The sequence below is a fragment of the Pseudomonas gorinensis genome, from assembly GCF_042015035.1.
GTDB lineage: Bacteria > Pseudomonadota > Gammaproteobacteria > Pseudomonadales > Pseudomonadaceae > Aquipseudomonas > Aquipseudomonas gorinensis.
The window spans coordinates 1-461,373 of record NZ_CP167125.1; the positions used below are offsets into that span (position 1 = coordinate 1).

At 59.2% G+C, this 461,373-nt stretch carries 408 protein-coding genes, 2 tRNA genes, 4 rRNA genes and 7 pseudogenes (1 of these 421 only partly in view); 217 read left to right on the forward strand and 204 right to left on the reverse strand.

Annotation, left to right across the window (positions count from 1 at the left end; translation table 11 throughout):
- A complete protein-coding gene (gene rep, locus AB7933_RS00005) occupies positions 1-2,010 on the forward strand; it encodes a DNA helicase Rep (RefSeq protein ID WP_024078078.1) in 2,010 nt (669 codons plus the stop codon).
- A gap of 58 nt (positions 2,011-2,068) precedes the next feature.
- Positions 2,069-2,641, forward strand: coding sequence for a xanthine phosphoribosyltransferase (locus AB7933_RS00010; RefSeq protein WP_024078079.1), 573 nt, complete (start codon positions 2,069-2,071; stop codon positions 2,639-2,641).
- 212 nt (positions 2,642-2,853) lie between these two features.
- Here AB7933_RS00010 and AB7933_RS00015 read toward each other — a convergent pair whose 3' ends face one another.
- From AB7933_RS00015 to dadA, 6 genes are all read right to left on the reverse strand, one after another.
- Positions 2,854-4,776: an acetyl-CoA hydrolase/transferase C-terminal domain-containing protein gene (locus tag AB7933_RS00015; protein ID WP_024078080.1), complete on the reverse strand. Its 1,923-nt coding sequence runs from the start codon at positions 4,774-4,776 to the stop codon at positions 2,854-2,856.
- 137 nt (positions 4,777-4,913) lie between these two features.
- Positions 4,914-5,378 (reverse strand): c-type cytochrome, encoded by a 465-nt coding sequence (locus AB7933_RS00020; protein ID WP_172831364.1) that lies wholly within the window; start codon positions 5,376-5,378, stop codon positions 4,914-4,916.
- A 170-nt stretch (positions 5,379-5,548) separates the two neighbouring features.
- Positions 5,549-6,097, reverse strand: coding sequence for a cupin domain-containing protein (locus AB7933_RS00025; protein WP_003176893.1), 549 nt, complete (start codon positions 6,095-6,097; stop codon positions 5,549-5,551).
- Positions 6,098-6,213: 116 nt separating this feature from the next.
- The gene (gene alr, locus AB7933_RS00030) at positions 6,214-7,287 is read right to left on the reverse strand and encodes an alanine racemase (RefSeq protein WP_024078082.1); all 1,074 of its coding nucleotides are present in this window, start codon (positions 7,285-7,287) and stop codon (positions 6,214-6,216) included.
- Positions 7,288-7,367: 80 nt separating this feature from the next.
- Complete coding sequence (locus AB7933_RS00035; protein ID WP_024078083.1) at positions 7,368-7,721, reverse strand: RidA family protein; 354 nt, start codon at positions 7,719-7,721, stop codon at positions 7,368-7,370.
- The gene (dadA, locus tag AB7933_RS00040) at positions 7,693-8,994 is read right to left on the reverse strand and encodes a D-amino acid dehydrogenase (RefSeq protein WP_024078084.1); all 1,302 of its coding nucleotides are present in this window, start codon (positions 8,992-8,994) and stop codon (positions 7,693-7,695) included. Before dadA ends, AB7933_RS00035 begins: the two co-directional genes overlap by 29 nt.
- A 155-nt stretch (positions 8,995-9,149) precedes the next feature.
- Here dadA and AB7933_RS00045 point away from each other — a divergent pair, with 155 nt between their 5' ends.
- A complete protein-coding gene (locus tag AB7933_RS00045; protein WP_003176896.1) occupies positions 9,150-9,638 on the forward strand; it encodes an Lrp/AsnC ligand binding domain-containing protein in 489 nt (162 codons plus the stop codon).
- Positions 9,639-9,698: 60 nt separating this feature from the next.
- Here the strand turns inward: AB7933_RS00045 and AB7933_RS00050 are convergent, their stop codons facing one another.
- Positions 9,699-10,052 (reverse strand): YkgJ family cysteine cluster protein, encoded by a 354-nt coding sequence (locus tag AB7933_RS00050; protein ID WP_017135860.1) that lies wholly within the window; start codon positions 10,050-10,052, stop codon positions 9,699-9,701.
- Between the two features lie 115 nt (positions 10,053-10,167).
- Here AB7933_RS00050 and AB7933_RS00055 point away from each other — a divergent pair, with 115 nt between their 5' ends.
- On the forward strand, positions 10,168-11,460 hold the full coding sequence (locus AB7933_RS00055; protein ID WP_041161053.1) for an NAD(P)/FAD-dependent oxidoreductase: 1,293 nt from the start codon (positions 10,168-10,170) through the stop codon (positions 11,458-11,460).
- On the opposite strand, the gene AB7933_RS00060 is transcribed toward AB7933_RS00055, so the two are convergent.
- Positions 11,461-11,685 (reverse strand): DUF1127 domain-containing protein, encoded by a 225-nt coding sequence (locus AB7933_RS00060; RefSeq protein ID WP_024078086.1) that lies wholly within the window; start codon positions 11,683-11,685, stop codon positions 11,461-11,463.
- Positions 11,686-11,850: 165 nt separating this feature from the next.
- Here AB7933_RS00060 and AB7933_RS00065 point away from each other — a divergent pair, with 165 nt between their 5' ends.
- Positions 11,851-13,275 (forward strand): PLP-dependent aminotransferase family protein, encoded by a 1,425-nt coding sequence (locus tag AB7933_RS00065; protein WP_024078087.1) that lies wholly within the window; start codon positions 11,851-11,853, stop codon positions 13,273-13,275.
- Between the two features lie 62 nt (positions 13,276-13,337).
- Positions 13,338-14,906 (forward strand): phospholipase D family protein, encoded by a 1,569-nt coding sequence (locus tag AB7933_RS00070; RefSeq protein ID WP_024078088.1) that lies wholly within the window; start codon positions 13,338-13,340, stop codon positions 14,904-14,906.
- Between the two features lie 61 nt (positions 14,907-14,967).
- Here AB7933_RS00070 and AB7933_RS00075 read toward each other — a convergent pair whose 3' ends face one another.
- Positions 14,968-16,110, reverse strand: a complete 1,143-nt coding sequence (locus tag AB7933_RS00075; protein WP_024078089.1) for an MFS transporter — start codon at positions 16,108-16,110, stop codon at positions 14,968-14,970.
- A gap of 159 nt (positions 16,111-16,269) precedes the next feature.
- Positions 16,270-17,763 carry an aldehyde dehydrogenase gene (locus AB7933_RS00080; RefSeq protein WP_024078090.1) on the reverse strand — a complete coding sequence of 498 codons (1,494 nt, stop codon included), beginning with the start codon at positions 17,761-17,763 and terminating at the stop codon, positions 16,270-16,272.
- Between the two features lie 230 nt (positions 17,764-17,993).
- Between AB7933_RS00080 and AB7933_RS00085 the strand changes: the two genes are divergently transcribed.
- Positions 17,994-18,356: a cupin domain-containing protein gene (locus AB7933_RS00085; RefSeq protein WP_024078091.1), complete on the forward strand. Its 363-nt coding sequence runs from the start codon at positions 17,994-17,996 to the stop codon at positions 18,354-18,356.
- 71 nt (positions 18,357-18,427) lie between these two features.
- Here the strand turns inward: AB7933_RS00085 and rpmG are convergent, their stop codons facing one another.
- The gene (gene rpmG / locus AB7933_RS00090; protein WP_003176906.1) at positions 18,428-18,583 is read right to left on the reverse strand and encodes a 50S ribosomal protein L33; all 156 of its coding nucleotides are present in this window, start codon (positions 18,581-18,583) and stop codon (positions 18,428-18,430) included.
- Between the two features lie 11 nt (positions 18,584-18,594).
- The gene (rpmB, locus tag AB7933_RS00095; protein ID WP_003176907.1) at positions 18,595-18,828 is read right to left on the reverse strand and encodes a 50S ribosomal protein L28; all 234 of its coding nucleotides are present in this window, start codon (positions 18,826-18,828) and stop codon (positions 18,595-18,597) included.
- Positions 18,829-19,286: 458 nt separating this feature from the next.
- Between rpmB and AB7933_RS00100 the strand changes: the two genes are divergently transcribed.
- Positions 19,287-20,879 (forward strand): ABC transporter substrate-binding protein, encoded by a 1,593-nt coding sequence (locus AB7933_RS00100; RefSeq protein WP_024078092.1) that lies wholly within the window; start codon positions 19,287-19,289, stop codon positions 20,877-20,879.
- Positions 20,880-20,908: 29 nt separating this feature from the next.
- Here AB7933_RS00100 and radC read toward each other — a convergent pair whose 3' ends face one another.
- The gene (gene radC, locus AB7933_RS00105) at positions 20,909-21,583 is read right to left on the reverse strand and encodes a RadC family protein (protein WP_024078093.1); all 675 of its coding nucleotides are present in this window, start codon (positions 21,581-21,583) and stop codon (positions 20,909-20,911) included.
- Positions 21,584-21,726: 143 nt separating this feature from the next.
- Here radC and coaBC point away from each other — a divergent pair, with 143 nt between their 5' ends.
- The 4 genes and pseudogenes from coaBC (at position 21,727) to argB (ending at position 25,985) form a co-directional block, all read left to right on the forward strand.
- Entirely contained in the window at positions 21,727-22,935 is a 1,209-nt protein-coding gene (gene coaBC / locus AB7933_RS00110) for a bifunctional phosphopantothenoylcysteine decarboxylase/phosphopantothenate--cysteine ligase CoaBC (protein WP_024078094.1), read from the forward strand.
- Between the two features lie 5 nt (positions 22,936-22,940).
- Positions 22,941-23,396, forward strand: a complete 456-nt coding sequence (dut, locus tag AB7933_RS00115) for a dUTP diphosphatase (protein WP_041161320.1) — start codon at positions 22,941-22,943, stop codon at positions 23,394-23,396.
- Between the two features lie 240 nt (positions 23,397-23,636).
- Positions 23,637-25,058, forward strand: a pseudogene (locus AB7933_RS00120) (phosphomannomutase/phosphoglucomutase); the annotation flags it as partial.
- Positions 25,059-25,079: 21 nt separating this feature from the next.
- Positions 25,080-25,985 (forward strand): acetylglutamate kinase, encoded by a 906-nt coding sequence (gene argB, locus AB7933_RS00125; RefSeq protein WP_024078097.1) that lies wholly within the window; start codon positions 25,080-25,082, stop codon positions 25,983-25,985.
- Between the two features lie 149 nt (positions 25,986-26,134).
- On the opposite strand, the gene pyrE is transcribed toward argB, so the two are convergent.
- Positions 26,135-26,782 carry an orotate phosphoribosyltransferase gene (gene pyrE, locus AB7933_RS00130; protein WP_024078099.1) on the reverse strand — a complete coding sequence of 216 codons (648 nt, stop codon included), beginning with the start codon at positions 26,780-26,782 and terminating at the stop codon, positions 26,135-26,137.
- 82 nt (positions 26,783-26,864) lie between these two features.
- Here pyrE and AB7933_RS00135 point away from each other — a divergent pair, with 82 nt between their 5' ends.
- The gene (locus AB7933_RS00135) at positions 26,865-27,644 is read left to right on the forward strand and encodes an exodeoxyribonuclease III (RefSeq protein ID WP_003176915.1); all 780 of its coding nucleotides are present in this window, start codon (positions 26,865-26,867) and stop codon (positions 27,642-27,644) included.
- Positions 27,645-27,702: 58 nt separating this feature from the next.
- Here the strand turns inward: AB7933_RS00135 and AB7933_RS00140 are convergent, their stop codons facing one another.
- Positions 27,703-28,071, reverse strand: a complete 369-nt coding sequence (locus AB7933_RS00140) for a DUF4870 domain-containing protein (protein ID WP_024078100.1) — start codon at positions 28,069-28,071, stop codon at positions 27,703-27,705.
- 22 nt (positions 28,072-28,093) lie between these two features.
- Complete coding sequence (gene rph, locus AB7933_RS00145) at positions 28,094-28,816, reverse strand: ribonuclease PH (RefSeq protein WP_024078101.1); 723 nt, start codon at positions 28,814-28,816, stop codon at positions 28,094-28,096.
- A gap of 228 nt (positions 28,817-29,044) precedes the next feature.
- Between rph and AB7933_RS00150 the strand changes: the two genes are divergently transcribed.
- From AB7933_RS00150 to AB7933_RS00180, 7 genes are all read left to right on the forward strand, one after another.
- On the forward strand, positions 29,045-29,908 hold the full coding sequence (locus AB7933_RS00150) for a YicC/YloC family endoribonuclease (RefSeq protein ID WP_024078102.1): 864 nt from the start codon (positions 29,045-29,047) through the stop codon (positions 29,906-29,908).
- 10 nt (positions 29,909-29,918) lie between these two features.
- Positions 29,919-30,539, forward strand: a complete 621-nt coding sequence (gene gmk, locus AB7933_RS00155; RefSeq protein ID WP_024078103.1) for a guanylate kinase — start codon at positions 29,919-29,921, stop codon at positions 30,537-30,539.
- 167 nt (positions 30,540-30,706) lie between these two features.
- Positions 30,707-30,970 (forward strand): DNA-directed RNA polymerase subunit omega, encoded by a 264-nt coding sequence (gene rpoZ, locus AB7933_RS00160; protein WP_003176920.1) that lies wholly within the window; start codon positions 30,707-30,709, stop codon positions 30,968-30,970.
- A 60-nt stretch (positions 30,971-31,030) separates the two neighbouring features.
- Positions 31,031-33,136, forward strand: coding sequence for a bifunctional GTP diphosphokinase/guanosine-3',5'-bis pyrophosphate 3'-pyrophosphohydrolase (spoT, locus tag AB7933_RS00165; RefSeq protein ID WP_024078104.1), 2,106 nt, complete (start codon positions 31,031-31,033; stop codon positions 33,134-33,136).
- Positions 33,137-33,160: 24 nt separating this feature from the next.
- Positions 33,161-33,541, forward strand: coding sequence for a RidA family protein (locus AB7933_RS00170; protein WP_003176922.1), 381 nt, complete (start codon positions 33,161-33,163; stop codon positions 33,539-33,541).
- 57 nt (positions 33,542-33,598) lie between these two features.
- A complete protein-coding gene (locus tag AB7933_RS00175; protein ID WP_024078105.1) occupies positions 33,599-34,342 on the forward strand; it encodes a hypothetical protein in 744 nt (247 codons plus the stop codon).
- 75 nt (positions 34,343-34,417) lie between these two features.
- Positions 34,418-35,158, forward strand: a complete 741-nt coding sequence (locus AB7933_RS00180; RefSeq protein ID WP_024078106.1) for a hypothetical protein — start codon at positions 34,418-34,420, stop codon at positions 35,156-35,158.
- 260 nt (positions 35,159-35,418) lie between these two features.
- On the opposite strand, the gene AB7933_RS00185 is transcribed toward AB7933_RS00180, so the two are convergent.
- Positions 35,419-36,276, reverse strand: coding sequence for an SDR family oxidoreductase (locus AB7933_RS00185; RefSeq protein WP_024078107.1), 858 nt, complete (start codon positions 36,274-36,276; stop codon positions 35,419-35,421).
- 188 nt (positions 36,277-36,464) lie between these two features.
- Between AB7933_RS00185 and exbB the strand changes: the two genes are divergently transcribed.
- The 9 genes from exbB to AB7933_RS00230 all read left to right on the forward strand — a co-directional run bounded on the left by exbB (position 36,465) and on the right by AB7933_RS00230 (position 45,075).
- The gene (gene exbB, locus AB7933_RS00190; RefSeq protein ID WP_024078108.1) at positions 36,465-37,424 is read left to right on the forward strand and encodes a tonB-system energizer ExbB; all 960 of its coding nucleotides are present in this window, start codon (positions 36,465-36,467) and stop codon (positions 37,422-37,424) included.
- A 6-nt stretch (positions 37,425-37,430) separates the two neighbouring features.
- The gene (gene exbD, locus AB7933_RS00195) at positions 37,431-37,856 is read left to right on the forward strand and encodes a TonB system transport protein ExbD (protein ID WP_003195519.1); all 426 of its coding nucleotides are present in this window, start codon (positions 37,431-37,433) and stop codon (positions 37,854-37,856) included.
- Positions 37,853-38,602: a TonB family protein gene (locus AB7933_RS00200; RefSeq protein ID WP_024078109.1), complete on the forward strand. Its 750-nt coding sequence runs from the start codon at positions 37,853-37,855 to the stop codon at positions 38,600-38,602. The genes exbD and AB7933_RS00200 overlap by 4 nt, the downstream gene beginning before the upstream one ends.
- Positions 38,603-38,770: 168 nt before the next feature.
- Entirely contained in the window at positions 38,771-39,106 is a 336-nt protein-coding gene (locus AB7933_RS00205) for a cupredoxin domain-containing protein (RefSeq protein WP_024078110.1), read from the forward strand.
- Between the two features lie 3 nt (positions 39,107-39,109).
- The gene (locus tag AB7933_RS00210) at positions 39,110-39,928 is read left to right on the forward strand and encodes an FTR1 family iron permease (protein WP_024078111.1); all 819 of its coding nucleotides are present in this window, start codon (positions 39,110-39,112) and stop codon (positions 39,926-39,928) included.
- A gap of 20 nt (positions 39,929-39,948) precedes the next feature.
- The gene (locus tag AB7933_RS00215; RefSeq protein ID WP_024078112.1) at positions 39,949-40,479 is read left to right on the forward strand and encodes an iron transporter; all 531 of its coding nucleotides are present in this window, start codon (positions 39,949-39,951) and stop codon (positions 40,477-40,479) included.
- 113 nt (positions 40,480-40,592) lie between these two features.
- Positions 40,593-41,513 carry a hydrogen peroxide-inducible genes activator gene (locus AB7933_RS00220; RefSeq protein WP_024078113.1) on the forward strand — a complete coding sequence of 307 codons (921 nt, stop codon included), beginning with the start codon at positions 40,593-40,595 and terminating at the stop codon, positions 41,511-41,513.
- Between the two features lie 8 nt (positions 41,514-41,521).
- On the forward strand, positions 41,522-43,597 hold the full coding sequence (recG, locus tag AB7933_RS00225) for an ATP-dependent DNA helicase RecG (RefSeq protein WP_024078114.1): 2,076 nt from the start codon (positions 41,522-41,524) through the stop codon (positions 43,595-43,597).
- 77 nt (positions 43,598-43,674) lie between these two features.
- A complete protein-coding gene (locus tag AB7933_RS00230; RefSeq protein WP_024078115.1) occupies positions 43,675-45,075 on the forward strand; it encodes an aminoacyl-tRNA deacylase and HDOD domain-containing protein in 1,401 nt (466 codons plus the stop codon).
- A gap of 108 nt (positions 45,076-45,183) precedes the next feature.
- Here AB7933_RS00230 and AB7933_RS00235 read toward each other — a convergent pair whose 3' ends face one another.
- Entirely contained in the window at positions 45,184-45,558 is a 375-nt protein-coding gene (locus AB7933_RS00235; protein WP_024078116.1) for a hypothetical protein, read from the reverse strand.
- A gap of 296 nt (positions 45,559-45,854) precedes the next feature.
- Between AB7933_RS00235 and AB7933_RS00240 the strand changes: the two genes are divergently transcribed.
- The gene (locus AB7933_RS00240; protein WP_024078117.1) at positions 45,855-46,697 is read left to right on the forward strand and encodes a DUF6252 family protein; all 843 of its coding nucleotides are present in this window, start codon (positions 45,855-45,857) and stop codon (positions 46,695-46,697) included.
- A gap of 128 nt (positions 46,698-46,825) precedes the next feature.
- Here AB7933_RS00240 and tagQ read toward each other — a convergent pair whose 3' ends face one another.
- The 12 genes from tagQ to tagH all read right to left on the reverse strand — a co-directional run bounded on the left by tagQ (position 46,826) and on the right by tagH (position 63,870).
- Complete coding sequence (gene tagQ / locus AB7933_RS00245) at positions 46,826-47,755, reverse strand: type VI secretion system-associated lipoprotein TagQ (protein ID WP_041161054.1); 930 nt, start codon at positions 47,753-47,755, stop codon at positions 46,826-46,828.
- An 84-nt stretch (positions 47,756-47,839) separates the two neighbouring features.
- On the reverse strand, positions 47,840-49,549 hold the full coding sequence (locus AB7933_RS00250) for a formylglycine-generating enzyme family protein (RefSeq protein WP_024078119.1): 1,710 nt from the start codon (positions 49,547-49,549) through the stop codon (positions 47,840-47,842).
- Positions 49,542-50,726: an ABC transporter permease gene (locus AB7933_RS00255; protein ID WP_024078120.1), complete on the reverse strand. Its 1,185-nt coding sequence runs from the start codon at positions 50,724-50,726 to the stop codon at positions 49,542-49,544. Before AB7933_RS00255 ends, AB7933_RS00250 begins: the two co-directional genes overlap by 8 nt.
- Entirely contained in the window at positions 50,726-51,430 is a 705-nt protein-coding gene (locus AB7933_RS00260; protein WP_024078121.1) for an ABC transporter ATP-binding protein, read from the reverse strand. Before AB7933_RS00260 ends, AB7933_RS00255 begins: the two co-directional genes overlap by 1 nt.
- On the reverse strand, positions 51,430-54,441 hold the full coding sequence (locus tag AB7933_RS00265; protein WP_024078122.1) for a serine/threonine-protein kinase: 3,012 nt from the start codon (positions 54,439-54,441) through the stop codon (positions 51,430-51,432). The genes AB7933_RS00260 and AB7933_RS00265 overlap by 1 nt, the downstream gene beginning before the upstream one ends.
- Positions 54,438-55,157 (reverse strand): PP2C family protein-serine/threonine phosphatase, encoded by a 720-nt coding sequence (locus tag AB7933_RS00270; RefSeq protein WP_024078123.1) that lies wholly within the window; start codon positions 55,155-55,157, stop codon positions 54,438-54,440. The genes AB7933_RS00265 and AB7933_RS00270 overlap by 4 nt, the downstream gene beginning before the upstream one ends.
- Positions 55,158-55,811 carry a type VI secretion system-associated protein TagF gene (gene tagF, locus AB7933_RS00275; RefSeq protein WP_024078124.1) on the reverse strand — a complete coding sequence of 218 codons (654 nt, stop codon included), beginning with the start codon at positions 55,809-55,811 and terminating at the stop codon, positions 55,158-55,160.
- Positions 55,808-59,308 carry a type VI secretion system membrane subunit TssM gene (gene tssM / locus AB7933_RS00280; RefSeq protein WP_024078125.1) on the reverse strand — a complete coding sequence of 1,167 codons (3,501 nt, stop codon included), beginning with the start codon at positions 59,306-59,308 and terminating at the stop codon, positions 55,808-55,810. Before tssM ends, tagF begins: the two co-directional genes overlap by 4 nt.
- A complete protein-coding gene (locus AB7933_RS00285) occupies positions 59,305-60,594 on the reverse strand; it encodes a DotU family type VI secretion system protein (RefSeq protein WP_024078126.1) in 1,290 nt (429 codons plus the stop codon). The genes tssM and AB7933_RS00285 overlap by 4 nt, the downstream gene beginning before the upstream one ends.
- Before the next feature lie 6 nt (positions 60,595-60,600).
- Positions 60,601-61,935 (reverse strand): type VI secretion system baseplate subunit TssK, encoded by a 1,335-nt coding sequence (gene tssK, locus AB7933_RS00290; RefSeq protein ID WP_024078127.1) that lies wholly within the window; start codon positions 61,933-61,935, stop codon positions 60,601-60,603.
- Between the two features lie 18 nt (positions 61,936-61,953).
- Positions 61,954-62,463 (reverse strand): type VI secretion system lipoprotein TssJ, encoded by a 510-nt coding sequence (gene tssJ / locus AB7933_RS00295; RefSeq protein ID WP_024078128.1) that lies wholly within the window; start codon positions 62,461-62,463, stop codon positions 61,954-61,956.
- A 51-nt stretch (positions 62,464-62,514) separates the two neighbouring features.
- Positions 62,515-63,870, reverse strand: a complete 1,356-nt coding sequence (gene tagH, locus AB7933_RS00300; RefSeq protein WP_024078129.1) for a type VI secretion system-associated FHA domain protein TagH — start codon at positions 63,868-63,870, stop codon at positions 62,515-62,517.
- A gap of 394 nt (positions 63,871-64,264) precedes the next feature.
- Here tagH and tssA point away from each other — a divergent pair, with 394 nt between their 5' ends.
- The 14 genes from tssA (at position 64,265) to AB7933_RS00370 (ending at position 86,888) form a co-directional block, all read left to right on the forward strand.
- The gene (gene tssA / locus AB7933_RS00305) at positions 64,265-65,284 is read left to right on the forward strand and encodes a type VI secretion system protein TssA (protein WP_024078130.1); all 1,020 of its coding nucleotides are present in this window, start codon (positions 64,265-64,267) and stop codon (positions 65,282-65,284) included.
- A 54-nt stretch (positions 65,285-65,338) separates the two neighbouring features.
- Complete coding sequence (gene tssB, locus AB7933_RS00310) at positions 65,339-65,845, forward strand: type VI secretion system contractile sheath small subunit (protein WP_003213340.1); 507 nt, start codon at positions 65,339-65,341, stop codon at positions 65,843-65,845.
- A 2-nt stretch (positions 65,846-65,847) separates the two neighbouring features.
- Complete coding sequence (tssC, locus tag AB7933_RS00315; protein ID WP_024078131.1) at positions 65,848-67,344, forward strand: type VI secretion system contractile sheath large subunit; 1,497 nt, start codon at positions 65,848-65,850, stop codon at positions 67,342-67,344.
- Positions 67,345-67,519: 175 nt separating this feature from the next.
- Complete coding sequence (locus AB7933_RS00320) at positions 67,520-68,008, forward strand: Hcp family type VI secretion system effector (protein ID WP_024078132.1); 489 nt, start codon at positions 67,520-67,522, stop codon at positions 68,006-68,008.
- Between the two features lie 93 nt (positions 68,009-68,101).
- Entirely contained in the window at positions 68,102-68,617 is a 516-nt protein-coding gene (tssE, locus tag AB7933_RS00325; protein ID WP_027608263.1) for a type VI secretion system baseplate subunit TssE, read from the forward strand.
- Positions 68,614-70,473 (forward strand): type VI secretion system baseplate subunit TssF, encoded by a 1,860-nt coding sequence (gene tssF / locus AB7933_RS00330; protein ID WP_024078134.1) that lies wholly within the window; start codon positions 68,614-68,616, stop codon positions 70,471-70,473. The genes tssE and tssF overlap by 4 nt, the downstream gene beginning before the upstream one ends.
- A complete protein-coding gene (tssG, locus tag AB7933_RS00335) occupies positions 70,437-71,480 on the forward strand; it encodes a type VI secretion system baseplate subunit TssG (protein ID WP_024078135.1) in 1,044 nt (347 codons plus the stop codon). Before tssF ends, tssG begins: the two co-directional genes overlap by 37 nt.
- Positions 71,473-74,127: a type VI secretion system ATPase TssH gene (gene tssH, locus AB7933_RS00340; protein ID WP_024078136.1), complete on the forward strand. Its 2,655-nt coding sequence runs from the start codon at positions 71,473-71,475 to the stop codon at positions 74,125-74,127. Before tssG ends, tssH begins: the two co-directional genes overlap by 8 nt.
- A 147-nt stretch (positions 74,128-74,274) precedes the next feature.
- Positions 74,275-76,215, forward strand: coding sequence for a type VI secretion system Vgr family protein (locus AB7933_RS00345; RefSeq protein ID WP_024078137.1), 1,941 nt, complete (start codon positions 74,275-74,277; stop codon positions 76,213-76,215).
- Between the two features lie 15 nt (positions 76,216-76,230).
- Positions 76,231-76,665 carry a DcrB-related protein gene (locus AB7933_RS00350; protein ID WP_024078138.1) on the forward strand — a complete coding sequence of 145 codons (435 nt, stop codon included), beginning with the start codon at positions 76,231-76,233 and terminating at the stop codon, positions 76,663-76,665.
- 12 nt (positions 76,666-76,677) lie between these two features.
- Positions 76,678-81,132: an RHS repeat-associated core domain-containing protein gene (locus tag AB7933_RS00355; protein WP_024078139.1), complete on the forward strand. Its 4,455-nt coding sequence runs from the start codon at positions 76,678-76,680 to the stop codon at positions 81,130-81,132.
- A 16-nt stretch (positions 81,133-81,148) separates the two neighbouring features.
- Positions 81,149-81,748, forward strand: a complete 600-nt coding sequence (locus tag AB7933_RS00360) for a hypothetical protein (protein WP_024078140.1) — start codon at positions 81,149-81,151, stop codon at positions 81,746-81,748.
- 152 nt (positions 81,749-81,900) lie between these two features.
- Complete coding sequence (locus AB7933_RS00365) at positions 81,901-86,337, forward strand: RHS repeat-associated core domain-containing protein (RefSeq protein WP_024078141.1); 4,437 nt, start codon at positions 81,901-81,903, stop codon at positions 86,335-86,337.
- A gap of 20 nt (positions 86,338-86,357) precedes the next feature.
- Positions 86,358-86,888, forward strand: coding sequence for a hypothetical protein (locus AB7933_RS00370; protein ID WP_024078142.1), 531 nt, complete (start codon positions 86,358-86,360; stop codon positions 86,886-86,888).
- Between the two features lie 127 nt (positions 86,889-87,015).
- On the opposite strand, the gene AB7933_RS00375 is transcribed toward AB7933_RS00370, so the two are convergent.
- The 3 genes from AB7933_RS00375 to AB7933_RS00385 form a co-directional block, all read right to left on the reverse strand.
- The gene (locus tag AB7933_RS00375; protein WP_003176958.1) at positions 87,016-87,291 is read right to left on the reverse strand and encodes an HU family DNA-binding protein; all 276 of its coding nucleotides are present in this window, start codon (positions 87,289-87,291) and stop codon (positions 87,016-87,018) included.
- Between the two features lie 191 nt (positions 87,292-87,482).
- Complete coding sequence (locus tag AB7933_RS00380) at positions 87,483-88,631, reverse strand: NAD(P)/FAD-dependent oxidoreductase (RefSeq protein WP_024078143.1); 1,149 nt, start codon at positions 88,629-88,631, stop codon at positions 87,483-87,485.
- Between the two features lie 36 nt (positions 88,632-88,667).
- Positions 88,668-88,835, reverse strand: coding sequence for a rubredoxin (locus AB7933_RS00385; protein WP_003213373.1), 168 nt, complete (start codon positions 88,833-88,835; stop codon positions 88,668-88,670).
- 197 nt (positions 88,836-89,032) lie between these two features.
- Between AB7933_RS00385 and AB7933_RS00390 the strand changes: the two genes are divergently transcribed.
- Together AB7933_RS00390 and ubiA are read left to right on the forward strand one after the other, a co-directional pair.
- On the forward strand, positions 89,033-89,596 hold the full coding sequence (locus AB7933_RS00390) for a chorismate--pyruvate lyase family protein (protein WP_024078144.1): 564 nt from the start codon (positions 89,033-89,035) through the stop codon (positions 89,594-89,596).
- The gene (ubiA, locus tag AB7933_RS00395) at positions 89,596-90,486 is read left to right on the forward strand and encodes a 4-hydroxybenzoate octaprenyltransferase (RefSeq protein WP_024078145.1); all 891 of its coding nucleotides are present in this window, start codon (positions 89,596-89,598) and stop codon (positions 90,484-90,486) included. The genes AB7933_RS00390 and ubiA overlap by 1 nt, the downstream gene beginning before the upstream one ends.
- 119 nt (positions 90,487-90,605) lie before the next feature.
- Here the strand turns inward: ubiA and AB7933_RS00400 are convergent, their stop codons facing one another.
- Positions 90,606-90,986, reverse strand: coding sequence for a hypothetical protein (locus AB7933_RS00400; RefSeq protein ID WP_024078146.1), 381 nt, complete (start codon positions 90,984-90,986; stop codon positions 90,606-90,608).
- A gap of 154 nt (positions 90,987-91,140) precedes the next feature.
- On the opposite strand from AB7933_RS00400, the gene phoB reads away from it, so the two are divergent.
- The 3 genes from phoB to AB7933_RS00415 all read left to right on the forward strand — a co-directional run bounded on the left by phoB (position 91,141) and on the right by AB7933_RS00415 (position 94,810).
- On the forward strand, positions 91,141-91,830 hold the full coding sequence (gene phoB / locus AB7933_RS00405) for a phosphate regulon transcriptional regulator PhoB (RefSeq protein WP_003176964.1): 690 nt from the start codon (positions 91,141-91,143) through the stop codon (positions 91,828-91,830).
- 94 nt (positions 91,831-91,924) lie between these two features.
- A complete protein-coding gene (gene phoR / locus AB7933_RS00410; RefSeq protein ID WP_206379746.1) occupies positions 91,925-93,211 on the forward strand; it encodes a phosphate regulon sensor histidine kinase PhoR in 1,287 nt (428 codons plus the stop codon).
- A 258-nt stretch (positions 93,212-93,469) separates the two neighbouring features.
- Positions 93,470-94,810, forward strand: a complete 1,341-nt coding sequence (locus AB7933_RS00415) for a hemolysin family protein (RefSeq protein ID WP_024078148.1) — start codon at positions 93,470-93,472, stop codon at positions 94,808-94,810.
- A 30-nt stretch (positions 94,811-94,840) separates the two neighbouring features.
- Here AB7933_RS00415 and AB7933_RS00420 read toward each other — a convergent pair whose 3' ends face one another.
- From AB7933_RS00420 to AB7933_RS00455, 8 genes are all read right to left on the reverse strand, one after another.
- Positions 94,841-95,503: a M23 family metallopeptidase gene (locus tag AB7933_RS00420; protein ID WP_024078149.1), complete on the reverse strand. Its 663-nt coding sequence runs from the start codon at positions 95,501-95,503 to the stop codon at positions 94,841-94,843.
- A 188-nt stretch (positions 95,504-95,691) separates the two neighbouring features.
- On the reverse strand, positions 95,692-96,600 hold the full coding sequence (locus AB7933_RS00425; protein ID WP_024078150.1) for a response regulator: 909 nt from the start codon (positions 96,598-96,600) through the stop codon (positions 95,692-95,694).
- A 168-nt stretch (positions 96,601-96,768) separates the two neighbouring features.
- Positions 96,769-97,530, reverse strand: a complete 762-nt coding sequence (gene phoU / locus AB7933_RS00430; protein WP_024078151.1) for a phosphate signaling complex protein PhoU — start codon at positions 97,528-97,530, stop codon at positions 96,769-96,771.
- Positions 97,531-97,600: 70 nt separating this feature from the next.
- Positions 97,601-98,434, reverse strand: coding sequence for a phosphate ABC transporter ATP-binding protein PstB (pstB, locus tag AB7933_RS00435; RefSeq protein ID WP_024078152.1), 834 nt, complete (start codon positions 98,432-98,434; stop codon positions 97,601-97,603).
- Positions 98,435-98,611: 177 nt separating this feature from the next.
- Positions 98,612-100,282, reverse strand: coding sequence for a phosphate ABC transporter permease PstA (gene pstA, locus AB7933_RS00440; RefSeq protein WP_024078153.1), 1,671 nt, complete (start codon positions 100,280-100,282; stop codon positions 98,612-98,614).
- 15 nt (positions 100,283-100,297) lie between these two features.
- Positions 100,298-102,331, reverse strand: a complete 2,034-nt coding sequence (locus AB7933_RS00445) for an ABC transporter permease subunit (RefSeq protein ID WP_173860558.1) — start codon at positions 102,329-102,331, stop codon at positions 100,298-100,300.
- Between the two features lie 386 nt (positions 102,332-102,717).
- Positions 102,718-103,704 (reverse strand): phosphate ABC transporter substrate-binding protein PstS, encoded by a 987-nt coding sequence (locus AB7933_RS00450; RefSeq protein WP_016978637.1) that lies wholly within the window; start codon positions 103,702-103,704, stop codon positions 102,718-102,720.
- Between the two features lie 262 nt (positions 103,705-103,966).
- Positions 103,967-105,256, reverse strand: coding sequence for an MFS transporter (locus tag AB7933_RS00455; protein ID WP_024078155.1), 1,290 nt, complete (start codon positions 105,254-105,256; stop codon positions 103,967-103,969).
- Positions 105,257-105,728: 472 nt separating this feature from the next.
- On the opposite strand from AB7933_RS00455, the gene AB7933_RS00460 reads away from it, so the two are divergent.
- Together AB7933_RS00460 and AB7933_RS00465 are read left to right on the forward strand one after the other, a co-directional pair.
- Positions 105,729-106,133 (forward strand): acyl-CoA thioesterase, encoded by a 405-nt coding sequence (locus AB7933_RS00460; protein WP_010566936.1) that lies wholly within the window; start codon positions 105,729-105,731, stop codon positions 106,131-106,133.
- Between the two features lie 58 nt (positions 106,134-106,191).
- Positions 106,192-107,091 carry a D-hexose-6-phosphate mutarotase gene (locus tag AB7933_RS00465; protein WP_024078156.1) on the forward strand — a complete coding sequence of 300 codons (900 nt, stop codon included), beginning with the start codon at positions 106,192-106,194 and terminating at the stop codon, positions 107,089-107,091.
- 119 nt (positions 107,092-107,210) lie between these two features.
- Here the strand turns inward: AB7933_RS00465 and AB7933_RS00470 are convergent, their stop codons facing one another.
- The 5 genes from AB7933_RS00470 to AB7933_RS00490 form a co-directional block, all read right to left on the reverse strand.
- Positions 107,211-107,747 carry a DUF3299 domain-containing protein gene (locus AB7933_RS00470; protein ID WP_041161056.1) on the reverse strand — a complete coding sequence of 179 codons (537 nt, stop codon included), beginning with the start codon at positions 107,745-107,747 and terminating at the stop codon, positions 107,211-107,213.
- A 78-nt stretch (positions 107,748-107,825) separates the two neighbouring features.
- Positions 107,826-108,071: a GlsB/YeaQ/YmgE family stress response membrane protein gene (locus AB7933_RS00475; RefSeq protein WP_024078158.1), complete on the reverse strand. Its 246-nt coding sequence runs from the start codon at positions 108,069-108,071 to the stop codon at positions 107,826-107,828.
- Positions 108,072-108,177: 106 nt separating this feature from the next.
- Positions 108,178-109,263, reverse strand: a complete 1,086-nt coding sequence (locus AB7933_RS00480) for a 5-(carboxyamino)imidazole ribonucleotide synthase (RefSeq protein ID WP_024078159.1) — start codon at positions 109,261-109,263, stop codon at positions 108,178-108,180.
- An 11-nt stretch (positions 109,264-109,274) separates the two neighbouring features.
- Entirely contained in the window at positions 109,275-109,766 is a 492-nt protein-coding gene (purE, locus tag AB7933_RS00485) for a 5-(carboxyamino)imidazole ribonucleotide mutase (protein ID WP_003213411.1), read from the reverse strand.
- Positions 109,767-110,111: 345 nt separating this feature from the next.
- Positions 110,112-111,020 (reverse strand): LysR substrate-binding domain-containing protein, encoded by a 909-nt coding sequence (locus AB7933_RS00490; protein ID WP_024078160.1) that lies wholly within the window; start codon positions 111,018-111,020, stop codon positions 110,112-110,114.
- 182 nt (positions 111,021-111,202) lie between these two features.
- On the opposite strand from AB7933_RS00490, the gene aspA reads away from it, so the two are divergent.
- The 8 genes from aspA to AB7933_RS00530 all read left to right on the forward strand — a co-directional run bounded on the left by aspA (position 111,203) and on the right by AB7933_RS00530 (position 128,263).
- A complete protein-coding gene (gene aspA, locus AB7933_RS00495) occupies positions 111,203-112,627 on the forward strand; it encodes an aspartate ammonia-lyase (protein WP_041161057.1) in 1,425 nt (474 codons plus the stop codon).
- A gap of 378 nt (positions 112,628-113,005) precedes the next feature.
- Positions 113,006-114,451 (forward strand): alanine/glycine:cation symporter family protein, encoded by a 1,446-nt coding sequence (locus tag AB7933_RS00500; protein WP_024078162.1) that lies wholly within the window; start codon positions 113,006-113,008, stop codon positions 114,449-114,451.
- A gap of 80 nt (positions 114,452-114,531) precedes the next feature.
- Positions 114,532-115,509: an asparaginase gene (locus tag AB7933_RS00505; protein ID WP_024078163.1), complete on the forward strand. Its 978-nt coding sequence runs from the start codon at positions 114,532-114,534 to the stop codon at positions 115,507-115,509.
- A gap of 127 nt (positions 115,510-115,636) precedes the next feature.
- Positions 115,637-120,229, forward strand: coding sequence for a dermonecrotic toxin domain-containing protein (locus tag AB7933_RS00510; protein WP_024078164.1), 4,593 nt, complete (start codon positions 115,637-115,639; stop codon positions 120,227-120,229).
- Positions 120,230-120,288: 59 nt separating this feature from the next.
- The gene (locus AB7933_RS00515) at positions 120,289-121,281 is read left to right on the forward strand and encodes an AraC family transcriptional regulator (protein ID WP_024078165.1); all 993 of its coding nucleotides are present in this window, start codon (positions 120,289-120,291) and stop codon (positions 121,279-121,281) included.
- Between the two features lie 132 nt (positions 121,282-121,413).
- Positions 121,414-122,448, forward strand: a complete 1,035-nt coding sequence (locus AB7933_RS00520) for a histone deacetylase family protein (RefSeq protein ID WP_024078166.1) — start codon at positions 121,414-121,416, stop codon at positions 122,446-122,448.
- Positions 122,445-123,536 carry a polyamine ABC transporter substrate-binding protein gene (locus tag AB7933_RS00525; RefSeq protein ID WP_024078167.1) on the forward strand — a complete coding sequence of 364 codons (1,092 nt, stop codon included), beginning with the start codon at positions 122,445-122,447 and terminating at the stop codon, positions 123,534-123,536. Before AB7933_RS00520 ends, AB7933_RS00525 begins: the two co-directional genes overlap by 4 nt.
- Positions 123,537-123,670: 134 nt before the next feature.
- Positions 123,671-128,263 (forward strand): dermonecrotic toxin domain-containing protein, encoded by a 4,593-nt coding sequence (locus AB7933_RS00530; protein WP_024078168.1) that lies wholly within the window; start codon positions 123,671-123,673, stop codon positions 128,261-128,263.
- Here the strand turns inward: AB7933_RS00530 and AB7933_RS00535 are convergent.
- Positions 128,219-129,808: a PLP-dependent aminotransferase family protein gene (locus AB7933_RS00535; RefSeq protein WP_024078169.1), complete on the reverse strand. Its 1,590-nt coding sequence runs from the start codon at positions 129,806-129,808 to the stop codon at positions 128,219-128,221. The genes AB7933_RS00530 and AB7933_RS00535 overlap by 45 nt on opposite strands.
- 102 nt (positions 129,809-129,910) lie before the next feature.
- On the opposite strand from AB7933_RS00535, the gene AB7933_RS00540 reads away from it, so the two are divergent.
- Genes AB7933_RS00540 through AB7933_RS00550 form a run of 3 tightly spaced genes read left to right on the forward strand, consistent with a single transcriptional unit; the run spans position 129,911 to position 131,683 of the window.
- A complete protein-coding gene (locus AB7933_RS00540) occupies positions 129,911-130,549 on the forward strand; it encodes an FMN-binding negative transcriptional regulator (RefSeq protein WP_024078170.1) in 639 nt (212 codons plus the stop codon).
- Entirely contained in the window at positions 130,546-130,992 is a 447-nt protein-coding gene (locus AB7933_RS00545; protein ID WP_024078171.1) for a GNAT family N-acetyltransferase, read from the forward strand. The genes AB7933_RS00540 and AB7933_RS00545 overlap by 4 nt, the downstream gene beginning before the upstream one ends.
- Before the next feature lie 10 nt (positions 130,993-131,002).
- Positions 131,003-131,683: a GNAT family N-acetyltransferase gene (locus AB7933_RS00550; protein ID WP_024078172.1), complete on the forward strand. Its 681-nt coding sequence runs from the start codon at positions 131,003-131,005 to the stop codon at positions 131,681-131,683.
- A 4-nt stretch (positions 131,684-131,687) separates the two neighbouring features.
- On the opposite strand, the gene AB7933_RS00555 is transcribed toward AB7933_RS00550, so the two are convergent.
- Positions 131,688-132,587 carry a homocysteine S-methyltransferase family protein gene (locus AB7933_RS00555; protein ID WP_024078173.1) on the reverse strand — a complete coding sequence of 300 codons (900 nt, stop codon included), beginning with the start codon at positions 132,585-132,587 and terminating at the stop codon, positions 131,688-131,690.
- 113 nt (positions 132,588-132,700) lie between these two features.
- Here AB7933_RS00555 and AB7933_RS00560 point away from each other — a divergent pair, with 113 nt between their 5' ends.
- Both AB7933_RS00560 and AB7933_RS00565 read left to right on the forward strand, forming a co-directional pair.
- Positions 132,701-133,522, forward strand: coding sequence for an ABC transporter substrate-binding protein (locus AB7933_RS00560; protein ID WP_024078174.1), 822 nt, complete (start codon positions 132,701-132,703; stop codon positions 133,520-133,522).
- Positions 133,519-134,349, forward strand: a complete 831-nt coding sequence (locus tag AB7933_RS00565; RefSeq protein ID WP_024078175.1) for an amino acid ABC transporter permease — start codon at positions 133,519-133,521, stop codon at positions 134,347-134,349. The genes AB7933_RS00560 and AB7933_RS00565 overlap by 4 nt, the downstream gene beginning before the upstream one ends.
- Here AB7933_RS00565 and AB7933_RS00570 read toward each other — a convergent pair.
- Together AB7933_RS00570 and AB7933_RS00575 are read right to left on the reverse strand one after the other, a co-directional pair.
- Positions 134,346-134,627, reverse strand: coding sequence for a helix-turn-helix domain-containing protein (locus tag AB7933_RS00570; RefSeq protein ID WP_024078176.1), 282 nt, complete (start codon positions 134,625-134,627; stop codon positions 134,346-134,348). The genes AB7933_RS00565 and AB7933_RS00570 overlap by 4 nt on opposite strands.
- Positions 134,624-134,869, reverse strand: a complete 246-nt coding sequence (locus AB7933_RS00575) for a hypothetical protein (RefSeq protein WP_024078177.1) — start codon at positions 134,867-134,869, stop codon at positions 134,624-134,626. Before AB7933_RS00575 ends, AB7933_RS00570 begins: the two co-directional genes overlap by 4 nt.
- A gap of 302 nt (positions 134,870-135,171) precedes the next feature.
- Here AB7933_RS00575 and AB7933_RS00580 point away from each other — a divergent pair, with 302 nt between their 5' ends.
- Both AB7933_RS00580 and AB7933_RS00585 read left to right on the forward strand, forming a co-directional pair.
- Positions 135,172-136,473, forward strand: coding sequence for an autotransporter outer membrane beta-barrel domain-containing protein (locus AB7933_RS00580; protein ID WP_024078178.1), 1,302 nt, complete (start codon positions 135,172-135,174; stop codon positions 136,471-136,473).
- A gap of 109 nt (positions 136,474-136,582) precedes the next feature.
- On the forward strand, positions 136,583-137,725 hold the full coding sequence (locus AB7933_RS00585; protein ID WP_024078179.1) for a hypothetical protein: 1,143 nt from the start codon (positions 136,583-136,585) through the stop codon (positions 137,723-137,725).
- 75 nt (positions 137,726-137,800) lie between these two features.
- Here AB7933_RS00585 and oadA read toward each other — a convergent pair whose 3' ends face one another.
- Together oadA and AB7933_RS00595 are read right to left on the reverse strand one after the other, a co-directional pair.
- Positions 137,801-139,609, reverse strand: a complete 1,809-nt coding sequence (gene oadA, locus AB7933_RS00590; RefSeq protein WP_024078180.1) for a sodium-extruding oxaloacetate decarboxylase subunit alpha — start codon at positions 139,607-139,609, stop codon at positions 137,801-137,803.
- 11 nt (positions 139,610-139,620) lie between these two features.
- The gene (locus AB7933_RS00595; RefSeq protein ID WP_024078181.1) at positions 139,621-141,036 is read right to left on the reverse strand and encodes an acetyl-CoA carboxylase biotin carboxylase subunit; all 1,416 of its coding nucleotides are present in this window, start codon (positions 141,034-141,036) and stop codon (positions 139,621-139,623) included.
- A 194-nt stretch (positions 141,037-141,230) separates the two neighbouring features.
- Between AB7933_RS00595 and AB7933_RS00600 the strand changes: the two genes are divergently transcribed.
- Positions 141,231-142,205, forward strand: a complete 975-nt coding sequence (locus tag AB7933_RS00600; RefSeq protein WP_024078182.1) for a LysR family transcriptional regulator — start codon at positions 141,231-141,233, stop codon at positions 142,203-142,205.
- Here AB7933_RS00600 and AB7933_RS00605 read toward each other — a convergent pair.
- The 3 genes from AB7933_RS00605 to AB7933_RS00615 all read right to left on the reverse strand — a co-directional run bounded on the left by AB7933_RS00605 (position 142,135) and on the right by AB7933_RS00615 (position 146,389).
- Complete coding sequence (locus AB7933_RS00605) at positions 142,135-142,332, reverse strand: PA3496 family putative envelope integrity protein (RefSeq protein WP_081329271.1); 198 nt, start codon at positions 142,330-142,332, stop codon at positions 142,135-142,137. The genes AB7933_RS00600 and AB7933_RS00605 overlap by 71 nt on opposite strands.
- A 154-nt stretch (positions 142,333-142,486) precedes the next feature.
- The gene (hexR, locus tag AB7933_RS00610; RefSeq protein WP_010168370.1) at positions 142,487-143,353 is read right to left on the reverse strand and encodes a transcriptional regulator HexR; all 867 of its coding nucleotides are present in this window, start codon (positions 143,351-143,353) and stop codon (positions 142,487-142,489) included.
- Positions 143,354-143,515: 162 nt separating this feature from the next.
- Entirely contained in the window at positions 143,516-146,389 is a 2,874-nt protein-coding gene (locus AB7933_RS00615; protein WP_024078183.1) for an EAL domain-containing protein, read from the reverse strand.
- A 279-nt stretch (positions 146,390-146,668) separates the two neighbouring features.
- On the opposite strand from AB7933_RS00615, the gene uvrD reads away from it, so the two are divergent.
- From uvrD to AB7933_RS00630, 3 genes are all read left to right on the forward strand, one after another.
- Positions 146,669-148,852 (forward strand): DNA helicase II, encoded by a 2,184-nt coding sequence (gene uvrD, locus AB7933_RS00620; protein ID WP_024078184.1) that lies wholly within the window; start codon positions 146,669-146,671, stop codon positions 148,850-148,852.
- Positions 148,853-149,041: 189 nt separating this feature from the next.
- Positions 149,042-149,911, forward strand: a complete 870-nt coding sequence (locus tag AB7933_RS00625) for a Tim44 domain-containing protein (protein WP_024078185.1) — start codon at positions 149,042-149,044, stop codon at positions 149,909-149,911.
- A 134-nt stretch (positions 149,912-150,045) separates the two neighbouring features.
- Positions 150,046-150,453, forward strand: coding sequence for an SMI1/KNR4 family protein (locus AB7933_RS00630; RefSeq protein WP_024078186.1), 408 nt, complete (start codon positions 150,046-150,048; stop codon positions 150,451-150,453).
- A gap of 73 nt (positions 150,454-150,526) precedes the next feature.
- Here the strand turns inward: AB7933_RS00630 and AB7933_RS00635 are convergent, their stop codons facing one another.
- Positions 150,527-152,290 (reverse strand): cation:proton antiporter, encoded by a 1,764-nt coding sequence (locus AB7933_RS00635; RefSeq protein ID WP_024078187.1) that lies wholly within the window; start codon positions 152,288-152,290, stop codon positions 150,527-150,529.
- Positions 152,291-152,581: 291 nt separating this feature from the next.
- Here AB7933_RS00635 and AB7933_RS00640 point away from each other — a divergent pair, with 291 nt between their 5' ends.
- Entirely contained in the window at positions 152,582-153,067 is a 486-nt protein-coding gene (locus tag AB7933_RS00640) for an acyl-CoA thioesterase (RefSeq protein WP_024078188.1), read from the forward strand.
- Between the two features lie 68 nt (positions 153,068-153,135).
- On the opposite strand, the gene pdxY is transcribed toward AB7933_RS00640, so the two are convergent.
- The gene (gene pdxY, locus AB7933_RS00645) at positions 153,136-154,008 is read right to left on the reverse strand and encodes a pyridoxal kinase PdxY (protein WP_024078189.1); all 873 of its coding nucleotides are present in this window, start codon (positions 154,006-154,008) and stop codon (positions 153,136-153,138) included.
- Positions 154,009-154,125: 117 nt separating this feature from the next.
- Between pdxY and AB7933_RS00650 the strand changes: the two genes are divergently transcribed.
- A complete protein-coding gene (locus tag AB7933_RS00650; RefSeq protein ID WP_024078190.1) occupies positions 154,126-154,521 on the forward strand; it encodes a DUF3301 domain-containing protein in 396 nt (131 codons plus the stop codon).
- Here the strand turns inward: AB7933_RS00650 and AB7933_RS00655 are convergent.
- Genes AB7933_RS00655 through dksA form a run of 4 tightly spaced genes read right to left on the reverse strand, consistent with a single transcriptional unit; the run spans position 154,515 to position 157,806 of the window.
- Complete coding sequence (locus tag AB7933_RS00655; protein ID WP_024078191.1) at positions 154,515-155,477, reverse strand: CobW family GTP-binding protein; 963 nt, start codon at positions 155,475-155,477, stop codon at positions 154,515-154,517. The genes AB7933_RS00650 and AB7933_RS00655 overlap by 7 nt on opposite strands.
- 44 nt (positions 155,478-155,521) lie before the next feature.
- The gene (locus tag AB7933_RS00660; protein ID WP_024078192.1) at positions 155,522-156,166 is read right to left on the reverse strand and encodes a DUF1826 domain-containing protein; all 645 of its coding nucleotides are present in this window, start codon (positions 156,164-156,166) and stop codon (positions 155,522-155,524) included.
- Complete coding sequence (gene zigA, locus AB7933_RS00665) at positions 156,166-157,374, reverse strand: zinc metallochaperone GTPase ZigA (protein WP_024078193.1); 1,209 nt, start codon at positions 157,372-157,374, stop codon at positions 156,166-156,168. The genes AB7933_RS00660 and zigA overlap by 1 nt, the downstream gene beginning before the upstream one ends.
- Before the next feature lie 27 nt (positions 157,375-157,401).
- Positions 157,402-157,806, reverse strand: a complete 405-nt coding sequence (dksA, locus tag AB7933_RS00670; RefSeq protein ID WP_024078194.1) for an RNA polymerase-binding protein DksA — start codon at positions 157,804-157,806, stop codon at positions 157,402-157,404.
- A 125-nt stretch (positions 157,807-157,931) separates the two neighbouring features.
- Between dksA and AB7933_RS00675 the strand changes: the two genes are divergently transcribed.
- Positions 157,932-158,300, forward strand: coding sequence for a hypothetical protein (locus tag AB7933_RS00675; protein WP_024078195.1), 369 nt, complete (start codon positions 157,932-157,934; stop codon positions 158,298-158,300).
- On the opposite strand, the gene AB7933_RS00680 is transcribed toward AB7933_RS00675, so the two are convergent.
- The gene (locus AB7933_RS00680; protein ID WP_024078196.1) at positions 158,297-159,508 is read right to left on the reverse strand and encodes an N-acetylmuramoyl-L-alanine amidase; all 1,212 of its coding nucleotides are present in this window, start codon (positions 159,506-159,508) and stop codon (positions 158,297-158,299) included. The genes AB7933_RS00675 and AB7933_RS00680 overlap by 4 nt on opposite strands.
- Positions 159,509-159,636: 128 nt before the next feature.
- Here AB7933_RS00680 and folE2 point away from each other — a divergent pair, with 128 nt between their 5' ends.
- The 6 genes from folE2 to AB7933_RS00710 are packed head-to-tail and all read left to right on the forward strand — an operon-like array spanning position 159,637 to position 164,846.
- Positions 159,637-160,527, forward strand: coding sequence for a GTP cyclohydrolase FolE2 (gene folE2 / locus AB7933_RS00685; protein WP_024078197.1), 891 nt, complete (start codon positions 159,637-159,639; stop codon positions 160,525-160,527).
- The gene (locus AB7933_RS00690) at positions 160,524-161,192 is read left to right on the forward strand and encodes a metal ABC transporter ATP-binding protein (RefSeq protein ID WP_024078198.1); all 669 of its coding nucleotides are present in this window, start codon (positions 160,524-160,526) and stop codon (positions 161,190-161,192) included. The genes folE2 and AB7933_RS00690 overlap by 4 nt, the downstream gene beginning before the upstream one ends.
- Positions 161,192-162,058, forward strand: coding sequence for a metal ABC transporter permease (locus AB7933_RS00695; RefSeq protein ID WP_024078199.1), 867 nt, complete (start codon positions 161,192-161,194; stop codon positions 162,056-162,058). The genes AB7933_RS00690 and AB7933_RS00695 overlap by 1 nt, the downstream gene beginning before the upstream one ends.
- Before the next feature lie 11 nt (positions 162,059-162,069).
- Positions 162,070-162,948 (forward strand): metal ABC transporter substrate-binding protein, encoded by an 879-nt coding sequence (locus tag AB7933_RS00700; protein WP_024078200.1) that lies wholly within the window; start codon positions 162,070-162,072, stop codon positions 162,946-162,948.
- Positions 162,945-163,505: a DapH/DapD/GlmU-related protein gene (locus AB7933_RS00705; protein WP_024078201.1), complete on the forward strand. Its 561-nt coding sequence runs from the start codon at positions 162,945-162,947 to the stop codon at positions 163,503-163,505. Before AB7933_RS00700 ends, AB7933_RS00705 begins: the two co-directional genes overlap by 4 nt.
- Before the next feature lie 3 nt (positions 163,506-163,508).
- Complete coding sequence (locus AB7933_RS00710) at positions 163,509-164,846, forward strand: dihydroorotase (RefSeq protein WP_024078202.1); 1,338 nt, start codon at positions 163,509-163,511, stop codon at positions 164,844-164,846.
- Here AB7933_RS00710 and AB7933_RS00715 read toward each other — a convergent pair.
- Entirely contained in the window at positions 164,843-165,364 is a 522-nt protein-coding gene (locus AB7933_RS00715; RefSeq protein WP_024078203.1) for a DUF3617 domain-containing protein, read from the reverse strand. The genes AB7933_RS00710 and AB7933_RS00715 overlap by 4 nt on opposite strands.
- A gap of 130 nt (positions 165,365-165,494) precedes the next feature.
- Here AB7933_RS00715 and cls point away from each other — a divergent pair, with 130 nt between their 5' ends.
- The gene (cls, locus tag AB7933_RS00720; protein WP_024078204.1) at positions 165,495-166,934 is read left to right on the forward strand and encodes a cardiolipin synthase; all 1,440 of its coding nucleotides are present in this window, start codon (positions 165,495-165,497) and stop codon (positions 166,932-166,934) included.
- Between the two features lie 78 nt (positions 166,935-167,012).
- On the opposite strand, the gene cfaB is transcribed toward cls, so the two are convergent.
- From cfaB to hflK (AB7933_RS00760), 8 genes are all read right to left on the reverse strand, one after another.
- Positions 167,013-168,197 (reverse strand): C17 cyclopropane fatty acid synthase CfaB, encoded by a 1,185-nt coding sequence (gene cfaB / locus AB7933_RS00725; protein WP_024078205.1) that lies wholly within the window; start codon positions 168,195-168,197, stop codon positions 167,013-167,015.
- Positions 168,198-168,284: 87 nt separating this feature from the next.
- Positions 168,285-169,073, reverse strand: a complete 789-nt coding sequence (locus tag AB7933_RS00730) for a DNA-binding domain-containing protein (protein ID WP_024078206.1) — start codon at positions 169,071-169,073, stop codon at positions 168,285-168,287.
- Positions 169,064-169,909, reverse strand: coding sequence for a DUF692 domain-containing protein (locus AB7933_RS00735; RefSeq protein ID WP_024078207.1), 846 nt, complete (start codon positions 169,907-169,909; stop codon positions 169,064-169,066). The genes AB7933_RS00730 and AB7933_RS00735 overlap by 10 nt, the downstream gene beginning before the upstream one ends.
- Before the next feature lie 65 nt (positions 169,910-169,974).
- Positions 169,975-170,226 (reverse strand): membrane protein, encoded by a 252-nt coding sequence (locus AB7933_RS00740; RefSeq protein ID WP_024078208.1) that lies wholly within the window; start codon positions 170,224-170,226, stop codon positions 169,975-169,977.
- A gap of 117 nt (positions 170,227-170,343) precedes the next feature.
- Positions 170,344-172,230 carry a cation-translocating P-type ATPase gene (locus tag AB7933_RS00745; protein WP_024078209.1) on the reverse strand — a complete coding sequence of 629 codons (1,887 nt, stop codon included), beginning with the start codon at positions 172,228-172,230 and terminating at the stop codon, positions 170,344-170,346.
- Complete coding sequence (hflK, locus tag AB7933_RS00750) at positions 172,227-173,261, reverse strand: protease modulator HflK (RefSeq protein WP_024078210.1); 1,035 nt, start codon at positions 173,259-173,261, stop codon at positions 172,227-172,229. The genes AB7933_RS00745 and hflK (AB7933_RS00750) overlap by 4 nt, the downstream gene beginning before the upstream one ends.
- On the reverse strand, positions 173,258-174,247 hold the full coding sequence (gene hflC / locus AB7933_RS00755; protein ID WP_162163627.1) for a protease modulator HflC: 990 nt from the start codon (positions 174,245-174,247) through the stop codon (positions 173,258-173,260). Before hflC ends, hflK (AB7933_RS00750) begins: the two co-directional genes overlap by 4 nt.
- 9 nt (positions 174,248-174,256) lie before the next feature.
- The gene (gene hflK / locus AB7933_RS00760; protein WP_024078212.1) at positions 174,257-176,182 is read right to left on the reverse strand and encodes a protease modulator HflK; all 1,926 of its coding nucleotides are present in this window, start codon (positions 176,180-176,182) and stop codon (positions 174,257-174,259) included.
- A 488-nt stretch (positions 176,183-176,670) separates the two neighbouring features.
- On the opposite strand from hflK (AB7933_RS00760), the gene AB7933_RS00765 reads away from it, so the two are divergent.
- From AB7933_RS00765 to pbpC, 8 genes are all read left to right on the forward strand, one after another.
- The gene (locus AB7933_RS00765) at positions 176,671-177,294 is read left to right on the forward strand and encodes a CDP-alcohol phosphatidyltransferase family protein (RefSeq protein WP_024078213.1); all 624 of its coding nucleotides are present in this window, start codon (positions 176,671-176,673) and stop codon (positions 177,292-177,294) included.
- 10 nt (positions 177,295-177,304) lie between these two features.
- Positions 177,305-179,059, forward strand: a complete 1,755-nt coding sequence (locus tag AB7933_RS00770) for a bifunctional alpha/beta hydrolase/class I SAM-dependent methyltransferase (RefSeq protein WP_024078214.1) — start codon at positions 177,305-177,307, stop codon at positions 179,057-179,059.
- Between the two features lie 2 nt (positions 179,060-179,061).
- Complete coding sequence (locus tag AB7933_RS00775; protein WP_024078215.1) at positions 179,062-180,357, forward strand: phosphatase PAP2/dual specificity phosphatase family protein; 1,296 nt, start codon at positions 179,062-179,064, stop codon at positions 180,355-180,357.
- Entirely contained in the window at positions 180,347-180,790 is a 444-nt protein-coding gene (locus AB7933_RS00780) for a hypothetical protein (RefSeq protein WP_024078216.1), read from the forward strand. The genes AB7933_RS00775 and AB7933_RS00780 overlap by 11 nt, the downstream gene beginning before the upstream one ends.
- 9 nt (positions 180,791-180,799) lie before the next feature.
- Positions 180,800-181,420, forward strand: a complete 621-nt coding sequence (locus tag AB7933_RS00785) for a lysophospholipid acyltransferase family protein (RefSeq protein ID WP_024078217.1) — start codon at positions 180,800-180,802, stop codon at positions 181,418-181,420.
- Between the two features lies 1 nt (position 181,421).
- The gene (locus AB7933_RS00790; RefSeq protein ID WP_024078218.1) at positions 181,422-182,354 is read left to right on the forward strand and encodes a phosphatidate cytidylyltransferase; all 933 of its coding nucleotides are present in this window, start codon (positions 181,422-181,424) and stop codon (positions 182,352-182,354) included.
- A gap of 149 nt (positions 182,355-182,503) precedes the next feature.
- Complete coding sequence (locus tag AB7933_RS00795) at positions 182,504-188,311, forward strand: alpha-2-macroglobulin (protein WP_041161324.1); 5,808 nt, start codon at positions 182,504-182,506, stop codon at positions 188,309-188,311.
- Complete coding sequence (gene pbpC, locus AB7933_RS00800; RefSeq protein WP_024078220.1) at positions 188,292-190,589, forward strand: penicillin-binding protein 1C; 2,298 nt, start codon at positions 188,292-188,294, stop codon at positions 190,587-190,589. Before AB7933_RS00795 ends, pbpC begins: the two co-directional genes overlap by 20 nt.
- On the opposite strand, the gene AB7933_RS00805 is transcribed toward pbpC, so the two are convergent.
- The 3 genes from AB7933_RS00805 to AB7933_RS00815 all read right to left on the reverse strand — a co-directional run bounded on the left by AB7933_RS00805 (position 190,586) and on the right by AB7933_RS00815 (position 192,624).
- Positions 190,586-190,963, reverse strand: a complete 378-nt coding sequence (locus tag AB7933_RS00805) for a hypothetical protein (protein WP_024078221.1) — start codon at positions 190,961-190,963, stop codon at positions 190,586-190,588. The two genes, pbpC and AB7933_RS00805, sit on opposite strands and share 4 nt — an antisense overlap.
- A gap of 267 nt (positions 190,964-191,230) precedes the next feature.
- Positions 191,231-191,623, reverse strand: coding sequence for a DUF6957 family protein (locus tag AB7933_RS00810; RefSeq protein WP_074059250.1), 393 nt, complete (start codon positions 191,621-191,623; stop codon positions 191,231-191,233).
- A gap of 362 nt (positions 191,624-191,985) precedes the next feature.
- Positions 191,986-192,624 (reverse strand): antitoxin Xre/MbcA/ParS toxin-binding domain-containing protein, encoded by a 639-nt coding sequence (locus tag AB7933_RS00815; protein ID WP_228758830.1) that lies wholly within the window; start codon positions 192,622-192,624, stop codon positions 191,986-191,988.
- Between the two features lie 227 nt (positions 192,625-192,851).
- Here AB7933_RS00815 and AB7933_RS00820 point away from each other — a divergent pair, with 227 nt between their 5' ends.
- On the forward strand, positions 192,852-193,400 hold the full coding sequence (locus AB7933_RS00820; protein ID WP_017341626.1) for a 3'-5' exonuclease: 549 nt from the start codon (positions 192,852-192,854) through the stop codon (positions 193,398-193,400).
- A gap of 28 nt (positions 193,401-193,428) precedes the next feature.
- Here AB7933_RS00820 and AB7933_RS00825 read toward each other — a convergent pair whose 3' ends face one another.
- From AB7933_RS00825 to AB7933_RS00890, 14 genes and pseudogenes are all read right to left on the reverse strand, one after another.
- A complete protein-coding gene (locus AB7933_RS00825; RefSeq protein WP_017341627.1) occupies positions 193,429-193,911 on the reverse strand; it encodes a Mov34/MPN/PAD-1 family protein in 483 nt (160 codons plus the stop codon).
- Positions 193,908-195,692 carry a HesA/MoeB/ThiF family protein gene (locus tag AB7933_RS00830; protein ID WP_031319187.1) on the reverse strand — a complete coding sequence of 595 codons (1,785 nt, stop codon included), beginning with the start codon at positions 195,690-195,692 and terminating at the stop codon, positions 193,908-193,910. Before AB7933_RS00830 ends, AB7933_RS00825 begins: the two co-directional genes overlap by 4 nt.
- Positions 195,676-196,926: a nucleotidyltransferase domain-containing protein gene (locus AB7933_RS00835; protein ID WP_019821279.1), complete on the reverse strand. Its 1,251-nt coding sequence runs from the start codon at positions 196,924-196,926 to the stop codon at positions 195,676-195,678. The genes AB7933_RS00830 and AB7933_RS00835 overlap by 17 nt, the downstream gene beginning before the upstream one ends.
- Entirely contained in the window at positions 196,926-198,092 is a 1,167-nt protein-coding gene (locus tag AB7933_RS00840) for an SAVED domain-containing protein (RefSeq protein ID WP_019821280.1), read from the reverse strand. The genes AB7933_RS00835 and AB7933_RS00840 overlap by 1 nt, the downstream gene beginning before the upstream one ends.
- Positions 198,093-198,447: 355 nt before the next feature.
- Positions 198,448-201,591, reverse strand: coding sequence for an efflux RND transporter permease subunit (locus AB7933_RS00845; RefSeq protein ID WP_019821281.1), 3,144 nt, complete (start codon positions 201,589-201,591; stop codon positions 198,448-198,450).
- A complete protein-coding gene (locus AB7933_RS00850; protein ID WP_019821283.1) occupies positions 201,588-203,072 on the reverse strand; it encodes an efflux RND transporter periplasmic adaptor subunit in 1,485 nt (494 codons plus the stop codon). Before AB7933_RS00850 ends, AB7933_RS00845 begins: the two co-directional genes overlap by 4 nt.
- Positions 203,069-204,325, reverse strand: coding sequence for a TolC family protein (locus tag AB7933_RS00855; RefSeq protein WP_019821285.1), 1,257 nt, complete (start codon positions 204,323-204,325; stop codon positions 203,069-203,071). Before AB7933_RS00855 ends, AB7933_RS00850 begins: the two co-directional genes overlap by 4 nt.
- 99 nt (positions 204,326-204,424) lie before the next feature.
- Positions 204,425-204,766, reverse strand: a complete 342-nt coding sequence (locus AB7933_RS00860) for a hypothetical protein (protein ID WP_019821287.1) — start codon at positions 204,764-204,766, stop codon at positions 204,425-204,427.
- Between the two features lie 74 nt (positions 204,767-204,840).
- On the reverse strand, positions 204,841-205,779 hold the full coding sequence (gene copD, locus AB7933_RS00865; RefSeq protein WP_019821289.1) for a copper homeostasis membrane protein CopD: 939 nt from the start codon (positions 205,777-205,779) through the stop codon (positions 204,841-204,843).
- Positions 205,780-205,782: 3 nt separating this feature from the next.
- Entirely contained in the window at positions 205,783-206,166 is a 384-nt protein-coding gene (copC, locus tag AB7933_RS00870; protein WP_019821291.1) for a copper homeostasis periplasmic binding protein CopC, read from the reverse strand.
- A gap of 368 nt (positions 206,167-206,534) precedes the next feature.
- A pseudogene (locus AB7933_RS00875) lies at positions 206,535-207,476 on the reverse strand (heavy metal sensor histidine kinase); the annotation flags it as partial.
- A gap of 4 nt (positions 207,477-207,480) precedes the next feature.
- Positions 207,481-208,443, reverse strand: coding sequence for an IS30-like element ISPpu17 family transposase (locus tag AB7933_RS00880; protein ID WP_004577240.1), 963 nt, complete (start codon positions 208,441-208,443; stop codon positions 207,481-207,483).
- 96 nt (positions 208,444-208,539) lie between these two features.
- A pseudogene (locus tag AB7933_RS00885) lies at positions 208,540-208,992 on the reverse strand (two-component sensor histidine kinase); the annotation flags it as partial.
- Entirely contained in the window at positions 208,989-209,678 is a 690-nt protein-coding gene (locus tag AB7933_RS00890) for a heavy metal response regulator transcription factor (RefSeq protein ID WP_024078225.1), read from the reverse strand. The gene AB7933_RS00890 and the pseudogene AB7933_RS00885, both read right to left, overlap by 4 nt.
- Before the next feature lie 205 nt (positions 209,679-209,883).
- Here AB7933_RS00890 and AB7933_RS00895 point away from each other — a divergent pair, with 205 nt between their 5' ends.
- The 4 genes from AB7933_RS00895 to AB7933_RS00910 all read left to right on the forward strand — a co-directional run bounded on the left by AB7933_RS00895 (position 209,884) and on the right by AB7933_RS00910 (position 213,643).
- The gene (locus AB7933_RS00895) at positions 209,884-210,237 is read left to right on the forward strand and encodes a co-regulatory protein PtrA N-terminal domain-containing protein (RefSeq protein WP_024078227.1); all 354 of its coding nucleotides are present in this window, start codon (positions 209,884-209,886) and stop codon (positions 210,235-210,237) included.
- Between the two features lie 164 nt (positions 210,238-210,401).
- Positions 210,402-210,938: a cupredoxin domain-containing protein gene (locus AB7933_RS00900; protein ID WP_024078228.1), complete on the forward strand. Its 537-nt coding sequence runs from the start codon at positions 210,402-210,404 to the stop codon at positions 210,936-210,938.
- 93 nt (positions 210,939-211,031) lie between these two features.
- Positions 211,032-211,283, forward strand: coding sequence for a DUF2933 domain-containing protein (locus tag AB7933_RS00905; RefSeq protein ID WP_019821297.1), 252 nt, complete (start codon positions 211,032-211,034; stop codon positions 211,281-211,283).
- Positions 211,284-211,285: 2 nt separating this feature from the next.
- The gene (locus tag AB7933_RS00910; protein ID WP_024078229.1) at positions 211,286-213,643 is read left to right on the forward strand and encodes a heavy metal translocating P-type ATPase; all 2,358 of its coding nucleotides are present in this window, start codon (positions 211,286-211,288) and stop codon (positions 213,641-213,643) included.
- Positions 213,644-213,954: 311 nt separating this feature from the next.
- Here the strand turns inward: AB7933_RS00910 and AB7933_RS00915 are convergent, their stop codons facing one another.
- The 4 genes from AB7933_RS00915 to AB7933_RS00930 form a co-directional block, all read right to left on the reverse strand.
- Positions 213,955-215,436 carry a DUF2971 domain-containing protein gene (locus tag AB7933_RS00915; RefSeq protein WP_041161059.1) on the reverse strand — a complete coding sequence of 494 codons (1,482 nt, stop codon included), beginning with the start codon at positions 215,434-215,436 and terminating at the stop codon, positions 213,955-213,957.
- A gap of 64 nt (positions 215,437-215,500) precedes the next feature.
- Entirely contained in the window at positions 215,501-215,866 is a 366-nt protein-coding gene (locus AB7933_RS00920; RefSeq protein ID WP_024078231.1) for a histone-like nucleoid-structuring protein, MvaT/MvaU family, read from the reverse strand.
- A gap of 1,134 nt (positions 215,867-217,000) precedes the next feature.
- A complete protein-coding gene (locus AB7933_RS00925) occupies positions 217,001-217,654 on the reverse strand; it encodes a hypothetical protein (RefSeq protein ID WP_024078232.1) in 654 nt (217 codons plus the stop codon).
- 12 nt (positions 217,655-217,666) lie between these two features.
- A complete protein-coding gene (locus AB7933_RS00930; protein ID WP_024078233.1) occupies positions 217,667-218,404 on the reverse strand; it encodes a HupE/UreJ family protein in 738 nt (245 codons plus the stop codon).
- A 513-nt stretch (positions 218,405-218,917) separates the two neighbouring features.
- On the opposite strand from AB7933_RS00930, the gene AB7933_RS00935 reads away from it, so the two are divergent.
- The 5 genes from AB7933_RS00935 to AB7933_RS00955 are packed head-to-tail and all read left to right on the forward strand — an operon-like array spanning position 218,918 to position 222,649.
- Positions 218,918-219,211 (forward strand): metal-sensing transcriptional repressor, encoded by a 294-nt coding sequence (locus AB7933_RS00935; RefSeq protein WP_024078235.1) that lies wholly within the window; start codon positions 218,918-218,920, stop codon positions 219,209-219,211.
- A 7-nt stretch (positions 219,212-219,218) separates the two neighbouring features.
- Complete coding sequence (locus AB7933_RS00940; protein ID WP_024078236.1) at positions 219,219-220,367, forward strand: nickel/cobalt efflux protein RcnA; 1,149 nt, start codon at positions 219,219-219,221, stop codon at positions 220,365-220,367.
- A complete protein-coding gene (locus AB7933_RS00945) occupies positions 220,368-220,805 on the forward strand; it encodes a YqaA family protein (RefSeq protein ID WP_024078237.1) in 438 nt (145 codons plus the stop codon).
- Positions 220,802-221,545 (forward strand): TraX family protein, encoded by a 744-nt coding sequence (locus AB7933_RS00950; protein WP_024078238.1) that lies wholly within the window; start codon positions 220,802-220,804, stop codon positions 221,543-221,545. Before AB7933_RS00945 ends, AB7933_RS00950 begins: the two co-directional genes overlap by 4 nt.
- Before the next feature lie 39 nt (positions 221,546-221,584).
- Positions 221,585-222,649 carry an N-acetylmuramoyl-L-alanine amidase gene (locus AB7933_RS00955; RefSeq protein WP_041161326.1) on the forward strand — a complete coding sequence of 355 codons (1,065 nt, stop codon included), beginning with the start codon at positions 221,585-221,587 and terminating at the stop codon, positions 222,647-222,649.
- A 130-nt stretch (positions 222,650-222,779) separates the two neighbouring features.
- Here the strand turns inward: AB7933_RS00955 and AB7933_RS00960 are convergent.
- The 3 genes and pseudogenes from AB7933_RS00960 to AB7933_RS00970 form a co-directional block, all read right to left on the reverse strand.
- A pseudogene (locus AB7933_RS00960) lies at positions 222,780-223,250 on the reverse strand (IS5 family transposase); the annotation flags it as partial.
- 59 nt (positions 223,251-223,309) lie between these two features.
- A complete protein-coding gene (gene ltrA, locus AB7933_RS00965) occupies positions 223,310-224,578 on the reverse strand; it encodes a group II intron reverse transcriptase/maturase (RefSeq protein WP_010466266.1) in 1,269 nt (422 codons plus the stop codon).
- 519 nt (positions 224,579-225,097) lie between these two features.
- Positions 225,098-225,610: pseudogene (locus AB7933_RS00970) on the reverse strand (IS5-like element ISPre1 family transposase); the annotation flags it as partial.
- A 461-nt stretch (positions 225,611-226,071) separates the two neighbouring features.
- On the opposite strand from AB7933_RS00970, the gene phnC reads away from it, so the two are divergent.
- The 8 genes from phnC (at position 226,072) to AB7933_RS01010 (ending at position 233,477) form a co-directional block, all read left to right on the forward strand.
- The gene (gene phnC / locus AB7933_RS00975) at positions 226,072-226,899 is read left to right on the forward strand and encodes a phosphonate ABC transporter ATP-binding protein (protein WP_003118432.1); all 828 of its coding nucleotides are present in this window, start codon (positions 226,072-226,074) and stop codon (positions 226,897-226,899) included.
- Entirely contained in the window at positions 226,896-227,759 is an 864-nt protein-coding gene (phnD, locus tag AB7933_RS00980; protein ID WP_010466255.1) for a phosphate/phosphite/phosphonate ABC transporter substrate-binding protein, read from the forward strand. The genes phnC and phnD overlap by 4 nt, the downstream gene beginning before the upstream one ends.
- Before the next feature lie 8 nt (positions 227,760-227,767).
- Entirely contained in the window at positions 227,768-228,595 is an 828-nt protein-coding gene (phnE, locus tag AB7933_RS00985; RefSeq protein ID WP_010466252.1) for a phosphonate ABC transporter, permease protein PhnE, read from the forward strand.
- 8 nt (positions 228,596-228,603) lie between these two features.
- The gene (ptxD, locus tag AB7933_RS00990; protein WP_003118429.1) at positions 228,604-229,614 is read left to right on the forward strand and encodes a phosphonate dehydrogenase PtxD; all 1,011 of its coding nucleotides are present in this window, start codon (positions 228,604-228,606) and stop codon (positions 229,612-229,614) included.
- The gene (locus AB7933_RS00995) at positions 229,608-230,477 is read left to right on the forward strand and encodes a LysR family transcriptional regulator (RefSeq protein WP_010466239.1); all 870 of its coding nucleotides are present in this window, start codon (positions 229,608-229,610) and stop codon (positions 230,475-230,477) included. The genes ptxD and AB7933_RS00995 overlap by 7 nt, the downstream gene beginning before the upstream one ends.
- A 107-nt stretch (positions 230,478-230,584) precedes the next feature.
- Positions 230,585-231,565, forward strand: a complete 981-nt coding sequence (locus AB7933_RS01000; RefSeq protein WP_010466230.1) for an IS5-like element IS1384 family transposase — start codon at positions 230,585-230,587, stop codon at positions 231,563-231,565.
- A gap of 336 nt (positions 231,566-231,901) precedes the next feature.
- Positions 231,902-232,699 carry a sulfite exporter TauE/SafE family protein gene (locus AB7933_RS01005; RefSeq protein ID WP_019821372.1) on the forward strand — a complete coding sequence of 266 codons (798 nt, stop codon included), beginning with the start codon at positions 231,902-231,904 and terminating at the stop codon, positions 232,697-232,699.
- 280 nt (positions 232,700-232,979) lie between these two features.
- On the forward strand, positions 232,980-233,477 hold the full coding sequence (locus AB7933_RS01010; protein ID WP_019821370.1) for a tetratricopeptide repeat protein: 498 nt from the start codon (positions 232,980-232,982) through the stop codon (positions 233,475-233,477).
- A gap of 76 nt (positions 233,478-233,553) precedes the next feature.
- Here AB7933_RS01010 and znuA read toward each other — a convergent pair whose 3' ends face one another.
- Complete coding sequence (gene znuA, locus AB7933_RS01015; RefSeq protein ID WP_019821367.1) at positions 233,554-234,543, reverse strand: zinc ABC transporter substrate-binding protein ZnuA; 990 nt, start codon at positions 234,541-234,543, stop codon at positions 233,554-233,556.
- Between the two features lie 242 nt (positions 234,544-234,785).
- Positions 234,786-236,096 carry an MFS transporter gene (locus AB7933_RS01020; RefSeq protein ID WP_019821365.1) on the reverse strand — a complete coding sequence of 437 codons (1,311 nt, stop codon included), beginning with the start codon at positions 236,094-236,096 and terminating at the stop codon, positions 234,786-234,788.
- A gap of 286 nt (positions 236,097-236,382) precedes the next feature.
- Between AB7933_RS01020 and AB7933_RS01025 the strand changes: the two genes are divergently transcribed.
- Positions 236,383-236,514, forward strand: coding sequence for a YHYH domain-containing protein (locus tag AB7933_RS01025; protein ID WP_094030665.1), 132 nt, complete (start codon positions 236,383-236,385; stop codon positions 236,512-236,514).
- A gap of 48 nt (positions 236,515-236,562) precedes the next feature.
- Here the strand turns inward: AB7933_RS01025 and AB7933_RS01030 are convergent, their stop codons facing one another.
- From AB7933_RS01030 to AB7933_RS01040, 3 genes are all read right to left on the reverse strand, one after another.
- Positions 236,563-237,015 (reverse strand): chromate resistance protein ChrB domain-containing protein, encoded by a 453-nt coding sequence (locus AB7933_RS01030; RefSeq protein WP_019821364.1) that lies wholly within the window; start codon positions 237,013-237,015, stop codon positions 236,563-236,565.
- 83 nt (positions 237,016-237,098) lie between these two features.
- Complete coding sequence (gene chrA / locus AB7933_RS01035; protein WP_019821362.1) at positions 237,099-238,457, reverse strand: chromate efflux transporter; 1,359 nt, start codon at positions 238,455-238,457, stop codon at positions 237,099-237,101.
- On the reverse strand, positions 238,450-239,394 hold the full coding sequence (locus AB7933_RS01040; protein ID WP_024078242.1) for a chromate resistance protein ChrB domain-containing protein: 945 nt from the start codon (positions 239,392-239,394) through the stop codon (positions 238,450-238,452). Before AB7933_RS01040 ends, chrA begins: the two co-directional genes overlap by 8 nt.
- A 411-nt stretch (positions 239,395-239,805) precedes the next feature.
- Between AB7933_RS01040 and AB7933_RS01045 the strand changes: the two genes are divergently transcribed.
- Positions 239,806-240,006 (forward strand): heavy-metal-associated domain-containing protein, encoded by a 201-nt coding sequence (locus tag AB7933_RS01045; RefSeq protein ID WP_019821359.1) that lies wholly within the window; start codon positions 239,806-239,808, stop codon positions 240,004-240,006.
- A 118-nt stretch (positions 240,007-240,124) separates the two neighbouring features.
- On the opposite strand, the gene flgB is transcribed toward AB7933_RS01045, so the two are convergent.
- A complete protein-coding gene (gene flgB / locus AB7933_RS01050) occupies positions 240,125-240,538 on the reverse strand; it encodes a flagellar basal body rod protein FlgB (RefSeq protein WP_019821357.1) in 414 nt (137 codons plus the stop codon).
- 384 nt (positions 240,539-240,922) lie between these two features.
- Here flgB and AB7933_RS01055 point away from each other — a divergent pair, with 384 nt between their 5' ends.
- The 6 genes from AB7933_RS01055 (at position 240,923) to AB7933_RS01080 (ending at position 245,812) form a co-directional block, all read left to right on the forward strand.
- Positions 240,923-241,129 carry a co-regulatory protein PtrA N-terminal domain-containing protein gene (locus tag AB7933_RS01055; RefSeq protein ID WP_019821356.1) on the forward strand — a complete coding sequence of 69 codons (207 nt, stop codon included), beginning with the start codon at positions 240,923-240,925 and terminating at the stop codon, positions 241,127-241,129.
- Between the two features lie 217 nt (positions 241,130-241,346).
- Positions 241,347-243,323 (forward strand): copper resistance system multicopper oxidase, encoded by a 1,977-nt coding sequence (locus AB7933_RS01060; RefSeq protein WP_024078243.1) that lies wholly within the window; start codon positions 241,347-241,349, stop codon positions 243,321-243,323.
- A gap of 12 nt (positions 243,324-243,335) precedes the next feature.
- Positions 243,336-243,584: a hypothetical protein gene (locus tag AB7933_RS01065; protein WP_154502361.1), complete on the forward strand. Its 249-nt coding sequence runs from the start codon at positions 243,336-243,338 to the stop codon at positions 243,582-243,584.
- Positions 243,556-244,530 (forward strand): copper resistance protein B, encoded by a 975-nt coding sequence (locus tag AB7933_RS01070; protein ID WP_019821351.1) that lies wholly within the window; start codon positions 243,556-243,558, stop codon positions 244,528-244,530. Before AB7933_RS01065 ends, AB7933_RS01070 begins: the two co-directional genes overlap by 29 nt.
- 9 nt (positions 244,531-244,539) lie before the next feature.
- On the forward strand, positions 244,540-245,355 hold the full coding sequence (locus tag AB7933_RS01075; protein WP_024078244.1) for a c-type cytochrome: 816 nt from the start codon (positions 244,540-244,542) through the stop codon (positions 245,353-245,355).
- On the forward strand, positions 245,345-245,812 hold the full coding sequence (locus tag AB7933_RS01080) for a DUF411 domain-containing protein (protein WP_024078245.1): 468 nt from the start codon (positions 245,345-245,347) through the stop codon (positions 245,810-245,812). The genes AB7933_RS01075 and AB7933_RS01080 overlap by 11 nt, the downstream gene beginning before the upstream one ends.
- A gap of 305 nt (positions 245,813-246,117) precedes the next feature.
- Here AB7933_RS01080 and AB7933_RS01085 read toward each other — a convergent pair whose 3' ends face one another.
- Together AB7933_RS01085 and AB7933_RS01090 are read right to left on the reverse strand one after the other, a co-directional pair.
- Positions 246,118-246,450, reverse strand: a complete 333-nt coding sequence (locus AB7933_RS01085; protein ID WP_032874284.1) for a DUF2790 domain-containing protein — start codon at positions 246,448-246,450, stop codon at positions 246,118-246,120.
- Between the two features lie 188 nt (positions 246,451-246,638).
- Positions 246,639-247,376, reverse strand: a complete 738-nt coding sequence (locus AB7933_RS01090; protein ID WP_024078246.1) for a hypothetical protein — start codon at positions 247,374-247,376, stop codon at positions 246,639-246,641.
- Positions 247,377-247,461: 85 nt separating this feature from the next.
- Here AB7933_RS01090 and AB7933_RS01095 point away from each other — a divergent pair, with 85 nt between their 5' ends.
- Positions 247,462-248,424, forward strand: a complete 963-nt coding sequence (locus AB7933_RS01095) for an IS30-like element ISPpu17 family transposase (protein ID WP_004577240.1) — start codon at positions 247,462-247,464, stop codon at positions 248,422-248,424.
- On the opposite strand, the gene AB7933_RS01100 is transcribed toward AB7933_RS01095, so the two are convergent.
- The 26 genes from AB7933_RS01100 to rpmH all read right to left on the reverse strand — a co-directional run bounded on the left by AB7933_RS01100 (position 248,347) and on the right by rpmH (position 276,439).
- Positions 248,347-249,339, reverse strand: a complete 993-nt coding sequence (locus AB7933_RS01100) for a TniQ family protein (RefSeq protein WP_236645998.1) — start codon at positions 249,337-249,339, stop codon at positions 248,347-248,349. The genes AB7933_RS01095 and AB7933_RS01100 overlap by 78 nt on opposite strands.
- Positions 249,340-249,700: 361 nt before the next feature.
- Positions 249,701-251,368, reverse strand: coding sequence for a TnsD family Tn7-like transposition protein (locus tag AB7933_RS01105; protein WP_019821343.1), 1,668 nt, complete (start codon positions 251,366-251,368; stop codon positions 249,701-249,703).
- 16 nt (positions 251,369-251,384) lie between these two features.
- Positions 251,385-252,845, reverse strand: a complete 1,461-nt coding sequence (locus AB7933_RS01110; protein WP_019821342.1) for an ATP-binding protein — start codon at positions 252,843-252,845, stop codon at positions 251,385-251,387.
- On the reverse strand, positions 252,842-255,010 hold the full coding sequence (locus tag AB7933_RS01115) for a Mu transposase C-terminal domain-containing protein (RefSeq protein WP_019821340.1): 2,169 nt from the start codon (positions 255,008-255,010) through the stop codon (positions 252,842-252,844). Before AB7933_RS01115 ends, AB7933_RS01110 begins: the two co-directional genes overlap by 4 nt.
- Entirely contained in the window at positions 255,007-255,861 is an 855-nt protein-coding gene (locus AB7933_RS01120; protein WP_019821338.1) for a TnsA endonuclease N-terminal domain-containing protein, read from the reverse strand. The genes AB7933_RS01115 and AB7933_RS01120 overlap by 4 nt, the downstream gene beginning before the upstream one ends.
- A gap of 283 nt (positions 255,862-256,144) precedes the next feature.
- Positions 256,145-257,977 (reverse strand): glutamine--fructose-6-phosphate transaminase (isomerizing), encoded by a 1,833-nt coding sequence (glmS, locus tag AB7933_RS01125; protein WP_024078248.1) that lies wholly within the window; start codon positions 257,975-257,977, stop codon positions 256,145-256,147.
- A gap of 10 nt (positions 257,978-257,987) precedes the next feature.
- On the reverse strand, positions 257,988-258,755 hold the full coding sequence (locus tag AB7933_RS01130; protein WP_024078249.1) for a DeoR/GlpR family DNA-binding transcription regulator: 768 nt from the start codon (positions 258,753-258,755) through the stop codon (positions 257,988-257,990).
- Between the two features lie 230 nt (positions 258,756-258,985).
- Positions 258,986-260,353 carry a bifunctional UDP-N-acetylglucosamine diphosphorylase/glucosamine-1-phosphate N-acetyltransferase GlmU gene (gene glmU, locus AB7933_RS01135; RefSeq protein WP_024078250.1) on the reverse strand — a complete coding sequence of 456 codons (1,368 nt, stop codon included), beginning with the start codon at positions 260,351-260,353 and terminating at the stop codon, positions 258,986-258,988.
- 123 nt (positions 260,354-260,476) lie between these two features.
- Entirely contained in the window at positions 260,477-260,893 is a 417-nt protein-coding gene (locus AB7933_RS01140) for a F0F1 ATP synthase subunit epsilon (RefSeq protein ID WP_024078251.1), read from the reverse strand.
- A gap of 44 nt (positions 260,894-260,937) precedes the next feature.
- A complete protein-coding gene (gene atpD / locus AB7933_RS01145) occupies positions 260,938-262,314 on the reverse strand; it encodes a F0F1 ATP synthase subunit beta (protein ID WP_024078252.1) in 1,377 nt (458 codons plus the stop codon).
- Between the two features lie 27 nt (positions 262,315-262,341).
- Complete coding sequence (gene atpG, locus AB7933_RS01150; protein ID WP_003233565.1) at positions 262,342-263,202, reverse strand: F0F1 ATP synthase subunit gamma; 861 nt, start codon at positions 263,200-263,202, stop codon at positions 262,342-262,344.
- 50 nt (positions 263,203-263,252) lie between these two features.
- Complete coding sequence (gene atpA / locus AB7933_RS01155; RefSeq protein ID WP_003177064.1) at positions 263,253-264,797, reverse strand: F0F1 ATP synthase subunit alpha; 1,545 nt, start codon at positions 264,795-264,797, stop codon at positions 263,253-263,255.
- Positions 264,798-264,818: 21 nt separating this feature from the next.
- Positions 264,819-265,355, reverse strand: a complete 537-nt coding sequence (locus tag AB7933_RS01160; RefSeq protein WP_024078253.1) for a F0F1 ATP synthase subunit delta — start codon at positions 265,353-265,355, stop codon at positions 264,819-264,821.
- A 12-nt stretch (positions 265,356-265,367) separates the two neighbouring features.
- Positions 265,368-265,838 (reverse strand): F0F1 ATP synthase subunit B, encoded by a 471-nt coding sequence (locus tag AB7933_RS01165; RefSeq protein ID WP_015886647.1) that lies wholly within the window; start codon positions 265,836-265,838, stop codon positions 265,368-265,370.
- 57 nt (positions 265,839-265,895) lie between these two features.
- Complete coding sequence (gene atpE, locus AB7933_RS01170) at positions 265,896-266,153, reverse strand: F0F1 ATP synthase subunit C (protein ID WP_002555987.1); 258 nt, start codon at positions 266,151-266,153, stop codon at positions 265,896-265,898.
- Between the two features lie 133 nt (positions 266,154-266,286).
- A complete protein-coding gene (gene atpB, locus AB7933_RS01175) occupies positions 266,287-267,156 on the reverse strand; it encodes a F0F1 ATP synthase subunit A (protein ID WP_024078254.1) in 870 nt (289 codons plus the stop codon).
- Positions 267,157-267,172: 16 nt separating this feature from the next.
- A complete protein-coding gene (locus tag AB7933_RS01180; protein WP_024078255.1) occupies positions 267,173-267,580 on the reverse strand; it encodes a F0F1 ATP synthase subunit I in 408 nt (135 codons plus the stop codon).
- Positions 267,581-267,728: 148 nt separating this feature from the next.
- Positions 267,729-268,601: a ParB/RepB/Spo0J family partition protein gene (locus tag AB7933_RS01185; protein ID WP_024078256.1), complete on the reverse strand. Its 873-nt coding sequence runs from the start codon at positions 268,599-268,601 to the stop codon at positions 267,729-267,731.
- A gap of 9 nt (positions 268,602-268,610) precedes the next feature.
- Positions 268,611-269,408 (reverse strand): ParA family protein, encoded by a 798-nt coding sequence (locus AB7933_RS01190; protein ID WP_015886651.1) that lies wholly within the window; start codon positions 269,406-269,408, stop codon positions 268,611-268,613.
- 18 nt (positions 269,409-269,426) lie between these two features.
- Positions 269,427-270,071 (reverse strand): 16S rRNA (guanine(527)-N(7))-methyltransferase RsmG, encoded by a 645-nt coding sequence (gene rsmG / locus AB7933_RS01195; protein WP_024078257.1) that lies wholly within the window; start codon positions 270,069-270,071, stop codon positions 269,427-269,429.
- Positions 270,068-271,960, reverse strand: a complete 1,893-nt coding sequence (mnmG, locus tag AB7933_RS01200; RefSeq protein WP_041161328.1) for a tRNA uridine-5-carboxymethylaminomethyl(34) synthesis enzyme MnmG — start codon at positions 271,958-271,960, stop codon at positions 270,068-270,070. The genes rsmG and mnmG overlap by 4 nt, the downstream gene beginning before the upstream one ends.
- A gap of 550 nt (positions 271,961-272,510) precedes the next feature.
- Positions 272,511-273,881 (reverse strand): tRNA uridine-5-carboxymethylaminomethyl(34) synthesis GTPase MnmE, encoded by a 1,371-nt coding sequence (mnmE, locus tag AB7933_RS01205; protein ID WP_024078259.1) that lies wholly within the window; start codon positions 273,879-273,881, stop codon positions 272,511-272,513.
- A 79-nt stretch (positions 273,882-273,960) separates the two neighbouring features.
- Entirely contained in the window at positions 273,961-275,643 is a 1,683-nt protein-coding gene (gene yidC / locus AB7933_RS01210; protein ID WP_024078260.1) for a membrane protein insertase YidC, read from the reverse strand.
- Between the two features lie 2 nt (positions 275,644-275,645).
- Positions 275,646-275,891, reverse strand: coding sequence for a membrane protein insertion efficiency factor YidD (gene yidD, locus AB7933_RS01215; RefSeq protein ID WP_077430980.1), 246 nt, complete (start codon positions 275,889-275,891; stop codon positions 275,646-275,648).
- On the reverse strand, positions 275,884-276,291 hold the full coding sequence (gene rnpA / locus AB7933_RS01220) for a ribonuclease P protein component (protein WP_370694645.1): 408 nt from the start codon (positions 276,289-276,291) through the stop codon (positions 275,884-275,886). Before rnpA ends, yidD begins: the two co-directional genes overlap by 8 nt.
- Positions 276,292-276,304: 13 nt before the next feature.
- Entirely contained in the window at positions 276,305-276,439 is a 135-nt protein-coding gene (gene rpmH / locus AB7933_RS01225) for a 50S ribosomal protein L34 (RefSeq protein WP_003213577.1), read from the reverse strand.
- Positions 276,440-277,024: 585 nt separating this feature from the next.
- Here rpmH and dnaA point away from each other — a divergent pair.
- The 15 genes from dnaA to AB7933_RS01300 all read left to right on the forward strand — a co-directional run bounded on the left by dnaA (position 277,025) and on the right by AB7933_RS01300 (position 294,937).
- Positions 277,025-278,545 (forward strand): chromosomal replication initiator protein DnaA, encoded by a 1,521-nt coding sequence (gene dnaA, locus AB7933_RS01230; protein ID WP_024072541.1) that lies wholly within the window; start codon positions 277,025-277,027, stop codon positions 278,543-278,545.
- Between the two features lie 38 nt (positions 278,546-278,583).
- Positions 278,584-279,687 carry a DNA polymerase III subunit beta gene (gene dnaN / locus AB7933_RS01235; protein ID WP_005783345.1) on the forward strand — a complete coding sequence of 368 codons (1,104 nt, stop codon included), beginning with the start codon at positions 278,584-278,586 and terminating at the stop codon, positions 279,685-279,687.
- A 20-nt stretch (positions 279,688-279,707) separates the two neighbouring features.
- Positions 279,708-280,811 carry a DNA replication/repair protein RecF gene (gene recF, locus AB7933_RS01240; RefSeq protein WP_024072542.1) on the forward strand — a complete coding sequence of 368 codons (1,104 nt, stop codon included), beginning with the start codon at positions 279,708-279,710 and terminating at the stop codon, positions 280,809-280,811.
- Between the two features lie 4 nt (positions 280,812-280,815).
- A complete protein-coding gene (gene gyrB, locus AB7933_RS01245) occupies positions 280,816-283,233 on the forward strand; it encodes a DNA topoisomerase (ATP-hydrolyzing) subunit B (protein WP_024072543.1) in 2,418 nt (805 codons plus the stop codon).
- Between the two features lie 837 nt (positions 283,234-284,070).
- Positions 284,071-284,709, forward strand: coding sequence for a TnsA endonuclease N-terminal domain-containing protein (locus AB7933_RS01250; RefSeq protein WP_011953077.1), 639 nt, complete (start codon positions 284,071-284,073; stop codon positions 284,707-284,709).
- On the forward strand, positions 284,690-286,648 hold the full coding sequence (locus tag AB7933_RS01255; protein ID WP_016497347.1) for a DDE-type integrase/transposase/recombinase: 1,959 nt from the start codon (positions 284,690-284,692) through the stop codon (positions 286,646-286,648). Before AB7933_RS01250 ends, AB7933_RS01255 begins: the two co-directional genes overlap by 20 nt.
- Positions 286,645-287,604 (forward strand): TniB family NTP-binding protein, encoded by a 960-nt coding sequence (locus tag AB7933_RS01260; RefSeq protein ID WP_010951429.1) that lies wholly within the window; start codon positions 286,645-286,647, stop codon positions 287,602-287,604. The genes AB7933_RS01255 and AB7933_RS01260 overlap by 4 nt, the downstream gene beginning before the upstream one ends.
- Positions 287,605-287,679: 75 nt before the next feature.
- Positions 287,680-289,596 (forward strand): TniQ family protein, encoded by a 1,917-nt coding sequence (locus AB7933_RS01265; RefSeq protein ID WP_010951430.1) that lies wholly within the window; start codon positions 287,680-287,682, stop codon positions 289,594-289,596.
- A gap of 56 nt (positions 289,597-289,652) precedes the next feature.
- Positions 289,653-290,012 (forward strand): histone-like nucleoid-structuring protein, MvaT/MvaU family, encoded by a 360-nt coding sequence (locus tag AB7933_RS01270; protein ID WP_010951431.1) that lies wholly within the window; start codon positions 289,653-289,655, stop codon positions 290,010-290,012.
- 645 nt (positions 290,013-290,657) lie between these two features.
- On the forward strand, positions 290,658-291,500 hold the full coding sequence (locus AB7933_RS01275; RefSeq protein WP_010951432.1) for a TIGR04255 family protein: 843 nt from the start codon (positions 290,658-290,660) through the stop codon (positions 291,498-291,500).
- Positions 291,497-292,180: a transcriptional regulator gene (locus AB7933_RS01280; protein ID WP_126404318.1), complete on the forward strand. Its 684-nt coding sequence runs from the start codon at positions 291,497-291,499 to the stop codon at positions 292,178-292,180. Before AB7933_RS01275 ends, AB7933_RS01280 begins: the two co-directional genes overlap by 4 nt.
- Before the next feature lie 2 nt (positions 292,181-292,182).
- Positions 292,183-293,052 carry a hypothetical protein gene (locus tag AB7933_RS01285; RefSeq protein ID WP_016497350.1) on the forward strand — a complete coding sequence of 290 codons (870 nt, stop codon included), beginning with the start codon at positions 292,183-292,185 and terminating at the stop codon, positions 293,050-293,052.
- A gap of 310 nt (positions 293,053-293,362) precedes the next feature.
- The gene (locus AB7933_RS01290) at positions 293,363-294,286 is read left to right on the forward strand and encodes a hypothetical protein (RefSeq protein ID WP_010951435.1); all 924 of its coding nucleotides are present in this window, start codon (positions 293,363-293,365) and stop codon (positions 294,284-294,286) included.
- A 220-nt stretch (positions 294,287-294,506) separates the two neighbouring features.
- Complete coding sequence (locus AB7933_RS01295; protein ID WP_003298409.1) at positions 294,507-294,716, forward strand: hypothetical protein; 210 nt, start codon at positions 294,507-294,509, stop codon at positions 294,714-294,716.
- 14 nt (positions 294,717-294,730) lie between these two features.
- Positions 294,731-294,937, forward strand: coding sequence for a hypothetical protein (locus AB7933_RS01300; protein ID WP_003298411.1), 207 nt, complete (start codon positions 294,731-294,733; stop codon positions 294,935-294,937).
- 143 nt (positions 294,938-295,080) lie between these two features.
- On the opposite strand, the gene AB7933_RS01305 is transcribed toward AB7933_RS01300, so the two are convergent.
- Together AB7933_RS01305 and AB7933_RS01310 are read right to left on the reverse strand one after the other, a co-directional pair.
- Complete coding sequence (locus AB7933_RS01305; RefSeq protein WP_003253468.1) at positions 295,081-295,209, reverse strand: hypothetical protein; 129 nt, start codon at positions 295,207-295,209, stop codon at positions 295,081-295,083.
- 122 nt (positions 295,210-295,331) lie between these two features.
- Positions 295,332-297,029, reverse strand: coding sequence for a phosphoethanolamine transferase (locus AB7933_RS01310; protein WP_003298414.1), 1,698 nt, complete (start codon positions 297,027-297,029; stop codon positions 295,332-295,334).
- Between the two features lie 490 nt (positions 297,030-297,519).
- On the opposite strand from AB7933_RS01310, the gene AB7933_RS01315 reads away from it, so the two are divergent.
- The 3 genes from AB7933_RS01315 (at position 297,520) to AB7933_RS01325 (ending at position 299,326) form a co-directional block, all read left to right on the forward strand.
- Positions 297,520-297,858, forward strand: coding sequence for a zinc ribbon domain-containing protein (locus tag AB7933_RS01315; protein ID WP_079732563.1), 339 nt, complete (start codon positions 297,520-297,522; stop codon positions 297,856-297,858).
- Positions 297,859-297,912: 54 nt separating this feature from the next.
- Complete coding sequence (locus AB7933_RS01320; RefSeq protein WP_024072546.1) at positions 297,913-298,818, forward strand: cation diffusion facilitator family transporter; 906 nt, start codon at positions 297,913-297,915, stop codon at positions 298,816-298,818.
- Between the two features lie 157 nt (positions 298,819-298,975).
- Positions 298,976-299,326, forward strand: a complete 351-nt coding sequence (locus AB7933_RS01325) for a DUF3147 family protein (RefSeq protein ID WP_011953105.1) — start codon at positions 298,976-298,978, stop codon at positions 299,324-299,326.
- Between the two features lie 32 nt (positions 299,327-299,358).
- Here AB7933_RS01325 and AB7933_RS01330 read toward each other — a convergent pair whose 3' ends face one another.
- On the reverse strand, positions 299,359-299,685 hold the full coding sequence (locus AB7933_RS01330) for a DUF2790 domain-containing protein (RefSeq protein ID WP_010951440.1): 327 nt from the start codon (positions 299,683-299,685) through the stop codon (positions 299,359-299,361).
- A gap of 689 nt (positions 299,686-300,374) precedes the next feature.
- On the opposite strand from AB7933_RS01330, the gene AB7933_RS01335 reads away from it, so the two are divergent.
- The 4 genes and pseudogenes from AB7933_RS01335 to AB7933_RS01350 all read left to right on the forward strand — a co-directional run bounded on the left by AB7933_RS01335 (position 300,375) and on the right by AB7933_RS01350 (position 303,508).
- Positions 300,375-301,049 (forward strand): heavy metal response regulator transcription factor, encoded by a 675-nt coding sequence (locus AB7933_RS01335; protein WP_003253457.1) that lies wholly within the window; start codon positions 300,375-300,377, stop codon positions 301,047-301,049.
- Positions 301,046-302,464, forward strand: a complete 1,419-nt coding sequence (locus AB7933_RS01340) for a heavy metal sensor histidine kinase (protein ID WP_010951441.1) — start codon at positions 301,046-301,048, stop codon at positions 302,462-302,464. The genes AB7933_RS01335 and AB7933_RS01340 overlap by 4 nt, the downstream gene beginning before the upstream one ends.
- Positions 302,465-302,613: 149 nt before the next feature.
- Positions 302,614-303,156, forward strand: a pseudogene (locus AB7933_RS01345) (hypothetical protein); the annotation flags it as partial.
- A gap of 127 nt (positions 303,157-303,283) precedes the next feature.
- Positions 303,284-303,508, forward strand: coding sequence for a hypothetical protein (locus tag AB7933_RS01350; protein ID WP_010951451.1), 225 nt, complete (start codon positions 303,284-303,286; stop codon positions 303,506-303,508).
- 92 nt (positions 303,509-303,600) lie between these two features.
- On the opposite strand, the gene AB7933_RS01355 is transcribed toward AB7933_RS01350, so the two are convergent.
- The 5 genes from AB7933_RS01355 to AB7933_RS01375 form a co-directional block, all read right to left on the reverse strand.
- On the reverse strand, positions 303,601-305,598 hold the full coding sequence (locus AB7933_RS01355; protein ID WP_010951452.1) for a heavy metal translocating P-type ATPase: 1,998 nt from the start codon (positions 305,596-305,598) through the stop codon (positions 303,601-303,603).
- A gap of 202 nt (positions 305,599-305,800) precedes the next feature.
- Positions 305,801-306,124, reverse strand: coding sequence for a DUF2790 domain-containing protein (locus AB7933_RS01360; RefSeq protein ID WP_003253432.1), 324 nt, complete (start codon positions 306,122-306,124; stop codon positions 305,801-305,803).
- A gap of 162 nt (positions 306,125-306,286) precedes the next feature.
- A complete protein-coding gene (locus AB7933_RS01365; protein WP_010951454.1) occupies positions 306,287-309,448 on the reverse strand; it encodes a CusA/CzcA family heavy metal efflux RND transporter in 3,162 nt (1,053 codons plus the stop codon).
- Positions 309,449-309,472: 24 nt separating this feature from the next.
- Positions 309,473-310,723 (reverse strand): efflux RND transporter periplasmic adaptor subunit, encoded by a 1,251-nt coding sequence (locus AB7933_RS01370; protein ID WP_010951455.1) that lies wholly within the window; start codon positions 310,721-310,723, stop codon positions 309,473-309,475.
- 68 nt (positions 310,724-310,791) lie between these two features.
- Positions 310,792-312,063: a TolC family protein gene (locus tag AB7933_RS01375; protein ID WP_010951456.1), complete on the reverse strand. Its 1,272-nt coding sequence runs from the start codon at positions 312,061-312,063 to the stop codon at positions 310,792-310,794.
- Between the two features lie 404 nt (positions 312,064-312,467).
- Between AB7933_RS01375 and AB7933_RS01380 the strand changes: the two genes are divergently transcribed.
- From AB7933_RS01380 to AB7933_RS01390, 3 genes are all read left to right on the forward strand, one after another.
- A complete protein-coding gene (locus AB7933_RS01380; RefSeq protein ID WP_003253422.1) occupies positions 312,468-313,811 on the forward strand; it encodes an OprD family porin in 1,344 nt (447 codons plus the stop codon).
- 489 nt (positions 313,812-314,300) lie between these two features.
- Entirely contained in the window at positions 314,301-314,975 is a 675-nt protein-coding gene (locus tag AB7933_RS01385; RefSeq protein WP_003253420.1) for a heavy metal response regulator transcription factor, read from the forward strand.
- Between the two features lie 117 nt (positions 314,976-315,092).
- Positions 315,093-315,416, forward strand: coding sequence for a hypothetical protein (locus AB7933_RS01390; RefSeq protein WP_010951457.1), 324 nt, complete (start codon positions 315,093-315,095; stop codon positions 315,414-315,416).
- Between the two features lie 101 nt (positions 315,417-315,517).
- Here the strand turns inward: AB7933_RS01390 and AB7933_RS01395 are convergent.
- Positions 315,518-315,946, reverse strand: a pseudogene (locus AB7933_RS01395) (hypothetical protein); the annotation flags it as partial.
- A 97-nt stretch (positions 315,947-316,043) separates the two neighbouring features.
- Between AB7933_RS01395 and AB7933_RS01400 the strand changes: the two are divergent.
- Entirely contained in the window at positions 316,044-317,006 is a 963-nt protein-coding gene (locus AB7933_RS01400) for an IS30-like element ISPpu17 family transposase (RefSeq protein ID WP_004577240.1), read from the forward strand.
- Between the two features lie 297 nt (positions 317,007-317,303).
- Here the strand turns inward: AB7933_RS01400 and AB7933_RS01405 are convergent, their stop codons facing one another.
- Entirely contained in the window at positions 317,304-318,731 is a 1,428-nt protein-coding gene (locus tag AB7933_RS01405; RefSeq protein WP_196997244.1) for a hypothetical protein, read from the reverse strand.
- A gap of 51 nt (positions 318,732-318,782) precedes the next feature.
- Positions 318,783-319,184, reverse strand: a complete 402-nt coding sequence (locus AB7933_RS01410; RefSeq protein ID WP_153428583.1) for a hypothetical protein — start codon at positions 319,182-319,184, stop codon at positions 318,783-318,785.
- Between the two features lie 1,091 nt (positions 319,185-320,275).
- On the opposite strand from AB7933_RS01410, the gene AB7933_RS01415 reads away from it, so the two are divergent.
- From AB7933_RS01415 to AB7933_RS01455, 9 genes are all read left to right on the forward strand, one after another.
- Positions 320,276-320,992: a helix-turn-helix transcriptional regulator gene (locus tag AB7933_RS01415; protein WP_051448857.1), complete on the forward strand. Its 717-nt coding sequence runs from the start codon at positions 320,276-320,278 to the stop codon at positions 320,990-320,992.
- Between the two features lie 159 nt (positions 320,993-321,151).
- Positions 321,152-321,727 carry an acyl-homoserine-lactone synthase gene (locus AB7933_RS01420; protein ID WP_041160802.1) on the forward strand — a complete coding sequence of 192 codons (576 nt, stop codon included), beginning with the start codon at positions 321,152-321,154 and terminating at the stop codon, positions 321,725-321,727.
- A 135-nt stretch (positions 321,728-321,862) separates the two neighbouring features.
- A complete protein-coding gene (locus AB7933_RS01425; protein ID WP_024072551.1) occupies positions 321,863-322,456 on the forward strand; it encodes an NAD(P)H-dependent oxidoreductase in 594 nt (197 codons plus the stop codon).
- 13 nt (positions 322,457-322,469) lie between these two features.
- Complete coding sequence (locus tag AB7933_RS01430) at positions 322,470-323,000, forward strand: DUF2867 domain-containing protein (protein WP_024072552.1); 531 nt, start codon at positions 322,470-322,472, stop codon at positions 322,998-323,000.
- Positions 322,997-324,196, forward strand: coding sequence for an AfsA-related hotdog domain-containing protein (locus AB7933_RS01435; RefSeq protein WP_024072553.1), 1,200 nt, complete (start codon positions 322,997-322,999; stop codon positions 324,194-324,196). Before AB7933_RS01430 ends, AB7933_RS01435 begins: the two co-directional genes overlap by 4 nt.
- 13 nt (positions 324,197-324,209) lie before the next feature.
- Positions 324,210-325,358, forward strand: a complete 1,149-nt coding sequence (locus tag AB7933_RS01440; RefSeq protein ID WP_024072554.1) for an NADH:flavin oxidoreductase — start codon at positions 324,210-324,212, stop codon at positions 325,356-325,358.
- Position 325,359: 1 nt separating this feature from the next.
- Entirely contained in the window at positions 325,360-326,130 is a 771-nt protein-coding gene (locus AB7933_RS01445) for an SDR family NAD(P)-dependent oxidoreductase (protein ID WP_024072555.1), read from the forward strand.
- Between the two features lie 8 nt (positions 326,131-326,138).
- Entirely contained in the window at positions 326,139-326,906 is a 768-nt protein-coding gene (locus tag AB7933_RS01450) for an SDR family NAD(P)-dependent oxidoreductase (protein WP_024072556.1), read from the forward strand.
- Positions 326,887-327,324: a hypothetical protein gene (locus AB7933_RS01455; protein WP_024072557.1), complete on the forward strand. Its 438-nt coding sequence runs from the start codon at positions 326,887-326,889 to the stop codon at positions 327,322-327,324. The genes AB7933_RS01450 and AB7933_RS01455 overlap by 20 nt, the downstream gene beginning before the upstream one ends.
- Positions 327,325-327,479: 155 nt before the next feature.
- Here AB7933_RS01455 and AB7933_RS01460 read toward each other — a convergent pair whose 3' ends face one another.
- The gene (locus AB7933_RS01460; RefSeq protein ID WP_024072558.1) at positions 327,480-328,202 is read right to left on the reverse strand and encodes a response regulator transcription factor; all 723 of its coding nucleotides are present in this window, start codon (positions 328,200-328,202) and stop codon (positions 327,480-327,482) included.
- Positions 328,203-328,495: 293 nt separating this feature from the next.
- On the opposite strand from AB7933_RS01460, the gene AB7933_RS01465 reads away from it, so the two are divergent.
- Together AB7933_RS01465 and AB7933_RS01470 are read left to right on the forward strand one after the other, a co-directional pair.
- Complete coding sequence (locus tag AB7933_RS01465) at positions 328,496-329,428, forward strand: FecR family protein (protein WP_041161066.1); 933 nt, start codon at positions 328,496-328,498, stop codon at positions 329,426-329,428.
- Between the two features lie 3 nt (positions 329,429-329,431).
- Positions 329,432-331,711: a CHASE2 domain-containing protein gene (locus tag AB7933_RS01470; RefSeq protein WP_024072560.1), complete on the forward strand. Its 2,280-nt coding sequence runs from the start codon at positions 329,432-329,434 to the stop codon at positions 331,709-331,711.
- Between the two features lie 181 nt (positions 331,712-331,892).
- Here the strand turns inward: AB7933_RS01470 and AB7933_RS01475 are convergent, their stop codons facing one another.
- The 4 genes from AB7933_RS01475 to glyQ all read right to left on the reverse strand — a co-directional run bounded on the left by AB7933_RS01475 (position 331,893) and on the right by glyQ (position 336,289).
- Complete coding sequence (locus AB7933_RS01475; RefSeq protein ID WP_024072561.1) at positions 331,893-332,663, reverse strand: lysophospholipid acyltransferase family protein; 771 nt, start codon at positions 332,661-332,663, stop codon at positions 331,893-331,895.
- Between the two features lie 82 nt (positions 332,664-332,745).
- Positions 332,746-333,285, reverse strand: coding sequence for a D-glycero-beta-D-manno-heptose 1,7-bisphosphate 7-phosphatase (gene gmhB / locus AB7933_RS01480; protein ID WP_172831391.1), 540 nt, complete (start codon positions 333,283-333,285; stop codon positions 332,746-332,748).
- The gene (glyS, locus tag AB7933_RS01485; RefSeq protein ID WP_024072563.1) at positions 333,285-335,339 is read right to left on the reverse strand and encodes a glycine--tRNA ligase subunit beta; all 2,055 of its coding nucleotides are present in this window, start codon (positions 335,337-335,339) and stop codon (positions 333,285-333,287) included. The genes gmhB and glyS overlap by 1 nt, the downstream gene beginning before the upstream one ends.
- Positions 335,336-336,289 (reverse strand): glycine--tRNA ligase subunit alpha, encoded by a 954-nt coding sequence (gene glyQ, locus AB7933_RS01490; protein ID WP_003213601.1) that lies wholly within the window; start codon positions 336,287-336,289, stop codon positions 335,336-335,338. Before glyQ ends, glyS begins: the two co-directional genes overlap by 4 nt.
- 81 nt (positions 336,290-336,370) lie before the next feature.
- Between glyQ and AB7933_RS01495 the strand changes: the two genes are divergently transcribed.
- Complete coding sequence (locus AB7933_RS01495) at positions 336,371-336,928, forward strand: DNA-3-methyladenine glycosylase I (protein WP_024072564.1); 558 nt, start codon at positions 336,371-336,373, stop codon at positions 336,926-336,928.
- A gap of 40 nt (positions 336,929-336,968) precedes the next feature.
- Positions 336,969-337,856 (forward strand): lysophospholipid acyltransferase, encoded by an 888-nt coding sequence (locus AB7933_RS01500; RefSeq protein ID WP_024072565.1) that lies wholly within the window; start codon positions 336,969-336,971, stop codon positions 337,854-337,856.
- A gap of 124 nt (positions 337,857-337,980) precedes the next feature.
- On the opposite strand, the gene AB7933_RS01505 is transcribed toward AB7933_RS01500, so the two are convergent.
- The 5 genes from AB7933_RS01505 to def form a co-directional block, all read right to left on the reverse strand.
- A complete protein-coding gene (locus AB7933_RS01505; protein WP_024072566.1) occupies positions 337,981-338,292 on the reverse strand; it encodes a tetratricopeptide repeat protein in 312 nt (103 codons plus the stop codon).
- 18 nt (positions 338,293-338,310) lie between these two features.
- The gene (gene trkA / locus AB7933_RS01510; protein WP_024072567.1) at positions 338,311-339,684 is read right to left on the reverse strand and encodes a Trk system potassium transporter TrkA; all 1,374 of its coding nucleotides are present in this window, start codon (positions 339,682-339,684) and stop codon (positions 338,311-338,313) included.
- 22 nt (positions 339,685-339,706) lie between these two features.
- Entirely contained in the window at positions 339,707-341,017 is a 1,311-nt protein-coding gene (gene rsmB / locus AB7933_RS01515) for a 16S rRNA (cytosine(967)-C(5))-methyltransferase RsmB (protein WP_024072568.1), read from the reverse strand.
- The gene (fmt, locus tag AB7933_RS01520; protein WP_024072569.1) at positions 341,014-341,967 is read right to left on the reverse strand and encodes a methionyl-tRNA formyltransferase; all 954 of its coding nucleotides are present in this window, start codon (positions 341,965-341,967) and stop codon (positions 341,014-341,016) included. Before fmt ends, rsmB begins: the two co-directional genes overlap by 4 nt.
- A gap of 69 nt (positions 341,968-342,036) precedes the next feature.
- Positions 342,037-342,543 carry a peptide deformylase gene (gene def, locus AB7933_RS01525; RefSeq protein WP_024072570.1) on the reverse strand — a complete coding sequence of 169 codons (507 nt, stop codon included), beginning with the start codon at positions 342,541-342,543 and terminating at the stop codon, positions 342,037-342,039.
- A 135-nt stretch (positions 342,544-342,678) separates the two neighbouring features.
- Between def and AB7933_RS01530 the strand changes: the two genes are divergently transcribed.
- The 3 genes from AB7933_RS01530 (at position 342,679) to AB7933_RS01540 (ending at position 345,225) form a co-directional block, all read left to right on the forward strand.
- Complete coding sequence (locus AB7933_RS01530) at positions 342,679-343,455, forward strand: hypothetical protein (protein WP_024072571.1); 777 nt, start codon at positions 342,679-342,681, stop codon at positions 343,453-343,455.
- Positions 343,456-343,518: 63 nt separating this feature from the next.
- Positions 343,519-344,613, forward strand: coding sequence for a DNA-processing protein DprA (gene dprA / locus AB7933_RS01535; protein WP_024072572.1), 1,095 nt, complete (start codon positions 343,519-343,521; stop codon positions 344,611-344,613).
- Positions 344,614-344,667: 54 nt separating this feature from the next.
- Positions 344,668-345,225 carry an L-threonylcarbamoyladenylate synthase gene (locus AB7933_RS01540; RefSeq protein ID WP_024072573.1) on the forward strand — a complete coding sequence of 186 codons (558 nt, stop codon included), beginning with the start codon at positions 344,668-344,670 and terminating at the stop codon, positions 345,223-345,225.
- A 104-nt stretch (positions 345,226-345,329) separates the two neighbouring features.
- Here AB7933_RS01540 and AB7933_RS01545 read toward each other — a convergent pair whose 3' ends face one another.
- On the reverse strand, positions 345,330-346,307 hold the full coding sequence (locus AB7933_RS01545) for an NADPH:quinone reductase (RefSeq protein WP_024072574.1): 978 nt from the start codon (positions 346,305-346,307) through the stop codon (positions 345,330-345,332).
- A gap of 176 nt (positions 346,308-346,483) precedes the next feature.
- Here AB7933_RS01545 and hemF point away from each other — a divergent pair, with 176 nt between their 5' ends.
- Together hemF and aroE are read left to right on the forward strand one after the other, a co-directional pair.
- On the forward strand, positions 346,484-347,416 hold the full coding sequence (gene hemF, locus AB7933_RS01550) for an oxygen-dependent coproporphyrinogen oxidase (protein WP_024072575.1): 933 nt from the start codon (positions 346,484-346,486) through the stop codon (positions 347,414-347,416).
- The gene (gene aroE / locus AB7933_RS01555; protein WP_024072576.1) at positions 347,416-348,234 is read left to right on the forward strand and encodes a shikimate dehydrogenase; all 819 of its coding nucleotides are present in this window, start codon (positions 347,416-347,418) and stop codon (positions 348,232-348,234) included. Before hemF ends, aroE begins: the two co-directional genes overlap by 1 nt.
- 53 nt (positions 348,235-348,287) lie before the next feature.
- Here aroE and AB7933_RS01560 read toward each other — a convergent pair whose 3' ends face one another.
- From AB7933_RS01560 to betC, 3 genes are all read right to left on the reverse strand, one after another.
- Complete coding sequence (locus tag AB7933_RS01560) at positions 348,288-349,856, reverse strand: SulP family inorganic anion transporter (RefSeq protein WP_024072577.1); 1,569 nt, start codon at positions 349,854-349,856, stop codon at positions 348,288-348,290.
- 296 nt (positions 349,857-350,152) lie between these two features.
- Complete coding sequence (choX, locus tag AB7933_RS01565) at positions 350,153-351,067, reverse strand: choline ABC transporter substrate-binding protein (RefSeq protein WP_024072578.1); 915 nt, start codon at positions 351,065-351,067, stop codon at positions 350,153-350,155.
- A gap of 14 nt (positions 351,068-351,081) precedes the next feature.
- A complete protein-coding gene (gene betC, locus AB7933_RS01570) occupies positions 351,082-352,599 on the reverse strand; it encodes a choline-sulfatase (protein WP_024072579.1) in 1,518 nt (505 codons plus the stop codon).
- A gap of 103 nt (positions 352,600-352,702) precedes the next feature.
- On the opposite strand from betC, the gene AB7933_RS01575 reads away from it, so the two are divergent.
- The 6 genes from AB7933_RS01575 to AB7933_RS01600 all read left to right on the forward strand — a co-directional run bounded on the left by AB7933_RS01575 (position 352,703) and on the right by AB7933_RS01600 (position 358,477).
- Positions 352,703-353,653 (forward strand): choline sulfate utilization transcriptional regulator, encoded by a 951-nt coding sequence (locus AB7933_RS01575; RefSeq protein ID WP_024072580.1) that lies wholly within the window; start codon positions 352,703-352,705, stop codon positions 353,651-353,653.
- Positions 353,654-353,684: 31 nt separating this feature from the next.
- Entirely contained in the window at positions 353,685-354,011 is a 327-nt protein-coding gene (locus AB7933_RS01580) for a DOPA 4,5-dioxygenase family protein (protein WP_041161068.1), read from the forward strand.
- Positions 354,012-354,188: 177 nt separating this feature from the next.
- On the forward strand, positions 354,189-355,154 hold the full coding sequence (locus tag AB7933_RS01585) for a 2-dehydro-3-deoxygalactonokinase (RefSeq protein ID WP_024072582.1): 966 nt from the start codon (positions 354,189-354,191) through the stop codon (positions 355,152-355,154).
- Between the two features lies 1 nt (position 355,155).
- Positions 355,156-355,776, forward strand: a complete 621-nt coding sequence (locus tag AB7933_RS01590) for a 2-dehydro-3-deoxy-6-phosphogalactonate aldolase (RefSeq protein ID WP_024072583.1) — start codon at positions 355,156-355,158, stop codon at positions 355,774-355,776.
- Between the two features lie 60 nt (positions 355,777-355,836).
- Positions 355,837-356,985 (forward strand): galactonate dehydratase, encoded by a 1,149-nt coding sequence (gene dgoD, locus AB7933_RS01595; RefSeq protein WP_010565827.1) that lies wholly within the window; start codon positions 355,837-355,839, stop codon positions 356,983-356,985.
- Between the two features lie 187 nt (positions 356,986-357,172).
- Complete coding sequence (locus AB7933_RS01600; RefSeq protein ID WP_024072584.1) at positions 357,173-358,477, forward strand: MFS transporter; 1,305 nt, start codon at positions 357,173-357,175, stop codon at positions 358,475-358,477.
- Between the two features lie 159 nt (positions 358,478-358,636).
- Here AB7933_RS01600 and AB7933_RS01605 read toward each other — a convergent pair whose 3' ends face one another.
- From AB7933_RS01605 to trpB, 3 genes are all read right to left on the reverse strand, one after another.
- Positions 358,637-359,077 carry an anti-virulence regulator CigR family protein gene (locus AB7933_RS01605; RefSeq protein WP_024072585.1) on the reverse strand — a complete coding sequence of 147 codons (441 nt, stop codon included), beginning with the start codon at positions 359,075-359,077 and terminating at the stop codon, positions 358,637-358,639.
- Positions 359,078-359,213: 136 nt separating this feature from the next.
- On the reverse strand, positions 359,214-360,023 hold the full coding sequence (trpA, locus tag AB7933_RS01610; RefSeq protein ID WP_024072586.1) for a tryptophan synthase subunit alpha: 810 nt from the start codon (positions 360,021-360,023) through the stop codon (positions 359,214-359,216).
- On the reverse strand, positions 360,024-361,250 hold the full coding sequence (gene trpB, locus AB7933_RS01615) for a tryptophan synthase subunit beta (protein ID WP_024072587.1): 1,227 nt from the start codon (positions 361,248-361,250) through the stop codon (positions 360,024-360,026).
- A 110-nt stretch (positions 361,251-361,360) separates the two neighbouring features.
- Between trpB and AB7933_RS01620 the strand changes: the two genes are divergently transcribed.
- Positions 361,361-362,257 carry a LysR family transcriptional regulator gene (locus AB7933_RS01620; RefSeq protein WP_024072588.1) on the forward strand — a complete coding sequence of 299 codons (897 nt, stop codon included), beginning with the start codon at positions 361,361-361,363 and terminating at the stop codon, positions 362,255-362,257.
- Positions 362,258-362,265: 8 nt separating this feature from the next.
- Here the strand turns inward: AB7933_RS01620 and AB7933_RS01625 are convergent, their stop codons facing one another.
- Complete coding sequence (locus AB7933_RS01625; RefSeq protein ID WP_003170746.1) at positions 362,266-362,592, reverse strand: DUF883 family protein; 327 nt, start codon at positions 362,590-362,592, stop codon at positions 362,266-362,268.
- A gap of 156 nt (positions 362,593-362,748) precedes the next feature.
- Here AB7933_RS01625 and AB7933_RS01630 point away from each other — a divergent pair, with 156 nt between their 5' ends.
- On the forward strand, positions 362,749-362,964 hold the full coding sequence (locus AB7933_RS01630) for a dodecin (RefSeq protein ID WP_003214895.1): 216 nt from the start codon (positions 362,749-362,751) through the stop codon (positions 362,962-362,964).
- Positions 362,965-363,079: 115 nt separating this feature from the next.
- Positions 363,080-363,301: a DUF1161 domain-containing protein gene (locus AB7933_RS01635; protein WP_024072589.1), complete on the forward strand. Its 222-nt coding sequence runs from the start codon at positions 363,080-363,082 to the stop codon at positions 363,299-363,301.
- A 60-nt stretch (positions 363,302-363,361) separates the two neighbouring features.
- On the opposite strand, the gene AB7933_RS01640 is transcribed toward AB7933_RS01635, so the two are convergent.
- Entirely contained in the window at positions 363,362-364,363 is a 1,002-nt protein-coding gene (locus AB7933_RS01640) for an LLM class flavin-dependent oxidoreductase (protein WP_024072590.1), read from the reverse strand.
- A gap of 218 nt (positions 364,364-364,581) precedes the next feature.
- Between AB7933_RS01640 and AB7933_RS01645 the strand changes: the two genes are divergently transcribed.
- Together AB7933_RS01645 and AB7933_RS01650 are read left to right on the forward strand one after the other, a co-directional pair.
- The gene (locus AB7933_RS01645) at positions 364,582-365,013 is read left to right on the forward strand and encodes an OsmC family protein (protein ID WP_024072591.1); all 432 of its coding nucleotides are present in this window, start codon (positions 364,582-364,584) and stop codon (positions 365,011-365,013) included.
- Positions 365,014-365,158: 145 nt separating this feature from the next.
- Positions 365,159-365,398 (forward strand): DUF1161 domain-containing protein, encoded by a 240-nt coding sequence (locus tag AB7933_RS01650; protein WP_024072592.1) that lies wholly within the window; start codon positions 365,159-365,161, stop codon positions 365,396-365,398.
- On the opposite strand, the gene AB7933_RS01655 is transcribed toward AB7933_RS01650, so the two are convergent.
- Positions 365,399-365,821, reverse strand: a complete 423-nt coding sequence (locus AB7933_RS01655) for a hypothetical protein (protein WP_024072593.1) — start codon at positions 365,819-365,821, stop codon at positions 365,399-365,401.
- A gap of 142 nt (positions 365,822-365,963) precedes the next feature.
- Here AB7933_RS01655 and AB7933_RS01660 point away from each other — a divergent pair, with 142 nt between their 5' ends.
- Positions 365,964-367,001: an aminopeptidase gene (locus AB7933_RS01660; protein ID WP_024072594.1), complete on the forward strand. Its 1,038-nt coding sequence runs from the start codon at positions 365,964-365,966 to the stop codon at positions 366,999-367,001.
- Positions 367,002-367,309: 308 nt separating this feature from the next.
- Here AB7933_RS01660 and AB7933_RS01665 read toward each other — a convergent pair whose 3' ends face one another.
- Both AB7933_RS01665 and AB7933_RS01670 read right to left on the reverse strand, forming a co-directional pair.
- Positions 367,310-367,969, reverse strand: a complete 660-nt coding sequence (locus AB7933_RS01665) for an HAD family hydrolase (RefSeq protein ID WP_024072595.1) — start codon at positions 367,967-367,969, stop codon at positions 367,310-367,312.
- Positions 367,966-368,508 carry a gamma carbonic anhydrase family protein gene (locus tag AB7933_RS01670; protein ID WP_024072596.1) on the reverse strand — a complete coding sequence of 181 codons (543 nt, stop codon included), beginning with the start codon at positions 368,506-368,508 and terminating at the stop codon, positions 367,966-367,968. The genes AB7933_RS01665 and AB7933_RS01670 overlap by 4 nt, the downstream gene beginning before the upstream one ends.
- Positions 368,509-368,609: 101 nt before the next feature.
- On the opposite strand from AB7933_RS01670, the gene prlC reads away from it, so the two are divergent.
- Together prlC and AB7933_RS01680 are read left to right on the forward strand one after the other, a co-directional pair.
- Positions 368,610-370,661 carry an oligopeptidase A gene (gene prlC / locus AB7933_RS01675; protein WP_041160804.1) on the forward strand — a complete coding sequence of 684 codons (2,052 nt, stop codon included), beginning with the start codon at positions 368,610-368,612 and terminating at the stop codon, positions 370,659-370,661.
- Positions 370,658-370,930, forward strand: coding sequence for a YheV family putative zinc ribbon protein (locus AB7933_RS01680; protein ID WP_024072598.1), 273 nt, complete (start codon positions 370,658-370,660; stop codon positions 370,928-370,930). Before prlC ends, AB7933_RS01680 begins: the two co-directional genes overlap by 4 nt.
- Positions 370,931-371,039: 109 nt before the next feature.
- Here AB7933_RS01680 and AB7933_RS01685 read toward each other — a convergent pair whose 3' ends face one another.
- Positions 371,040-371,696: a tyrosine-protein phosphatase gene (locus tag AB7933_RS01685; RefSeq protein WP_024072599.1), complete on the reverse strand. Its 657-nt coding sequence runs from the start codon at positions 371,694-371,696 to the stop codon at positions 371,040-371,042.
- A 274-nt stretch (positions 371,697-371,970) separates the two neighbouring features.
- On the opposite strand from AB7933_RS01685, the gene AB7933_RS01690 reads away from it, so the two are divergent.
- From AB7933_RS01690 to AB7933_RS01700, 3 genes are read left to right on the forward strand one after another with little or no spacing between them, the layout of a single operon-like run.
- Positions 371,971-372,723, forward strand: coding sequence for a gluconate 2-dehydrogenase subunit 3 family protein (locus AB7933_RS01690; RefSeq protein ID WP_024072600.1), 753 nt, complete (start codon positions 371,971-371,973; stop codon positions 372,721-372,723).
- A gap of 2 nt (positions 372,724-372,725) precedes the next feature.
- On the forward strand, positions 372,726-374,510 hold the full coding sequence (locus tag AB7933_RS01695; RefSeq protein WP_024072601.1) for a GMC family oxidoreductase: 1,785 nt from the start codon (positions 372,726-372,728) through the stop codon (positions 374,508-374,510).
- A 12-nt stretch (positions 374,511-374,522) separates the two neighbouring features.
- Positions 374,523-375,782: a cytochrome c gene (locus AB7933_RS01700; RefSeq protein WP_041160805.1), complete on the forward strand. Its 1,260-nt coding sequence runs from the start codon at positions 374,523-374,525 to the stop codon at positions 375,780-375,782.
- Between the two features lie 81 nt (positions 375,783-375,863).
- Here the strand turns inward: AB7933_RS01700 and AB7933_RS01705 are convergent, their stop codons facing one another.
- Positions 375,864-376,121 (reverse strand): hypothetical protein, encoded by a 258-nt coding sequence (locus tag AB7933_RS01705; RefSeq protein ID WP_024072603.1) that lies wholly within the window; start codon positions 376,119-376,121, stop codon positions 375,864-375,866.
- A gap of 222 nt (positions 376,122-376,343) precedes the next feature.
- On the opposite strand from AB7933_RS01705, the gene AB7933_RS01710 reads away from it, so the two are divergent.
- The 3 genes from AB7933_RS01710 to AB7933_RS01720 all read left to right on the forward strand — a co-directional run bounded on the left by AB7933_RS01710 (position 376,344) and on the right by AB7933_RS01720 (position 379,993).
- On the forward strand, positions 376,344-377,402 hold the full coding sequence (locus AB7933_RS01710) for a PA0069 family radical SAM protein (RefSeq protein WP_024072604.1): 1,059 nt from the start codon (positions 376,344-376,346) through the stop codon (positions 377,400-377,402).
- 226 nt (positions 377,403-377,628) lie between these two features.
- On the forward strand, positions 377,629-378,360 hold the full coding sequence (locus AB7933_RS01715) for a carbonic anhydrase (protein ID WP_024072605.1): 732 nt from the start codon (positions 377,629-377,631) through the stop codon (positions 378,358-378,360).
- Positions 378,361-378,445: 85 nt separating this feature from the next.
- Positions 378,446-379,993: a SulP family inorganic anion transporter gene (locus AB7933_RS01720; RefSeq protein WP_024072606.1), complete on the forward strand. Its 1,548-nt coding sequence runs from the start codon at positions 378,446-378,448 to the stop codon at positions 379,991-379,993.
- A gap of 222 nt (positions 379,994-380,215) precedes the next feature.
- Here the strand turns inward: AB7933_RS01720 and AB7933_RS01725 are convergent, their stop codons facing one another.
- Positions 380,216-380,863, reverse strand: coding sequence for a hypothetical protein (locus AB7933_RS01725; RefSeq protein ID WP_024072607.1), 648 nt, complete (start codon positions 380,861-380,863; stop codon positions 380,216-380,218).
- Between the two features lie 368 nt (positions 380,864-381,231).
- Between AB7933_RS01725 and coxB the strand changes: the two genes are divergently transcribed.
- From coxB to AB7933_RS01745, 4 genes are all read left to right on the forward strand, one after another.
- Positions 381,232-382,359 carry a cytochrome c oxidase subunit II gene (gene coxB / locus AB7933_RS01730; RefSeq protein WP_024072608.1) on the forward strand — a complete coding sequence of 376 codons (1,128 nt, stop codon included), beginning with the start codon at positions 381,232-381,234 and terminating at the stop codon, positions 382,357-382,359.
- 58 nt (positions 382,360-382,417) lie between these two features.
- Positions 382,418-384,007 (forward strand): cytochrome c oxidase subunit I, encoded by a 1,590-nt coding sequence (gene ctaD, locus AB7933_RS01735; RefSeq protein WP_024072609.1) that lies wholly within the window; start codon positions 382,418-382,420, stop codon positions 384,005-384,007.
- A gap of 138 nt (positions 384,008-384,145) precedes the next feature.
- Positions 384,146-384,697, forward strand: a complete 552-nt coding sequence (locus tag AB7933_RS01740; protein ID WP_024072610.1) for a cytochrome c oxidase assembly protein — start codon at positions 384,146-384,148, stop codon at positions 384,695-384,697.
- Between the two features lie 35 nt (positions 384,698-384,732).
- Positions 384,733-385,620 (forward strand): cytochrome c oxidase subunit 3, encoded by an 888-nt coding sequence (locus AB7933_RS01745; RefSeq protein ID WP_024072611.1) that lies wholly within the window; start codon positions 384,733-384,735, stop codon positions 385,618-385,620.
- Positions 385,621-385,626: 6 nt separating this feature from the next.
- Here AB7933_RS01745 and AB7933_RS01750 read toward each other — a convergent pair whose 3' ends face one another.
- Entirely contained in the window at positions 385,627-385,830 is a 204-nt protein-coding gene (locus AB7933_RS01750) for a twin transmembrane helix small protein (RefSeq protein ID WP_016978774.1), read from the reverse strand.
- Positions 385,831-385,875: 45 nt separating this feature from the next.
- Here AB7933_RS01750 and AB7933_RS01755 point away from each other — a divergent pair, with 45 nt between their 5' ends.
- From AB7933_RS01755 to AB7933_RS01775, 5 genes are read left to right on the forward strand one after another with little or no spacing between them, the layout of a single operon-like run.
- On the forward strand, positions 385,876-386,640 hold the full coding sequence (locus tag AB7933_RS01755; RefSeq protein ID WP_024072612.1) for an SURF1 family protein: 765 nt from the start codon (positions 385,876-385,878) through the stop codon (positions 386,638-386,640).
- Positions 386,606-387,190 (forward strand): hypothetical protein, encoded by a 585-nt coding sequence (locus AB7933_RS01760; RefSeq protein WP_024072613.1) that lies wholly within the window; start codon positions 386,606-386,608, stop codon positions 387,188-387,190. Before AB7933_RS01755 ends, AB7933_RS01760 begins: the two co-directional genes overlap by 35 nt.
- A gap of 10 nt (positions 387,191-387,200) precedes the next feature.
- The gene (locus tag AB7933_RS01765; protein ID WP_024072614.1) at positions 387,201-388,280 is read left to right on the forward strand and encodes a COX15/CtaA family protein; all 1,080 of its coding nucleotides are present in this window, start codon (positions 387,201-387,203) and stop codon (positions 388,278-388,280) included.
- Positions 388,268-389,167, forward strand: a complete 900-nt coding sequence (gene cyoE / locus AB7933_RS01770) for a heme o synthase (RefSeq protein ID WP_024072615.1) — start codon at positions 388,268-388,270, stop codon at positions 389,165-389,167. Before AB7933_RS01765 ends, cyoE begins: the two co-directional genes overlap by 13 nt.
- The gene (locus AB7933_RS01775) at positions 389,164-389,799 is read left to right on the forward strand and encodes an SCO family protein (RefSeq protein WP_024072616.1); all 636 of its coding nucleotides are present in this window, start codon (positions 389,164-389,166) and stop codon (positions 389,797-389,799) included. Before cyoE ends, AB7933_RS01775 begins: the two co-directional genes overlap by 4 nt.
- 143 nt (positions 389,800-389,942) lie before the next feature.
- Here AB7933_RS01775 and AB7933_RS01780 read toward each other — a convergent pair whose 3' ends face one another.
- From AB7933_RS01780 to AB7933_RS01790, 3 genes are read right to left on the reverse strand one after another with little or no spacing between them, the layout of a single operon-like run.
- The gene (locus AB7933_RS01780) at positions 389,943-390,713 is read right to left on the reverse strand and encodes a MetQ/NlpA family ABC transporter substrate-binding protein (RefSeq protein WP_024072617.1); all 771 of its coding nucleotides are present in this window, start codon (positions 390,711-390,713) and stop codon (positions 389,943-389,945) included.
- Positions 390,714-390,763: 50 nt separating this feature from the next.
- Positions 390,764-391,438 carry a methionine ABC transporter permease gene (locus AB7933_RS01785; RefSeq protein WP_024072618.1) on the reverse strand — a complete coding sequence of 225 codons (675 nt, stop codon included), beginning with the start codon at positions 391,436-391,438 and terminating at the stop codon, positions 390,764-390,766.
- Positions 391,438-392,445, reverse strand: a complete 1,008-nt coding sequence (locus AB7933_RS01790) for a methionine ABC transporter ATP-binding protein (RefSeq protein ID WP_024072619.1) — start codon at positions 392,443-392,445, stop codon at positions 391,438-391,440. Before AB7933_RS01790 ends, AB7933_RS01785 begins: the two co-directional genes overlap by 1 nt.
- Before the next feature lie 244 nt (positions 392,446-392,689).
- Here AB7933_RS01790 and katE point away from each other — a divergent pair, with 244 nt between their 5' ends.
- Complete coding sequence (gene katE, locus AB7933_RS01795) at positions 392,690-394,852, forward strand: catalase HPII (RefSeq protein WP_256335327.1); 2,163 nt, start codon at positions 392,690-392,692, stop codon at positions 394,850-394,852.
- Positions 394,853-394,961: 109 nt separating this feature from the next.
- On the opposite strand, the gene AB7933_RS01800 is transcribed toward katE, so the two are convergent.
- The 4 genes from AB7933_RS01800 to AB7933_RS01815 are packed head-to-tail and all read right to left on the reverse strand — an operon-like array spanning position 394,962 to position 397,767.
- Positions 394,962-395,681, reverse strand: a complete 720-nt coding sequence (locus AB7933_RS01800; RefSeq protein ID WP_024072621.1) for a PA5502 family lipoprotein — start codon at positions 395,679-395,681, stop codon at positions 394,962-394,964.
- A gap of 37 nt (positions 395,682-395,718) precedes the next feature.
- Positions 395,719-396,507 (reverse strand): zinc ABC transporter permease subunit ZnuB, encoded by a 789-nt coding sequence (gene znuB, locus AB7933_RS01805; RefSeq protein WP_024072622.1) that lies wholly within the window; start codon positions 396,505-396,507, stop codon positions 395,719-395,721.
- Entirely contained in the window at positions 396,500-397,285 is a 786-nt protein-coding gene (gene znuC, locus AB7933_RS01810) for a zinc ABC transporter ATP-binding protein ZnuC (protein WP_024072623.1), read from the reverse strand. Before znuC ends, znuB begins: the two co-directional genes overlap by 8 nt.
- Positions 397,285-397,767, reverse strand: coding sequence for a Fur family transcriptional regulator (locus AB7933_RS01815; RefSeq protein ID WP_024072624.1), 483 nt, complete (start codon positions 397,765-397,767; stop codon positions 397,285-397,287). The genes znuC and AB7933_RS01815 overlap by 1 nt, the downstream gene beginning before the upstream one ends.
- Positions 397,768-397,825: 58 nt before the next feature.
- Here AB7933_RS01815 and AB7933_RS01820 point away from each other — a divergent pair, with 58 nt between their 5' ends.
- Positions 397,826-398,755: a zinc ABC transporter substrate-binding protein gene (locus AB7933_RS01820; RefSeq protein WP_024072625.1), complete on the forward strand. Its 930-nt coding sequence runs from the start codon at positions 397,826-397,828 to the stop codon at positions 398,753-398,755.
- Positions 398,756-398,819: 64 nt separating this feature from the next.
- On the opposite strand, the gene AB7933_RS01825 is transcribed toward AB7933_RS01820, so the two are convergent.
- Together AB7933_RS01825 and AB7933_RS01830 are read right to left on the reverse strand one after the other, a co-directional pair.
- Positions 398,820-399,773 carry a homoserine kinase gene (locus tag AB7933_RS01825; protein WP_024072626.1) on the reverse strand — a complete coding sequence of 318 codons (954 nt, stop codon included), beginning with the start codon at positions 399,771-399,773 and terminating at the stop codon, positions 398,820-398,822.
- A gap of 56 nt (positions 399,774-399,829) precedes the next feature.
- On the reverse strand, positions 399,830-400,120 hold the full coding sequence (locus tag AB7933_RS01830; protein WP_024072627.1) for a DUF2782 domain-containing protein: 291 nt from the start codon (positions 400,118-400,120) through the stop codon (positions 399,830-399,832).
- A 74-nt stretch (positions 400,121-400,194) separates the two neighbouring features.
- Here AB7933_RS01830 and polA point away from each other — a divergent pair, with 74 nt between their 5' ends.
- Complete coding sequence (polA, locus tag AB7933_RS01835; protein WP_024072628.1) at positions 400,195-402,969, forward strand: DNA polymerase I; 2,775 nt, start codon at positions 400,195-400,197, stop codon at positions 402,967-402,969.
- A 269-nt stretch (positions 402,970-403,238) separates the two neighbouring features.
- Here the strand turns inward: polA and yihA are convergent, their stop codons facing one another.
- Entirely contained in the window at positions 403,239-403,880 is a 642-nt protein-coding gene (yihA, locus tag AB7933_RS01840) for a ribosome biogenesis GTP-binding protein YihA/YsxC (protein ID WP_024072629.1), read from the reverse strand.
- Between the two features lie 192 nt (positions 403,881-404,072).
- On the opposite strand from yihA, the gene AB7933_RS01845 reads away from it, so the two are divergent.
- The 6 genes from AB7933_RS01845 (at position 404,073) to AB7933_RS01870 (ending at position 409,675) form a co-directional block, all read left to right on the forward strand.
- Positions 404,073-404,372, forward strand: a complete 300-nt coding sequence (locus AB7933_RS01845) for a c-type cytochrome (protein ID WP_024072630.1) — start codon at positions 404,073-404,075, stop codon at positions 404,370-404,372.
- Positions 404,373-404,409: 37 nt separating this feature from the next.
- Positions 404,410-405,015 (forward strand): c-type cytochrome, encoded by a 606-nt coding sequence (locus tag AB7933_RS01850; protein WP_024072631.1) that lies wholly within the window; start codon positions 404,410-404,412, stop codon positions 405,013-405,015.
- Positions 405,016-405,183: 168 nt separating this feature from the next.
- On the forward strand, positions 405,184-405,819 hold the full coding sequence (dsbA, locus tag AB7933_RS01855) for a thiol:disulfide interchange protein DsbA (RefSeq protein WP_024072632.1): 636 nt from the start codon (positions 405,184-405,186) through the stop codon (positions 405,817-405,819).
- A 10-nt stretch (positions 405,820-405,829) separates the two neighbouring features.
- Positions 405,830-406,708 carry an endonuclease/exonuclease/phosphatase family protein gene (locus AB7933_RS01860; protein WP_024072633.1) on the forward strand — a complete coding sequence of 293 codons (879 nt, stop codon included), beginning with the start codon at positions 405,830-405,832 and terminating at the stop codon, positions 406,706-406,708.
- A complete protein-coding gene (locus AB7933_RS01865) occupies positions 406,705-408,810 on the forward strand; it encodes a diguanylate cyclase (RefSeq protein ID WP_024072634.1) in 2,106 nt (701 codons plus the stop codon). The genes AB7933_RS01860 and AB7933_RS01865 overlap by 4 nt, the downstream gene beginning before the upstream one ends.
- Before the next feature lie 88 nt (positions 408,811-408,898).
- Positions 408,899-409,675, forward strand: coding sequence for an N-acetylmuramoyl-L-alanine amidase (locus tag AB7933_RS01870; protein WP_024072635.1), 777 nt, complete (start codon positions 408,899-408,901; stop codon positions 409,673-409,675).
- A gap of 106 nt (positions 409,676-409,781) precedes the next feature.
- Here the strand turns inward: AB7933_RS01870 and AB7933_RS01875 are convergent, their stop codons facing one another.
- Together AB7933_RS01875 and algB are read right to left on the reverse strand one after the other, a co-directional pair.
- A complete protein-coding gene (locus AB7933_RS01875; protein WP_024072636.1) occupies positions 409,782-411,569 on the reverse strand; it encodes an ATP-binding protein in 1,788 nt (595 codons plus the stop codon).
- A gap of 10 nt (positions 411,570-411,579) precedes the next feature.
- A complete protein-coding gene (gene algB / locus AB7933_RS01880; protein ID WP_024072637.1) occupies positions 411,580-412,926 on the reverse strand; it encodes a sigma-54-dependent response regulator transcription factor AlgB in 1,347 nt (448 codons plus the stop codon).
- 389 nt (positions 412,927-413,315) lie between these two features.
- On the opposite strand from algB, the gene AB7933_RS01885 reads away from it, so the two are divergent.
- The 5 genes from AB7933_RS01885 to AB7933_RS01905 all read left to right on the forward strand — a co-directional run bounded on the left by AB7933_RS01885 (position 413,316) and on the right by AB7933_RS01905 (position 417,698).
- Entirely contained in the window at positions 413,316-413,600 is a 285-nt protein-coding gene (locus AB7933_RS01885) for a hypothetical protein (protein ID WP_024072638.1), read from the forward strand.
- Between the two features lie 78 nt (positions 413,601-413,678).
- Positions 413,679-413,843 (forward strand): DUF1328 domain-containing protein, encoded by a 165-nt coding sequence (locus tag AB7933_RS01890; RefSeq protein ID WP_003170804.1) that lies wholly within the window; start codon positions 413,679-413,681, stop codon positions 413,841-413,843.
- Positions 413,844-413,845: 2 nt separating this feature from the next.
- Positions 413,846-414,313, forward strand: a complete 468-nt coding sequence (locus AB7933_RS01895; RefSeq protein ID WP_024072639.1) for an inhibitor of vertebrate lysozyme family protein — start codon at positions 413,846-413,848, stop codon at positions 414,311-414,313.
- A gap of 728 nt (positions 414,314-415,041) precedes the next feature.
- Positions 415,042-416,373, forward strand: coding sequence for a glutamate/aspartate:proton symporter GltP (gene gltP / locus AB7933_RS01900; protein ID WP_024072640.1), 1,332 nt, complete (start codon positions 415,042-415,044; stop codon positions 416,371-416,373).
- Positions 416,374-416,468: 95 nt separating this feature from the next.
- Positions 416,469-417,698, forward strand: coding sequence for a nucleoside recognition domain-containing protein (locus AB7933_RS01905; RefSeq protein WP_024072641.1), 1,230 nt, complete (start codon positions 416,469-416,471; stop codon positions 417,696-417,698).
- 90 nt (positions 417,699-417,788) lie between these two features.
- On the opposite strand, the gene AB7933_RS01910 is transcribed toward AB7933_RS01905, so the two are convergent.
- The 20 genes from AB7933_RS01910 to AB7933_RS02005 all read right to left on the reverse strand — a co-directional run bounded on the left by AB7933_RS01910 (position 417,789) and on the right by AB7933_RS02005 (position 438,308).
- Positions 417,789-418,400, reverse strand: coding sequence for an ABC-type transport auxiliary lipoprotein family protein (locus AB7933_RS01910; RefSeq protein WP_024072642.1), 612 nt, complete (start codon positions 418,398-418,400; stop codon positions 417,789-417,791).
- Positions 418,397-419,335: an MlaD family protein gene (locus tag AB7933_RS01915; RefSeq protein ID WP_024072643.1), complete on the reverse strand. Its 939-nt coding sequence runs from the start codon at positions 419,333-419,335 to the stop codon at positions 418,397-418,399. Before AB7933_RS01915 ends, AB7933_RS01910 begins: the two co-directional genes overlap by 4 nt.
- Position 419,336: 1 nt before the next feature.
- The gene (locus AB7933_RS01920) at positions 419,337-420,140 is read right to left on the reverse strand and encodes an ABC transporter ATP-binding protein (protein ID WP_024072644.1); all 804 of its coding nucleotides are present in this window, start codon (positions 420,138-420,140) and stop codon (positions 419,337-419,339) included.
- Entirely contained in the window at positions 420,137-421,285 is a 1,149-nt protein-coding gene (locus AB7933_RS01925; protein ID WP_024072645.1) for an ABC transporter permease, read from the reverse strand. Before AB7933_RS01925 ends, AB7933_RS01920 begins: the two co-directional genes overlap by 4 nt.
- 53 nt (positions 421,286-421,338) lie before the next feature.
- Positions 421,339-422,370, reverse strand: coding sequence for a DUF5924 family protein (locus AB7933_RS01930; protein WP_024072646.1), 1,032 nt, complete (start codon positions 422,368-422,370; stop codon positions 421,339-421,341).
- 71 nt (positions 422,371-422,441) lie between these two features.
- A complete protein-coding gene (locus tag AB7933_RS01935; RefSeq protein WP_024072647.1) occupies positions 422,442-423,824 on the reverse strand; it encodes a M16 family metallopeptidase in 1,383 nt (460 codons plus the stop codon).
- A 57-nt stretch (positions 423,825-423,881) separates the two neighbouring features.
- Entirely contained in the window at positions 423,882-425,540 is a 1,659-nt protein-coding gene (locus AB7933_RS01940; protein WP_024072648.1) for a Na/Pi cotransporter family protein, read from the reverse strand.
- Between the two features lie 211 nt (positions 425,541-425,751).
- On the reverse strand, positions 425,752-426,519 hold the full coding sequence (locus tag AB7933_RS01945; protein ID WP_003214768.1) for a TerC family protein: 768 nt from the start codon (positions 426,517-426,519) through the stop codon (positions 425,752-425,754).
- 68 nt (positions 426,520-426,587) lie between these two features.
- Positions 426,588-427,895 (reverse strand): CitMHS family transporter, encoded by a 1,308-nt coding sequence (locus AB7933_RS01950; protein ID WP_024072649.1) that lies wholly within the window; start codon positions 427,893-427,895, stop codon positions 426,588-426,590.
- A 312-nt stretch (positions 427,896-428,207) separates the two neighbouring features.
- Entirely contained in the window at positions 428,208-430,169 is a 1,962-nt protein-coding gene (locus AB7933_RS01955) for a DUF4105 domain-containing protein (RefSeq protein ID WP_024072650.1), read from the reverse strand.
- The gene (locus AB7933_RS01960) at positions 430,166-430,486 is read right to left on the reverse strand and encodes a DUF2388 domain-containing protein (RefSeq protein ID WP_024072651.1); all 321 of its coding nucleotides are present in this window, start codon (positions 430,484-430,486) and stop codon (positions 430,166-430,168) included. The genes AB7933_RS01955 and AB7933_RS01960 overlap by 4 nt, the downstream gene beginning before the upstream one ends.
- 26 nt (positions 430,487-430,512) lie before the next feature.
- A complete protein-coding gene (locus AB7933_RS01965) occupies positions 430,513-430,821 on the reverse strand; it encodes a DUF2388 domain-containing protein (RefSeq protein WP_024072652.1) in 309 nt (102 codons plus the stop codon).
- A gap of 104 nt (positions 430,822-430,925) precedes the next feature.
- The gene (locus AB7933_RS01970) at positions 430,926-431,246 is read right to left on the reverse strand and encodes a DUF2388 domain-containing protein (RefSeq protein ID WP_024072653.1); all 321 of its coding nucleotides are present in this window, start codon (positions 431,244-431,246) and stop codon (positions 430,926-430,928) included.
- A gap of 162 nt (positions 431,247-431,408) precedes the next feature.
- Positions 431,409-431,594 carry a DUF1127 domain-containing protein gene (locus AB7933_RS01975; RefSeq protein WP_024072654.1) on the reverse strand — a complete coding sequence of 62 codons (186 nt, stop codon included), beginning with the start codon at positions 431,592-431,594 and terminating at the stop codon, positions 431,409-431,411.
- 260 nt (positions 431,595-431,854) lie between these two features.
- Positions 431,855-432,070, reverse strand: coding sequence for a DUF1127 domain-containing protein (locus AB7933_RS01980; RefSeq protein WP_003214752.1), 216 nt, complete (start codon positions 432,068-432,070; stop codon positions 431,855-431,857).
- Positions 432,071-432,388: 318 nt separating this feature from the next.
- Positions 432,389-433,882: an acetyl-CoA hydrolase/transferase family protein gene (locus AB7933_RS01985; protein ID WP_024072655.1), complete on the reverse strand. Its 1,494-nt coding sequence runs from the start codon at positions 433,880-433,882 to the stop codon at positions 432,389-432,391.
- Between the two features lie 180 nt (positions 433,883-434,062).
- Entirely contained in the window at positions 434,063-435,499 is a 1,437-nt protein-coding gene (locus tag AB7933_RS01990) for an NAD(P)(+) transhydrogenase (Re/Si-specific) subunit beta (protein ID WP_024072656.1), read from the reverse strand.
- A complete protein-coding gene (locus tag AB7933_RS01995; RefSeq protein ID WP_003220416.1) occupies positions 435,499-435,819 on the reverse strand; it encodes an NAD(P) transhydrogenase subunit alpha in 321 nt (106 codons plus the stop codon). The genes AB7933_RS01990 and AB7933_RS01995 overlap by 1 nt, the downstream gene beginning before the upstream one ends.
- A 15-nt stretch (positions 435,820-435,834) precedes the next feature.
- Positions 435,835-436,956 (reverse strand): Re/Si-specific NAD(P)(+) transhydrogenase subunit alpha, encoded by a 1,122-nt coding sequence (locus AB7933_RS02000; RefSeq protein ID WP_024072657.1) that lies wholly within the window; start codon positions 436,954-436,956, stop codon positions 435,835-435,837.
- A 452-nt stretch (positions 436,957-437,408) separates the two neighbouring features.
- A complete protein-coding gene (locus AB7933_RS02005; RefSeq protein ID WP_024072658.1) occupies positions 437,409-438,308 on the reverse strand; it encodes a LysR family transcriptional regulator in 900 nt (299 codons plus the stop codon).
- 157 nt (positions 438,309-438,465) lie between these two features.
- On the opposite strand from AB7933_RS02005, the gene AB7933_RS02010 reads away from it, so the two are divergent.
- From AB7933_RS02010 to AB7933_RS02050, 9 genes are all read left to right on the forward strand, one after another.
- Positions 438,466-439,647 carry an acyl-CoA dehydrogenase gene (locus AB7933_RS02010; protein WP_024072659.1) on the forward strand — a complete coding sequence of 394 codons (1,182 nt, stop codon included), beginning with the start codon at positions 438,466-438,468 and terminating at the stop codon, positions 439,645-439,647.
- 13 nt (positions 439,648-439,660) lie between these two features.
- Positions 439,661-440,881: a CaiB/BaiF CoA transferase family protein gene (locus tag AB7933_RS02015; protein WP_024072660.1), complete on the forward strand. Its 1,221-nt coding sequence runs from the start codon at positions 439,661-439,663 to the stop codon at positions 440,879-440,881.
- A 637-nt stretch (positions 440,882-441,518) separates the two neighbouring features.
- A 16S ribosomal RNA gene (locus tag AB7933_RS02020) occupies positions 441,519-443,055 on the forward strand.
- Positions 443,056-443,138: 83 nt separating this feature from the next.
- Positions 443,139-443,215: transfer RNA gene (locus AB7933_RS02025), tRNA-Ile, on the forward strand.
- 30 nt (positions 443,216-443,245) lie between these two features.
- Positions 443,246-443,321: transfer RNA gene (locus AB7933_RS02030), tRNA-Ala, on the forward strand.
- A gap of 247 nt (positions 443,322-443,568) precedes the next feature.
- Positions 443,569-446,460 (forward strand): 23S ribosomal RNA (locus AB7933_RS02035).
- 157 nt (positions 446,461-446,617) lie between these two features.
- Positions 446,618-446,733 (forward strand): 5S ribosomal RNA (gene rrf / locus AB7933_RS02040).
- A 108-nt stretch (positions 446,734-446,841) separates the two neighbouring features.
- Positions 446,842-446,957: ribosomal RNA gene (gene rrf, locus AB7933_RS02045) — 5S ribosomal RNA — on the forward strand.
- Together the 16S, 23S and 5S rRNA genes with 2 tRNA genes alongside form the textbook arrangement of a ribosomal RNA operon.
- Before the next feature lie 365 nt (positions 446,958-447,322).
- Positions 447,323-449,203 (forward strand): methyl-accepting chemotaxis protein, encoded by a 1,881-nt coding sequence (locus tag AB7933_RS02050; protein ID WP_024072661.1) that lies wholly within the window; start codon positions 447,323-447,325, stop codon positions 449,201-449,203.
- 39 nt (positions 449,204-449,242) lie between these two features.
- On the opposite strand, the gene AB7933_RS02055 is transcribed toward AB7933_RS02050, so the two are convergent.
- The 5 genes from AB7933_RS02055 to AB7933_RS02075 form a co-directional block, all read right to left on the reverse strand.
- Positions 449,243-449,701, reverse strand: coding sequence for an SRPBCC family protein (locus tag AB7933_RS02055; RefSeq protein ID WP_024072662.1), 459 nt, complete (start codon positions 449,699-449,701; stop codon positions 449,243-449,245).
- 19 nt (positions 449,702-449,720) lie between these two features.
- Positions 449,721-453,092 carry an amino acid adenylation domain-containing protein gene (locus AB7933_RS02060; RefSeq protein ID WP_024072663.1) on the reverse strand — a complete coding sequence of 1,124 codons (3,372 nt, stop codon included), beginning with the start codon at positions 453,090-453,092 and terminating at the stop codon, positions 449,721-449,723.
- On the reverse strand, positions 453,089-454,036 hold the full coding sequence (locus AB7933_RS02065) for a diiron oxygenase (protein WP_024072664.1): 948 nt from the start codon (positions 454,034-454,036) through the stop codon (positions 453,089-453,091). The genes AB7933_RS02060 and AB7933_RS02065 overlap by 4 nt, the downstream gene beginning before the upstream one ends.
- Positions 454,033-454,791 carry a DUF3050 domain-containing protein gene (locus AB7933_RS02070; protein WP_024072665.1) on the reverse strand — a complete coding sequence of 253 codons (759 nt, stop codon included), beginning with the start codon at positions 454,789-454,791 and terminating at the stop codon, positions 454,033-454,035. Before AB7933_RS02070 ends, AB7933_RS02065 begins: the two co-directional genes overlap by 4 nt.
- A gap of 365 nt (positions 454,792-455,156) precedes the next feature.
- Entirely contained in the window at positions 455,157-455,855 is a 699-nt protein-coding gene (locus AB7933_RS02075) for a GntR family transcriptional regulator (RefSeq protein ID WP_024072666.1), read from the reverse strand.
- Positions 455,856-456,176: 321 nt separating this feature from the next.
- Here AB7933_RS02075 and AB7933_RS02080 point away from each other — a divergent pair, with 321 nt between their 5' ends.
- The 6 genes from AB7933_RS02080 to AB7933_RS02105 all read left to right on the forward strand — a co-directional run.
- Positions 456,177-457,070: a TauD/TfdA dioxygenase family protein gene (locus AB7933_RS02080; RefSeq protein WP_024072667.1), complete on the forward strand. Its 894-nt coding sequence runs from the start codon at positions 456,177-456,179 to the stop codon at positions 457,068-457,070.
- Positions 457,071-457,084: 14 nt separating this feature from the next.
- Entirely contained in the window at positions 457,085-458,110 is a 1,026-nt protein-coding gene (locus AB7933_RS02085; protein ID WP_041160807.1) for an ABC transporter substrate-binding protein, read from the forward strand.
- 1 nt (position 458,111) lies between these two features.
- Positions 458,112-458,963, forward strand: a complete 852-nt coding sequence (locus AB7933_RS02090; RefSeq protein WP_024072669.1) for an ABC transporter ATP-binding protein — start codon at positions 458,112-458,114, stop codon at positions 458,961-458,963.
- Between the two features lie 12 nt (positions 458,964-458,975).
- Positions 458,976-459,824, forward strand: a complete 849-nt coding sequence (locus AB7933_RS02095) for an ABC transporter permease (RefSeq protein ID WP_012721565.1) — start codon at positions 458,976-458,978, stop codon at positions 459,822-459,824.
- Between the two features lie 59 nt (positions 459,825-459,883).
- Complete coding sequence (locus AB7933_RS02100) at positions 459,884-460,804, forward strand: LysR family transcriptional regulator (RefSeq protein WP_024072670.1); 921 nt, start codon at positions 459,884-459,886, stop codon at positions 460,802-460,804.
- Between the two features lie 232 nt (positions 460,805-461,036).
- A protein-coding gene (locus tag AB7933_RS02105; protein WP_024072671.1) for an MFS transporter crosses the window boundary here: on the forward strand, positions 461,037-461,373 show its 5' portion. It continues 1,199 nt past the right edge of the window; the window shows 337 of its 1,536 coding nt (coding positions 1-337); its start codon is at positions 461,037-461,039; its stop codon lies off the right edge, out of view.

Sequence of the window (461,373 nt, forward strand, 5' to 3'; positions counted from 1 at the left end):
ATGTCCCGACTCAATCCCCGGCAGCAAGAAGCCGTGAACTACGTCGGCGGCCCTCTATTGGTGCTCGCCGGTGCAGGCTCCGGCAAGACCAGCGTGATCACCCGCAAGATCGCGCACCTGATCCAGCAGTGCGGCATCCGCGCCCAGTACATCGTCGCCATGACCTTTACCAACAAGGCGGCGCGGGAAATGAAAGAGCGTGTCGGCACCCTGCTCAAGGGTGGCGAAGGCCGTGGCCTCACCGTGTGCACCTTCCACAACCTGGGCCTGAACATCATCCGCAAGGAGCATGTGCGGCTGGGCTACAAACCGGGCTTTTCGATCTTTGACGAGACCGACGTCAAAGCCCTGATGACCGACATCATGCAGAAGGAATACGCGGGCGACGACGGCGTCGACGAGATCAAGAACATGATCGGCGCCTGGAAAAACGACCTGATCCTGCCCGCCGAAGCCCTGGAAAACGCGCGCAACCCCAAGGAGCAGACTGCCGCCATCGTCTACACCCACTACCAGCGCACGCTCAAGGCGTTCAACGCCGTGGACTTCGACGACCTGATCCTGTTGCCGGTCAAGCTGTTCCAGGAACACGCCGACATCCTCGAAAAGTGGCAGAACAAGGTGCGCTACCTGCTGGTGGACGAATACCAGGACACCAACGCCAGCCAGTACCTGCTGGTGAAGTTGCTGATCGGCACGCGCAACCAGTTCACCGTGGTCGGCGACGACGACCAGTCGATCTACGCCTGGCGCGGTGCCCGCCCGGAAAACCTGATGCTGCTCAAGGACGACTACCCGTCCCTGAAAGTGGTGATGCTGGAGCAGAACTATCGCTCCACCAGCCGAATCCTGCGTTGCGCCAACGTGCTGATCTCCAACAACCCCCACGAGTTTGAAAAACAACTGTGGAGCGAGATGGGCCACGGCGACGAGATCCGCGTGATCCGCTGCCGCAACGAGGACGCCGAAGCCGAGCGCGTGGCCGTGGAGATCCTCAGCCTGCACCTGCGCACCGACCGGCCCTACAGCGACTTCGCGATCCTCTATCGCGGCAACTACCAGGCCAAGCTGATCGAACTGAAGTTGCAGCACCACCAGGTGCCGTATCGCCTGTCGGGCGGTAACAGCTTTTTCGGACGCCAGGAAGTCAAGGACCTGATGGCCTACTTCCGCCTGATCGTGAACCCGGACGACGACAACGCTTTCCTGCGCGTCATCAACGTGCCGCGCCGCGAGATTGGTTCCACCACCCTGGAAAAGCTCGGCAACTACGCCACCGAACGCAAGATCTCGATGTACGCCGCCACCGACGAAATCGGCCTGGGCGAACACCTGGACACGCGCTTCACCGATCGCCTGTCGCGCTTCAAGCGCTTCATGGACAAAGTGCGCGAACAGTGCGCCGGCGAAGACCCGATCAGCGCCCTGCGCAGCATGGTCATGGACATCGACTATGAAAACTGGCTGCGCACCAACAGCTCCAGCGACAAGGCCGCGGATTACCGCATGGGCAACGTCTGGTTCCTGATCGAAGCGCTGAAGAACACCCTGGAAAAAGACGAAGACGGCGAAATGACCGTCGAAGACGCCATCGGCAAGCTGGTGCTGCGCGACATGCTCGAACGCCAGCAGGAAGAGGAAGACGGCGCCGAAGGGGTACAGATGATGACCTTGCATGCATCCAAGGGCCTGGAATTCCCCTACGTGTTCATCATGGGCATGGAAGAGGAAATCCTCCCCCATCGCTCCAGCATCGAAGCCGACACCATCGAGGAAGAACGACGCCTGGCCTACGTGGGCATTACGCGCGCGCGTCAGACCCTGGCCTTCACCTTTGCCGCCAAGCGCAAGCAATACGGCGAAATCATCGATTGTGCCCCCAGCCGGTTCCTGGATGAACTGCCGCCGGACGACCTGGCCTGGGAAGGCAATGACGACACCCCGACCGAGGTGAAGGCCGTTCGCGGCAACACCGCCCTGGCGGATATACGCGCGATGTTAAAGCGCTAGAATCGACTACTTTTCAATCTACTTTCGGCGCACAACGCGCCATTAGAGGAAGCTTTCCGTGGAAGCACTGCACAAGAAAATTCGCGAAGAAGGCATCGTGCTTTCCGATCAGGTACTCAAGGTCGACGCCTTTCTGAACCACCAGATCGACCCCGCGCTGATGAAGCTGATCGGCGATGAGTTCGCCGCGTTGTTCAAGGACTCGGGCATCACCAAGATCGTCACCATCGAAGCATCAGGGATTGCCCCAGCGATCATGACCGGCCTGAACCTCGGCGTGCCGGTGATTTTCGCCCGTAAGCAGCAATCCCTGACCCTCACCGAAAACCTGCTGTCGGCAACGGTGTATTCCTTCACCAAAAAAGTAGAAAGCACCGTGGCGATCTCACCACGCCACCTGACCAGCAGTGACCGCGTGCTGATCATCGATGACTTCCTGGCCAACGGTAAGGCCTCCCAGGCCCTGATCTCGATCATCAAGCAGGCCGGCGCGACCGTTGCGGGCTTGGGGATTGTGATCGAGAAGTCGTTCCAAGGCGGTCGGGCGGAGCTGGATGCGCAGGGTTATCGGGTTGAATCGCTGGCGCGTGTGCAGTCGCTGGAAGGTGGCGTCGTTACCTTCATCGAGTAATTTGCTACACAGCAAATGCCAGGTGAGCACGATCAAAATGTGGGAGGGGGTAAACCCCAATGCCCGTCAGTTAAGCCAACATCGCCTTCTGTAGGAGCGAGCTTGCTCGCGAAAAACTCACAGGCGCCGCGTTCCTTCAGGACACACGCGTTATCGTTGACGTTTTTCGCGAGCAAGCTCGCTCCTACAAAAAAACCTTAACCGACTGACAATTAATGCGCGGTAGCCTGGAGGCCGGCAAGCAACAAACGCTGGTAGAGGTCCTCCTTCAAACCCTCCGGCTTATCCAACCGCATCCGCACCAGATGTTCAGGAAACGCCTCCGGCTCCGGTGCATCCGGCGCCGCCTTGCCCAACTCCAGAATCTCCGTCAGTTTGAATTTGCTCTTGAGCCAGTTCAACGCGCGCAACAGATCCCGCTCCTCATCGGTGAAATCAGTACCCAGCGGATATTCCGGAAACAGTCGGCGATGCCGCGCCTGGATACCTTGGAGCCGCTCCGGCGTGTTGTCGCTGAAGCGTGGGTCCAGTTGGAAATCCTTGGGCAACTTGCCGGCCTTTTGCGCCTGCTCGATCAAGTCGGCCTGGAAGCGTGAGTCGGTAATGTTGAGCAACGCCTCGATCACCTTGGCATCGGTCTGCCCACGCAGGTCGGCAATGCCGTATTCAGTGATGACGATATCCCGCAGGTGCCGTGGGATGGTGCAATGGCCGTACTCCCAGACAATATTGGAACTGACCTCGCCCCCCGCCTCGCGCCAACTGCGCAGGATCAGGATCGATCGCGCGCCTTCCAGCGCATGGCCCTGGGCAACAAAGTTGTACTGCCCGCCCACGCCGCTGAGCACGTGACCACCTTCCAGTTGGTCGGCAACCCCGGCACCGAGCAATGTCACCGCAATCGCGCTGTTGATAAACCGCGCATCCAGGCGCTGTAAACGCTTGAGCTCTTCCTGCCCGTACAGCTCGTTGATGTAGCTGATGCGGGTCATGTTGAATGCCTGGCGCTTGGCGTAGGTCATCTCCTGCAAGCGCTGGTAAAAACTGCGCGGCCCGAGGAAGAAGCCGCCGTGGATTGAGACACCGTCGGGTTGTGCCGCGTCGTCAAGGAGCCCGGCATTAGCTTGTGCCTGGGTTGCCACATCGGGGTAGACCTTGCGTCGCACAATTCCCGCATCCGCCAGCACCAGCAGACCGTTGACGAACATTTCGCTACAGCCGTAAAGACCGCGGGCGAAGGGATCGACACCCCCCTCACGACTGATCAGTGGCGCCCACTGGTACACATCCAGGTCCGTCAGCAGCAAGCGATAGGCTTCATTGTCGGCCTGGCGCGCCAATAGCGCGGCCGTCAGCGCATCGCCCATCGAGCCGATGCCGATCTGCAAGGTTCCCCCATCACGCACCAGGGTGCTGGCGTGCAGGCCGATAAAGTGATCCTGGAACCCCACGGGCATGTTCGGCGTGGAGAATAAGGTGGTGCTGTCCTTTTCATCGAGCAGGTAGTCGAATTCGTCCATGCCCAGCTCGGCATCGCCAGGCATGTAGGGCAAATCGCTGTGGACCTGGCCAACCACCAGAATGGTTTCCCCTGCGGCGCGACGCTTGGCGATCATCGGCAACAGGTCGAGGGTGATGTCGGGGTTGCAGCTCAGGCTCAGGCGATCGGGGTGTTCGGCGCTGCTGGCCACCAACTGCGCCACCAGGTTGAGGCCGGCGGCATTGATGTCGCGTGCGGCATGGCTGTAGTTGCTGCTCACGTAATCCTGCTGCGCCGAGGTGCTGTGGAGCAAGCTGCCAGGCTGCATGAAAAACTGCTGCACGTGGATATTCGCCGGCAGACTGTCCTTGTGCAGGTCGGCGAGAAAATCCAGCTCGGGGTAATCGCCAAACACCCGCTCGATAAAGGGTTCGAGAAAGCGCTTCTGCAAGCCATCGCCCAAGGCCGGACGGCCCAGGCTCAGCGCGGTGTAGATCGTCAGCGCCCGCTCCGGCAGCTTGGCGATACGCCGGTACAGCGCATTGGCGAACAGGTTCGGCTTGCCCAGCCCCAAGGGCATGCCCATGTGGATATGCGCCGGCAAGCGTGCCAGTACGTCGTCAACTGCTTGCTCGATTGAACACAACTGCACCATCCGACCCTCCTGAACATTCCGTTATTAGGGGTTTGACCGAGCTTGCAGGGTCTTTGCTGCAAAGAACAGCCTCGAAACACACATTACGGGCACAAAAAAGCCGCTCGTAAGCGGCATTTTTGACGAAGATCGGCTGATTACAGACCGGACATCTTCTTGATCGCACCTTCAAGGTCTTCGAGGCTGCAATCAGCACACGTCCCCATCGGAGGCATGGCGTTCAAGCCATGCTTGGCGACCTGGGCCAACCCCTTGGTGCCTTTCTGCGGGTCCTCGATCTTGAGTTCCGCCAATACAGTATCCAGATGACCTACCCGCTCTTTCCAGGCAGCGGTATCACCGATCTTCGGAGCATTCAGCAGGCCGGTGCCGTGGCATGCGTTGCAGTGTTTGGCGATCACATCATCAGGCGTTTTAGCGGCGCCCCCGCCACCAGCAGCCACAGCCACCTCCATCCCCTTGCATTCCTGCCCCTGGACGCAAACCTGGCCTACAGGCTCCAGGCGCTTGGCAATGTCATCATTGGTCGCAGCTTGAGCGCTGACAGCCCATAGGGCCAGTACGGTTGCTGGTGCAGCCAGCATTTTCATAATTAGGTTCACGCGTTCACCCTCAATGGTGGCTATTCACGCCTGCGGCCACGGTTTCGCAGGCGGCGAAAGTATAACGGTTAGCCCGCCTGGCTGAAACAACCCCATTAAATAAAGGGAGATTCAGCCTGGCGGAATACGGCTGCGGGAACCTCTGCAACGCTGGCAGGGCGCCTCTGTTGTTAAAAGTTCGCGGGTGTGGCTGCGCTGATTAGTCGCGCCGGCACGTCGAACGGATTGCGAAAACGATGGGGCTTGGTGCTTTCAAAGTAGTAGCTATCGCCGGCTTCGAGCACAAAAGTTTCAAGACCGACGACCAACTCCAGTCGACCTTCCACCAGAATCCCGGTTTCTTCGCCTTCGTGGGTGAGCATTTCTTCGCCGGTGTCGGCGCCTGGCGGGTAGATTTCATTGAGAAATGCGATGGCCCGGCTCGGGTGCGCCCGGCCCACCAGTTTCATGGTGACGGCACCGTCGGAGATGTCGATCAGCTCATTGGCTTTATAGACGATCTGTGTCGGTATTTCCTGGAGGATCTCTTCAGAAAAAAACTCGACCATCGACATAGGGATGCCGCCCAGCACCTTGCGCAAGGAACTGATGGAAGGGCTGACACTGTTTTTTTCGATCATCGAAATGGTGCTGTTGGTGACACCCGCGCGCTTGGCGAGCTCGCGCTGGGAAAGACCCTTCAGTTTACGGATGGATTGCAGTCGTTCGCCGACGTCCAATGCGGGAGCCTCCTAGGATTCAGGCTTTGTTGTAATTGAGCGTTATCATGGCGACAGCGTTCAGTATTTACAACACTTGGGCCTAAATCCTGGCCGGCTCCGTTCGTCGAGGTCGATCAAGCCCCGGAATAGAGCCTTGGCACACGGCGAAGGTTGCAGAAGATCTGGTAGGGAATGGTCTCGGCGGCGACTGCAACATCACTGGCAAGAATATTCTTGCCCCACAGTTCCACGGTGGAACCGAGGCCGGCCTGGGGTACATCGGTGAGGTCGACGCATAGCATGTCCATGGACACACGCCCCAGCAACTGGCTGCGTTGCCCCGCCACCAGCACCGGCGTGCCCGTTGGCGCATGGCGTGGGTAGCCGTCCGCGTACCCCATGGCGACCACGCCGATGCGCATCGGTTTTGGCGTGATGAACTTGGCGCCGTAGCCCACCGGCTCGCCGGCCGGCAGTTCACGCACGCAGATGACTTTCGACTCCAGGGTCATCACCGGCTGCAAACGCGCGGCGATGGCCTGGTCTTCGCCAAACGGCGTCGCACCGTACAGCATGATGCCTGGCCGAACCCAGTCGCTGGATACATTTGGCCAGCCCATCACCGAAGGCGAATTACGCAGGCTGACCTCGGCTGACAAGCCCTGGCGCGCCGCCTCAAACACGGCCACCTGTTCATTGCTGCGCACACAATCGAGTTCATCGGCGCGAGCGAAATGGCTCATCAATACAATCTTGGCGACTTTGCCACTGGCCAGCAGCCGCTGGTACGCCGCTGGGTAATCCTTGGGGTGCAGGCCCACGCGATGCATACCCGAGTCCAGCTTGAGCCAGACGGTCAGCGGCTTGCTCAGGGTGGCCTGTTCGATAGCTTCCAGTTGCCACAGCGAATGCACCACGCACCAGAAATCATGCTCGATGATCAGCGGCAGCTCATCGGCTTCGAAAAAACCTTCCAGCAATAACACCGGCGCGCGAATGCCGGCAGCTCGCAGTTCCAGTGCTTCTTCGATGCAGGCCACGGCAAACCCGTCGGCCTCGGCTTCCAACGCCTGGGCCACCCGCACGGCACCATGGCCGTAGGCATCGGCCTTGATCACGGCGAGGGCCTTGGCCCCCGTGACTTCACGGGCCAATTGATAGTTGTGGCGCAGGGCTTGGAGGTCGATCAGGGCACGGGCTGGACGCATGGCGGCAGGCTTCTAGGCGGCAGAGTGGAGAAAAAACCGGCGCCGACTAACCGCGTCGGCACCGGGAGAGGGATCGTTGTTTATGGCAAAGCGGCCACGACGGACAGCTCTACCAGGATTTCCGGTTCGCACAGTTTCGCTTCAACCGTGGCACGGGCCGGGGCAGCACCTTTGGGCAACCACTTGTCCCATACCGCGTTCATACCGGCGAAGTCGGCATCGATGTCTTTCAGGTAGATCGTCACCGACAGCAACTTGGTCTTGTCGGTACCCGCCAGGTCCAGCAGGCGCTCGATATTGGCCAGGGTTTCACGGGTCTGCTGTTCAATCCCGGCGCTCATGTCGTCGCCGACTTGGCCTGCCAGATACACGGTACCGCTGTGGACAACGATCTGGCTCATGCGCTCATTGGTGAGCTGGCGCTGGATTGACATGTTTTGCGGACTCCTGGTGGTTGCCGTAACGGGAAATGTCGAGGCCTTCGGCGCTGATCTGCGGGGTTTTCTTCGCCATCAGGTCAGCCAGCAAGCGGCCAGAGCCACAGGCCATGGTCCAACCCAGGGTGCCGTGGCCGGTATTGAGGAACAGATTCTTGAACGGGGTGGCGCCGACAATCGGTGTGCCGTCGGGTGTGGTCGGGCGCAGGCCGGTCCAGAAAGTGGCTTCAGTCAAATCGCCGCCCTGAGGATAAAGGTCGTTGACGATCATCTCCAGGGTTTCACGCCGACGCGGGTTAAGCGACAGGTCAAAACCGGCAATTTCAGCCATGCCACCCACGCGAATGCGGTTGTCGAAACGGGTGATCGCGACCTTGTAGGTTTCGTCGAGAATGGTCGAGGTGGGGGCCATCGCCGGGTTGGTGATCGGCACGGTCAACGAGTAGCCCTTGAGCGGGTACACCGGGGCCTTGATCCCCAACGGCTTGAGCAACTTCGGCGAGTAGCTGCCAAGAGCCAGCACGTAGCGGTCAGCGGTTTCCAGCTTGCCGTCGATCCACACACCGTTGATGCGGTCGCCAGCGTAGTCGAGGCGCTGGATGTCCTGTTCGAAGCGGAACTCCACGCCCAGTTGCCTGCACATGTCGGCCAGGCGGGTGGTGAACATCTGGCAGTCGCCGGTCTGGTCGTTGGGCAGGCGCAGGGCACCGGCGAGGATATCGGTGACACTGGCCAAGGCTGGCTCAACACGGGCGATACCGGCGCGGTCGAGCAGCTCGAACGGCACCCCGGATTCTTTCAATACGGCGATGTCCTTGGCGGCGCCATCGAGCTGGGCCTGGGTGCGGAACAGCTGGGTGGTGCCGAGGCTGCGGCCTTCGTAGGCGATGCCGGTCTCGGCGCGCAGTTCGTCGAGGCAATCGCGGCTGTACTCGGACAGGCGCACCATGCGCTCCTTGTTCACCGCGTAGCGGCTGGCGGTGCAGTTACGCAGCATCTGCGCCATCCACAAGTATTGATCAATATCGGCCGTGGCCTTGATCGCCAGCGGGGCGTGGCGTTGCAGCAGCCACTTGATAGCCTTGAGGGGCACACCCGGCGCGGCCCATGGCGAGGCATAGCCTGGGGACACCTGGCCGGCGTTGGCGAAACTGGTTTCCATGGCAGCGGCAGGCTGACGGTCGACCACGACGACTTCAAAGCCAGCCCGCGCCAAATAGTAGGCACTGGTCACACCAATGACGCCGCTACCCAAGACCAGAACGCGCATTTTTATATCCTCATCGCGGCTTGACCGCCGACGTGTGTTGTTCGAGCAATGATGTGCGCAGTATAAAAAGCAATCGCCAGTGCATTTCACTATATAACTGCCTATATTTGGCGACAATTCTCGGCAAAAACCCTTTTCACAGAGGCGTATCCCCTATGCGTACCAACACTCAGACCAAGCGGGAGCTGGACAAGATCGATCGCAACATCCTGCGCATCCTGCAAACCGACGGGCGAATTTCGTTCACCGAGCTGGGGGAAAAGGTCGGGCTCTCCACCACGCCGTGCACCGAGCGGGTACGGCGGCTGGAGCGCGAAGGGATCATCATGGGCTACAACGCACGGCTCAACCCCCAGCATTTGAAGGGAAGTTTGCTGGTATTTGTCGAGATCAGCCTCGATTACAAATCCGGCGACACCTTTGAAGAGTTCCGCCGCGCCGTGCTGAAACTGCCCCATGTGCTGGAATGCCACCTGGTGTCGGGGGACTTTGACTACCTGGTGAAAGCGCGGATTTCCGAGATGGCGTCGTACCGCAAATTGCTCGGCGATATCCTGCTCAAGCTGCCCCATGTGCGGGAGTCGAAGAGCTATATCGTGATGGAAGAGGTGAAAGAGAGCCTGAACCTGCCAATTCCGGACTGACTGACACATCGGGGTCAACGGTGGGAGCAAGCACCTCCCACATTTTGACCGCGTACATCGTCAGACCAGCACCTGCCGGGTACTCGCCATGTATTCATGGATCTGCTTCTCCACCCGTGGGTGAATCAGCTCCACCGGCCGCCGTCCATTGGGGCAAGGCAAGGTCTTGGTGGTGCCGAAAAGCCTGCAGATCAACGGCCGCTCGTCATACACCGTGCAGCCATTGGGCCCCAGGTGCACACAGTTCAGCTCGTCCATGGCGGCTTCCTGCTCGGCCGCGGTTTTGCGCGGCAGGCGGGACATTTCCTCGGGCGATGTAGTCACCGGCCCACAGCAATCGTGGCAACCGGGAACGCACTCGAACGAAGGAATCTGTCGGCGCAGCGCACTGATTTTCTGGCTGTTGCAACTCATCGAAACACGTACCGAACGGCGAATAGACGTAGATTCTGAAGCAAAACGCCCTGCGCAGACAGCTTCGTCCGACCGCTGTATCCTGCGTCAAATTTTCCAAACAGGGATGTTCCCCATGACTGCCAGCGCCCGGCACACCGCTTCCTACTACGCCGCCAGCAGCGTGCCGCAACCGGATTACCCGATGTTGACCGGCGAGGTGAGCGCTGATGTGTGCGTGATCGGCGGCGGTTTCTCCGGGCTCAATACGGCCCTGGAGTTGGCTGAGCGCGGCTTCAGCGTGGTGCTGCTGGAGGCCCGCAAGATCGCCTGGGGCGCCAGCGGGCGTAATGGCGGCCAGTTGATTCGCGGTGTCGGCCACGGGCTGGAGCAGTTCGCCAACGTGATTGGTAACGACGGCGTGCGCCAGATGAAACTCATGGGCCTGGAGGCCGTGGAGATCGTGCGTGAACGCGTCGAACGCTACCAGATCCCTTGCGACCTGACCTGGGGCTATTGCGACCTGGCCAACAAACCCCGCGACCTGCATGGCCTGGCCGAAGACGCCGAAGAACTGCGCAGCCTGGGTTATCGCCACGAAGTGCGCCTGTTGCAAGCCAGTGAGATGGGCAGCGTGATCGGCTCCGACCGCTACGTGGGCGGCATGATCGACATGGGCTCCGGCCATCTGCACCCGCTGAACCTGGCACTGGGTGAAGCGGCAGCCGCCGGGCAATTGGGCGTGCGCCTGTTCGAGCAGTCCGAAGTGACGCGCATCGACTATGGCCCCGAGGTCAACGTGCACACCGCTCAGGGCAACGTACGCAGCAAGACCCTGGTGCTGGCCTGCAACGCCTACCTGAACGGCCTCAACCCACAACTGAGCGGCAAGGTGCTGCCCGCCGGCAGCTACATCATCGCCACCGAACCCTTGAGCCCGGTACAAGCCGCCAACTTGTTGCCGCAGAACATGGCGGTGTGTGACCAACGGGTGACCGTGGATTATTTCCGCCTGTCTGCCGATCGTCGCCTGCTGTTCGGCGGGGCCTGCCATTATTCCGGACGCGATCCCAAGGACATCGGCGCCTACATGCGGCCAAAGATGTTGCAGGTGTTCCCACAGCTGGCTGACGTGAAGATCGACTACCAATGGGGCGGCATGATCGGCATCGGCGCCAACCGCCTGCCGCAGATAGGCCGGTTGGCGGATCAACCCAATGTGTATTACGCCCAGGCCTACGCTGGCCATGGCCTCAACGCCACACACCTGGCCGGCAAACTGCTGGCCGAAGCCATCAGCGGCCAACAGCAGGGCCGCTTCGATCTGTTCGCACAGGTGCCGCACATCACCTTCCCCGGCGGCAAGCACCTGCGTTCGCCGCTGTTGGCGCTGGGGATGCTCTGGCACCGCCTTAAAGAATGGGTCTGATCAATCACGCCAGAAAGGCTTCAGGCCTTCCTGGCGTGCTTGCTCTGGGGTCAACCCAACGTCACGCAACTGCTCGCGGGTCAAGTGCAGCAAGGCCTTGCGCGTATGGCGGCGGTGCCAGAACAGACTCCAGCGGCTGATCTCGCGCGGCGACGTCGCCCGCTCTTGCCCTGCCTGCAATTCCTGACTGTGTAACATCAGCCGCACATCACTCATGCCGTTCATTTTGCTGCCCCTCATTTGCTTGTTGCCATGAGTGACTAGAATGGGCGAGCAGGCAAAACCATTACAGATCCAACCCTTCTTTATTAAATCCATACAGAAACTGCCCATGCGCGGCTGAATCCTGTATTTTTCCCCTATCTGTACTGGTCTCCCGGAGCGACCGCCATGACGCTTTACGTTAACCTCGCCGAATTACTGGGCACGCGCATTGAACAGGGTTTCTATCGCCCCGGCGATCGACTGCCGTCCGTACGCGCCTTAAGCGTCGAGCACGGGGTCAGCCTGAGCACCGTGCAGCAGGCCTATCGGTTACTGGAAGACAATGGCCTGGCAATGCCCAAGCCCAAGTCCGGCTACTTTGTACCGGTGGGTCGGGAGTTGCCGGCGCTGCCCGAGATCGGCCGCCCGGCCCAGCGCCCGGTGGAAATCTCCCAGTGGGATCAGGTGCTGGAATTGATTCGCGCAATCCCGCGCAAAGACGTCATACAGATGGGTCGCGGCATGCCGGATGTATTGTCACCCACCCTCAAGCCCCTGCTGCGCAGCCTGGCTCGCGTCAGTCGGCGCCAGGATCTGCCGGGGTTGTATTACGACAACATCCTCGGCTGTATGGAATTACGCGAGCAAATCGCCCGACTGTCATTGGATTCCGGCTGCCAACTGAGTGCCGAAGACATCGTGATCACCACCGGCTGCCATGAAGCGTTGTCCGCCAGCATCCGTGCGATCTGCGAGCCCGGGGATATCGTGGCGGTGGACTCACCCAGCTTCCACGGTGCCATGCAGACCCTCAAGGGCCTGGGCATGAAGGCGCTGGAAATCCCCACGGACCCGCTCACCGGCATCAGCCTGGAAGCCCTGGAACTGGCGCTGGAACAGTGGCCGATCAAGGTCATCCAACTGACCCCCAACTGCAACAACCCCCTGGGCTACATCATGCCGGAGGCCCGCAAGCGAGCGTTGCTGACCCTGGCCCAGCGCTTTGACGTGGCAGTCATCGAAGACGATGTGTACGGCGAACTGGCCTACAGCTACCCGCGTCCGCGTACCATCAAATCCTTCGACGAGGACGGCCGCGTGCTGCTGTGCAGTTCGTTCTCAAAAACCCTGGCGCCAGGCCTGCGCATCGGCTGGGTCGCGCCGGGTCGCTATCTGGAGCGGGTGCTGCACATGAAATACATCAGCACCGGCTCCACCGCCACCCAGCCGCAGATCGCTATCGCCGAATTCCTCAAGGGCGGCCATTTCGAACCGCATTTGCGGCGGATGCGTACGCAATACCAGCGTAATCGCGACTTGATGCTCGACTGGGTCAGCCGATACTTCCCGGCGGGCACCCGCGCCAGCCGGCCGCAAGGCAGTTTCATGCTGTGGATAGAACTGCCGGAGGGCTTCGACACCCTCAAGCTCAACCGCGTGCTGATGGAACAAGGCGTACAGGTGGCGGTGGGCAGCATCTTTTCGGCTTCCGGCAAGTACAGAAATTGCCTACGCATGAACTACGCTGCCAAGCCAACGCCACAGATTGAAGAAGCCGTGCGCAAGGTCGGCACCGCCGCGAGCAAGCTGCTGGCCGAGGCGGCCGACTGACCTTTCTTGGGAAATTGCCGTCATATGCCGACAACCGCCCTGATCTGGAAGCGACTCCCTTGATGATTCGACGGCTTTTACCGTTTTTCCTGCTGGGAGCCCTGGCCCTGGGCGGTTGCGCCACGGTCAATGCGCCACGCATCCCCAGCGACGCCCTGCCAGCGAAGGATTCGTCGTTCGGCCGCTCGATCCAGGCCCAGGCCGCGCCCTACCAAGGCCGCTCTGGCTTTCGCCTGCTGCCCAACAGCAGTGAAGCGTTCATGGCCCGCGCCGAGCTGATCCGTAATGCCCAGACCAGCCTCGACCTGCAGTACTACATCGTCCACGACGGCATCAGCACGCGCATGCTGGTGGATGAACTGCTCAAGGCCGCTGATCGTGGTGTGCGGGTTCGCATCCTGCTGGACGACACCACCAGCGATGGCCTCGACCAGATCATCGCCACCCTCGCCGCTCATCCCCAGATCGAGATTCGCCTGTTCAACCCTCTGCATCTGGGGCGCAGCACCGGCGTAACACGGACCATGGGGCGGCTGTTCAACCTGTCGCTGCAACACCGGCGCATGCACAACAAACTGTGGGTGGCGGACAACAGCGTGGCCATCGTCGGTGGGCGTAACCTCGGGGACGAGTATTTCGACGCCGAACCCAACCTCAACTTCACCGATATCGACATGCTCAGTGTGGGCCCGGTGGCCGAGCAGCTGGGCCACAGCTTCGACCAGTACTGGAACAGCGCCCTGAGCAAACCCATTAATGAGTTCATCTCCAACCTGCCATCCAAAGGTGACCTGGCGACTGCACGGCTTCTCCTGGAGGAATCCCTGGCCCAATCCCGCCAGCAGAACCACGCCCTGTACAACCGCCTGCGCACCTACAAGACCAAACCGCGCATGGACATCTGGCGCCGCGAGTTGATCTGGGCCTGGAACCAGGCGTTGTGGGACGCGCCGAGCAAGGTGCTGGCCAAGAATGATCCGGATCCTCGACTCCTGCTGACTACCCAACTGTCGCCGGAGCTGGAAGGCGTCAACCACGAGCTGATCATGATCTCGGCGTACTTCGTGCCTGGGCAACCTGGGCTGGTGTACCTCACCGGTCGCGCCGACGCCGGCGTGTCGGTCAGCCTGCTGACCAACTCCCTTGAAGCCACCGACGTACCCGCTGTGCATGGCGGCTACGAGCCGTATCGCAAGGCGCTGCTGGAACATGGGGTGAAACTCTACGAATTGCGCCGCCAACCGGGTGCCCCTGGCGCAGGCAGCGGCCCACACCTGTTTCGCCGCGGCACGTTCAAGGGCTCGGACTCCAGCCTGCACAGCAAAGCGATGATCTTTGATCGGACGAAGTCGTTTATCGGCTCATTCAACTTCGACCCGCGCTCAGTGTTGTGGAACACCGAAGTGGGCGTATTGGTCGACAGCCCCGAATTGGCGGAACACGTACGCAACCTGGCACTGCAAGGCATGGCACCCGCCTTGAGTTATGAGGCGAAATTGCAGAATGGCCAAGTGGTGTGGGTGACCGAGGATAACGGTCAGTTACACACCTTGACCCGCGAGCCGGGCAGTTGGTGGCGCCGGTTCAATGCGTGGTTCGCCAACTCGGTCGGCCTGGAACGCATGCTCTAAGAACAGCGAAGATCCAATGTGGGAGGAGGCAAGCCCCCTCTCACAGTTGATTGCTTCCAGATCAAGCGGGCTGCGCAGCACCAAATGCGCCCTGGCGCAACAACAGCACCACCAGCCCCAGCGCCCCGGCCGCCATCAGCCAAGGCAGGGCATGCCCGCTGATCCACTGGCTGCCTGCACCCGCCACCAACGGCCCGATCAAGCAGCCGATCCCCCACAGCTGCGCGATATGGGCATTGGCGCGCACCAGCGCATCGTCACGGTAGCGCTCGCCAATCAGAATCAGCGACAAGGTGAACAACCCTCCGGCACTGGCGCCGAACAGCACCCACACCGGCCAGATCAACACCGTCTGCATCAACAACGGAATCGCCAGGCTCGACGCCAGCAACAGCAGCGCACAACTCAAGAACAGCGTGCGCCGCGGCAAGTAATCGGCCAAGGCACCGATGGGCAACTGCAGCAGCGCATCACCCACCACCACGGCGCTGACCATCGCCAAGGCTATCTCGGCGGTGAAGCCCTGCTGCAGGCAATACACCGGCAACAGTGTCAGAATCATCGCTTCGAACGCAGCGAATAACGCCACCGCCCAGGCAATCGCCGGCAGTGTCAGGCAGAAGCGCCACAGGTCGCCAAGGGTCACACTGAACGAATCGGCAGTCGGCGCGCCGGAACGCCCCAGCAGCAACAGCGGCGCGACCATCAGCAGCCCCGCACCCATCCAGAGACCGTAGTCATGATCAGTGCCGATCACACCCAGCAGCAGTGGCCCTGACAGCTGGCTCAAGGCATAGCTGCAGCCGTACAGCGCCACCAGCCGGCCGCGCCACTGCTCCACTACCAATTGGTTGATCCAGCTTTCACCCAGGATAAACACGATGGTCAGGATCACCCCGATCATCAGCCGCAGCACCAGCCACACCGGGTAACTGGGCAGGATCGCCAGCAAACCGATGGACACGGCACCGGCCCATAGGCACAGACGCATCAGGTTGGCAGTGCCCAGCCAAGAGGCCAGGCGGCTGGAGACCTTGGCACCCAGCAGCACACCAAAGGCCGGCATCGCGGCCATCACGCCGATGGCGAAACTGCCGTAGCCCCAGCCCTCAAGGCGCAGGGATACCAGTGGCATGCTCACGCCCAGCGCCAGGCCGACACTGAGTACCGAGGCCAGGACGGCGAAATAAGTCGCCCAACGCATTTCCACGCTCCTGTGGATACTTTTCAGGGTTGCAAACGAACTGTAGGAGCGAGCTTGCTCGCGAAGAACTCAAGGACACCGCGTGTTACCAGACAGCACGCGTTATCGTTGACGTTTTTCGCGAGCAATCTCGCTCCTACAGGGGTTCAGCGGCGCTGCTTACAGCTTGATCCAGGTCGCCTTCAGCTCGGTGTACTTGTCGAACGCATGCAACGACTTGTCGCGACCGTTACCCGACTGCTTGAACCCCCCGAATGGCGCGGTCATGTCACCGCCATCGTACTGGTTGACCCACACGCTGCCGGCACGCAGGGCCTTGGCGGTCAGGTGCGCCTTGGAGATATCGGCCGTCCATACCGCCGCCGCCAGCCCATATTGGGTATCGTTGGCGATGGCGATGGCTTCTTCAGCGCTGTCGAAGGTAATGACCGACAGGACCGGGCCAAAGATTTCTTCCTGGGCGATCCTCATGGCGTTGGTCACACCATCGAAAATCGTAGGTTCGACGTAGGTGCCACCGGTTTCTTCGAGGGTACGCTTACCGCCTGCCACCAGCTTTGCACCGTCGGCATGGCCGGCTTCGATGTAGGACAGCACGGTGTTCATCTGTTGAGTGTCCACCAACGCGCCGACGTTAGTGGCCGGGTCCAGCGGGTTGCCTGGCTTCCAGCCCTTCAGCGCGGCGATCACCAGCGGCAGGAATTTATCCTTGATGGAGCGCTCCACCAGCAGGCGTGAACCGGCAGTGCAGACTTCGCCTTGGTTAAAGGCAATGGCACCCGCGGCGGATTCGGCCGCGGCTTGCAGATCCGGGGCATCGGCGAACACGATGTTCGGGCTCTTGCCGCCCGCCTCCAGCCATACGCGTTTCATGTTCGATTCGCCGGAGCGGATCAACAGCTGTTTGGCGATCTTGGTCGAGCCGGTGAACACCAGGGTGTCGACATCCATGTGCAGCGCCAGCGCGTTACCCACGGTATGGCCATAGCCCGGCAGCACGTTGAACACGCCTTTTGGAATGCCGGCCTCAACGGCCAGGGCCGCAATGCGGATGGCAGTCAGCGGGGATTTTTCGGAGGGCTTGAGGATGACCGAGTTACCGGTGGACAGCGCCGGCCCCAGCTTCCAGCAGGCCATCATCAGCGGGAAGTTCCACGGCACGATGGCGCCGACGACACCAACCGGTTCACGGGTTACCAGGCCCAACTGATCGTGAGGGGTGGCGGCGACTTCGTCATAGATCTTGTCGATCGCCTCACCGCTCCAGCTCAGGGCATTGGCTGCGCCTGGCACGTCAATGTTCAGGGAGTCGCTGATCGGCTTGCCCATATCCAGGGTTTCAAGCAGCGCCAGCTCTTCGGCATTGGCCTTGAGCAACGCGGCGAAACGGATCATGACGGCCTTGCGCTTGGCCGGTGCCAGGCGCGACCAGGCGCCGGAATTGAAGGTAGCACGGGCATTTTCCACGGCGCGCTGGGCGTCGGCGGCATCGCAACTGGCAACGGTGGCGAGCAGGCGGCCATCGACCGGGCTGATGCATTCGAAGGTGTCACCGGAAGCGGCGGCAGTGTATTCGCCATTGATATAGGCGCGGCCTTCGATCTTCAGGTCCTTGGCGCGTTGTTCCCAGTCGGCACGGGTCAGGGTGGTCATGCGAGTGTCCTCCTCTTATTGAATACAAGGGCCAGGTGATGTCCCCCGGCAGCCTCAAAGAATTCTTGCCCGGCCAGCCTGCTGTTCGGCTCAAGGCAGCTGCCACCCTAAACCAGCGGCTGGGGATGTTTCAATATATTTGACATAACGGCGGTAAACGCCCTTGCGATGTTCATTTTAATAAACATAGACTTTGGGCTCTCCAACCGCAGGCCAGACGGGACACGCACATGAGCATCCAGGACATCGTCGACTTCAGCCAGGCCAACACGGCGCCCGACCGCTACCGCCCTGCCGCCGAGAAAATCCTCAAGGGCGACCCCGAACAAACGATCTACAACCACTACAACAGCCCATGCGGCCAGATGAGCGCCGGGGTTTGGGAAGGAGAAGTCGGGCAGTGGAAGGTCAACTATACCGAGCATGAATACTGCGAAATTGTGCAGGGGGTTTCGGTACTGCGCGACGGCGACGGTAACGCCAAGACCTTGCGCGCCGGCGACCGCTTCGTGATCCCCGCCGGCTTCAGTGGTACCTGGGAAGTGCTGGAACCGTGCCGCAAGATCTACGTGGTGTTCGAGCAGAAGGCCTGATCAACAAACGCCAGGCAAAAAAAAGCCCGCATCGTGAGATACGGGCTTTTTTTCACAAGGAAGAAAACCAATTACTTGATTTTGCCTTCTTTGTAGATCACGTGCTTGCGAACGCGCGGGTCGAACATTTTCTTTTCGAGCTTGTCCGGGGTAGTACGCTTGTTCTTGTCGGTAGTGTAGAAGTGACCAGTACCGGCGCTAGAGATCATTCGAATCAATTCACGCATGATAGAGCTCCTTAGATCTTGCCAGCGGCGCGGATTTCGGCCAGCACGACAGTGATGCCACGCTTGTCGATGATACGCATGCCTTTGGCAGATACACGCAGGCGAACAAAACGTTTCTCTTCTTCAACCCAGAAGCGGTGATGCTGCAGGTTCGGCAGGAAACGACGACGGGTTTTGTTATTTGCGTGGGAAATGTTATTCCCAGTCACCGGACCCTTACCGGTAACTTGACAGACTCTCGACATGCCTCAGCCCTCTAAAACCACATGCCCAACCCGGCATGGGTTGGCCGCTTAATCTCTCAGTCATTTGGCGCCAGGCGCCGCGTTTCTTTAGGGTCTTACCGGCTACACCTACAAGCGAAGGAACCGGGCCCCTAGAAAAGAGCGCTGCTTTATACCAGAAAGACCCAAGTGCAACAACAGCCCGTGTGTTTTTACCGGCGTAAATCTCGGCGACATACGCCCGAACCGTTGCCAGGAGGGGCCGCTGTAACAGCCGACCGCTCGTCGCACAGAATGACTTACAGCGCTCGCGCGCGCAGTGAGGCGCACAGCGAAACGCGCTGAGGCGCCATCAAAACAGCATTTGAGCCAAAAGCACAGGCAAAAATGGGCTAGTCATTTATGAATCAGACCACTACGGTAGGACTTTTCCAGACTGCACTCGCAGATGGGCCTTCGATCTGCAAAGGAAACCTAATATGCGCCTCGCTGCCCTACCGCTATTGCTAGCCCCGCTATTTGTCGTGCCGCAGGCCCTGGCGGCCACCAGTTTGAGCGTCTGCACCGAGGCCAGCCCCGAAGGGTTCGACGTGGTGCAATACAATTCGCTGACGACCACCAACGCCTCGGCCGACGTGCTGATGAACCGTCTGGTGGACTATGACGCCGCCAGTGGCAAGCTGGTGCCGAGCCTCGCCGATAGCTGGGAGGTTTCGCCGGATGGCCTGGCCTATACGTTCAAGCTGCACCCGGACGTGAAATTCCATCGCACCGAGTACTTCACCCCGAGTCGCACGCTGACTGCCGAAGACGTGCGCTTCAGCTTCGAGCGCATGCTTGACCCGGCCAACCCGTGGCACAAGATCGCCCAGAGCGGCTTCCCCCATGCCCAGTCGCTGCAATTGCCGACCCTGGTCAAGAAGATCGACGCCCTCGACCCACTGACCGTGCGCTTCACCCTGGACCACGCCGACTCCACCTTCCTGGCGGCCTTGAGCATGGGTTTTGCCTCGATCTACCCGGCCGAATACGCCGACAAATTACTCAAGGCGGGCACCCCGGAAAAACTCAACAGCCAACCGATCGGCACCGGGCCGTTCATCTTCACGCGCTTCCAGAAAGATGCCGTGGTTCGCTACAAGGCCAACCCCGACTACTTTGCCGGCAAACCGGCTGTGGATAACTTGATCTTCGCCATTACGCAAGACGCAAACGTGCGGCTGCAGAAATTGCACCGCAATGAATGCCAGATCGCCTTGTCCCCCAAACCGCTGGATGTCGGCGAAGCCGAGAAGGACCCCGCGCTCAAGGTGGAAAAAACCGCCGCATTCATGACCGCATTCGTTGCAATCAATAGCCAGCATCCGCCCCTGGACAAGCCGGAAGTGCGCCAGGCAATCAACCTGGCATTCGACAAGGCCAGCTACCTCAAGGCCGTGTTCGAAGGTACCGCCGAAGCCGCCGATGGCCCCTTCCCGCCCAACACCTGGAGCTACGCCAAAGAGTTGCCCGGTTATCCGCAGGACCTCGCCAAGGCCAAGGCCTTGCTCGAACGTGCCGGGCTCAAGGACGGTTTCAAGACCACAATCTGGACACGCCCCACCGGCAGCCTGCTTAACCCGAACCCGAACCTCGGTGCGCAACTGCTGCAAGCGGACCTGGCCAAGGTTGGCATCCAGGCCGAAATCCGCGTGATCGAATGGGGCGAACTGATTCGCCGTGCCAAAGCCGGTGAGCACGACCTGCTGTTCATGGGCTGGGCCGGCGACAACGGCGACCCGGATAACTTCCTCACCCCGCAGTTCTCCTGCGCCGCCGTAAAATCCGGCACCAACTTCGCCCGCTACTGCGACCCTGCCCTGGACAAGCTGATCAGCGCCGGCAAGACCACCAGCGAACAAGGGGTGCGCAGCAAGCTGTACCAACAGGCCCAGGCGCAGATCCAGCAGCAGGCCTTGTGGTTGCCCCTGGCGCACCCGACGGCGTTTGCCTTGGCGCGCAAAACCGTCGAGGGCTACCAGGTGAGCCCGTTCGGGCGGCAGGACTTCTCGAAAGTCAGCGTCAAGCCCTGACCCAATAGCCCCCACCCAGTGGGCGGGGGCTACATCCATCCGTATTCCGCCATCGACAACGGATCCCCATCCCCCACGATGATGTGATCCAGCACTCGCACATCCACCACTTCCAGGGCCTTTTGCAGCACCTTGGTCAATTTTCGATCAGCGGCGCTGGGCTCCACATTCCCCGAAGGATGGTTGTGACACAGGATCAGCGCCGCCGCGTTGTACGCCAGGGCGCGCTTGATCACCTGCCGGGGATAAACCATGGCGGCGTCGATGGTGCCCTGGAACAACGCCTCGAAACCCAGTACACGATGTTTTGAATCGAGAAACAGGCAACCGAACGTCTCGTGGGGCTCATGGCGCAGCAACGCCTTGAGGTAATCACGCACGGCCACCGGGCTTTCCAATACGGAGTCACTCCGCAACCGCTCGGCCAAGTGGCGCCGGGACATTTCCAGCACCGCCTGCAACTGGGCAAACTTCGCCGGCCCCAGCCCCAGTTGCTGGCTGAACAGCGCCTGGCTGGCCTCCAGCAGCGGGCGCAGGCCACCGAATTGCACCAACAGGTGGCGTGCGAGGTCCACCGCACTTCGCCCGGAAACCCCGGTGCGCAGGAAGATGGCCAACAACTCGGCATCGGACAGACTCGCCGCGCCCCATTCCAGAAGTTTCTCCCGCGGACGTTCCGCTACGGGCCAATCGCGAATACTCATCCCTCTTTCCTGTATACGTGCGCCGCTGTTGCCTGGCAGGCGCTGTGTTATCGTAGGCCCTCTTTTTTGCGTGCGATTTCACCTGGGGAGGGGGCATCGCAGGCGTCACTGAACTGGCTTCACTGAACTGGAAAGGCAAACCAATGCAGCGTCTGTATCGGAAACGCATCGTTCTCGGCGTCGGCGGCGGCATTGCCGCCTACAAGAGCGCAGAGCTGGTTCGCAGGCTCCTTGACCAGGGCGCCGAAGTGCGCGTGGTCATGACCCGCGGTGGCAGTGAGTTCATCACCCCACTGACCATGCAGGCCTTGTCCGGCCACCCGGTTCACCTGGACCTGCTGGACCCGGCAGCCGAAGCCGCCATGGGCCATATCGAGCTGGCCAAATGGGCCGACCTGGTACTGATCGCCCCGGCCACCGCCGACCTGATCGCCCGCCTGGCCCAGGGCATCGCCGATGACCTGCTCACCACCCTGGTACTGGCGACCGACGCCACCGTCGCCATCGCCCCGGCCATGAACCAGGCCATGTGGCGCGACCCGGCCACCCAGGCCAATACCCAACTCCTGCAAAGCCGTGGCCTCAAGGTGTTCGGCCCGGCCTCCGGCAGCCAGGCCTGCGGCGACGTGGGCATGGGCCGCATGCTCGAAGCCACCGACCTGGCGCTGTGCGCCGCCGAATGCTTCCAGCACCTGGCCCTGACCGGCAAGCACGTGCTGATCACCGCCGGCCCGACCCAGGAAAACATCGACCCGGTGCGCTACATCACCAACCATAGCTCAGGAAAAATGGGCTTTGCCCTGGCCGAAGCCGCGGTTGAGGCAGGCGCGCGCGTCACCTTGATCACCGGTCCGGTGCATTTGCCAACGCCCGACAGAGTCACCAGAATCGACGTAGTCAGCGCCCGGGACATGCTGGCAGCCTGTGAAGCGGCGATTCCCTGCGACCTGTTTATCGCCTCGGCAGCAGTTGCGGACTACCGACCGGAAGTAGTCGCCCCGCAAAAGCTCAAGAAGGACCCTACAAGCGGCGACGGCCTGCTCCTGCAAATGGTGCGCAACCCGGACATCCTGGCCACCATCGCCACCCGTGCGGATCGCCCATTCAGTGTCGGTTTCGCCGCCGAGACCGAGCACCTGCTGGACTACGCCGCACGCAAATTGAAAGATAAAAACCTCGACCTGATCGTCGCCAATGATGTCGCCAACCCAAGCATCGGCTTCAACAGCGAGGAAAACGCCTGCAGCGTGATCGACCGCGAGCTGCACGCCACCCTTTTCGCCCAGACCAGCAAAGGCAAGATTGCCCGCCAACTGATCTCTTTTATCGCCCAACGGCTGAACCAGGTTTAATGTCCATGCACGCTTTGCAAGCCAAGATTCTCGACCCTCGCATCGGCAGCGAATTCCCACTGCCGGCCTACGCCACCCCGGGCTCCGCCGGCCTGGACCTGCGCGCCATGCTCAAGGAAGACACTGTCCTCGAGCCAGGCCAGACCCTGTTGATTCCTACCGGCCTGTCGATCTATGTCGGCGACCCTGGCCTGGCCGCACTGATCCTGCCGCGCTCCGGCCTGGGTCACAAACATGGCATCGTGTTGGGCAACCTGGTCGGCCTGATCGACTCGGACTACCAGGGTGAGTTGATGGTGTCGTGCTGGAATCGTGGCCAGACCGCGTTCAATATCGCGGTCGGCGAGCGCATTGCGCAGCTGGTGCTGGTGCCGGTGGTGCAGGCGCACTTCGAGCTGGTACAGGAATTCGACGAAACCCAACGTGGCGCAGGTGGCTTTGGGCACTCCGGCAGTCACTGACCCAGCTGAACCTGGCCGGGTACGTTCGTCCGGCCAGACGCCACCGCATGGCCTTTCAGGATGAAGAATGCGCGAATCTAATCAGCGAGATTTCCCCAGGGGAATCAATGCATTACGAAAGATAAACCATCGAGCTCCCGCTCAGGTGGCACTTTTGCACCACGAACTCTCTGCCGAAAACACCGTCATACCCTTCAGTTTGAGCCTGCCGGTCAGCCACATTATGGCCAGCCTTGCCCCCTTCAGATGGAGTTTCCCCCCGCGATGAGTAACGCAGCCCGAGTAGCCCCGACCTTTCCCGACAGCATCTTTCGCGCCTATGACATCCGTGGCGTAGTACCCAAGACCCTGACCGCCGAAACTGCCTACTGGATTGGCCGCGCCATCGGCGCCCAAAGCCTGGCCCAGGACGAACCCAACGTATCGGTAGGCCGTGACGGCCGCCTGTCCGGCCCGGAGCTGGTGGAACAACTGATCCAGGGCCTGGCAGACAGTGGCTGCCACGTCAGCGACGTCGGCCTGGTGCCTACCCCGGCGCTGTACTACGCGGCCAACGTACTGGCCGGCAAATCCGGCGTGATGCTCACCGGCAGCCACAACCCGTCGGACTACAACGGTTTCAAGATCGTCATCGCTGGTGACACCCTGGCCAACGAACAGATCCAGGCCCTGCACACACGCCTGAAGACCAACGACCTGACCAGCGGCCCCGGCAGCATCACCAAGGTCGACATTCTTCAGCGCTACTCCGACGAAATCACCCGCGACGTCAAACTCGCGCGCCGCCTCAAAGTGGTGGTGGACTGCGGCAACGGCGCGGCCGGCGTGATCGCCCCGCAACTGCTCGAAGCCCTGAACTGCGAAGTGATCCCGCTATTCTGCGAGGTCGACGGCCACTTCCCCAACCACCACCCGGACCCAGGCAAGCCTGAAAACCTGGTGGACCTGATTGCCAAGGTCAAGGAAACCGGCGCCGATGTGGGCCTGGCCTTCGATGGCGATGGGGATCGCGTGGGCGTAGTAACCGAAACCGGTGAGATCGTATTCCCGGACCGCCTGCTGATGCTGTTTGCCCGTGACGTCGTGGCGCGCAACCCCGGTGCCGAGATCATTTTCGACGTCAAATGCACCCGCCGCCTGACCCCGCTGATCAAGGAATACGGCGGTCGTCCGCTAATGTGGAAGACCGGTCACTCGTTGATCAAAAAGAAAATGAAGGAAACCGGCGCCCTGTTGGCCGGCGAAATGAGCGGCCACGTATTCTTCAAGGAACGCTGGTTCGGCTTTGACGACGGTATTTACAGCGCTGCCCGTCTGCTGGAGATCCTCAGCAAGGAAAAATCCACCGCGCAAGGGCTGTTTGAGACCTTCCCGAATGATATTTCTACGCCAGAGATCAATATCCATGTGACCGAAGAGAGCAAATTCAGCATCATTGACGCATTGCACGATGCGCAATGGGGTGAAGGCGCCAACCTGACCTCCATTGATGGTGTGCGAGTCGATTACGCCAAAGGCTGGGGCCTGGTTCGCGCGTCCAACACCACACCGGTGCTGGTGCTGCGTTTCGAGGCGGATACCGAGGCTGAGTTGCAGCGCATCAAGGACGTGTTCCACGCCCAGTTGAAACGTGTTGCCCCTGATCTCCAATTACCGTTCTGATTTTTTGTACCGGAGCCCTGAATGACCCTCGAACGCGAAGCCGCTGCCAACACCGCCAAGGTCCTGTCCGAAGCGCTGCCCTACATTCGACGCTACGTCGGCAAGACGCTGGTGATCAAGTACGGCGGCAATGCCATGGAAAGCGACGAGCTGAAAACCGGCTTTGCCCGCGACATCGTGTTGATGAAAGCCGTAGGGATCAACCCGGTGGTAGTCCACGGTGGCGGCCCGCAGATCGGCGACCTGCTCAAGCGCTTGTCGATCGAGAGTCACTTCATCGATGGCATGCGCGTGACTGACGCACAGACCATGGACGTGGTGGAAATGGTCCTCGGCGGCCAAGTGAACAAGGACATTGTCAACCTGATCAACCGCCACGGCGGCAGCGCCATCGGCCTGACCGGCAAAGACGCGGAGCTGATCCGCGCGAAAAAACTGACCGTTACCCGTCAGACGCCGGAGATGACCCAGCCGGAAATCATCGACATTGGCCAGGTAGGCGAAGTGATCGGCATCAACACCGATCTGCTGAACCTGCTGGTCAAGGGCGACTTCATCCCGGTGATCGCGCCAATTGGCGTGGGCACCAACGGCGAGTCCTACAACATCAACGCCGACCTGGTGGCGGGCAAGGTGGCTGAAGCACTGAAGGCTGAAAAGCTGATGCTGCTGACCAATATTGCTGGCCTGATGGACAAGGAAGGCAAGGTGCTGACCGGCCTGACCACCCAACAGGTGGACGCGCTGATCGCCGACGGCACGATCTACGGCGGCATGCTGCCGAAGATCCGTTGCGCGCTGGAAGCGGTGCAGGGCGGCGTGGGCAGTTCGCTGATCCTGGACGGCCGGGTGCCGAATGCGATCCTGCTGGAAATCTTCACCGACACCGGTGTAGGTACGCTGATCAGCAACCGCAAGCGTCCTTAAACACTAAAAAGCCCCACCCTCCGTAGGAGCGAGCTTGCTCGCGAAAAACGTAAAGGCGCCGCGTTCATCCAGAATAAACGCGTCATCGTTGGCGTTCTTCGCGAGCAAGCTCGCTCCTACAGGGGGTGGGGCTTTTTGTTGTGCGGCGATTACTGGACGCCGAACTGCTCGCGGTACGCGCGCACTGCCGGCAAGTGCTGCTTGAGCTGCGGATCGTCTTCCAGGAACTGCAACACCTGGTTCAACGACACGATACTCACCACCGGGATGCCGAAATCGCGCTCCACTTCCTGGATCGCCGACAATTCACCGTTGCCACGCTCCTGGCGGTTCAGTGCGATCAACACACCGGCAGCCTTGGCGCCGTCCTGGGAGGCGATGATCTGCATCACTTCACGGATGGCGGTACCGGCGGTGATCACATCGTCGATAATCAGCACATCGCCAGTCAGCGGCGCACCCACCAGGCTGCCGCCTTCGCCATGGGCCTTGGCTTCCTTGCGGTTGAAGCACCACGGCAGATCCCGCCCGTGATGCTCAGCCAACGCCACGGCAGTCGCGGCGGCCAGGGGAATGCCCTTGTAGGCCGGACCAAACAAGACATCGAAGGAAATACCGCTTTCAACAATGGCTGCCGCGTAGAAACGACCCAGTTGGGCCAGGGCCGAACCCGAGTTGAACAAGCCTGCATTGAAGAAGTACGGGCTGGTGCGCCCGGACTTGAGGGTGAACTCACCGAAGCGCAAAACCCCGCGATCGATGGCAAAACGAATGAAATCGCGTTGATACGCCTGCATGAAAAAAGCCTCAGATACCACGGATTTAGCTAATTAGGTAGACGGCGTGTATCATACACGCACGCGATTTTTGGGGCCATTTATGCGGATCATCAGTGTGAACGTTAATGGTATTCAGGCTGCAGTCGAGCGTGGTTTGCTCAGTTGGCTGCAAGCCCAGAATGCCGACGTCATCTGCCTGCAGGACACCCGCGCCTCCGCCTTTGAACTGGACGACCCAGCCTTCCAACTGGATGGCTACTTCCTTTATGCCTGCGATGCCGAAGTACCCGCCCAAGGTGGCGTGGCTTTGTACTCGCGGTTGCAACCCAAGGCGGTCATCAGCGGCCTCGGCTTCGAGACAGCCGACCGCTACGGGCGCTACCTGCAAGCCGATTTCGACAAGGTCAGCATCGCGACCTTGCTGCTTCCATCAGGGCAGAACGGCGATGAAGACTTGAACCAGAAGTTCAAGCTAATGGACGATTTCGCCCGTTACCTGGATAAACAGCGACGCAAACGTCGCGAGTACATTTATTGTGGCTCGTTGTACGTGGCGCAACAAAAGCTGGATATCAAGAACTGGCGCGACAGCCAGCAATCCCCTGGCTTCCTGGCGCCGGAACGGGCCTGGATGGACGAGATTGTCGGCAACATGGGCTATGTGGATGCCCTGCGCGAAGTCAGCCGCGAAGGCGACCAGTACAGCTGGTGGCCAGACAATGAACAGGCTGAGATGCTCAACCTGGGCTGGCGCTTCGACTACCAGTTGCTGACCCCAGGCCTGCGTCGGTTCGTACGCAGCGCACGCCTGCCGCGCCAGCCACGCTTCTCGCAGCACGCGCCACTGATCGTGGACTACGACTGGACACTGACCATTTGAGGTCTTTTTCCAGGCACAAAAAAACCGACATCGCTGTCGGTTTTTTTGTGGGCGCTCATTATTTGATCAGGCGCCAGGTCCACGGGTAACGGTAAGCCGTGCCATTGTTGGCCTTGATCCCGCCAATAATTGTCAGCACCAGCGCCGCAACCACCAGGATCAACATCAGCACAAAGCCGATCACCACGAACCCCAGCACCATGCACACCAGCCAGGCGATCGCCACGGTGATCTGGAAATTCAGCGCTTCCTTGCCCTGATCATCGATAAGCGGGTCCATGTCTTTCTTGATCTGCCACAGGATCAGCGGCCCCAAGAGACTGCCGAAGGGGAATACCAACCCCAGGAACGCCGCGAAGTGACACAGCATCGCCCACTGGCGAACTTCCTTGGACGGTGCCGGAACCGGCAACTGGCTGTCACTCATGGCACTTCTCCTTGAAGCGTGTTCAGTCAGCCAGTGCGGCGTTCTGCAGTTCGAAAATCTCAGTCATGCCCTTCTGGGCCAGGGCCAGCATCGCATTCAGGTCGGCCGGCTGGAATGGCGCGCCTTCAGCGGTGCCCTGCACTTCGATAAAACCACCGGTGCTGGTCATGACCACGTTCAGGTCGGTCTCGGCGGCCGAGTCTTCCAGGTAGTCCAGGTCCAGCACAGGCTCGCCCTGGTACATGCCCACCGATACGGCAGCGATCATCTGCTTGAGCGGATCGCCGCCTTTCAGGCCGCCACGCTTCTTGATCACTTTCAGCGCATCGACCAGAGCGACCATGGCGCCGGTGATGGACGCAGTACGAGTACCGCCGTCGGCCTGGATCACGTCGCAATCGACGTACAGGGTCACGTCGCCCAGCTTGGACATGTCCAACGCTGCACGCAGGGAGCGACCGATCAGGCGCTGGATCTCCAGGGTACGACCGCCTTGCTTGCCACGACTGGCCTCACGCTGGTTACGCTCGCCGGTGGCGCGCGGCAGCATGCCGTATTCGGCGGTCAACCAACCCTGGCCCTGGCCCTTGAGGAAACGTGGCACGCCGTTTTCGACACTGACGGTGCAGATCACCTTGGTATCGCCAAACTCGACCAGTACGGATCCCTCGGCGTGTTTGGTGTAGTTGCGGGTGATGCGGATCGAGCGGAGCTGATCGGCAACGCGACCACTTGGACGTTTCATAGGGGATACCTGTACGAAGGACGAAAAACTGCCGAGCATTATAGAGCCGCGAGCCGATTCGGGGCACTTCTTAAAATCTGGTTACGAATGCTCGGCTTGTGATGCGATGTCAGCACCCGCGTTTGGGGCCTATCGCACCACTGCGCTACACTCCTGCGCCTTCGCAGCCAGTCGGCTCCAATTTATCCATCAGCCCGCTTTCGCGGGACTGCAACGCGAGGTACCTCCATGGTGCACAGCATGACCGCCTTCGCCCGCGTCGAAAAAGCCGGCGCCCAAGGCACCCTGAGCTGGGAACTGCGCTCGGTCAACAGCCGCTACCTGGAACCGCACCTGCGCCTGCCGGAATCGTTCCGCGACCTCGAAGGCGCCGTACGTGAAGCCCTGCGCCAAGGCATCTCTCGCGGCAAGCTGGAATGCACCCTGCGCTTTACCGAGGAAACCACCGGCAAGCCACTGCAGGTCGACCGCGACCGCGCCGCGCAACTGGTCGCGGCCGCCGAGACTATCGCCAGCCTGATCCAGCAGCCCGCGGCGCTGAACCCCCTGGAAGTGCTGGCCTGGCCCGGCGTGCTGGTGGCCGATGCCGTCGACCCGCAAGCCCTCAACGCCGAAGCCCTCGCCCTGTTCACCCAGGGCTTGAAGGAGCTCAAGGCCGGCCGCGAGCGCGAAGGCGCCGAACTGGCCCGCCTGATCAACGAGCGCCTGACCTCGATCGAGGAGGATGTGGTCACCCTGCGCGAGCTGGTGCCACAAATGCTGGCGACCCAGCGCCAGAAGGTCCTCGATCGCTTCGCCGACATGAAAGCCGACCTTGACCCGGTGCGCCTGGAGCAGGAAATGGTCCTGCTGGCGCAAAAAAGTGACGTCGCCGAAGAACTCGACCGCCTCAGCACCCACATCCTCGAAGTGCGCCGCGTGCTCAAGTCAGGCGGTGCCGCCGGTCGGCGCCTGGACTTCCTGATGCAGGAACTCAACCGCGAAGCCAATACACTGGGCTCCAAGGCTTTCGATCCGCGCAGTACCACCGCTGCGGTCAACCTCAAAGTGTTGATCGAGCAGATGCGCGAACAAGTACAGAATATTGAGTAAGGCAACCTCCATGACCCATAGCACCGGCACCCTTTACATCATTTCCGCCCCTTCGGGCGCAGGCAAGAGCAGCCTGGTCAAGGCTCTGACCGACACCAACGATCAGATCCGCATCTCGGTCTCGCACACCACCCGCGCCATGCGCCCGGGTGAGGTGAACGGCGTGCACTATCACTTCGTCGAGCGCACCGAGTTCGTCAAGATGATCGAGCATGGCGACTTCCTCGAGCGCGCCGAAGTGTTCGGCAACCTCTACGGCACCTCGCAAAGCCACCTGCAGCAAACCCTGGACGAAGGCCACGACCTGATCCTGGAAATCGACTGGCAGGGCGCCGAGCAAGTGCGCCAACTGATGCCCAAGGCGCGCTCGATCTTCATCCTGCCGCCATCTTTGGAAGCGTTGCACCAGCGCTTGACCAACCGTGGCCAGGACAGCGACGCGATCATCGAAGGCCGCATGCGGGAAGCCGTCAGCGAAATGAGCCACTACGTCGACTATGACTACCTGATCATCAACGACGATTTTGCTCACGCGCTGGACGACTTGAAGGCGATTTTCCGTGCCAATCAGCTCCAGCAAAAACGCCAACAGCAGCGTTTCGGCAAATTACTGGCCGAACTGCTCGGTTGATTGGCTCTTCCCAAAACTGCTGCAGGGGCCTTACATTGGCACTTGTAGCGGTTTTGCGAGGGCCTGCGAAAAATCAGCGCTTCCCTAAACGCTGGTGATTTTTTAAACTGTTTAGTCCGCTCGCCCAGCCGGGCAGCGCGCATCTTGCATTCGCTCCGAGGAATACCATGGCCCGCGTAACCGTTGAAGACTGCCTAGAACACGTGGATAACCGCTTTGAGCTGGTCATGCTCTCTACCAAGCGTGCCCGTCAACTGGCCACTGGCGGCAAAGAGCCCCTGGTCCAGTGGGAAAACGACAAGCCTACCGTTGTAGCCCTGCGTGAAATCGCTGAAGGCCTGATGAGCTACGAGTTCATCGCCAACGCTGAGATCGTTGAAGACGAACCGCTGTTTGCAGCGTTCGAGGACGAGTCCAACGAGGCCGTCTAAGCCTATGCCTGGTCGACGTAGCACGGCGCGGGGTCACAGCCAACGGCAGGAGTTCACACTTTGCCGAGCATAGACGCCCTCGCCGATCGCTTATCGGCCTACCTCGGCCCCGACCAGGTCAACCTGGTCCGCCGAGCGTATTTCTACGCCGAACAAGCCCACGACGGCCAACGCCGCCGGAGTGGCGAGGCGTATGTCACCCATCCTCTTGCGGTGGCAAATATTCTTGCCGACATGCACATGGACCATCAGAGCCTGATGGCCGCCATGCTGCATGACGTGATCGAAGACACCGGTATTGCCAAGGAAGCGCTCAGTGCGCAATTTGGCGAAACCGTGGCCGAACTGGTCGATGGGGTCAGCAAACTGACCCAGATGAACTTCGAGACCAAAGCCGAAGCCCAGGCGGAAAACTTCCAGAAGATGGCCATGGCCATGGCCCGGGATATCCGGGTGATCCTGGTCAAGCTGGCCGACCGGCTGCACAACATGCGCACGCTGGAAGTGCTGTCCGGCGAAAAACGCCGGCGCATCGCCAAGGAAACCCTGGAAATCTACGCGCCCATCGCCAACCGGCTGGGCATGCACGCCATTCGCATCGAATTCGAAGACCTCGGCTTCAAGGCCATGCACCCGATGCGTTCGGCGCGCATCTACCAGGCGGTCAAGCGTGCCCGGGGCAACCGCAAGGAAATCGTCAACAAGATCGAAGAATCCCTGAGCCATTGCCTGGCGATCGACGAGATCGAGGGCGAGGTCAGCGGCAGGCAGAAACACATCTACGGCATCTACAAGAAGATGCGCGGCAAGCGCCGGGCGTTCAACGAGATCATGGACGTGTACGCGTTCCGCATCATCGTGGACAAGGTCGATACCTGCTACCGCGTGCTGGGCGCTGTACATAATTTGTACAAGCCCCTGCCGGGCCGCTTCAAGGACTACATCGCGATTCCCAAGGCCAACGGCTATCAGTCGCTGCATACCACGCTGTTTGGTATGCACGGGGTGCCGATCGAGATCCAGATCCGCACCCGGGAAATGGAAGAAATGGCCAACAACGGCATCGCCGCCCATTGGCTGTACAAGTCCAGTGGCGACGAGCAGCCAAAAGGCACCCATGCCCGCGCGCGCCAGTGGGTAAAAGGCGTGCTGGAAATGCAGCAACGTGCCGGCAACTCCCTGGAATTCATTGAAAGCGTGAAGATCGACCTGTTCCCGGACGAGGTCTATGTGTTCACGCCCAAGGGCCGGATCATGGAGCTGCCCAAAGGCTCCACGGCCGTCGACTTCGCCTACGCGGTGCACACCGACGTCGGCAACAGCTGCATCGCCTGCCGCATCAACCGTCGCCTGGCCCCGCTGTCGGAACCGCTGCAAAGCGGCTCCACCGTGGAAATCGTCAGCGCGCCGGGCGCACGGCCAAACCCCGCGTGGCTCAACTTCGTGGTCACTGGCAAGGCGCGCACCCATATTCGCCATGCGCTGAAACTGCAGCGCCGCTCCGAGTCCATCAGCCTGGGCGAACGCCTGCTGAACAAGGTGCTCAATGGTTTCGACAGCGCCCTGGACAAGATCCCGGGTGAGCGTGTTCAAGCGATGCTCCACGAGTACCGCCAGGAAACCATCGAAGACCTGCTGGAAGATATCGGCCTGGGCAACCGCATGGCCTACGTAGTAGCCCGCCGCCTGCTCGGCGAAGGCGAACAGTTGCCGAGCCCGGAGGGTCCGCTGGCGATTCGCGGCACCGAGGGCCTGGTGCTCAGTTATGCCAAGTGTTGCACACCGATCCCGGGCGACCCGATTGTCGGCCACCTGTCGGCGGGCAAAGGCATGGTCGTGCACCTGGACAACTGCCGCAACATCAGCGAAATCCGCCACAACCCGGAAAAATGCATCCAGCTCTCCTGGGCCAAGGATGTCACCGGCGAGTTCAACGTCGAGCTTCGCGTGGAGCTTGAGCACCAGCGTGGCCTGATCGCCCTGCTGGCCAGCAGCGTCAATGCGGCCGACGGCAATATCGAGAAAATCAGCATGGACGAACGCGATGGCCGCATCAGCGTGGTCCAACTGGTGGTCAGCGTGCACGACCGCGTACACCTGGCCCGCGTGATCAAGAAACTGCGCGCCTTGACCGGCGTGATCCGCATCACCCGCATGCGTGCATAGCCCACCTCTTACAAGGAGTCATTCATGACCAAGACTGTTATCACCAGCGATAAAGCCCCGGCCGCCATCGGCACTTACTCCCAGGCGATCAAGGCGGGCAACACCGTCTACATGTCCGGCCAAATCCCGCTGGACCCAAAGACCATGGAACTGGTTGAAGGCTTCGAAGCCCAGACCGTACAGGTCTTCGAAAACCTCAAGTCCGTCGCAGAAGCCGCGGGCGGTTCGTTCAAGGACATCGTCAAGCTGAACATCTTCCTCACCGACCTGAGCCACTTCGCCAAGGTCAACGAGATCATGGGCAAGTACTTCGAACAGCCCTACCCTGCTCGCGCCGCCATTGGCGTCGCAGCGCTGCCAAAAGGCGCGCAGGTTGAGATGGACGCGATCCTGGTCATCGAGTAAAACACCCGGCGCAGCCTCAACCAGGCTGCGCCGACTTCGTTTCAGAAGGATTTCATGATGCGCAAAGCGCTTGTAGCCTCCTCGTTGCTCGCCCTGTTGCTCGGCGGCTGTGCCAGCAATCCCGCCGACCTGGATGTGAGCGGCACCTGGATCAACCAGGTCGCCATCGATGCGGCAGCCAAGGGCGGCCCTTTGCGTGAAGCATTGCAAAGCTATGGTCCGAACCTCGAATGGGAGGTCAACACCAAGGCTTCGCAAGCGCGCTACTACAACGGTTTTGAAGTTGCCGAAGGCAAGTTGCTCGGCGAGCAATCCGGCGCCTGGAGCGTGGACTTCTACGGCAGCACCGCCACCGAACTCAAGCGCAAAAACAAACAACTGCTGCAAACGGCCAACGACAACGAGCCCGAACAGCTGTTCGCCCGCGCCAAAGACCCCGCACCGGAAGGCGCGCCACTGGGCGCCAACTTCGAACGGGCGCTGTACGCGGCCTATATGGGTGGCGACTGGAAGATCACCGACGGCTTCGGAAACGGCGCCACGGTACAGTTCCAGGCTGACGGCAAGGTCGCCGGCCTGCCTGGCGTCGATCGCTACTCACTGTGCCTGGCGGGCGATTGCGCCTCCATGAGCGGCGGCTATGACAGCATCTGGCTGCAACTCAACGGCCAGGGCAACCCCTGGATCTTCGTGCGCAAGGGCAAACAACTGGAAATCTTCCAGGCCGTCAACACCGCACAGACGGATGAAGTGCCCTCGTTTACACCGGGGCCACGGCAGTGGTTGCTCGAGAAACCGTGATACACAACAAAGGAGCCTACCGGCTCCTTTTTCTTTAGCCTGCGCCATTGTTTTCACGCATAAGCGGATGGCCTCATGCACAAGTTACTCGCGCTCAGCCTCAGCCCGTTCCTGCTGGCCGGTTGCTCGCACACGCCGCAATCTGCCGACATCAGCGGACTGTGGATCAACCAGGCCGCTATTGATACCGCCGCCCAAGGCCGTCCATTACTCAAAGTACTGGACGCCAATGGCCTGAATCTGGAATGGAACATCGACGCCCGTGGCGGCAAAGCGTTATTCAGCAATGCATTCGAAGCCGGCGAAGGTCAGCTGCGGTCAAAGGCACCAGGCGTATGGGTTGTCGACTATGACGGCCATGGCACCGACGAACTGCACTGGGATGGCAACCAGCTTATCCAGAAGGCCAAAGCATTTTTTGCCGGCCAAGTGTTCCGGCGCCCGGCCCAGCCAGCCCCCGAGGGTGCAAGGTGGGGTACAACGTTCAGACAGGCACTGAATTCAGCCTACATGGGCGGGAAGTGGAAAATCATTGAAGGCCAAGGCGTCGGCAACAGCGTGGTGTTCAATGCTGATGGCAGCCTGTCCGGGCTGGCACAAAATGACCGGTACGAGCTCTGTCTGGGCGGCGATTGCGCCACTCAAGGCGCTGGCAATGACACGCTCTCTCTCGGCAAGGGCGATGTCGCAGACGTATGGATTTTTGTCCGTCACGGCAAGCGGATGGAAATTTTGAACGCGATCAATCATGCCCAACCGGACGAAATTCCCCAACTCGCTCCAGGCCCACGCCAATGGCTGCTGGAACAACAGTGACGAAAAAAGAGCCCTTGTTCGGGTAATGCCAGCCAGTAAGGAGGAACACCGCAACTGTGGCAAACGGGCTTGTTGTGGGCTTGTTGTGGCGAGCGGGCTTGCCCCGCGTTGGGCTGCGAAGCGGCCCCAAAAAACAGCCCCGGAGCTGCCTGGCACACTGCAGCGCTCTTATTGGGGCTGCTGCGCAGCCCAACGCGGGGCAAGCCCGCTCGCCACAGGTTACTTCTTAACTGACTGGCATTCGCCCTTGGGCTCGTCTGTCAGCGCTGACCTTCCAGAATCGCCGCATACCCCTCGCGATAGGTCGGATAGACCGGCGCCCAGCCCAGCGCCTTGGCCCGCGCATTACTGCATTGCTTGCTGCCCGCGCGGCGCACACTGGCGTCGTCGGCCCATTCGGTCACGCCCAAATAGTCGCGCAACCAACCGACCACCTCCGCCAATGGCGCCGGCGCATCGTCAACACCGATGTAAATCTTCTCCAACGAGCCGCCCTGCTCCACATGCCGCAGCAAAAAGGCCAGCAGGCCCGCCGCGTCATCGACATGAATCCGGTTGCCATATAAAGGCGGATCGATCGCCACGCGATAACCCTGGCGCACCTGGGTCAGCAGCCATTCACGGCCCGGGCCATAGATCCCCGTCAACCGCACGACGCTCGCCGGGATACCACTGTTCAGCGCCACTTGCTCAGCTTCCAGCATCACCTGCCCGGAATAGCCTTTCGCCTGGGTCTCGGAGGTTTCATCGACCCACTCGCCATTCTGCTGCCCATACACACTGCTGCTGGATACAAACAACAGATGCTTGGGCTCCTGGCCGTAATCCTTCAGCCACTCCAGTACGTGCTGCAACCCTTGCACATAAGCGGCGCGATAACCGGCCTCGTCGTGATCCGTCGCGGCGGCGCAATACACCAGGTAATCCACCCCGCCGATTGGCCAGGTGTCAGGGCAATCCTTGTTGAACAGGTCACCGGCAATGCCAATCACGCCATCGGGCAGGCGCGAAATATCACGCCGCAGGCCATGAACCTCCCATTCCGAGGCGAGCAGTTGGCTGGCCAGCCGACTCCCCACATCGCCACATCCGGCAATCACAACAGAAGGCGCAGACATCACAAAACTCCGAACTGAAAGGTCTAGATTAGCCGTCTCCGTAGACCGGCGGCCAGAAAAAGGGCAAATAAAGTTACTGTATTACTTTTGTTAACAAGAATTACTTGCAATAATAACCGCCCATTTGTCCTCGACCTCGCTCGGTCTGGAAGGACGATCACTCATTTTTTCTCTCAGGTCCGGCCAGCATGACACGTCATACAAACCCCGCTTCGCCAACCAAGCCTCACAGCCCATCCCGCGCCTGGCGTGCGATTGCTGCGTTGCTGTTCAGCGTACTGCTGGCACCGACCGCCGCATTCGCTGATGCCACGGCGCCGGCCACCCCGCCTGCCGCCGAACAGAACGCCGCCCCTGCGGCTGCACCTGCCGCGACCGATCCGGCAGTGCCAGCCGCTGCCGACGAGTCCGGCGTAGTACTGGAAGAAGACAACACCCTGGGCATGGCCCACGACCTGTCCCCATGGGGCATGTACCAGAATGCTGACGTGGTGGTGAAAGCCGTGATGATCGGCCTGGCCATTGCCTCAATCATTACCTGGACCATCTGGATCGCCAAGGGCTTCGAGCTGCTGGGCGCCAAGCGTCGTCTGCGCACCGAGATCGTCCACCTGAAAAAAGCCACCACCCTCAAGGAAGCCAGTGAAAGCGCGACCCAAAAGGGCACCCTGGCCAATACCCTGGTGCACGACGCGCTGGAAGAAATGCGCCTGTCGGCCAACACCCGCGAAAAAGAAGGTATCAAAGAGCGCGTAGCTTTCCGCCTGGAGCGTTTGGTCGCAGCCTGCGGTCGTAACATGAGCAGCGGCACCGGCGTGCTGGCTACCATCGGTTCCACTGCGCCGTTCGTCGGCCTGTTCGGTACCGTGTGGGGCATCATGAACAGCTTCATCGGCATCGCCAAAACCCAGACCACCAACCTTGCCGTCGTTGCCCCCGGCATCGCCGAGGCCCTGCTGGCTACAGCCCTGGGCCTGGTTGCCGCGATTCCTGCGGTGGTGATCTACAACGTCTTCGCCCGTTCGATTGCCGGCTACAAGGCCCAGGTATCGGACGCGTCGGCAGAAGTCCTGCTGCTGGTGAGCCGCGACCTCGACCACCTGCCTACCGAGCGCAGCTCGCAACCGCACATGGTGAAAGTGGGGTAATCGGCCATGGGCCTGCATTTGAATCAAGGCGACGACGAACTCGTCGAGAACCACGAAATCAACGTCACGCCATTCATCGACGTGATGCTGGTGTTGCTGATCATCTTCATGGTGGCGGCACCCCTGGCCACCGTGGACATCAAGGTCGACCTGCCCGCCTCCAGCGCCAAGCCGGCGCCGCGGCCGGAGAAGCCGATCTTCCTCAGCGTCAAGGCGGACCAGCGCCTGTTCCTGGGCGAAGAAGAAGTCAAAGCCGAAACCCTGGGGCCAGTGCTCGATGCCAAGACCCAAGGCAAAAAGGACACGACGATCTTCTTCCAGGCTGATAAAGGCGTGGACTACGGCGACCTGATGAGCGTGATGGATGCCCTGCGGGCGGCCGGCTATCTGAAGGTGGGCCTGGTCGGACTTGAGACGGCAGCCAAGAAATGATCACGACGCGCCACAAACTGACGCGTTATGGCACCAGCCTCGCCGTCGTGCTGGGCGTGCACGCCATCGCGATTGCCATTGCACTCCACTGGTCGGCACCGCGCCCGGTCCTGCTGCCACCGGCAGCCATGGTCATTGACCTGGCACCCGCGCCAGCGCCACCACCGCCAGCGCCGCCGAAAGTGGTGACGCCGCCGCAACCGCCTGCCCCGGTGGAAGAGTTGCCGCTGCCAAAACTGGCCGAGGCGCCCAAGCCGACGATCCAGGTGCCCAAGCCGGTCAAGCCCAAGCCCAAACCCCAGCCGCCCAAGCCGGTGGAGAAGAAGCCCGAGCCACCCAAGGAAAAACCTTCCGAGGACCCACCGAGCGAATCGCCACAGACCAACGCTCCGGCGGAAAAATCGGCCCAGCCGGTCCCTGGCCCATCGCCGCAACAGGTGGCCGCCAAGGCGTCCTGGGAAGGCACCCTGCTGGCGCACTTGCAGAAGTACAAGAAGTACCCGCCGGGCGCCCAGGCCCGAGGCAAGGAAGGCCTGAACCGCTTGCGCTTCGTGGTGGATGCCGAGGGCAACGTGCTGTCCTATGAGCTGGTGGGCCGCTCCGGCAACGCCGACCTGGACCGTGCGACCCTGGACATGATCCGTCGTGCCCAACCACTGCCCAAGCCACCGGCCGACATGTTGAAAGGCGGCAGCATCGAGATCGTTGCGCCGTTCGTTTACAACATCGAAAAACGTCGCCGGTAATCCTCACCGTGGGCACTCTAGGGTGCCCACGGCTGCTGCTCCCTCCCCCCCGCATTGCTGCAACCTGAACCAGGGTTGAACAGCCTGCGACCTATCTCCATCTTCACTTGTAACATTTAAATACAAAGCCAATTATCCGCGAATCGTTCTCATTAGCGGACATTCGGCATGCCCACTCTTGCCCGGCTGGCTCTCCTCCTGCTGGCTTTTCCCGTCGTTGCGCAGGCGGATCAACTGGTCACCCTGGTCATTCAAAACCACACCTTCAGCCCCTCAAGTTTCGAGGTGCCGGCCGGTGAGCGCTTTCGCATTCAACTCACCAGCCACGACGAAAGCGTCGATGAGTTCGAAAGCTATGACATGAAATTCGAAAAAATCATCGTCCCCGGCAACACCGTGACGGTGTTCGCCGGCCCGCTGCATCCCGGCACTTACACCTTCTTCGATGACTACCACCCCGACCAGGCCAAAGGCACGGTCACTGCCGTCGAGGCCAAGGAGTAAGCCATGCTGGCCTGTCTGTTGATCGTGTTTCGAGAAGTGCTGGAAGCCGGGATTGTGGTGGGGATCGTGATGGCCGCCACCCAGGGCCTGGCGCGGCGCGGGCTGTTTATCGGCGGCGGGATCGCAGCCGGCGTACTGGGTGCCGGGATCCTCGCACTCTTTACCGGCGCAATCACCCAGGCACTCCAGGGCTTTGGCCAGGAGATTTTCAACGCAGCCATTCTGGTGGTCGCCGTGGTCATGCTGGGCTGGCACAACCTGTGGATGGCCAGCCATGGTCGCGAGTTGGCCACCCAACTGCGCAGCGCCGGCAATGCGGTACTCAACGGCGAAAAATCACTCTGGGCGCTGGCCGTGGTGATCACCGTGGCGGTGCTGCGCGAAGGCTCGGAAATCGTGCTGTTCCTCTATGGCATCGCCGCGTCGAGCCAGGCAGCCCCACTGTCGATGCTGGCCGGTGGCGTGCTCGGCATCGCCGCCGGCGCCGCGCTGTCCTGGCTGATGTACCGCGGCCTGGTCGCCATCAGCCTCAAGCGTCTGTTTTCGATTACCGGTTGGATGATCGCCTTGCTCGCCGCCGGCATGGCGGGGCGGGCGGCCGCGATCCTCGCCGGTATCGACCTGATCCCCGCCTGGGGCTACCAACTCTGGGACACGTCCTGGCTGGTCTCCGACGCCAGCCTCACCGGCCGCGCCCTGACCGCGCTGGTGGGCTACACCGACCGGCCGCTGGGCGTCCAACTGGTCGCCTGGTCCGTCACCCTTGCGCTCCTGGTGCTGGGTAACCGCTTGCTGCATTCACGCCCGACGCAATCACGTTAACTGCCTCAAGGAGCCACGCCATGAAACACCTGCGCAACCCCTTGGCCACCGCACTGGTACTTGTCAGCGCCCTGGCCGCTTCAACCCTGACCCAAGCCCGCGAGTACCCGATTGGCGGGCCCGTCCAGGTCAACGACATGGAAATCGCCTCCTCCTACCTGGTGGGCATCGAAATGGCCCCCATGCCACCGGGCATGGTGATGAGCAAGGATTCGGTGCACCTTGAGACGGATGTGCATGCCACCGCCGACAACAAGTACGGCCTGTCCAATGGCGAGTGGGTGCCCTACCTGACCATCACCTACTCGCTGGTCAAGCAGGGTTCGCCCGACTACAAGGAAATCGGCACGCTGCTGCCGATGGTGGCCAAAGACGGCGCCCACTACGCCAACAACGTGAAAATGGACGGCCCCGGCACCTACACTGTGGTACTGCGCTACGAAAGCCCGCAGATCAAAGGTTTCTTCCACCACGTGGACAAGGAAACCGGCGTACCGGAATGGTGGGGGCCGTTCACCAAAACCTTCACCTTCAAATACCCGCAAAGCTGAAAGCATGAACGCGACACCTGATTACCAGGTGTCGTAAACCCCATCCTCTCTGATAACGTGCGTCTATCGATTGCAGCCGGTATGCTTGGCTTGCAACCTCATGGACGCCCGCTATGACTCTTACAGAATTACGCTACATCGTGACCCTCGCCCAAGAACAACACTTCGGCCACGCGGCCGAGCGTTGCCACGTCAGCCAGCCGACGCTATCGGTGGGCGTGAAGAAGCTTGAAGACGAACTCGGTGTGCTGATTTTCGAGCGCAGCAAAAGCGCCGTGCGCCTGACCCCGGTGGGTGAAGGCATTGTTGCCCAGGCCCAGAAGGTCCTGGAACAAGCGCAAAGCATTCGCGAACTGGCCCAGGCCGGCAAGAACCAGCTGACCGCACCGCTGAAAGTCGGCGCCATCTACACCGTCGGCCCCTACCTGTTCCCGCACTTGATTCCGCAACTGCACCGCGTCGCGCCGCAGATGCCGCTGTATATCGAAGAAAACTTCACCCACGTGCTACGCGACAAACTGCGCAACGGCGAGCTGGACGCGATCATCATTGCCCTGCCGTTCAACGAGGCGGACGTGCTCACCCTGCCGCTCTACGACGAGCCGTTCTACGTATTGATGCCGGCCTCGCACCCGTGGACGCAAAAAGACACCATCGACGCGGCCCTGCTCAACGACAAGAGCCTGCTGCTGCTCGGTGAGGGCCACTGCTTCCGCGACCAAGTGCTGGAAGCCTGCCCGACCCTGACCAAGGGCAACGACGGCGCCAAGCACACCACGGTGGAATCCAGCTCCCTGGAAACCATTCGCCACATGGTCGCTTCCGGCCTCGGCATCTCGATCCTGCCGCTGTCGGCGGTGGACAGCCATCACTACGCCCCCGGCGTGATCGAAGTGCGCCCACTCACGCCACCGGTGCCGTTCCGCACCGTGGCAATCGCCTGGCGCGCCAGTTTCCCGCGGCCCAAAGCCATCGAGATCCTCGCTGACTCGATCCGCCTGTGCTCGGTGGCCAAGCCGCCTGCCGCGAGCTAAGCAACGGTATGACAGAGCTGTCGCAGGTGCCAGTGACGGCACTCAAGGGTGTCGGTGAAGCCATGGCCGAGAAGCTGGCCAAGGTCGGCCTGGAGAACCTCCAGGACGTGCTGTTCCACCTGCCCCTGCGCTATCAGGATCGCACCCGCGTAGTGCCCATCGGCCACTTGCGGCCTGGACAGGACGCAGTGGTCGAAGGCACCGTCAGCGGCGCCGACGTGGTCATGGGCAAGCGCCGCAGCCTGGTGGTGCGCCTGCAGGACGGCACCGGTGGCCTGAGCCTGCGCTTCTACCATTTCAGCAACGCGCAGAAGGAAGGCCTCAAGCGCGGCACCCGCGTGCGCTGCTACGGCGAGGCGCGGCCCGGCGCTTCTGGCCTGGAAATCTATCATCCGGAATACCGCGCCATTACCGGCGACGAGCCACCGCCGGTCGACACCACGCTCACACCGATCTACCCGTTGACCGAAGGCCTGACCCAACAGCGCCTGCGCCAACTGTGCATGCAGACCCTGACGATGCTCGGCCCCACCAGCCTGCCCGACTGGCTGCCCCAGGAGCTGGCGCGCGACTACCAGCTGGCGCCGCTGGCTGATGCGATTCGCTACCTGCACCACCCACCGGCCGACGCCGATGTCGACGAATTGGCCCTGGGCCATCACTGGGCCCAGCATCGCCTGGCGTTCGAAGAGCTGCTGACCCACCAACTGTCCCAACAGCGCCTACGCGAAAGCATGCGCTCCCTGCGCGCACCAGCGATGCCCAAGGCCACGCGCCTGCCTGCGCAGTACCTGGCCAACCTCGGCTTTGCGCCGACCGGCGCCCAGCAGCGCGTGGGCAATGAAATCGCCTACGACTTGAGCCAGAAGGAGCCCATGCTGCGGCTGATCCAGGGCGACGTGGGCGCAGGCAAGACCGTGGTTGCCGCCCTCGCCGCCTTGCAGGCCCTGGAAGCCGGGTACCAAGTCGCGCTGATGGCGCCCACCGAGATCCTCGCCGAGCAGCACTTCATCACCTTCAAGCGCTGGCTCGAACCCCTGGGCCTGGAAGTGGCATGGCTGGCGGGCAAGCTCAAGGGCAAGAACCGCGCAGCCGCCCTCGAACAGATCGCCGCCGGCGCACCGATGGTGGTGGGTACCCACGCGCTGTTCCAGGACGAAGTGACGTTCAAGAACCTGGCCCTGGTGATCATCGACGAACAACACCGTTTCGGCGTGCAACAACGCCTGGCCCTGCGTCAGAAAGGCGTGGGCGGCCGCATGAGCCCGCACCAACTGATCATGACCGCCACGCCGATCCCGCGCACCCTGGCCATGAGTGCCTACGCCGACCTCGACACCTCGATCCTTGACGAACTGCCCCCCGGCCGAACCCCGGTCAACACCGTGCTGGTCACCGACACCCGCCGCGTGGAAGTGATCGAGCGCGTGCGTGGCGCCTGTGCCGAAGGGCGCCAGGCGTACTGGGTGTGCACGTTGATTGAAGAATCCGAAGAGCTGACCTGCCAGGCCGCCGAGACCACGTACGAAGACCTCACCAGCGCCCTCGGCGAGCTCAAGGTCGGGCTGATCCACGGCCGCATGAAGCCGGCGGAGAAAGCTGCGGTGATGGCCGAATTCAAGGCCGGCAACCTGCAACTGCTGGTGGCCACCACGGTCATCGAAGTCGGTGTGGACGTGCCCAACGCCAGCCTGATGATCATCGAAAACCCCGAGCGCCTGGGCCTGGCGCAACTGCACCAGTTGCGCGGCCGCGTCGGCCGGGGCAGCGCCGCCAGCCACTGTGTGCTGCTCTACCACCCGCCACTGTCGCAGATCGGTCGTCAGCGCCTGGGCATCATGCGTGAAACCAACGACGGTTTTGTCATTGCCGAGAAAGACCTCGAACTGCGCGGCCCCGGCGAGATGCTCGGTACCCGCCAGACCGGCCTGCTGCAATTCAAGGTCGCCGACCTGATGCGCGACGCCGACCTGCTGCCCGCTGTGCGCGATGCGGCGCAAGCGCTGCTGGAGCGCTGGCCGCATCACGTCAGCCCGCTGCTGGATCGCTGGCTTCGCCATGGGCAGCAATACGGCCAAGTGTGACGCCTGACTCACTTATCCGACCTACAGTTGTATCAAGCTGGTTATACTTCGTTGACTGTAAGAAATTGGATCAGGCCATGTCAGAAGTTGCCCTCGCCACAACCCCACTGACCGCCCCGCCGGTTATTCGGGCGTTGCTTGCAAAACTCGCCATCAGCTACACGGAAGTCGCCGAACAACCGGGCCTGAATCCTGCGCAAAAGGTCCAGGCGGTGTTGCTGGAAGATGCCGTGGGCGCACTGATGGTGCTGTTCCCACAGAGCCAGTTGCTCGACCTCAACCGCCTCACCGAACTCACCGGGCGTCGCCTCACGGCGGTATCACCGGATCGCGTCAAGCGCATGCTGGGCAAGCACGACCTGAGCCTGTTGCCGGGCCTGCCACCGCTGACCAGTTCACCGTGCCTGTACGAAGGCAGCCTGCTCAACGAACCCAGCCTGCTGGTGCATTCAGGCGAAGCCGGGGTATTGCTGGAAATCTCCAGCGAAGCCTTCAAGACCATGCTCACCAAGGCCAGCGCCGGCCAGTTCGGTGAGCCGCTGAGCAACATCCGCCCCAACCTCGACCGCCCCAATGATGACCGCGAGGAAATCACCCAAGCGATGCAGGCGTTCACGGCCCGCCGCATCCAGCAACGCCTGGAAGCGACCATCGAGATTCCGCCGCTGGCTGACACCGCGCAGAAGATCATCAAGCTGCGCGTCGACCCCAATGCGACCATCGACGATATCACCGGCGTGGTGGAAACCGACCCGGCCCTGGCCGCCCAGGTGGTCAGTTGGGCCGCATCGCCCTACTACGCCTCGCCGGGCAAGATCCGTTCGGTGGAAGACGCCATCGTGCGCGTGCTGGGCTTTGACCTGGTGATCAACCTGGCGCTTGGCCTGGCCCTGGGCAAAACCCTGAGCCTGCCCAAGGACCACCCGCACCAGGCTACGCCGTACTGGCACCAATCGATCTACACCGCTGCCGTGATCGAAGGCCTGACCCGTGCCATGCCACGCGCCCAGCGCCCCGAAGCCGGCCTGACCTACCTGGCCGGCTTGCTGCACAACTTCGGCTACCTGCTGCTGGCCCATGTGTTCCCGCCGCATTTCTCGCTGATCTGCCGGCACCTGGAGGTCAACCCGCACCTGTGCCACAGCTATGTCGAGCAGCATCTGCTGGGCATCAGCCGCGAGCAGATCGGCGCCTGGCTGATGCGCTACTGGGACATGCCGGACGAACTGTCCACCGCCCTGCGCTTCCAGCACGACCCGACCTACGACGGCCAGTATGCCGAGTACCCGAACCTTGTATGCCTGGCCGTGCGCCTGTTGCGCAGCCGTGGCATTGGTTCCGGCCCGGATGAAACGATCCCGGATGTGCTGCTCGATCGCCTGGGCTTGAGCCGTGACAAGGCCGAGGAAGTGGTGGGCAAAGTGCTGGATGCCGAAGTGCTGTTGCGCGAATTGGCGTCCCAGTTCAGCCAGGGCTGAATCGGTAGCTTGTCAGATCGCTATCGGGGGCAAGCCCCCTCCCACATTTTGATCTGCGAACACAGTCAAGTGTGGGAGGGGGCTTGCCCCCGATGAATCCACCTCGATCTACTTCTTTTTCTTCGGCTTCAAATACTTGGTCAAGCCCTGGAACCAGATCACCAACGCCGGGTTGCCCTTGATCTGGATCGACTTGTCCTGAATCCCCGTCATGAACGCCAATTGCTTGTTCTTCGCCTGCAAGGTGGCGAAGCCGTAGGCCGCATCCTTGAACGCGATGGCAAACGCCGGCGCCGGGTGGACACCCGAGCGGCTGGTGATGCGCTGGTCTTTGACGATGAAATGACGGGCAACCTTGCCGTCGAGGGTCTGCAACTGGAACGCCAGGTCTTTGTCACCCAGCTGTTGCTGGAACGCAGGGTTGGTGCGGCTGGATTTGCCCATCATCAGGCCCAGCACCCACAGGAGAAGACGAAATTTCATAACGGCACAGCCTCAGGAAAATTAACGGCTCGCGCAGTCTAACGATTCCCCTGTAGAACGCCACTATTCCCCCAAGTTAGAAAACCCTCATTGTTTTACTCAGACGCATGACTGCACGGTCAATATTTAAACAGACCACCATTAGACCGGCGCAGGCGAGAATCAACTTGGAATAACGCCATTCCAAACAGGTCTAACTGACTGTCAACTTTAACAGTAGTTATTTCCAGTCCCTGACGCCAACCTTGACGCGAAACTTCCAGGCTCGATAAAAATCATTTAATGGAACTAAAGCCATGAAAACCATTAACAACACATTGGCTGGACAAGTAAGCGCCAATATTGAACTGGGCGGCTCCATACATCCTTTCGTGTCAACATATACCAGCGCAACTTTGAAAGACCATCACGTGGTCATCAAAGCCTCCCAAGCGGTATTTTCACCTTTCCGTATCTATACCGTTGAATTGAAAATTGCCAATGGCGCCGAACCTGGTCCATATCCCTTGGATGGCAAGCCGGGAAATACTGTCGGCCTGGCGTATGACCCACCCACGACGGTTCAGTTGGACTCCTACCGGGACATCGAAGGCGAATTTACGTTGACTGAGACGGCGTCTGAGCAGCAAATCGACGGCACCTTTTACTGCACCGCCAAAAGTTTAAACCCTGAAATCCGCGATTTAGCCACCTTCACTGAGGGCAAGGTATCCTTCCGCAGTGAAACATCACATCGACAAAGTACAGGGTATCTGAGGGGCACGCTTAATTTGCCCACGCCCGACTTCAGCTCAAGCAAACCGCACATGAGCTTCACTGAACCTGGCTTTCTGCAAGTCGTGGCAAACGATGATAACGATGATAAAAACGCGCCTAGACACTTGTGGCTGCACATTCCCACATCAAAGCTGGGTGAAAAAACACTTCCCATTTCCCCCTCTGAGGATGGGGACACCGCTGTCGTCACTTTGATTGCGAAGGTCTTTTATCGCGCCACCTCGGGAACCGTTAACTTCACCTACGATGAACATCTAAAAAAATTGACTGGCACTCTGAACTTCAGCGTCTCTGGCCCAGGCCACGACGATGTCGTATTTTCTGATGGCTCTTTTGAAATCACGGGATTGAGCAAAGCCTAGACAGGCTGATAGCACACCGATTGAACGGGTATCCAGACTCCATTCAATAGAACGCGGTGTAACAATGCCAGCCGATCACCATTGAAGATGAGTGGCTGGCATTGACGGTTTAGAACACCCCCTCGTCCTTACACGTTAGGGCAAGGCACCGGCGCCCAGTCGGCCAGGTTTGGATCGCGGCAAGTGCCTTCGATCTGCGCTTTACCGGCGCTGGCGACCTTCTTGCTTTCATCTTGCTTGGTCTGGGCGGTCTGGAAGGTTTTCTCGGTGTTTACCGCTTCTGTCGGCACGGTTGGAAGAGGCGGCTTTTTCGGCGGTTTGGTGCCTGTACCTTTCTTCTTGTTGCCCGGTGTCACCGCGGGTGTTGCATCGGCCTGGGCCACGGTGACCACGTCGGCACGCTGTACGCCAACCTGCTGCAGGTCCTTCTCGTAGGCTTGGGTGTAGTTGTTCAGGTCTTCGGCGGCTTTGCCGTTGACCGCAACGATCAGGTCATTGGATTCCTTCAGGCCCGAGACGATTTCCGCCAGGCGCTTGCGGCCTTCGGTATCGTTGACGGTCTTGGCTTTACGATCAGCCACCAACTTGGTGAATGCGCTCTGGTAGCACTGCTGGGACGCCCTGGCGTACGCGGTGCTGCGGTCGATGTCAGAGGCACTTTTGTTCACGTCAGCCGCATACGAGGCAATGCGCTGGTTGTCATCGGCGATCTGCTTCTGACGCTCGGTGTAGTAACCCGCTGCGCCGCCGGCCAGGGCGCCGCCCGCTGCGCCGATGGCGGCGTTACGGCCACGGTTTTCCTTGTCGCCGGTCAGCACGCCCAGCAAGGCACCGCCCGCCGCACCGATGGCCGCGCCGGTGACAACCGACTTGGTCATGTTCGAATCGGTGGCGCGCAAGTGCTGCACCGGCTCGTAGCAGTTGGGGTAGTACTCGACCTTGGTGCTCGACGCGACCTTGGAGGCCGGCGACGTGGCGCAACCGGTCAGCACCGTGCTGAAGCCGGCTGCGATCAGCAGCAAGTGACGCTTGGAAACCGCCTTACGGGAAAAAAGCATAGGTGTGTTCTCTTCTAAGTTTGACTTGCCCAGCACGGCCCACTGCCGCCTGAGTCCCTTCCAAGCTCGCCATACAGCCAGCGATCATCGCTGACCGCTCGCTGCGAGCAATTCCTTCAAGATCGTCGCCGGGTCGGCCCGCTGTTGCTTGCGGTAGTTGCCGACATGGCGGACGAACAGTGTCGCGCGCGTCACCAGGCTCTTGCCGAGCACTGGCTTGCGATCCAACTCTTCCTTGATGCGTTGAAACTGCGCCTGGATCACCGCGTCGGTGTAGCGCGTGCCGGTGGCCAGGTTGTCGATATAGATCGCCACCGCGCCATCGAGGGCGCTGCGCCCGTTGTCGATGGCCGTGGCAAACAGCGCCGCGCTGGCCTCGTCCTTATTGTCCAGGGCCTGCTGGCGACTCTTCTGCAGGTTGGCCAGGCGGATGTTGTAGTTGCTGATGGTCTCGGCCACCAATGCCGCCGACTGAATCAGGTTGCCCGCCGCCTCTTCGCGTTGCTGGGCGATCAGCGAGACATTGCGCTTGAGCTCTTCGTTGACCAGCCCAAGCTCGGCCTGCAACTTGGGGTCGACGCTGGCGGCGATGATGCTGTCCAGGCGCTTGGTCGGGTCCTGGGCATCGTCAATGGCGTCGGTCAACGAGGCCAGGCGGCCCTCTTTCTGCCACTGGGCGAACAACTCCTTGTAGCGTGAGCGCGGTGCCGACAACGCACCAATCGCCACGCGGAAACCGGTGGTCTCATTGCTTTGCTCGGTGCCGTCGGCGGCGAACAACGGGTATTCGCGGCGCATGCCGGTAAACAGCGTGCCCTCGCCTTCCAGGTAGTTGCCGCCCTTGACCACAAAGCCGCCGTAGGTGCCCTGGCGGCGTCCGGCGTGTACCAGTTGGAAAGATTCCTGGACCATTTCCGCAGCGTTACCGATCACGTCGAACATGCCGATCGGGTTGGGCAATTTGGTGCCGATGGGCATCAGGCGCGCGGCCTGGCCGGTGCCACCGGCGACCTGGTTGAACACCGCGTAATCGCCGAGCGGGCCGTCGCTCTCGCTGCCTTCGACGCGACGCGGGAACAGGCGCCCTTCCAGGTCCTGGCGGCTGACCGCATGGCCACCGCGGGCCGCGAACTCCCATTCCACTTCGGTAGGCAGGCGCACAAAGCCCAGGCCGCCCTCTTCTGCCGACGAACCGCGCCCGCTGACCGGCAGCAAGTCGCGGTGGTATTTCATCAGCCAGGCGCTGTACACCGCCGAGAAACGCTCGGCCTCAAAGCGCGACAGTTTCACCTTGGGCAAACGCGCGGCCATGCCGGTGGGCGCATCGCAGGCCGGCGCGGGCTCGCCACTGGCCAGCGACTGCGCCTGGGACATCACCTGAGCGTATTGGCGCGCGGTCACTTCGTACTTGCCGATGAAGTACAGCATCGGCTTGAGCGGGGTCTTGGCGTCGGTCTTGGGCATCAACGGTGCGATGACCTTGTTCCAGTCTTTCGGCAAGTCCTTGAGGGTGAATTGGCCGTTGATGAAGTCGCGGCGATAGCCGGAGATAAACGACTGCTGATAGCCCGCCTCGCCTTCGGCAAACGGGTAACCAAGGCTGATCTCGCGGTCGTCCAGGGTGCCCTGGGCCAATACGTAGGCGTAGCGGAACACCATATTGCCTTCGCACGGCAACGGCAGGCTGACGTCGTCGGGCAACGGCTTGGGGTTGTCGAGCTTGTCACTCGCTTCATCGGCCCAGGCCATCGAAGCCAAGGTCAGCGCCACACAGGCGCCCAGTAACTTATACATCTCTGATTCCTTCAGAAGCCTGGATACGCGCCACTCGCCAACCGCCACAGGCCGCCGCCACGGCGCTGACGCCGAGGACTGCAACCAGGGCCAGGCCGTAGTGACGCGCCAGCAGGTGGCTGGCGTATTCGCCCGGCACCTGCACGAATAACTTATTCACCGCTGTCTCGGCCAGGCCATACAGCCCGGCACTGAGCAAGGCGGCAAACCCTGCGCTGTACAGCGCCTGCACCACCACAAACAGCAACAGTGCGCCGGTGGAAAAACCCAACAGGCGCAACACCGACAATTCCCGGCGCTTGCGCGCCACGGCGGCCAGCGCCCCGGCGAAGATCGCCGCAAACGCCCCCGCCAAGGCCAACCCGGCGATGATCCAGAACACGATCGACAGGTTGCGGCTCAACGACTGCACCTGGGCGATGGTCTGCGCCTGGGTCGACACCAACAGATTCTGCGCGGCGAAATACACCCGCAGCGGTTCCACATCGGTGAGGCTGCGCGCATACAGGCGAAATGCCGGGTATACCCGCTGCTCGCTCACAGCCACCTCATCACCGGCCCAACCCAACGCCGGTACCGCACGGCCATCGCGGTAATCTTCCGCCGCTTCCAGCAATCTCAAATCGGCAAACAACCCATCACGCGCGAAGGCTTCCAGCGGCAGCACCGCCAGTACCTGCAAGCGTGTGCGCTGGGCTTCTACACGTCCCGCCACTTGCCGCGCAAAACTGGTCTCCAACCAATCCCCCGGCCGTGCCGCGAGCTTCTCGGCAGCGGTGTGGCTCAGCACGATCTGGTCCAGGCCCTTGGGCATCGGCAGGCCGCTCAACAACGGGTCACTCGCAGCGGTCGGCAGCATTTCCAAGGTCAGCGTGCCGACCTGCGCCGTCGCCGCAATCTGCCGCGTGCGTGGTAAGGCGAACGCCACATCGCTGCGCTGGCCGAGCTGTTCGACAAATGCGCTGCTGAATCGACCACCGCCCAACGGAATAATTTCACGGGTGGCCGGATCGGTCTCCAAACGTTCGGTCAAACTGCTAACCAGTCCAAATTTCAGGCCGAATAACACCAGCAACGGCGCGATCACCGCCACCAGCGCCAACACCGAGCAGGCCGACAGCCAGGCATCGTTGCGGTAATCCTGCCAGGCCAGGGACGCCACCAGAGGGATACGCATCAGCACGCCTCCCCGAGGGTCGCGGTGACGCCGCCGTCGGCGTCGCGGCGACAGCTGATGCGCCGCACCTGCAAGCCGCTGGCGCGGGCCAGGGGTTCGTCATGGGTGGCGATCACACAGGCGGCGCGATGCTCGCAGGCCTGGGCCAGCAGCGCCTGCATGACGCGTTCGGCATTCAATGGGTCAAGGGACGCGGTGGGTTCATCAGCCAGCACCAACTGCGGCGCATGGGCCAAAGCGCGCGCGCAGCTCACGCGTTGGCGCTGGCCCACTGACAGGGCCGCCGGCTTCTTGGCCAACTGGTCGCTGATCTCCAGCTGTTCAGCCAGGCGCGCCACGCTGCCATCGTCCTTCAACCCCAGCAGTTGCCGCGACAGCGCGATATTGCTGCGTACATCCAGAAAGCCCAGCAGCCCGCCGGTTTGCAGCACATAGCCCAGGTGTTGGCTGCGCAGCGCGGCCAGGGTGGATTGCTGATCGGCACGCCACAGCCCGCCAATGTCCTGCTGATTGAATTCGAACCGGCCCACCTGATCAGGCGCCAATACCAGCGCCAGCAGATCCAGCAAGGTGCTCTTGCCACACCCGCTCGGCCCGACAATCGCCAACTGCTCCCCGGCACGCAGGTGCAGTGCCGGGATCACCAGGCTGTAACGCTGGCTGCCGACACCCCGGCTCTTGTGCACCGCACTCAGGTTCAGCATTACGGCAGCGTCGACAAGGGTACGCGGTACAACGCATCGCCCGGCTCGGCGTCGCCGAAACGAACCCAGTTGGCCACGTCATTGTGGAAGGTTTCGTAGAGGCGGATCTTCGAATCCAGCTCGTCGATAAAGTCTTCCTGCTCGGCCACGCTCAACGACAACCACAAATCCTGGGTCATGTTCAGCGACTTGCTGCGGTACGGCAGGCCTTCCAGGTACTCGCCGAGGATCCCGCCATCGGCCAGGTTGCCGCCCTTGCGCAGGGCTTGCGGGTCGCGGCTCATATAGGCTGAGGCGCTGGCGATTTCCTGGAAGAAGTCCTTGGGTGAAGTCTGGGTTTTGCGCGCGGCATCGACGATCAGTTTCAACGACTGTTGCAGGTCATTGAGCTGCAATTTGGTCAACATCACACACACCTGGAACGCCGGCAGTGCCGGGTTGGTCAGGTCGCGGTCGGCGGTCCAGGCGCTGACCAGTTGCGGCGCCTGGCTCGCGGCTTTGCGGCCGAGGAAGTCCATGTGCATGGCATAGCCGACCGCCGCGGATTTATCCGCCAGGCTCGGCGCGCCACTCAGCAACGGCACCGGCTGCGGCGTGTTGCTGCGCACTTGGTGCACTAGGTTGGCGAACACCGTGCCGATCTCATCGACCCGCTCACCCAACTTGCGCACATCCCCCCCCGGTACCGGCGTGTACAGGTCGCCGATCTGTGGGTTGGCGTCGGCGGTGAGGACACGGTATTGGCTCTCGGCGCCGGCGTGGGTTTTCTTGCCAGCGTCGGTGCGCAGGTGCAGGGCGTAGATCTTGATCTGCTTGCCCAGCGCGGCCTGGCGCACTTCGGCTTCGTTCATCTGAGTGGCGGCGAACGGGTCGTTCTTGCGCAGGGCGCCAGCGTCGGTGACCAGCAGGATGATCCGCCCGCCATAGCCGGACCAGTCCATGCCTTCCACGGCCTGCATCACCCCGGCAAACGCATCTTCGTTGAAGGAATGGCTGGACACCGTGGACGCCTTGACCTGGCGCGCCATGTCGAGGAAGCGTTGCGGGTCGCGGCCCTGGTCAAGGCTGATCAGGGTCTTGGCCACGTATTCCAGGCCCGGGGTTTTCTTGATGCTGTTGCGAAAACCGACCAGGCCGAAGCTGACACTGTCCAGTTCGCCACGCTCGGCAATGCGGGTTTGCAGTTCGTGCACCACGTCGCGAACCTGGTCGATATAGGGCTGCATGGAAACGGTGGTATCGACCACCAGCACCACGGCGGTGCGGAAGGCGTCGGCATTGGCGCTCATCACCGGCGTTGCAGGCTTGGCGGCCGCGCTGCCGCCAGGGTCGATGGACGCGACATTCAGCAACTGCACCGGCTGGCCGTTTTCGTCGAAGCTCTCTTTGGAGTCGAAGATCGGCAACAGGTAGAACTGGTTCTGCGGCACCGCACTGGCAGCCGGCTCCAAGGCCAGGACCTGGCCGTTGTCTTCGCTGTTTTTCTGCGCCTTGGCCAACACGCCTTTGGCCGCGGCAGGATCAGCCAGCAGCTTTTCCACTTCCGCGGATTGGCGCAGGAACATCACCGGCGCCCGGCCGGAGCGTTCGGTGAACTTGAGCACCAGGCTTTGCTTCCAGTCGCTGACCTGGGCGGCGGGCAACCAACCGTCGCTGCGGCCATCGGTGGCGGCGCCGACACGAACCCACGGGCTGCCGTCGACGTCCTTACGCTGATACACGTAGAGCACGGAGAACGCCGGCAGGGCCTTGCCCGACGTGCTGCCGGCCTCATTCGACAGTTTGGCGCCGGGCTTGCTGAGGACGCGCTGGAACAGGGTCTTCTTGCCGGCCATCAACAACGGACGTTGGCCGCCATCCACTTCAGCCACCGCCACGGGTGGCGTTGCTTGTGGCACTTCGGCTACCGCCGCAGGCGGCTTGGCCTGCGGCACGACGGCAACCGGCGGCTTGGCCGGTTCATCACGGCCGCTCAACCACCAGTAGCTGCCGCCACCAATGGCCAATGCCACGGCCACCGCCACGGCGGCCAGTGCCAACACCGGCCCACGGCGCTGCTCGGACACGGCGTTATGCTGGGTCGGTGTCACCACCGGCTGGCGCACCGGTTGCGGCTGGGGTTTATCGGTCGGGATGTCGATGGTGACCGGTGTCATGCCCGCCAGATCAAAACTCAGCGGGATCGGCAACGGCCGCACCAGCGTGGCCTCTGGCGAGTCCGCCGGCAGCCGGTCCAGTGCCGCCAACAACGCCGCCGCATCCGGGAAACGCTCCGCCGGGTCCTTGGCCAACAGCTTGCGCAGCACGCCCTGATAACGGCCATGGTGCACCGGCAACTCCGGCAAGGGTTCGGTCAGGTGCGCCAGCGCCGTGGACAGCGCATCGGTGCCGTTATACGGCAGCTTGCCGACGAGGATTTCATACAGCACCACGCCCAGGGCGTAGAGGTCGGCACGGCCATCGATCTCCTGGCCCCGTGCCTGCTCCGGGCTCATGTAGCTCGGCGTGCCCACCGCAAACCCGGCCTGGGTGAACTGGGTACGGTCGTCCAGGGACTTGGCGATACCGAAGTCCGACAACACCGCAGTGCCGTCAGCACGGAACAGGATGTTCGCCGGCTTGACGTCGCGGTGCACCAACCCCTGGGCATGCGCATAGCCCAGCGCCGAGGCAATCTGGCGAATCAACGTCACGCCCTGCTCTGGCGTCAGGCCCGCGGCGATGCGCTCCTTGAGCGTGCCGTTGGGCAGGTACTCCATGGCCATGTAATACAGCTCACCGACATTGCCGATGTCATGGATGGTCACCGTATGCGGGTGCGACAAGCGCGCCAGGGTCTTGCCCTCGCGCAGGAAGCGTTCGCAGAAACTCGGGTCGGCCGCCAGCGCCGCCGCCATCACTTTCAACGCCACCTTGCGCTCCAGCGAGCGCTGGGTCGCCAGGTACACGCTGGCCATGGCGCCTTCGCCGATCTCGCCTTCGATGTCGTAGCCCGGAATCACAATGTTCATGCCGATACCTTCACGACGATGGCGGTGATGTTGTCCGGCGCGCCGCGGTTAAGCCCCAGGTGCACCAGGCTGCGCACGATTTCGTCCGGCGCGTCGTGGCTGAGCACTTCGCGGATCTCATGGTCTTCGACGGTCTTGTTCAGGCCATCGCTGCACAGCAGGTAGCTGTCACCCGGGGCGATCAACAGGTCGACCACCGCCAGTTCCAACTGGGCCTCTACGCCAATGGCGCGGGTGACGATGTTGGCGCGCGGATGCACGCGCGCGTCGGCTTCGCTGAGCAGGCCGCTGTCTTGCAGGTCCTGCACGTAGCTGTGGTCGCGGGAGATACCTTCGAGCACGCCGTCGCGCAGGCGGTACAGGCGACTGTCGCCAGCCCACAGGCACACACCGCGCAAGCCGCGGGCGGCGAGCACCACCACGGTGCTGCCCATCATGGTCACACCACGGTTGGCGGTTTCTTCACGCACGGCGGCATTGATACGGAGCAGGTCATTGCGCAAGGCCGCCGAGTATTCCTCGAGGGACCGACCCAACGGCACGCTGCGCAAGCTGTCGACGATCAGGCTGCTGACGTAATCCCCCGCCGCATGCCCGCCCATACCGTCGGCCACCACCCACAGGCGGTTTTCCGGCAGGTCCAGGCAGGCGTCTTCGTTGACCTGGCGGACCATGCCCACATGGCTTTTGCTCGCGGATACATACGTCGCCCCCATCTACATCACACCCTCTTGTCCGAGCAAAAACTGCGCAAAATCGCCGGTGGCGGGCAGGCCCTGACACCGCAATAAACCAGGGGAAATCGTCTGCGAACCACGGCCCCACCACAGGCTGGCACCGTCGCAGGCCTGTTCGGCGAGCGCGGTCATGCGCTGGTGGGGCTCGGTGGCGGCCACACGTTGCAGGCCGGCGAAACGGCTGTCGACCGCTCGCGGCTCAATCGCCGGCAAGCCCAAGCTGTCGAGGCCATCGTTGAAGCGTTCAAAGGTAGCGTCGGCGTCGAGGGTGCCGAGCAACAGCTCTTCGGCCTGTTCGAACCAGGTGTCCGGACCGCCCACCAGAGAAGCCGGGTTGGTGTCGTGATCGAGCAAGGCCACCACCGCCAGCGGGAAATACCGCCCCACCCGATCGATGCTCGGCATCACCACGCCCGCCGCCGCGTTCGGTCCGCACACACCCGGCGCCAACACAAAGCGCCACAGCGGGCTGACCAGGTACACGTTGAGCCACTCGGCGCCCAGGCTCTGCTGGCTGGCGAGCAAACCCGCCGCCAACCAGCTGTCCCATGGGCCAATAAAGCTCTGGGGCAAGGCGCGGCTGACAAAGTCCCCACGACTGGCCAACTTGCCGTAGAAACCCAGCGTCGTCATAACCGCTCCGGCAGGCTGAAGCCGCTGAGCACGCGACTCTTGAACGGATTGAAGGCGCTGTTGGCGCGCAACTCGTAGGCGATGCTCGCCCCATCCACACGCAGGCGCAGGTTAAAGCGATCAGGCGAGTTGCCGGCGGTAAGGTCCGATTGCTCCAACAGGCGGAACCAAGCCCACGGGCCATCCAGGGTCACACCGGAGCGGCCACTGGCCGACGGCGGCATGATGGAAATTCGCACCACACCAATGCTGCCGGGGTTTGGCCATTGCATCGCCACCGGGCGGCTCGGGCCGTGGTCGTAGCTCAGTTGCTGGCCGTCAAGGTCAAGCAGGAACTGGGTAATGCTCGGGTCCATCGACACTGGCTTGAGTTCGAAGCGCACGATGGGTTGGGTACCCCCGGAGCGGAAGAACGCATCGCGGATCGTCGCGGCACGCTGGAAGGTTTGCAGCACGCCCGGTGCAATCCCGAGCTTCTGCGCCGCGCCCGGCTGCCAGCGCCAGGTCTGCGCCGAGGTGTCCACATACGGCTGCAGGTACTTGCGGAAGTAATTGTCCATCACCCCGCCCACGCCAAAGAACTGCCCGAAGTCATCCAGGGTGGCGTCACGCGTACTGCCCGGCGACATCGGGTAGCGCCCTGCCAGGGACTGACGATACACGTTGACCACTTCGCTGACCCAGGCCGCGTTCAGTTGGTTACGCACACCGCCCATCATGCTGTTGGTGGTGGAGTTGACCACCGACTTGACCATGCCTTGCACCAAAGGTGGCTGGCGCTCGGCATTCAGGCTGACCCGCGTGGCCGCAGCCGCCGCCTGGTTCTTCGCCTCACCCAGCAAGGCGTCGCCGCTGGCACCGACCATGGCGCTGACCTGCACATATAGCGCATTCATGTCCGACAACAGGCCGTCGATGGCAGCCGGTTCGCCTTCGTTCTTGCTGACGATGCTGTTGAGTTCGGCGAAGTGTGCGGTCACCGGATCATCCGCGGCGGCCGGGGCATTCGCGGTCGGTTGCTCCTGGCCGAGCAGGCTGCCCAGGCGCTCCTTGAGCTTGTCCACCCCACCTTCCACCGGTACACCCTTGGCGGCCAATTGGCGCTCTTCCGCTTGCAGGTCGGTTTCCTTGGCCACCGCCACCAGCAGTTTTTTCAGCGGCGAGGTGGGTCCGGAAATCACCCGCAGCACATCGGCTGCCTGGGCCACGCTGGTGATCGGTACAAAGTCGATGTCGGCGAGCAACGCGTCCCACTGGCGCTGGTAGTCCTGGAAGTACAGGCGACGCACATCGGCGGCCAGGCTGACCACGTTCTGCTGATCGGCCTGCTCACGGCCCAGTACCCATTGCTCTTCGGCCAGGGTACCGGTCTGGTTCAGGCTGCTCAGCAGGAACGCCTGGCGATAGCCCTTGGCGGTAAAGAAACCACTCAGCGGCTCACCCAGCGGCTTGCCACTTTTGCGGCTGAACACCAGCGCAGCATCACGGCCGGCGGCTTCGTTGATGCGGAAGTCCGGGATGCCTTCAGGCAATTTCTGACGTTTGACCCGGTCGTAGACACGCTGGGCCACCGGCAGTTGTTGCAACTGGCGACGCAGGTCGTCGATCAAACGCGGATCGAGGCGTGCGCTCGGCGGGTGCCGTTCGAACAACGCCTGCAGGTGCCCGGCCAACGCCTGGCGCTGATCGGCGGGCAGGTCACGGGGCAGGTTGCGGTCCCAATCGAGGGCGATCCAGGCCTTGATGAAGTCCGGGTCGTAATGCTCGGTGTCGGCGAGCATCAGGTAGGCCTTGAGGCCCTCGTAAAGGAAGTCGGAATTGCCGCCGCCGTGCAGTTGCTCTTCGATACGCGTCACCAGGCGTGGCGCGAAGACCGCGATCAGCAGCTTGCGGTAGACGCTGGCGGACTCGGCTTCCAGCATGTCGCCTTGATACAGCCCAAGGCCCTCGGACCAGCTGGGCGAATCGCCTGCCAGGTTCTTCACCGCATTGAGCAGCGGTAGCACGGCCAGCACTTCGCGCTGCGCCGGGCTGAGGTTCTGGACGGTCTGGCCCAGGGGCGCGACCTTCTGGTCGACCTGGGCGATATACGCCTGGTTGGCGCGATAACTCACCCACCACAAGCTGCTGACCACGATCACCAAGGCCACGGTGGCCGCGAGCACACCGCGTGCGATCCACTTGCGCCGGCGCTCAACTTTCGGGTTCACACCCACCAGTCCACGTTCGGCAAAAGCCACGGCGGTGAAGAGTTTTTCGATGAAGTAACTGCGCCCGGTACCGCTCTGGCGCGCCAGGTGCTGGCGGTCCAGGTTCATGCTCTGGGCCATGGCGCCAATCAGGCGGTCAATTGGGCTGCCTTCCTGGGTACCGCTGGTGAAGTACACCCCGCGCAGCAACACGCGTTCTTCAAAGGCGTTGGGCTTGAATACGCCTTCGAGGAAGCTTTGCAGGCAATCCTTCAGGGCGCCGAACTGTTGCGGGAAACCGTAGATCAGGTCGCGCCGCGCCGGGTCGCGCTCCTGTTGCAGGCGCTCCACCAGGCGTTCGTTGAGGCGCTGTTCCAGGCCGGCGAATTCGCTTTGCAGGTGGGCCAGCGGGCTGTCGCTGTTCTTGCCGTCATCCAGGGCAAAGGTCATGCCCCACACCTGGGCGCGTTCTTCCTTGCTCAGGTTGTCGAAGAACTCCATGAAGCCCGGCACCAGGTCGAGCTTGGTCAGCATCAGGTAGATCGGGAAACGCACGCCCAATTGGGTGTACAGCTCCTGGATACGCAGGCGGATCGCCGCCGCATGGGCGGCGCGTTCGGCGTCGGTACCCAGCAGCAGGTCCGAGAGGCTGATAGCGATAAAGGCACCATCGATCGGGCGACGCGAGCGCTGCTTTTTCAGCAGGTCGAGAAAGCCCAGCCAGGCGGCTTTATCCACCGTGGAATTGCTGTCCTGGGTGGTATAGCGGCCTGCGGTGTCGAGCAATACCGCCTGGTCGGTAAACCACCAGTCGCAATTGCGCGTGCCGCCGACACCACGCACCGCACCGGCGCCCAGTTGCGCGGCCAGCGGGAAATGCAGCCCGGAATTGACCAGCGCAGTGGTCTTGCCCGAGCCTGGCGGGCCGATGATCACGTACCACGGCAGCTCATAGAGATTGCGGCGTTCGTCACCACCAAGCTTGGCCTTTTTCAACAGGGCCAAGGCTTCGTCCATGCGCTGGCGCAAGCTCGACAATTCTTCGGCGGTGGCCACGCTGTTGGGGTCGGCCGGGGTTTCCGCCGCCAGGCTGCGCATCACTTCGGCCGCCTGACGGCGCGCCTGGATGATGCGGAACACCCGATAGGCAATCCACACCGCAAAGATCAGCACGATCAGCGCCCAGCGCCGCCCTTCCGGAACCAGCCCATCGAGCAGCGGCCCCACAAACCAGATGATCAGGCTCAGGGCGATCAGGCCCAGTACGGGGATCACCCAGCGAATCATGAAACTGAAAAACGCCTTCACTCGACGCCCTCCGCCAATACGGTGATTTCAACCCGGCGATTGCGGGCACGGCCTTCGGCGGTGGCGTTGGTGGCCACCGGCTCGGTGTCGCTGCGGCCTTCGGCGCTGAAGCGGTCGCCTTGGCCGGTCTTGGCTGCCAGGATGTCCAGCACCGACTTGGCCCGCGCTTCGGACAGCGCCCAGTTGGACGGGAAGCGCAGCGTGGCAATCGGGCGGTTGTCGCTGTGCCCGGTGACACGCACCTGGCCCTTGACCTTGCGAATGGCGTCGGCGATGCGCAGCATCAGCGGCTGGTAGTCATCGACGATGCTGGAGCTGGCGGACGCAAAGAGTTCGTCGCCACGAATGGTCACGACTGAACGGTCGACCTGATCTTCTACTGCCACACGACCCGCCTTGATGTCCTCCGCCAGGAAGCCGGCCAGGCGTGGCCGCTCGATGACTTTGGGCTGCGCCACCGGACGGTCGATGGCCTGCACCGGGATCTCGCCCAAGGCATGAATGTTCTTGAACACCGGCTCGGCGTCCGATGCCAGCTTCATGCGCAAGCCGAACAGCAACGCCAGCAGCAGCGCCAGGCCGATAGCCACCGCGATCCATGGCGGCATGAACTGCGCCAGGCGATCCCGCGCGACGCTGACGCCGCGCCAGTGCGGCGATAACTCGCGTTCGTGGTCGCCACGGGCACTGCGAATCGCCGCAGCGGTGCGCTCACGCAGGGCTTCCAACTGGCTGCGACCGTCGTTGATCACGCGGTAGCGGCCCTCGAACCCGAGGCACATGCACAGGTACAACAATTCCAGCAGGTACAGGCGCTCGCGCGGGCTTTGCAGGCAGTGGTCGAGCAACTGGAAGACTTTTTCGCCGCCCCAGGCTTCGTTATGCACGGTGATCAACAGGCTCTGCTTGCCCCAGTCGCTGGTGCTGCCCCACGGCGTGCTCAACACCGCTTCATCGAGGGCGGTGCAGAGCGCATACCGCGCCAGCAGCACTTCATTGCGTGCCACACCGGCCGCTTCCGCACGTTCTTCGAACTGGCGCAGGTAGGCCAGCAGTTGCGCACGCAAGCTGGCCGGTGCGGGGTGGGCAATGGTGTTGCGCAGGCGTGTCAGCAACGCCAATAGCGGGCCGGCGGCGCTTTCCAGCGGGTTAAGCCCCTGGCTTTTGCCGGTCAGGATCGGTGCCGCCGGCATCGACAGCGGCGCCGGCTCTGCACGCACAGGTTCCGGCGCACGGCCACCCGGGCGCGGCATGAACTGGGTGCGGTCATCATCATTGGGATGCATCGCGAATTATCCTCGGATCGCCCAGAAGGCCAGGTTCAAACCCGGGAACTGCCCGGCGATATGGAAGGCGAAACCGCCGGAGTTGCCCAACTGCTGCCAGTGCTCGCTGCCACGGTCCAGCTCGTAATAGGTACTGCCCGCGTGGTAGGGAATCTGACGTGGCGCCACCGGCAACGGCAGCAGGCTGATGCCCGGCAGTTGCAGGTTGACCAGGTCACGGATGTGCTCCACCGAGCCGACCTTGCTCTGCTGGCCGAAGCGCGCGCGCAGGGTTTCACCAGGCACATCGGCACGCACCACGAGAATGAAGCTGGCGCTGTCGAGCAGGGTCTTGTCGGCCAGCATCGCCACGTGGATGCCATAGGCTTTCTCCACGATCGGGATCGGCGTGGCCTTGCTGTCGATCAGCATCGACAACGCTTCGCGCAGCGCCGCCATCACCGGGGCGAAGCTCAGGGCCAGGTCGTCGTGCTGGTACTGCGGGTATTCCTGGGGGCGACGGCCGCTGGTGGAAAAGGTGGAAAACTCACCGGCCAGGCTGACCAGTTCGCTGAAGAAGCGCTCCGGATGCAGCGGGCTCAACTGGTTGAAATGCTGGATCAGCGGTTGGGCACGGTTGACCAGTTGCAACAGCATGAAGTCGGCAATCTCCGACGCCCCACCGGCACCCGAGGCCACCACACGGCCCGCCAGGGCTTCGCCACGCTGGTGCAGCAGGCCAAGCAGTTCACTGCGAAATGCGCTCAGCGGTTTGCTCGCGGCCACGTCCAATACCGGCGGGATATAAGTGTCGTCGAGGACCAGCGCGCGGTCGGCGCGTTTTTCCTTGATGCGCACCAGGCCGATGGCGGCGTAATCGCTGATGCCATCCTGCGCGGTCAGCAGGCGCAAGGCACGGGAGCCAACGGCCACTGGGGCGCGGTTCTCGAACGGGGCGTTGTCGTCGCGCACTTCGCGCACCTGGCTCACGTAACGCGCGGCGCCAAGGTCTTCGCCGTCGTCGACGGTGTCGCGGGCACCCGCGCGCTTGAGGGGCAAGGCCAGGTAGACCAGGCCGTCGCGCAGGTTGTCGTCGATATTCAACGGGCTCGGCGCGAGGTCATCCTGGGGAATATTGAACGGCGTGCCGTCGGGCAACAGGCCGCGTGCCGACACGATCGCCAGCTTGCCCTGGGCCAGCAGGCCCTGGTCGATCAGCAACTCGGAAAAGCCCCAGGCGCCGGCGGACAGCGGACGGCTGCGGGCGTCGATCAGGTTTTCCAGGTAACGGTCATGCTGCTGGAAGTGCTGCGTTCCGATGAACATGCCTTCCGACCAGACCACGCGATTGTTCCAGGACATGGGGGCTCCGATTGCTTCTTATTGGGCAGGGCTGGATGGGGTAGCCACGACGTCGGCGCGCACGGCACGCACATCGAGGCTGATCTGGTATTCGGTGTATTGGCGCGCGGGCACGTTGATCACCGTGCGCCATTGCGCGCGGTCCAGCTCGCGATAACCCACCAGCAAGCCGATCTGGCGCGTGGAGGGGTCGAGGTCGCGCTGGATGCTCAGTTGCTGGCCGGGTTGCACCATGACTTCGTCCTGGTCCAGCAGGTCCAGGCCGAGGGTGGATTGCGCGCGGTCAGCCAGGGCGAAGTAATCGGAGCGGGCGAAGGTGGCGGCGTTCTTCAGTTCGAAAATCCGTACCCGCACCGGGGCGGCCTGGCCGTTGGCGCCGGGGTTAAGCCCGGCAATGGCGTGGAAATGCAACTCGACGGCGGCGGTGTCCACTTCAGCCTCAGCGGCTGTTTCGGGTTTGGCCGCGTCCTTGGCACACGCGGTCAGCAGCAGCGCGGTAGCGACTGCGAGTAAAAACCTGGGAATCATCCTGCGTCCTCAATGACGTACTTAGCTATCCGTTAATCCATGTGCTGCGGCTCAGCGACGCTGGCGTGCGCTGTGTTCTTCGTAGGCTCGGCTGAATTCGCGGCCGAACAGGTCCTGGAAATCTTCCTGGGCCTCGCGGGAAATATTGCTGTAGAGCTCGGTGAATTGCTGCCAGTACTGGGCCTGGCGCGAACCGTTGAAAAGGCTCGACAGCCCGCCGGGTTTGCCCATGCGTTCTTCCAGTTGTGCCGGTTCGAAGCGGCCGAGCAGGTGTTTGATCGCCGCTTCCACCCCCGCCATCACCGCTAACTGATGGGCGCGCAGATCGTCGAAACTGTCGCGCACGGCGAGATCCGGAGCCATAAACGCTTGGTTGCCATGGCGAAGCAGCAGCAGTAACGCTTCGTCGGCGTTCGGTGCGAATTTCAACGGATTGTTTTCGGCGGGTTGGATCATCGTCTGCTGCATGCGGAACTCGCCCTTGAGACTGGCGCGGGCGCGCAACACGTCGATCAAGCCCTCGACCATCAGGCGGTAGCTGCGGCCGATGCTTTCCATCTGCGCACAGGCATCGGCCTTGTCCAGGCGCAGTTGATCCAGGCCCGCGCCACGCAGGAAGGCTTGCAGGAGGTCGGGTTGCCGGGTATCGGCCACGGGGAGCACGGGCTCGACCACGGGGGGCGACGGCACGCTCGGTGCAGGCGGCGGTGTCGGTACGGGGGGTGGTGTCGGCGCGGGCGGCGGCGCGCTGGTCAACGGCGCTGGCGTATCGCCAAACAGGTCCCAGTCTTCGGGAATCACCGCGCCGGATACCGCAGGCTTCTCGATCACCGGCACCGCGACCGGCGTAGGTGGGCGGAAGTCGTGTTGCTCGGAGGGTACGTGGTCCGGCACGGTGGGCGGCGGTACGGCGGTGGGGCTGAGGAAGTCGAACAGGTCGGGCAGGGTGTCCATCGACGAAGCGCCGTGGAACTGCGGCGCAATCACGGGCGTCGGCGCGGGCTTGTTCGCCACGGCGCCCATCAAAGCCTCAAAACTGTTCGGTGAATCACCGGCAAACGGCTGGCTATCGACGGCCTGCACGTTGAAATCGATACGTGCCTGGATTTCGTAATCGCCGATGCGGATCAACTCGCCATCCTGCAGCGGCTCGCTATTACCCCGGCGCATACGAATACCGGCGTTAACCAACTCCACACCATTTGTACTGTTATCGGTTAAATAATAACGGCCATCTTTGTATTGAATAACGCAGTGTTGCGAAGACACCAGGCGCTCAGGGTCGGGCAATACCCAGTCATTATCCGAGCTGCGGCCGATAGCCATCGAGCCCTGGTTCATGGACTTTTCGGAGCACTGCCCCGGGGTAATCTTGTGATAACTAGTGATAGTCAAACACAGCGACATCTTGCCTCCTTGCTGATACTTCGCGCGCAGTCGATCCAAGGGACAGCGATTCCCGAGAGATCCCCATCAGGTCGTGCAATCGACCTTCCACAACCTGCTTTTGTCAGCATGATCGCTGATCTTAACTGGCCTTCATGACAAAAATCCTGTTCCGGTGCGTCGTTCGACCCACCAGTCGCGCAGGTTGTTAAACACCGCACATCTGTCACAGAGCGCGAATAGCTTACCTTGACAAGGCATAAGTACTACACCAAAAATGCACAACTTCTTGAATACCAGTGATGGCACATTAGTGGCATCTTACTTATATGACCAAGAAAACATGCAAAGTTCCTCGCGCAACTAATGCATGAATTGCCCGCCATTTAACGGGCTGATAGGGAGATCGATTTCAGTGGATGTGCCGTTGCTGCTCACCGCCGTTTCCGCGACTTCGCCGTGTGGTGAAGACATGGAATATGACGCGCAATTTTTGCAATTGGAGCGTGATGCCAAGGGCCAACCCGAGCGCAGCATGGGCGACTCGATCCTGCCCGCTGAACCGCCGGAGTGGCGCAGCATCCAGCAGCAAAGCCTTGACTTGCTGCAACGCAGCAAAGACCTGCGCATCACCCATTTCCTGCTGCAAAGCTCCCTCGCCCTGCAAGGCGTGGCCGGGCTGGCTGAAGTCCTCACGCTGATCAACGCGCTGCTGCGCGAATACTGGGCCGACCTGCACCCGCACCTGGATGCCGACGACGATAACGACCCCACCGTGCGCATCAACGCCCTGTCTGGCCTGACCAGCGACGCGACCATTCGTCTGTTGCGCGAAAGCATCCTCACGCGCTCGCGCACCTTCGGCCCCGTGAGCCTGCGCGCTGCGCTCAGCGCCAGCGGCCTGATGAATTTCCCCGATGAACAACTCGGCGCCCAGCAACTCAACGCCGCGTTCCTCGACAGCGATCCCGAACAACTGCAGGCCACCCGTGACGCCTTGAGCACGGCGCGCGCCGCTTGCGAAGCCATCGAGCAGCAGGTCAGCGACCAGGTCGGTTCAGCCCAGGGCGTGGACCTCAGCCTGCTGAAGCAGCCGCTCAAGCAGGCGTTGCAAATACTCAACCAAGCCGTACCCGACCCTACAAGCAGCCGCGAACCCGAGGCCGTCAGTGACGACAATGCCCCCTCGGTCGATTTCGCCGCTGCCCCCGCCGCACCTCGCCCCACTGGCGACATCGCCAACCGCGACGACGTGCTGCGCAGCCTCGACAAGATCCTTGCGTACTACACCCGGCACGAGCCTTCGAGCCCGCTGCCGGTGTTGTTGAACCGGGCCAAACATCTGGTGCACGCCGACTTCGCGGCCATCGTGCGCAACCTGATTCCCGATGGCATGTCCCAATTTGAAAACCTGCGCGGCCCGGACGGCGAGTAAACCGCCCGGCTGTGCAGTAACAACACCGTCGCTCAAGCGACCAGGAGCAGCAACGTGGCGAAGCAAAGTTCTCAGAAATTCATCGCGCGCAACCGCGCGCCTCGAGTGCAGATCGAGTACGACGTCGAGCTCTACGGCGCCGAGAAAAAGGTCCAGCTGCCCTTCGTGATGGGTGTGATGGCCGACCTCGCCGGCAAGCCTGCCGAGCCTCTGGCGCCTGTGGCCGACCGCAAGTTCCTTGAAGTGGATGTCGATAACTTCGACTCGCGCCTCAAGGCCATGCAGCCACGCGTGGCGTTCCACGTACCCAACGAGCTGACCGGTGAAGGCAACCTGAGCCTGGATATCACCTTCGAAAGCATGGACGACTTCAGCCCGGCCGCCGTGGCCCGCAAGGTCGACTCGCTCAAGCAACTGCTCGAAGCCCGCACCCAACTGGCCAACCTGCTGACCTACATGGACGGCAAGACTGGCGCTGAAGAAATCATCATGAAGGCGATCAAGGACCCGGCACTGCTTCAGGCACTTGCCAGCGCGCCTAAGCCTGCAGGGGAGCAGTAATCATGACTGACAATACCGCCCGCGAAGGCGCCCAGAGCCTGGGTGCAATTGAGGAAACCAGCGAGTTCGCATCCTTGTTGATGCAGGAATTCAAGCCTAAGACCGAGCGTGCCCGCGAAGCCGTGGAAACCGCCGTGCGCACCCTGGCCGAACAGGCCCTGGCGCAAACCGACCTGGTGTCCAACGACGCGATCAAGTCGATCGAATCGATCATCGCCGCCATCGACGCCAAGCTCACCGCCCAGGTCAACCAGATCATCCACCACCCGGATTTCCAACAGTTGGAAAGCGCCTGGCGTGGCCTGCACTACCTGGTCAACAACACCGAGAGCGATGAGCAGCTCAAGATTCGCGTGCTCAACATCTCCAAGCCGGACCTGCACAAGACCCTGAAGAAATTCAAGGGCACGGCCTGGGACCAGAGCCCGATCTTCAAGAAGATGTACGAAGAAGAATACGGCCAGTTCGGCGGCGAACCGTACGGTTGCCTGGTAGGCGACTACTACTTCGACCAGTCGCCACCCGATGTCGAGCTGCTGGGCGAGCTGTCGAAAGTCTGCGCCGCCATGCACGCCCCGTTCATCGCTGCGGCTTCGCCGACCGTGATGGGCATGGGCTCGTGGCAGGAACTGTCGAACCCGCGCGACCTGACCAAGATCTTCACCACCCCGGAATACGCCGGCTGGCGCTCGCTGCGTGAATCGGAAGACTCGCGCTACATCGGCCTGACCATGCCGCGCTTCCTGGCGCGCCTGCCGTATGGCGCCAAGACCGACCCGGTGGAAGCCTTCGCTTTCGAAGAAAACACCGACGGCGCCGACAGCTCCAAGTACACCTGGGCCAACGCGGCCTATGCGATGGCGGTGAACATCAACCGTTCGTTCAAGCACTACGGCTGGTGCTCGCGCATCCGTGGCGTGGAGTCTGGCGGTGAAGTGGAAAACCTGCCGGCCCACACGTTCCCTACCGATGACGGTGGCGTGGACATGAAGTGCCCGACCGAAATCGCCATCAGCGACCGCCGTGAAGCGGAACTGGCGAAGAACGGTTTCATGCCGCTGCTGCACAAGAAAAACACCGACTTCGCCGCGTTCATCGGTGCGCAGTCGTTGCAGAAACCGGCCGAATACGACGACCCGGACGCCACCGCCAACGCCAACCTGGCCGCGCGCCTGCCGTACCTGTTCGCCACCTGCCGTTTCGCTCACTACTTGAAGTGCATCGTGCGCGACAAGATCGGTTCCTTCAAAGAGAAGGACGAGATGCAGCGCTGGTTGCAGGACTGGATCCTCAACTACGTCGACGGCGACCCGGCGCACTCCACCGAAACCACCAAGGCCCAGCACCCGCTCGCTGCCGCTGAAGTGATCGTGGAGGACGTCGAAGGCAACCCGGGTTACTACAACTCCAAGTTCTACCTGCGCCCGCACTACCAGCTCGAAGGGCTGACCGTGTCGTTGCGCCTGGTATCGAAGCTGCCTTCGGCAAAAAGCGCGTAAAAAATCCGGACTGGCTCGCTCCCTGTAGGAGCGAGCTTGCTCGCGAAAAACTTGAAGGCGCTGCGTTCATCCAGGATGCCTGCGTCACCGTTGACGACCTTCGCGAGCAAGCTCGCTCCTACAGGGGTCGGCGGCGTTAACAAATACTGTGGCTGAGACCACACAGGGAGAAAACATGGCTGTTGATATTTTCATCAAGATCGGCGACATCAAGGGCGAGTCCATGGACAAGGCCCACAAGGACGAGATCGACGTGCTGAACTGGAGCTGGGGCATGTCCCAGTCCGGCAACATGCACGTCGGCGGTGGCGGCGGCGCGGGCAAGGTGAATATCCAGGACCTGTCGCTGACCAAGTACGTCGACAAGGCGTCGCCGAACCTGATGATGCACTGCGCCAGCGGCAAGCACATCGACAAGGTCAAGCTGACCGTGCGCAAGGCCGGTGGCGAAAGCCAGGTCGAGTACATGATCATCAACCTGGAAGAAGTGCTGGTCACGTCCCTGAGCACCGGCGGTTCGGGCAGCGATGACCGCCTGACTGAAAACGTCACCCTGAACTTCGCCCAAGTGATGGTCGACTACCAGCCGCAGAAAGCCGACGGCACCAAAGACGGCGGCGCGATCAAGTTTGGCTGGAACATCCGTTCCAACACCAAGCGCTGATAGCCTTTGTGGCCGTGGCTTTGCGCCACGGCCACAAGCCCCTGCCCCTCTGAACGAGCGTCCCTCTCACAACCCGTCCGTGGAGCTGCTTTGGTGGTAACTGAAATCGCTTCCCGCGACCGTCTGCAACCGTCCCTGCTGGACCGGTTGACCGACGACGACCCAACCAATCCCAAGGAAAGCGCGGATAAACGCGTATTGTCCCTGACCCAATTGAAGGCCTCGGTGCTGCGCGACCTGGCGTGGCTGCTCAACACCACGTCGTTGCTCGATGCCGATGCCACGCTGCACACACAAGCAGGCACCTCGGTGGTCAATTACGGCCTGCCGGCGCTGGCGGGCAACAGCGTTTCCAGCGTTGATATCAAGGCCCTGGAAGCCCTGATCTACCAGGCGATCGCCACCTTTGAACCACGCATCCTGCGCCACACCCTGCGCGTCAAAGCCCGCGTCGGCCATGGCGAGATGAATCACAACGCCCTGAGTTTCGAGATCGAAGGCGACCTGTGGGCGCAGCCGGTGCCATTGCGCCTGTTGCTGCAAACCGACCTCGACCTGGAATCCGGCCATGTGCGCGTGGTCAATGCCGACCAGCGGAGGCGCCCATGAACCCGCGCCTGCTGGAGCTGTACAACCAGGAACTGCACCACGTGCGCGAAAGCGCCGCCGAGTTCGCCAAGGAATACCCGAAGATCGCCAGTCGGCTGACCCTGTCCGGTATGGACTGCGCCGACCCGTACGTCGAACGCTTGCTGGAGGGCTTTGCCTACCTCACTGCCCGCGTGCAGCTCAAGCTCGACGCCGAGTACCCGACCTTCACCCACAACCTGCTGGAAATCGCCTACCCGCACTACCTGGCGCCGACCCCGTCGATGACCGTGGTGCAGTTGCAGACCGATCCCGATGAAGGCTCCCTGGCCAGCGGCTTCCCGCTGCCGCACGACACCGTGTTGCGCGCCGCCTTGGGCCGCGAAACCCAGACCTGCTGCGAGTACCGCACCGCGCATCCGGTGACGTTGTGGCCGTTGCAGGTCAGTGGCGCCGAGTACTTCGGCAACCCCGCCGCCGTGCTCGGGCGCCTGGCCGCCAGTGAGCCGAAAGCCAAGGCCGGCTTGCGACTGACCCTGCGCACCGGCGCCGAATTGCCGTTCAACAGCCTCGACCTGGACAACCTGCCGCTGTACCTCAGCGGTGCCGACGAGCAGCCGTTCCGCCTTTACGAACAACTGCTGGGCAACGCCTGCGCGGTGTTTGCGCGCAAGCCCGGTGGCGATTGGGTCGAACGCCTGCCACAAGGCGCATTGCGCTCGCGGGGCTTCGACGACGCCGATGCCGCCATGCCAGTGGTGGCGCGAGCGTTCCAGGGCTACCGCCTGTTGCAGGAGTACTTCGCCCTGCCCCACCGCTTCCTGTTCGTCGAGTTCGCCGAGCTGAGCCGTGCGGTCAAGCGTTGCGACGGCCAGGAACTGGAACTGATCGTGCTGTTCGACCGTCACGAACCGAGCCTGGAAGGCAGCGTCGGCGCGGCGCAGTTTTTGCCGTTCTGCACCCCGGCGATCAACCTGTTCCCGAAGCGCGTGGACCGTATCCACTTGTCCGACCGGGTCAACGAACACCATGTGATCGCCGACCGCACGCGGCCGATGGATTTCGAGATTCATTCGTTGAGCGGCATCACCGGCCACGGCACCGGGCCAGAGCAGCCATTTTTGCCGTTCTATGCGGTACGCGATCCATCGCGGTATGGCCGCGACCAGGCTTACTACACCGTGCGCCGCGAGCCACGGGTGTTGTCCAGCGACCAGCGCCGCAACGGCCCGCGCTCCACCTATGTGGGCAGCGAAACCTTTGTCAGCCTGGTCGACAGCCGCCAGGCGCCGTATCGCCACGACCTGCGCCAGCTTGGCGTGACCGCGTTGTGCACCAACCGCGATTTGCCGCTGTTCATGAGCGTGGGCAACGGCAAGACCGACTTCACCCTGGCCGACAGTGCGCCGGTTTTATCCGTGCGTTGCGTCGCCGGGCCAAGCCGCCCGCGCGCCAGCCATGCCCATGATGCCAAGGCCTGGCGCCTGATCAGCCAGTTGTCCCTCAACTATTTGTCCCTGAGCGAACAGGGCCAGGGCGCGGCGGCATTGCGCGAACTGCTACGCCTGTACGGCGACAGCAACGACGCCGCCCTGCAATTGCAGATCGAAGGCCTGCGTGAGGTCAGCAGCAAGGCGGTCACTCGCCGCTTGCCGATGCCCGGCCCGATTGTGTTTGGTCGTGGCCTGGAAATTACCTTGGAGTTTGATGAAAACGCGTTTCGCGGCACCGGCGTGTTCCTGCTCGGTGCGGTGCTGGAACGCTTCCTGGCACGCTACGTGTCGATCAACAGTTTTACCGAGACGGTGATCCGTACCACCGAACGCGGCGAGATCATGCGATGGAAAGCCAAGCCCGGGCGTCGTCCGACCCTGTGAGTACTTTGGATGCGATGCATCAGGAGCCCTGGGAATACGATTTCTTCCAGGCATTGCGGCGTATCGAGTGCGAATCGCCCGAGCTGCCGCGCCTGGGCCATTCCCTGCGCCTGGCGGATGACCCGCTGCGCCTGGGGCAGCAGGCCGATTGCACTTTCGCCCCGGCTACGCTGGCCTCGGTCGATCCCGGTGGCGACGGCAAGCCGGCGCGGCTGGAGCAATTCTTCTTCGGCCTTGGCGGCCCCAACGGCCCGCTGCCGCTGCATATCACCGAATACGTGCGCGAACGCCAGCGCAACAACGCCGACAGCACCAGCAAGCAGTTCCTGGATATCTTCCACCACCGCCTGCTGAGCCTATTCTACCGGGCCTGGGCCGAGGCACGGCCGACGGTCAGCCACGACCGCCCGGACGATGACTACTGGTCTGCACGCCTCGCCGCACTGAGTGGTCGCGGGATGCCAAGCCTGCTGAATCAGGGGCTCATCCCTGATACCGCGAAGCTGCATTACAGCGGCCATCTGTCGGCGCAAACCCGCTACCCGGACGGTTTGAAGGCGATCCTCGGCGAGTATTTCGGCCTGCCGGTGGAGATCGAAGAATACGTCGGCCAATGGCTGGAACTGCCCGAGCGCAGCCGCGTGGGCGTCAGCGCCAACCAACTGGGCGTGGACTTCTGCCTGGGCAGCCACGTGTGGGACCGCCAGCATAAATTCCGTATCCGCCTGGGCCCACTCAAGCTGGACGACTACATGGGCATGCTGCCTGGCCAGTCGCCGTTCAATGAGCTGGTGGCCTGGGTGGCCGAGTACCTGGGCCATGAATTGGACTGGGACTTGAACCTGGTTTTGCAACAACCCGAAGTGCCGGCGCTGCAACTCAACGGCCAGTTCCGCCTGGGCTTCAACACCTGGCTTGGCCGCCCTGCGGTTGATGCCAACGACCTAATCCTGGCCCGGCATTACGCCGATCAAGCCACCACCTCAAGGAATCCAGAGCATGGGTGAAATCAGTCGCGCCGCGTTGTTCGGCAAACTCAACAGCGTGGCCTACAAGGCCATCGAAGCCGCCACCGTGTTCTGCAAGCTGCGGGGCAACCCGTACGTGGAACTGGCCCACTGGTTTCACCAGTTGCTGCAACTGCAGGACTCGGACCTGCACCGCATCATCCGCCAGTTCAACGTGGAACCGGCACGCCTGGCCCGTGACCTCACCGAAGCCCTGGACCGCCTGCCGCGTGGTTCGACCTCGATCACCGACCTGTCTTCCCATGTGGAAGAAGCCGTGGAGCGCGGCTGGGTCTATGGCAGCCTGATGTTCGGCGAAAGCCAGGTGCGCACCGGTTACCTGGTGCTGGGCATCCTCAAGACCCCAAGCCTGCGCCATGCGTTGCTCGGCCTGTCGTCTGAGTTCGACAAGATCAAGGCCGAAGCCCTGAGCGAACGCTTTGACGAATACGTCGGCGACTCGCCGGAAAACGCCCTCAGCGCCAGCGATGGTTTTAATGCCGGCGTTCCAGGCGAAGCCAGCGGTGCCATGGCGCCGAGTGCGATGGGCAAGCAGGAGGCCCTCAAGCGTTTCACCGTCGACCTGACCGAGCAGGCACGCAGCGGCAAGCTCGATCCGATCGTGGGCCGTGACGAAGAGATCCGCCAACTGGTGGACATCCTCATGCGTCGCCGCCAGAACAACCCGATCCTCACCGGCGAAGCCGGCGTCGGCAAGACCGCCGTGGTCGAAGGTTTTGCCCTGCGCATCGTCGCCGGCGACGTGCCGCCCGCGCTGAAAGACGTGGAACTGCGCAGCCTCGACGTGGGCCTGCTGCAAGCCGGCGCCAGCATGAAAGGCGAGTTCGAACAGCGCCTGCGCCAGGTCATTGAAGACGTCCAGGCCTCACCCAAGCCGATCATTCTGTTTATCGACGAAGCCCACACCCTCGTAGGTGCCGGTGGTGCCGCCGGGACCGGTGATGCCGCCAACCTGCTCAAGCCCGCCCTGGCCCGTGGCACCCTGCGTACCGTGGCCGCGACGACCTGGGCCGAGTACAAAAAACACATCGAGAAAGACCCGGCCCTGACCCGTCGTTTCCAAGTGGTACAGGTGGCCGAGCCGTCGGAAGACAAGGCGCTGCTGATGATGCGCGGCGTGGCGTCGACCATGGAGAAACACCACCAGGTGCAGATCCTCGATGAAGCCCTGGAAGCCTCGGTGAAGCTGTCTCACCGCTACATCCCCGCGCGCCAGTTGCCGGACAAATCCGTGAGCCTGCTGGACACCGCCTGCGCCCGCGTCGCCATCAGCCTGCACGCGGTGCCGGCCGAAGTGGACGACAGCCGTCGCCGCATCGAAGCCCTGGAAACCGAGCTGCAAATCATCGCCCGCGAGCATGCCATCGGCATTGCGATTGGCGCGCGCCAGAGCAACAGCGAAGCCTTGCTGAGCGCCGAGCGCGAGCGCCTGGCCACGTTGGAAAGCCGCTGGGCCGAAGAGAAAGCGTTGGTGGATGAGTTGCTCGCCACCCGTGCAACCCTGCGCGAAAAGGCCGGGGTTGTAGACAGTGGCAACGATGAGCTGCGTGCAAAACTGGTCGATCTGCAACAGCGCCTCACCGCGCTGCAAGGCGAAACCCCGTTGATCCTGCCGACCGTGGATTACCAGGCCGTGGCCTCGGTGGTCGCCGACTGGACCGGTATCCCGGTGGGCCGCATGGCCCGCAACGAACTGGAAACCGTGCTCAACCTCGACCAGCACCTGAAAAAACGCATCATCGGCCAGGACCACGCCCTGCAGATGATCGCCAAGCGCATCCAGACCTCCCGGGCCGGCCTCGATAACCCGAGCAAGCCGATCGGTGTGTTCATGCTGGCCGGCACCTCGGGCGTGGGCAAGACCGAAACCGCCCTGGCCCTGGCCGAAGCCATGTACGGCGGCGAGCAGAACGTGATCACCATCAACATGAGCGAGTTCCAGGAAGCCCATACCGTGTCGACCCTCAAGGGTGCGCCACCGGGCTATATCGGCTACGGCGAAGGCGGCGTGCTGACCGAAGCGGTGCGGCGCAAACCTTACAGCGTGGTCCTGCTGGACGAGGTGGAGAAAGCCCACCCGGACGTGCATGAGATCTTCTTCCAAGTGTTCGACAAGGGCGTGATGGAAGACGGCGAAGGCCGGGTGATCGACTTCAAGAACACCCTGATCCTGCTGACCACCAACGCCGGTACCGAGCTGATTTCCCAGGTGTGCAAGGACCCGGCGAACATTCCCGAGCCGGAAGAAATCGCCAAGGCCCTGCGACAGCCGCTGCTGGAGATCTTCCCGCCAGCCTTGCTCGGCCGCCTGGTGACCATTCCTTACTACCCGCTCAGCGATGAGATGCTCAAGGCGATCACCCGCCTGCAACTCAACCGCATCAAGAAGCGTGTGGAAAATACGCACAAGGTCGCCTTCGACTACGACGACGCGGTGGTCGACCTGATCGTCTCGCGCTGCACCGAAACCGAAAGCGGCGGGCGCATGATCGACACCATCCTCACCAACAGCCTGCTGCCCGACATGAGCCGTGAATTCCTCACGCGCATGCTTGAGGGCAAGGCGCTGGCGGGTGTGCGCATCAGCAGCCGGGATAATGAGCTGCACTACCAGTTCAACGATTGATCTGACGGAATACAGCTCAACATGTGGGAGGGGGCTTGCCCCCGATGGCGGTGAATCAGTCACCAATGCATCACCTGACACACTGCTATCGGGGGCAAGCCCCCTCCCACATTTGGACTGGGTTCCTTCAGTTATTAGGGTACTTCGATGCTATTCAACCAAGCCTCACGCCTGGCCAAGATCACCAGCCCCCTCGGGCCGGATGTGCTGCTGCTCAATGAAATGGGCGGCGGCGAAGAGCTGGGGCGCCTGTTCACCTACGAGCTGCAACTGACGTCCCTGGACGCCAACATCGACCTCAACCAGTTGCTCGGCAAGCCGATGAGCGTGGGCCTGCAACTGGCGGACGGTGGCGAACGGCATTTCCACGGCATCGTCGCGCAGTGCAGCCAGAGCATCGACCAGGGCCAGTTCGCCAGCTACCAGGTGACGCTACGCCCATGGCTGTGGCTGCTCAGCCGTACGTCCGATTGCCGGATTTTCCAGAACCTGAGCATCCCGCAGATCATCAAGCAGGTGTTCCGTGACCTGGGCTTTTCCGACTTCGAAGACGCCCTGAGCCGGCCGTATCGCGAGTGGGAATACTGCGTGCAGTACCGCGAGACCAGTTTCGATTTCGTCAGCCGCCTGATGGAACAGGAAGGCATCTACTACTTCTTCCGCCATGAGCAGGACCGCCATGTGCTGGTGCTGGCCGATGCCTATGGCGCCCACACCACGGTGCCGGGCTACGCGTCGATCCCCTACTACCCCAAGGACGAGCAGCAACGCGAACGCGACCACATGCACAACTGGCACCTGGCGCAGCAAGTGCAGCCGGGCTCGCTGGAGCTCAACGACTACGACTTCCAGCGCCCCAGCGCGAGCATCGACGTGCGCTCGGCCATGCCGCGCCCGCACACCGCGGGCGACTACCCGCTGTACGACTACCCCGGCACCTACGTGCAAAGCGCAGACGGCGAACACTACGCACGTACCCGCATCGAAGCCCTGCAAACCCTGCATGAGCAGATCGAGTTCAGCGGCAACGCCCGCGGCCTGGGCTCGGGCCACCTGTTCAGCCTCACCGGCTTCAGCCGCCAGGACCAGAACCGCGAATACCTGATCGTCGGCTGCCGTTACTACATCGTCCAGGAAAGCCTGGAAAGCGGCGGCGGTTCAGGCGCGGCGCAGTTCGAAAGCAGCCTGACCTGCATCGACGCCCAGCAAAGCTTCCGCCCACTGGCGAGCACCCACCGCCCGATCGTCAAAGGCCCTCAGACCGCGCTGGTGGTGGGCCCCAAAGGCGAGGAAATCTGGACCGACCAGTACGGCCGCGTGAAGGTGCACTTCTACTGGGACCGTCACGACCAATCCAACGAAAACAGCTCGTGCTGGATACGCGTCTCGCAATCCTGGGCCGGCAAGAACTGGGGCTCGATGCAGATTCCACGCATCGGCCAGGAAGTGATTGTGAGCTTTCTGGAAGGTGATCCCGACCGGCCGATCATCACCGGGCGGGTGTACAACGCGGAGCAGACGGTGCCCTACGACCTGCCGGAAAATGCGACCCAGAGCGGCATGAAGAGCCGCTCGAGCAAGGGCGGCACGCCGGCCAATTTCAATGAAATCCGCATGGAGGACAAGAAGGGGTTGGAGCAGTTGTACATCCATGCCGAGCGTAACCAGGACATCGTCGTCGAAGTGGACGAAAGTCACTCGGTGGGGCATGACCGCAACAAGAGCATCGGGCACAACGAGACGGTGACCATCGGCAACAACCGCCTGCGCATCGTCAAGCAGGAAGACATCCTCTCGGTGGGCCAGAGGAAGACCGACAGCATCAGCCAGAGCTACGTCATCGAAGTCGGTGAAAACCTGCGCCTGGTCTGCGGTGAAAGCATCCTGGAGCTCAACGCCAGCGGGCAGATCAACCTGACTGGCGTGCAAATCAGTTTCTACGCCAGTGGCGATGCCGAGTTCAATACCGGCGGCGTGCTGCACCTGAACAACGGCGGCGGCCCCGGCGCCACGCCCGATGGCCAGGGCCAGAAAGGCGCCATCGACGCCAATATCAAAGCCGCGTTTCCCGCGCCTAAAAGTTCCTGACGAGACCTGTTTTCCATGACGTACCGAATCAACGAATTCCAGTTTCAACTGCCCGCCAGTGAGTTGCAGGACGCGACGATCAACATCCTCAAGTTCCCCGAACTGGGCACCTCCCTGATCGTCAGCCGCAGCCTGCTCGCCGAGGGCGAAACCCTGCACAGCAACTTCAACGACCAGCTCCAGCGCCTGGAAAAACAGGTGCAGGACTTGCGCTATCAACCGGGTGTGGATGTGCGCCTGGGCGCCGCGCAAGAGGTCGAAGGCATCGAGCTGCGCAGCCAGTTCAACAAGGGCAATGACAAGGTGTTTCAGTATCAGTTGGCCCTGGTGATACCGGGCACACGCAAGATGCTCGCGTTGAGTTATGTGAAGGCGGACAAGCTGGGTGATGCCGAGGCGGCGCATTGGGCATTGATCAAAAACTCGCTGTCGTTCGACGCGATTTCTTGATGAGCTACCTGCATGTCTGACGCGTTATGGGCGGCCCGGATGGGCGATGCGCTGTCCCACACCTCGATGATGGCTGACATCCTCGGCGGGGTGCTGGAGGTGGCGGCCAATATCGCAATCACCGCCGTGGCGACTGCTGCCGTGGTCGCGGCCACCGGTATTACCGTCGCCACCGGCGGGCTGGGGTGCTTCCTGCTGGGCGCGGTGGTGGGCACGATTGTCGGCCTGGCCATGAGCAAGACAGGGGCGGACAAAGGGCTCACGAATTTATGCGATAGCTTCAGCAACGCGCTGTTTCCGCCCACGGTGCAGGCCAACATTCTGACCGGCTCCACCGATACCCTGACCAACAGCATTCCTGCCGCCCGCGCCGCCGGGGCGATCAGCTCCCATGTAGCGCCGGCCGGTACCGAGCTGGAAGCCCCCCAGCCAGAGCCCGAAGCCAGTTACCTCGACATGGCCGAAAGCTTCTTCTCGCAGATGTGGCGGCCCACGGTTGCCACCCCGGCGCCGGGCGCCGTACCCAAGCCGCTGGATCTGGTCACCTGCATGAAGCATCCACCGATGCCACCGCAGTTTCTGGCCGAGGGCTCGGACAAGGTCACGATCAACGGCCAGCCGGCGGTGCGCAGCGGTGATCGCAGTACGTGCGATGCGACCGTGGTGTCGTCCGGGTTGATTTCATCCAACGTGACCATTGGTGGCGGCTCGGTGGTGGTGCGCGAGATTCGCAGCGGCAAGACGCCGGGTGTGGGGCTGGCGGTCACCGCGTTGTTGATGCTCAAGGGCGGCAAGGGCAAGTTCTTCAGCAAGCTGCCGTGCATGTTGATCGGCGGTGCGACCTCGATGGCCGTGAGCAGTGCGATGGGGGCGATGGCCAATGCGGCCATGGGCTCGTCGAACCCGGTGCATGCTGCCACCGGTGCCAAGGTGTTGGGCGGCGATAATGAGCTGGATTTCGTACTGCCGGGCATCCTGCCGATTGATTGGCAACGTTTCTACAACAGCCGCGACGAACGCACGGGCAGTTTGTTCGGCGCGGGCTGGAGCGTGCCGTATGAGGTGTGCGTCGAAATTCGTCCCCATCCCGAGGGCGGCGAAACGCTGGTCTACACCGATGAACAGGGTCGGCCTATCGACATGGGCAGTATTCCCCTGGGCGGCGCGGTGTTCAGCGCCGGTGAGGGGCTGGCCGTGCGCCGACACCTCAACGGGCAATTGCTGATAGAGAGCGATGACGGGCTGTATCGCTTGTTTGAACCCTCTGCCAACCCTTCATTGCTGCGCCTCAGCCAGCTCGGCGACCGCAACGACAACCGTATCCATGTCGATTATGACGAAGCCGGGCGACTGATTCGGCTGCGCGATACATTCGATCTGGTGCAAGTGGAGTTGATCCGCGATCAAGGCCACGTGATGCGGCTCGAACGTCTTTACCCCGATCAACGCCGCGAAGTGCTCGTCAGTTACGGCTACGACGCTACTGGCAACCTGGCGGAGGTCCGCGATGCCACTGGCCAGGTGCAGCGGCGCTTCTGCTACGACAGTGGTCGGCGCATGGTGGAGCACCAGTTACCTACCGGTCTGCGCTGTTTCTACGAATGGGCCTTGGTTGAAGACGTGGAATGGCGCGTGGTCCGGCACTGGACCGACGAAGGCGACGCCTACCAGTTCGACTATGACTTGCAGGCCGGTATCACGCGCATTACCGACGGCTTGCAACGCGTCAGTACCCGCCACTGGAACACCCAGCACCAGATCGTTCGCTACTGCGACAACCTCGCGCAAACATGGCTGTTCGAGTGGAACGACGAGCGCCAATTGCTCAGCGCCACCGATCCGCTGGGCGGGCGCTTTGCATACAGCTACGACGACGCTGGCAACCTGATCGGCGAGACCGACCCGCTGGGCCGCAGCGAATCCACTACGTGGCTTGAGCATTGGGCTTTACCAGTATCTGGCACGGACAGCGAAGGCAACACCTGGCACTTACGTTATGACCAGCGAGGTAACTGCATTGCTGAAACGGACCCGCAGGGTCATGTTTCGCAGTATCGCTATGACGATCACGGGCAGTTGGTGGAGGTCATCGACGCAGCGGGAAAAAGCAAAAGGATGCGCTGGAACCCATTCGGCCAACTTATTGAGCATATTGACTGCTCAGGTTACCCGACCCGTTTCAAGTATGACGAAAGAGGCTATTTGCAGGCTGTCACCGATGCATTGGGTGAGCGCACAACGTTTGTTTACGATGCTCGGGGCCTGGTGCTGAGTACTCAGCTGCCTGATGGACGCATTGAACACTTTCAACGCGACACCAGCGGTCAACTGATCGCACATACCGACTTCTCCGGGCACTCTACCTACTATCAACGCAATCGCCAGGGACAGGTCAGTCAGCGGCTTGATGCGCACGGCCGCCAAGTCAACTTTGAATACGACCGCTATGGCCGCCTTAAAACTCTGTGCAACGAAAACGGTGAGCGGTACCGTTTCTCCTGGGACGCCAACGACCGCGTGGCTGAGCAGCAGGACCTGGACGGTAGCGTGCGCCGCTATCATTACGACGCACTGAACAACATTAAGCGGATGGAATCTATTCCTGCCCCTCTGGGCAGCGGAATGGCATCAGTCCCTGTAACTCCCGAAGCATCCATCGTGCATTGCTTTGAGCGCGACGCTGTTGGCCGCCTGCGGGTCAAGATCACTGATGATGGACGAACGGAATACACCTACGACTCGCTGGATCAACTCAAGGCCGTCACATTTACCGACAATGCCGGCAGGCAACAAGCGATCAACTTTGACTACGACAGCGTTGGTCAACTGATCGAAGAGAAAAGCGCGACTGGCACCCTGCAACATAACTATGACGAGCTCGGCAACCTGAGTCAGACTCGCCTTCCCGACGGGCGCTGGCTCAACCGCTTGCACTACGGCAGTGGGCACCTCCATCAAATAAATCTCGACGGTCAGGTTATCAGCGACTTCGAGCGCGATCGCCTGCACCGCGAAGTACTGCGTACCCAAGGACATCTCAGCACGCGTCATCACTATGACCGTTGTGGGCGATTGCGCTCCCGTGAACGAGGTCAGATCACTCGAGCATCGGTACTTCCTGCTGCGGTACAAAAGCATTTCGAGTATGACCCCAGCGACAACCTGATTGGCAAGCTCGAGCAGACGCCGAGCGGCCAACGCAGGCAACTGCTGCACTACGACGCAACCGACCGGGTGGTCGCTAGCCAAGACAATCTCGTAGGCCAACGCGAAACCTATTCCTATGATGCAGCTGCGAACCTTCTGGATGCTCCGCAACCTGGTGCCGGGCTGGTACAGCACAACAAGGTCCTGACGTATCAGGACAAACGTTATCGTTACGACGGTTTCGGTCGAATGATCGAAAAACGCAGCGCAAATCGCGGCATCCAGCGCTTTGCCTATGACGCCGAACATCGCTTGATTGAGGTCCACAATGAGCACGGCGGGCAGCGGTCTGTCGTAAAAATGACCTACGACCCTATAGGACGAAGAACTGCCAAGGCGACCTACGACGGGAATGGCTATTTGTTGAGCGAGACCCGCTTTACTTGGGATGGACTGCGCCTGCTGCAAGAACACAAGCACGCCCAGACCAGCCTTTACATATACGGGGACGATAGTCACGAGCCTCTCGCTCGCGTTGATGGCAGTGGCATCCAGCAGAAAGTTCGCTATTACCACAATGACCTAAACGGTCTGCCCGAACTGCTCTCGGAAGCTGAAGGTCAGACCGTCTGGCAAGCCAGCTATCGAATTTGGGGAAACACGGTTCAGGAAATTCGTGAACCCTACTACATCGAAGAACAAAACCTGAGGTTTCAGGGCCAGTACCTGGACCGTGAAACCGGCTTGCATCACAACATATTCCGTTTCTACGATCCGGATATCGGCCGCTTCACTACCCCCGACCCTATCGGCCTTGCAGGGGGGCTGAACCTTTACCTGTATTCGACAAATCCACTGACCTGGATCGACCCCTACGGCTTGAATCCTGAGGATTTGATACGTTACAAACCCAAGGCGTCCGTCACCCCGAAAGCGGGTGGCCGCGGTACGGCAATCAATAGGGCATGGGGCGAAGAACGGGATCTGGTTCTACGCGGTGGCGGCTCACGAAACTGGACGGATGAGGAACGCGAGCTGATCAAGAATACAAAGAGCAACGCTCGCCTGAACTCTAAGATGTCCAAAGCAGGCTACACCGGTCACCATATCAACAGCGTCGAAGGTAACGGTGCCTTGGGCAAGGCCTGGAAAGGTGACCCGAGGAACATTGTTTTCTTGCAAAACTCGAAACACCCAAGTGGTGTGGACGAACATTTGAACAGCCCTCAAGGGCACCGAAAGAATTATGCCAACTCAGGCAAAGGCCGATTGATCGACCGTCTTAGAACACCCGGCAGAAAAGCCGGCTGCGGTAAATAATCCATTGGAGAAGAACATGAGCGCCCTTGACAACGCATTTAAAGAGTTGCGCCGCGTCCACAAAAAATTCGATATCGAAGGAAGCTTCGAAAAAAGCAGCCATGCCAACGCAAAATGGCCGCAGACGTTACCGCGCTCGGCAGAAACCGACTATTTCTACGATAACTGTGAGCCAGTTGATGTTGAAGTTGAAACCGGTCTGACGCCGATCTGCTTCTTCAACTTGAGCGCTTTGGAAGACGGCCAAGTTGGCTATAAATGGGATGGCGATTCGAACAAGACCCAGGTAAACGGGAATTGGCCTGCCCAGTATCTGGTTTTCATGGATGATATTGGCGGCGGAAAACCGATTATCGCCGTTACGGACACTCCCGGGACTCCAGTGTGGGCGAGCTACGATGTCGTCGAGCCGTTCAAGATTGCCAACTCCCTGGCTGATTTCCTCTTGGCATTCGCCAAAACTATCGAAATTGTTCACGGAAAATTCGACATCTTTGACATTTACAACGATGACGACGAGCTTTCCCCCAAATTTGTAAAATTGCTGACGAAAGAGGTCAGCCCGTTGCTGGGCGAGGAGAACTTCGAACGTTTTTTCGATTACTTCTACGGCTAAGACGGATTGTGCCAAAGACAACGTACGGCCTGTCGACTGCCTTGAGGATCCGCGCATGAGAACAGCATTGATGAGCATGCCTTAACCACACAGTGGCAGCTGACTGACTATGGAAAGTCTCAATAGAATCGGCACATCCCTGAGCACCACGCATGTCTGACGCGTTATGGGCTGCCCGGATGGGCGATGCGCTGACCCACACCTCCATGATGGCCGACATTCTTGGCGGTGTGCTGGAGGTGGCGGCCAACGTGGCGATCACTGCTCTGGCGACTGCTGCGGTGGCGGCGGCGATTGGTGTGACGGTCGCTACTGCCGGCATTGGTGGCTGCATCCTCGGCGCGGTAGTCGGCATTGTCGTCGGCATGGCCATGAGCAAGACGGGGGCCGACAAGGGCCTCAGTAAAATGTGCGAGAGTTTCGCCAACGCGCTGTTTCCACCGGTGGTGGAAGCCACGATTGCGGTAGGCTCGGCCGACACTTTCGTCAATAGCATCCCCGCTGCGCGTGCGGCAGGCTCCATTCCCTCGCATGTGGCGCCCGCAGGCACGGAGCTTGAACTCCCGCCGCCGGAACCCGACACCGCGCCACAAGCCGAGCCCGGCTTCCTGGATATGGCCGAGGGCTTCTTCTCGCAGCTATGGCGGCCGACCGTCGCCACGCCCGCGCCTGGTGTCGTTCCAGCCCTCACCGATATGGTCCTGTGCGCCCGTCATCCGCCGATGCCCCCGCAACTTCTGGCGGAGGGTTCCGACAAAGTAACCATCAACGGCCAGCCCGCCGTGCGCAGTGGTGACCGCAGCATGTGCGACGCGACGGTAGTGTCCTCGGGCCTGATCTCGCCGAATGTCACGATTGGCGGCGGTACGGTGGTGGTACAGGAGATTCGCAGCGGGAAAACCCCAGGCGTTGGGTTGGCGATTGAAGTGCTGATGATGCTCAAGGGAGCGAAGGGCAAGACGCTGAGCGACCTGCCTTGCATGTTGCTTAGCGGAGTCACGTCCTATGCGGTCAGCCAGGCTATGGGGGCAGCGGCAAATGCAACGATGGGCTCGCCCAATCCGGTACATGCGGCGACGGGAGCAAAGGTGCTGGGCGGTAATACCGAAATGGATTTCGTACTGCCAGGGATACTGCCGATCACTTGGCAACGCTTTTATAACAGCCGGGATAAACGTCGCAACGGGATGTTTGGCGCAGGATGGAGCGTTTCGTATGAGGTCTGCATCGAAATCTTGCCTCACCCAGATGGTGGCGAAGACCTGGTCTACACCGACGAACAGGCACGACGCATCCATCTGGGGGCTATGCCGCTGGGTACTGCGATGTTCAGTGCCGGCGAGGGCTTGAGCATTCGACGTCACCGTAACGGGCAGGTGCTGATCGAGAGTGAAGACGGGCTGTACCGCCTGTTCGACAGCGCCCCTGGAGACTCGGCATTTCTGCGCCTGAGTCAATTGGGCGACCGCAATGACAACCGGATTTATCTTGATTATGACGAGCGAGGTCAACTGGTTCGGCTGCGAGATACCTTTGACTTGATACAGATTGAACTGACGCGCGAACGTAATCGTGTCTGTCAGATTGTCCGCGTGTACCCCGACCACCGGCGAGAACCCCTTGCCCTTTATAGCTTCGATGCAGCCGGTGATCTGGCGCACGTCAGCGATGCTACCGGCCAGACTCAAAGACGTTTCGCTTATGACAGCAGCCAGCGAATGGTCGAACACCAGTTGCCCACAGGGTTGCGTTGTTTCTATGAGTGGGCGTTGATTGACCAGATGGAGTGGAGGGTTATCCGGCATTGGACGGATGAAGGGGACGAGTACAGATTTGAATATGACCTGCAAGCGGGCATTACTCGGATCACCGACAGCCTGCAGCGTGTCAGCACCCGGTTGTGGAATAGCCAACATCAAATTGTCTCTTACACGGACAACTTGGGCCAGACGTGGTTGTTTGAGTGGAATGACGAGCGTCAGTTACTCAGTGCAACCGATCCGAAAGGGGGGCGATATGCGTTCAGCTATGACGATTCGGGAAACCTGATTGGCGAACACGACCCCTTGGGACGCAGTGACTCTACCGTGTGGCTGCCGCATTGGGCGCTGCCTCGATTTCAAATTGATGCGGCGGGCAATAGTTGGACGTATCAATACGACTCACGCGGAAACTGCATCCGAGAAACTGACCCATTGGGCTATAGCACGCAGTACCGTTATGACGCTCATGGGCAGATCGTAGAAATCATTGATGCCGCGGGCAAAAGCAAACGAATGCGCTGGAATCAATTCGGCCAGCTCATTGAGTACATTGACTGCTCGGGCTACCCGACACGGTTCAGCTATGACGAACGTGGCTTTTTGCAGACGATTACCGATGCGCTGGGAGAACGCTCCCATTTCAGTGTTGATGCCAAAGGACGGCTGCTAACCAGCCAATCACCCGACGGGCAGATGGACTATTTTCAGCGCAATGCAAACGGGCAATTGGTCAGCCACACCAACGCTGCCGGCCATACCACGCACTATCGACGCAACCGTCGCGGGCAGGTGTCACAGCGCACAGATGCCCACGGTCGTACGGTCGAGTTTGGCTACGATGCCTTCGGGAGGCTGCAGGCGCTGACCAATGAAAATGGCGAACGTTATCTGTTTACCTGGGACGCCGGTGACCGGCTTGAGAAACAGCAGGATCTCGACGGCAGTGCCAAGTACTACGCCTACGATACGCTGGATAACTTGGCCAGCGTGGAATCTGTGCCCGCACTTTATGGCACAGGGCTTTCAGTTGTACCGCCCACCAGGGCTAAACCTATTGTTCACCGGCTGGAGCGGGATGCAATCGGGCGCCTGACAGCTAAAGTTACCGACGATGGCCGGACCGAATACGTTTATGACGTACTCAACCAATTGCTCGCAGTGACGTTTACGGATCACCAAGGCAATTCGCAAGCGCTGGGCTTTTCGTATGATGCACTCGGCCAACTTCTGGAGGAGGCCAGCCCAGCTGGGAGTTTGCGCCATCATTACGATGAGTTGGGTAACCTGACACAAACCCAATTGCCCGACGGACGCTGGATAAATCGATTGTTCTACGGCAGTGGCCACCTCCATCAAATCAACTTAGACGGCGTCATCATCAGTGACTTTGAGCGCGACCGCTTGCATCGCGAAGTCATGCGTACCCAGGGGCAGATCAGTACTTACTTGGGGTATGACCGCAGTGGCAGGTTAAGGTCTCGTCAACGCAGATACACGCAACAGGCGTCGCTGTTGCCCAGTGCAGAGCAAAGCAACTTCGAATACGACCTCGCAAACAACCTGGCCTTAAAGCGAGATCAACACGCCAAGGGACAGCGCCACCAGCTTCTGCATTACGACGCTACGGGGCGGATTATTGCCAGCCAGGGCGATATCCAAGGACAAGCAGAAATATTCGCTTATGACGCGGCGGCAAATCTGCTGGATGGGTCGCAACAAGGAGCAGGCCTGGTCGTACACAACAAATTAATCACCTATCAAGACAAGCGCTTCCGTTACGACGGATTTGGCCGGGTGATCGAAAAAAGAAGCAGCCAACGCGGTCTACAGAGCTTCAGATACGACGCTGAGCATCGCCTGATTGAAGTTCGAAATCACGGTACTGCTGGGGACTCCGTGATTTGCATGAAGTATGACCCTTTGGGCAGGCGTCAGGAAAAATGTGAGTGGCGCAATGGGTTTCAGACAAACAAAACCACGTTCTTATGGGACGGTTTAAAACTACTCGAGGAGCAACATAACAGTCAGAAAAGCTTATACCTGTATGCCACCAGCGGATACGAGCCTTTGGCGCGTGTCGATGGCCGCGGTCACCAGCAAAAAATCAGGTATTACCATAACGACGTTAATGGATCGCCCCTACAACTGACTGAAGCGGACGGAAGCCCTGTCTGGGAGGCCACTTATAAAGTTTGGGGCAATACCCTCCAAGAAGTGCAAGAACCGTATTACATCGAAGGGCAAAACCTGAGATACCAAGGCCAGTACCTCGATAGAGAAACCGGTCTGCACTACAACACGTTCCGCTTTTACGACCCTGATGTAGGGCGGTTTACCACCCGGGACCCTATCGGGCTGGCAGGCGGACTCAATCTCTACCAGTACGCGCCCAATCCGATTGGCTGGATCGACCCGCTGGGATTAAGTTGCTCCCTCAGTGCCAAGGCTCGAAAAATACATGACGTGGCGAGAGATCCGTTCGCCAAACGGAATTCAACCGTCGCCATCGCGGAGGTCACGATCAATGGAAAAACTACACATTACGTGGCTGGCAGCGGCGGCACACTCTCCCCTGCACAAAGAAAACTCGCCGCTGAAATGGGTATACCACCTGAAAACATATTGTCAGGCACGAAGGTACGAAGCAGTAACGCGGACCCGACACAGGCGAAACTGGAAAACCATGCTGAACGGGTTATCATCAGAAACCTGCCAGAAGGTGCAAAAGTCGAAAAATGGGGCGTGTCGTGGGGTGGTAAACAAACCAACGCATCCTGTTCAAATTGCCAGCCTCATGTGGATGCTTCCGGCGGCATTTTCGATTAAAAACTTACAGGACAATCATGATGTTTAATATCGTCGACGAGATAGACAACTATCAGGCCTTCATTCAGAACAGCCTTAAAAATTTGTCCGATAAGCAAACTATTTTTTTATCGGCCTGGTGTGTCAATGGCTTATTCAGCTTGCCAAATACCCTGACTGTTATTCAGCAAAAACTGGGTATCAGCGACAGCAAAGAAACTATTGTTGATTCTATTCTTCAAGGCAACATCTCGTCCTATCAGCACAAACTTCAACACCTGCTGGACACAATGGATGAGTATGCTGCCAACTATGAGGAACCCGAGGCACACGAAACCTATTCGTTGGCGGGTTTCAATTCTGCACTTAACAGCGCAACCGACACGGAGAACCTTGCCTACGCCCTTGAGGTGATCATTAATCTGATTGATCACTACGCGCAAACAGAAGATGACCCCGTCTGGGAGCGTACGCTAAAGGAAGAATTCGACGCTCAGCACTCGATCATTAACGATCTGCTGAAAAACAGACCGGTCACTATCACCAGCCACCATGACTTTTTGATTAGTTAAGATAAAGATCAAAAAACAGGGGGTTGGCTGCCCCACCACACAATATCCGTCCACAAAAAATGGGCACCCGACCCAGTCGGCGTGCCCATTTTTCCTACCACCCCGCCCCCTGTCGAGACGGCACTGCTTACGCGTTGACGGTGTCTTTAAGCGATTTACCCGGCTTGAACGCAACGGTGTTGCTCGCCTTGATTTTCACAGGCTCACCGGTTTGCGGGTTTTTGCCGGTGCGGGCGCCACGGTGGCGTTGCAGGAAGGTGCCGAAACCAACCAGGGTGACGCTGTCCTTGCGGTGCAGGGCGCCGGTGATTTCTTCGAGAACGGCGTTGAGGACGCGGTTGGCCTGTTCTTTGGTGAGATCCGCTTTTTCAGCGATGGCGGCTGCGAGTTCTGGTTTACGCATAAATGAAGCCTCTTTGACGGTTTTTTGTTGTTATGTCCGTGCTGCTCGTCTGTGGAGCAGCGCCCAAAGCGCCGCAGGCTCTACTCTGCGGCAGACGGGAGTGAGGATGGCATGCCCTCGTACGCCGCGCCAGTCTCGCGGCGACCTTTCTAGGGTAAAAAATGTGCTTATTCCGACAGAACGACCGGTATTTACGCCAGCAACGGCGGAAGTTCTTTGTTGAGGGCAAGTTTTTCCATCACGGCGTTGCCGGTCAGCGCATAACCCAGCAGGCGGCCGCTGGCGTCGCGGCACAGGGCCTTGATGTCGGCGCCCTGGCCTTCGACGCTCCAGACCCCTTCGGCGCCCCGTGGCGGTGGCGAAACCACCAGCGGGCAGACCGGGGTCTTCACGGTGACGGGCATCGGGCCGTAGCTGACGGCGGTGGCGTTGCCGGCCAGGGTCTGGGCCAGGGCGCGGGCACAGGTCATCAGGGGCATGACGTAGAGCAGGTTCAAGCCGTCGACTTCGGCGCAGTCGCCCAGGGCGTAGATATTGGCGTGGGAGGTCTTGAGGTGGCGATCCACCATGATCCCGCGGTTGGTTTGCAGGCCGGCGGCAGCCGCCAGGTCGATGCGCGGGCGCAGGCCGATGGCTGACACCACCAGGTCACAGGCGACCACCTCGCCGTCGGACAAGTGGGCTTCAAGCCCGTCTGCCGTGCGTTGCAGGCGATTGAGCACCGGGCCCAGGTGGAAACGCGCCCCCAGGCCTTCCAGCCCCGCCTGCACTGCCGCTGCCGCCGCGGGGTGCAACAGGGTCGGCATGACTTGCTCGCAGGGCGCGACCAGGTCGATTTCATAGCCGCCGAGGATCAGGTCATTGGCGAATTCGCAGCCGATCAGGCCCGCGCCCAGCAGCAGTACGCGGCGCTTGCCGGCGGCCGCAGTACGAAAGCGTGCGTAATCTTCAAGGTCGTTGATGGGGAAAATCAGCTCGGATGCATCGCCTTCCACCGGCACCCGCACGGTTTCTGCGCCCCAGGCCAGGACCAGGTCGCGATAGGCCACGGCTTCCTCGCCAATCCACAGGCGCTTGTGACCTGGGTCGATGCCAGTGATGCGTGTGTGGGTACGCACTTCAGCCTTGAGTTGCTCGGCCATCGCGCCCGGTTCAGCCATGCTCAGGCCATCGGCGTCCTTGTTCTTGCCAAAGCCGGTGGAGAGCATGGGCTTGGAGTAGGAGCGCCCGTCATCCGCGGTGATCAGCAGCAATGGGGTCTCGCTGTCGAGCTTGCGAAACTCCCGGGCCACGTTGTAGCCGGCCAATCCTGTGCCGATGATCACGACAGGTGCGTTCATTCCTTTCTCCTTGTAGTACGGTTCTGAAACTGAAAATTAGCCGATTTCGATCATTTCGAAATCCATCTTGCCGACGCCGCAGTCCGGGCACAGCCAGTCTTCCGGGACGTCCTGCCACAGGGTGCCCGGAGCGATACCATCATCCGGCCAGCCGTCTTTTTCGTCATAGATCAGGCCGCAGACTACACATTGCCACTTCTTCATTTACTTGCTTCCTCAGGGTCCAGGCAGGTTGGCCGGCGGTCGATGGATCCAGCGTTGCCGCGCGGCTCAGGGCGTTTTGTACTGATCGGGGCCGGGAGATGCAAGCTCGATCGACGCAAGGCGCTGGCTCGGCCCGGCAAAAGGTCAGGACGCCATGGTAAGCTCGCCGCCTCTTTTGCTGCCAATACTGACTCACCGTGCCGCACTCAATCGCCCTTCCCGATGTTTGCCAATGGCTGACCCAGAGCCTTCTGACCCCTGCGCCCGCGCCCGTGACCCTCGACTGGCTGTTCGACGAAGGCTCGCTGACGCGCCGGCTGACGTGGCTGTCCAACGATGGCTTCAGCGTGACGCCGCTGTTCGAAGGCTGGCAGCCGCTGCGCGATGATGAATGCGCGGCGCTGCACATGCCCCCGGCCAGTATCGGTTGGGTGCGCGAGGTGTATTTGCGCGGGCATGGCCAACCGTGGGTATTTGCCCGCAGTGTGGCGGCGCGCAGCGCATTGCAGGGCGACGGCTTGCATATGGACGAATTGGGCAGCCGCTCCCTGGGCGAATTGCTGTTTTGCGATCACGCGTTCACCCGCCAAGCCATCGAGGTGTGCCGTTACCCTCGCCAATGGCTGCCCACCACGGACCAGGCCGACGGGCTGTGGGCACGCCGCTCACGCTTTGATCGTGGGCCGCTGAGCGTGCTGGTGGCGGAAGTCTTCCTGCCGAGTTTCTGGCACGCGCTGCATGACCATCCGGAGAATTGCTGATGTATCAACGTCTGCTCAAATCCTTGAACCGCCTGAACCCCAGGGCCTGGGATTTCATTCAGTTGACCCGCATGGACAAGCCCATCGGCATCTACCTGTTGCTGTGGCCGACGCTGTGGGCGCTGTGGATCGCCGGCAAGGGCTCGCCGGCCCTCCTCAATATCGTGATTTTCGTATTGGGTGTGGTGCTGACCCGCGCCGGCGGTTGCGTGATCAACGACTGGGCCGACCGCAAGGTCGACGGCCATGTGAAGCGCACCGCGCAACGCCCGCTGGCCTGCGGCAAGATCAGTTCAAAAGAGGCCCTGGTGTTCTTTGCGGTACTGATGCTGATCAGCTTCCTGCTGGTACTGCTGACCAACGCCACAACCATCTGGTTGTCGCTGGGCGGCCTGGCACTGGCGGCCAGCTACCCGTTCATGAAGCGCTACACCTATTACCCCCAGGTGGTGTTGGGCGCGGCGTTTTCCTGGGGCATGCCGATGGCGTTCACCGCCGAAACCGGCCACCTGCCCGCCACCGCCTGGCTGCTGTATATAGCCAACCTGCTGTGGACGGTGGGCTACGACACCTATTACGCAATGACCGACCGCGATGACGACCTGAAGATCGGCGTCAAATCCACGGCCATTCTGTTCGGCGATGCAGACCGGGTGATCATCCTGACCCTGCAAGGCCTGGCGCTGCTGTGCCTGTTGCTGGCCGGCGCAAGGTTTGAACTGGGGGGCTGGTTCCACCTGGGGTTGCTGGCGGCGGCAGGCTGCTTTGCCTGGGAGTTCTGGTACACCCGCGACAGGGACCGGATGAAATGCTTCAAGGCGTTTTTGCACAACCACTGGGCCGGGTTGGCGATTTTTGTCGGGATTGTGGCGGATTACGCGTTTCGCTGAGGTGTTTGCAGTGTCTGGTCGGGCCTCATCGGGGGCAAGCCCCCTCCCACGTTTGAATGTATTCACACATCAAAAGGTGGGAGCGGGCCTACCCGCGATGTTTTAGCCACGAAGCAGGATCAGGGCTTGGCGACTTTCCAGGCCCCGTCCATTTTGCCGTCGCCGGTCATGTCACCGGCCTTTTTGTCCATGACGAAGGTATAGAGGGGCTTGCCGCTGTAGGCCCATTGGCTCTTTTGATCGTCTCGGGTGATGACGGTCCACTTGCCCATGGGCTTGTCGGTGGATTCGGCCATCAACGGCGGCCAGTTGGCAGCGCACTTGTCGTTACACATGGACTTGCCATCGGCATCCTTGGCGAAGGTGTAGAGCGTCATGCCTTTGTGATCCACCAACACCCCATCTTTCGTCATCGCCGGCTCTGCGGCAAACGCCAGGGTCGGCAGCGTCAACGCCACCGTTACCAGCAAGGCTTTCCAGGAAAAAGTACTGTAAGTCATCGGAACCTTCCTTTTGTGGTTGTCAGGATTCGGACTCAAAGCGTAGTCCACACGGGCGGGAATTGCCCAAGCGGCTAAATTACTGTCACACGACTGCAATAATTCCGTTATCTAATGCGGCGCAAGACAGTTAAATGACAAGAGGATTTTAGGCATGGTTGGCAGGAGCATTCTGATCGTTGACGACGAAGCGCCCATTCGCGAGATGATCGCCGTTGCGTTGGAAATGGCCGGCTATGACTGCCTGGAGGCGGAAAACTCCCAGCAGGCCCATGCCATCATCGTCGACCGCAAGCCGGACCTGATCCTGCTGGACTGGATGCTGCCGGGCACCTCCGGTATCGAACTGGCCCGCCGCCTCAAGCGTGATGAGCTGACCGGGGATATCCCGATCATCATGCTCACCGCCAAGGGCGAAGAGGACAACAAGATCCAGGGCCTGGAAGTCGGCGCCGACGACTACATCACCAAGCCATTTTCCCCACGGGAGCTGGTCGCTCGTCTGAAAGCGGTACTGCGCCGTGCCGGTCCTACCGATGGCGAAGCACCGATCGAAGTGGGCGGCCTGCTGCTGGACCCGATCAGCCACCGCGTGACCATCGACGGCAAGCCTGCCGAGATGGGCCCGACCGAATACCGCCTGCTGCAATTTTTCATGACCCACCAGGAGCGCGCCTACACCCGTGGCCAATTGCTGGACCAGGTGTGGGGCGGCAACGTGTATGTGGAAGAGCGCACCGTGGACGTGCACATCCGTCGCCTGCGCAAAGCCTTGGGCGACGCTTACGAGAATCTGGTACAAACCGTGCGCGGCACCGGCTATCGGTTTTCCACCAAGGGCTGAGCCAGCCACTTCCTGATTTAAGAGCCTGACTTAACAGCTGACAAGGACGCATGTTCAAGTGAATCAAAACTGGCATGGCACCCTGATCCGCCACATGCTTCTGTTGATCACCGGCTGCCTGCTGGTGGGCCTGGTCAGCGGTCAATACGGCTGGAGCCTGGCTGTTGGCATCGGCCTGTACCTGGGCTGGACGCTGAAGCAATTGCTGCGCCTGCATGAATGGTTGCGCCAGCACAAACCCGATGAAGCACCACCCGACGGCTACGGCCTGTGGGGCGAGGTGTTCGACAGCATCTACCACCTGCAACGCCGCGACCAACGCGTCCGCGGGCGCCTGCAAGCGGTGATCGACCGGGTACAGGAGTCCACCGCCGCGCTCAAGGACGCGGTGATCATGCTCGACAGCGATGGCAACCTGGAATGGTGGAACCGCGCCGCCGAGACCCTGCTGGGCCTCAAGACGCCCCAGGACAGCGGCCAGCCGGTGACCAACCTGGTGCGCCACCCGCGCTTCAAGGAGTACTTCGAACAGGAGAACTACGAAGAAGCCCTGGAAATCCCCTCGCCCACCAACGACCGCGTGCGCATCCAGCTGTACCTGACGCGCTACGGCAACAACGAACACCTGATGCTGGTGCGCGACGTGACACGCATCCACCAGCTGGAGCAGATGCGCAAGGACTTCGTCGCCAACGTCTCCCACGAACTACGTACCCCATTGACCGTGATCTGCGGCTACCTGGAGACGCTGCTGGACAATGTCGACGAGATCAACCCGCGCTGGAGCCGCGCCCTGCAACAGATGCAGCAACAGGGCTCGCGCATGCAAACCCTGCTCAACGACTTGCTGTTGCTGGCCAAGCTGGAGGCCACCGACTACCCGTCGGACAACCAGCCGGTCGCGGTGCAGAGCCTGTTGCAGACCATCAAGAACGACGCCCAGGCCCTGTCCGGCCAACGCGGGCAACAGATCACCCTGGAAGCCGACCCGTCGATCCTGCTCAAAGGCAGCGAAGGCGAATTGCGCAGCGCGTTTTCCAACCTGGTGTTCAATGCGGTGAAATACACCCAGGACAAGGGCAATATCCGCATCCGCTGGTGGGCCGATGAACACGGCGCCCACCTGAGCGTGCAGGACTCCGGCATCGGCATCGATGCCAAGCACCTGCCGCGCCTCACCGAACGGTTCTACCGTGTCGACTCCAGCCGCAACTCCAACACCGGCGGCACCGGCCTCGGCCTGGCCATCGTCAAGCATGTGCTGCTGCGCCATCGCGCGCGGCTGGAGATCAGCAGCGTGCTGGGGCATGGCAGTACGTTCACCTGCCATTTTCCGCCGACTCAGGTGGCGCGCTCGCGAGTCCTCAGCCCCGACGAATAAACCCAATACTGTGGGAGGGGGCTTGCCCCCGATATAGGTAGGGTGTCATGCAGCACATTCATATCTGACCCGCCGCCATCGGGGGCAAGCCACCTCCCACAGTGGATCGGTGTTGTCTTAGAGAGTGCATTCCATACCCCACCTGGCAGCAACCACTAGGCAAGCGCCCCGTCAGCCGCTACATTGGCCCACTTGTGTCTGCCTTTCAGGCCCTCCTGTCACCCCTAATTGAACACACGGAACCCGCAAAACCCCATCATGGACCCTTCCCCTGGTATCACCCTCGCCACACTCTTCGCCGACTTCGGCATGATTCTTTTTGCACTGGTCCTGGTACTGCTCAACGGATTTTTCGTTGCAGCGGAGTTCGCCATGGTCAAATTGCGCTCCACCCGGGTCGAGGCCATCGCCCATACCAACGGCTGGCGCGGACAGATCCTGCGCACCGTGCACAGCCAGCTCGACGCCTACCTGTCGGCCTGCCAGCTGGGTATCACCCTCGCCTCCCTGGGCCTGGGCTGGGTCGGTGAGCCAGCCTTTGCGCATATCCTCGAACCGCTGCTGGGCGCCGTGGGCGTCGAATCGCCGGAAGTGATCAAGGGTGTGTCGTTCTTTGCCGCGTTCTTTGTGATTTCCTACCTGCACATCGTGGTCGGTGAACTGGCGCCCAAGTCCTGGGCGATCCGCAAACCCGAGTTGCTGTCGCTATGGACCGCCGTGCCGCTGTACCTGTTCTACTGGGCCATGTACCCGGCGATCTACCTGCTCAACGCCAGCGCCAACGCCATCCTGCGCATCGCCGGCCAAGGCGAACCCGGCCCGCACCACGAGCACCATTACAGCCGCGAAGAACTCAAGCTGATCCTGCACTCCAGCCGTGGCCAGGACCCCAGCGACCAGGGCATGCGCGTGCTGGCGTCGGCCGTGGAAATGGGCGAGCTGGAAGTGGTGGACTGGGCCAACTCCCGGGAAGACCTGGTGACCCTGGACTTCAACGCCCCGCTCAAGGAAATCCTCGCGCTGTTCCGTCGCCACAAATTCAGCCGTTACCCCGTGTATGACGCGGTGCGCAACGAGTTTGTCGGCCTTTTGCACATCAAGGACCTGCTGCTGGAACTGGCGGCCCTGGACCACCTCCCCGAGTCGTTCAACCTGGCCGAGCTGACCCGCCCGCTGGAACGTGTGTCACGGCACATGCCGTTGTCACAGTTGCTGGAGCAGTTCCGCAAAGGCGGCGCGCATTTCGCCCTGGTGGAAGAAGCCGACGGCAAGGTCATCGGCTACCTGACCATGGAAGACGTGCTGGAAGTGCTGGTAGGCGATATTCAGGACGAACACCGCAAGGCCGAGCGCGGTATCCTCGCCTATCAGCCGGGCAAGCTGCTGGTACGGGGCGATACGCCGCTGTTCAAGGTGGAACGCCTGCTGGGCGTCGACCTGGACCACATCGAGGCTGAAACCTTGGCCGGGCTGGTCTACGACACCCTCAAGCGGGTGCCTGAAGAGGAAGAAGTGCTGGAGGTTGAGGGCTTGCGGATCATCATCAAGAAGATGAAAGGACCGAAGATCGTGCTGGCCAAGGTGTTACTGCTCGACTAACCGCAGGCGCGGGCTTGCCCGCTCCTGCCGTCAATTGCCCAATGCAAAATTGGGCAATGCGCCGACGGGCTGGTTGAATTCATACGGGATCGACACCAGCCCCGCCTCGGTGGGCCGCTGCACTACGAAGTGCAGATGCGGCCCGCTGCTGTTGCCGGTATTGCCCGATAACGCCAGCGGGCTCCCCACTGCCACGCGTTGCCCTACCCTCACACTGACCGACCCTCGCTTGAGATGCAGGTACACGCCCTCGGTGCCATCGTCGTGCCGCACCCGCACAAAATTCCCCGACGCATCATTGCCCCGCCCGGCCTGCTCGTTCTCGGTCTTCACCACCACACCGCTGCGGGCGGCAATAATCGGCGTGCCTTCAGGCATGGCAATGTCCATGGCGTAGCGGCTCTTGGCGTCGGTGTGGCTGAAACTGCCGTTGGGGCCCTGGGTCAGGCGGAAAGGACCGCCGCGCCAAGGCAAGGGGTAGCGGTAAGCTTGTTGTGGACGATCGGGCCTGGGCACGACAAGCATCGGTCGCTCAACCTTGCGCTCTCGGATCACGAACGCCTGGGCGCCAGGCGTATACCGGTCGCTGAAAAACACCAGGCCATTGGCATCAACGGATTTGTAGAGGGTCATGGCCTGGGTCGACACGGCGACCGTTGCAAGCCCGCAGCACAGCAAAAAGCGCATGAGCATGGTGTGAACCTGCCGGGATGACTGAGCGGCAGGTTAGCAACGGATCATGACAACTTTGTACGCCACAATGGAGATCCAATGTGGGAGGGGGCTTGCCCCCGATAGCAGTCCTCCAGCCAAGTATTCGTTAGCTGACACACCGCTATCGGGGGCAAGCTCCCTCCCACATTTTTCAGTTGTCTCGAGGATCAGGCGCCCGGCACAAAATGCTTCTGCGCCGTGCCGCGCGCGATCAGGCGCGAGATGTAGTCAAGCTTCTGCGCATCCTGGTCGATGAACCGGAAGGTCAGTTGCAGCCAGTCGCTGTCGGGCTTGGGCTCGAACGCCACAATGGCGTGCAGGTAGCCGTTGAGGCGCGCGACTTCGGCGTTGTCGCCCTGCTCAAGGTCGAGTACCGCGCTTTCCAGTACCTGGGGCAGGACCTCACCGCGACGCACCACCAGCAGCGCCTCCTTGATGCTCAGCGCCTTGATCACACACTGTTGGGTGCCGCTGGACAGGCGCAATTGGCCCTGGCCACGCCCCCCCGCCGCTGCCCCTGCCGCTGGCGCCGCTTGCACGGGTGGGCTGTTGAGCAAGCCGCGGCTGGGTGCCACGGCCGCGACCGGAGCGGCCTTGACCGCTTCAGGTTTACCGCCGGTCAGGGCGCTCAGCGAGTCGTTGCCGAAAGCCGAGTTCATCTTGGTCGGTGCGCTGGCGACTAAGGCGTCGAGACGGCCGATTTTGTGCAGGGCCTGCTTGACCTTGTTCAGCAACTGCTCGTTGGTGAACGGCTTGCTGACGTAGCCGGATACACCGGCCTGGATCGCCTGGACCACGTTTTCCTTGTCGCCACGGCTGGTCACCATCACGAATGGCATCGCCTTGAGGTGCGCCTGTTCGCGGCACCAGGTCAATAGCTCAAGCCCGGACATCTCCGGCATTTCCCAGTCGCACAGCACCAGATCGAAGGTTTCGCGCATCAGGATGGCCTGGGCCTTTTTACCGTTCACCGCATCTTCGATCTTGATGCCCGGGAAGTAGTTGCGCAGGCACTTCTTCACCAGGTCGCGAATAAACGAGGCGTCATCCACCACCAATACACTGACTTTACTCATCGACCCTTTATCCTATAAAAACCGCGGCACGCAGAACGCCTGACTAATGGCATTTTGCCAAAACTCTATCGTCACGTTCGGACTTTCTTTCGTCCGATCCGTAAAAAATTCAGCTGCCACGAACAAAAACGCCCGACCAAAGGCCGGGCGTTAATTTCTCGGGCAACCTTACTTATCGTCAGATTCGCCAGGAACATTAGGGATTTGATCGACTGAACCTTCAACTTCCGCTTTCATGCGCTTGAGGCCCATGTGCCGTACGTCGGTGCCACGTACCAGATAGATCACCAGTTCCGAGATATTGCGCGCGTGGTCGCCGATCCGCTCCAGGGAGCGCAGCACCCAGATAATGCTCAAGACCCTTGAGATAGAGCGCGGGTCTTCCATCATGTAGGTCGCCAGCTCACGCAACGCCGTCTTGTACTCACGGTCGATGATCTTGTCGTACTGGGCCACTGACAATGCCAGCTCGGCATCGAAGCGGGCGAATGCGTCAAGCGCGTCGCGCACCATGTTGCGCACCTGGTCGCCGATATGGCGCACTTCCACGTAGCCGCGCGGGGCTTCGCCTTCTTCACACAGCTGGATGGCGCGACGGGCAATCTTGGTGGCTTCGTCGCCGATGCGCTCAAGATCGATCACCGACTTGGAAATGCTGATGATCAAACGCAAGTCGGACGCCGCCGGCTGGCGACGGGCAAGAATGCGCAGGCATTCTTCGTCGATGTTGCGTTCCATCTGGTTGATCTGGTCATCGATCTCACGCACTTGCTGGGCCAGGCCCGAGTCGGCCTCGATCAGCGCGGTGACCGCATCGTTGACTTGCTTCTCCACCAGCCCGCCCATCGCCAGGAGGTGGCTGCGCACTTCCTCAAGCTCGGCATTGAACTGCGCGGAGATGTGATGGGTAAGGCCTTCTTTGCTAATCATGTTGGCGTCCTTGGAGCGTCCGGTAAGGTGCGGAGAACCGCAGCGTCAGTGCAATGTGAACCACGGCTTCCTAGCCGTAGCGACCGGTGATGTAGTCTTCGGTCTGTTTTTTCGCCGGATTGGTGAACAGGGTATCGGTATCGCCGAACTCCACCAGCTTGCCCATGTACATGAACGCGGTGTAGTCGGAAACCCGCGCCGCCTGTTGCATGTTGTGGGTCACGATGACGATGGTGAACTTGGACTTGAGCTCGTAGATCAGTTCTTCCACTTTCAGCGTCGAGATCGGGTCGAGTGCCGAGCACGGTTCGTCGAGCAGCAGCACTTCCGGCTCCACGGCGATGGTGCGCGCAATCACCAGACGTTGCTGCTGGCCGCCGGACAGGCCCAGCGCTGACTCATGCAGGCGGTCCTTGACCTCATCCCACAGCGCCGCGCCCTTGAGTGCCCACTCCACGGCCTCATCAAGGATACGTTTCTTGTTGATGCCTTGGATGCGCAGGCCGTAGACCACATTTTCGTAGATGGTCTTGGGGAACGGGTTGGGCTTCTGGAACACCATGCCCACGCGACGACGCAACTCGGCCACGTCTTCGCCCTTGCGGTAGATGTTGGTGCCGTAGAGGTTGATCGCACCGTCCACGCGGCAACCGTCCACCAGGTCGTTCATGCGGTTGAACGTGCGCAGCAGGGTGGACTTGCCGCAGCCCGAGGGGCCGATAAAGGCAGTCACGCGCTGCTTGGGGATGTTCATGCTGACGTCGAACAACGCCTGCTTTTCACCGTAGTACAGGCTCAGGCCGGGCACTTCGATGGCCACGGTCTCCTGGGCCAGGCTCAGGCTCTGCTTGTCACGCCCCAGGGCAGACATGTTGATGCCGTGGGATTGGGTTTCGTGTTGCATGGGATGCTCCCTGTGCTACCAATTCGTTTCAGTGAGCCGCGGCGATTGGGCCTGCGGTTACATCATTCTTCTGTAGGAGCGAGCTTGCTCGCGAAGGTCGTTAACAAAACGCGCGGGAGCCAGAATGAACGCGGCGCCCTTGCGTTTCTCGCGAGCAAGCTCGCTCCTACAGGGTTATCAGCTATCCAACGCTTTGTATTTTTCGCGCAGGTGGTTGCGAATCCACACCGCCGACAGGTTCAACGTAGCGATCACCAGCACCAGCAACAACGCGGTGGCGTACACCAGCGGCCGTGCGGCCTCGACGTTGGGGCTCTGGAAGCCGACGTCATAAATATGGAAGCCCAGGTGCATGATCTTCTGGTCCAGGTGCAGGTACGGGTAGTTGCCATCCAGCGGCAGCGACGGCGCCAGCTTGACCACACCCACCAGCATCAGCGGCGCCACTTCACCGGCGGCGCGCGCCACGGCGAGGATCATGCCGGTCATCATCGCCGGGCTGGCCATCGGCAGCACGATCTTCCACAACGTTTCCGCCTTGGTCGCGCCCAGTGCCAGGGACCCCTCACGCACGGTGCGAGGAATCCGCGCCAAGCCTTCTTCGGTGGCCACGATCACCACCGGCACCGCCAGCAGCGCCAGGGTCAACGAGGCCCAGAGCAGGCCTGGGGTGCCGAAGGTCGGGGCCGGCAGGGCTTCGGCGAAAAACAAACGGTCGACCGAGCCACCCAATACATACACGAAGAACCCCAGGCCGAACACGCCGTAGACGATGGCCGGTACACCCGCCAGGTTGTTCACGGCGATGCGGATAATCCGCGTCAGGGTGTTCTGCTTGGCATATTCACGCAGATACACCGCCGCCAACACGCCGAACGGGGTCACGATCATCGCCATGATCAGGGTCATCATCACGGTGCCGAAGATGGCCGGGAAGATCCCGCCTTCGGTGTTGGCTTCCCGTGGGTCGTCGCTGAGGAACTCCCAGACCTTGCTGAAGTAGAAGCCGATCTTGGTCATCGTGCCCATGGCGTTCGGCTGGTAGGCGTGTACCACTTTGCCGATGCCGATTTCCACTTCCTTGCCGTTCGCATCGCGGGCGGTCAAGGCGTCGCGGTTGAACTGGGCGTGCAGGTCGGCCAGGCGCGCTTCGATGTCCTGGTAGCGGGCGTTCAGCTCGGCGCGGTCGGCATCCATGTCGGCCTGGGCGGCGGCGTCGAGCTTGCCTTCCAGTTCCAGCTTGCGACCGTGCAGGCGAATACGTTCGAGGCCGGCGTTGATCGCGCCGATGTCGGACTTCTCCAGGGTCTTGAGTTGAGCCGCCAGCTTGTTCACGCGGTCGACGCGGGCTTGCAGTTCCGGCCACGCGGCCTCGCCTTCAGCGATGACCTTGCCATCCTGCTTGACGTTGACCAGGGTGCCGTAGAAGTTGCCCCACTCGCGACGCTCGATAGTCATCAGGTTCTTCGGCGTGCTCTGGTCCTTCAACCACTCGCCGACGATCCAGGTGAAGTCGTTGCCGTTCAGGTCACGGTTGCCGACCTTGATCAGCTCGCGGGTCATGAATTCCGGGCCTGCATCGGGCACCGGCAGGCCAGCGCTTTTCAGGCGCTCGCGCGGCACTTCTTCTTTCTGCACCACTTCGCCGATGACGATATGGTTTTCCTGGCCCGGCACGTTGTAGTTGGCCTGGATCAGGTCAGCCGGCCAGAAGTGGCCCAGGCCACGCACGGCTATCACCGCCAGCAAACCAATGGTCATGATGACCGCGATGGACACCGCGCCACCGCTGATCCAGACGCCGGGAGCGCCGCTCTTGAACCATCCATTCAGGGAGTTCTGTTTCACAGACTTCTACCTTTCTTAAAGCGACGAGTATTTCTTGCGCAGACGCTGACGGATCAGCTCGGCGAGGGTGTTCATGATGAAGGTGAACAGCAGCAGCACCAGTGCCGAGAGGAACAGTACGCGGTAGTGACTGCCGCCCACTTCCGACTCGGGCATCTCCACGGCGACGTTGGCCGCCAGGGTGCGCAGGCCTTCGAACAGGTTCATCTCCATCACCGGCGTGTTACCGGTGGCCATCAGCACGATCATGGTCTCGCCCACGGCGCGGCCCATGCCGATCATCAGCGCCGAGAAAATCCCCGGGCTGGCGGTCAGGATGACGACGCGGGTCATGGTCTGCCACGGCGTGGCGCCCAGGGCCAGGGAGCCCAGGGTCAGGCCGCGCGGCACGCTGAACACGGCGTCTTCGGCGATGGAGTAGATGTTCGGGATCACTGCAAACCCCATGGCCAGGCCAACCACCAGGGCGTTGCGCTGGTCGTAGGTGATGCCGAGGTCATGGGAGATCCACATGCGCATGTCGCCGCCGAAGAACCAGGTTTCCAGGTACGGGCTCATGTACAGCGAGAGCCAGCCCACCAACAGGATCACCGGGATCAGGATCGCGCTTTCCCAGCCATCGGGTACCCGCAGGCGGATAGACTCAGGCAGGCGGCTGAAGATAAAACCGGCCACCAGGATGCCAATCGGCACCAGCATCAGCAGACTGAAAATCCCCGGTAGATGCCCTTCGACATACGGCGCCAGGAACAGGCCGGCGAAGAAGCCGAGGATCACCGTCGGCATCGCTTCCATCAGTTCGATCACCGGCTTGACCTTGCGGCGCAGGCTCGGGGCCATGAAGTAAGCGGTATAGATCGCGGCGGCAATGGCCAATGGCGCGGCCAGCAGCATGGCGTAGAACGCGGCCTTCAAGGTACCGAAGGTCAGCGGGGCCAAGCTCATCTTGGGTTCGAAATCAGTGTTGGCGGCGGTCGATTGCCAGACGTATTTAGGCTCGTCGTAGTTTTCGTACCAGACCTTGCTCCACAACGCGCTCCAGGACACTTCCGGGTGCGGGTTGTCCAGCAGCAGCGGTTGCAGCTTGCCGCCGGCTTCGACGATCACACGGTTGGCGCGAGGCGACAGGCCGAACACGCCCTGGCCGTCGACCACCGGATCCACCAGCAGGGTGCGGTGGGCGGTGCTGTGGAACACGCCGAACTTGCCGGAAGCATCGAGGGCGGTGAAGCCTTTGCGACGCTCTTCGGCGGTGATTTCCACGATGGGCGCGGTGCCCATCTGGAAGGTGCGGATCTGCTTCAGGCGCTGCTCGCCATCCGGGTCGCGGGCCATGAACCACTGGGCCAGGCCACCCTTGGAGTTGCCGATAATCAGCGAGATACCGCCTACCAGTTGAGTGCTGGCGGTGATTTCAGCGTTGGCGTCTTCCAGCAACTTGTAGCGACCATTGAGGCTCTTGTCGCGCAGGCTGAACACATCGGCCAGGGCGCGACCGTTAATCACATACAGCCACTGCTGGCGCGGGTCGATGAAGATCGCCTTCACCGGCTCAGTCATCTGCGGCAGCTCGATACGCTTCTGCTCGCTGGTGACGTCGCCGGTCATCATGTTTTCTTCACGGCTCAGGGTCAGCACGTTCAAGTGCGAACCCGCCGAGCCGGCAACTACCAGCGACGAGTCGGTGGCGTTGAGGGCGACGTGCTCCAACGGGCGGCCGGCATCGTCGAGCACGATGGGCGTTTCACCGTAGGGGTATTCAATCGCAGGCGTGATGGTTTTCTTGCCGTCCGGGTACGACACCTTATAGGTGTGGCGGAACACCAGGGACTGGCCATTGGAAAAGCCGAGGATCACCAGCGGGCTGCCCGGCTGGTCTTCACCGATGGACGCTACGCTCGCACCCGCCGGCAGCGGCAGATCGAAACGCTTGAGTTCGGCACCGGTGGCGACATCAAAGAACAGTGCCTGGCCCTTGTCGGAAACCCGCATGGCCACCTGGTTCTGTTCCTCCAGGGAAATCATCAACGGCTTGCCGGCGTCCTGGATCCAGGCCGGGGTCAGCGCGTCTTCCTTGGTCAGGGAAGCACCTTGGAACAGTGGCGCAACCACATAGGCAAGAAAGAAGAAAATCAGGGTAATGGCGCCGAGGACGGCGAGGCCGCCAATCAGTACGTACCAACGGGTCAGGCGATCCTTGAGCGCGCGGATGCGGCGCTTGCGTTGCAGCTCAGGCGTATTGAAATCAATGCGCTTGGGGGGAGAAGTTGTCGTCATGGTGGAATTGGCCAGATCATTCATGCGCACACCCTAGCGATCCTGTATGACAGAAAGATGACAATGCAGTGACGCAAGAAATCCGCCGCGAAGCAGGGCTGGCAGCGGATTGAAAATTAGTGATGCGGGAACCGGCGTACCGGTTCCCGCAGAGGCAATCAGTTGCCTTCTTTCAGACCCAGGTCAGCCAGGGCCTTGGCGGCAACTTTGGCTGGCAGCGGGATGTAGCCGTCTTTCACTACAACTTCCTGGCCCTGTTTGGACAGAACCAGTTTCACGAACTCAGCTTCCAGCGGGGCCAGAGGCTTGTTCGGGGCTTTGTTGACGTACACGTAGAGGAAGCGCGACAGCGGGTATTTGCCGTTCAGGGCGTTTTCTTCGCTGTCTTCGATGAAGTCAGTGCTGCCTTTCTTGGCCAGGGCCACGGTTTTCACGCTGGCGGTCTTGTAGCCGATACCCGAGTAACCGATGCCGTTCAGCGAGGAGCTGATCGACTGCACGACCGAAGCCGAGCCAGGTTGTTCGTTCACGTTAGGCTTGTAGTCGCCTTTGCACAGGGCTTCTTCCTTGAAGTAGCCGTAGGTGCCGGACACCGAGTTACGACCGAACAGTTGCACTGGTTTGTTGGCCAGGTCGCCGGTCACACCCAGGTCGCCCCAGGTTTTCACGTCGGCTTTGCCACCGCACAGGCGAGTCGAGGAGAAGATCGCGTCGACTTGCTCCATGGTCAGGTGCTGGATCGGGTTGTCCTTGTGCACGAACACCGCCAGGGCGTCCACGGCAACCGGGATAGCGGTTGGCTTGTAGCCGTACTTCTGCTCGAAGGCCGCCAGTTCGGTGTCCTTCATCTTGCGGCTCATCGGGCCCAGGTTGGAAGTGCCTTCAGTCAGCGCAGGAGGCGCGGTGGCAGAACCAGCAGCTTGAATCTGGATGTTGACGTTCGGGTATTCCTTTTTGTAACCCTCAGCCCACAGGGTCATCAGGTTGGCCAGGGTATCGGAACCGACGCTGGACAAGTTGCCCGACACACCAGTGGTCTTCACATAAGCCGGAATTGCCGGGTCAACACCAGCGGCCACCGCGTTGGCGGTCGCAACGCCAGCAGCGACAAAAGTCATTGCCGCCATCAAACGTTTCAGTTTCATGCCTTGCTCCTAGCAGATAGGGATAATTGGATCGGGGCCAAGTATCGAGAGGCCGTGTGAACACTCTATGTCCGGAATATGACAATTAGATGAAAGGCCATCATTGATGATGAAACGCAGCAACGCGGGGAAAACTTCGGAAACACAGGGGTTATGCGAGGGTTGAGGCGGGCGTAACGGTTATTCGGAAACACTCTGACATTATTGATGAGGCAAACATCACCTGTGGCGAACGCGCCCGCCACAGGTGATCAGTCGGCCGTCAGCGCCCGCGCTTCCACAGGTACCCACCCACCACCATCCCCATCACACACAGGACGGCAACGTAGTAAGCCGGGCCCATCGGGCTTTCCTTCATCAGCAACGACACCGCCAACGGCGTCAGCCCACCGAACACCGCGTAGGCCACGTTGTAGGAGAATGACAAACCACTGAAGCGCACCACGGGCGGGAAGGCTTTGACCATCACGTAAGGCACCACGCCAATGGTGCCGACGAACAGACCGGTCAGGGCGTACAGCGGGAACAACCAGTCGGGGTGGTCCAGCAAGCTGTGGTAAAGCGTCCACGACGTCGCCAGCAACAGCGCGCAACCGGCAACCAGTACGCGCCCGGCACCGAAACGGTCGGCCAGGGCACCGGAGGCAATGCAGCCCAGGCTCAGGGTCACGATGGCCAGGCTGTTGGCTTGCAGCGCAATGGTCGGAGTGAAGTGGTAGATGGTCTGCAGCACGGTCGGAGTCATCAGGATGACCACCACGACGCCGGCCGACAACAGCCAGGTCAACAGCATCGACAGCACGATGGCGCCACGATGGTCACGCAGTACGGCGCGCAATGGCAGCTCGGCGGCCAGGGTCTTGCGCTGCTGCATCTCGGCAAAGATCGGGGTTTCGTGCAGCCAGCGGCGCAGGTACACCGACAGCAGGCCAAATACACCGCCCAGCAAGAATGGAATCCGCCAGGCGTAATCCGAGACCTGCTCGGGGCTATAAATAGTGTTGATGGCGGTGGCCACCAGCGAGCCCAGCAGGATGCCGGCGGTGAGGCCGCTGGTCAGGGTACCGCAGGCGTAGCCGATGTGACGCGGCGGAACGTGTTCGGAGACGAACACCCAAGCACCCGGTACTTCGCCGCCAATGGCCGCACCCTGGATCACGCGCATCAGCAGCAACAGGATCGGCGCCCACAGGCCGATCTGCGCGTAGGTCGGCAGCAGGCCCATGATCAGGGTCGGCACGGCCATCATGAAGATGCTGAGGGTGAACATTTTCTTGCGGCCCAGCAGGTCACCGAAGTGCGCCATGATGATGCCGCCCAATGGGCGTGCCAGGTAACCGGCGGCGAAAATGCCGAAGGTCTGCATCATGCGCAGCCATTCGGGCATGTCGGCGGGGAAGAACAGTTTTCCGACCACCGTGGCGAAAAACACGAAGATGATGAAGTCGTAGAACTCCAGCGCCCCGCCCAAGGCAGACAGCGACAGGGTTTTGTAGTCGTTGCGGGTCAGCGGGCGCGACGGTTGCGCACTGCTTGCGGGCACGGAGGACATGGCAGAGCTTCTCTTATAGTAATCAGCGTAATAAGGACGACATGCCCGCGACTGGCGGCGGGTCTGGCAAGATAGCAAATCGTTGGAAAAAGCACAGCGCCGAACGGTTAACTGTGCAGATGGACGAAATAATCCCGTCGCGGGACACCCGTTAAGCTGGATAGAAGAACAGTTGCCCGAAAAAGCCCCATTACAGCGTCTATTTACCGACCAAATGAGCGCCGGGAGGTCGTCGTGGCGTCAGGGTCTCGATATACTCGGCCCTTGCATGCGCAAGACCCGCATCCTTGACGGGCTGCTGTGCCAAAACGCCGTTGGGTGCCACCCAGCCGGTTTGGCAGAGTTTCCCTTTAGTACGCCTTACGAGAAACGTATCGAACGGAGTATGTTTGTGCTGAAACGTTTTTCCACCAGTCGGCTATCCACTTTGCACCATCTATAAAAAGCTTCACGGGTCAGAGGCACCCCCGGCATGATCGAACTCGAACAAGAAGATCCTATCCCGCAAGGCGATCTCGCCCTGCAAATCACCGCGCTTCCGCGTGAAACCAACGGTTTCGGCGATATCTTCGGCGGCTGGCTGGTCTCGCAAATGGACCTGGCCGGCACCGCGATGGCAAGTAAAGTCGCCGGCGGTCGTGTCGCCACCGTGGCCATTGATCGCATGGCGTTCCTGGTGCCGGTCGCCGTGGGCGCGCAATTGTCCTTCTATACCCAGGCCCTGGAAATCGGCCGCAGCTCGATCCAGATGATGGTCGAAGTGTGGAGCGATGACCCGCTGTCCAGCGAATGGCGCAAGGTGACCGAGGCGGTATTCGTGTTCGTTGCCATCGATGGCAGTGGCCGCACACGTTCGGTGCCGTCGCGCGCGCGTTAAACCTCGCCGGGTTTTGACGGTCAATTGCCCCATTGCCTGCCATTGAGAGTGCTTTTGTATGCCTACGCCCCACGTTGAAACCGTGAAAGTCGACGAGCTGGACTGCTGGCGCATCCGCCACAACGGTGCGCAACTGATGGTGGCCCAGCAGGGCGCGCACATCATCAGTTACCAACGCGCAGGCGAGCAGCCGCTGATCTGGCCGAACAAGGCCGCCGTGTTCAAGACAGGCAAAGGCATTCGCACGGGTGTGCCGGTGTGCTGGCCGTGGTTTGGCGTGTTCGATCGCAACCCTCAAAGCGTCAAGGCGATGCGCCAGAGTGATACCCCGGCCGGCGCCCACGGTTTTGTGCGCACCGCCCTATGGGCGTTGGCCGGGACCGCACTTGAAGGCACAGGGTTGCGCGTCGACCTGGTGCTGCCAGTGCCCACAGGCGGCTTCCCCGGCTGGCCCCATCAGGTCGACCTGAAGCTGAGCCTGCTGTTGGACGACCAACTGCATATCCGTCTGACCAGCCATAACCGTGGCGACCACACTGTCACGCTCAGCCAGGCGCTGCACACCTACTTCGCCGTCAGCGACGTACGCAACGTGCAGGTCGAAGGCCTGGACGGCTCGGCGTACATCGATACCGCCGATGGCTGGAGCGAGAAGACGCAAACCGGCCTGCTGCAGTTCAGCGCCGAGACCGACCGCATCTACCTCGATACACCCGCGCAACTGAACATCGTCGATAACGACTGGCAGCGCCGCATCCAGCTCACCAGCCAAGGCTCGAAATCTACCGTGATCTGGAACCCCTGGACCGAACGCGCCAAGGCTTTCGACGACATGGCCGACGATGGCTGGCAGGGCATGCTGTGCATCGAGACGGCGAATGTGCTGGATGATGTGGTGGCGTTGGCGCCGGGTGAAAGCCACACGCTGGGCGTGAGCATCACCAGTATCACTTTGTAAACCCAATCAAAATGTGGGAGGGGGCTTGCTCCCGATTGCAGGGGGTCAGTCACTGTCTCTGGTGACTTCATCACCGCTATCGGGGGCAAGCCCCCTCCCATATTGATTTGCAGTGTGGTTTAGAGATCCGACTCCTTCACCACCCGCACCTTGCCCGCATCCAGCGCATAGGCCGCATCCGCCAGGTCGTTATTCACCTTCTCCACCTTCAACGTGCCCGTGACCCACAGCGGCGTGTAGATATCATCCAACTTCAAGCCCTTGGGATAGCGCACCAGCACCAACTGGTTAGGTGGCGGTGGCGGCACGTGGATACACGCGCCTGGGTAGGGCACCAGGAAGAACAGCGTACTGCGGCCCTTGGCATCGGTTTCCAACGGAACCGGGTAGCCGCCGATGCGGATGTTCTTGCCGTTCATGGCGGCCACGGTCTTGGTGGAATACATCACCGCCGGCAAGCCTTTGCTCTGCTTCAAGCCACCTTTATCGGTGAAGGTGCCTTGGGCTTCGGGGGAGTTGTGGTCGATCTCGGGCATGGCCTCGAGGGCCTTCTGGTCCGACAGCGGCATCAGGTCGAGCCAGTCGGTTTCCGGCAGTTCGCCGGCGTGTGCCAGGCCAGAGCCCAGCAAGAGAAGAGTCAACAGAAAACGGCGCATGGAAAGGCTCGGCAAGTAACAAGTGCCGAGCATTCTAGCCCTCTGCGCCTGCGCAGCGCAGAGGACTTTGTCGGCTGATCAGTTCTTTTTGATCAGGCCGTAGATCACCAGCAGGATGATTGCGCCGACGAGTGCGCCGATAAAGCCCGCACCTTGGCCCGCCTGGTAGATACCCAGTGCCTGACCACCGTAGGTCGCGGCCAGGGAACCGGCGATACCCAACAGGATGGTCATGATCCAACCCATGCTGTCGTCGCCGGGCTTGAGGAAACGCGCCAGCAGGCCGACGATCAAGCCGATAAAGATGGTTCCGATGATACCCATGGCATTTCCCTCTGAATGAAGTGAGCTATGCCAAAGCCTGGACAGGCTTTGGCATCCTGCAATCAGAGGACGGCGATAGCCGAATGGTTCCCGCCGCCCCCTGGGTTTATTGCTCGGCGATCAGCGCTTCGACCTTGAGGATCTGCGCTTGCAGCGTTGCGCGATCCTTGCAGCGCAGGTTGGCGTGACCGACCTTGCGCCCGGCCTTGAAGGCCTTGCCGTAGTGATGCAGGTGGCAGTCATCGATGGCAATGACGCGCTCGACCGACGGTACGACGCCGATAAAGTTGAGCATCGCGCTCTCGCCCACCTTGGCCGTGGAACCCAGGGGCAAGCCTGCGATAGCACGCAGGTGGTTTTCAAACTGGCTGCACTCGGCGCCTTCGGTGGTCCAGTGCCCGGAGTTGTGTACACGCGGGGCGATTTCGTTGGCCTTGAGGCCACCGTCGACTTCAAAGAACTCGAACGCCATCACACCGACATAATCCAGCTGCTTGAGCACGCGGCTGGAATAGTCTTCGGCCAGGGCCTGCAACGGGTGATCGGTGCTGGCCACGGACAGTTTGAGGATGCCGCTGTCGTGAGTGTTGTGCACCAGCGGGTAAAAGCGGGTTTCGCCATCACGGGCGCGCACGGCGATCAACGACACTTCACCGGTGAAGGGTACGAAGCCTTCCAGCAGGCAGGCCACGCTGCCCAGCTCGGCGAAGGTGCCGACCACATCCGCTGGGGTGCGCAGGACTTTCTGGCCCTTACCGTCGTAACCCAGGGTGCGGGTTTTCAGCACAGCCGGCAGGCCGATACTGGCAACGGCGGCGTCCAGGTCCGCCTGGGACTGGATATCGGCGAAGGCCGGGGTTGGAATGCCCAGGTCCTTGAACATGCTCTTCTCGAACCAGCGGTCGCGAGCGATACGCAAGGCTTCGGCGCTCGGGTATACCGGCACGAACTGCGACAGGAACGCCACAGTTTCAGCCGGGACACTTTCGAACTCGAAGGTCACCAGGTCAACTTCGTCCGCCAGCTGGCGCAGGTGATCCGGGTCGCTGTAGTCAGCGCGCAGGTGTTCACCGAGGGCCGCCGCGCAGGCGTCCGGCGCCGGGTCCAGGAAAGCAAAGTTCATCCCCAGCGGGGTTCCCGCCAAGGCCAGCATGCGGCCCAGTTGGCCGCCACCGATTACACCGATTTTCATCGTCAACAACCTCAGGCAATGCGTGGGTCTGGATTGTCCAGCACGCTGTCTGTCTGCTCAGCACGGAATTTTTTCAGCGCAGCGTGGAACTGCGGATGCTTGGCGCCCAGGATGCTGGCAGACAGCAAGGCGGCATTGATCGCGCCGGCCTTGCCGATTGCCAGGGTCGCCACCGGGATGCCGGCCGGCATCTGCACGATGGACAACAGCGAATCCACGCCCGAGAGCATCGACGACTGCACCGGCACGCCGAGCACCGGCAGGTGGGTCTTGGCCGCACACATGCCTGGCAGGTGCGCTGCACCGCCGGCACCGGCGATGATCACCTCAATGCCACGGGATTCTGCTTCATCGGCATACTGAAACAGCAAGTCCGGGGTGCGGTGGGCAGAGACCACTTTCACTTCATACGGAATGCCGAGTTTTTCCAGCATATCGGCGGTGTGGCTAAGGGTGGACCAATCGGACTTGGAGCCCATGATCACGCCAACCAATGCACTCATCGTCGTGCCTCTTCTCTCTGGGCGCCCGCAGGCGCGTCAAAAAACAACAAGCCACGCGGGAAATCCGGCGTGGCTTGTTGTACGAAATTTGGCCGGTTGGACCGGCCGAAGGCCGCGCAGTATACCGTAATAACGCAGATAAACAGCCCCTGGAATGACCATCTGTCTAGCCGTGCAAACCGGCGGTTTTATTGACTTTCAAGTCAGCCAGATCACCACAAAACCCTGTGGGAGGGGGCTACACCCCGATAGCAGTGTAGTAGTGACATATTCAGTGCCTGACACACCGCAATCGGGGGCAAGCCCCCCTTCCACATTTGCCCTGCATTTGGCCCGAGATTGGGCTCAGGTGTTCTGCGCCGCCCCACCTTCCAACTTACGCCACAACAACCGCACATTCGCCTTACGCACCAACGCACAGCGATACAGCCGAATTTCCAGCGGCACATGCCATTGCGGCCCGCCGCACACCACCAATTCACCGCGCGCCAGTTCGGCACGCACACTCAATTGCGGCACCCAGGCAATACCCAGGCCTTCCAGGGCCATGCTCTTGAGGCTGTCGGCCATGGCCGTTTCGTAAACCGTGGTAAAACGCAGGGCGCGTTGACGTAACAGCAAATGCACCGAACGGCCGAGGAACGCGCCAGCACTGTAGGCCAGCAACGGCACGCTGCCCTCGCCTTCCAGGTCGAACAGCGGCTTGCCCTCGGCGTCGGCCGCGCACACCGGGAGCATTTCGGTGTTGCCCAGGTGCAGCGACGGGAAGATCTCGGCGTCCATCTGCATCGCCGCATCCGGGTCATAGAACGCCAGCATCAGGTCGCAACCGCCTTCGCGCAGGGCGTGTACGGCGTCGCCGACGTTGGTGGCCACCAGCCGCGTGGCGATGTTCAGACCTTCATTGCGCAGTTGTGCGATCCAGCGCGGGAAGAAGCCCAATGCCAGGGAGTGGGCAGCGGCCACTTGCATGACCTCACCCTGCCCGCCTTCCAGGTGATGCAAATGGCGCAGCACTTCACCGAGTTGTTCGACCACGGTGCGCGCGGTGACCAGGAACAGTTGCCCGGCCGCCGTCAGCTCCACCGGCGTGCGCGAGCGGTTGACCAGGGTCAGGCCCAGTGCGGCCTCAAGGCTGCGAATACGTCGGCTGAACGCTGGCTGGGTGACAAACCGTCGCTCCGCCGCCTGGGAAAAGCTGCGAGTCGCCGCCAAGGCGCTGAAGTCTTCCAGCCATTTGCTCTCAAGGTTCATCACTGCCTCCCACGGATACGCACCATTTTGGCACACACGCCCGTCATGATAGCCGGGTCACACCTGCATTATGCCGTTTATGCATAGGCCAGTGTTTAACAGCATTGGCCCAAAATTTCCTACAGGCCTAGCATTCGCAGCGTTCCGGCCTGTTCCGGGTCCATATCGAGATGATTTCCGTCATGTCCTCCGCTGCATCATTCCGCACAGAAAAAGACCTGCTTGGCGTACTCGAAGTACCCGCTCAAGCGTATTACGGCATCCAGACCCTGCGAGCGGTGAATAACTTCCGCCTCTCGGGCGTTCCGATTTCGCATTACCCGAAATTGGTGGTCGGCCTGGCAATGGTCAAGCAAGCTGCCGCTGACGCCAACCGTGAGTTGGGCCAGCTCAGCGAAGCCAAGCACGCCGCTATCAGCGAAGCCTGTGCCCGTCTGATCCGCGGCGATTTCCACGAAGAATTCGTGGTGGACATGATTCAAGGCGGCGCCGGCACTTCAACCAACATGAATGCCAACGAAGTCATCGCCAACATCGCGCTGGAGGCCATGGGCCACCAGAAGGGCGAATACCAGTACCTGCACCCCAACAACGACGTGAACATGGCGCAGTCGACCAACGACGCCTACCCCACCGCGATCCGCCTGGGTCTGCTGTTGGGCCATGACGCGCTGCTGGCCAGCCTCGACAGCCTGATCCAGGCGTTCGCCGCCAAAGGCGTCGAATTCAGCCACGTGCTGAAAATGGGCCGCACCCAACTGCAAGACGCCGTGCCGATGACCCTCGGCCAGGAATTCCGCGCGTTCGCCACCACCCTCGGTGAAGACCTGGCCCGCCTGAAAACCCTGGCACCCGAGCTGCTGACTGAAGTGAACCTGGGCGGCACCGCCATCGGTACCGGCATCAACGCCGACCCGCGCTACCAGGCCCTGGCCGTACAACGCCTGGCCGTTATCAGCGGCCAGCCCGTGGTCCCGGCTGCCGACCTGATCGAAGCCACCTCCGACATGGGCGCCTTCGTGCTGTTCTCCGGCATGCTCAAGCGTACCGCTGTGAAGCTGTCGAAGATCTGCAACGACCTGCGCCTGCTGTCCAGCGGCCCACGCACCGGTATCAACGAGATCAACCTGCCGGCGCGCCAGCCAGGCAGCTCGATCATGCCCGGCAAGGTCAACCCGGTGATCCCGGAAGCGGTCAACCAAGTGGCGTTCCAAGTCATCGGTAACGACCTGGCCCTGACCATGGCGGCCGAAGGTGGCCAACTGCAGTTGAACGTGATGGAGCCACTGATCGCCTTCAAGATCTTCGACTCCATCCGCCTGCTGCAACGCGCCATGGACATGCTGCGCGAACACTGCATCGTCGGCATCACCGCCAACGAAGCCCGCTGCCGCGAGCTGGTGGAGCACTCCATCGGCCTGGTCACCGCGCTGAACCCGTACATCGGCTATGAAAACGCCACCCGCATCGCGCGTATCGCCCTCGAAAGCGGCCGCGGCGTGCTGGAACTGGTGCGCGAAGAAGGCTTGCTCGACGACGCCATGCTCGACGACATCCTGCGCCCCGAAAACATGATCGCTCCACGTTTGGTCCCGTTGAAGGCCTAAGCGTTTGTTGCACCGCTCACCAGGTTGAGGGACTAGACACCTCTCACCTTTTGAGGGCCTGAAGGCTCGTTCTTCAGGCCCTTTTTTTTGCCTCAAGGTTGTGAAATGACGCCCATAAAAATTCCAACATCGCCCCTACCCGACACCCCTTGGCTGAAACCTTTAATCAGTCCGAGCAGACGGATCACGTTCGCCTAGGTATAGTGCCGCCCCTCTTCGCGCCAGCGGCCGTCGGCAACGAGGCCCGGACACGCGCGAAACCGCATGAATAACAACACCCGCAAAAGGATGGGTCGAACCGTCGCGCACTGCCTGGTGCTATGCGAGGGGTAGGACCGTCCTGCGTTTGCCATTAGAAAAATCAGCGAGGAACACTCCATGCTCGAAGTCATCAACGACTTCCTCTCAGGGAAAGTACTGATCGTGCTCATTGTCGGGCTCGGCGGTTATTTCACGATCCGCTCGCGTTTCGTCCAGTTGCGTCACTTTTTCCACATGTTTTCGGTGTTTCGCGACAGCCTGAAAAACAGCTCCGACCAGCTCAGTTCGTTCCAGGCGCTGATGCTCAGCCTCGCCGGCCGTGTGGGTGCCGGTAACATCGCAGGTGTCGGCATTGCCGTGACCCTGGGTGGCCCGGGTGCCGTGTTCTGGATGTGGGTCACCGCGCTGGTGGGCATGTCTTCGAGCTTTATCGAGTGCTCCCTCGGCCAGCTGTACAAGCGCACTGACGCTGAAGGCACCTACCGTGGCGGCCCGGCCTATTACATCCAGCACGGCCTGCACAAACGCTGGTTGGGTATGGTCATGGCGTTCCTGCTGCTGGTGACCTTCGGCTTTGCGTTCAACGGCCTGCAAGCCCATGCCGTGACCCACTCGCTGAACAACGCCTTTGGCCTGGATACCACCTACACCGGCCTGGCCCTCGCAGTCCTGCTGGGCCTGGTGTTCATCGGCGGGATCAAGCGCATCGCGTCGATCGCCGACCTGCTGGTACCGGTCAAGACCCTGGTGTACATCGCCGTGACCCTGTATGTGATCGTGCTGCAATTCGACCACGTGCCGGCCATGCTCGCGACCATCGTCAAGAGCGCCTTCGGCCTCGACCAAGCCTTCGGTGGCCTGGTGGGCAGCGCGATCATCATGGGTGTGAAGCGCGGCGTGTTCGCCAACGAAGCCGGGCTGGGCAGTGCGCCGAACGTGGCGGCGGTCGCGTCGGTGGAACATCCGATCGCCCAAGGCGTGGTGCAAGCGTTCAGCGTGTTCCTCGACACCTTCGTGATCTGCACCTGCACCGCATTGCTGATCCTGCTCTCCGGCTTCTACACCCCAGGCTTTGAAGGCGACGGCATTGCCCTGACCCAGAACTCCCTGGCGGCTGTAGTGGGTGACTGGGGCCGCATGTTTATCTCGGTGGCCCTGGCGTTGTTCGTGTTCACCTCGATCATGTACAACTACTACCTGGGCGAGAGCAACCTGCGCTTCCTGGTGGGTAACAACCGCAAGGTGCTGATGGGCTACCGCGCGCTGGTGCTGGTGCTGATTTTCTGGGGCTCGATCGAGAACCTGAGCACCGTGTTCGCCTTCGCCGACATCACCATGACCCTGCTGGCGTTCGTCAACCTGTTCGCCCTGGCGTTCCTGTTCAAGATTGCCATGCGCATCCTGAATGACTACGACAACCAGCGCGCGGCAGGCATCAAGACCCCGGTGTTCGACTCCAGCCAGTTCCCTGACCTGGACCTGGACCGCAAGGCCTGGCCGGCCAACCCGGTAAAGCCGCAAGCGGCCCCGGCAGTTGAGCTGAACGCTCAAGTGCAACGCTGAGCCCAGGTAGATAGATGACACGCCGCCCGGCCTTGGGCATGCTCTGGGCCCGGCGGCGTTTTTCGTTCAGGAGAAAACTCATGTCCCCATCCCACAACATCATGGTGCTCTACACCGGTGGCACCATCGGCATGCAGGCCAGCGCCAACGGCCTGGCGCCCGCGTCCGGTTTCGAAGCGCGCATGCGCGAACAACTTGCCAACCAGCCATTGCCCGCCTGGCGCTTTCGGGAAATGTCGCCGCTGATCGACAGCGCCAACATGACCCCCGCCTACTGGCAGCACCTGCGCACCGCCGTGGTCGAGGCCGTGGACGAGGGTTGCGACGCGGTACTGATCCTGCACGGCACCGACACCCTGGCCTACAGCGCGGCCGCCATGAGTTTTCAATTGCTGGGCCTGCCCGCGCCGGTCGTGTTCACCGGTTCCATGCTGCCTGCCGGGGTACCCGACAGCGATGCCTGGGAAAACGTCAGCGGTGCCTTGCAGGCGCTGGGCGAAGGCCTGGCACCGGGTGTGCAACTGTACTTCCACGGTGCGCTGATGGCGCCCACCCGTTGCGCGAAGATCCGCAGCTTTGGTCGCCATCCGTTTGCGGCCTTGCAGCGTAATGGTGGCGTCGCCCAGGCCGAAATGATCCCGGCCGCCCTGCATTACCGCCAACCCAAGGCCATCGCGAATGTGGGCGTGCTGCCATTGGTGCCAGGTATCGCCGCCGGGCAACTGGATGCACTGGTCGACAGCGGCCTTCAGGCGCTGGTGCTGGAATGCTTTGGCAGCGGCACGGGACCGAGTGATAACCCTGCGTTCCTCGCCAGCCTCAAGCGGGCGCAAGACCTGGACGTGGTCGTGGTTGCAATCACCCAATGCCACGAAGGCGGCGTTGAACTGGACGTGTACGAGGCCGGCAGCCGGTTGCGCGGTGCAGGTGTGCTTTCCGGCGGTGGCATGACCCGCGAAGCCGTCTTCGGCAAGCTCCACGCGCTGCTCGGTGCAGGGCTTGCAACGGATGACGTCCGACACCTGGTGGAGCTTGACCTGTGCGGTGAGCTGGCCTGAGCTGCGCTGTAAACCTGAGTAAAAACACCGGCCCACTACATAGTTAGCCTCATGCCTGCCTTGCGCCTTTCTAGCATGCCGAAGCTGTTCTTTCGGCAGCATTCATGAAACGGCAAGGCAGGACCCCATGAGCCAACTACCTTCTACCGCTCCTCACAGCCCCACTGATTCGCTGATCACTCAGCTCTGCGTAGGCCCCGCCTTCAGGGAAGCCGCCGGCGTGCTGTTGCGCCGATCACTGCAAGAGCTTTACCCGGACCTGCATATCGATCCCGATGTTGCCACGGTCGTCACACCGGTAGCCGAGCTCGTTGACGACGAGATCGTCGTCGGCGCTCCGACGCAACAGCATCTCACCGATATTCTCGCCAACCAGGCGGTCTCGGGCATTCCGACGTTGTTCACTGAGGGCCAGCATTACCTCATTCAGCCAAAAAACACGCATTCCCCCCGCCATCTCCCCGTGCGTATCGCTCAAATAGCGCAGTTGATCAACGTGCTCGCGCCCGTGATGAAGACGGCGTATCAAGAACTTCAAGTGGACTTCTGGAACTCAACCAATGGAACCTCCGGCCCACACTGGCAGGTGCTGTCCAACACATTGCGATCAATCTGGAATGTCACTGCCGTCGAAGACTGGAACGCGCAGGAATGCGCGATGGCCCGCAATCTGTTCATGTCGCCGGAGCACAAGCTCCGTCAAGCCAAGGACCCCTATGCCAGCCGGGCCTACCTGATAGATGTCGACAGGGTGGACGGCGAAACCGTCAAACACCTGGCCATGCTGTCAATGGCCGTGCTGATCGGCAGCCACGCAGGGAAGCCGATGATCCTCATGTACTCACTGCTCAACGGCTACGAAAAGTTCACCTCGCTGGAGCAACTGGGGCGCAGCTTACCCAGTCACTTGCCCTCCCCAGCCCCCACGAACATACAGTGGCGACTGTTCGAGCCCGATGGCCACTTTTTTGACCACCAGGCCTGCGCGTTGATTGCCCAGCAGATCGCGTTCATCGGGCAGCTCGACCTTGGGCAACTGCGTCGCGTCGACCCCACCGAGTCCTCACTCAACGTCCCGGCCGCCGCTGAAGAACTGGCCGGTGATAAACACCCCGACCTGGCACGCTTACGTCACCTGCTACCCGATTGGCTGAAAGTCGCCTCCACCAGCGACTTGGATCTCTATGCGCGCCACCTGAAAGACCTCGCCGCCCTGCACAGCCTGAATGCTGGCAAGTCTTTTCAAGACGACATCCCTCCCATTCAGGAATACGCACTGACCAAGCTGCGCGCAGAAATGCTCAAGGAACACAGCGATGCCGCGAACCTGCGCCTGGATAGAGTCGAGATCCGGGTGCAAAGCCCCGTGGTCTGGGGCAGTTTTACCCTTCCAGGCAAGGTCGACGTCACAACCTTCAGCCTTGCCGAACTTGCCCTGCAAAGCCTGATCAGCCTGCCGGTCGGTAACAAAAGCATTCACTTGGATAGCGATAGCAATGCCTTACCGGCCTGGATGACCGTAGCGTACGTCGAGGCCCTGATTCGCAAGGTGGACATCGGTCAACAGTACCCCGCCCAGGTCAAACAGAAACTGCTCGACAACCCGCTGGAGTCCGCGCGCAGGCAATACCTGTACAGCAACCATTTGCGTATCCAACTGCCGCTCCTGGCATTGCAGTTCAAGATCCGTCAGGAAAATGGGATTGACGAGTTGGGGTATCGCTACATCGTCGCCGTATTGAATAAAGAGGTGTCAAACCGTCAGGTCGACGGTCAGACCATTGTCCTGCGCCCCCTGGCTTTCATTCCGAAACACCGCGACAACGCCACGCAAGACACGGTCGCCAATATGTATGTGATTGGCCCGCAGGACCCGGATACCGGCCCTTGCCTGTTGTACCGTCCGATGCTGGAGCCGCAGTTGATGCAATACCCGTCACCGGCCAACCTGCTGTATGCGATCCGCCAATCCCAAGCGTTGCGCGACTCAGTATTGGCCTGGCTGCCCGACGGTGTGCGCAGCGACTATGCCCGCTACGCCTTTCCCGGCGAACTGCCGTCGCCCTGGGCCGCCGTCGAGCTTCTCGTAGACCCTGCGAAGCTGCTGCTGATGAACGGGCCCATGGGCCTGGGCCACCAGACGCTCAACGACCACCTGACCGGCCAGTTGTACAAAGCCAACGCCAATGCGCTGGTTACATTGGCAGACCGTCAATCGGTTTCAAATGCAGAAGCCCGCTGGGCATCGTTCAAGCAGGCCAGCTGGCTGGCGTTCACTGCCGTACTGCCTTTTTTGGGGCGAACCGTAAACGCCGCGGCCTGGATCTGGCAGATCCTCGACCAACTGCAAGAGGCCGTCGACGCGGATAAAAAGCAAGACAAAGCGGCCGAATGGTCGGCCCTGACAGGCCTGTTCCTCAACCTGGGCATGGCGTTGACCCTGCATATTGCCAGCCGCAACCCCCCGTCAGGCAGCGCTTTGGCAGTCGAAGAACCGGTAGAGCAAACGCAACAAACGGCCACCGCAAAACCCACGGTGATCAAACAACTGACCGACATCAGTTCGCCTGCCCTGCCCAGCGATCATCCCCACGTGCTGCATACCCTCGGCGCGATCAACCGTACTACCACCGACCTGGGCAAGCTGCTGGACAGTTTCAAAGTCGAAAAACCAGCGGTGCAAAACCCGGCCTCGTCACGTAGGGGCCCTCAACGATACCTCTACCCGTTGCGCAGTAAGTGGTACGCACCAGTGGGCCAACGCTGGTTTGAAGTCACGGTCGACGAAAATGACGAGGTGCAGATCATCGATCCCCAGCAACCCACTCGCTCTGGCCCCTTTGTGATCGGCAACCTCAAGGGGGAGTGGTTCATCGACACCCGCTTGCGTCTGCGCGGAGGCGGCTCCAAGAGCCAGGAAAGAAAAGCCCGGGCACTGGCCGAGCGTCAAGTGAACCAGATGCGCAACCAACTCACGACTTTCGAGCAACGCAAACAAGCTGCGCAAGAGGAGCTGCAACGTGCACTGCAAGCCATGCTCGACGCTCCCGCAGCCACAGCCCAGGCCAAGCGCAACGTCTACCTCGGACTGCTGGACAGTCAATGCGCGAACTATGAAACAGCCCTGCAAGACCTCAAGACCTTGAATGTTTTTGCACCGACACCAGACTTCCAGTTTCGCGCCATCGGGTACATCAAAGCTCAGTTGAGTTTGAGCCAGGCGGGCCTCACTGAAATACTGAAAACCTTCGCCCCCAAGCTCAAGACAACGCTGGAGCAGATCGAGCGCCAGGCCAAAGCCCCGCAAGAGCGGGATATCCCCCAGTCCAACGAAATGACTGAAATGTTGGGGAGAATGATTCAATGCATGGATTACTTCGAATCACGATTCACCCAACTGCGCGATCTTTCAAGCGAAGGGTTACGCTTGATACAAAGCACCAAAAGCCTGCTTCCCAGTTACCGCAGCGATGACCTCAAGGCGTTACAGGTGTCCCTTGCCCGCAATCTCTGCCTGCGTGAAGACACCATACTGAGCGAACCCCAGGCGTGGCTGGCCATCGACCAGATTGTCGACGCCTGCGACATCGCCATCCAGGCCCTGCGCGATACATTGCGCGAGCGCAGTGACAGGCGGATCGACGAGCAGATCGAAACACTGAGCAGCCTGATCGAACAGTTCACGCTGCTGGACGAACGCCTGCGAGACTTTCCCACTGAATTCCCCGACATTTCCCAGGCGCAAGCATTGACTCGCTTGCGCGACCAACTCAGCGGGTACACCAAACAGACCACGACTCAGCTGGCGCTGCTGGCCGCCAGCCGCAGCACCCTGCGATCCACCCCCCGTCCGCCGTCCACGCCCCCACTCCCACAGAAAAAGTTCATCAGAACTCGCTACCACGGCATGGTGGTCGGCGAACCGCAGTTGTCTGCAACGGGCCAGGAAACCGGGCTGGTGGATGTCCGTTCGCCCCTGTCCAATACCGTGGTGGCCACGTTTCACGAAAAATCAGACGGCTTTTGGGTCCAGCGGGCCAAGACCGTAAAAACGGTCAACCTGCCCATCGACCTGCAAGCCAGTGTGACCACGGGCAACACCCTGCTCACTGGGTTGACAGCCTTCAAACAGCGAATCACCGAGCTGGCCAATCAAGCCCAACGCACGCCCATCGGCATCGAGTACCTCTACCATCAACACGCCCATCGCCTGGAGCAGGCCAGCCGCGACATCGAGCAAGCACTGACCCAGAAAAACCTTGCCCAGGGCGACGTCACCCTGGCCAGCAGCGTCAAGAAATCCCTCGCCGAGGCTACCGCCACGCTGTATCAGCAATCCATAGAAAACGTGCTGAGAATGACCAAGCAGCACCCGCCCACGCCTTCCGGCGTGCAATGGCTCAAGGATCGCAACGCCATCAGTATCAAAAAAACAATCAACCGACGCCGCATAAAATCCGCCACTCCGGACTACCTGGACGAGTACTCCATCACCGATCGCAGCACCCATAAGGTGCTCTGGTATGCGCATTTCCACTATTCGACCGACTGGACCACCCTCAGGTCGTTTCTCAGTGCGCGCCTCAAGACACCCCAGGAGCAAAGCCTTGGCGCTACAGCCGACACCATCAGGCGCCTGAGCAGCGCACAACGCGTGGCCTTCCACCGCAGCGAGATCAACGAGAGCCAGGCACAAACACTGTTTTTCAACTTGACCTGATGCACGGGCGACGGCACACAACTTGCTCTTTCACCGTACCTGCCACGTTGGAGCCGTCGATGCTGCACGCTCATCTCACCACCCTCAACGCGGTGTCGCTGGTGCTCAACACCTTCAAGGCCGAAGGCCAGGACAGCGAGGCGTTGCTTGCGGGCAGCGGCATCTGTGCGGCGGACTTGAGCCGCGCCGACACGCGCATCACCACCAATCAGGAAATGCGCGTGTGCGCCAACGCCGTGGCCCTGCGTCGCGATGTCGGCCTGGAGCTGGGCCGCCAGATGCATGTGTCGGCCTACGGCATGCTGGGTTACGCGCTGCTCACCAGTGCCACCTTCGGTGACGCTTTGCGCCTGGCGCTGCGTTATCCAGCGCTGTTGGGAACACTCTTCGAACTGAGCCTTGAAGAAGAGGGCGAGCGCATCTGGTTCACTGCCAGTGGCTACCGGGAAAACCCGACGCTGGAGACGTTCAACGTCGAACTGTGCCTGGCGTCGCTGAAAGTGATCTGCGACGACCTGCTCGGCCAGCCCCTGCCGCTGCTCGCCGCACGCTTCGAACATGACGCCCCGGACTACCGCGCGCGCTATGCGGAACGTTTCCCCTGCCCGCTGCAATTCCAGGCCACCGCCAATGCTTTCGCATTCGACAGGCACTGGCTCGAACAGCCGCTGCCCCTGGCTGACGCGATTACCCACCGGGCCATGGCCGAACGCTGCCGCAAACACAACCTGGAGTTCACCGGGCGCCAGGCTTGGCTGGGCAGGATTCGCCAACTGCTCACCACTCAGCTCCACGCCGCGCCCGGCGTGGAGGGCTTGGCCACGCAAATGAACTGTTCAGCGCGAACCTTGCGCCGGCACTTGCATGACCTGGGTTGCAGCTACCAGGACCTGCTCGACGAGTTGCGCTTCGAGCGTGCCAAGCAACTGTTGGCGCAAGACCAATGGCCGATCTACCGGATTGCCGAGGCGCTGGGCTTCAGCGAGACGGCCAGCTTCCGGCACGCATTTGTGCGCTGGAGCGGCGTGGCGCCGAGCCAATTTCGCGCATGACGCCCCACGGAGGGGCGAATTGCGGACAGATAATTTGGCCGTATTTATCCCCTTTTGGCCGCTCCTGCCGTTCTCATAAACCGCGTCCGCCGCAAGACTGCATGCACCGACACAGCCTGCGGAGAACAACAAATGCTGACGATCTACTCGGACGATCACCACCTGCACCACGGCCGTTGTGAACTGATGGACGGGCAACTGATGCCCTGCTTCGAGATGCCTTCGCGTGCCGACCACGTGCTGCAACGGGTCAAAGACCGCGAACTGGGCCCGGTCCACGGGCCGCGGGACTTCGGCCTGGCGCCGCTGCAACGGGTCCACAGCCACGCCTACCTCGACTTCTTCCAGGGGGCCTGGCAACGCTGGACCGAATTCGGCCAGGACGGCGACCTGTTGCCCTACACCTGGCCCGCCCGCACCCTGCGCCGGGTATTGCCCGCCAGCCTGCACGGCCAGCTCGGCTACTACAGCTTCGACGGCGGCGCGCCGATTACCGCCGGCACCTGGCAAGCCGCCTACAGCGCGGCGCAAGTCGCCCTCACGGCCCAGGCTGCCATCCAACAAGGCGCCCACAGTGCCTTCGCCCTGTGCCGCCCGCCGGGGCACCATGCCGCCAGCGACTTGATGGGCGGCTACTGCTATCTCAACAATGCCGCCATTGCCGCCCAAGCCTTCCTCGATCAAGGCTGCAAGCGCGTCGCGATCCTCGATGTGGATTACCACCACGGCAACGGCACCCAGTCGATTTTCTATGAACGCAGCGATGTGCTGTTCACCTCGATCCACGGCCACCCCGAAGCGGAGTTTCCGTTTTTCCTCGGCTATGCCGATGAACTGGGCGAAGGCGCAGGCACTGGCTTCAACTTCAACTACCCCTTGCCGGCCGGTTCAGGCTGGGAACGCTGGAGCGCTGCCCTTGAAGAGGCTTGCACAGAAATTGAGCGCTATGGCGCCGACATCGTTGTCGTTTCGCTGGGGGTGGACACGTTCAAGCACGACCCCATCTCGCAATTCAAACTCGACAGCCCGGACTACCTGGCGATGGGCGCGCGCATTGCGCACTTGGGCAAGCCGACGCTGTTCGTGATGGAAGGCGGCTACGCCGTCGAAGAAATCGGCATCAATGCCGTCAACGTTCTCGAAGGTTTTGAGGGGGCTGCCCAATGAAGATGCTCAAGTCACTCGTGCTGTGCGCCGCCGTTATCAGCGGCATGGTCCACGCTGAAGAAAAAACCCTGCGAGTCTACAACTGGTTCGACTACATCACGCCCAAGGCACTGGAAGACTTCAAGGCACAGAACCCCAACCTCAAGCTGGTGTACGACATCTTCGACACCAACGAAGCCCTGGAAGCCAAGCTGCTCACCGGCAACTCCGGGTATGACGTGGTGGTGCCGTCCAATGTGTTCCTGGCCAAGCAGATCGAAGCCGGGGTGTTCCAACCACTGGACCGCAGCCAACTGCCGAACTGGAACCACCTCGATCCCAAGCTGATGAAGCTGATCGAGGCCAATGACCCCGGCAATAAATTCGCCGTGCCCTATATGTACGGCACCATCCTGATCGGCTTCAACCCGGACAAGGTCAAGGCCGCGCTGGGCGCCGATGCGCCGGTGGACAGCTGGGACCTGATCTTCAAGGAAGAGAACATCAGCAAGCTCAAACAATGCGGCGTCGCACTGCTCGACTCGCCGTCCGAGATCCTGCCGCTGGCCCTGCAGCACCTGGGCCTGGATCCCAACAGCCGCAACCCCAAGGACTATGACAAAGCCGAAGCGCTGCTGCTGAAGATCCGTCCCTACATCACCTACTTCCACTCCTCCAAATACATGGCGGATATCGCCAATGGAGACATCTGCGTGGCCGTCGGTTATTCCGGCAGCTTCTCCCAGGCTGCCAACCGCGCCAAGGAAGCCAAGAACGGCGTGACCGTTGACATGCGCCTGCCCAAGGAAGGGGCACCGATCTGGTTCGACATGCTCGCCATTCCCAAGGGGGCGAAGAACCCGCAAGACGCCTACACCTTTATCAACTACCTGCTGCAACCGCAGGTGATCGCGCCGATCAGCGATTTTGTCGGCTACCCCAACCCCAACAAGGACGCCACCGAACAGGTCGACCCCTCGATTCGCAACAACCCCAACCTGTACCCGACTGAGGCGGCGATGGCCACGCTCTATACGCTCAAGCCGCTGGGGCGTGACGCTGAACGCGCCCGCACGCGGGCCTGGACCAAGATCAAGTCCGGGACATAACGCAGGCATCGGAGGGCAATGCAAAGGGGTGGTAAGTCGTTGAAGGTACTCGACAGTTAGTTACCACCCTGGGCGAACCGCTCCTCGATAAGTTCTGACACACGGATGTTTTCCGCCTGATCAGGACTGCCCACATGAACGATGTTGTTTCACCCGAAAACAGCGAAATACTGACCCAACTGAGCTCCGGCCCTTCCGTGCGTGAAGTGGCCTCGGCCACCCTGCGCCAGGCCTTGGACGAGATGTACCCGGAACTGGAAATCAACCCGGACCTGGCCACGGTGTATCAACCCCAATGGTATCCGGTGGATGACACAATCCTCCCGGGCAAGCCGCACACCGAAACCCTCACGAGCGCACTGGCGCGCAGTGCCTTTTCCGGCGAGCCGGTGACCTATCTGGACCGTGAACACTATCTGGCCTATCGCTCGACGGGTAAACCGCAAGCGCACCTGCCCGTCAGAATCGACGCGATTGCCCGGCTGATCAACGAGCTGGCGCCGCTGATGTTTGTCGCCTACCAGGAACAGCAGATGGAATTCTGGAACCAAAGCGACGGCAGGGGCCCGCGCTGGCGAGCCTTGGCCCAGGCATTGCGTAATGCCTGGAATGTGCAGGAAGTCGACGGCTGGGACGCCGACGACTGCGCCATTGCCCGCACGGTGTTTCATTACCCCGATTACGTCGAGCGCCAGCCCCGCGACAAATATGGAACGCGGGCCTACCTGGTGGACATCGATATGCAGGATGGTGCAGCCAACCAGCATATTAACGTCACGGCAGTTGCCGTACTGATCGCCAGCCACGGCGACCGGTCCATCATCCTCAGCTACTCGATCATCGACGGGTACAGAAAATTCGTCGACACCCAGGCGCTCGGCGAATCACTGCAGGCATGCATTGGCAACTCATCCGGTGAAACCCTGAACTGGCGGCTGCTGGAGCCAGACGGTGATTTTTTCGAACACCAGGCCTGCAGTTTGATTGGCCTGCAAGTCGAGGCCATTGGCTCGCTCGGTTTTTTAACCGCTGAACCCCAGGACCTGCTGTCCCTGAAAGAAGGCAGCACAGAAGCTGCCCAACTCCTGCGGCTCGATCAGTCGCATATGGGCCATATCCGACGCGCCTTACCGCAATGGTTGCTGCAAGCCTCGCAGGCCGATCAATCGGCTTACGGGCGCTACATGATCGACCTCGCCAATCAGAACGCCCGGGACGAGGGAAAAACCTTCATGGACGGCCTGCCGACTATCACCGATTTTACGCGCCAGGCCCTGAAGGCATTGCTCACCCGGGATCACCCCGAGGCCACCGGCCTGGACCCTGAGCACATTGTAATAACGGTCACCAGCCAAGTGATCTGGGGCACGGTCACGATACCTGGCAGGACGCAAACCGAGACATTCAGCCTGGTTGAATTGGCCTTGCAAAACCTGATCGCGCTCCCGCTGGGAAACAAAACCGTGAGCTACAAAAGTGGGCGCCCGACACCCGCCTGGCTGACGCCCACCTATGTGGAACAACTGGTCACCCAGGCGAATATCGGCCAAAGCTACCCGGCGCAGGTCAACACGCAGTTATTGACCAACACCGAACAAGCCTTGAAGCGTCAACAGTTGTACCGCGGGCAGCTACGCCTGCAACTACCCTTGCTGGCCTTGCAGTACAAAATCCGCGACCAGTTCAACATTGATGAACAGGGTTATCGCTATGTGCGCGCGGCGATGGCCACCCATGCGCAGGAACGCCGGGTGGATGGCGATGAAGTGGTCATTCGCCCCTTGGCGCTACGCCCAAAGTGGCGTGTGCTAGGCGGTGCGGACACCGTCGACAACATGTTTATCATCGGGCCGCAGGAGCCGAAAAACGGCCCATGCCTCTTGTATCGACCGCTTTCCGACGCGCCTTTGATGCAATTCCCGTCATTGGCCAACCTGCTTTATGCGATCAAGCAAGACACACCATTGCGCCAATCAGTACTCGCGTGGCTTCCCGATGCCGTACGTTCGGACTACGCCCAGTTCGTCTTCCCCGGTAGCGTGCCTTCGCCCTGGATACTCCCCACGCTGCTCAGCGAGCCGGTGAGTTCATTGGTGATGAGTGGTCCCATCGAATTCAGTACCCAGGCCCTGAGCACAGATCCCTTCACTGAACTTTACAACGCTAACGCCCGTGCCCTGGTGACCTTGGCCGACCGCCAGTCAGTCTCCAATGCCGAAGCTCGCTGGGAGAGCCTGAAGCACGCGGGCTGGCTGATTCTCAATAATGCGTTGCCATTCCTGGGCCGAACCGTGGGTGCCGCGGCCTGGATCTGGCAAATCATGGACGATATCCAGCACATCATCGATGCCGAGGCGAGCGGCGACCGCCCGGCCAGCACCTCGGCGCTGGTGGATGCGTTCCTGACCCTGGGCCTGGTCCTGGCCCTGCAGATCAGCCTCCAGCACGCGCCGACACGCACACTTGAAAAGCCCGCCCTGGCACCCGAGCCGCCGCTACGGCGCAAACCTGTGTTCATTCAAAAACCCACCGTCAGCACCGCCGACCTGACCCCAACCCATGAACCGATACTGCGCAGCAGCGGTGCATTGACCCGTGGCCGCCTCAGCCTGGCCAAGCTGCTGGACAGCTTCAGCCTGCCCAAACCCGAAGGGTTGGCGGCCCAAACCGTCACGCCTGGGCCCCACCTGCACCTGTATGCCAAGGGCCAAGCATGGTACGCCCCTGTAGGGGAGCGTTGGTTTGAGGTGACCATCGACGAAAATGACGCGGTGATGATTATCGACCCCAAGGACCCGCGACGGGAGGGGCCATCCTTGATCAACAACCGCCTGGGGCAGTGGTTTGTCGACACCCGGCTGCGGCTGCGGGGCGGCGGGCTGCGTAGCCGACGCAAGAAAGGCGAGCGCCTGAGGCCGCCGAAAATCCACGAGTTACGCGAACAACTGGAGGCTTTCGACTCCCGGACCATGCAGCGGCGCGAGCAAATCATTGAGTCCCAGAGAGCCATCGACGCGGCAACACCCGCCGATCGTGAAGCCGCCAGCACCGCCTTCCTCACACAGGTTTCCACACGCCTGAGTGAGTTGGACGTGCCGATCGCCCAGCTGAAATCGTTGAACCTGCTCGATAGCGTGCCCAATTACCAGGAGGCCATGCTCGAATACCTGGACGAGCAGATGATACTGGCGCGAAGCGCCACGGCCGAACAGCTGGAGCGTTTTCAGGAGAGCTTGAACACGGCCTCTCAATTCCTGGACGATCCCGAGCCGTCAGATACACAAGCAGCGCTGGAAGACTGCCGCGCCATCGACCTGCAGGCCCAGGACTTGATCAATCGCTTCAGTGACCTGCACTCGCGTTTCAACGAGGCCCGCGCCCTGGGCGAGAAGGGTGTGATGCGGGCTCAACACAATGAAAAGCTATTACCCAAGATAGAACTGGAGAATCTCAAGGCCTTCAGGATCACCTTGTCGCGTTTCCTATGTATTAAGGAGAACGCCCCGGCCGGCTCAGCGACCGCCCGTGCGGTCGTCAACCAGATCGTCGAAAAAACCGAACTGGCGGTACAGAGCCTCTGCGAAACCTTGCAACCAGATACCCCGGTTCCGCTGGATGACCAGATCGAAGCCCTCGATAGCCTGGTGGAACAGTTCACCAGCCTGGACCAAAGCCTGGCCGACTTACCGGCTGACTTTCCCGATGATGTGCATCGGCCTGCCCTTGGAGACCTGCGAGCGCTCACCGAGGAGTTCTCCCAGCGCGCGGTCAAACGCTTGACGGCATTGCTGCGCCAGCGAAAAGCCTGGGAGTCGCACGTGGCGGGCCCGTCCAGGCCCGTGCCGAGGCCGCAGAAAAAGGTGATCAAGACCCGCTTCCAGGGCGTGGTGGTAGGAGAAGAGCGCGCGCCATTAAGTGGCGAATCCACTCCCCTGGTGGAGGTGAAGCAACCGCTGACCGGCAAAGTGATTGCCTTGTTTCATGAAAAGGAACCGGGGGTGTGGGTGGAGCACGAGCGCCCGAGCGCGCCATCGACACACACCATGCCACGCACCGTGAGCGCCGCCATTGCCAGCGGCCAGACGTTGCTCGACGAGATGGAGCCCTTCATCGAGCGCACCAAGGGCCTGGCCAGTGACACACGCCGGTTGCCCGTGGAAATCGAAGAGCGTTTCCACCGCCAGATCAAACAGTTGGAACAGGCCGGCCGTGATATCGAGGAGGCATTGACCGCCAGCAACCTGACTGAAAGCGGGGCTCCGTCGGCAGCCCTGATCAATCGTAATCTCGATACGGCGGTCAAGCGCCTCTATGACGAGGGACGCCGGCTTAAGCTCACCATGCTCAAGCAGCGGCCACCGACAGCCGCCCATGTCGAACTGCTGTACCGCGAAAAAGAGATCGTTATCAAACCGTTGCCCGGCTCACGCAGCAAGCTCTCCGGGCGCAACAAAGGCTATTTGAAGGAGTACGAGATTCTCGACACGCAAAGCTCGAATGCACTGTGGTATGCCCACTTTCACTATAAAGAGCTGGTAGGTCCCGAAGAGGCTTACACCGCCGCACACCTCAAGACCAAGGCGCAGCGACGCTTGGGTGGCAAGTACCAGACACCGACCAGAACCGACGACCACGAGAGCATCGCCGTGTACCGCAGCGAAATAGGCCCTCACCTGGCCCGTTTACTGTTCTTCACACAGCCCGCTCCGTCGGTGCCCGCGCCCTGACGGCGGCTGGCAATGCCAGGCCTTGTAGAGACGCGCCAGGGCCTGTGCGATATCCGCCTGCGGCACCGCGGCAAACCCCAGCACCAGCCCGGCCCGCAGGTCCGGTGGCGTGCTGGAGTCGGGCAGCCAATAGCTGCTCAAGCCGTTGACCTCCACCGCTACCGCACGAGCCTGCGCCACCAACTGTTGTTCACGGGCCAGGCTGTCCACCCGCACGGTAAGGTGCAGGCCCGCTGCGACATTCGGCAGGCCGCTCACCCCCTCGAGTCCGCTCGGCCATCCGTTCAGCAGCGCATTACGCCGGCTGAGGGCGGCGCGGCGCATGCGGCGGATATGGCGTTGGAAATGGCCCGCCGCCATGAACTCGGCCATCACCGCCTGGGTGCTGACCTCTGAGTGCCGCACATCCACGGCACGACGCCGAGCAAACGCATCGACCAAGGTTGGCGGCAATACCAGGTAGCCCAAGCGCAATGCCGGAAACGCGACTTTGCCGAAGGTGCCCACATACAGCACGCGCCCGCTACGGTCCAACGCCGCCAGCGGCGACAGGGGCGCGCCGCTGTAGCGATACTCGCCGTCATAGTCGTCCTCGACGATCCAGCCACCGCTGCGTTCCGCCCAGGCCAGCAACTCCAGGCGTCGGGCCAGGCTCATGACCACACCCAGGGGGTACTGGTGGGACGGAGTGACATAGGCCAGACGGCAGTCGATGAGGCGGCTCAACGCCGCGCAATCAATGCCCTCCCCGTCCACCGCCACGCCATGCAAACGCCCACCGGCAAGCGCAAAGGCATGCCCGGCCGCGCGGTAACCTGGGTTTTCAACCGCGACCCCATCGCCAGGCGCCACCAGCAACTGTGCACAAAGGCTGATTGCCTGCTGCGCGCCACTGGTGATCACAATTTGCTCAGCCGTGCACTGCAAGCCTCGGGAGGTGCGCAAGTAGGCAGCGATCAACCCGCGCAGTCGTTCATCCCCCGCCGGGTGGCCGTAACACAGGTGTTCTAAGTTCGGCTTGCGCCAGAAAGCCGCATTCAGCTTGGCCCAGACATCGAAAGGGAACAGATCGAATGCAGGCACCCCCACTCGAAATGCCCGAGGTGGCCCCACAGGCGGCAGGGGTAAATGATTGGTTTCAAGGCGTCCCATGGCCGGGCTGTGGATAACTTTTTCGGCCGCTGAAGGCGCTTTTTGAAGGTCATTTGTGGATAACCCTGGGGATAAGCCTGTTGAAAACCCTGTGGATAGTTTTGTGGATAGTTTTTTTGAGGTGGGCAGTTGCGCCACATAAGTGCCGTCGCCGACCCGGCTCTCAATAAACCCCTCGGCATAGAGCTGATCGTAGGCGCGCACCACACTGTTGCGAGAAATCGACAGCGCCGCCGCCAGGTCACGGCTGGCGGGCAACCGCGTGCCACTGACCAGACGACCGTCCAGCACCCGTTGGCGCAACGCTTCGTACAGCTGGCGTGTCAGCCCTTGGCGGCGATCCAGCTCAATGCCGGCTGGGTTGAACGATAACGGCGGCGCACTGGATGACATGCTGGACTCTCGCGAATTGGACCTATGAAATTGGCCCTAGATGGCTCTTACAACGAACCATTAGCCTGCCTAGGATGCAGGCATTCGCCAAGGAATATTTCCATGTACACACCCCGCGCCTTTGTTCTCGACGATTTGCCCGAACTGCAGCAACTGATCCAGCACACCCGCCTGGCGCAGTTGGTGACCTTTGGTGAGCAAGGCCTGCAAGCCAGCCACCTGCCGCTGTTGATCAACCCCGACGAAGGCCCCAACGGCACACTCTACGGGCACTTGGCCAAAGCCAATCCCCAGTGGCACGACCTGCAAAATGGCAGCGATGCGCTGGTGATCTTTGCCGGCGCAGACGCCTACATCAGCCCGGCGTTTTACCCAGCGAAAGCCGAGCACGGCAAAGTGGTGCCCACCTGGAATTACATCGCGGTGCATGCCTATGGCAAGGCCGAGGTATTCACCGACGCCGAACGTGTGCTCGCCGTGGTCACCGCGCTGACCGATCGTCATGAAGGCAACCGCCCCCAGCCATGGAAAGTCAGCGACGCCCCGGCCGACTACATTGACGGCATGCTCAAGGCCATTGTTGCCTTCGCCCTGCCGATCGAGCGCCTGGTCGGCAAACGCAAACTCAGCCAGAACCGCAGCGCGGCGGATATCGCCGGCGTGCAGGCGGGCCTGGCCACCAGTGTCGACGTGCGCGACCAGACCCTCGCCCGCTTTATGCCTCCAGGAACGCCAGAATGAGCCAGATCGATATCCGCCCCGTTACCGCCGCCGACCACGCCGCCTGGCTGCCGCTGTGGCAAGCGTACTTGAAGTTCTACAACACCGAACTGCCGGACGCCGTGAGCCAGAACACCTGGCAACGCCTGATCGATCCCCAGGAGCCAACCCATTCAGCCCTGGCCTGGCAAGACGGCAAGGCCGTGGGCATGGTCAACTTCATCTACCACCGCTCCAACTGGAGCATCGAGAATTCCTGCTACCTGCAAGACTTGCTGGTGGACCCGGCCCAACGGGGTACGGGTGTCGGCCGCAAGCTGATCGAATTCGTCTACACCACCGCCAAGGCCGATGGTTGCTGCAAGGTGCATTGGCTGACCCACGAGACCAATGCCACCGCGATCCAGCTCTACGAGCGCATCGCCGAACGCCCTGGTTTCATCCAATTTCGCAAAGGTCTTTAAGGAGCGCAGCATGCCCACTTCTCTCGCCGACTGGAAAGGCGCCCCGGCGCCCACCGTTCAACTGCTCGAAGGGCGCTTCATCCGCCTGGAGAAACTCGACCCGGCCCGCCATGGCGACGATCTGTTCAACGCCCTGCAAGGTCCCGGCGCCGATCCCAAGCTGTGGGACTATCTGCCCTATGGCCCCTTCCCCGAGCGCAGCGCCTTCAATGACTGGCTGAACAACCATGCTGCGCACAGCGACCCCTATTTTTTCAGCGTGATCGACCGTGCGACCGGCCAGGTCCAAGGCATCCTCAGCCTGATGTCCATCGTCCCGGAGCATGGCCGCATCGAAATCGGCCACGTGACCTTCGGCGCCCCGATGCAACGCTCGCCAAAAAGCACCGAGGCGGTGTACCTGCTGGCCAAGTACGCCTTTGACCAGGGCTATCGCCGCCTGGAATGGAAGTGCAACAACGCCAACGACCGCTCCAAATACGCGGCCGAACGGTTGGGCTTCAGTTTTGAAGGGGTGTTTCGCCAGCATACGGTGGTCAAGGGCAAGAACCGGGACACCGCGTGGTATTCGATCATCGACTCGGAATGGCCAACCGTTGGGGCGGGGTTTGAAGCGTGGTTGTCGCAGGCGAACCAGGCAGGTTCAGGCCAATTGAAAAGCCTGGCGGAGTGTCGCCGCCAGGCTCTTTAAACGGTTAAGCCAGCTTCTGGGCCAACACCGCAATATGCTCCGGCCCGATCCCGCAGCAACCGCCCAGGTGGCTGGCGCCGCGCGCCTGCCAGTCGGCGGCCCAGTGCAGGTAGCCGGGCGGGTCGAGATCATCACGCAGCGGGTCGAGGCCGTCGTTGGCCGTGGCCTCCTTGGGTTGCGGCGGGAACGCATTGGCGTAGGCGCCGATCTGGATCGCCACGCCCAAGCGTTCGAAGGTCTGGCGCGCCGCATCGATCGCCGCGCCAATCACTTCAGGTTGGCTGCAATTGAACAGCAGGACCTCCACCCCCAGTTGTGCCGCCGCTTCGGCCGCGTCTACCACCGGTTCGCCAGAGCGCAGGCGCGGGACTTCGTCGGTGTCTTCATCCTTCAAGGTAAATGACAGCCAGAACGGTTTCCCATCCCGCGGCAGACCGGCATGGATGGCCCGCGCCTCGACGATCGAACTCTGGGTTTCCGCCAGCCACAGGTCAACGTGGGGAGCCAGGCCCTGCACCAGTGGCGTCAGCAACTCGTTGACTCGGTCGGCCTCAAACAGGTCTGGCCGATAAGAACCAAACAGCGGCGGCAATGAGCCTGCCACGCGTACGGCCTGGCCGGAAGCCTCCACCGCGCGCTGCGCCAACTCACCTGCCAGCGCCGCCAGGGCCTGGCCCTCGGCGGCAAACCGGGCTTCGCCGATATGAAACGGCACAACGGCATAGCTGTTGCTGGTGATCACATTGGCGCCGCTCTGGATGTAAGCCGCATGCACCGCCTCCACGGCCTGGGGAGCTTCACTCAACGCCAGCGCTGACCACTCCGGCTGCCGAAACGGCGCGCCTCGGCGTTGCAGTTCGCGGCCCATGCCACCATCGAGAATTACTGTGCGTGTTGCGGGCATATGCTTTTTACTCATAAGCTTATGAAAATAACTCACTATGAGAGTCGTTCTTATAACTATTTAATACGTACACTTCGGTTCATCACAACCTCTTTTTTATTTAGGTGTCGCCCTTGAAACTAAAACCGCTCCTGGCCTTGGGCCTAACGATTCTGGCTGCCTCCACCCAAGCCTTCGGCGGTGCGACTCTGGACCGGGTTGAACAGAAGAAAGAACTGGTGGGGGTGCTGATGGAAAGCTACCCGCCTTTCTCGTTCCTCAACGAACAAAACCAACTCGATGGTTTTGACGTCGATGTGGCGAAGGCCGTGGCGCAAAAACTGGGCGTGAAACTGCGCCTGGAAACCCCTTCCTGGGACGTCATTGCCGCCGGCCGCTGGAGCGGGCGCTATGACATTTGCATCTGCTCGATGACCCCAAGCAAGGCCCGCGCCGAAGTGTTCGACTTCCCGGTGGAGTACTACGCCTCGCCTGCGGTGATCGTGGTCAACGCCCAGGATGAGCGCATCCACGGCGCCAAGGACTTGAGCGGCAAAAAAGTCGGCCTCACCAGCGCCTCCAGTTACGAAAGCTACCTGAACAAAAACCTGGTGATCGAAGGCGCCGAAGACACGCAACTGCAGTACCCCTTCGAGAACGTCCAGATCGCCCCGTACGATACCGATAACGTGGCCTTCCAGGACCTGGGCCTGGGTGCCGGCGTACGCCTGGACGCCATCCTGACCAACCTGGTCACCGCCCAACCACGCCTGAACCAGGACAAACGCTTCAAGCTTGCCGGCGAACCGCTGTACGCCGAACCCAACTCGGTGGCCATCGAAAAAGGCGACCCGCAGTGGGACGCCAAAGTGCGTGAGGTCTTTGCGCAGTTGAAGCAGGACGGCACCTTGAGCCAGCTGTCGAAGAAATGGATTGGCGCCGACATCAGCCAATGACCGCGTTCCCCACTCCTCCCAAGCCACCCGTGACCGAGTCGCGACGCCAGCGACTCCTGGGTTTTCGTACGCGCCTGTACCTGACCTGGGCCGCGCTGTTTTGCCTGTTCGCCAGTTTTTTCCTGAGCTTTGACCTGAAGTTCTCGATCATCCTCGACAAGCTGCCCAACCTGGTTGGCGTGCACCTGGCGCCCAACGGTTTTCTGCAAGGCGCGGCGCTGACGGTATTCCTGTGCCTGTGCTCGATCGTGGCATCGTCGATACTGGGTTTCATCACTGCGCTGGGGCGTCTGTCGAAAAGCGCCGTGGCCTTTGGCATTGCGAGTTTTTACGCCTCGTTCTTTCGGGGTACGCCGTTGCTGATCCAGATCCTGCTGATCTATCTGGGACTGCCGCAACTGGGCCTGGTACCGGGCGCCATCGTCGCCGGGATCATCGCGCTGTCGCTGAACTATGGCGCCTACCTGAGCGAGATTTTCCGCGCCGGCATCCTCGGGGTACCCCATGGCCAACGGGAAGCAGCCCTGGCCCTGGGCATGCGCGACAGTGCGATCTTCTGGCATGTCACCCTGCCCCAGGCCATGCGCACGATCATTCCGCCCGCCACCAACCAATTTATCTCGATGCTCAAGGACTCGTCCCTGATCTCAGTGATGGGGGTATGGGAAGTGATGTTCCTGGCCCAATCCTATGGTCGCTCCAGCTATCGCTACATCGAGATGCTCACCACTGCAGCGATCATCTATTGGGTGATGTCCCTCGGGCTGGAGCTGATCCAGGCGCGCATGGAGCGGCATTACGGCAAGGGCTACGTACGACGGACCTAGTCATCCCTTTTGCGACGCACCTTGACCACGCCCATCTGCAAACCAAAGGGGCGGAACACGGCGTTCAGCGATTTCAAGGTTTGATTGCCTTCGCCATGCTCGATATGCACCAGGGTACGCACGGATATCTTGCACATCTGCGCGAACTGGCTCTGGTGCAGGCCTGTGACTTCGGTACGCAGGCGGCGTACGGCGTCGCCTATTTCGAGCGAACCGTCAGACAAGCCCTGCTCGATGCTTTCAATCACTTGTGCACGCTGACTGAGCGAGAGACTCATTGGAGAAAGGCCGGCGCGTGCTTGGGTGTCTCCTGTGACCAGTTCAATGGCACCCTTACACTCACCGCCTTGGCAAAAAGGGTATCCATCTCGTCCAGGTGATCGACCAGGTAGGTGGACTCGTAGCCAAAACGGCAGGGGCTTGCAAAACCTTTATCAGGCTCGGAAAACTCAAGCGTCATCGCATCCTGCCAATGACCGGCATCGAATATCTGCAAGGTAAGCCTGTAGGCATTGTCCATACGCAACTAAATGCACCTCGAGGTAATTGACCGGCCTGATAAACGCAACATAGTGCATAAATCTGACTGTAGCAGCAGACGAAGCGCAATATAATGCAATCAAAGCGCTAAAGTTGGACCCTTAGCTGCATTAAAATGCATATCTATCAAGGTCCCGTACACCATCGTTCGGTCAAAACAGATCCGTTTTTAATCGCCCTGAACTAGAGACAACTCCCGCAAACCAGCGGTCGATGGCCTGACAGTTATCGCCCCGCCATCTCGCTAAATTCCCGGCCTCACTTATCAGAGGTCAGGAATTCATGCCCTTTACACTCCAGAAACTCACGCGTGCGGTCATCCTCGCCATTGGTATTGCCAGCGCTCCCCTCGCCCAGGCGCAAACAGGCACACCTTATCAGTTCGAACTGCTTGTGCCTGACTACGACGACTATGACGATTACGACGAATGGATGTCGGCCCCGATCGAGCAAGCCACTCCCCTCGACGGCTACCTGACTCGCCAAGCCACGACCCTTAATGGCCTACGGGTGGCCCAGGTGCTGGAGCCTGCCTTGATTCGGTTACTGGAATCCGGCGAGCTGACCTCAGAGCAGATCAAAGAGTTGGAAAGCTTCAATGAGGCATTGATGCAGCAGCCCGGAGGGGTCGGTGCGGCCCTTGAACAATTGGCCGGCAGCCAGAATGCCAACCTGGCGGCGGCGACCCAGAACATCACACAGCAACTGGGCAGCCAATTGCTGTCGACCCTGCGCGCCCTGCCCACCAATGACGACGCTCATGTCTGGGTACAGGGACTGGGCCAAGACGGCCGCCTCGACAAACAAGGCGGCAGTGCGGGCCTGAAGTACGCCAACCGAGGCCTGCTGACAGGCGCCGACTGGGCACTGGACCACGCCTGGCGGATCGGCGTAATGGGCGCAAAATCCACCAGCCGCCTCGACGCCCAGCGTTTTTCCGCCGACCTGGACAGTTGGCACCTGGGCGGTTATGCCGTGCACCAGGACGGCCCGCTGGGCCTGCGCCTGGGAGCGATCTATAGCCGCCACGCCGGGCAGAACAAACGCAGCGTCCAGTTGCTCGATAACAAACAGCAACTCAAGGGCGACTACAAAGCCCAGAGCCAAACCCTGTTCTCGGAAGTGGGCTATCAGTTGGGCAGCGCGGACTTGAGTATCGAGCCCTTCGGCGGCCTTGGCTATCAACGCTATCACCGCGACCGGTTCCAGGAAAAAGGTGGCCTGGCGGCACTGAACGTTGGCTCACAAACCCAGCAAAACCTGAACAGCACCCTGGGCCTGCGCCTGGCGAGCCAGTATCGGTTCGATAACCAGGTCAGGCTCATCCCCCATATCAGCGCCGATTGGAAACGCCTCTATGGCAAGGTCGACAGCCGCGTCCGCCAGTCCTACCGCTACATGCCGTTCGCGATTGACGACTTCACCCTGGTCGGCGCTTCCCTGGACCGCAACAGCCTGAACTGGCAGGCCGGGCTGGACCTCGCGCTGTCGCCGCAACACACCGTCGGCTTGGCCTACCAGGGGGAAGCGGGCACCAACAGCCACAGCCAGGGCCTGATGGGGCAATGGCAAATGAGGTTTTAACCTCATGAAACCGAGGAACATTCCCTCATAGCGTTGTTATCAGGCCTGACAGCCGCCGGCTACGTTACTGGCTACATTCCGGTCTCCTACACTTGCGAGGCCGGAAATTATGTCGTCGATCTTCCCGTACATCCCTTCCGTCGGTGCCCTGATGGGGTATGGCATACACACACTGGCGCAATCCATATCGCAGACGCCGCCTGGCACCGCCGCGGGTACCCGCCAGGACAAGCCGGCCGGCCGCACAGACATCGCCGCTGCGCTCAATGATCAACCTGCGATCAAGCCCGACGCCCGGTTCAGCTCGGCAACCATCACACTCAACAATGGCAATGGCCTGGACATCGACAACGCCGCCAGGCTGCTTATCCCTAGTGCTCCAGCCGGCACTGCAACCTCGTTGCGCGGCATCGAGATTATCAACAGCGCGACGGCCAAAACCGTTGGCGAGCGCAACGGCTTCACCAGCACCGGCCTGGCACCGGTGTGGCTCGAAAACCACGGCAGCATCACCGGCAAGAATGGCGCCGGGGTAAGGCTGGAAGGCGACCAGGATGATGAAGTGGTCAACGCCGGCTTGATCATTGGCAGCCATGGCGTAGCGCTGAGCATGGGGGGCGGCAACGATATGCTCATCGTCCGCAGCGGTGGGCGCTTCGAAGGTGTGGTTGACGGGGGCAGTGGCACCAACCAGGTAATTCTGGACGATGCCAGGGGCGGCACATTCGATGGTGCCCGCCAGATGCAGCATCTGTGGGTGGGCTCTGGCAACTGGACCCTCACAGGTGAAGTCCCGGTCAATCAGCAAGGTGCGGTCTACAGCGGTGCAACCCTGGTCAACCAGAGCAAAATCGGCGGTTCCATGACCGTCCAACCTGACGCCACCTACGCCGGCGGCACCGTGGCCAACCTTGAGGTCGCGGGAACATTGCGGCTGGATCCAGCCACCCACGTCGAGCAGGACCTGCGCATGCGACATGGCTCGACGCTGGCCCTGACGCTGGGCGCAGACCAAACCCATACCCCCTCGAACATTGGCAACACCGCCGACCTGCGCGGGGCGACGCTGGCTATCCACGTCGAAAACGAAAACGATGCGCTGCTCTCGCAACCCTTGCCGCTCCTCAGCGCCAAGCACGTCGAAAGCCCGTTCGCCGGCATCACCAGCAACTTGAAGACCCTGGTCCCTACGCTGACTTATCGCCCTGACGGCGTCTTCGTCACCTTCAAACGCAATGATCCCACCGCCTGAGTACCAAATCGCGGACAAAAAAAAGGGGGGCACCTGCCCCCCCGAGGATTAAGCGGTAGTGTCGAAGGCTAGGGATCAGCCTTCGATTTCAATCAGGATTTCGCCCGGGTTGACCCGGTCGCCCTTGGTCACGTGAACCGCAGCCACCTTGCCGGCAATCGCAGCCTGCACTTCGGTTTCCATCTTCATGGCTTCGGTAATCAACACGGCCTGGCCGGCCTTGACCACGTCACCAACCTTGACCAGCACGTCTACGATATTGCCCGGCATCGCCGTGCTCACATGACCCGGCTCGGTGGCTTGCTTGCGCTTGCTGCTGCCGCCGCTGACAAACTCGTTGAGCGGTTCGAACACCACTTCTTCAGGCATGCCGTCGATGGACAGGTAGAAATGGCGCTTGCCTTCAGCCTTCACGCCAACACCGGTGATGTCCACGCGGTAGCTCTCGCCGTGCACGTCGATGACGAACTCGGTCGGTACGCCTTCGCCACCGGCACGGGCCACGCCGCCTGCTTCGGGGATCGGCAACAGCACTTCCGGGGTGAGGGTGCCGGCGTCGCGCTCTTCGAGGAATTTGCGACCGATGTCCGGGAACATGGCGTAGGTCAGCACGTCTTCTTCAGACTTGGCCAATGTGCCGATTTCACCGCGCAGCTTGGTCATTTCCGGCTTGAGCAAATCGGCCGGGCGCACGTCGATCACGTCTTCGCTGCCGATGGCCTGGCGGCGCAACTTCTCGTTCACCGTGCCCGGCGCCTTGCCGTAGCCGCCTTGCAGGTACAACTTCACTTCGTTGGTGATGGTCTTGTAGCGCTCGCCGGCCAGCACGTTGAAGAACGCCTGGGTGCCGACGATCTGCGAAGTCGGGGTGACCAACGGCGGGAAGCCGAGGTCCTCACGCACCCGAGGAATTTCAGCCAGCACTTCCCCCATGCGGTTGAGCGCGCCCTGCTCCTTGAGCTGGTTGGCCAGGTTGGAAATCATCCCGCCCGGCACCTGGTTGACTTGCACGCGGGTATCGACGGCGGTGAATTCGCTCTCAAACTGGTGGTACTTCTTGCGCACCGCGTAGAAGTACAAACCAATTTCCTGCAGCAATTCCAGGTCGAGCCCTGTGTCGAACTCGCTGCCTTTAAGGGCGGCGACCATCGACTCGGTACCTGGGTGGCTGGTGCCCCAGGCGAAGCTGGAGATCGCGGTGTCGATATGGTCGGCACCGTTTTCGATGGCCTTGAGTTGGCACATCGCGGCCAAACCCGCCGTGTCGTGCGAGTGGATGAACACCGGCAGGTTCTGCTCGGCTTTCAGCGCCTTGACCAGTTCGCCCGTGGCGTACGGGGTCAGCAGGCCGGCCATGTCCTTGATCGCCACCGAGTCGCAGCCCATGGCTTCCATTTGCTTGGCCTGGGCCACAAAGGCGTCGATGGTGTGCACCGGACTGGTGGTATAGGCGATGGTGCCCTGGGCATGCTTGCCGGCGGCCTTGACCGCTTCAATGGCCACGCGCAGGTTACGCACGTCATTCATGGCGTCGAAGATGCGGAACACGTCGATGCCATTCACGGCGGCCTTGGCGACGAAGGCCCTGACCACGTCGTCGCTGTAGTGGCGGTAGCCCAGCAGGTTCTGGCCACGCAGCAGCATTTGCAGGCGCGTGTTAGGCAATGCGGCGCGCAGTTTACGCAGGCGTTCCCACGGGTCTTCCTTCAAAAAGCGCACACAGGCATCGAAGGTCGCGCCGCCCCAGACTTCCAGGGACCAGTAGCCGACTTTGTCGAGCTTGTCGCAGATCGGCAGCATGTCGTCGGTGCGCATGCGTGTCGCCAGCAACGATTGGTGAGCGTCGCGCAGGATGGTGTCAGTAACGAAGATTTTCTTGCTCATTATTATGTTCCTCACAGGCCTGCGTGGGCGGCGATGGCGGCGGCGATGGCCAGGGCCAGCTCTTCGGGTTTGCGCTTGATCGAGTAGTTGGTCAGCTCAGGATGGCTTTCCACAAAACTGGTGTTGAACTGGCCGCTGCGGAATTCCGGGTTGCGCAGGATTTCCTGATAGTAAGCGGCGGTGGTCTTCACGCCTTGCAGGCGCATGTCATCCAGGGCACGCAGGCCGCGGTCCATGGCTTCTTCCCAGGTCAACGCCCACACCACCAGTTTCAGGCACATGGAGTCGTAGAACGGCGGGATGGTGTAGCCGGTATAGATCGCCGTGTCGGTGCGCACGCCGGGGCCGCCGGGCGCGTAGTAACGGGTGATCTTGCCGAAACTGGGCAGGAAGTTGTTTTTCGGGTCTTCGGCGTTGATACGGAACTGCAACGCGAAACCACGGTGCTGGATGTCTTCCTGCTTCACCGACAGCGGCAGGCCCGAGGCGATGCGGATCTGCTCGCGGACAATGTCGATCCCGGTGATTTCTTCGGTGATGGTGTGTTCCACCTGCACCCGGGTGTTCATCTCCATGAAGTACACCTCGCCCTCGGCGAGCAGGAACTCCACGGTGCCGGCGTTTTCGTAGCCCACAGCCTTGGCCGCGCGCACCGACAGGTCGCCGATATAGGCGCGCTGTTCCGGGGTCAACTGCGGGCTCGGGGCGATTTCGATAAGCTTTTGGTTGCGGCGCTGGATCGAGCAATCGCGCTCGAACAGGTGCACCACATTGCCAAAGCTGTCACCGAGGATCTGCGCCTCGATATGCTTGGGATTGACGATGCATTTTTCCAGGAACACTTCCGCCGAACCGAACGCCTTGGTGGCTTCGGAGATCACGCGGGGGAAGGCTTGTTCGAGTTCTTCGCGGCTGTTGCAACGACGGATGCCGCGACCGCCACCACCGGAGGTGGCCTTGAGCATCACCGGGTAACCGATACGGTCGCCTTCAGTGAGGGCTTCGGCGATATCGGCGACATTGCCTTCAGTGCCGGGCGTGACCGGTACGCCGGCCTTGATCATGCTGCGGCGCGCTTCGGTCTTGTCACCCATACGGCGAATCACTTCAGCCGAAGGACCAATGAATTTGATCCCACGTTCGGCACAAATGTCTGCCAGTTCGGCGTTTTCCGACAGGAAGCCGTAGCCGGGGTGCAAGGCATCACAGCCGGTTTCCACCGCCAGGTTCACCAGCTTGCGCGGGTTCAGGTAGCCGGACAGGGGCTCGGCACCGATGCTGTGGGCCTCGTCGGCACGCTTGACGTGCAACGCATGGCGGTCGGCGTCGGAATAGACCGCGACCGAGCGAATGCCCATCTCGGCGCAAGCACGCACGATTCGTACGGCAATTTCACCACGGTTGGCGATCAGGATCTTTTTTATCACTTGGAAATTCCCTTGAGCCGATTGCTGCGTTCTTCGACCCGCTAGACCCGGGTCGGCGCGTGACCAAATGTTTCAAGCCAGTCGCAGCCCCACACTAAGCCCGTAGAGGGATTAACAAAAATCAATAATTATTGGGTCGCGCATAAGTAAAGACTTATAGTCGACACACTGGATGGGATCGAGGGGATTTAAAAATGCGTAAGTCATTGATGAGGCTGACATTACGGCAATTGCAGATCTTCAATGAGGTGTGTGATTTGCGCTCGTACAGCCGTGCCGCCGAGGAAATGTCTCTCACCCAACCGGCCGTCAGCCTACAAATTCGCCAGCTGGAAGAGCTGATCGGCCAGCCGTTGTTCGACTATGTGGGCAAAAAGCTCTACATGACCGAGGCCGCCGAAGCCCTGCAACGGGCCAGTCGCGATATTTTCGGGCGCCTGGAAAACCTCGATATGCAGCTATCGGACATGCAGGGTTCGTTGCAGGGCCAGTTGAAGCTGGCCGTGGAATCCAGCGCCAAGTATTTCGTACCGCACCTGTTTGCCGCGTTCAAGCGCCAGCATCCCGAAGTGCAGTTGCACCTGACGGTGGTCAACCGTGCCCAGGTGATCCGCAGGCTTTCGGACAACCGTGATGACTTGGTGATCATGTCCATGGTGCCTCAGGACATGGGCCTGGAGTTCCTGCCGTTCCTTAACAACCCCATCGTTGCCGTGGCGCCACCCGATCACCCTTTGAGCCTCCAGGGCCCCTTGCGCTTGCAGGACCTGGAACCCTACACGCTGCTGCTGCGCGAACCGGGCTCCGGTACGCGATTGGCCTGCGAGGAGTACTTCAAGGAAAAACGCGTGCACTTCACCCAGACGGTGGAGGTGGCCTCGGCCGAGGCGCAGCGTGAGTGCGTGGTGGCAGGGTTGGGCGTGGCCTTGTTGACGCGCCACGCCCTGAACCTGGAACTGGCCACCGGCGGGCTCAAGGAGCTGCCGGTGGAAGAGCTGCCGCTGTACCGCAGTTGGTGCCTGGTGCAGGCCAAGGCCAAGCGCCTGTCACCGGTGGCCCATGCATTCCTGGGCTTTATCCGCAGCGAGCGGGTGCAGATCAGCGCGTTGGCTGAGCGCTTCGCTGGGCAGCCGCGGGTGCCTGCCAGTGCAGTTCCGGGTAGTCACTGATGCTCTGCTGCAGCTGGCGCTGGTCGCAGCGGTCTTCGATTGCGCGACGGAACGCCATGCGGCGCTGGTCTTCCTGTTGACGACGGGTCTTGACGGAGCTGTTGCTGTCTTCGTAGTGCCGGGTCATTTTGGAGTCTCCCAATGCGAGTACGGGGAGTACAGGATCGGCTCGGCGGATGACATGACGATGACAGCCTGGTGAAGATTCTGGACACACAGAAGATGCAAAGGTGGGAGGGGACAAGCCCCCTCCCACCTTTGGAACGAATGCAACCTTAGAATCAGTCGTCGAGGGCTTTGACGGACTTGGGCGAGAGCCGCAGGCTGCGCAGACTGCGTTTCACGCTCTTGAGGTGATTGACCAGGCTCGGACCGCGCGCCATGGCCACACCCATCGCCAACACGTCGATCACCACCAGGTGGGCGATGCGCGACGTCAGCGGCGTGTAGATTTCCGTGTCTTCATGCACGTCGATCGCCAGGTTGACCGTGGACAGTTCCGCCAACGGCGTCTGGCTCGGGCACAAGGTGATCAACGTGGCGCCGCTTTCACGCACCAGGTTGGCGGTGATCAGCAGGTCTTTGGAGCGACCGGACTGGGAAATGCAGATGGCCACGTCGGTCGGCTTCAAGGTCACGGCCGACATTGCCTGCATATGCGGATCGCTATAGGCCGCAGCGGTCAACAGCAGGCGGAAGAACTTGTGCTGGGCATCCGCGGCGACAGCACCTGATGCGCCAAAACCGTAGAACTCGACACGCTGGGCCTGGGACATGGCGGTCACGGCCTTTTGCAGCTCCACCGGGTCGAGCTTCTCACGCACTTCCATCAGGGTGTGCAGGGTGGTGTCGAAGATTTTCAGGCTGTAGTCAGCGACCGAGTCGTCTTCATGGATCGCAAACTGCCCGAAGCTCGCGCCAGCGGCCAGGCTTTGGGCCAGCTTGAGTTTCAAGTCCTGGAACCCGGAGCAACCGATGGCGCGGCAAAAACGCACGATGGTCGGCTCACTGATGCCCACGCTGTGGGCCAGGTCGGCCATGGAACTGTGCATGACGGCCGCAGGGTCTAGCAGCACGTGATCGGCAACCTTGAGTTCCGATTTGCGTAACAGGTGGCGCGACTGGGCGATATGTTGCAACAGGTTCAAAGGGCAGGACTCTTGTTATTGGCAGGCGCCAGGGATGTAGCAAGCTTGTAGTTATACTACAAGAATTGTCGTTTTGCCCGTCCGATGCATCACTTAATCGCCCTGCTGCCCTTTGAATCTAAGGGCAGGCGAGTTGTAGCCACAATGGCTGAAGGCCCGGTGCTAGGAAAAATCTGCTTTTTTTCGTAACAACTCTGCCAGGCCATCGGCTTCCATCGGCCGACTGATCAGGTAGCCCTGCACCTCGTCACAACGCTCCCCCCGCAGGAAATCCAACTGCTGTTGGTCTTCCACGCCTTCGGCCACCACCTTGAGCGCCAGCCCGTGGGCCATTGCAATGATCGCCCGCGTAATGGCCGCGTCTTCGCGCCCCTGGCCGAGGCCACGAATAAAGGTCTGGTCGATCTTCACGTAGTCCACCGGGATGCGCTTGAGGTAGCTGAGGGACGAATAACCGGTGCCGAAATCATCAATGGCCAGCTTCACCCCCAGGTCCCGCAGTTGCTGGAAAGTCGCGATGATGTGTTCCACGCTGTCGAGCAACTGGCTTTCGGTCAGCTCCAGTTCGAGGTATTGCGGGTCCAGCCCGGTTTCTTCCAGCACCTGGCGCACCAGGCTGACCAGCTTGCCCTGGCGCAACTGGTGCACCGACAGGTTCACCGACACCCGGATCGGCGCCAACCCTTGGCGCTGCCACTCGCAGGCCTGCCAGCAGGCCTGGCGCAGCACAAACTCGCCCAGCGGCACGATCAGGCCGGTTTCTTCGGCCAGGCCGATAAAGTCCCCCGGTGGCACCATGCCCCATTGCGGATGCTCCCAGCGAATCAACGCCTCGGCGGCGTTCAGTTGGCCGGTGGCCAGGCATAATTTGGGTTGGTAGAACACCGTGAGCTGGCGCTCTTCAATGGCTTTACGCAGATGGTTTTCCAGTTGCAAACGCTCCAGCGTGCTGGCTTGCAGGCTGTCGGTGTAGAACTGGAAGTTATTACCGCCCAGGTGCTTGGCATGCTGCATGGCCATGTTCGCCTGGCTGACCAAGGCTGAAATTTCCCGCGCGTTGTCCGGTAACAGGCTGACCCCCATAGAGGCACTGACTACCAGCTCATGCCCTTCCACTGCCACCGGCACACGCAGCTTGGCCAGTAGCCGCGTGGCGACCCGCGCGAGGCTCGACAAGTTGCCATAGGCATCGAAGAGCACAGCGAATTCGTCGCCGGACAGTCGCGCAATGGTGTCGGCTTCCGGCAGGGCGTTGATCAAGCGCCGCGCCATTTTCTGTAACAACTGGTCGGCCACTTCATGGCCCAGGCTGTCATTGAGCAACTTGAAGCGGTCCAGGTTGATATGCAGCAGCGCCAGGCTACGCCCGCCCTGGCGGACGCGCTGGTGGGCTTCGCGCAGGCGTTCGCGAAACAGCGAGCGATTGGCCAGGCCGGTCAATTCGTCATAGTGGGTGAGGTAGCGCATACGCTCCTCGGACTCACGCCGCGCCGACAGATCGGCGAAGAAGCCCACGATATGGCTGACTTTTCCTCGAGCATCCCGCACAACATTCAGTTGCAGCCACTGCGGATACAACTCGCCACTCTTGCGTGTCTCCACCAGTTCACCCTGCCAGGTGCCGTGGCTGAGCAGCGCCTGGCGGATCACCGGGAAGTGACGCCGCGCATCACGACTGCTGGGCAACTCCACGACATTGCGACCCAGCATATCGTCGATGTCGAAGCCGGTGACGCGACTGAAAGCCCGGTTGACGGCGATCAGCACGTAGTCCGGGTCAAGGATCACAATGCCTTCACTGGCGGCTTCGAACACGGTCGAGGCCAGGCGCTGTTGTTCTTCCAGGGCCTTGCCGGCACTGATATCGCGACGGGTACCCAGCATGCGCGTGACCCGTCCGCTGGGCGCACGCTCCACGGCGCGGCCACGGTCTTCGATCCACACCCAGTGGCCATCGCCATGGCGCACGCGGTATTCCACCTGGTAGTCCTCACTGCGACCCTTGAGGTGCTCCACCAGGGCACGCTTGAGCAACGGCAGGTCGTCGGGGTGCAGGCGCGGCTTGAGGTGGCTGAGCATCGCCGTGACGTACTCGGGCTCCAGCCCGAACAGTTCTTTGAGCTGGGTGTGGTGCACCTCGTCGGTTTGCAGGTTCCAGTCCCACAGCCCCAGTTCGCTGGCTTGCAAGGCCATCGCCAGGCGCGCTTCGCTTTTGTTCAGGGCCAGGCTGGCCGCGTCCAGTTCCTGGCTGCGTTGCGCCACGCGGTCTTGCAGGCCGATTTGCGCTTCGCGCAGTTCCTGTTCGACTTGGCGGCGTTGCTCGACTTCGCGCACCAGGTCCTGGTTCAACTGCTCACTGCGCTGTTGCGCCTGCTGGAGATGTTCGATCAGCGCCTGGTTTTGGAAACGTCGCAACAGCCCGCGCTGGATCAGGCGATTGACCTGCCACGCCACCACGCTCAGGGACGCCAGCAGGATCAGGCCAAGTACCCCCCAGCCTTGTTGTTGCGGGGCACCGTTCCAGAACAGATAGACGATGGCCGGCACCAGGCATGGCAAGGCGAATGACAGGAATGCGGGCAAGCTCACCGCGTAGGCCACGCTGGCAGACAACGTGGCCGCACCAATCAGGCCGAACACCCAGGCCTGCTGCGTAAAGCTGTCCACCGGCACCAGGGCAATGGCGGCAGTGGCCAGGGTCAGCCCGCTGGCGGCCGAGCCGAGCATGAACCTGCGGCGCCAGATCGGCTGCGCCTGGCGGCTGGGCATGGCCGAATCAAAGGCCGCCACCTGGATCACGCGCATGGCCACCAGGGCGAGCAGCCAGACCAGCCAAATGCTGTCCAACAAGTATTGCGTGGGGTTCCAGAGCAGCCAGGCGCAGACCAGGCCGTTGACCAGCATCAACAGGGTCGGCAGCAGCGAGCCCTGATAGAGCAGGCGTGTGCGCTCGACCGCCATCTCGGTGGCGTAGTGTTTGTGGATGACCTGCGCTGGCGCCGCCGAGGGGCTGAACAGATCGGTGCTGAGAGTCATAGGCAGTGTTCTTATAATGGTGAGCCCGAAACGTCGACGGAGCATACACAAGCAAGCGCTTGGGCCAAACTGCTCCACGTCATAAAAACTGCATGGTCATCCGGCGCAAACCCAGGGGCCAGACAGCTTGAGCGAGACGCTGCGCGGGCTGCGGCCATTGACTGACCGGTCATCACCCCATGCAGAATGTTCAGCCGCCCGGAATCACCGTGGATGTTTTCCGTCGACCACCCGGCATTGGGGTTTGCCCCACTCCCCCCAGCACCCTAGAATGCGCCGATGCGCGATGATCTCTCTCTTTTGCTGAACTCCCTCAACGATGCCCAACGCCAGGCCGTAGCGGCCCCCGTTGGCCGTCAGTTGGTCCTGGCCGGTGCTGGCTCCGGTAAAACCCGAGTGCTGGTGCACCGTATCGCCTGGTTGATCCAGGTCGAGAACGCGTCCCCGCACTCCATCCTGTCGGTGACCTTCACCAACAAGGCCGCTGCCGAGATGCGCCACCGCATCGAGCAGTTGATGGGCATCAGCCCGGCCGGTATGTGGGTGGGCACCTTCCACGGCCTGGCGCACCGCCTGTTGCGGGCGCACTGGCAGGAGGCCGGGCTCGCCCAGACGTTCCAGATCCTCGACAGCGATGACCAGCAACGCCTGGTCAAGCGCGTGATCCGCGAACTGGGGCTCGACGAACAGCGCTGGCCTGCGCGCCAGGCCCAGTGGTTTATCAACGGCCAGAAAGACGAGGGCCTGCGCCCGCAGCATATCCAGGCCAGCGGCGACCTGTTCCTGGCCACCATGCGCAGCATTTATGAAGCCTATGAGGCCGCCTGCGCGCGTGCCGGCGTGATCGACTTCTCCGAGTTGCTGCTGCGCGCCCTCGACCTGTGGCGCGACAACCCAGGCTTGCTGGCCCATTACCAGAAGCGCTTCCGGCATATCCTGGTGGACGAGTTCCAGGACACCAACGCCGTGCAGTACGCCTGGTTGCGCCTGTTGGCCAAAGGCGGCGACAGCCTGATGGTGGTGGGCGACGACGATCAGTCGATCTACGGCTGGCGTGGCGCGAAAATCGAGAACATCTACCAGTATTCCGAAGACTTCCCCGACGCGGTCACCATTCGCCTGGAGCAGAACTACCGCTCCACCGCCGGTATCCTCAAGGCTGCCAACGCCTTGATCGCCAACAACACCGGGCGCCTGGGCAAAGAGCTGTGGACCGACGGTGGCGAAGGCGAAGCGATCAACCTGTACGCGGCCTTCAACGAACACGATGAAGCACGCTACGTGGTGGAAACCATCGAGAGCGCGCTGAAAACCGGCCTGGCGCGCAGTGATATCGCGATTCTGTACCGTTCCAACGCCCAATCGCGGGTATTGGAAGAAGCCCTGCTGCGCGAGCGCATCCCGTACCGCATCTATGGCGGCCAGCGCTTCTTCGAGCGTGCGGAAATCAAGAACGCCATGGCCTACCTGCGTTTGCTCGAAGGCCGCGGCAACGATGCGGCGCTGGAGCGGGTGATCAATATCCCGGCCCGTGGCATCGGCGAGAAAACCGTTGAAGCCATTCGCGACCACGCGCGCCATGCCGATGTGTCGATGTGGGAAGCCATGCGCTTGCTGATCGCCAACAAAGGCTTGACCGGCCGGGCTGCCGGGGCGTTGGGGGTGTTTGTCGAGCTGATCGAGAACCTGGCGGCCAAATGTTCGGAAATGCCGCTGCATTTGATGACCCAGACCGTCATTGAACAGTCCGGGCTGATTGCCTATCACGAAGCCGAAAAGGGTGAAAAAGGCCAGGCCCGGGTAGAAAACCTTGAGGAATTGGTCAGCGCCGCCCGTGCATTTGAAAACACCGAGGAAGATGAAGAGCTGACCCCGCTCGCAGCCTTCCTCGGCCACGCCTCGCTGGAGGCGGGTGACACCCAGGCCGACGAGCACGAAGACAGCATCCAGCTGATGACCTTGCACAGCGCCAAGGGCCTGGAGTTTCCCTATGTGTTCCTGGTGGGCATGGAAGAAGGCCTGTTCCCCCACAAGATGAGCCTGGAAGAACCCGGCCGCCTTGAGGAAGAACGCCGCCTGGCCTATGTGGGCATTACCCGGGCGATGCAGAACCTGGTGATGACCTACGCTGAGACCCGACGCCTGTACGGCAGCGAGACCTACAACAAGGTGTCACGCTTCGTACGTGAAGTGCCGAAAGGGCTGATCCAGGAAGTACGCCTTTCCAACAGCGTCAGCCGCCCGTTCGGCGGTGGCCAGCAGCAGAACTCCAGCAGCATGTTTGCGGGTTCCGAGATTCCGGAAACGCCGTTCAGCCTGGGCCAGCAGGTCAAGCATGCGATCTTCGGCGAAGGGGTGATCCTCAACTTCGAAGGTGCCGGCGCCCAGGCACGGGTGCAGGTGAACTTCGCCGAAGGCAGCAAATGGCTGATGATGGGCTACGCGAAACTCGAAGCGGTCTGAAACAATTCCAAACATGAAGGTTGCTGGCCCGCCCTTGTTTTTAACGAGCGCGGGCCAATATCTGTAACAAGTCCTACAGACCATCCTGAATCGATCTTACGCAAAAGCCCGAAACATTATGTTGCTAGCCACTGTCACGACACCTGTGCAACATGGCGCGCGTGCAATCCACAAATGGGAATTCCCTTTATGAAACGTTTTCTTAGCATCGCCATGGCGTTATGCATAGGCCTGACGATGAGCCTCGACGCCAACGCCAAACGCTTCGGTGGCGGCAAAAGCATGGGCTCGGCACCGACTCACCAGACCAGCCAAATGGCCCCATCCGCCGGTGTAGGCGGTGCTGCCGCTACCGCAGGCGCAGCCGGTGCTGCTGGCGCTGCTGCCAAGGCCGGCGGTGCTTCGCGCTGGTTGGGCCCTCTGGCCGGTATCGCGGCCGGTGGCCTGCTCGCCTCCATGTTCATGGGCGGCGGCTTCCAGGGCATGCAGATCTTCGACATCCTGATCATGGCGGTCATCGCCTTCCTGATCTTCCGCTTTATCGCCGCCCGTCGCCGCAAGCAGCAGGAGCATCTGGCGCCCGCCGGCGCGCCGATGCAGCGTGAAGTGTTCGAGCAGAAACCCGCCATGGGTTCGATCTTCGGTGGTTCGTCAGCCCCTGCTGCCGCCCGCCCAGTGATCAACGCACCGGCCTGGTTCAACGAAGAGCGTTTCGTCGAAGCGGCCCGCAGCCACTTCCAGTCCCTGCAACAGCACTGGGACGCCAACGAAATGGACAAGATCTCCGAGTTCGTGACCCCGCAACTGCTGGAGTTCCTCAAGCGCGAACGCGCCGACCTGGGCGACGGCTTCCAGTCGACCTACATCGATGACCTGCATGTCCAGCTGGACGGTGTGGATGACCGCGCCGACAAGACCATCGCCACCCTGACGTTCAGCGGTGTGTCGAAAACCTCGCGCTTCGACCAAGGTGAAGTGTTCAGCGAAAGCTGGAACATGGAACGTGCCCAAGGCGACAACCAGCCATGGCTGGTCGCCGGTATCCGTCAGAACGGCTGATACCCGCACGCTTGTGCAAGCCGTAACAAAAACCCCGGACTTGTCCGGGGTTTTCTATTTCACGGTTGCACTTATAGCGAGCTACTGTATAAAACGCCCCTATAACCGCGCCATCTAGCAAGAGGATCCCGGACGTGGAAGAAGTCATCGAACAATTGCGTGAAGCCAACGAACCGGTTCCGGTTCCTCTGGAGCTGCCTGATGAAGACCAGCTGGTGGAAATCGAAGAAGAGCTGTTCATCAATATTCCGTTCGTCTTCAAGGAGTTTCTGCTGACCGTCAGCGACGTGGTGTACGGCAGCCTTGAGCCGGTGACCGTCACCGACCCGCAATCCCACACCTACCTGCCGGAAGTCGCAGCAAATGCCTGGGATAGCGGCGTGCCGCGCGAGTTGATCCCGATCTGCCAGGACGGCGACGACTATTACTGCGTTGAAGAAGACGGCACGGTGGTGCTGTGGTCCGGCGAAGAAGAACTTGTCACCGAGGAGTCTTGGGAATCGGTATGGCACTGGGCGCGAGACGTCTGGTTGGAAAGCTAAGACCTGATCCCCGTGGCGAGCGGGCTTGTCGAATCGTCGCACCGCCCGCGTTGGGCTGCGCAGCAGCCCCCCATCAGTGCTCCGGCGTATCCTTATGGTTATCCAGCGTCTCCAGCAAGGCGACCTGCATCCGCGTATGCACACGGATAAACCAGCGCCACAGCACAGCCGCCACCGCCGCCGCGACCACAGCGATCAGCACCAGCAGCTTGTTGGTCGGCAGAATACTCGCCGACAAGGCGGCCAATAGCAGGAAAATCACCAGCAGCGACAGGATCGGGATCAGCTCGGCGATCACCCGACGCACGCGCTGGGTATGCCGTCCGGCCATCTCCGGCTTGACGCTCATCTCTGCCAGCAACATCGACAATGCCTTGAGCTTGCGGTACGCCGCAATCAGGAACGGCAGCGACAACAATAATGCCCCGCCCCAGATCAATGCCTTCTGCCAGCTTGGATCACTGATCCAACCTTCCAGAGACGCGCCAATACGCACCGCGAAGTAGCTGCCTGCAAAAAAGATCGACACCACCAGCGCCAGGTTCACCCCCACTTGCAGGATGATCTTGCGGATCATCGACACCAGCATCGCGCCTTCACCCTGAGGCTGAATGCTGCGCAACCATTCACCATACAACCCGAACACTCGGCTCATACGCTTGGGCATCACTGCCGCGATCTTCAACGACAACGGGTCGGCGCCGCGAATCAGGTACGGCGTGAGCAGCGTGGTGATCGCCGAAACGGCCACCGCCACCGGGTACAGGAAGTCGCTGGTCACCTGTAACGTCATCCCCAGCGCGGCGATGATGAAGGAAAACTCGCCAATCTGTGACAGCCCCATGCCAACCCGCAACGAAGTGCGGCCATCGTTGCCAGCGATAAACGCGCCGATCCCACAGGACAGCATCTTGCCCAACACCACGGCGACGGTGATCACTGCAATCGGCCAGGCGTATTGCAACAGGATCTGCGGGTCGATCATCAAGCCAATCGCCACGAAGAAGATCGCGCTGAACATGTCGCGAACCGGCTCGATCAAGCGCTCGATCTTAATCAACTCGCGGGACTCAGCCATGATCGCGCCGATCAGGAACGCCCCCAACACCATGCTGTATTCCAGCTTGACCACCAGCAGGCAAAAACCGAAGCACAGGCCCAATACAGTGATCAGCAGCATCTCGTTGCTGTCGAACTTGGCCACATAGGCCAACAAACGCGGCACCAGCAAAATGCCGATGACCAACGCAACGATCATGAACAGCGAGAGCTTACCGACCGTGGAAAATACTTCGCCCGAGCTGACCGTGCCACTGACGGCGATACTCGACAGCAAAGCGATGATGCCGATGCCGAGGATGTCTTCCACGATCAGCACGCCGAAAATCAGCTGGGCGAAGCGCTGGTTTTTCATCTTCAGATCATTGAGTGCCTTGACGATGATGGTGGTCGAGGAGATCGCCAGGATCGCGCCGAGGAACAGCGAGTCCATCGTGCTCCAATCGAACCAGCGGCCAATCTCGTAGCCGATCCAGATCATGAGGATGATTTCGAGGAAGGCGGCAATAAATGCCGTGGCGCCCACCTTGAACAACTTGCGCAGGCTGAACTCCAGGCCCAGACAGAACATCAGGAAGATCACCCCCAGCTCGGCGAGGGTCTTGATGGTGTCTTCGTCGTGGATCAGGCCAAATGGCGGGGTGTGGGGCCCGATGATGAACCCGGCGACGATGTACCCCAGCACCACAGGTTGTTTGAGACGGTGAAACAGGATGGTGACAACCCCGGCCACCAGCATGATCACGGCCAGGTCCTGGATAAAGCTGATGGCGTGCATGGCGAGGGCCTCCTTGAGGGTGCTGGCGCTTTTCCCACTTCCGCCCGCACCTTTGAACGGTCGCAAAGTGCGGAAGGAAAAGTCTGCCTTGATCGTAAGAAATGCCCTGATATGGGCTTTTGAAGGTTAACACCGCGACTTCCGCCGGAAAGCCGGTGCAATATATGGAAACAGATCGGTGCAGGCGTGACGGCAAGGCGCCCACCGGCGTCCCGTTAGGGATGGCGCTGCAAAGACTCCAGCACCCGAAGAGGTGCCTCCCCAACCAATGCCTACAACCGTGAGTGTGCTATGGAACCCGGAAACGCCCAGCTGTCGATGACGGTATTGATGACCCCCGATATGGCCAACTTCTCTGGCAATGTCCACGGGGGCACCCTGCTCAAGTACCTCGACGAAGTGGCCTACGCCTGCGCCAGCCGTTACGCCGGCCGCTATGTGGTGACGTTGTCGGTAGACCAGGTGATTTTTCGTGAACCGATCCATGTCGGCGAGCTGGTGACCTTCCTCGCGTCGGTCAACTACACCGGCAATACGTCGATGGAAGTGGGCATCAAGGTGGTGACCGAGAACATCCGCGAACGCTCGGTGCGCCATACCAACAGTTGCTTCTTCACCATGGTAGCCGTGGACGATCAGCGCAAACCCGCCGCCGTGCCGCCGCTGCAACCGCATAACAGTGAGGAAAGACGCCGGTTCGTGCAGGCCCAACAACGCCGGCAGATTCGCCAGGAGCTGGAAAAGCGTTACCAGGAAATAAAAGCCGACGCGCTATAAACCCCAAGCGGTAAACCCAATCAAAATGTGGGAGGGACTTGCTCCCTCCCACATGGGGTTCTGCGTATTTACAGGCCGATCGGCGTCGCCTCGAAGCGCACGCGCGGATGAGCAATACGATCCTGGGCCCGCACCAATTCCAACTCGTAACTGGCACAGGCCTGGGTTTCCAGCAGCACTTCATGCACCGCCGCGGCGGTGAATTCGAAGGCGGCCAGCAGGCTATCGCCCAGCAGCACCCGCGCCAGGAACAACCCCGAGGTCAGGTCGCCCACGCCCACTGGCTGGCGGGGGAACGCCAACAGCGGGCGGCGCAGGTGCCAGCTGCCGTCGGCAGTAACCAACAGCATTTCGAAGCCATCCGGCAGCTTGCCCGGATAATCCAAGTGTTTGACCAGCACCGCCTTCGGCCCCCGGGCCAGCAACGCCTTGGCCATGCCCAGGCAGTCGAACAGCGACTGCGGCTTACGACCGGCAAAGCTGTCCAGCTCCAGTTGGTTTGGGCAGAGGAAGTCGGCCATGGCGGCGGCCTCCTCCAGCAGGAAATCGCTGACCTCCTGCGGCACGATGCAGCCTTTTTCCGGGTGCCCCATGACCGGGTCGCACAGGTACAGGGCCTTCGGGTTGATCGCTTTGATCCGCGCCACACCGGTGAGAATGGCGCGACCCTGATCGGCACTGCCCAGGTAACCGGACAAGATAGCGTCGCAGTTGCCCAACTCACCAATGGCCGCAATGCCTTCCACCAACGCCGGAATCTGCTGCGGCGCCAACACTTCCCCTGCCCACTGTCCATACTGGGTGTGGTTGGAGAACTGCACCGTGTTCAGCGGCCAGACGTTCACCCCGACGCGCTGCATGGGAAACACGGCGGCGCTGTTTCCGGCGTGGCCAAAGACCACATGAGACTGGATCGCAAGCAGATGAGGTGTGCGTTTCATGCAGGAGATTTCCGTAAAGCCGTTTAAATTCTGGCCGCGCAGTATGCGACTAAACGCAGCCTATACGACAGACCGGCGACACAGTTAAGCTGCTCTCACTTTGTTGGAGTTTTTCGCATGCTGACCTTGGGAAACATCTTCGTGTTGATGCTGCTGGCGACCGGTGCCGCCTGGGTCTGGCACAACCACGGCCTGCGCGAGCGGGCGTTGGAGCGGGTCAAGCAGCATTGCGCCAAACTCGACATCGAGCTGTTGGATGGCGCCGTGGCACTCAAGCGCATCGGCTTTGTGAAAGATGCCAACGGCCGCCGGCGCCTGGCGCGGGTCTACAACTTTGAATTCACGGTGACCGGGGAAACCCGCCATCCGGGAACTATCACCCAGTTCGGCGCCCACAGCGCACAAATCGAACTGGCGCCCTACCCCTTCGAGATCAAGACGCCACTGCCCAGCGCCGAGGTCATCGAGCTGAGCCAATGGCGCCAGGACCACGCCACCAAGCATCGTCACTGACGGCAGGCGGCCAGCGAATGCTGTAGCAGGGCCACGTCCTGGGGTTCGCTGAAGATCAATTCGATGCGTGAGTCGCGCCGCCATTCGCTGGGTTGCCAGGCAATCGGGCTGTTATCCACAGCGTTGGCGGATAGCCAGCCCTCGCCACTGTGGATAACCAGTTTGGCGCGACGCCAGCCGAGACCGGTCAGCCACTGATGCAGGCGCTGCGGGTCGAATTGCTGGCTCGGGTGCCAGCGCCAGCCGATGCTCCAGCCACCGTCCTGAGCCTGGCTCAGGCAGATCGGCAGCAGGGGGTCGCTCCAGATGGCCGGTATTTGTGCGAGGCCTTTGGGCACCGTGAAGTTATCCACAGTGGCGCCGGCCCGTGCGCTTGAGCCTGGTAAGCGGTTCAGCGGCAATTGCGCCTGGCGGGTCCAATACACCGGGCAATCGGGTAACTGCCGTTCGATGGCCTGACGCTGTGCGGTGTCCAGCGCCTCATCTTTGTTCAAGACCAACAGCCCGGCACTGGCCAGCGCTTCCAGCTGCGCAGGTGGCAAGGGCTTGCCCGCCGCCAGGGCTTGGGCATCCAGTACCAGGACGCAGGGTTGAACCGCCAGCACGTCCTGCCACGGCGGGTCCCGCAGTTGCTTGAGCAATTGCGCCGGGTGACCCAGGCCCGAAGGCTCGATAAAGACACGGTCAGGCTTGGCCTTACGCAGCAGACGACCAAGGCCCACCTGGAACGGGGCGCCATTCACACAGCACAGGCAGCCACCGGCAACTTCGCCCAAGGCAATGCCATCGTCATCCTGAGTCAGCAGCGCGGCGTCCAGGCCAATCTGCCCGAACTCGTTGATCAACACCGCCCAGCGCTCGTTGGCCGGGCGTTGAGCGAGCAGGTGCTGGATCAGGCTGGTCTTGCCGGCACCCAGGGGCCCGGCAATCACGTGGGTGGGAATGTTCTGCAGCATAAGAGGCATCATTTTGACCGTGTAGAGCGCTTGATCCTACGCGGTTATGCCAGCCAATCCAGCGTCAGGATCAAGCGCCGCTCATCCGCCTTCAAGGCCGGCGAGCGGTGAATCAGGCCATGACCCTCGTTGCCATGCCATTTCGTACCCTTGAGTAGAGCCACCTCACCGCAGAGGATTTGCTCGATGCGGTCAGTGGGTTCAGCATCCGACTGGCCCAACGTGCGACGGTCCATCACCCCCTCGCGCAACCACTGGCTGCCGATGCCGGCATAGGTGGTGATCAGCCGCACAGGCACATGATCAACATGAAAACGCGGGCACATGGCCTTGTCCAACAACCGCAGGCGCACGCCGATGCGCCTGGCGCCCAGCAGGCAGGCAAAGGCGCTGATCAGCCATGACACATCGGCGATAAAGCCCTCATAACCCTCAAGATCGCGGCAACTGGACGCCAGGCCGTGCAGATTGGGCTCGGTGCCTTCGCTGTCCAGCTCGATCACCAGCGATTCAGCCAACGGCTCATTGAGCGCCACCAGCAAGGCGCCGAACTCGGCGATATGCAGGGGTAATTGGCGCTGCCACAGCGCCAGGTTCACACCATCCTCAAGGATATCGGACAGCGCCAGCGGGGTTTCACCGCGGGTCTGGCGAATCACGGGACGCAGGGACATGACCGGCGCCAGCATCAGGCGGCCACCTCTTCATACCAAGGGCCGAAAGGATCGGCCAGTAAGCGCCAGGCGTCGACGCCCAGGGCCATTTCTTCGTCGGTGAGCAAACAAGCGTCCAACTCGGCACGCATCTGTGCGAAGTCGATGTTCTGCCCGATAAACACCAGTTCCTGGCGGCAGTCGCCCGTGCTCAGTTGCCAGTTGCCCATGATCGCGGCGACGCTTTCTTCATCCTGCGGCCACTGGCTTTTCGGTACAAAGCGCCACCAGCGTCCAGCAAAGCCATGGCGCATCAGGCCACCCGCCTGTGACCAACTGCCAGCGTCCTGGTGCTTGCTGGCCAGCCAGAAAAACCCCTTGGAGCGCAGCAACTTGCCGTTCACCCACGGGCGATCGATAAAGTCGAAGAAACGTTGCGGATGAAAAGGTCGGCGGGCGCGATAGACAGTGGAAGCGATGCCATATTCTTCGGTTTCCGGTACGTGTTCGCCGCGCAATTCCTGCAACCAGCCTGGGGCCTGGGCGGCGCGTTCAAAGTCAAAGCGGCCGGTGTTGAGGATCTTGTTCAGCGGCACTTCGCCCATGACCATCGGGATGATTTCCGCCTGGGCATTCAGGCGTTCGAGGATGGCCATCAGTTCCTCACGTTCGTGGCTGCTGATCAGGTCGATCTTGCTGATCAAGATGACGTCGGCGAACTCGATCTGCTCGATCAGCAAGTCGGTGATGGAGCGTTCGTCTTCTTCTCCCAGGGTTTCGCCACGAGAAGCGAGGCTTTCGGCGGTCTGGTAGTCGAGCAGGAAGTTCATACCGTCAACCACGGTGACCATCGTGTCCAGGCGCGCGATATCGGCCAGGCTTTGTTCGTTTTCATCACGGAAGGTAAACGTTTCGGCCACGGGCAAGGGTTCGGAGATGCCGGTGGATTCGATCAACAGGTAATCGAACCGCCCTTCTTTGGCGAGTTTTCCGACTTCTTCCAGCAAGTCTTCGCGCAAGGTGCAGCAGATGCAGCCGTTGCTCATTTCCACCAGTTTTTCTTCGGAACGATTAAGGGTGACGTCGCGCTGAACCTCGCTGCCATCAATGTTGATTTCGCTCATGTCGTTGACGATCACCGCAACCCGCAGGTTGTCGCGGTTGCGCAGGACATAGTTGAGCAGCGTACTTTTACCGGCGCCGAGAAAGCCGGACAACACGGTAACGGGGAGACGATTGGGCATCAGGTAGTCCTCATCAGGGTTGGCCGGTCAAATCGCCCGTTTATGGCGTTCGCGCAGCTCTTCGCGTTCTTTGGCTTCGATACACAGGGTGGCGGTGGGGCGTAGCAACAGGCGTTGCAGGCCAATGGGTTCGCCCGTTTCGCGGCACCAGCCGTATTCGCCGCGGGCCAGCCGTTCCAGGGCGTCATCGATCTTGTCCAACAGCTTCTTTTCCCGTTCCAGCAGGCGCAGTTGCCATTGGCGCTGTTCTTCGGCGCTGCCCACATCGGCAGGGTCGCTGTTGGGTTCCTGTTCGCGCAGCACCAGGAACTCAGCGTCGATTCGAGCTTGCAGCTCGTTGCGCTGGGCCAGGAGCAGCGTGCGGAAGAAGCCTTGCTGGGCTTCGTTCATGTAGTCGGCGGGCGGTTGGGCCAGGAGGTCTTGTTCGGTCATGGGAACGGTCCACGGGTCAGGCTGTGCTTTTATGTTATATTATAACAACACAAATAAGCCAATCCCCCTTGCTCGTCACGACGAAGGGCGCAATGCTTGATCATCTTCCTGCCCCGAGACCCCCTATGAAATACCTGGTGTGCGGCCTGTTATTGGCAGCAGCAGGATCTGCCTGCGCCCAAGTACCGAGCCTGTTGGCCAACTGCACGCGCAGCGCCAACCTGCTGGCGTGTGTGGACTCGCAAGGCAATGCCTACAGCGTGGCGACAGTCGGCAGTACCACGTATTTGCGCGGTTTCGAAGTCATCGGCAAACGCTATTGGGCCCAGACCAATAGCCGCTATGGGCAACTGACGTTCTTTACCGGGTTGACGTCGGACGGTGAAGCGTGGGTCGGCTACACGCGGCGCGTGGGCTGGACCACCCTCAACCGGTTTTCCAGTTCCGGTGGCGCCAGCGCCAAGTTCACCTGCAGCCGGATAACCGGCTGTTAGACCTGGCCGTTTTTCTGCTCCTGCAGCCAGGCCACGTAGCTGTTCATCGGCGGGTTCTTCTGGAAGTATTTTTTCAACCCTTCGAACAAGCCATCGGCTACCGCCTGTTGATGACGCGCGGTGACCAGGCGCGCACTGTCCCGCGCATTGGAGATAAACCCGGTTTCCACCAGGATCGACGGCACATCCGGTGACTTGAGCACCGCAAACCCGGCCTGTTCCACGCGCTTCTGATGCAACGAGGTGATGCCCTCCAGGCTGCCGAGGATGGAGCTGCCCAATTGCAGGCTGGAGGCGATGGTGGCGTTCATCGACATATCGAGAATCACCCCGGCCAGCATCGGGTCCTTGTCCTTGAGGTTCAGCAGACTGGTGGCGCCCAGCAGATCGGCGCCGTTTTCCCGTTGTGCCATGAACCGCGCAGTGGCCGAGGTAGCCCCCCCTTCGGACAAGGCATACACCGACGCCCCCGAGGCGGTGATCCGCGGTGCCGCATCTGCGTGTACCGAGATAAACATGTCGGCGTTGTACTTGTGGGCGATCTCCACGCGCTTGCGCAGCGGCACGAAGAAGTCGTCGTTGCGCACCAGTTTCACGTCAAAGCCCCTCTCGCGTTTCAAGCGCTTGGCCAGCAACTGCGCGATCGACAACACCACGTCTTTTTCGCGCTGGCCCTTGGAGCCGACCGCGCCGGGGTCCTTGCCGCCGTGGCCCGGGTCGACTACCACAATGATGTCGCGCTTGGGATGCGCCTTGTCGATCGGAGCGACCAAGGGCGCCGGTTCAGCTGCGATCTGGCGTGGCGCGTGGGTGGCGCTGGTCAGGTCCAGTACCAGGCGATGACCTTGGCCATCCTGAGGCGGTAGTAGAAAACTGTTGAGCTGCATCGGCGCAGCCAGGTCGAGCACGATCCGCGTATCGCCTTTGCCGAAATGCCCCGAGCGAATCGAGGTGATCCCACTGTTTTTCAAGGCCAGTTGAGAAAAGTCACCACTGAGGCCGGCACCGCTCAGGTCGATGATCACCCGTTCGGGTGCAGCCAGGGAGAAAGTCTTGTACTGCACCGGGCCGCTCAGGTCGAACACCAGCCGCAGTTTGTCGTCCGAGCGCCACAGGCGGGCATTGCGAATCTGCGTGGCCGATGCGGCGAACGGCAAGGTGAACAGCGGGCTGACCAGGAGCAGGTTGAGGAGCTGACGTCTGTGCATGACATATACCGCAAATAAAGGAGCGTCCCTGCTCGACATGACTGAACAAAGGCTGGAGCAGAAAATTCATCGTCGACTCAATGGTTATAATATAACATGTCTTTTTATTTCCAACGATGGACCTGCTTATGAATGCGCTGACTCTGCCGGATATCGCCGCGCAAGCATCACGCCAAGCCTTGCCCCTCGACTGGGTCGGCATGTGCGGCATCGCCCTGCCCATCTTGATCGATGGCCAGCGTCTGACGGCCAAAGCCGATGCCGGCGTCAGCCTCGACGACGGCACCGCCCGTGGCATTCATATGTCACGCCTGTACCTGGCGCTGGAAATGCTCGGCCAACAGCCCCTGACGCCGACACTTCTGCGTAATGTACTGCAGCATTTTCTTGCCAGTCATGAAGGTTTATCTAAGAACGCCTACCTGCGTATCCATACCGATTTGCTCCTGAATCGTCCGGCCCTGGTCAGCCCACTGGCCGGCTGGAAGGCCTACCCGGTGAGCATCGAGGCGCACCTGGAAAACCAGATGTTCCACGTGGAACTAAAAATTGACGTTACTTATTCCTCAACCTGCCCCTGCTCTGCTGCCCTCGCCAGGCAGTTGATTCAGCAGCAATTTGTCGATGACTTCGCCAACACACCGTTGCGACATGAAGACGTGCTGACCTGGCTCGGCAGCGCCAATGGCATTGTGGCCACGCCCCACAGCCAGCGCAGCAGCGCACAGCTGCGCGTCCACCTGCAAGGCGAGCATCTGGCGCTGACCGAGTTGATCAACGACGCAGAAGCCGCCCTTGGCACTGCCGTGCAAACCGCCGTAAAGCGTGCAGACGAACAAGCCTTCGCCCTGGCCAATGGGCAGAACCTGATGTTCTGCGAAGACGCCGCCCGCCGCCTGAACCTCGCCTTGAAACGCTCGGATGCCGTCAAAGCCTTCCACCTCAAAGTGATCCACGCCGAAAGCCTGCACGCGCACGATGCCGTGGCTGAAAGCCGCTGGACGAGACCCTCTGCATGATCACCTGTACCGCTTTACGCTGGGGTGCCCCTGGGCAACCGCTGACCCCCGCCGTGGATTTCACCCTGGAAAAAGGCAGCCTCACCGGTGTGATCGGCGCCAACGGCACCGGCAAAAGCAGCCTGCTGAAGGTTATCGCCGGGCTGCAAAAGCCATTGGCGGGCAAAGTCACCGTGAATGTGCCACGGCGAGGCGGCCTGTCGTTCCTGCCCCAGCAGCAGCACCTCGACCGCCAGTTCCCCATCAGCCTGCAAGAGTTGGTGGCCGCCGGTTTTTGGGGCACCCAACTCACCCCGCAACAACGCAACCAACGCCTGCAAGCGGTGCTGGAGGACTGGTGCCTCAGTGGCCTGGAACATCGCCCGCTGATGGCCTTGTCTGGCGGCGAACTGCAACGTGCCCTGCTCGCCCGCATGAGCCTGGCCGAGGCGTCGGTGCTGTTGCTCGACGAACCCCACGCCGCCCTCGATGAAGATGGCCAGGCCTTGTGCTGGAAACATATCCACGCCTGGCATGCCCAAGGTCGCACGCTGGTAGTGGTGTGCCATGACCTGGCCGCCGTGCGTGAACACACCCAGCAAGTGGTGCAGATCAAAAGCACCGGCTGCGTCGTCGGCCCCAGTCAAGAACTGATCCGTCCACACCCTCGCATGCAGGTGGCCTGATGCACTTCGCCTCCCATCTGTGGATGCCCTTTGCTGACTTCGTCTTCATGCGTCGCGCCCTGATCGGAGGCCTGGTACTCGCCTGCAGCACCGCGCCGCTGGGCGTGTTCCTGATCCTGCGGCGCATGAGCCTGATCGGTGACGCCGTCGCCCACGGCATCCTGCCCGGTGCGGCCCTGGGCTTCTGGTTCGCCGGGCTCAGCCTGCCCGCGCTGACCGTCGGTGGCCTGGGTGCGGGCCTGGGCATGGCCGGGCTGGCAGCCTGGATCACTCGCCGCACCGGCCTGCGTGAAGACGCCAGCCTCGCGGCTATCTACCCCATTTCACTGGCCGCCGGCGTGCTGATCCTGGGCATTGCCGGCAAACGCCTGGACCTGCTGCATCTGCTGTTCGGCTCAGCACTGGCCGTCGACGAGGCCACCCTGACCGGCATGCTCTGGGTCTCCGGGTTCAGCCTGGTGGCCATGGTGCTGATCTACAAGCCGCTGCTGCTGGATACCCTCGACCCGCTGTTCCTGCAAACCGTCAGCCGCCTGGGCCCGCTGGCCCATGGTTTGTTCCTGACCCTGGTGGTGTTGAACCTGGTCATCGGTTTCCAGGCCATCGGCGCGTTGATGGTGGTGGGCTTGATGATGTTACCGGCCATCGCGTCACGGTTCTGGAGCCGGCGCCTGCCGGTGTTGATTGCGATATCGGCGGTGCTGGGATGCCTGTCGGTATGGCTGGGTTTGTTGCTGTCGTTCTACTACTCACTGCCCAGCGGCCCGGCGATTGTGCTGGTGGCTGGCGGCGGGTACCTGCTGTCCGTGGTCTTCGGTCCGGTGCACGGCTTGCTGCGCCGCCCCCCCTTGCTGTCATCCCAATGAGGTGTCTCCCGATGCGCGCTTTACTCGTGCTGTTCAGTCTCGTCCTGTCGTTATCGACGGCCCAGGCCGCCGACAAACTCCAAGTGGTTACCAGCTTCAGTATCCTCGATGACATCACCCACCAGATTGGTGGTGATCACATCCAGATCAGCAATATGGTCGGCCCCGACGCGGACGCCCATACCTACGAGCCCACCCCGGACGACGCCAAGGCGTTGCTCAAGGCCAAGCTGATCATCAAGAACGGCCTCGGTTTTGAACCCTGGCTGGACCGCCTGGTCACCAGCACCGAAACCAAGGCCACGGTGGTCACCGCCAGCAAAGGTGTGATCTCCCACACCATGGAGGAGGACGGCGAAACCATCCCCGATCCGCACGCCTGGCACAACCTGGCCAACGCCGAAATCTACGTGAACAACATCACCAAGGCGCTGGTGGCCGCTGACCCGGCCAACAAGGCTGACTACCTGCACAACAGCCAAGCCTACCTGAAAGAAATCTACCGCCTGCTCGCCGAAGCCAAGACCAAATTCGGCGCGCTGCCACCGGGCAACCGTCGCATCGTGACCTCTCATGACGCCTTCGGCTACCTGGGCCAGGCCTATGGCATCCAGTTCCTGGCGCCTCAGGGCCTGTCCACCGAACGTGAGCCTTCGGCCGCCGAAGTCGCCGCGCTGATCACCCAGATCCGTAAAGACAAGGTCAAAGCCGTGTTCATGGAAAACATCAAGGACTCACGCCTGCTCAAGCAGATCGCCGACGAAAGCGGCGCGCAGATCGGCGGCACGCTTTACTCCGACGCTCTTGCAGCAGAAGGCCCGGCCAGCACCTTTACCGGGCTGTTCGAATACAACCTCAATACCTTATGCGCCGCGTTGGGTAAGCCATGATTCGCAAGAACCCTTCCGGCGATCTGCCGGTGATCGCCGAATCGGCCTACGTCGACAAGACGGCGATCATCTGCGGCAAGGTCATCATTGGCGAGAACGTCTTCGTCGGCCCCTACGCCGTAATCCGCGCCGATGAAGTCAACGCCAGCGGCGCCATGGACCCTATCACCATCGGCGCCAACTCCAATATCCAGGACGGCGTGGTGATCCACTCCAAATCGGGCGCGGCGGTGACCATCGGCGAGTTCACCTCCATCGCCCACCGCTCCATCGTCCATGGCCCCTGCAGCGTCGGCGACCGTGTCTTCATCGGCTTCAACAGCGTGCTGTTCAACTGCACCATCGGCGACGGCTGCGTGGTGCGTCATAACTCGGTGGTCGACGGCCGCGACTTGCCCACCGCGTTCTACGTGCCCTCCACTACCCGCATCGGGCCGAACACTGACCTTTCGCAGTTCCCGCCGGTCAGTGTCAGCGCCTCGGAGTTTTCCGAAGACGTGGCACGCACCAACGTCGACTTGGTCCGCGGTTACAAAGCCCTGCAAAACGAGTTCTGAACCATGAGCCGCCTGCTGATCCGTAACGCCCGCCTGGTCAACGAAGGCCAGGTATTCGACGCTGATGTACTGGTCGCCAACGGCCGCATCGAGAAAATCGCCAGCAGTATCGAGGACTGTAATGCGCCCCTGGCGATCGACGCAGAGGGCCAATGGCTGCTCCCAGGGATGATCGATGACCAGGTGCACTTTCGCGACCCTGGCGCACCCGACAAAGGCAGTCTCTACAGCGAATCCCGGGCGGCCGTAGCCGGTGGCATCACCAGTTTCATGGACATGCCCAACACCCAGCCGGCCACGCTGACCCTGCAAGCCCTGGCCGAAAAAAAGCGCCGCGCCGGCCTGCATTCAGTCGCCAACTACGGTTTTCACTTTGGCGTCAGCAACGACAATCTCGACATCATCGCCGCGCTCGATCCCCGCGAAGTGGCTGGGGTCAAAGTGTTCATGGGGGCCTCCACCGGCAATATGTTGGTAGACGACCCTCGGATTCTGGAGCGGCTGTTTGCAGAAGTGCCGACCATCCTGCTGGCCCACTGCGAACACACGCCGAGCATCCTGGCCAACGAGCGGCGCCTGCGCGAGCGTTTCGGGGACAAGATCCCCGCCGTCGCCCACTCGCTGATCCGGGACGCCGAGGCCTGTTATCGCTCCTCCTCTTTGGCCGTGGAGTTGGCCAGGCACCACGGCACACGCCTGCATGTGCTGCACCTGACCAGCGCACGCGAATTGGCCTTGTTCGAGGACAAACCCCTGGCGCAAAAACGTATTACCGCTGAAGTCTGCGTGCACCACCTGCTGTTCGACGACCGCGACTATCACCGCCTGGGCCATCAGATCAAATGCAACCCGGCGATCAAGACCCACGCCGACCGCGACGCCCTGCGCCAAGCCTTGCTCAGTCATCGTCTGGATGTGATTGGCACTGACCATGCGCCGCATACCTGGGCGCAAAAACAGCTGGGGTATTGTGAAGCGCCATCGGGCTTGCCGCTGGTGCAACATGCGTTGCCGGCGCTGCTGGAGTTGGTGGCCGACGGGCTGCTGCCCTTGACCACCCTGGTGGCGAAGACCAGCCATCGGGTCGCCGACCTGTTCGCCATCCCGGATCGGGGTTATCTACGCGAAGGCTATTGGGCCGACCTGGTGCTGATCAAACCAGAGCCGGCGGGCAAGCCCGTCAGCAGCCAGCCGATCCTGGCTCGCTGCGGCTGGACACCCTTCGCCGAGCGCAGCTTCCGCCACAGCGTCAGCACCACGCTGGTCTCCGGCCACCTGGCCTGGCACAACGGCAAGGTGGTCGACAGTTGCCAGGGTTTACCGTTGCAGTTCCTGCGTTAAGCGCGAGGCTTGACCGTACCGCAATTGCTGCCCAGCCACTGGGCATGGCTGTCCAGGCTACCCTTCTGTTGAATGCCTGTGGCATTGAAGGTGCCGTTGACGGTGGTGGTGAATTCCTTCTGGCTCTGGAAGGTGGCAACCCCCGTGCCCTGGGCTTTGGGGCAACTGAAACGGAATTTCCACTGGTTACCGGTCTTGTCGGTGACTTCCTGTTTGCAGCCCGATTGCGGGTCGGTCAGGGGGATCGTGTCAGAGGCAACCTGGGCGGGCGTGAGGCACACCTGCACGCCTTTGCCGGCCATGGTGACGCCCTGCTTTTCCAACATGGCGCGCTGTTCGGGGGTCATCTGTTGCTTGAGCTGACCCAGTATCAGCGACAGGTCCGGCAGGTCCTGGTTATCGACTTTCATATTGCTGGTGGTCAATTCCCACAAGCCCGGCGCCAGCATCTGCGCCTGCGCTGCCACGGGCAACGACAAACCAACAACCATGGCCAAACCAAGCAGACGAGCATTCATCGGGTAACTCCTGGGCAATTGTTGGCGTTAGACGCCGTAAACGTGCCAGTGTTGCACGACAAATAAAATAGCGACATTCGTGGCCGAACATGGTCTGTTACGCATTGGATTGTCTGGAGTCATGTCGTCCATGGATTTTTTTGGCCCGCACCTGCTCGCCTACTTCATCGCCACGCTGCACTTTCTCGGGACCCTCGCCGCGATCCATGCGGTGCTGACCGTCAGGACCGCCCAAGGCTCGATCGCCTGGGCCTTGTCGCTGATGTTCATGCCCTACCTGACCCTGATCCCCTACCTGATTTTCGGCCGCAGCACCTTCGATGCCTACATCCAGGCGCGGCGCCAGGCCAACCAGGAAATGCACACTGCTATCACCGAGCTGAACTGGCGCCCGTGGGTCGAGGAAGCCTTGGCCGCGCGCAACTCCAGCGCCTACGCCTCCCTGCGTGCCATGCCCAAGCTGGGGCGCATGCCATGCCTGGCAAACAATGAAGTGCGTTTGCTGATTAATGGCGACGCCACCTTCAGTGCGATCTTCGACGCCATTCGCAACGCCAATACTGCCGTGCTGTTTCAGTTCTTCATCATTCATGACGATGAACTCGGCCGCCAACTGCACGCCTTATTGAAGGAAAAGGTCGCGCAAGGCGTAGGCATCTACGTGCTCTATGACCGAATCGGCAGCCATGCCCTGCCCCATCGCTACGTGCAATCGCTACGCGACGCCGGGGTGCAGGTCAAGGCGTTCGCCACCCGTAGCGGCTGGCTCAATCGCTTCCAGGTCAACTTCCGCAACCACCGCAAGATCGTAGTGGTGGATGGCATCACCGGCTTTGTTGGTGGGCACAACGTCGGTGACGAATACCTGGGCAAAAAACCGCCGCTGGCTCCGTGGCGCGATACCCATGTGCAAGTCACCGGCCCGGTGGTGGCCTGCCTGCAGGAGTCGTTCGCTGAAGACTGGTTCTGGGCCGCACGAGAACTGCCGCCCTTGATCCTGCCGGACACCTACCCCGACGACGGTGTGCTCTGCCAATTGCTCGCCAGCGGCCCGGCAGACCCGTATGAAACCTGCTCGCTGTTTTTTGTCGAGGCCATCCACGCGGCGACCGAGCGTGTGTGGATCACCAGCCCGTATTTCATTCCCGACGAAGCGGTGTTTGCCGCCCTGCGCCTGGCGGTCCTGCGCGGGGTGGACGTACGCCTGCTGCTGCCATCCAGGCCCGACCACCGAATCGTGTATGCCGCGTCCAGCCTCTACGCCATCGAAGCCGTACGCGCCGGGGTGCGGGTATTCCGCTATACGCCAGGTTTTCTGCATCAGAAGGTGGTGTTGGTGGACAGCGAAATCAGCGCCATCGGCAGTGCGAATATGGACAACCGTTCCTTCCGGCTGAATTTCGAAGTGATGTTACTGACCGTCGACGAAGCCTTCGCCAAGGAAGTGGAGCACATGTTGCTGGACGACTTTGCCCTGGCGCATGAAGTCAGCCAAGAGGAAAGCCGCGAAACCCGCCGCCTGCAACACCTGGGCATGCGGATCGCGCGCTTGATCTCACCGATTCTCTAACAGCCAACGCAGTAGAAAAAAGGTGGGAGGGGCACCGCCCCTCCCACCTTTAGTTCTTTAGTGCTTTCGTCATCGTGATCAGCGGTAGATATCTTCCCGCGTCCACGGCAGTTCATGGCTGCCATCCGCGTGAGGTTTCACCGCCAGGATCTGGTGCAAGTTGATCCAGCCCCGTGCAAACGCATACGCGCACCCCGCCAGGTACAACCGCCAAATACGCAACGCTTGCTCCGGCACCATCTTCGCCGCCGCTTCCAGGTTATCCTCCAGGCGTTCGCTCCAATGGTCCAGGGTGCGGGCGTAGTGCAGGCGCAGGCTTTCCACATCGACCACTTCCAGCCCGGCTTCGCTGATCTCTGCGGTCATCATCGCCAGGTGCGGCAGTTCGCCGTTGGGAAATACGTAGCGCTCGATAAAATCCCCGGCGCCACGGCCTACGGGACGACCATCGGTATGTTTGGCGGTAATGCCGTGGTTCATCACCAGGCCGCCTTCACGCACCGCGCCAAACAGGGTCTTGCAGTATTGCGCCAGGTTGGCGTGGCCGACGTGCTCGAACATGCCCACGCTCACCACTTTGTCGAAACGGCCGTCCTGGGGCAGGTCACGGTAGTCGAGCAACTGCAGGTCGACCTGACCTTCCAGGCCCTCGGCTTTTACCCGCTCTTTAGCCAAGGCCAGTTGGGCCTTGCTCAGGGTGATACCAAACACCTTGGCCCCGAACTCCCGCGCCGCATAACGCGCCAGCCCGCCCCAACCACAGCCGACGTCGAGCAGATAGTCCCCCGGCTGCAGCCGCAGCTTGCGGCACAGATGGCGAAATTTGTCTTGTTGGGCCTGGTCGATGGATTCGCTGCCGGTTTCGAAATATGCGCAGGAATAGGCCATGTCCTGGTCCAACCAAAGCTGGTAGAACTCGTTGGACAGGTCGTAATGGTAGGAAATCGCCGCTGCGTCAGTGGCCTTGTCGTGGATCGAGCGCACCGGACGATTCCCTGCGTCGTCATCGACCAGGGCGTGACTCAATTCGTCACAAACCCGGATCACTTCGGTGATGGAGCCTTCCAGCTCCAATTTGCCCTCGACGAAGGCCTCGCCCAGTGAGTCGAGCGTTGGATGGCTAAGCTTGGACACAACCGTGGGGTCCTTCACCACGATGGTCACACTGGGCTCAGGGCCCAAGTTGAATTCATGGCCATCCCAGAGTCGAAGACGCAGCGGTAGCTGAAGATTCTGTAAGGCCGGTGGAAGTTGCGCGAGCATGAGTAGTCCCCCCTTGTTTCAGACGTCTGGAATGAGGGTAGACCATCCGAAGACAAAGTAGGAGGCTATCGATTTAATAGCAGCCTTCTATGGGGCTCGGCGTTCGAGCAAACCGTCCTGGACCCACTGTTTCAGCCACGTGACCGCTTGCAGTGGTGCGCCCTCTCCATAAGTGACTAGCAACTGCGCGCACAGTTCTGAAAAACTCCAACCGGTGGTCACCATTCCGGCCAACGCACAGATTTGCGCCGAGTCCATGCTGCGGTAATGGCAGATTTGCCGATGACGCCATACCAGGCAGATTTGCGCCGGCTCCAGCGCCTGGCTGCCGGGGAATTCCGATTGATCCTTGCTCGCACGCCAGATCGCCACCGTGTTGAAGCGACAGAGCAGTTGTTGCACGGTCGGCGCCAACTGAACCTTAAGCCCAGGCCACTCGTCAGGCGGCAACGACGCCATGGCGTCCAGGGTCAACGGCTGCCCCAGCGGCGCATCGAAGGCCAGGGTAAATGCCCACTCCAGGCGCGCCAGCTCAGCCAGCGGCGCACTTTGTGCAGCCACCAGGTGCTCAAGGATAAACGCGGGAAACCGTTCACCCAGCCAGCGCAGGCTGTAATGAGCCGAGGGATAACGACGTACATAGGCTTCGGCCAGCCGCGCAAACTCATCATCCCCCAACCAATACCAGATGGCGCCGAAGTCATGCCGCAGGACATCCCGCAGCCGTTCCAGATAGGCGTTGTGGTAAATCGCCAGGCCGGTGTCCACATCCAACGTCGGCCCGCCGAGCAAGGTCGCGGCAAAGCCGCTGTCGGCAGTCGAGGTGTCCGATAACAGGTGCTGTTCGAAGGCCATCTGCCAATCGGTCAGGCGCATCGCGACCTCCTGGCCAAGGCGGTGGCGCCCAGTTCGCGGGCCTTGCTCAACTCGGTCAACAGCTCTTCGAAGGGCGGGAAATGATCGTCACGCTCCAACAGTGTCGAGACCGGCCCCAGGTGCTCCAGCGTCCGTTGATACAGCGCCCATACCGGATCGCACACCGGCTGGTCATGGGTGTCGACCACATAGTCGCCGTAGTCCCTATGCCCGGCCAGATGCAGCTGCCGAATGCTCTCGGGCGGCAGGTTGAGAATGAAGGTCCAGGCGTCGAAACCGTGGTTACGGGCGCTGACATACACATTGTTGACGTCCAGCAAAAGCTGGCAGCCCGACAGATGGGACAGGGCGTTGAGGAATTCCCACTCGGTGAATTCATCCAGCTTGGAACGCACATAGCTGGAGACATTCTCCAGCACCAGCGGGCGCTGCAACACGTCTTGCACCTGGCGGATACGGTTGGCGACGTAGTAAAGGCTTTCTTCGGTGTAAGGCAGCGGCAGCAGGTCATGCAGCTGATGCGCGTTGCCGCGGCTCCAGCACAGATGGTCGGAAATCAACGCTGGCTGGATACGCTCGGCGAGCTGCTTGATGTGCTTGAGGTAATCGGTATCGAGGGCATGGGGGCCACCGATGGACAGGGACACGCCGTGCATCACCAGGGGGTAGCGCTCGGCGATTGCGTCCAGGTAGTACAAGGCTTTGCCGCCCTGCACCAGATAATTCTCGGAGATCACTTCGAACCAATCCACCGCAGGGGATTGCTCAAGGATCTGTTCATAGTATTCGTTGCGTAAACCCAGGCCGTAACCCAGGGAGGGGAAAGAGCTGGCCATCATGGACTCCTGGAAAGGTGTCCGCAGCGGTCGGAATACCCGCTGCGGGTGCACTCGGCTTGCGCTTACTCGCCGACCTTGCCACCAGCCTTGTCGCACTCAGCCTTGGTCATGGCCTTGAAGCCGTGGCCCTTGCACACCGCCTGGCCTTTGCAGGCGTTTTCAGCGGTCTTGCAGTCGTTCATGCCTTTGCAGGAAGTCACGCCGTAGCAATGAACCGCCGCGTCTGCGGCCTGCGCCTGGGTGGCGACACCGGCAAACATGGAAGCGGCAGCGATCGCCAGGGCAGCACCGGAAACGGCTTGTTTGATGTTCATTGTGTAGTCCTCATCAATCAGTAGTGGAGTCGGTCTGAACGGATTGCTCAGTCTCGACACACCACTAGAGTGAGGCCCCCTATCGGCGTTACAGCCGCTTGCAAAAATTCCTCGGAATTATTCGTCGAGCTTCAACAGCGGCTCCTGGAAACGCAGCAAACGCCCGGCGTTACCCAGCACCAGCAAGGTGCTGAGGTTGTGCAGCACCGCCGCAATCATTGCCCCCGCGGCCCCCAGCCAACCGAATGCGGCAAACACCACGATGGCCAACGTCCAACCCAGCCCGATGATCACATTGACCTGCAATGTCTTGCGGCACTGGCGACTCAAGCGCACACAGGTGCCCAACCGGCGCAGGTCGCTGCCGATCAACACCACATCCGCCGACGCGAGTGCGATATCCGCCCCACCCGCGCCCATGGCGACGCCGACTACGCCGGCCTTGAGTGCCAGGGAGTCGTTGATCCCATCACCCACCACCATCGGCCGGAAGCCGCTGCTGATCTCCCCCAACACGCGATTGAGCTTGTCTTCCGGCAATGCCTGGGCTTCGACATCACTGATGCCGACGTCCAGGGCCAGGCTGTCGGCCACGCTCTGGCGGTCGCCGGTGAGCAGCAATTGCCGGCCCAGGCCCAGCTCCCGCAACTCTTGCAGGGCCTGGCGGGCTTCCGGCTTGACGCTATCAGCCAGCAGCAACCAGGCGAGGAATCGCCCGTTCAGCGCCAGCCCGGCAATCGGGCCGTCGTGGTTCGGCACGGTCGTGGTGACAATACCCAATTGTTCGAACAACTCCGGGCGCCCCAACGCGGCTTCACCCTGCTCGGTCTGTGCCACGACGCCCAGGCCCTGGCGTTCGCGGATATCAGTCAGCACCAACAATTGCGCCTGGGTCGCCAACCCCGCCAACGCCCGACTGACCGGGTGACTGCTGGCCGAGCCGAGGCTGGCGGCAAGGTTCAGCAACCCCTGGCGGTCCGGCACGCTGGTTTCGATCGACTGCAAACGCAGGGTGCCAAAGGTCAGGGTGCCGGTCTTGTCGACCACCAACGAAGTCAGGTCCGCCAACTCTTCCAGGAAGGCTGAACTGCGAATCAGAATCCCATGCCGTGCCGCCACGGCAATCCCGGCAATTGCCGTGGCCGGCGCCGACAGCACCAGCGCACACGGGCATGCCGCCACCAGCACCGCGAGCATCGCCTGGGCGTCGTTGGTGACAAACCAGGTGACCGCCGCCAGCAACAGCACCAACACCATATAGCTGCCGGCATAGCGCTCCAGCAGCCGCGTGATCGGTGGCTTGGAACGCTCGGCGTTCTGCATCAGGGCGATGACCTTGCCCAGGGTCGATTCATTACCGGTGCGGGTCACTTGCAGGCGCAGCAAGCCGTCGAGGTTGATCGCCCCACCAAACACCTGCATGCCGACACTGGCCTCCAGCGGCACCGACTCACCGGTGATCGGCGCCGTGTCCAGGCTCGCCTGGCCAGATAACACCACCCCATCCGCCGGTACCCGATCACCCGCACGCACTTCGACAATATCGCCGGTGTTCAGCGTGCCGTTGTCCACTTCAATGATGCTCCCGTCAGCCTGCACCCGGCGCGCATGGCTGCGGGTCAGCTTGCCCAAGGCATGGATCGCTTCCTGGGAGCCGATCACACTGCGCTCTTCCAGCACATGGCCAAAGATCATGATGATCGGCAGCAGCGCGGCGGTCAGCAGATCGCCCGTCGCCCAGGCGCCGAGCATGGCCAGGGCGATCAGTTGGTCGGTGATGCCATGCAGGCTGGGAAACCGCAGGCTGTACCAGGCCGAACGCATCACCGGCACGGCCACCAGCAGCGAAGCGACACCCAGCAACAACTGGCTCACCCCCTGCTGGTCCGGCGCCAGCCAGCGCCACACCAGGCCCAGCACCAGCAAACCCAAGGCGAGCATGGCCAGGGTCAATTGCCGGGCGGCGCTGCGCTGCTCGGCGGAAGTCAGCATAGGTGCGCTCATTGGTCGGCTCCCTGGATGATCAAGCGGGAGTCGTCTTTGGGATCGACCGTGGTCACTGAGCCGGCCTGGCCGAGGATTTTCGGCAAGCGCTCGCGGTACAGTCGCAGCAGCAGGCCGGGGTCTTTGACCTGGGCCAGGCTTGCGACAGTGGCGGTTTGCGCCTGGGCATTGGCCAGGCGCTCACTGGCCTGGGCATGGGCGACTTGCACCATGCGGTCAGCTTGCTGGTTGGCGGTTTGGGTGAGCTTTTCCGCGTCGGTACGCGCATTGGCCACCGCTTTGTCAGCCTGCTGGCTGGCAGTGAGTACCGCATTGAACGCATTCACCGCCGGGCTCGGCAGGCTCGATTGCACATCGACACGGGTCACTTCGATACCCAGGCCCAGACCGCTGGCGGCCAACTCGGCCAAGCGTTTATTGATGCCCTGCACCAGGTCCCCGCGCAGCCGTTCACGGCGCTCGGCGGCGCCGTTGTCGGTACCGATCAGTTCGGGGCGCGCCACCAGGATCGTGTCGAGGTCACGGGCGGCGGTCAATGCCACGGCGCTGCGGGTCACCAGGCGATCCAGGGCCGGCAGTACATGCTCGCCCTGCAACACAAACGCGTAGGGTTCGGTGACCTTATAGAACACCCGCACATCCAGCTGCACCACGCCGGCATCGCCGGTCAGCAGGTAGCCGGAGCCGGCCAGTGCATCGCTCAACGGCGTGGCGAAACTGGCCACGCGGTCGGCCTGTACCGCCGCATCGGAGCGCAGCAGGTTCTCGACGCGGCGTTCGATCACACGGTCTGCCGCCGGCAACAGCACCACTTGCTCGAAGGGTTGCGGCCACGCCAGCAATAGCCCCGCGTTCTGGATTCGATCCAGTGCGCCGAAGTGCAAGACCACGGCGCGGTTCTGGGGGTCGATCTGGCGCACATTGGAAAATGCCCAGGCCAGCGCCGCCAACACAGTCACCGCGTACAGCGCCAGGAACGTCAGGCGGCCGGCCTGGATCCAGGGGCTGTCCGGGCTGTCACGCTCAGTCATGGTTGAACGTCCTTCGGCCCGTCCACCAAGACGCGAAATGGCGCGGCGTCAGTGCGCAGGATGATCTTGGTACCCGGGGTGACCACGGTGCCCAAGGTATCCAGGGAGCGCAGCAAGTTATACAGCTGCGGGTTGCCGGCGTAGGCACGACCATAAATCTGCGCGGCTTCGACCCGCGATTGGGCTTCGATATCGGCGGCTTTTACCGTGGCGTCAGCCTGCACGATCCGCGCATCGCGCTCGGCAGCGGAGCGAATCTGCGCCGCTTCACGCTTGCCCACGGCGGTGCGTTCAGTGGCGATGGTTTCACGCTCGGCGCGCATGCGGTCGACGGTGGCAGTGAGGGTCACCGACGGCAAGGTCAGCCGCTCAATACCCACCTGTGCCACGCGTACGCCATAGGTGGTCAGCAATTGTTGATCGATCTGCTGGCGCAACTGCGCCTCGAATTCGGCGATGCGCACCTGGCTGGCATCCGTATTGATCAGGCTGGACAGGTCGAAGCTGGCCGCCGTGGTTTCCAGTGCCGAACCGACAAAGGTGCGAATCTGCCGCGCCGCTTCATCCGGTTGGTTCTGCACTGCACGCATAAAGCGCTGCACATTGTCGGCATCGCCTTGTACCTGCCATGCCACATAGGCCTGCACGATAATGCGCAGGCCGTCGCGGGTGCCCACATCCTGCAAACCGCTGGAAGTGGTGCGCAAGCGCAGGTCAACCGGGATCGCCGCTTCGAACGGTGCCGGCCAGCGCCAGCCCAGGCCCGGCTCCAGCAGCACTCTCGATGGGTTGCCGAAACGGGTAATCACCGTGGCCTCGCCCGACCGCACCTGCACCAGGCTGGCGGCAGCGACCGCAAACAGCACCAGCAATACGGCCCAGGCCATGCGGCGCCAAGGGAATGGGCCGGCGGGTTGTTCATCACCATGATGGTGATGATGGTGGCCGTGGTGGTGACCATGATCGTGAGAATGAGCGCTCAACAGACAGACTCCTTATTGAACGGCTTTACGCGGTACCGAGGGATCGGCCGGCAAGGTAAAAGAACGCAGATCGATCGTCGGCGCACTGTTGGCGCCCAGGCGATGATCCAGAATCAACAGTTTGGCGTGGGCCAGGCCCTGGCTGAGTTGGCCGAGGTACTGTTCCAGCACAAAGGCCCGGCCGGCCGTGGCGTAGGCCTTCTGTTCGGCGCTAAAACGCAGGTCTGCCGCCTGGGCGCCGGCACTCACTTCACGGGCAATGGCCAATGCCTGGTCGCGGGCGGTGCTGGCTTGCAACAACGCCTGGTTGGTTTGTTCGCTGGCAGCGCCGCGCTCACGGGAAATCAGGGCCTGGGCGCCGATCTGTGCCGCTTGCACGCCGTGGTAGGCATTGGCGGCACCGGCCGGCGGGTGGATCGCCTCCACCACGGTCGCCAAGATTTCCACCCCGCTGTCGAGCGTTTGCAGGTCGGCTTGTACGGCATGGCCGATTTCGTCGGCCAAGCGGGTGCGTTGTTCGCCAAGCAATTCATCGAGGGTGCGTGAAGCGAAGTCATGCACGAGGATGCGGCTGGCGGTGCTGCGGATCAGGGTCGGCACATCGGCGCTGTTATAGGTGGCGGCCAGCGCGGCCTGGTCGGTCAGGCCGATACGGTAGACGAAACGCACGTCCATATTGACGATCTGGAAGCTCTGCTTGTCGCCGCTGCTGCTGGCGATCACCTGGGATTTGTCATTGACATGGCTGGCGTCCCACAAGCGGTTGGCAATCAACGGCGCAGGGCCTTCGGCGGCGGCAAGCTCCGGCGTGGCCGCCTCGCTGATGCTGGTCGCCAGCTCATGCACCACACCGTTCTCCACACTCAACACGCGGCCCAGCGGCCAGGGCAAGCCGGCATGCAGGCCAGGGCCGAAGACCTCCACGGGTTTGCCGAAGCGCTCATAAATCCCACGGCCTTGCAGGGGCACTTCGTGTACGCCGGTCAGTGCCCAGCCTACGGCCAACACCACCAGCAATACTGGCAGGAACGCCCGGCGCATGTAGGTAAACGCCCAGATCTGGCGCAGGTCGATGCCGAAGCGGTTGTGCAATTCGTGCTGCAGCGCCTGCAAGGGTTGTGGCGGCCAGCGCAGCAACCCGGCGATAAAGCTCTGCGCCATCAGGCGCGGTTCCAGGCGCGGCTGCCGTGGGCTGAACAACGAGAGTACGCCGCGTAACAGAAACTCCAGCGCCACCAGCGCCGGCAACAGCCCGATCAGCGTGGCCAAGCGCAATGGCCAGACCGCTTCGGCACCCGCGAACAACAGGCAAATCGCACTGACCACCAGGCAGATGATCGCGACTCGACTGAGCTGCACCAACTGCGCGGCTTCCGGCCACTGCGCAGCGGTTTCCTGAGCCAGGCGGCGCTCGAACACCAGCAAGCCGAAGGCCAATGCCAGCGCCAGCGCCGCGCCGATGCTGGCAGACTGACTAACCGCCGCCGCAGGCAAGGCCAGGTTCCAGAACTCGAGGACGCTGACCAGCGCCAGCAGCGACCAACCGACGAGCCACAACACGGGCGCGCCGATCTGGGCAAGCAGCCCGCTGCCGAATCGATTGATCAGGTCGCGGTGCCAGGCGGCAGGCTCAACAGGTGGCTCGATCAGCTCGACGATGGTCCCTTCCAGCGCCTGGGCGCGCCAATCGGCCACCCACCACGCCGACTGCAAGCCGGCCACCAGCACCAGCAGGGCCGACGCGCAGTTGATCAACACCACCGGCCAGATCGACAGCGGCGCAAACAGCGCGACAAACAGCGCCAATACCCAGCCACTGATAGCCAGCAGGGTCAGGCTGATACCGGCTTGTCTCAATCGACGGGCATGGAACAGCCCTTGCTGAAAACGCGGCAAGCCTTCTACCGAGGCGCCTTCAGCTTCTAGATCCAGTTGCATCCACTCAACGCCCGCTCGTACACAATTCGTTACGATATAACACGGATAGTGAAATTTTTGTTCGATAAACACCCCTTTTCAAGCCGCCCACAGATCCCCTGTGGGAGGGGGCTTGCCCTAATGCCGTTCAGTTAAGGCTTTTTTGTAGGAGCGAGCTTGCTCGCGAAGAACTCACAGGCGCCGCGTTCACTCAGGAAACACGCGTTATCGTTGACGTTTTTCGCGAGCAAGCTCGCTCCTACAGAAGGCGATGTACGCTTAACTGAACGGCATTAGGGCTTGCCCCCGATGGCAATGGATCAGCCAACACCGGCATCAACTGACAGACCGCTATCGGGGGCAAGCACCTCGCACATTTGCTCTTACGTGCTTTCCAGATCGTGACTAACCCCCCATAAACACAAGCCATCACTGGTACAGGCCACGAATAATCGGCACACTCCAAACCAGTTTTTCGCGGGCTCACGGACAAGGAAGCGTCACCTCCCATGATTTCGATCTATCAGCTCAAACCGCGTTTTCAAAACCTGCTGCGCCCCCTCGTGCAGCGCCTCTACGACAACGGCACCACCGCCAACCAGATCACCGTACTGGCCGGCGTCGTTTCCCTGCTGGTCGGTCTGCTGATCGCTGGCTTCGCCCAGCACCTTTGGCTGTTTGCACTGATCCCGCTGTGGATGATCCTGCGCATGGCCCTCAACGCCATCGACGGCATGCTCGCGCGGGAATTCGGCCAGCAGTCGCGCCTGGGTGCCTACCTCAATGAACTGTGCGACGTGATCGCCGACAGCGCGCTGATCCTGCCCTTTGCGCTGATCCCCGGCGTCAGCCTGGTGCCCGTACTGCTGGTGACCTTGCTTGCGGTGTTCAGCGAATACGCGGGTGTGCTGGGACCGATGATTGGCGCATCACGGCGTTATGACGGGCCAATGGGCAAGAGTGATCGGGCGTTCGTCCTTGGCGTACTGGCCATGGGTGTGGCGCTGGGCTGGCTTGGCGCCGGTTGGGTCGATGTGGTGATGTGGCTGGTCGCCGCCCTGCTCGCCTACACCTTGATCAACCGGGTGCGCCAGGGTCTCAAAGAAGAACACTCCATCTCCCCTTCTGCATAAGGATTTTGCGATGCGCGAACAGCAAGAACACACCTTCGCTACCCATGACGGCGTCGAGCTTTTCTACCGGCACTGGCCGGCCACCGCCCCCGCGGACGGCGAGCCACGCAAGGCGATCCTGCTGTTCCATCGCGGTCACGAGCATTCGGGGCGCATCGCCCACCTGGTCGATGAACTGAACCTGCCGCAGTTCGACTTCTTTGCCTGGGACGCCCGTGGCCACGGCCAATCGCCTGGCGCACGCGGCGACAGCCCCAGCTTCGCCACCAGCGCCCGCGACGTGCAGACCTTCTGCGACCATGTCGGCGCCACCCACGGTATCGAGGAAGAAAATGTCGCCGTGATCGCCCAAAGCGTCGGCGCCGTGATCGCCGCCACCTGGGTCCACGACTACGCCCCTAAAATCCGTGCCCTGGTGCTGGCCTCCCCGGCGTTCAAGGTCAAGCTGTACGTGCCTTTCGCCCGCCCCGGCCTGGCACTGATGCGCAAGTTTCGCGGCAACTTTTTCGTCAACAGCTACGTCAAGGCCAAGTTCCTCAGCCATGATCCGGAGCGCGTGGCGTCCTACGACAGCGACCCGCTGATCACCAAGGCGATTTCGGTGAATGTGCTGCTGGGCTTGTACGAAGCGGCCGACCGGGTTGTAGCCGATGCCCAGGCGATCCAGGTCCCCACCCAGTTGCTGATCTCCGGCTCCGACTTCGTGGTGCACCGCAAACCCCAGCAGCAGTTTTTCGATCGCCTGGGCAGCCTGAAAAAAGAGCTGCATATCCTCCCCGGCTTTTTCCACGACACCCTCGGCGAACGTAACCGCGCCGTGGCCGTAAGCAGCGCCAGGCGCTTTATCCTGCAAAACTTCACCCAGCCGCTGGACCGCGCGTCTCTGCTGGACGCCGACAAGCTGGGCGCCACCTGCGCCGAGTCCGAAGCCCTTGCCGCGCCACTGCCGCGCAACTCCCTGCGCGACCTGTACTGGCGCATGACCCGCGCCAGCATGGGCCTGGGCAAGAACCTGTCGGATGGCGTAAAGCTGGGCTTCGACACCGGGTTCGACTCCGGCAGCACCCTGGACTACGTGTACCGCAACACGCCCACCGGCAAAGGCGCGCTGGGTCGGATGATCGACACCAATTACCTCAACTCCATCGGCTGGCGCGGTATTCGCCAGCGCAAGCTGAACGTCGAAGAACTGCTGCGCCTGGCCATGGCCAAGCTGCGGGATGAACAGCGTGAAGTACGCATTGTCGACATCGCCGCCGGCCACGGCCGCTACATCCTTGAAGCGTTGCAAGGCGTGTCGCCGCTGCCGGAATCGATCCTGCTGCGCGACTACAGCGACATCAACGTGCGCGACGGTAGCGCGCTGATTCGTGAGAAAGGCCTGGGGGAGATTGCGCAGTTCGTCAAAGGCGATGCGTTCGACCGCGCTGACCTGGCCGCGCTGGCGCCCAAGCCGACGCTGGCCGTGGTCTCCGGGCTGTATGAATTGTTCGCCGATAACGCCATGGTCGGCGGTTCGCTGGCCGGCCTGGCTGACGCGGTGGAACCCGGCGGTTACCTGGTCTACACCGGCCAGCCATGGCACCCGCAGTTGGAGTTGATTGCCCGCGCGCTGACCAGCCATCGCCAAGGCCAGGCCTGGGTGATGCGTCGCCGCAGCCAGGCGGAAATGGACCAACTGGTGGAGGCCGCCGGTTTCCGCAAAATCACCCAGCGTGTGGATGAGTGGGGCATCTTTACCGTGTCCCTGGCACAGAAGATCTGAACATGCGCGAACCCGGCCTGTTAAAGCCAGCTGTCCTGTGGCTGCTGCTCTTGGCGCCGCTGTTTTTCAGCACCTATGGTTTCGCCACCTGGGTCACCAGCCAGCGCAGCGACGTCGGCACGCTGGTGTTCGGCTGGGAAACCCATATGCCATTCTGGGCGTGGACCATCGTGCCCTACTGGTCCATCGACCTGCTCTACGGCTTCTCACTGCTGCTGCCCAGTACCCGCCATGAACTGAAGCAACATGCGCTGCGCCTGCTCAGTGCCCAGGTCATCGCCGTGAGCTGCTTCTTGATCTGGCCACTGCGCTTCACCTTCGAGCGGCCGGAACTGGACGGCGTGTTCGGCTGGCTGTTTGCCGTGCTGGCGGGTTTCGACAAACCGTTCAACCAGGCACCCTCGCTGCATATCGCGCTGCTGGTGATCCTGTGGATCATGTACCAGCGCCATGCCCAGGGCGTGTGGCGCTGGGTGGTGCATGCTTGGTTCGGGTTGATCGGTATTTCGGTGCTGACCACTTATCAACACCACTTTATTGACTTACCCACAGGCGCCCTCGCCGGCTGGCTGTGTGTGTGGCTGTGGCCGCTGGAACATCCCAGCCCGTTGCTGAATGCGCGGCTTAGCCGCGACCCCAAGCGCTGGCGGTTGGGTCTGCGCTATGGCCTGGGCGCCCTGACGCTGGTGATCCTCGCCTGGGTGCTGCGCGGGTGGTGGCTATGGCTGCTGTGGCCGGCGGTGTCCCTGGCCCTGGTCAACGCCAATTACTGTGTGCTCGGCGCGGCGGGCTTTCAGAAACGTGCCGATGGCCGTCTCACGCCGGCGGCTCGCTGGCTGTATGCGCCCTACCTGGCGGCCGCGTGGATCAATTCACGCCTGTGGACACGTCAGCATCCACAGCCCGACCGGATTGTGGATAACGTGTGGCTTGGAAGGATTCCTGCCACGAACGAGCAGGCTTCATTCAAGGCAATCGTCGATCTGTGTGCCGAACTGCCGATTAATCCACAGGGCGCTTATCAATGCGTTCCGGTGCTGGACTTGATCGCCCCAACCGCCGCCGAATGCCTGCAAGCGGCACACGCCATCGAACGCCTGCGCTCCAGCGGCCCGCTGCTGGTGTGTTGCGCCCTCGGTTACTCGCGCAGCGCCACCGCCATGGCCGCCTGGCTGCTGCACAGCGGGCGCGCCGCCACGGTGGATGAAGCACTGGCTATTATTCGTACAGCGCGGGACCAAGTGGTCCTGCATCCTGCTCACCGTGAAGCGTTGGAGGGTCTGCTCCATGCCCGCTGATATGGAACTCCAAGTCGTCGCCAGCCTGCTGCGCCGCGGCCGTTCGCTGGATCAGTTATCCACAGGCCTGACATTACTGGGGGTATTGTTCGGCCTGGCGCAACTGCTGCTCGCCAGCATTTCGTCCATCTGCCTGTTGCTCAGCCTGTGGATGATTATCCTCGGCCTGCTGCAAAAGTACTGGTCGCTGCGGGTAGCCTTCGACGCCGACCTGTTCGCCCTGCTGGCCCGCGACACCGAGCGCACCCCGGACCTCGACCAGGCGTTGCAAACCCTCGGCCTGCAATCGCCCAAACGCGCCGGTCGACCCTGGACCGAACGCCGTCGCGGTGCTCTCAAACTGTTGCGCAAACAAGCCTGGCTACTGGGCGCGCAAGTGCTGCTGACCCTGGCCGTGATCCTCGCCAGCCCTTGGCTACCTTTCGCAGGATAAGGAATCCCCATGTTCGAACCCGTGGTTGCCACGCTGATTACCTCGATGGCCCGCACCGTCACCGGGGCTCGTAGCCTGTGGCTGGGCTGCGCACCGGTGCCGGTGCAACGCATCTACTTCGCCAACCACAGCAGCCACGGCGATTTCGTGTTGCTATGGGCGTCGTTGCCGCAGAACCTGCGCAAATTCACGCGCCCAGTGGCCGGCAGCGACTATTGGAACAAAAGCGCACTGCGCCGCTACATCATCAACCGCGTATTCAACGGCGTGTTGATCGACCGCGAACGCAAGGACCCTGTGGATAACCCCTTGCAACCCATGCTCACCGCGCTGGAAGGCGGGGACTCGCTGATCATCTTTCCCGAAGGCACGCGCAACCTGGAAGACGGCCTGCTGCCGTTCAAAAGCGGCTTGTACCACCTGGCAAAAAGTTACCCACAGGCTGAGTTGATCCCGGTGTGGATCGCCAACCTCAACCGGGTCATGCCCAAGGGTCGTGTGCTGCCACTGCCGCTGCTATGCACCACCAGCTTCGGTGCACCGCTGCAACTGGAGGAAGGCGAAGACAAGGCGCTGTTCCTGGCCCGTACCCGCGACGCCCTGCTCGCCCTCGCCCCGGAGCACTCCTGACATGGCTAGCCAAACCCTGATGTTGTTCGGCGGGATCGGCGCGATCCTGGTACTCGCCTCGCTGATCGGCCTGATCCTCAAGCTGCGCAGCCGTGGCGCGCCGAATGCGGTGATCGACAACCTCAACGCGCGCATCAACGCCTGGTGGGTGATGGTGGTCGTGATCGGCATTGCCTTCTGGCTGGGTACCGGCGCGGTGATCCTGCTGTTCTACGCGGTGTCGTTCTATGCACTGCGCGAATTCCTGACCCTCACCCCCACCCGGCGCAGCGACTACCCGGCCCTGGTGGCCGCGTTCTACCTGGCCCTGCCGCTGCAATACCTGCTGATCTATGCCGACTGGTACGGCCTGTTCTCCATTTTCATCCCGGTATACGTGTTCCTGCTGCTGCCGATCCTCGCCTCCCTCGGCGGCGACAGCACGCACTTCCTGGAACGCGCGTCGAAGGTGCAATGGGGCCTGATGATCGCGGTGTTCTGCGTGTCCTTCGTGCCCGCCCTGCTGACCCTCGATATCCCCGGCTACGAAGGCCGTAACCTGCTGCTGATCGCGTACCTGGTGATCGTGGTGCAACTGTCGGACGTGCTGCAGTACGTGTGCGGGAAGCTGTTCGGCAAACACAAGATAGCGCCCAACCTGTCACCGTCGAAAACCGTGGAAGGCTTTGTCGGCGGGATCTTGCTGTCCTCCCTGATCGGCGCGGCACTGTGGTGGACCACGCCGTTCAACCCATGGCAGTCGTTTTTGATCGCCCTGCTGATCAACCTGCTCGGCTTCGCCGGCGGCATCGTCATGTCGGCAATCAAGCGCGACCGCGGGGTCAAGGACTGGGGCCATATGATCGAAGGGCACGGCGGCATGCTGGATCGGCTGGATTCGGTGTGTTTCGCCGCCCCCATCTTCTTTCACCTCGTACGCTACTGGTGGACCTGACCCCACACCCCTCTCAAGCCCAATGACGATCAAAATGTGGGAGGGGCCCCGCTGACCCGGTAAACATCCCCGCCGTGCGGCGTATCGGTGTCATCTTTTGTATCAAAGACGCGTGTAAGATACGCCGCACTTAGCCAGGGATGCTCACCATGTTCGATTCGCTCAAAGCCATCAGCCGTCGTGTTGTCGGTGTGTTTCTGACTGTGGTGGGGGCCGTTTTCGGTCAATGGCATCCGCCGCTATGGCTGCGTGCCATTGGCCGCGGCCTGGCGAACCTGGGCAACAAAGCCCGCGCTTATCCGCGCCAGGCCGGTGCCGGCGTATTGGGCCTGGTGCTGCTGGCCGCCGCGGCTTTCTATGGCTGGCACTGGTACACCCACCTGCCGCAGCCCCACACCGTGGGCTATTCGCTGCATAAACCCAACCTGACCGACTACACCCAGCAGCCACCGGTTGTGGATAACCTGCAGGTGCGCTTTGCCGAATCCGTGGCACCGTTGGCCGCCATCGGCAAACCCGTGAACGAGGGCATCAGCCTCAAACCTGCGATAGCAGGCACGTGGCGTTGGTCGGATGATCGCAGCCTGGTGTTTGTGCCGGAAAAAGACTGGCCCGTTGACGCCCACTACACCCTCGACCTGGCGAAGAAAAGCCTGCTGGCCGACGGCGTGTTGCTCAGCCAGTACAGTAGCCAATTCTCCACCCAGCCGTTCCGCGCCAGCCTGGCGCAAAACGAGCTGTACCAGGACCCATCCAACCCAACCCTGAAACAACTGGTAGCGACCTTCCGTTTTTCCCACCCGGTTGATGAAGAAAGCGTGCGCAAGCGCGTATCGGTCGCCCTAGGAAAAGGCTTGGCCTACCGCGATGCACAGCTGCCCAACCGCCCGGAAATAACCTTCGACGACACCAAGCTCAACGCCTTCGTGCGCTCTGCCGCCTTGGCTACCCCGCTGGAAAGCACGCCTGTCAGCGCCAAGCTCGATGAAGGCATCAAGGCCCGCGACGGCGGTAACGCCAGCACCGCACCGCTGGTGGCGGAAGTCACCGTACCGGGTCGTTATCGCCTGACCTTTACCGGCGCCGAAGTCAGCTTTGTGGACAACGAACGCGGCGAACCGGAGCCGGTGCTGATGTTCAGCAGTTCCAGTGCCGTAGCCGATGACACCATCGCCAATAAGGTCCAGGCCTGGCTGTTGCCGGAAAAAGCCCAGGACGACACCCGCCCCTATAACAGCAACGATATCGACGATGCCCTGCTCGCCCGCAGCACCAAGGTCAACCTGACCCACGTGCCCAGCGTCGAGCCGCTCAACACCCTGCACGCCTTCAAGTTCAAGGCCCCGGCCGGTCGAGCGCTGTATGTGCGAGTGCCCGCCAACCTGGAAGCCATCGGCGGCTACCTGGCGAAAAACCCCACAGCGTCCCTGATCAGCATGCCGGCGTATCCGCGCACCTTGCAGTTCCTCTCCGACGGCGCCCTGCTCAGCCTCAACGGCGAAAAACGCCTGGGTTTCATGGCCCGTGGCGTGCCGGGTGCCCATGTGGAAATCGCGCGCCTGCTGCCCAACCAATTGCAGCATCTGGTCGACCAAAGCAGCGGCAGCTTCGCCCGGCCTAACTTCGGCAACGAGTATTTCGATCGCATGGTCGAGCGTCAGGCGCTGGATATTCCGCTGTCGTCCAATGACCCGGCGAAAACCGTCTATGACAACGTCGACCTCAGCCATTACCTCACCGCCAACGGCGGTCGTCGCGGCATCTTCGTGCTCAAGCTCAGCCCGCAGGATGAACCGGCCGAACGCACCTTCGATTATTCGCGCAGCAGTACCAGCGACCTGCGCTTTATCGTGGTCACGGACCTGGGGATCATCGCCAAACGCTCCAGCGACGGCAGCCATGATGTGTATGTACAGTCCATCGGCAATGGCTCGCCGGTCGCCGACGCCCAGGTCGATATCATCGGGCGTAACGGTTTGCCGGTCGCCAGCGGCCACACCGATAACGAAGGCCACGCGCATTTCGCCAAGCTCGATGAACTGCGCCGTGAGAAAACGCCGCTGATGTATGTGGTCAGCCGTGGCAATGACCAATCCTTCCTGCCGATTGCCCGTCAGTCCCAGCAGCTGGATCTATCGCGCTTCGATGTCGGCGGCCTGGAAGAGGACGGTGCGATCGATCGTCTCAGCGCCTACTTGTTCACCGACCGTGGCCTGTACCGGCCCGGTGAAACCGCGCACCTGGGCATGATCGTACGCAGCGGCAACTGGAAAGGCGCCCTGCAGGGCCTGCCGGTGGAACTGCAGATCACCGACCCACGCGGCCTGGAAGTGATTCGCCAACCGCTGAAGCTGTCCACCAGCGGCTTTGAAGCCTTTGATTTCCCCAGCAGCGAGACCGCCCCCGCCGGGGATTACACCGCCACCTTGCAGTTGATCGGCCAGAAGCAGACCCGCACAGACCTGGGCAGCGTCAGCTTCAAGGTTCGCGATTTCGAGCCGGACCGTATGAAGGTCAGCCTCAGCCTGCATGACACCCCGGTGCTGGGCTGGATTCCACCGGACCAGGTGGTGGCCAAAGTCACCGCGATGCACCTGTTCGGGTCCCCGGCGTCCGGCCGTCGCGTCACCGCGAAAATGTCCCTGAGCCCGACGCTGGCAGCCTTCGATCGCTACCCCGATTATCGCTTCCGCCTCAACAACTCGCTGGACGAGGCCAGCACCGAAGACCTGGCCGAGACCACCGTCGACGATAACGGCCAGGCGCTGCTTGACCTCAACCTGCAACGCTTTGCCAACAGCACCTACCGCCTGCAAGTGATGACCCAGGTATTTGAAGCCGAAGGTGGACGTAACGTGGCGGCGCAAAGTGCGTTGCTGGTGTCGTCCGCGCCCTATCTGGTCGGTGTGAAAAGTCAGGACTCACTGTCGTATGTCGCCAAGGACGCTCCCCGCCAGGTGCACTGGCTGGCCGTGGCGCCGGACCTCACGCCGCTGGCGGTGGATGGCCTGACCAGCGAAGTGGTCGAGCACCGCTACGTCTCGGTGCTGGTCAAGCAGTCCAACGGCACCTACAAATACGAGTCGCGCATCAAGAACATCAGCCAGCCGGCCTCGCCGGTGGTCATGACCCAGGAAGGCGCCAAGCAGACACTGAACACCGCAACGCCGGGCGATTTCACCCTGCAACTCAAGGATGCCAACGGCAACCTGCTCAACCAGATCGACTACAGCGTGGCCGGGCGTGGCAACACTTCGCGCTCCCTGGAACGCAACGCCGAGCTGCAACTGCGCCTGGATAAACGCAGCTACGCCACCGGGGATGAGATCGCGATCAGCATTCGTGCGCCGTATACCGGTGCGGGCCTGATCACCATCGAACGCGACAAGGTCTATACCCAGCAATGGTTCAAGGCCGACAGCACCAACAGCGTGCAACATATCCGCGTTCCCGCAGGGCTTGAGGGCAATGCCTACGTCAACGTGCAGTTTGTACGCGACATGGGTTCGGCCGAGGTGTACATGAGCCCGCTGTCCTATGGCGTGGTGCCGTTCAGCATCAACCTCGACGCACGGCGCATGGCGCTGAAGGTGGAAGGCCCGGCGAAGATCGAGCCGGGGCAGACCCTGGATATCAAGGTCACCGCCGACCGCCCGGGCCGGGCGGTGGTCTACGCGGTGGACGAAGGGATCCTGCAAGTAGCGCGCTACCAGACGCCGGACCCGTTGGGCTTCTTCTTCCAGAAGCGTGCACTGGAGGTCGGCACCAGTCAGATCCTTGACCTGATCCTGCCGGAATTCAGCCGCCTGCTCAGTGGGGCTGCGCCCGGTGGCGATACCGAAGGCGCCCTGGCCAATCACCTCAACCCGTTCAAGCGCAAACATCAGCCGCCTGTGGCCTGGTGGTCCGGGCTGGTGGACCTGCCCGCCGGTGAAAGCGTGCTGCATTACCGGGTGCCAGACAGCTTCAATGGCAAGCTGCACCTGTTTGCGGTGGCCGTGGATGCTGACAGCGTCGGTGTCAGCGAGGCCAACACCGAAGTACGCGGGCCGATCGTCATTACCCCCAACGTACCGGCCTTTGTCGCGCCGGGGGATGTGTTCAACGTGAGTGCCGGGGTGTTCAGCAACCTGGATGCCGCGGCGGATGTGAAGTTTGAAGTGCAGACCAGCGACGGACTGGTAGTCCAGGGCGGCAAGGGCACAACCTTGTCACTGCAACCGCGCAAGGAGGGTACCGCCGAGTTCAAGATCAAGGTCGGCGAGCACCTCGGCTCGGCGGATCTGCGCTTTGTCGCGGTGCTGCCGGACGGCAAGCGTATCCAAGTGGCGGAAACCACGTCGATCCGCCCCCTGAGTGAGCATCGCGTGGCCCTGAGCCTAGGACGTTTCGACAGCGCCAGCAAAGAGCTCAAGCCCACCCGCGAACTGTTCAACCAACTGCGCGATGTACAGGTGGGTGTGGCGGCCTCCCCGTTAGTGTGGGCCAATGGCCTCAAGCACTACCTGGATGATTATGGCTATGCCTGCACCGAACAACTGGTGTCCAAGGCCATGCCAGCGTTGATCTGGGGCGGTACGGCGCCAGAGGCCGAGCAAGCCTTCGGCAGCGCGGTGCGCATGCTGCGCCAACGCCAGAACCAGGCCGGCGGCTTTGGTTTATGGGCGGCCAACCCGGATGTAGCGCCCTACGCCAGCCTGTACGCCACCGACTTCCTGATCGAAGCCAAGGAGCGTGGGCTGCCAGTACCGGAAGATCTGTTGGTGCGGGCCAACGCCTATCTGACGGACCTGGCCAACGGCCCGAGCGAAGGCCTGTCGGAATTGCGCAACCGTGCCTACGCCAGTTACCTGCTGAGCCGTCAGGGGATTCTCGTCAGTGGCGCCTTGAGCGATATCCGCGAACGCTACGAAAGCACCTTCAAGGACAGCTGGCAGAACGACCTCGGTGCCGCCTACCTGGCCGCCAGCTACAAGCTGCTCAAGCAGGATCGCCAGGCCGATACGTTGTTGCGCAAAATCCCATGGCGTTCGCTTGTGGATAAGTGGGACAGCGACGGCCTTTATTACGACCCGCTGGTGCACGATGCCGAACACTTGCACCTGCTGGCTCGGCACTTCCCCGAGTTGCTTGACGAGGTACCCACGGCGTTGCTGGATAAACTCGGCAAGCGCCTGAACGAACAGCGCTACAACTCACTCTCGGCCGCCCTGCTCCTGCGGGCCTTGGACAACTATGGCCAGCGCGCGCAAAGCGACATGTCCCTCAAGGCCACCGCGTGGCTGGGTGACAAACAGCAACAATTACTGGAGATGGCCGGCCAGCCACCGCGTGCCGCCGTGCCCGTGGGTACGCAAAAACTGCTGATGGAAAAAAGCGAAGGCCCGGCAGCGTTCTACATGCTCAGCGAAGCCGGTTTCGATAAGGGCGCCAAGCTCAAGCCCATCAACAACGGCCTGGAAATCATCCACGAGTACCTTGACCTCAAAGGCGAGCCGGTGAGCAAGGTCGCGGTGGGCGACGAATTCCTCGTACGCCTGCGCCTGCGCGCAACGGATCGCGATCAGGTGCAGCAAGTGGCCGTGGTTGACCTGCTGCCCGGTGGCGTCGAGCCTGTGTATAACTTGCCGCCGGAGCCGGAAACCGCCAGCGGCGAGGACAGCGAAGGTGAAGGCGAAGAGTCTGAATACGTCGAAGACAACCAGGAAGCCGACACCTGGCAAGCGCCGATCGGCGAGACCGCGTTGAGCAACTGGCAGCCGGATTATGTGGATGTACGCGATGATCGGGTGGTGTTGTACGGTACCGCGTTGCGCGATGCCGGCACCTTCGTCTACCGCGTGCGCGCCACCAACGCCGGCACCTTCAATACACCACCGGCCTACGCCGAAGGTATGTACGAAACCACCCTGCAAGGGCGTGGCAAAGTAGGCCAGCTTGAAATTACCAAGCCTTAAGTGCCTGACGCCGCTGCTCGCAGCGGCGGTGGTACTGGCGGGGTTGCGGCTTTGGCCCCATGCCCCGCTGGAACAGGCGGTAACGTCCTCCAAGGTCGTGCTGGCGGATGATGGCTCGCTGCTGCGCATGACCCTGGCGGATGATGGGCAATACCGCCTCTGGCTGCCGCTGGAGCGGATCTCGCCGTCATTGGTCGAAGCCTTGCTGCTCAAGGAAGACCGCAATTTCTATTGGCACCCGGGGATCAATCCCCCGGCGCTGCTGCGCGCGGCCATGGCCACCTACAGCGGCGGGCAGCGCCAGGGTGGCTCGACCTTGAGCATGCAACTGGCGCGGCGCCTATGGGACCTCAATACGCGCCAGGTGCCGGGTAAATTGCAGCAAATGGCCTTGGCACTGTGGCTGGAAACGCGCTACAGCAAGCACGACATCCTGGAGGCCTATCTGAACCTGGCCCCCATGGGCGGCAATATCGAAGGCGCGGAAGCGGCCAGCCGCATCTATTTTGGCAAGTCAGCGGCGCAGCTTTCGTTATCCGAGGCCCTGGCGCTGGCAGTGATCCCGCAACAGCCGGGAAGGCGTGCGCGCTTCGGCCCCTCGCTGCAAAACGCACGGCTGCGCTTGATGAATGACTGGCGGAGTACTTATCCACAGGACGTGCGTAACGACAGTTTGCTGGACTTGCCCCTGGAAGCACGCAACCGCCAGCAGATTCCGTTCCTGGCACCGCACCTGAGCGAACAACTGCTCGCGTCCCAACCGGGTAACGAACTCAACAGCACCCTCAACCTGCCCTTGCAGCAATTGCTCGAGCGCCTGATCAGCGGGTTTATCGCCGAGCGGCGCAGCACCGGTGTGGAAAACGCCACCGCCATCCTGATCGACAGTCGCGACCAGAGCGTCAAGGCGCTGGTGGGTTCGGCGGATTATTTATCCACAGGCATCCACGGCCAAGTTAACGGCGTGTTGTCGCGCCGCTCGCCTGGGTCGACCCTGAAGCCGTTTCTGTATGGGCTGGCGCTGGACCAAGGGGTGATCCACCCCATGAGCATCCTCAAGGACCTGCCCAGTAGTTTCGGCTACTTCCAACCGGAAAATTTCGACGGCAGTTTTGTCGGGCCACTGACGGCGCGCGATGCGTTGATCCGTAGCCGTAATATCCCGGCCGTGTGGCTGGCCAGCCAGGTGAAATCGCCCTCGCTCTACGGATTACTGCAAGAGGCGGGCATCAAGGGCCTGCGCAACGAGAGCCATTACGGCCTGGCGCTCGCGCTGGGTGGCGGTGAGATGACCCCGGAGGAACTGGCGCGGCTGTACGTGATGCTGGCCGGTGACGGTCATTTGCGACCCTTGCGCTATTTACAGGAACAGCCGCAAACCACCGGAGCGGCGCTGCTCACGCCCCAGGCCGCCTTTATGGTGCGCGACATGCTGCGACGCAACCCGCGCCCGGATGGCCTGCCCGGCCGCCACTGGCGCACTGCCTGGAAGACCGGTACCTCGTGGGGGTTTCACGATGCCTGGAGCGCCGGCCTGGTGGGCCCCTATGTGCTGGTGGTGTGGGTGGGCAACTTCGACGGTCGCCCGAACCCCGCGTTTATTGGCGCCAAGACCGCCGCGCCGCTGTTTTTCCGCATCGCCGATGCCCTGCCCCTGGCCTTGCCCAACACCGTCATCAAGCCCGACAAGCCGCCCGCCGGGCTGGTGCGCATCGACGTCTGCGCCGCATCCGGCGAGTTGCCCAACCGCTGGTGCCCGCAAACCCGCAAGACCTGGTACATCCCCGGCGTCTCGCCGATTCGCGTGTCCAACCTGCACCGCCCGGTGCTGATCGACACCCGCACCGGCAAGGCCGCCTGCCCGCCGTTCGATCCGCAGTACACCCGCGAAGAAGTCTTCGAATTCTGGCCCAGCGACGTGCAACGCCTGTACCGCGCCGCCGGCCTGCCTCGGCGCACGCCGCCCAACGTGCTGAAAAACTGCCAGCCCAACCGCATCAGCGACCAGAGCGAAGCCCCACAGATCCGCTCGCCCCTGACGCAAGTGAGTTATCAGTTGCGCCTGTCCCAACCCCAGGAAAGCATCCCGCTGAACGCGAATGCGGCCAGCGATGCGACGACGCTTTACTGGTTCGCCGACCAAAGCCTGATCGGCCAGGGCCCGCCACAAGCCACCTTGAACTGGCGGCCGGGCAAATCAGGCGAGTATCGGTTGCGGGTCAGTGATGATCAGGGACGGAGTGTGAGCCGGGGGTTGAGGGTGGAGTTTGTGCCTTAGGTGTGGCCATCACCCTCTGCAATCTCCACATAGTTCGACTCCCCACCTCCTGTCGCCCCCGACAACCACCCCCACACGAAACTCAGCGTGGTACGCCCGACAGCATCCACACCGACGATGCCTCGCGACCAGCCGGCCAGCAGTTCACCTTCCAGCGTCAGGCACTGATACAACAGCTCGATAGAGTCTGGACCTGTGACGCGCCCAACCTGCGTACCCAAGCGAATTCGACCGCCTTGGTACGTACCGGAAACCGCATCGCCCTCAACCAGGTAATGAAACACCGTGCCCGCGCCGGATAGCCCGTGGGTGTTGTTGGCGACGGTGAATCGGCGGTTGTTCAAACGCTCGTGGATTTGCGAGGGGGTGTTCATCGAAGGCGCGTCCTTTCGCGGGGGCCTGGAGACCCGGTTGGTGGTTACCAACAACATAGTTTGACACAGCCCCTCTCGTAAATCGGGGCCTGTAGGATGATCCGGGATCCACACGACAGCAACATAGACTGACACAGACGGGTCGCACTTCAAATACGGGGCTCGATTGGTAACAACATAGATTGACACAACAGCGAGAGCGTTCATTCAGGCCGAAATATTATGTGAGCGCGACCGGTCACTCACCTGTGCGGAAATAGTCTTTTTTCAGCACAGGCTCAGTGCGATGTCTAAATCCGTGTGCAACCTTCGACCAGTCCCCATCAGCACATAAACTGTGTTTTTTGTTCGAAATAAGCAGTCATGGGTGAAGGAAACACCCAGCGTTGTTCGGACCCAATCACCAGGCGGGAAGCGGCCTTTACTGTCTTGGATAACGGTCAAAGCGTAAACGAGAGCAGGAATTAGCTGTCTATCCGTAATGGCTTTTCGCTGACGTGTTGGAATGTCGAGATCCAATATTGCCCAATCAGCAACAAGACAATAGGCATGGGAAGGAAAATGCAGACTGGCGAGGGCCACAGCATCTGAGGTGGTGAGTTGGCACCCATCTATTTTCTCACCCGCAGAAAGCACTGAGACAAAATCTGCCAGATTCATCTGTACCTCCGGCCGATCAAAAAAACGATTCGAACGAGAAGCATCAATCAGCTTAGCTCCCATCGACACACGAGGTTCCGATGCCGAAGACTGGGCCATTTCACAGCTGGTCCGTCTTCTCCCCTCATCCCACTGAACGGGATGATTTCTATCTAGCTGTCACCGGATAAAGTGGGTTTTCGCCAGTACCCAGCTATGCCATTGCCGTGCGTGAACCCTACCTAGCGGTAGGTGCCGATGTGGGTGAAACCTAGTGCTTCATGGATGCCCGTGCATGTCGTATTCGGCAAGGCGACGCCGGTATAGGCGCATGAAATCCATGTTACTCAAGGAGCGGTAGAAGCCGTTTGGCTGCGGCTGAATCAAAATGACATGCCCTCAGACACTTGAATCAGCATTTCTTCGACTAGATGTGTGCCAAAGGTTGTAGTGACCATCGCCGATGGGCTTTCTCCCAAAAAACGGGCTTTGGGTTTGGAAAGCCATTGTTTGGCCTTCCCTTTGTCACCGAAGATCACCTCGGCCATGGCGGTAATATGTGCAAACCGGAACAGGCGATCGCTCTCATGCAACGTTAAAAGCTGATTGGCTGACAGTTTTGTTTTGAGCGTTTTGGGTTGAATGATTCTGTCGCGTTCTTCGTCGCTGAGGGTTCCATCATCACAAAGCATTTTGATCAGGCTGACCGAGAAGCCAGCTACTATCATGTCGTGAATGTCCAGATCCGAAGCATTGACAGAGATATGAAGAAGCGTCTCCAGACGCATGCGGTAAGCATGATAGACATCCTGACGCAGGACGCCAGCAAACATGGGCCGCACTGATGTTGCGTTGCACACGGGCGTCAGGACTAATGTGCCATTCACTACCGTTAGCTCCAGGTCGTCCCCAACACCTAACCTCATTTGGTCAAGCAACTCTTGAGGCAGATCAATGATGATGTCGCCAGTACCGTCCTCAGTTTTCTGGCATTTTACTATCCAGCGCTCAGTTTCACTCATGATCGTCCGGCCCTCATCCGCCATCAGAGAATGACACACATCATTATGCTTGGGCCCAGAGCTGACCAAAGGAACGCGCAATCCGCTGGTAGACAGGCACTGCCGCTGCTCGAACGCCGGATAGCGAGTGAAACAGCAAAAAATGGGGCAATGGCTATACCTGCCTTTCCACCTTCACATGGCTAAGAGCCTGAGCGTGATCAGGTAACTACACGAAAGGATATGACATGCACCCTGATGAGCTTTATGTTTCCGTCGACGTCGAGACTTCTGGGCCTATACCAGGCGAATACAGTCTGCTTTCCATTGGAGCCTGTCTTGTAGCCCAACCTGTAACGTCCATCTATCTTGAACTACGACCTGACAGTCCAAAACACGACCCGGAAGCACTGGCAGTATCGGGGCTGAGTCTGGAGAAGCTGGAGCGCGAGGGCCTCGCTCCGCAACAGGCGATGCTGACATTTGATCAATGGCTGAAATCGTCCTGCCAACCGGGGCAAAAGGTCATTTTCGTAGGACTCAATGCACCGTTTGACTGGTCATTCGTCAATTACTACTTCCACAAATACCTGGAAACCAACCCCTTTGGTTTTACCGCTATCGACATGAAGGCCTACTTTATGGGCGCTGTAGGTTGCAGCTGGCAGGAAACAAAATCATCCAAAATGACCGCTGCGCTGAAGCCACTCAGCGAACCGAACCATAACGCATTGGATGATGCCCGCTTTCAGGCAGAGCTCTTCGCACTAATGCTAGCGGGTAAAGGTAAACGCTGACCTACCTTCCACCGCACTGACTCGAAGCTCATCTGATACAGGTTGCCTCAACATATCTGCCGTCCCTGAACGACCACGCCTTGATACCTTCTGGTTTTTCGGACTTGCCGACAATAACGGCTATTGGGTGCGGCAGATCCTGCGTGTAACGTGCAGCAAATTTGGAGAAACTTCCGATGTCTGCCGGAGAGATCACCGGAACGGATTGGGGATGCGTATGCCAATAGCCCACCAGACGTAACCCTTGTTCGTTGGCAGCCTGGATTTCCTGACGGCACCGCTCCGCATCCAACTCTAGCCAAGACCAGCCTGACCGATCGGCGCGATGAGGCAACGTGGCCAAGGCCAGCAGCAACCCTTTCGGATCAACCGGGTTGACAAATAACTGTCCCCCTCGCTCCACGCCAAAAAGGCCCTGCCGATGACTATCCAAGATGTCCGCGACAGCTTGGGACACCAATAGCTCGGAATTCACCTCCGGCCATCGCCAGCGCCATGCGATATCCGTCATACCGTTTCGTCCTTATCTTCCGGCCATCCGCGCTCGAGTAAGATTTGCTGCGCTCCCTCTGGCAGTTTGGGACCATGGTATTGGCCTCCTAGGCTCAGAACATCTTCAGGCCTGTAGATACTGCTGACCCAAGATGCAGTGGCGATGTTGCCGGTCAATGCGCGTAAGGCCGTGTGCGACACCATAGAGGCGATATTGGTCATTCCCAGCGAGCCGCCTGGGATAAAGCTCTCGCCACACGCGGGCAGTGGAACAACACCGCCTCCCGGCCACTCTGTAAATCTATGCAGAAAATCGCCGACGTCCGTGAACAACTGACGGCCATCAAAGGTGCCGGCTGGTGCGAATAGCGCATGGCCTACCTGGGTATACGGTTCGCTCCAGGCTTGTAAAAGCCCCCAAGGAGCGCCGCTTGATTTGGCTCGCCATACAGTGACCTCCGACTGCCAGTCTGCTGTCGTGATCACCACCAGATCTGCGTTATCAAACACTTCTGGTTTGCTGCTCATCACCACTTCGGCAAAAGTCGCATAAGCGGTGCATTCTGTCGTCGGAAGATCTAACAGAATCTTGTCCCTCAACGCGGAGGCTTTCAGTCTACCTAGGCTATCCGCTCCCAGAACGTGCCTCCCCAGATTGGCTGACACCAAAGTGTCAGGATCGATGAGGGTAAGGTGGCCGACACCGGATCGTGCCAATTGTATTGCCACCGCACTGCCTAACGAGCCAACGCCAACACAAACGACTCGAGCATTTTCAAGGTGCTGTGCAGTACCGCTTATATCGCGGGACAGAATGGACGCTCGATCAAGCACGTCCAGGGCAGTTGCTCGGACGAGCGCCGGAGGATGTGCATTTGCGATAGCTGGCCGACGGCGCGCTGTACGCAAGCCAAACTTTGCCCCCCGCTCCTGCTGTACGCCGAGCGAGCGCACATTGAGGCAATATGTTGGAGCATCTGCCCCTCCTGGAAGCTCCAGAACAATCCATCGACTCGCCAACGTTCCATGCAGCTCAAACCATGCCAGCAATTGCTCGGCATCGTCTGGTTGAAGGTGTGGCGTGAGCCACAGCAATAAATCTTCCGGATCCGGGGTGCGGATATCCGGATAAGTCTGAAGCTTGACGTAAAAACCGGGAGTTTCGGCCGCGCGAATGACAGCGGAGCGCCCGACAACCCGTCGGTAATGCCCTTTGAGTGCAGCTACGTTCGATGCTAACCAAACCGTTTCCTGACCGGATGGCATAACCCGGCGCGGATCGCTGAGAGCAAACAACTGCGAGGCGGCCTGAGGGCGATCCAACAGTAAGAGGTTCTGGAATGACTGACCGTGCTGAAAAGACCAGTAGGTAGTGATCTCATTCTGAAATTCGATATCGCGCGTTGCCTGGTTTGATCCCATCTTGGACAACGAAACGATCTGGGCCAAGCGAGCAAGGCTGTCCTCTACCACGACCTCCGGGGAGCCCATAATGGGGCGCTCCTGAAAGCCATGAAGGCAAAGCCCCGACTTGGTGGCATGCGGCCAAACCAGCCATGGAGAGGGTTCGACGTTCAGCCGCAAGAGTCCACGGGGAAAGTTGGAGGGGAAACCTATACGCAGTCGGCGCTCCTGCCCCGTGTAATCGGTGGGCAAGGGGAAGTGAAAGCACGCCGCTTCGTCAGCCCGCGTGGGTGCGGGCTGGAGCAATGCATCGGCAGCATCCTGACCTAGGGTGTTTCGCAGTGCGGCGATTCCGCGCTGCAATGGCGTCTTAATAGGATCAGCCAAGGCGTCCAACTGGCTTTACGCTCGACTGAGAGGTTCCGCCACCGCTGGCCCCTCCGAAGAGCGAACCCATCGAAGCAGAGTTTCGAGTAGTGCCATCCGGTCGGCCGGGCATCGTCCAGTTCGCAGGGATCTCATTGTTCACTGCCGTAATGAATGCCGGTGCAATACCGAAATTCTTTTTCACTGCCTCGGCAAAGGAATCGTTGGATTCAAAACTTTCCAAACCCAATGAAACAGATGCACTGGCGTCCGCATGCCATTTGGCAAATGCTTGGCGATAGCCTTGCCCCTCGCCCGGTCGATTCCACTTCTCTGCAAAGTTTTCGCCGTTATCGGCAGGATTGTAGACATAGCAGTCGCTACCTCTCTGCGCGATGTGCTGCGGCATCCTGCGAACGATTTCCAAAATTGCATCGAGCGGAGCCAGAGGCTTCGACTGCGACTCCTTTACGACATCCAGGTATGCGTGCGTGGCCAGGGTGGTGATGACCGCAGATATTGGGCGAGTATCAGCGCTCCTTGTCTTGATGGCCCATTCATCGCGATGCCGCTTGAGCAGCTTAATGGTCGCACGCAGGGGATCTTGATCGATGTAATCCTGATAATGCGGTAAAGGATCTTGTGTCGCGGCATCAAGCATCCGCTGGCTTTTGGCAACTACCAAGCTTTCCAGAGAGATTTCTTGGGCAGAAGCAACCTGCAACCAATTCGAGTAAGGGATAGGGCTGCTTGCTTTCCACCCTGTGACCCGATCCGGAACCTCCAGCTTACCTTCGCCGTTTGCTTCGCCATTTCCGTTGATCGCGCGGGCAGGCGTGACATCGATGTGGAAACCTGGATTTTCGTCGGCATAAACGATCCGGATGCCACGACGTAATTGCTTAACTTCTTCTTGAACGCGGGAGCCTTCCCTAAAACGCTGCTCAATCGCTTCTAGAACTTCCTTTGCACCAGCGCCCTGAGCGTGAGGAAGCCAAATAATCGCGTCCGCATCAATGGTGTCCAGATCCGCAGGCGCGCCGGGGATTGGCTTGATGGTCGTCTTCAGCCGCATCGAGCCTTGAACGAAAATATGGGCCTCAGCGAGCAGCGGGTTGTCGGAAGCCGAGAGGATTTTTTCCAGTTGGGAGTAGCGGTCATTGATTTTTTCGTACTGCGCTTCCGACAGCGAGATTTCCCGCGCGGCGCGAAGCAGAAAATATTCCCAACTGCTGCGCTTGGTCTGTTCGTTGCTCAAAAGCATTACATAGCCTCCTGGGCCACTGGACCCAATTGCAGTGTTTGCGTAAACCGATCTTGGTTTTCTTTGTCCCGATCGAAGATCAGGTATGTATGTTGATGCTGTGTTGTGAGCAACGCGCCAAACTCGATGGCTAATGCCGCAGGAATGGCGGCGAAGACGTGGATAGGGTCAGGAGTCAGAGCCTCAAGCTGGCTCAGTCGTATTTGAAGTGCGTCGCGAAAGGCATGAATCACCCGACGGTTCTGTACCATCGCGTAGCTTGGTTCTGGGATCGACAGCTCTGCAATACGTGCACCGGGTAGAGCGTCGGTCACGTCGCGAACTGGAACTTGCGCAGAAATGGAGAGCACCAACGCCAGTGGGCCATCGCCGTTGGGTGGAGGCGTAAACAGAAAACTAGGCGGCTCAGCAGACTGATCGGGCCAGCGCAAAAGATGCTCGCGGTGAAAAGAGAAGATCAAGCGTTTGGAACGGTCGCCGATACTCTGGCCCAACATCATCAAGGCCGGAATGTCGGCCAAGCCGACTACTGCTAGCGCGGGCGAATCGCCATAAGTGCCGCCGCGACGCTTGAGTTGCTGCTCCAGCTCATACTGGACGCTGTCTTTGACGTTCTGCCAATAGGTAGTGTCCCTGCCACGTGGTCCGGGTGCAGCGAAGGCGATTTTGATGCCTTGATCGAAGGCGGTTAATCCCTCGGCGGACATCGCAGTCAACAGATCGCGAACGGGGATATCGTTGATCGTCTGAAAATGCTGACTCTGGACGATGAGAGGAATAGCTCTGCCACCATCGGGGGTCGTTGCGGCGAGTCGGATGCGTTCCAGGTACGCTTGGTGTAAACCACTCAAATCATTTTCAGGATACCCATCTGCGTCACGATCAATTTTGTCATGACAACCTGGGCACAGGAGCATCAGATTAGCGGTATCGTTTGTGTGCGCCTCAGCATCATGATCCGCGCGTCCCCGAGGGCCTTTGGGACTGGCGGGCAGGATATGCGCCACTTCGCCCCATTTCATTGGCTTGCCGGCACGATAATCGAACGTCAGATCCGTGCCGCACAGTTCACAATGACCAGCGGTCTGTGTCCATACGATCCGCTTCGTCTCATCATTTGTGTTGAAGCGCCCGCTTGCGGGCTTAGCGTCTTCTTGTTCTGCCATTCCGACCTACCCCCGAGAAACATCCATGATTGAAAACGATGATGGCAAGATAAGATCATATTAGGGTCATTTGCCTCGATTTCAAGAGAGATCTAAGGGTGACGAATGCTGAGTCGGCTATAAGCAGGATGCTGTTTGTGGCTCATCGAAACGGAGTGTTCGCAGCGTTCGTTTTTCTGGCAAGTGCTGGTGGGTAATGGCACTGACCACAGCGTATGTATCGAAATTAGCGAGTTTATGCAAAAGACATAAACTTGCTAATTTCGATACATACCGCGCGTAGGACTGATGAGAACGGGCTGTGCAGCTCAAACGAGGCTGCAAGCGCAGCCCCTTTTGTATGCATTTTTACGCGTCAGTGCTTGCCAGGCTCAACGGACAAGTGTCGACGACGCATGAGGTGATAGGCCGCCGGGATCACAAACAGCGATAGCAAGGGCGCCGTAACCATACCTCCAATCATCGGGGCGGCAATGCGGCTCATCACCTCGCTGCCGGTACCGCTTCCCAAAAGTATTGGTAACAAACCAGCGATAACCACCGCAACGGTCATGGCCTTGGGTCGAACGCGCTGCACAGCGCCTTCACGAATCGCCGCAACCAGACCGCGCTCAGTGCGGTCGCCGACGTCTTCACGCTCGGCCCAGGCATTTTTCAGGTAGAGCAGCATGATCACGCCAAATTCGGCAGAAACGCCGGCCAGGGCGATGAAGCCGACCCCGGTGGCAACCGACAGGTTGAATCCCAACAGATAGAGAAACCATGCCCCGCCAGACAGTGCGAATGGCAAAGTGGCCATAATCAGCAGGGCCTCGTCAAAGCGTGCAAATGTCAGGTAAAGCAGCACGAAGATGATCAACAGCGTGGCAGGCACCACCAGTTTGAGTCGTGCGTTGGCCCTTTCGAGAAATTCGAACTGTCCTGAGTAACTCAGGCTCATGCCGGGCTGCAACTTGACCTGCTCGCTGACGACCCGGCGTAGATCGGCGACTACCGAGGCAATGTCCCGGCCACGCACGTCGATGTATACCCAACCAGAGGGCCGTGCATTCTCGCTCTTGAGCATCGGCGGGCCGTCGCTGACCTTGACCTTCGCCACCGTGCCGAGGGTGATCTGGCTCCCTAGCGGGGTGTAGATCGGCAATTGCTCCAAGGCACCGAGCGAGTCACGCCACTCCCGTGGATAACGCACGTTGATCGGGAAGCGTGCGAGCCCTTCAATGGTCTCGCCGACATTTTCACCGCCGATAGCGCCGGCCACGATGGACTGCACATCGTCGATATTCAGCCCGTAGCGGGCGGCGGCTTTGCGGTCGATATCCACATCGATATAGCGACCACCCGTCAGTCGCTCGGCCAGCGCAGAACTGACGCCGGGCACATCCTTGGCCACCCGCTCGACCGCCTGGGTAGCGGCATCAATCTCGGTCAGGTTGGTGCCGGCAACTTTCACCCCAATAGGACTCTTGATCCCCGTGGCCAGCATGTCGATTCGGTTGCGTATCGGTGGTATCCAGATATTGGTCAGCCCAGGAACTCGCACCACTCGATCCAGCTCTTCCACCAGTTTTTCCTGAGTCATACCTGGGCGCCATTGCTCCTGTGGCTTGAACTGGATGGTGGTTTCGAACATCTCCAACGGCGCCGGGTCGGTGGCAGTTTCAGCACGACCGGCTTTACCAAAGACATGTTCGACCTCCGGCACGGTCTTGATCAGGCGGTCGGTCTGTTGCAGCAGTTGCGCCGCTTTCTGCGCCGACAATCCCGGCAGAGCCGAAGGCATATAGAGCAGGTCGCCCTCGTCCAAAGGCGGAAGAAACTCGCCACCCAAGCGCGACATTGGCCATAGTGCGCTGATAAAAACCAGCAACGCGACCAGCAGCGTGATCTTCGGTCGTCGTAAGACTGCATCCAGAGCCGGCTGGTAGATCCGGATCAGCCACCGGTTCAACGGGTTCTGTTGTTCACTGGGAATTCGTCCCCGAATCCAGTAGCCCATCAACACCGGCACCAAGGTCACTGACAATCCCGCCGCTGCGGCCATGGCGTAGGTCTTGGTGAAAGCCAGCGGGCCGAATAGCCGCCCCTCTTGCGCTTGCAGGGTGAACACCGGAATGAACGATAGGGTAATGATCAACAAACAGAAGAACAGTGCTGGTCCAACTTCAGCCGCCGCTTCGGTCATCACGTGCCAATGACGTTCACCCTTCAGTTCCTCCCCCGGATTGGCCACGTGCCAGGCCTCAACCTTCTTGTGCGCGTTTTCAATCATCACCACGGCAGCGTCGACCATGGCACCGATGGCGATGGCAATTCCGCCTAGGGACATGATGTTGGCGTTGATCCCTTGATAGCGCATCACGATGAAGGCGATCAGCACCCCCACCGGCAGGGAGATGATTGCCACCAGAGATGAACGCAGGTGCCAGAGGAAGATGCCACACACCAACGCGACGACGATGAACTCTTCGAGCAGTTTGTGGCTGAGATTTTCCACCGCGCGGTCGATTAGTTTGCTGCGGTCGTAGGTGGTGACGATTTCCACCCCCGCCGGCAAGCTGCTTTTCAGTTCGTCGAGTTTGGCTTTGACCGCCGCAATGGTCTCCCGAGCATTCTTGCCGCTGCGCAAAATCACCACGCCACCGACGGTCTCGCCTTCACCGTCGAGTTCAGTAATGCCACGCCGCATTTCCGGTCCCAACTGAATGGTGGCGACATCGCCAAGGGTCACCGGCACACCGCCCGATCCCAGCTTGAGTGGGATCGCCCGAAAATCATTGAGCGTTTTCAAGTAGCCGGAAGCCCGCACAATGAACTCGGTCTCTGCCATCTCCAGGACGGCACCACCGGTTTCCTGATTGGCCTTGCCGATCGCGTCGGCCACCTCGGCCTGCGTGATACCGAAGCTGGCCAGTTTGAGCGGATCAAGCTGCACCTGGTACTGCTTGACCATGCCACCCACGGTGGCCACCTCGGCAACGTTGGGCAGAGTCTTGAGTTCGAACTTGAGGAACCAGTCCTGAAGTGCACGAAGTTGCGCCAGATCGTGTCCGCCATTGCGATCTACCAGCGCGTACTGGAAAATCCAGCCCACTCCTGTCGCATCCGGCCCCAACGCCGGTTTGGCGCTGGCCGGCAAGCGACTTTGTATTTGGCTCAGGTACTCCAACACCCGCGAGCGGGCCCAATACAAGTCAGTACCGTCTTCGAACAGCACATAGACAAAGCTGTCACCAAAGAAGGAGTAGCCGCGCACGGTCTTGGCGCCAGGCACCGAAAGCATGGTGGTGGCCAACGGATAGGTCACCTGGTTCTCGACGATCTGCGGTGCCTGTCCCGGATACGGGGTGCGGATGATCACCTGAACATCGGAGAGATCCGGCAGCGCATCGATGGGCGTGCTCTGCACCGACCAAATGCCCCAAGCCGTGACGAACAGTGTCGCCAGTAGCACCAGGAATCGGTTGGCCACTGACCAACGAATCAGGGCAGCAATCATAGCTGGCCCCCTGATTTCCCTAGACGCTCAACACGCAAGCCATCGTCGGTTTGACTCACTGCAATCCGGACCTTGTCGCCCGTTTTGAGGCCCTGCATCAGCGCCGGATTGGCGAGCGGGAACGTCATCGTCATGCCAGGCATGCCCAGCGTTTTGAAGGGGCCATGGGCGAGTGTGACTTCTTTGTCGTTGATCTCAACGATCTGCCCATCCGCCTCATGAAAACTGGAGGCTGCTGCGCTGGGTGGTGACTGTTCCTCTGAGTTTGCAACGATACCCTTGAGACTGGCCTCCGAGTCGAGCAGGAACTGGCCAGAGGTAACCACCTTCTGGCCCTCTTCCAGACCTTTCAAGATCGCCGTCTTGCCATCGTTTTCCTGCCCGATCAACACTTCAACAGGACGATAGCGGCCAGCGTCTTCAGCGAGCATCACCAGGGCACGTCGACCGGTGCGAATGACGGCCTCGCTCGGCACCCACAACACACTTTGCTCCGTTGAACGATTGAGGCTCACTCGTGCGGTCATACCCGGCCTGAGACGGCCTTCTGGGTTAGGTAACTCGACGCGGACGCGAAGGGTGCGGCTATCCGGATTGGTTTCCGGAAGAATCGCGCTGACGACGCCCTTGAGCACAACCCCAGGGAACGCGGGCAAACGCGCCTCTGCCGCTTGCCCCATGAGGATCGATCCAGATTCAGTCTCCGGAACGGCCAGGGCCAGCCAGACGCTACTCAAACCATTAACGCGTGCCAGTGTCTCGCCGGCGGCCACCGTCATACCCTCGCGCACATTGAGCTCTTGCAGCACACCACTAATAGGGCTGGTGAGGGTCAGGTTTGGTTGGACTTTGCCACTGCGCTCTACTTGAGCAATTGATGCCGCCGGCATCCCGGTGAGCCGCAAGCGCTGGCGAGCCGCTGCCAGCAAGCCCGCATCGCCACTGCGCTTGAGTGCGAGAAACTCCTCCTGAGCCGCAGCCCACTCAGGTACAAGGATATCCGCCATGGCGGCATTGGCTTTGATCACGTCGCCAGGAGCATGGGCATACACGCGCTCGACGAAACCCGCCGTACGGGCTTGAATGACGGCGACGTCCCGCTCGTTGAAAGCCAACACACCGACAACCTCCAGACTCGAAGCAAACACACCTCGACTGACGGTAGCCAGTCGCACACCGAGATTCTGAGTCAGGCTTGGATCAATGCGAACGGATGCGCTGTCCCCTTTGATGTCGGCGTACTGAGGGACCAACTGCATGTCCATGAAGGGCGACTTACCCGGCTTATCGAACTTTTGCTGCGGGGACATAGGGTCGTACCAATACAGTACTTTGCGTTCGTCCAGAGAGGGGAGGCTCTGCTCTGGGGCTGCACCAGGTACTTCGCTCATGCCCTGCTGAGCGAACCAGTAACCACCGGCAACACCCAATACCAGCGAGAGGCCTACCAGCAATGCCCCGTTCCACTTTCTAAGGTTCATTGGCTGGACTCCCCGTAGGCGAAATACAGGCGCGCGCTGGTCAGCGCTCGCTGCTCTTCCACATCAATCTGCTTGAGACGGGCTTCGATGAGCTCGCGGCGGGCGGCGACAACGGAGCTCAAATCGCCTTTGCCGGACCGATAGCTGGCCATGCTGAGCTCGACCTTTTCCTTGGCCAAGGGCAATAGGCTGTCCTGGGTTCGATGCACGGCACGATTCAGGCGTTCATAGTCGGCCAGCTCGTCCTCCAGTTGCTGGGTATGCTCGCGTGACAGCGCTTCGCGCTCAGCCTCAAGCTGGTTGAGTTCAGCGTGTTTGGCCGCAATCTTGGGGTTTTGCCGAGAATCAGGAAACAGTGGTAGATCCCAGGAAAGTTGCACGCTGACCATGTCGCCGAACTGTCGACCACGATGCTGATAGTCGACTTCCCAGCTCCAATCCGACTGTTTTTCCGCCTCGGCTTCACGGACCTTGGCTTGCGCTTCGCGGGTCATAGGCTCAAACGCTGCCAATTCTGGGTGATGTTGCAGCTTATGAGAGTAGCCAGAGGCTTCGACAGGCCATTCAGGCAAGCTGCCCACAGGTTTGTCGTTGGCGGCCGGGCCAATCCAGCGCTTCAGAGCCGCTCGGGCCTGCGCTCTCTGGCGAATCAGATCGTCCTGCTGCTCTTCCAGTTGTGCCGCTTCCTGTTTGGGCGTTACTGCATCAGCAGGTTGAGCGCGGCCGCCGGCAATTTGTGCACGGACGGTATCGGCCAGCAGACGGTTTTCTTTGTAGAAATCCTGGAACAGCGCGTCTTTACGCTCAACGGAGAAGCTGTTGATCCAGGCCAGCGCCGTGGCCTGACGAACCTTTAGACGTTCGACCCGGCGCTCAGCTGCGGCGCGGTTAATGGCTGCATCAGCGACCTCGATGCGGGCTTTGCGCTTGGCACTGTTGGGCATCTCCTGACTGACTCCGACCATTTGCATAGTCATGAAGTCCTGATCGATGCTCCAGCGATCCGGACCGCCAATGGGGTAGTTCTGTACGCCTAGCAGCAACTTGGGATCGGGTAGTTCACCAGCGGGGATGGCCGCACTACTGGCAGCCTGAATTTTCGCGTCTTGTGCAGTCAGCGACGGCGCATTGTTTTCAGCCAGCTGCAAAGCTTCATCGAGTGTCAATGCGGCAGCGAGACTCGGCAATGCCAGTACGCTTGCCGCCAGGCCGGCCACGAGGGACCACCCTGTGCAATAGCACTTGGAGTTCATGTTCACGATTCCTGTGATGATCCACTGCGCGCTTCATCAGACATGCACGCAGATATGCCATCCCGCTAACGCGGAATGAGGCTGAGTGTGGTACAGGAATCAAGTGCGGGGCGGTCGCCATACCCCTGACGGGGTTTGTACTGGATGGGAATCTAGGGAGAAGGACAGTACGAGGGGGCTGGATAAGGTGATAGGAGGCTTGATGATGGAGACTTGCAGCATGCCACCAGTCTTGCACTCCTGGCCTGGCTTACAGGGTTTGCCGTGCTCGGTGGGACTTTTCATGTCATGGCAGCAGTCTTGACCCATGCCGTCCATCATCGCCATGCCCATGGTTTTCATGGGGCAGGGCTCAGTCGGCGCCTGAACACCCGCCATCCCGCTGAGGGGGAGCGCCAGGCTAATCAGGAAAATCAGGCAAAACCGTAGGTAGCGTTTCATGGGCTGGAGTGTAGCCGGTGGAAATGGCCCTTACAATTCACCTTCTAGACTCCTTAGTCGGCTGTCACCAACCTCTATTCCGCGCTCATTTCCATTTCCGGACTTAAAGTGCCTAACCATGCGACAAGACAAATTATGACGACTGCCATTAAAAACTCGAGTGTCATGCTGCGGCGCAAGGCATTGACTGCGGCAGAGTATTCTCCATTTCGAACTGACCGCTCCAATACCGGACTTAGGTGAAAGCGGTTCAGCGTGGCTAAAACGATCATCCCAGCAAAGAGCAATATTTTCAAAAACAGCAGCTGGCCATAAGTACTGAGCATCACTTCATCGAGGTGTGGGCCAACGATAAACAGGTAATTTACTACGCCCGTAACGCTTATGATCGCAACAATCACTCCGCCGGCCGACTCAAAACCAGTCAGTACCCGTGCAAGAATTTGAGCTTCTTGTTCGCCCTTTAGCGATTTCAACCGCAGCAGTAGAGCGAATGCCAATAGAGCGCCCAACCAGCCACCTGCGGCTAATAGGTGGAAAATGTCGGTGATGAAATGCCAGTAGCGTCGACTGCCCTCATCCATGGCGCCGTGCCCTGTCCATGCCAACGTCGCCAACGCAATCGCTCCGCATACAGTGACGATCCAGAGACTGGGTGTTGGAAATCGCTTGTTCAACGCGACGCCAATAATTGCCATCACCAAGGCAGCTATTCGGACCATCCAGGTCAACCCGACGTCAGTCCCCATAAGGACCATTTCAAAAATATGACGATGTAGCTCCATAAGCTCCGACACACCGCTCATTGCTTTCGCAAGCAACAACATCGCGGCAAGGGACAGAGCTACACCTGCAACGGAAGTACCGTAAAGAAGCGACTCAAAATTCAAGACCGTGCCCGATACTCTTTCCTTTCCCCTGAGGCTGTACAAGCCGAAAATTGCCAATCCGAATAACAGCATCAGGTCGAAATAAAGAGCAAAGCGAACCACAATATTTATTGAGTCGCTCATAAATCATTTCACTTTAAATGAGAAGTTGCCGGTGATCGGGTGAGTGTCCGAGGAGACAGCACGCCATTCGACTTTGTAGGTACCGGTGGTCAAAGGTGCTGCCGGTGTAATCACCATCGTTTTCGGATCACCGCCACCAGCGACGGCGGCCTTAACACCCATTGGGGAGTTCGGCATGCCAGGCATATCGGTCATGATTAGTTTTGCACCGGAAAACTGAGTGGTGAGATTCTCAGAAAAGTGCAGTTCAATTTTCGAAGGGGCCGCCGCATTCGAGCCTTCTGCCGGAGTGGAAGAAAGGAGCTTTGGATGTGCTTGAGCAACTGCACTCAGAAGCAAACCAGCGGTAAGTGCAACAGCTACGGTCGTAGTTTTAAGGAATGACATGCAAGACTCCTCACAGCAAGAGCTGTTGATTCGAGGTTTGTTTGGAATATCTAATTTTTACTTTTCGATTCTTGTTAAAACCACTGATGATTAGCTAGTAGCCTCCGTGTTCTAGGTCAGGTTGAACACGAGAAACTCACTAGGCCCCAACGTCACAGTGCAAGAACACGATGCCACACGAACGCAAACTGTTCGATTACATTTCAGTCAGCTTGACGCGGTGTTTGGCCTCGAATTGGCGGGCGTAGCGAGACTTAAAGACGAGACCGCGTGCCCCAGATACTAGGGTTTTCACTCATTCAAAAATAACGAAAGTGGACGCTGGGCGCAGGCTGAGAGATCGCCGTTGATCACAAATACGCCGTTGTTCAGCTGACCTCCAAGTCAACACTAGGAAACTCTAGATGAAAGGCCGTTTTCCCGTCACATGACGTACACCAGATTTTGCCATCATGCGCCTCAATAATTGATCGGGTAATCGACAGACCTAGCCCTGCGTTGCTTGGACTCCCTTCTCGCCGCGCTGGGTCCACGCGATAAAAACGATCGAAAAGCTTTTCAAGATGTTCGGGGGCAATGGGTTCTCCGTGGTTCTCCACGACGACCAATACCGACATCTCCTTCTGGAGGATTTCGACACTGATCGTCTTCCCTTCAGAGGTGTAGCGAAGCGCGTTAGAGAGCAGGTTAGAAATGGCTCTGTGGAGCATAAGGACATCGCCTCGGACGCTGCCCCTTCCTGAAACCTTGAGTTGAATCCCTCGCTCATCAGCCAAAAGGCGGTAGTACTCAAGCAATTTTTCCACTACTTCCACGAGGTCTATTGGTTTGTTCTCGTGTGTGATCAGACCGTTGTCAGATTTCGCCAGAAAAAGCATGTCATCAATCATCCGACTCATACGCTTCAAGTCATCAAGATTTGAGTACAGGTTGTCTTCGTAGTCCTCAATATTCCTTTTTCTTGAAAGCACCACTTCGGTGTGGGTCATCAAGTTGCTCACGGGGGTCCGTAGTTCGTGGGCAATGTCTGCGGAAAAGTTCGATAACCGGACAAATGCATCGTCGAGCCTGGACAACATTGCGTTAAACGACAGCACCATTTGCTGAAGCTCTTTGGGAACGGGTGCTAAGGGGATGCGCTCTTTGAGTGATTTTGCTGACATTGAGGCAGCGACCCGCGTGACCTGGCGAATGGGCCGCATGCCACTGCTTGCTACCATCCAGCCGAGTGCAGCACTGACCAATGCGCTGATCACCAACCCTATCCAAAACCATCGTTCAAGCGTCTCGAAAAAGGACATATGCTGCCTGAATTCAACACATAAGTGCAACGCTCACCCCTGTATGCACTTCGTACGGCGTCTTCCAGCCCAAGCGCTTGCGCGGGCGTAGATTGATCCTCGCTACTGTCCGATTGACGGCTTCGACGGTCAGCTTGCTGAAGTCGCTGCCCTTGGGGAAATACTGGCGGAGCAGACCGTTGGTGTTTTCATTGGTGCCACGTTGCCAGGATGAATAGGGGTCTGCAAAAAAGACCTGGCACTGGCTCCGTAGCGCGATGCGTTCATGCCCGGCAAACTCCCTTCCGTTATCCAGCGTCAGCGTGTGAGCGGCATGGCCCTGAAGCATCAGATTGATCGCCCGCGTTACCTGCCGGCGCGTTCTGCGCTTGACCGGATAGGCGCTCAGATAGCCGCTTTTGCGATCAACCAGGGTCACCAGGTTACCGCCCAGTCCATGTACCGTATCGCCCTCCCAGTCCCCCAGGCGCTCGCGGCTTTCGACCTCGGCTGGGCGTTCACTGATTGACACGCGATTACGCAGCTGCCCGCGCCGATCGTGGCTTCCATAGCGTTTCCGGTAGCGCTTTCGGCGATGTCGCAGATAGGTATAAAGCTCACCACCGGCGCGCTGTTCGGCGGCAATGAACCGATAAATCCACTCATGGCTGACCGCCCGGCTTGGCTGCTCCTGCTTCAACCGCTGGGCGATCTGCTCCGGACTCATGCCATGCTTGAGCCACACCGGGAGATGATGGCTGAGCCATGTCGCCGGCTTGCAAAACTTGCGCGCACCCGCTCGACGAGCATCACTTTCATGGGCCGCAGAAACAGCCTTGTAGATATTCTGGGTGCTGTTGCGGCGAACCTCGCGACTGATCGTCGAGGGATGCACGCCGACCCGCTTTGCAATGCTCGCCTGGCTCTCTGCGGCGCTCAAGCCAGCCTCAATCTGGTAACGTTGTCCCTGAGTCAGCTGCCGGTAATGCGTAGTCATCTGCGCTTGAATCCTTCGGTGTGAGAGCCTGGATTCTACCGGTGGCTGGCTCTCTGCCTCTCGTTTCAAGCGTTGCGCTTATTCTATGAATTCAGGCTGAGTAACGTCAAAGATCAAAATGACTGTCAACGGCTTGTCTTGCCCCGTCACAACGGCTTGTGCCGTCACTCCACGGAACATCTGCCCTTGCTCCCGCCACTCCCAGACGTTGTTGTTTGTGGTTGTGCGGAACTCCTTCGGAATATCTACCGGACCGGGATCAGCAAACAGCAGCTTGCCGTCACCATCGATTATTAGGGCAGTCAAATCACGGTGAGCCCCCAGCAGCGCCTCCAGCTCAGGCTTAAATTCGCTGAGTTGATCGATGCTGTTCAACCCGGACAAAATTCTCTGGGTCGAGTGGAGCTTTTCGTTCAATGCCTGCTGATCCAGCATCTTAAAGTGATGCCGACTGAGGTTATTGAAACTGAGTCCGGCGACCGTAAGCACGGCCGTTACCGCGAGCATGAACATCAGACTCATACGGGTCGTCAGGGACATTCGGTTCATTCCGACTCCGAATCAGGCGCGTCGAGCATGTAACCCATCCCCCTAGAGGTATGAATCAACTTGACCTCAAAGTCGTCATCTATCTTGGCCCTCAACCTTCTCACTGCAACCTCGATAACGTTGGTATCGCTGTCGAAGTTCATATCCCAAACCTGGGAGGCGATAAGTGACTTTGGCAGCACCTCCCCTCGACGTCGTAGCAACAGCTCAAGCAACGCAAACTCTTTGGCCGTAAGGTCTATGCGTTTACCTCCACGAATGGCCCGACGCTTGAGCAGGTCCACCTCCAGATCAGCCAGTTTCATATAGGTTTGCGAGGGAGCGCCGTTACCCCGACGCAGCAACGTTCTGACGCGAGCCAACAGTTCAGAAAATGCGAAGGGTTTGATCAGGTAATCATCTGCACCGAGTTCAAGTCCTTTCACTCGATCTTCAACGCGATCTCGCGCCGTGAGGAAGAGCACGGGAACATCTTTTCCGGATGCACGAACCTTCTGAAGTACTTCCCAGCCATCCAGCCCAGGCATCATGACGTCTAGAATCAGCAGGTCATAGGCCTCGCTCAAAGCGTGCTGTAGCGCCACCTTGCCATTGGTAAAGCGATCCACATTGAACCCCGCCTCCGTGAGTCCTTGCTGCAAATAGATACCTATTTTGGGTTCGTCTTCAGCAACCAGAAGTCTCATGAGGGTGGCTCTCGGATAATGATGAAGCGCAGTCTGCAACGAAACACGCCAGCCAACCAGCAACTGACAGAAAAGTAATATTGGCTTCAGGTAGATGTCAGCGAGCGCTGTCTAGGGTTCAAGCATGAGTACTTCCTGGTGCTCGACCGACTCTTCAGCATGAAACGTTAGGGAGCCGGAAAACAATTCCATAAGGAGTTGCCCCATGAATCGCCTGAAAATGCTGTTTTTTGTGAGCTCGATACTCGTCTCAGCTTCTGTATGGGCTGAAAGTGGCGGAGACCGGGTGATAGAGCGTATGGAAGGCCTGCGCGACAGGGCTGAAGCCGTACTGATCCAAGCTGAAAAAGCCCCTGAAGGACAGCGTCATGTCCACATGGCCGAGCATATGAAAATGCTCGGCGACATCATGAGCCAACTCCATAAAGATCATCCAGACGCCTCAATGTCACCCCAGCAGCACCTGGCCTGGATGGAAAAGCACGACAAAATTGTCGACGACGTTTTGAGTCAAATGCAACGCGAGCACAAGCTGATGCTGTCAGAGAACCATCAGTAAGCAACTCCCTGAAAAGAGCTTTTTGAACAGTCCTGTTAAATGCGGCGTCATCTGGACGCCGTATTTATTTCGAAAACTGACAGAAATGTAGTGTTCAGGTCAGTTAACTGGCAGCTCCGCATCATTAGCATAGCCAGTGTTTCCCACTTACTCTCGAGGTCACCATGAAAGCTAAGCTCGTTACCCCTGTCATCGCAGCAATCACTCTACTCTTCGGTGCTACGGCTATGGCCAGCGCAGGGCATGGGAAAGAGGACATCGGCCAGCCTGGAGTCGCCTCTGAGGTTACCCGTACGGTGGAGGTCGAGATGGGCGATATTTTCTTCAAACCTGAAAGCATCGACGTAAAGCCTGGTGAAACTATTCGATTTGTCCTTCGCAATGAGGGTTCGCTGCTGCACGAGTTCAACATCGGCAAAGCTGCTGCTCACGCAGCACACCAAAAAGAAATGGCAAGCATGTTCCAGAACGGAACGCTTAACCCCACAGGTACCGGGAAAACGATGAGCGGTATGGGCCACAGCATGGGTGGAATGAAGATGGTCGGAATGGAGCACAACGACCCGAACAGCGTCCTGATTGAGCCTGGCGCAACCAAAGAGCTGATCTGGACCTTCAACAACAGCACTGGGCTTCAGTTTGGCTGCAACGTGCCGGGGCATTATCAGTCAGGGATGGTCGGTCAGTTTGACCTGAAATAAGCCAGAGCTGGCTGCTAACACCGCTTCGACGCAAGAGTTGGCTACGCTCTGTCGCAGAGATCACAGCAATGCTCACACAGTGGGGTTTAGATCATGAATAACCATCAGCATCCGGATGGAAACACCACCGCACCATTTTGGAGGCGCAAAACAGGCGTTGTACTAATCATGCTCATTGCGATTGGTGCCTTTTACGTTTTGCGGGAGCATTTCAGCCACGTTTATCCATTTTGGCCTTATCTGATTCTGTTGATCTGTCCATTGATGCACTTTTTTGGACATGGACATGGCGGACATAGCCATGGCGATCAGGCAGCAACCCACAAGGACGAAAAAGGGGAATAGCCATGCCTACCATATCGAGCCACCACGACCACAGTCACGCCCATGCTGCTCCGCTCAATGACGATGATCTACGTGACCCGGTGTGCGGAATGGCAGTCACTTCATCAAGTAAGTTTGGTGAGTCTTATCAGGGACAGACATATCAATTTTGTAGCCTGAAATGCCAGGAGAAGTTTCGAGCTGATCCTGAACGCTACAGCGGTAATGTTTCGAGCGCCGAATCCCGCGTCACCTCTTCAGAGTCTGCGGTACAAACAGGCACTGAGTTTACCTGTCCGATGCACCCGGAAATACGCCAGCCCGGACCCGGCAACTGCCCTAAATGTGGCATGACATTAGAGCCGGTCATGCCCACGCTCGATGAAGAAGAAAATCCTGAACTCCGGGATTTCGCCCGCCGCTTTTGGTGGTCGCTGCCATTAACCGTGATAGTGACAGTGCTCGCCATGGCGGGACACTCGTTACAACTCCTCCATGGCTCGATCCAAAACTGGATCGAGCTAGCTCTGGCGACACCGGTGACCTTATGGGCAGGTTGGCCCTTTTTTGTAAGGGGCATAGCCTCTATTAGAAATCGCAGTCCAAACATGTGGACTCTGATTGGTTTGGGTACCGCCGCAGCCTACCTTTACAGCGTCATGGCAACGCTCTTACCCCAAAGCTTTCCCGCCACCTTCATGCAAGATGGACGTATCGGCGTCTACTTCGAAGCCGCCGCGGTCATCATCTCGCTCACCTTGCTTGGGCAGATTCTTGAGCTCAAAGCCCGATCGCAAACCTCCGCCGCCATTAAGTCCCTTCTCGGTCTATCGCCCAAGACCGCACGCCGGATCAATGCCGATGGACAGGAAGAAGACATTCCTCACACACATGTCCACCTTGGAGACCATCTGCGGGTCAGGCCTGGTGAAAAGGTGCCAGTTGATGGCTCAGTACTGGAAGGTGAAAGTGCGGTGGATGAGTCCATGCTCACTGGCGAGCCAGTGCCGGTAATGAAGAGAGCTGGAGATAGCCTGATCGGTGCCACGCTGAATACACATGGCAGCTTGGTAATGGAGGCGCAGAAGGTCGGCGCCGAGACCATGCTGTCACAAATCGTACAGATGGTCGCTCGGGCTCAGCGCTCCAAAGCACCAATGCAACGAATGGCCGACTCTATTGCTGGCTACTTTGTGATGGGTGTTATCGCGATTGCGATACTGACATTTGTCGGCTGGGGGCTTTTTGGCCCTGAGCCCAGTTGGGTGTTTGGTCTGATCAACGCTGTCGCCGTGCTGATCATCGCTTGTCCCTGTGCGTTGGGTCTTGCTACGCCCATGTCGATCATGGTTTCGACAGGTAAAGCAGCCAGCATGGGTGTGCTGTTCAGGGATGCCAGTGCCATCGAAAACCTTTGCAAGATCGACACGCTGATTGTCGATAAGACAGGCACCCTGACAGAGGGTCGGCCAGTGTTTCACAGCGTGGAGGCCACACCAAGTTTCAATCCCCACGATGTTCTTCAGCTGGCTGCCAGCCTTGATCAGGGCAGCGAACATCCCTTGGCTCATGCAATCGTCGATCACGCCCGAACCGAGAACATTAAGCTCACCAAGCCAGAATCCTTTGAGTCTGGTTCAGGTATCGGGGTCAGTGGCATCGTCGATGGCAAGAAGATCCAGCTGGGGAACACCGCGTTGATGGAAGCCGCAGGCGTGAACACCAAGCCCCTACAAGTGCGTGCAGAGTTGTTGCGTCTTGACGGCATCAGTATCATCTACCTCGCAATCGACGGGGTATTGGCAGGGTTACTGGCAGTATCAGATCCAATTAAGCCGACCTCCAAAGAAGCAGTCACCAAGCTCAAGGCTGATGACATCAAAATCATCATGGCTACTGGCGACGGGCTCACCACCGCTCGGGCTGTCGCCAGGGAGATGGGGATTGAAGAAGTCCACGGTGAAGTGAAACCTCAGGACAAAGAGCGTCTGGTCGCAGACCTCCAGCAATACGGCCGGAAGGTCGCCATGGCTGGTGACGGTATCAACGATGCACCGGCCCTGGCGCGAGCAGATGTGGGCATTGCCATGGGGACAGGGACTGACGTTGCGATGAATAGTGCGCAACTCACGCTGGTAAAAGGCGACCTGATGGGGATTTTACGAGCAAGGGCACTTTCGGTCGCAACAGTAAAAAACATGCGGCAAAACTTGGGTTTCGCCTTTCTTTACAACTCGATGGGTATTCCCCTTGCCGCAGGCTTGCTCTATCCACTGACGGGACACCTCCTGTCGCCAATGATCGCTGCCATAGCCATGAGCGTCAGTTCTGCATCTGTAGTTTTCAATGCATTGAGACTGAGGAATACCCGAATTGACTGAGCTTCAATTGCGAAATTGCAGCGCAATTGACCATGCGTTTGCATACGACCTGACCAGTCATTTGCATTTGACTGACCACCGATTGCAGAGGATTGGACCACCCAGACATCAAAGCTGAGAGGCTCATAACGACGCAAAGGAGACATTACGATCGTTGGCGGGAAGATCGCTGTTCCAATGGTTAGAGCGTGCACCCTCTACTCTTATGACCGCACAGCGATAGGCGCCGATTACAACCGTCGATAAATACTCGGCAGTGGCCGGCCCCGATGCCTGATTCCAACTTGCGGAAGAAGTGGAGAATCTGCGAGCTAGCTTTCAGCTGATGAATCGCCAGGCTCAGTAGAGCCACCATTTATATCAGCATCGTGTATTGAAACAGGTAATAAGCCATGTTGGATACTTTTCGTTTCCGGATCGTAATAGGCCTGGTAGAACTGAAACTCTTCACGGCCTTCACGTTCACAGTGGGCCTTGATAATCCTAATAGCTTTGAGTTTGTACTCCAACGGCGTCTTGATCCCAAAAATGACGCCCTCCAAGCTTGAAAACCGATACTTCAAAACTCGATGCTTTTTATCTGTGATGTCCATGCCGGAATTAAGAACCAAGCGGTACTCTTTTTCGGACTCCCACTGAGGAAGCGTTGAGGTCAAAGCGAAATCAAGGTTATTCCAGTGCCTCTCTCGCAGATCACTGGAATCAGTTTTGTACCACTCGCTAGTGGTACTCAGATTTCCTTGGCCATCGTTGTACCAGAAGCCACCTAATGCCTCGTTTGGGACGTTGCCTAATGATCTGAAGAAATCTATTTCCGAGTGTTCTCGATCGTAGAAAACTTCCTTGAACTGCATATTCTGGAAGCCATAAATGATGCCGCTATGACCAAGACCTATCGGCTTATTCATTTCAAGAGATAGTGCTTGGTCTTCACCTGAGACCCTATATTTCAGGCAGATGCCTTTGTGATTGTCTCCGTAGCTACCCCAGATGGCGGAGTTATTACACTCCTTCATAAAGCAGGCTACATACCATTTCGGGTGCATTAGCTGGTCGATTTGATCTAGATATCGAGGAGCAAATGCCGTTATTAGGTCATACACACCGTAATGATCATTGATCCATACGTGCGCAGCCTTGATGGAGAACGCCGAGGTTGTGACAGCAATCTGCCTGTATGACTCAAAATCACGATGCTGGCCATCATCTGCTTCGATATTTGATATTATCTTCAGATGAAAGTCACTGTCCCCTAGTGGGTCTCCAGGATTCTCAGGATGATGTGCACCGGTTAACTCGTACTTGTAACTTACTGAAAGTACGATTGTTAAGAAGCGCGTATGCAGAGAACTGAGGTAGAGCAACAACTGTGGCTTGTAGTGTTTTCTCTCGGCTTTAGAGAGTGCCTTGATGTACCCCTGAAATATCTCACTACTTTGGAGCAGGTAATCCATTTCCTGGAAAGCAAAGAGGTACACACCCCGGAGATTAGCAGGATACTGGCCAATTGGGAGCTCATTAGGAAGTGGCACGCCGCTCATTACCGCGTCATCAATCTCCCAGCTTCGAAGCGCTAGTATCAATAGGTAATGCCTAAAGAAATTCGCCCAGACGATTTCATCACCCGCCCAGTAGATTTCCTTGTACCCCTCTAGAGGATCGTTCAATTGCTCAGGCGGTGCGAAGTAAATCTCAAGCTTCTCAAGCTCACCGGGCACAGCCTCCTTGGTCTCGGTGGCGTCTTTTCCGAGCAGACGATCCGCTGTCCTGAACCTGTAGAGATGTCGATCCATGATTACCCCGCATGTGGCTACGAAAAAGGGCCCCACCGGGCCCTCATTTGTACTCAAACCGATCTTACTGAGTGCGCCAGGACTCAACAATGTCCGCGCCGAATTCAGTTTTCCATTCCTTGAGCTGGCGATGGTTCCCGCCCTTGGTCTCGATCAACTCGCCCGAATTTGGGTTTTGGTAGATCTTGACGTCACGTGCTTTGCGGACACTTTTCGGGGCAGCGGTAGTAGAAGCACGGCTTGCTGCCTGGGGATCGAGGAGAGCGATGACGTTGCGGAGGCTATAACCGTACTCGGCAAGCAAAGCCCGCAGCTTAGTTTCGAATTCAACTTCTTTTTTCAGGCCTTCGTCGCCTTTCATGGCTTCAAGGGCAGCGAGTTGTTCGGCCAAGTGTTTTTCGAGTTGACGGAACTCAGCAAGACGGGACATGAGATGACCTTTATAAAATGATTGAGCAGTATACGAATTGACAAATCTAGCGCAACAACTGAGATCTTAGAAATATCAGGATTAATCGCTATCCCCATGTGATCCGCTTAGCGACCAACCTGGCACGTAAATTATGCTCTTTGAGGCTTTTTCGATTGGTGTAGTGTGTTCGTCGAGAATCACGCTGTCCCTCTCGATTTTCCGTGGCCGGAAGGTGCTTTACTAAGCCAAATCCAATTTGTACAAACATTGGCGTCTTAACTTTCGGCTTTCGGACTTTGGGAGCTTTCGGTTTTTTGATCCGGTGTTCAGATCCTACCGACGTCTGAGGGGGAACATAAGGCGCAAATTGTGGGTATAGATCCTCAAAAAGCTGAACCTGCGCGGATACTGGAGTTACCCTAGTTACCCCGACCTCACCGGACTTGCGCCTAAAGTGATCGTCAGACGAATTCATTCTAGCTACAAAGTCCAGAATCGTCCCCCGAAGAGACCGCCCTGTCACAATGCGACGATGAATTCGTTTCCAGCCATCTTTCAGATTTCCCCTGGTCACGTCCCACTGCTCTGGTGACGAGAACCCCAGCTGTTTCGCGAACTCTATGTAATCTGGTGGTAAATCGTTTGCCATGTCCTTAGCCTCCGATTTTACAAGCATCGATGATGGCATAGAAGAATCAAGGGATGCTATACCAGTTCTGTCGAGAGCCTATCCGTTAGGTAATTGCACAGACTTGCCCAGCCATTTGCATTCGATTTGACCAGTAATTTGCTTCGGATTTGACCTGCAGGCTTCGTGGCCATGACCGGCAGAGGACGACCCAAAGCAGTCATTTGTTTGCGGGATATAGGCTAGAACTTTTCGTCATGCAGAAAAACGAGGCCGCAATCGCGGCCTTGTTTTTTTAGAGTGTTACTCGTGCGAATGTCCGTGCTCAGCGCTCTCGGAGGTTGTGCCTTTCTCACCACCGCCGCATGCCGTCATCAAGCCCAGGAAGCAGAACAGCAGCACAGAACGAATCAGAGTGGTTGGGGATTTCATGGGAATACTCTTCAAAAGTGGATGAAATAAATGGTCTGTGGTCAGGCTGAAGTCCGCGTTTTCGGCAGTAGGACAGCCGTCTCTGTGTCGGATTACTGTTTGACGTTCAGGTAATCACCACTCGTCTTCAACGAAATGGTCACGTCGTTATTGCTGCGATTACGCCAAAACCAACCATGGGTGCCGTCAAAAATGGCGGTGAATTCGCCTTTATTACTTTTGACCTGCTTGCCCTTGTTGTAGCTGTGGAAGTAACCCTTTTCACCGTTGTAGGGCTCGCCATGGGTGTCGTAGTTCACAAGCCCACCAGCCGCTGTCCATTCATAACTCACAGTCTTGTTCTTCAGCACTTCCAGTTTGATCTCTGTCCCTTCACCTGGTTTGAGCGTGACGGTCATTTGATTCGTCTTCATGGCTGGGGTCGGTGCCGACGCTGATTGGGCCACAGGTATTGCAGCAGGTTGGATTTGCGCAATCTGCGGAGCTGGAGCTGGAGCTGAACTAGGAGCTAATGCTTGCGGCGGCGCTGTATCCGCCAACGCCTCTTGGGCAAGGATGATCTTCAATTCGCCCATTTGGGTCAGACCCAGTGCGCGGCCCACACCCGTAGGATCAACGGCGTATTCCGAAGGCATGACAACGGTCATCAGCAGGCCAATAGCAGTCAGCAGTGCAATGACAGTCGAACGAACCAGTTTGCGAGTGCTGGGCAATTCATTAACAGTTGGAAGCGGAGTATTGAACATGGTCAGAATTCCTTAGGCGGAGATAAACAGGCCGGTGATCTGGTAACCCATCAGCAGGAAACCGGCACTCATCATGGCGACGTTGGCGGTATAGGCGTGGCGCCAGAAACTGGCGGTGCGCCGCCAATACCCCATCAGAATGAGAATCGCACTAAGGGCCAGCAACTGGCCGATCTCGACGCCGACGTTGAACGCAAGCAAGTTGGGGATCAGCCCGTCGGGCGAGATCTCGTACTCCTGGATTTTGGTGGCCAGGCCGAAACCATGGAGCAGGCCGAAAATCAGCGTGGCCACTTTGGTATTGGGTTGGAAACCGAACCAGCGCTGGAACGCGCCCAAGTTATCGAGTGCCTTGTACACCACCGAAAAACCGATGATGGCGTCGATGATGTACGAGCTGATGCTGATCTCGGTCAGCACGCCCAGCAGCAACGTCACCGAGTGGCCTACCGCGAACAGTGTGACGTAGAGCCCCACATCCTTCAGGCGGTAAAGGAAGAAGATCACCCCGAACAGAAACAGCAGGTGATCGTAGCCCGTCATCATGTGCTTGGCGCCCATGTAGATGAAGGGCAGCAACATGACGCCGGAACTTTCCTGGATAAAGCCCTTGTCACCTTCCGCGACGGCGTGAGCCATCGCCTCGGGCATCCCGAGGAAAAGTGCAGCGACAAGTAAAAACAACAGCAGTAGCGGGCGGTGCGATGGCGCAGTGAATGCGCCCACGCCGCTCATCGAGTGCGAATGCATGGATAAATCCTACGTTGGAGGGATCAAAGGCCGCTGCGCGGCCATGGTCAGGATGCGAACGAAGGACGGGGTGGACGCTTGATCAAGAATATCGGCGGAGGGGGAACTGCATATTGCGGGGCATCAACCCGCACCGATAGCTTGGGTTGTTCGGCCAAAATCAACAGTGAAGTGAGCTGCGGTGTTTCGTGCTGATGGTCAGGGGTCAGCGGGGAGTGATAGTGATCCGAGCAGCTCGCACACGACATCTCAGTCAGCTCTTCATGAGAGTGATGGGCGTCTTGCGCAACCTCCCAAGCAGGCTGTTTCGACGTCACTGACAACGTATAGGTATGCCCAGCCCAGGCCACAAACATGGCGAGGACAAGCGCGAATACCACCGTTGTTGTCAGTGTTCTGCTGAACATCGTGATCGGGCTTCAACTCGTTTTTCAGGGCTTTGATGCGTTTGACCGCATCCCCTAAGGGGGGATAGGATGCCAGCGTAATTCATTAAGGCCCGAGGCTCAAGTCATGAGTGAAAACGAACACAGCCATCCCCACACTCACCAAAGTCACGAGGCGATCATCAAGCGTCTCAAACGGGCGGACGGCCATTTACGCGGCATCATCACCATGATTGAAGAGGGGCGTCAGTGCGTGGACATCGCTCAGCAGCTGCATGCGGTCGAAAAAGCCGTATGTCAAGCGAAGCGCACGCTCATCCAGGATCACATTGATCACTGTCTGGAGGACACAGTCTCAGCCTTGAACAATGGCGAGCGCGCACCGTTGGAAGCCTTCAAACAAATCACCAAGTACCTCTAGGTCTGACATGCCCAACTTTGCTGAACTGCTGCAACAGGGCGGTACACACGCCTGGCTGTATTTCCCGAGCGCTATCTTGCTCGGTGCCTTGCATGGCCTGGAACCGGGCCATTCAAAAACCATGATGGCCGCTTTCATCGTGGCCATTCGTGGTTCGGTTAAACAGGCCGTTTTGTTGGGTCTGGCCGCGACGCTGTCGCACACCGCCGTGGTGTGGTTGGTCGCCATCGGCGGCATGTACCTGGGCAAAGGTCTGGACGCTCAAACCACTGAGCCGTACTTCCAGCTTGCGTCCTCTGCACTGATCATCGTAGTTGCTCTTTGGATGCTGTGGCGTACCTGGCGCGGTGAGCAGATGTTCAAGTTCGAGCAAGGTGATGACCACCACCACGGTGAGCATGACCATGGCCATCATGATGAAACCCATCGAATCGATACCGGCCACGGGCGCATCGAACTGTCGATTTTTGAAGTAGGTATGCCACCGCATTGGCGCCTGAAAACATTGACCGGACACGCTTGGGCTACATCGGATGTTCGCCTAATGACGACTCGTCCGGACGGCAGCACTCAATCGTTCTCTTTCGTCGAGCGCGAAGGCTTTCTGGAGTCGGCAGTCGATATCCCGGAGCCTCATGAGTTCAGTGCGCGCTTGAGTCTTGGGCATGCGGGCCACTCCCATGATTACGATCTGGCGTTCCAGGAGCATGATCACGGGCACGCGCATTCCGAACTGGAAGGTCTGGAGTTGTCAATTGATGGCTATCAGGATGCGCATGAACGCGCACATGCCAACGATATCCGTAAGCGCTTCACGAATCGTGAGGTGACCACGGGCCAGATCGTCATGTTCGGTTTGACGGGTGGTTTGATTCCTTGTCCGGCTGCCATCACCGTTCTGTTGCTGTGTCTTCAGGTTAAAGAAGTCGCGCTGGGAGGCATACTCGTCCTGTGCTTCAGCATCGGCTTGGCGATCACCTTGGTGGCGGTGGGAGCTGCTGCGGCTATTGGTGCTAAACAGGCTTCCAACCGCTGGCCGTGGCTGGGCACCGTGGCTCGTCGTGCACCGTACCTGTCCAGCGTGTTGATAATCGGTGTTGGTCTGTACGTAGGCTTCCATGGTTGGATCGGCTTGAGCGCCCAAGGCGTCGTTTAAGTGTTCGAACTCGCCAGCTATTTTGGTCTATTTCTGGCGGCATTCGGTGCCGCCACGTTATTGCCCATGCAGTCTGAAGCTGTGTTGGTCGGGATGTTGCTCTCCAACCAATACGTTGCTTCTGCGCTATTGGCGGTCGCCACCTTCGGCAACGTTCTTGGCTCTGCGCTGAACTGGATTCTGGGTCGCTCTATCGAGCGATTTCGCTACAAGCGATGGTTCCCGGTGAGCGAGAGCAAGCTCGAAAAGGCCCAGCAGTCTTACCTGCGCTACGGGCGCTGGTCGTTGCTGCTGAGCTGGGTGCCCATCATTGGCGATCCGCTGACGGTCGTCGCCGGAGTCATGCGCGAGCCATTCTGGAGTTTCCTGCTGATCGTCACCATGGCCAAGGGCGTGCGTTATCTCTTGCTGACCGCCGTCACACTGGGGTGGACATGACGACTGCTCATACAACCCAGCATTCCTCACTCAAGAGCCGAAGCAGTAGCCTGGATCTGATCAAGTGGCTGGCGATGCTGACCATGGTCATCGATCACTTGCGGTTGGTGTGGCCGGAGATGAGCAATCTGTTCATTCTGGGGCGGCTTTCCTTTCCGCTGTTCTGTGTCGCCATTGCTGCCAACGTGGCGCGCTCCAAACCGGGCGAATTACTGACTGCCGCGAATGGACGCTACCTCGCCTTGATGCTGGTGTTCGCCGCCATTTCAGAAGTGCCTTATCGCTATATCAGCACCTCGGGATCATTCAACGTGTTGGTTACCCTGGCATTGGGGCTGGTGATTGCCTGGGGATGGCAACATCGCACCTTGTTGAGCAGCGCTATGGCCTTGATGGCTGCCGCGATTGCCTACGTGCTGGATGACCCGTTGATGTACGGGCTATACGGCGCGCTCGTTCCTGCGGCTGTCTTGTTAGCGATCAAGAGGCCCGGTGCTCTTTGGTTGCTGCCAGCAGTTCTATGCCTGTTGAGCAACACCCGCAGTAGCATCGTGACCAGGGCTATGGATCTTGAAATTCACTCATTGCTGGCCTTGAGCACTGCATTTGCCGCTCCGCTGATCGGACTCTGGCTGCTGCATCAGAAGTTCACCTTCAACGTCTGGCCGGTGCGGCAATGGGGCTACTGGTTTTATCCGGGACACCTTGCCGCTCTGCAAGCTCTACGGTTCTTAATCTGAATGGCAGAGAAAGGACTCTCCCCAAAAACGGTAAACGAGATGCACAGACGTTCATTACTCAATCTATTTTTGGCCGGTTTTGCCTTTGCTTTACCTTTGGGCTTACAAGCCGCACAAGTCCTAAATGTTCGGCTATGGAACACCGACGACAAGCTTCGGCTGGTGCTAGACCTAAGTGGTCCAGCACAGTACAAGACCTTCTCCCTGACGGCGCCGGATCGGTTGATTCTCGATCTGATGGGAACCAGCCTTGCCTTTGATTTGAGCAAACTGCAACTGGGTAACATGCCAATCCGCGCTATACGTTCAGGGCCTCAAGGTACAGGAACGCGGATTGTCCTGGACCTGATAGGTCCCGTGCAGTTGAATACCTTCATGCTGGCACCTGAACAGGCACAGGGGCATCGCTTAGTGCTGGATATTTCCAACTCGGCATCCCCGGCAATACAGCCGGCTGCACCGCAGGTTGTGCTTAATGATTCGGCTCATCCAAAGCGCGACATCATCGTCGTGGTAGACCCAGGGCATGGCGGTAAAGACCCTGGAGCAGTCGGGGCCAATGGCGAGCGGGAAAAAGATGTGGTGCTATCAATTGCTCGGCAGTTGGCCAAACGGATCGAGCGGGAAAAGGGGTTTACCGTGCGACTCGTACGCGACAGCGATGTTTACGTACCGTTACGCAAGCGGGTGGAGATTGCTCGCCAACACAATGCCGATATCTTCATTTCCATACACGCGGACGCCGCGCCTCGGCGCACGGCCTCCGGAGCGTCGATCTATGCGCTATCGGAAGGTGGAGCCACGTCCACTACTGCGCGCTGGCTCGCGCAGAAGGAGAACGGCGCCGAGTTACTCGGTACGACCAAAAGCCTCGCACTCAAAGATAAGGACCCCATGCTGGCAGGAGTGATTCTCGACATGTCGATGAGCGCTACAGTCGCAACGAGCCTGGAACTGGGCCACTCCGTACTGAGAAGTTTGGCGGGCATCACCACTTTGCACCAGAAGCGTGTGGAGCAGGCGGGCTTTGCCGTACTTAAGTCGCCAGACGTACCGTCAATCCTGGTTGAAACTGGATTCATCTCTAAGGATGGTCTGAAGTAGTTGTGTATTTCTGGCTGACTTCAGCCCCTGCCGATTTTAAAAGCGGCAAATCGATCAAAAACGCTCAGATCACCCGCTTATTTCTGTGTTTTTAGCCGCCGCGAGCACCTCGCGGCAGCCATTTTCCACATTACAGGCGCACCTCTCCTGCATTCGCCAGTAAATGTCGGCGCGCCATCCACAGGTTCGACAGCGCGAACAGCGTCATCAGTTGCGCCGTGTTCTTCGCCAGACCACGGAAGCGCACCTTCACATAACCGAACTGGCGCTTGATCACCCGGAACGGATGCTCGACCTTGGCTCGTACCTGAGCCTTGGCCTTCTCAATCTTGCGCTTGGCTTTGTACAAAGCACTGCGCTTATCAAGCTTCTTGTAAGTACTACGGCGGGCGGCGATCTGCCAGATGACCCCCCGGCCTTCATGTTCAGGGCGTTTCTCGACGCCGGTGTAACCCGCGTCGGCACCGACCATGTTCTCATCGCCGTGCAGCAGCTTATCGACCTGGGTGACATCGGCCACGTTGGCCGCCGTGCCCACCACGCTGTGCACCAAGCCCGACTCATCATCGACACCGATGTGCGCCTTCATGCCGAAGTGGTGAGTCGGCCGCGGGAACTGCCCCCGCAGCCGCTCGCAGAACCGTACGTGACACTCTCGCGTCATACGGCTCCCGTTATCCAACCTTGCTGCCCGGTCACTCGCCAGTGATGAAACAGCCGGGGTACCACAGTCCGCATCTTGTCCAGCCATTGGCTAATGCGCCGCTTGCGCCTATGAAGAGCCTTGTATTTTCGTCGGGCCCAGCGTTCAAGCGCGCGGTCAATGTGCTGGAAGATGCCAAGCATGGCTGTCCGATAGAACGAGCCATAGTATTGCGACCACCCCTGTATCACTGGATTGTAGAGCCGAGCCACGTCGACCAGCGTCACGTGGGTTTGGCGATTGAGTCGCCACCTGCGTACCGCTTGCCGCATCCGCTTTAAGGCATCCGCACTCGCTCCCGGAAGGAAGCTCGTGAAGAGCTGGTCTTGTTTGCTGAGCGCCTTCCTCGGCCTAAAGGTGAAGCCGAGGAAGGTAAAGCTCACATGCGGATAACCTGCGCGACGGTTACTGTCCTTGCAGTACACGACCTTCGATTTCTCGGGGTGCATCGTCAAGCCACAGGCAGCCAGCCGTGAAGCAATGGAGCGCATCACGTACTCCGCTTGCTTTCGACTGCGGCAGTGCACCACCGCATCATCGGCGTAGCGGGCAAACGGGCAGTTGGGGCTGGTACGTTGCATCCAGGTGTCGAAGGCATAGTGCATGAACAGATTCATCAGGAGGGGACTGATCACTCCACCTTGCGGGGTGCCGCGTTCGCGTCGGACGCGCATACCGTGATCCGTTTCGAACGGCGCAACCAGCCACCGCTCGATGTACAGAAGTATCCAGTCCTCCTTGATGTGCAGGCGCACCGCCTTCATCAGCAACCCATGATTGATCTGATCGAAGGCTGCCTTGATATCAAACTCCACCACCCAGTCGTATCGCCAGCAGCGCTCACGCGTGATCGCCACCGCCTGCTTCGCTGATCGTCCCGGCCGGTACCCATAGGAGTCCGAGTGGAAGATCGAGTCCAGCTCCGGCTCGATGAGAAGCTTGACCACGGTTTGCGCGACACGATCACCAACCGTGGGCACTCCCAGCTTGCGCGTGCCTCCCGATGCCTTGGGAATTTCTACTTGCTTGACCGGAGGCGGGAAGTACGACCCCGACGACATCCGATTCCACAGCTTGTAGAGATTCTTAGACAGATCCCGCTCGAAATCGGCGATGGTTTCATCGTCGATGCCGGCAGCACCGCGGTTGGCCCTGACCTGCTGGTAGGCGTCCCATACCGTGCGTTTCGCTATGTCATAAGGTTTCGCCGAGCTCACGCCACTCATCCCCGGAGGTTGGCAACGCTCGTCGGCCGGATAACGCCGCCCCTTCGCTCCACCTCCATTACAGAGGCTTCATCGCTACTACGGGAGGCTCCGCCCCTCGTTCCAGCATCGGTATTCTTCCTCATGGTGTTGGCCATTTGTCATTTTCCTTCGCATCTGGAACAAGGTTCTCACGTTCCGTACCAAAGCCTGTATGAAGATCATGCCGCCTATACACCGGCTGCCATCGGGTCCGTAAGCAGGTAACGCCCCGACTTGTCCTGAAGCCAGTACTCCACCTCAGTTTCGGCAGCACCTTGGGCATAACGATGCGTCATCGGACGGTTTGCTTTCGCTCATCTTCTCCATACTCACCTGCCATCCTCAGGGATGACTTTTCCTCGGTCGCTCACCACCACACCTTTTGGATGCAGCAGCACCGGGTGGTTTGAAGTCCGCTCCTGCAAGCCGACTTCGGAAGGCCTACTTCCATCTTCGGCACAGCAGCACAGGTCATCTGACCTGTGTTCGTGACACACAGTACTGGTTACCCTTCTTGGTCTGATGCATTTCCGGGTCGCGCTTACCGTCCTTGTTCTTGGTCGAACTCGGCGCATTGATCAGCGTGGCATCGACGATCGTGCCTTGGCGCAGCGACAGCCCTCGGTCGCCCAGATAGCCATTGATGACAGCCAAGATGCCGGCGGCTAGTTCGTGCTTCTCCAGCAAACGACGGAAGTTGAGGATGGTGGTTTCATCGGGGATACGCTCCAAGCTCAGCCCCGCGAACTGGCGCAGGATGGTGGTCTCGTACAGCGCCTCTTCCATCGCTGGATCGCTGTAACCGAACCAGTTTTGCATCAGGTGCACGCGCAGCATCGCCATCAGCGGATAGGCCGGACGACCGCCTTCACCCTTGGGATAATGCGGCTCGATCAAGGCAATCAAACCCTTCCACGGCACCACCCGATCCATCTCGATCAGGAACAACTCTTTGCGGGTTTGTTTGCGCTTACCGGCGTACTCGGCGTCGGCGAAGGTCATCTGCTTCATCGGGAAACTCGGTGGGTGGAATCCGGGTATTTTGCCAAAATCTGGAAGTCTTCTTCAGAGTTTCCCTAGCATTAAGCTGGGCGCGACAACAGACGTCTAGTTGGGCGGCACCTGAAGGTTTCGACCAGCCACATAACGGCCTAGGTCAATCGACGGGCAAGAATAGAATGTCTCCTATAGTCCGCTAGTGTGCGCTCTCTTGCTTGGATGGCATTACGTTCTGGCCCAACGTTACTGTAGCGAATCCGCAGCAGTATCAATCAAAGCCTCCTGTATCCCGCGTGAAGAAAGACGCTACGTTGCGCCCGTTCTTCCACGGCTTCGCTTGCCGCCCCGCTACGGCAGATTCGAAGTATTCATCGAAATGTCATCCTTTAGAAGCAGTGCGGTAACAAGGAATTTCTACCCTTTGCATCGCGAACCGCAATTGTGCGGCCAGCAATATTGCGAAAGGTGATCAAATGACGCCCCATCCGATACAGGACGCCGTGCTGCGGGTCGACCGGTTGAGCGTCGTCTATCCAGGCGGCGTGACAGCCCTACGCGATACCTCGATTGCATTTCGGCGTGGTGAGTTCACCGTGCTGCTTGGTCTCTCGGGCGCAGGCAAGTCGACCTTGCTCCGTAGTCTCAATCGACTCGTCACGCCCACTGGCGGCAGTGTCACCAGCGAACTCGGTGAACTCGGCAGCGGCTCGGCCTTGCGTCAGCATCGTCGGCGTACCGCCATGATCTTTCAGCACCACCAGCTAATCGAACGTCAAAGCGCACTGGCTAATGTGCTTACCGGTCGGCTGGCCTTTCACAACACGCTCCGCTCGCTGTTTCCTCTGCCGCGTGCCGATCAGGAGATTGCGCTCAGTTGCCTCGCTCGGGTCGGTCTGGCAGACAAGGCGCTAAGCCGGGTGGACAAACTGTCCGGTGGCCAGCAGCAGCGGGTAGGCATCGCGCGTGCGCTAGCGCAACAGCCGGCGATCATTCTGGCCGATGAGCCGGTAGCCAGTCTCGACCCGGCCACTTCGGTCCGTGTTCTCGGATTGCTGCGCGACATCTGCAAGGAAGACGGCATCACCGCCATCGTTTCGCTGCATCAACTCGAATATGCCCGCCGCTTCGCCGATCGCGTCGTCGGGCTGGCCGATTCTCAGATCGTTTTCGATGCCGCGCCCTCGGAACTCACCGATGCGCAGCTTGAGCGCATCTATGCAGGCCGCTCTACGACTCAGCCAGCGAATGCTCCGGCTGAACCACCTGTCATGCTCGAACCTTCACTGGAGATGTCCCGATGAAACGCTTATCCGCGCTCTTATTGACTTGCTTGCTGTCCGCTGTTTCAAGTTTGTCCGCCCTAGCGGCCGATGCCGATCCGGATGTGCTAAAGGTTGCCCTGCTGCCGGACGAAAACGCCTCCGAGCTGATCAAGCGTAACCAGCCGCTGAAGGATTATCTGGAAGAGCATCTGGACAAGAAGGTGCAGCTGATCGTAACCACCGACTATTCCTCGATGATTGAGGCGATGCGCTTTGGCCGTATCGACCTGGCGTATTTCGGTCCGCTGTCCTACGTCATGGCCAAAAGCAAAAGCGACATCGAGCCCTTCGCTGCCATGGTCATCGACGGCAAGCCGACCTATCGCTCGGTGATTATCGCCAATGTGGCGTCAGGCGTGAATGAGTATGCCGACCTTAAGGGCAAGAAGATGGCCTATGGTGACCGGGCATCGACGTCCAGCCATTTGATTCCCAAAACCGTGCTTCTTGAGACGGCCGATTTGACGGGTGGGCAGGACTACGAACAACATTTTGTGGGCACGCATGACGCCGTTGCCGTCAACGTGGCGAACGGCAACGCCGATGCGGGTGGGCTGTCGGAGGTAATTTTCAATCACGTAGCCGAACGTGGCCTAATCGATCCGAGCAAGGTGAAAGTACTTGGTTACAGCGGCGAATACCCCCAGTACCCCTGGGCGATGCGCTCGAACCTGAGCCCCGAGCTGAAAACCAAGGTGCGGGATGTATTCGTCGGTATCGACGATCCCGAAGTGCTGCGCAACTTCAAGGCCGAGGCCTTCGCGCCAATCACCGACGCCGACTACGATGTGATCCGCAACATGGGATCGCTGCTCGGCCTCGACTTCGCCACGATGTGAGCACCGATATGTCTACTCATTACGACGTGCAGGCGCTGCCTGCAGAGCAACGCGAGCACATCCTTCGAGGCTTCGGCCTCGGTTGGTGGCGCCAGCTGGGGCAGGTGGCGATTGTATTCGGAGTGGTGCTGTTGGCCTGCTGGTACGTGGGGCTGCTCGATGCCACCACGCTGCTGAACGGGCTGCCCTCCATCGCGACCCTGGCAGGCGAGGCCATGCCGCCAGACTTTTCGGGCTATCGAAGCTGGATTCGCCCCTTGATCGACACCTTGGCGATGAGCATCGCCGGTACGGCCATCGCAGTGGTGTTCTCGCTGGTGGTGGCCTTCGTTGCAGCGCGCAATACGGCGCCGCACCCCCTTGTGTTCGGTGTTGCCCGGGTGCTGCTCAATGCCCTGCGGTCGGTGCCGGAGCTGATCATGGGCATCATCTTCGTTGCAGCCGTAGGGTTCGGCGCCTTGCCGGGCGTGCTTGCCCTGGGTCTGCATTCGGTCGGCATGGTCGGCAAGTTCTTCGCCGAGGCCATCGAGCACGTCGACGAAGCGCCGGTGGAAGCCGCTCGGGCGGCGGGGGCTACGCCGATGCAAGTGCTGCTGCACGCGGTTTTGCCACAGGTGACGCCGCAGTTCGCCGACGTGGCGATCTACCGCTGGGAATACAACTTTCGCGCCTCCACCGTGATGGGCATGGTTGGCGCCGGCGGTATCGGCTTCGAACTCATGGGCTCGCTGCGCATCATGCAGTACCAGGAGGTTGCAGCAATCCTGCTGGTCATCCTGGCCATGGTCACGCTAGTAGACGCCTTCAGTGGCGTGCTGCGCAAACGTTTCAAATAGGACAAACCATGCTGCCGAAACTCGTTATAACTCACCGAGTACACGATGAGATCCTGCAACTGCTGGCGCCACATTGCGAGCTGATGACCAACCAGACCGACAGCACGCTGACGCGCGAGGAAATTCTGCGCCGCTGCCGCGATGCTCAGGCGATGATGGCGTTCATGCCCGATCGGGTCGATGCAGACTTTCTTCAAGCCTGCCCTGAGCTGCGTGTAGTCGGCTGCGCGCTCAAGGGCTTCGACAATTTCGATGTGGACGCCTGTACTGCCCGCGGGGTCTGGCTGACCTTCGTGCCTGATCTGTTGACGGTCCCGACTGCCGAGCTGGCGATCGGACTGGCGGTGGGGCTGGGGCGGCATCTGCGGGCAGCAGATGCGTTCGTCCGCTCTGGCGAGTTCCAGGGCTGGCAACCACAGTTCTACGGCACGGGGCTGGATAACGCTACGGTCGGCATCCTTGGCATGGGCGCCATCGGACTGGCCATGGCTGATCGCTTGCAGGGATGGGGCGCGACCCTGCAGTACCACGAGGCGAAGGCTCTGGATACACAAACCGAGCAACGGCTCGGCCTGCGCCAGGTGGCGTGCAGCGAACTCTTCGCCAGCTCGGACTTCATCCTGCTGGCGCTTCCCTTGAATGCCGATACCCAGCATCTGGTCAACGCCGAGCTGCTTGCCCTCGTACGGCCGGGCGCTCTGCTTGTAAACCCCTGTCGTGGTTCGGTAGTGGATGAAGCCGCCGTGCTCGCGGCGCTTGAGCGAGGCCAGCTCGGCGGGTATGCGGCGGATGTATTCGAAATGGAAGACTGGGCTCGCGCGGACCGGCCGCGGCTGATCGATCCTGCGCTGCTCGCGCATCCGAATACGCTGTTCACTCCGCACATAGGGTCGGCAGTGCGCGCGGTGCGCCTGGAGATTGAACGTTGTGCAGCGCAGAACATCATCCAGGTATTGGCAGGTGCGCGCCCAATCAACGCTGCGAACCGTCTGCCCAAGGCCGAGCCTGCCGCATGTTGAATCCGGTCTGGCTGAAGAGCCTGGTAGCGATCGTTCAAACAGGCAGTTTTCAGAGCGCGGCGAGGGCGTTGGGGCTGGCCCAGCCGACGGTGTCGCAGCACTTGCAGAAGCTTGAAGAGCAGGTCGGCGTAACGCTGGTGCAGCGCAGTCGTAGCGGCTGCCAGCCTACCACACGGGCGCTGGCCTTCATGCCGCATGCGACCGCCTTGCTCGACATGCACGCCCGGGCGCTAGAAGCCCTGCATGGCAATCGTGAGCGCGTCGGGGCCAGCTCCAACATCGGCACCTACCTTCTCCAGCCATTCGTGCGCAACTATCTGACGACCGCAAATGAGAGGGGCGAGGTGGATCTGCGCATCGCCGCCAACCCGGATGTGGCCGACCAGCTACTGGCGGGCCAGCTCGACGCCGCGATCATGGAATGGTGGCTACCTCACCCCGACTTCGAACACCGCCTCTGGCGGGTCGAGCCGCTGGTGCTTATCGTCAGCCCCGACCATGCGCTGGCTGAAGCAGGGTGCATAGAACGTGATCGTCTGGTGGACCTGCCGATGCTGGGAGGTGAACCGGGTAGCGGTACCGGACGGCTTCTGACCGAATACTTTGGCGAACTGGGCGTGCCTCGCAGCGGTATGCAGCTAGGCAGCACCGAGGCAGTCAAACAAGCAGTGAGGGCGGGACTCGGCGTGTCGTTGGTGATGGCTTCCGCAGTACAAGACGAAGTTCGCAGTGGCGCGCTGGTAGCTCTTCCCATCCCGGGGCTTGAAAAGCGTCTCCAACTGATCTGGCGCAAACCTCCCGGAAATCTGCACCCGCCGGGATTTGTGCGGCACTTATTGGAGGAGGCAGATCTAGCTGGATAAGGTGATGGATGGTTGCGATCCAGCGCTTGGCTTGTCAGCCTAGGGAAACTCTGAAAAAGACTTTCTGATTTGGCAAAATACCGCGACCCCACCCACCGAGTTTCCCGATGAAGCAGATGACCTTCGCCGACGCCGAGTACGCTGGCAAGCGCAAGCAAACCCGCAAGGAGTTGTTCCTGATCGAGATGGATCGGGTGGTGCCGTGGAAGGGCTTGATTGCTTTGATCGAGCCACATTATCCGAAAGGTGAAGGTGGCCGTCCGGCCTACCCGTTGATGGCGATGCTGCGTGTGCATCTGCTGCAGAACTGGTTCGGCTACAGCGATCCAGCGATGGAGGAAGCGCTGTACGAAACCACGATCCTGCGCCAGTTTGCCGGGCTGAACCTGGAGCGCATCCCCGACGAAACCACCATTCTCAACTTCCGCCGCTTGCTGGAGAAACACGAGCTGGCGGCCGGCATCCTCGCTGTCATCAATGGCTATCTGGGCGACCGCGGCCTGTCGCTGCGCCAGGGCACCATCGTCGATGCAACGCTGATCAATGCGCCCAGTTCGACCAAGAACAAGGACGGCAAGCGCGACCCGGAAATGCACCAGACCAAGAAGGGAAACCAGTATTATTTTGGCATGAAGGCCCACATCGGCGCCGATGACGAATCGGGTCTGGTGCACAGCGTAGTGGGCACGGCGGCCAATGTGGCGGATGTCACCCAGGTGGACAAATTGCTGCATGGCGACGAAAACGTGGTCTGCGCCGATGCAGGCTACACCGGTGTCGAAAAGCGGCCCGAGCATGAAGGACGTGAAGTTATCTGGCAGGTGGCGGCACGCCGCAGCACCTACAAAAAACTCGATAAGCGCAGCGTGCTGTACAAAGCCAAGCGCAAGATTGAAAAGGCCAAGGCTCAGGTGCGCGCCAAGGTCGAGCATCCGTTCCGGGTAATCAAGCGCCAGTTCGGTTACACCAAGGTGCGCTTTCGCGGCTTGGCCAAAAACACGGCGCAACTGGTGACACTGTTCGCTCTGTCGAACCTGTGGATGGCGCGCCGACATTTACTGACGAATGCAGGAGAGGTGCGCCTGTAATGCGGGAAATGGCCACCGGAGTGGGGTCCGGGTGGCGAAAACGTAAGAAATACTCGTCGAATTGATTGTTTTTTGATCATTTGGCGAGTTTAAAAGTTGCGCTAGGTGGTATGCCGGGGAAATACATGGCTACTTCAGACCATCCCTAACGCACAGGACTGCCAGCGGTTAGTCAGCGCACGCCATCAGCAAGCGTTGGCGAACTCTTTGTTTGATGGGCTACGGCAACACTTCAGCCGACGCCCTCCAGTGAACACTTATCTAGCTTGGCAGAAGGACCAGGAAAGATCCTAGTCTAGCTTTGTAGTTTCAGGGCGCTGAAAAGAAAAATGAGCAATGACCTCAAGTAGAGAAAAAAACAAACCAATAGTATTTGGTAGCGGCACTATTATCGGTGCCCTAGGTGGGCTGATTGGCTTGGGTGGCGCAGAGTTCAGGCTGCCACTACTCATCGGATTGTTTGGTTTCGGTGCGTTGGAGGCTGTCATTCTCAACAAGGCCATGAGCCTCGTGGTGGTAGCCACAGCTCTTCCATTTCGCGCATTCAGCGTTCCCTACTCTGCGGTCTTTGAACGGTGGGACATCATCGTCACGCTTCTGGCTGGAAGCCTTGCGGGTGCTTGGTTTGGAGCGGGATGGGCAACCAAGCTCAAGAGTAAAACCTTGTACCGCGTTTTGGCAGTGCTGCTCGTAGGCATCGCTGTTGCTTTGCTGTTCGGCCATGAGGCAAGCGCAACTGGGGTCGCCCTGCTTCAAGGCGAGACACTGGCTATAGTCGGGATCGTGGTTGGCTTCGGTATCGGAGTAGTTGCTGCATTGATGGGGGTTGCTGGCGGTGAGTTGTTAATACCCACAATCGTTCTACTATTCGGTGCTGACATCAAGCTCGCTGGCAGTCTTTCACTTGCTGTGAGCCTGCCCACAATGATTGTGGGTTTCACGCGATACAGCCGCGACCAGAGCTTTTCGATAATCCGCGCTCAACGGCCATTCATACTGGTCATGGCAGCGGGTTCCATCATAGGAACATTCATCGGCGGGCAATTACTAGGTCTGATCCCGACAACATATCTCCTCCCGTTGCTCGCCGCCATTCTCCTGATTTCCTCGGTAAAAGTATGGCGTCATAGTTGAACTTTGACTCGGCCGCTAAGGGAAAGGCACTCGCCCATGAACCGAATTTACTGGTCTGGCCAAAAACCTCAATTTAGTAGTACCTGAGCGCACGGCAACCTTGGGCCGCCCTTGTGGTTCGCACTTATGCGGCGGCAATTCTTCAATTTCACTCGCTCGCGGTAGAGGAGGCCACGCCAGCACATCCCTTAAGTAGGTATACGGATCATGGCTTAAAGGTGACGGGTGGATTCTTTGCTAGGATTATCGATAGTGCTCCAAGACAAAATCAGGATTCGCCATGCACGCCCGCCATGTACCAGTTTACCTTGTGCTGCTTGGTGTTCTGAACACGGTCTATGCAGGTTTCGATGAAGGTTTCTCGGCTTTTCAGCGAGGAGATTTCACCGCCGCTTTACGTGAATGGCGACCTTTAGCTGAACAGGGCAACGCTGCCGCACAATCCAACCTCGGAATGATGTACGTCCAGGGCAAAGGCGTGCCGCAGGACTTCAAGGAGGCCATCAAGTGGTATCGCCTCGCTGCCGAGCAGGGGGCAGCCCTCGCTCGATCCAACCTCGGAGTGCTATACGCCAATGGTTATGGGGTGCCGCAGAATCACGTGGTAGCTTATGCGCTCTTTAGCCTGGCGGCCGCGAGCGCTCCTGACAGCATTGCGTTAGAAGAGCGCGATAGGATTACCGCTTCAATGACGCCACAAGAGATTGAGGCCGCGCAGAAGCTGACGCAGGACATGTCTGGCAATCCCATCAAAGCCATAGATGCGTATCTTCACTGAAAAGGCGATGACCTATGGCCCGAAATATTGTGCCGATCATCATCCAGTTCGGCTCAATCGTATGCATAATTCCATTTCAAAGTTGATCAAGACACCCAGCAAGACCATCGCTGAGATTCATCAGCAATTGCTCGTAGTTGTTGGACAAGGGTTTTAGACCAAAGCCCAGCGCATCTAGTTCGGCAAAATGCACTGGCAGGCCATCGCTCAAGGTTTGCGCCAGACGTGGACGCATGGGTGGTTCGCTAAATATACAGGTAGGTCCAGCAGCCTTGAGGCGCTCTCGCATCTCTGCGACGTGGCGTGCACCAGGCGGGACCTCGGCGTTGATTGCGAAAACTCCAGTGTGCTGCAATCCGTAGGCCTCCTCAAAGTAGTCGAAAGCCTGGTGGAAGACGAAGAACGGTTTGCCTTCCAGCGGCTTGAGGCGCGCTTTTAGTTTGATATCGAGGGTTTTTAAGCGTTGCTCGAAGGCATCCAGATTTGCTTGGTAGCGAGCGGCATTGCCTGGATCGACAAGAGCCAGATCCGAAGCCATGTGTTTGGCGATCAACCGTGCATTCTCAGGTCTCAGCCAGAGGTGGGCATCCAGTGCACCGGGTCGATGAAGTTGGTCATGATTATCGACCTGCAATTCTGTTGCCTGCTCTTTTGCATCATGCCCCTCAGATTGATCTCCGACAGGCTCGTCGTCATGTCGATGCTCCTCGCCAAAATGCCTTAGGTGCAGCCCCTGCATGTCCTGCACAGCCACGCTCTTGCCCTTTCGGCCCTCAAGTACGGTAGGCAGAAAGCCCTCCAAGTCTGGCCCGATCCAGTAAACCAGGTCTGCTTCTTTTACCTGACGCAAGTCCGAAGGACGTAACGTGTAATGGTGAGGTGAAGCACCGGCTGGTAGTAACACATCAGGTGTCCCGACACCGTCCTGCACGGCCGCAGCAATGAGTTGCAGCGGTTTGATGCTGGTTAGAACACGGGGTTCGGCGAAGGCCGAGGCGGCCACCAACCAAGTCAGGGTCACGGCGGGCAAAAGGGAAGAGAGGCGAGGCAAGGCGGCATCACTCATTGATTTTTATAGTTACATAATAACATACCGATCAGCCGGCATGTTCAAGTCGATCCGTGAATTCTGGATTGAGCGATGGAGTGCATATCTGCCGTTGCTTTGCAGCACGCAGTACTCCCACGGCAGTGCTTCGAGGAACCGGCCTGCTCCAGGCTGACTTTCAGGGCGAGCTGGTCTCTTCAGATTTTGGCGGCCAATCATGCAGTTTGCCTGGAGCAGCCTTAAAGCAGGTGTTGACGCGGTTACCTATTCGGCCAGCGACGATGTTGATCATCAATGACATATGGATGTTCATGATCGGTGCCGCTGTGTCCGTCCAGGTGAGTATGGTCATCCGACAGATTCTCATGGCTGTGCCTGATACTCTCTTGATCATGGGCCGGACGCCAGATCACGATGCTGACCGCCAATGCGCTACCTGCCACGACAACGAGCCCAACAAACGAGGCCGTGAGGCTGATGTTGGCACCCAGCCATCCCGCCAATGGGTAGGTAATCAACCAGCAGGCATGGGATAGCGCAAATTGGGCGGCAAACAACGCCGGGCGATCTTCGGCATGTGCAGAGCGACGCAACAGTCGACCGCTCGGAGTCTGGGCCAAGGAGTAGCCCACCCCAAGCACCATCCACAGCGGCAGCAGAAAGTTGTAGGTGGTCAGGTTGATGCCAACCGCTAAGCCTGCGACCAATATGCCTCCGCCAAACAGCATGGCCGTTCGGTCTTTGATGTTTTTCAACAATCGAGGCAAGACCAGGGCAGCGACCATCGAGCCGCCACCAAACGCAGCCAGCGCTAATGCCGTAGAACTCTGAGGCAGAGCGAAGCGCGACTGCACCAGCACTACGGTGTTGACGATGACCATTGCACTAGCAGCCGCTACCGTCAGATTGAGAGCCAGCAGCCCCCGCAAGCGAGGAGTGGCCAGGAATATGCGCAGGCCACGAGTGGTTCGTTCGTAGATGCTGCGTCGTGGCGTCGGTTTCGCCTTTGGCAGGAGTACTGTGGCGACCAAGGCCGCTGAGGCAAGGAACCCGATGACGGTGCCGGCGAACAGGTTATGGAAGCTGATCACGGTCAGCAACGCGGCGGCGAGCATTGGGCTGGCGACACTTTCAAGATCGTAGGCGAGACGTGATAGCGACAAGGCGCGGGTGTAATCGTCCTCATCCGGCAGTATGTCTGGAATGGTCGCCTGGAACGTCGGAGTGAACGCTGCCGAGGCGGACTGAAGGACGAAAATCAGCACATAGATTTGCCAGACTTCGGTCACGAACGGCAACGCCAGTGCAACCACGGCACGTATCAAATCCAGCGAGACCAGCATCGCTCGACGGGGTAGGCGTTCTGCAAAAGCGGCGGCAATCGGCGCCACGCCGATGTAGGCCGTCATTTTAATCGCCAAGGCTGTACCGAGGACGGCGCCCGCTTGGGCGCCCGCAAGATCGAATGCCAGTAGCCCCAGCGCGACGGTGGCGAGTCCAGTCCCTACGAGCGCGATTACTTGGGCGAGAAAGAGATGACGGTAGGTGCGGTTGGCTAGGATTTTCAGCATGAGAAATCTCACATGGAGAGGCGTGTGACCACTAGATTGTCGAGCATTTCTCGAAGAAAGAGAGCAACGAGTTTCTCGTTTATAGATGTTCTTATATCCTCCCTAGGGGGATATCACAACATCCTAAACTAGAGGCGGGGACAGCTCAAGAAATAGGCACTCAGCCTTTCATCGAATGTCAGGGAAACAGCGAGGAAGTTGCTTGCTCGATGAAGGCAATTGGCCATACTCTGCAAGGCGTGAGAGGTCTCACGAGTATAAAAACATGAGCATGGAGCAAGCCCTGATGAAACTGTCTGCCCTTTTGATCGCCGCTTTACTTTCGATTTCGTCCGCTGCTGCCTTCGCGCATAGTGGTGGTACTGATTCAAAAGGTTGCCATCGCAACCATAAAACGAACGACTACCACTGCCACTAAACGGCAAAAGCCCAGCGCTAGGCTGGGCTTCAGTGCGAGCTGGTCTCTTTACATTTGAGGAGGCCAGTTGTGCGATTCACCTTGGCATTCCTTGCACCAGGCATAAAGCGCGTCGTACAGGATCAGTCCATGCGAAAGCATTTCATGATCATCGGAATATCGCTGCGACAGCCCCAGTGAGATGGCGTACAGCCCAGCCGATTGTGGCGTCAGATCCAGACGAGAGGTATCTGCTCCCCGCACGATCTTCGCGAGCTGCTGCAAGGCGGGCTCATTGAGCTGGTACTTCTTCACAAACGCGTCGAAGCTGCACAACTCACCCTCATGGGTAAGCTCTACGCCCGGAATGTCGTAGGGTGTCGCATCTTTCTCAGCTGCAATCCGCAGCACATCACCGCTGGGTACGTACAAGAACTCGGCCTGTGGATCGATAAAGCGAGTGATCAGCCAAGGACAAGCAACCCGATCGATCTTGGGTCGTTCACGGGTAATCCACCTCATGGAACACCTCCTGCCTAGCTCAATAGGCTGGGTGGTCAGGCGAGCCCAATGCCCGCCAAAGATTGCTAATCAATTCATGCTTTCTAGCGCAGCAAATGCACAGCCAACCCGACGAGCGCGCAGGCCATCAGTACCTGAATGACGCCTCGCTTGAAGCGGAACAAGGCAATCGCCGCAGCAATCGCGATCAACGCGGAGGGCCAGTCCAGGTTACCGCTGAAGCCTTTCGGCCAAAGTACGTGATAGCCGAAGAAACACGCCAGATTGAGGATAACTCCCACCACCGCCGCCGTAATGGCGGTAAGGGGTGCCGTGAACTTGAGTTCGTTGTGGGTCGACTCCACCAGCGGGCCACCCGCGAGGATGAACAGGAACGATGGTAGAAAGGTGAACCAGGTCACTAGGGCGGCGGCCACAGCTCCCGCCAGAAATACTTGATCGGCACCGAATACTTGCAAGACATAGGCCCCGACAAAGCCGACGAAAGCCACCACCATGATCAGCGGCCCTGGCGTGGTTTCCCCCAGAGCCAGCCCGTCGATCATCTGCGTCGGGGTTAGCCAGCCATAGTGACCGACCGCGCCTTGGTAGACGTATGGGAGCACTGCGTAGGCTCCGCCAAAGGTCAGTAATGCCGCCTTGGTAAAGAACCAGCTCATCTGGGTCAAGGTTCCTTCCCAACCAAAGAGGGCGGTCAAAATCCCCATCGGCAAAGCCCATAGCACGGCGCCGATCAGTGCGAGCGATGCCAATTTCAACCAGCTGAACCGGGCATGTTCCGGGGACGGAGTGTCGTCATCGATCAAGGCTGGGCCGAAGGACTTTTTGGCGGCGCTATGCCCCCCAGCTCTGAACTTCTCGGGAGCCAGGCGACCTCCGACATAGCCGATTAACGCGGCCCCCAAGACGATCAGCGGGAACGGAACATTGAATGCAAAGATCGCGGTAAATGAAGCCGCCGCTATTGCCCACAGCCAATTGTTCTTCAATGCCCGAGAGCCGATTCTATGTGCCGCCTGCACCACGATGGCCGTTACGGCGGGTTTGATCCCATAGAAAAGTCCGGCCACCGCGGGGACATCGCCAAAGGCGATATACATCCACGAAAGAGCGATCAGGATGAAAAGTGAGGGCAGTACAAACAAAGCACCCGCAATAACTCCGCCCCAGGTTCGATGCATTAGCCAGCCAATGTAGGTTGCTAACTGCTGAGCTTCAGGCCCAGGCAACAACATGCAGTAATTGAGGGCATGCAGGAATCTGCGCTCGGAAATCCAGCGTCGCCGTTCCACCAGCTCCTGGTGCATGATCGAGATCTGTCCGGCTGGCCCGCCGAAACTGATGAAGCCGAGCTTCAGCCAGAACCAGAACGCCTCACGCAGACTAATCGGTTCAGGCCTCGACATATCCTCTTCAACCTCTGGTGCCAAAACCTTACTCATTGGGTTGCTCCTCTTTCACGAACCCGGCGAGCAGGCCATCGAAGATGGCACTTGCAGCTGCCAGCAGATGGTCGTCATGGGTAATGGTTTCACGTAGCCCTGCCAGCACCCGTTCGATACCGGCAGCCTCCACCGGCTGGATACCTCCGATATCGAGGTAGTGCACCAATGCGGCGATACGGTTTAGGCCGGGCTCTTGAAGCTCAAAACTGGCTTGTAGGGTTTCGAAGGTGACGCGGTTACCAACATGGCTGAAGGTTGCGTCATCGAAATCAAAACCCAGGGCACCGACTGGACAGTCCTGTGGCGTGTTCAGCCAGAGGATCTGAGCTTGCGCGTCAATGAAGCGACGAATGAGCCAGGCACACGCCAGTCGGTCGACCCAGGGACGCTTGCGTGTTGCCCAGACGCGTCCCTGATAATCATCAACATAGAGTGTCGTTATTGTTTGGTTGCTGCTGTGTGGCTCATCCGGAGACAGGGCCCTGCTAACCGCTGTCTCTAGCTCCTGCAAAGCCAAATTAATTTGCTGCTTCGGCTTACCTGGAAAGTAATCGATGTTGACCAGTTGTTCGTAGGCTTTGCGCAGCTTGCGAATCTGCTTGGTGGTGGCCAGTGCGTTCTCAGCATTGAGCTGTGCACGGCATGCTTCGATCTCAGTGCGTAGCTTGGTGTAGTCCTCGCTACGGTCGAACAGCTCGACAAAGCGCTCACCGTGAGAATCGACGACGGGCAAGACGTAAGCGGTGCCGTTGATGGCCAGGATGTCGCGTTCGACAGACGCTAACGCTTCACGACAGACACCGGTATCAGGCAGCAGGTAAGCACCATCGCGCAAAACTGCCGCACCTGAAGCTTTCAAAGCGCGCCAAGCCCGCATGCGTTCGGTGGCATTAGCGGTGGGTAAGCCAAGAATCAGAGTCAGCCAATTTTTCATGTAGAGATAGCTATTTAATATGTAGTCAGTATTACATTACTCCTAATCTTGGCGTTTGGAAAGCCGCCCTATAGAGCTAGGGTTTTGGCGAGACCAACTGGAGAAGGGGTTGCGAAGGCAGGGTTAATAGGTGCTGTGCGTGTTGGCCTGTCAGTCAGGCTTTCAAGCTTCAGACGTTCGTGATGAGCGTCCGGTTTTGGCCGTTCTCTGCCGGTCATGGCCAAGAAGCGTACTGGTCGAATCCGATGCAAATGGCTGGTTAGGTCAAATGCAAAAGGGTGGTCCAGACTGTGCAATTACCCATGAATGACGCTCACAACCCGAAACAGATAACTATTGACCTTGCCATCGTGTCAACGTTGATGCTGTCGGTGCGGTGAAAAGAGACCGCTCAGCACGAGAGGAATAACCATGTTCGTCTTAGATGTATCAGGCATTGGTTGCGGCAGTTGCGTCAGCAAAATTACCAAAGCGATTCAGTCACTGGACAACGAAGCTACGGTTTCCGTGGATCGGTCAGCCGGTAAGGTGAGTGTTGAAAGCAGCGAAAGCCCAGAGCAGATTCGTAAAGCTGTCGAGGCGTTAGGTTTTCCTTCTCAGATCAGCGCTTGAATGCTGACACCTGCCCCTAGTCAGAGCCCCGTATGCAGGGGGCTCCCCTTGGTGAACCCTCAGGGAGTACCGAAGCAGCCGCGTCGGCCACAATTACCGCTCGCAAGCCCTTGCGCTACTAATCACCTCGCAGAGCTTTGAGCAAACCTTTGAATGCTCCATTCAACCGAGTAAAAGCGGCGTCGAAACGTATTCCATTTTCTGTGTATTTTGCGACCTCGACCTGCTGATCGACAGTATTTTGATCAATGGCAGGTTGAGCTGGTGTGCTGTAAAGCAACGCACCTCCGTAAATATCACCTGCTGATTCTTTTTCGGTAACGTGTTTTACATTTGTTGTTTTCAAATAAAACGGAGTAGCAGGAGTTTCTGTTGTCTGGCTTGCAAGCACAGTAGAAAAATCTAAGTCTCGGGCCTTGAAGTTCGGCGTATCAGCGTTTGCGATATTGTTACTCAGGATCTCAGCTCTTTGACTACGATAAATTAACGCTCTTTCTGCGAAGCCAAGCGCTTTCTCAAAATTAATACTCACGCTAAATCACCCTCAGTAGCGCTACTATTTCCCATGAACATCGAACACTTAAGTGTTGACGCGGTGCATCCAGGTTCAGATATGCAGTTCCAGTAAAGAAACTAAAAAAACATCTTCCCCTTGAAAGTTAACGGAAACTTACAAAGTCACGCACCTCAAACTGATACTCAGTAAATAGCGGTGTGACGCTGGAAGATCGAGACCTTACGGATTAAATAGCGTGTTCCTCAAGAGAAATATCGCAACCTGACACAACTGTAATATTCACCTAAGGTTCCTGACAGGGGATGAGTCTTATAGTCCTATTGAGCCTTAAGCTCACCCCTAAGAATCATCACTTGATGTGGATTCGGGGGTTACCAATACTCATCCGAGGAAATTCAAATGAACCCCATCAAAACTTTGTTCGTCATCGCAGCCCTGACCGTCTCTTCTTTGGCAATGGCTGAAGGCGGTGGTGACCGGGCGTTCGCACGTATGGAAGCGGCTAGGAATAATTCAATGGAATCGTATCAAGTAGCCCAAAAGCAAAGCACCCAACCTCCCATCGCAGAAAGCCAAGCCAAATCGACGGACCACAAGAATTGCTGAATAGCTTGCTGCGCTCCCAAGCTGACAGAAATGTAATCACTGTGGTGGTTCAAATGTGGCAATTTCTGAGCTCGCTTGCCGTAAGAACTCGTTTTTAGTGACGGCGAGCGAGCTCATTCGGGCTCATTACACCCCCCGAGAGAGTGCCTTCACCTGTTTGAGCAACTCATTGGTTGTTTCGCACGGCTTCCCTTTTGACTGATCGGACATAAACGGCATGCATTCCAAAACCTCTAGGCGGACATTCGTTAAAGGCCTGGCCGCTGGTGGCATTCTCGGCGGCCTGGGTCTGTGGCGCACTCCTGTATGGGCAGTGACCAGTCCTGGTCTGCCGAGCGTTCTCACCGGTAACGAATTTGATCTGTTTATTGGTGAAACCCCTGTAAACATAACTGGCTCGCCGCGCACAGCCATGACCATCAATGGTTCGTTGCCCGGACCTTTGCTGCGCTGGCGCGAAGGCGAGACGGTCACACTGCGTGTGAAAAATCGCCTAGACCAAGACACCTCCATTCATTGGCACGGGATCATTCTGCCCGCCAATATGGACGGTGTACCGGGTTTGAGTTTCCATGGCATCGCGCCCGATGGCATGTACGAGTACAAATTCAAGGTGCATCAGAACGGTACGTACTGGTACCACAGCCACTCTGGTTTGCAGGAGCAGGCAGGCGTTTACGGTCCAATCGTCATCGACTCGAAAGAGCCTGAACCTTTTCAATACAACCGCGATTATGTGGTGATGTTGACTGACTGGACCGATGAAGATCCTAGTCGCGTCATGGCCAAGCTCAAGAAGCAATCGGACTACTACAATCACCACAAACGTACCGTGGGCGACTTTATCGACGACGTCAGCAAGCAAGGTTGGTCTGCTGCCGTGGCCGACCGGAAGATGTGGGCTGAAATGAAAATGAACCCCACTGATCTCGCAGACGTCAGTGGGGATACTTACACCTATCTCATGAATGGCCAGGCGCCTAACGGTAACTGGACCGGTATTTTCAAGCCGGGCGAGAAGCTGCGCCTGCGCTTTATCAACGGCTCAGCTATGAGCTATTTCGACGTCCGCATCCCTGGTTTGAAAATGACCGTTGTGGCGGCTGACGGCCAACATGTCGAACCAGTCAGCGTCGATGAATTCCGCATCGCCGTGGCAGAAACGTATGACGTGATCGTAGAACCTGCCAGCGAAGAAGCTTACACAATCTTCGCCCAGTCCATGGATAGAACCGGTTATGCACGTGGAACCTTGGCAGTTCGCGAAGGATTAAAGGCACAGGTACCTGCGATCGATCCTCGGCCGCTTTTGACCATGGATGACATGGGTATGGGCGGTATGGCGGGCATGGACCATGGCAGCATGGCTGGTATGGGCGGCGGCGATATGAAACAAGGTGACATGTCAGGCATGGCGGGCATGGACCACAGCAAAATGGCGGGAATGGACCAAAGTGACATGACCGGGATGACCGGCATGGACAGCGGTGACATGACTAACATGGCCGGTATGGACCACAGCAAGATGGCGGGAATGGACAAAGGCGACATGTCCAACATGGCCGGCATGGACCACAGCAAGATGGCGGGAATGGACAAAGGCGACATGTCCAACATGGCTGGCATGGACCACAGCAAGATGGCAGGGATGGGCGGTATGGGTGGCGAAATGCAAACTCACCCAGCGTCCGAAACCAACAACCCGTTGGTTGACATGCAAGCCATGAACCCAACGCCCAAGCTAAACGATCCAGGCATCGGGTTACGAAACAATGGTCGTCGAGTGCTCACCTACTCAGACCTGAAAAGCACCTTCCAAGACCCTGACGGTCGCGAGCCCAATCGCACCATTGAGCTTCATCTGACCGGTCACATGGAGAAGTTTTCGTGGTCCTTCAACGGCATCAAATTCTCTGACGCCGAGCCGCTTCGTCTGAAGTATGGGGAGCGTCTGCGTATCACCCTGGTGAACGACACCATGATGACCCACCCCATCCACCTTCACGGCATGTGGAGCGACCTTGAAGATGAGAACGGCAAGTTCATGGTGCGCAAGCACACAATCGACATGCCACCAGGTACCAAGCGCAGCTATCGAGTCACCGCCGATGCCTTAGGTCGCTGGGCCTATCACTGCCACCTGCTTTTCCATATGGAAATGGGCATGTTCCGTGAAGTACGGGTTGATGAGTAAAGGAGACGATCTGTGAGCACATACCTAAATCGTAAATCGCTGGTCGGTTGCCTCTTTGCCGTCGGCTTGATGGGTGGACTCTCGTCCGTGGCGCTGGCAGTCGAAGATAGTAGTGTTCATTCACCTGCTACTCCTGCGGAAGCAACGAGCAAGCCTCCAACTGCGACAAACGAGTCAAAGCCCGATCACGGGTCAATGGATCACAGCAAGATGAGCCATGAGTCGATGGATCATGACCAAAAAACCAAAAAGGCAGATTGAGATCATGACCAGTAAGTTTTTACGCCCAACGTTGATAGCACTGGCAGTCTCTACCAGTCCTGCTTTCTTTGTCGTGGTTCACGCCGCTGAAGAGATGGATCACTCCAAGATGGACCACGGCTCAATCGGAGCTATGGACCATAGCAAGATGGGGGCTATGGATCACAGCAAGATGAGTATGGATGACGGGCAAATGGACGGAATGGAAAGTATGGATGGAGGGGCGACTACCACCAGTCGAACCCCAGTCCCCGTACTTACCGACGCTGACCGTGCAGCCGCCTTTCCAGATGTCGCTGGTCATGGTGTCCACGACAAAAAACTAAATTCCTTCATGCTGCTGGATAAATTTGAGTACCAGGATGCTGACAACGGTAGTGCATTGGCCTGGGATGCAAAAGGATGGATCGGCGGTGACGTTGACCGACTGTGGTTGCGCTCGGAAGGCGAACGTACCAATGGCGTAACGGAAAACGCTGAACTCTCAGCACTTTGGGGGCACTCCATCGGTCCATGGTGGGATGTCGTCACCGGCGTACGACAAGACTTCAAACCCGGGTCACCACAAACTTGGGGAGCGCTCGGTATTCAGGGCATGGCCCTCTATAACTTTGAAGCCGAAGCGACCGCCTACATCGGTGAGAACGGTCAAACCGCTGCTCGATTGGAAGGCGACTACGACATTCTGCTGACCAATCGCCTGATCTTGCAGCCGACGGCCGAAGCCAATTTTTACGGAAAAAATGATCCCCAGCGCGGCATTGGGTCTGGATTGGCAAACACCGAAGTAGGGCTCCGATTGCGTTATGAGATTGTTCGCCAATTTGCCCCTTACATTGGTGTTAGCTGGAGCCGCTCCTACGGCAATACGGCAGATCTGGCCAGCGATGAAGGAGAGGATGCCAACGAGGCCCGGTTTGTCGCCGGTATTCGGATGTGGTTTTGAGGGCCTGACATGAAAAGAACATTGAAAACATTGACTGCTGCCGGGGTGGTTGCCGCAATAACAGGTGCCGGCGTGGTTTATTTTGGTGTGATCAATGTTGGGGCGGATGAACCACATTCCGATCCCGTTTACGCGCTACTTTCCACCGCTCGGGATCGCTCGATCGAAGTGCGCTCACGCGACATTAAAGTCCCCGACCTGAGCGAAGAAGCTCTCATCCGCGCAGGTGCTGGCAACTACAACTCTATGTGCATCGGTTGCCATCTGGCTCCGGGTATTGCAGGAACCGAGTTAAGTAATAGCCTTTACCCTGCACCTCCGAATCTTTCAAAACTGGGCGTTGATGGAAACCCTGCCGCAGCTTTCTGGATCATCAAGCATGGAATCAAATCCACAGGCATGCCCGCTTGGGGTAAAAGCATGGCCGATCCCTACATATGGGGAATGGTCGCTTTTCTCCAGCAACTGCCTTCATTGGATGCAGAGCAATACAAAGCTCTAGCAACCAGCAGCGGTGGTCATCAACACGGTGGCGGTGAGAGCAAAATGCATAACCATGAAGGCCAGCATGAGGGCCAAAAAGGCGTTGTCGCGGGGCATCATGACGCGAGTGCAGCCGAAGAGATAGCCGAAGCAGGCGACCATCATGGCGAGAGAAACAGCGCTCATGCCCATGAGGCGGCCGCAGCGCCTTCTCAGGATGAAAGTACCGAACACGCCCATCCTCAGGTTGTGGAGGCTTCACATGACGCCCCTGAAACTCCGGCCACTCAGCCAAAAACTCATACCCACGCTGATGGGAAGGAACATACCCATGCGAAATAACTTTCTTCGTCCCGGTCGGGCACTTCGCCTCGCTGCATTTGCGGCTCTGTTTATCAGTTCAGCTGGTCATGCAGCAGAGTCGCTGACGATCGACGTCCATCGTGACGCTAACTGTGGATGCTGCAAGAAGTGGATCCAGCACCTTGAAGCTAACGGCTTCACCGTCGTTGATCATGTAGAAACCAACATGAGCGCGGTCAAGCAGGATCTCGGTGTTGCTCCACGACTCTCGTCCTGCCACACAGCAATGATCAATGGAAAGTTTGTTGAAGGTCACGTGCCCGCCGAGCAAATCATTGCGATGAGCAAACGTGACGACCTTCTCGGGATCGCCGTTCCTGGCATGCCGGCCGGCTCCCCAGGAATGGAAGTGGACGGGAAACATGACGCTTATAAGGTAATCGGCTTGTCCAAAGCAGGCACAGACCACGTCATTGCTGAATACCCCGGAAACTGATCTTCTAATCTTGTTCCTGCATGGTCAGGGTCATGGCAGTGCAGAGGACATAGCTCATTTTGAACGTAAAAAAGGCGCCACTAGGGCGCCTAAACCGCCTCCCAAACCAAAGGAGAAACAAGGAGGCGGGATGTATCTGGTGGTTGAGCAATACTTCACTGCGCGTTAGAAACCTTTCAACTGACAGAGATGATTTCATAAAATGGATAACTTCAGCCTGTCCTGAAAATTACTTCTACGTCAGCGGGCAGTAAGCTTGTTCGGACAAACGGAAAATTATGTTGCGCTTAAATAATTTGCATGGTCTAGCTTCCATGTGGGCAGTTGTCGGCCATAACCTTATATTCCACGGTGTTAAGCTTGCCGGTAGAGTCTTCGTAGGTCATGCGCGAAGGAGCAATACCACAGGTTTTATTGGCTTGTGTGACACTGACGACCTTCTGGATATCGAGGTTCATACCATATTCATAATGAACAATTTCAGGAGGTGTCTTACCATTTCTTGAGGCGTATTGTTCCATTGCCTGTTGGTTCTCTTGCATCATTCGACCATAAACGCGGTCACCGCCTCCCTCAGCCATGGCCAAAGCAGATAAGGTCAAAATAGTAGCGGCAAAAAATCCTTTCATTGCTGTCATTGCTTTCATAATTATCTCCAGAGCTCAATTATTTCTGAGTTAAAGAGTAACAAGTGAAAGCTTTCAGAAAGCTGCCGCGAATGTTACTAATGTGAAAGGTGGACCCTGCTCCGCGTCTACGCTTAGGAGCCAGATGGGATTTTTATTATCACCTGAGGTTGGCAGACGCTGACGGAATACAGATGCCCTCAAAAGCTTATTGGAACCGGTGGTCCCTCCCAATTCCTCGATACGCCGGTAGATCTGAGCAAGGCCTCCGCGTCGACTCCGGTTCTTGCCAAGCTTTCCAGATCCCACTCGAAGAAACTGGAAAAAACCAGGAAAACCTTGCTTGCTACCGCTGAGGTCAATCTTACCGTCGAGTAATTCACCGGGAGCTTCATCCTGATGAGTTCAGAGACAGTCCACACCAAAGTTCTTAGACGGAAATGCCATACTGACTCTTGATGAATCTTGATCTGTTGATAAGTAAGGGGAAACTTCTGCTTGCGCAGATCCAGTTCATGAGGTAACGAACTTGGGAGCAGCGATTGCAAATTCCGAATGTTCACTCTCTTCGGATCTTTCGTAACTTTGTATAGCTCATCTACGCCCGCTTCGATAAGGGCTGCATACGCGCCGTCTCTAGAGTCGACAGACTTCTCGGCCGTAACTGCAACTTTTTTAGGTGCACGGAGTTTTGCCATTAACCATGCGTTATCATTTTCTAGAATCCATTGCGTAGGTTTGTACGCTTTCTTCCAGAGGTACTCGACATCGGCGTCGGCACGTAGCGCTAAAAGCAACTCAATTTTTTGGCGATATCTAGTTTTTTGGTTAGGATGCGATTCTTCGCCTTTGGGAACTCGCGGAGAAATAGAGGCACTCAGCAGGATAGACTCATTCTTCAGAGCCTCTTCAAAGTCATCTGCACTGCCTGAATTCATAGAATAAGCGCAACGCTTGAAACGAGAGGCAGAGAGCCAGCCACCGGTAGAATCCAGGCTCTCACACCGAAGGATTCAAGCGCAGATGACTACGCATTACCGGCAGCTGACTCAGGGACAACGTTACCAGATTGAGGCTGGCTTGAGCGCCGCAGAGAGCCAGGCGAGCATTGCAAAGCGGGTCGGCGTGCATCCCTCGACGATCAGTCGCGAGGTTCGCCGCAACAGCACCCAGAATATCTACAAGGCTGTTTCTGCGGCCCATGAAAGTGATGCTCGTCGAGCGGGTGCGCGCAAGTTTTGCAAGCCGGCGACATGGCTCAGCCATCATCTCCCGGTGTGGCTCAAGCATGGCATGAGTCCGGAGCAGATCGCCCAGCGGTTGAAGCAGGAGCAGCCAAGCCGGGCGGTCAGCCATGAGTGGATTTATCGGTTCATTGCCGCCGAACAGCGCGCCGGTGGTGAGCTTTATACCTATCTGCGACATCGCCGAAAGCGCTACCGGAAACGCTATGGAAGCCACGATCGGCGCGGGCAGCTGCGTAATCGCGTGTCAATCAGTGAACGCCCAGCCGAGGTCGAAAGCCGCGAGCGCCTGGGGGACTGGGAGGGCGATACGGTACATGGACTGGGCGGTAACCTGGTGACCCTGGTTGATCGCAAAAGCGGCTATCTGAGCGCCTATCCGGTCAAGCGCAGAACGCGCCGGCAGGTAACGCGGGCGATCAATCTGATGCTTCAGGGCCATGCCGCTCACACGCTGACGCTGGATAACGGAAGGGAGTTTGCCGGGCATGAACGCATCGCGCTACGGAGCCAGTGCCAGGTCTTTTTTGCAGACCCCTATTCATCCTGGCAACGTGGCACCAATGAAAACACCAACGGTCTGCTCCGCCAGTATTTCCCCAAGGGCAGCGACTTCAGCAAGCTGACCGTCGAAGCCGTCAATCGGACAGTAGCGAGGATCAATCTACGCCCGCGCAAGCGCTTGGGCTGGAAGACGCCGTACGAAGTGCATACAGGGGTGAGCGTTGCACTTATGTGTTGAATTCAGGCTGGAAAACAAATGAAGAGCAATGATCAAATGCCGCGCGAGCGGCATATTTAGCTGACCTTTGTCTGATTTGAGCCGGATCCATTGCTCATGCTTCCCGGTGTTATAGGCTGGATCAATCTGCGACAAAAGCTCATCGCCGTAAGCGCTTTGGATGCTGTCGAATAGTTTTGCGATACCCGCATTTTTTCCGAAAATGAATCCGCGTTTCTTGCATTGGCGGACGTAGCACGAACTTAATACCGTACTGCCTATCGGAGGAATATTGCGTTGCAAGATATCGTGTGCGAACAGGGCGACTTTCTGTTCCAGATTTGAGCCCTTGTGAGTCGCTGCGCTGTTTAAGGGGCTCCAGCCGCACGCGCATGGCTCAGTCAGATTGGGAAGTAGCTTCAATTTTCGGTAGAACGGGCGAGAGCACTCGGGGCAGGCATGGATCAATGCGTCGCCATGACGCCAACAGACGGCAACACCGGGTATCTGGTGAGATCGATGCCAGTAGGCAGAACCCCGATCAATCAAATCCTCCTGAACGCAGGTAGGACAAAGCTTAGCCTTGCCATGGGTGGACTCTTCTCTGCGGGGCACCCGTACCACCCCGTCATAACCGAGCGGTCCTACGTTGTTCTCCGGACCCTGCTTAACCCCAAGAAAAGGTCGGTAAGCAGGAAAAGTCGTGTTGCTACTGATCAGCTCTGCGAGATTGCTCTCCGATTGCCCCGGCAGCCTGTGGGCGAGCCTCTCGATCTGCTTGGGTACGATGCCACCAATGCAAAAGGGTTTCGATGCGAACAAATCGCGGTAGGTTTCTGTCGCGGTTCTATTGCCTGACAGATAGTGATAGCGGGTGACACGAGAGTGCAGCATTTCATCCGGCATCGATACGGGGAAAAATAATAGATCAGACATCATTTACCGATTAAAGGTAGGGCTCGAAGAGAACGTGCATCCGAGGGCAGTATATATGCAACCCGTAAAATTCTGTATCCGGCCTGGATTTGGAAATGACACAGCCGCTCAACTTTGAATCGTAGTGAATTCATTTAAACCCTGCCGCGACCGTACTCCTTGAATACAACACACGTATCGATAACCCGCGTAGGTCAGCCCATGGCGATTGCTCGCAGGTTAGTACATTTTACTTGCTGATCGTGATCATGCGTATTCCGGACCTATTCTGGAAGGTGCAAATTTTCATTAACAGAAAAACAATGTGTTCACGGTGAATTAATTCAGAACGTTTTTTAGATGGAGGGAATGGCGGGCTGGATTACAGCGTGGGCCGAATGCTCGCGACCCGGTAGAGCGAAGAACGTGATACAGGCTTGCCCTCCGAGAGCAATTTGCGTCTAGCCCATCGCAGACGCCTATCGTGAAAGCCTTCGATTGATTCACATACTTTGTCGAGCATTGCTGCACAGAGAGGAAGCTTGCAGAGCTGCTTTTCGAAGCGAGACAGAACATGAAGCTCCCGGCCAATTCTGGTACGCGAGATGCGGACAGGCTTACCCGCAAGAGCATAAAGCGCTTCAGCACACTGACGGACTTCTTCGGCCAGTCTCGCATCGAGGGCAGCGAACATTTCGGCGCTATTTAGACGGGGCGTACGATGGGGGCTTGGGTTTACAGTTGACTCCGAAAGCCACTGCCTATCGTGGCGATACAGCCACGCATACCCCCTGCATGCATGTGCTTTGTAAAAGCGATAATCAGCCTCGAAAGCCGCGCGTCTTGCGCATAGCTCAATGTGAAATCGTGCCTCCCTCCAAGCACCTTGCCCGCCGGCTACATTTCGGATGTGACGATAGACATACGCCAATGAAACGCCTAGAACGGCAGCGATCTTTTTGGCATCAGCTCCCTCAAGAGCATGTTTCCACACAGCGGCTGACGAACAGTCCAGGCCTTCACCAGGCATCACCGGAGAAAGGCGCGTGTGAAGTCGAATGTGAGCTTTCGGACCACACGCCACCGCCTGTTTCATTGGGCGTTGACCATGCAGCAAGCTCACCATGTCAATGCCCAGAGCACCGGCCAATAAAATGTATTTGAGCGGATGGTGGGAGGTTATTGGCGTACGAAGCAGCTTCATGACCCATGAGGCGGGTGTACCTGCACGAACTTCTCCGAGTATAGAAAATTCCCATTCTCGCGGGAGTGCAGCAAAAAAATCGGCCATGTGCTGCGCCAGCATGTGCAGGTGCAAGCGATGGTTATCAGAGGCAAGGTTAAGCTGCGTTGCCCTTTGTAAAAGCGTGTAGCGCACCGCCTCCGCCGACAAAGCACTGACTTCAGACTCGATGACCTGAAGTGATCGCAACGCTATTTCGTGAAGCGGCGGCATGCGCAGCAACGGGGTATCGAGAAGTACCGTGTGTGCTTGCACATTCTCATCACTCGGCAGATTGAGTTGTCGAGAGCTACGGCTGGACCAGCGAGGATCAAGGATCCTAAGTGACGTGCCGTGATGCGGACATACCAGCACGCCTGGAAGCATGTGGACCCTGTGCCAGTAAGCAACTCCCCGTTGGGCCTGATCTTGGGCGATACATTCTGGGCATAACCGCACTCGGGAGGCGAATCCAATACGGCTCGCGTTGACGCCCAGCTTCAACATCAAGCCCTTCCCATCGGCAGTCATCAGCGTCCGAGCGTGTTCTACCTGGCTCATACTCAAAAACGGCGCATAGTAGGGTAATAGCGTGTGACGCATGAGGACCTCGGCTATCGATAGCTCGGTACCGCTGGGTAGCGCGTCGACAAACTCCCCTAAATGACTTGGGAATGCCACATTTTGCGAAAATGCTGCCGCCGATTTCAGTCCGGCAAATGCTTCTTGGCAATTACGAACACCGCAAAGACGGGCATAGCGAGAAATCACGCTGTGCAGCGTCTCGTCGGGAAACGCGGCGGGGAAGAAATGGAGTTTAAGGTGCACTTCGCCACCTCCCGACTCACGCTTTGTGGTACATCGGTGAGAACTCAAACAGGTCCTCGTTGAGCCAGCCCGCAGCGCGCAGAGCATCGAGGGGAGCGTCATGTTCGCTTAGCGCTGTAGCCTCTGAGTTTTCCACTGCAGTAGCAATTGGCGATGGGTGGCCTTTCGCAAGAATGGTTGGAGATGGGTCTACCGGCTTCTCACGGGATACAACACTTCGAAGCAAGGCAAGGCGATCCTCTCGTGCCAAACCATCGAAGACCATCATTTCGCTCAGCTGATCCTCAATCGGCAGCAAATCGTCGAACTGTCGCATCCGCTTCGGATCTCGGCTACGCAGAGCTGAAAGGGCTGGCTTTAGAATCTGCATTTTTGAGTTGCTTACCTTCACCAGGACCTCGGCAGTCAAACACTCCGAGCCACTCTGGACCGCATAACGCTGACTCAATACCAGCAGCTTGACCAGGAAATCTGTGACGCCTTGAGTGTGCTCATACAGCGTGTCGAAAATCTCGTCGGTCAGCTCAGCAGTCTGTTTGCACCACTGATAGCTCCAGAGATTTTCGACTAACAACCGCCACTCCTCATCATCTTTCTCGAATCGTTTGAATTCCAGCGTACCGGCACCACAGACTCGGCGGGCAGTCCGCATGACTTCTGAGAACAGGCTAATCGTAGAGTTCGTGCCACTGAAAACGACCGGGATACCAATGTTGTTAACCAAGTGCAGAAAGAAATTCAGCATGCTCTCCTTACCACCGGTTTTCGCCAAGTGGAGGTTTTGCAGCTCGTCGATTAACAAGGCGCCGATGAAAAACGTGCTGGCCACCTGCTCCATCTGTTGCAGCGCATCATTGATGTTTCGATGCCTGTAGCGCTTGTGATAGTCCTTGTCTCCTAGAGCGTCACCAACTGCATAAAAAAACTGCTGGCAAAATCCAGCCAGCGATCCATCCCGAGGGCAGTCAAGCTTCAGCCAAGTGATTTGGGTATGAACAAACTGCTTTCCCTCATAACGCTCATGACGGATTGTCTGTGGATAAAGGCTCAAAATGGCGTGGAGTGCCGTCGACTTGCCAATGCCGCTCAGGCCGACGACGGTGAACGTTTCTGCAGTGGACTTGAACGCATCGTGGTAACGCTGAGCCCCCGATAAAGAATGCAAATGCCGGACGGTAGCGGGCGACATCGGGTTACGCCCAACATACCCTCGACGGATGAGCAGTGAAAACAGGGCCTCCAGTTCCAGGTGTAACAAAAACGGCTGCACCACGGTTCTCAACCGGTCGATACAGTGAATTCGAGTGGATCCTTCGAGGGTCAGCTCTTTCGGATCCACCGGCTGAGGAAAATTCGAGATCAGCTCAATAGCCGCCGCCTCCGACAATATCGGAGGCAAAGCTTCGATAAGCGGATTGCCCGCATACTCACTTATGTCCTGTTTGACGTAATTGGCAAACGTCTGCGCACCTTTCATTTTGCCTGTCCTGGCCGAATTCTTTTGAGCAAATCGATAACCTGCGCAGTTCGCTCGCCGGCATATGAGTCATGCGCTTTCGGTGTCAATTCAGATTGAAGTGAAGCTGGCTCCGCCCTGACGCCTTCAGGAACAACCGCATTTTCACGCTCACGGAGACGTTCTTCTGCGCGGTTCTCGCGGATGTTCCCAGTGGCCTCTGCCTTGGTGGGCGGAGCAGGTTCCAATTTTCGTTCTGCGAGCGCATGACTGATGATCTGGTGGACCTGATCGCTAAGCTGGACACGGCTTTCCAGCTCGGCTCGCCGGCGAGTAGGCGGTTTTTGGCGATAGGCTTCGAGCAGATCAAAAATCTCGTCCGAGCGGTAATTCGCGTAACCGGCATCCGATCGTCGAAGATCACAGCGGATAAACTGCTTGGCCTCTCCCTGGATCCAGATGTGCGCCGCAGAGTTCGGATCGAACCAACACTCTATTGACCAAACGCCCCCTTTGCGAGCCTTGGCAAACCAATCTTTCTCTATGGCCATATCACACACGTAGTGCATGCCGCGAAACATCACCCCGCCCTTTTGAACGGTCGCGCGCTCGCGCGGCAAGAGATGGAGGTAAACCAGCTCGTCGGGACGTTTGTTGGATTCGATCAGGTCGTTTTCGCAGGCCCAATTCCATATCCCGTTGGGCGTAGGTTCAACGCCGTCATTCATCATCGCCTGAGTCAGTCGGTCAGGCTGTCGATGGTGCCGGTTATAGTGGAGCACGCAATTGATGAGTATCTGGGTGAACTCTTTGAGGTTCAGCGTGGCATCGAGCCGGTAATCTCGCTCGCCTCGCTCTTTGTCTCGCGCAGCTACCCCGCCAGGTAGCCATCTGATACCCGTCAAATCATTCAAAATGCCAAACCGACTTTCTACCATAGGCTTCCAATCAGGCCGATAAGGCGGAGCAGTGCCCATCTCAATTCCCAAGCCTGACGATAGCCCCTCTGCTGCCAGTGACAACATCTCTCCCCTGTCGGCGTAAATCTGGTGGGGCAGGTGGTGACAATTCCAATCATCTGAATTGATTTCAACGCCGTTCTGAGCGCAGAACTCGACTTTGGAGGTAAACGCGTTGAACAGCGCTTGCCTCGCCCCGTTCCAACTGGGACCTTCCAATCCTACATAGAGGCCAACAATCATTCCGGAGAAACTATCCACAACGATATAAACTACGGGCCGGCCAATGAGCATCCGTCTAGAGTAGCTGTTGACCAAATAAATATCGGCAATAGTTGCGTCGATTTCGAACTGATGACACGGTCCACGCAGCCAATCGCGAACGGTACCTGAAAGCGGACGGCAGTCCTTTAACCACTTCCTCAACCCTTTACGGCCACGCTCGGTTTCAATTTCGTCGAAAAAAATCTGTCCCCAATATCTGAACTGCCTCAGGCTGGGCAGCTCTAAGCTAGGCAGCAAACGAAGCTCTTCTTCACTGTTTTTAGAGATGTCTCGAACCGAGTAGAATCTTCTCAACATTTCGTCATATGCGCTCGAAATAGAAGACTTTTTATCTTTTACATAAAGGGAATACCCAACTCGGATGCATCGTTTATCAACCGCACCGAGCATCTTGGAAGGCGCAGTAAGAACGCCTTGAAACTTAGGCTTTCGCCCTGGAGGCCTACTTGGATCATATTTTCTATCGGCAACACCTACCGCCGAGTAATTATTAAGCAATGAGTTTCGAACTTGACCATAAAACCAATATCGGTAAAGAAGCCGATAGATAGTTTTTCGCTGGATTCCGAGCTCTGACGCCCGTTTGCTAACAAGCCGGCCTAACTCCCCCCGTACAAATATTTGTCCTGGATATTCAGGATCTAGCAGAGGGGCGATGACGGCCCACTTTTCGTCCCGGCCTTGCTTGGCTCTCTCATCCAACTGCTCCTCAAGCACAAGCATAAACTCGGGCGTGGTGATGGCTGCTGGTTTGGTGTGACCAGACGCTAGCGAGCGACGCAGCTCATCAAGACCAACAGCGTACGGCTGCCGGGGAGGGTCAGCTAGATCTATCACAACTGCTAAGTCATGCGTTTCATCCTGGTAAATGAGCCTGGCTATCGTAGAGATGACCGACAGATCGGTAACAGGCTCGAAAACGTCATTAACGAGAACAGTCATGACATTTTCTCCATCAACGATACTTGGGCAGGGATCTGGAAAACTTCGAAGTCAGGAACTAGACCAGTAAGGTGGAGAGGAGTGTTAACCAAATCTATTTTCAGTATCTTGTTCCAAACCAGATGGAAGAAAATTGCTTGAGCATCTATATAGGAAATGGACAGAAGGCATGCTATTTTTCTTAGACAGGTGGCCAAGGTCCACGAATATTCCCGGCTGTTTGCTAGGCAGTCGATAAAATTCGAATGCAACGGGACTTTCATTAAATCGCGATGCAGCTTCGAGTATTTTCTGATTAGTCCAAGATTTTTTATCAAATCTCGTGTAAAAAACTCATCTGTGACGATCTTCCAATCAACACCTTGGCTATGCCAAAAGCGCTTTTCAATCTCAAGTTTTTCAAGCGTGCGGTTACTTCCTTTGCCAACTAGGTCGGATCGATACTTCACAGTTCTAGCTACCGACTTAAAGTTTCCGTTCAAGTCCTTAACAGTTAGCAGGAAATCTGTTGTCATTACATAGGGCAGTGTCGTTCTAGGGTATCTGGGATAACGTACATCTATTGCCGACGCTATCGCTTGCGCACGCTCTGTAGGTAGTAACGGATATTGCTCACGGATATCCACGACGTTTTCAGAAAATTCACACACAAGGAAGTACGAACGCTCGAGATCTGACAGTAGGTGATGAATCCTCTCGATCTTCACACCTTGGATCTTGTGCGAACGACCTATCGACGGGACATCTTGTACCCGCAGCCAAGGCACGTAGCTTGCCCCGGCGCCTTCGCCAAATCCATTTGCAATATGCCGTTCAATGTCTTGCTGTGATGCAAACTTACGACCTCGCAACCCACGCCTCCTCAGTCGATGCGGACCGCTTCACCTCACGCCGAGAAAAAGTCGTAGAAGGACATGACCGCCGTAGCGGCCATATTTCAAAGCGTTTTCTAGACTACACCCGCGGAGAGTTGAAGCGATGAATCCAGACCAAAGGGAAAGCCTGGAAAGGAAAAACCCCCATAGATACGGGGGTTTGGGCCTTGTGTCAATCTATGTTCATGAGTGTCAAACTTTATTGTTTTGTGTCAATCTTTATTGTTCAAAACCAGTTGGGCCTCCAGGGTAAAGCGGGTTACTCCACCGTCACCGACTTCGCCAGGTTACGTGGCTGGTCAACGTCGGTGCCCTTGAGCACCGCGACGTAGTACGACAGCAGCTGCAGCGGGATGGTGTAGAGGATCGGCGACAGGGTGTCGTGGATATGCGGCATGTTGATGACGTGGGTGCCTTCGCCGTTGGTCATGCCGGCTTTTTCGTCGGCGAAGACGATCAACTGGCCGCCACGGGCACGGACTTCCTGCAGGTTGGACTTGAGCTTCTCCAGCAGTTCGTTGTTTGGCGCCACGGTGACCACCGGCATGTCGTCGTCCACCAGCGCCAATGGGCCGTGTTTCAACTCGCCGGCCGGATAAGCTTCGGCGTGGATATAGGAGATTTCCTTGAGCTTCAGGGAGCCTTCCATCGCTACCGGGTACTGGGCGCCACGACCCAGGAACAGGGTGTGATTCTTGTCGGCAAACAGCTCGGCAACTTTTTCTACCGTGCTGTCCATGGCCAGGGCTTCGCCCAGGCGCGTCGGCAGGCGGCGCAGTTCCTCTACCAGGGTGGCTTCGACACCGGCAGCCAATGTGCCACGTACCTGACCCAGGGACAGGGTCAGCAGCAGCAGGCCCACCAGTTGGGTGGTGAACGCCTTGGTGGAGGCGACGCCGATTTCGCGACCGGCTTGGGTCAGCAGGGTCAGGTCGGACTCACGCACCAGGGAGCTGATGCTGACGTTGCAAATCGCCAGGCTGGCGAGGAAGCCCAGTTCCTTGGCGTTACGCAGGGCCGCCAGGGTGTCGGCGGTTTCACCGGACTGGGAGATGGTCACGAACAGGCTGTCGGGCTGCACCACCACCTTGCGGTAGCGGAATTCGCTGGCGACTTCGACCTGGCAAGGGATGCCGGCCAGTTCTTCCAACCAGTAACGCGCAACCATACCGGCGTGGTAGCTGGTGCCGCAGGCGACGATCTGGACATTGCGTACTTTGGCGAACAGCTCGGCGGCCTGCGGGCCAAAGGCGTTGACCAGCACTTGCTTGTCGCCCAGGCGACCTTCCAGGGTGCGTTGCACCACGGCGGGCTGCTCGTGGATTTCCTTGAGCATGAAGTGGCGGAACTCGCCTTTGTCGGCGGCTTCGGCACCATCGCGGTATTGCACGGCTTCGCGCTCGACGGATTGGCCGTTGACGTCCCAGATCTGCACGCTTTCACGGCGGATGTCGGCAATATCGCCTTCTTCCAGGTACATGAAACGGTCGGTGACCTGGCGCAGGGCCAGTTGGTCGGAGGCGAGGAAGTTCTCGCCCAGGCCCAGGCCGATCACCAACGGGCTGCCGCTGCGGGCGGCGACCAGGCGGTCGGGCTGGCTGGCACTGATCACCGCCAGGCCGTAGGCGCCGTGCAGCTCCTTGACGGTGGCCTTGAGGGCGACAGTCAGGTCACCGAGGTCCTTGAGCTTGTGGTTCAGCAGGTGGGCAATGACTTCGGTATCGGTGTCCGAGGTGAACACATAGCCCAGGCCCTTGAGTTGTTCGCGCAGCACTTCGTGGTTTTCGATGATGCCGTTATGCACCACCGCCAGGTCACCGGAGAAATGCGGGTGGGCGTTGCGTTCGCACGGCGCACCGTGGGTAGCCCAACGGGTGTGGGCAATGCCCAGGCGGCCGACCAGCGGCTCACCGAGCAACGCCTGCTCCAGCTCGCTGACCTTGCCTGGGCGACGCATGCGTTCGAGCTTGCCGGCGTTGGTGAAGACAGCCACACCGGCGCTGTCATAGCCACGGTATTCCAGGCGCTTGAGGCCTTCGAGCAAGATGGCGGTGACGTTGCGTTCAGCGACTGCGCCTACAATTCCACACATGGTGTTTCTCCTAGATGATTGCCGCGCATATCAGCGTAATGCCGCGGGCTTGGATCTGGTCGCGGGCCTCGAGCGGCAGGCGATCATCGGTAATAAGGGTATGGACGCTGCTCCAGGGCAGTTCCAGGTTGGGAATCTTGCGGCCGATCTTGTCGGATTCGACCATCACCACCACTTCCCGGGCGACTTCGGCCATCACGCGGCTCAGGCCCAGCAATTCATTAAAGGTGGTGGTACCGCGCTGCAGATCGATGCCGTCGGCACCGATGAACAGTTGATCAAAGTCGTAGGACCGCAACACCTGCTCGGCAACTTGCCCCTGGAACGAGTCCGAATGGGGGTCCCAGGTGCCGCCGGTCATCAACAGCACCGGCTCGTGTTCCAGTTCGCTCAAGGCGCTGGCCACGTGCAGGGAGTTGGTCATCACCACCAGGCCGGGCTGATGGCCCAGTTCGGGGATCATGGCGGCGGTGGTGCTGCCGCTGTCGATGATGATGCGCGCGTGTTCGCGCAGACGCATCACGGCAGCACGGGCGATAGCGCGCTTGTAGGCCGAGATGGGCTGGGCCGGATCACCGACCAGTTCCTGGGGCATGGTGATTGCGCCGCCGTAGCGACGCAGCAACAGGCCGTTGCTTTCGAGGGCGGCCAGGTCCTTGCGGATGGTCACTTCCGAGGTTTCGAAACGCTTGGCCAGTTCGTCCACGCTGACTTCGCCCTGTTCATTGAGCAACGTCAGGATGTTGTGGCGTCGTTGGGGTGTATTTCGTTTCGACATGGTAATGATAAGTTTCGTTTCGAAATATAACGAAGGTAATCAAAACCTATTGGCAAGATATCGTCAAGCGTCGGGAACAGATTTTTCGAACAACACACGACAAATGTGGGAGGGGGCTTGCCCCCCGATTGCGGTAGATCAGCCGATCTAAAACATTGACTGAAAATCCGCCATCGGGGGCAAGCCCCCTCCCACATTTGGATAGCACTGCTGATGAGGCTATGGATAACTCAGGTCTTTTTGATTTTGACCGGACGCTTCCATCCGTCAATGTTGCGTTGGCGGGCGCGGGCTACGGCCAGTTGGGACTTATCCACATCCTGATTGATGGTGGAACCGGCAGCGGTGTTCGAGCCATCTCCGATGGTTACAGGTGCAACCAACGAATTATTGGAGCCTATAAACACATCCTCACCAATAGTCGTCTGATACTTGTTGGCACCGTCGTAGTTGCAGGTGATGGTGCCGGCGCCGATGTTGGTCCGCGCACCGATCACAGCATCGCCCAGGTACGTTAAGTGGCCGGCCTTGGCGCCTTCGCCCAGATGGGCGTTTTTCAATTCGACAAAGTTACCCACATGGGCCTTGGCTCCCAACACGCTGCCCGGACGCAACCGTGCAAACGGACCCGCATCACTGCCCTCGCCCATCACGGCACCGTCGATATGACTATTGGCCTTGATCACCACGCCTTTGCGCAGGGTGCTATCCTTGATCACGCAGTTCGGGCCGATCACCACGTCGTCTTCGATGATCACGCGGCCTTCGAGGATGACGTTGATATCGATCAGCACGTCGCGGCCCACGGTGACTTCACCACGTACATCAAAACGCGCCGGGTCGCGCAGGGTCACGCCCTGGGCCATCAGGCGGCGGCCTTCACGCAGTTGGTAGTGACGTTCGAGCTCTGCAAGCTGCTTGCGGTCGTTGGCGCCTTGCACTTCCATAGGGTCGTGGGGCTGCTCGGTGGCGACCAGCAGGCCATCGCTGACAGCCATTTCGATCACGTCAGTGAGGTAGTACTCGCCCTGGGCGTTGTTGTTGGACAAACGGCTCATCCAATCCGCGAGCTTATTGGCAGGGACCGCAAGAATACCGGTGTTGCCTTCGGTAATGGCGCGCTGGGCTTCGCTGGCGTCCTTGTGCTCGACGATGGCCGCGACCTTCCCGTCAGTGTTACGCACGATGCGCCCGTAGCCGGTAGGGTCATCCAGCTCTACGGTGAGCAGGCCCATCTGGCCAGGTACTACATGCTTGAGCAGGCGTTGCAGGGTTTCGACTTCGATCAGCGGCACATCGCCGTAGAGGATCAGCACGGTGTCGGCTGTGATGAACGGCACGGCTTGGGCGGTGGCGTGACCGGTCCCCAGTTGCTTGTCTTGCAGAACGAAATTCAGGTCATCCGCGGCCAGGCGCTCACGCACCACATCAGCACCATGGCCGATCACCACGTGGATACGTTGTGGGTCCAACTGCCGGGCACTGTGGATAACATGCCCGAGCATGGAGTTACCCGCGACCGGGTGCAGCACCTTGGGCAATGCCGAACGCATGCGGGTGCCCTGGCCTGCGGCGAGAATGACGATTTCAAGAGACATGAATGGCTACCAATCCTGGGCGGTCCGGCTTCAGACCAGAGAAGTGTTTTGCTAAAAAAGAAAAAGGGTAGCCGAGGCTACCCTTTTTAATCAATCGCGCATGAAGCATGACGGCGTGGCCGCTTACTTCTTGCGGATCTGCTGGAGCGTGCGCAGCTGAGCTGCAGCCTCGGCCAGACGTACAGCAGCAGCGCTGTAGTCGAAGTCCGCACCTTTCTCGTGCAGGGCCTTCTCGGCAGCCTTGACGGCTTCCTGAGCAGAAGCTTCGTCCAGGTCGCCAGCACGTTGCACGGTGTCGGCAAGTACCTTGACCATGTTCGGCTGAACCTCGAGGAAACCACCGGAGATGTAGAACACCTCCTTTTCCCCGCCTTGCTTGGTCAGCGTAATCGGACCTGGCTTCAAGCTGGTGATCAATGGCGCGTGGCCCATGGCAATACCCAGGTCACCGAGTTCGCCGTGTGCAATCACCATTTCTACCAGACCGGAGAAGATTTCCCCTTCCGCGCTGACGATATCGCAATGGACTGTCATAGCCATCTGATTGCCTCAACCTGATGAGCGCCCGTTGCCGGGCGCCGGGATTACAGTTTCTTGGCTTTCTCGATCGCTTCTTCGATGCCGCCGACCATGTAGAACGCTTGTTCTGGCAGGTGGTCGTAGTCACCGTTGAGGATGCCTTTGAAGCCAGCAATGGTGTCTTTCAGGGAAACGTATTTACCAGAGGCACCGGTGAAGACTTCAGCCACGAAGAACGGCTGCGACAAGAAGCGCTGGATCTTACGAGCGCGGGATACCAACTGCTTGTCGGTTTCCGACAGTTCGTCCATACCCAGGATCGCAATGATGTCCTTCAGTTCTTTGTAACGCTGCAGCACGTACTGAACGCCGCGAGCGGTGTCGTAGTGCTCCTGGCCGATCACGTTCGGGTCCAGTTGGCGCGAAGTCGAGTCGAGTGGATCGACCGCTGGGTAGATACCCAGGGAAGCGATGTCACGGGACAGTACGACGGTGGCGTCCAAGTGGGCGAAGGTGGTCGCAGGCGACGGGTCGGTCAAGTCATCCGCAGGTACGTATACCGCTTGGATCGAGGTGATCGAACCTTCCTTGGTCGAAGTGATACGTTCTTGCAGAACGCCCATCTCTTCAGCCAGAGTCGGCTGGTAGCCTACTGCCGAAGGCATACGGCCCAGCAGTGCGGATACTTCAGTACCGGCCAAGGTGTAACGATAGATGTTGTCGACGAACAGCAGAACGTCGTTACCTTCGTCACGGAACTTCTCGGCCATGGTCAGGCCAGTCAGGGCTACGCGCAGACGGTTTCCCGGCGGCTCGTTCATCTGACCGTAAACCAGTGCCACTTTGTCCAGAACGTTGGAGTCCTTCATCTCGTGGTAGAAGTCGTTACCCTCACGAGTACGCTCACCCACACCGGCGAACACGGAATAACCGCTGTGCTCGATGGCGATGTTACGGATCAGTTCCATCATGTTTACGGTCTTGCCTACACCGGCACCACCGAACAGACCGACTTTACCGCCCTTGGCGAACGGGCAAACCAGGTCGATAACCTTGATGCCGGTTTCCAGCAGGTCGTTGCCGCCAGCTTGTTCCGCGAACGAAGGTGCTGGACGGTGAATGCCCCAGCGCTCTTCGGTGTCGATCGGGCCAGCTTCGTCAATCGGGTTGCCCAGTACGTCCATGATCCGGCCCAGGGTCGCTTTACCGACCGGTACGGAGATGGCAGCGCCAGAGTCGACAACGTCCAGACCGCGCTTCAAGCCTTCGGTAGAACCCATCGCAATGGTACGAACTACGCCGTCGCCCAGCTGCTGCTGAACTTCCAGGGTAGTTTCCGCGCCTTGTACTTTCAGCGCGTTGTAGATGCTCGGTACGCTGTCGCGTGGAAATTCCACGTCGATAACGGCGCCGATGATTTGAACGATACGTCCGCTACTCATAGCTGGATCCTCTGAATATTTGAACCGTTAAACCGCGGCAGCGCCGCCGACGATTTCCGAGATCTCTTGGGTGATCGCAGCCTGACGCGCCTTGTTGTAGATCAGCTGCAAATCGCTGATCAGATCACCGGCGTTATCGGTAGCGTTTTTCATCGCGATCATCCGCGCCGCTTGTTCAGCTGCGTTGTTCTCGACCACCGCCTGGTACACCTGCGACTCCACGTAGCGCACCATCAAGCCGTCAAGCAGCTCTTTGGCGTCTGGTTCGTAGAGGTAGTCCCAGTGGTGCTTGAGTTCCTGATCCGGGGTCGCCACCAGTGGGATCAATTGCTCCACGGTTGGCTGCTGGGTCATGGTGTTGATGAACTTGTTGGATACCACGGACAGGCGGTCAATCCGGCCCTCCAGGTACGCATCCAGCATCACCTTCACACTGCCGATCAGATCATTGATCGACGGTTCTTCACCCAGGTGGCTGATAGCTGCAACGACGTTACCGCCGAAGTTACGGAAAAAGGCCGCACCCTTGCTACCAACGACACACAGATCGATCTCGACGCCGTTTTCGCGGTTTACCGCCATGTCCTTGACCAGGGCCTTGAACAGGTTGGTATTCAAACCACCGCACAAACCACGGTCACTGCTCACTACCACATAACCCACACGCTTGACTGCGCGGTCGATCATGAACGGGTGGCGGTATTCCGGGTTGGCGTTGGCCAGATGCCCAATTACCTGGCGGATACGCTCCGCATAAGGACGGCTAGCAGCCATGCGCATTTGTGCCTTGCGCATTTTGCTGACCGCCACTTTTTCCATGGCGCTGGTAATTTTTTGCGTGCTTTTGATGCTCGCAATCTTACTGCGAATCTCTTTTGCGCCTGCCATGTAACACCTATCAGGTTAGCAAGCGGGAGCCTTGCGGCTCCCGCTGCGGCTTACCAGGTTTGGGTGGCCTTGAACTTCTCGATACCGGCTTTCATGCCAGCGTCGATATCGTCATTGAAGTCACCCTTCACGTTGATCTTCGCCATCAATTCGGCGTGATCGCGGTTGAAGTAAGCAATCAGCGCTTGTTCAAAGCTGCCGACCTTGGCGATTTCAACGTCGGTCAGGAACCCACGCTCAGCGGCATACAGCGACAACGCCATGTCAGCGATCGACATTGGGGCGTATTGCTTCTGCTTCATCAGCTCGGTAACGCGCTGACCATGCTCAAGTTGCTTACGGGTCGCTTCGTCCAGGTCAGAAGCGAACTGGGCGAATGCCGCCAGTTCACGGTACTGAGCCAGAGCGGTACGGATACCACCGGAGAGCTTCTTGATGATCTTGGTCTGAGCGGCACCACCCACACGGGATACCGAAACACCGGCGTTCACTGCAGGGCGAATGCCCGAGTTGAACATGGCCGATTCCAGGAAGATCTGACCGTCGGTGATGGAAATCACGTTGGTCGGAACGAACGCGGAAACGTCGCCAGCCTGGGTTTCGATGATCGGCAATGCGGTCAGGGAGCCGGTTTTGCCGGTCACTGCGCCGTTGGTGAACTTCTCTACGTATTCTTCCGAAACGCGGGATGCGCGCTCCAGCAGACGGGAGTGGAGATAGAACACGTCGCCTGGGTAAGCTTCACGGCCTGGTGGACGGCGCAGCAGCAGGGAAATCTGGCGGTAAGCCACTGCTTGCTTGGACAGATCGTCATAAACGATCAGCGCGTCTTCACCGCGGTCGCGGAAGAATTCACCCATGGTGCAACCGGAGTACGGTGCCAGGAATTGCAGCGCAGGAGATTCCGAAGCACTGGCAGCCACGATGATCGTGTTGGCCAGGGCGCCGTTTTCTTCCAGCTTGCGAACCACGTTGGCGATGGTCGATTGCTTCTGACCAATGGCTACGTAGACGCAGAAAATGCCGCTGTTCTTCTGGTTGATGATCGCGTCGATCGCCAGAGCGGTTTTACCGATCTGACGGTCACCGATGATCAGCTCACGCTGGCCACGGCCGACAGGGATCATGGCATCGACAGCCTTGTAGCCAGTCTGTACAGGCTGGTCTACCGACTTACGCCAGATCACGCCTGGAGCAACTTTCTCGACCGCATCGGTCTCGGTGTTGCCCAGTGGACCTTTACCGTCAACAGGGTTACCCAGTGCGTCGACTACGCGACCCAGCAGTTCCTTACCAACCGGAACCTCCAGGATGCGGCCGGTGCACTTGGCGCTCATGCCTTCAGCCAGACTGGTGTACGCACCCAATACAACGGCACCTACGGAGTCTTGCTCCAGGTTGAGGGCCATACCGTAGACGCCGCCCGGAAACTCGATCATCTCGCCGTACATGACGTCGGCCAGACCGTGAATCCGCACGATACCGTCAGATACGCTGACGACAGTGCCTTCGTTACGGGCTTGGGAGGTCACATCGAGCTTGTCGATGCGGCCCTTGATAATTTCACTTATTTCGGAAGGATTGAGTTGCTGCATTGCTCTGCTGCCCCTTCAAACTCAAGATTTCAATGCTTCGGCAAGTTTCGCGATTTTGCCGCGAATCGAGCCATCGATAACCAGGTCGCCGGCGCGGATAACGACACCACCAATCAGGGATGCGTCCTCCGTAGCTTGCAGGCGCACTTCCCGATTGAGTCGTGCACTGAGAACCTTGGCGAGTTTGTCTTGCTGTTCTTGGTTCAATGCAAAAGCACTGGTCACTTCAACGTCTACCGATTTCTCCGCTTCGGCCTTGTACAGGTCGAACAGAGCGGCAATCTCCGGCAGTAGCGGGAGACGGCCGTTTTCGGCAACGACGTGGATGAAGTTCTGCACTTTCACATCAAACTTGTCGCCGCACACTTCAATAAAAGTGGCGGCCTTGTCTGCGCTCGTCAGGCGCGGGGCCTTGAGCACGCGCTGCATGGTGTCGTCTTGCGACACTGCTGCAGCCAGGCCGAGCATGGCTGACCAAGAGGCCAGCTGCTGGTGGGCCTGGGCGTGCTCGAAGGCTGCCTTAGCATAAGGTCGGGCCAACGTGGTCAGTTCTGCCATGATCGCCCTCGCTTAAATTTCAGCAGCCAGTTTGTTAACCAGCTCCGCGTGCGCGTTTTGATCGATTGTGGCACCGAGGATCTTCTCTGCACCGCCGACCGCCAGAGCACCCAGTTGGGCACGCAGCGCGTCTTTGACGCCGTTCAGTTCCTGTTCGATCTCGGCATGAGCCGAAGCCTTCACACGGTCAGCTTCGACGCGGGCTTTTTCAACAGCCTCTTCGACGATCTGGTTGCCGCGCTTCTTGGCTTGCTCAATGATTTCAGCTGCCTGTGCTTTAGCATCGCGCAGTTGATGACCCACTTTCTCTTGGGCCAACTCCAGGTCGCGAGCTGCACGGCTGGCAGCGTCCAAACCATCAGCGATCTTCTTCTGACGTTCGTGCAAAGCCGCGATGACCGGAGGCCACACGAACTTCATGCAAAACACTACAAAAATGAAGAACGCAACGGATTGGCCAATCAGGGTTGCATTAATGTTCACGCCAACACCTCGCTCATTCGTTGTCCATCACCCCAATCAACTCGAAAATTCGAGTGATTAGCCAGCGAGTTGACCAACGAAGGGGTTCGCGAAGGTGAAGAACAGAGCGATACCAACGCCGATCATGGTTACGGCGTCGAGCAGGCCGGCAACGATGAACATTTTAACTTGCAGCATTGGGACCATTTCTGGCTGACGCGCTGCGCCTTCCAGGAATTTGCCGCCCAGCAGGCCGAAACCAATGGCAGTACCCAGGGCGCCCAGGCCGATCAACAGTGCAACAGCGATAGCGGTTAGACCAACTACAGTTTCCATCTTTCCTCCCGACTTTTACGTCGTATGGTTTAGGTTTTTTAGATTTTAAAGCGGTAAAACAAATCGTTTCATAGCCCTTTCAGGCCACCTTCCCGTTTCACCGGGAAGGACATCAGACTAGTCGAGACTGGTCTTAATGGTTCTCTTCGTGCGCCATCGACAGGTAGACGATGGTCAGCATCATGAAGATAAACGCCTGCAGGGTGATGATCAGGATGTGGAACACAGCCCACGCCCACTGCAGAACAACGCCCAGGCCGCTAAGCCAGAGCAGACCACTGCCGAACATCACAGCGATCAGAATGAATACCAGCTCGCCGGCATACATGTTGCCGAACAGTCGCAGTGCCAGGGAAATCGGCTTGGCGACCAGGGTTACGAATTCCAGCAGGAAGTTCACCGGGATCAGCAGGGCTTGAACGAAGATGTTCTTGCTGCCGAACGGGTGCAGGGTCAGTTCGCCGATGAAGCCGCCGATGCCCTTGACCTTGATGCTGTAGAAAATGATCAACGCGAACACCGACAGGGCCATGCCCAGGGTGGCGTTAGGATCCGTGGTGGAAACCGCACGGAATGGAATGTGGTGATCGCCGGAAATCAGGATGGCCAGTTGAGGAATCCAATCGACCGGTACCAGGTCGACGGCGTTCATCAGGAACACCCAGACGAAGATGGTCAGTGCCAGCGGTGCAATCACCGGGCTACGGCCATGGAAGCTGTCTTTCACGCTGCCATCGACGAATTCGACCAATACTTCAACGAAGTTCTGCAAGGCACCCGGCTGACCGGAGGTCGCCTTCTTTGCCGCCATGCGGAAAATCAGGACGAAGATCAGACCCAATGCGACCGACCAGCCCAGAGTATCCAGGTGGAAAGCCCAAAAGCCCATTTCCTTGGCTTCTGCTGCGGTGTGGGCGAAGCCCCAGCCGCCGTTGGGAAGCTGACCAAAGGTCAGGTTCTGCAAGTGGTGCTGGATATAGCCCGAAGCGGTTGTTTCTGCCATGGTTGCCTCAAACGCCCTAAGGTTTCGAAAGTCTTGTTTTCATTAGCAGGGGAGCGAACCAGCTGACCAGTTGGGTCAACACGAAGACGCCGAATACAGCCAGCGGCGCCAATGGCTTCACACCTGCAAAGGTCAATGCAAACAGCACTGCCGTCAAAATCAGTTTCCCCGCCTCGCCGGCATAAAAAGACCGGACGATGGCCTGGGCTGCTCGGGCGCCGGAAAACCGAAAGGCCCTGTGAGCAAAATACATATTGGGCAGCAAGGCTATCAGGCCTCCGCAGAGTCCTGAATACCCGGCTACGACTCCATGCCAGTACCAAAGCGCCAATGCGGCGATCAGCACCATGACAAATTGAGCCAATAAAACCGGGAAAACGGCCAAGCGATGGAACGGCAACGTGTTTGGCGTGCGGGTTTCCATCACTCTTGCTCCTCAATGGTCGGCTGCCGGAAATCAATAACTTGGCATAATTTGTGCCGACAAAATGCGCGCAGAGTATAGGGGCGGTTCTGCCCCTATTCAACTGCCGGGTAGTGATTTCCGATCACGCGCTACATAAGCAAATGTTTCAGCGAATGTGGGCAAGGACGCCCTGAAGCTCATCGAGCGAGTTATATCCGATGACCAATTGGCCTTTGCCTTTCTTGCCATGGCGAATTTGCACCGCAGAGCCCAGGCGCTCGGCCAGGCGCTGCTCGAGACGCGCGATATCCGGATCAGGTTTGGCCGTTTCGACCGGTGCAGGTTTGCCACTGAGCCACTGGCGAACCAGGGCTTCAGTCTGACGAACGGTGAGACCTCGTGCGACAACGTGTCGCGCCCCTTCAACTTGTTGATTTTCCGGTAAACCGAGCAAAGCGCGGGCATGACCCATTTCCAGATCGCCATGGGAAAGCATCGTCTTGATGACTTCCGGCAGAGCGATCAGGCGCAACAAGTTGGAGACCGTGACGCGGGATTTACCCACCGCCTCGGCCACTTGTTGCTGGGTCAGCTGGAATTCCTGCTGCAAACGCTGCAGGGCGATCGCTTCTTCGATCGGATTGAGGTCTTCTCGCTGGATGTTCTCGATCAACGCCATGGCGATGGCAGTTTCATCCGAGACATCGCGCACCATCGCCGGGATGGTTTCCTTGCCGGCCTGCTGGCTGGCGCGCCAGCGGCGCTCACCGGCAATGATTTCGAAGCGGCCACCACCAATCGGGCGTACCACGATCGGCTGCATCACGCCCTGAGCCTTGATCGAATTGGCCAGCTCTTCAAGCGCTTGGGGATCCATGTCCCGCCGTGGCTGGTATTTACCGCGCTGGATCAGGTCCAGCGGCAGGTGTTGCAGCTCACGCTCGTCGGCCTGCACCGCTTGTTCTTCAAGGGTCGTGACAGTCGGACCACTCAGGAGCGCATCCAGTCCACGTCCGAGACCTCGTTTCTTGACGGCCATGGGGATTCCTTAAGTTGGCTGGGCTGCAGCAGTGCGTGAATTGCGGCGTTGGCGACGAACCATCTCGCCGGCCAGGGCCAGGTAGGCAATCGCACCACGCGATGTTTTATCGTATGCCAAAGCCGGCATGCCATAGCTTGGCGCTTCGGCCAGACGGATGTTGCGCGGGATCACGGTGTCGTACAGTTGCTCGCCAAAGTGTTCCTTGAGCTGCGCCGAAACATCGTTCATCAGGCTCAAGCGCGGGTCGAACATGGTCCGCAGCAAGCCTTCGATCTGCAGGTTCGGGTTCAGCAACTCGGCGATACGCTTGATGTTATCCACAAGGTCGCTCAACCCTTCCAGTGCGTAGTACTCGCACTGCATGGGGATAATTACCCCATCGGCAGCCACCAAAGCGTTGAGCGTGAGCATCGACAGCGACGGCGGACAGTCGATCAGGATGTAGTCGTAATTCTCGCGGATCGGCGCCAAGGCACTGCGCAAGCGGCTTTCTTTCATCTGCATTTCCAACAGCACGACTTCCGCCGCGGTCAAATCGCGGTTGGCCGGCAGCAGTTGATAACCGCCATGCTCGGAGTAGTGCATGGCCTGGGCGAGGTCGCACTCACCAATCAGCAAGTCGTAGACCGAGTTTTCCAGGCCGTGTTTATCCACACCGCTACCCATGGTGGCGTTGCCCTGTGGATCGAGATCGATCAACAGCACCCGGCGCTTTGTCGCGACCAGGGATGCTGCGAGGTTGATGCAGGTGGTGGTTTTGCCCACGCCACCTTTCTGGTTCGCTATCGCGAATACCTTAGCCATTCTTGCTTGTGTTCCCAATCATGCCGTGCGGCGCAGTATCAGCAGATGGCGTTGGCCTTGGCAACCGGGTACGGCCAAGGCGTGTTCGCTATCGAGGTGGAAGTCTGCCGGCAATGCTAACAGCTCGTCGCTTGGATGAACGCCCTTCATTGCCAGCCAACGGGTTTCGCGGTCGCCCAGGTGGCGGGTCCAGTTGCAGAAGTTCTCCATGCTGCTGAATGCCCGGGAAACAATTCCGCTGAAGGGCTGTTCGGGTATGAAGGCTTCGACGCGGCTGTGGATAACTTGCAGGTTGTCCAGCTTCAACTCCAGTTTGACCTGGGTCAGGAAGCGGGTTTTCTTGCCGTTGCTGTCCAGGCAGGTCACTTGGGACTCGGGAAACAGGATGGCCAACGGGATGCCCGGCATGCCGCCGCCACTACCAACGTCCAACCAGCGACCATTTTCGATGAATGGCATCACGCTCAAGCTGTCGAGCAAGTGACGGGACACCATTTCGTCGGGATCACGCACGGCGGTCAGGTTGTAAGCCTTGTTCCATTTGATCAACAGGGCCAGGTAGCCCAACAGCAATTCGTGCTGGACCGGGGTCAGGTCGACACCCAACTGGTATGCACCTGTGGATAACTCTTCGGCGTGTTGCGAGGTGACCAACGAACTCAAGCGCTTTGCTCCAACTGACGGCCCGCGCCGCGTTTTTTCAAATGAATCATCAACAGCGAAATGGCTGCCGGGGTTACGCCAGGGATACGTGACGCCTGGCCCAGGGTTTCCGGCCGAGTTATCCCCAGCTTGCTTTGAATTTCCTTCGACAACCCGGAAATGCCGGTGTAATCGATATCCACAGGCAGCTTGGTGTCTTCACTGGCGCGCAAGCGGGCGATCTCGTCCTGCTGGCGGTCAATGTAACCGGCGTATTTGGTCTTGATTTCGACCTGCTCGGCGACCTGCGGATCTTCTGCGCCCTGCCCGGTCACTTCGACCAGACCAGCGTAGTCGATTTCCGGACGGGACAGCAGGTTCAGCAAGTTGTATTCGTGGGTCAGCGGCGTGCCGAATTTTTCAGCAATCGCATCGCCCTGCTCGGTGCCCGGGCGGACCCAGGTGCTTTTCAGGCGCTGCTCTTCCAACGCGATGCTTTCGCGTTTTTTGCAGAAGGCTGCCCAGCGTGCGTCATCGACCAGGCCCAGTTCGCGACCTTTTTCGGTCAGGCGCAGGTCGGCGTTGTCTTCGCGCAGGATCAGGCGATATTCCGCCCGGGACGTGAACATCCGGTACGGTTCCTGGGTGCCCAGGGTAATCAGGTCGTCGACCAATACACCGATGTACGCCTCATCGCGACGCGGGCACCAGCTGTCTTTACCCTGGGCACGCAATGCAGCGTTGGTTCCGGCCAGCAAACCTTGGGCACCAGCTTCTTCATAACCGGTGGTGCCGTTGATTTGTCCGGCAAAGAACAAACCGCCGATCACTTTGGTTTCCAGGCTGTACTTCAGGTCACGCGGGTCGAAATAGTCGTACTCGATGGCGTAGCCCGGACGCACGATGTGGGCATTTTCCATGCCGCGAATCGATTGCACGATCTGGATTTGCACGTCGAACGGCAGTGATGTGGAAATACCGTTCGGGTACAGCTCATGGGTGGTCAAGCCTTCGGGCTCGATGAAGACCTGATGGCTTTCCTTGTCGGCAAAACGGTGGATCTTGTCTTCGATCGATGGGCAGTAACGCGGGCCAATGCCTTCGATCACCCCGGAATACATCGGCGAACGGTCGAGATTCGCCGCGATGATTTCGTGGGTACGGGCATTGGTGTGGGTAATCCAGCAGCTGACCTGTTTCGGATGCTGCTCCTTGGAGCCCATGAACGACATGACCGGAATCGGCGTATCCCCAGCTTGCTCGGTCATCACTGAGAAATCCACGGAACGCCCGTCGATACGCGGCGGAGTTCCGGTTTTCAAGCGACCGACCCGCAGTGGCAATTCACGTAGACGTTGGGCCAGGGCAATCGACGGAGGATCACCGGCGCGGCCGCCGGAATAGTTCTGCATGCCTATGTGGATAAGTCCGCCGAGGAAGGTACCGGTGGTCAACACCACGGATTCCGCGAAGAAACGCAGGCCCATCTGGGTGACGACACCACGTACCTGGTCTTGCTCGACGATCAGGTCATCGGCGGCCTGTTGAAATATCCACAGGTTCGGCTGGTTTTCCAGGGTTTCGCGAACCGCTGCTTTGTACAGGATGCGGTCGGCTTGAGCCCGTGTGGCACGCACGGCCGGGCCTTTGCGGCTATTGAGCACGCGAAATTGAATGCCACCCTTGTCGGTAGCCATGGCCATCACGCCGCCAAGGGCGTCGATTTCCTTGACCAGATGGCTTTTGCCGATCCCACCGATGGCAGGGTTGCAACTCATCGCACCGAGGGTTTCCACGTTGTGCGTCAGCAACAGGGTTTTTACGCCCATGCGTGCTGACGCCAGTGCTGCCTCAGTACCGGCATGACCGCCGCCGATGACGATCACTTCAAAACGGGAAGGGAAATCCACCACGCACCTCGTGCCTGCTTATGTAGGTAATTAGGAATTGATTGGTTGAGCTGGTTTTAGAGCTTTGGCGGCAAGTATAGGGACTTAGCCCTCCCTAAAGAACCCTTTGCACAAAATTTAACCAGCTGTGGATGAATCAAAGACAATAGAAATTAAAAGAGAGAAGTTTATTAAATCTTTGTTTTTATGTTTATTTCTACTGAGGCACCTTTCTGTGGATAGATCTCTACAGGCCTTTATTTTCGTTATGTACAGCGCTTTAAAAGTCTGTGGTCATGTGCCCATGAGGGGCTTGGATAAGTGCTTTAAGCCTGTGGATTAAACAGATGGTTATCCACAGGCGGGTTTTAGCCCAGGTTTCGAGCCCTGTTATCAACCGAGCACAGGGGCGGTTATTCACAGGGCTTAATCCACAGAAATGGGAGCACTGAAGCAAATTGCTCGCACGCGGAGGCCACCCACGACCTGGTTATGCATAGAGAAAGGAGGAAATCGGGGTACGCGAAAGAAACAGACAGGCGCGAATGGCCTGTCTGTGGAAAACGAAAGACTATTTACCGATGCAGAAGCTGGAAAAAATCCGTCCCAGCAAATCATCCGAGCTGAATGCCCCCGTGATTTCGCCCAACAGCTGTTGGGCCTGGCGTAGATCCTCAGCCAGCAGCTCCCCTGCCCCCGCCAAGGTCAGCTGTGCCCGACCGTGTTCCAAGGCCGCGCTGGCATGACGCAACGCCTCCAGGTGCCTGCGGCGAGCGCTGAAGCTGCTTTCCGAAGTCTGTTCATAACCCATGCAAGCCTTGAGGTGGTCACGCAGCAGCTCCAGGCCATCCCCGGCCGACTTCGCACTCAGACTGATGGTGACGTGGCCATCCTCACTGGTTTCCATGGCAATGGCTTCACCTGTGAGGTCAGCCTTATTGCGGATCAAGGTGACTTTGGCCGGGTCCGGTCGTTGTTCAAGGAATTCCGGCCACAACGCAAAAGGATCAACAGCTTCAGGTGCGGTGGCATCCACCACCAGCAGCACCCGATCCGCTTCGCCAATGGCCTTGAGCGCCCGTTCTACGCCGATCTTTTCCACCTGGTCGTCTGTATCACGCAGCCCGGCGGTATCGACCACATGCAAGGGCATACCGTCGATGTGGATATGTTCGCGCAGGATATCCCGTGTGGTACCGGCAATCTCGGTAACGATCGCCGCTTCACGCCCCGCCAGGGCATTGAGCAAGCTGGATTTACCGGCATTGGGTCGACCGGCAATCACCACGGTCATGCCGTCACGCAACAACGCGCCTTGCCCGGCTTCGCGCAGTACTGTGGATAATTCGTCGCGGACCTTGTCCAGCATCGCCAATACATGGCCATCGGCAAGGAAGTCGATTTCCTCTTCCGGAAAATCAATCGCCGCTTCCACGTAGATACGCAGGCTGATCAGTTGCTCGGTCAAGTTATGCACACGCAGGGAAAACGCCCCCTGCAGCGAGCGCAATGCATTGCGCGCAGCCTGTGCAGAACTGGCCTCGATCAAGTCGGCTATCGCTTCGGCCTGCGCTAGGTCGAGCTTGTCGTTGAGGAATGCCCGCTCGCTGAATTCTCCCGGGCGCGCCAGGCGACAACCCAGTTGCAGGCAGCGTTGCAGCAACATATCCAGGACGATCGGGCCACCGTGTCCTTGCAATTCGAGGACATCTTCGCCGGTAAAGGAATTGGGGCCTGGGAAATAAAGTGCCAAGCCTTCGTCCAATACCCCGTTATCCGCATCCAGGAAGGGGCCGTAATGGGCGTAGCGAGGCTTGAGTTCACGACCACTGATGGCTTTGGCGGCAATGCCGGCGAGCGGCCCGGAAATTCGAACGATACCGACACCGCCGCGACCTTGAGCGGTAGCGACAGCAGCGATGGTTTCACGAGGAGCGCTCATCAGCAGGTTCCAGAACAAAAGTGACGGAAAGCAAAACGCCCCACTAGGGGGCGTCTTGAGTGGTTATCCACAGAGTAAGTTACGCCGCGGCTTTTTTGGTAGCCGCTTCGATCTTACGTGTGATGTACCACTGTTGAGAGATCGACAACACGTTGTTGACCACCCAGTACAGCACCAGGCCAGCTGGGAACCACAGGAAGAAGAAGGTGAAGATGATTGGCATCATTTTCATTACCTTGGCCTGCATCGGATCCGGCGGCGTTGGGTTCAAGCGCTGCTGGATAAACATGGTCGCGCCCATGATGATCGGCAGGATAAAGAACGGGTCTTTGATCGACAGGTCAGTTATCCACAGCATGAACGGAGCCTGGCGCATTTCCACGCTTTCCAGGAGTACCCAGTACAGCGAAAGGAATACCGGCATTTGTACCAGAATCGGCAAGCATCCACCCAGCGGGTTGATCTTCTCTTTCTTGTACAACTCCATCATGGCCTGCGACATTTTCTGCCGGTCGTCACCATGTTGTTCTTTCAGCGCGGCCAATTTAGGGGCCACGGCACGCATGCGCGCCATCGACTTGTAGCTGGCGGCCGACAGTGGGAAGAAGATCCCCTTGATCAGCATCGTCAGGAAGATGATCGAGAAGCCCCAGTTGCCGACGATGCTGTGGATATGTTGCAGCAGCCAGAAGATCGGCTGGGCAATAAACCACAGGATGCCGTAATCCACAGTCAGTTCCAGGCCTGGGGATAACTCTTTCAGTACTGCCTGGCTTTTCGGGCCGGCATACAAGGTAGCGCTGGTTTCAGCCTTGGCGCCTGGAGCGACGGTCAACGCCGGGCCAGTAAAGCCAATGATGTAGTTGCCCTGGCTGTCCTTGCGGGTTTGCACCAGGTTGGCTTCACCCTTGTTCGGAATCCATGCGGTCACGAAGTAGTGTTGCAGCCAGGCAACCCAGCCACCTTGAACGGTTTCTTTCAGCGCGCCCTTGTCGATATCTTTCATCGACACTTTTTTGTACGGCTCGTTACTTGTCCACAGGGCGGCGCCCAGGTAAGTCGCGGTGCCGGTGGCGGTGCTGGAAGACGGATCGGAACTGCCATCACGCTTGAGCTGGGCAAACAGGTTGCCGCTCCACGGTTTGTCGCTTTCGTTGTCGATCAGGTAAGTGACCTTCAAGTCGTACAAACCACGGGTGAAGCTGAAACGCTTGATGTAGTTGACGCCATCGAGGCTGAATTTCAGGTCAACGTTCAACTGGTTTTGGCCATCAGCCAGTTGATAAGTCTTCTGTTCGGTCGAATAAACCGGACGACCGGTAGCACGAGCATCCGGACCGTTGGTGCCAGTCAGGCCGCTTTGTGCCAGATAAACGCGTTCGCCGCCGTTATCGAACAGCTGGAACGGAACATCCGGATGGTCTTGGCGACGTGGATAAAGCGGCAGCTTCAGCTGGGCGATATCACCACCTTGTGGATCGATAGCCAGGTCGAGCACATCCGTTTTGACGTGGATGAGGTCTTTATTGGTGACTACTGGCGTTTCTACAGGGGCGCTTGTCTCGCCATTCGCGCTGGGAACATCGGCACTCGCGGACGCATTGTTACCCAGCGGGGTGTCCGGAATAGCCGGCGCAGCCTGATTGGTAGCAACATTCTGAGTCGGCAGGGCAGCTTGGCCATAGTCCTGGTTCCACTTAAGAACCATGACGTAGGACACGATTGCCAGGGCGACGATCAGGATCGTGCGTTTAATATCCATGATTACTCGGCCATCGAAGAAGAACGGGAGGTAGGGATAGGTGGAACCGGGTCATAACCACCGGGATTCCACGGATGACAGCGGCCTAAACGACGAAAGGCCAGCCAGCCACCGCGCAGAAGACCATGATTTTCTATGGCCTCTAACGCGTAGCAGGAACAACTGGGGTAGAAACGACAGTGGTTGGCCATCAGAGGACTAATGGCATAACGGTAAAACTGGATCGGAACGAGCGCCAGTTTACGCATCAAGGCTGTCTACCCCTACAGTTTCGGTGCTGACTGCTGGTGCTGGCTTGTGGGTACGCGCCAAACGTTTCCAGAGCTTGCCGAAATGCTGAATCAATTCGGGGTTTTCTACGTCCCCCAAGCCTTTGCGCGCGACGATAACAATATCCCAACCAACCAGAGTGTCCTGGTGGAGGCGAAACGATTCGCGCATCAGACGCTTGAGGCGATTGCGCTCAACGGAGAGCTTTACGCTCTTCTTGCCGATCACCAACCCGAGACGGGGGTGACCCAGATCGTTGTTACGCGCAAGGAGCAGGAGATTTTTCCCCGGAACCTTGCCGGTGGGGGAGTCAAAGACTGCCTTGAAGTGCCGGGGGGTAAGCAGGCGCTTTTCCCGACTGAAGTCCTGACTCACCACCAGTACCGGATTATCAAACTGCCAGACGCGCACGACCTTTGGCGCGGCGACGCGACAGGACAGCACGGCCGTTCTTGGTGGCCATGCGAGCACGGAAGCCGTGGGTACGGGCGCGTTTGATGGTGCTTGGTTGGAAAGTACGTTTCATGGCGTTGTTACCTGGTTCGTCCACAACGGGCCGGAATGGCCCCCGTTTTAAGAGACCGGCGATTCTAGAGAAAGCAAGCCTCTAGGTCAATTTCCAACCAGCTTTTCCTTTAATTAGATCTTTGCACGCATCCAGGCCTTTTCTGTCCGCCAGGCTTCCATGGGCAATGCCATAGATATAAAAATAAAGAAGGAAGTTATTTAAAGCTTTTCTGTAAAGCTTATAAAAGCTAGGGAAGCGTTCTTCTGTGGATAACTTCCTTGAGGCCATATTCCACGTGATGTACAGAGAATGACAACACGGGGGAGAAACGGTGCTCTGCCTGTGCTGCGCTGTCGGATAAGCTGTGTGTGGAATGGCTTGTTATCCACAGGCCGGTTACCCACAGACTTTCGACCCCACTTGTACAACGGGCTTAGGTGCGCTTATCCACAGAGCTTATGCACAGACCATCTGTCGCCTTCTTTACGGTTAAGGCATTGATTTTGGCTGGTGTGTGAGCAACCTACATGTGGATAAGTGGGCGGCTGGCCGCTACAATGGCGGCTGTTTTTGCCTCACCGGCTTTCAACTTAGGGGATATCCGTGTCAGTGGAACTTTGGCAGCAGTGCGTGGAGCTTTTGCGCGATGAGCTGCCTGCCCAGCAATTCAACACCTGGATCCGTCCGCTACAGGTCGAAGCCGAAGGCGACGAGTTGCGTGTCTACGCACCCAATCGTTTTGTTCTCGACTGGGTCAACGAGAAGTACCTGAGCCGCGTTCTCGAATTGCTCGATGAGCATGGCAATGGCCTCGCGCCCGTGCTCTCCTTATTAATAGGCAGCAAACGCAGCTCGGCGCCTCGCGCTGCGCCGAATGCGCCGTTGGCAGCGAGTGCCTCGCAGGCACAGTCCGCTGTCGCACCTGTTAATAACTCGCCAGCACCGGTTGCTCCGACGCCTTCAAAATCCTCGTCGCAGAAAAACGCGCCTATAAATGAAGAGCCGTCCCGCGACAGCTTCGACCCAATGGCAGGTGCCAGCTCGCAGCAGGCCCCGGTTCGCGCGGAACAGCGCACTGTGCAGGTGGAAGGCGCGCTCAAGCACACCAGCTACTTGAACCGCACCTTTACCTTTGAGAACTTCGTCGAAGGTAAATCCAACCAGCTGGCCCGGGCGGCCGCCTGGCAAGTGGCCGATAACCCCAAGCATGGTTACAACCCACTCTTCCTTTATGGTGGCGTTGGCTTGGGTAAGACTCACTTGATGCACGCTGTGGGTAACCATCTATTAAAGAAGAACCCGAATGCCAAGGTCGTGTACCTGCACTCGGAGCGCTTCGTGGCTGATATGGTCAAGGCCCTGCAGCTCAATGCGATCAACGAGTTCAAGCGGTTCTACCGTTCCGTTGATGCCTTGTTGATCGATGACATTCAATTCTTCGCCCGCAAGGAACGTTCCCAGGAAGAGTTCTTTCACACCTTCAACGCCCTGCTCGAAGGCGGCCAGCAGGTCATCCTGACCAGCGACCGTTATCCGAAGGAAATCGAAGGCCTGGAAGAACGCCTGAAGTCGCGCTTTGGTTGGGGCCTGACCGTTGCGGTAGAGCCGCCGGAGCTGGAAACCCGCGTTGCGATCCTGATGAAAAAGGCTGACCAGGCGAAGGTCGACCTGCCCCACGACGCCGCATTCTTCATTGCCCAACGCATTCGCTCCAACGTGCGTGAGCTGGAAGGCGCACTCAAGCGGGTGATCGCACACTCGCACTTCATGGGCCGCGACATCACCATCGAGCTGATTCGCGAATCCTTGAAAGACCTGCTGGCACTCCAGGACAAGCTGGTCAGTGTGGATAACATCCAGCGCACCGTGGCGGAGTACTACAAGATCAAGATTTCCGACCTGCTGTCCAAGCGCCGCTCGCGCTCGGTGGCTCGTCCGCGTCAGGTGGCTATGGCACTCTCCAAGGAGTTGACCAACCACAGCCTGCCGGAAATCGGTGATGTGTTTGGCGGTCGCGACCACACCACGGTCTTGCACGCGTGCCGCAAAATCAACGAACTTAAGGAATCCGACGCGGATATTCGCGAGGACTACAAGAACCTGCTGCGTACACTGACTACGTGATGACACCAGCGCAGCTTATTAAGGCAAGGGACTAGACCATGCATTTCACCATTCAACGCGAAGCCCTGTTGAAACCCCTGCAACTGGTCGCAGGCGTTGTCGAGCGCCGACAGACCTTGCCGGTGCTCTCCAACGTATTGCTGGTTGTCGAAGGCCAGCAGTTGTCCTTGACCGGTACCGACCTGGAAGTCGAGCTGGTGGGGCGCGTCCAGCTCGAAGAGCCTGCCGAACCTGGCGAGATCACCGTGCCGGCGCGCAAGCTGATGGACATCTGTAAGAGCCTGCCCAACGATGCGCTGATCGACATCAAGGTTGATGAGCAGAAGCTGGTGGTCAAGGCCGGTCGCAGCCGTTTTACGCTGTCTACCTTGCCAGCCAATGATTTCCCCACCGTTGAAGAAGGCCCTGGCTCGCTGACCTGCAGCCTGGAGCAAAGCAAGCTGCGCCGTTTGATCGAGCGCACCAGCTTCGCGATGGCCCAGCAGGACGTGCGTTACTACCTCAACGGCATGCTGCTGGAAGTGTCGGAAGGCATCATCCGTGCCGTGGCCACCGACGGTCATCGTCTGGCAATGTGCTCGATGCGTGCTGATATCGGTCAGCCGGACCGTCACCAGGTGATCGTGCCGCGTAAAGGTATCCTTGAATTGGCACGTTTGCTGACCGAACCGGATGGCAACGTCAGCATTGTCCTGGGTCAGCATCACATCCGCGCGACCACGGGTGAGTTCACCTTCACCTCCAAGCTGGTTGACGGCAAGTTCCCGGATTACGAGCGTGTGCTGCCTAAAGGCGGTGACAAGCTGGTCATCGGCGATCGTCAGGCCCTGCGTGAAGCCTTCAGCCGTACCGCGATTCTGTCGAACGAGAAGTACCGCGGTATCCGCCTGCAATTGGCCAACGGCCAGTTGAAGATCCAGGCCAATAACCCGGAGCAGGAAGAAGCGGAAGAAGAAGTGGGCGTCGACTACAACGGCGGTTCGCTGGAAATCGGCTTCAACGTGAGCTACTTGCTTGATGTGCTGGGCGTGATGACCACGGAACAGGTGCGCCTGATCCTGTCGGACTCCAACAGTAGCGCCCTGGTGCAAGAATCCGATAACGACGACTCGGCTTACGTTGTTATGCCGATGCGCCTGTAATCATGCTCAGCAGAAGCTAGATGTCCCTCAGTCGCGTCTCGGTCACCGCGGTGCGCAATCTGCACCCGGTGACCTTCTCCCCCTCCCCACGCATCAATATCCTCCATGGCGCCAACGGCAGTGGCAAAACCAGCGTGCTGGAGGCCATCCATTTGCTGGGGCTCGCCCGTTCATTCCGCAGTGCTCGACTGTTGCCGGTGATTCAATACGAACAACTGGCGTGCACAGTGTTTGGCCAAGTTGAATTGGCTGAAGGTGGGCACAGCAGCTTGGGGATCTCCCGCGATCGTGGCGGGGAGTTTCAAATTCGCATTGATGGGCAAAATGCTCGCAGTGCGGCGCAACTGGCGGAAATTCTGCCGCTGCAATTGATCAACCCAGACAGTTTCCGTTTATTAGAAGGCGCACCGAAGATCCGGCGTCAGTTCCTCGATTGGGGAGTGTTCCACGTGGAACCGCGATTCATGGCCACGTGGCAGCGCCTGCAGAAGGCCCTGCGGCAGCGGAACTCATGGCTGCGGCATGGTACACTTGACGCCGCTTCGCAAGCGGCCTGGGACCGGGAACTGTGCCTGGCCAGCGACGAAATTGATGAATACCGCCGCGCCTATATCAAAGCCTTGAAACCAGTCTTTGAGCAGACCTTGAGTGAGTTGTTGGATCTCGAGGGGCTGACGCTGAGTTACTACCGTGGTTGGGACAAAGAGCGCGAGCTGAGTGCAGTGCTCGCCACGTCCTTGCAGCGGGATCAGCAAATCGGCCATACCCAGGCCGGACCCCAACGGGCTGATTTGCGCCTTAGATTAGGCGCACACAATGCCGCGGACATCTTGTCCCGTGGTCAGCAGAAGTTGGTGGTGTGTGCTTTACGGATCGCCCAGGGGCATCTCGTTAGCCAGGCCAGGCGTGGCCAGTGTATTTATCTGGTGGATGACTTGCCGTCCGAACTCGACGAGCAACACCGCCTCGCGTTATGCCGTTTGTTAGAAGAATTACGCTGCCAGGTTTTTATCACCTGTGTAGACCACGAATTATTGAGGGAAGGCTGGCAGACGGAAACGCCAGTCGCTTTGTTCCACGTGGAACAAGGCCGTATCACCCAGACCCACGACCATCGGGAGTGAAGGCATGAGCGAAGAAAACACGTACGACTCGACCAGCATTAAAGTGCTGAAAGGTTTGGATGCCGTACGCAAACGTCCCGGTATGTACATTGGCGACACCGATGATGGTAGCGGTCTGCACCACATGGTGTTCGAGGTGGTCGACAACTCCATCGACGAAGCTCTGGCCGGTCACTGCGACGACATCAGCATCATCATCCACCCGGATGAGTCCATCACCGTGCGCGACAACGGTCGTGGCATTCCGGTAGATGTGCACAAAGAAGAAGGCGTATCGGCTGCTGAGGTCATCATGACCGTGCTCCACGCCGGCGGTAAGTTCGACGACAACTCTTATAAAGTCTCCGGTGGTTTGCACGGTGTGGGTGTGTCGGTAGTGAACGCTCTGTCTGAAGAGCTGATCCTTACTGTTCGCCGTAGCGGCAAAATTTGGGAACAGACCTACGTCCACGGTGTGCCACAAGAACCAATGAAAATTGTTGGCGACAGTGAGTCCACCGGTACCCAGATTCATTTCAAGCCTTCGGCTGACACCTTCAAGAATATCCACTTCAGCTGGGACATCCTGGCCAAGCGTATTCGTGAACTGTCCTTCCTCAACTCCGGTGTTGGCATCGTCCTCAAGGATGAGCGCAGCGGCAAGGAAGAGCTGTTCAAGTACGAAGGTGGTCTGCGTGCATTCGTTGAATACCTGAACACCAACAAGACTGCGGTCAACCAGGTGTTCCATTTCAACATCCAGCGTGAAGACGGCATCGGCGTGGAAATCGCGTTGCAGTGGAACGACAGCTTCAACGAGAACCTGTTGTGCTTTACCAACAACATTCCACAGCGCGACGGTGGTACTCACCTGGTGGGTTTCCGTTCTGCGCTGACGCGCAACCTGAATACTTATATCGAAGCTGAAGGCCTGGCGAAGAAACACAAAGTCGCCACTACCGGTGATGACGCCCGTGAAGGCTTGACCGCAATTATCTCGGTAAAAGTGCCGGACCCTAAGTTCAGCTCCCAGACCAAGGACAAGCTGGTGTCTTCCGAAGTGAAGACAGCAGTGGAACAGGAGATGGGCAAATACTTCTCCGACTTCCTGCTGGAAAACCCGAACGAAGCCAAGCTGGTTGTCGGCAAGATGATCGATGCGGCACGTGCCCGTGAAGCGGCGCGTAAGGCCCGTGAGATGACTCGTCGTAAAGGCGCGTTGGATATCGCCGGCTTGCCCGGCAAACTGGCTGACTGCCAGGAGAAGGACCCTGCCCTTTCCGAACTGTACCTGGTGGAAGGTGACTCTGCTGGCGGTTCCGCCAAGCAGGGTCGTAACCGTCGCACCCAGGCCATCCTGCCGTTGAAGGGTAAGATCCTCAACGTTGAGAAAGCCCGCTTCGACAAGATGATTTCCTCCCAGGAAGTCGGCACCTTGATCACAGCCTTGGGCTGCGGTATTGGTCGCGAGGAATACAACATCGACAAGCTGCGTTACCACAACATCATCATCATGACCGATGCTGACGTCGACGGTTCGCACATCCGTACCCTGCTGCTGACCTTCTTCTTCCGTCAGTTGCCGGAGTTGATCGAGCGCGGCTACATCTACATCGCCCAGCCGCCACTGTACAAAGTGAAAAAAGGCAAGCAAGAGCAATACATCAAAGACGACGACGCCATGGAAGAGTACATGACGCAGTCGGCCCTGGAAGACGCGAGCCTGCACTTGAACGACGAAGCACCGGGTATTTCCGGTGAGGCGTTGGAGCGTCTGGTAAACGACTTCCGCATGGTGATGAAAACCCTCAAGCGTTTGTCGCGCCTGTACCCTCAGGAGCTGACCGAGCACTTCATCTATCTGCCGGCCGTGAGCCTGGAGCAGCTGGGCGATCATGCCCACATGCAGGATTGGCTGGCTCAGTACGAGGTGCGCCTGCGCACCGTCGAGAAGTCTGGCCTGGTGTACAAGGCCAGCCTGCGTGAAGACCGTGAACGTAACGTTTGGCTGCCAGAGGTCGAGCTGATCTCCCACGGCCTGTCGAACTACGTCACCTTCAACCGCGACTTCTTCGGCAGCAATGACTACAAGACCGTGGTAACCCTGGGCGCGCAACTGAGCACCCTGCTGGACGACGGTGCTTATATTCAACGTGGCGAACGCAAGAAGCAGGTCAAGGAATTCAAGGAAGCCCTCGACTGGCTGATGGCTGAAAGCACCAAGCGCCACACCATCCAGCGATACAAAGGTCTGGGTGAGATGAACCCGGATCAACTGTGGGAAACCACCATGGACCCAGCTCAGCGCCGCATGCTGCGTGTGACCATCGAAGACGCTATTGGCGCAGACCAGATCTTCAACACCCTGATGGGTGATGCGGTCGAGCCACGTCGTGACTTCATCGAAAGCAATGCCCTGGCGGTGTCCAACCTGGACTTCTGATCAGGTTGTAGGTTCACAGAAAAGCTGCACGCTTTCACAAATAGATGACCGGCCGGGCTTCAACCATGGCCCCTGTCGGTCACCATCAAGCCCGCCTTCGCGGGCTTTTTTTTGCCTGGAATTCCTGCCGGGGCGCCCTACTCCGCTCATTGGAAAATGATGCAGATGGGGGGATTTGAGGAAGTGATTTGATGGGGCGCTGGAAGTGCTGAGAGGGTCGGCGGGCGGATCTGAGCAGCAGAGAGATTGAGAGGACTTTAAAACTAATATTTGAACACCTTAATAGTTAATTAAGCGTACGTGTTAAGTATTAATTTGAACAATTTAGTATGGAAATGGAATTTGGTGGAAGTTGCCATTTTGGATTTTTTGTAGATTTCGAAGGGATGTTGGAATAAGATCTATGACCAACTTTTCCGCTTTGCACTGAAGATTTTCAGCCAAATCAGCTGTTTGAAGCGAGAGCTTCAGACCTGATCCAAATTGCTCCAGCGATCACGAAGTGGCCGTTTAGAAATAAAGAGAGCAAGCCGATTGCTTTAGATTCTGATCAGTCATGAGAGTCATGACCAATGAGAGAAAAGGAGACCTGAAAATGTAGAAAAACGCGATCAATCCCGAGAGGACTGACCGCGCTTAGCGAAGCAGACTTGCGTCCTCAGAACCCGCAATGTCTGCTTTTTCGAAGCGACTGTCAATCCTCTCCCATTTTTTCGACCTTAGCGAGGTTACTCGACGGCACAGTGTTGCCTGTCGAAAGGCCTCACTTCGCCCGCCCTGCGCCTTGATTTTTTGGCGCAGCGTCGGCGCTCGTTTCGAGATTTTCGGAGGTGTTTCATGACAGTACGAAAGGTGGTCACGCGGCGGTCCAACCATTACCGCGGCTACTTCCCATCGCTCAAAAATAAAAAGCCTGTGCCCTGGGAGTCCCAGCTCGAAGGCGCTCTTTTTCGGCTTCTTGAGCTGTCTCCTGCGGTCATCGGCTACGTCCCGCAGCCCAGTGAGGAACGTGTTCCATCGCTCCAGGGCTACTTCAAATATTACCCAGACGTACAGGTTTTCCTCGCGGATGGGCGCGAGTGGTGGTTTGAAGTGAAGCCTCACGACCGACTGAAGATTGCCAGCGTCAGGCAGCGACTGGATGCCGCTGAGCGCTACTTCAACGCCACTGCCCGTAACTTTTCGGTGATCACTGAAAAGTTAATTGAAGCTGAACCCCTGGCTACCAATCTTAGAAGGCTGATGTATCACCGGCGCGGTCCAGAGCTTTCGCATCAGGCGTTGGAGGAGGTAATGGCGACCTTCAACGAATGGCCGCCTATGACCGTTGCAGATCTGCTCTACGTGGTTGGTGAGGGGAAAGCCTGGCGCTTGTTAGGCCTTGGGGTGGTGGGCATTGACCTTGATAGGTCAATTGACACTGACTCCCCGGTCTTCCTGCAAGGGGGGCACCGTCATGCAAACCTTTTCCCTTAGGGTGAAATTGGTCGTCATCGTTCGTGGCGTACTGATGGTGCTTGAGAAGAGGCTTATTGACCGGAAGCTGCTCTTTTTCGATGAGCTTGGTGAGCCCACGAAGCTATCCGAGAAGGAGTTCTATGAGGCCTACGAGAAGCGCGAGATCGAGATCTCCGCTGATCAGCCATACCTTGGGAAGGTTCCGTATGTGCGGAACGTCCCTCCAGATATTTCATGCTTCCCCAAAAAACATGGAGATGAGGCATTGCGTCGACGCAAGTATCTGGACGACCTAACTAAGCGCGGTAAATACAAGCTACCGGGTGACGAAGACATGATCAAGAAACTTAGAGATATCGCCAAAAAGATTGGGGATGCGTGCGCACCCTCGGTTTCCACTATTCGACGTTGGGCAGCCAAATACATTGGCCAGAACGTAGTAAAGCTTATCCCTCAGCATGCCAAAAAGGGTCGGGCTGCCGCGATACAGGGAGAGCTCGAAGTTATTCTTGAAGGGGTGATTAATAAAACCTACCTGCAGGATACGATTCCAGCGGTCAGCGTGGTCGTTTCAGAATTCGAAGATCAGATAAAAGAGAGGAACAAAAGTCGTTTGCCTTCGGATCAGCTCAAGATCCCAAGCGGAATGACTGTCCGAAGGTACATCGCCAAGCTGGATCCGTACCTTGTGGATAAGGAGAGGCTCGGAAAACACGCAGCAGACAAGAAGCACCGTGTTGCGGCGGGTGTCCTACGTGTCCATGAGATTTTGGAACGTTGGGAAATTGATCACACCTTGTTGGACGTCCAGCTTGTGGATGAAACCTCGGGGCTGTGCATTGGGCGCCCCTATCTGACGATCGTCCTCGACCGCTTCTCTCGAATGGTGATGGGATATTTGCTCCACCTGTCGGCGCCAAATACGGAAACCGTGCTTCGTGTGATCGAACGCTCAATCCGTCCAAAAGCCGAATTGCTGAAGCGCTTTCCGAAAGTGAGAAATGAATGGTGGGCACGTGGGCTGCCGGCTCGAATAGTCCCAGACAACGCAGCGGAATTTCACGCGGGCGATCTCATCATGGGATTCAACGAGTTGGGTATCGAGATCATGTATCCCGCTTCAAGGGCCCCTCAAAGGAAAGGTGCCGTCGAACGCTTTTTCAGCACACAGAACCTGGGGCTTATCCACAACCTCCCGGGTACCACCTTCTCGAATATCCAGCAGCGTGGCGATTACGACTCGGAGAAGAATGCATGTTTCACGCTCCCTCAATTGGAGGCGGTGGTAGTGAAATGGATCGTCGATGGTTACCACCAGACTCCTCATCGGGGGCTGGACAACAGAACACCGGCTCAAGTCTGGGGGACTAGCGAGGCGAACCATGTCATCAGCCTTCCCGTCGACCTGGACTCGTTGGAGTGCATTCTGGCCAAGCGGGCCTCGGTGAAGGTTCACCATTACGGCATCGAGGTTGCCAAAGTGGGCTACCACTCTACGGAACTTGCTGAGCTCCGTATGCGTTTGGCAGACGGAGAAAAGGTAAACGTCCGCTATCGAGACGAAGCCGGGCACGTTTGGGTTCACGACCGCTTCAGAAACTTGTTCTTCAAAGTGCCCGCCAAAGATGAGCGAATGGCCGGTAAGAGCAGGGAGGTGTGGAAGGCTGCCGAGAAAGCGCTGCGAGAAAAATATAATGAGCAGCCTAGCTTCGAGGCTACGCACAGGTGCTACCAGGAAATTATGGAAGATGCAGACGAGGCCCGCCGTTCGCAGACGCTCAGAAAACGACGCGCAGCTGCCATAGCGAAAATCGACAAGGAGGGTCGAGTGACCGAAAGCACGCCTCCACCCAAGGTACTCGCTGAAGTGGAATGGACCGGTGACTCTATTCCTAACATTCCGCCAGCAGCCTTCAAGGTCTCGGTTCGTCGCCCTGCTGGGAGTTCTAAGCCATGAACGCCATCAATCTGTACGAATGCTACGAGCATGGTGAATACAGCTTTACGCTCCGCGATCGTTTTATTCACAGCCCTCAAGTCGAGCGAGCGTTGACGCGACTAGGCGATATCCACGGCGATAGTCGGCGTACCAGAGCAAGTAAAGGGTTGCTGATCCAAGGTCCAAGCGGAGTGGGCAAGAGCACATTGGTCAAGGAGTACATTCGGTCATTGGAGGAATTGGAGAGCCATGACCCACAGAAGCGGACAGTTCTGTTCGTCGAGATGCCTTCGTCTCCAACCAAAAAGAACCTGGCAGCAGCCATTTTGGCAGAGCTGAAGGATCCCTTCGCAGAGGCACGAGGACATTCGGCAGAGGTTAAATTTGCGCGAGTAGTCCTGCTGCTGAAGAACCTTGGCGTGGAGATGTTGGTCCTCGATGAGGCGCAGCACCTGGTCGATTATCGTCGTAATGGTGCGTATGAGGCAGCAGACTGGATCAAGAGTCTGATGAATGAAACCAGTATCGCGTTTGTTCTGATTGGGCTGAAGCGCACCGAAAATCTCCTGCTAGCAAACGAGCAACTGCGACGCAGGTTTTCGGCCACGGTGGCATACGATCGCTTCACCTTCTCCGCTAATACGTCTCTTCATTTCGTGATGTTGTTGCAGGCAATCGAGGGCGAACTGCCTGTTCAAACCATCAGTTTTGTAGAGCCAGCGATGATTAAACGCTTCTACCTGGCTTCCTATGGATTGATCGACTACCTCATCAAGATTGTGGACAGGGCTGTTTGGCTGGTTCAAGTCCAGGACCTTGTCGGGATTGAACTTCCTGTGCTGGCCCAGGCTTTTGAAGACGAGGTTTGGAGCTACGCCACCGAGGATCGAAACCCCTTCAGTGCGAGCTTCAATTTCCAGCCTCTGTTCGGGAAGCGGGAGCCGTTTGAGACGTTCGAAGAGAGCAGTACCTGACGGCCAAGGGCCGGGCTTATCGGCCCGGCTCTACTCCCCTGATTTTTATGTCTTCGATTTCATGGATGTGTAGGAATGTTTGGTCTTTTAATCAACCCACGACCACACCAAGACGAAAGTCTTTTGGGGTACCTGCAGCGCCTGGCGAAAGCCAACGGATTACCCAGAAAGGAACTGCTCACCGCCTTTGCACGAGCCGACGAGACCGATGTTGCGGACTGGCTGCAGATGATGGAAGGACCACTGAGCTGGCCTGCGGTATCTGCTGAGTTTCGTGATCCAAGGCCCAAGGGGGTCAAGTTATGGACGACTCATCACGCTCGTTACTGTCCGATCTGTTTGGGCGAAGCCGGTTATTGGAGAGAAAGCTGGGGCTTGACCCTGGTTACGACGTGTTCTGTCCACGGCACTGAACTCCACGGGCGGTGCCCCAACTGTCTGAAGGAAACCGATCCAAGCGCAATGAGTGCGAATAGTTGCCAAGCGTGTGGCACCTCATTGAGTGGGACCAATTTTGAGATCGCGCCGGCGAGTGATACGGCCGCCTGGCTCACCTCTGGCTTTGAAGATAGGTTTTACGCCGACTCGTTGCCAGCTGACGCGGGATTGGCGGCCCTCACCTACGAACAGTTTCACGAGTTGTCATCGCGTCTCGCTGTCAGAAGTTTGCCTACGGAAAGAACCCAGCCGCTGAAGGTTGCTGATTCGGGTTCGCTAGAGATATCGCGGCTTATGGCAAACGCGGCGGGCGTGGTTCTCATGAACTGGCCTCTCGCATTCAGAGAACTGCTGAGTGGCCTCAAGGCAGTCCATTCCGATAACGAACATTGGACGCTCAGCAGATCGTTCGGCCCGATATACCACGACATCCACCGTGATCTGGATGACTCTTGTTTTGACTTTCTTCGTCGAGAGTTCGAATCATTTCTGCAGCATGCGTGGGAAGCACCGTTAGCGAAGCGAAATCGCAATTTGAGTGAGGAGACGATTGAGAGACATCGTTGGGTGTCGTTCGATTCTGCTGCTGAAGCTTGTGGTCTCGGGGTATCAGTCATAAAACGCCTTCATCAGGAGGGACAAATCGCCTATCGGGAGAAGGTCCATGAAGATCGAGTCTTTACGGTCGTGGACCTGGATCATTTGAAGGCAATCTCGCAGCATCTCCAGGGCGTGGCTGATATGAAAGAAACCTCGACTTTGCTAAGCCTCTGTCGCAATCGGGTTAGGCAGCTGCTAGCTGGTGGTACCCTCCAGTTCTTTGGTGGAGAACCGCGCCCAGGCGAAAGGTGGCTGATTGACTGCCGCTCGATCAACGAATTGATTGATGAGAAGCTGCCTACCAGCTCTGACCAGAGCCTGGTGTCGATCAACTACTTGGCCAAGCATTCTCTGCCCAAGGGGGGTGGGTTGGTCGAGTTGGTTCAGGCAATACGTGCAGGTGAACTTCGCGCTTACGGCCCAGCTGAGAATGGCTCGGTTGCGGTAGGGGCGTGGTTACTCAAGCCGCAAGATTTTGCAGCGTGGCAACAAGCCCGAGCTGAGAACAAGAGTCCGGTCTTTCCCGGCCTGTCGGTAGTCAAGGCTGCTGCGCTGTTAGGCGTCAAAGAACAATGCGCATACGCGTTCGTTCGACTGGGTCTGCTATGGAGCACTGCTGTCGAACGAGGCCGGCGTACGCAATTGATGGTTAAGCCTCAAGCCATCGACAGATTCAGGCGTGGCTATATCTTGGGACCGGAGATTGCGGTGTATTTGGGGAAGTCGACCAGGGAGGCGTTCAAGCACCTTTGGGAGGCCAGGTTTCGCCCCGTTGCGGGGCCATCCATTCCAAACGCGGCTTGCCGGCAGTACGTTTGGGTAAGAAGCAAAAAGCTGATCGATTACCTCGCAAGTGAAGCCGCCCAGATCGACGATCCTGAAGCCATCACGTTTTTATCCACACCGATCGCTCAGCCTCGTGATTGCCGATTCAGGCATGTGGGATCAAGATAGTTAGCACGCTTTCTTTCTTGATTGCTAAAATCATCGAACCCATTTTGGAGAATCTTATGTCCCGTCTCGCTGAATTCCGCCTGCTCGAACAACAGCTCGCAGCCCAACTGGCGGAGCTGGAAGCGCTGAAAAATGACTCTGCCCTGAAGCAGGAAATGGAATTTGAAACGAAGCTGCGCAGTTTGCTCAACGAGTATGGCTACGGCCTGCGCCAAGTGGTGCTGATCCTCGATCCGCAAGCGGTGGCTTCCACTGATATGGCCCCAAAAACCTCTCGGAAACCACGCGAAGTAAAGGTCTACAAGAATCCACACAGCGGAGAGGTTGTTGAGACCAAGGGTGGTAATCAGCGTACGCTTAAGGCCTGGAAAAACGAGTATGGCGCTGAGGTAGTCGAGTCTTGGCTCGCCAATTGATTGCACTGCAGGCGGCTTCTGGCACGAGATGAATCGTGGTGCGCCCCGAATGCAAATTCCCATTCTGGGGCGTGACGAAATTTTCTGCGGGTGGTGGTGACACACAGTTTATGCGCATTAAATAGAGGTCCACTTCAAAAAATGGACTCTCCAAAATGCGGAATGCTCTCGTCTCAATCTCAGTGAACACCATCGCAAGCCTCCTGACTGCGCTTGTGCTTCACTGGATCACCCGTCCTCTTTCCGACCTCTCCATTCAGCCAATCACGGCCTCAAACTCTGGATCCAAGAGCTCTTCGTGCTCTTCGTAGATGAGAAATCTGGACCAGACAGCACGTTTCTGAACCACCCCATCAGAGCAAGCGTTCCCCTGGATTGAGCTATCTGGTGACGATTCGTTGAGTTTCTTCTCACTGCTAGGAAGAGCTCTGATTAAAAATTCGTGCTTCCTCAGAGGCTTAGCGATGGTGTCTGTAGAGGCTTTTCTGGAATGACGAGTAAGCTCCTGATGGAGGCGTTTTCTGCACTCCATCCCTCACGGGGACCGCTTGTCAAATCGAAAGGCCCTGCTATACAGTTCTTGTCAAAGGATTTGTCAAATGATGTAGAATCCGGTCTCTCGTTGGGCGCGGTGGAGGAGTTAACATGTCAGAACGCGAAGGGGTCTTAGCAAGGGCGCCGCTTATCTATGCGTTGAGCGTAATCAGATTTGCCCCGATTCTTAAGCTGCCAAAGCTGATCCCAGACATTCAGCACACGATCCGTCAGAGCCTCCCGGGCTTCTTCCAGATGGTCAAGGGCGTGCCGCCTGGGGTGATGCACAGCGGAGAACCGAATTCTTGGGCGTTCCTTAATCGGGATGCTGACTACGCGTGCGTGCTGGCCATGGATCACATGATCCTGCAAAGCACAAATTATCTTCATTTTGATAACCACTTAGCGCTTTTCCGTGAGTGCATTGAGGCGCTGGTAGGGCAAGCAGGTGCATTGGATATCACCGCTATCGGGATGCGGTACGTCGATAAAATTGAACCAGCTGAAGGTGAGACCCTAGCCGACTACCTTCCGGAAGCCATGCTCCCACTTAAATGCGATGAGCTAGCGGCGCATGGGAAAGTCCCCAAGGAGCAGCTTGGAATCTCTACTACCACCTACCATCTAGATCCGGAGTATCTGCACATCAGATGCTGGCGGCAGACTGGTATGTGGATACCGGAAGATTTGGTCGAGCCGGCCATGGTTTTCGAAATTGCTAAGCAATCGAGGAATTCATCCAAGCATGGTGCTCCTCTGCAAGGTGCATTTGTGCCTGTTAGCGAAAATGGTGCTCTTCTCGATACGGATGCGCATTGGCCGCTGCAGTTAGCCGAACGACTGGGAACCGAGGAGATCTGCACGAGACTCGACGGTTTGCATAAGACTGCTAACTTTGCTTTTAGGACAGTCGCGAAAGATCATGCCTTTGAGGTTTGGGGGAAGGCGAAATGACTACAGCAATGAATGGGCAATGGATTGATCCTACCGGGGCTGCTGTAAGCAGATCTTCTACTTGGGAAAACCCTGAAATTGCTCCGCGTGTAGGTAGCACGACAGCAAACCCTGTATTGGCGATTGCTTTCACAGCGATGCTGGCCGTTTCGGTAGTAGTCGCTCCTGGGACTGCCTCCCTGCCCTATCCACAACTTATCGGCTCAGCAGGCATGAGCTTTCATGGCGTGCATGCTGGTGCCTGGACCGAGGTGGACACCAGCCAGGATGCCAATGTTACCGAAGACGTAGCGCCGGCCTTAATCGAGGAGCTTAGGAGCGACTTCAAGTTGTCAGATAGCTCCATCGCGCAGATCTTCAACGTGTCTCGTCAGACCGTGTACAATTGGCGGACTGGAAAAACCGCCACTGGTTTTCCCGAGAGGCTTGCGGCTTTAACTGAGGCGTTGCGCCAAGTTAACGCCGAAGAAGCGCAGTATCTGCATCGGGTGCTTTTCTATCCAACCGCCGATGGCCGCCTGATTCAGGATGCGCTTTCGGATGAAGCGTGGAATCGAAATGGCGCTAAAGGTGTGTACGGAATGGTTGCGGAGTTGGCTGGCAAGGCGCAGCAGCTACGTGATAGGGACCTCAAAACCATCGCCAGGTTAGAAAAATCGGGCGGTTCGAATTTGGTTTGATTATGGCTGATACACCTGAGCAAGAGATCGTAAGTGCCATTAGCGCTGCTGGTTGGCTGCAAGGAGATACCGTCTCAGGTGACGCCTTGATTGAACACATATCCGAGGAGGTCCTGAAAGGCCAATTCGAGGGGGTGGCTCCAGCTTATTGGATGTTGGCCTCCCATTCCTGCACGGTGCATGCACGCAACCTTTGTGATGCGCCGTGGATAGAGTGGATTGCCGTTAAGGTAAAGAAAAAGGCCTTTGATAAGCAGCTGCACGCCCTCAATCCACGTACGCTGCACCTGCAGCACGCGGAAAAGCAGGTTTTGGAGCTCAAGATTCACAAGCGTGTGTGGACCAAGAGAGCCGTGCTTCCGACGCTCCACCGAAATCCGGTAATCACGCTGAGCGAAGAAAACGGTCAGTATTTCTCATACTGGATGTCCCACCATTACAACCGTATTGCGATGCCGGACGAGTTGGTCAACCGCCTGAAGGCAGACCAAGGTGACGACGGCATGAAGGGCATCGCCGTGCTTGTCGACGATTTCCTCCATCAGAACAACCAATTTTTCGCTAGTGCTTGGGTTTCCTTCAACCCCAAGGGCGAGATTCGCGACCCGGCTGAGCCCTACGAGGTGGTGTTCCGGTTTTTGACCAAACGAGAGCACGCCAGGCGCGCAAATGAGCTGCACGACCAGCTGAATGAATTGCTCGGGGTGGCCAGAAATCTCAACGATGGGCTGTACTTCGGTGGAGCAGACGTCACGGTGCTCCAAGACTTTACCATGCTCGATGCGGAAGACTTCGTGCGGTACAACCTTCACGACTGGCTCAGTGTTGGGGATACCGATGAAGATGAAGAAGGTGCCGATGATGCTGACTGAGCTGCTATCGGCCTCCCCTTTAGGATCTGGGTTTGACCTTAGCTGACCGGCTGCTCTACAAACCAATTGATTTTCTCCGGAGCCGGTGTCACTGTCGCTCCAAGAATAGCCCCCACGCCTCGGGCAGGTCCCAGACCTGTACTGCGCACCAGGGGGTTAGTTGTTTCTAGGGCCCGCCCAGGTCGATCAGGCATGCTTTGGGCGGGCCTCAAACCAGTGGGTGACCACCAAAAGGGTCAGTTAGGCCTACTGCTGCCTATCCTCGCTCGTTACCATCCAGAGACCCTCTATTGATACGGTTTCAGCAAAGATGGATGTCTATAAGGTCCGCATCGAAGACACAGAAAGCAAGATCATCGACAAGGAAGGTTTCGAGGCCGAGACCTTCCGCAGAGATCCATGGTACCAGCCTGGAAGTGCCGGCAAGCTAGCTCAGTTTGCTGTATGCCCGGCATGCGACAACCCTGTCCAGCTGGTTGGGCTGTATGAGCTACCGCCTAACGTGAAGAACCCATTCGGGAAACATGCTACTAAGAGCATTCGCGGCATCGCTCCATTTGATAGTGAGGCCCGTAACGATTGCCCGTACTTCCAGCCTCGCCAGCACAAGAAAACAGAACGAAAAACCAGGTTTGACGGCGTCCCACGGAAGATTCTCAAGCTATTGATCGAACAGTTCGATCGCGTGGTTTACATCCTGGAGAAAGAGACCCAACTGGTCCTTTCCGAGAACGCGTTGAGAGGCATGCTGCAGCGTTACAAGGGAGAGCGTGGCTACCTCTATACCGGCGCGACGCTTCGCAATGTGCCATGGATCTTTGCTTACATGTCGGACGCCACCCGCCTGTTTGGCCAGAAGGTCATTGGAAATGCTGAGCTGGTGAAAGCTATTGCCGCTGAGGTGCCAGGGGCGGAAATCAGCAGCACTGGTCGGCTGGAATCGAAGAAGGTGCCTGGTTCGAAGGCGGCATATTTTGATCTCAAAATGAGTTTCATCCGCCATCGAATCGTCAAAGACAGTGAAGCGTCCGGCTTGGTTGAAAGCATGGAGTTTGTAGTGTCACAGCCTCGCGGAGGTGAGCTTGAGCACATTCACAAGGAAGTCATCAAATTCGATTCGGCTTGGTTCGAATCCCTTATCCGGATGCCGGTTGATCATCCTTATCGCAGAATGGATAGAGTGAAGATGGCCCGGGAGGAACTGGGCGATCTGCTGGAGCTGACTCAGGCCTGAGGAGGCCTGTTGTAAACCACTTTTTTTCACTGTAACCACAGTGGTTTACAGTGAAAAAAAGTGGTTTACAACGTAGCTACGACACGCGCCCTGGCCACTCCCCAGGCCAGCGCGCTCCTCATTGATTCGTTCAGTCGGGCGTCGAACACCTATGCTGCTCGGGGCCTTGCCACGCCGCGGTGTCCTATAATTCATCTTCAGCTGAATGGAGCAAAATGTTGTGAAGCGCACATTCATTGGAATGGTCGAGGCTGGTGAGCCACTGATGAGGCAAGCGCTTGAAGCTATCCGACAGGCCCACGAAGCGGAGGCTGCTGGATTGCCAGACCTTGAGGTACAGCGTCTTCACCCATTGGCAGATTCGCTCTATCAGGCGGTCATTGATTTTCAGCTCCTCAAAGCAGGTAAACCACCGTCGACTATCCAGTGAGGACCTGCCGCTACATGACGAAAAAGATGCCAGCTCTTCTCCCCGACCACCCCATGTATACCGACGCAGTGGATGCGATGAAGCAATACCACGAGGCGCAGGCTTCTGGCTCATCTGCCGAAGAGGTTGAGCGCCTGCGTCAAATCGCAGAATCACAATTTCGGGCTGTCAGCGAGTATCAGCTCAACGCTCTGGGATATCAGTCTCGTCGTCCGCACTGAAGGGATAACCGATCCGGAGGTAGCTTCAGAATCCATCAAGCCAAGCGGAAGACTCACGACGCGGTCCGATTGATCAGCGAGACGGTCGGGAGGGTTTGCACACAGCCCCAAAAAAAAAGCAGCTCCCGAGAGCTGCTTTTTTCTTACTCCCCCTTTTTGTGCTTGTGGGGTTTCAGGTCCGGATGGTCCTTCTGCTTTTCAGGGGTGACTCGCTGCCTTTTGTCCGGAGTGCCATCTTCATTGGTGCGCTTTGGGCCTGGCTTGATGCTCATGCAAAACTTCCTTTTCCGCTTGGGTTGTTGAATGCAGCTATGTAATTAGTCCAGCTTCTCTCAGCTGTCAAAGCAGGCTGGTGCAGAACCGCCTGGCCGATGATCCGGTCCACATCGAACATTCAGAGGCCAGAATAAGAGCCTCCGACAAAGGGCTTACAAGGGGCAGTGAAATCCAGCGCTGAGCGATACGAAGACGTCTGGACGTTCATCATGCCGAGCACGGTGTGGAACAGGTTGTCGTGGCTCAGCGGTGACGTGGTTTGAGCTTTCAAACAACCCACGTTGACCTTTTCGCTCTTCGCGAGCGAGTCAGACATCCAAAGTACCAACGGCACCTTTGTTTGCTCGTCAGGAGCCATCGCGTAAGGCAGCCCGTGTAGATAGAGCCCACCCTCCCCCAGCGATTCGCCGTGGTCCGAAACGTACATCAGCGCAGTGTCGAACTTGGTGTTGGCCGCCAGGATATCGATGAGATTTGCAGTCACATAATCGGTGTAGAGGATTGAGTTGTCGTAGGCATTGACCACCTCCTCCTGCTTACATTTGTCGAGCTCGTTGGTCTCGCACACCGGTGCGAATTTCTTGAATTGCGAGGGGTAGCGCTTGTAGTAGGCCGGGCCGTGACTGCCTTTGTAGTGGAGCACCAGGACAGCATCGCCTTCCTGGCGCTTGATGAAGTCTTGCATCTCCGTGAGCAGCACCCCGTCCTTACACTCCTCGCTGGTGCACAGTTGGGAATCCGCGTGAGAGGCAGCCTTGTGGTTGGGAACCCTGTCGCAGACCCCTTTGCACCCCGAGTTGTTGTCAGTCCACATGACACTGATGCCAGCGCGTTGAAGCACGTCGAGCAGCCCTTCTCGGCTCTTGGCCAAGCCATCTTTGTACTGGGCCTTACCCACGTCCAGGAACATGCATGGCAGCGAGACCGCGGTAGCGGTACCGCAGGAGCTCACGTTCGTGAAGCTAATGACATTTCGCTTTTCTAGTTCCGGATTCGTTTCACGGGAGTAGCCGTTGAGGGAGAAGTTGGCGGAGCGAGCGGTCTCTCCTACTGCCAGTACCAGCAGCCTGGGTTTACGAGCCGCACCCTGTCGATTAACTACCGCATCAGTACCAATGGCCGTCAGCGTTTTAGGTGAGGCCAGCTGACGCTTCAGGTACCCATGGCCAGCCGCAAACAAGTTGGTAGGTACCAGAATCAGCCGGATCTCCCGATTGTTGCGCAGCAAGGAGGCATACGACTGGTACTGACTCAACGCGATGCCAGATAAGGTCAACAGAGCGAGCGACAGAGCAATGAACCTGCTGACCAAAGCTTTGGCCCAAGGCTTGCGCCGGAGGGGAACCCGGGCAATCAGGTAGACGGGCAACACCCCAACCATTGCGACCCAAAGACCGAGCTTCCAATTCAGCAGCTCGGTTGCCTCAGCGACGTCGGTCTCCACAACGTTGGTGAACATTGTGTAATCGATCACGATGCCGTAGGCATTCATGAAGTAACTCGCAAAAGACGCGCTGATCAGTACCAGGCACAGTATGGGTTTGGCCAGCCGCCCCCATGACAGCAAGCTCAGAACGGTAAACACCCATGCGAATACTATGACTGGGAGGCTAGCCGCTAGCTGCCAGTTCACTTCATCGGTTTTGAATACCAGCTTCCAGAGCACGTTCCAGAGCTCAGCGTTCGCGAATAGCAGTAACCAAAAAGTCACCAGGCCGATTAGCAAATTAGTACTGATGCCTTTCTGCCGCGCATTGCGAATAGCAAAGATCCATTTGCTTAACAGGGTGTGAACAATGGATTTGGAAGGTGTCATTATCAAACTCTGGAAGCTGCTTATCCATGGCGGTAGCTATGGAGTTAGCGGGAGCTACAAGGCAAACCGTCGACAGATGCTGAGCGATTGCGCAATGTGCGGAGCGTCAGAGGCCTTAGGCCCCTAGGCGTTGGGGACGCTTAGTATGTGTGAGGCATAGGGATAAAAAGAGAAATGAATCTCGCTGAGCGCATTATTTCCGGGACCTGATAACGACACGATGACCTCGGGATTACAATGCTGACAGAAATCCAATTACTGCTGTTTTGATTGTCATTGATCACGCTATGATCAAAATTAGGGGAATACTACCCACCAAAAGCAATGCTCCGCTCAGCTAGATAAATTTAATTTCACAAACAAAACGGTTTCGTTTTGTCGTAGGCTAATTTTGAACTTTCAATTCAACTTACAAGTCTTTCTCGCGAGCAGAACATAATTTTCAACTTTTGCTCGTTAATATGTCACCCATCAATGAGGGGCGAATACCATGAGCTTTTTCAAAAACATCCTGGGCGGGCACCATGGCCGTGGAAACCACGGTGGAGGCAAGCACCACAGCGGGGGACATGGGGCCGAGCAATATGATCGCCATGGCCGGCAGCAGGGCTGCGACGGCGGTAATCAGGTGTATGACGGCGGGCGCCCTCCCACTCCTGCCCCCATCAAAGATCTGCAGGGCTGCAGGCAGTGCCGGACGGCCAACGATCCGTCAGCACGCTTTTGTCTAAACTGCGGAACACCGCTATCGAGTGGTTGCACCGCCTGCGGCTCGCTGCTGAGTGCAGGAGCAAGATTTTGCAGTCAGTGTGGCCAAGCGACGCTCTAAGGCTAGGTAGACAGGAAGGCCAACGAGACCACAACCCTGCGCAAGGAGAAATACGTGGGTTCAAATCATGACCATGGCAGCGCTGCAGTACGCGAGGGGCATCAGAAGAAGCTAATCATGGCGCTCGGCTTGACTGGCAGCTTCATGATTGCAGAAGTGATCGGTGCGTGGATTACCGGCAGCCTGGCGCTGCTGTCGGACGCATCTCACATGTTCACAGATACTGCCGCCTTGGCGATCTCACTGATTGCACTTCAGATAGCCAAGCGGCCGGCGGATCAGAAAAGAACCTTCGGCTATGCGCGCCTGGAAATTCTGGCTTCGACGTTCAACGCCGTGCTGCTCTTCCTGGTGGCGATGTACATCTTGTATGAGGCCTACCAGCGCTTCTTCATGCCGGCGGAGATCGCTACCGGAGCGATGATGTGGATCGCAATCGCCGGCCTGATCATCAACCTAATTTCGATGCGCCTTCTGGCATCTGCGAGCAACGAAAGCCTCAACGTCAAAGGAGCCTACCTCGAAGTTTGGAGCGACATGCTCGGCTCGCTTGGCGTAATCATCGCGGCACTTATCATCCGCTTCACCGGCTGGACCTGGGTCGACACGATTGTCGCTGTGGCGATCGGCCTTTGGGTTCTGCCGCGGACGTGGCAGTTGCTTCGCGAAAGCCTGGGGATCCTCATGGAGGGTGTCCCGAGGGGGCTCGACGTTACGGGAATCGAGGCCACCATCCTCGGAGTAGATGGCGTGACGGACGTTCATGACTTGCACGTGTGGGCTGTCAGCAGTGGCAGTAACGTGATGACGTCGCACGTAGTGGTTCGGGATTCTGCAGATGGGGATGCTGTGTTGGCGGCCGTCGTGGATGCTGTCAGCGATGCATTCGAAATCCATCACTGCACCATCCAGATCGAGCGGGCAGCTTTCCACGAGAGCGTTCCCTCACCCTCGCACTGACCGATCGGTAAACACCATGCAAACACATCACCCTCCTGGCTGAGGGTGATGTTGCAAAAAAAATGCGGTGAGGGATGCCGTAAACGGCAGGAGCGCTTCAAGGGGGTTGGTGAATGGCTTCGCCTGCCCTCGTCAACAACCTCCAGAAGGCTCAGCGATGGCCTGGATCATCACGAAGTACCTACTCACTGCCGGTATAGTGATTCTCGTGTCAGAGCTGGCGAAACGCAGCGACAAGCTGGGCGGCTTGGTCGCCGCCCTACCCTTGGTCACGGTCGTGACGTTGGTCTGGCTCTATTTAGAGAACCAGAGCATGGAGAAGATCTCCAACCATGCTTGGTACACGTTCTGGTACGTGCTTCCGACCCTGCCGATGTTTATTGCTTTTCCATTGCTGCTACCTAAGCTCGGCTTTTGGCCGACACTGATCAGCAGCATCCTCATCACAATGGCCAGCTTCGGAGGCTTCGCCATACTGCTGCGCCGGTTCGGCATTGAGCTTCTATGATCCGGTGGCCGCAGGGATCATCTTGATGAGTCTTAACGGCTATTAACACACTCGCCCTTCACCAGGTAGCGAACCATGTGCAGTTCGCCTTTCGAGTCTTCGTAGGTCATCATGCTTCTTACATTACCGCAGTACCGCACATTGGGTGATACATACACCAACTTACCAACGTCCAGGTCCATGCCATAGGCGTAGTCTTCTAGTTGAGGCATGGGCTTTTTTACGCGTTGAGCATAATCCGCTGTAGCCTCTCTAGCAGTACGCTCGATGTGTTTATTGATCTCCATACCGCTTTGGGCATTGGCTGTTAGTGATGTAAAGAGCATAAACACGGCGATCGCTGATACAGTAGTGTTCATAAGAAGTCCCTTAATAAAAAAGCGCCCGTAGGGGGGCGCTAAAATTCACCTACCAAAGGAGCGTATGGTTTACAGGTGAATGCACTGGCGCGAACAACTGCTCGGTGCTCTTGCCAAGCTGCTTTGAAATGAGACAATTTCCAAAGCAGCGATGCCTCTTCCGCTGCCCTTAAACTAGCAAAGGAGGCTAACACCAAGATGATCGTGCAATTACAATTTGGACATGTAATAGATTGTAAGATAATTATTCGAGAGAATATCGAGCCGCCACGTGAACTAATTTGCAGAAAGGCGCTGCGGTTTGCGGCCGTGCATGGGGTCTGCCTGCGTGGCGCCCTCGATCCAAGGCCAGTACCAGTCCTTGCAAGCTAACGACCGAAATGCTGCCTGTCCTGGCCGATTCCACCTGCCAGGCGAATCTGTCATACACCGCCGCAGGCCCCAGAATCCGCTATGCTTAGGGGTGGAGCCTGCATGACTGTCAGAAATCTTGCGGCTACATTACAAATTTGTAGGATTTCGCCGCGGCCAGCTTCTTCGCGTTAAGATTCAAGCGTCCTCAGGTGACCCGGCGTATGGACAGAGGTAGCGACTACCACATGCCATACCCTCAGCCAAACTTTCGAACAGCCTGCAACCATAATCTTGGCGGATTAGGCCAACTCCTTCCTCACACCTTGAGATAAGTTATGCGCGTTCTAGTTGTGGAAGACGAAATTAAAACTGCCGAATATCTTCAGCAGGGCCTATCCGAAAGCGGGTATGTCGTAGATATCGTGCACAACGGTGTAGATGCTCTGCACTTGTTCAACACTAATGTCTATTCGTTGGTCCTCCTGGACGTGAACCTCCCGGGTATCGACGGCTGGGACCTGCTGGAAACCATCCGTAAGACCAGCCGGGTCCGCATCATCATGCTGACCGCCCGCGGACGCATCAATGACAAGCTCAAGGGCTTGGACGGCGGCGCGGATGACTACCTTGTGAAGCCATTCGAATTCCCTGAGCTGCTTGCTCGCATCCGTTCGCTGCAACGCCGTGGTGATGAGTTAGTCGAGAAGAGCTCGCTGAAAATTGCCGATCTGGAACTCGACTCCGTCCGCCATCGCGTCTTCCGCGGTGGCACACGCATCGATCTCACCACCAAGGAATTTGCGCTTCTGCACCTGCTCATGAGCCGAACGGGCGAAGCGCTGACTCGCTCTCAGATCATCTCGTTGGTCTGGGATATGAATTTCGATTGCGACACCAATGTCATCGATGTAGCCATCCGGCGCTTGCGCTCGAAGATCGATGACCCGTTTGAAACCAAGCTCATTCACACGCTTCGTGGCGTTGGGTACGTTTTTGAGGAACGCGCATGAGGCCATTCAGCCTGGCTGCAAAGCTGGGGTTAAAAGTTGGGTTGATGAGCGCAGCGTTGCTGCTTCTGTTCGCCACCTTTGGCTATCTGATGGTAGGCAAGGCTCTGGAAAGAAATGCCAGAGCAGACCTGGAAGTAAAGATGGCGGGGATGGCTCACAACCTGTCCACCATCCCGGACATCTCCGGCGTCAACGCGGATGCGCATCAGCTTGTCGATTTGGTCATGGGCCACAACAACCTGTATGTGAGCATATTCGATACCTCACAGAATCAGACTCCCCTGCTCTCGATTGGCTCGAAACAGGTCAATCTGGAGGTGCACAAGTTTCAGCCGGCGGCCCAGCCCAAAGAGCACGAATGGCGTGATACGCAGGACCGTCCTCTGCTGAGTGCTTCTCGAATCATGCGTTTGGGCGATGGAACAGAGGTCAGCGTCTATATGACCATGGACCAGTCATCCAGTGAGGCGCTGCTCGATGCGTTGCTGACCTGGGCCTTGATGATGTCCCCCGTCATCCTCGCACTGATCTTGGCCATTGGCTGGTGGACTGTGCGCAGAGGCCTGCTACCACTGACCAAGTTCCTCAAGATCGCCTCGAAAATCTCAACCGAGAGCCTCGACCATCGCCTTCCAACTGATGGGATGCCGGCAGAACTCAAAATGCTCGCCGACGGCATCAACATCATGCTGGCTCGCCTGGATGATGGGGTTCAGCAGCTCTCGCAGTTTTCTGACGACCTTGCTCACGAACTTCGAGCACCGCTTTCCAACCTGATGGGCAAGGCCCAGGTTGCCTTGACCAGAGAACGATCGCTTTCCGAGTACCGGGAGGTTCTGGAGTCGTGCACAGAAGAGCTGGACCGCATGAGCCGCATGGTTTCCGACATGCTGTTCTTGGCCCAGGTCAGTCATCCAGCATCAATGGTGGAGTTCGAATCCGTCTCCTTGGTCGACGAGGTTCAGCGAGTGTGCGATCTCTTCAGCATTTCAGCAGAAGAAGGCGAGATTCAGCTGCAGATCTCCGGCAGTGATGACGTGGTGCGCGGGAATCGCCTGATGGTTCAACGTGCCGTCTCGAATCTGGTCTCGAACGCGATCCGTTACTGCCCTCGCGGCCGCACGGTCTACGTTAAGGTGCAGCATAGTGCGAGCGGTACGACGTTGAGTGTCGGCAACCCCGGCCGTGGTATTGCCAAGGAACACCACGCGCACTTGTTTGAGCGGTTCTACCGTGTGGACAAGAGCCGAGCACGGAGCGAAGGCGGTACCGGTCTTGGCTTGGCCATTGTGCAGTCGATCATGAGTCTGCACCAGGGATCGGCGAGCGTGGAGGTGACCGAAGAAAACTTCACCTGGTTCCACCTTCACTTTCCGGAAGCCCAGCAAATGCAGCCGGCAATGACCGCCGCTTAAATTGCGCAGACACGATTAGGCCCGTCAATCGACGGGCCTTTTGTTTGCCTCAATGCATCAGTGCCGAAGGACCACAGGGTCCATGGGCGACCGCAGAATCACCGACTTAATAATCTTCTGTTCGTCAGGATTGGCGTTTTTCCACAGGTCGCTTCGCCCTGGCTGCAAATTCCCCCATGCGGGGGCCAAGCGAGCTCATCAGCATGGTCAACCGGGATGAGTGTTATCTGTGGGTATTCCCACCGACTGACCATCATGCGACGGCTCCAGCGACGCATGACCGTTTCTTTGGTGAAAAGACCCACCCGAGCGCAGAAATGGGCATGGGGTTCAGCATCATCGATTCCGGCTGGACCCGCCCCAAGTACCCGCTATCCAGGCAGTCACAAGAGACCTTCATCCAGTATTCGCTTTCTGCGCCGATGTGGTCCTGGCGCGCACAAAGTGACACCTGGCGCCTGGGAAACATCCTGCGTTCAAGAATCCTTGACGGGGCTCCTTGGCATAACGAGCCTCTGAGTGACGTGCTTCCGAGCGGCCTTAAATCCCTGCCCCGGATCTATGGGTGCGAAACCTGCCGAACGCTGTTCATTGAGAATCACAGCGACTACCCGGATGTACCCACTCAGTGCCAATGCGGTGAGGCGAGCAGCACGGGTGACCAAAACGAGTCATCTGCTCTCAATAGCTGATTTTCCTTACGGTGGCGGGCTGAGCCCCCCGTTAGGGATTGGCTATGGGAGCGGGATTCGCTCACCCCAAACCTGAAGGCGCCGCCACCTAACCGAGCGATATGAGCTGAATGCTCGCGGAGTAGATATGCAAAAGAGTAAAAACAAACAGGACACCCTGGCGGCGATCAATGCGCTTGTCGAGATTGCGTATGATCAGGGATTTGCGGACGGACACGGAGTCGGCAATCAAGTCGGTTTCGTAGCCGGTGTCATGAGCCTCAAAGCTGCATTGGCCTGCGGCTTACGGCATGGCTCACCTGAGTGCGGAAAGGCCCTTGAAAGCCTCAAGCGCATCGGGATCGACGAGTGAGAGAAAAGTACGGGTCGTGCGCTGATCGCGCACGACCCGTACTTCTACTTCAGGTCATTTCCCTGCTTAGCTTCATGATTGAAGCTCAGGGATCAGGTGCTTCTGCGGTAGGCCAACAGGCGCAAGGCGTTGAAGACGACCAACAGTGTGGAGCCCTCATGGATCGCAACAGCGGCACCAATGCTCAAGCCCATGATGGTGGACGGAACCAGGATGGCCACAATCCCCAAGCTGACGAACAGATTCTGGTGGATGATCGATCGCGTGTGACGGCTCAGCCCCACCGCAAATGGGAGTTGCCTGATGTCGTCAGCCATAAGCGCGATATCAGCCGTTTCCAGGGCAACATCAGATCCAGCAGCCCCCATTGCGATACCAACGCTCGAACTGGCCATGGCAGGGGCATCATTGACGCCGTCACCCACCATGGCCACCTTGGCGCTAAGGCGCAGGTTTTTGATGGCCTTGACCTTGTCTTCCGGCATCAGGTCTCCCCACGCTTCATCTAAGCCAACTTGTTTGGCTACAGCCTCTGCAACGCGGTTGTGGTCTCCAGAAATCATGACCATGCGTTCGATGCCCATCTCTCTAAGCTTCTGGAGTGCCTCTTTGGCCCCCTCCCGGGGTGTGTCCAATAGCCCGATAGCGCCCAGATCCTTGTCAGCACGCCGTACCACCATGGTGGTACGGCCTGACTGACGTAGACGCTCCGCAGCCTCCAGGGCTGCCTTGCTGAGTGCGGGAATACCATTGGTACCGAACATCTCGACCTTGCCAATCCAGACGAACTGCCCATCAAGCTCAGCACGCACGCCGCGGCCAATCATGTTGCTCATGTTCTTGGCTTGGAATCGGCGCCGTGTGCCAATCATCTCTTCACCGTCACGCACAATTGCCGCAGCCAGCGGATGGTCGCTCATCGACTCCACAGCGATGGCGACGTTTAGCAGATCCTCGATCTGCGTGCCGCCTATGGGTATTACATCGGTGATACGTGGGCGCCCTTCGGTCAGGGTACCGGTCTTGTCGAATGCCATGGCATTCAATGATCCAAGCTCTTCAAGTGGCGCACCGCCCTTGATCAGCACGCCACCTCGGGCTGCCCTGGCGATGCCAGAGAGAATGGCGCTTGGTGTAGCGATCGCGAGCGCGCAGGGGCTGGCTGCAACCAGTACGGCCATCGCCCGGTAGAACGAGTCACGGAACGGCTCGTCAAGGAAAATGCCGGCAAATAGCAGCCCGACTACCAGCAGTAAAACCAACGGGACGAATATGCGTTGGAAGCGGTCCGTGAATCGCTGGGTCGGTGACTTCCTGACTTCGGCTTCACTGACCATCTTGATGACCCGCGCCAAGGTACTCTCCGTAGAGCGCCGGGTTACCTCAACCTCGATGAGCGTTTCGCCATTGATGGTACCGGCGAAGACTTTCGAGGCTGCATCCACTGCATCTGGCTTGCTGCGTGCGAGTTCGGCATCAGGAACAGGTTGCTTGTCCACGGGGACGCTCTCACCGGTTACTGGCGCCTGGTTGATACTTGAGGAGCCTACGACTACAAAACCATCGGCCGGCAGGCGGTCATTGGGGCGCACGATGACAACGTCACCGGGAACCAGCAGCTCCACGGGCATCTCCACCGTGCCATTTGCTCTGCGTACGATCGCGGTGGCTGGTGCGAGCTTGGACAGTGCCTCAATCGCTTTCTTGGCCCGCCCCATCGCGTAGCTTTCAAGGGAATGCCCCAGACTGAACAGGAACAGCAGCAGAGCCCCCTCCGCCCAGGCGCCGATGCTCGCGGCACCGACTGCGGCGAGAAGCATCAGCGAGTCGATCTCGAAGCGTTTCTGACGGATGTTGGTAACCGCTTCCTTAGTGGTGAACCATCCACCGAACACGTAGGCCGACACGTACAGAATCAGAGGCAGACGATCAATCAGGCCAAGTTTTCCTGCGAGAGCTCCGGCACCCAGGAGAGCACCACAGATCAGCGCGAAAATCAGCTCTGTGTTCATTCCAAAAATGCCGCCATGCTCATGGCTATGACCTTCATGCCCGGCTTGGTCATCAGGGCGTTCAAGCAAACTCTTCATAACTCGTCCCTTCTGGGGTCAAGGCTTCCAATTGCCCTCTGCAGTTGGGGAGCCGTCTCTGTTGGTTGGCTAAGATCTATTGCACGGTTTGCCCGAGCCCAGGCGTTAACATTTCGAAGCTATGGGGTATCGGGCGTAATAAAAAATGCCAGGCACTGCCTGGCATTTATGAATTCTCTAATTGTTCTGTTCAAATCGTTTACTACTTGTTGTTGATGCATTGCGAATACATCGAGTAACGAACAGTCTTGAGCGTGCCCTGGGAGTCCTCGAAGGTCATCAACCGTGGATAGACCTGGCAGGTACGGGGGTCCTGCGACTGACGTACGAATTTCGCAACGTCTATCTTCATGCCATATTTGTAATCCTGAATCTCTGGCATTGGCTTGCCATTTTTCTCCGCGTACTTGGCCACTGCGGTCTGGTGTTCCTTGGTGTATTGAAGCTGCTTGCTCTCGGAGAAAGTGTTGGCCTGCGAAGCCACCGAGAAAACAACAAGTGCAGCAGCGATAATTAGCTTTTTCATAAAACCCTCTCAATTTCAAAACTTCTCGGGCGTAACCTTAGCAATGCATAGGCATCACCGGCATGACGAGAAACTTACAATTTTGAAAGGTAAGTGCATCTACTTCACTTTAAACAAAAAAGCCCACAACACGTGTTGTGGGCTTCTCTTTAGCGGAGGCTGTTAGCTAACCACTTCGGCCTCGTCGCCGTCTTCATCCTTGCGGTGTGCCCAGTGATACAGGGCAGGCAGTACCAGCAAGGTCAGTGCGGTGGAGGACAGGATCCCGCCAATCACCACCGTCGCCAATGGCCGCTGAACTTCGGCACCGGTGCCGGTGGCCAAAGCCATCGGGATGAAGCCCAGGGACGCTACCAAGGCTGTCATCAGAACAGGTCGCAGACGGGTCAATGCACCTTCATCGACTGCCTGTCTGAGCGTTCGTCCCTCCTCCCTTAGCCCGCGGATGAAGGCAATCATCACCAGGCCGTTCAGTACTGCAACGCCGGACAGTGCAATGAAGCCGACACCTGCCGAGATCGACAGTGGGATGTCCCGCAGCCACAACGCCACAACACCACCGGTGAGTGCGAATGGAATACCGGTGAAGACCAGCATGCCGTCCTTCAGGTTGTTGAACATCAGGAACAACAAGGTCATGACCAGCAGCAAGGCGACTGGAACAACGATCTGCAGGCGTTTGGCAGCCGACTGCAGCTGCTCGAACTGGCCCCCCCAAGTCGTCCAGTAGCCCGCAGGGATTTGCACCTTCTTGTCCAGCGATGCGGTCGCCTCCTCAACGAAGGACCCCAGATCGCGGCCTCGAACGTTGGCGCTGACGATAACCAGACGTTTGCCGTTCTCGCGGCTGATTTGGTTCGGGCCCAGTTGCAGGTCCAGATTGGCGACCTGGGACAGCGGGATGAAGCCGATCTGATTGGCACCCTGTGCCGCATTGGCAGGTACCGGGATCAGCAAGCTGGACATACCCGCTACGTCGGTGCGAACGGTCTCTGGTAGGCGTACTACCATGTCGAACCGACGGTCGCCCTCATACAGCGTGCCGGCCTGACGGCCACCCACGGCGATAGCGATCGAGTTCTGAACATCCGCGATGTTCAGGCCGTAGCGTGCTGCTTTTTCGCGGTCAATGTTGATGGTCAGCACCGGCAGGCCGGATGTCTGCTCAACTTTCACTTCCGATGAGCCCGGGACCGCTTTGAGCGCTGCCGCGATCTTGTTGGCGGTGTTGTTGAGCACGTCCATGTCATCGCCGAAGACTTTCACAGCGACGTCACTACGCACGCCCGAAATCAGCTCGTTGAAACGCAGTTGGATTGGCTGCGACAACTCGTAGTTGCTTCCTGGAACACCCGCTGCGGCCTTCTGCACTTCAGCAATCAGCTCATCACGAGGCTTCTTCGGGTTAGGCCACTGATCCTGAGGCTTGAGCATGATGTAGGCGTCAGAGGCGTTCGGCGGCATCGGGTCAGATGCAATTTCTGCGGTACCCGAGCGTGCGAACATCCGCTCAACTTCAGGCACCTGCGCAATCACCGCTTTCTCCAGACGCTGCTGCATCTCGACAGATTGAGTGAGGCTCGTTCCAGGCACACGCATGGCCTGCATCGCAAAGTCACCCTCACTGAGGCTTGGGATGAACTCGCTACCCATACGACTTGCCAGCAAACCACTGAGCACGACCAAGGCTACTGCGGCCGAGAAAGCGATGTTCCGATGTCCCAGCACCCATTGCAGAACCGGTTCATAGCGCAGTCGAGCTGTGCGCATGACCACGCCTTCCTCTTCCTTCACCTTGCCAGTGACGAACATGGCAATAGCTGCAGGAACAAAGGTAACGGACAGGACCATTGCACCCAGCAGCGCCATCACAACGGTGAAGGCCATCGGGTGGAACATTTTGCCTTCGACGCCGGTGAGGGCGAAGATCGGCAGGTACACCACCATGATGATCAGCTGACCGAAGATCAGCGGCCGGCGAGCTTCTCGCGCCGCGGCAAAGACCTCGTGGAAGCGTTCGGTTTTGGTGAGCATGCGGCCATGCTTATGTTGCGCATGAGCCAGTCGACGGATCGCGTTTTCTACAATAACCACGGCACCGTCGACGATGATGCCGAAGTCGAGTGCCCCCAAACTCATTAAGTTGGCACTGACCTTGTTGTTGAACATGCCTGTGAAGGTGAACAGCATGGACAGCGGAATCACCATCGCGGTGATCAGAGCCGCACGGATGTTGCCGAGGAACAGGAACAGAATGGCGATAACCAGGATCGCGCCTTCCACCAGGTTCTTCTTCACCGTCGCGATGGCTTTTTCAACCAGGTTGGTACGGTCGTAAACAGTCACAGCCACCACGCCCTTTGGCAGGGTGCGGTTGATGTCCGCCAATTTGGCGGCGACAGCTTGAGATACGGTGCGGCTGTTTTCACCAATCAGCATGAACACGGTACCGAGCACGACTTCGCGGCCGTTCTCAGTAGCAGCACCTGTACGGAGCTCTTTACCGATGCTGACGTCAGCAACGCTGCTGATGCGAATCGGTGCACCATCCACACTGGTGATCACGATGTTGGCGATGTCTTCGATATTGCCTACCTGACCCGGTGCACGGATGAGCAACTGTTCACCATTACGCTCGATGTAGCCGGCACCGACGTTGGCGTTGTTACTTTCCAACGCTGCGACCAGGTCATTGAGTGTCAGCTTGTAGGTAGCCAGGCGCTTTGGATCCGGCGCAACCAGGAACTGCTTGGCATAACCGCCGATGGTATTGATCTCGGCCACACCCGGGACGTTACGCAGCTGAGGCTTGATGATCCAGTCCTGGATCACGCGCAGGTCGGTCGGGGTGTACGGCGTACCGTCCTCTTTGACCGCGCCATCTTCGGCTTCAACAGTCCACAGGAAGATCTCGCCGAGGCCGGTAGATACCGGACCCATGACGGCCTCTACACCTTCTGGCAGCTGTTCCTTCGCAACCTGCAGCCGCTCGTTGATCAACTGGCGGGCAAAGAAGATGTCAGTGCCATCCTTGAAGATCACGGTGACCTGAGACAGGCCAGAGCGAGACAGGGAACGGGTCTGCTGAAGGCCCGGGAGACCGGCCATGGCCGTTTCAACTGGAAACGTGATCCGTTGTTCGGTTTCCAAGGGCGAGTAACCAGGCGCTGCAGTGTTGATCTGCACCTGGACGTTGGTGATATCGGGTACCGCATCGATGGGCAGCTTTTGATAGCTGTAGATACCGATACCCGCCATGATCAGAACGGCGATCATTACTACGATGCGCTGCTCGATGGCGAATCTGATGATACGTTCAAACATGAGAAATCATCCTGTCAGTTCGCATCAGTGACCGTGTTCGGCAGAAGCTTTGCCGAGCTCGGACTTGAGTGTGAAGCTGCCACTGGTTGCTACCTGGGCGCCGGCTTCAATACCGTCGATGATTTCCACGTACCCATTGTCGCGGCGACCCAGTTTTACCGGGCGGGTGTCAAAGCCATCTGGGGTGCGTACGAATACCGAAGGTTTGTCTTCAACGGTCTGCACAGCGTGCTCAGGGACCGCTACGGCAACTCGATCGGTCTGGGAGGTGACCGCAATGTTTACGAACAGGCCTGGACGCCAGGCGCCGTTGGGGTTGGTCAAGGTGACGCGGACAGTAGCTGCACGGTTTTGCTCGCCCAGCAGGCTGCCGACATAACCCACCTTCCCTTCGACCTCGACGTTCATGTCAGGCGAAGAGACTTTCACTGCACGGCCAGTCGTGACCTTGCCCAGATCTGTCGGCGGAACTGCGAAGGTCGCCCAGACCTGATTCAGGTCGGAAAGGATGAAGGCGTTGGTCGCCTCGCTGACGACTTCGCCGACGGTCAGGTGTTTCTCCACTACCACGGCGTCGAAGGGAGCGCGGAGCTCGTAACGATTACCGCCAACGGAGTTAACCGAGGCACCGATTGCGCCGACCTTCTGCTTGGCGTTGGCCAAGGAGATCTCCGCTTCTTGCAGCGCTTGGCGTGCTTGGAGGTAGTCTTGCTCTGCAGAGATCTTGTCCTGCCACAGTTGCTTCTCACGTTCGAAGGTCACACGCGCCAGTTCGACGCGACGCTGTGCGGCCTGTTGTTCGCTGCGCAGGTCAGAGATCTGCTGGCTGGCGATTACCGCGAGGACTTGCCCTTTCTTGACCGTCTCGCCCAGGTTGGCCTGGACAGCCTCAACAACGCCAGGAACACGAGGAACCACGTGGGCAGTACGATCTTCGTCGAAGCGAATTTCGCCAGGGAAGCTCACGACGGTACCGAGGTCACGAGGCGCTGCAGCTTCCAGGGCAACACCAGCGGCCTTGATCTGTTCAGCGCTGAGCGTCAGCTTGCCCTCTTCTTCACCGCCCTCTTCGCTGTGGCCTTCTTCACCATGGCCCTCATCACCTTCCTCTTTGGCGGCAGATGCGGCTTTCTTTTCGTCGCCATGGCCATCGTTAGCGCCATGCTCGGCAGTACTGGCGGCCTGCTGTCCGGAACTGTTGTTCCAGGCAAGGCTGCCAAATCCGAGGGCTGCCACAGCGGCTACCGCGAGGGCGATCTTGCGTTTGTTATCCATTGCTACTCCTGCTGATCGTAGGCACCGGCTTGTTCAAGGCTGTGTGCCGAAGAAAATGTTTGGCCCGTTCAGCGAGTGCCGGCGGTTGAGCCGACTTCGCCATAAACCCTTTCCACCTGCGCACGCGCATTGGTCGCCGCTGCCAACGATTCGAGGTATTGGCCACGAGCGACGATCAAGGTGCGCTGGGCATCCAGCACTTCGATGAAACCGAATTTGCCCATCTCGAAGCCGCGGGTTGCGGTCTCTACGGCTTGTTGGGCTGAAGGCAGAATGGTCTTGTCGTAGGACTCGACCTCCTGCATGGCGGTGGACCATTGGTTCAACGCGGTTTGGGTTTCGGTGCGCAGGCGCAGCTCAACAGCATTGCGCTGGTCCCGGGCCTGATCTGCACGACGAGAAGCGGAAAGAATGTTGCCCTGGTTACGATCGAACAGCGGCAAAGGCATAGACAGGCCCACAGTGTTGACCCGCTCGCGCACAGAGCGGTCGTACTGGCTACCTACACTGACAGTAAGGTTCGGGATACGCTGAGCTTTCTCTGAGCCGAGCGAGGCATCGCTCTTGTCTATCTGCACCACGGCCTGACGCATTTCTGCTGTTTGGTCGAGCTTAGCCAGCAGATCTTCAGTGCGAGGTGGCAAGCCCGGGGAGAGGGTTGGCGATTCGAGTCGATCAAACACGGTGACTGAGCTCCCGGTAATTTGAGCGAGCTGTTGGTAAGCGGTCGCTTTTTCCGTTTCTGCACGTCGAACTTGCAGCTGGGCTTCGGCCAGTTGCACTTGAGCGCGGGTCGCCTCCACTGGGGACGACTTACCTGCGCGAACACGGCCATCGACGATGCGAAGACCGCGCTCAGTCAGTTCGAGAGATTGCTTGGCCAGGTCGAGACCTGTCTGGGCCCGCAACGCGGCGTAAAAGGCTTGGACGACATCTGCACGCAGGCCGTTAACGCGACGGTCTAACTCAAGCTGTGCGGCGGTCTGCCCGTATGTGGCGACGTCAACACGAGCCCCCCGCTTACCGCCCAGCTCAAGGGTCTGGCTGAGAGAGACAGTCGTCTGGCTGGTGTTACGACGGGTGTCTTCCACGTCATACGAGATTGTGGGGTTGGGGATAAGCCCGGCCTGCTTGCGAGCACCATCAGCGATCCCAATTTCTTGCCTGGCCGCGGCCAGGTCTGGGTTGGCATCCATGGCCGTCGAAAGCGCCTGGGGCAAGCTGATGCTTTGGGCAAGGGCTGCAGGCGCCATCAACCCAGAGATGACTGCACAGAGTGCAGCGATCTTCCAGGGCGAGACGGGGGTCTTGGGTAAGACATTGCGGTTATACCGGGGCACTTTGATGGTCCTCGTGCACAAACTTCGATAAAGCTTGGCGAGAACGCCGAAACAGCTGCCAAGCCCCACTTGATTAGGTGATGGCACTCTAATGAGCGGTAGCTATCAGAGGGGTGGCTAGAAAATTACAATTTCGTAAGAAAGCTTTGTAATGCCCGTAAATACTGGGAAACCCAACCCGACACGATGATTTCGATACAAGCAACAGAGATGGCAAACACGCGGTGCGAAGGTGCCGAATAACAGGTAGATGACGAAATTGTAATTGTCCTATCACCCTCCCGTTATCTTCGGCCTGCAAATATGAGCTCGCGCTACGCTAGGCGCGCCGCCGGGTCAGAACAACTAACGACACCCGCGCCGGTAAACATAATAAAAACTGCCGTGAATCAAAGGAGCATCGGATGAAAATCAAAGTACCACTGTATTTGGCGGCAGTTTCTGCGCTGTCTGGAAGCTATGCTATTTCGGCACAAGCTGAAGACAAGCCAGAAGGCTTCATTGAAGGCAGCAGCCTTACAGTGTTGAACCGTAACTTCTACTTCAACCGTGATAACCGCGACAGCACCGCCCCCACTTACAACAGTGGCAAGGGCAATACGAACGGCTACTCCGAAGCCTGGGCGCACGCGATCATCAGCAAATTCAACTCCGGGTTTACCCAAGGTACCGTTGGCTTTGGCGTTGATGCCTTTGCCATGATCGGCCTCAAGCTCGACACCGGTGATGGGCGCAACGGCGGCCGTAGCTCCTTCGACGTGCTGCCCGTTGATAACAAGGGTGAAGCTCGCGACGAATACACCAAGGTCGGCGGCGCAGCCAAAGTCCGCTTGTTCGATACCATCGTGAAAGTGGGTGATGTCTTCCCATCGACCCCGGTCGTCGCATCGGGTGACTCTCGCCTGCTGCCAGAGAGTTTCCGCGGTGTGACCGTTGAGAACACCAGCATCCAGGGCCTTACCCTCCAGGGTGGTCGTCTGCATGCGATGAGCCAGCCGGTCTCAAGCAACCTGAACGACAACTTCGTGACGTTCTACGGCGGCCCGGTCAACTCGCCATGGATCGGTTACGGTGGCGGTGACTACTCGATCAACGACAACTGGACTGTGAGCGTCTACGCCAGCCAGCTGAAAGACGTCTGGAATCAGTACTACGCCGGCACAAGCGTGGTTTACCCGCTGAGCGACGATCTGGCGCTGATCGGTGGCTTCAACTACTACAAAGCCGTAGATGAAGGTAAGAAGCGCCTGGGTGAATTCGACAACAACATCTGGAGTGCCAAGGTCGGTGTGCGTTACGGTGCCCACACCCTGGCCCTGTCGCATCAGCGCAACAACGGCGACGACGATTTCGACTACCTGCGTCAGTCGGACTCGATTTTCGTCGACAACTCCATCCAGTACAGCGACTTCAACTCGCCGAAAGAGCGTTCCTGGATGCTGCGCTATGACCTGAACTTCACCAGCTACGGCATTCCAGGCCTGACGTTCATGACGCGCTACGCCAGAGGCTCGGGTGCGGATTACTCGAACGCTAACCAGTTCTACATGCGCACCGACGACAACGGCAACCCGCTCGACAATCAGAAGCGTTGGGAGCGTGACGTCGAAGTCAAATACGTTGTCCAAACCGGTCCGGCAAAAGATCTGTCCTTCCGGTTGCGCCAGGCAACCACGCGTGCCACTGCTTTCGAATCGGATCTGGATGAAACTCGTGTAATCATCGAGTACCCGCTTTCGATTCTGTAATTCGCTAACTGGGCCAGTTATCCATTGGCGGGTCCTGTTAGTAAAACGAGCATTACGCATTCACCTTGAGTGGCTTAAGTGCTCCTTTGGTAAAAGGTGGATATTTGGCGCCCATTGGGCGCCTTTTTTTTGCCTAAAATTCAAGTAGGCGTTCGATTGTACGCATCGCATGCCGGTGAAGTTCATGACTACACCAATGACCAGTCTCTTCAATGTGAGCGACCTCGCCGTCATCTGAGCGGAACGAAGCCAGCACAAAGAAGAAAATAACCCAATACTTCATAAGGTCAAATCACCTGCTGGAGAGAGGGCCCGCAACTGTCAAACCCAAACCGCGACAAGATATACCGCCAGACTATCAACTGTATTACCTAGAAATTACAAATCCGTCATTTGAGCCCCGGCACGCTCATTTTGATTTACCATCCCTTTCAATAATGCCGGCGCGCGTGCGCGGTTAATTGCTCAGTGATATCGAGACAAAATCCCATGCGAATTCTGGTAATTGAGGATGAAGTAAAAACTGCGGAGTATGTGCGTCAAGGTCTGACGGAATGTGGCTATGTCGTAGATTGCGTCCACACCGGGTCAGATGGATTATTCTTGGCTAAGCAGCACGAATATGAGCTGATTATCCTGGATATAAATCTGCCAGAGATGGACGGTTGGCAGGTCCTTGAGTTGTTGCGTCGTAAAAACTGCCCTTCCCGTATCATGATGCTGACGGCGAGAAGCCGGCTGGCGGATAAGGTCCGGGGGCTGGAGAACGGAGCAGATGACTACCTGATCAAGCCATTTGAGTTCCCTGAGCTGCTGGCCCGGGTTCGCGCCTTGATGCGCAGGTCAGATCACCCTGCATCCGTAGAGGTCATTCGCGTCGCTGACCTGGAGCTTGATCAGAGCCGGCACAGGGCATTCAGGGACGGTCAGCGCATTGACCTGACCACGAAAGAATTCGCGTTACTGCATTACCTGATGCGTAATACCGGTGTGGTGCTGAGCCGCACCCAAATTATTTCGCAGGTTTGGGATATGAATTTTGACTGCGACACAAACGTTGTAGAGGTGTCGATTCGAAGACTCAGAGCCAAGATAGATGACCCTTTCGAGACCAAACTGATACATACGCTTCGGGGCGTAGGGTATGTGCTTGAAAAACGATAGTTGCCAAGCTCTCTAGTACCGAAAATCCGCTACATGCTCCCGTCGCTTGCGAACTTGAGGTTTCTGTTTACGATCCGCGGCGCTGATTCCTCACTCAACAAATGAGGTAGGCTGTACATGAGGTATAGCATTGATTATCAGCAGGTTTCGCAAGGACAATCCGATGCCAGCATTGATGCCTGTCCAGCTGACATTGTCTTCAACAGCGACCATGGCCTAGCTCTTATCCCGTGCGTTGGCGATGTTATCAACCTCCCCTCTACGGCGGTCAAAGAAGGGGTTTGCGGCATCGTTAGATCAAGGATTTTCAATTATCTCAGAGGTCCTGAAGAGCTGTACTGTCACGTCAATATTCTCGTTGAGGAGGCGGACATCAATTTCGAAAGTCTCATCTCGGAATACATGCGCAATCAGTCACGTGCTCGCTCGCCTTCTTCATAAAGTCGAAGGCGGGCCAGTCCATTAATGGTTGTGTATGGGTGAGGGTTCAGCAGAGCGAGCGCCTACTGAGCACCAGAGATGAATAGTCACAGCCTAGTGGTTTAACGCGGTACTGCTGGTGTACGCAGGGCCGGACTCATTGTTTTTTGAATGGCGCATTGCAGCACATAGAAATATAAAACCCCGGAAGCAAATACGATTGCGGACAGATAAGCAAACTCAGAGTCTAAAACCCCGGAAACCATATACAATTTAATCGTGATAGAACCCATAATAATTCCGGTACAGTACATGACGCCTGTGAACTGATTGCCCAAAAAACTCAGTATGCCGCTGAAGGCATTGTTCGCACTCAACAGCATTGCTTTCAGTATCGTCCAGCCGAGAACTGGCAGAAAAGCCTTGATCATGAAGGCGAATAACATCGACGATGCAAACAGTTTTATCGGGGTTTCTGCCCACGGCTTGATGGTGCCGTCTACTTCAACGCCGGTATACAAGATGATATTCAGAATAATCGCCATAAGGGTGCCTGAATTCATAGAATAAGCGCAACGCTTGAAACGAGAGGCAGAGAGCCAGCCACCGGTAGAATCCAGGCTCTCACACCGAAGGATTCAAGCGCAGATGACTACGCATTACCGGCAGCTGACTCAGGGACAACGTTACCAGATTGAGGCTGGCTTGAGCGCCGCAGAGAGCCAGGCGAGCATTGCAAAGCGGGTCGGCGTGCATCCCTCGACGATCAGTCGCGAGGTTCGCCGCAACAGCACCCAGAATATCTACAAGGCTGTTTCTGCGGCCCATGAAAGTGATGCTCGTCGAGCGGGTGCGCGCAAGTTTTGCAAGCCGGCGACATGGCTCAGCCATCATCTCCCGGTGTGGCTCAAGCATGGCATGAGTCCGGAGCAGATCGCCCAGCGGTTGAAGCAGGAGCAGCCAAGCCGGGCGGTCAGCCATGAGTGGATTTATCGGTTCATTGCCGCCGAACAGCGCGCCGGTGGTGAGCTTTATACCTATCTGCGACATCGCCGAAAGCGCTACCGGAAACGCTATGGAAGCCACGATCGGCGCGGGCAGCTGCGTAATCGCGTGTCAATCAGTGAACGCCCAGCCGAGGTCGAAAGCCGCGAGCGCCTGGGGGACTGGGAGGGCGATACGGTACATGGACTGGGCGGTAACCTGGTGACCCTGGTTGATCGCAAAAGCGGCTATCTGAGCGCCTATCCGGTCAAGCGCAGAACGCGCCGGCAGGTAACGCGGGCGATCAATCTGATGCTTCAGGGCCATGCCGCTCACACGCTGACGCTGGATAACGGAAGGGAGTTTGCCGGGCATGAACGCATCGCGCTACGGAGCCAGTGCCAGGTCTTTTTTGCAGACCCCTATTCATCCTGGCAACGTGGCACCAATGAAAACACCAACGGTCTGCTCCGCCAGTATTTCCCCAAGGGCAGCGACTTCAGCAAGCTGACCGTCGAAGCCGTCAATCGGACAGTAGCGAGGATCAATCTACGCCCGCGCAAGCGCTTGGGCTGGAAGACGCCGTACGAAGTGCATACAGGGGTGAGCGTTGCACTTATGTGTTGAATTCAGGGTGCATATGCCGAGGCGTATCATTTCCCGCTTAAGCGGGGCCATCATTATCACTGCGTGAATCTTGTTTCCAAAGTATCGTTTTAGTCCTTGGATCGACATTTTTCTTCCTATGCTCTCGGGTATGACGCTGTTGTAGCGTTGTATGACGGTCATGCTTTTACCCGAAGAGAGGTGACGCTTCAACGGTCCTGAATTGCGCAGGGGATCTCATGTCCTTCCCCTGGCTGGGTAGCTTGCTGAGAAATTCTCATCTACCTGCGTGGCAACGATGCGGCCACCCCGCCGCCGTCAGAGCTCTGGAGGACTGGCTGCTGTCAGCAACTCATCGAGTGACGGAACCTTAGCGTTTGCACTGAGGACGAGTGTTCTGGATCGGAGTATGGATACATCAAAGAAAGATTCGCACTCGACTCTTCCGTTTACTTCTCTCCAGTGGGTGACTTCTGGTATCAACTCATTAGGCACCGGGTATAGTGCCATAGGGTTATGGAATACCTCCACTTCAGCAGACCACGGCTCGTAGCCATATTGCGGCCAGAGCTGACCGTAGTCGCTGGACGCTACATCCAACAGAAATGGGATACCTCGTGATGCTCCCGGAGAACGGTCGAAAAACTCACCAAACCGCAAGTATCGGTACCCGTCTAGATGAGCTCCACCTGAGATCGGCACTCGGCTGAGCTTTGGCACTGTGCAGGCATTGGTGAAAATGACCGCTGAAAGATGGGCATTTTCCATTAGCGTAAATAGGCCGTTGGGGCGCCCTGATAGCAGAGATGTCTCTTCCTCCACAGTTATCAGGTGCGTACCACGATGCGCAGATGAGTGAACTGCAAAGCCATAGAGATAGCTGATGAGCGACTCCCTGCTCCACAGCATTGAACTGGGCGCATGGAAATCGGCTAAGGCCAGAATGAGCGGCTTACCCTCCACGTGCGGTAGGGATTCGTAACGCTTGTCCAATTTGTTTTGGATGGTCCTCGCAAACCTTTCTGCAGCCGCTCCTAAGAAACGCTCATGTCGGTCAGCGGGTGGGGGGACCGGCGAGGCGCCAAAATGCTCATACCGCTCTTCCGGGTTGGCTGTCACTGCTTCAACCCAGGCCTCATCTCCCAGCCTATTCTCGATGTGAAAATCGGGTGATTCTTTAGGCTGGGTGACCAAGAGTCCCTGTTCACGAAAAATCGCTAATAGGTGGGCTTCCCAGAGGCGGGTGTGAAAATTCTCAGTCTGGCAATCGGGAACCCAATTTCTGTCTGGGGATGGCAGTGCGAGATACAGTTGATTCAGCGCCCACGCCCCAATACGGCGGCTTGGATCAAATAGTGATTTGAACACCACGCTTGGTGTGCGCTTACCCATTCTGCTTAGAGGAGCACGTCGTCGTTCACCTGAAGGGAGTGGAAGCGGATGGGCTTGGGTATAGAGAAAATGGCTGATTGAGGCGCGGGCTTCGGACTCGCCAGTGGTGCACTCACCATGGCTGAGGAGCACCCACACGCTATCGACACGACGCCGCAAGGTGACAATTCCGAAGCTGCCGGAATTGATATTTCGGGTTAGAGCGGCACAAGAAATTCCGTCCTCACTAAGCCATGCCCCTACTGGCGGGCTGTCCCCAAACCCCAACCCTCGTGGAAGCGACAAAGCGATTAGATCGAACATCGGCGCAGCAATTTCTTTCATTCGCTGATCTCGGCAGTCGTCAAAATGCATTCCATCAATGCCTCGGAGCGTGCCCGCCGGCGATGGCATCGGTGGAGGTACCTATTGAAGAAGGGGGCTTTGCTCCACCAGGACGTCTCGGTTGGTGAAGATGGTCTCAATGGTTGCAGCCTCGGCAGCCACATGAGTCTTTCGCGTGATCTCTTCAAGGGCCAGTTCGAGCCGGTAGTCTTGGAAATACTCGTACAGCTTTTCAGAGCTCTCGGATATCTCCTCCCCACCATTTTTTGCGAACAAGATGTGGATGATCGCTGCGAGTGGGAGGGAGATGTCGAGATCCTTCTCTTCTGCATCTGACTCCGAGTTCAAACCGTCGAAATACCTCTCCAGATGATTCTGGAGCTCCTCAAGCCAGAACTGAGATAGGTTGCTAGGTAGGGAGCTTTCAGGCCCGGTCAGAAGGACTTCATCTCTGAATAGAGCCAGCAGATTGGGGTTTGCCATGGAGGACCTCACGATTAGATTTGAGAGCAACTGGTCAGCATAGTCCACCTCAAGATGACCACCTCCTTGACGCCCATCCTGGTGCTCCTGAGCATCAGACGAGTGAATCGCCCCGAAACCTGTAGATACAAAATGACCGCTTCTCGCCGTTAGCTGCCTTTCTTGAAGGACAGCTTTGGGTCGATAGCGGCCTTCGTGGAGGTTGGTGTCTACGGGGTCGGTTTAGTCATTCTGAATCTCCGGTTTCACCTCCGTGAGGCCGGCCATCGTCATGCATCAGATCTTGATTGACACGCGTGCCGCTTTGGATAGCCTTGCAATTGAGGGCTGCAACTGCGCATTTGTCGGGCCTGGGTACCAGCATGAGCCCCCGCAATTTTGGCAGCAGAGGAAGCTGGTTCCTCTGAAGTAGTGACGGCGGGCATTGCCAGTCGGATTCTGAACCCAAGGTCGCCAGACTAGGAGCTAAAGGATCGCTGCGACTACTCCTCATCCCTTACCGAAAAGTCACGCGTCGGTCGTAAACGGCCCTTTCCAGGCCAATCAACTTTTGTGATTGGTGAGTAGGGATTTCTCGGCTTTTCTGTGAAAAGCACCCCTTCATTTCACAAAAAAAATGGCGAAGATTCCAATTTCACGGGGTCTGGCCTATCACCTATTTTGTGAACCTACACAGGTGGAGGTTCTCAGAATAAATGAGAACTTTCACAAATAGATGACTCAAGCTTGTCAGCTCAACTGACTGAAAAAGCCAACGTTTTTAAACGTTGGCTTTTTTGTCTTTAAAAACAGAGATTTTTAGCGCTGTTGTAGTTATCGGCAGCGGGGCCAATTCGGTGGTGACGCCATCACAGGGTTCAGGTAACAGAACGTCTCAAACTTCCCAACGCTCGGTCACCAACTGTCAATGAATTGTTCCAGCTCAATGATTTCCCGCCGCAGTCAGGCTACCCTTGCCTAGCGGCAGTAATCCCAATACCGATCACTGGTCTGGCAAGTTACCAAGCAGTAGCAGCACTACCCTGTGTCATGAGTGCGTCCGAAAGTGATAGTCGGCGCAGATAGAGCGTAACAAGGTCAATTCAAGGAGAATGACAGTGAAGTGGATGGATGACCTGTTACACACGATCGACAATGCCCAAACTGAAGCTGAATTGTTGGACCGGATAGTAAGCACTGCAAGACACCTAGGGTTCGACTATTGCGCCTATGGGATCCGAATACCTATACCCGTCACCCGCCCTGCGGTCGTGATGAGCAACAATTTTCAGCCTTCGTGGCGACAACGCTATGCCCAGTGCGAATACATTGCCGTGGACCCGACAGTGCAACACTGCACGAAATCGACGATACCGATTGTCTGGGACGAGCAAATAACCCAGCAAACCCCGCAGATGTGGGAGGAAGCCCGCGCAGCCGGACTGGTCCATGGTTGGGCTCAATCCTGTCTGGACGGCCGCGGCAGCGGCGGCATGCTGACCCTGGCGCGCCCCAGCGACGCTATTACTGCGCAAGAGCTGGCATCCAATCAAAAATACATGCGGTTTTTGGTGAATGTCGCCCATCAGGGGTTCTTGCGAGTACTGACACCGCAGTGGCAATTACCGCAGGAAAAATCGCTGTCGCGGCGCGAATGTGAAGTCCTTAAGTGGGCAGCCGACGGCAAGACTGCCTACGAGATAGGTTTGATCCTCTCGCTATCGCGGGAAACCATCAAGTTTCACCTGCGCAATGCAGGCTCGAAACTGGGCGTCCATAACTGCACCGCTACCGTAGTGCGCGCCACTACACTGGGCTTGCTCGTCTGAGACACCACTCATGTGTGCACCGCTGAAGCGTTAACGGCGCTGAGTGAGAACAACAACAATAATACTCGCACGTTGAAGACGCACCTGCCCAAAAGAGCAGTACCTAAGCATTCGATTATTCTGCTGAATTATCCCTCGATTATTTGCCGAGGGTTCCTCATGTATATGACCACGGGTACGCGCCTTACATTACCGATAGAACTGTGGCAGGCCCTGCTGCGATATCGCTATCGCGTATTTGTCGAGAAACTTGGATGGCATCTGGACTGTGCGATCGGTGAGGAACTGGATCAATTCGATCGCGACGACACGGTATACGTGATCGCCCATCAAGGCCCGCGCATCGTCGGCGTAGCGCGGCTGCTGCCCACACACAAGCCCTATCTGCTGGGAGAAGTGTTTCCCCAGGTGCTCGGCGACCAGGCACTTCCCCATTCGGCGGACATCTGGGAAATCTCCCGTTTTGCTGCCGTCGACCTGCAGCAACAGACCTTCACTGGCCATTCAATGTCATCGCCGAACGCCGTGGCGCTGCTGCACGAAGTGCTCAAGGTCGCGGCTCGCCACGAGGTTCGCCAATTGATCACGGTATCTCCGCCCGGGATCGCCCGATTGTTGCGCAAAGCGGGCTTCGACGCTCATTGCGGGGAAAAGCTGACCGTGATCGAAGGGCAAAAGATCATGGCCAACTGGATCAGGGTACCGCCCAGCCTTGTTGATCGAGAAGTGGCCTGAAGCACTACGAATGGCCTGCCGCTGCCGGCAAATTGGGCAAGCCGCCTCCCCAAAAGGTTAGGTTACAACTTCAGGCCCCTGTTCTTAAATAGCGCTGCATCGGCATTCCAACCATATAAAGGACATGGGCCCTACATGAAAAAAGTCATTGTCATTTCGGGGCATCCGGATCTCTCGGTTTCCCGCGTCAATATCGCGATCATGAGCAAGATCAGCCATCGTGGCGTCAAGGTCCATAGCCTGTCCTGCGCGGTAACGCCCACCGGGTTCGATGTTCGTGCAGAGCAGGCGTTGCTCGATGCCCATGACCGCATCGTGTTGCTGTTTCCGTTGTATTGGTATTCCTGCCCGGCAATCATGAAACAGTGGATCGATGAAGTGTTCACCCCCGGCTATGCCTACGCACGCGGCGGTGACAAGCTCAAGAACAAGGAGTTCATGATCGTCACCACAGTGGGGGCGCCATCCACAGGCTACCGCGCTGGCGGGTTCAACCGTTACACACTGGATGAATTGCTCAGGCCTTTGCAGCAGACGGTGGCGTACGTCAAAGGTATCTACCTGCCTGTCGTCGGGGTTTACGAATCGGTATTCATCGACGACGAATCAATCGACGTCATCGCTCAGAATGTCGCCGAACAGGTCATTGAGGACCAGGCATCCGCCGACCAGCTCTACGAAAACATGCTATTGCAGGCCGAGCAGGCGCAAATCGCCCTGCTGCAATAAGGTGTCATCCATCATGAAGACGCCAAACGCCCAGATCCCACCGTGCGCCAGCCTGGTGGCCGAGCACCATGAGCTAGGTTTTCTGCATTCGGCCAGCGCGATCATCGACACCGAATCCACGGTATTCGAACTGTATTGCCTGATGACGGCCGCGACGCCCGCCTGGCTCAAAGGTGCCTTCAGGCTGCGCGACAGCATCTCGCAGCACTTTCACGTCGAGAAGATCGGCGGGTTCTCGGGCGTCACACCAGAGTGCGTCCCGACGGTCGGCGAAAAGCTCGATTTCTTCACCATCGAGGCCCTCAGCGCACACAAGCTGGTACTGACCTCACGCGATACCCATCTGGCGGTCATGGTCTCGATCGATACAACACTCACGCAACCGCGTTGCCTGCATATCACCACCTCCGTCAAGACCTTCAATACTTTCGGCCGCCTCTACATGCTGCCGGTGGCGCCGGTACATGGGCCCATCATTAAGCTTTTGCTGTCCCGTCTCCCCCTACATTCCCCAATTCGCTCACTTGGAGATCGCAACCCATGAACTGCGCAGACTTGATTGACCCCCATCTGTTGCACAAAGACAGCCCCAAGGATGTCCTGATCGCTCGACCAAGGCTGATTCTGCCCAGTTTTCTCAGTACTACGATTGGTGCAGAAATACTGGCTGGCAACGCGCAGGATCAGGCCCTGTTCGAGGCGCTGTACAGTGCGCAAGATGGCCAGTATGTGCTGCGCTATCTGCCCTTGAAAATCAGTGCGGAACAGGCGAGCACACTCTCCACCTTCGAGATCCGCCTGACTGATTTCTATACCGAGTGCGGCGACCACTTCATCCTCACGGCTGAATTCATCCCCCTGCAGGCCCAACGCTACCTTGCCCAGCATTTTCAGGGCGGTGATGCCGAAATACCGTCCGACCAGGTATTACGCATGATCGAGTGCCTTGAAACGCTCGCGCAGTGGGATAAGGCCAGGCAGGGGTCTTATCTGTTGATCAATGACACCAAGAATTACTACTTCTATAACAAGCAGCACGAACATGTGCCGGGCCTGATGTTGATCGAGGTGGCCAGGCAAGCCATGTACTACTACGTCTACAACTACTTGGGGCACCGGCGCGGCGCAGTTTCCATTTCCATCGAAGACTTGCGCATTTCCTTCAATGCCTACACCGAATCGGCCTATGAAGTCGAAATCGTGGTGCAGCAGGCCCAGGGCCTCAGGCGATCACAACCCAAGTCCATCGACAAGTGCGCGAACTTCTATCAGAACGGTCGGCTGGTGTCGCGTCTTTGGCTGCAAGGCGCAGTGATCAAGTTACCGCTGTTCAAACGCATGCGCTCGTTGAACTACCCTCAGGATCATTGGTTTACCCCTTCCGATCGCTTGCCCAAGAACATCCTCGTGCATCACGCCGATAGCGTGTTGCAAGCCAGGCTGAGCCTGCTCTCGGTACTGGGAGTGCTGGTGACTCATCAAGCCGGGGCCATCGATTGGAGCACGGTCAGTACCGTATCGCTCTACATCGAAGGGGGTGGTTTCCTCAGCCTGCCAGTTGCTTCGACCTGCTCCACCGGCGAATCCGACCAGCGGGTGCTGGTGTTCGGTAAGTTGTCCAAGGACCAGGCCAGCGAACTCCGTGAAACGATCAAGTGCCACTGCTTCTTTGCCGGGCAGATGCGATGGGCCGCGGCCTCTTCACCAGCCCCTCTGGCCCACGAGCAAATCGTGGCATGAGGATCGTTCGCCCATGAGCTATGAGCTTTCACAACGCCCACTGGTGATCGGTAAGAGCGTTTCGCTGAAAAACCGATTGTATTTCGCCCCGATGGGCATCGACCTGGCCACCTCGGACGGTTCGCTGTCCGAAGAAATGCTCACTTTCTATCAACATGTGATCGACGGTGGCTGCGCCATGGTGGTACTGGGCAACTCCTCCATAGCGCCCTCCACGCGCCTGCATGCGCGAGGCCTGTGCCTGCACAGCGATGCCAACCTGGAAAAGCTCGCGCCGCTGGTGGAGTACGGCCACCAGCGGGACTGTCCGGTGGTGGTGCAACTTCAGCATTACGGAGCCCAAGGTGGCACGCAGATCAGCGGCCAACCGCTGCTTTGCCCGAGCCGCAGTGCGTTATCCGGTAGCAGCGGTGCCGATCTGTTGGTAGAGATGAGTGTCGAGGACATCGACGCTGTCTGCGATCAGTTTGCCCAAGCGGCTCTGCGTGCCAGACAGGCCGGCGCCAAAATGGTCCAGCTCCAGGCATCCAACGGCTATCTGCTGAGCAGTTTTCTATCGCCCTGGACCAACCATCGGCGTGACGCCTATGGCGCCAGCCCGCTCAAGCGAGCGCGGTTCCTGCTGGAAGTCATCGACCGCATTCATAGGGTTACCGCTGGAGACCTGGAGGTTTCCGTGCGCCTGGGCATCGATGATTGTCTGGGCACCAGCGGGCAGCAACCGGAACTGCTCGAGGACGTAGTGGCTGCTCTGGCGGACGCCGGGACGTCGGCAATCATGTGCTCGATCACCATCAAGGAAACCTTCCGCTACATGCTTTCTGCCCATCCTGAGATTCAGCGACAGTTCGTCGAAGGGGTGCGGCTGATCAAGTCGTTCACCTCGCTCCCGGTCGGCTATGCCGGTTTCATTGGCTCGCTGCAGGAGGCAGAAGATCAACTGCGGCTGGGTCACTGTGATCTGGTCGGCATGAGCCGAGCCCTTTTTGCCGATAACGACCTGATCAGCAAGTCGCTCGCCGGCCATGAGGATCAGGTCCAGCAATGCCGGTTTGACGGTAACTGCTTTCGAGACAAGAGCAATCCGCAACTCGATCGGGTGTATTGCTGCGTGAATGAGCATTACAAGCGGCCCGCTCACATCCATTACGGGAATCAATAACATGGAATTTCAAGACAAGAACGTCGTCATCACCGGCGGAGCAAGCGGTATCGGCCTAGCCGTGGCAAAGCAACTGGCCGGAGCGGGCGCGCGGCTGTTCCTGATGAGCAGAAACGAGCAAAAGGCTGCCGCCGCTCTGGAGATACTCGGGGCTTCGGCGCAGTTCATCTTTTGCGATGTAGCGTCGGAAACTTCAGTAGCCGAGGCCTTCGCGAAGGTGGCTGGCGAGGTTGATCAGTTGCACTACGCCATCAACAACGCAGGCATTACCGCCCCCTACGCGCCGATCGCGACAATCCAGCCGCAGGACTGGAACAGGGTCATCCACACCAACCTGAACGGCCCCCTTTACTGCCTGCAAAAAGAACTGGCATTGATCAGCCAGTACCCCGATGGAGCGATCGTCAATGTTTCCTCGTGCGCTGGCGTGATGCCGATGGCCAATCAGGCGGCCTACGTCGCCAGCAAGACAGCGCTCAATGCCTTGACGCAGGTCGCCGCCATGGAGAATGCCTGCGACAGCGATTCCGGCTTTGCCGTGCGCGTCAACGCCGTAGCGCCCGGGCCGACACTGGGAGGTATGAACTCTCCGGAACGGCTGGCTGCCCATCCGGAAAACACCCAGCGCAAGCGTGACGTGACGGCCATGAAGCGCTTTGCCCAGCCAGAGGAAATCGCCGATGCGATCATGTTTTTGCTGAGCAAGAGATCCAGCTATATCACCGGCACAGTGCTCAGCGCCGATGGCGGCTATCACATCGGCAAATTCTAGGGGTAATCATGGCTAGCATATTGATCACCGGTGTAAGCACCGGTATCGGCAACGCCCTGGCACGCTATCACCTGGCCAGGGGCGACGAGGTGCTCGCGGTGTCACGAAATCCTGCGGCCAATATCCCGCCACAGGAGCACTTCCACTTTATGCGGTGCGATTTGACCGATATCGAGCGCGCACCGGCAATCTTGCAGACGTTACTATCGCGCACCCCTGCCCCGGTAGAGACCGTCTACCTGAATGCGGGACGGTTCGGCGGCGCGCCCCAACTGGCCACGCAGACCTCGATGCAGGAGTTCAATAGCGTCTTGGCGCTCAACCTGGGCGCCGTAAAAATGGTCCTGGATATTATGCTGAGTGCGACGCCGCCCCCCAGTACCGTGGTCTTCTCATCATCGATTTCGGCACTGCGCCAACGTGCGGGGATGCTCTCATATTCCGTATCCAAGGCAGCGTTGAATGCTCTGGCAAAAATCTATCAATTGGAAAACCCACACACATTCTTTGCAGTTCTGGGGCTCTGCAACGTCCAGACGACTGTGGCGCGGACCATCATGGCGGCGGATGAACGTTTCAGCGATCTTGTCGCGCTGCGGCAACGAGCGGCAGTTCCCGGCTACATCGTCGACGCCGACTCCCGCGCTGGGCATATTGTCCAGGTTTTGGCCGAGCGCCATCGTAATGGACTGAAATCGGGAGAGTTCCAAGAAATTCGCGACTTGCTGAACCAACCACTCAAGGAGGAGACCCGCAATGACCCAATCCACACATGAGAAAATCGTACGCGTTGGCGCTATATACGACATTCTTGCAATGGCCCCATTCGCCTTGCCGATGGTGTCCGTCTGGGCCTATTCAATGATCCAATGGGTCGATCAACAACTGGGCTTCAACAGCCGCTTCTCGACGCTCGACCCCACGGCCATGTTCCTGCTCAACATCGGCGCCTGGGCATACCTTGTGTGGGGCTTTGTGCGTTGGCGAGCCCCCACACGCGAACATGCCCGTCTCAGCGCCTTGCTGCGCGTGATCGTAGTGGTACTGCAGGTATTGGCCGTCAGCGGTGGCGCTTCGCCTTTCTTGCTGGTGCTGGGTGTCGTTCAACTGTTGCTGGCGGTACTGGAGTTTTCCCACAGATTATTCGAGCGCAACGTCGCTAAACCCACCCGAGAAGGGGCCCGTTCTTACTGATGGTTGGCGCCGATGCCGAGTTGACCCAGTTGCCGAGATTTCACCGATCGGTCAATCCCGGGGTCGGCATCAACACGACAATCCTGTTGGAACCGAGAACGGCCTGGACTGCTCAGGCCGTTTTTTAAAATGCTCCACGTGGAACATCGTGATTTTCAGCGTTGAGTCGCCGGCGCCACACTCTCCAACCGATACCCATACCCATAGATGGTCAACAGCTGCCAACCCCGGTCGGCCGTCAGGCCAAGCTTGTTACGCAGCCGATAGATATGCGTATCCAACGGTCTTGAAGAGACCATTTCCTCATGGCTCCAGAACCGCTCATAGAGGTACTCTCGGGAAAGCGGCCGTGCCAGATTGGCAAACAAGCAACTGGCCAATCGGTACTCGCGTTCGGTCAGGTTGATTGGTTTGCCCGCACGGGTAACAGTGAGTTCGGCGTCATCGAAGGTCAGGTCGTTGAAGCTTTGTACTTCGTTGTTCGCGGACTTCTGAAAACCATGCCGACGCAAAACGGCGGTGACTCGCGCTTTGAGCTCATTGGGTCGAAAGGGTTTGCTGACGTAATCATCGGCGCCGCTGTTGAGCGCAGTGACAATATCGCTCTCGGCATCACGGCTGGTCAGCATGATGACCGCGGGGGGCGCTTCCATGTGTTCGCGTGTCCAGCGCAGTATCGCGATGCCACTGATATCAGGCAATTGCCAGTCGAGTATCAGCAGGTCAAAGGTTTCGCGGCGCAGTTGGCGCAGCAGGTCTTCACCGCGTTCGAAGCAATGCAGAGACCAGGGCTGTTCCGTGATACTGGGGATTTGTCGCAGTGTCTGTTCCACCCGCCGCAGTTCAGCGGGTTCGTCATCCAGTATTGCGACACGCATGTCGAAGGTCCTTTCTTCTAATATTAGGCAGCCGACGGCCTTGGATATATGGCACATACTGCACAGTTGCCGGCCTCTGAATCTGAAGAATTGTGGTCAGATTCAACGCCCCCTTGGAACTCTCGGTACGCTGATATCAAAGGGCCGTTAAGCCATTGAAAGTCCTCGATACCCAGGTGGGAAAGATACCGGCTCCCGATCGTAAGTAAAAGGATCAGCCGACAGGTACGCTGCCGCCAACACCTGCGCGTTGATGTCAGATGCCTTCTGGAACCCATACCTTAATGAGCACCATGACCCTCTCTCCCCCCGCGACGCGCCGTACCCTCCCCGCCCTGTTGATCCTGGTAGCTTCGGCCAGCGCCGGTGCCAAGACGCGTCCCCCCTACCTCGATGATGATTTTCTTTGCCGTGCGCAACCTTTGCCGGCCGTCGTCCAGCATGTCACCGGGGATGCCTGGAAACTCGACCCGCGAGGCAAGGCAATGCCTTTGCAGGAAGGCATGACCATCGATGAGCAGGAGGGTGTGAAGACATCGGCGTCGGCGTTTGTCAGCCTGTCGTTGGGGGATGGCTCGCGGCTGGTGCTGCCCTCCAGTTCCCAGGTGCGCTTGCGCCTGGTCGAGAAGCGGTCGATTCCGCAGGTCATACTCGAACAAGGCCAGGTTGAAGCGTATGTGATCAAGCGAGCCAGTGATTACGACCGGTTCCAGATCATCACCCCTGTCGGTGTGTTGGGTGTGCGAGGCACGCACTTTCGAGTACGTGATGACGGTGAACAGTCCATGCTGGAGGTGCTTGATGGTCAGGTGGCGGTCAATCGCGCCCTGAAAACCGCGCCTGCCGAAGCAGAGGTCAAGGTCGATGGCCGGCAAGGCCTGCTGTTCAAGCAACAAGGTGATCTTCACCCCGTTGAGTTACTGTCCGCGCCCAGGCTTATCGGCCAGGATGGGCAGAAAGGTGATGCGCCGGTCTGGCGTTTGTACCTGCGACCGTTGCCCGGTGCCCGGCGGTATCGCGCCCAAGTGGCGACTGATAAAGCCTTTATGAACATCCAGCAGGAAAACTTTTCCAGTGAGCCGAAAATGAGCTTCACTGGGCTCAAGGCATCGTTCTATCACGTTCGTGTATCGGCGTATGACGAGCATGGCCTGGAAGGAGAAACCGGGGTCTATGACATCTTCTACTACCCGCCCGCCACGCAGGCGCAGGCTTCCGGTGGCTGACCAATGATGTTCTGGCGCAAGGCCGAGAAACGCCAACCCACCCATGCCCAACGCCTGTTCCACGGGTTGGTCCGCGAGTGGTTGTGGATCGGTTTACTGTTGCTGCCGATCACGGCCTATCTGTCCTTGAGCCCCGGCCTCGCCCTGAACAATCCGTTGTATGACAGCCTGCGCCGTCTTACCCCCTTACCCGTTGACCCACGCATCTTGCTGGTAACAATTGATGACGCGAGCTTGAAAAAGCTCGGCCAATGGCCCTGGCCACGCAGCTTGCACGCCGACTTGATCGATCGCCTGAGTGCCGCGCAACCGGCAGGCATTCTGTTTGATGTGATCTTCAGCGAGCCCGGCAACGCTGCCAACGACAAACGCCTGGCCGAGGCAGTGTGCAACGCGGGGAATGTGCTGTTGCCACTGGTGCGCGAGGGCACCGCCAGCTACAGCGAGCCAGGGGAGCAGATGCTGCCGCTGCTCAAATGCGCCAAGGGGGTTGGGCATATTAATGTTGAGGCGGACAGCGACGGCGTGGTGCGCAGCCTGTACATGCGTGAAGGACCGCCTGCAGCCACCGCCGCGCAGTTGGCGTGGTTGGCGTACCAGTTGAGCGGCGAAGCCCAGGCCATGCCGGGGGAGCCCCAGGATTCAAGTGCTCAAACCTGGCATCGCGAGCACGCCATCCGTATCCCTTTCATCGCGCCGCACACTCATTTTCCCAGCGTGTCCTACGTCAGCGTATTACACGGTGAAGTCCCTTCCGAACTGCTACGTAATCGCCTGATCCTGGTGGGGGCTACCGCCTCGGGGATGGGGGACCGGTTCGTCACACCCCTCTCCTCCACCGTGGGCACGACCGCGGGGGTGGAGATCCAGGCCAACGTGCTCAATGGCTTGCTGCAAGGGCGCAGCATTGTCGATCTGCCTGGCTGGTTGGCGGCAACGATGGCGACGTTCCTGGTGGCGTTGTTGCTCGGCCTGCTGCTGTACCGGCCGCGCTATGCATTGTGGATGACGCTGGGCTGCATGGCGGTTGCGCTGCTCGGTTCCTGGGCGTTGTTACGCCTGGGGCACTGGTGGTCGCCGGCGGCCTGCCTGATTGGCCTGCTGTTGAGTTACCTGATCTGGAATTGGCGCCGCTTGAGTGTGATCCTCGCCTATTTCGGCTGGGAACTGGCGCGGCTGGATAACGAACCCAAAGTACTGCCCGAACGCCGTCGCGCGCCGGCCAGCAAGGGGGATGTGTTGCAGGCGCGTATCTTCGCCCTTGAGCAAGCTGTCGGTCGTACGCGGGACACTCGCCGCTTTATGGCCGATGGCCTGGAGTGCCTGCCGGTGGCGACGCTGATCACCGACCCCAAAGGCAACATCCTGCTGGCTAACCGCATCGCCCGCGATGTGTTCGGGAATGACCTGGTCAGCGAAAACCTTCTCGAACAACTCGCTGACCTGGGGTATCCACCGTTGCATAACGGCGTGCGACCCGCGCTTGCGGCGCTCGAACTCGTCGAGTTCCGCGACATTCATCAACGCAGCCTGCGAATGGAACTTGCGCCGCTGTTGCCCGCCGACGGTGACGTCGCACTCGGATGGCTACTGAGCCTGACAGACCTGAGTAAGGAACGTGAGGCCCAGCAGCACCGCGAGACGATGCTGCGCTTCCTCTCTCACGACTTGCGCGCACCCCACTCGGCGATCCTCGCGCTGTTGGATGTGCACAATGGTGAGTCGCCCGTATTCGCCCAGATCGAGCAACAGGTTCGACGTGCCTTGAGCCTCACCGAGTCCTTCGTGCAATTGGCCAAGGCGGAAGCTGACGGCTACCAATTCCAGCCGACGCTGTTCGCCATGCTGGTGATGGATGCCTTCGATCAGGTGGCGCTGATTGCGCAGCTCAAGGGCATTCACTTGGTCCATGACCTCGACGAGGCGGACGAAGGCATGGTTTCAGCCGATCAATCGTTGCTCACGCGTTCGTTGTTCAACGTGCTGGAGAATGCGATCAAGTATTCCCCGTCCGGTACCACGGTAAGGTTGAGACACAGCAGCGCACAAGGCTGGTTGGAATGCCGCATCAGCGACCAGGGCCCGGGGATTGCCGCTGAAGATTTACCCGAGCTGTTCAGCCAGTATCGGCGCTTCGAGTCCGCCCAAGGCAGTGAAGGTCTTGGATTGGGGCTGACCATGGTCAAGGCCGTTGTAGAGCGCCATGGTGGCCTTATCAGGTGTGAAAGCGTGGTAGGCAAAGGCACCACATTCAGTCTACAGCTGCCGTTGTTGGAAGACTGACCCGCGTACTATTCGGCTGTGTATAAAAAACCGGTCTCAAGGACCGGTTTTTTACTGCGCAAAAAACTTATGCACGTTTTTATGGATTTTATGATGCGGGGAAATATGTAATTAAATCAGGTTGTTAGACGGTAAAAATGCCAATTTGCCAACAATCCGTACACAGGTTATCCACAGAACCTCAAATCACCGGCGTCTCGACCACCACCGGCTCCGGTGGCAGCGAACCCATGGCGCGTTGCTGGGCTTCGTTCCACGCGGCAGCGCGGTCATTCAGCGCGGCAATGGCCCGCGGCCCTTCCCCCTCGGCGTACATCGGTTCGCCAATCACCACGGTGATAGTGCCAGCACGCTTGGCCCAACCGGTCTTTGGCCAGAACTTGCCGGCGTTGTGGGCAATGGGCAACACAGGCAGGTGGGCATTGACCGCCAACGCGGTGCCGCCCCGGGAGAACTTGCCGACGGTACCGTAGGGCACGCGTGTACCTTCCGGAAAGATCAGCACCCACACACCGTCCTTGAGCAACTCATCACCCTTCTTGGCCACGTGCTTGAGTGCGGCCTTGGGGTTGTCACGGTCGATGGCGATCGGCCGCAACATGGCCATGGCCCAGCCAAAGAACGGCACGTACAGCAGTTCACGCTTGAGCACCTGGCTCAAAGGCGAGAAGTACGCCGACAGGAAGAACGTCTCCCAGGTGCTCTGGTGGTTCGACAGAATCACGCAAGGCTGGTCCGGGACGTTTTCCGCGCCCTTGACCTCGAAACGGATGTTCAGGAACACCTTGGTCAGCCACAACGCACAGCGGCACCAATAGACGTTGATGAAGCGATAGCGCGCCTTGAACGGCAGGAAGGGCGCGATAAAAAAGCTCAGGGTGCACCAGAGAAACGAGCTGGTGCCCAACAGCAGGTAAAAGAAGAAGGTTCTGATGGCCTGCAAAATCGACATGGCGGCATTTACCGTTGCGGGACAACGCCCGCCTGTTAAAAGCGCACTCCCGAACAGTCCTTGGTCAGGAAGTCGAGGGCGGCTAGTTGTTGATAAGTTCTGCGGCAACCGCCGCCAGATCGTCAAAAATCAAGGTGCCTACCGGCAGGTTTTTCGCCTGGGTCTTTTCGCCTTTCCCGGTCTTAACCAAAACTGGCTGAGAGTCGACGGCTTTGGCCGCCTCCAGGTCACCGAGGCTGTCCCCGACGAACCATAGCCCAGCCAGGGGCACGTTGTAATGTTCTGCAATGGTTTTCAGCATGCCAGGCTTGGGTTTGCGGCAATCGCAGCCCTCATCCGGCCCGTGGGGGCAGTACACCACCAGCCCCACCTCACCGCCCTGCTCGGCCACCAATGTGCGCAAGCGCGCGTGCATGGCGTCCAGTGTGGCGATGTCGTAATAGCCGCGGGCGATGCCGGACTGGTTGGTGGCAATGGCCACCGTCCAGCCGGCTTTGCTCAACTGCGCGATGGCCTCGATCGAACCGGGCAATGGAATCCATTCCGCCACCGACTTGATGTAAGCGTCGGAGTCGTAATTGATGACTCCGTCCCGATCGAGAATCAGCAGTTTCAACATGATCAGCCCAGTACGGAAATGTCAGCGATGTTGATGAACAGGCCGCGCAGACGCGCCAGCATGGCGTAGCGGTTTTTCCGCACGCCAGCATCTTCGGCATTGATCATCACCGCTTCGAAGAACGCGTCCACCGGCTCACGCAAGGTGGCCAGGCGTGCCAGGGCTTCGGCGTAGTTACGTTCGGCGATCAGCGGCTTCACCGCGTTTTCGGCCTTGGCGATAGCCGAGTTCAACGAAAACTCCTTGGCATCGGCGAACAGGCCAGGGTCGACATCGGCGTTGCCCAGGCCTTCGGCCTTGCTCAGCAGGTTCGATACACGCTTGTTCACGGCGGCCAGGGCATCGGCTTCCGGCAGCTTGCGGAACGCTTGTACGGCCTGTACGCGTTGGTCGAAGTCCAGCGCCGAACCCGGTTGCAGGGCACGTACCGACAGGTACACCGAAACGTCCACGCCTTCGTCTTCGTAACGCGCACGCAGGCGGTCGAATACGAATTCGAGTACCTGTTCAGCCAGGCCGGTTTGCTTGACCTTGCCACCAAACTGGCCGACAGCGAACACCACGGCCTGGGTCAGGTCGAGGTCGAGCTTCTTGTCGATCAGGATCCGTAGCACGCCCAGCGCCGCCCGGCGCAGGGCATAGGGGTCTTTGCTGCCGGTAGGCAGCATGCCGATACCGAAGATACCCACCAGGGTGTCGAGTTTGTCGGCGATGGCCACGGCCGCACCGGTCAGGGTGGTCGGCAACTCGGCGCCAGCACCGCGCGGCATGTACTGCTCGTTCAGTGCCAGGGCGACATCGTCCGGCTCGCCGTCATTGAGGGCGTAGTAGTAACCGGCAACGCCTTGCATCTCCGGAAACTCGCCCACCATCTCGGTGGCCAGGTCGCACTTGGACAGCAGGCCGGCGCGCGCGGCCCATGCCGCGTCACCCCCAATGCGCGGGGCAATGTAGGCCGCCAGCTTGGAAACCCGTACGGCTTTGTCGTAGACGCTGCCGAGTTTTTCCTGGAACACCACGTTTTGCAGGCGCAGGTTGAAGTCTTCGAGCTTCTGCTTCTTGTCTTGCTTGAAGAAGAACTCGGCGTCGGTCAGGCGCGGGCGCACGACTTTCTCGTTACCGGCGATGATCTGCTGCGGGTCCTTGCTCTCGATGTTGGCCACGGTGATAAAGCGCGGCAACAATTTGCCGTCCACGTCCAGCAGGCAGAAGTACTTCTGGTTGTCCTGCATGGTGGTGATCAGCGCTTCCTGCGGCACGTCGAGGAAGCGTTCCTCGAACGAGCACACCAGCGGCACCGGCCATTCAACCAGGGCGGTCACTTCGTCGAGCAGGTTTGGCGGCACGATGGCAGTACCTTCCTGCAGGCGGGCCAGCTCTTCGGTGCGCTTGCTGATCAGCTCGCGACGCTCATTGGCATCCGCCAGCACGTACGCTGCACGCAGGTCATCAAGGTAGTTGGCCGGCGCGGTGATACGTACGCTTTGCGGGTGGTGGAAGCGGTGACCACGGGAATCGCGGCCGGCTTTCTGGGCAAGGATGGTGCAGTCGATGACCTGGTCACCGAGCAGCATCACCAGCCACTGGGTCGGGCGCACGAACTCTTCCTTGCGTGCCCCCCAGCGCATGCGCTTAGGGATCGGCAGGTCGTTGAGGGAGTCTTCAACGATCGTCGGCAACAGGCTGGCGGTCGGCTTGCCCTTGATGACCTGGCTGAAACGCAGTTTCGGGCCGCTCTGGTCGATCTCGCTCAGCTCGACGCCACACTTCTTGGCGAAGCCCAGTGCGGCTTGCGTCGGGTTGCCTTCGGCGTCGAAAGCCGCCTGGCGTGGCGGGCCGTCGAGGTTGATGCTGCGGTCCGGCTGCTGGGTTTCCAGCGCGGTCAGCAACACGGCCAGGCGACGTGGCGCGGCGTAGACTTTTTTCGCGGCAAACTTCAGGCCGGCGGTCTGCAGGCCCTTTTCGATACCGGCCAGGAACGCATCGGCCAGGGTGTTCAATGCCTTGGGTGGCAGCTCTTCGGTGCCCAGTTCAACCAGGAAATCTTGAGCACTCATTGTGCAGCCTCCAGCTTAGCCAACACTTCATCACGCAGGTCCGGGGTTGCCATCGGGAAGCCCAGCTTGGCGCGTGCCAGCAGGTAGGCTTGGGCGACGGAACGCGCCAGGGTGCGTACACGCAGGATGTATTGCTGACGCGCGGTTACCGAGATGGCACGGCGGGCGTCCAGCAGGTTGAAGGTATGGGAGGCCTTCAACACCATTTCATAGCTCGGCAACGGCAGCGGCTGATCCAGTTCGATCAGGCGCTTGGCTTCGCTTTCATAGAAGTCGAACAGTTCGAACAGCTTCTCGACGTTGGCGTGTTCGAAGTTATAGGTCGACTGCTCCACTTCGTTCTGGTGGAACACATCGCCGTAAGTCACTTTGCCGAACGGGCCGTCAGCCCACACCAGGTCGTAGACCGAGTCCACGCCTTGCAGGTACATGGCCAGGCGTTCAAGACCGTAGGTGATCTCGCCGGTCACCGGGTAGCACTCGATGCCGCCCGCTTGCTGGAAGTAGGTGAACTGCGTCACTTCCATGCCGTTGAGCCAGACTTCCCAGCCCAGGCCCCAGGCGCCCAGGGTTGGCGACTCCCAGTTGTCTTCGACGAAACGGATGTCGTGGACCAGCGGGTCCAGGCCGACATGTTTCAGCGAGCCCAGGTACAGCTCCTGGAAGTTGTCCGGGTTCGGCTTCAGTACCACCTGGAACTGGTAGTAGTGCTGCAGACGGTTCGGGTTCTCGCCGTAGCGGCCGTCAGTCGGGCGACGACTGGGCTGCACATAAGCGGCGTTCCAGGTTTCCGGGCCGATGGCCCGCAGGAAGGTAGCGGTGTGGAAAGTGCCGGCGCCTACTTCCATATCGTAGGGCTGAAGTACCACACAACCTTGCTCGGCCCAGTATTGCTGGAGGGCGAGGATCAAGTCTTGGAAGGTACGCACGGCTGGCGTAGGCTGGCTCACGAAATTCACCTGTTACTTGGGCTGCGATTTAAAGAGCGGGAGTATACCCGATTCGGCCGCGCCACCATCCCCTGGAGCCTTATGCCACGCTGCTTTTGGTGTTCTGAAGATCCGCTGTACATGGCTTATCACGATCAGGAGTGGGGAACGCCGCTGCGCGACGCGCAGGGTTTGTTCGAGTTGCTTTTGCTCGAAGGGTTCCAGGCGGGCCTTTCCTGGATCACCGTTTTACGCAAACGCGAGCATTATCGAAAGGTCTTGTTCGGTTTTGATGCGCAGCGGTTGGCGCGCCTGACCGACGCTGAGATCGAAGCGTTGATGCTCGACCCAGGCATTGTGCGCAATCGCTTGAAGCTCAACGCGACCCGCCGAAATGCCGCGGCCTGGCTGGCGCTGGAGGACCCCGTGGGATTGCTCTGGTCGTTTGTCGGCGGCGTGCCCAAGATCAATCATTTCAAGGACCGCAGCGAAGTCCCGGCGATTACGCCGGAGGCTGAGGCCATGAGCCGTGCCCTGAAAAAAGCCGGTTTCACCTTTGTCGGCCCGACCATTTGCTACGCGTTCATGCAGGCTTCAGGCATGGTCATGGACCACACTCAGGACTGTGACCGTTACGCGGACCTGGCCAACGCCGGTTAGAATGCGCGCTTTGCGCACTACACACGATCAGGAGTGACCTGTGGAAAAGTTTAAAGGCGCCTTGCTGGTAGGCGCTCTTCGGTTGTTTGCCCTGCTGCCTTGGCGCGCGGTGCAAGCCGTGGGTTCGGCCATTGGCTGGATCATGTGGAAAACCCCCAACCGCTCCCGCGACACGGTGCGGATCAACCTCTCCAAGTGCTTCCCGGACATGGACCCGGCCGAACGCGAGCGCCTGGTGGGCCGCAGCCTGATGGACATCGGCAAGTCCTTGACCGAAAGCGCCTGCGCCTGGATCTGGCCGGCGCAGCGTTCCATCGACCTGGTGCGCGAGGTCGAGGGCCTGGAAGTGCTGCATGAAGCCCTGGCCTCAGGCAAAGGCGTGGTCGGTATCACCAGCCACCTGGGCAATTGGGAAGTGTTGAACCATTTCTATTGCAGCCAGTGCAAACCGATCATTTTCTACCGCCCGCCCAAGCTCAAGGCCGTGGACGACTTATTACGCAAGCAGCGCGTGCAACTGGGGAACCGCGTGGCCGCCTCCACCAAGGAAGGCATCCTCAGAGTGATCAAGGAAGTGCGCAAAGGTGGCCAGGTGGGCATCCCCGCCGACCCGGAACCGGCGGAATCCGCCGGGATCTTCGTGCCGTTCTTCGCTACGCAGGCGCTGACCAGCAAGTTCGTGCCGAACATGCTCGCCGGCCATAAGGCCGTCGGTGTGTTCCTGCATGCGCTGCGCCTGCCGGATGGCTCGGGCTACAAAGTGATTCTGGAAGCGGCGCCGGAAGACATGTACAGCACCGACACTGCTACGTCCTGCGCGGCGATGAGCAAGGTGGTGGAGCGTTACGTCGGCGCCTACCCAAGCCAGTACATGTGGAGCATGAAACGCTTCAAGAAACGCCCGCCGGGTGAGGCGCGGTGGTACTGACCCAAGGCCAATACAAAACCAAATGTGGGAGGGGGCTTGCCCCCGATAGCGGCGGTTCAGCCAAATATGCATTGGCTGACACCCTGCTATCGGGGGCAAGCCCCCTCCCACATTTGAGTTCCGCTCAAGCCTGGCGGTCGAGTTTTTTCAGGAATACCGCCATCTCTTTTTCGGCCTGTTTGTCGCCATGGGCCTGGGCCGCTTCAATGCCCTTCTCCCAGGCCTGTCGTGCAGCCGGATGATTGCCCAATCCAGCGTAAGACTTGCCCAGCAGCTTCCACGCCGCTGAATACTTCGGATCGAACTCGACACACTTGTGCAAATGCTCCGCCGCCTTGGCGTTGTCCTTCAAGTCCAGATAGCCCTTGCCCAGCCCAAAGCGCAGCAGCGCGTTATCCACACCCTTGGCGAGCATTTTTTCCAGGGATTCGAGCATGTCGGTCACTCCGGTTAATCAGAAAAAGCTCAACCCCACGTGGAACAGCTTCTCCACATCGCGGATATGTTTCTTATCCACCAGGAACAGGATCACATGGTCCCCGGTGGCGATCATCGTGTCGTCGTGGGCGATGATCACTTCTTCATCCCGAATGATCGCGCCAATGGTCGTGCCCGGTGGCAGGCCGATATCCCGAATGGCTTTGCCAATCACTTTGCTCGACTTCGAATCACCGTGGGCAATCGCCTCGATGGCTTCCGCGGCGCCTCGGCGCAGGGAGTGCACGCTGACGATATCGCCACGGCGCACATGGGCAAGCAAGGTGCCGATAGTGGCCAGCTGCGGGCTGATAGCGATGTCGATATCGCCGCCCTGGATCAGGTCGACGTAGGCCGGGTTGTTGATGATGGTCATCACCTTCTTGGCCCCCAGCCTTTTGGCCAGCAGTGAAGACATGATGTTGGCTTCATCATCGTTGGTCAGGGCCAGGAAGATATCAGCGTCGGCAATGTTTTCTTCCATCAACAGGTCGCGGTCCGAGGCGCTGCCTTGCAGGACCACGGTGCTGTCGAGGGTGTCGGACAAATGCCGGCAGCGTGCCGGGCTCATCTCGATGATTTTTACCTGGTAGCGGCTCTCGATCGCCTCTGCCAAGCGCTCGCCGATCTGCCCGCCACCGGCGATGACGATGCGTTTATACGTCTCGTCGAGCCGACGCATTTCGCTCATCACCGCACGAATATTGGCTTTGGCGGCGATGAAGAAAACTTCGTCATCGGCTTCGATCACCGTATCGCCTTGGGGCAGGATCGGCCGGTCACGGCGGAAAATCGCCGCCACGCGGGTTTCCACATTCGGCATGTGTTCGCGCAGCTGGCGCAGTTGCTGGCCCACCAGCGGGCCACCGTAGTAAGCCTTCACCGCGACCAGTTGCGCCTTGCCGTCGGCGAAGTCGATCACCTGCAAGGCGCCAGGAATTTCGATCAGGCGCTTGATGTAGTGAGTCACCACTTGTTCGGGGCTGATCAACACGTCCACCGGGATCGCATCATTGTCGAACAGGCCGGCGCGGGTCAGGTACGCAGCTTCGCGAACACGGGCGATCTTGGTCGGGGTATGGAACAGGGTGTGGGCGACCTGGCAGGCGACCATATTGGTCTCGTCGCTGTTGGTGACGGCGACCAGCATGTCGGCATCGTCGGCACCCGCCTGACGCAGCACCGTAGGAAACGATGCACGGCCCTGCACAGTACGAATATCCAGGCGGTCGCCCAGGTTACGCAGGCGCTCGGCATCGGTGTCGACCACGGTGATGTCGTTGGCTTCGCTGGCCAAGTGTTCGGCCAACGTGCCACCGACCTGCCCTGCCCCGAGGATGATGATTTTCATCCGGTCACTCCCTTAAACCCATTCAGCCGCGTGCGGCGGCAATCTTGATCAGTTTGGCGTAGTAGAAGCCATCGTGTCCGCCTTGCTGTGCAAGCAGTTGGCGGCCATGGGGCTGCTTGATGCCGGCGCTCGTGGCGAGGTCCAGTTCGCGCGCACCGCTGGTGCGCGCAAGGAAGGCCTCGATGACCTCGGTGTTTTCGGTGGGCAAGGTAGAGCAGGTGGCGTAGAGCAGGATGCCGCCGACCTCCAGGGTCGGCCACAGGGCGTCGAGCAGTTCGCCTTGCAGCACGGCCAGGGCGGCGATGTCGTCGGGTTGACGGGTGAGCTTGATGTCCGGATGGCGGCGGATCACACCGGTGGCGGAACACGGCGCGTCGAGCAGGATGCGCTGGAACGGTTTGCCGTCCCACCAGGCGGCGGTGTCGCGGCCGTCGGCGGCGATCAGTTCGGCGCTGAGCCCAAGGCGTGCGAGGTTTTCGCGTACTCGCACCAGGCGCTTGGCTTCAAGATCGACAGCTACTACACCGGCCAGGTCCTTTTCAACTTCGAGGATGTGACATGTCTTACCGCCTGGAGCACAGCAGGCGTCCAGCACGCGTTGGCCGGGAGCCAGGTCGAGCAGGTCGGCGGCCAGTTGCGCGGCTTCGTCCTGAACGCTGATCCAGCCTTCGGCGAAACCCGGCAGGCTGCGCACGTCGGTGGCCGCTTCCAGCACAATGCCGTCGGTGCTGTACACGCATGGCGTGGCGTTGATGCCTGCGTTCGTCAGCAATTGCAGATACGCATCACGGCTGTGATGGCGACGGTTGACCCGCAGGATCATCGGCGGGTGCGCATTGTTGGCCGCGCAGATGGCTTCCCATTGCTCAGGCCAGAAGGCTTTCAGGGATTTTTGCAGCCAGCGCGGGTGTGCGGTGCGCACCACCGGGTCATGCTCCAGCTCGGCCAGCAGCGCTTCGCTTTCGCGTTGGGCGCGGCGCAGTACGGCGTTGAGCAGGGCCTTGGCCCAGGGTTTTTTCAGTTTGTCGGCGCAACCAACGGTTTCACCGATGGCTGCGTGGGCCGGCACGCGGGTATAGAGCAACTGATAGAGGCCCACCAACAGCAGCGCCTCCACATCGGCATCGGCCGCCTTGAAGGGCTTTTGCAGCAGCTTGGCCGCCAGCGCCGACAAGCGTGGCTGCCAGCGCGCGGTGCCAAAGGCCAGGTCCTGGGTGAAACCGCGATCACGGTCTTCGACCTTATCCAACTGGGTGGGCAGCGAACTGTTCAGCGAAGCCTTGCCGTTGAGCACGGCGGCCAAGGCCTTGGCGGCGGCCAGACGCGGGTTCATTGGACTACCGCCCCGAGGATCGTGCCCAGGGAAAATTTCTCACGGCGACTGTTGTACAAATCGCTGAAATTCAGCGCCTTGCCACCTGGCAATTGCAGGCGGGTCAGGCACAGTGCCTGCTCACCGCAGGCGACCAACAAGCCCTCTTTGCTGGCGCCGATGATTTCACCGGGGGCGCCTTTGCCGTTGGCCAGGGTGGCGGCCAGGACTTTCAAGGCTTCGCCATTGAGTGTGCTGTGGCAGATCGGCCATGGATTGAACGCACGCACCAGGCGCTCCAGCTCTACGGCCGGGCGGTTCCAGTCGATGCGGGCTTCGTCCTTGTTCAGCTTGTGGGCGTAGGTGGCCAGGCTGTCGTCCTGTACCTCACCCTGCAGGGTTCCGGCAGCGAGACCGGCAATGGCCTGGATCACGGCGGGCGGGCCCATCTCGGCGAGGCGGTCGTGCAGGCTGCCACCCGTGTCTGCGGCCGTGATCGGGGTGGTGACTTTGAGCAGCATCGGGCCGGTGTCCAAACCCGCCTCCATGCGCATCACGGTCACGCCGCTCTCGCTGTCGCCCGCTTCCACGGCGCGCTGGATCGGCGCGGCGCCGCGCCAGCGTGGCAGCAGCGAGGCATGGCTATTGATGCAACCGAGGCGCGGGATATCCAGCACCACCTGCGGCAAGATCAAGCCATAGGCCACCACCACCAGCAGGTCCGGTTTCAGCGCGGCCAGTTCGGCCTGGGCATCGGCGTTACGCAGGGTTGGCGGTTGCAGCACGGGGATGTTGTGCTCGAGCGCCAATTGCTTGACCGGGCTCGGCATCAGTTTTTGCCCGCGCCCGGCCGGGCGATCCGGCTGGGTGTACACCGCGACGATGTCATAAGGGCTGGCGAGCAGCGCCTTGAGGTGTTCGGCGGCGAATTCAGGGGTACCGGCAAAAACAATGCGCAGTGGCTCGGTCATGGGCGTTCTCGGTTAAAAGCAGTCACAAAAGAAAAAGGCTTGCCGCAGCAAGCCTTTGGAAGAAGGGCATCAAGCTTGCTGGCGATGCTTTTTTTCCAGCTTTTTCTTGATCCGGTCACGTTTGAGCGTGGACAGGTAATCGACAAACAGCTTGCCGTTGAGGTGGTCGCATTCGTGCTGGATGCACACCGCGAGGAGGCCTTCGGCGACCAGCTCGTAGGGGTTGCCGTCGCGGTCCAGGGCCTTGATCTTCACGCGCAGTGGGCGCTCGACGTTCTCATAGAACTCCGGCACCGACAGGCAGCCTTCCTGGTATTCGCCCATCTCGTCGGTCAGCGGCTCGAATTCGGGGTTGATGAACACCCGTGGCTCGCTGCGATCTTCCGACAGGTCCATGACCACGACACGCTGATGCACATTGACCTGGGTGGCGGCGAGGCCAATGCCCGGGGCTTCATACATTGTTTCAAACATGTCATCGACCAACTGACGAACCTTGTCGTCCACTACGGCCACCGGTTTGGCGATCGTGCGCAGGCGCGAGTCGGGGAATTCGAGGATGTTCAAAATAGCCATAAGCGTAATTGCTGCACATGTGAGGTAGAGGCAAATCGGCGTCGGGACGGACCCAGGCAGCCGGTGTGAAACGTTCGAAAGCCGCGAAGGCCAAGGCATTTCACGCGAACGCACATAATAAAGGAGATTCACCCCATGAGGAAATCGCTGCTCGTCTTACTGCTGTGGGCCCCCTTCGCAATGGCCTTGCTGCCACCGTCCGGCCAGCGCCTGGACCCCGCCACGCAACAGGCCATCCAGCGTTTTTTGTTACATAACCGTATTCTCGATTCGCCCCAGGACCTGGACAACGCGCCTTACATTGTCGCGGCAGACGCGGGGCGAGTGTTGGGCGCCAGTGGCGAGCGCGTGCATGCCAGGGGCGACCTGGATCCGACCCAGCCCAGCTATGGGATCTTTCGCCGGGGCAAGGTCTACACCGATCCCCAAACCCAGGAATGGCTGGGTATCAATGCCGACGATATCGGCACCGCACGCTTCATGATGGCCGGCGACCTCACCACCCTGGCTGTGCAACGGGTGACCCAGGAAGTGCGCCCCGGCGACCGCCTGCTGCGCAACCAGCCCCCCGTTGAACTGGCCAACCTGGAGACGCCAACGGCGACGCCCTTTATCCAGGGGCAAATCATCGATATTCCCAAGGGCGTGAGCCAGATTGGCGTGCTGGACGCCGTGACCTTGAACAGAGGCCGCCGCGATGGTCTGGTCGAAGGCCATCTGCTAACGGTGATCAAAGCCGGTGCCAGCGTACGCGACGTCCTGACGGGCGCATCCGTGACACTTCCCGATGAGCGCGCCGGCACCCTGCTGGTGTTTCGCACCTATGAAAAGCTCAGTTATGGCTTGGTCCTCAGCGCTTCGCGTTCATTGGCCGTGATGGACCGTTTCGAGACTGCCCGTCAAACGCAATAAATAGCCTGCTAAATAAGTTACCAACAGAGTTATCCACAGCTTGTTCCGGTCAAGGATGATCCGATGTTTCCGATAAACCGCAGTGAAATTTCCCCGTCCGAACTGGAAGCGCGACTGCGCTTGCACAGGCTGCCGGAACTGGGTCCAAAGCGTTTTCGCCTATTGATCGAGGCATTCGGCTGCGCCTCGAAGGCGCTCAGCGCACCCGCCAGTGCCTGGCGTTCCCTGGGGTTGCCGGCCATCAGTGGCGATGCCCGGCGGAGCCACGAAGTCCGCGATGGTGCCAGTGCGGCATTGGCGTGGCTGGGGCACCCGGCCCAGCATTTGCTGATGTGGGACCAACCTGAGTACCCCGCCCTGCTTGCCGAGATCGACGATGCACCGCCGCTGTTATTCGTTGCTGGCGACCCTTTTATCCTGGAAAAACCACAGCTGGCCGTGGTCGGCAGCCGCCGCGCTTCGCGCCCTGGAATGGACACTGCCGCCGCCTTTTCCCGCAGCCTGGCGAGCGCCGGTTTTGTCATCACCAGTGGCCTGGCCCTGGGCATTGACGGTGCGGCGCATCAAGCGGCATTGGATGTTGGTGGGCAGACAATTGGCGTGCTGGGCACCGGGCTCGAAAACTTTTATCCACAGCGCCACCGACGGCTCGCGGCGGCGATGATTGCCCAGGGCAGCGCCGTGGTTTCCGAGTTTCCACTCGATGCCGCGCCCCAGGCCGGTAATTTCCCTCGGCGCAACCGCATTATCAGCGGCCTGTCCCTCGGTGTGCTGGTGGTGGAAGCCAGCATGGCCAGCGGTTCGCTGATCACTGCACGGCTGGCGGCCGAACAAGGGCGCGAGGTGTATGCGATCCCGGGCTCCATTCACCATCCCGGGGCCAAGGGGTGTCACCAGTTGATCCGCGATGGCGCGGTGCTGGTGGAAACCATCGAGCACATCCTCGAAGGTTTGCGCGGCTGGCAGGCGTTGTCGCGCCCCGCGCCGATGCCGGTCACTCATCCGCTGGTGGCGTTGCTGCATGCGGCGCCCCACACCAGCGAAGCCTTGGCGATTGCCAGCGGGCGCCCCTTGCCAGAGCTACTGGCTACCCTGACCGAGCTGGAGCTGGAAGGTCAGGTGATCTGTGAAAGTGGGCGCTGGCTCGCGCGCTGCTAGGTTTTGTAACGAAGATCGGTAAACTGCGCAGAGCTTTAGTCCGGAGAGTGAGCAATGGTCAACAGGTGGCGTGTGCTGGAAGCCGCACGAGAAATTCGCGCAGGCGCGGTGATTGCCTATCCAACCGAGGCGGTCTGGGGCCTGGGCTGTGATCCGTGGAACGAAGACGCAGTGGACCGACTGCTGGCGATCAAGAACCGTTCGGTGGACAAGGGCCTGATCCTGGTGGCGGACACTATCCGCCAGTTCGATTTTCTCTTCGAAGATTTCCCGCAGGAATGGATCGACCGCATGGCCAGCACCTGGCCGGGGCCGAATACCTGGCTGGTACCCCACCAGGATTTGCTGCCGGAGTGGGTCACGGGTGTGCATGACACCGTGGCGTTGCGGGTCAGCGATCATCCGTTGGTGCGGGATTTGTGCGCGCTGGTGGGCCCGCTGATCTCGACCTCGGCCAACCCCCAAGGGCGCCCGGCGGCGCGTACGCGGATCCGGGTGGAGCAGTATTTCCGTGGCCAGGTCGACCTGGTATTGGGGGGCGCCCTGGGTGGGCGCAAGAACCCCAGCTTGATTCGCGATTTGGCGACCGGTGAGGTGGTGCGGCCTTCTTGAGACCTCGTCGCGGCCATCGGGAGCAAGCCCCCTCCCACATTTGACCGTGGTGTCATGACGGACAGGGTTCAAATGTGGGAGAGGGCTCGCCCTCGAAGAGGCCCTCAAGGCAACAGAATGGTCGACCCCGTGGTGCGCCGCGCCGACAACTCGGTCTGGGCCTTCGCCGCCTCCGCCAGCGGGAAGCGCTGGTTGATATCAATGCGCACCTTGCCGCTCTTGATCATCGAAAACAGATCATCCGCCATCACCTGCAGGTTCGCCGGATTGTTGGCGTAGGTCGCCAGGGTTGGCCGCGTCACGTACAGCGAGCCTTTGGCTGCGAGTATCCCCAGGTTCACCCCATCCACCGCGCCCGAGGCATTGCCAAAGCTCACCACCAGACCGCGTGGCGCCACGCTGTCCAATGAGGTCAGCCATGTGTCCTTGCCGACGCCGTCGTACACCACGGGCACCTTTTTGCCGTCGGTCAATTCCAGCACGCGTTGTGCGACGTTTTCCTTGCTGTAGTCGATGGTCTCCCAGGCGCCCAGGGATTTGGCCAGTGCGGCTTTCTCCGGCGAGCTGACGGTACCGATCAGCTTCACACCCAGGGCCTTGGCCCATTGGCACGCCAGGGAACCCACGCCACCGGCAGCGGCGTGGAACAGGATGGTTTCGCCCCCCTTCAACTCATAGGTCTGGCGCAGCAGATACTGCACGGTCAGGCCTTTGAGCATGGCGCCGGCGGCCTGTTCGAAGCTGATGTCGTCCGGCAGGTGCACCAGGTTGGCGGCGGGCAGCACGTGCAATTCGCTGTAGGCGCCGAGCGGGCCACTGCCGTAGGCCACGCGGTCACCGACCTTGAATTGGGTGACCTCACTGCCCACCGCATCGACGATACCCGCGCCTTCCGCACCCAGTCCCGATGGCAGGGCCGGCGGCGCATACAACCCGCTGCGGTAGTAAGTGTCGATGAAGTTCAGGCCAATGGCTTTGTTAAGCACTCGAACCTGCTGCGGTCCTGGCTCGGCCGGTGTGTAGTCCACATACTCAAGTACTTCGGGGCCGCCGTGGGCGCTGAACTGGATTCTTTTGGCCATCTGCACTTCTCCTGAGGTCGAAATCGTGTAGCCACCTATCGGACTCCTAAGCTTGATCTTCGTCAACAGCGACGCACCTAAGTGCAGTGGTATGCAGGTGCAGTGGTATCCTGTGCGCCCATTTGCCGCCGACGCCGCATGGCCTCGCGTAGCTTTGCCCGATTCAAGGTGATGCCATGACTACCCGCACCGAGGCTGTAAAAGCCTACCTGCTTGACCTGCAAGACCGCATTTGCAGCGCCCTGGAAACCTTCGAGGCGGACACTCGTTTTATCGAAGACGCCTGGACCCGGCCAGCCGGCGGCGGCGGTCGCACCCGTGTGATCGAAAACGGTTCGGTGATCGAAAAAGGCGGCGTCAATTTTTCCCACGTGTTTGGCAGCGGCCTGCCACCGTCCGCCAGCGCGCACCGCCCCGAGCTGGCCGGTCGCGGTTTTGAGGCCCTGGGCGTATCGCTGGTGATCCACCCGCACAACCCTCATGTGCCGACTTCCCATGCCAACGTGCGTTTCTTCATCGCCGAAAAAGAAGGCGAAGAACCGGTGTGGTGGTTTGGTGGCGGTTTTGACCTCACGCCCTACTACGGCAACGAAGAAGATTGCATCCACTGGCACCGCGTCGCCGAGCAGGCCTGTGCGCCGTTTGGCCCGGATGTGTATTCACGCTACAAAGCCTGGTGTGACACCTACTTCCATATCAAGCATCGCAACGAACCGCGCGGCATTGGCGGCCTGTTCTTCGATGACTTGAACGAATGGGACTTCGACACCTGCTTCGCTTTTATCCGCGCCATCGGCGACGCCTACATCGATGCGTACCTGCCCATTGTGCAGCGTCGCAAAGCCATGGCTTATACCGCGCAACAACGTGAATTCCAGGAATTCCGCCGTGGTCGCTACGTGGAGTTCAACCTGGTCTACGACCGCGGCACCCTGTTCGGCCTGCAATCGGGTGGGCGTACCGAATCGATCCTCATGTCGCTGCCGCCGCAAGTGCGCTGGAGCTACGACTGGAAAGCCGAGGCCGGCAGCGAAGAAGCGCGCCTTACCGATTACTTCCTGCAAGACCGCGACTGGCTCGGCGTTGCTACGCCTAAGGCGGCGGTTTGATGGATCGCTATGTGGTGTTTGGCAACCCCATCGGCCACAGCAAGTCGCCGTTGATTCACCGCATGTTCGCCGAGCAGACCGGCGAGCAACTGGACTACAGCAGCTTGCTCGCGCCGCTGGAGGATTTCATCGGTTGTGCCCGTGAGTTTTTCCAGCATGGCCGTGGTGCCAACGTCACCGTACCGTTCAAGGAGGACGCCTACCGCCTGGCCAACACCCTGACCGAGCGCGCCGAGCGTGCCGGCGCGGTGAACACCTTGAGCAAGCTGGCCGATGGCAGCTTGCTGGGCGATAACACGGATGGCGCCGGCCTGGTGCGCGACCTGACGGTCAACGCCGGGTTGAGCCTGCAAGGTAAACGCATCCTGTTGCTCGGCGCCGGTGGTGCGGTACGTGGCGCATTGGAGCCATTGCTGGCCGAGCGACCTGCCTCATTGATCATCGCCAACCGCACGGTGGAAAAAGCTGAAATGCTCGCCGAATTGTTCGACGACCTGGGCCCGGTGTCTGCCAGTGGTTTCGATTGGCTGCGTGAGCCGGTGGACGTGATCATCAATGCCACGTCCGCCAGCCTGTCAGGCGATGTACCGCCGATTGCCAGTAGTTTGATCGAGCCGGGCAAGACGTTTTGCTACGACATGATGTACGCCAAGGAACCGACCGCGTTCTGCCACTGGGCCACCCAACAGGGCGCGGCAGTGGCGATGGATGGCCTGGGCATGTTGGTGGAGCAGGCGGCGGAAGCGTTCTTCCTGTGGCGTGGTGTGCGGCCGGATTCGGCGCCGGTGTTGGCCGAGTTGCGCCGCCAGTTGGCCTGATACTCAACAAACTGTGGGAGGGGGCAAGCCCCCTCCCACCTGTTTAACCGTATTCAGTCTTCAAAATGGATGGGGCATTGGTCGGCCCCTTCCAGTTTTTTCAACTCCTCCACCACCTGCGGCCTGGCGCGGCGCAGTGTCAGGCTACGCCCCAGCCCTCTTAAACGACGCGCCTCCTGGTGCAGCATCTCCACCCCGGAATAGTCGATAAAGTTGATCTGCTGCGCCTCGATCACTACCCGTACACCCTGCAAGCTTTGCAAGCGCACTTGCAGGTAATGGCTGGCGCCAAAGAAAATCGACCCGCCGACGCGCAACACATCTTCGTCCCCGTCACGCCATTGTTGAACCCGTGGCTGGGACGTGCGCTTGAGGTAGAAAAACAACGACGCCAACACCCCCGCATAAATCGCCGTTTGTAACTCCAGAAGCAAGGTGGCGACGCAGGTCAGGCTCATCACTACGAATTCTGCCCGGCTCACGCGGAACAACGCGCGAATACCCCGACGATCCACCAGGCCCCAGGAAATCAGCAAGATGCTGGCGGCCATGCTTGGGATCGGAATATGCGCGATCAGTGCGGCGCCGAACAGCGCAAACAAGGCCACCCATAAGGCGGAAAACACCCCTGCCAACGGCGAACAGGCGCCCGCCTCATAGCTGAGGCCAGAGCGGGTGAAGGAACCGGCTGACAAATACCCGGAGAAAAATCCACCAACGATATTGGATAAACCCTGCGCACGAACTTCCTGGTTGGCATCGAGCAGTTGTTGCGAGCGAGCTGACAGCGAACGGGCAATCGACAGGCTGGTCACCAGCCCCAGCATGCCCACCGCAACGGCGCTGGGCAGCAGGCGCAGGATCATGTCCGGATCCAGCGGCAACGGGCTGAACGGCGGCAGTTTGCCGATGAACGCGCTGACCCGCGCTACATGCCCGAACATCCCCGGCCACAGCCATGCCGCCAGGCTACCCAAGGCCAGCGCGATCAGCAGCGTTGGCCAGCGAGGCACAAGGTATTTAAGCAACGCGCCCACCAGCAAAGTGCCGAGCCCGAGGGCGAGCGATGCGTGGTCCCATTCGCCGCTATGGTGGATCAGTGCGAGCAGGCTATTGATTGCCGTGGCCTGGCTCGGCAAATCCAGGCCCAGCAGATTAGGCAACTGCCCCAGGGCAATCACCACGGCGGCGCCCAGGGTGAAACCCAGCACCACCGAATGCGAGACGAAGTTCACCAGCGCGCCAAAGCGCAGCATGCCCAGCAACCACTGGAACAGCCCGGCCAGGAATGTCAGCAACAGGATCAGGGTGATGTAGTCCTGAGACCCGGGCACGGCCAACGGGCTGACGCTGGCGTACAGCACAATGGAAATCGCCGCCGTAGGGCCACAGATCAAGTGCCAGGACGAGCCCCAGAGGCAGGCGATCAGTACCGGGATAATTGCGGCGTACAGGCCGTATTCGGCGGGAAGACCGGCAATGAGGGCGTAGGCAATCGACTGCGGCAAGGCGAGGACGGCGCCGCTGAGCCCGACCATCGCGTCCCGACCGACGCTGGCTCGGGTTTGACGCGGCAGCCAGCTCAGGAAGGGGAAGAGTGTGTGGCGGTTGGGCCTGTGCATCGCAAACTCGGATAGAAAGGTTCGGGGCAGATTATCAGGTTGTGGCGAGCGGGCTTGCTGTGGTGAGCGGGCTTGCCCCGCGTTGGGGCGCGAAGCGGCCCCAAAACCAGACGCTCCAGATCCCACGGTTAGGATTGCGCGGCCTTCACTGGGGCTGCTGCGCAGCCCAACGCGGGGCAAGCCCGCTCGCCACAACAAGCCCGACCACCACAACAAGCTCGTTTGCCACAGAAAGTCAGCTTGTCAGAGCAAGCAAGCCTGTCACGGGACCCCTCTCCAAAGGGCGGAGGTGTCATCTAGAGTTTGGCTTTTACCGCTGGCAACGCATCCTGGCCATCTACGGTTTTCACGCCATCGAGCCACTTTTCCAGCACTGCCGGGTTGGTCTTGAGCCACGTCTTCGCCGCATCCGCGTTGCTGACCTTGTTGTTGACTACCTCAGCCATGATGCTGTTCTCCATCTCCTGGGTGAAACTCAGGTTGGTCAGCAGCTTTCCAACATTCGGGCAGGCTTGTGCATATCCTTTACGGGTCAGGGTATACACGCTGCCGGTGTCACCGAAGTATTTCTCGCCGCCTTTGAGGTAGTGCATTTTCAACTGCACGTTCATCGGGTGTGGTGTCCAGCCGAGGAAGGTGACGAAGCGTTGTTTCTTCACGGCCCGTGACACTTCGGCGAGCATTGCCTGTTCGCTGGACTCGATCAGCTTCCACTGGCCCAGCTCGAAGTCATTCTTCTTGATGATTTCCTGCAACGAGATATTGGCCGGCGCACCGGAGCCGATCCCGTAGATCTTCTTGTCGAACTTGTCGGCAAATTTGTTCAGGTCGGCAAAGTCATGCACCCCGGCGTCCCACACATAGTCCGGCACGGCGAGGGTGAACTCGGTACCGTCGAGGTTTTTCGCCAGTTGCACCACCTCGCCATTGGCCACGAACTTGTCATAGAAGCCCTGCTGCGCCGGCATCCAGTTACCCAGGAACACATCCACCTGGCCGTCCTTGAGCCCGCCAAAGGTAATCGGCACTGCCAGGGTGTCGACCTTGACCTTGTAGCCCATGCCGTTCAACAGAAAACCAGTGATGGCATTGGTGGCGGCAATGTCGCTCCAGCCCGGATCGGCCATTTTTACCGTGTCACAGCTGGTGTCCGCATACGCATTGGCGCTACTCAGCACCAACATGCCCACTACCGCAGTCAACTTTTGCATGGCCTTCCCTCTGTCTATTTATTGGTTTGGCAGGGTTGTGGATAACGTGCCTTGCGCTCCAGGTCATCGAGGTCGATATGGTTGCGCATGTATTGCTGACTGGCGTCGACCAGTGGCTGGTGATCCCAGCTCTTCAGCTTGCCTTGGGTCAGCGCCTCGAACACCAGGCGACGACGGCGTTGGCTGGCGAGCACCTGCTGGTGGATCGCCGGGATGTCCCATTTGGCCCGCGCTTCACTCAAAAACGCCTCGAACAGTGGTCGGTGTTCCGGTGACTGGCTGAGGTCTTCCCGCTCGTGCGGGTCGTTTTGCACATCGAACAGTAAGCACGGGTCGTCTTCGCTGTAGATGAATTTGTACGCGCCACGGCGAATCATCATCAGCGGGCTGATGGTGCCTTCGGCCATGTATTCGCCGAACACTTCGTCATGCCCGCCCTTGCCCTGTAAGTGCGGGACCAGTGAGCGGCCATCCAGCGGCAAGCGCGCGTCCAGTTCGCCACCGGCCAGTTCCACCAGGGTTGGCAGCAGGTCGGCGGTGGAGACAGCCTGGGTCACGCGACCCGCCGCGAACTGCCCCGGTGCACTGACCAGCAGCGGCACGCGCGCGGCCATTTCAAACCAGTGCATTTTGTACCAGAGGCCGCGCTCGCCGAGCATGTCGCCATGGTCGCCGGAGAAGACGATGATCGTATCGTCGGCCAGCCCGGTGTCTTCCAGGGTTTGCAGGAGCTTGCCGACATTGCTGTCGATGTAGCTGCATGCGCCGAAATAAGCACGGCGCGCGTCGCGGATCTTGTCTACCGGCAGCGGCTTGTCCCACAGGTCGTAGACCTTGAGCAGGCGTTGGGAGTGCGGGTCGAGATCGGCCTGGGCGGGCGTCGCAGGCAAAGGGATGTCGCTGTCGTCGTACAGGTCCCAGAACGGCTTGGGAATGGTGTACGGGTCGTGAGGATGGGTCATCGACACGGTCAGGCAAAACGGCTGGTCACCGGCCTCGCGGATATGGTCGAACAGGTACTGCTGGGCCTTGAACACCACCTCTTCATCGAAATCCAGCTGGTTGGTACGCACACACGGGCCGGCTTGCAGCACCGATGACATGTTGTGGTACCAGGTGGGTCGTACGTCGGGTTCGTCCCAGTTCACCGCCCAGCCATAGTCGGCCGGGTAGATGTCGCTGGTCAGGCGCTCTTCGTAGCCGTGCAACTGGTCCGGGCCGCAGAAATGCATCTTGCCCGACAACGCGGTGCGGTAGCCCAGGCGACGCAGGTAGTGGGCGTAGGTCGGCACATCGGCGGGAAAATCGGCCGCGTTGTCATAGGCGCCAATCTTGCTCGGCAACTGGCCGCTGACCAGGGTAAAGCGCGACGGTGCACACAGCGGGCTGTTGCAATAGGCGGCGTCGAACACCACGCCTTGCGCCGCGAGGCGGCTCAGGTTCGGCAGTTTGATCGGGGAAGATCCGTAGAACGGAAGCAGCGGCGCGGCCATTTGATCGGCCATGATGAAAAGAATGTTCTTGCGCTTCATGGGTCTTCGGCATTCCATAGGCGGTGTTTATGCGAATGAGCATGCAGCCCATGCAGAATGGGGTAAAGCCCATGAAAGGCAATGTCTAGGATAAGCACAGCTTATGTATGAAGCCCTCGGCGATGTATCCCTCGACCTGCTGCGTGCGTTCGAGGCGGCGGCGCGCCATCGCAGCTTTACTGCTGCCGCGGTAGAGCTGGGCACTACCCAGCCCGCCATCAGCCAACAGATCAAGCGTCTCGAAGAACAACTGGCGATCCGCCTGTTTGATCGCATCTACCGTGGCATCGAACTGACCGATGCCGGCGCCCTGCTGTTCGAGCATGTGCAAGGCGGTTTGCAAGCCATCAATCACGGCCTGAGCGTGATCACCCAGCAGGACCAGCATGAAGTGCTGCAAGTGGCCACCGACTTCGCCTTCGCCGCCTACTGGCTGATGCCGCGCCTGCATCGCTTCCACGCGGCCAACCCCCAGGTGGATGTGAGCCTGGTCACCAGTGAGCGCAACCATGCGACCCTGCGTAGCGACATCGACGTGGCAGTGTTATTCGGCGATGGCCGTTTCAAGCAGGGCGACAGCCTGTGGCTGTTCAACGAAGAAGTGTTCCCCGTGTGCAGCCCGCAGTGGCTCAGGGACCAGGCCACGCCATTGACGGTGCAGAATTTGCCGGACTATCCCCTGCTGCACCTGCGCCAGGAAAACAACAGCCAATGGTTCGACTGGAGCGGCGTGTTTCGCGAGCTGGGCATTACCCGCGCTCCGACCCCTGGCCAATTGCGCTTTGATAACTACACCCTGCTGATCCAGGCGGCGATTGCTGGCCAGGGAGTAGCCATCGGCTGGCGTCACCTGGTCGATAACCTGCTGGAACAGAAGTGGCTGTGCCGGCCGATCAGCGACACGGTGATCTCGCGCTTCGGCTATTACGTGGTGCAACCCCAGCGCAAACGACGGGGCCAATTGGTGGAACGTTTTGTCGACTGGTTGCTGGCGGAACAGGCGAGCAGCGCACAGTCGTTGACCGGGCTGGCCCTGCCGTCGATTGCGGTCTAGGATTTGCCGCACATTGGACGCGGATTTCGCCATGCAACGTATCAAGGGCTACCACGCCCATGTCTACTTCGACGCCAGCACCCTTGACCAGGCGCGCCAGTTCTGTGAGGACGCCGCCAGGCTGTTCCCGCTGCACATGGGCCGTGTGCATGAGCGGCCGGTCGGCCCGCACCCGGACTGGAGCTGCCAACTGGCGTTCGACCCGGAATACATCGGTGTGGTGCTGCCGTGGCTGGCGCTCAATCGCAATGGCCTGGTGGTGTTCCTGCACCCGGACACCGGCAATGACCTGAAGGACCACACCGACTACGCGATCTGGATGGGCGCGATGCGCGAGCTGGATCTGTCGGGTTTTTAACTTCCCTTCCCCGATAAACCGATTTCTTCCTGCTTGTTACCAGGCGCGGAAGTCTCGGGATTCACATTGCCTTGTCTCACTATATGGGACTGATATTTATATATTGAGATATTCGCCAGCATAGGTTTATATTCGCCCATCTGCTTTTTTCAGCACCCACTCATTTCAGGTGAAGCGATGCAGGCGCAATTGATCGCGCTCGACTGGGGGACCAGCTCCCTTCGTGCTTATAAACTTGGCCCGGCTGGCGTCGTGCTCGAACAGCGCTCGCTGGCGTTCGGGATCATGCACTTGCCTGTTGAGCCACGGGACATCGCTGGCACACGCTGCAGCAATGGCTTCGAGTTGGCGTTCGATGCCGCCTGCGGTGATTGGCTTGATGCTCAACCGACCCTTGCGGTCATTGCCTGTGGCATGGTCGGCAGCGCCCAGGGCTGGAGCGAGGCGGCCTATCGCAATACCCCTGTCGATGTCGCCAGCCTGGGCCAGGCATTGCACCGCGTACGCAGCCTGCGCGGTGTCGACGTGTATATCGTGCCCGGCGTTATCGAACAGGTCGGCTTGCCCAATGTGATGCGCGGCGAAGAAACCCAGGTGCTGGGCGTGCTGCAAAACCTGCGGGCCGGTGGTGAGTTATTGATCGGCCTGCCCGGCAGCCATTCCAAATGGGTCGAGGTCGCCGACGGCTGCATCACCCACTTCGACACCTTCATGACCGGCGAGCTGTTCGCGGTGCTGAGCAAGCACAGCATTCTCGGCCGCACCCAGAAGACCCCCGAGCATTTCCAGGCCGACGCCTTCGACCGAGGCGTGCAGGTTGCGCGCTCGTCGGACGGTCAGCGCGGGGTGCTGTCGACCTTGTTCAGTGCACGCACCCTGGGGCTGACCGCTGAACTCGGCGCCGAGCAGCAACCCGATTACCTCTCCGGCCTGCTGATCGGTCATGAACTCGCTGGCTTGCCGGCTGGCGCCAAACACACGCCGATCATCCTGGTCGGTGCCGCGCCACTCTGTGCCCGCTATCAACGCGCCCTCGCGCTCTGCGACTTCGCCCACGTCAGCCTGGCGCAGGAAGCCACCGAGCGCGGCCTATGGCAACTGGCGCTGGCGGCCGGGCTCATTCAACCTGCCCTGGAGGCCTGACATGCTCAAGCAAGCACTTGCACACAACGGTTTGATCGCCATCCTGCGCGGCCTGCGCCCAGACGAAGCCGAGGCGGTCGGCCAGGTGCTGTACGAGGCCGGGTTCCGGGTAATCGAAGTTCCGCTCAACTCACCCGACCCTTACACCAGCATCCGCACCCTGCGCGACAGCCTGCCCGACGATTGCCTGATCGGCGCCGGCACCGTGTTGACGCCCGAGCAGGTCGAGCAGGTCAAGGCCGCCGGCGGCCAGGTGATCGTGATGCCGCACAGCGATGCCAAGGTGTTGCGCGCCGCGAAAGCCGCGGGCCTGTACCTGTCGCCCGGCGTTGCCACCCCGACCGAGGCGTTTGCCGCGCTGGCCGAAGGTGCGGATGTGTTGAAGCTGTTCCCGGCCGAGCAAATGGGGCCGGCGGTGATCAAGGCGTGGCTGGCGGTCTTGCCGGCGGGCACGCTGTTGCTGCCGGTAGGTGGCGTGACCCCGGACAACATGCAGGTGTATTTCGACGCAGGCGCCAGGGGCTTTGGCCTCGGCTCGGGGTTGTTCAAGCCGGGCATGTCCGTGGACCAGGTGGCGAGCAGTGCCCAAGCCTATGTCGCGGCCTGGAACGCGCTGAATTGATGCCCTGAACTGATCGCAAGCTTTGCGCCTTGGCGCTGCATCGACAAGAGAGATAAGAAGATGAAAATCACCAAACTGACGACCTTTATCGTTCCACCGCGCTGGTGCTTCCTCAAGATTGAAACCGACCAAGGCGTGACCGGCTGGGGTGAACCCGTGGTCGAAGGCCGCGCCCACACCGTGGCGGCGGCGGTCGAGGAACTGTCCGATTACCTGATCGGCAAGGACCCACGCAATATCGAAGACATCTGGACCGTGCTCTACCGCGGCGGCTTCTATCGCGGCGGCGCCGTGCACATGAGCGCCTTGGCCGGCATCGATCAGGCGCTGTGGGACATCAAGGGCAAAGCCCTGGGGGTGTCGGTCAGCGACCTGCTGGGCGGTCAGGTGCGCGACAAGATCCGCGTGTATTCATGGATCGGCGGCGATCGCCCCGCCGACACCGCCCGCGCCGCCAAAGAAGCCGTGGCCCGTGGCTTCACTGCGGTGAAAATGAACGGCACCGAAGAATTGCAGTTCGTCGACAGCTTTGAAAAGGTCGACCTGGCCCTGGCCAACGTCGCCGCCGTGCGCGATGCCGTGGGCCCTAACGTGGGCATTGGCGTCGACTTCCATGGCCGCGTGCACAAGCCCATGGCCAAGGTGCTGATGAAGGAACTGGACCCGTACAAACTGATGTTTATCGAAGAGCCGGTGCTCAGCGAAAACTATGAAGCGCTGAAAGAACTCGCACCGCTGACCAGCACGCCGATTGCCCTGGGCGAGCGCCTGTTCTCGCGTTGGGACTTCAAGCGTGTGCTCAGCGAAGGCTATGTCGACATCATCCAGCCGGACGCTTCCCATGCCGGCGGTATTACCGAAACCCGCAAGATCGCCAACATGGCCGAAGCCTACGACGTGGCCCTGGCCCTGCACTGCCCGTTGGGCCCGATTGCCCTCGCGGCGTGCCTGCAACTGGACGCGGTTTGCTACAACGCGTTTATCCAGGAGCAGAGCCTGGGCATTCACTACAACGAGAGCAACGACCTGCTTGACTACGTGCGCGATCCGGGCGTGTTCGACTATGACCAGGGCTTCGTGAAGATCCCCAACGGGCCGGGCCTGGGCATCGAGATCAACGAGGAATACGTGATCGAGCGCGCGGCCATCGGCCACCGCTGGCGCAACCCGATCTGGCGTCATGCCGATGGCAGCTTTGCCGAGTGGTAACAGCCTCTGACTGAATCAATGCGGTCAAAAAATGTGGGAGGGGGCTTGCCCCCGATAGCGGTGTGTCAGCTAGCACATCCATAGCAGGCAGACTGCAATCGGGGGCAAGCCCCCTCCCACATGTTGATCCGATTTCTTCAGTCAGCTCAGTTTCAGTCCTCAATAAACATAAGAAGAGGCAACCCCCATGCACCCTGAATCCTTCACCGGGCAGGCTTCTTTAGTCACGCCTACCAGAAAGCGTTTTTTCATCATGGTGCTGCTGTTTATCACCGTGGTGATCAACTACCTCGACCGCAGCAACCTGTCGATTGCCGCCCCGGCGTTGACCAGCGAGCTGGGCATCGACCCGGTGCATGTCGGGTTGATTTTCTCCGCGTTCGGCTGGACTTACGCCGCCATGCAGATCCCCGGCGGCTGGTTGGTCGACCGGGTGCCGCCGCGCATTCTCTACACGGCGGCCCTGCTGCTGTGGTCGATTGCCACCGTGATGCTGGGCTTCGCCGCCAGCTTTATCGCGCTGTTCGTCCTGCGCATGGCGGTGGGTGCCCTGGAAGCCCCGGCGTATCCCATCAACAGCCGCGTGGTCACTACCTGGTTTCCTGAGCGTGAGCGGGCCACTGCGATTGGCGTCTATACCTCCGGGCAATTTGTCGGGCTGGCGTTCCTCACGCCGGTATTGGCCTGGCTGCAGCACGCATTCGGCTGGCATATGGTGTTTGTAGCCACCGGTGGCGTGGGCATTCTGTGGGCGCTGGTTTGGTACGCGGTGTATCGCGAGCCTAAGGATTTTAAAGGCGCCAACGTGGCCGAGATCGAGCTGATCCGTGAAGGCGGCGGTTTGGTGGATATGCAGGCGAAAGCGGTCAAGGCACCGTTCAGTTGGGTCGACCTGGGGATTGTGCTGAGCAAGCGCAAACTCTGGGGCATCTACCTCGGCCAGTTCTGCCTGAACTCCACGTTGTGGTTCTTCCTGACCTGGTTCCCGACCTACCTGGTGAAATATCGCGGCATGGACTTCATCAAGTCCGGCCTGCTCGCGTCGTTGCCATTCCTGGCGGCGTTCGTGGGTGTGCTGTGTTCCGGGATTTTTTCCGACTGGCTGATTCGCCGGGGGGCGTCGGTAGGGTTTGCACGCAAATTGCCGATCATTGGCGGGCTGCTGATTTCCACGGCGATCATTGGCGCCAACTATGTGGATTCGACGGCGTGGGTGATTGCGTTCCTGGCGGTGGCGTTCTTTGGCAATGGCTTGGCGTCGATTACCTGGTCGCTGGTGTCGACCCTGGCACCTGCGCGCTTGTTGGGGCTGACCGGTGGAGTATTTAACTTCATCGGCAACCTGGCGGCGATTGCCACACCGATCGTGATTGGCTTCCTGGCCAGCGGCGATTCGTTTGCACCGGCGATTACCTACATTGCGGTGCTGGCGTTGCTTGGGGCACTTTCCTACATATTGCTCGTAGGCAAAGTCGAACGCATCGAGCTTTAACACAACCGTTTAACTGTAGGAGCGAGGGGGACGCCTAGTTCTTGCTCGCGAAAAACGTCCTGACGACGCGCTCATCCAGAATGCCCGCGTTATCGTTGACGATCTTCGCGAGCAAGAACTAGGCGTCCCCCTCGCTCCTACAGTGGGCTGTGGAAAGGCTTAGTTGAGCACACCGTCCAGAATCTCGTAGACGATGCCTGTCCCTACGGCAATCAGCACCACATCCGGCCCCGAACGGCGCCATTCATAACCTGGGTAGACCGGCAGGCGTGCCAGGGCGCGGTTGTCCAGGCGTTCGCCGTAGTACCCACGGGGTAGCGGCTGACCGCGTACCAGGCGCACGTTGGGCGGTGGCGGCGCGCCCCGGGAGAACTGGCCGTGGTTGTCATGGATGATCTGGCGCACGGGGCCGAAGTCCCGGGGCGGGCCGCCACGTCGATCGTCCGGTGGGCCCCGATGGTCATCGCCACGCTGCTCGTGCTGGCCTTGCGGGCCGCCACGGTCGTCATCGCGCTGGTCGGGCGGTGCGGCGTGCACCAGGGCGCTGGCGCCAAGCACCAGCACACCAAGACCGGCAATCACGGATTTAGGCATTTTCATCGGGTATTCCTCAGGGCACACATACAAAAAAAGGGATCTCGAACGAGGTTCGAAATCCCTTGGTCTTGCTGTTTAGGCCGTGATTGCGCGCGTTGATTCCTCTGTATCAGGAACTTTACCTCTGGCTACATGGCGTTTACTTACGGGCGTTACGGACACCTTCCGACAGCGCCGCGCACAGGCTCAATACCCCATCGATCGCTTGTTGATCGTTGCTGGCGTTGGCGATGTGATCGATCAGGGCTGAGCCCACCACTACACCATCGGCCAGGCGCGCGATGGCCGCGGCTTGTTCCGGCGTGCGGATACCAAAACCGATGCTGATCGGCAGGTCGGTATGCCGACGCAGGCGGGTCACGGCTTCTTCGACGTGTTCCAGCGTGGCGGCGCCAGCCCCCGTCACACCGGCCACGGACACGTAGTACACAAAGCCGGAGCTGCCGTTGAGAACGGTGGGCAGGCGCACGTCGTCGGTGGTCGGCGTGGTCAGGCGGATAAAGTCGATGCCTGCTGCCTGAGCCGGGTCGCACAGCTCACCGTTATGCTCAGGCGGCATGTCGACCACGATCAGGCCGTCCACACCGGCTTCCTTGGCGTCGGCAATAAACTTCGGCACCCCATATTTGTGGATCGGGTTGAAGTAACCCATCAGCACCAGCGGAGTGTCGTGGTTGTCTTTACGGAACTCACGCACCATCTGCAGGGTTTTCACCAGATTCTGCTTGGCCTCAAGTGCACGGATGTTGGCCAGTTGGATGGCGGGGCCGTCGGCCATCGGGTCGGTGAACGGCATGCCCAGTTCGATGACATCGGCACCGGCAGCCGGCAAACCCTTGAGAATCGCCAGGGAGGTGTCATAACCCGGGTCGCCAGCGGTGACGAAGGTCACCAAGGCGGCGCGGTTTTGTTCCTTGAGTTGCGCAAAGCGAGTGTGCAGGCGGCTCATTTAGTGTTTCTCCTGCTGGGACTGTTCCATGTGGTGCATCACGGTCTGCATGTCTTTGTCGCCACGGCCGGACAGGTTGACCACCATCAGGTGATCCTTGGGCAGGGTTGGCGCACGCTTGAACACTTCGGCCAGGGCGTGGGCGCTTTCCAGGGCGGGGATGATCCCTTCCAGGCGGCAGCATTTGTGGAAGGCGTCGAGCGCTTCGTGGTCGGTCACCGAGGTGTACTGGACGCGGCCGATGTCGTGCAACCAGGCGTGTTCAGGGCCGATGCCGGGGTAGTCGAGGCCGGCGGAAATCGAGTGGGCGTCGATGATCTGGCCGTCGTCGTCCTGCAACAGGAACGTGCGGTTGCCGTGCAGCACGCCCGGTACGCCGCCGTTGAGGCTGGCGGCATGCATGCCGGTTTCGATGCCGTGGCCGGCCGCTTCGACGCCGATGATTTCGACGCTGGTGTCATCCAGGAAGGGGTGGAACAGGCCCATCGCGTTGGAGCCGCCACCGATGCATGCCACCAGGCTGTCGGGCAGGCGGCCTTCCTGGGCTTGCAGTTGGGTACGGGTTTCCTTGCCTATCACGGCCTGGAAATCACGCACCATCGCCGGGTAGGGGTGCGGGCCGGCCACGGTGCCGATCAGGTAGAAGGTGTCGTCGACGTTGGTGACCCAGTCGCGCAGGGCTTCGTTCATCGCGTCTTTCAGGGTGCCGGTGCCGGCGACCACCGGGATCACCTCAGCGCCCAGCAGTTTCATGCGGAACACGTTGGCCTGCTGGCGCTCGATGTCGGTAGTGCCCATGTAGATCACGCATTGCAGGCCGAAGCGCGCGGCCACGGTGGCGGTGGCCACGCCGTGCATGCCGGCGCCGGTCTCGGCGATGATGCGTTTCTTGCCCATGCGCCGCGCCAGCAGGATCTGGCCAATGCAGTTGTTGATCTTGTGCGCGCCGGTGTGGTTCAGCTCTTCGCGCTTGAGGTAGATCTTGGCGCCGCCGCAGAACTCAGTCAGGCGCTCGGCGAAGTACAGCGGGCTTGGACGGCCCACGTAGTCGCGCTGGAAGTAGGCCAATTCCTCATTGAACGCCGGATCAATCTTGGCCGCTTCGTATTCGCGGGCCAGGTCGAGGATCAACGGCATCAGGGTTTCGGCCACGTAGCGGCCGCCGAATGCGCCGAACAGGCCATTGGCGTCGGGGCCGTTGCGCAGATCGGTCTGGGACTGAGTCATGGGGCGCTCCTGGAAAGAAGGTGTGTAAGAAACAATGACGGCCACTCTACCCCTGACGCCTGACGCTGAAAACCGATAAGATCGACGCAACCTGTCAGGAAAACTCACAGATGAGCCGAGACCTTCCCCCCCTTAATGCCTTGCGCGCATTCGAAGCCACTGCCCGCCTCAACAGCGTCAGCCAGGCAGCCGAGCAGTTGCATGTGACCCACGGTGCGGTCAGCCGTCAGCTGAAAGTGCTGGAGGAACATTTGGGTGTCAGCCTGTTCGTCAAGGATGGACGCGGCCTCAAACTCACAGATGCCGGTGTTCGCCTGCGGGATGCGAGTGCCGAGGCGTTCGAGCGGTTGCGGGATGTGTGCGCCGAACTCACGCAAAGCAGCGCCGATGCCCCGTTCGTGCTCGGCTGTTCCGGCAGTTTGCTGGCGCGCTGGTTCATTCCTCGCTTGGGCCGTTTGAATGCCGACCTGCCCGACTTGCGCCTGCATTTGTCGGCCGGCGAAGGCGATCTCGACCCGCGGCGGCCCGGGCTGGACGCCCTATTGGTATTTGCCGAGCCACCGTGGCCGGCGGATATGCAGGTGTATGAGCTGGCCAGCGAGCGCATCGGCCCGGTAATGAGCCCGCGTTTCGCCGGTTACGAGCGCTTGCGCCAAGCGCCCGCCTCGGCGCTGTGCGGTGAAGCACTGTTGCACACCACCTCGCGCCCGCAAGCCTGGCCGAGTTGGGCGCAGCAGTACGGCATCGAGCCAGGAGCATTGAAGCTCGGGCAAGGGTTTGAGCATTTGTATTATTTGCTGGAGGCGGCAGTGGCTGGGCTGGGGGTGGCGATTGCGCCGCAACCGCTGGTGGCAGAGGACCTGCGAGCGGGTCGCCTGGTAGCGCCGTGGGGGTTCAGTGAAACCCCGGCGCACCTGGCATTGTGGCTGCCCAAGCGCGCCGCAGACGGGCGCGCTCGGCAGCTGGCGCAGTGGCTCAAGGCTGAGCTGTTGCGCCAACCGGGCTAGCCGGCGTATCAGTCACCGCGCTTGCACAGCAGGTAAGCCGCCAGCAGGCCCAGTGCGCCAACGGCAACGCCGGCGGTGGTCCATGGGTGCTCTTGTGCGTAGTCGCGGGTGGCGACACCGGTTTCGCGGATTTTGACTTTGCTTTCTTCGTAGGCGTCGCTGATCAGGTGGCGCGAGTGCTTAAGGGCATTCTCGGCGTTGCTTTTCAGGGCCTTCAGGGTTTTGCGCGACTCATCGGACGCATCATCCTTGAGGCTCTCAAGGGACTTGAGCAGGCTCGAAATCTCGGCTTCCATGCTTTCCAGCGACGCTTTGCGTAAAGAAGTGTTGGCCATGTGGACTCTCCTGAAGTGATTGAGTGGCGTGTGTAGATACCGACTGCGCCGGTTTCAGAAAGTGCAGTAAATCTGAACTTTCAGGCCGTAATGGTCGCCAGAAGCAGTATGAACATTGACTGCTAGGCTTTATTGACCATTCTCAGGAGAAACCCCATGTCTGATCACCACACCTACAAGAAAGTCGAATTGGTCGGCTCGTCGACCACCAGCATCGAAGATGCGATCAACAACGCCCTGGCCGAAGCCAGCAAGAGCATCAAGCACTTGGAGTGGTTCGAGGTGACGGAAACCCGTGGCCATATCAAGGACGGCAAGGCCGCGCACTTCCAGGTGACGCTGAAGGTGGGGTTCCGAATTGCCAGTAGTTGATCGAGTCGGTTGAACTTGCCGGCTGGCCGATTGCCATAACCTGCGCTACAAACAATGGGGGCCGATGCGACAAGCATCGGCATGCTCTTTTCGATCAGCGCAAGGAAAGTAACGGATGAAGAAGTTCCTGTTGGCGGTAGGTTTGTTGAGCATGGCGGGCACAGCCCTGGCGGCGGGCAAGCCTTGTGAAGAGCTGAAAAGCGAGATTGCAGCAAAGTTGGATGCGAAAGGCGTTCAGCATTATTCGCTGGAAGTGGTGGATAAAGGCGCCTCGTCCGAAAAAGTGGTCGGCACCTGCGAAGGTGGCACCAAGGAAATCGTCTACAAGCGCGGTTAATCCCGTGCTCCGGACATAAAAAACCGACGCAGGTGCGTCGGTTTTTTTTTCGCCTGGGGTTTAGCCCTTCATCAACTGCGCCAGCAGTTCGTAGGAATGAATCCGGTCGGCGTGCTCGTACAGGTCGCAGGTGAAGATCAATTCGTCGGCGCCGGTCTGTTCGATCAACACCTCCAGTTTGGCGCGGATCTTCGCCGGGCTGCCCACCATCGCCAGGCCGAGGAAGCTGCCGACCGCGTCTTTTTCATGGGGCAGCCACAGGCCATCCATGGTTTTCACCGGTGGGCGCTGCACCAGGCTCTGCCCGCGCATCAGCGCCAGGATGCGCTGGTACACCGAAGTGGCCAGGTAATCGGCTTGCTCATCCGTATCCGCGGCCACCAGCGGAATGCCGAGCATCACGTAGGGCTTGTCGAGCACGGCGGAAGGCTTGAAGTGGTTGCGGTACACGCGAATCGCCTCATGCATCAGGCGTGGTGCGAAATGGGAGGCGAAGGCGTAGGGCAAACCGCGCTCCCCCGCCAGTTGCGCGCTGAACAGGCTGGAACCCAGCAGCCAGACCGGCACGTTGGTACCGGTGCCCGGTACGGCGATCACCCGTTGGTCGGGGGTGCGTGGGCCCAGGTAGGCCATCAGTTCGGCCACATCTTCCGGGAAGTCGTCGGCGCTGCCGGAGCGCTCACGGCGCAGGGCACGGGCGGTCATTTGGTCGGAGCCGGGAGCGCGGCCCAGGCCCAGGTCGATACGACCGGGGTAGAGGCTTTCCAGGGTGCCGAACTGCTCGGCGATCACCAGCGGCGCGTGGTTGGGCAGCATCACGCCACCGGAGCCGACGCGGATGGTCGAGGTGCCACCGGCCAGGTAGCCCAGCAGTACCGAGGTCGCCGAACTGGCGATACCGTCCATATTGTGGTGTTCCGCCACCCAGAAACGGTGGTAGCCGAATTTTTCCACGTGCTGGGCCAGGTCCAGGGAGTTGCGCAGTGACTGCGCCGGACTGCCGTTGGCCCGTACGGGCACCAGGTCGAGGGTCGAGAACTTCACGTCGGACAGCGATTTCATAAGCCTGCTTCTCCAAATGGGGGGCGCAGGCTTTTTAGACGAACCAAAACCTGCCGCTTCATGTGCATGTTCTATGCAATGAGGGCATATACCCGAGATTCAATAGCGAGGGTGAAATTTCCTACTAAATTGCTAGGTTTCTCCGACAAGATGAACTTTGCAGGGGCGACTATCCTCAGAACCCTTACTGACGCAAAACCACGTTCGAGGAGACAGCTATGAGTATCGTTAAAAAAGCATCCGCGCATTGGGAAGGTGATCTGAAGACTGGCTTGGGTTCCATTTCTACGGAAACCGGCGTACTGCGCGAAGCGCCCTACGGCTTCAAGGCCCGTTTCGAAGGCGGCAAGGGCACCAACCCTGAAGAACTGATTGGTGCGGCCCACGCCGGCTGTTTCTCCATGGCCTTTTCCATGATCCTGGGCGACGCCGGGCTCAAGGCTGACAGCATCGACACCCAGGCCGAAGTGACCCTGGACCAGGTCGAGGGCGGCTTTGCGATCACCGCCGTGCACCTGGTGCTCAAGGCCAAGATCCCCGGCGCCAGCCAGGCGCAGTTCGATGAATTGAGCAAAAAGGCCAAGGAAGGGTGCCCGGTGTCCAAGGTGCTGAATGCGAAAATCAGCCTGGATGCCACGCTGGTCAACTGACACCGCCTTAAAAATGTGAGAGGGGCAAGCCCCCTCCCACATTCAGTTGTGCGTTAAATCAGAACTCGTGTTTCCCCGATGTGGTCCTATAGCCTATGCAGCCTTAGGCGCACACCCGTGCGCATGCATTCAGGGAGCTTCACACATGAAACGTTTTGCCTTGGCGATCATCTGCGCTGTGCTGGCCACATCGGCCGTGGCCGCTCCAAAAGATTGTGAAGAGCTCAGGAAAGAGATCGAAGTGAATATCCAGGCCAAGGCGATTCCGTCCTACACCCTGGAAATCATCACCGCCGAAGAAGCCAAGAATCATGACAGCGCGATGATTGTCGGTACGTGCGAAAACGGCACCAAGCGCATCCTCTATCAGAAAAATAACGACTGATCACAGGCAGTTGACGCTGCGTTCTTCAGCCAGCAATTGGCGAGCGGCGTTATACAGCCGGATATTCGGCGTGAAGGCCAATGAGCGCCCTTCCAGGCGATAACGTTGGCCGGCCTCGAAATGGTCATACTGCAGGGTGATGAAACAGGTACGGTCGCTCGTTTGCCCAAAGCCATTGAGGCTGCCGCCGGTCGGCACCTCGAAATCAAAGCGCACCATCAACTCATGACTGCCCGGCGGCACCTGGAAGAAGCGTCCGTCCGGAAGGTTCTTGCCGTCCAGTCGCTGGGCCATCACCAGTTTTGCGCCCGGTGTCGGCGTGGCGAAATCGACCCAGGCCTGTTTGGGGTCGACCGGCGGGATGGGCGTCGAGGCACAGGCGCTGAGAAACAGGGCGGCGACGGTAAGCAATAGCGGACGCATGGCAGGCACTCAACGAAAGAAAAGGTATGAGCCCGCTGCCGATGACAACAGACTCCCCATGAGTATAAACATGCCCAGGCATGGAAAAATTCCGTGCTGGCGCGATAGGCTGGCGAGCAAATTACCCAGGAGCAGTCGGGGCATGGTCAGGCGTTTTCTTCCGGGGTTGTTGGTGGGGCTGCTCAGCGGTTGCTCCAGTGTCAGTTATTACAGCCAGTTGGCGAGTGGCCAGTGGCAGTTGTTGCAGGCCCGGGAGCCGGTGGCGCAGGTCATTGCTGATCCCTCTCGCCCGCAATTATTGCGTGACCGCCTTGCACAAGCGCAGAAGGCCCGCACCTTCGCCAGCCAGCATCTGCACCTGCCCGACAATCAGAGTTACCGCCTGTACGCCGATATCGGCCGGCCCTATGTCGTGTGGAATGTCTTCGCCACCGAGGAATTTTCCCTCTCCCCCCAGAACCATTGCTTCCCCATTGCAGGCTGCGTGGCCTATCGCGGCTATTACAGCCAGGGCGCGGCACGGGGCGAGGCGGCGTTGCTCAAGCAACAGGGCATGGATGTATCGATCGGAGGGGTCGAGGCCTATTCCACCTTGGGCTGGTTCAATGACCCGATCATGAGTTCAATGATGAATTGGGGGGACGAGCGCCTGGCCACGTTGATCTTCCATGAGCTCGCGCACCAGCGCTTCTATGTGAAGGACGACACCGAATTCAATGAGTCCTTTGCCAACTTCGTCGAGCAGGAAGGCACGCGACAATGGCGCGCCGCCCGTGGCCTGGCGCCTTTGAGCGATGCAGCGTTGCAACAGCGCGATCAGTTTATCCGCCTGATTCTTGATACTCGCAAACGCCTGGAGGCCTTGTACGCACAGCCGTTGTCGGCTGCGTTGATGAGGCGGGCCAAAGCGGCGGAATTTGAGCGCTTGCGCAGTGACTACCAGCGCATGCGCGACAGCCAGTGGGGCGGCGACAAGCGTTATGACGCCTGGATCAACCAACCCATGAACAACGCGCGGTTGTTGCCGTTCGGGCTGTATGACCAATGGGTGCCGGCGTTTGCCGCGTTGTTTCGGCAGGAAGGCGGGGATTGGCTGAAGTTCTATGCGGCGGTGGAGAAGCTGGGCGAGTTGCCGGTGGGGGAGCGCAAGGCTGCGTTGAGGCAGTTGGAAGGGGGTTGATCTGTAAGGCCTCATCGGGGCATAGGTATCTACACAACTTAGGCTCAACGCTGCCCCCCGGCAGACAGGGCTGTTGTGGCGAGCGGGCTTGCCCCGCGTTGGGCTGCGAAGCAGCCCCACTAAGATCACCGCGCTGTTTCAGATAGACCGCGGACTGAGGTTTTAGGGCTGCTGCGCAGCCCAACGCGGGGCAAGCCCGCTCGCCACAGGGAGAGTTCTCAAGGTCTGAAAGTTGCGTAGATACCCATGCTCATCGGGGGCAAGCCCCCTCCCACATTTGATCGGCGAACTTGCCCCCGATGGCGGTCTCAGGGCCGCTGCAAAAACGCCTGATGCATCTGCGCCAACGTCTCAAAGTGCCAAGTCGGCGCCTCAGCATTCAACTCTTCGAAACTACCAAACCCATAACCGACAGCCGCCGAATCCAGCCCATTGCTGCGTGCGCCGATCAGATCATGCTTGCGATCACCGATCATCAGGGTGGTCGCCGGGTCCAGCCCCTCCTCGCTGATCAGGTGGGCGATCAGCTCGACCTTGTTGGTGCGCGTGCCGTCCAACTCGCTGCCGTAGATCACCTTGAAATGTTTGGCAAAATCGAAATGCCGCGCAATTTCGCGAGCAAACACCCACGGTTTGGACGTGGCCACGTACAGTTGGCGTCCCTGGCCGTTCAATTCTTCCAGCAACGGCATAACCCCCTCGAACACCCGGTTTTCATACAGCCCGGTGACCTTGAAGCGCTCACGGTAGAAATTCACCGCCTCCCACGCCTTCGCCTCGTCGAAACCGTAGAACTGCATGAACGCTTGCAGCAACGGCGGGCCGATAAAGTGTTCCAGTTTGGTCAAGTCAGGCTCATCGATCCCCAGTTTGCCGAGGGCGTACTGGATCGAACGGGTGATGCCTTCGCGTGGGTCGGTCAGGGTGCCGTCGAGGTCGAATAAAACGGTCGGATAGTGCAGGTTCACTGGTCGAACCCCTCTGCCAGGTGCAGGTCTTTGAGCTTGACGTAGTTCGCGGCGCTGTAGGTAAAAAAGGCGCGCTCCTTGTCCGTCAGGGGGCGGATTTGCTTGACCGGGCTGCCGACATACAAAAAACCGCTGTCCAGTTTTTTGCCCGGTGGCACTAGGCTGCCAGCGCCGATGATCACATCGTCCTCCACTACCGCGCCGTCCATCACGATGCTGCCCATGCCGATCAGGATACGGCTGCCCACGGTGCAGCCATGCAGCATGACTTTGTGGGCGATGGTCACGTCGTCGCCGATCAGCAGTGGGAAACCCTCCGGGTTGAACGGCCCCGCGTGCGTGATGTGCAGTACGCAACCATCCTGCACGCTGGTGCGCGCACCGATGCGGATGCGGTGCATGTCGCCACGGATCACGGTCAGCGGCCAAACGGAGCTGTCGGTGCCGATTTCGACATCGCCGATCACCACTGCCGAAACGTCGACAAAAGCCCCGGCGCCCAGGGTTGGCGTGTGGTTCTGATAGGTGCGAAGGGTCACGATAGCCTCTCTCTCTTCTGCTGATAGCTGCGGTGGGCGTTGATTGTAATTAAGATGGCCCCATCTTTGTCTTACCCGTTTCTTCAGCCAAGGTGCCAACCGTGAGCGCGAACAACCCTCTTTTGCAGTCCTACGACCTGCCGCCGTTCTCGGCGATCCGTGCCGAGCACGTGCAGCCGGCCATTGAACAGATCCTCGCGGACAACCGTGTTGCCATCGAAGGCATCCTGCAAAGCCAGGGGGAAAATCCGACGTGGGCCGGCCTGGTCCTGGCCATGGACGAACTCAACGACCGCCTGGGCGCCGCCTGGAGCCCGGTCAGCCACTTGAATGCCGTATGCAACAGCGCCGAACTGCGTGAAGCCTACGAGGCATGCCTGCCGGCATTGAGTGCCTATTCGACCGAGATGGGCCAGAACCGTGAACTGTTCCAGGCTTATGAAGCGCTGGCCAACAGCCCGGAAGCCGCCGGTTTCGACGTGGCGCAAAAAACTATCCTGGAACACTCCCTGCGCGATTTCCGCCTCTCGGGTATCGATTTGCCGCCCGAGCAGCAAAAACGTTATGCCGAAGTGCAGAGCAAACTCTCCGAACTGGGCAGCAAATTTTCCAACCAACTGCTGGATGCCACCCAGGCCTGGACCAAGCACATCACCGATGAAGCCACGCTCGCCGGCCTGACCGACTCGGCCAAGGCGCAGATGGCCGCCGCTGCCCAGGCCAAAGGCCTCGACGGCTGGTTGATCACCCTGGAGTTCCCCAGCTATTACGCGGTGATGACCTACGCCCAGGACCGCGCCCTGCGTGAAGAAGTCTACGCCGCCTACTGCACCCGGGCGTCGGACCAAGGCCCGAATGCCGGTCAGAACGATAACGGCCCGGTGATGGAACAGATCCTCGACCTGCGCCAGGAACTGGCCAAGCTGCTGGGTTTCGCTTCGTTCTCCGAACTGAGCCTGGCCACCAAGATGGCCGAGTCCAGCGACCAGGTGTTGAGTTTCCTGCGTGACCTGGCCAAGCGCAGCAAGCCGTTTGCCGCCCAGGACCTGCAACAGCTCAAGGCCTACGCCGCCGAACAAGGCTGCGCTGACTTGCAAAGCTGGGACAGCGGGTTCTACGGCGAAAAACTGCGTGAGCAACGCTACAGCGTGTCCCAGGAAGCCCTGCGCGCCTACTTCCCGATCGACAAAGTGCTCAGCGGCCTGTTCGCCATCGTGCAGCGCCTGTACGGCATTGAAATCGCCGAACAGAAAGACTTCGACACCTGGCACCCGGACGTGCGCCTGTTCGAAATCAAGGAGAACGGCCAGCATGTCGGTCGCTTCTTCTTCGACCTGTACGCCCGCGCCAACAAGCGTGGCGGTGCCTGGATGGACGGCGCGCGTGACCGCCGTCGTACCATCGACGGTGTGCTGCAGAGCCCGGTGGCCAACCTGGTGTGCAACTTCACCCCGGCCGACAGCGGCAAGCCGGCCCTGCTGACCCACGATGAAGTGACCACCCTGTTCCACGAATTCGGCCACGGCCTGCATCACCTGCTGACCCGCGTTGAGCACGCCGGCGTTTCCGGCATCAACGGCGTGGCCTGGGATGCGGTGGAGTTGCCGAGCCAGTTCATGGAGAACTGGTGCTGGGAGCCGGAAGGCTTGGCGTTGATCTCCGGCCACTATGAAACCGGTGAGCCGCTGCCCCAGGACCTGCTGGAAAAAATGCTGGCGGCAAAGAACTTCCAGTCCGGCCTGATGATGGTGCGACAGCTGGAGTTCTCGCTGTTCGACTTCGAACTGCATGCGACGCATGGCGACGGACGCAGTGTGGCGCAGGTGCTCGAAGGGGTGCGCGACGAGGTCTCGGTGATGCGTCCACCCGCCTACAACCGTTTCCCCAACAGCTTTGCGCACATTTTTGCTGGCGGTTATGCCGCGGGTTACTACAGCTACAAGTGGGCTGAGGTGCTGTCGGCCGACGCCTTCTCCAAGTTCGAAGAAGAAGGCGTGCTCAATGCCGAGACCGGCCGCGCATTCCGCGAAGCCATCCTGGCCCGTGGCGGCTCCCAGGAGCCGATGGTGCTGTTCGTCGACTTCCGCGGACGCGCGCCGTCGATTGACGCACTCTTGCGCCACAGCGGCCTGAGCGAGGGCGCGGCAGCATGAGTGACGGGCCTGTGATCACCAAGAAGCAATTTATCGCCGGGGCGGTCTGCCCGGCGTGCAGCGAGCCGGACAAGCTCAAGATGTGGACCGAGGACAGCGTCCCGCACCGCGAATGCGTGGCTTGCGGGTATACCGATACGCTGAATGATCAAGGTTTGTCGGTGCCCAAGGAGTTGGGCACGCGGGTCAATACGTCGGCGTTGAAAGCGCCGGATCCGAAGGTGCAGGCGGTACAGTTTTTTCCTAATCCGAAGCTGAAGAAAGACTGACGCATCCACGCAAGCCCCTGTAGGAACGAGCTTGCTCGCGAAAAACGCGAGGACGCCGCGGGCATTCAGGATACCCGCGGCGTCGTTGAGGCTCTTCGCGACCTTGCGCCTACAGTTTTTCCTCTGGCTTGCCGGAGGTCGTAATCCAATCCTTCATCGAACACAGGGCAAAGGCGCTGGTGCTGCAATCGCCCTTCGCCAAGGCTGTGCGCAACTTGTCGATATCGGCTTTCATCATGTAGCGAATGCCATCCTTGAAGCCGTTGCTGGTACCGAACCCGCCCAGGGTCATTTCGTTCAACGCCTCTTCCTTGCTCCATCCCTGAACCACGACGCGATACATCGCCGCCATCAGGCCGGTGCGGTCCGAGCCGTGCTTGCAGTGCATGAGCACCGGGCCATTGGCCTGGGCCTCCTGGATCGCGCGGAGCGCTGCCAGCACGTCGGTGTCATCGACATGGTTGGTGCGATAAGCCAACTGCACCTGCCGGATGCCAGGGGCCTTGAGCCAGCTGGCGTCGGATTCCGGCAGGAAGTTGATCACGGTGCCGATCTTGAGTTTTTCCAGCAGGGGCGCCGCGTTGCTGTCCGGCAGCGCGCTGCGGTAGAGCGTGGGTGTCATCTGGTGCAGGTTGTACTGGTCGCCCACGGGTTGCGCCCACTCCGGCGAACGGATGGACGAGTTTTCATCGGCGTGGGCGTGAGCCGTGGCGAACAAGGCCATGAATGCAAGACCAAGGGCTGGCAGTAATTGTGGCTTGAACATGGGCGACGTGACCGAATGGGGGAAGTAGGTTGATGGCGCCCAGAGTCGATGAACAGGGGTCAACAGGGCGTGAGGCGGCTGTCAAAGAATCGTGAAGCAATGTTCTTTTCTTGATGAACCGATTCTCCTGATCCTTAGCCTGCTATCATTTGTAACTATTGATTGCCGCTGCGTTCTATCTCCTTGGATCGGTTGGATCCAACTTGCTGCCGCTAACTTCAAGCTGCTCCCTAGAAGCCGCTGATAAACCCGTGACCCCATGATGAGGTGCCCCATGTCTGATCAAGATCAAGACAACCCCCGGCGTGACTTCCTGCGCAAATCCTTGACCTTGATCCCGGTGGTCACGGTTGCCAGCACCGGTCTTGGCGGTTCGATGCTGATGGCTACGCCCGAGCCTGCCCAGGCCGCGCCGGCCCAGCCTGCGGCCAGCGGCAAGGCCTATGAGCCGAGCTATTTCACCGCTGAAGAGTGGGCGTTTATCAACGCTGCTGTCGCGCGCCTGATTCCCGCCGATGCACAAGGCCCGGGCGCCCTGGAAGGGGGCGCGCCGGAATACATCGACCGTCAGATGAACACGCCTTACGCCAGCGGCGCACTGTGGTTCATGCAAGGGCCGTTCAACGCCGATGCCGCGCCGGAGATGGGCTGGCAAAGCAAATTGGTGCCCAAAGAGATCTACCGACTGGGTATTGCCGCCACGGATGCCTGGTCGAAAGCGTTCAACGGGAAGGTTTTTGCCGCGCAAGACAGCGCTACCCAGGACGATATGCTCCACCGTCTGGAAGCCGGCGGCAGCGAAGTGACCGCGCATTTCGACGCGGTACCGCCGAAGATGTTTTTCAACCTGCTGCTGCAAAACACCAAGGAAGGGTTCTTCTGCGACCCGATCCACGGCGGCAACAAGGGCATGGTCGGCTGGACCATGATCGGCTTCCCCGGCGCGCGCGCCGACTTCATGGATTGGGTGGAACGCAACGAGCAATACCCCTTCCCGGCTGTTTCCATTCGCGGCGAGAGGGCATAAACGTGGCGACCATCATGAAGAAAGTGGATGCGGTGATCGTCGGCTTCGGCTGGACCGGCGCGATCATGGCCAAGGAGCTGACGGAAGCTGGCCTGAATGTGGTCGCGCTGGAGCGCGGCCCGATGCAGGACACCTATCCGGATGGCAACTATCCCCAGGTCATCGATGAACTGACCTACAGCGTGCGAAAAAAACTCTTCCAGGACATTTCCAAGGAGACGGTGACGATTCGCCATAGCGTGAACGACATCGCCCTGCCCAACCGTCAATTGGGTGCATTCCTGCCGGGCAATGGCGTGGGCGGTGCCGGCCTGCATTGGTCAGGCGTGCATTTTCGCGTCGACCCTATCGAGTTGCGCATGCGCAGCCATTACGAAGAGCGCTATGGGAAGAACTTCATTCCCAAGGACATGACCATCCAGGACTTCGGCGTCAGCTACGAAGAGCTGGAACCGTTCTTCGACTATGCGGAAAAAGTCTTCGGCACCTCTGGCCAGGCCTGGACCGTCAAAGGCCAGTTGGTCGGCGAAGGCCGTGGCGGCAACCCCTACGCGCCCGACCGCTCCAACCCGTTCCCGCTGGAAGCGCAAAAAAATACCGTGTCGGCCCAACTGTTCCAGAAGGCCGCCACCAGCGTAGGTTATAAACCCTACAACCTGCCGTCAGCCAACACCTCGGGGCCTTACACCAACCCCTATGGCGCACAGATGGGCCCGTGCAACTTCTGCGGTTTTTGCAGTGGCTACGTGTGCTACATGTATTCCAAGGCGTCACCGAACGTGAACATCCTGCCGGCACTGCGCCAGGTGCCTAACTTCGAACTGCGGCCCAACTCCCATGTGCTCAAGGTCAACCTCGACAGCACCAAGAGCAAGGCCACCGGCGTGACCTATATCGACGCCCAGGGCCGGGAATGCGAGCAACCGGCGGACCTGGTGATCCTCGGCGCGTTCCAGTTCCACAACGTGCGCCTGATGCTGTTGTCCGGTATCGGCAAGCCCTACGACCCGGTGACCAACGAAGGCGTGGTGGGTCGCAACTTCGCCTATCAGAACATGGCTACCATCAAGGCGTTCTTCGACAAGGACACCCACACCAACAACTTCATCGGGGCTGGTGGCAATGGCGTGGCCATCGACGACTTCAATGCGGACAACTTCGACCACGGGCCTCATGGCTTTGTCGGGGGCTCGCCGATGTGGGTCAACCAGGCCGGCAGCCGACCGATTGCCGGCACCTCCAACCCTCCGGGCACTCCGGCCTGGGGCAGCGCCTGGAAACGCGCTACGGCTGATTACTACACCCACCAGGTGTCGATGGACGCCCACGGCGCCCATCAATCCTATCGGGGTAACTACCTGGATCTGGACCCGGTGTACCGCGATGCCTACGGCCTGCCGCTGCTGCGCATGACGTTCGACTGGCAGGAAAACGACATCAAGATGAACCGCTTCATGGTCGAGAAAATGGGCAAGATTGCCGAAGCGATGAACCCCAAGGCCATTGCCGTGTTGGGCAAGAAGGTCGGGGAGCATTTCAATACCGCGTCGTACCAGACCACCCACCTTAACGGTGGCGCGATCATGGGCACCGACCCGAAAACCAGCGCTTTGAACCGCTACCTGCAGTGCTGGGATGTCCACAACGTATTTGTCCCGGGTGCGTCCGCGTTCCCCCAAGGCCTGGGTTACAACCCCACAGGCCTGGTGGCAGCGCTGACCTATTGGTCGGCCCGGGCGATCCGCGAGCAGTACCTGAAAAACCCCGGCCCGCTGGTTCAGGCATAAGGAGCGATGACCATGAAAGCACTTGTTATCGCCTCCCTGGCGTTGCTCAGCAGCTGTTCGGTAAGCGCAGCCGAAACCGACCTGATCCAGCAGGGCGAATACCTGGCCCGCGCCGGAGACTGCGTGGCCTGCCACACGGCCAAGGGTGGTAAACCGTTCGCGGGTGGCCTGCCGATGGAGACCCCCATTGGTGTGATCTATTCCACCAACATCACCCCGGACCAGACCGGCCTGGGTGGCTACAGCTTCGAGGACTTCGACAAGGCCGTGCGCCATGGCGTCGCCAAGAGTGGTAGTACGCTTTACCCGGCGATGCCCTACCCGTCTTACGCCCGTGTCAGCGAGAGCGATATGCGGGCGTTGTATGCGTACTTCATGAAAGGCGTGGAGCCCGTCGCGCAGGAGAACAAAGACAGCGACATTCCTTGGCCGCTGAGCATGCGCTGGCCGCTGGCGGCGTGGCGTTGGATGTTCGCGCCTGAGGTGGCGCACGACCAGGCGGCGGGTGCTGAGCCGGTGATCAGCCGGGGTGCCTATCTGGTGGAAGGGCTTGGCCACTGCGGCGCGTGCCATACGCCGCGTGCCCTGACCATGCAGGAAAAAGCCCTGAGTGCCACTGACGGCAACGCGTTCCTGTCCGGCAGTGCGCCGCTGGAAGGCTGGATCGCCAAGAGCCTGCGCGGCGACCACAAGGACGGCCTCGGCAGCTGGAGCGAGGCGCAACTGGTGCAATTCCTCAAGACTGGCCGCAGTGATCGCAGTGCCGTGTTTGGTGGCATGAGCGATGTGGTCGTCCACAGCATGCAGTACATGTCGCAAGACGACCTGACTGCTATCGCCCGCTACCTCAAGAGCCTGCCCGCGGTCGATCCCAACGACGCACCGCACCAGTACGACAAGCAGGTGGCTGAAGCGCTATGGAAAGGTGATGACAGCAAGCCGGGCGCGTCGGTGTACATCGACAACTGTGCGGCCTGCCACCGTACCGACGGCCATGGTTATACGCGGGTGTTCCCGGCGCTGGCGGGTAACCCGGTGTTGCAGACGGCGGATGCCACGTCGCTGATCAACATTGTGTTGAACGGTGGGACCTTGCCGGCAACGCACACAGCGCCGTCCACCTTCACCATGCCGGCGTTCGCCTGGAGGCTGTCGGACCAGGAAGTGGCGGATGTGGTCAGTTTCGTGCGGGGTAGCTGGGGTAATAAAGGTGTTGCAACAAGTGCTGCGCAAGTTGCGGAGTTGCGTAAAAAACAGGGCGATAAGAACTAAATAAGTTCGAGTGTCGCGCGCCCAACTTATATAGGGTGATTTATATAAGTTGGGCGTTTTCTATTTCTTGGAACGCTTCGTTTAATTTGACTTTCGCTGGCAGGTCTTCGCGAAGGCATTGGCCATAGTCAGGAAAATTGCCTTGTCTTCGTTATCGAAGTCGCCGTCATTGTCCAGGTCTGTTGGGCTGGAGGTCGTGTCGTAATGCCCATCTTTCTTGGATGAAGAGGCATACATAGCGTACGAAAGATCCCCATTGGTAAAACGCTCGAGTAAGATTTCCGGGCTGTTATCTTTCTCAAAGTCTTCACAAGTCAAACGTATTTCGTCCTGAGACATACTTGGATCCTTTTGGTGTTTATTAAGTTGGGACAGGATCATAAGTGCATGCTGAAAGCTTAATCCATGAACTAAGTGTGGCGATTTGTTACTTGAAAGCTCACATGTAATACCTTGCACTTACACATGTAAGTAAATTGCCTGGCGACTTCCTGCCCAACGGTGCTGGCGCGAAACGTCGGGTTGAAATACTGTATGTAGATACAGTATTGAGGTATGCCCATGAATTCCCCCCTACCGCCCCGTGGCCGGGGCACGGCCACCAACCTGCACAACCGCTTTGCGCCCACCGCCAGCGTGGCCGAGGACGACGGTTGGTACCAGGAAGTGCCGCCGACCCAGGGCACCGAAGTGCGCATCGAGACGGCCAAGACCATCATCACCCGCAACAACTCGCCAGACCTGCCGTTCGATCGCTCGATCAACCCGTATCGTGGCTGCGAGCATGGCTGCATCTACTGCTATGCGCGACCCAGCCATGCCTATTGGGACCTGTCGCCAGGGCTGGATTTCGAGACCAAGCTGATTGCCAAGAGCAACGCGGCCGAGGTGCTGGAGCAGCAACTGTCCAAACCGGGTTACGTATGCGCGCCGATCAACCTGGGCTCCAATACCGATCCATACCAACCCATCGAGCGCGAATACAAGATCACCCGGCAAACCCTTGAAGTGCTGCTGCGTTATCGGCATCCGGTGACCATCATCACTAAGGGCTCGCTGATCCTGCGCGATCTTGACCTGCTGACCGAACTGGCCCGGCAGCGGCTGGTGGCGGTGATGATCAGCCTCACCAGCCTGGATGACGAGCTCAAGCGCATCCTGGAGCCGCGCACGGCAGCGCCCAAGGCGCGGTTGCGGGCGATCCGGGTGATGCGCGAGGCCGGTATCCCGGTGGGGGTGTTGTGCTCGCCGATGATCCCGATGATCAATGACAGCGAGCTCGAAAGCCTGTTGGCCGAGGCCCACGCCGCAGGTGCTCAAAGTGCGGCCTACATGATGTTGCGCTTGCCGTTGGAGGTGGCGCCTTTGTTCGAGGAATGGTTGGCGGCGCATTACCCGCAGCGCGCGGCCCATGTGATGAGCCTGGTGCGCCAGGTGCGCGGCGGCGAGGTGTATGACAGCCGGTTCGGCGTGCGCATGCGGGGCGAGGGGCCGTTCGCCGATCTGCTGGCGCAACGTTTTGCCAAGGCGATCAAGCGCCTGGGCCTCAATCGTCGGGAAGGCTTTGATCTCGATTGCACGGCGTTCTGCCCACCGGGCAGACAAATGGTGTTGTTGTAGAATGATAAGAAGAATGCACTCTTCCTGTAGGAATAGTCGCGTTTTGACATCACTGAAACCCGCGATCTAGAGCGGTTCATTCAGTTTGAGTTAAGTTTTGGCGGTTACCTTGTTCAGCGAGTGACTGATGAGTCGGCGCCTATCATTGTGGGATTTTTCAACTAATCCACTGAGCGCGCGTCGAACTGACCTGACAACTCCCCTGCATTAATCAAGAGGATGAATCATGAGTGACAAGGATAAACAGCCGTTGGCTGCGTCGGCTTCAGCCCCTCAGGTGGCGGAATCCGCCGATGCAGCGCTAAAGCATATCGTTGACGGCTTTTTGCATTTCCATCACGACGTCTTCCCCCAGCAGGAAGAACTCTTCAAGAAACTCGCCACGGCCCAGAGCCCACGGGCGATGTTCATTACCTGCGCCGACTCGCGCATCGTGCCCGAGCTGATCACCCAAAGCTCCCCCGGCGACCTGTTCGTGACCCGTAACGTCGGCAACGTGGTGCCACCCTACGGGCAGATGAACGGCGGCGTTTCCACCGCCATCGAGTACGCGGTGCTTGCCCTGGGCGTGCAGCACATCATCGTATGCGGGCACTCCGACTGTGGCGCGATGCGCGCGGTGCTCAACCCCCAGAGCCTGGAGAAGATGCCGACGGTCAAGGCCTGGCTGCGTCATGCCGAGGTCGCCAAGGCCATGGTCCACGACAACTGCGACTGCGCCAATGAAGGCGAGAGCATGAAAGTGCTGACCGAAGAAAACGTCATCGCCCAGTTGCAACATTTGCGTACCCATCCTTCCGTGGCTTCGCGCATGGCCAATGGTCATTTGTTTATCCATGGCTGGATCTACGACATCGAGACCAGCGAAATCCGGGCCTACGATGCGGAACAGTCGGCATTCCGACCCTTGAACGGCACCGAGCCGATTCCATCCGCGACGCCTAAAGCGCGCTTCTAACACACTTCCCTGCCGGGTAAAGCGGTGGCTGCCATGGATGCAGCCAGGCTTTGCCGCGCCCGGCGAATGCCTCGGGAGAGTCATCATGCGTGCTGCTCAATTGAAAGCTGTATTGCCACGGGAGCTCCTCGCCTCCGTGGTTGTGTTTCTGGTTGCCCTGCCCTTGTGCATGGGGATCGCGATCGCTTCCGGCATGCCACCGGCCAAGGGCCTGATCACCGGGATTATCGGTGGCCTGGTGGTGGGCTGGATGGCGGGGTCACCGCTGCAGGTCAGCGGCCCGGCAGCGGGCTTGGCGGTGCTGGTATTCGAACTGGTGCGCCAGCACGGTATGGCAATGCTTGGGCCGATTCTGTTGCTGGCGGGCTTCCTGCAACTGGTGGCCGGGCGCTTGCGCCTGGGCTGCTGGTTCCGTGTCACGGCGCCGGCGGTGGTCTACGGCATGCTGGCGGGGATCGGTGTGCTGATTGTGCTATCGCAGATTCATGTGATGCTCGATGGCGCGCCCAAGCCCTCGGGGCTGGATAACCTGGTGGGTTTCCCGGCAGCCTTGGGCGAGGCGATTCCAACCCTGGGTGGCGGGCTCGGCTGGCAGGCCGGCCTGCTCGGTTTATCCACCATGCTGGTGATGTACCTGTGGGACAAATTCCGCCCGCAGACGCTGCGGTTTGTGCCGGGGGCCTTGCTGGGCGTGGGGCTGGCCACGGTCGCCAGCCTGGTGCTGGTGTTGCAGGTCAAGCGTGTGGAAGTGCCGGAAAACCTCGCCGACGCCATCGACTGGCTGCGGCCCGGCGACCTGCTGAACCTGGCTGATCCGCAGTTGTTGATTGCTGCGTTCGCCGTTGCGTTTATTGCCAGTGCCGAGACCCTGCTCTCTGCGGCAGCCGTCGACCGCATGCACAGCGGCCAGCGTTCTGACTTCGATAAGGAGCTGTCTGCCCAGGGCGTGGGCAACATGCTCTGTGGCCTGGTCGGCGCCCTGCCGATGACTGGCGTGATCGTGCGCAGTTCGGCGAACGTGCAGGCGGGTGCCACCACCCGCCTGTCGGCGATGCTCCATGGCGTATGGCTGCTGGGGTTCGTGTTGCTGCTGTCGAGCGTGCTGCAGAGCATTCCTGTGGCGAGCCTCGCGGGCGTACTGGTGTACACCGGGATCAAGCTGGTGGATATCAAGGCATTTCGGGCTCTGGGGCGTTATGGGCGTATGCCGATGTTTACCTATGCGGCCACGGCGTTGGCGATCATCTTCACCGACCTGCTGACCGGTGTGCTGGTGGGCTTCGGGCTGACGTTGGTCAAGCTGGCATTCAAGGCTTCGCGCCTGAAAATCAGCTTGGTCGACCTGCCCCGGGACGGTGAAATGGAACTGCGCCTGGTGGGGGCGGCGACCTTCCTGAAAGTGCCGGCGTTGACCCAGGTACTGTCGACCGTGCCTGCCGGGACCCTGCTGCATGTGCCGCTGAGTAACCTCAGCTATATCGACCATTCCTGCCTGGAGCTGCTGGAGGAATGGGGACGGGCCAACGCGGCCAAGGGCTCGAAGCTGATGATCGAGGCACGCGGGTTGAAGCGCCGGTTGGAAGGCCGGGTCAGGACGACGACGGGGATAGGTTCGGCGCCATCGATCGGCTGAGGGAACCGGATCAAAACGTGGGAGGGGGCAAGTCCTAATGCCGGTCAGTTAAGGCTTTTTTGTAGGAGCGAGGGGGACGCCTAGTTCTTGCTCGCGAAGAACTCACAGGCGCCGCGTTCATTCAGGCAACACGCGTTATCGTTGACGTTTCTCGCGAGCAAGAACTAGGCGTCCCCCTCGCTCCTACAGAAGGCGATGTACGCTTAACGTCAGCCTGAAACTTTAAGCCGGCTGATCCAACGCCAACTCAACCCCCAGCTTGCGGGACAGGCACGGCCAGCGCTTCCACGCGGCTTCCGTGTACGGGCTTTTCAGCTGTTCGCGATACGCCTCGACTGACTCCAGCGCAAAGCTGTCTTCGTTGAGCATTTCATCCACTGCCAGGTGCACCGCTTCGTCCAGCTGGTTGGCGAATGCTTCGCCGATCAACTGATGGGCAATCACGTTAGCCACGGTGGTATCTGCCGGAATCAGTGGCTGGCCAAAATGCTTGATATACAGATCATTGACTTCTTCAACCAGGCGATGGGCCAGGTAGGCCTCGTCCAACAGGCCGTCGAGTCCTTCATGGCCAGCCAGGATCGCGGGCGGTTGCAGGAAGAATTGTTCGGCGATCTTCAATACTGGCTTGATCTGGCTCTCGATACCGGCTTCGCGGGCCACATCGTTGGCGGCGTCCAGCAAGTCGGGGACAAGTTCGATGTAAGCCGTGACAAAGCGGGTCATGACAATGTTGCGATCGCCGTCAGCCAGGGAGATGGCCGAATGCAGGTGCGGCAATTGTTTTTCCAGCTGCTGGGCAAGCTGGCCAGTGAGGGCTTCATGTTGATGGGCATGGGAAATCTGCTCGCGCAATGCGGCGGTGTTCATGAAAGCTCCAGTGATGCAGGCGTTGGGAATAGGGAGAGCATAAGGTAGCTCGTTTATACGAGATCCTAAGACGCATTTGTCATAATTATTTCATGGTTATGCGTCCACGTTATATCGAATTGCCATCGTTTGTCGGATAAACGATTCCGCCCCCGGTTTTATTGGCTTTGGCGGTTCATTTTCGCTCATTTTCCCCTACACATTGCGGGGTTGCAGACCCTGTCTATACTCGGGTTTGTACGCAATTAGCTGATGACGCCAGACTGCATAAGCAGGTGAGGCTAAGCGGTTGTAAGCAGTATGGAAGCCGCTCCCTTCGACGCAGGTGCAAACCGGCGGGATAACAAGAACGATAAGGGGAACCCGCAATGACGCGACATCCACACGTTTGGATGGGCCTTCTGTTGTGGTCAGTATTCGGTCAGGCGCACGCCGCCTGGACAACGAATATGGCGCCAGGGGCGACTGAAGTCAGTCACGCTGTGTTCGACCTGCACATGACCATTTTCTGGATCTGTGTGGTAATCGGCATTGTTGTGTTTGGCGCAATGTTCTGGTCGATGATCCTCCACCGCCGCTCTACGGGCCAGGTCGCGGCCAAATTCCACGAAAGCACGACCGTGGAAATCCTCTGGACCGTGGTGCCCTTGCTGATCCTGGTGGCCATGGCCATTCCGGCGACCAAGACGCTGATCAACATCTACGACAGCAGTGAATCGGATATCGATATCCAGGTCACTGGCTACCAGTGGAAGTGGCATTACAAATACCTGGGCCAGGACGTGGAGTTCTTCAGCAACCTGGCCACGCCCGCCGAGCAGATCCACAACCAGGCGACCAAGGGCGAACACTACCTGCTGGAGGTCGATCAGCCGTTGGTACTGCCGGTGGGGGCCAAGGTGCGCTTCCTGGTGACGGCCGCCGACGTGATCCATTCCTGGTGGGTGCCGGCCTTTGCGGTCAAGCGCGACGCCATCCCTGGGTTCGTCAACGAGGCCTGGACCCGTATCGAGAAGCCCGGCATCTATCGTGGCCAATGCGCTGAACTGTGCGGCAAGGACCACGGTTTCATGCCGATCGTGGTCGAGGTCAAGTCCAAGGCCGACTACGACACCTGGCTCGGCGAACGCAAGGCCGAAGCCGCCAAGCTCAAGGAGCTGACCTCCAAGGAGTGGACGCTTGAAGAGCTGGTGGCCCGTGGCGATAAGGTCTACCACACCACCTGCGTGGCCTGTCACCAGGCCGAAGGCCAGGGCCTGCCGCCAATGTTCCCGGCGCTCAAGGGCTCGCCGATTGCCACCGGCGCCAAGGAAGATCACCTGCACCGCGTCTATTTCGGCAAGCCCGGCACCGCCATGGCGGCGTTCGGCAAGCAACTGTCCGAGGTGGATATCGCTGCGGTTGTGACCTACGAGCGCAACGCCTGGGGTAACAACAAAGGCGACATGGTCACGCCTAAAGACGTGCTGGCCATCAAGCAGGCGGAAAGCAAATGACTTCATTCATTGCATATGCCCCGAACCGCCCCGCCCATTCGCTTGCAGGAGAACGGCCATGAGCGCTGTGATCGATGACCATGGCCACGCCGGTGACCATGCCCACGGCCCCGCCAAGGGTTTGATGCGCTGGGTGCTGACCACCAACCACAAAGATATCGGCACCATGTACCTGTGGTTTGCCTTCACCATGTTCCTGTTGGGCGGCTCGTTCGCCATGGTGATCCGTGCCGAGTTGTTCCAGCCCGGCCTGCAGATCGTGGAGCCTGCGTTCTTCAACCAGATGACGACCATGCACGGCTTGATCATGGTGTTCGGTGCGGTGATGCCGGCGTTTGTCGGCCTGGCCAACTGGATGATCCCGCTGATGATCGGTGCGCCGGACATGGCCCTGCCGCGCATGAACAACTTCAGCTTCTGGCTGCTGCCGGCGGCATTCCTGCTGCTGGTTTCGACCCTGTTCACTCCGGGCGGTGGGCCAAACTTCGGCTGGACCTTCTACGCCCCGCTGTCCACCACCTACGCGCCAGAAAGCGTGACGTTCTTCATCTTTGCCATCCACTTGATGGGCATCAGTTCGATCATGGGCGCGATCAACGTGGTCGCCACCATCCTCAACCTGCGCGCACCCGGCATGACCCTGATGAAAATGCCGTTGTTCGTCTGGACTTGGCTGATCACCGCCTTCCTGCTGATCGCGGTGATGCCGGTGCTGGCGGGCTGTGTGACCATGATGCTGATGGATATTCACTTCGGCACCAGCTTCTTCAGTGCGGCCGGCGGTGGTGATCCGGTGCTGTTCCAGCATGTGTTCTGGTTCTTCGGCCACCCCGAGGTGTACATCATGATCCTGCCGGCGTTCGGTGCCGTCAGCTCGATCATCCCGACCTTCTCGCGCAAGCCGTTGTTCGGCTACACGTCGATGGTGTACGCCACGGCGAGTATCGCGTTCCTGTCGTTTATCGTGTGGGCGCACCATATGTTCGTGGTGGGTATTCCGTTGGTGGGCGAACTGTTCTTCATGTACGCGACCCTGCTGATTGCCGTGCCCACGGGCGTGAAGGTGTTCAACTGGGTCAGCACCATGTGGCAAGGCTCGCTGACGTTCGAAACACCGATGCTGTTCGCGGTGGCGTTCGTGATCCTGTTCACCATCGGCGGCTTCTCCGGGCTGATGCTGGCGATTGCCCCGGCGGACTTCCAGTACCACGACACCTACTTCGTGGTGGCGCATTTCCATTACGTACTGGTGCCCGGTGCGATCTTCGGCATCTTCGCCTCGGCCTACTACTGGCTGCCGAAATGGACTGGCCACATGTACGACGAAACCCTGGGCAAGCTGCATTTCTGGTTGTCTTTCGTGGGCATGAACATGGCGTTCTTCCCGATGCACTTCGTGGGACTGGCCGGCATGCCGCGTCGCGTGCCGGACTACAACCTGCAGTTCGCCGATTTCAATATGGTCTCGTCGATTGGCGCGTTCATGTTTGGCGCCACGCAGATCTTCTTCCTGTTTATCGTGATCAAGTGCATCCGCGGCGGCCCGCCGGCGCCGGCCAAGCCGTGGGATGGCGCCGAAGGCCTGGAGTGGAGCGTGCCCTCGCCCGCGCCGTACCACACCTTCACCACGCCACCGGAGGTCAAATGAACAGGTCCCCGATGATCCCCTGTGGGAGGGGGTTTGCCCCCGATGGCGGTGTGTCCGCTGACATCATCCTTAGTTGTAAAACAGCCATTGGGGGCAAGCCCCCACCCACATTGACCTCATTCACGCTGGGTGGGCGACATGGCTGACTCCGTACCGCTCAAGCGCCTGGTCACCCGCCTGCTGATCCTGGTGGTGGCGATGTTTGCCTTCGGCTTTGCCCTGGTGCCGATCTACGACGTGATGTGCAAGGCGTTCGGTATCAACGGCAAGACGGCCGGGCAGTACGAGGGCGAACAGATTGTCGACCCTGCGCGGCAGGTGCGGGTGCAGTTCCTGTCCACCAATGCCATCGACATGGTCTGGGAGTTCCACTCCAAGGCAGACGAGGTGGTGGTCAACCCCGGTGCTGTGACGGAGATGCTGTTCGTGGCCTACAACCCCACTGACAAACCGATGACGGCCCAGGCGGTGCCGAGTATTTCCCCGGCCGAAGCGGCGATGTACTTCCACAAGACCGAATGTTTTTGCTTCACCCAGCAAGTGCTGCAGCCAGGCCAGCGTATCGAGATGCCAGTACGCTTCATCGTCGATCGCGATATGCCCAAGGATGTGAAGCATTTGACCCTGGCGTACACGCTGTTCGATATCACTGCGCGCCAACCACCGGTGGCTGTCCATAGCGGCGGCTAGCTACTGTTTGCCCGCTTAATCAGGAGAACGAATACATGTCGACTCATGATACGTACTACGTACCGGCGCAAAGCAAATGGCCGATAATTGCCACCCTTGGCATGCTGGTCACCGTGTATGGCCTGGCCGTGTGGTTCAACGATCTGAAGGCCGCCCGCCCGGAATCCCACGGCCCGTGGATCTTTTTCGTCGGTGGTCTGCTGCTGGCCTACATGCTGTTCGGCTGGTTTGGTGCAGTGATCAAGGAAAGCCGTGCCGGGCTGTACAGCGCGCAGATGGATCGCTCGTTTCGTTGGGGCATGACCTGGTTCATATTTTCCGAGGTGATGTTTTTTATCGCGTTCTTCGGCGCGTTGTTTTATGTGCGGCACATGTCCGGGCCTTGGTTGGGCGGCGAAGGTCATAAGGGCATCGCGCACATGCTGTGGCCGAACTTCGAGTTCACCTGGCCGTTGCTCAATAACCCTGATCCCAAGCTGTATCCCGCGCCCGAGGGCACCATCAGCCCGTGGGGCCTGCCGCTGGTCAACACCATCCTGCTGGTGAGCTCCAGCGTGACCATCACCATTGCCCACCATGCCTTGCGTAAAGGGCACCGTGGCGCGCTGAAGCTCTGGTTGGCGATCACCGTACTGTTGGGGTTGGGATTTCTCGGGTTCCAGGCCGAGGAATACATCCATGCCTATAAAGAGCTGGGCCTGACCCTGGGCTCGGGCGTGTACGGCGCGACCTTCTTCATGCTCACGGGCTTTCACGGTGCCCACGTGACGATCGGCACCATCATTTTGTTTGTGATGCTGATGCGCATCCTGCGCGGGCACTTCAATGCCGAGCATCAGTTCGGTTTCGAGGCGGCCAGTTGGTATTGGCACTTTGTGGATGTGGTGTGGATCGGGCTGTTTTTCTTCGTCTATGTGCTGTGAGGCGACTTACCAAGGCGCGTGAGACACCAGTTGGCCGCTGAAAAAGCCCCAGGCGATCAATGCCACGGTGATCACGGCCAGTACGACACGCACGGTCAAGGCAGTGACGAGGCGGTTGGAGTTGCCCTCGTCCTTGACCAGGAAGAACAAGCCACTGAACAGGCTCACGACGGTCGCGATCAGCATCAGGGCAATGGCGGCTTTGAGCATGGTCTGGTTCCTGGCTTCGGTGGGCATTGAGGGGATGGGCGGGCAATGAAAACAAGTATAGCCAGCGCCATGAAACGCTTTCGTCCAGGTATCGCACCGACCTTGGTGATGATGATTCTGCTGCCGTTGATGGTGGGCTTGGGTTTCTGGCAACTGTCGCGTGGCCATGAGAAGCAGTTGCTGGTGGACAGCTATGCCGAACGCCGCGTGGCTGAGCCGATCAGCAGTGTGCAGCTCGGTGACATGGCGGACCCGGCCTTTCGCCGCGTGCATCTGCGCGGACAATTCGATGCTGAGCACAGTGTGTTGCTGGATAACCGCATGCGCGACGGGAAGGCCGGTGTCGAGCTACTGCAACCCTTTCATGACCAGGCCAGCGGCCTGTGGCTGTTGCTCAATCGCGGTTGGTTGCCGTGGCCGGATCGGCGCACCCTTCCCGCCTTCACCACACCCGACCAGCCTTTGAATCTCGACGCCTGGGTGTATGTCGCGCCCGGCGAAACATTCCAGTTGCATGCAGACCCCACGACCGCGCAATGGCCGCGCCTGTTGACCGCGCTGCACCCCGCTGCGCTATGGGCTGAGCTCGGACGCAGCGGTTTTGCCTACGAACTGCGCACCGAAGCCGGCCCCGGTACGTACGAAACCACCTGGCCCATCGTTGCGATGGGCCCGGAGAAACACCTGGCCTACGCGGTGCAGTGGTTCGCCATGGCGCTGGCGCTACTGGCGCTTTACCTCTACCTCGGATGGCACACCACAAAGGAGAAGCCCCATGGGAACGGCCATGAATCCACCCAACATGTCTGAGGTGCCTGATCGGCGCAAAGGCCGCTGGCAACTGATGCTGATCCTGCTGATGGTGATCGGCCCGATGGCGCTGGCCACCTTTATGTACAAACTGCAGTTCTGGGTGCCGGACAGTCGCAGCTATCACGGAGAACTGATCGGTAATGGTCAGACCCGCGCCGATATTGGCGTGCAGGCCGATGAACAGCGCTGGCAGTTGCTGGTGACCGCGCCCGCCGCCTGCGCCGCCGATTGCCAGCAACTGGTGTACCTCGCGCGCCAATTGCAGATCGGCCTGGGGCGCGATGCGTCGCGCGCCAGCCATGCCCTGGCCAGTGCACAGCCGGTCGGTGCCGACTATGACGCCAAGTTGAAGGTCGAATACCCGCAATTGCAGCGCTACTCGCTGGATCTCTCGACGTTCACCAAAAACGCCGCCGCACCGGGCGACGCGCAACTGTGGATCGTCGACCCCCACGGCAACCTGGTGCTGCGCTACGACGCCAAGGTCAAGGGCAAGGACTTGCTCAACGACCTGCGCCACCTGTTGAAACTGTCGAACATCGGATAAGGGCATCGTCATGGCCAAACCTGGATTTCGCCTCGCGTTGTTTGCCACCTTGCTGGCACTGATCGTTGTGCTGCTCGGCGCCTATACCCGCCTCACACACGCCGGCCTGGGTTGTCCGGATTGGCCGGGGTGCTACGGCTTTATCAGCGTGCCGCAAAGCGAGGCCCAGTTGGCCCATGCCGAACTGCATTTCCCTGATACGCCGGTGGAGGCGGAAAAGGGCTGGAGCGAGATGGTCCACCGTTACTTTGCTGGCACCCTGGGCGTGCTGATCGTGTTGTTGGCGGCGCGCGCCTGGAGCCATCGGCGTGATCCGGGCCAGCCGGTGAAGTTGCCGCTGTTTTTATTGGCGGTGGTGTTTGCCCAGGCGGCGTTTGGCATGTGGACGGTCACGTTGAAACTCTGGCCGCAAGTCGTGACCGGACATTTGTTGGGCGGCTTCGCAACCTTGAGTCTGTTGTTCCTGCTGACCCTGCGGCTGTCCGGCGTGCTGCCCGCGCTGATCGTGCCCAGGCGCCTGCAATATTGGGCGACCGCGGGGTTGGTGCTGGTCATCGCGCAGATTGCGCTCGGCGGCTGGGTCAGCTCCAACTACGCAGCGGTGGCTTGTATCGACCTGCCCACCTGCCATGGCCAGTGGTGGCCGGCGGCGGACTTTGCCAATGGTTTTCACCTCACCCAGCATATCGGTCCCAATTATCTCGGCGGGCAGCTCGACAGCGACGCGCGCACCGCCATTCACCTGACCCACCGCGTGGGTGCGGTGCTGGTCACCCTGGTTCTGCTGGGCTTGGCCTGGCAGTTGCGCGTCGTTGGCATGACCCGGCTCGCGGGGCTATTGCTGATCGCTTTGGCGGCGCAAATCAGCCTGGGCCTGAGCAACGTGTATTTCCACCTGCCGCTGCCGGTTGCAGTCGCTCACAATGCTGGCGGCGCAGCATTGTTGCTGACCCTGGTATTGGTCAATTACCACGCCCGCACCAGCCTGGTTCGGGTGCGTCATCAACTGCCGTTCGGCTGGCGCTTCCTTCCGCGCAAGCCGGTATCCGGCCTCACCACCCTTAAAGGAGAGATGCCATGGCGACCTTGATCGGCGCGCGTCACGGCCAGGCAGTCTGGCGCGACTACCTGGAGCTGACCAAACCGAAAGTGGTGGTGCTGATGCTCATCACCTCCCTGGTGGGCATGTTCCTTGCCACCCGTGCAGGGGTACCGTGGACGGTGCTGGTGTTCGGCAACCTGGGCATTGCCCTGTGCGCCGGCGGTGCGGCGGCGGTCAACCATGTGGTGGATCGGCGGATTGATGCGGTGATGGCCCGCACCCACAAGCGGCCGATGGCGGAAGGGCGCGTGTCGCCTATTGCGGCATTGGCTTTTGCGTTGTTTCTGGCGGTTGCAGGGCTCGCGCTGTTGCTGGCCTTCACCAACCCGCTGGCGGCCTGGTTGACGCTGGCCTCTCTGCTCGGCTACGCGGTGATCTACACCGGTTTTCTCAAGCGTGCGACCCCGCAGAATATCGTGATTGGCGGCCTGGCCGGCGCCGCGCCGCCGCTGTTGGGATGGGTTGCGGTCACCGGCCATATCAGCGCCGAACCGTTGCTGCTGGTGCTGATCATCTTTGCCTGGACCCCGCCGCATTTCTGGGCCCTGGCCATTCATCGCAAAGAGGAGTACGCCAAGGCCGATATCCCGATGCTGCCGGTTACCCATGGTGAGCACTACACCAAGGTGCATATCCTGCTCTACACCTTCGCGCTGCTGGCGGTGAGCTTGATGCCCTATGTGATCCATATGAGTGGCCTGCTCTACCTGGCGTGCGCGCTGGTTTTGGGCGCACGCTTTCTGCAATGGGCCTGGGTGCTGTACCGTGGCGCTCAGCCGCACGCGGCGATCAACACCTTCAAGTACTCTATCTGGTACTTGTTCCTGCTGTTTATCGCCCTGCTCGTAGATCACTACTTACTGTTGAACCTATGACTCGAACTCAAAAAACTGTCTTCATTCTGGTGGCCATTGTCGCGTTGATCATGGGCCTGACCGTCAACAAGGTGCTCTCGGGCAAGGGCCAGGGTGACCCCACCGCCTTGATCGACGCAGGTATCATCCTGCTGCCGCAAAGCCGCCAGCTGCCGTCAGTGAGCATGACTAACCAGGAAGGCCAGCCGGTGCTGGTCAATGAATTGAAAGGCAAGTGGAGCCTGCTGTTCTTCGGCTACACCTTCTGCCCGGACATCTGCCCCACCACGCTCGCCCAACTGCGCCAGATCAAGAGCGAGCTGCCCAAGGAGGCTGTGGATAAGTTGCAGGTGATCCTGGTCAGTGTCGACCCGAACCGCGATACACCGACCCAGCTCAAACAGTACTTGGGCTACTTCGACCCGCAGTTCCAGGGCTTGACCGGCGCGAATGTGGACGATGTGCAGAAGGTGTCGAATGCGGTGAGCATTCCGTTCATTCCGGCGGATACCAGCAAGCCCAACTACACCGTCGACCACAGCGGTAACCTCGCGCTGATTGGCCCGGATGGCACCCAGCGTGGCTTTATCCGCGCGCCGCTGAACAACCAGAAGCTGGTGGCGCAGTTGCCGGGGTTGTTGCAGCGCAAGTAACAGGTAATACAAAACACATGTGGGAGGGGGCTTGCCCCGATGGCGGAGTATCAGTCGCTGCATCAGCTGGCTGATCTGCCGCCATCGGGGGCAAGCCCCCTCCCACATTTTTTGATCTTCAGAGTGTTGGAGACCGAGTCGGATCAGAACGCCGGCAGGATTGCGCCTTTGTACTTCTCTTGGATGAACTGCTTCACCTCAGGCGTGTGCAGGGCGGCAACCAGCTTTTTCACGGCGTCCGAATCCTTGTTGTCTTCGCGGGTTACCAGGATGTTCACGTAAGGCGAGTCATTGCCTTCGATCACCAGGGCGTCCTTGGATGGGTCCAGCTTGGCTTCCAGCGCGTAGTTGGTGTTGATCAGCGCCAGGTCGACCTGGGTCAGCACGCGCGGCAGGGTGGCGGCTTCCAGTTCACGGAACTTGAGTTTTTTCGGGTTGCCGGTGATGTCCTTGATGGTCGACAGGATGTTGGTCGGGTCCTTCAGGGTGATCAGGTTGTGCTTGGCCAGCAGCAACAGCGCGCGGCCGCCATTGGTGGCGTCGTTCGGGATCACTACGTTGGCGCCGTCCGGCAGGTCTTCCAGCTTTTTGTACTTGCTCGAGTAAGCACCCAGGGGCTCCAGGTGCACGGCGCCGACGCTCACCAGTTGAGTGCCCTTGGCTTTGTTGAACTCATCAAGGTACGGCTGGTGCTGGAAGAAGTTGGCGTCCAGGCGTTTTTCAGCCACTTGCACGTTCGGCTGCACGTAGTCGGTGAAGACTTTGACTTGCAGGTCCACGCCCTCTTTGGCGAGTGCAGGCTTCACGAATTCGAGGATTTCCGCATGGGGTACCGGCGACGCAGCGACGGTAATTGTCTCGGCGTGGGCGGAAAACGCGGCAACGGCGGCGAAAGCAACCAGTAGTTTTTTCATCCAGCAAGCTCCTTGTTCGGGCATGTGCCGGCGGGGGCCGGCAATGGCCGTTATTTTCGAGAAAAGTGCACCACCAGCTTGTCGCCGACGGTTTGCAGAATTTGCACCAGAACCAACAGCATCACCACGGTGACCACCATCACGTCGGTTTGGAAACGCTGGTAACCGAAGCGGATCGCCAAGTCACCCAGGCCACCGGCGCCGACCACACCGGCCATGGCGGTGTAGGACACCAATGTAATCGCCGTCACCGTGATCGCCGCGAAAATGCCGGGGCGGGCTTCGGGCAGCAGGGCGTTGGTAATGATCTGACGCGTGCTGGCGCCCATGGACTGGGTGGCTTCGATGATGCCGCGGTCGACTTCGCGCAAGGCGGTTTCCACCAGCCGTGCAAAAAATGGCGTTGCCCCGACGACGAGTGGCGGGATAGCGCCGGCCACGCCCAGCGATGTGCCGGTGATCAGTACCGTGAACGGGATCATCACGATCAACAGGATGATGAACGGCAGCGAACGCAGGATGTTCACGATCAGCGACAGCAGCGCGTATACACCTTTTTGTTCGAACAACTGGCGCGGGCTGCACAGGAACAACAGCACGCCCAGTGGCAGGCCGAGAAGCACAGTGAAGAACAGCGAGCCAAATAACATGATCATGGTGTCGCCGGTGGCGAGCCAGATTTCGGACCAGTCGATATTGGCGAAGAAACTCAACAGGACTTCCATTAGCGCAGGACCTCCATGTGGACGTCTGCGGCGGTGAAGCGCGCGAAGGCTGCTTCCATGTCGCCGCCGGTGACGGCGAGGGTCAGTTGCCCGTAGGGGATGTCTTTGATGCGGTCGATACGCCCGGCGAGGATGCTGTAGTCCACCCCCGTTTCGCGAGCGACGGTACCCAGCAGGGGCGCGTAGGTCGCTTCGCCCTGGAATGTCAGGCGAACGATACGGCCTGGTACGTGGGCGAAGTCATCGCGCTGCTCGCCTTCATCGACCTGCTCGGCTTCCTGCACGAAGCGCTTGGTGGTCGCGTGCTTGGGGTGCAGGAACACATCGGCCACCGAGCCTTGCTCGACGATCACGCCGGCATCCATCACGGCGACCTGGTCGCACACGCGGCGGATCACATCCATTTCATGGGTGATCAGCACGATGGTCAGTTTCAACTCGCGGTTGATCTCGGCCAGCAATTGCAGGACCGAGGCGGTGGTCTGCGGGTCGAGGGCGCTGGTGGCTTCGTCGCACAGCAGAATCTTGGGTTTGGTCGCCAGGGCGCGGGCGATACCGACGCGCTGCTTCTGGCCGCCGGACAGCTGCGCCGGGTATTTCCTGGCATGGTCCGACAGCCCGACACGAGCGAGCAATTCGGCCACGCGCTGGTCGATTTCCCTGCGGGACAATTCGCCGGCCAGGGTCAGCGGCAGTGCCACGTTGTCGGCAACGGTCTTGGAGGCCAGCAGATTGAAGTGCTGGAAGATCATCCCGACCTGCTGGCGGAAACGACGCAGGCCGTTGGCGTCCAGGGCCGTGACTTCTTCACCGTCGACATTGATCTGGCCGCCGCTGGGTTCTTCCAGGCGGTTGATCAGGCGCAGCAGGGTGCTTTTACCCGCACCCGAATGGCCGATCAGGCCAAACACCTGGCCGTTCTCTACGCGCAGGCTGGTGGGGTGCAGTGCGGGGATATCCTTACCGGCGACGCGGTAGGTTTTATGGACGTTATGAAACTCGATCACGTAGCGAACCTTGTGGGGCGCATGGAAAAGGGATCAGCGGTTAGCCGGGCGCGCATTTTAGCCTGTCCGTATAGCGTTTCTTAGCATTTATTTCGCATTCATCCAGCGATTTGGCAATAACGCGATCAAAGGTCATAAAAAAGGAACGGTACAAAACTGCGTCAGTCACTACTTAAGCAACGCGATTTCCCAGGTGCCGTGCCTGGGGTTTTGCTCAAACGAGCCGGGGACCGCTCTGGCCACTTTGAATAAGGAGTTTTGTCTGATGAGTACCAAGAAGCCAGCTACCCCGCCGAAGAGTGAACTCGCGGGCACCGATACCCTGGACCGTGGCAACACCAACGCCAAGCTGCAGGCCCTGGAGGCGTTCCGTTCCGACGCGACCGGCCAGGCGCTGCGTACCAACCAAGGCGTAAGGATTTCCGATAACCAGAACACGTTGAAAGTCGGCGCCCGCGGCCCGTCGCTGCTGGAAGACTTCATCATGCGTGAGAAAATCACGCACTTCGATCACGAACGTATCCCGGAGCGCATCGTGCATGCCCGTGGTACGGGCGCCCATGGGTATTTCCAGACCTATGCAAACCATTCAGCGCTGAGTAAGGCTGGCTTCCTGCGGAACCCCGAGCATAAAACCCCGGTGTTCGTGCGCTTTTCTACGGTGCAGGGCCCGCGTGGTTCGGGCGATACCGTGCGCGACGTGCGGGGCTTTGCCGTGAAGTTCTTCACCGACGAAGGCAACTTCGACCTGGTGGGCAACAACATGCCGGTATTTTTCATCCAGGATGCGATCAAGTTTCCCGACTTTGTGCACGCGGTAAAACCTGAGCCGCACAACGAGATTCCCACTGGCGGCTCGGCGCACGATACGTTTTGGGATTTTGTCTCGCTGCAGCCGGAGTCGGCACACATGGTGCTGTGGGCAATGTCCGACCGTGCCATTCCAAAAAGCCTGCGCGCCATGCAGGGGTTCGGTATTCATACCTTCCGCTTGATCAATACCGGCGGTAAGTCGAGCTTCGTGAAATTCCACTGGCATCCAAAGGTCGGCACCTGCTCGCTGGTGTGGGACGAGGCGCAAAAGCTTGCCGGTAAAGACACCGACTACCACCGCCGCGACCTGTGGGAAGCCATCGAAAGTGGCGATTACCCTGAGTGGGAGCTGGGTGTACAAATCGTCGCCGAAGAAGACGAGCATAAGTTCGACTTCGACCTGCTGGACCCGACCAAGATCATCCCCGAGGAGCTGGTGCCCATCACCCCGCTGGGCAAGATGGTGCTTAACCGCAACCCGGACAACTTCTTCGCTGAAGTCGAGCAAGTTGCGTTCTGCCCTGGCCATATCGTCCCAGGTATCGACTTCACCAATGACCCGCTGCTGCAAGGCCGTCTGTTTTCCTACACGGATACCCAGATCAGCCGACTGGGAGGGCCGAACTTCCATGAGCTGCCGATCAACCGGCCGGTAGTGCCTTTCCATAATGGTCAGCGCGACGCCCAGCATCGCACGGTGATCGACAAGGGCCGTGCGGCCTACGAGCCGAACTCGATTGACGGCGGCTGGCCCAAAGAAACCCCGGCAGCTGCTCAGGATGGCGGTTTTGAGACCTACTATGAGCGGGTCGACGCGAATAAGGTCCGTGAACGCAGTGAGTCGTTTGGCGATCACTTTTCCCAAGCCACGCTGTTCTTCAACAGCATGAGCCATCATGAGAAAGAGCACATCATCGCGGCCTACAGCTTCGAGTTGGGTAAGGTGGAGCGTGAGTTTATCCGTGCGCGCCAGGTCAACGAGATTCTGGCCAATATCGATCTGGAACTGGCCAAGCGCGTGGCGCAGAACCTCGGTTTGCCGGCGCCGACCAAGGGCACGGTACCGCCACGCAAGACGTCATTGAAAGAGTCGCCGGCGCTGAGCCAGGTGAACCTGCTGTCGGGCGATATCAAGACGCGCAAAGTAGCGATCCTTGCCGCTGATGGCGTGGATGGCACAGCGATTGATGCGCTGAAGAAGGCGCTGGAAGCTGAGGGTGCCCATGCCAAGCTGTTGGGGCCGACTTCGGCGCCGGTGAAGACGGCTGATGGCAAGCGCCTGAAGGTGGATGCGTCGATGGAAGGCATGCCGTCCATTGCGTTTGATGCGGTGTTCGTGCCTGGCGGGAAAGACTCGGTGAAAGCCTTGAGCGGTGATGGTGTGGCGTTGCACTTCCTGCTGGAAGCCTACAAGCATCTGAAAGCGATCACGGTGGCCAGTGACGCGAAGCCATTGCTGGATTTGCTCAAGCTTGAGGCGGATGCGGGGTTGATCGTTGGTTCGGATGCGAAAGCGCTCAAGGCGTTTTTTGCCGCGATTGCCCAGCATCGGGTTTGGGATCGTGAGCCGAAGGCCAAGGCGATTCCGGCCTGATTTTTTGGTTGTTTGTTAGATCGTCATCGGGGGCAAGCGCCCTCCCACATTTGGAATACATTTCAAATGTGGGAGGGACGGTGCGACGATTCGACTTGCCCCCGATGCGTCATTCCGCCTTACGCGGAGTCAGCACAACCTGCGCCGAGATGTTCTTCAGAATCTGCCGTTGAATCTTCAGGTCATACCCCGAATCAATCCGCTTCACCCGTTTGGTCAGTAGCGTGGCCAGCCATGGGTAATCCTGGGTGCGCGGCACCTGGAGGCTGACTTCACACTGGTAATTCACGACATCGGTAGCGATGGCGTCCAGTTGATGGCGCAGTTCTTCGATATCGGTGAGGTTCAGCGCTACGGTAGTGCTTTGGGCGGACGGGTCGATGACCTTGGCGGCGGGTTTGGTTTCGGCGGCTTTCAGGGCGGCCTCGGCTTTGTCCAGCTCGGCTTTGCGGGCGTGGGTGATGGCGCTGTTTACCCCACCCGTCAGCGCCGGGGCCTTGGGCATCAATGCACGGGCGCGGCTCAGGGCGGTGGCGGCGGCGTTGACATCGCCTTTTTGCAATACGATTTGACTGCGTTGCAGATAGGCTTCGGCCAATTGGCGCTGGTACGCCTCCAGCGCTGGGTCGTTGGGCGACTCGGCCTGCAATGCGGCGAGCTGGTCTTCGGCGGTGGCCAGCTCACTGCTGGCGAGGTTTTGCTCCAGCTGTGCGATGGCCGCAGCGCGCGCGTCAGGCGCCTCGGGGGCGGCGGGCGGTGTGCTTTGACAGGCGCCCAGCAGCAGGGAAAATGCGGCAAGGAGCAGATAACGGGAGGTGAACGGCTTCATTCCTGCGACTCTCTATTTGCGCAAAAAGCGAGCAAGTCTACACCCCTCGACGGGGCAGGACAAAACTCAGCAGAAACAGGGCGGCGGCCGTGACCACAATCGACGGTCCTGCCGGGGTGTCCTTGAACCAGGACAGCGCCAGGCCCCCGCATACCGCAAGCATCCCCAGCAGGCTGGCGCCGAGCGCCATCTGCTCCGGTGAGCGGGCGTGACGCTGGGCGGCGGCTGCGGGGATGATCAGCAGCGATGTGATCAACAATACGCCGACAATCTTCATCGCGACAGCGATCACCACTGCGATCAACAACATCAGCGCCATGCGCAGAGCGGGGACGGGCAAGCCTTCGACGGTGGCCAGCTCCTCATGCACGGTGATCGCCAGCAGTGGCCGCCACAGGCTCACCAGCAGCACCAGCACGGCTGCGCTGCCGCCGAGGATCCAGGCCAGGTCGGTTGGGCTGATTGCCAGCAAGTCACCGAACAGGTAGGCCATCAGGTCGATGCGCACTTCATGCATGAAGCTCAGCACCACCAGGCCCAGGGACAGCGTACTCGGCGCCAGGATGCCCAGCAGCGTGTCGGAGGCCAGCGGTTGGCGCTGTTGCAGGGTCACGAGCAGTACCGCCAGCAGCAGGCAGCCTGCCGTCACGGCGATGGTTGGGCTGACGTCCAGCAGGAAACCCATGGCTACGCCCAGCAGCGCGGCATGCGACAACGTGTCGCCGAAGTAAGCCATGCGCCGCCAGACCACGAACGAACCCAGGGGGCCCGCCACCAGCGCCAGAGCCAAGCCTGCCAGCAGGGCGTAGAGCAGAAAATCAGCCATGCTTGCAGCTATCTCCATGAACGTGGGTGTGAGGCGTCGCGGAATCGTCGACCACGGCGCCATGCAGGTCATGGGCGTGGTCGTGATGGTGGTGGTAGATCGCCAGGCTCTGTGCGTTCTTGCCGAACAGTTCGACAAACGCCGGATCGCCGCTGACCTGTTCCGGGTGGCCGGAGCAGCACACATGACGGTTGAGGCACACCACCTGGTCAGTGGTACTCATCACCAGGTGCAGGTCGTGGGAAACCATCAGCACACCGCAGCCATGGCGGTCGCGCAGGCGGGTGATCAGGCTGTACAGCTCGGCCTGGCCAGCGACGTCGACGCCTTGTACCGGCTCATCGAGCACCAGCAGTTCAGGCTCGCGCAACAGGGCGCGGGCCAGCAAGACGCGCTGCATTTCGCCCCCGGAGATGCTTTGCACCGGGCTGTCGATCACGTGTTCAGCGCCGACTTCCTTGAGCGCCGCCTGCGCGCGGGTGCGGTCCACGCCGGGTACCAGGCGCAGGAAACGCAGCACGGACAATGGCAGCGTTGGGTCCACATGCAGTTTTTGTGGCATATAGCCGACGCGCAGCTTGGGCTTGCGCCACACGCTGCCAGTGTCGGGCTTGAGCAGGCCGAGGACAGCGCGCACCAGGGTAGTCTTGCCGGCGCCATTGGGGCCGATCAGGGTGACGATCTGCCCCGGCTCCACACTCAGTGCGATGTTATCCAGCACGTTTTGCCCGGCGAACGTGACCCCGACCTGCTCCAGGCGGATTAGCGCATTGCTCATCAAGCCCCCTGGCAACCGGAGCAGAGACCGACGACTTCGACGGTTTGCCCTTCCACCTTGAAGCCGACCTCGGCGGAACTCGTGATAATGGCGTCGCTGATGCTTTTTTGTTCAAGCTCGATGGCGGCGTGGCACTTGCGGCAGATCAGGAACTGGCCCTGGTGGGCGTGTTCCGGGTGATTGCAGCCGACAAAGGCGTTGAGCGAGGCAATGCGGTGTACCAGGCCGTTGTCCAGCAGGAAGTCCAGTGCGCGATACACCGTGGGCGGCGCGGCGCGGCGCCCGTCCTGCTCGCTGAGCACGCCGAGAATGTCGTAGGCGCCCAGTGGCTTGTGGCTTTGCCACACCAGCTCCAGCACCCGCCGGCGCAAAGCAGTCAGGCGCAAGCCCTTCTGTGCGCACAGGGTATCGGCTTCCGACAGCGCGGTATGCACGCAGTGAGAGTGGTCGTGGGGACGGCTGGCAAGCGGTGTTATAGGCATGAGCGGCGACAGACATTTGATAGAGACGTTATTATGTTACCCGTTCCTACGCCATTGAGTGGTCATCGTGTCCCGACTTTTTCCCGTTTTTGTCGTATTTGCCGCCAGTTTGTTCATTGCCGGTGCCGCGCAGGCCGAGGTCAAGGTGCTGACCAGCATCAAGCCGCTGCAACTGATCGCCGCGGCTGTGCAGGAGGGTGTGGCCATTCCAGAGGTGCTGTTGCCGCCAGGCGCGTCGCCCCATAACTACGCCTTGCGCCCATCCGACGTACGGCGTGTGCAATCGGTGGACTTGCTCTATTGGATCGGCCCGGACATGGAAAGCTTCCTGCCCCGCGTGCTCAAGGGCCGTACGGCGGCAACCGTGGCGGTGCAGGACCTGCCGGGCATGAAATTGCGTCGTTTCGCCGAAGATAGCCATTCTCACGCCGATGATGCTGACGAACATGACCACGATCACCGCCCGGGCAGCCTGGATGCACATTTGTGGCTGTCGACCGTCAACGCGCGGGTCATCGCCGCGCGCATGGCTGCGGACCTCAGCGCCGTTGACCCGGAGAATGCCGAGCGTTATCAGAGCAACGTGAAAGCGTTTGATGGCCGCCTGGATGCTTTGGACGCGCGCCTGAAAGCGCGTATGGCAGGCGTCAGTGCCAAACCTTACTTCGTGTTCCACGAGGCCTTCGACTACTTTGAAGACGCTTATGGGCTCAAGCACGCCGGTGTGTTCAGCGTCGCGGCCGAAGTGCAACCCGGCGCCCAGCATGTGGCGGCGATGCGTACGCGTTTGCAGGAAGTCGGTAAGACCTGCGTGTTCAGTGAACCACCCTTGCGCCCGCGCCTTGCCGAGACCTTGGTGGCCGGTTTGCCGGTGAAACTGGCGGAACTGGATGCACTGGGCGGCTACACCCCGGCTTCGGCCCAGGGTTACGAGCAGGTGTTGGATAAGTTGGGGAATGACCTGGCAGGTTGCCTGGAGTCGTTGTAAGCCTCAACCAAGATCAAATGTGGGAGGGGCAAGCCCTCTCCCACATTTTTGACCGGGTGGGTCCTTAGAGCGCGAATGGCAGGTGGACGGTGACCTGCTGGCGTTGCGCCAACCGATGCTCGAACTCGGCGGGATCGTGGATCAACACATCTTGCCCGGCAAAGGATTCCGCGGCGATCAGGCGCGACAGCCAGAACCGCACGCAGGCCACGCGCAACATGGTCGGCCACAACTCGGCCTCCTTGGCGGTGAACGGCCGTAGCCCTGCGTAGGCACCCAGCAGCGCACGGGCACGTTGCCCATCTATCACGCCGTCGGCATCCGAACACCAGTCATTCAGGGCGATCGCCACGTCGTACAACATTGGCCCCGAACAGGCGTTATAGAAGTCGATCAAGCCCGTCAGGTGCGTGCCTTCGAACATCGCGTTGTCACGGAACAGGTCGGCGTGAACGTTGGCGCGCGGCAGGGCGAGGATCTCGACCTTGTGGGCCTCGATTTCAGTCAATGCAGCTTGCAGCAGGCTTTGCTGTGCATCGTTCAAGTGCGAAATCAGCTGCGCGCCTTCGCTGAGCATCCAGTTCAGCCCGCGATCAGTCTTGCGTTCCAGCACTTTCTCGCCTTGCGTCGCCAAGTGCAGATGGCCGAGCAGGTCGCCGACCTGGGCGCAGTGCTGGGCGTTGGCGTCCTTGATGTGCTTGCCGGCCAGGCGCGGTTGCAGCAACGCCGGTTTACCGGCCAGTTCGCGCAAGGCTACGCCGTCGGTGGTGCGCAGGGCGTAGGGCACGGGCAGGTCGGCGTCGTGGAGCACGTCGAGCAGTTCGATGAAGAACGGCATTTCTGCGACCGGGCCGCGTTCAACCAGGGTCAGGACGAACTCGCCTTGCTCCAGGCTGATAAAAAAATTGGTGTTTTCGCTACCAGCGGCAATCCCCTGGAAGTCAAGCAGGCGGCCGAGCCCATAGGGGGCAAGAAAGGTTTCCAGCTCGGGCCGAGCCAGGGGGGTGAACACAGACATGGTTAAAACTGCCATTACGGGCGCTGCGGGGAGCAGCGCCGATTAAAGTTAAGAAATCATTTCCATTCGAAGATCTTCCATGAAGGGATCAGCATATCCGGCTGGTCAGAGCGGATGAAGTTCGCATCGGTTCCGTCCGCGCGCACCAGGAAATACGGTGGAAAGCCTTTCTTGGTCACCTTGATTGCGTACAGGAAACCGTTTTGGCGGTACTCCTGGATAGTCCGGTCGCCTTCCGTGCGAATGGTGACTTCCGGGTCGCCCGAAGGGGCGGTGTCTGCCGCCATGGCGGCCAGCGGAGCGAATGCAAACAAGCCGGTCAACAGCAGGCGATTGAATGTACGCATGATAACCTTGTCCCTTTGTTTTCATTGGTCCGGCTATTCTAGCGCCTGACCCGCCGAAAAGGTTGATCCTGCTCATGAGCCAAGCACCCCTCGTCCTGGTGGACGGTTCTTCTTATCTGTACCGCGCCTTCCATGCGCTGCCACCGCTGACCACCTCCAAAGGCCTGCCGACCGGTGCGGTCAAGGGCGTGTTGAACATGCTCAAGAGCCTGCGCAAGCAGTACCCGGACAGCCCGTTCGCGGTGGTGTTCGACGCCAAGGGTGGGACCTTTCGCGACGATATGTACGCGCAGTACAAGGCCAACCGTCCGAGCATGCCCGATGACATGCGCTTGCAGATCGAGCCGCTGCACCAGAGCGTGATCGCCCTGGGCTTCCCTTTGCTGTGCGTCGAAGGCGTCGAGGCCGATGATGTCATCGGCACCCTGGCCCGCAGCAGCGCGGCCGCTGACCGCCCGGTGGTGATTTCGACCGGTGACAAGGACATGGCGCAACTGGTGGACGGGCACATTACCTTGGTCAACACCATGACCGGTAGCGCCATGGATGTGGAGGGCGTAAAGGAGAAATTTGGCGTCGCTCCGGAGCAGATCATCGACTATCTGGCGCTGATGGGCGACTCGTCCGACAACATTCCAGGGGTTCCAGGCATTGGTCCCAAAACCGCCTCTGGCTTGTTGGTGGGCGTTAATGGCGGCCTGAAAGAGTTGTACGAGCAACTGGATATCGTGCCAACCCTGCCCATCCGCGGTGCCAAGACGCTGCCGGCCAAGCTGCTGGAGCATAAGGAGATGGCGTTCCTGTCCTACCAGCTGGCAACCATCAAGATCGATGTACCGCTGGATGTGGGCTTGGATGACCTGCACCTGATCGAGCCGGATCGCGAGAAGCTCCTGGAGTTGTACACCCTCCTGGAGTTCAAGAGCTGGTTCGACGAAGTGCAACGCGACGCCAAGCGCTCTGGGCTGGAGGTGGCGGCTCCGGTTGTGGAGAATGCGCCGCTCGTCGATACCGCACTAAAGTACGAAACCATCCTCGACCAGGCGCGTTTTGACGTGTGGTTGAAGAAGCTCGGCGACGCCAAGTTGTTTGCCTTCGACACCGAGACCACTGGCATTGATGCCCAGCAGGCGCAATTGGTGGGGTTGTCGTTTGCAGTCCAGCCCTATGAGGCCGCCTATATCCCGCTGACCCATTCCTACATGGGCGTACCGGAGCAACTGGACCGTGACACGGTGCTGCGCGCACTCAAGCCGATTCTCGAAGACCCGAGCAAGCTCAAGGTCGGCCAGCACGCCAAGTTCGACATGAACATCCTGGCCAACTGCGCTATCGGCGGTGATCAGGCATGCGGCATCTCGGTGCAGGGCATTGCCTACGACACTATGCTCGAGTCCTACGTCCTGGATTCCACCGCCACCCGCCATGATATGGACAGCCTGGCTCAGAAATACCTGGGCCACACCACCGTCAGCTTCCAGGATATCGCCGGCAAAGGCGCCAAACAGCTGACTTTTGACCAGATCTCCCTCGAACAAGCCGGCCCATATGCCGCAGAAGATGCTGACGTGACCTTGCGCCTGCATCAGACCCTGCATGAAAAACTCCTGGCTATCCCAAGCCTGGCCTCGGTGCTGACGGATATCGAAATGCCGTTGGTGCCGGTGTTGGCGCGTATCGAACGCCAGGGTGCGCTTGTGGATGCCAAGCTCCTCGGTGTGCAGAGCGTTGAGCTGGGGAACAAGATGGTCGAGTTGGAGCGTGAGGCATTTGCCATCGCGGGTGAGGAATTCAACCTTGGCTCACCCAAGCAATTGGGCGCGATCCTCTACGAAAAACTCGGCCACCCGGTGCTCAGCAAGACCGCCAAGGGCCAGGCGTCGACCGCCGAAGCGGTGCTCGCCGAGTTGGCCGACCAGGATTTCCCGTTGCCCAAGGTGCTGATGCAATACCGCTCGATGAGCAAGCTCAAAAGCACCTACACCGACCGCCTGCCAGAGCAGATCAACCCGCGCACCGGGCGTATTCACACGTCTTATCACCAAGCGGTGGCGGCAACCGGGCGTTTGTCGTCCAGTGACCCGAACTTGCAGAACATTCCGATCCGCACCGCCGAAGGCCGGCGGATTCGCCAGGCGTTCATCGCGCCCAAAGGCTACAAGTTGCTGGCGGCGGACTACTCGCAGATCGAACTGCGGATCATGGCGCACCTGGCCAAGGATGAAGGCCTGCTGCATGCTTTCCGTAATGACCTGGATGTGCACAAGGCTACCGCTGCCGAAGTATTCGGGGTGGCGTTGGATGCGGTGACCACCGACCAGCGGCGCAGCGCCAAGGCGATCAACTTCGGCCTGATCTACGGCATGAGCGCGTTTGGCCTGGCCAAGCAGATCGGCGTCGACCGCAAGCAATCCCAGGCGTATATCGACCGCTACTTCGCCCGCTACCCTGGCGTGCTGGCTTATATGGAACGCACCCGCGCCCAGGCGGCCGAGCAGGGATACGTCGAGACCATTTTTGGTCGTCGCCTGTACCTGCCGGACATCAACGCGAAGAACCCGGCGCTGCGCAAGGGGGCCGAACGGACGGCGATCAACGCACCGATGCAGGGCACGGCGGCGGACATCATCAAGAAAGCCATGGTGGCGGTGGATCACTGGCTGGCCGAGTCGGGCCTGGACGCCAAAGTCATCCTGCAGGTGCACGATGAATTGGTGCTGGAGGTCCGCGAAGACTTGGTCGATACAGTGCGTGAGGAGATTCGTCAGCACATGAGCCAGGCCGTGACACTGGATGTGCCCTTGCTGGTGGAAGTGGGTGTGGGCGACAACTGGGACGAAGCCCACTGATTTCGCGGCTTTGCCGCCACCCAGCGTGGCGGCTGAGCGCGTTAGATCCGAAAGTGATGTCAGTTATTGCCAAGAGTTTTTTGGGCGGGCAGGAACTTAACTCATGAAATGCGACTCAGAGTTACTGAATGGGTGGTGAAGCCCTTCAATGCTCCTATGTTGTGTTAAGTGTTGGCAGATATCTGGACCCCGCCCTAGCGGTCCGGAACTTGAACCCCGAACTTCCCCTCCCCATACGAAGTCCGGGGTTTTTTTTGCCCGTCGAAAAGTTACTCGGCGATTTCCGCGCCCTTGTCTGCCAATTCCATCCAACTGGCCAGCACGGTGTAGGCGTCTTCCAGGCCCATGCGCTTTGGCGCTGAGAACAACTGGATGGTGATCGCGTCACCCCACCCTTTACGGATTTCGGCCTGCACTTTGAGCAGCGTGTTCTTGGCGGCGCCGTAGGTCAGCTTGTCGGCCTTGGTCAGCAGGATATGCATTGGCATGCCGCTGGCGACTGCCCAATCGAGCATCAGCAGGTCGAAGTCGGTCATTGGATGACGGATGTCCATCATCAGGATCAAGCCCTTCAAACTCTCCCGGCCGCCCAGGTAAGCCTCCAGGTGACGCTGCCAGTGCAGCTTCAACGGGATAGGGACTTTTGCGTAACCGTAGCCGGGAAGGTCGACCAGACGCCGATCATCGTCTAGCTTGAAGAAGTTGAGCAACTGCGTGCGGCCCGGGGTTTTCGAGGTACGCGCCAGGCTGGCGTGGGTTAGGGTGTTCAGCGCGCTGGATTTACCAGCGTTGGAGCGACCGGCAAAGGCGACTTCAAAGCCTTCGTCATCGGGGCATTGGTCAACTTTGGCGGCGCTGAGCATGAACGTGGACTGTTGGCACAGGCCGAGGATGGGATTCTTGAGTTGCATGAGATTTCCGATGTGGGCGGTGCCGAAAAAGGGTGCGGCAAGCGGTGTCGTTTCCGTTTCAGTAGCGCCAGTATATAATGCCGCAGATTTTGTGTGTGCTTTGTCCCAGCGAAGGATGAAGTTCACGGGAGCGATAGACCTTTATTGCGCATTAGAACGCAAAACGCTCTCAAACCCTGAAAAGGTCGATGTATGACCAGATGGTTGCTTGCTATCGGTGTCCTGGTTCCGCTTTACGGCGCTCAGGCTACACAGGATCCGGAAGCGGTGTACAACCGAGTTTGCGTGGCTTGCCATGCCGGCCAACTGCCGAACGCCCCGAAGCGGGGTGACCAGGCAGCATGGGCGCCCAGGCGGGCGCAGGGCATGGACACGCTAGTGCGACACGTGACCCAGGGTTTCAAGGCAATGCCGCCGCGTGGTTTGTGCATGGACTGCAGTCCCGAGGATTACCAGGCCATTATTGAAATGATGGTGAGTAAACCCGGTTAGATAACTCTTAAACCCTTAGCCGTAGTTGGATTAGCTGATGAACAAACTGATCGTGAGTCTGCTGTTGACCTTGGGCATCACCGGTGTTGCCCATGCTGCAGGCGACGCTGCTGCGGGTCAGGCGAAAGCCGCCGTGTGTGGTGCTTGCCATGGACCGGATGGTAATAGCCCGGCGCCGAACTTCCCCAAACTGGCCGGCCAGGGGGAGCGTTACCTGACCAAGCAGATGCACGACATCAAGGACGGCAAGCGCACGGTCCTGGAAATGACCGGCTTGCTGACCAACCTCAGTGACCAGGACCTGGCCGATATCGCCGCCTATTTTTCCAGCCAGAAAGGCAGTGTGGGAGCTGCCGATCCCAAGCAGGTGGCCCGCGGCCAAGACCTGTTCCGCGGTGGCAACCTTGAAAAAGGCATGCCTTCGTGCATCGGTTGCCACTCGCCTAATGGCGCAGGCCTTGCAGCGGCAGGCTTCCCTCACTTGAGCGGCCAGCATGCGCAGTATGTCGCCAAGCAGCTGACTGACTTCCGTGAAGGCAATCGTACCAACGACGGTGATACCAAGATCATGCAGAGCATTGCTGCCAAGCTCAGCAACAAGGATATCGAAGCGGTTTCCCAGTACATCCAGGGCCTGCACTGATCCGGGCAGTACGTTAACGCTCGATTAATCCCGCGATGCAAGCATAAAAAGGGTGGCCCAGGCCGCCCTTTTTTGTGGCCGGTGCCGTTACACTAACGAACTCATGCCCGCGTAGACCTGTCACAACAAAGGTCGCGTGAGGCGACTTTATTTGTCCAGGAGTAAAGCATGCGTAATCTGATCCTCAGCGCCGCTCTCGTCACTGCCAGCCTCTTCGGCATGACCGCACAAGCTGCCGACGTGCCGCTTGAAGCCGGTAAGACCTACGTTGAATTGGCTAACCCTGTACCTGTATCGGTACCCGGTAAAATCGAAGTGGTGGAGCTGTTCTGGTATGGGTGCCCGCATTGCTACGCCTTTGAACCGACCATCAACCCGTGGGTTGAGAAATTGCCTTCCGATGTGAACTTCAAACGTATTCCGGCCATGTTCGGCGGCCCTTGGGATGCACACGGCCAACTGTTCCTGACCCTGGAAGCCATGGGTGTGGAGCACAAGGTTCACAACGCCGTCTTCGACGCGATCCAGAAACAAGGCAAGCGCCTGACCAAGCCTGATGAAATGGCTGACTTCGTCGCAACCCAGGGTGTCGACAAGGACAAGTTCCTGGCCACTTTCAATTCCTTCGCCATCCAGGGCCAGATCAAGCAGGCCAAGGAACTCGCGCAGAAGTATGGCGTGCAGGGCGTTCCAACCATGATCGTCAACGGCAAATACCGTTTCGACCTGGGCACTACCGGTGGTCCTGAAGCGACCCTCAATGTTGCCGACCAACTGATCGCCAAAGAGCGCGCAGCCAAGTAAGGGGCCTGTCATGCGCCGCTGGGGTACCGAACGCGTTGTTGGCCTGCATGACGCGCGGGTCAATGAGGATCACCTGGAATCCACGGGCTTGCCGGCAGATAGCCGGTTGCGCCTGCTCAGCTTCAATATCCAGGTCGGTATCAGCACCGAAAAATACCGGCACTACCTGACCCGTGGCTGGCAGCATCTGCTGCCTCACAATGGGCGGGCCGGTAACCTGCAAAAGATCGGCAACCTGCTCAATGACTTTGACCTGGTCGCCTTGCAGGAGGCCGACGGCGGCAGCATACGCTCGGGCTACATCAACCAGGTCGAGCACCTGGCTCAGCTCGGTGCCTTCCCCTACTGGTATCAGCAACTCAATCGCAACCTCGGGCGTCTGGCGCAGCACAGTAATGGTGTGCTGAGCCGCCTTAAACCGACCGCCATCGAAGATCACCCACTGCCGGGCCCCAAGGGCCGGGGAGCGATTCTCGTGCGTTTCGGTGAAGGGCCGGAGGCCTTGGTGGTGGTGATGATGCACCTGGCGCTCGGGGGGCGTACGCGCAACCTGCAACTGGCCTACGTGCGCGAGTTGATTGGCAACTACAAGCATCAAGTGCTGATGGGTGACATGAACACCCATGCCAATGACCTGCTGCAGAATTCCCCGTTGCGGGACCTCGGGCTACTGGCGCCGCAAGTCGAAGCCACGTTTCCCAGCTGGCGTCCGCAGCGTTGTCTTGACCATATCCTGCTCAGCCCGACCCTCACACTCGAAAGTGTGCAGGTGCTGGCGCAGCCTATCTCCGATCACCTGCCGGTCGCGGTAGAGATTCGTCTGCCGGGTTCGCTCACGGTTGATGCATTGCCCGCGTTGAGCCCCGGCCCTCGCGGACCCCTTGCATGAGCGACGACGCCCAGCGCTGGAAAGAAAAATACCTGTTAAGCATCGAGCAACAAGAAAAGCTCGAACGTCGCTGGGCCTCTCGCCTCGACCTGCTGCGCCGAGGGTTGGTACGCAGCACGCTGGCTGCTGAGGGCACCGACCGCGCGGTCGATCAATGCATGAAGGAAATGCGCGATGTCGTGCGCACAGATGATATGGACGCCGCCCTTGCTGCCTTGTTGCCACGACTGGAAAAAGCCGTGCTGGATTCAGAGCAGCGCCGCGAAACGCGTGTCGACCAGATGGGTGCTGCGCTGACGGCCCTGGTGACGCAGTTGCAAAAACTGCCGCTGCCCCGTGAAGTCGCGCGCCCGCTGAAAACCTTCGCTAAGCAGTTGGATGGCCGTGTCGGCCAGGCGCGCGAGATTCCGCTGTTGCTCAGTGAGTTGAGCGCCCTGCAAGGGCAAGCGTTGAATAATCTGGAGCCGGAGGGTGAAGCCACGCGCTCCGGGCCGGGCCTGCTGCAGCGCCTGTTTGGCACTCGGGAGGCCAGCACTGAGGCGCCAGTGGGCGAACCAGCGCCGCCGCCGTCCGCGCCGCCGCCTGTTGCTACCCAGGTCGCAGCCGAACCAGCACCCCAAGCGCCTGCACAATCCGAAGAGTTGGCCCAAGCCTTGCGGGCCTTTGCGCCGCTGCCGGCAGCCCCTGAGTCTCAACCTCAGCTTGCGCCTGCTGCGCCTGCCGTGTCAGTCGCGCCCGTCAAGGCTGTACCGGTCGCAGAGGTTGCCGGTGCCGCGAAAGTCGCCAGCGAAACCTTCGTATTCGAGGCTCCGGCCCAGGCCACTCCTGTCGCGCAGCCGATTGAGGCAGCTGAGACCGATGTCTCTGAACCGGCGATACAGGAGCCAGCACCCGAAAGCGCACTCGCTGCCTTTATCGAAGCGCCCGACGTGCTGGTCGATGCGCCAGACGAGACCACTATCGGCAGCCTGTCCCTGCCGCCCGTCCTGGAGAGTGCCGATCCTGACGAGCTGCAATCGGATGGCGTCTACGCTCTGCCCGATTCGCCTGAGCCGTCCTACAGCTCCGTGGCCAAGCACATCGAAGACACATTGCTCGGTCTGCTGGAAGACCTGTCCCTCCCCGAACGCCATCGGCCCCAGGCCGAAGCCATGCGCGAACGCCTGGCCCATGGGCTGAACTGGTACGAATTGCTGCCGATTCTCGATGACCTGGCCGTGCTGATGCTGGCGGTCACCGACAGCGGCCAGCATGAGTTCGAGGCTTACCTCAAGCAATTGAACGAGCGGCTCGAAGCGTTCCAGGGGCATTTGCAGGTGGCCAGCGACGGCCATGCCGACAGCCGCTCAGCAGCCCGTGAGCTGGACACACAGATTCGCGAGCAGGTCGACGGCCTGCAAAGCAGCGTGCAGGAAGCGGCTGACCTGGACAGTCTCAAGAAGGTGCTCGAAAGCCACCTTGAAGGCTTGCTCGGCACCATGGATGAACACCAGCAGCAGCGCGACCAGCGCGAGCAGGAATTGTCCACGCGGCTCAAGGGGCTGGCGGAGCGCGTCGCCAATATGGAACAGGAGGCCCAGGGCTATCGCGAGCACCTGGAGGTGCAACGCCAGAAGGCCCTGATCGACCCGCTCACCGGCCTGCCCAATCGTGCGGCCTGGAGCGAGCGCCTGGACCATGAGGTGAACATCTGGCATCAGCGTGGCAACAGCCTGTCGCTGGCGATGCTGGATCTCGACCACTTCAAGCGCATCAACGACGGCTATGGTCACCTGGCGGGTGACAAGGTGTTGAAGATCATCGCCAACGTATTGCGCAAGCGCCTGCGTCCGGGCGACTTCATCGCGCGTTTTGGCGGTGAGGAGTTTGTCTTGCTGATGCCGGACTCATCCCTGGCGGATGCCTTGGCGGTGGGTGGCATGCTGCGCGCTGCTATCGAGGCCTGTCCGTTTCACTTCAAGGGCGAGCCGGTGACAATCACGGTGTCGATGGGGGTGGCGCAGTTCCAGCCTGGCGAACGCAGTGAGCTGGCACTCAAGCGCGCCGACGAGGCGTTATATCGCGCTAAGGCGGCAGGGCGTAACCAGGTGCAGGCGGCCTGAAAGATGTTCCATTTTGTAATTTGACCGCCAGGCAAGAAGCCGTACGTTACACTGTTGCATTATTGTCTTCAGCGTACTGTCTTCCGCCATGAAATCCCTGTGCTTCGCCTTTGTGTTTCTCCTGCTCGCCGGCTGCGCCAGTGGCCCGCGTCTGGATACCAGCCACCCTTCCGTGAACCACGACAACCGTGTGCAATTCGTTGTCGTGCATTACACCTCCACCAACCTTGAGCGTTCCCTGGCCTTGCTCACGCATGGCCAGGTCAGCAGCCATTATCTGATCGGCGACGACGCCTCTGCCACCATCTATAAGCTGGTGGACGAAAGCCAGCGCGCCTGGCATGCAGGGGAAAGCGAGTGGATGGGCCGAACCTGGCTGAACTCCAGCTCCATCGGCATCGAAATCGTCAACCCAGGGTACCGCGACACGCCGACGGGGCGCGTGTGGTACCCGTATTCCGAAGCCCAGGTGAAATCCCTGGTGGTGTTGCTCAAGGACATCAGCAAACGCAATGGCATCGACCCCAGGAATATCATTGGGCATAGCGACATCGCGCCGCTGCGCAAGCTGGATCCGGGTCCGTTGTTCCCGTGGAAGCGTCTGGCTGACGAGGGCTTGGGGATCTGGCCCGATGCGCAGGCCGTCGCCCGCTTCCAGTTGCAGTACACCACCGATCTGCCGAGCATCACCTGGTTCCAGGAAGAGTTGGCCCGCCTGGGCTACCAGACGCCGCAAACCGGCGAGCTGGATGTCGCCACGCGCCACGTGATCGCGGCATTCCAGATGCACTTCCGGCCGTCGTTGTTCGATGGCACACCGGATGCGGAAAGCGCCGCGATCCTGCGTGCCCTGAATCGCCGTTGAATCTGCGAACAAGCGTGCTTGTGGCGCCCCCGCAAGCCCGTGACGGCTACACACAGCGGGACGGCGCGACCCTTCGACAGCACTCGCGCCACGGCGAGCCAGGCGCCTACAAGGGCAGTGCCATGTAGAACTGCGTGCCCTGCCCCGGCCGCGAGTACACGCCCATGCGACCGCCGTGCAGCTGCACAATTTCCTTGCACAGCGCCAAGCCGAGGCCGGCGCCGCCTTTCTTGCGGCCCACCTGGACGAAGGGTTCGAAGATACGGCCTTGCTGGCCATAGGCGATACCTTCGCCATTGTCCTCGACGCTGATAATCACCCGTTCGCCATGTCGCCGGGCCTGCAAGCGAATCTGCCCGCCTTCGGCGGTATGGCGAAGGGCGTTGCCCAACAGGTTATCGAGCACGCGCTCCAGCTGAGCCTGGTCGGCATACAACCTCGGCAAGTCGGCTTGGGCTTCAACCAGCAATTCGATATGTTGCGCATTCGCCGGTTCAGCGAAGCGGGCACGCGCATGCTCCAGCAAGTCAGTGACATCGCACGGGCCCAGGGTGAGTTTTTGCAGACCGTTCTGATAGCGCGAGAAGTTGAGCAGGTCATTGATCAACTGCATCAGGCGCTGCATTTCTTCATTGACCGTATCCAGCAGGTCCGCTTCCCGCGAGTCTTCAGGAAACTTCGCGCGCTCGCGAAACAGACCAAATGCCATGTGCATACCGGTCACTGGCGTACGCAGTTCATGAGAGGCGCGTAGCACGAATTCGCTGCGTACCCGTTCAAAGGCGCGCTGCTCGGTCACGTCATGCAGCACCATCACGGCGCCGAGGATGTGGCCTTGGGTATGGCTGACCGGCGTCAGGCTGTAGGTCAGCAGGCGCAATTCACCTTCGACCTCCACTTCCAGGTCCTCGGGCGCCCGCTCCAGGTTGCCGCCGCGCAGCACCAACTGAAGCTGTTCATCCATTTCAGGGCGCCCCAGCGCTTCGCTCAAGCCTTGGCCAAGACGCTCCTCGTCCCAACCCAACTGGCGCTGTGCGACGGGGTTGAGGTGTTCCAGACGGCCCTGGCGGTCAATCATCAACAGCCCGTCATCGATGCTGTCGAGCACTGCTTGCAAGCGCTGCTGGCCGGCCAATAGCTCGTCGACATTGGTTGCCTGATGTTGGCGCAATGCCTCGGCCATGATGCCGAAGCGGCGGGTCAGTTGGTTCATCTCCGCGGCCGACGAGATGGGCAGCGTTACTTCGAAATCGCCCTGCCCGATCTTGTCCGCCGCCTTGGCCAACGCTTCGATCGGCCCGCCAAAGCGCCGTGCGATGCCATGGGCGGTGACGAAACCGATGATCAACACCGCCAGGCCGACCAGCCCCAGCAGGCCTGCGATCAACAACGCACGGCCACGGGATTTGTGCTCGCTGGTGTTGATATTCTCCAAGGCGCGCTTGTGCTCGGCGAGCAGGCCATTGCGCAACGCATTGAAGGTTTCGGTGAGCTTTTCGTTTTTATTGTTGGCAAGCGAGATTTGTTGGGAATCCTCGAAAGCCTTCAGGAAGTTCTGATAGTCAATTCGCGCCTGGCTGAACCCGCTGGCGAGGCCATCTTGTTCCTCATGGGCGATGCCTTGGTCCAGCAGCTCGAAATAGTGCTGCTTGGAGGTTTGCAGGGCCGCCAGGTCCGGATGCTCACTGAGCATCAGGATCAACTGGTCCCCCAGGGTCTGGCGCAACTTCAGGCCCAGGTCCAGGGTGATGAAGTTGCTGCGGATCAGCGACTCCTGGCTCTTGGCCATTTGCATCACACTGACCAGGCCCAGGATCAACCCCAGCAAGGCGACGGTAATCAGCGCGGAGATACTCAAGAACAATCGAGTGCGCAGTGTCATCGCTAGCTTCATAAGGTACCGCTCACAGGTTGTACTGTTTGCGTTTGCGGTACAGGGTCGATGCGTCGATGCCTAGGGTTCGGGCCGCCTGGTCCAGGGTATCGCTGGTGGCCAGTACCGCGCCGATGTGAGCTTTTTCCAGTTCATCCAAGCTCAACGCCGCGCCAATCCGCGGCGCATTGTTGGTCGGTTGCTCGGCCATGCCGAGATGGCTGATTTCGACTTTTTCCTGAGGGCAGATAATGCTGGCGCGTTCCACCACGTTGCGCAGTTCGCGGATATTGCCCGGCCAGCGATAGTTCAGCAGGGCCTCGCGGGCCTCGTCGCTGAAGCCGCGTGCCGGACGGGCATACTCCTTGACGAAGCGCGCCAGGAAGCGGTCGGCCAGGGTCAGGATGTCTTCACTGCGTTCGCGCAGCGGCGGCAGGTGCAGGGTGATGACATTGAGGCGGTACAGCAAGTCTTCGCGGAAGCGACCGTCGCGCACCATGTCTTCCAGGTTCAGGTTGGTAGCCGCGAGGATGCGCACATCGGCGCGCCGGGTCACCGGGTCACCCACGCGCTCGTATTCCTTGTCCTGGATGAATCGCAGTAATTTGGGCTGTAAAGTCAGGGGAAAGTCGCCGATTTCGTCAAGAAACAACGTGCCGCCGTCCGCCTGGTTGACACGCCCCAGGGTACTCTCGCTGGCGCCGGTGAAGGCTCCGCGGCTGTGCCCGAACAATTCGCTCTCCATCAGTTCCGCCGTCAGAGAGGGGCAGTTGATGGTGACGCAGGACTTCTTCGAACGTTTGCTCCAGCCGTGAATAGCACGAGCGAGCTCGCCTTTACCCGTGCCGGACTCGCCGAGGATCAGGATATTGGCATCAGTCCCGGCCACCTGGCGTGCGGTTTCCAGCACCACCATCATCGCCGGGCTATGGGAGTCGAGGCCGTCCTTCGATTGGCGGACTGCGCCCTCAAGGGCTTCCAGGCGCGCGGAGAGCTGGCGCACTTCCAACTGCTTGGCGGTGGCCAGGCGCAACTGGTCCGGGCTGCAGGGCTTGACCAGGTAGTCGGCAGCACCGGCCTGGATGGCATCCACGGCCGTATCGACCGCCGAATGCGCGGTCACAATCACCACGCGCATCCAGGGGGCTTGAATTCGCATTTGGGCCAATACATCCAGGCCGTTGTCTTCGCCCAGGCGCAGGTCCAGGAAGCACAGGTCGAACACCTGGCGCTGCATCAGGGTATCGGCTTGGGCGGCGCTGTTGGCGGTGGCCACGGTGTAGCCTTCATCTTCCAGGCAATAACGGAAGGTGCGGAGGATCGCGGATTCGTCATCCACTAAAAGAATACGGCCTTGAAGTTCCTTGGCTGATTCCATCTGTCCCGCGCTCCTTAAACTATGAATGATGGTGTTTAGTCCCGTAATAATCGGGCAAGTTGCATGGTTTATTCTGATCGATAAAAGGCAAGGTCGTGCAGGTATCTGCATGTCTTCCTACAAGGCCTACCTGATGGCGTTTTCATGCCGTCTTGCCACTTCGGCAACGCAGTTTCTGTTTTCGATCCATCGATCCGACCGTTGGCTATCGTGCATTTCGCACGGCCCACACGGAGGCATCGTGCAGGATGCTGGGCCTTATCCCTAGATAAAATATTTAACTCATTGTTTTTATTGAGTTTTATTTTGTAAAAAAGCTGGCATGCGCTCTGCAATACCTCTCCCAAGAGCGTCATGAACGAATAATCAGAATGCGGGAGAAATGCAGCATGACTCGCCAAAGCCTCAGCCACTTGCATGTATCGCCACTGCGCTTGCAACAAGGTCTGTTTGCCAGCCTGGCCCTGATGGTCACGTTGATTGGCGGCCAGCAACTGCAGCATTGGCAGCACGGTCAGCAGCAAACCCCGCATTTTGAACGTCCAGTGATGACGCAGACCCATTTCCGTTCCGTTGGCAGCGTTTCTGCCGATGCAACAGCCCCGCAGCTGCGGATGGTTGACCAGGATTCATCCCTGAGTGAACTGCCATCCCAGGAGCGCTGGGTGTTCTAGGCAACAAAAGGCCGCTCGAGTCGAGCGGCTGTACGGCACTACCGCTGTTACCCCTATAGAAGCGTAAGGAGAATCACCATGTTGAGTTGGGCAATCACATTTCTGATCATCGCCATTGTGGCTGCAGTCCTGGGCTTCGGTGGTATCGCGGGCACCGCAACGGGTATCGCCAAGATCCTGTTTGTCGTTTTCCTGGTGATGTTCATCGCTTCGTTCTTCTTTGGTCGTCGCGGCCGAGGCTGAATATGACCACTTTGTCTCTCAAAGCCATAGCTGCCGTCCTGCTCCTGGGCGGCAGCGGCCTGGCAATGGCCGCCAACGACGGTCAGACCCGGGCCAGCGAATTGCTCAGCGCGGACCCGCAATACCGTGAAACCTGGCAAAGCGTGGTGAAGAAAGAAGAACGCCTGCCGGAATGGGTGATGAACCTGTCCGGTGCGGCGGAGCAAATGAATGCTGTCGAGGAGGATGGCGACAAGTACTTGGTCGGGCCGCTCTGTGAAACCGCGGACACGTGCCGGAATAAGCGCTTGATCGTTGCCTTCAGCTTCGACAAGGAAGATGCCTACGCCATGTTGGTGGAAGTGCCCGCCGGTTTGCCGGCAGATAAATCCCCGACCCGGCACGCGGATTACCGTTTTATCGGTAAGCCGGATGAGGGCATGAAAAAGCTGCTGATGGAACAGCTGAAGAAAGATCCGAATTGGTACTAGGTTCCGTCTGACGCGTCTGGCGTCTACGGGGCTGGCGTCCATAGAAAGAAGCCCCTCGCTTCTTTCTGTTTGCATCGCCCGCCAGGGGTGATGCATGACCAGGGGGCCGGGTTGTTCTGATCAATCGAGATCGGCGTGACCTACGGGTACAGGGAGTACCTGCGCAAGGGCCGGGTCAGGTGAAAAGCTGCGGCGCAAGTTCACAAGTCCTCAAGCTTGCTGAACTTGCGACGGGCTTATTAAGCCCCCCTCGCCTCCCATACCGTCCATAGCCGAGAAACTTCTTTTTGCGCTCCCTCAACCATTACTTGGTGTGTCGGTGGAGACCATCCATCGAGAAAGTTTTGTCTGCGCTATAGGCCATTTCTGACATGACCCCTCTGAATTCCCACGCATTTTTGCCGTAGACCACAACTCGCCCTGAATCTCTGTGCGAGCCTGAATCGGCCAGTTCACGGCATATTCACCTGGCAATCTGTCGCATTTGAACTGACCGTTCGGACAGTTATTATTCAAAAAAGTCATGCCGATTCGGCATGGGGTAGGCGTTTACGGCATTAGACGTCGCCCCCTTGCATGGGAATAGTTGCGCCTTTTTTCGCCTGCCAGTAAGCCATTTCGGCCACGCTGCGGTGACCTTCCATGGAGGCAGATGCACTCACTTTTTCGCTTCCGAGCGTTCCAGATGGCGCATGTGCCTTAAGTCCACTTGAAGTAAGGGTAATGACATGAAGAAGGCAAAGCTAAGCCTCGCCTGGCAGATCCTCATCGGTTTGGTACTGGGGATCGCAATCGGTGCAGTGCTCAACCATTTCAGTGCTGAAAAGGCCTGGTGGATCAGCAATGTGTTGCAGCCGGCAGGCGATATCTTTATCCGCCTGATCAAGATGATCGTGATCCCGATTGTGATTTCCTCGCTGATCGTCGGCATTGCCGGGGTGGGTGACGCGAAAAAACTCGGTCGCATCGGCGTCAAAACCATTCTTTACTTCGAGATCGTCACCACCATCGCCATTGTGGTCGGCTTGCTCCTGGCCAACCTGTTCCACCCCGGTGCCGGCATCGACATGAGTACCCTGGGTACCGTCGATATCTCCAAGTACACCGCCACTGCCGCCGAAGTGCAGCATGAGCATGCGTTCATCCAGACCATCCTCAACCTGATCCCTTCGAACATCTTCGCCGCCGTGGCCCGTGGCGAAATGCTGCCGATCATCTTCTTCTCCGTGCTGTTCGGCCTGGGCCTGTCGAGCCTCAAGCCGGAACTGCGCGAGCCGCTGGTGACAATGTTCCAGGGCGTGTCCGAGAGCATGTTCAAAGTCACCCACATGATCATGAAGTACGCCCCTATCGGCGTCTTTGCGCTGATCGCGGTGACCGTCGCCAACTTCGGCTTCGCATCGTTGCTGCCGCTGGCCAAGTTGGTGATCCTGGTTTACGTCGCCATCCTGTTCTTCGCCTTTGTGATCCTGGGCCTGATCGCTCGCCTGTTTGGCTTCTCGGTGATCAAGCTGATGCGCATCTTCAAGGATGAACTGGTGCTGGCCTATTCCACCGCCAGCTCCGAAACCGTGCTGCCACGGGTGATCGAGAAGATGGAGGCCTACGGCGCGCCAAAGGCTATCTGCAGCTTCGTGGTACCGACCGGTTACTCGTTCAACCTTGACGGATCGACCCTGTACCAGAGCATCGCGGCGATCTTTATTGCCCAGCTGTACGGCATCGACCTGTCGATCGGCCAGCAGTTGATGCTGGTACTGACCCTGATGGTCACCTCCAAAGGCATCGCCGGTGTACCGGGCGTGTCCTTCGTGGTGCTGCTGGCCACCCTGGGCAGTGTGGGCATTCCGCTGGAAGGCCTGGCGTTCATTGCCGGTGTCGACCGCATCATGGACATGGCGCGTACCGCACTCAACGTCATCGGCAACGCGTTGGCGGTATTGGTGATCTCCCGTTGGGAAGGCATGTACGACGACGCCAAGGGCGAGCGCTACTGGAACTCCCTGCCGCACTGGCGCAGCAAGCAAGCGCTGCCGGTCGGTGAGGCCAGCCGCGGCTGAAACCCGCGTGAACGAAACAAACCCCGGGAAATCCGGGGTTTGTCGTTTCTGCCAGCCCCGCTATCATTCGCCCCATCTTTCGGGGGATTCAACTGATGCTCAATGGCCTGTGGCTTGGCTTCTTTGTCGTGGCAATGGTGTCGGCACTGGCGCAATGGCTGATCGGCGGTAACGCCGGTATTTTTGCGGCGATGGTGGAAAGTATTTTCGCCATGGCCAAGTTGTCGGTGGAAGTGATGGTGCTGCTGTTCGGCACCCTGACGTTGTGGCTGGGCTTCCTGCGGATTGCCGAAAAAGCCGGGATTGTCGACTGGCTGGCCAAGGCCCTTGGCCCGCTGTTTCGCCGCCTGATGCCGGAAGTGCCCGCCGGCCACCCTGCCATCGGTTTGATCACGCTCAACTTCGCCGCCAACGGCCTGGGCCTGGACAACGCCGCGACGCCCATTGGCCTGAAAGCCATGAAGGCGTTGCAGGAACTCAACCCTATCCCCAACACCGCGAGTAACGCGCAGATCCTGTTTCTGGTGCTGAACGCATCATCGTTGACGTTGTTACCGGTGACCATCTTCATGTACCGCGCCCAGCAAGGCGCTGCCGACCCCACGCTGGTATTCCTGCCGATTCTGCTGGCCACCAGTGCGTCGACGCTGGTGGGCTTGTTGTCGGTCGCGATCATGCAGCGCCTGCGGCTGTGGGACCCGGTGGTGTTGGCGTACCTGATTCCTGGTGCGCTGGTGCTGGGTGGTTTCATGGCGTTGCTGGCGACCTTGTCAGCCACCGCATTGGCCGGCCTGTCCTCTATCCTCGGCAACCTGACGCTGTTCGGCCTGATCATGCTGTTCGTGGTGATCGGTGCGTTGCGCAAGGTGAAGGTGTACGAGGCGTTTGTCGAAGGGGCCAAGGAGGGCTTCGATGTTGCCAAGAACCTGCTGCCGTATCTGGTGGCCATGCTTTGCGCGGTGGGCGTGTTGCGCGCCTCCGGTGCACTGGACTTCGGCCTTGAAGGCATTCGCCACGTGGTGGCCTGGACCGGTATGGACACGCGCTTTGTCGATGCCCTGCCGACCGCGATGGTCAAGCCATTCTCCGGCAGCGCGGCCCGGGCGATGTTGATTGAGACCATGCAGACGCAGGGGGTGGACAGTTTCCCGGCGTTGGTGGCGGCGACGATTCAGGGCAGTACGGAAACCACCTTTTATGTGTTGGCGGTGTACTTCGGTTCGGTGGGCATCCAGCGGGCGCGGCATGCCGTAGGGTGTGCGTTGCTGGCTGAGTTTGCTGGCGTAGTGGCGGCGATTGCGGTGTGCTACTGGTTCTTCGGTTAAGGCTGGATGCTATCGGGAGCAAGCCCCTCCCACATGTTGATCTGTGAACACATTCAAAATGTGGGAGGGGGCTTGCCCCCGATGAGGCCCTCAGCGTTTCACAGTACCGTTACCCTGCTGAACAACCCATTCCACCACCTGCCTGTTCAACTGATCCCCGGCTTGGCCAAAAGCCGCCACCACCGCCGGCACTTGGGTGTCTGTCACTGCCTGGCGCACTTCAAACCGCCGGCTGGCAATAATCCGCTGATCACTCCCACGCACCAGGCGTGCGTCGAGGCGGATCAACACGTCCACCGCACTGCCCCGGTATTCACTCTGGAACGCCTGCAACTGTCCGCCCAACTCATAGTCGGCCTGCAGATTGGTGTCGTCGGTGCTCAACAGGGTCACTCGCCCATCGCGCTGGAACCCGTCCAACAGGCGATTACGCAACAGCACGGGCGCCGGATCGCTCCAGCGTGAGTTCGCATAGCTGCTGATCAAATCGCCATTGGGCACCACGGCGATGCGCGGGCTGTCGAGGAACTCACTGGTCTGCGGCTTGGTCAGGCGCAGCGACCAACTGACCGGCGCTCCCTGGTGGGCGGCCTGGGCCGAGGGCAGTCGGTAGGTGTCCGACGGATCCGCCTTGGGCAGGATCGAGCACGCGCCGAGCAGCGCCAGGGCCACAGGGGCCATTATTTGGTAAGCACGCTTCATGGCGTGAACTCCTTGTTCTTGTCGCTGCCCAGCAGGTAGCCACTGGGGTTGGCTTCCAGGCGACGGGAGATGGCGCGCAGCGAGCCGAGGGTTTCGCGCAGTTCGCGCACGGCCGGCGCCAGTTCGTTAAGACCTTGCATGCCGCTGTTCACCGACTCCTTGTTGTCAGTCAGCAAGGTATTGATGGTCGCGGTGCTCTGCTCAAGGGATTTCATGGCTTGCTCGGCGCTGCCGAATACCTGCTTGCCTTGATCGTTGAGCAGGCCGTTGGCATTGCGCATCAGCGCGGTGGTCTGCTCCAGGGCGGCACCGGCTTGTTTGCTGACCTGCATCAGTTGCTGCATGACCACCTTGATATCGCCACGCTGGTCGGCAATCGCACCGGTAGTTTGTTCCAGATGATCCAGGGTATTGCTGATGCGCTCGACGTTCTGCGCCGAGAACATGTCGTTGGCGTTGTGCAGCAGCAGGTTGATGCTGGTCATCAAGTCGTTGCTGTTATTCAACAGCCGCGCGATGGGCGACGGCGACGCGATGATTTCTGGCAGGTTGCCGTCCTTGCCCTTGAGTTTCGGGCTTTGTGGCGTGCCACCGCTGAGCTGGATGATTGAAGTACCGGTGATGCCGGTCAGGGCCAACTTGGCCTGGGTGTCTTCCTTGATCGGCGTCTGGCCAGAGAGGCGGATGCGCGCGAGCACGCGGCGCGGGTCGTTCGGGTCCAGGCGCAGGCTGATTACATCACCCACCTTGATCCCGCTGTACTGCACCGAGCTGCCCTGGGACAGGCCGCTGACCGCCTCGTTGAAGATCACTTCGTAATCCTCGAAAGCGGTGTCGACGCTGGACTTGGCCAGCCACAGGCCAAACAGCATCGCGCCGACCACCACGATCACGCTGAACAGACCGATCATCACATGATGGGCTCGGGTTTCCATGTCATACCTCGTTGAGCGGTTGAGCGGCATCCAATGCCGCGCGGCCCCGGGGGCCGTGGAAATATTCGTGAATCCAGGCGTCGTTCGTTTCCGAGACGACATCGATGGCGTCGGCCACCAGCACTTTCTTCTGCGCCAGCACAGCCACGCGGTCGGTGATGGTGTACAGCGTGTCGAGGTCATGGGTGACCAGGAACACGCTCAGGCCCAGGGCGTCGCGCAGGGTCAGGATCAGTTGGTCGAATTGCGCCGCGCCAATCGGGTCGAGGCCGGCGGTGGGTTCGTCGAGAAACAGGATGTCCGGGTCCAACGCCAGGGCCCTGGCCAGGGCGGCGCGCTTGATCATGCCGCCGGACAGCGACGCCGGGTATTTGTCGGCTGCCGACAGTGGCAAGCCGGCCAGGGCCAGTTTGACCGCCGCCAGGTGTTCGGCATCGGCGCGGCTCAGGCCGGCGTGTTCGATCAGCGGCAGCGCGACGTTCTCGGTGACCGTCAGCGAGGAAAACAGCGCGCCCTTCTGGAACAGTACGCCAAAGCGCCGTTCCACCAGGGAGCGTTCATGCTCCGGCAGGCTCGGCAGGTTTTTGCCGAATACCCGCACCTCGCCTTCGCTGGGCCGACGCAGGCCGACGATGCTGCGTAACAACACGGACTTGCCGCTGCCGGAGCCGCCGACCACTGCGAGAATTTCGCCCTTGTACAAATCCAGGTCGAGGTTCTCGTGCACGCTCTGGCGGCCAAAGCGATTGCACAGTCCACGGACCTCGATCACCGCCTCGCTGGGGGCTCGGGGTAGGCGACTCACCAGTTCATCTCCATGAAGAACAGCGCGGCGACCGCATCCAGCAGAATCACCACAAAGATCGATTGCACCACGCTGGACGTGGTGTGGGCGCCGACTGACTCCGCGCTGCCGCTGACCTTGAAGCCTTCCAGGCAACCGATGGCGGCAATCAGGAAGGCGAAGATCGGCGCTTTCACCATGCCCACCAGGAAATGCTGTACGCCAATGTCCGATTGCAGCAGCGAGAGGAACATCGCCGGCGAAATATCCAGGGTCACGGCACACACCACCCCACCGCCGACAATCCCCGAGAGCATCGCCAGGAACGTCAGCATCGGCAGCGCTACCAGCAGCGCCAGCACGCGTGGCAATACCAGCAGTTCCATTGGGTCCAGGCCCAGGGTGCGGATGGCGTCGATTTCTTCGTTGGCTTTCATCGAGCCGATCTGCGCGGTAAACGAACTGGCGGTGCGACCGGCGATCAGGATTGCGGTGAGCAGCACGCCGAATTCCCGCAGGAAGGAAAACGCCACCAGGTCCACGGTAAAAACGGTCGCGCCGAAGCTTTTGAGCACTGTGGCACCGAGGAAGGCAACCACGGCGCCCACCAGAAACGTCAGCAAGGCAACGATGGGCGCGGCGTCCAGGCCGGTCTGTTCGATGTGGGCGACCATGGGGGTCACGCGCCAGCGCTTGGGGCGCAAGATGCTACGGGCGAAAGTCTCAAGGATCAGGCCGATAAAGCCCAACAGTTGCTTGCTGTCCTGCCAGACCGCATCCACCGCGCGGCCGATACGCGCCAGCACCTGGATGCCGGTGGCCTCCTCCGGGGCTTTCTCCGGCACGCAGAAATCATTGAGTGAGCGGTAGACGGTCTTGAGCAGCGCGCGGTCGGCGGTGGACAGGCTGCAATCGGTCTGTTCGGTCGATTGCTCAATGCGGGCCGGCCCCAGCAGCTCCACCAGCAGCGAAGCACCGGCCGTGTCCAGGGCGCCCAGGCCATTGAGGTCGATGCGCGCGCCAGCGTCGTATTGGCCGTCGAGTTTGTCTGACAGCTTCTTCAGGTTGGCATAGTGGGCAAGCGTCCAGTCCCCCGTAATCCTGAGCAACGGAGGTGCGGTGGACGTATCGAGGTGGGCTGTGCCGGCCGTGGTGCTACTGGTCATAAGCTCCGAGCTTGTCTGCTATCCACAATGCCTACGTAATAGCACGATATAGCCTACTTTGGGTTGTCCGTTTGTGCTGTGTCAGTCACTTTGAAACGCAACACACCGATCACCTGCCCGTCTTCGGTCAACACACGCACTTGCCAGCGGCCCACCGCGTCGGGCGGGAAGTTCTGCTTGTGCGTCCAGGCGCGGTAACCTTCCTTGCGCCCACCATGGATATCCAGGGCAATACGGTCGACTTCTTTGCCGTTGAATTTCCATACGTGGTAGATCCGCTCATCCAGCCCGCGTGGTGCGTTGATCGCGGTATAGGCATACAGGCCGCCGCTGCGCAGTTGGGCGGCGCTGACTTCGGTGAGGTCATCGCCCGGCGTGCGGTCTTGCAATTGGGTGCTGATGGCCACTTCGGTCATCCACAGGGTTGCCGGTGGTACCCAGCTGCGCAGGAACCAGCCGGCGCAGCCAATGGCCGCCGTGACACCCAGCAGCATCGCCCAGCCTTTGAGGCTGCGCAGTGGCAAGCTCACTGCCAGGCTTGGTATCGACAGCACCATGGCCACGCCGAGGGCGAGCTTGTAGCTCTCGGCCGTCGTCAGGTGCAGGATGATCGGCAGCGCGGTCAGCAGTGCGGCGAACAGGGTCAGGGTATGCAGCGCAAGGAACAGCGAGCGCTTGGGCGCCAGCCACTTGTAGTACAGCGGGTCGGTGATCGACACCAGCGCCGCCGCGCCAAGCAGCCCGGTGAACATCGACTGGCCGCTGTTCCAGGTGGTGGTGACGAAAAAGAACGGCAGTACAAAAAACAGACTTTCCTGGTGGATCATCTGGGTGGCATAGCGCAGCAGCGGTTCGGGGATTTCGCGCTTGAAGACTTTGGTGAACAGTTGGGTAAAGCTGTTTTCCAGCATCAGCCACAGCCAACTCACCAGCATGATCACTGCGATCCAGCTGGCCATGCCCTGCTGGCGGTCCACCAGGATGAAGCTGCTGACCCCCGATATGAAACCGCCGAGTGCGATCACCCCTGGGTAGCGCTTCATCAGTTCGAGGATGCGCTGGATGTAGTGAGTCAGGTTCGGCATTCGGCAGTCACAGTCTTCGTAGGAAAAAATCCCAGACAGAATAACGTCTTAGCCCTGGGTTGGGTGCCTCATTACAGGATCCGTTTGCGATAGCGGCGTATGCCGATCAACACAGTGGCGATCAGCCCCAGCACCCCGGCGCCGATCCAACTCAGCCCGTCGTAGCTCAGCAGCGGTTTCTCGATACGCCAGTAGCCTGGCTGCTTGAACGCTTCGCGCATGGCCTGGTTGGTCTGCTCCAGGCTGACGGCCTTGATGCGTTTGACCGGGTCGCTGAAGCGCCCGTTGTTGTAGTCGCCCGAAGCGCTCCAGTAATAGTCGGCCAGGGCGCTGTTGCCCTGCACGGCCCAGGCCTGGCGAGCGATGGCGGCTTGTTTGAGGCGGGTGAATACCGTGGGGTCGAGCCCGTCCTTGAGCAATTGCGCCTTGAGGTCTTGCAGCACCTGTTCGGCTGCAGGGAGGCTATCGCGCTCGAGGTCGGCGTTCAGGCTCAGGAAACCGACACCACCGAGCACTTCGCGTTCGCTCCAGGGGCCGTAGGACAGCCCATGCTTGAGGCGCAGTTGGCGGTACAGCGCCCAATCCAGGTAATCCTTGAGCAGGTCGTAGGTTTCATCATGCTGGTCGTCCAGTACCGGCTCGGGGAACAGCCAGTGCAGTTTGGCGCTGTCACCGACCCAGCCGTGGATCAGGTCGCGGTGGCTGGCGGCGGCGTGTTGGATTTCCGGCAGGGCCAGGTGCTCGGTCGGCTCGACCGGGTCAAGCGCGCCATAGGTGCGTTCCAGGTAGGCCGGCAGCAGCTTGTCGAGGTCGCCGACGATGATCAGGGTCATGTTGTTGGGGGCGTACCAATTTTTGCGCAGTTGCTCCAGCTGGTTGCGAGTCAGTTGGCCAACCTCGGCGCGTTCGGCACATTTGAGCCCCAGTTCGACGGCCAATTGGTTGCTGGCGGTGTGGCCCAGGTCCTGGCGGTCCAGCAGGCGTTGCAGGTGCGAGTAGTGGCCGCCGTCCTCGCGCTCGACCACTTGCTTGGCGGCTTTGATATTGGCGTCGGTCAGCGTGGTGCGGGTGATGATGGCGAGCAGCAGGTCCAGCACCTTGCGCTGATTTTGCGCGGGGGCTTCGATCACGAAGGTGGTGTCGGCGTTGCTGGTGTAGGCGTTCCACTCGCCGCCCAGGGCTTGCATGCGGTCTTCCAGATCACCTTCGCCGCCTCCGTCGATGCCACTGAACAGCAGGTGTTCGAGCAGGTGCGGCAGTTCCTTGTCCTCGCAGCTGAAGTCATCCAGGCCCACGCCCACCACCAGGCGAATGGCCACGTGCCCACGTTCGGTGCCCGGTTTGAGCAGCAACTGCAGGCCGTTGGGCAAGGTGTAGCCCTCGACCTGCAGGCGATCAAAGGCAAAGGCGTGTGCAGAGCCCATGAGCAGGCAAGCGAATAACAGGCGACGCATAACAAGCTTCCTGGCGAGTGAGGTCAGTTTTAACTGACTTCACGGGCCACCGTACGTTCAGGGCGAATGTGTGATGTCGGCAATATCTTCGGTGGAAAGTGCGCCGGTGTCGGAGGTTTCCAAGACGACATAGGCACTGCTGCAAAACAATGAGTTCAAGCGCTTCATGTCGGCAATCAGTTCCAGATGCAGGGAACTGGTCTCCAGGCTCTGTACGATCTTGCGCTGCAAGCGGCTGACGTGGGCGTGTGCCAGGCGGCGTTCCTGAGCGCGGAAGCGGCGCTTTTCGCGCAGCAGTTGACGGGCGCTTTCCGGGTCGGCACTGAGGAACACCGACAGGCCCAGGCGCAGGTTGGCGATCAGTTGGCTGTGCAGGCCGGTGAGTTCTTCCAGGCCCACTTCAGAGAATTGGCGGCGCTGGGAGGTTTTTTGCTGTTGGACTTTGCGCAGCATGCGTTCGATCAGGTCGCCAGCCAGTTTCAGGTTGATCGACAGTTCGATGATTTCTGCCCAGCGGCGGCTGTCCTGTTCGCTGAGGTCTTCGCGGGGCATTTGCGCCAGGTAGAGCTTGATCGCGCTGTAGAGCGACTCGACGTCGTCGCTGAGGCTGCGCATTTCCTGGGTGATGGCCGTCTGTTTTCCGCGCAATACTTCACGCATGGCGGTCAGCATGTTGTCGATCAGGTCGCCCAGGCGCAAGGTTTCCCGCGCGGCGTTGGCCAGTGCCAGGCTCGGCGTGCTCAGCGCCGCGAGGTCGAGGTGGCGTGGCTTGGCCTTGCCGTTGGCCTCTTCACGTTCGGGCAGCAGCCAGGCACATAGCCGGGCCATCGGGCCGATGGTCGGCAACAGGATCAGGCAGCGGCTGACGTTGTAGAGCAGGTGGAAGGTGATGACCATGCCTTGGGCGCTGTAGTCCAGGCCGTCCATCCAGCGTACGAGCGGGTCGAGCACCGGGATGATCAGCAGCAGGCCAATCAGTTTGTAGAGCAGGCTGCCCAGAGCCACTTGGCGGCCGGCGGCGTTCTGCATGCTGGTGCTGAGGAAGGCCAGCACGCCACTGCCAATGTTGGCGCCAATCACCAGGCCGATCGCCACGTGCAAGCCGATGACCCCGGCGCCGGCCAGGGTAGCGGTCAGTAGTACAGCGGCGAGGCTGGAATAGGAGATCATCGCGAACAAGGCACCGACCAAGGCGTCGAGCAGGATGTCGCCGGTCAGCGAGGCGAACAGCACCTTCACGCCTTGCGCATGGGTAATGGGCCCGGCGGCTTCGACGATCAGTTGCAGTGCGAGGATGATCAGCCCGAGGCCGATTCCGACCCGGCCCAACTGCCCTGCCCGCGTCTGTTTGCGCGACAGGAAGAAAATCACCCCAAGAAAAATCAGCAGCGGCGACAGCCAGGACAGGTCAAACGTCAGCACCCGCGCCATCAGTGCGGTACCGACGTCAGCACCGAGCATGGTCGCCAGGGCGGGCATCAGCCCCATCAGCCCTTGGCCGACGAACGAAGTCACCAGCATCGCCGTGGCGTTGCTGCTTTGCACCATGGCCGTCACCAGAATACCGGCGACAAATGCCAGCCAGCGCTTGGACATGTTCTGTCCGATGACTTGGCGCAAGTTGGAACCGTAGACCCGCAGGATGCCGGTACGGACAATGTGCGTGCCCCAGATCAAGAGGGTCACGGCGGAAAGCAGATTGAGCAAGGTCAGCATGCTCGGCCCCCCGTGTGGGTGTGCTCCAACAGGAGCTAAGGAGAATTGCCGCGTGCCGTTCTACGTCTTGTACTTAAGCTGTAGTTGGCGAATGGGCTCTGCGCCAGCATCGCATAGCTAAAGTGGGGATTGAAACAAAACTGTCATGAATTCAGCTTTTTGCAGATGAAAAAATGGGGCGCGAACGCCCCATTTCGGCAGCGGATCAATGTTATTGACCCGGAATGTCCTTGCGCAGTTTCACAGGGTCCTGCTGTTTCTTCTTTTTCGCGATGGCTGTGCGCATCTTGATATTCACCGCTTCCACCGCCAGCGAGAACGCCATGGCGAAGTAGACGTAGCCTTTTGGCACATGCACGTCGAAGGCTTCGGCGATCAGCACGGTACCGACCACCAGCAGGAACGACAGCGCCAGCATCTTCAGCGATGGGTGCTTGTCGATGAAATCGCTGATGGTGCCGGCTGCCAGCATCATCACCAGTACCGCAACGATGATCGCTGCGACCATGACCGGCACATGGGAGACCATGCCGACCGCGGTGATCACCGAGTCCAGCGAGAACACGATGTCGATGATCGCGATCTGGATGATGGTGTAGATGAACTTGCCACCGGCGCCCTTTGGCTCGTCGTGGGTTTCGTCTTCACCTTCCAAGGCGTGGTACATCTCCTGGGAGCTTTTCCACAGCAGGAACAGGCCACCGAAGAACAGGATCAGGTCGCGACCGGAGATGCCTTGGCCGAAGACCACGAACAGATCGTCGGTCAGGCGCATGACCCAGGTGATCGACAGCAGCAGCAGGATGCGGGTGACCATGGCCAGGGCCAGGCCGAAAATCCGGGTGCGCGCCTGCATATGCTTGGGCATGCGGCTGACCAGGATCGAAATCATGATGATGTTATCGATGCCCAGGACGATCTCGAGGGCCGTCAGGGTGAAGAAGGCAATCCAGATTTCCGGATTGGTCAGCCATTCCATGTGTATTCCTTTGAGCAAATGTTAAACCGCGCAAGCTGCAGCGCCGCGCGGTGAGTGGGTCGGTACGATTATAGAGTGCTGAACAGCGGAAAAATCCCCATCAGCAATGCGGCGAACATTATGCACAGGCATACCAGCACTGCCCACTTGAGGGTGAAGCGTTGGTGATCGCCGAATTCAATGCCGGCCAGGGCCACCAACAGATAGGTCGAGGGTACCAGCGGGCTGAGCAAGTGCACGGGTTGGCCAACGATGGAGGCGCGGGCCATTTCCACCGCGGTAATGCCGTAGTGGCTTGCCGCTTCGGCCAGGACCGGCAGTACGCCGTAGTAGAACGCATCGTTGGACATGAAGAAGGTGAACGGCATGCTCACCAACGCGGTGATTACCGCCAGGTACGGGCCCAGGGCTTCAGGGATGACCGCCAGCAGGCTCTTGGACATGGCGTCGACCATGCCGGTGCCCGACAGGATGCCGGTGAAGATACCCGCGGCGAAGATCAACCCCACCACGGCCAATACGCTGCCGGCGTGGGCGGCGACACGGTCTTTCTGCTGTTGCAGGCACGGGTAGTTGACGATCATCGCGATACTGAACGCCACCATGAACAGCACCGGAAGCGGCAACAGGCCGGCAATCAGGGTGCCCATCAGGGCCAGGGTCAGGGCGCCGTTGAACCAGATCAGCTTGGGACGGCGGGCGTCCGGGAATTGCGACACGCTGATCTCACTGTGGTCGATCTCGTCGCCTTGCAGGTGCAGTTCACCCAACCGCGCACGTTCACGCTTGCCGTACATGTAGGCAATCACCAGGATCGCCACCACGCCAGCGGCCATGGCTGGGATCATCGGTACGAAGATGTCCGACGGGTCCACATGCAGCGCACTGGCTGCACGGGCGGTCGGGCCACCCCAGGGGGTCATGTTCATCACGCCGCCGGCGAGGATGATCAGCCCGGCCATGATCCGCGGGCTCATGCCGATGCGCTGGTACAGCGGCAGCATGGCGGCCACGCAGATCATGTAGGTGGTAGCGCCGTCACCGTCGAGGGACACCACCAGGGCCAGCACGGCGGTGCCGACCGAGACTTTCAGCGGGTCGCCCTTGACCATCTTGAGGATCTTGCGCACGGCCGGGTCGAACAGGCCGGAGTCGATCATCAGGGCAAAGTAGAGAATGGCGAACATCAGCATGACGCCGGTCGGCGCGAGCTTGGTGATGCCTTCGAGCATCATCGGGCCGATCTTCGGTGCGAACCCCCCGAACAGCGCGAACAGGATGGGCACGATGATCAAGGCGATGAGCGCGGACAGGCGCTTGGTCATGATCAGGAACATGAACGTGATGACCATGGCAAAGCCAAGGAAAGTCAGCATAGGAATACTCCAGGCGTAGCGCGACTAGGGAATGGCAAACCGGGTGGTTCAGCGCAGAACGAAAGGCACGAGGCGTACGGGTGGAGGGGGGACGAACAGGTGGGTACGGGCGGACATCGGGAATCACCATTGTTGTTGTTAACAGCCGGTCTGTTGCCGGCAGTGGGGGGCGATCCTAGACGCGTAAGCTTTCAACCAGCTTTCGCTAGGCAAACGGAGGGTGGTGGGAAGACGCACGGTCTTCAGGGATACACAGGTCAAATGTGGGAGAGGGTTGGCTCCCACATTTGGAATACGTTTATCTCGGGCATTTCAGGGCAGTTCGAGCCCGCCGGCCGCCTTGTGCAGTGCCCGCAAATGCTCGCCCACTTGCTTGAGGTTGGCTTCACACGCAGCAATCTCAGCGGCACGGGAGGGCTCCAGCAGCGCCCTCACCTCTTTATCCAGCTCGCCGGTGAGGGATTGCAATTGCTTCTGGCGCTCGGCGCTTTCTGATTCGAGGCGTTTGGATTCCGACGGTTGCGGCAAGCCGTAGCCACCGCTGCCCAGCAGTTCCGCTGGACGGCTGAGGAAGCCGCTGTTGGCGAGGATCTGTTGCAGCGTGGCGTTGGCTTTCTCCATGCCGCCATTTTTCAGCTCACGAGCGCCGAGGTAGCGCTGCTTGACCTCATCCTGGGCCAGCATCAATTGCTTGCGAAAGCTCGCCTGTTCCAGCAACAGCAGCGCGGCGCTGGTGCGCAGGTCGGCCTGGCCGAACCATTGCCGGCGCTCGGCCGCGCTCAGGGATAACCAATCTTCAACCTGGGTCTGCTTGATCGGCAGGTGTTTGCGCAGTACATCGAACATCGCCTGGTAGCGTTCGCGGAACGAGTCGAAGTGGTAGCCCAGGCGTAACGCCTCGCGTTTGTCCTTCAGTACGCTGGTGTCCGCCAGGCCGCGTGCCTGCAGGACTTCGAGCAGGCCGTTGGGGGTGATGTTGTCGAGCCCGGTCAGTTGCGGATTGGCGCTGCCGCTGCGCAACAGTTTCAGGCTTTCCACCGCACAGTTGTTAGAGATGAAAAAGTAATTGCCGTCGTAGCTCCAATGCATCTCGGCGGCATGCTCAACGGTGTCGTTGATTTCCTGGCGCGTGAGTTTCAACGGCACCGAGGCCAGGCCGCGCAGCTCGGTCTTGGTGTATTCGTCGATCACCTGGGACAGTGGCAGGACGAACAACCGTGACGGGTACTTGCCCACCAGGCCATCCCAGCTCGACAGCTGCACATCGCCGACGAAGGCGCGGTAGGACAACACCAGGTGCTGGTCCAGGTCCAGCCTGCAATCCGGGCCACGGGGGCGCCCGGGCGCGCAGATCACCAGGCGCAACATGCTGTGGCCCCAGCGGCTCACCAGGTTCTGGTTGGCTTCGGCCAGCAGGTAGTCGATCTCATACACTCGCTCCGGATCGACCTGGCCCAGGGGCGTCTTGGCGAAATCGTTACCGGCGTTGAGGAAGGCGTAAGTGCTTGCGCAGGTGTCCTGTGCCGGTGGTGCCCAGCCGAAGTGTTGCTGGTAATAGCGGAACAATGACGGGCGACGGCAGGCGTAGCTTGGGTCGAGGAGAAAGTACTCCATGTTGACCGCAACGAACTCCAGCGGGCTGGTGGTTTCGTAGATATCCGGGCTGCGCGCGACCTGGTGGTTGTGCTGTTCACGCTCGCCGCGGCGGCCGACGTATTGCGGCCAGCCGGCGAGGTCCAGCAGGCGCGGGTCGTCACTGAGGGTGAAACGGCGATCGTTCTGGCCACGGCATTGGTCAGGCAGGCCGATCAAGCCGGTGATGTTGTTCTGGCGGCTGCAACGCTGGATCAGTGTGCGTTCGTCTTTGGACCAGAGGCGCGCACGGTCATAGATGTGGGTCAGTTCATGCAGCACGGTGGCGAGCATTTCCCGGCGCACGGTGCCGTGGGGGCGGTTGGTCTTCTGGGTGGCGGCGCTGCCGTCGGTCAGGCTGGCGAGAAGGTTGCGGTTGAGGTCCAGCTCGGACACCAGGGAAGCCTGGCCATAGGCGTTCCCGGGCATTTGGTCGGTCCAGCCGACATCGATGCGCCGGTCCAGCTGTTCGATGAAGCGCGGCGGCAAGGAGCGCATCGCCTCATCAAGCAATGCCTGGCTGGCCTGCTGTTCAGCCGGGCTCAAGCCATCGGTCTTGAGCCGCAGTTGCAGGCTGGCCTGGGCGGTGCTGGCACACAGCAGCACAACCCCGGCCAGGAGCCAGGCGTTAATGCGCCTCACAGAGCGAGAATGGCTTCGGCGAGGGTCTGGTCACTGGCGTCGCGGGCTTCCGGTACGCGGGTCCGCAGGGTGTCAAAGGCGGCTTCCAACTGTGCACCGCGAATTTCGCCATTGGTGGCGACGAAGCTGGCGGCATCATCGTGGGCTTCGCGCACGATTTTGGAGTCGCGGATGGAGGTGGTGGTGTCCGAGGTGAAATCAATGGTGCGGCCAGAGGCGCGAACAATGATGTTACTGGTGGCCACCAAGGTATGCGCCTGGGCAACGTCTGCCAACAACAGCAGGCCAAGGGTGGCGGCGATCAGCGGGCTACGCATGGAATGACTCCGAAATACAAAGATGATTATTGGACGAGAATTGCTTGCGCCAGTTCAAGGTCGCTGGCGTTAAGTTTTGGCTGGGTACGACGCAGATAATCCAGCGCTGACTCCAGTCGGGCCCCCCGCCATTGGCCGTCGGTGGCAATGAATGCGGCAGCGTCATCCTGGGCGGCCATTATCAGCTTCCTGTCAAACGGCGCGGAGGTCACCTTGCTGGTGGCGTACGCGCTCACGACGGTACTCTGGGTGGTCAGGTCAAAGGCCGAAGCCGTCGACGACCAGCAGGCCGAAAACAACACAGGAACAATCAACAGGCGGAATGAAAAAGCCATGGGACTCGACAACTGAAAGCGAGCGCCAAGGCTAGCGCAATGCCCGGGCGAGAGCCAGTCCGATGGCATTCAGGGAGCGGCGCTTGCTCCCTGTGTGCTGCGACTTAGATGGCCAGGATAGCCTGGGCCAGTTGTGCGTCAGTCGCGGCGTTCAGTTGTGGCGCTTGTTGGCGGATCTGGGCCAGGGCGCTTTCCAGCTTCACCCCACGAATGGCGCCTTCGCTGGCGACAAAGCTGGCGGCGTCGTCACGGGAGGCGCGCACGACTTTGTTGTCACGCAGCGATGAAGTGGCATCGGAGCTGGCGTCGGAGGTGGCTTTCAGTGCGCCAACGATGGAGTCGGTGGTCACAATGAAACTGCTCGCATTGGCATTGGCAGCCAATACCAACAGGGCGGCAGCACTCAGCAGGCGAAGACGGGACATGGGGGACTCCTGTAGATAAATGGAAAAAGCGGCGCAGAGTGGCCACATGTGAAACGGGCACTGTCGTTGCTATTGAGCATCAGACGCCCGTTCTACAAGGTTCGCCACGTGGTGAGTGGATATTAAGCCGCCGCTTGTCCGTTCGGAAAGCCTCTTGACCGTCTAGTCACGCCAGAACGGTTTGGCCAGCTCTGCCATTCGGTCGGCGTGGCTGATGCCGGCATCCGACAGTTCCCGGGGATCGAGTTGTGCCAGCTGGCGCCGCTCATAGTGACGTCGTACCCACCTGGCGAATGCTGAAGCAGTAAGGATAAGCAGCCGTTTGCTGGACGAAGGACGGAGGTTCATGACGGGGCTTCCATGATTGCTGAAGCACCATGGTGTGCGAGTCCCCGCTGCCGAAACAGGTACACCGGAGTTAAATTGTACTGCTTAATTGTTGTTTTATTTAAACTGTACCGGTTTAGATGAAAGGCTTCTGTTCGGCGATCAAAAAAGCCAGGCCCCAGATACAACAAAGCCCGCCTCCGGTTACCCGGGGCGGGCTTTGTTTTGACAAATCAGGTTGCTGGCAGTGGACCCGTCAGGTCAGGGCCAGCGAGCGCCAATCAGCGCCAGAACGGCTTGCTCAGCTCTTCGTAGCGTTGAGCTTCGCTGATACCGGCGTCAGCCAGCAGACGCGAATCCAGGCGAGCCAATTGATGGCGGCTGGAGATGCGGCGCTGCCACAGCATCAGGTTGGCGAGAACGCGCAGAGGCAGGGAAGCCTGGGTGTTTACAGCTTTTTCTTCGAAGAACAGATCGGAACTGAGTGTACGTTCCATGATGACATCCTTCCGCTTGTGGCGGGATTAGGTAGTGGTTTAACTGATGCCAATGATCCTCCTCCGACACAAGACTCTCTAGATACAGTTCACCTGTATTGTGAGGGGCCAGTTAACTGTTTATGGCGGCTGTACTGTACGGAAATGGAGCAACTGTACCTGTCCGCACTGAAATAGTGCGAAATAGGTGTTTTCGATGATGGGTGTGGGATATTTCGGTAGGAAATGACCGGTACAGCAGTACAGTTTTTTGCAAAAAGCTCAGTCAGACAGCCGAGCTGATGAAACTGTGTTTGCATCAGCTCGGATCTGTACCAATCACGCCTTGAGCATATGCCCGGTTTCTTCCAGATTGATGTGCCAGCTCAGTGCTTCGCGCAGGATGTGCGGGGTGTGCCCGCCGATGGCGCAGGCCGATTCGAAGTAGCTGTTCAGCGCATCGCGGTAAGCCGGATGTACGCAGTTGTCGATGATGACCCGTGCACGCTCCCGGGGCGCCAGGCCACGCAGGTCAGCCAGGCCTATCTCGGTCACCAGGATGTCGACGTCATGTTCGGTGTGGTCCACATGGCTGACCATCGGCACCACGCTGGAAATCGCACCGGCCTTGGCAATCGACTTGGTGACGAAGATCGCCAGGTGCGCGTTGCGCGCGAAGTCACCCGAGCCGCCAATCCCGTTCATCATTCGCGTACCGCACACATGGGTAGAGTTGACGTTGCCGTAGATGTCGAACTCCAGCGCGGTGTTGATGGCGATGATACCCAGCCGGCGAACTACTTCCGGGTGGTTGGAGATTTCCTGCGGGCGTAGTACCAGCTTGTCCTTGTAGTGTTCCAGGTTGCCGAACACGTTGGCGTTGCGCCGTTCCGACAAGGTGATCGAGCTGCCGGAGGCGAAGCTCAGCTTGCCCGCGTCAATCAGGTCGAACGTCGAGTCCTGCAGGACTTCCGAGTACATGGTCAGGTCTTCGAACGGCGATTCGATCAAGCCGCACATCACCGCGTTGGCGATGTTGCCGATGCCAGCCTGCAACGGGCCGAGCTTGTTGGTCATGCGTCCGGCGTCCACTTCCTGCTTGAGGAAGTTGATCAGGTGATTGGCGATCCCTTGGGTGTCGTTGTCCGGTGGTGTCACGGTCGAGGCGGAATCGGCCTTGTTGGTGATCACGATGGCGACGATCTTCTCCGGTGGGATCGGGATCGCGGTGCTGCCAATGCGATCGTCGACGTTCACCAGTGGGATCGGTGTGCGGGTTGGCCGATAGGTCGGGATATAGATGTCGTGCAGCCCTTCCAGGTTCGGGTTGTGCGCCAGGTTGATCTCGACGATGACCTGCTTGGCGAAAATTGCGAAGCTGGCCGAGTTACCCACGGAGGTGGTGGGCACGATATGGCCTTGTTCCGTGATCGCAACGGCTTCGATCACGGCAATGTCGGGCAGCTTGAGTTGGTTGTTGCGCAGTTGCTCGACGGTCTCTGACAGGTGCTGGTCAATGAACATCACCTCGCCGGCGTTGATGGCCTTGCGCAAGGTGCTGTCGACCTGGAACGGCATGCGCCGGGACAGCACGCCGGCCTCGGTCAGTTGCTTGTCCAGGTCGTTGCCCAGGCTGGCACCGGTCATCAACGTGATTTTCAGAGGCGAAGTCTTGGCGCGTTCGGCCAGGGCGTGGGGAACGGCCTTGGCTTCACCGGCACGGGTGAAGCCGCTCATGCCGACGGTCATGCCGTCCTCGATCAGTGCGGCGGCGTCTGCCGCGCTCATGACCTTGTTCAACAGCGAAGGCAAGCGGATACGATCACGGTACATGGATTGTTATCTCGGGCTACGGGAGGCAAGGTGCGCAGTTTAGTGATTTCAAACAATTTCGGCCCGCTACCATGGTCGAATGCCGGGTGCCGATTTAGAGCCTTTTGTCGGGTTTCATGCAGCAATAAAAAACCCTAGCCTACTGGAGGCCAGGGTTTCAGGTATTGCGCTGGCGCAGTGTTATTCGACAGCTTTGACCATGTCTTCGATGACTTTCTTGGCATCACCAAAGACCATCATGGTCTTGTCCAGGTAGAACAACTCGTTGTCCAGGCCCGCATAGCCGCTGGCCATGGAGCGCTTGTTGACGATGATGGTCTTGGCCTTGAACGCTTCCAGAATCGGCATGCCGGCGATCGGCGAGTTCGGATCGTTCTTGGCGGCCGGGTTGACCACATCGTTGGCGCCCAGCACCAGCACCACGTCGGCCTGGCCAAACTCGGAGTTGATGTCTTCCATCTCGAACACTTGGTCGTAAGGCACTTCGGCCTCGGCCAGCAACACGTTCATATGCCCAGGCATACGCCCTGCCACCGGGTGGATCGCGTACTTCACGGTCACGCCGCGGTGGGTCAGTTTTTCTGTCAGCTCTTTGAGCGCGTGTTGTGCCCGCGCCACTGCCAAGCCATAGCCCGGCACGATGATCACCGTGTCGGCGTTGGTCAGCAGGAAGGTGGCATCGTCTGCCGAGCCGGACTTCACCGGGCGTGCTTCTTTAGAGCCTGCCGCCGCGCCAGCATCCGGCGTGTTGCCGAAACCGCCGAGCAGTACATTAAAGAAGGAGCGATTCATCGCCTTGCACATGATGTACGAGAGGATCGCACCGCTCGAACCCACCAGCGAGCCGGCGATGATCAGCATCGAGTTGTTCAGCGAGAAGCCGATCCCAGCCGCTGCCCAGCCGGAGTAGCTGTTGAGCATCGAAACGACGACCGGCATGTCGGCGCCGCCAATCGGGATGATGATCAGCACGCCGAGCACGAACGCCAGGGCCAGCATCAGCGCAAAGGCGGTGAGGTTGCCGGTGAGCATGAAGGCCAGGCCCAGGCCCAGTGTGGCAAGGCCCAGCACCAGGTTAAGTTTGTGCTGGCCGCCGAACTGTACCGGTGCGCCTTGGAAGAGACGGAACTTGTACTTGCCCGAGAGTTTGCCGAATGCGATCACCGAACCGGAGAAGGTGATTGCACCAATCGCCGCGCCGAGAAACAGCTCCAGGCGATTACCGGCAGGGATCGAGTCGCCCAGGTGTTTGACGATACCCAGGGATTGCGGCTCGACCACGGCGGCAATGGCGATAAACACCGCTGCCAGGCCGATCATGCTGTGCATGAACGCCACGAGTTCCGGCATCTTGGTCATTTCCACGCGCTTGGCCATGATCGAACCGGCGGTGCCGCCGATCAGCAGGCCGACAATCACATAGCCGATGCCCGCGGTGGCGAGTTCTGCGCCGAGCTTATAGATGAGGCCCACGGTGGTGAGTACCGCCAGCGCCATGCCGAGCATGCCGAACAGGTTGCCGCGTCGCGATGTGGTGGGGTGCGACAGGCCCTTGAGGGCCTGGATAAAGCAGATAGACGCGATCAAGTAGAGCGTCGTAACCAGATTCATGCTCATTACTTAGGCGCCTCTTCTTTTGCTTTCGGGGCTTTCTTCTTGAACATCTCGAGCATCCTGCGAGTCACCAGGAAACCGCCGAACACGTTCACTGCTGCCAGGGCCACGGCCAGGGTGCCCATGGTCTTGCCCAGCGGGGTCACGGTGAGCGCAGCGGCGAGCATGGCGCCCACAATCACGATCGCCGAGATGGCGTTGGTCACGGCCATCAATGGCGTGTGCAGTGCGGGGGTAACGTTCCAGACCACGTGATAACCGACATAAATCGCCAGCACAAAGATGATCAGGTTGTAGATACCGGGGGAGATAAGCTCTTCCATCGTCTGAATCCCTGCTTAGGCGTTTTTGCGGATGACTTGGCCGTCGCGGCACATCAGGCACGCGGCGACGATGTCGTCTTCGAGGTTGATTTCAAACTGCCCTTCCTTGTTGAAGACCAGCTTCAGGAAGTCCAGCAGGTTGCGCGCGTACAAGGCCGATGCGTCGGCGGCAACGGCGCCGGCCAGGTTGGTCGGGCCGCAGATGATCACGCCGTTTTCGACCACTACCTGGTCAGCGACGGTCAGTGGGCAGTTGCCACCCTGGGCGGCGGCGAGGTCAATGACCACCGAGCCGGGCTTCATCTGCGCGACGGTGTCGGCACTGAGCAAGGTCGGTGCCTTGCGTCCAGGGATCAGCGCGGTGGTGATAACGATGTCGGCTTGCTTGGCGCGTTCGTGCACGGCCACGGCCTGGCGTTGCATCCAGCTGGTTGGCATTGGGCGCGCATAGCCGCCGACACCCACGGCGCATTCACGCTCTTCGTCAGTTTCGTAGGGCACGTCGACGAACTTGGCGCCGAGGGATTCGATCTGCTCTTTGACGGCGGGACGCACGTCGGACGCTTCGATCACGGCACCCAGGCGTTTTGCCGTGGCGATGGCCTGAAGGCCGGCAACGCCGGCACCGAGGATCAGCACGCGTGCGGCTTTCACAGTACCTGCAGCGGTCATCAGCATCGGCATAAAGCGTGGGTAGTGATGGGCGGCGAGCAACACAGCCTTGTAACCGGCGATGTTGGCCTGCGACGACAGCACGTCGAGGCTTTGGGCGCGCGAGGTGCGCGGCGCGGCTTCGAGCGCGAATGCGGTAATGCCGTGTTCGGCCAGCTTGGTGATGATTTCGTTGCTGAACGGATTGAGCATGCCCACCAACACGGTGCCGCTTTTGATCAGCGTCAGTTCGCTGTCGCTGGGGGCGACCACCTTGAGAATCAGCTCGGCGCCAAACGCGTCGCCGGCACTGCCAATGGTCGCGCCTGCCGTTTCATAGGCACTGTCGACGATGCTGGCCTTGACACCTGCGCCGCTTTGTACAGTGACCTTATGGCCCTGGCCGATCAGCTTCTTGATGGTTTCCGGGGTGGCAGCCACCCGTGTTTCACCGGTCTGGGTTTCGAGAGGAACACCAATGTGCACGTCAAATCTCCTGCATGATCTTTTTGCTTTTGATCTTTTTGTAAAAAGGCCAGTGCACCGTGGGTGGCGCATCTGGGGCGGCCGATCAGCACGATCCCGCTGAAATGACAGCGGGGCGCGGCATTTTGCAGGCGAACTTTACGGCCATCAAGGGATTATGACGGGTGACGAAAAATTAACTACAAGTCACCCTGTGACTGATTGTCGCAACACTTTGAAATAACCTCTTTAAATACAGGTATTTAAAGGTGTTAAGGCAATTTTTGAGGTTTTTGTCATCGTCCCGGTGAATAGTCGAGCATTGGCCGAAGATAGTTGCTCAAAGCCAGCAACGTCATGGCTTTGAGTCATGTTTCTGGAGGACAAGTACAGTCTGTTAAAAAGCGACATATACGTATATCTGTAGGATATAAAAATAGCTGACTACAAGGTCAGCAAATTAACTATGGCCTTCAAATGCTGGGGATGTAGCGCTGTGATTGGTCCACGAGCCAGTCTCTGAACGCATGCAGTGAGGCGGACTCAACTTTTCTCTCTGGAATCATCAGGTAGTACGCCTTGGAGCTGCTCAGTGCGTTGGGGCTTGCGATGACCAATTGGTGTTCGTCGAGCTCTCGTTGGATCAGGAAAGGTGGGATCAGCGCGATGCCCATGTCATGCATGGCCGCCTGGGACAACATCGAGAATAGCTCGTATCTCGGGCCTGTCATGTCGCGGGGGATGTTCAACTGTTGGGCGTTGAACCACTGGCGCCAGGCGTAGGGGCGAGTCGTCTGCTGCAGCAGTGGCAGCTCGGCAATTTCCTGAGGGCTGAAGTGCGTACGGGTTCTTAATAGCCTGGGGCTGCATACGGGGACAGGATTCTCGCCCATCAGCCTGTGGGATTCGGTACCAGACCAGTCGGCATCGCCGAAGTAGATCGCAGCATCGAATTCTGTGTCGGCAAACAGAAAGGGGCGCGTGCGGTTGGTGAGGTTCACCGTCACTTCGGGATGTTGGCGTTGAAAGTCCTTGAGGCGAGGGATCAACCATTGAGTCCCAAAGGTCGGGACCACTGCCAGTTCGATGACGTTTGCCCCCTGCTGCCCCATCACGGACAGCGTATCGCGTTCCACTGCGTCCAATTGCGTCGCGACTCGACGACTGTAGGAGAGCCCCGCTTCCGTCAGTTTGACGCCTCGCCGAGAGCGTCGAAACAGCTCGACACTTAAAAATTCCTCAAGACTGGCGATTTGTCGGCAGATAGCGCCCTGGGTGATGGAAAGTTCTTGCGCCGCCTTGGTAAAGCTCTCGTGGCGGGCTGCCGCTTCAAAACTGACAAGGGCAGTGGTGCTGGGGATTTTTCTACGCATGTACCTTGTACTCACTTATAAAGCGCGTATGCGCCCTTCTCGGTCTTTTCGAAGTGAGAAATTAGCACAACCCTATGCGGAAACCTCGTTTGCCCTCTGCGGCCGTCCGGCCTAGGCTCCTTGCACGACTACTGACTTTCTCTGCGAGGACTTATTCATGGCTGGCAAGGCAAGCTTCAACTGGATCGATCCACTGCTGCTGGATCAACAGCTCACCGAGGAAGAACGCATGGTGCGCGACAGTGCGCAGCAATTTGCCCAGGACAAATTGGCGCCGCGCGTACTCGAGGCCTTCCGCCATGAAAAAACCGACCCCGCGATCTTTCGTGAGATGGGCGAAACCGGCTTGCTCGGCGCAATGATTCCAGAGCAGTACGGTGGCAGTGGCTTGAACTACGTCAGCTACGGGTTGATCGCTCGCGAAGTGGAGCGTGTCGACTCCGGCTATCGCTCGATGATGAGTGTGCAATCGTCACTGGTCATGGTGCCGATCAACGAATTCGGTACAGAAGCGCAAAAACAGAAATACCTGCCGAAGTTGGCCTCTGGTGAATGGATCGGTTGCTTCGGTCTGACAGAGCCCAACCACGGTTCCGACCCGGGCGCGATGATTACACGTGCGCGCAAGGTGGATGGTGGCTACAGCCTGACGGGCGCCAAGATGTGGATCACCAACAGCCCGATCGCCGATGTGTTCGTGGTGTGGGGCAAGGATGATGCGGGGGATATCCGCGGTTTTGTCCTGGAGAAAGGCTGGAAGGGCCTGAGCGCTCCTGCGATTCATGGCAAGGTCGGACTTCGTGCGTCCATTACTGGCGAGATCGTGATGGACAACGTGTTTGTGCCTGAAGAGAACATCTTCCCCGATGTGCGTGGGTTGAAAGGGCCTTTCACTTGCCTGAACTCGGCGCGGTACGGCATCTCCTGGGGGGCCTTGGGCGCGGCCGAGTTCTGTTGGCACACCGCTCGCCAGTACACCCTTGATCGTCACCAGTTCGGTCGTCCGTTGGCGGCGACCCAGTTGATCCAGAAGAAGCTGGCTGACATGCAGACCGAGATCACTTTGGCCCTGCAAGGTTGCCTGCGCCTGGGCCGTATGAAGGATGAGGGCACGGCGGCGGTGGAGATCACATCGATCATGAAGCGCAACTCGTGCGGCAAGTCCCTGGACATCGCGCGCATGGCTCGGGACATGCTGGGTGGCAACGGGATCTCCGATGAGTTTGGTGTGGCGCGTCATTTGGTCAACCTGGAGGTGGTGAACACTTACGAAGGTACCCATGATGTGCACGCCTTGATTCTTGGGCGTGCGCAAACCGGCCTTCAGGCGTTCTATTAATAGGAGCATGGGCATGGGCGCGCTTTCGCACCTGCGGGTACTGGATTTATCGCGAGTCCTGGCGGGCCCTTGGGCCGGGCAGATTCTTGCGGACCTTGGAGCTGAGGTTATCAAGGTTGAGCGGCCGGGTAGTGGCGACGACACGCGGGCCTGGGGGCCGCCCTTCCTTAAGGATGCGTATGGCGAGAACACCAGTGAAGCTGCGTATTACCTCTCGGCTAACCGTAATAAGGAGTCGGTGACTATCGACTTCACGCAGCCGGAGGGGCAGAAGCTGGTACGTGACCTCGCAGCCAAGTCCGATATCCTGATCGAGAACTTCAAGGTGGGTGGTCTGGCGGCTTATGGCCTGGACTATGAGTCGCTCAAGGAGATCAATCCTGAATTGATCTATTGCTCGATCACGGGCTTTGGTCAAACAGGGCCCTATGCGGCTCGGGCTGGTTATGACTTCATGATTCAGGGGCTGGGCGGGCTGATGAGTCTTACCGGTCGGCCAGAAGGCGATGAAGGTGCCGGGCCAGTGAAGGTTGGCGTCGCGCTGACCGACATCCTGACAGGGCTTTACTCGACCGTGGCGATCCTGGCAGCGCTTGCTCATCGGGATCACGACGGCGGTGGCCAGCATATCGATATGGCGCTGCTTGACGTGCAGGTGGCTTGCTTGGCCAATCAGGCGATGAATTACCTGACGACGGGAGTGTCACCCAAGCGCCTGGGCAATGCGCATCCGAATATCGTGCCTTATCAGGATTTCCCCACGGCAGATGGTGACTTCATCCTGACCGTGGGTAATGACGGGCAGTTTCGCAAGTTTGCTGAAGTCGCCGGGCAACCGCAGTGGGCGAATGACCCGCGGTTTGCCACTAATCAGGCGCGGGTTGCCAACCGCGCGGCGCTGATCCCGTTGATTCGCCAGGCGACGGTCTTCAAAACGACGAGTGAGTGGGTATTGCAACTCGAACGGGTGGGGGTTCCGTGTGGGCCAATCAATGATCTGGCGCAGGTGTTTGCTGATCCGCAGGTCAAGGCGCGTGGTTTGGCGATGGCGTTGCCCCATGCGCTGGCAGGGAGTGTGCCTCAGGTTGCCAATCCGATCCGACTCTCCAAGACACCTGTGGAATATCGCAGTGCGCCTCCACTGCTGGGGGAGCATACAGTTCAGGTACTCCAGGAGGTACTGGGATTGGGTCCGGCTAGCGTGGCTGCTTTAAGAGAGGCGGGGGTTATCTAAATAACGCTTCTTCTATATAGGAGCGCCCGGGTCCCATATAAAACAGTTTGGTGGTTTTTTAATCAATGTTAACTAATTGATAAGAAAGCAAAATAAAGGGTTGACGGCAGATTCTGGAAGTCTATAATTCGCCCCACTTCCGGCGCAGTCGAAACGGAAAACTCCTTGGTAAACAAAGAGTTACGCAAGATTCGACAGCGACCTGCTTCAGTTCATCGAAGCCCAGAAGGAGTTGGTAGAGCAGTGTCGTTTGGCTCTATTAACGTTTCGATCCTCTCGGTCGAAAGCGGAGAAAAAGAGGTGTTGACAGCAGCGTGTAACGCTGTAGAATTCGCCTCCCGCTAACGAGAGATCGGAAGCGCAAGTGGTTGAAGTTACAAAGGAAACTTTGAAAACTTCTGAAAATAATCACTTGACAGCAAATGAGGCTGCTGTAGAATGCGCGCCTCGGTTGAGACGAAAGATCTTAACCAACCGCTCTTTAACAACTGAATCAAGCAATTCGTGTGGGTGCTTGTGGAGTCAGACTGATAGTCAACAAGATTATCAGCATCACAAGTTACTCCGCGAGAAATCAAAGATGTAACCAACGATTGCTGAGCCAAGTTTAGGGTTTCTTAAAAACCCAAAGATGTTTGAACTGAAGAGTTTGATCATGGCTCAGATTGAACGCTGGCGGCAGGCCTAACACATGCAAGTCGAGCGGTAGAGAGAAGCTTGCTTCTCTTGAGAGCGGCGGACGGGTGAGTAATGCCTAGGAATCTGCCTGGTAGTGGGGGATAACGTTCGGAAACGGACGCTAATACCGCATACGTCCTACGGGAGAAAGCAGGGGACCTTCGGGCCTTGCGCTATCAGATGAGCCTAGGTCGGATTAGCTAGTTGGTGAGGTAATGGCTCACCAAGGCGACGATCCGTAACTGGTCTGAGAGGATGATCAGTCACACTGGAACTGAGACACGGTCCAGACTCCTACGGGAGGCAGCAGTGGGGAATATTGGACAATGGGCGAAAGCCTGATCCAGCCATGCCGCGTGTGTGAAGAAGGTCTTCGGATTGTAAAGCACTTTAAGTTGGGAGGAAGGGCAGTTACCTAATACGTGATTGTTTTGACGTTACCGACAGAATAAGCACCGGCTAACTCTGTGCCAGCAGCCGCGGTAATACAGAGGGTGCAAGCGTTAATCGGAATTACTGGGCGTAAAGCGCGCGTAGGTGGTTAGTTAAGTTGGATGTGAAATCCCCGGGCTCAACCTGGGAACTGCATTCAAAACTGACTGACTAGAGTATGGTAGAGGGTGGTGGAATTTCCTGTGTAGCGGTGAAATGCGTAGATATAGGAAGGAACACCAGTGGCGAAGGCGACCACCTGGACTGATACTGACACTGAGGTGCGAAAGCGTGGGGAGCAAACAGGATTAGATACCCTGGTAGTCCACGCCGTAAACGATGTCAACTAGCCGTTGGGAGCCTTGAGCTCTTAGTGGCGCAGCTAACGCATTAAGTTGACCGCCTGGGGAGTACGGCCGCAAGGTTAAAACTCAAATGAATTGACGGGGGCCCGCACAAGCGGTGGAGCATGTGGTTTAATTCGAAGCAACGCGAAGAACCTTACCAGGCCTTGACATCCAATGAACTTTCTAGAGATAGATTGGTGCCTTCGGGAACATTGAGACAGGTGCTGCATGGCTGTCGTCAGCTCGTGTCGTGAGATGTTGGGTTAAGTCCCGTAACGAGCGCAACCCTTGTCCTTAGTTACCAGCACGTTATGGTGGGCACTCTAAGGAGACTGCCGGTGACAAACCGGAGGAAGGTGGGGATGACGTCAAGTCATCATGGCCCTTACGGCCTGGGCTACACACGTGCTACAATGGTCGGTACAGAGGGTTGCCAAGCCGCGAGGTGGAGCTAATCCCACAAAACCGATCGTAGTCCGGATCGCAGTCTGCAACTCGACTGCGTGAAGTCGGAATCGCTAGTAATCGCGAATCAGAATGTCGCGGTGAATACGTTCCCGGGCCTTGTACACACCGCCCGTCACACCATGGGAGTGGGTTGCACCAGAAGTAGCTAGTCTAACCTTCGGGGGGACGGTTACCACGGTGTGATTCATGACTGGGGTGAAGTCGTAACAAGGTAGCCGTAGGGGAACCTGCGGCTGGATCACCTCCTTAATCGACGACATCAGCTGCTCCATAAGTTCCCACACGAATTGCTTGATTCATTGAAGAAGACGATAAAGAAGCAGCCCGAAATTGGGTCTGTAGCTCAGTTGGTTAGAGCGCACCCCTGATAAGGGTGAGGTCGGCAGTTCGAATCTGCCCAGACCCACCAATTTTGTGTGGGAAACGCCTGTAGAAATACGGGGCCATAGCTCAGCTGGGAGAGCGCCTGCCTTGCACGCAGGAGGTCAACGGTTCGATCCCGTTTGGCTCCACCACTACTGCTTCTAGACGTTGAAAGCTTAGAAATGAGCATTCCATCACTGCGATGGTGAATGTTGATTTCTAGTCTTTGATTAGATCGTTCTTTAAAAATTTGGGTATGTGATAGAAAGATAGACTGAACGTTACTTTCACTGGTAACGGATCAGGCTAAGGTAAAATTTGTGAGTTCTCTTAATTGAGAAATTCGAATTTTCGGCGAATGTCGTCTTCACAGTATAACCAGATTGCTTGGGGTTATATGGTCAAGTGAAGAAGCGCATACGGTGGATGCCTTGGCAGTCAGAGGCGATGAAAGACGTGGTAGCCTGCGAAAAGCTTCGGGGAGTCGGCAAACAGACTTTGATCCGGAGATGTCTGAATGGGGGAACCCAGCCATCATAAGATGGTTACCTTACACTGAATACATAGGTGTAAGGGGCGAACCAGGGGAACTGAAACATCTAAGTACCCTGAGGAAAAGAAATCAACCGAGATTCCCTTAGTAGTGGCGAGCGAACGGGGACTAGCCCTTAAGTGGCTTTGAGATTAGCGGAACGCTCTGGAAAGTGCGGCCATAGTGGGTGATAGCCCTGTACGCGAAAATCTCTTAGTCATGAAATCGAGTAGGACGGAGCACGAGAAACTTTGTCTGAATATGGGGGGACCATCCTCCAAGGCTAAATACTACTGACTGACCGATAGTGAACTAGTACCGTGAGGGAAAGGCGAAAAGAACCCCGGAGAGGGGAGTGAAATAGATCCTGAAACCGTATGCGTACAAGCAGTGGGAGCCCACTTTGTTGGGTGACTGCGTACCTTTTGTATAATGGGTCAGCGACTTATTTTCAGTGGCGAGCTTAACCGAATAGGGGAGGCGTAGCGAAAGCGAGTCTTAATAGGGCGTCTAGTCGCTGGGAATAGACCCGAAACCGGGCGATCTATCCATGGGCAGGTTGAAGGTTGGGTAACACTAACTGGAGGACCGAACCGACTACCGTTGAAAAGTTAGCGGATGACCTGTGGATCGGAGTGAAAGGCTAATCAAGCTCGGAGATAGCTGGTTCTCCTCGAAAGCTATTTAGGTAGCGCCTCATGTATCACTGTAGGGGGTAGAGCACTGTTTCGGCTAGGGGGTCATCCCGACTTACCAAACCGATGCAAACTCCGAATACCTACAAGTGCCGAGCATGGGAGACACACGGCGGGTGCTAACGTCCGTCGTGAAAAGGGAAACAACCCAGACCGTCAGCTAAGGTCCCAAAGTTATGGTTAAGTGGGAAACGATGTGGGAAGGCTTAGACAGCTAGGAGGTTGGCTTAGAAGCAGCCACCCTTTAAAGAAAGCGTAATAGCTCACTAGTCGAGTCGGCCTGCGCGGAAGATGTAACGGGGCTCAAACCATACACCGAAGCTACGGGTATCACGTAAGTGATGCGGTAGAGGAGCGTTCTGTAAGCCTGTGAAGGTGAGTTGAGAAGCTTGCTGGAGGTATCAGAAGTGCGAATGCTGACATGAGTAACGACAATGGGTGTGAAAAACACCCACGCCGAAAGACCAAGGTTTCCTGCGCAACGTTAATCGACGCAGGGTTAGTCGGTCCCTAAGGCGAGGCTGAAAAGCGTAGTCGATGGAAAACAGGTTAATATTCCTGTACTTCTGGTTATTGCGATGGAGGGACGGAGAAGGCTAGGCCAGCTTGGCGTTGGTTGTCCAAGTTTAAGGTGGTAGGCTGAGATCTTAGGTAAATCCGGGATCTTAAGGCCGAGAGCTGATGACGAGTTGTCTTTTAGATGACGAAGTGGTTGATGCCATGCTTCCAAGAAAAGCTTCTAAGCTTCAGGTAACCAGGAACCGTACCCCAAACCGACACAGGTGGTTGGGTAGAGAATACCAAGGCGCTTGAGAGAACTCGGGTGAAGGAACTAGGCAAAATGGCACCGTAACTTCGGGAGAAGGTGCGCCGGTGAGGGTGAAGGACTTGCTCCGTAAGCCCATGCCGGTCGAAGATACCAGGCCGCTGCGACTGTTTATTAAAAACACAGCACTCTGCAAACACGAAAGTGGACGTATAGGGTGTGACGCCTGCCCGGTGCCGGAAGGTTAATTGATGGGGTTAGCTAACGCGAAGCTCTTGATCGAAGCCCCGGTAAACGGCGGCCGTAACTATAACGGTCCTAAGGTAGCGAAATTCCTTGTCGGGTAAGTTCCGACCTGCACGAATGGCGTAACGATGGCGGCGCTGTCTCCACCCGAGACTCAGTGAAATTGAAATCGCTGTGAAGATGCAGTGTATCCGCGGCTAGACGGAAAGACCCCGTGAACCTTTACTATAGCTTTGCACTGGACTTTGAATTTGCTTGTGTAGGATAGGTGGGAGGCTTTGAAGCGTGGACGCCAGTTCGCGTGGAGCCAACCTTGAAATACCACCCTGGCAACTTTGAGGTTCTAACTCAGGTCCGTTATCCGGATCGAGGACAGTGTATGGTGGGTAGTTTGACTGGGGCGGTCTCCTCCTAAAGAGTAACGGAGGAGTACGAAGGTGCGCTCAGACCGGTCGGAAATCGGTCGTAGAGTATAAAGGCAAAAGCGCGCTTGACTGCGAGACAGACACGTCGAGCAGGTACGAAAGTAGGTCTTAGTGATCCGGTGGTTCTGTATGGAAGGGCCATCGCTCAACGGATAAAAGGTACTCCGGGGATAACAGGCTGATACCGCCCAAGAGTTCATATCGACGGCGGTGTTTGGCACCTCGATGTCGGCTCATCACATCCTGGGGCTGAAGCCGGTCCCAAGGGTATGGCTGTTCGCCATTTAAAGTGGTACGCGAGCTGGGTTTAGAACGTCGTGAGACAGTTCGGTCCCTATCTGCCGTGGACGTTTGAGATTTGAGAGGGGCTGCTCCTAGTACGAGAGGACCGGAGTGGACGAACCTCTGGTGTTCCGGTTGTCACGCCAGTGGCATTGCCGGGTAGCTATGTTCGGAATAGATAACCGCTGAAAGCATCTAAGCGGGAAACTAGCCTCAAGATGAGATCTCACTGGGACCTTGAGTCCCCTGAAGGGCCGTCGAAGACTACGACGTTGATAGGTTGGGTGTGTAAGCGCTGTGAGGCGTTGAGCTAACCAATACTAATTGCCCGTGAGGCTTGACCATATAACACCCAAGCAATTTGCTGACCTGAAAAGGCACCAGATTGCGGTGTGTGAAGACGAAACGAACCGAAAGTTCGAAACGCACAAAACACCGAAAGCTGTCACATACCCAATTTGCTGAAGCGAGGCCAGCTGGCCACGACTCAGTACCCGAATTTCTTGACGACCATAGAGCATTGGAACCACCTGATCCCATCCCGAACTCAGTAGTGAAACGATGCATCGCCGATGGTAGTGTGGGGTTTCCCCATGTGAGAGTAGGTCATCGTCAAGATTAAATTCCAGAACCCCTGTTTGCTGACGCAAACAGGGGTTTTGTTTATGTAGAAGTCCACGAATTTCATCAGTACGTTGCTAAACGACGGACTGGTACACAGAATTTCTTGACGACCATAGAGCATTGGAACCACCTGATCCCATCCCGAACTCAGTAGTGAAACGATGCATCGCCGATGGTAGTGTGGGGTTTCCCCATGTGAGAGTAGGTCATCGTCAAGATTGAATTCCGAAACCCCTGTTTGCTTGCGCAGACAGGGGTTTTGTCGTTTATGGGGAAAATAATAGGCCCGTACCGAGAGCATCCCCTGCATCCGCGGCCAAGCTAATTCGTTGTAGTGGTGGGCTTCGCGCAAGCGTTCATATTGCGAATGTGGTTCGCAACAACGGGCTAGCTGGCTACCACTGGTCGGTTTCACACTCAAAAAGAGGAAGTTTCGCACAAAGGCTTAAGATTTCACTCCATTTGGCCGAAAGCCTGACGAGCCATGCGTGCACCGAAATAGAGCGAACCGAGAGTCCGCCTATACCGTACATGGAATGTTCCACTCGGCACGCCCACCCTTTTGGCAAAAGAAGTCGATGAAATGAATCTTAAGTTCAGTCATAAAATTCTGTTGGCCGCGTCAGGCGTCGTGGTTCTGGCCTTCGCGTTATTCACGCTCTACAACGACTACCTGCAGCGCAGCACCATCAAGCAAAACCTGGAATCGTCCATCCAGCAATCCGGTGAACTTACCGCCAGCAGTGTGCAGAACTGGCTGAGTGGGCGAATACTCGTACTCGAAAACCTGGCGCAAAACATTGCCCATCAAGGCAGTGGTGCGGACCTCCCGGGTTTGGTCGACCAACCTGCGCTCACTGCAAACTTCCAGTTCACTTATGTCGGTCAGACCAACGGCGTGTTCACACAGCGCCCGGACGCGAAAATGCCCGATGGTTACGACCCGCGCCAGCGGCCTTGGTACAAACAAGCCGTGGCTGCCGATAAGACCATGCTGACCCCTCCCTACATGGCGGCGGTGGGTGGGCAGATCGTGACCATCGCCATGCCGGTGAAAAAGAACGGTGAACTGCTGGGCGTGGTCGGCGGTGACCTGAGCCTGCAAACCCTGGTCAAGATTATCAACTCGGTGGACTTTGGCGGTATCGGCCATGCGTTCCTGGTCAGCGGCGACGGCCAGGTCATCGTCAGTCCCGACCAGGACCAAGTGATGAAGAACCTCAAGGACATCTACCCTGGCACCGGCGTACGTATCGAAAAGACCAGTCAGGACGTGGTACTCAATGGGCAGGATCGCATTTTGGCGTTCACCCCTATCGGCGGCTTGCCAGGCGCAGACTGGTACATTGGCCTGTCGATCGATAAGGACAAGGCCTACGCCCCGTTGGGTAAATTCCGTACATCAGCGTTGATTGCCATGCTGATTGCGGTGGTGGCGATCGCGGTGCTCTTGAGCCTGCTGATCCAAGTCTTGCTGCGGCCCCTGACTACCATGGGTGTTGCCATGCAGGATATCGCCCAGGGCGAAGGCGACCTGACCCGTCGGCTGGACGTCACCAGCAAGGACGAGTTTGGCGAGGTAGGCAGTGCATTCAACCAATTCGTCGAGCGTATCCATGCCTCCATCTCCGAAGTGTCTTCGGCGACGCGCCAGGTGCATGACCTGTCCCAGCGTGTGATGGCGTCCTCCAACGCCTCGATCATCGGCTCCGACGAGCAGAGTGCGCGGACCAACAGCGTCGCTGCCGCCATTAACGAGCTGGGGGCCGCCACCCAGGAAATCGCACGTAACGCCGCCGATGCTTCGCAGCACGCCAGCGGTGCCAGCGAGCAGGCTGACGATGGGCGCAAAGTAGTGGAGCAAACCATCCTGGCGATGTCGGAACTGTCGCAAAAAATTAGCCAGTCCTGCACCCAGATCGAAACCCTGAACGCGAGCACCGACAACATCGGCCACATTCTCGATGTGATCAAAGGCATCTCCCAACAGACCAATCTGCTCGCGCTCAACGCTGCGATCGAAGCGGCGCGTGCCGGGGAAGCCGGTCGTGGATTTGCCGTGGTTGCCGATGAGGTGCGCAACCTGGCCCACCGCACCCAGGAGTCCGCGGAGGAGATCCACAAAATGATCACTTCGTTGCAAGTGGGCTCGCGTGAGGCGGTGACCACCATGAACGCCAGCCAGACCTCCAGCGAAGAGAGTGTCGAAGTGGCTAACCAGGCGGGTGAGCGCCTGATCAGCGTGACGCAGCGCATCGTTGAAATCGACGGCATGAACCAATCGGTCGCCGCCGCCACCGAAGAGCAGACCGCTGTTGTGGAAACCCTCAACGTCGACATCAATCAGATCAATCTGCTGAACCAACAAGGCGTGGCCAATCTCAACGAAACGTTGAAGGATTGCGATGCACTGTCCCAGCAGGCCAGCCGCTTGAAGCAATTGGTCGACAGCTTCAAGATCTGACCTTGATGGCATCGGAGCGAGGCTTCTCGCTCCTATTGCTTAGCCGAGCATCCGGCGCACGTTCTCCAGTGCGCTGTCGGCGAACCCTTGGATAAACCCTTCAAACTCAGCCTGCGGCATCTCGATGGGTTCGCCAATCAGGGTCCAGGTCGCCCGTGCGCTTCCGGCGCCAAGGGCCTCCACGCTCATCGCTGCCCACAAATGGGCCACGCCGAGGGTGTTGTAGATCGTGGTCCAGGTCATGCACATGGCCTTATCGTCATGGCTATTGAGTTGCTCTACGACGCAGTGGCCATCGTGAAAATACTTCGTGCGCAAAGCACCCACGCCAACACCGGTCATCTCGATGTGCGACAGGGCAGGAATGAAGGCATCAAAGCCTGCAAAGTGACCCACCAGGTCCCACAGGCGAGCCGCCTCGCAGTTGACGATGACAGACGCCACCACCGGTGTGCCTTGGGGGTTGCGGATCAATGTATCGGGTTGCAGCGGTTTCATGAGGGGGTCCTGAAGCAGTTCAGAGAAAGCCGATGGCCTTGAGGTAGTCACAGCCCTTGCGCAGCAGCGCCGAGTTCTTGTCGGGATACTGCGTGCCCATTTTCTCTATGCCCGCACGGGCGTTGTCATGACGGATCATTGAGGTATCGCCGATGTCTTCATCCAGCCCCTCCAGGTAAAAGCCCAGCACGCCAAATAACGCGTTTTCAGGGCCCACCGTTCGCAGCGCACGCTGCCAGTGCGCAACGCTGACACGCTCAAACCGGTAGCCCACCTGGCTGAACACATCGAGGTAATGATCCCAGCTCAATGGCTGAGGGTTGTGCAGGTTGAATACGTTAAGCCCGGCATCAAAACGGCCGCAGTGGAATGCGAGAAATTGGGCGAAAAAGTCCACGGGCATCAGGTCGAAGTTCACCTCCAGGCGTGGGACCAGCCCCAGTTGCAACGACCCCTTGAGCATCAGCATCAAGCGATTTTTCTGTGGCTGGCAAACACCGTTGCGGCTGTTGAAACTGATATTTCCCGGACGATGAATGTTGACCCAGGCACCTTGTGTCGTCGCGTGCGCCAATAGCCGCTCGGCGACCCATTTGGACAAGTTATAGCCATTCTTGAGGTAGATCGGCGGGGTCGCCGCGGCTGGCGTTTCGAGCACATGCCCACGGGCGTCGATACTGCTGCATGCCGACAGTGTCGAGATGAAATTGAGGACCTTCTTGCAGCGGGTCTCACACAGGCGCAGGCACTCCAGCACTGGCTCGACGTTGTGTTTTGCCAGCGAGGCATAATCCATCACGTGATTGACCTGCGCCGCGTTGTGCACCAGAGCGCCATAGTCCCGGGCCAGAGACTCATACACCTCACCCGTCAGGCCCAGGCGAGGCCGACTGATGTCTGCGGCGTACACCTGTACTCGGCTCAGGTCCAAATGTTCCAGGCGATACTCACTCAACGCCTGGGCGAACCGCGTCGCTGCCGGTTGGCCTGGCAGTTCACGCACCAGGCAGGCGACCTCTGTTGCACCGCCAGCCAGCAGGGCCTCGACGATATGCACGCCGATAAAGCTGTTGGCGCCTGTAACGATCACTTTGCGCGGATCACCCACGCGTTCATCGGACAGCACCTCGATCATCGGGTCTCGCAACGCATCCCGGACCGCCTGGCCGCACGGGGCATCCGGTAGCACAGCGTCCTCCATCAGCAGTGCGAGGGTGCGAATCGTCGGCATTTCAAAGAAGCGATTCAAGGGCAGGCTGCGGCCGAGTTGCTCACGCATCCGCAGCAGCAGCGTCGATAACAGGATGGAATGGCCACCCAGGTTGAAGAAGCTGTCATCCATCGAGAACGCCTCCACGGGTAACCGCAACAGTTCACTCCATAGTTCCGCCAGCTGCATTTGCAAGGGCGTCTGCGCTGCCTGGCCCTTGGTATTCGACGCAGGTTGAACGGGCAACGCCAGCAACGCCTGGCGATCGATTTTGCCGTTGCTGGAGTACGGCAGGTTGGGTAACTCGGTCCACACGTCGGGTTGCAGGTAATCCGGCAACCACTGTTGTGCATGCTGCTTCAGGTCGGCCATCGTGGCGCCCGGCTCCGGCTGAGCGACAATGCTGCGGATCCTGCGCTCACCATCAATCACCACCGCCACCTGGCGGAACAGTCGGCTGTTACGCAGGCACTCCTCGATTTCCTGGGGCTCGACCCGCACCCCGCGGATCTTCACCTGTGCATCTCGTCGCCCGCCCAGCTCGATACCGTCGGCGGTCCACTTTGCAAGATCGCCACTTCGGTAGGCCCGCAGGGTTTGCCCACTCGGCAACGCCAGCTCGACGAAAGGATCGTCATGCGTCTGCGTTGCGTCCAGGTACCCCAGGCCGACCCCGGGGCCGACGATGTACAGTTCGCCCATCACCTGCTCGTCCACGGGTTGCAGGTGCTCGTCGAGGATCAGCACTTGGCTGTTGGCGATCGGGCGGCCCAGGTTGCGGTTGCCATCGGCGGGTTGCAAGGTTCGATGGGTGACCAGCACAGTGGCTTCGGTCGGTCCGTAGAGGTTATGCAACTGGCACTGCCCGGCCAATTGTTCGATCACATACGGCTCGCAGGCATCACCGCCAGTGAGCAGGTGCGAAAGGCCCAACGGTCGCGCCAATGGCAGAATGCTGAGCAGTGCCGGCGGCAGGAACGCATGACTGATCCGCTCTTGGCGGATCAGCTCCACCAGTTGTTGTGGATCGCGCCGCTGTGCCTCGCTGGGAACGAACAACTGCGCACCGGCGATCAGGCCGGGGAAAATGTCCATCAGCGACGCATCGAAATTCAACGAGGCAAATTGCAGTACGCGACTTTGTTCGCTCAACTCCATGCAGCTGCCAAACCAGGCGGTGAAGTGGGCGAGGTTACCTTGGCTGAGCAGTACACCCTTGGGCCGGCCGGTGGTGCCCGAGGTGAAGAGCACCATGCACGGGGCATGGATGTCGGGATGCCGGACACCCAAGGGGTGGGAGGTATCTGGCTGGCTGACGGTGCTCACGTCCAGTGCCACGAAGCGCTCCCGCAGCGGATGCTGGCCGTCGTCCAGTAATACCTGGGCGCCAGCACTTTCCAGCATGGCTTGCTGGCGTTGCGGTGGATGGTCCGATGTGAGCGGCAGGTACACCGCGCCACAGCCCAGCACGGCAAGAATACTGGCATACAGCGCGGTGGATTTTTCCAGGCAAACGCCAACTACCGCTGGCGCCGCACGGCTCTCCAGCAGTGGGCCAAGCTGTTGCTGGATGGCTGACGCTCGAACCTGTAACTGCCGGTAAGTCACCACGTTGCCCGCAATGTTCAGGGCGGGCCGCTCGGCAAAGGCGAGAAGGCTGGCCCGCAACCGCTCGATCATCGGCACTTGGGCGGCCTGCAACAGGGCTGGCGCCGCTGTGCGATTAAACCGATGCAGGTACGCCAGCGTCTCCAGCGCTTGCAAGCCTTGCTCGGGCCACGTGTTGGCGCAGGCTTCGCTCGCAAGATGCCCAGGGTCGCGCGCGAGGCTGCTGACGTGCAAGGCCACCCATTCCAACAGCGCGTTCGTGGCCTGCCTGCGCAATCGTTGACCGTTTCCGCTGGGTTCTTCAGCAAGATCAATCGCAGCGATCAGGCGCCGGTTGTTCTCATAGCCGCGTAACTGCAGCGCGGGCAAACCGTTGTCGCCCACAGGGCCTATGCCCAGGCGCAAGCTGATGCGTGGGGGTTCGTGCAAATGGAGAGGCAAGGGCTGGCTGCCGTCTTCGATCACCAGGTCAGTCATTTCATCGCCAGACCGATGTCCGTATTGCTCCAGCACCTGCCTCACCGTACCCAATGCGGTACTGACACCGCCCCAGCCAATCGTCAGGCGCCTCATGCCGCTCTCCCGGCCAGCAACAGATAATCGTCCAGCGCCTGGGCGATGCTCGGTGTCTGCAGCAGCCCACTGTGGTGCAGGAACCCCATGATGTTGGCGATCAGCGGATGTTGGCGGGTGATGGGAAAGTCCAGTGCTTCTATCTCGGCCCTCAATGCACCGCGAGTGCTGGCGCTGACGTCCAGATGGTCAATCAGTTGAAGGTCGAAGGCTTTCTGCAGGTCATGGGTCAGGTAGTGCGCCAGGAACGTCGGCAGGGCTCGGGCAATACCGTCGCGATCATCCACGCTGGCCGCCTCCCAATAGAGGCGCACCAAGCGTGTCCAGAACTGTGCATGGCGCCCTTCGTCAAACAGGTGGTCGGCCATCAGTCCGCGGACAGATGACTTGACGCTCTCGTCGTTGGAAAACGCGGCGACGTCCTGGGTGACGGTATTTTCGGCGATGGCCACGCCGATCAGTTCCACGGCGTCGTGCAGGTGCGCCGGGGCCTGTGCCAGCGCCGCTGGCAAGGCACGGCTCAGCTCGATTTCCCGTGGCAGATCGAGCGGTTGTATGCCGGTCATCGCCACGGTCTGTTGGAGGAAATCCAATGCCACCAGGGCGTGGTAATCCTCATCGACCACGACAGTCATCGCGTCGTAGCGGCACACGAGGGGGAAGGGCAGGGCGAAGCGGTTCTTGGCAATGCGGCGAGCGGTCTTGTCGACGATCTCGGTTTCGAAAATCACCACATCGTTGATGAATTTGTAGAAGCTTTGCACCAGCACAAAGTCGCGCCATTGCGGGCAATGTTCGAGAAAGGTCGCACAGAGCGCCAATGGCTGGCGGCACAGCGGATAGATCAGCTTGTCGTCGTTTTCCATTTGGCGGCGAGGGCGTGTGCGAATGGTTGCTCGACGCTCCCAGTCTTCGGCGATGGAGCGGTAGTTGGCGATGTTCATGGGCGCACCGTTTGCAACGAGGCCAGCACGTCGTCCCAGAGGATCATGCGGTTTTCCACGGCCCGGAGCGCGGTTTCAGCGGCCTGCGCCTGGCGGCGTGGGTCTGCGCCGACCAGGCGTTGAAGCAACTGTTGCGCCCCTGGCTCATGGCCTTGGGTATCCAGCTCAATGTGACGGTGGAGGTAATAGCCCAGGGTGGGCGCTCGGCGATGGATGACCTCGCTACCCCGCAGCAGGCGTTCGAACATGAACGGGATGACGCTTTCGCGGCCATGCAGGAAGGCGGCTGCCACACAATGGGTCGGTGCGTTCAAGGCAATGTGCAGCGTACTCTCGACGAAACGGGCTACGCCAGGTAGCACGTCGATGTGTTGCAACGCGGTATTGGCCTTCATGCCCTGGCGTTGCAGCGTAATGAAGGTGTCAATGGCGGCGGTGCTGGCGTCCACTTCGACCATGGCGTCGCGGTATAACTCGAAGTGGCTGCAATGACCTTGTCCCAGGCGCTCGTCCGATTCCTCGCCCAGCACAATCTCATTGATCAGGCGGGTGGCTTGCGGGTCGACGGGGGGAAGCCAGGGCAACTGCGTACAGGTCAAGTCTTGTTGAAGGCGTTTGGTGAGCGTCATGAAGTCCCATACCGCAAACACATGGCTTTTCATAAAAAGTTGTAACTTGTTGAGTGAAGTTATTTCTTCAAATAACGGATGGCTGCATAACTGCAGTTTTTTTTGCTCAAGTAACGTGTGATGCATGGTTGATGCCTATAAGTTGTTGCGACTGCTCTGAACACAGGGGGGCGTTTACGGCTTGGAAGTAGATAGGTAGCGTTTGGCCAAGCCCCGCCTGCAGGCGCGGAGTTACGTGGCCGGATGAAGTGGTTTTTTATTGGCGAAAGACAATAAGCCGATTGAGTGCCTGGATAAGCTTATAAGTGTATTAGTTGCTTATCTGGGGGCGGCATTTATTGTGGGTAAGTTGTTTTATCAAGGGTGGGAAGTTTCATGTCCCAGCGTTAATAGGCGCGTGTTGTTCCGGCTAAGAAGTGCCGGCGCGGGACGCTCCCCGATGGGAAGCGAGCCCCGCAGTGCATAGGGGGCAGGCGAGGTGCTGGAAAACCTTACGAATGGGGCGCTTCAAGGCCCTTGAGGTAGGTGGCGATTACCTCCATCCCGCGCATCAAGTGATTACGCAGTGTCAGGATGCTTTCGTCGATCTTCTTCTGTGCCACCAGCTTCAGCAGTTCGCGGTGATCTTCCTGGGAGGTCTCTCCCAACCCCATCGCCTCGAGGTTGAAGCGCAGGAAGCGTTCCTCTTCATTCAAGCCATGCTCGACCAACTTGAGCAGCCGTTGATTCGGTGCCTTGCCGTACAGGGCCATGTGGAACAGGCGGTTGAGGCGCCCAATCTTGGTGTAGTCCTTCTCACGCTCCAAGGCATTGATGCAGGCCTCGGCCTCGGCAATGTCGGCGTCGGTGAGCAGGGGGATCGACAAGCGCAGCGCCTCGGATTCCAGCAGCATGCGCAGGGCGTAGGTTTCAGCTGAATTGTCTTCGATCAACGGCGCCACCACCGCGCCTTTGTGCGTCACCACATGCAACAGCGACTGTGCCTCCAACTGACGCAATGCCTCGCGCACGGGCATGCGGCTGACCCCGAACAGGCTGGCCAGCTCTTGCTGGCGCATGGCGGTACCGCATGGCAATCGACCATCAAGGATGGCATTGCGCAAGGTTTCTTCAATGACTGAACGAGCAAGATGAGCGGGAATAGGCCCGCTGACCTTAATGCTGCTCAAAGGGTTCGGCTTCTGCGTCACGGCTACGCTTTGCTCCTTCTTAGAAGAGGGATGGCTAATTGGATCCAATGCACACTAGAGCCTGCCTACAGGCTTGTCAAACGGGCAAGGTTTTCGGCTTGTAAGCGGCTAAACACGCTGATCACGGCACTCACAGTGTATTTTTTCGGCATCTTACAGAGGGCGCGGACGGGATGCTGCGTTGCTCTGGTCTATTCGTTGGCCTTCGCTGCCGGCGGGTTTTCGACGGTACATTCCTGTCTATCGATATTCACTAATGGTATTTAAAATGTCGTTCTTATATCTATAAAGTCACTCTCCTGTCCGACCGGGAGTGAACTCATGTCCGCCGCCTCTACTGTTCCAACAGTGACCCCTACTACCCAGCATTTCGAGGTCCGCCCATTACCCGGCAGCGTAGGCGCCGAGATCGTCGGCTTGGACCTGTCGCGTCCGGTCAACGACCAGGACTTCGCCCGCATCCACCGCGCGCATCTGGACCACCATGTCGTCGTGTTCCGCGACCAACGTATCACCCCGCAACAGCAGATCGACTTCAGTCGCCGCTTCGGCGTGTTGCAGATTCACGTGCTCAAACAGTTCCTGCTGGCCAACCACCCGGAAATCCTGATCGTCTCCAACATCATCGAAAACGGCCAATCCATCGGCCTGGGCGACGCGGGTAAATTCTGGCATTCGGACCTGTCCTATAAGGAGCTGCCCAGCCTCGGCTCGATGCTGCACGCCCAGGAGCTGCCTGCCGAAGGCGGTGACACCCTGTTTGCCGACATGCACAAAGCCTGGGACCAACTGCCTGGGCACCTGCGTGCAGCTGTCGAAGGCCGCAGTGCTGCGCATTCCTACACCGCGCGCTACAGCGAGACCAAGTTCGAAGGTAACTGGCGGCCGACGCTGACACCTGAGCAGCTCGCCCAGGTCGCGCAAGTGGTGCACCCGATCGTACGCACCCACCCGGAAAACGGCCGCAAGGCCCTGTTCGTCAGTGAAGGCTTCACCACGCACATCGTCGGTTTGCCGGAGGACGAAAGCCGCGATTTGCTGGCCCAGCTCTACGCCCATAGCGTGCTGCCGGAAAATATCTACCGTCACCAATGGCAGCCCCACGACCTGGTGTTCTGGGACAACCGTTCGTTGATCCACCTGGCCGCCGGCTGCCCCAGCCATCTACGCCGCAAGCTGTACCGCACCACCATCCAGGGCGACGCGCCTTTCTGATTCGGAGCATGACCATGTCCAGGAACATTCCATTTGCACGGCTGGCGGCGACCGTCGGCCTTGGTGTCAGTCTGTTGGCGGGCAGCCTGGTTGCTCCGACGGCTGCCCAGGCCGAAGGCGAGATCCGCATTGCCGAACAGTTCGGTATCGTCTACCTGCTGCTTAACGTGGTGCGCGACCAGAACCTGATCGAAAAATACGGCAAGCAGGAAGGCCTCGACATCAAGGTCGATTGGACCCAGCTGTCCGGCGGCGCGGCGGTCAACGACGCGCTGCTCTCTGGCTCTATCGATATCGCCGGTGCTGGCGTTGGCCCACTGCTGACCATCTGGGACCGTACCCACGGCAAACAGAACGTCAAGGCCGTGGCGTCCCTGGGCAACTTCCCGTACTACCTGGTGAGCAACAACCCCAAGGTCAAGACTATCGCCGACTTCACCGACAAAGACCGCATCGCCGTGCCGGCCGTGGGTGTTTCGGTACAGTCGCGTTTCCTGCAATACGCCGCCGCCAAGCAGTGGGGCGACAAGGAATTCAATCGCCTCGACAAGTACACCGTTGCCGTCCCGCACCCTGACGCCACCGCTGCGTTGATTGCCGGCGGTACCGAGTTGACCGGGCACTTCTCTAACCCGCCGTTCCAGGACCAGGCGCTGGCCAACCCCAACGTGCATGTGGTGTTGAACACCTATGACCTGCTGGGGCCGAATTCGCCGACCGTGCTGTTCGCCACCGAAAAATTCCGCAACGACAACCCCAAGACCTACAAGGCGTTTGTCGAGGCGTTGACCGAAGCCGCGCAGTTTGCCCAGAACGACAAAGGTGCCGCTGCCGACACCTACATCCGCGTGACCAAGGCCAAGATCGACCGTACCGAACTGCTGAAAATCATCGACAACCCGCAGTTCGAGTTCAGCGTTACACCGAAAAATACCTACCCGCTGGCGGAATTCCTCTACCGCGTCGGCGCCATCAAGAACAAGCCGGAATCGTGGAAGGACTACTTCTTCCAGGACGCCAAGCCCCTGCAAGGAAGTTGAGATGAACGCGCTCTTGCAAGGCCACACGGCCAGCAACCTGCATACCACCGCTCCGTTGCTCGCGGTGGACAACGTCAGCCTGGAATACCGTACTCCCGAGCGCGTGGTGCGGGCCACGCACCAGGTCAGTTTCGAGATCGACCCGGCCGACCGCTACGTGTTGCTCGGCCCGTCGGGCTGCGGCAAATCTACCTTGCTCAAGTCCATCGCGGGGTTTATCAAACCCTGCGAAGGTGAAATTCGCCTGCTGGGGCAAAAGGTCGAACAGCCGGGCCCTGACCGCATCGTGGTGTTCCAGGAGTTCGACCAGTTGCCGCCGTGGAAAACCGTCAAGCAGAACGTGATGTTTCCGCTGCTGGCGTCGAAAACGCTACCGCGTCGCGAAGCCGAAGAGCGGGCGTTGCACTACCTCGACAAAGTCGGCCTCAGCGCCTTTGCCGACGCTTACCCGCATACGCTTTCCGGCGGTATGAAAGCCCGCGTGGCCATCGCTCGCGCCCTGGCCATGCAGCCGAAGATCCTGCTGATGGACGAACCCTTCGCCGCCCTCGACGCCCTGACCCGGCGCAAGATGCAGGAAGAATTGCTGCTGCTGTGGGAGGAGGTGCGTTTCACCCTGCTGTTCGTCACCCACTCCATCGAAGAAGCCCTGGTGGTGGGCAATCGCATCCTATTGCTGTCCCCCCATCCCGGGCGCGTGCGCGCGGAAATCCACAGCCATCAATACAACCTGCACAGCCTCGGCGGCGTGGAATTCCAGGCGTCGGCGCGGCGCATTCATCGCCTGCTGTTCGATGAAGCGCCCGAGGCCGAACGTGAGTTGGGTTTCGCCGACATCCGCATCGCTTACTAAGAGGGCAGCCCAATGCGCCAGGAATACGAAATTACCCTTGAGCCGCTGCTCAGCGTCCCCGTGGAACGCGAACTGCCCCTGCGCCAACGCCTGTGGCAACAAGGCTGGCTGCGCAAGGGCCTGATCCTGATCGTGCTTGCGATCCTGTGGGAAGCCGTCGCGCGCTACCAGAACAACGACCTGCTGCTGCCGAGTTTCCTGCAGACCTTTCACGCGCTCTATGACGGCCTGCTCAGTGGCGAACTGCTGAGCAAGGTGAGCATCTCGCTGGTGGTATTGATCAAGGGCTACCTGATCGGCATCGTGCTGGCGTTTGCCCTGACCACCCTCGCGGTGTCGACGCAATTGGGGCGCGACCTGCTGAGCACCCTGACCTCAATGTTCAACCCCTTGCCGGCCATTGCCCTGTTGCCGCTGGCGCTGCTGTGGTTCGGCCTGGGCCAGAACAGCCTGATCTTCGTGCTGGTGCATTCGGTGTTGTGGGCTCTGGCGCTCAACACCTATTCGGGGTTCCTCGGCGTTTCCGAAACCCTGCGCATGGCCGGCCGCAACTATGGCCTCAAGGGCATGCGCTTTGTGCTGTTCATCCTGATCCCGGCAGCGCTGCCGTCGATTCTCGCCGGCCTCAAGATCGGCTGGGCATTCGCCTGGCGCACGCTGATCGCTGCCGAGTTGGTGTTTGGTGCAACAAGCGGCAAGGGGGGGCTGGGCTGGTACATCTTCCAGAACCGCAATGAGCTGTACACCGACAAGGTATTTGCCGGGTTGGCGGTGGTGATCCTGATCGGGTTGTTAGTGGAAAACCTGGTGTTCGACACCTTCGAGCGGCTCACCGTGAAACGCTGGGGCATGCAGCGCTGATACGCCCATGCTGCTACGATTGCGGCCAGTTCACTCCCGACTGATCACGAGTGCTTGGCATGCAACTACCAGACATGAACCTGCTGGTCGCCCTCGACGCTTTGCTCGACGAGGGCAGCGTGGTGGGCGCCGCTCGGCGGATGAGCCTCAGCCCGGCGGCCATGAGTCGCACGCTCACGCGCATTCGCGAGGCAGTGGGTGATCCGATCCTGGTGCGTGCCGGGCGCGGCCTGGTGCCGACGCCCAAGGCGCTGGAACTGCAAGGCCAAGTGCGCAATGTGGTGGAGCAGGCGGCGCTGTTGTTTCGTTCGGCGGATCAAGTGGACTTGAGCACCCTGCGCCGCCGTTTCAGCGTGCGTGCCAATGACTTCTTCATCGGCGTATACGGCGGACGCCTGTTCGACACCATGGAGCGCATGGCGCCCCTGTGCGAGCTGTGCTTCGTGCCGGAAGGCGACACCGACGACGAGGCGCTGCGCGAAGGGCGCCTGGACCTGCGGGTGAGCAATACCATGCCCTCCAGCCCCGAGGTCAAGGTGCAGAACCTGTTCTCCACCACCTTCGTCGGCCTGGCGCGGGAAGACCACCCGTTGTTCGATGAAGACATCACCGCTGCGCGTTTCGCCAGTTATTCCCATATCAGCATTTCCCGGCGCGGCATCGCTCGCGGGCCGATCGACACCGCCCTGAATGCCCAGGGCCTGGAGCGCCGCGTGGCGATGATCGCCCCAGGCTTTCATGGTGCGATGTTCATGCTGCCCGACTCCGACCTGATCCTGCCGGTGCCCAAGGAAGCGCTCTACAGCGCCAATCGCTTGAAATTGCCGCTGCGTGCATTCGCCTTGCCGATTTCGTTGCCGACCCTGGTCCTGGCTCAATCCTGGCATCCGCGCTTCGACAAAGACCCGGCCCATAAATGGCTGCGCGAGACGATGCGCGAAAGTTGCCACGCCACTTGGTTGGAAGCGCAGCCGACCTGATTTGTACGTCATGCACAGTCAAATGTGGGAGGGGGCTTGCCCCCGATTGCGGTGGATCAGATAGAAAATCTGTATCTGGCACAGCAATCGGGGGCAAGCCCCCTCCCACAAGGATTCTGTGGTGAATTCAGGATTGCGCCTGGTGCACTTATACCCTGCCAACATGTAACTTTTTGTCATGGATGTGCCTGATTAAACTGCTCGGGTATTTCTAATCCCGAGTTACCTGTACATGACTTCCCTCGCTGCCCCCTCCCTTGCGGCCGCAGCCAAACCCACGGCCATCACCCCGCCTGTATTTGGCCCGCGCATCATCATCGGCCTGGTCGGCGTGTTGCTGGCGGTGCTGGTGTCCGGTCTCAACGAGATGGTCACCAAGGTGGCCCTCGCGGATATTCGCGGTGCGCTGTACATCGGTTTTGATGAAGGCACCTGGCTGGTCGCCGCCTACACCGCCACTTCCGTGTCGGCCATGGCCTTCGCGCCTTGGTGTTCGGTGACGTTTTCCCTGCGCCGTTTCACCCTGTGCGCGATCGCTCTGTTCACTGTGCTGGGCATCCTGTGCCCCT

Bases quoted from the DNA above. Each gene is read 5' to 3' on its own strand.
- rep (WP_024078078.1), top strand. From the start codon at position 1: ATGTCCCGACTCAATCCCCGGCAGCAAGAAGCCGTGAACTACGTCGGC.
- AB7933_RS00015 (WP_024078080.1), bottom strand. From the start codon at position 4,776: ATGGTGCAGTTGTGTTCAATCGAGCAAGCAGTTGACGACGTACTGGCA.
- alr (WP_024078082.1), bottom strand. From the start codon at position 7,287: ATGCGTCCAGCCCGTGCCCTGATCGACCTCCAAGCCCTGCGCCACAAC.
- AB7933_RS00035 (WP_024078083.1), bottom strand. From the start codon at position 7,721: ATGTCAATCCAGCGCCAGCTCACCAATGAGCGCATGAGCCAGATCGTT.
- dadA (WP_024078084.1), bottom strand. From the start codon at position 8,994: ATGCGCGTTCTGGTCTTGGGTAGCGGCGTCATTGGTGTGACCAGTGCC.
- AB7933_RS00045 (WP_003176896.1), top strand. From the start codon at position 9,150: ATGCGTACCAACACTCAGACCAAGCGGGAGCTGGACAAGATCGATCGC.
- AB7933_RS00050 (WP_017135860.1), bottom strand. From the start codon at position 10,052: ATGAGTTGCAACAGCCAGAAAATCAGTGCGCTGCGCCGACAGATTCCT.
- AB7933_RS00055 (WP_041161053.1), top strand. From the start codon at position 10,168: ATGACTGCCAGCGCCCGGCACACCGCTTCCTACTACGCCGCCAGCAGC.
- AB7933_RS00060 (WP_024078086.1), bottom strand. From the start codon at position 11,685: ATGAACGGCATGAGTGATGTGCGGCTGATGTTACACAGTCAGGAATTG.
- AB7933_RS00065 (WP_024078087.1), top strand. From the start codon at position 11,851: ATGACGCTTTACGTTAACCTCGCCGAATTACTGGGCACGCGCATTGAA.
- AB7933_RS00070 (WP_024078088.1), top strand. From the start codon at position 13,338: ATGATTCGACGGCTTTTACCGTTTTTCCTGCTGGGAGCCCTGGCCCTG.
- AB7933_RS00075 (WP_024078089.1), bottom strand. From the start codon at position 16,110: ATGCGTTGGGCGACTTATTTCGCCGTCCTGGCCTCGGTACTCAGTGTC.
- AB7933_RS00080 (WP_024078090.1), bottom strand. From the start codon at position 17,763: ATGACCACCCTGACCCGTGCCGACTGGGAACAACGCGCCAAGGACCTG.
- AB7933_RS00085 (WP_024078091.1), top strand. From the start codon at position 17,994: ATGAGCATCCAGGACATCGTCGACTTCAGCCAGGCCAACACGGCGCCC.
- rpmG (WP_003176906.1), bottom strand. From the start codon at position 18,583: ATGCGTGAATTGATTCGAATGATCTCTAGCGCCGGTACTGGTCACTTC.
- rpmB (WP_003176907.1), bottom strand. From the start codon at position 18,828: ATGTCGAGAGTCTGTCAAGTTACCGGTAAGGGTCCGGTGACTGGGAAT.
- AB7933_RS00100 (WP_024078092.1), top strand. From the start codon at position 19,287: ATGCGCCTCGCTGCCCTACCGCTATTGCTAGCCCCGCTATTTGTCGTG.
- radC (WP_024078093.1), bottom strand. From the start codon at position 21,583: ATGAGTATTCGCGATTGGCCCGTAGCGGAACGTCCGCGGGAGAAACTT.
- coaBC (WP_024078094.1), top strand. From the start codon at position 21,727: ATGCAGCGTCTGTATCGGAAACGCATCGTTCTCGGCGTCGGCGGCGGC.
- dut (WP_041161320.1), top strand. From the start codon at position 22,941: ATGCACGCTTTGCAAGCCAAGATTCTCGACCCTCGCATCGGCAGCGAA.
- argB (WP_024078097.1), top strand. From the start codon at position 25,080: ATGACCCTCGAACGCGAAGCCGCTGCCAACACCGCCAAGGTCCTGTCC.
- pyrE (WP_024078099.1), bottom strand. From the start codon at position 26,782: ATGCAGGCGTATCAACGCGATTTCATTCGTTTTGCCATCGATCGCGGG.
- AB7933_RS00135 (WP_003176915.1), top strand. From the start codon at position 26,865: ATGCGGATCATCAGTGTGAACGTTAATGGTATTCAGGCTGCAGTCGAG.
- AB7933_RS00140 (WP_024078100.1), bottom strand. From the start codon at position 28,071: ATGAGTGACAGCCAGTTGCCGGTTCCGGCACCGTCCAAGGAAGTTCGC.
- rph (WP_024078101.1), bottom strand. From the start codon at position 28,816: ATGAAACGTCCAAGTGGTCGCGTTGCCGATCAGCTCCGCTCGATCCGC.
- AB7933_RS00150 (WP_024078102.1), top strand. From the start codon at position 29,045: ATGGTGCACAGCATGACCGCCTTCGCCCGCGTCGAAAAAGCCGGCGCC.
- gmk (WP_024078103.1), top strand. From the start codon at position 29,919: ATGACCCATAGCACCGGCACCCTTTACATCATTTCCGCCCCTTCGGGC.
- rpoZ (WP_003176920.1), top strand. From the start codon at position 30,707: ATGGCCCGCGTAACCGTTGAAGACTGCCTAGAACACGTGGATAACCGC.
- AB7933_RS00170 (WP_003176922.1), top strand. From the start codon at position 33,161: ATGACCAAGACTGTTATCACCAGCGATAAAGCCCCGGCCGCCATCGGC.
- AB7933_RS00175 (WP_024078105.1), top strand. From the start codon at position 33,599: ATGCGCAAAGCGCTTGTAGCCTCCTCGTTGCTCGCCCTGTTGCTCGGC.
- AB7933_RS00180 (WP_024078106.1), top strand. From the start codon at position 34,418: ATGCACAAGTTACTCGCGCTCAGCCTCAGCCCGTTCCTGCTGGCCGGT.
- AB7933_RS00185 (WP_024078107.1), bottom strand. From the start codon at position 36,276: ATGTCTGCGCCTTCTGTTGTGATTGCCGGATGTGGCGATGTGGGGAGT.
- exbB (WP_024078108.1), top strand. From the start codon at position 36,465: ATGACACGTCATACAAACCCCGCTTCGCCAACCAAGCCTCACAGCCCA.
- exbD (WP_003195519.1), top strand. From the start codon at position 37,431: ATGGGCCTGCATTTGAATCAAGGCGACGACGAACTCGTCGAGAACCAC.
- AB7933_RS00200 (WP_024078109.1), top strand. From the start codon at position 37,853: ATGATCACGACGCGCCACAAACTGACGCGTTATGGCACCAGCCTCGCC.
- AB7933_RS00205 (WP_024078110.1), top strand. From the start codon at position 38,771: ATGCCCACTCTTGCCCGGCTGGCTCTCCTCCTGCTGGCTTTTCCCGTC.
- AB7933_RS00210 (WP_024078111.1), top strand. From the start codon at position 39,110: ATGCTGGCCTGTCTGTTGATCGTGTTTCGAGAAGTGCTGGAAGCCGGG.
- AB7933_RS00215 (WP_024078112.1), top strand. From the start codon at position 39,949: ATGAAACACCTGCGCAACCCCTTGGCCACCGCACTGGTACTTGTCAGC.
- AB7933_RS00220 (WP_024078113.1), top strand. From the start codon at position 40,593: ATGACTCTTACAGAATTACGCTACATCGTGACCCTCGCCCAAGAACAA.
- recG (WP_024078114.1), top strand. From the start codon at position 41,522: ATGACAGAGCTGTCGCAGGTGCCAGTGACGGCACTCAAGGGTGTCGGT.
- AB7933_RS00230 (WP_024078115.1), top strand. From the start codon at position 43,675: ATGTCAGAAGTTGCCCTCGCCACAACCCCACTGACCGCCCCGCCGGTT.
- AB7933_RS00235 (WP_024078116.1), bottom strand. From the start codon at position 45,558: ATGAAATTTCGTCTTCTCCTGTGGGTGCTGGGCCTGATGATGGGCAAA.
- AB7933_RS00240 (WP_024078117.1), top strand. From the start codon at position 45,855: ATGAAAACCATTAACAACACATTGGCTGGACAAGTAAGCGCCAATATT.
- tagQ (WP_041161054.1), bottom strand. From the start codon at position 47,755: ATGCTTTTTTCCCGTAAGGCGGTTTCCAAGCGTCACTTGCTGCTGATC.
- AB7933_RS00250 (WP_024078119.1), bottom strand. From the start codon at position 49,549: ATGTATAAGTTACTGGGCGCCTGTGTGGCGCTGACCTTGGCTTCGATG.
- AB7933_RS00255 (WP_024078120.1), bottom strand. From the start codon at position 50,726: ATGCGTATCCCTCTGGTGGCGTCCCTGGCCTGGCAGGATTACCGCAAC.
- AB7933_RS00260 (WP_024078121.1), bottom strand. From the start codon at position 51,430: ATGCTGAACCTGAGTGCGGTGCACAAGAGCCGGGGTGTCGGCAGCCAG.
- AB7933_RS00265 (WP_024078122.1), bottom strand. From the start codon at position 54,441: ATGAACATTGTGATTCCGGGCTACGACATCGAAGGCGAGATCGGCGAA.
- AB7933_RS00270 (WP_024078123.1), bottom strand. From the start codon at position 55,157: ATGGGGGCGACGTATGTATCCGCGAGCAAAAGCCATGTGGGCATGGTC.
- tagF (WP_024078124.1), bottom strand. From the start codon at position 55,811: ATGACGACGCTGGGTTTCTACGGCAAGTTGGCCAGTCGTGGGGACTTT.
- AB7933_RS00285 (WP_024078126.1), bottom strand. From the start codon at position 60,594: ATGCATCCCAATGATGATGACCGCACCCAGTTCATGCCGCGCCCGGGT.
- tssK (WP_024078127.1), bottom strand. From the start codon at position 61,935: ATGTCCTGGAACAATCGCGTGGTCTGGTCGGAAGGCATGTTCATCGGA.
- tssJ (WP_024078128.1), bottom strand. From the start codon at position 62,463: ATGATTCCCAGGTTTTTACTCGCAGTCGCTACCGCGCTGCTGCTGACC.
- tagH (WP_024078129.1), bottom strand. From the start codon at position 63,870: ATGTCGCTGTGTTTGACTATCACTAGTTATCACAAGATTACCCCGGGG.
- tssC (WP_024078131.1), top strand. From the start codon at position 65,848: ATGACTGACAATACCGCCCGCGAAGGCGCCCAGAGCCTGGGTGCAATT.
- AB7933_RS00320 (WP_024078132.1), top strand. From the start codon at position 67,520: ATGGCTGTTGATATTTTCATCAAGATCGGCGACATCAAGGGCGAGTCC.
- tssF (WP_024078134.1), top strand. From the start codon at position 68,614: ATGAACCCGCGCCTGCTGGAGCTGTACAACCAGGAACTGCACCACGTG.
- tssG (WP_024078135.1), top strand. From the start codon at position 70,437: ATGGAAAGCCAAGCCCGGGCGTCGTCCGACCCTGTGAGTACTTTGGAT.
- tssH (WP_024078136.1), top strand. From the start codon at position 71,473: ATGGGTGAAATCAGTCGCGCCGCGTTGTTCGGCAAACTCAACAGCGTG.
- AB7933_RS00345 (WP_024078137.1), top strand. From the start codon at position 74,275: ATGCTATTCAACCAAGCCTCACGCCTGGCCAAGATCACCAGCCCCCTC.
- AB7933_RS00350 (WP_024078138.1), top strand. From the start codon at position 76,231: ATGACGTACCGAATCAACGAATTCCAGTTTCAACTGCCCGCCAGTGAG.
- AB7933_RS00355 (WP_024078139.1), top strand. From the start codon at position 76,678: ATGTCTGACGCGTTATGGGCGGCCCGGATGGGCGATGCGCTGTCCCAC.
- AB7933_RS00360 (WP_024078140.1), top strand. From the start codon at position 81,149: ATGAGCGCCCTTGACAACGCATTTAAAGAGTTGCGCCGCGTCCACAAA.
- AB7933_RS00365 (WP_024078141.1), top strand. From the start codon at position 81,901: ATGTCTGACGCGTTATGGGCTGCCCGGATGGGCGATGCGCTGACCCAC.
- AB7933_RS00370 (WP_024078142.1), top strand. From the start codon at position 86,358: ATGTTTAATATCGTCGACGAGATAGACAACTATCAGGCCTTCATTCAG.
- AB7933_RS00375 (WP_003176958.1), bottom strand. From the start codon at position 87,291: ATGCGTAAACCAGAACTCGCAGCCGCCATCGCTGAAAAAGCGGATCTC.
- AB7933_RS00380 (WP_024078143.1), bottom strand. From the start codon at position 88,631: ATGAACGCACCTGTCGTGATCATCGGCACAGGATTGGCCGGCTACAAC.
- AB7933_RS00385 (WP_003213373.1), bottom strand. From the start codon at position 88,835: ATGAAGAAGTGGCAATGTGTAGTCTGCGGCCTGATCTATGACGAAAAA.
- ubiA (WP_024078145.1), top strand. From the start codon at position 89,596: ATGTATCAACGTCTGCTCAAATCCTTGAACCGCCTGAACCCCAGGGCC.
- AB7933_RS00400 (WP_024078146.1), bottom strand. From the start codon at position 90,986: ATGACTTACAGTACTTTTTCCTGGAAAGCCTTGCTGGTAACGGTGGCG.
- phoB (WP_003176964.1), top strand. From the start codon at position 91,141: ATGGTTGGCAGGAGCATTCTGATCGTTGACGACGAAGCGCCCATTCGC.
- phoR (WP_206379746.1), top strand. From the start codon at position 91,925: ATGCTTCTGTTGATCACCGGCTGCCTGCTGGTGGGCCTGGTCAGCGGT.
- AB7933_RS00415 (WP_024078148.1), top strand. From the start codon at position 93,470: ATGGACCCTTCCCCTGGTATCACCCTCGCCACACTCTTCGCCGACTTC.
- AB7933_RS00420 (WP_024078149.1), bottom strand. From the start codon at position 95,503: ATGCTCATGCGCTTTTTGCTGTGCTGCGGGCTTGCAACGGTCGCCGTG.
- AB7933_RS00425 (WP_024078150.1), bottom strand. From the start codon at position 96,600: ATGAGTAAAGTCAGTGTATTGGTGGTGGATGACGCCTCGTTTATTCGC.
- phoU (WP_024078151.1), bottom strand. From the start codon at position 97,530: ATGATTAGCAAAGAAGGCCTTACCCATCACATCTCCGCGCAGTTCAAT.
- pstB (WP_024078152.1), bottom strand. From the start codon at position 98,434: ATGCAACACGAAACCCAATCCCACGGCATCAACATGTCTGCCCTGGGG.
- AB7933_RS00450 (WP_016978637.1), bottom strand. From the start codon at position 103,704: ATGAAACTGAAACGTTTGATGGCGGCAATGACTTTTGTCGCTGCTGGC.
- AB7933_RS00455 (WP_024078155.1), bottom strand. From the start codon at position 105,256: ATGTCCTCCGTGCCCGCAAGCAGTGCGCAACCGTCGCGCCCGCTGACC.
- AB7933_RS00460 (WP_010566936.1), top strand. From the start codon at position 105,729: ATGATCGAACTCGAACAAGAAGATCCTATCCCGCAAGGCGATCTCGCC.
- AB7933_RS00465 (WP_024078156.1), top strand. From the start codon at position 106,192: ATGCCTACGCCCCACGTTGAAACCGTGAAAGTCGACGAGCTGGACTGC.
- AB7933_RS00470 (WP_041161056.1), bottom strand. From the start codon at position 107,747: ATGCGCCGTTTTCTGTTGACTCTTCTCTTGCTGGGCTCTGGCCTGGCA.
- AB7933_RS00475 (WP_024078158.1), bottom strand. From the start codon at position 108,071: ATGGGTATCATCGGAACCATCTTTATCGGCTTGATCGTCGGCCTGCTG.
- AB7933_RS00480 (WP_024078159.1), bottom strand. From the start codon at position 109,263: ATGAAAATCGGTGTAATCGGTGGCGGCCAACTGGGCCGCATGCTGGCC.
- purE (WP_003213411.1), bottom strand. From the start codon at position 109,766: ATGAGTGCATTGGTTGGCGTGATCATGGGCTCCAAGTCCGATTGGTCC.
- AB7933_RS00490 (WP_024078160.1), bottom strand. From the start codon at position 111,020: ATGAACCTTGAGAGCAAATGGCTGGAAGACTTCAGCGCCTTGGCGGCG.
- aspA (WP_041161057.1), top strand. From the start codon at position 111,203: ATGTCCTCCGCTGCATCATTCCGCACAGAAAAAGACCTGCTTGGCGTA.
- AB7933_RS00500 (WP_024078162.1), top strand. From the start codon at position 113,006: ATGCTCGAAGTCATCAACGACTTCCTCTCAGGGAAAGTACTGATCGTG.
- AB7933_RS00505 (WP_024078163.1), top strand. From the start codon at position 114,532: ATGTCCCCATCCCACAACATCATGGTGCTCTACACCGGTGGCACCATC.
- AB7933_RS00510 (WP_024078164.1), top strand. From the start codon at position 115,637: ATGAGCCAACTACCTTCTACCGCTCCTCACAGCCCCACTGATTCGCTG.
- AB7933_RS00515 (WP_024078165.1), top strand. From the start codon at position 120,289: ATGCTGCACGCTCATCTCACCACCCTCAACGCGGTGTCGCTGGTGCTC.
- AB7933_RS00520 (WP_024078166.1), top strand. From the start codon at position 121,414: ATGCTGACGATCTACTCGGACGATCACCACCTGCACCACGGCCGTTGT.
- AB7933_RS00525 (WP_024078167.1), top strand. From the start codon at position 122,445: ATGAAGATGCTCAAGTCACTCGTGCTGTGCGCCGCCGTTATCAGCGGC.
- AB7933_RS00530 (WP_024078168.1), top strand. From the start codon at position 123,671: ATGAACGATGTTGTTTCACCCGAAAACAGCGAAATACTGACCCAACTG.
- AB7933_RS00535 (WP_024078169.1), bottom strand. From the start codon at position 129,808: ATGTCATCCAGTGCGCCGCCGTTATCGTTCAACCCAGCCGGCATTGAG.
- AB7933_RS00540 (WP_024078170.1), top strand. From the start codon at position 129,911: ATGTACACACCCCGCGCCTTTGTTCTCGACGATTTGCCCGAACTGCAG.
- AB7933_RS00545 (WP_024078171.1), top strand. From the start codon at position 130,546: ATGAGCCAGATCGATATCCGCCCCGTTACCGCCGCCGACCACGCCGCC.
- AB7933_RS00550 (WP_024078172.1), top strand. From the start codon at position 131,003: ATGCCCACTTCTCTCGCCGACTGGAAAGGCGCCCCGGCGCCCACCGTT.
- AB7933_RS00555 (WP_024078173.1), bottom strand. From the start codon at position 132,587: ATGCCCGCAACACGCACAGTAATTCTCGATGGTGGCATGGGCCGCGAA.
- AB7933_RS00565 (WP_024078175.1), top strand. From the start codon at position 133,519: ATGACCGCGTTCCCCACTCCTCCCAAGCCACCCGTGACCGAGTCGCGA.
- AB7933_RS00570 (WP_024078176.1), bottom strand. From the start codon at position 134,627: ATGAGTCTCTCGCTCAGTCAGCGTGCACAAGTGATTGAAAGCATCGAG.
- AB7933_RS00575 (WP_024078177.1), bottom strand. From the start codon at position 134,869: ATGGACAATGCCTACAGGCTTACCTTGCAGATATTCGATGCCGGTCAT.
- AB7933_RS00580 (WP_024078178.1), top strand. From the start codon at position 135,172: ATGCCCTTTACACTCCAGAAACTCACGCGTGCGGTCATCCTCGCCATT.
- AB7933_RS00585 (WP_024078179.1), top strand. From the start codon at position 136,583: ATGTCGTCGATCTTCCCGTACATCCCTTCCGTCGGTGCCCTGATGGGG.
- oadA (WP_024078180.1), bottom strand. From the start codon at position 139,609: ATGAGCAAGAAAATCTTCGTTACTGACACCATCCTGCGCGACGCTCAC.
- AB7933_RS00600 (WP_024078182.1), top strand. From the start codon at position 141,231: ATGCGTAAGTCATTGATGAGGCTGACATTACGGCAATTGCAGATCTTC.
- AB7933_RS00605 (WP_081329271.1), bottom strand. From the start codon at position 142,332: ATGACCCGGCACTACGAAGACAGCAACAGCTCCGTCAAGACCCGTCGT.
- AB7933_RS00615 (WP_024078183.1), bottom strand. From the start codon at position 146,389: ATGACTCTCAGCACCGATCTGTTCAGCCCCTCGGCGGCGCCAGCGCAG.
- uvrD (WP_024078184.1), top strand. From the start codon at position 146,669: ATGCGCGATGATCTCTCTCTTTTGCTGAACTCCCTCAACGATGCCCAA.
- AB7933_RS00625 (WP_024078185.1), top strand. From the start codon at position 149,042: ATGAAACGTTTTCTTAGCATCGCCATGGCGTTATGCATAGGCCTGACG.
- AB7933_RS00635 (WP_024078187.1), bottom strand. From the start codon at position 152,290: ATGCACGCCATCAGCTTTATCCAGGACCTGGCCGTGATCATGCTGGTG.
- AB7933_RS00640 (WP_024078188.1), top strand. From the start codon at position 152,582: ATGGAACCCGGAAACGCCCAGCTGTCGATGACGGTATTGATGACCCCC.
- pdxY (WP_024078189.1), bottom strand. From the start codon at position 154,008: ATGAAACGCACACCTCATCTGCTTGCGATCCAGTCTCATGTGGTCTTT.
- AB7933_RS00650 (WP_024078190.1), top strand. From the start codon at position 154,126: ATGCTGACCTTGGGAAACATCTTCGTGTTGATGCTGCTGGCGACCGGT.
- AB7933_RS00655 (WP_024078191.1), bottom strand. From the start codon at position 155,477: ATGCTGCAGAACATTCCCACCCACGTGATTGCCGGGCCCCTGGGTGCC.
- AB7933_RS00660 (WP_024078192.1), bottom strand. From the start codon at position 156,166: ATGCTGGCGCCGGTCATGTCCCTGCGTCCCGTGATTCGCCAGACCCGC.
- zigA (WP_024078193.1), bottom strand. From the start codon at position 157,374: ATGCCCAATCGTCTCCCCGTTACCGTGTTGTCCGGCTTTCTCGGCGCC.
- dksA (WP_024078194.1), bottom strand. From the start codon at position 157,806: ATGACCGAACAAGACCTCCTGGCCCAACCGCCCGCCGACTACATGAAC.
- AB7933_RS00675 (WP_024078195.1), top strand. From the start codon at position 157,932: ATGAAATACCTGGTGTGCGGCCTGTTATTGGCAGCAGCAGGATCTGCC.
- AB7933_RS00680 (WP_024078196.1), bottom strand. From the start codon at position 159,508: ATGCACAGACGTCAGCTCCTCAACCTGCTCCTGGTCAGCCCGCTGTTC.
- folE2 (WP_024078197.1), top strand. From the start codon at position 159,637: ATGAATGCGCTGACTCTGCCGGATATCGCCGCGCAAGCATCACGCCAA.
- AB7933_RS00690 (WP_024078198.1), top strand. From the start codon at position 160,524: ATGATCACCTGTACCGCTTTACGCTGGGGTGCCCCTGGGCAACCGCTG.
- AB7933_RS00695 (WP_024078199.1), top strand. From the start codon at position 161,192: ATGCACTTCGCCTCCCATCTGTGGATGCCCTTTGCTGACTTCGTCTTC.
- AB7933_RS00700 (WP_024078200.1), top strand. From the start codon at position 162,070: ATGCGCGCTTTACTCGTGCTGTTCAGTCTCGTCCTGTCGTTATCGACG.
- AB7933_RS00705 (WP_024078201.1), top strand. From the start codon at position 162,945: ATGATTCGCAAGAACCCTTCCGGCGATCTGCCGGTGATCGCCGAATCG.
- AB7933_RS00710 (WP_024078202.1), top strand. From the start codon at position 163,509: ATGAGCCGCCTGCTGATCCGTAACGCCCGCCTGGTCAACGAAGGCCAG.
- AB7933_RS00715 (WP_024078203.1), bottom strand. From the start codon at position 165,364: ATGAATGCTCGTCTGCTTGGTTTGGCCATGGTTGTTGGTTTGTCGTTG.
- cls (WP_024078204.1), top strand. From the start codon at position 165,495: ATGGATTTTTTTGGCCCGCACCTGCTCGCCTACTTCATCGCCACGCTG.
- cfaB (WP_024078205.1), bottom strand. From the start codon at position 168,197: ATGCTCGCGCAACTTCCACCGGCCTTACAGAATCTTCAGCTACCGCTG.
- AB7933_RS00730 (WP_024078206.1), bottom strand. From the start codon at position 169,073: ATGCGCCTGACCGATTGGCAGATGGCCTTCGAACAGCACCTGTTATCG.
- AB7933_RS00735 (WP_024078207.1), bottom strand. From the start codon at position 169,909: ATGGCCAGCTCTTTCCCCTCCCTGGGTTACGGCCTGGGTTTACGCAAC.
- AB7933_RS00740 (WP_024078208.1), bottom strand. From the start codon at position 170,226: ATGAACATCAAACAAGCCGTTTCCGGTGCTGCCCTGGCGATCGCTGCC.
- AB7933_RS00745 (WP_024078209.1), bottom strand. From the start codon at position 172,230: ATGAGCGCACCTATGCTGACTTCCGCCGAGCAGCGCAGCGCCGCCCGG.
- hflK (WP_024078210.1), bottom strand. From the start codon at position 173,261: ATGACTGAGCGTGACAGCCCGGACAGCCCCTGGATCCAGGCCGGCCGC.
- hflK (WP_024078212.1), bottom strand. From the start codon at position 176,182: ATGCAACTGGATCTAGAAGCTGAAGGCGCCTCGGTAGAAGGCTTGCCG.
- AB7933_RS00765 (WP_024078213.1), top strand. From the start codon at position 176,671: ATGATTTCGATCTATCAGCTCAAACCGCGTTTTCAAAACCTGCTGCGC.
- AB7933_RS00770 (WP_024078214.1), top strand. From the start codon at position 177,305: ATGCGCGAACAGCAAGAACACACCTTCGCTACCCATGACGGCGTCGAG.
- AB7933_RS00775 (WP_024078215.1), top strand. From the start codon at position 179,062: ATGCGCGAACCCGGCCTGTTAAAGCCAGCTGTCCTGTGGCTGCTGCTC.
- AB7933_RS00780 (WP_024078216.1), top strand. From the start codon at position 180,347: ATGCCCGCTGATATGGAACTCCAAGTCGTCGCCAGCCTGCTGCGCCGC.
- AB7933_RS00785 (WP_024078217.1), top strand. From the start codon at position 180,800: ATGTTCGAACCCGTGGTTGCCACGCTGATTACCTCGATGGCCCGCACC.
- AB7933_RS00790 (WP_024078218.1), top strand. From the start codon at position 181,422: ATGGCTAGCCAAACCCTGATGTTGTTCGGCGGGATCGGCGCGATCCTG.
- AB7933_RS00795 (WP_041161324.1), top strand. From the start codon at position 182,504: ATGTTCGATTCGCTCAAAGCCATCAGCCGTCGTGTTGTCGGTGTGTTT.
- AB7933_RS00805 (WP_024078221.1), bottom strand. From the start codon at position 190,963: ATGAACACCCCCTCGCAAATCCACGAGCGTTTGAACAACCGCCGATTC.
- AB7933_RS00810 (WP_074059250.1), bottom strand. From the start codon at position 191,623: ATGAATCTGGCAGATTTTGTCTCAGTGCTTTCTGCGGGTGAGAAAATA.
- AB7933_RS00815 (WP_228758830.1), bottom strand. From the start codon at position 192,624: ATGAGTGAAACTGAGCGCTGGATAGTAAAATGCCAGAAAACTGAGGAC.
- AB7933_RS00820 (WP_017341626.1), top strand. From the start codon at position 192,852: ATGCACCCTGATGAGCTTTATGTTTCCGTCGACGTCGAGACTTCTGGG.
- AB7933_RS00825 (WP_017341627.1), bottom strand. From the start codon at position 193,911: ATGACGGATATCGCATGGCGCTGGCGATGGCCGGAGGTGAATTCCGAG.
- AB7933_RS00835 (WP_019821279.1), bottom strand. From the start codon at position 196,926: ATGCTTTTGAGCAACGAACAGACCAAGCGCAGCAGTTGGGAATATTTT.
- AB7933_RS00840 (WP_019821280.1), bottom strand. From the start codon at position 198,092: ATGGCAGAACAAGAAGACGCTAAGCCCGCAAGCGGGCGCTTCAACACA.
- AB7933_RS00845 (WP_019821281.1), bottom strand. From the start codon at position 201,591: ATGATTGCTGCCCTGATTCGTTGGTCAGTGGCCAACCGATTCCTGGTG.
- AB7933_RS00850 (WP_019821283.1), bottom strand. From the start codon at position 203,072: ATGAACCTTAGAAAGTGGAACGGGGCATTGCTGGTAGGCCTCTCGCTG.
- AB7933_RS00855 (WP_019821285.1), bottom strand. From the start codon at position 204,325: ATGAACTCCAAGTGCTATTGCACAGGGTGGTCCCTCGTGGCCGGCCTG.
- AB7933_RS00860 (WP_019821287.1), bottom strand. From the start codon at position 204,766: ATGAAACGCTACCTACGGTTTTGCCTGATTTTCCTGATTAGCCTGGCG.
- copD (WP_019821289.1), bottom strand. From the start codon at position 205,779: ATGAGCGACTCAATAAATATTGTGGTTCGCTTTGCTCTTTATTTCGAC.
- copC (WP_019821291.1), bottom strand. From the start codon at position 206,166: ATGTCATTCCTTAAAACTACGACCGTAGCTGTTGCACTTACCGCTGGT.
- AB7933_RS00880 (WP_004577240.1), bottom strand. From the start codon at position 208,443: ATGACTACGCATTACCGGCAGCTGACTCAGGGACAACGTTACCAGATT.
- AB7933_RS00890 (WP_024078225.1), bottom strand. From the start codon at position 209,678: ATGAGACTTCTGGTTGCTGAAGACGAACCCAAAATAGGTATCTATTTG.
- AB7933_RS00895 (WP_024078227.1), top strand. From the start codon at position 209,884: ATGAATCGCCTGAAAATGCTGTTTTTTGTGAGCTCGATACTCGTCTCA.
- AB7933_RS00900 (WP_024078228.1), top strand. From the start codon at position 210,402: ATGAAAGCTAAGCTCGTTACCCCTGTCATCGCAGCAATCACTCTACTC.
- AB7933_RS00905 (WP_019821297.1), top strand. From the start codon at position 211,032: ATGAATAACCATCAGCATCCGGATGGAAACACCACCGCACCATTTTGG.
- AB7933_RS00910 (WP_024078229.1), top strand. From the start codon at position 211,286: ATGCCTACCATATCGAGCCACCACGACCACAGTCACGCCCATGCTGCT.
- AB7933_RS00915 (WP_041161059.1), bottom strand. From the start codon at position 215,436: ATGGATCGACATCTCTACAGGTTCAGGACAGCGGATCGTCTGCTCGGA.
- AB7933_RS00920 (WP_024078231.1), bottom strand. From the start codon at position 215,866: ATGTCCCGTCTTGCTGAGTTCCGTCAACTCGAAAAACACTTGGCCGAA.
- AB7933_RS00925 (WP_024078232.1), bottom strand. From the start codon at position 217,654: ATGTTCAATACTCCGCTTCCAACTGTTAATGAATTGCCCAGCACTCGC.
- AB7933_RS00930 (WP_024078233.1), bottom strand. From the start codon at position 218,404: ATGCATTCGCACTCGATGAGCGGCGTGGGCGCATTCACTGCGCCATCG.
- AB7933_RS00935 (WP_024078235.1), top strand. From the start codon at position 218,918: ATGAGTGAAAACGAACACAGCCATCCCCACACTCACCAAAGTCACGAG.
- AB7933_RS00940 (WP_024078236.1), top strand. From the start codon at position 219,219: ATGCCCAACTTTGCTGAACTGCTGCAACAGGGCGGTACACACGCCTGG.
- AB7933_RS00950 (WP_024078238.1), top strand. From the start codon at position 220,802: ATGACGACTGCTCATACAACCCAGCATTCCTCACTCAAGAGCCGAAGC.
- AB7933_RS00955 (WP_041161326.1), top strand. From the start codon at position 221,585: ATGCACAGACGTTCATTACTCAATCTATTTTTGGCCGGTTTTGCCTTT.
- ltrA (WP_010466266.1), bottom strand. From the start codon at position 224,578: ATGAGTGGCGTGAGCTCGGCGAAACCTTATGACATAGCGAAACGCACG.
- phnC (WP_003118432.1), top strand. From the start codon at position 226,072: ATGACGCCCCATCCGATACAGGACGCCGTGCTGCGGGTCGACCGGTTG.
- phnD (WP_010466255.1), top strand. From the start codon at position 226,896: ATGAAACGCTTATCCGCGCTCTTATTGACTTGCTTGCTGTCCGCTGTT.
- phnE (WP_010466252.1), top strand. From the start codon at position 227,768: ATGTCTACTCATTACGACGTGCAGGCGCTGCCTGCAGAGCAACGCGAG.
- ptxD (WP_003118429.1), top strand. From the start codon at position 228,604: ATGCTGCCGAAACTCGTTATAACTCACCGAGTACACGATGAGATCCTG.
- AB7933_RS00995 (WP_010466239.1), top strand. From the start codon at position 229,608: ATGTTGAATCCGGTCTGGCTGAAGAGCCTGGTAGCGATCGTTCAAACA.
- AB7933_RS01000 (WP_010466230.1), top strand. From the start codon at position 230,585: ATGAAGCAGATGACCTTCGCCGACGCCGAGTACGCTGGCAAGCGCAAG.
- AB7933_RS01005 (WP_019821372.1), top strand. From the start codon at position 231,902: ATGACCTCAAGTAGAGAAAAAAACAAACCAATAGTATTTGGTAGCGGC.
- AB7933_RS01010 (WP_019821370.1), top strand. From the start codon at position 232,980: ATGCACGCCCGCCATGTACCAGTTTACCTTGTGCTGCTTGGTGTTCTG.
- znuA (WP_019821367.1), bottom strand. From the start codon at position 234,543: ATGAGTGATGCCGCCTTGCCTCGCCTCTCTTCCCTTTTGCCCGCCGTG.
- AB7933_RS01020 (WP_019821365.1), bottom strand. From the start codon at position 236,096: ATGCTGAAAATCCTAGCCAACCGCACCTACCGTCATCTCTTTCTCGCC.
- AB7933_RS01025 (WP_094030665.1), top strand. From the start codon at position 236,383: ATGAAACTGTCTGCCCTTTTGATCGCCGCTTTACTTTCGATTTCGTCC.
- AB7933_RS01030 (WP_019821364.1), bottom strand. From the start codon at position 237,015: ATGAGGTGGATTACCCGTGAACGACCCAAGATCGATCGGGTTGCTTGT.
- chrA (WP_019821362.1), bottom strand. From the start codon at position 238,457: ATGAGTAAGGTTTTGGCACCAGAGGTTGAAGAGGATATGTCGAGGCCT.
- AB7933_RS01040 (WP_024078242.1), bottom strand. From the start codon at position 239,394: ATGAAAAATTGGCTGACTCTGATTCTTGGCTTACCCACCGCTAATGCC.
- AB7933_RS01045 (WP_019821359.1), top strand. From the start codon at position 239,806: ATGTTCGTCTTAGATGTATCAGGCATTGGTTGCGGCAGTTGCGTCAGC.
- AB7933_RS01055 (WP_019821356.1), top strand. From the start codon at position 240,923: ATGAACCCCATCAAAACTTTGTTCGTCATCGCAGCCCTGACCGTCTCT.
- AB7933_RS01060 (WP_024078243.1), top strand. From the start codon at position 241,347: ATGCATTCCAAAACCTCTAGGCGGACATTCGTTAAAGGCCTGGCCGCT.
- AB7933_RS01070 (WP_019821351.1), top strand. From the start codon at position 243,556: ATGACCAAAAAACCAAAAAGGCAGATTGAGATCATGACCAGTAAGTTT.
- AB7933_RS01075 (WP_024078244.1), top strand. From the start codon at position 244,540: ATGAAAAGAACATTGAAAACATTGACTGCTGCCGGGGTGGTTGCCGCA.
- AB7933_RS01080 (WP_024078245.1), top strand. From the start codon at position 245,345: ATGCGAAATAACTTTCTTCGTCCCGGTCGGGCACTTCGCCTCGCTGCA.
- AB7933_RS01085 (WP_032874284.1), bottom strand. From the start codon at position 246,450: ATGACAGCAATGAAAGGATTTTTTGCCGCTACTATTTTGACCTTATCT.
- AB7933_RS01090 (WP_024078246.1), bottom strand. From the start codon at position 247,376: ATGAATTCAGGCAGTGCAGATGACTTTGAAGAGGCTCTGAAGAATGAG.
- AB7933_RS01095 (WP_004577240.1), top strand. From the start codon at position 247,462: ATGACTACGCATTACCGGCAGCTGACTCAGGGACAACGTTACCAGATT.
- AB7933_RS01100 (WP_236645998.1), bottom strand. From the start codon at position 249,339: ATGTCTGATCTATTATTTTTCCCCGTATCGATGCCGGATGAAATGCTG.
- AB7933_RS01110 (WP_019821342.1), bottom strand. From the start codon at position 252,845: ATGAAAGGTGCGCAGACGTTTGCCAATTACGTCAAACAGGACATAAGT.
- AB7933_RS01115 (WP_019821340.1), bottom strand. From the start codon at position 255,010: ATGACTGTTCTCGTTAATGACGTTTTCGAGCCTGTTACCGATCTGTCG.
- glmS (WP_024078248.1), bottom strand. From the start codon at position 257,977: ATGTGTGGAATTGTAGGCGCAGTCGCTGAACGCAACGTCACCGCCATC.
- AB7933_RS01130 (WP_024078249.1), bottom strand. From the start codon at position 258,755: ATGTCGAAACGAAATACACCCCAACGACGCCACAACATCCTGACGTTG.
- glmU (WP_024078250.1), bottom strand. From the start codon at position 260,353: ATGTCTCTTGAAATCGTCATTCTCGCCGCAGGCCAGGGCACCCGCATG.
- AB7933_RS01140 (WP_024078251.1), bottom strand. From the start codon at position 260,893: ATGGCTATGACAGTCCATTGCGATATCGTCAGCGCGGAAGGGGAAATC.
- atpD (WP_024078252.1), bottom strand. From the start codon at position 262,314: ATGAGTAGCGGACGTATCGTTCAAATCATCGGCGCCGTTATCGACGTG.
- atpG (WP_003233565.1), bottom strand. From the start codon at position 263,202: ATGGCAGGCGCAAAAGAGATTCGCAGTAAGATTGCGAGCATCAAAAGC.
- atpA (WP_003177064.1), bottom strand. From the start codon at position 264,797: ATGCAGCAACTCAATCCTTCCGAAATAAGTGAAATTATCAAGGGCCGC.
- AB7933_RS01160 (WP_024078253.1), bottom strand. From the start codon at position 265,355: ATGGCAGAACTGACCACGTTGGCCCGACCTTATGCTAAGGCAGCCTTC.
- atpE (WP_002555987.1), bottom strand. From the start codon at position 266,153: ATGGAAACTGTAGTTGGTCTAACCGCTATCGCTGTTGCACTGTTGATC.
- atpB (WP_024078254.1), bottom strand. From the start codon at position 267,156: ATGGCAGAAACAACCGCTTCGGGCTATATCCAGCACCACTTGCAGAAC.
- AB7933_RS01180 (WP_024078255.1), bottom strand. From the start codon at position 267,580: ATGGAAACCCGCACGCCAAACACGTTGCCGTTCCATCGCTTGGCCGTT.
- AB7933_RS01185 (WP_024078256.1), bottom strand. From the start codon at position 268,601: ATGGCCGTCAAGAAACGAGGTCTCGGACGTGGACTGGATGCGCTCCTG.
- AB7933_RS01190 (WP_015886651.1), bottom strand. From the start codon at position 269,408: ATGGCTAAGGTATTCGCGATAGCGAACCAGAAAGGTGGCGTGGGCAAA.
- mnmE (WP_024078259.1), bottom strand. From the start codon at position 273,881: ATGAGCGCTCCTCGTGAAACCATCGCTGCTGTCGCTACCGCTCAAGGT.
- yidC (WP_024078260.1), bottom strand. From the start codon at position 275,643: ATGGATATTAAACGCACGATCCTGATCGTCGCCCTGGCAATCGTGTCC.
- yidD (WP_077430980.1), bottom strand. From the start codon at position 275,891: ATGCGTAAACTGGCGCTCGTTCCGATCCAGTTTTACCGTTATGCCATT.
- rpmH (WP_003213577.1), bottom strand. From the start codon at position 276,439: ATGAAACGTACTTTCCAACCAAGCACCATCAAACGCGCCCGTACCCAC.
- dnaN (WP_005783345.1), top strand. From the start codon at position 278,584: ATGCATTTCACCATTCAACGCGAAGCCCTGTTGAAACCCCTGCAACTG.
- recF (WP_024072542.1), top strand. From the start codon at position 279,708: ATGTCCCTCAGTCGCGTCTCGGTCACCGCGGTGCGCAATCTGCACCCG.
- gyrB (WP_024072543.1), top strand. From the start codon at position 280,816: ATGAGCGAAGAAAACACGTACGACTCGACCAGCATTAAAGTGCTGAAA.
- AB7933_RS01250 (WP_011953077.1), top strand. From the start codon at position 284,071: ATGACAGTACGAAAGGTGGTCACGCGGCGGTCCAACCATTACCGCGGC.
- AB7933_RS01255 (WP_016497347.1), top strand. From the start codon at position 284,690: ATGCAAACCTTTTCCCTTAGGGTGAAATTGGTCGTCATCGTTCGTGGC.
- AB7933_RS01260 (WP_010951429.1), top strand. From the start codon at position 286,645: ATGAACGCCATCAATCTGTACGAATGCTACGAGCATGGTGAATACAGC.
- AB7933_RS01265 (WP_010951430.1), top strand. From the start codon at position 287,680: ATGTTTGGTCTTTTAATCAACCCACGACCACACCAAGACGAAAGTCTT.
- AB7933_RS01270 (WP_010951431.1), top strand. From the start codon at position 289,653: ATGTCCCGTCTCGCTGAATTCCGCCTGCTCGAACAACAGCTCGCAGCC.
- AB7933_RS01275 (WP_010951432.1), top strand. From the start codon at position 290,658: ATGTCAGAACGCGAAGGGGTCTTAGCAAGGGCGCCGCTTATCTATGCG.
- AB7933_RS01280 (WP_126404318.1), top strand. From the start codon at position 291,497: ATGACTACAGCAATGAATGGGCAATGGATTGATCCTACCGGGGCTGCT.
- AB7933_RS01285 (WP_016497350.1), top strand. From the start codon at position 292,183: ATGGCTGATACACCTGAGCAAGAGATCGTAAGTGCCATTAGCGCTGCT.
- AB7933_RS01290 (WP_010951435.1), top strand. From the start codon at position 293,363: ATGGATGTCTATAAGGTCCGCATCGAAGACACAGAAAGCAAGATCATC.
- AB7933_RS01300 (WP_003298411.1), top strand. From the start codon at position 294,731: ATGACGAAAAAGATGCCAGCTCTTCTCCCCGACCACCCCATGTATACC.
- AB7933_RS01305 (WP_003253468.1), bottom strand. From the start codon at position 295,209: ATGAGCATCAAGCCAGGCCCAAAGCGCACCAATGAAGATGGCACTCCG.
- AB7933_RS01310 (WP_003298414.1), bottom strand. From the start codon at position 297,029: ATGACACCTTCCAAATCCATTGTTCACACCCTGTTAAGCAAATGGATC.
- AB7933_RS01315 (WP_079732563.1), top strand. From the start codon at position 297,520: ATGAGCTTTTTCAAAAACATCCTGGGCGGGCACCATGGCCGTGGAAAC.
- AB7933_RS01325 (WP_011953105.1), top strand. From the start codon at position 298,976: ATGGCCTGGATCATCACGAAGTACCTACTCACTGCCGGTATAGTGATT.
- AB7933_RS01330 (WP_010951440.1), bottom strand. From the start codon at position 299,685: ATGAACACTACTGTATCAGCGATCGCCGTGTTTATGCTCTTTACATCA.
- AB7933_RS01335 (WP_003253457.1), top strand. From the start codon at position 300,375: ATGCGCGTTCTAGTTGTGGAAGACGAAATTAAAACTGCCGAATATCTT.
- AB7933_RS01340 (WP_010951441.1), top strand. From the start codon at position 301,046: ATGAGGCCATTCAGCCTGGCTGCAAAGCTGGGGTTAAAAGTTGGGTTG.
- AB7933_RS01350 (WP_010951451.1), top strand. From the start codon at position 303,284: ATGCAAAAGAGTAAAAACAAACAGGACACCCTGGCGGCGATCAATGCG.
- AB7933_RS01355 (WP_010951452.1), bottom strand. From the start codon at position 305,598: ATGAAGAGTTTGCTTGAACGCCCTGATGACCAAGCCGGGCATGAAGGT.
- AB7933_RS01360 (WP_003253432.1), bottom strand. From the start codon at position 306,124: ATGAAAAAGCTAATTATCGCTGCTGCACTTGTTGTTTTCTCGGTGGCT.
- AB7933_RS01365 (WP_010951454.1), bottom strand. From the start codon at position 309,448: ATGTTTGAACGTATCATCAGATTCGCCATCGAGCAGCGCATCGTAGTA.
- AB7933_RS01370 (WP_010951455.1), bottom strand. From the start codon at position 310,723: ATGGATAACAAACGCAAGATCGCCCTCGCGGTAGCCGCTGTGGCAGCC.
- AB7933_RS01380 (WP_003253422.1), top strand. From the start codon at position 312,468: ATGAAAATCAAAGTACCACTGTATTTGGCGGCAGTTTCTGCGCTGTCT.
- AB7933_RS01385 (WP_003253420.1), top strand. From the start codon at position 314,301: ATGCGAATTCTGGTAATTGAGGATGAAGTAAAAACTGCGGAGTATGTG.
- AB7933_RS01390 (WP_010951457.1), top strand. From the start codon at position 315,093: ATGAGGTATAGCATTGATTATCAGCAGGTTTCGCAAGGACAATCCGAT.
- AB7933_RS01400 (WP_004577240.1), top strand. From the start codon at position 316,044: ATGACTACGCATTACCGGCAGCTGACTCAGGGACAACGTTACCAGATT.
- AB7933_RS01405 (WP_196997244.1), bottom strand. From the start codon at position 318,731: ATGCATTTTGACGACTGCCGAGATCAGCGAATGAAAGAAATTGCTGCG.
- AB7933_RS01410 (WP_153428583.1), bottom strand. From the start codon at position 319,184: ATGGCAAACCCCAATCTGCTGGCTCTATTCAGAGATGAAGTCCTTCTG.
- AB7933_RS01415 (WP_051448857.1), top strand. From the start codon at position 320,276: ATGACAGTGAAGTGGATGGATGACCTGTTACACACGATCGACAATGCC.
- AB7933_RS01420 (WP_041160802.1), top strand. From the start codon at position 321,152: ATGTATATGACCACGGGTACGCGCCTTACATTACCGATAGAACTGTGG.
- AB7933_RS01425 (WP_024072551.1), top strand. From the start codon at position 321,863: ATGAAAAAAGTCATTGTCATTTCGGGGCATCCGGATCTCTCGGTTTCC.
- AB7933_RS01430 (WP_024072552.1), top strand. From the start codon at position 322,470: ATGAAGACGCCAAACGCCCAGATCCCACCGTGCGCCAGCCTGGTGGCC.
- AB7933_RS01435 (WP_024072553.1), top strand. From the start codon at position 322,997: ATGAACTGCGCAGACTTGATTGACCCCCATCTGTTGCACAAAGACAGC.
- AB7933_RS01440 (WP_024072554.1), top strand. From the start codon at position 324,210: ATGAGCTATGAGCTTTCACAACGCCCACTGGTGATCGGTAAGAGCGTT.
- AB7933_RS01445 (WP_024072555.1), top strand. From the start codon at position 325,360: ATGGAATTTCAAGACAAGAACGTCGTCATCACCGGCGGAGCAAGCGGT.
- AB7933_RS01450 (WP_024072556.1), top strand. From the start codon at position 326,139: ATGGCTAGCATATTGATCACCGGTGTAAGCACCGGTATCGGCAACGCC.
- AB7933_RS01455 (WP_024072557.1), top strand. From the start codon at position 326,887: ATGACCCAATCCACACATGAGAAAATCGTACGCGTTGGCGCTATATAC.
- AB7933_RS01460 (WP_024072558.1), bottom strand. From the start codon at position 328,202: ATGCGTGTCGCAATACTGGATGACGAACCCGCTGAACTGCGGCGGGTG.
- AB7933_RS01465 (WP_041161066.1), top strand. From the start codon at position 328,496: ATGACCCTCTCTCCCCCCGCGACGCGCCGTACCCTCCCCGCCCTGTTG.
- AB7933_RS01470 (WP_024072560.1), top strand. From the start codon at position 329,432: ATGATGTTCTGGCGCAAGGCCGAGAAACGCCAACCCACCCATGCCCAA.
- AB7933_RS01475 (WP_024072561.1), bottom strand. From the start codon at position 332,663: ATGTCGATTTTGCAGGCCATCAGAACCTTCTTCTTTTACCTGCTGTTG.
- glyS (WP_024072563.1), bottom strand. From the start codon at position 335,339: ATGAGTGCTCAAGATTTCCTGGTTGAACTGGGCACCGAAGAGCTGCCA.
- AB7933_RS01495 (WP_024072564.1), top strand. From the start codon at position 336,371: ATGCCACGCTGCTTTTGGTGTTCTGAAGATCCGCTGTACATGGCTTAT.
- AB7933_RS01505 (WP_024072566.1), bottom strand. From the start codon at position 338,292: ATGCTCGAATCCCTGGAAAAAATGCTCGCCAAGGGTGTGGATAACGCG.
- trkA (WP_024072567.1), bottom strand. From the start codon at position 339,684: ATGAAAATCATCATCCTCGGGGCAGGGCAGGTCGGTGGCACGTTGGCC.
- rsmB (WP_024072568.1), bottom strand. From the start codon at position 341,017: ATGAACCCGCGTCTGGCCGCCGCCAAGGCCTTGGCCGCCGTGCTCAAC.
- fmt (WP_024072569.1), bottom strand. From the start codon at position 341,967: ATGACCGAGCCACTGCGCATTGTTTTTGCCGGTACCCCTGAATTCGCC.
- def (WP_024072570.1), bottom strand. From the start codon at position 342,543: ATGGCTATTTTGAACATCCTCGAATTCCCCGACTCGCGCCTGCGCACG.
- AB7933_RS01530 (WP_024072571.1), top strand. From the start codon at position 342,679: ATGAGGAAATCGCTGCTCGTCTTACTGCTGTGGGCCCCCTTCGCAATG.
- dprA (WP_024072572.1), top strand. From the start codon at position 343,519: ATGTTTCCGATAAACCGCAGTGAAATTTCCCCGTCCGAACTGGAAGCG.
- AB7933_RS01540 (WP_024072573.1), top strand. From the start codon at position 344,668: ATGGTCAACAGGTGGCGTGTGCTGGAAGCCGCACGAGAAATTCGCGCA.
- AB7933_RS01545 (WP_024072574.1), bottom strand. From the start codon at position 346,307: ATGGCCAAAAGAATCCAGTTCAGCGCCCACGGCGGCCCCGAAGTACTT.
- hemF (WP_024072575.1), top strand. From the start codon at position 346,484: ATGACTACCCGCACCGAGGCTGTAAAAGCCTACCTGCTTGACCTGCAA.
- aroE (WP_024072576.1), top strand. From the start codon at position 347,416: ATGGATCGCTATGTGGTGTTTGGCAACCCCATCGGCCACAGCAAGTCG.
- AB7933_RS01560 (WP_024072577.1), bottom strand. From the start codon at position 349,856: ATGCACAGGCCCAACCGCCACACACTCTTCCCCTTCCTGAGCTGGCTG.
- choX (WP_024072578.1), bottom strand. From the start codon at position 351,067: ATGCAAAAGTTGACTGCGGTAGTGGGCATGTTGGTGCTGAGTAGCGCC.
- betC (WP_024072579.1), bottom strand. From the start codon at position 352,599: ATGAAGCGCAAGAACATTCTTTTCATCATGGCCGATCAAATGGCCGCG.
- AB7933_RS01575 (WP_024072580.1), top strand. From the start codon at position 352,703: ATGTATGAAGCCCTCGGCGATGTATCCCTCGACCTGCTGCGTGCGTTC.
- AB7933_RS01580 (WP_041161068.1), top strand. From the start codon at position 353,685: ATGCAACGTATCAAGGGCTACCACGCCCATGTCTACTTCGACGCCAGC.
- AB7933_RS01585 (WP_024072582.1), top strand. From the start codon at position 354,189: ATGCAGGCGCAATTGATCGCGCTCGACTGGGGGACCAGCTCCCTTCGT.
- AB7933_RS01590 (WP_024072583.1), top strand. From the start codon at position 355,156: ATGCTCAAGCAAGCACTTGCACACAACGGTTTGATCGCCATCCTGCGC.
- dgoD (WP_010565827.1), top strand. From the start codon at position 355,837: ATGAAAATCACCAAACTGACGACCTTTATCGTTCCACCGCGCTGGTGC.
- AB7933_RS01600 (WP_024072584.1), top strand. From the start codon at position 357,173: ATGCACCCTGAATCCTTCACCGGGCAGGCTTCTTTAGTCACGCCTACC.
- AB7933_RS01605 (WP_024072585.1), bottom strand. From the start codon at position 359,077: ATGAAAATGCCTAAATCCGTGATTGCCGGTCTTGGTGTGCTGGTGCTT.
- trpA (WP_024072586.1), bottom strand. From the start codon at position 360,023: ATGAGCCGCCTGCACACTCGCTTTGCGCAACTCAAGGAACAAAACCGC.
- trpB (WP_024072587.1), bottom strand. From the start codon at position 361,250: ATGACTCAGTCCCAGACCGATCTGCGCAACGGCCCCGACGCCAATGGC.
- AB7933_RS01620 (WP_024072588.1), top strand. From the start codon at position 361,361: ATGAGCCGAGACCTTCCCCCCCTTAATGCCTTGCGCGCATTCGAAGCC.
- AB7933_RS01625 (WP_003170746.1), bottom strand. From the start codon at position 362,592: ATGGCCAACACTTCTTTACGCAAAGCGTCGCTGGAAAGCATGGAAGCC.
- AB7933_RS01630 (WP_003214895.1), top strand. From the start codon at position 362,749: ATGTCTGATCACCACACCTACAAGAAAGTCGAATTGGTCGGCTCGTCG.
- AB7933_RS01635 (WP_024072589.1), top strand. From the start codon at position 363,080: ATGAAGAAGTTCCTGTTGGCGGTAGGTTTGTTGAGCATGGCGGGCACA.
- AB7933_RS01640 (WP_024072590.1), bottom strand. From the start codon at position 364,363: ATGAAATCGCTGTCCGACGTGAAGTTCTCGACCCTCGACCTGGTGCCC.
- AB7933_RS01645 (WP_024072591.1), top strand. From the start codon at position 364,582: ATGAGTATCGTTAAAAAAGCATCCGCGCATTGGGAAGGTGATCTGAAG.
- AB7933_RS01650 (WP_024072592.1), top strand. From the start codon at position 365,159: ATGAAACGTTTTGCCTTGGCGATCATCTGCGCTGTGCTGGCCACATCG.
- AB7933_RS01655 (WP_024072593.1), bottom strand. From the start codon at position 365,821: ATGCGTCCGCTATTGCTTACCGTCGCCGCCCTGTTTCTCAGCGCCTGT.
- AB7933_RS01660 (WP_024072594.1), top strand. From the start codon at position 365,964: ATGGTCAGGCGTTTTCTTCCGGGGTTGTTGGTGGGGCTGCTCAGCGGT.
- AB7933_RS01680 (WP_024072598.1), top strand. From the start codon at position 370,658: ATGAGTGACGGGCCTGTGATCACCAAGAAGCAATTTATCGCCGGGGCG.
- AB7933_RS01685 (WP_024072599.1), bottom strand. From the start codon at position 371,696: ATGTTCAAGCCACAATTACTGCCAGCCCTTGGTCTTGCATTCATGGCC.
- AB7933_RS01690 (WP_024072600.1), top strand. From the start codon at position 371,971: ATGTCTGATCAAGATCAAGACAACCCCCGGCGTGACTTCCTGCGCAAA.
- AB7933_RS01700 (WP_041160805.1), top strand. From the start codon at position 374,523: ATGAAAGCACTTGTTATCGCCTCCCTGGCGTTGCTCAGCAGCTGTTCG.
- AB7933_RS01705 (WP_024072603.1), bottom strand. From the start codon at position 376,121: ATGTCTCAGGACGAAATACGTTTGACTTGTGAAGACTTTGAGAAAGAT.
- AB7933_RS01710 (WP_024072604.1), top strand. From the start codon at position 376,344: ATGAATTCCCCCCTACCGCCCCGTGGCCGGGGCACGGCCACCAACCTG.
- AB7933_RS01715 (WP_024072605.1), top strand. From the start codon at position 377,629: ATGAGTGACAAGGATAAACAGCCGTTGGCTGCGTCGGCTTCAGCCCCT.
- AB7933_RS01720 (WP_024072606.1), top strand. From the start codon at position 378,446: ATGCGTGCTGCTCAATTGAAAGCTGTATTGCCACGGGAGCTCCTCGCC.
- AB7933_RS01725 (WP_024072607.1), bottom strand. From the start codon at position 380,863: ATGAACACCGCCGCATTGCGCGAGCAGATTTCCCATGCCCATCAACAT.
- coxB (WP_024072608.1), top strand. From the start codon at position 381,232: ATGACGCGACATCCACACGTTTGGATGGGCCTTCTGTTGTGGTCAGTA.
- ctaD (WP_024072609.1), top strand. From the start codon at position 382,418: ATGAGCGCTGTGATCGATGACCATGGCCACGCCGGTGACCATGCCCAC.
- AB7933_RS01740 (WP_024072610.1), top strand. From the start codon at position 384,146: ATGGCTGACTCCGTACCGCTCAAGCGCCTGGTCACCCGCCTGCTGATC.
- AB7933_RS01745 (WP_024072611.1), top strand. From the start codon at position 384,733: ATGTCGACTCATGATACGTACTACGTACCGGCGCAAAGCAAATGGCCG.
- AB7933_RS01750 (WP_016978774.1), bottom strand. From the start codon at position 385,830: ATGCTCAAAGCCGCCATTGCCCTGATGCTGATCGCGACCGTCGTGAGC.
- AB7933_RS01755 (WP_024072612.1), top strand. From the start codon at position 385,876: ATGAAAACAAGTATAGCCAGCGCCATGAAACGCTTTCGTCCAGGTATC.
- AB7933_RS01760 (WP_024072613.1), top strand. From the start codon at position 386,606: ATGGGAACGGCCATGAATCCACCCAACATGTCTGAGGTGCCTGATCGG.
- AB7933_RS01765 (WP_024072614.1), top strand. From the start codon at position 387,201: ATGGCCAAACCTGGATTTCGCCTCGCGTTGTTTGCCACCTTGCTGGCA.
- cyoE (WP_024072615.1), top strand. From the start codon at position 388,268: ATGGCGACCTTGATCGGCGCGCGTCACGGCCAGGCAGTCTGGCGCGAC.
- AB7933_RS01775 (WP_024072616.1), top strand. From the start codon at position 389,164: ATGACTCGAACTCAAAAAACTGTCTTCATTCTGGTGGCCATTGTCGCG.
- AB7933_RS01780 (WP_024072617.1), bottom strand. From the start codon at position 390,713: ATGAAAAAACTACTGGTTGCTTTCGCCGCCGTTGCCGCGTTTTCCGCC.
- AB7933_RS01785 (WP_024072618.1), bottom strand. From the start codon at position 391,438: ATGGAAGTCCTGTTGAGTTTCTTCGCCAATATCGACTGGTCCGAAATC.
- AB7933_RS01800 (WP_024072621.1), bottom strand. From the start codon at position 395,681: ATGAAGCCGTTCACCTCCCGTTATCTGCTCCTTGCCGCATTTTCCCTG.
- znuB (WP_024072622.1), bottom strand. From the start codon at position 396,507: ATGGCTGATTTTCTGCTCTACGCCCTGCTGGCAGGCTTGGCTCTGGCG.
- znuC (WP_024072623.1), bottom strand. From the start codon at position 397,285: ATGAGCAATGCGCTAATCCGCCTGGAGCAGGTCGGGGTCACGTTCGCC.
- AB7933_RS01815 (WP_024072624.1), bottom strand. From the start codon at position 397,767: ATGCCTATAACACCGCTTGCCAGCCGTCCCCACGACCACTCTCACTGC.
- AB7933_RS01825 (WP_024072626.1), bottom strand. From the start codon at position 399,773: ATGTCTGTGTTCACCCCCCTGGCTCGGCCCGAGCTGGAAACCTTTCTT.
- AB7933_RS01830 (WP_024072627.1), bottom strand. From the start codon at position 400,120: ATGCGTACATTCAATCGCCTGCTGTTGACCGGCTTGTTTGCATTCGCT.
- polA (WP_024072628.1), top strand. From the start codon at position 400,195: ATGAGCCAAGCACCCCTCGTCCTGGTGGACGGTTCTTCTTATCTGTAC.
- yihA (WP_024072629.1), bottom strand. From the start codon at position 403,880: ATGCAACTCAAGAATCCCATCCTCGGCCTGTGCCAACAGTCCACGTTC.
- AB7933_RS01845 (WP_024072630.1), top strand. From the start codon at position 404,073: ATGACCAGATGGTTGCTTGCTATCGGTGTCCTGGTTCCGCTTTACGGC.
- AB7933_RS01850 (WP_024072631.1), top strand. From the start codon at position 404,410: ATGAACAAACTGATCGTGAGTCTGCTGTTGACCTTGGGCATCACCGGT.
- dsbA (WP_024072632.1), top strand. From the start codon at position 405,184: ATGCGTAATCTGATCCTCAGCGCCGCTCTCGTCACTGCCAGCCTCTTC.
- AB7933_RS01860 (WP_024072633.1), top strand. From the start codon at position 405,830: ATGCGCCGCTGGGGTACCGAACGCGTTGTTGGCCTGCATGACGCGCGG.
- AB7933_RS01865 (WP_024072634.1), top strand. From the start codon at position 406,705: ATGAGCGACGACGCCCAGCGCTGGAAAGAAAAATACCTGTTAAGCATC.
- AB7933_RS01870 (WP_024072635.1), top strand. From the start codon at position 408,899: ATGAAATCCCTGTGCTTCGCCTTTGTGTTTCTCCTGCTCGCCGGCTGC.
- AB7933_RS01875 (WP_024072636.1), bottom strand. From the start codon at position 411,569: ATGAAGCTAGCGATGACACTGCGCACTCGATTGTTCTTGAGTATCTCC.
- algB (WP_024072637.1), bottom strand. From the start codon at position 412,926: ATGGAATCAGCCAAGGAACTTCAAGGCCGTATTCTTTTAGTGGATGAC.
- AB7933_RS01885 (WP_024072638.1), top strand. From the start codon at position 413,316: ATGACTCGCCAAAGCCTCAGCCACTTGCATGTATCGCCACTGCGCTTG.
- AB7933_RS01890 (WP_003170804.1), top strand. From the start codon at position 413,679: ATGTTGAGTTGGGCAATCACATTTCTGATCATCGCCATTGTGGCTGCA.
- AB7933_RS01895 (WP_024072639.1), top strand. From the start codon at position 413,846: ATGACCACTTTGTCTCTCAAAGCCATAGCTGCCGTCCTGCTCCTGGGC.
- gltP (WP_024072640.1), top strand. From the start codon at position 415,042: ATGAAGAAGGCAAAGCTAAGCCTCGCCTGGCAGATCCTCATCGGTTTG.
- AB7933_RS01905 (WP_024072641.1), top strand. From the start codon at position 416,469: ATGCTCAATGGCCTGTGGCTTGGCTTCTTTGTCGTGGCAATGGTGTCG.
- AB7933_RS01910 (WP_024072642.1), bottom strand. From the start codon at position 418,400: ATGAAGCGTGCTTACCAAATAATGGCCCCTGTGGCCCTGGCGCTGCTC.
- AB7933_RS01915 (WP_024072643.1), bottom strand. From the start codon at position 419,335: ATGGAAACCCGAGCCCATCATGTGATGATCGGTCTGTTCAGCGTGATC.
- AB7933_RS01925 (WP_024072645.1), bottom strand. From the start codon at position 421,285: ATGACCAGTAGCACCACGGCCGGCACAGCCCACCTCGATACGTCCACC.
- AB7933_RS01930 (WP_024072646.1), bottom strand. From the start codon at position 422,370: ATGCCGAACCTGACTCACTACATCCAGCGCATCCTCGAACTGATGAAG.
- AB7933_RS01935 (WP_024072647.1), bottom strand. From the start codon at position 423,824: ATGCGTCGCCTGTTATTCGCTTGCCTGCTCATGGGCTCTGCACACGCC.
- AB7933_RS01940 (WP_024072648.1), bottom strand. From the start codon at position 425,540: ATGCTGACCTTGCTCAATCTGCTTTCCGCCGTGACCCTCTTGATCTGG.
- AB7933_RS01945 (WP_003214768.1), bottom strand. From the start codon at position 426,519: ATGGAATGGCTGACCAATCCGGAAATCTGGATTGCCTTCTTCACCCTG.
- AB7933_RS01950 (WP_024072649.1), bottom strand. From the start codon at position 427,895: ATGCTGACTTTCCTTGGCTTTGCCATGGTCATCACGTTCATGTTCCTG.
- AB7933_RS01960 (WP_024072651.1), bottom strand. From the start codon at position 430,486: ATGCGTAGCCCGCTGATCGCCGCCACCCTTGGCCTGCTGTTGTTGGCA.
- AB7933_RS01965 (WP_024072652.1), bottom strand. From the start codon at position 430,821: ATGGCTTTTTCATTCCGCCTGTTGATTGTTCCTGTGTTGTTTTCGGCC.
- AB7933_RS01970 (WP_024072653.1), bottom strand. From the start codon at position 431,246: ATGTCCCGTCTTCGCCTGCTGAGTGCTGCCGCCCTGTTGGTATTGGCT.
- AB7933_RS01975 (WP_024072654.1), bottom strand. From the start codon at position 431,594: ATGAACCTCCGTCCTTCGTCCAGCAAACGGCTGCTTATCCTTACTGCT.
- AB7933_RS01980 (WP_003214752.1), bottom strand. From the start codon at position 432,070: ATGGAACGTACACTCAGTTCCGATCTGTTCTTCGAAGAAAAAGCTGTA.
- AB7933_RS01985 (WP_024072655.1), bottom strand. From the start codon at position 433,882: ATGTACCGTGATCGTATCCGCTTGCCTTCGCTGTTGAACAAGGTCATG.
- AB7933_RS01990 (WP_024072656.1), bottom strand. From the start codon at position 435,499: ATGAGCATGAATCTGGTTACGACGCTCTACTTGATCGCGTCTATCTGC.
- AB7933_RS01995 (WP_003220416.1), bottom strand. From the start codon at position 435,819: ATGGAAGAGCTTATCTCCCCCGGTATCTACAACCTGATCATCTTTGTG.
- AB7933_RS02005 (WP_024072658.1), bottom strand. From the start codon at position 438,308: ATGCGTAGAAAAATCCCCAGCACCACTGCCCTTGTCAGTTTTGAAGCG.
- AB7933_RS02010 (WP_024072659.1), top strand. From the start codon at position 438,466: ATGGCTGGCAAGGCAAGCTTCAACTGGATCGATCCACTGCTGCTGGAT.
- AB7933_RS02015 (WP_024072660.1), top strand. From the start codon at position 439,661: ATGGGCGCGCTTTCGCACCTGCGGGTACTGGATTTATCGCGAGTCCTG.
- AB7933_RS02050 (WP_024072661.1), top strand. From the start codon at position 447,323: ATGAATCTTAAGTTCAGTCATAAAATTCTGTTGGCCGCGTCAGGCGTC.
- AB7933_RS02055 (WP_024072662.1), bottom strand. From the start codon at position 449,701: ATGAAACCGCTGCAACCCGATACATTGATCCGCAACCCCCAAGGCACA.
- AB7933_RS02060 (WP_024072663.1), bottom strand. From the start codon at position 453,092: ATGAGGCGCCTGACGATTGGCTGGGGCGGTGTCAGTACCGCATTGGGT.
- AB7933_RS02065 (WP_024072664.1), bottom strand. From the start codon at position 454,036: ATGAACATCGCCAACTACCGCTCCATCGCCGAAGACTGGGAGCGTCGA.
- AB7933_RS02070 (WP_024072665.1), bottom strand. From the start codon at position 454,791: ATGCATCACACGTTACTTGAGCAAAAAAAACTGCAGTTATGCAGCCAT.
- AB7933_RS02080 (WP_024072667.1), top strand. From the start codon at position 456,177: ATGTCCGCCGCCTCTACTGTTCCAACAGTGACCCCTACTACCCAGCAT.
- AB7933_RS02085 (WP_041160807.1), top strand. From the start codon at position 457,085: ATGTCCAGGAACATTCCATTTGCACGGCTGGCGGCGACCGTCGGCCTT.
- AB7933_RS02090 (WP_024072669.1), top strand. From the start codon at position 458,112: ATGAACGCGCTCTTGCAAGGCCACACGGCCAGCAACCTGCATACCACC.
- AB7933_RS02095 (WP_012721565.1), top strand. From the start codon at position 458,976: ATGCGCCAGGAATACGAAATTACCCTTGAGCCGCTGCTCAGCGTCCCC.
- AB7933_RS02100 (WP_024072670.1), top strand. From the start codon at position 459,884: ATGCAACTACCAGACATGAACCTGCTGGTCGCCCTCGACGCTTTGCTC.